At 36.4% G+C, this 461,373-nt stretch carries 450 protein-coding genes, 4 pseudogenes and 2 riboswitches (1 of these 456 only partly in view); of the genes and pseudogenes, 268 read left to right on the top strand and 186 right to left on the bottom strand.

Annotated elements, in window-relative coordinates:
* Nucleotides 1-7 precede the first annotated feature (7 nt).
* On the top strand, nt 8-2,617 hold the full coding sequence (pepN, locus tag PYV58_RS09635) for an aminopeptidase N (RefSeq protein WP_034615551.1): 2,610 nt from the start codon (nt 8-10) through the stop codon (nt 2,615-2,617).
* Nucleotides 2,618-2,733: 116 nt separating this feature from the next.
* On the opposite strand, the gene xseB is transcribed toward pepN, so the two are convergent.
* The 3 genes from xseB to PYV58_RS09650 form a co-directional block, all read right to left on the bottom strand.
* Nucleotides 2,734-2,928, bottom strand: coding sequence for an exodeoxyribonuclease VII small subunit (gene xseB / locus PYV58_RS09640; protein WP_034615548.1), 195 nt, complete (start codon nt 2,926-2,928; stop codon nt 2,734-2,736).
* On the bottom strand, nt 2,921-4,183 hold the full coding sequence (xseA, locus tag PYV58_RS09645; RefSeq protein ID WP_034615545.1) for an exodeoxyribonuclease VII large subunit: 1,263 nt from the start codon (nt 4,181-4,183) through the stop codon (nt 2,921-2,923). The genes xseB and xseA overlap by 8 nt, the downstream gene beginning before the upstream one ends.
* Before the next feature lie 181 nt (nt 4,184-4,364).
* Nucleotides 4,365-4,829: a DoxX family protein gene (locus tag PYV58_RS09650; RefSeq protein ID WP_034615599.1), complete on the bottom strand. Its 465-nt coding sequence runs from the start codon at nt 4,827-4,829 to the stop codon at nt 4,365-4,367.
* 210 nt (nt 4,830-5,039) lie between these two features.
* Between PYV58_RS09650 and PYV58_RS09655 the strand changes: the two genes are divergently transcribed.
* The 3 genes from PYV58_RS09655 to PYV58_RS09665 all read left to right on the top strand — a co-directional run bounded on the left by PYV58_RS09655 (nt 5,040) and on the right by PYV58_RS09665 (nt 7,748).
* A complete protein-coding gene (locus PYV58_RS09655; RefSeq protein WP_004719837.1) occupies nt 5,040-5,165 on the top strand; it encodes a hypothetical protein in 126 nt (41 codons plus the stop codon).
* A 560-nt stretch (nt 5,166-5,725) separates the two neighbouring features.
* The gene (locus tag PYV58_RS09660) at nt 5,726-6,106 is read left to right on the top strand and encodes an MliC family protein (RefSeq protein WP_004719841.1); all 381 of its coding nucleotides are present in this window, start codon (nt 5,726-5,728) and stop codon (nt 6,104-6,106) included.
* A 415-nt stretch (nt 6,107-6,521) separates the two neighbouring features.
* Entirely contained in the window at nt 6,522-7,748 is a 1,227-nt protein-coding gene (locus PYV58_RS09665; protein ID WP_034615542.1) for an acetamidase/formamidase family protein, read from the top strand.
* A gap of 554 nt (nt 7,749-8,302) precedes the next feature.
* Here the strand turns inward: PYV58_RS09665 and PYV58_RS09670 are convergent.
* On the bottom strand, nt 8,303-8,584 hold the full coding sequence (locus tag PYV58_RS09670; protein ID WP_034617244.1) for a hypothetical protein: 282 nt from the start codon (nt 8,582-8,584) through the stop codon (nt 8,303-8,305).
* Between the two features lie 339 nt (nt 8,585-8,923).
* On the opposite strand from PYV58_RS09670, the gene PYV58_RS09675 reads away from it, so the two are divergent.
* From PYV58_RS09675 to PYV58_RS09695, 5 genes are all read left to right on the top strand, one after another.
* Nucleotides 8,924-9,139: a hypothetical protein gene (locus PYV58_RS09675; protein WP_034617245.1), complete on the top strand. Its 216-nt coding sequence runs from the start codon at nt 8,924-8,926 to the stop codon at nt 9,137-9,139.
* Nucleotides 9,140-9,271: 132 nt separating this feature from the next.
* On the top strand, nt 9,272-10,267 hold the full coding sequence (locus PYV58_RS09680; protein ID WP_034617246.1) for an alpha/beta hydrolase: 996 nt from the start codon (nt 9,272-9,274) through the stop codon (nt 10,265-10,267).
* 77 nt (nt 10,268-10,344) lie between these two features.
* On the top strand, nt 10,345-10,569 hold the full coding sequence (locus PYV58_RS09685) for a hypothetical protein (protein ID WP_004719860.1): 225 nt from the start codon (nt 10,345-10,347) through the stop codon (nt 10,567-10,569).
* Nucleotides 10,570-11,471: 902 nt separating this feature from the next.
* Nucleotides 11,472-11,816 (top strand): SMR family transporter, encoded by a 345-nt coding sequence (locus PYV58_RS09690; protein WP_004821920.1) that lies wholly within the window; start codon nt 11,472-11,474, stop codon nt 11,814-11,816.
* Nucleotides 11,817-11,845: 29 nt separating this feature from the next.
* Complete coding sequence (locus tag PYV58_RS09695) at nt 11,846-12,412, top strand: TetR/AcrR family transcriptional regulator (protein ID WP_004821919.1); 567 nt, start codon at nt 11,846-11,848, stop codon at nt 12,410-12,412.
* Between the two features lie 139 nt (nt 12,413-12,551).
* On the opposite strand, the gene putA is transcribed toward PYV58_RS09695, so the two are convergent.
* Complete coding sequence (gene putA, locus PYV58_RS09700) at nt 12,552-16,307, bottom strand: trifunctional transcriptional regulator/proline dehydrogenase/L-glutamate gamma-semialdehyde dehydrogenase (protein WP_034617248.1); 3,756 nt, start codon at nt 16,305-16,307, stop codon at nt 12,552-12,554.
* Between the two features lie 120 nt (nt 16,308-16,427).
* Here putA and PYV58_RS09705 point away from each other — a divergent pair, with 120 nt between their 5' ends.
* Nucleotides 16,428-16,925 carry an Lrp/AsnC ligand binding domain-containing protein gene (locus PYV58_RS09705; RefSeq protein ID WP_004821915.1) on the top strand — a complete coding sequence of 166 codons (498 nt, stop codon included), beginning with the start codon at nt 16,428-16,430 and terminating at the stop codon, nt 16,923-16,925.
* 52 nt (nt 16,926-16,977) lie between these two features.
* Here PYV58_RS09705 and putP read toward each other — a convergent pair whose 3' ends face one another.
* Entirely contained in the window at nt 16,978-18,483 is a 1,506-nt protein-coding gene (gene putP / locus PYV58_RS09710) for a sodium/proline symporter PutP (protein WP_034617251.1), read from the bottom strand.
* Nucleotides 18,484-18,857: 374 nt separating this feature from the next.
* Between putP and PYV58_RS09715 the strand changes: the two genes are divergently transcribed.
* On the top strand, nt 18,858-20,309 hold the full coding sequence (locus PYV58_RS09715; RefSeq protein ID WP_034617252.1) for an aspartate ammonia-lyase: 1,452 nt from the start codon (nt 18,858-18,860) through the stop codon (nt 20,307-20,309).
* Nucleotides 20,310-20,453: 144 nt separating this feature from the next.
* Nucleotides 20,454-21,455 carry a DUF4349 domain-containing protein gene (locus PYV58_RS09720; protein ID WP_034617253.1) on the top strand — a complete coding sequence of 334 codons (1,002 nt, stop codon included), beginning with the start codon at nt 20,454-20,456 and terminating at the stop codon, nt 21,453-21,455.
* A 54-nt stretch (nt 21,456-21,509) separates the two neighbouring features.
* Here the strand turns inward: PYV58_RS09720 and PYV58_RS09725 are convergent, their stop codons facing one another.
* Nucleotides 21,510-22,211 carry a Sir2 family NAD-dependent protein deacetylase gene (locus tag PYV58_RS09725; RefSeq protein WP_034617254.1) on the bottom strand — a complete coding sequence of 234 codons (702 nt, stop codon included), beginning with the start codon at nt 22,209-22,211 and terminating at the stop codon, nt 21,510-21,512.
* A 49-nt stretch (nt 22,212-22,260) separates the two neighbouring features.
* On the opposite strand from PYV58_RS09725, the gene PYV58_RS09730 reads away from it, so the two are divergent.
* On the top strand, nt 22,261-22,446 hold the full coding sequence (locus tag PYV58_RS09730) for a hypothetical protein (protein ID WP_034617255.1): 186 nt from the start codon (nt 22,261-22,263) through the stop codon (nt 22,444-22,446).
* A gap of 152 nt (nt 22,447-22,598) precedes the next feature.
* Here the strand turns inward: PYV58_RS09730 and PYV58_RS09735 are convergent, their stop codons facing one another.
* Both PYV58_RS09735 and PYV58_RS09740 read right to left on the bottom strand, forming a co-directional pair.
* On the bottom strand, nt 22,599-22,934 hold the full coding sequence (locus tag PYV58_RS09735; RefSeq protein WP_004821903.1) for a hypothetical protein: 336 nt from the start codon (nt 22,932-22,934) through the stop codon (nt 22,599-22,601).
* A 109-nt stretch (nt 22,935-23,043) separates the two neighbouring features.
* Entirely contained in the window at nt 23,044-24,342 is a 1,299-nt protein-coding gene (locus PYV58_RS09740; protein ID WP_004821900.1) for an MFS transporter, read from the bottom strand.
* Nucleotides 24,343-24,662: 320 nt separating this feature from the next.
* Between PYV58_RS09740 and PYV58_RS09745 the strand changes: the two genes are divergently transcribed.
* The gene (locus PYV58_RS09745; protein WP_171077807.1) at nt 24,663-24,827 is read left to right on the top strand and encodes a hypothetical protein; all 165 of its coding nucleotides are present in this window, start codon (nt 24,663-24,665) and stop codon (nt 24,825-24,827) included.
* A 136-nt stretch (nt 24,828-24,963) separates the two neighbouring features.
* On the opposite strand, the gene benE is transcribed toward PYV58_RS09745, so the two are convergent.
* The 6 genes from benE to catA all read right to left on the bottom strand — a co-directional run bounded on the left by benE (nt 24,964) and on the right by catA (nt 31,094).
* Nucleotides 24,964-26,190: a benzoate/H(+) symporter BenE gene (gene benE / locus PYV58_RS09750; RefSeq protein WP_034617256.1), complete on the bottom strand. Its 1,227-nt coding sequence runs from the start codon at nt 26,188-26,190 to the stop codon at nt 24,964-24,966.
* Between the two features lie 58 nt (nt 26,191-26,248).
* Nucleotides 26,249-27,034, bottom strand: coding sequence for a benzoate diol dehydrogenase BenD (benD, locus tag PYV58_RS09755; RefSeq protein WP_034617257.1), 786 nt, complete (start codon nt 27,032-27,034; stop codon nt 26,249-26,251).
* A gap of 27 nt (nt 27,035-27,061) precedes the next feature.
* Complete coding sequence (benC, locus tag PYV58_RS09760) at nt 27,062-28,078, bottom strand: benzoate 1,2-dioxygenase electron transfer component BenC (protein WP_034617258.1); 1,017 nt, start codon at nt 28,076-28,078, stop codon at nt 27,062-27,064.
* Between the two features lie 106 nt (nt 28,079-28,184).
* Nucleotides 28,185-28,694, bottom strand: coding sequence for a benzoate 1,2-dioxygenase small subunit (benB, locus tag PYV58_RS09765; RefSeq protein WP_004821879.1), 510 nt, complete (start codon nt 28,692-28,694; stop codon nt 28,185-28,187).
* Complete coding sequence (gene benA, locus PYV58_RS09770; protein WP_004719896.1) at nt 28,691-30,091, bottom strand: benzoate 1,2-dioxygenase large subunit; 1,401 nt, start codon at nt 30,089-30,091, stop codon at nt 28,691-28,693. Before benA ends, benB begins: the two co-directional genes overlap by 4 nt.
* Before the next feature lie 82 nt (nt 30,092-30,173).
* Nucleotides 30,174-31,094, bottom strand: a complete 921-nt coding sequence (gene catA / locus PYV58_RS09775; protein WP_034617259.1) for a catechol 1,2-dioxygenase — start codon at nt 31,092-31,094, stop codon at nt 30,174-30,176.
* A gap of 282 nt (nt 31,095-31,376) precedes the next feature.
* On the opposite strand from catA, the gene PYV58_RS09780 reads away from it, so the two are divergent.
* The 3 genes from PYV58_RS09780 to PYV58_RS09790 all read left to right on the top strand — a co-directional run bounded on the left by PYV58_RS09780 (nt 31,377) and on the right by PYV58_RS09790 (nt 35,514).
* The gene (locus PYV58_RS09780) at nt 31,377-32,303 is read left to right on the top strand and encodes a LysR family transcriptional regulator (protein WP_034617260.1); all 927 of its coding nucleotides are present in this window, start codon (nt 31,377-31,379) and stop codon (nt 32,301-32,303) included.
* Nucleotides 32,304-32,763: 460 nt separating this feature from the next.
* On the top strand, nt 32,764-34,137 hold the full coding sequence (locus tag PYV58_RS09785) for an MFS transporter (protein WP_004821870.1): 1,374 nt from the start codon (nt 32,764-32,766) through the stop codon (nt 34,135-34,137).
* 111 nt (nt 34,138-34,248) lie between these two features.
* Nucleotides 34,249-35,514 carry a DcaP family trimeric outer membrane transporter gene (locus PYV58_RS09790; RefSeq protein ID WP_034615276.1) on the top strand — a complete coding sequence of 422 codons (1,266 nt, stop codon included), beginning with the start codon at nt 34,249-34,251 and terminating at the stop codon, nt 35,512-35,514.
* Nucleotides 35,515-35,972: 458 nt separating this feature from the next.
* On the opposite strand, the gene PYV58_RS09795 is transcribed toward PYV58_RS09790, so the two are convergent.
* Nucleotides 35,973-36,884, bottom strand: a complete 912-nt coding sequence (locus PYV58_RS09795; RefSeq protein ID WP_034615279.1) for an alpha/beta hydrolase — start codon at nt 36,882-36,884, stop codon at nt 35,973-35,975.
* Nucleotides 36,885-36,892: 8 nt separating this feature from the next.
* Nucleotides 36,893-37,444 carry a PadR family transcriptional regulator gene (locus PYV58_RS09800; protein WP_004719902.1) on the bottom strand — a complete coding sequence of 184 codons (552 nt, stop codon included), beginning with the start codon at nt 37,442-37,444 and terminating at the stop codon, nt 36,893-36,895.
* 168 nt (nt 37,445-37,612) lie between these two features.
* Here PYV58_RS09800 and PYV58_RS09805 point away from each other — a divergent pair, with 168 nt between their 5' ends.
* The 3 genes from PYV58_RS09805 (at nt 37,613) to PYV58_RS09815 (ending at nt 41,360) form a co-directional block, all read left to right on the top strand.
* Nucleotides 37,613-39,637 (top strand): NADPH-dependent 2,4-dienoyl-CoA reductase, encoded by a 2,025-nt coding sequence (locus PYV58_RS09805; RefSeq protein WP_034615282.1) that lies wholly within the window; start codon nt 37,613-37,615, stop codon nt 39,635-39,637.
* A gap of 139 nt (nt 39,638-39,776) precedes the next feature.
* Nucleotides 39,777-40,187, top strand: coding sequence for a nuclear transport factor 2 family protein (locus PYV58_RS09810; protein WP_034615285.1), 411 nt, complete (start codon nt 39,777-39,779; stop codon nt 40,185-40,187).
* A gap of 90 nt (nt 40,188-40,277) precedes the next feature.
* Nucleotides 40,278-41,360 carry an alpha/beta fold hydrolase gene (locus PYV58_RS09815; protein ID WP_034615288.1) on the top strand — a complete coding sequence of 361 codons (1,083 nt, stop codon included), beginning with the start codon at nt 40,278-40,280 and terminating at the stop codon, nt 41,358-41,360.
* A gap of 290 nt (nt 41,361-41,650) precedes the next feature.
* On the opposite strand, the gene PYV58_RS09820 is transcribed toward PYV58_RS09815, so the two are convergent.
* The gene (locus PYV58_RS09820) at nt 41,651-42,526 is read right to left on the bottom strand and encodes a LysR substrate-binding domain-containing protein (RefSeq protein ID WP_275059805.1); all 876 of its coding nucleotides are present in this window, start codon (nt 42,524-42,526) and stop codon (nt 41,651-41,653) included.
* A 145-nt stretch (nt 42,527-42,671) separates the two neighbouring features.
* Between PYV58_RS09820 and PYV58_RS09825 the strand changes: the two genes are divergently transcribed.
* Entirely contained in the window at nt 42,672-44,090 is a 1,419-nt protein-coding gene (locus tag PYV58_RS09825; RefSeq protein ID WP_034615294.1) for an aspartate ammonia-lyase, read from the top strand.
* 144 nt (nt 44,091-44,234) lie between these two features.
* On the opposite strand, the gene PYV58_RS09830 is transcribed toward PYV58_RS09825, so the two are convergent.
* On the bottom strand, nt 44,235-44,699 hold the full coding sequence (locus PYV58_RS09830; protein ID WP_034615298.1) for a hypothetical protein: 465 nt from the start codon (nt 44,697-44,699) through the stop codon (nt 44,235-44,237).
* 229 nt (nt 44,700-44,928) lie between these two features.
* Here PYV58_RS09830 and PYV58_RS09835 point away from each other — a divergent pair, with 229 nt between their 5' ends.
* From PYV58_RS09835 to PYV58_RS09880, 10 genes are all read left to right on the top strand, one after another.
* Nucleotides 44,929-46,569 carry a CTP synthase gene (locus tag PYV58_RS09835; RefSeq protein ID WP_004719920.1) on the top strand — a complete coding sequence of 547 codons (1,641 nt, stop codon included), beginning with the start codon at nt 44,929-44,931 and terminating at the stop codon, nt 46,567-46,569.
* A gap of 30 nt (nt 46,570-46,599) precedes the next feature.
* The gene (gene kdsA / locus PYV58_RS09840) at nt 46,600-47,457 is read left to right on the top strand and encodes a 3-deoxy-8-phosphooctulonate synthase (protein WP_004719923.1); all 858 of its coding nucleotides are present in this window, start codon (nt 46,600-46,602) and stop codon (nt 47,455-47,457) included.
* A 45-nt stretch (nt 47,458-47,502) separates the two neighbouring features.
* Nucleotides 47,503-48,792: a phosphopyruvate hydratase gene (gene eno / locus PYV58_RS09845; RefSeq protein WP_004719930.1), complete on the top strand. Its 1,290-nt coding sequence runs from the start codon at nt 47,503-47,505 to the stop codon at nt 48,790-48,792.
* 404 nt (nt 48,793-49,196) lie between these two features.
* Nucleotides 49,197-49,583: a cell division protein FtsB gene (ftsB, locus tag PYV58_RS09850; RefSeq protein ID WP_004719933.1), complete on the top strand. Its 387-nt coding sequence runs from the start codon at nt 49,197-49,199 to the stop codon at nt 49,581-49,583.
* Nucleotides 49,546-50,265, top strand: coding sequence for a 2-C-methyl-D-erythritol 4-phosphate cytidylyltransferase (gene ispD, locus PYV58_RS09855; RefSeq protein ID WP_034615302.1), 720 nt, complete (start codon nt 49,546-49,548; stop codon nt 50,263-50,265). The genes ftsB and ispD overlap by 38 nt, the downstream gene beginning before the upstream one ends.
* Nucleotides 50,266-50,364: 99 nt before the next feature.
* Complete coding sequence (gene rodA / locus PYV58_RS09860) at nt 50,365-51,501, top strand: rod shape-determining protein RodA (RefSeq protein WP_004821848.1); 1,137 nt, start codon at nt 50,365-50,367, stop codon at nt 51,499-51,501.
* Nucleotides 51,502-52,052: 551 nt separating this feature from the next.
* Nucleotides 52,053-53,321 (top strand): D-amino acid dehydrogenase, encoded by a 1,269-nt coding sequence (locus PYV58_RS09865; RefSeq protein WP_004719943.1) that lies wholly within the window; start codon nt 52,053-52,055, stop codon nt 53,319-53,321.
* An 18-nt stretch (nt 53,322-53,339) separates the two neighbouring features.
* Nucleotides 53,340-53,999 (top strand): Imm19 family immunity protein, encoded by a 660-nt coding sequence (locus PYV58_RS09870; RefSeq protein WP_034615306.1) that lies wholly within the window; start codon nt 53,340-53,342, stop codon nt 53,997-53,999.
* Nucleotides 54,000-54,291: 292 nt separating this feature from the next.
* A riboswitch (glycine riboswitch) is annotated at nt 54,292-54,380 on the top strand.
* A gap of 173 nt (nt 54,381-54,553) precedes the next feature.
* Entirely contained in the window at nt 54,554-55,798 is a 1,245-nt protein-coding gene (locus PYV58_RS09875) for a D-amino acid dehydrogenase (RefSeq protein ID WP_034615308.1), read from the top strand.
* Nucleotides 55,799-55,879: 81 nt separating this feature from the next.
* Nucleotides 55,880-56,488 carry a hypothetical protein gene (locus PYV58_RS09880; RefSeq protein ID WP_034615311.1) on the top strand — a complete coding sequence of 203 codons (609 nt, stop codon included), beginning with the start codon at nt 55,880-55,882 and terminating at the stop codon, nt 56,486-56,488.
* 81 nt (nt 56,489-56,569) lie between these two features.
* On the opposite strand, the gene nfsB is transcribed toward PYV58_RS09880, so the two are convergent.
* The 3 genes from nfsB to PYV58_RS09895 form a co-directional block, all read right to left on the bottom strand.
* On the bottom strand, nt 56,570-57,223 hold the full coding sequence (gene nfsB / locus PYV58_RS09885) for an oxygen-insensitive NAD(P)H nitroreductase (protein WP_034615314.1): 654 nt from the start codon (nt 57,221-57,223) through the stop codon (nt 56,570-56,572).
* 102 nt (nt 57,224-57,325) lie between these two features.
* On the bottom strand, nt 57,326-58,069 hold the full coding sequence (locus PYV58_RS09890) for a UDP-2,3-diacylglucosamine diphosphatase (protein WP_034615317.1): 744 nt from the start codon (nt 58,067-58,069) through the stop codon (nt 57,326-57,328).
* A 93-nt stretch (nt 58,070-58,162) separates the two neighbouring features.
* On the bottom strand, nt 58,163-58,672 hold the full coding sequence (locus PYV58_RS09895) for a peptidylprolyl isomerase (protein WP_004821835.1): 510 nt from the start codon (nt 58,670-58,672) through the stop codon (nt 58,163-58,165).
* A gap of 168 nt (nt 58,673-58,840) precedes the next feature.
* On the opposite strand from PYV58_RS09895, the gene PYV58_RS09900 reads away from it, so the two are divergent.
* Both PYV58_RS09900 and PYV58_RS09905 read left to right on the top strand, forming a co-directional pair.
* Nucleotides 58,841-60,562, top strand: coding sequence for a glutamine--tRNA ligase/YqeY domain fusion protein (locus tag PYV58_RS09900; RefSeq protein WP_034615320.1), 1,722 nt, complete (start codon nt 58,841-58,843; stop codon nt 60,560-60,562).
* Between the two features lie 136 nt (nt 60,563-60,698).
* Nucleotides 60,699-61,019, top strand: a complete 321-nt coding sequence (locus PYV58_RS09905) for a pyrimidine/purine nucleoside phosphorylase (protein ID WP_034615323.1) — start codon at nt 60,699-60,701, stop codon at nt 61,017-61,019.
* 24 nt (nt 61,020-61,043) lie between these two features.
* Here the strand turns inward: PYV58_RS09905 and PYV58_RS09910 are convergent, their stop codons facing one another.
* A complete protein-coding gene (locus tag PYV58_RS09910; RefSeq protein ID WP_034615327.1) occupies nt 61,044-61,940 on the bottom strand; it encodes a LysR family transcriptional regulator in 897 nt (298 codons plus the stop codon).
* A 104-nt stretch (nt 61,941-62,044) separates the two neighbouring features.
* Between PYV58_RS09910 and PYV58_RS09915 the strand changes: the two genes are divergently transcribed.
* Together PYV58_RS09915 and PYV58_RS09920 are read left to right on the top strand one after the other, a co-directional pair.
* Complete coding sequence (locus PYV58_RS09915; RefSeq protein ID WP_034615330.1) at nt 62,045-63,097, top strand: aldo/keto reductase; 1,053 nt, start codon at nt 62,045-62,047, stop codon at nt 63,095-63,097.
* Between the two features lie 108 nt (nt 63,098-63,205).
* Complete coding sequence (locus PYV58_RS09920; RefSeq protein WP_034615333.1) at nt 63,206-63,649, top strand: SRPBCC family protein; 444 nt, start codon at nt 63,206-63,208, stop codon at nt 63,647-63,649.
* A 58-nt stretch (nt 63,650-63,707) separates the two neighbouring features.
* On the opposite strand, the gene PYV58_RS09925 is transcribed toward PYV58_RS09920, so the two are convergent.
* Nucleotides 63,708-64,244, bottom strand: a complete 537-nt coding sequence (locus PYV58_RS09925) for a lecithin retinol acyltransferase family protein (protein ID WP_004821822.1) — start codon at nt 64,242-64,244, stop codon at nt 63,708-63,710.
* Between the two features lie 188 nt (nt 64,245-64,432).
* Between PYV58_RS09925 and PYV58_RS09930 the strand changes: the two genes are divergently transcribed.
* A complete protein-coding gene (locus tag PYV58_RS09930; RefSeq protein ID WP_034615335.1) occupies nt 64,433-65,191 on the top strand; it encodes a phosphodiester glycosidase family protein in 759 nt (252 codons plus the stop codon).
* An 88-nt stretch (nt 65,192-65,279) separates the two neighbouring features.
* Here PYV58_RS09930 and PYV58_RS09935 read toward each other — a convergent pair whose 3' ends face one another.
* Together PYV58_RS09935 and PYV58_RS09940 are read right to left on the bottom strand one after the other, a co-directional pair.
* Nucleotides 65,280-65,525, bottom strand: coding sequence for a hypothetical protein (locus PYV58_RS09935; RefSeq protein ID WP_004719975.1), 246 nt, complete (start codon nt 65,523-65,525; stop codon nt 65,280-65,282).
* Between the two features lie 193 nt (nt 65,526-65,718).
* A complete protein-coding gene (locus PYV58_RS09940; RefSeq protein WP_034615338.1) occupies nt 65,719-66,960 on the bottom strand; it encodes an outer membrane protein transport protein in 1,242 nt (413 codons plus the stop codon).
* A gap of 516 nt (nt 66,961-67,476) precedes the next feature.
* On the opposite strand from PYV58_RS09940, the gene PYV58_RS09945 reads away from it, so the two are divergent.
* Nucleotides 67,477-68,106 carry a TetR/AcrR family transcriptional regulator gene (locus tag PYV58_RS09945; protein ID WP_034615342.1) on the top strand — a complete coding sequence of 210 codons (630 nt, stop codon included), beginning with the start codon at nt 67,477-67,479 and terminating at the stop codon, nt 68,104-68,106.
* A 32-nt stretch (nt 68,107-68,138) separates the two neighbouring features.
* A complete protein-coding gene (locus tag PYV58_RS09950; protein ID WP_034615345.1) occupies nt 68,139-68,819 on the top strand; it encodes a class I SAM-dependent methyltransferase in 681 nt (226 codons plus the stop codon).
* Nucleotides 68,820-68,972: 153 nt separating this feature from the next.
* Here PYV58_RS09950 and plsB read toward each other — a convergent pair whose 3' ends face one another.
* Entirely contained in the window at nt 68,973-71,174 is a 2,202-nt protein-coding gene (plsB, locus tag PYV58_RS09955; protein WP_034615349.1) for a glycerol-3-phosphate 1-O-acyltransferase PlsB, read from the bottom strand.
* A 232-nt stretch (nt 71,175-71,406) separates the two neighbouring features.
* Here plsB and cysK point away from each other — a divergent pair, with 232 nt between their 5' ends.
* A complete protein-coding gene (cysK, locus tag PYV58_RS09960; RefSeq protein ID WP_034615352.1) occupies nt 71,407-72,405 on the top strand; it encodes a cysteine synthase A in 999 nt (332 codons plus the stop codon).
* A gap of 127 nt (nt 72,406-72,532) precedes the next feature.
* Here cysK and PYV58_RS09965 read toward each other — a convergent pair whose 3' ends face one another.
* Entirely contained in the window at nt 72,533-73,069 is a 537-nt protein-coding gene (locus PYV58_RS09965) for a transglycosylase SLT domain-containing protein (protein WP_004821807.1), read from the bottom strand.
* An 863-nt stretch (nt 73,070-73,932) separates the two neighbouring features.
* On the opposite strand from PYV58_RS09965, the gene PYV58_RS09970 reads away from it, so the two are divergent.
* The 8 genes from PYV58_RS09970 to PYV58_RS10005 all read left to right on the top strand — a co-directional run bounded on the left by PYV58_RS09970 (nt 73,933) and on the right by PYV58_RS10005 (nt 83,904).
* Nucleotides 73,933-74,403, top strand: coding sequence for a hypothetical protein (locus PYV58_RS09970; protein WP_275059806.1), 471 nt, complete (start codon nt 73,933-73,935; stop codon nt 74,401-74,403).
* Nucleotides 74,404-74,494: 91 nt separating this feature from the next.
* On the top strand, nt 74,495-77,119 hold the full coding sequence (locus PYV58_RS09975) for a type VI secretion system Vgr family protein (protein WP_275059807.1): 2,625 nt from the start codon (nt 74,495-74,497) through the stop codon (nt 77,117-77,119).
* Nucleotides 77,119-78,063, top strand: a complete 945-nt coding sequence (locus PYV58_RS09980) for a DUF4123 domain-containing protein (protein WP_227504299.1) — start codon at nt 77,119-77,121, stop codon at nt 78,061-78,063. Before PYV58_RS09975 ends, PYV58_RS09980 begins: the two co-directional genes overlap by 1 nt.
* A gap of 10 nt (nt 78,064-78,073) precedes the next feature.
* The gene (locus tag PYV58_RS09985; protein ID WP_034618339.1) at nt 78,074-80,911 is read left to right on the top strand and encodes a T6SS effector BTH_I2691 family protein; all 2,838 of its coding nucleotides are present in this window, start codon (nt 78,074-78,076) and stop codon (nt 80,909-80,911) included.
* A gap of 14 nt (nt 80,912-80,925) precedes the next feature.
* Nucleotides 80,926-81,756 carry a putative type VI secretion system effector gene (locus PYV58_RS09990; RefSeq protein WP_275059808.1) on the top strand — a complete coding sequence of 277 codons (831 nt, stop codon included), beginning with the start codon at nt 80,926-80,928 and terminating at the stop codon, nt 81,754-81,756.
* Nucleotides 81,753-82,571, top strand: a complete 819-nt coding sequence (locus tag PYV58_RS09995; protein WP_275059809.1) for a putative type VI secretion system effector — start codon at nt 81,753-81,755, stop codon at nt 82,569-82,571. Before PYV58_RS09990 ends, PYV58_RS09995 begins: the two co-directional genes overlap by 4 nt.
* Entirely contained in the window at nt 82,558-83,400 is an 843-nt protein-coding gene (locus PYV58_RS10000; RefSeq protein ID WP_275059810.1) for a putative type VI secretion system effector, read from the top strand. Before PYV58_RS09995 ends, PYV58_RS10000 begins: the two co-directional genes overlap by 14 nt.
* A gap of 150 nt (nt 83,401-83,550) precedes the next feature.
* A complete protein-coding gene (locus PYV58_RS10005; RefSeq protein ID WP_155768705.1) occupies nt 83,551-83,904 on the top strand; it encodes a hypothetical protein in 354 nt (117 codons plus the stop codon).
* Between the two features lie 262 nt (nt 83,905-84,166).
* Here the strand turns inward: PYV58_RS10005 and PYV58_RS10010 are convergent, their stop codons facing one another.
* From PYV58_RS10010 to PYV58_RS10035, 6 genes are all read right to left on the bottom strand, one after another.
* Nucleotides 84,167-85,111: a phosphatidate cytidylyltransferase gene (locus PYV58_RS10010; RefSeq protein WP_034617942.1), complete on the bottom strand. Its 945-nt coding sequence runs from the start codon at nt 85,109-85,111 to the stop codon at nt 84,167-84,169.
* Nucleotides 85,108-85,848, bottom strand: a complete 741-nt coding sequence (locus PYV58_RS10015) for a lysophospholipid acyltransferase family protein (protein WP_004821804.1) — start codon at nt 85,846-85,848, stop codon at nt 85,108-85,110. Before PYV58_RS10015 ends, PYV58_RS10010 begins: the two co-directional genes overlap by 4 nt.
* 318 nt (nt 85,849-86,166) lie before the next feature.
* Nucleotides 86,167-86,595 (bottom strand): hypothetical protein, encoded by a 429-nt coding sequence (locus PYV58_RS10020; RefSeq protein ID WP_034617944.1) that lies wholly within the window; start codon nt 86,593-86,595, stop codon nt 86,167-86,169.
* Nucleotides 86,592-87,947, bottom strand: a complete 1,356-nt coding sequence (locus PYV58_RS10025) for a phosphatase PAP2/dual specificity phosphatase family protein (protein ID WP_034617945.1) — start codon at nt 87,945-87,947, stop codon at nt 86,592-86,594. Before PYV58_RS10025 ends, PYV58_RS10020 begins: the two co-directional genes overlap by 4 nt.
* 91 nt (nt 87,948-88,038) lie before the next feature.
* Nucleotides 88,039-89,787: a bifunctional alpha/beta hydrolase/class I SAM-dependent methyltransferase gene (locus tag PYV58_RS10030; protein WP_034617947.1), complete on the bottom strand. Its 1,749-nt coding sequence runs from the start codon at nt 89,785-89,787 to the stop codon at nt 88,039-88,041.
* A gap of 28 nt (nt 89,788-89,815) precedes the next feature.
* Nucleotides 89,816-90,451, bottom strand: a complete 636-nt coding sequence (locus tag PYV58_RS10035) for a CDP-alcohol phosphatidyltransferase family protein (protein WP_034617948.1) — start codon at nt 90,449-90,451, stop codon at nt 89,816-89,818.
* Between the two features lie 158 nt (nt 90,452-90,609).
* Here PYV58_RS10035 and ybaK point away from each other — a divergent pair, with 158 nt between their 5' ends.
* On the top strand, nt 90,610-91,077 hold the full coding sequence (ybaK, locus tag PYV58_RS10040) for a Cys-tRNA(Pro) deacylase (protein ID WP_275059811.1): 468 nt from the start codon (nt 90,610-90,612) through the stop codon (nt 91,075-91,077).
* Nucleotides 91,078-91,166: 89 nt separating this feature from the next.
* Here the strand turns inward: ybaK and PYV58_RS10045 are convergent, their stop codons facing one another.
* The 8 genes from PYV58_RS10045 to PYV58_RS10080 form a co-directional block, all read right to left on the bottom strand.
* Nucleotides 91,167-91,427 (bottom strand): hypothetical protein, encoded by a 261-nt coding sequence (locus tag PYV58_RS10045; RefSeq protein ID WP_034616606.1) that lies wholly within the window; start codon nt 91,425-91,427, stop codon nt 91,167-91,169.
* Between the two features lie 9 nt (nt 91,428-91,436).
* Nucleotides 91,437-91,700: a hypothetical protein gene (locus PYV58_RS10050; protein WP_034616608.1), complete on the bottom strand. Its 264-nt coding sequence runs from the start codon at nt 91,698-91,700 to the stop codon at nt 91,437-91,439.
* Nucleotides 91,700-92,299 carry an HNH endonuclease signature motif containing protein gene (locus PYV58_RS10055; RefSeq protein ID WP_034616611.1) on the bottom strand — a complete coding sequence of 200 codons (600 nt, stop codon included), beginning with the start codon at nt 92,297-92,299 and terminating at the stop codon, nt 91,700-91,702. The genes PYV58_RS10050 and PYV58_RS10055 overlap by 1 nt, the downstream gene beginning before the upstream one ends.
* A 3-nt stretch (nt 92,300-92,302) precedes the next feature.
* Nucleotides 92,303-92,542 (bottom strand): hypothetical protein, encoded by a 240-nt coding sequence (locus PYV58_RS10060; protein ID WP_034616612.1) that lies wholly within the window; start codon nt 92,540-92,542, stop codon nt 92,303-92,305.
* Between the two features lie 134 nt (nt 92,543-92,676).
* Nucleotides 92,677-93,903: a hypothetical protein gene (locus PYV58_RS10065; protein ID WP_034616615.1), complete on the bottom strand. Its 1,227-nt coding sequence runs from the start codon at nt 93,901-93,903 to the stop codon at nt 92,677-92,679.
* A gap of 12 nt (nt 93,904-93,915) precedes the next feature.
* Complete coding sequence (locus PYV58_RS10070) at nt 93,916-94,698, bottom strand: hypothetical protein (protein WP_034616618.1); 783 nt, start codon at nt 94,696-94,698, stop codon at nt 93,916-93,918.
* Between the two features lie 2 nt (nt 94,699-94,700).
* Complete coding sequence (locus tag PYV58_RS10075) at nt 94,701-95,003, bottom strand: hypothetical protein (protein ID WP_034616620.1); 303 nt, start codon at nt 95,001-95,003, stop codon at nt 94,701-94,703.
* Entirely contained in the window at nt 95,003-95,470 is a 468-nt protein-coding gene (locus tag PYV58_RS10080) for a hypothetical protein (protein ID WP_034616621.1), read from the bottom strand. Before PYV58_RS10080 ends, PYV58_RS10075 begins: the two co-directional genes overlap by 1 nt.
* Nucleotides 95,471-95,772: 302 nt before the next feature.
* On the opposite strand from PYV58_RS10080, the gene PYV58_RS10085 reads away from it, so the two are divergent.
* Together PYV58_RS10085 and PYV58_RS10090 are read left to right on the top strand one after the other, a co-directional pair.
* Nucleotides 95,773-96,648: a sce7726 family protein gene (locus PYV58_RS10085; protein WP_034616623.1), complete on the top strand. Its 876-nt coding sequence runs from the start codon at nt 95,773-95,775 to the stop codon at nt 96,646-96,648.
* Complete coding sequence (locus PYV58_RS10090; RefSeq protein ID WP_034616626.1) at nt 96,614-97,510, top strand: sce7725 family protein; 897 nt, start codon at nt 96,614-96,616, stop codon at nt 97,508-97,510. The genes PYV58_RS10085 and PYV58_RS10090 overlap by 35 nt, the downstream gene beginning before the upstream one ends.
* A 195-nt stretch (nt 97,511-97,705) precedes the next feature.
* Here PYV58_RS10090 and PYV58_RS10095 read toward each other — a convergent pair whose 3' ends face one another.
* On the bottom strand, nt 97,706-98,371 hold the full coding sequence (locus tag PYV58_RS10095) for a LexA family transcriptional regulator (protein ID WP_034616629.1): 666 nt from the start codon (nt 98,369-98,371) through the stop codon (nt 97,706-97,708).
* Between the two features lie 121 nt (nt 98,372-98,492).
* Here PYV58_RS10095 and PYV58_RS10100 point away from each other — a divergent pair, with 121 nt between their 5' ends.
* The 34 genes from PYV58_RS10100 to PYV58_RS10265 all read left to right on the top strand — a co-directional run bounded on the left by PYV58_RS10100 (nt 98,493) and on the right by PYV58_RS10265 (nt 125,804).
* Nucleotides 98,493-98,723 (top strand): Cro/CI family transcriptional regulator, encoded by a 231-nt coding sequence (locus tag PYV58_RS10100; RefSeq protein ID WP_034616632.1) that lies wholly within the window; start codon nt 98,493-98,495, stop codon nt 98,721-98,723.
* Nucleotides 98,724-98,781: 58 nt separating this feature from the next.
* Nucleotides 98,782-99,279, top strand: a complete 498-nt coding sequence (locus tag PYV58_RS10105) for a phage regulatory CII family protein (RefSeq protein WP_034616635.1) — start codon at nt 98,782-98,784, stop codon at nt 99,277-99,279.
* Nucleotides 99,280-99,446: 167 nt separating this feature from the next.
* Nucleotides 99,447-99,692: a hypothetical protein gene (locus tag PYV58_RS10110; protein WP_034616722.1), complete on the top strand. Its 246-nt coding sequence runs from the start codon at nt 99,447-99,449 to the stop codon at nt 99,690-99,692.
* Nucleotides 99,689-99,985 carry a hypothetical protein gene (locus tag PYV58_RS10115; protein WP_034616638.1) on the top strand — a complete coding sequence of 99 codons (297 nt, stop codon included), beginning with the start codon at nt 99,689-99,691 and terminating at the stop codon, nt 99,983-99,985. The genes PYV58_RS10110 and PYV58_RS10115 overlap by 4 nt, the downstream gene beginning before the upstream one ends.
* Nucleotides 99,982-100,902, top strand: coding sequence for a helix-turn-helix domain-containing protein (locus PYV58_RS10120; protein ID WP_034616640.1), 921 nt, complete (start codon nt 99,982-99,984; stop codon nt 100,900-100,902). Before PYV58_RS10115 ends, PYV58_RS10120 begins: the two co-directional genes overlap by 4 nt.
* Nucleotides 100,903-101,316 carry a DUF559 domain-containing protein gene (locus PYV58_RS10125; protein WP_034616643.1) on the top strand — a complete coding sequence of 138 codons (414 nt, stop codon included), beginning with the start codon at nt 100,903-100,905 and terminating at the stop codon, nt 101,314-101,316.
* Between the two features lie 2 nt (nt 101,317-101,318).
* On the top strand, nt 101,319-101,816 hold the full coding sequence (locus PYV58_RS10130) for a hypothetical protein (RefSeq protein WP_034616646.1): 498 nt from the start codon (nt 101,319-101,321) through the stop codon (nt 101,814-101,816).
* Nucleotides 101,817-103,877: 2,061 nt separating this feature from the next.
* A complete protein-coding gene (locus PYV58_RS10135; RefSeq protein WP_034616651.1) occupies nt 103,878-104,111 on the top strand; it encodes a hypothetical protein in 234 nt (77 codons plus the stop codon).
* A 501-nt stretch (nt 104,112-104,612) separates the two neighbouring features.
* On the top strand, nt 104,613-104,873 hold the full coding sequence (locus PYV58_RS10140) for a hypothetical protein (RefSeq protein ID WP_051671082.1): 261 nt from the start codon (nt 104,613-104,615) through the stop codon (nt 104,871-104,873).
* A 1,042-nt stretch (nt 104,874-105,915) separates the two neighbouring features.
* The gene (locus PYV58_RS10145; protein WP_034616653.1) at nt 105,916-106,539 is read left to right on the top strand and encodes a hypothetical protein; all 624 of its coding nucleotides are present in this window, start codon (nt 105,916-105,918) and stop codon (nt 106,537-106,539) included.
* 112 nt (nt 106,540-106,651) lie between these two features.
* A complete protein-coding gene (locus PYV58_RS10150; RefSeq protein ID WP_275059812.1) occupies nt 106,652-107,179 on the top strand; it encodes a hypothetical protein in 528 nt (175 codons plus the stop codon).
* A gap of 125 nt (nt 107,180-107,304) precedes the next feature.
* A complete protein-coding gene (locus PYV58_RS10155; RefSeq protein WP_051671147.1) occupies nt 107,305-107,841 on the top strand; it encodes a hypothetical protein in 537 nt (178 codons plus the stop codon).
* 45 nt (nt 107,842-107,886) lie between these two features.
* Complete coding sequence (locus PYV58_RS10160; protein WP_034618408.1) at nt 107,887-108,363, top strand: hypothetical protein; 477 nt, start codon at nt 107,887-107,889, stop codon at nt 108,361-108,363.
* A complete protein-coding gene (locus tag PYV58_RS10165; RefSeq protein WP_034618409.1) occupies nt 108,323-108,964 on the top strand; it encodes a putative metallopeptidase in 642 nt (213 codons plus the stop codon). The genes PYV58_RS10160 and PYV58_RS10165 overlap by 41 nt, the downstream gene beginning before the upstream one ends.
* Before the next feature lie 58 nt (nt 108,965-109,022).
* Nucleotides 109,023-109,544 carry a DUF2280 domain-containing protein gene (locus PYV58_RS10170; RefSeq protein WP_275059813.1) on the top strand — a complete coding sequence of 174 codons (522 nt, stop codon included), beginning with the start codon at nt 109,023-109,025 and terminating at the stop codon, nt 109,542-109,544.
* Nucleotides 109,504-110,799 carry a terminase family protein gene (locus tag PYV58_RS10175; protein WP_275059814.1) on the top strand — a complete coding sequence of 432 codons (1,296 nt, stop codon included), beginning with the start codon at nt 109,504-109,506 and terminating at the stop codon, nt 110,797-110,799. The genes PYV58_RS10170 and PYV58_RS10175 overlap by 41 nt, the downstream gene beginning before the upstream one ends.
* Nucleotides 110,796-112,265: a DUF4055 domain-containing protein gene (locus PYV58_RS10180; RefSeq protein WP_034612022.1), complete on the top strand. Its 1,470-nt coding sequence runs from the start codon at nt 110,796-110,798 to the stop codon at nt 112,263-112,265. Before PYV58_RS10175 ends, PYV58_RS10180 begins: the two co-directional genes overlap by 4 nt.
* The gene (locus tag PYV58_RS10185) at nt 112,231-113,340 is read left to right on the top strand and encodes a head morphogenesis protein (RefSeq protein ID WP_034612024.1); all 1,110 of its coding nucleotides are present in this window, start codon (nt 112,231-112,233) and stop codon (nt 113,338-113,340) included. Before PYV58_RS10180 ends, PYV58_RS10185 begins: the two co-directional genes overlap by 35 nt.
* A 93-nt stretch (nt 113,341-113,433) precedes the next feature.
* Nucleotides 113,434-113,622, top strand: a complete 189-nt coding sequence (locus PYV58_RS10190; protein ID WP_004720068.1) for a hypothetical protein — start codon at nt 113,434-113,436, stop codon at nt 113,620-113,622.
* A gap of 105 nt (nt 113,623-113,727) precedes the next feature.
* Nucleotides 113,728-114,513: a DUF6651 domain-containing protein gene (locus tag PYV58_RS10195; protein ID WP_034612030.1), complete on the top strand. Its 786-nt coding sequence runs from the start codon at nt 113,728-113,730 to the stop codon at nt 114,511-114,513.
* A 57-nt stretch (nt 114,514-114,570) separates the two neighbouring features.
* Nucleotides 114,571-115,707: a P22 phage major capsid protein family protein gene (locus PYV58_RS10200; protein ID WP_034612034.1), complete on the top strand. Its 1,137-nt coding sequence runs from the start codon at nt 114,571-114,573 to the stop codon at nt 115,705-115,707.
* 44 nt (nt 115,708-115,751) lie between these two features.
* A complete protein-coding gene (locus PYV58_RS10205; protein ID WP_034612037.1) occupies nt 115,752-116,291 on the top strand; it encodes a HeH/LEM domain-containing protein in 540 nt (179 codons plus the stop codon).
* A gap of 4 nt (nt 116,292-116,295) precedes the next feature.
* A complete protein-coding gene (locus PYV58_RS10210; RefSeq protein WP_034612040.1) occupies nt 116,296-116,670 on the top strand; it encodes a hypothetical protein in 375 nt (124 codons plus the stop codon).
* The gene (locus tag PYV58_RS10215) at nt 116,667-117,029 is read left to right on the top strand and encodes a hypothetical protein (RefSeq protein ID WP_034612043.1); all 363 of its coding nucleotides are present in this window, start codon (nt 116,667-116,669) and stop codon (nt 117,027-117,029) included. Before PYV58_RS10210 ends, PYV58_RS10215 begins: the two co-directional genes overlap by 4 nt.
* Nucleotides 117,030-117,218: 189 nt before the next feature.
* A complete protein-coding gene (locus PYV58_RS10220; protein ID WP_034612046.1) occupies nt 117,219-117,719 on the top strand; it encodes a hypothetical protein in 501 nt (166 codons plus the stop codon).
* Between the two features lie 85 nt (nt 117,720-117,804).
* Complete coding sequence (locus PYV58_RS10225) at nt 117,805-118,185, top strand: hypothetical protein (RefSeq protein WP_034612049.1); 381 nt, start codon at nt 117,805-117,807, stop codon at nt 118,183-118,185.
* Nucleotides 118,182-118,592 (top strand): hypothetical protein, encoded by a 411-nt coding sequence (locus PYV58_RS10230; protein WP_034612052.1) that lies wholly within the window; start codon nt 118,182-118,184, stop codon nt 118,590-118,592. Before PYV58_RS10225 ends, PYV58_RS10230 begins: the two co-directional genes overlap by 4 nt.
* A 1-nt stretch (nt 118,593) precedes the next feature.
* Entirely contained in the window at nt 118,594-118,806 is a 213-nt protein-coding gene (locus PYV58_RS10235) for a hypothetical protein (RefSeq protein ID WP_034612056.1), read from the top strand.
* Nucleotides 118,807-118,911: 105 nt separating this feature from the next.
* The gene (locus tag PYV58_RS10240; protein ID WP_275059815.1) at nt 118,912-119,826 is read left to right on the top strand and encodes a phage tail tube protein; all 915 of its coding nucleotides are present in this window, start codon (nt 118,912-118,914) and stop codon (nt 119,824-119,826) included.
* 2 nt (nt 119,827-119,828) lie between these two features.
* Nucleotides 119,829-120,314, top strand: coding sequence for a hypothetical protein (locus PYV58_RS10245; RefSeq protein WP_034612064.1), 486 nt, complete (start codon nt 119,829-119,831; stop codon nt 120,312-120,314).
* Between the two features lie 405 nt (nt 120,315-120,719).
* Nucleotides 120,720-120,857, top strand: a complete 138-nt coding sequence (locus PYV58_RS10250) for a hypothetical protein (RefSeq protein WP_171077751.1) — start codon at nt 120,720-120,722, stop codon at nt 120,855-120,857.
* A 77-nt stretch (nt 120,858-120,934) separates the two neighbouring features.
* Entirely contained in the window at nt 120,935-123,619 is a 2,685-nt protein-coding gene (locus tag PYV58_RS10255) for a tape measure protein (RefSeq protein ID WP_227504217.1), read from the top strand.
* Between the two features lie 75 nt (nt 123,620-123,694).
* Nucleotides 123,695-125,053: a hypothetical protein gene (locus tag PYV58_RS10260; RefSeq protein WP_275059816.1), complete on the top strand. Its 1,359-nt coding sequence runs from the start codon at nt 123,695-123,697 to the stop codon at nt 125,051-125,053.
* 79 nt (nt 125,054-125,132) lie between these two features.
* Complete coding sequence (locus PYV58_RS10265; protein ID WP_034618367.1) at nt 125,133-125,804, top strand: hypothetical protein; 672 nt, start codon at nt 125,133-125,135, stop codon at nt 125,802-125,804.
* A 369-nt stretch (nt 125,805-126,173) separates the two neighbouring features.
* Here the strand turns inward: PYV58_RS10265 and PYV58_RS10270 are convergent.
* A protein-coding gene (locus PYV58_RS10270; protein WP_085947552.1) for an IS3-like element ISAba21 family transposase occupies nt 126,174-127,339 on the bottom strand; the annotation gives its coding sequence in 2 pieces (ribosomal slippage) (nt 126,174-127,081 and nt 127,081-127,339; 1,167 coding nt in all).
* A 102-nt stretch (nt 127,340-127,441) separates the two neighbouring features.
* Between PYV58_RS10270 and PYV58_RS10275 the strand changes: the two genes are divergently transcribed.
* The 11 genes from PYV58_RS10275 to PYV58_RS10325 all read left to right on the top strand — a co-directional run bounded on the left by PYV58_RS10275 (nt 127,442) and on the right by PYV58_RS10325 (nt 137,817).
* The gene (locus PYV58_RS10275) at nt 127,442-127,993 is read left to right on the top strand and encodes a hypothetical protein (RefSeq protein WP_275059817.1); all 552 of its coding nucleotides are present in this window, start codon (nt 127,442-127,444) and stop codon (nt 127,991-127,993) included.
* Between the two features lie 81 nt (nt 127,994-128,074).
* A complete protein-coding gene (locus PYV58_RS10280; protein WP_034618366.1) occupies nt 128,075-128,722 on the top strand; it encodes a TonB family protein in 648 nt (215 codons plus the stop codon).
* Nucleotides 128,723-128,792: 70 nt separating this feature from the next.
* Nucleotides 128,793-129,137 (top strand): phage tail protein, encoded by a 345-nt coding sequence (locus PYV58_RS10285; protein WP_034618365.1) that lies wholly within the window; start codon nt 128,793-128,795, stop codon nt 129,135-129,137.
* Nucleotides 129,138-129,188: 51 nt separating this feature from the next.
* Nucleotides 129,189-130,094, top strand: a complete 906-nt coding sequence (locus tag PYV58_RS10290; protein ID WP_275059818.1) for a hypothetical protein — start codon at nt 129,189-129,191, stop codon at nt 130,092-130,094.
* Nucleotides 130,078-130,878 (top strand): phage minor tail protein L, encoded by an 801-nt coding sequence (locus PYV58_RS10295; protein ID WP_275059819.1) that lies wholly within the window; start codon nt 130,078-130,080, stop codon nt 130,876-130,878. Before PYV58_RS10290 ends, PYV58_RS10295 begins: the two co-directional genes overlap by 17 nt.
* A gap of 3 nt (nt 130,879-130,881) precedes the next feature.
* Nucleotides 130,882-131,637 (top strand): NlpC/P60 family protein, encoded by a 756-nt coding sequence (locus tag PYV58_RS10300; RefSeq protein WP_275059820.1) that lies wholly within the window; start codon nt 130,882-130,884, stop codon nt 131,635-131,637.
* Nucleotides 131,621-132,271: a tail assembly protein gene (locus tag PYV58_RS10305; RefSeq protein ID WP_275059821.1), complete on the top strand. Its 651-nt coding sequence runs from the start codon at nt 131,621-131,623 to the stop codon at nt 132,269-132,271. Before PYV58_RS10300 ends, PYV58_RS10305 begins: the two co-directional genes overlap by 17 nt.
* Before the next feature lie 52 nt (nt 132,272-132,323).
* Complete coding sequence (locus PYV58_RS10310) at nt 132,324-136,796, top strand: phage tail protein (RefSeq protein ID WP_275059822.1); 4,473 nt, start codon at nt 132,324-132,326, stop codon at nt 136,794-136,796.
* Complete coding sequence (locus tag PYV58_RS10315) at nt 136,796-136,972, top strand: hypothetical protein (protein ID WP_171077811.1); 177 nt, start codon at nt 136,796-136,798, stop codon at nt 136,970-136,972. The genes PYV58_RS10310 and PYV58_RS10315 overlap by 1 nt, the downstream gene beginning before the upstream one ends.
* A gap of 60 nt (nt 136,973-137,032) precedes the next feature.
* Complete coding sequence (locus tag PYV58_RS10320) at nt 137,033-137,368, top strand: phage holin family protein (protein ID WP_034617878.1); 336 nt, start codon at nt 137,033-137,035, stop codon at nt 137,366-137,368.
* Complete coding sequence (locus tag PYV58_RS10325; protein ID WP_034617881.1) at nt 137,365-137,817, top strand: lysozyme; 453 nt, start codon at nt 137,365-137,367, stop codon at nt 137,815-137,817. The genes PYV58_RS10320 and PYV58_RS10325 overlap by 4 nt, the downstream gene beginning before the upstream one ends.
* A 254-nt stretch (nt 137,818-138,071) precedes the next feature.
* On the opposite strand, the gene PYV58_RS10330 is transcribed toward PYV58_RS10325, so the two are convergent.
* Nucleotides 138,072-138,566 (bottom strand): SMI1/KNR4 family protein, encoded by a 495-nt coding sequence (locus PYV58_RS10330; RefSeq protein ID WP_034617884.1) that lies wholly within the window; start codon nt 138,564-138,566, stop codon nt 138,072-138,074.
* A gap of 543 nt (nt 138,567-139,109) precedes the next feature.
* On the opposite strand from PYV58_RS10330, the gene PYV58_RS10335 reads away from it, so the two are divergent.
* Nucleotides 139,110-139,604 (top strand): hypothetical protein, encoded by a 495-nt coding sequence (locus PYV58_RS10335; protein WP_034617887.1) that lies wholly within the window; start codon nt 139,110-139,112, stop codon nt 139,602-139,604.
* Between the two features lie 374 nt (nt 139,605-139,978).
* On the opposite strand, the gene PYV58_RS10340 is transcribed toward PYV58_RS10335, so the two are convergent.
* Nucleotides 139,979-140,242, bottom strand: a complete 264-nt coding sequence (locus PYV58_RS10340) for a hypothetical protein (protein ID WP_034617890.1) — start codon at nt 140,240-140,242, stop codon at nt 139,979-139,981.
* Between the two features lie 362 nt (nt 140,243-140,604).
* Between PYV58_RS10340 and PYV58_RS10345 the strand changes: the two genes are divergently transcribed.
* The gene (locus PYV58_RS10345; protein ID WP_034617893.1) at nt 140,605-141,087 is read left to right on the top strand and encodes a hemerythrin domain-containing protein; all 483 of its coding nucleotides are present in this window, start codon (nt 140,605-140,607) and stop codon (nt 141,085-141,087) included.
* A gap of 121 nt (nt 141,088-141,208) precedes the next feature.
* On the opposite strand, the gene PYV58_RS10350 is transcribed toward PYV58_RS10345, so the two are convergent.
* Nucleotides 141,209-141,448 carry a DUF2171 domain-containing protein gene (locus PYV58_RS10350; protein ID WP_004720127.1) on the bottom strand — a complete coding sequence of 80 codons (240 nt, stop codon included), beginning with the start codon at nt 141,446-141,448 and terminating at the stop codon, nt 141,209-141,211.
* 599 nt (nt 141,449-142,047) lie between these two features.
* Here PYV58_RS10350 and PYV58_RS10355 point away from each other — a divergent pair.
* Complete coding sequence (locus PYV58_RS10355) at nt 142,048-142,578, top strand: hypothetical protein (protein WP_034617896.1); 531 nt, start codon at nt 142,048-142,050, stop codon at nt 142,576-142,578.
* Between the two features lie 69 nt (nt 142,579-142,647).
* Here the strand turns inward: PYV58_RS10355 and PYV58_RS10360 are convergent, their stop codons facing one another.
* From PYV58_RS10360 to PYV58_RS10390, 7 genes are all read right to left on the bottom strand, one after another.
* A complete protein-coding gene (locus PYV58_RS10360; protein WP_275059823.1) occupies nt 142,648-143,943 on the bottom strand; it encodes a Y-family DNA polymerase in 1,296 nt (431 codons plus the stop codon).
* Entirely contained in the window at nt 143,940-144,557 is a 618-nt protein-coding gene (gene umuD, locus PYV58_RS10365; RefSeq protein WP_034617898.1) for a translesion error-prone DNA polymerase V autoproteolytic subunit, read from the bottom strand. The genes PYV58_RS10360 and umuD overlap by 4 nt, the downstream gene beginning before the upstream one ends.
* A 93-nt stretch (nt 144,558-144,650) precedes the next feature.
* Nucleotides 144,651-145,295: an SOS response-associated peptidase family protein gene (locus tag PYV58_RS10370; protein WP_034617901.1), complete on the bottom strand. Its 645-nt coding sequence runs from the start codon at nt 145,293-145,295 to the stop codon at nt 144,651-144,653.
* Between the two features lie 93 nt (nt 145,296-145,388).
* Nucleotides 145,389-147,050 (bottom strand): HEPN domain-containing protein, encoded by a 1,662-nt coding sequence (locus tag PYV58_RS10375; RefSeq protein WP_034617904.1) that lies wholly within the window; start codon nt 147,048-147,050, stop codon nt 145,389-145,391.
* A 170-nt stretch (nt 147,051-147,220) separates the two neighbouring features.
* Entirely contained in the window at nt 147,221-147,499 is a 279-nt protein-coding gene (locus PYV58_RS10380; protein ID WP_034617907.1) for a hypothetical protein, read from the bottom strand.
* Between the two features lie 77 nt (nt 147,500-147,576).
* Complete coding sequence (locus tag PYV58_RS10385) at nt 147,577-148,482, bottom strand: LysR family transcriptional regulator (protein ID WP_275059824.1); 906 nt, start codon at nt 148,480-148,482, stop codon at nt 147,577-147,579.
* A 103-nt stretch (nt 148,483-148,585) separates the two neighbouring features.
* Nucleotides 148,586-149,818: an integrase arm-type DNA-binding domain-containing protein gene (locus PYV58_RS10390; protein ID WP_034617913.1), complete on the bottom strand. Its 1,233-nt coding sequence runs from the start codon at nt 149,816-149,818 to the stop codon at nt 148,586-148,588.
* A 167-nt stretch (nt 149,819-149,985) separates the two neighbouring features.
* Between PYV58_RS10390 and PYV58_RS10395 the strand changes: the two are divergent.
* Nucleotides 149,986-150,312: pseudogene (locus PYV58_RS10395) on the top strand (aminoacyl-tRNA deacylase); the annotation flags it as partial.
* A gap of 303 nt (nt 150,313-150,615) precedes the next feature.
* On the opposite strand, the gene PYV58_RS10400 reads toward PYV58_RS10395, so the two are convergent.
* Nucleotides 150,616-151,026 carry a helix-turn-helix domain-containing protein gene (locus tag PYV58_RS10400; RefSeq protein WP_034617950.1) on the bottom strand — a complete coding sequence of 137 codons (411 nt, stop codon included), beginning with the start codon at nt 151,024-151,026 and terminating at the stop codon, nt 150,616-150,618.
* Between the two features lie 99 nt (nt 151,027-151,125).
* Here PYV58_RS10400 and PYV58_RS10405 point away from each other — a divergent pair, with 99 nt between their 5' ends.
* The 4 genes from PYV58_RS10405 (at nt 151,126) to aqpZ (ending at nt 155,073) form a co-directional block, all read left to right on the top strand.
* Nucleotides 151,126-151,962 (top strand): enoyl-CoA hydratase/isomerase family protein, encoded by an 837-nt coding sequence (locus PYV58_RS10405; RefSeq protein ID WP_034617952.1) that lies wholly within the window; start codon nt 151,126-151,128, stop codon nt 151,960-151,962.
* Nucleotides 151,963-152,204: 242 nt separating this feature from the next.
* On the top strand, nt 152,205-152,984 hold the full coding sequence (locus tag PYV58_RS10410) for an APH(3')-VI family aminoglycoside O-phosphotransferase (RefSeq protein ID WP_034617954.1): 780 nt from the start codon (nt 152,205-152,207) through the stop codon (nt 152,982-152,984).
* Between the two features lie 699 nt (nt 152,985-153,683).
* Nucleotides 153,684-154,037: a YcgJ family protein gene (locus tag PYV58_RS10415; protein ID WP_227504287.1), complete on the top strand. Its 354-nt coding sequence runs from the start codon at nt 153,684-153,686 to the stop codon at nt 154,035-154,037.
* A 343-nt stretch (nt 154,038-154,380) separates the two neighbouring features.
* A complete protein-coding gene (aqpZ, locus tag PYV58_RS10420; RefSeq protein ID WP_034617956.1) occupies nt 154,381-155,073 on the top strand; it encodes an aquaporin Z in 693 nt (230 codons plus the stop codon).
* Between the two features lie 222 nt (nt 155,074-155,295).
* Here the strand turns inward: aqpZ and PYV58_RS10425 are convergent, their stop codons facing one another.
* A complete protein-coding gene (locus PYV58_RS10425; protein WP_034616742.1) occupies nt 155,296-156,615 on the bottom strand; it encodes an NAD(P)/FAD-dependent oxidoreductase in 1,320 nt (439 codons plus the stop codon).
* A 494-nt stretch (nt 156,616-157,109) separates the two neighbouring features.
* Nucleotides 157,110-157,254: riboswitch (yybP-ykoY riboswitch) on the top strand.
* A gap of 71 nt (nt 157,255-157,325) precedes the next feature.
* Here PYV58_RS10425 and PYV58_RS10430 point away from each other — a divergent pair.
* The 17 genes from PYV58_RS10430 to PYV58_RS10510 all read left to right on the top strand — a co-directional run bounded on the left by PYV58_RS10430 (nt 157,326) and on the right by PYV58_RS10510 (nt 177,406).
* Complete coding sequence (locus PYV58_RS10430; RefSeq protein ID WP_171077802.1) at nt 157,326-157,901, top strand: TMEM165/GDT1 family protein; 576 nt, start codon at nt 157,326-157,328, stop codon at nt 157,899-157,901.
* A gap of 44 nt (nt 157,902-157,945) precedes the next feature.
* A complete protein-coding gene (locus PYV58_RS10435; RefSeq protein ID WP_227504269.1) occupies nt 157,946-159,529 on the top strand; it encodes a phosphoethanolamine transferase in 1,584 nt (527 codons plus the stop codon).
* A 538-nt stretch (nt 159,530-160,067) separates the two neighbouring features.
* Nucleotides 160,068-161,852, top strand: a complete 1,785-nt coding sequence (locus PYV58_RS10440; RefSeq protein WP_034616747.1) for an IucA/IucC family protein — start codon at nt 160,068-160,070, stop codon at nt 161,850-161,852.
* Complete coding sequence (locus tag PYV58_RS10445; protein WP_034616749.1) at nt 161,845-163,317, top strand: SidA/IucD/PvdA family monooxygenase; 1,473 nt, start codon at nt 161,845-161,847, stop codon at nt 163,315-163,317. The genes PYV58_RS10440 and PYV58_RS10445 overlap by 8 nt, the downstream gene beginning before the upstream one ends.
* Nucleotides 163,314-165,122 (top strand): IucA/IucC family protein, encoded by a 1,809-nt coding sequence (locus tag PYV58_RS10450; RefSeq protein WP_034616752.1) that lies wholly within the window; start codon nt 163,314-163,316, stop codon nt 165,120-165,122. Before PYV58_RS10445 ends, PYV58_RS10450 begins: the two co-directional genes overlap by 4 nt.
* 101 nt (nt 165,123-165,223) lie before the next feature.
* Nucleotides 165,224-165,856 carry a GNAT family N-acetyltransferase gene (locus tag PYV58_RS10455; RefSeq protein WP_034616754.1) on the top strand — a complete coding sequence of 211 codons (633 nt, stop codon included), beginning with the start codon at nt 165,224-165,226 and terminating at the stop codon, nt 165,854-165,856.
* Nucleotides 165,857-165,870: 14 nt separating this feature from the next.
* Nucleotides 165,871-166,254, top strand: coding sequence for a hypothetical protein (locus PYV58_RS10460; RefSeq protein ID WP_034616757.1), 384 nt, complete (start codon nt 165,871-165,873; stop codon nt 166,252-166,254).
* Nucleotides 166,242-167,495: an MFS transporter gene (locus PYV58_RS10465; RefSeq protein ID WP_034616759.1), complete on the top strand. Its 1,254-nt coding sequence runs from the start codon at nt 166,242-166,244 to the stop codon at nt 167,493-167,495. Before PYV58_RS10460 ends, PYV58_RS10465 begins: the two co-directional genes overlap by 13 nt.
* A gap of 10 nt (nt 167,496-167,505) precedes the next feature.
* Nucleotides 167,506-169,782 (top strand): TonB-dependent receptor, encoded by a 2,277-nt coding sequence (locus tag PYV58_RS10470; protein ID WP_034616761.1) that lies wholly within the window; start codon nt 167,506-167,508, stop codon nt 169,780-169,782.
* 140 nt (nt 169,783-169,922) lie between these two features.
* On the top strand, nt 169,923-171,218 hold the full coding sequence (locus tag PYV58_RS10475; protein WP_034616764.1) for an MFS transporter: 1,296 nt from the start codon (nt 169,923-169,925) through the stop codon (nt 171,216-171,218).
* Between the two features lie 70 nt (nt 171,219-171,288).
* The gene (locus tag PYV58_RS10480; RefSeq protein WP_171077803.1) at nt 171,289-172,887 is read left to right on the top strand and encodes a histidine-type phosphatase; all 1,599 of its coding nucleotides are present in this window, start codon (nt 171,289-171,291) and stop codon (nt 172,885-172,887) included.
* 63 nt (nt 172,888-172,950) lie between these two features.
* Nucleotides 172,951-173,625, top strand: a complete 675-nt coding sequence (locus PYV58_RS10485) for an HAD family phosphatase (protein ID WP_034616767.1) — start codon at nt 172,951-172,953, stop codon at nt 173,623-173,625.
* Nucleotides 173,626-173,725: 100 nt separating this feature from the next.
* Nucleotides 173,726-174,394 (top strand): 2'-5' RNA ligase family protein, encoded by a 669-nt coding sequence (locus PYV58_RS10490; protein ID WP_034616770.1) that lies wholly within the window; start codon nt 173,726-173,728, stop codon nt 174,392-174,394.
* The gene (gene cobU, locus PYV58_RS10495) at nt 174,382-174,894 is read left to right on the top strand and encodes a bifunctional adenosylcobinamide kinase/adenosylcobinamide-phosphate guanylyltransferase (protein ID WP_034616773.1); all 513 of its coding nucleotides are present in this window, start codon (nt 174,382-174,384) and stop codon (nt 174,892-174,894) included. The genes PYV58_RS10490 and cobU overlap by 13 nt, the downstream gene beginning before the upstream one ends.
* 80 nt (nt 174,895-174,974) lie before the next feature.
* Nucleotides 174,975-176,027: a nicotinate-nucleotide--dimethylbenzimidazole phosphoribosyltransferase gene (gene cobT, locus PYV58_RS10500; protein WP_034616776.1), complete on the top strand. Its 1,053-nt coding sequence runs from the start codon at nt 174,975-174,977 to the stop codon at nt 176,025-176,027.
* A 30-nt stretch (nt 176,028-176,057) separates the two neighbouring features.
* Nucleotides 176,058-176,669 (top strand): histidine phosphatase family protein, encoded by a 612-nt coding sequence (locus PYV58_RS10505; protein ID WP_004821760.1) that lies wholly within the window; start codon nt 176,058-176,060, stop codon nt 176,667-176,669.
* Complete coding sequence (locus PYV58_RS10510) at nt 176,666-177,406, top strand: adenosylcobinamide-GDP ribazoletransferase (protein WP_034616781.1); 741 nt, start codon at nt 176,666-176,668, stop codon at nt 177,404-177,406. Before PYV58_RS10505 ends, PYV58_RS10510 begins: the two co-directional genes overlap by 4 nt.
* Nucleotides 177,407-177,534: 128 nt before the next feature.
* Here PYV58_RS10510 and PYV58_RS10515 read toward each other — a convergent pair whose 3' ends face one another.
* The 6 genes from PYV58_RS10515 to PYV58_RS10540 all read right to left on the bottom strand — a co-directional run bounded on the left by PYV58_RS10515 (nt 177,535) and on the right by PYV58_RS10540 (nt 184,605).
* A complete protein-coding gene (locus PYV58_RS10515; protein WP_034616784.1) occupies nt 177,535-179,622 on the bottom strand; it encodes a TonB-dependent receptor in 2,088 nt (695 codons plus the stop codon).
* A 192-nt stretch (nt 179,623-179,814) separates the two neighbouring features.
* Nucleotides 179,815-180,351 carry a DUF2058 domain-containing protein gene (locus PYV58_RS10520; RefSeq protein WP_004821753.1) on the bottom strand — a complete coding sequence of 179 codons (537 nt, stop codon included), beginning with the start codon at nt 180,349-180,351 and terminating at the stop codon, nt 179,815-179,817.
* 15 nt (nt 180,352-180,366) lie between these two features.
* Nucleotides 180,367-181,041: a YoaK family protein gene (locus PYV58_RS10525; protein ID WP_004821751.1), complete on the bottom strand. Its 675-nt coding sequence runs from the start codon at nt 181,039-181,041 to the stop codon at nt 180,367-180,369.
* Nucleotides 181,042-181,073: 32 nt separating this feature from the next.
* The gene (gene sstT, locus PYV58_RS10530) at nt 181,074-182,270 is read right to left on the bottom strand and encodes a serine/threonine transporter SstT (protein ID WP_270382402.1); all 1,197 of its coding nucleotides are present in this window, start codon (nt 182,268-182,270) and stop codon (nt 181,074-181,076) included.
* 169 nt (nt 182,271-182,439) lie between these two features.
* Nucleotides 182,440-184,167, bottom strand: coding sequence for a sulfate permease (sulP, locus tag PYV58_RS10535; protein WP_034616791.1), 1,728 nt, complete (start codon nt 184,165-184,167; stop codon nt 182,440-182,442).
* Between the two features lie 126 nt (nt 184,168-184,293).
* Nucleotides 184,294-184,605 (bottom strand): metalloregulator ArsR/SmtB family transcription factor, encoded by a 312-nt coding sequence (locus tag PYV58_RS10540; protein ID WP_004720219.1) that lies wholly within the window; start codon nt 184,603-184,605, stop codon nt 184,294-184,296.
* 233 nt (nt 184,606-184,838) lie between these two features.
* On the opposite strand from PYV58_RS10540, the gene PYV58_RS10545 reads away from it, so the two are divergent.
* The 7 genes from PYV58_RS10545 to PYV58_RS10575 all read left to right on the top strand — a co-directional run bounded on the left by PYV58_RS10545 (nt 184,839) and on the right by PYV58_RS10575 (nt 192,146).
* Nucleotides 184,839-185,096: a hypothetical protein gene (locus PYV58_RS10545; RefSeq protein ID WP_004821745.1), complete on the top strand. Its 258-nt coding sequence runs from the start codon at nt 184,839-184,841 to the stop codon at nt 185,094-185,096.
* Between the two features lie 6 nt (nt 185,097-185,102).
* On the top strand, nt 185,103-185,846 hold the full coding sequence (locus PYV58_RS10550; protein ID WP_034616794.1) for a zeta toxin: 744 nt from the start codon (nt 185,103-185,105) through the stop codon (nt 185,844-185,846).
* Nucleotides 185,847-186,250: 404 nt separating this feature from the next.
* The gene (locus PYV58_RS10555) at nt 186,251-186,667 is read left to right on the top strand and encodes a YeeE/YedE family protein (protein WP_034616526.1); all 417 of its coding nucleotides are present in this window, start codon (nt 186,251-186,253) and stop codon (nt 186,665-186,667) included.
* A gap of 2 nt (nt 186,668-186,669) precedes the next feature.
* Entirely contained in the window at nt 186,670-187,080 is a 411-nt protein-coding gene (locus PYV58_RS10560) for a DUF6691 family protein (protein WP_034616528.1), read from the top strand.
* A gap of 6 nt (nt 187,081-187,086) precedes the next feature.
* Nucleotides 187,087-187,953, top strand: a complete 867-nt coding sequence (locus PYV58_RS10565) for an MBL fold metallo-hydrolase (RefSeq protein WP_034616531.1) — start codon at nt 187,087-187,089, stop codon at nt 187,951-187,953.
* Nucleotides 187,954-188,486: 533 nt separating this feature from the next.
* Nucleotides 188,487-190,595 carry a bifunctional diguanylate cyclase/phosphodiesterase gene (locus PYV58_RS10570; RefSeq protein WP_034616534.1) on the top strand — a complete coding sequence of 703 codons (2,109 nt, stop codon included), beginning with the start codon at nt 188,487-188,489 and terminating at the stop codon, nt 190,593-190,595.
* A 495-nt stretch (nt 190,596-191,090) separates the two neighbouring features.
* Nucleotides 191,091-192,146, top strand: coding sequence for a 3-deoxy-7-phosphoheptulonate synthase (locus PYV58_RS10575; protein WP_034616537.1), 1,056 nt, complete (start codon nt 191,091-191,093; stop codon nt 192,144-192,146).
* Between the two features lie 95 nt (nt 192,147-192,241).
* On the opposite strand, the gene PYV58_RS10580 is transcribed toward PYV58_RS10575, so the two are convergent.
* From PYV58_RS10580 to PYV58_RS10595, 4 genes are all read right to left on the bottom strand, one after another.
* Nucleotides 192,242-192,550, bottom strand: a complete 309-nt coding sequence (locus tag PYV58_RS10580) for a hypothetical protein (RefSeq protein ID WP_034616540.1) — start codon at nt 192,548-192,550, stop codon at nt 192,242-192,244.
* 56 nt (nt 192,551-192,606) lie between these two features.
* Nucleotides 192,607-192,942 carry a hypothetical protein gene (locus PYV58_RS10585; RefSeq protein WP_034616543.1) on the bottom strand — a complete coding sequence of 112 codons (336 nt, stop codon included), beginning with the start codon at nt 192,940-192,942 and terminating at the stop codon, nt 192,607-192,609.
* Nucleotides 192,943-193,038: 96 nt separating this feature from the next.
* A complete protein-coding gene (locus PYV58_RS10590) occupies nt 193,039-193,353 on the bottom strand; it encodes a hypothetical protein (protein ID WP_034616546.1) in 315 nt (104 codons plus the stop codon).
* 17 nt (nt 193,354-193,370) lie between these two features.
* Nucleotides 193,371-193,706, bottom strand: a complete 336-nt coding sequence (locus PYV58_RS10595; RefSeq protein ID WP_034616549.1) for a hypothetical protein — start codon at nt 193,704-193,706, stop codon at nt 193,371-193,373.
* A 112-nt stretch (nt 193,707-193,818) separates the two neighbouring features.
* Between PYV58_RS10595 and PYV58_RS10600 the strand changes: the two genes are divergently transcribed.
* The 8 genes and pseudogenes from PYV58_RS10600 to PYV58_RS10635 all read left to right on the top strand — a co-directional run bounded on the left by PYV58_RS10600 (nt 193,819) and on the right by PYV58_RS10635 (nt 204,782).
* Nucleotides 193,819-194,166, top strand: a complete 348-nt coding sequence (locus tag PYV58_RS10600; RefSeq protein WP_034616551.1) for a hypothetical protein — start codon at nt 193,819-193,821, stop codon at nt 194,164-194,166.
* A gap of 35 nt (nt 194,167-194,201) precedes the next feature.
* Nucleotides 194,202-198,134, top strand: a complete 3,933-nt coding sequence (locus PYV58_RS10605; RefSeq protein WP_275059825.1) for an RHS repeat protein — start codon at nt 194,202-194,204, stop codon at nt 198,132-198,134.
* A protein-coding gene (locus PYV58_RS10610; protein WP_085947552.1) for an IS3-like element ISAba21 family transposase occupies nt 198,097-199,262 on the top strand; the annotation gives its coding sequence in 2 pieces (ribosomal slippage) (nt 198,097-198,355 and nt 198,355-199,262; 1,167 coding nt in all). Before PYV58_RS10605 ends, PYV58_RS10610 begins: the two co-directional genes overlap by 38 nt.
* A gap of 38 nt (nt 199,263-199,300) precedes the next feature.
* Nucleotides 199,301-200,458: pseudogene (locus PYV58_RS10615) on the top strand (hypothetical protein); the annotation flags it as partial.
* A gap of 35 nt (nt 200,459-200,493) precedes the next feature.
* Nucleotides 200,494-201,495: an RHS repeat-associated core domain-containing protein gene (locus PYV58_RS10620; protein ID WP_227504267.1), complete on the top strand. Its 1,002-nt coding sequence runs from the start codon at nt 200,494-200,496 to the stop codon at nt 201,493-201,495.
* A gap of 2 nt (nt 201,496-201,497) precedes the next feature.
* Entirely contained in the window at nt 201,498-201,896 is a 399-nt protein-coding gene (locus PYV58_RS10625; protein WP_034616555.1) for a hypothetical protein, read from the top strand.
* A 1,710-nt stretch (nt 201,897-203,606) separates the two neighbouring features.
* Entirely contained in the window at nt 203,607-203,861 is a 255-nt protein-coding gene (locus PYV58_RS10630) for a hypothetical protein (RefSeq protein WP_034616561.1), read from the top strand.
* 396 nt (nt 203,862-204,257) lie between these two features.
* Nucleotides 204,258-204,782, top strand: coding sequence for a hypothetical protein (locus PYV58_RS10635; protein ID WP_034616563.1), 525 nt, complete (start codon nt 204,258-204,260; stop codon nt 204,780-204,782).
* On the opposite strand, the gene PYV58_RS10640 is transcribed toward PYV58_RS10635, so the two are convergent.
* Nucleotides 204,772-205,368, bottom strand: coding sequence for a DUF4291 domain-containing protein (locus PYV58_RS10640; RefSeq protein WP_034616566.1), 597 nt, complete (start codon nt 205,366-205,368; stop codon nt 204,772-204,774). The genes PYV58_RS10635 and PYV58_RS10640 overlap by 11 nt on opposite strands.
* A 99-nt stretch (nt 205,369-205,467) precedes the next feature.
* On the opposite strand from PYV58_RS10640, the gene PYV58_RS10645 reads away from it, so the two are divergent.
* On the top strand, nt 205,468-205,803 hold the full coding sequence (locus tag PYV58_RS10645; RefSeq protein ID WP_034616570.1) for a hypothetical protein: 336 nt from the start codon (nt 205,468-205,470) through the stop codon (nt 205,801-205,803).
* 85 nt (nt 205,804-205,888) lie between these two features.
* On the opposite strand, the gene gcvH is transcribed toward PYV58_RS10645, so the two are convergent.
* The 8 genes from gcvH to PYV58_RS10685 form a co-directional block, all read right to left on the bottom strand.
* Nucleotides 205,889-206,263, bottom strand: coding sequence for a glycine cleavage system protein GcvH (gcvH, locus tag PYV58_RS10650; RefSeq protein WP_004720254.1), 375 nt, complete (start codon nt 206,261-206,263; stop codon nt 205,889-205,891).
* Between the two features lie 117 nt (nt 206,264-206,380).
* Nucleotides 206,381-207,412 (bottom strand): AraC family transcriptional regulator, encoded by a 1,032-nt coding sequence (locus PYV58_RS10655; protein WP_004720255.1) that lies wholly within the window; start codon nt 207,410-207,412, stop codon nt 206,381-206,383.
* Nucleotides 207,413-207,505: 93 nt separating this feature from the next.
* Complete coding sequence (locus PYV58_RS10660) at nt 207,506-207,955, bottom strand: MaoC family dehydratase (protein WP_004720258.1); 450 nt, start codon at nt 207,953-207,955, stop codon at nt 207,506-207,508.
* 256 nt (nt 207,956-208,211) lie between these two features.
* Nucleotides 208,212-208,700: a GNAT family N-acetyltransferase gene (locus tag PYV58_RS10665; RefSeq protein ID WP_034616573.1), complete on the bottom strand. Its 489-nt coding sequence runs from the start codon at nt 208,698-208,700 to the stop codon at nt 208,212-208,214.
* A 180-nt stretch (nt 208,701-208,880) separates the two neighbouring features.
* Nucleotides 208,881-210,080: an acyl-CoA dehydrogenase family protein gene (locus PYV58_RS10670; protein WP_034616575.1), complete on the bottom strand. Its 1,200-nt coding sequence runs from the start codon at nt 210,078-210,080 to the stop codon at nt 208,881-208,883.
* Nucleotides 210,081-210,104: 24 nt separating this feature from the next.
* Complete coding sequence (locus PYV58_RS10675) at nt 210,105-211,391, bottom strand: acyl-CoA dehydrogenase family protein (protein WP_171077799.1); 1,287 nt, start codon at nt 211,389-211,391, stop codon at nt 210,105-210,107.
* A gap of 258 nt (nt 211,392-211,649) precedes the next feature.
* The gene (locus PYV58_RS10680) at nt 211,650-213,023 is read right to left on the bottom strand and encodes an AarF/ABC1/UbiB kinase family protein (RefSeq protein ID WP_004720267.1); all 1,374 of its coding nucleotides are present in this window, start codon (nt 213,021-213,023) and stop codon (nt 211,650-211,652) included.
* Nucleotides 213,024-213,174: 151 nt separating this feature from the next.
* Entirely contained in the window at nt 213,175-213,480 is a 306-nt protein-coding gene (locus PYV58_RS10685) for a hypothetical protein (protein WP_034616582.1), read from the bottom strand.
* Nucleotides 213,481-213,850: 370 nt separating this feature from the next.
* On the opposite strand from PYV58_RS10685, the gene PYV58_RS10690 reads away from it, so the two are divergent.
* From PYV58_RS10690 to aroC, 3 genes are all read left to right on the top strand, one after another.
* Entirely contained in the window at nt 213,851-214,234 is a 384-nt protein-coding gene (locus tag PYV58_RS10690) for a lysozyme inhibitor LprI family protein (RefSeq protein ID WP_004720273.1), read from the top strand.
* Nucleotides 214,235-214,348: 114 nt separating this feature from the next.
* The gene (prmB, locus tag PYV58_RS10695; RefSeq protein ID WP_004720275.1) at nt 214,349-215,359 is read left to right on the top strand and encodes a 50S ribosomal protein L3 N(5)-glutamine methyltransferase; all 1,011 of its coding nucleotides are present in this window, start codon (nt 214,349-214,351) and stop codon (nt 215,357-215,359) included.
* A 12-nt stretch (nt 215,360-215,371) separates the two neighbouring features.
* The gene (gene aroC, locus PYV58_RS10700) at nt 215,372-216,466 is read left to right on the top strand and encodes a chorismate synthase (protein WP_034616585.1); all 1,095 of its coding nucleotides are present in this window, start codon (nt 215,372-215,374) and stop codon (nt 216,464-216,466) included.
* A 209-nt stretch (nt 216,467-216,675) separates the two neighbouring features.
* On the opposite strand, the gene PYV58_RS10705 is transcribed toward aroC, so the two are convergent.
* Both PYV58_RS10705 and PYV58_RS10710 read right to left on the bottom strand, forming a co-directional pair.
* Nucleotides 216,676-217,149 carry a hypothetical protein gene (locus PYV58_RS10705; RefSeq protein WP_004821699.1) on the bottom strand — a complete coding sequence of 158 codons (474 nt, stop codon included), beginning with the start codon at nt 217,147-217,149 and terminating at the stop codon, nt 216,676-216,678.
* A gap of 129 nt (nt 217,150-217,278) precedes the next feature.
* Nucleotides 217,279-217,758, bottom strand: coding sequence for a CinA family protein (locus tag PYV58_RS10710; protein ID WP_034616588.1), 480 nt, complete (start codon nt 217,756-217,758; stop codon nt 217,279-217,281).
* A 463-nt stretch (nt 217,759-218,221) separates the two neighbouring features.
* Between PYV58_RS10710 and PYV58_RS10715 the strand changes: the two genes are divergently transcribed.
* Nucleotides 218,222-218,452, top strand: a complete 231-nt coding sequence (locus tag PYV58_RS10715) for a hypothetical protein (RefSeq protein ID WP_034616591.1) — start codon at nt 218,222-218,224, stop codon at nt 218,450-218,452.
* 141 nt (nt 218,453-218,593) lie between these two features.
* Here the strand turns inward: PYV58_RS10715 and PYV58_RS10720 are convergent, their stop codons facing one another.
* Together PYV58_RS10720 and PYV58_RS10725 are read right to left on the bottom strand one after the other, a co-directional pair.
* The gene (locus PYV58_RS10720) at nt 218,594-219,037 is read right to left on the bottom strand and encodes a universal stress protein (RefSeq protein WP_034616593.1); all 444 of its coding nucleotides are present in this window, start codon (nt 219,035-219,037) and stop codon (nt 218,594-218,596) included.
* Between the two features lie 35 nt (nt 219,038-219,072).
* Nucleotides 219,073-219,534 carry a universal stress protein gene (locus tag PYV58_RS10725; RefSeq protein ID WP_034616595.1) on the bottom strand — a complete coding sequence of 154 codons (462 nt, stop codon included), beginning with the start codon at nt 219,532-219,534 and terminating at the stop codon, nt 219,073-219,075.
* A gap of 636 nt (nt 219,535-220,170) precedes the next feature.
* On the opposite strand from PYV58_RS10725, the gene ureE reads away from it, so the two are divergent.
* The 16 genes from ureE to PYV58_RS10805 all read left to right on the top strand — a co-directional run bounded on the left by ureE (nt 220,171) and on the right by PYV58_RS10805 (nt 232,728).
* Nucleotides 220,171-220,653 (top strand): urease accessory protein UreE, encoded by a 483-nt coding sequence (gene ureE / locus PYV58_RS10730; RefSeq protein WP_004821691.1) that lies wholly within the window; start codon nt 220,171-220,173, stop codon nt 220,651-220,653.
* Complete coding sequence (locus PYV58_RS10735) at nt 220,640-221,305, top strand: urease accessory UreF family protein (RefSeq protein WP_004821688.1); 666 nt, start codon at nt 220,640-220,642, stop codon at nt 221,303-221,305. The genes ureE and PYV58_RS10735 overlap by 14 nt, the downstream gene beginning before the upstream one ends.
* A 58-nt stretch (nt 221,306-221,363) precedes the next feature.
* On the top strand, nt 221,364-221,978 hold the full coding sequence (ureG, locus tag PYV58_RS10740) for an urease accessory protein UreG (RefSeq protein ID WP_034617377.1): 615 nt from the start codon (nt 221,364-221,366) through the stop codon (nt 221,976-221,978).
* Nucleotides 221,979-222,057: 79 nt separating this feature from the next.
* On the top strand, nt 222,058-222,624 hold the full coding sequence (locus PYV58_RS10745) for a HupE/UreJ family protein (protein WP_034617375.1): 567 nt from the start codon (nt 222,058-222,060) through the stop codon (nt 222,622-222,624).
* A 43-nt stretch (nt 222,625-222,667) separates the two neighbouring features.
* On the top strand, nt 222,668-223,537 hold the full coding sequence (locus PYV58_RS10750; protein WP_034617373.1) for an urease accessory protein UreD: 870 nt from the start codon (nt 222,668-222,670) through the stop codon (nt 223,535-223,537).
* Between the two features lie 100 nt (nt 223,538-223,637).
* On the top strand, nt 223,638-223,940 hold the full coding sequence (gene ureA / locus PYV58_RS10755) for an urease subunit gamma (RefSeq protein WP_004720298.1): 303 nt from the start codon (nt 223,638-223,640) through the stop codon (nt 223,938-223,940).
* A gap of 28 nt (nt 223,941-223,968) precedes the next feature.
* Nucleotides 223,969-224,277, top strand: coding sequence for an urease subunit beta (locus PYV58_RS10760; RefSeq protein WP_004821682.1), 309 nt, complete (start codon nt 223,969-223,971; stop codon nt 224,275-224,277).
* 13 nt (nt 224,278-224,290) lie between these two features.
* Nucleotides 224,291-225,991 carry an urease subunit alpha gene (ureC, locus tag PYV58_RS10765; RefSeq protein WP_034617371.1) on the top strand — a complete coding sequence of 567 codons (1,701 nt, stop codon included), beginning with the start codon at nt 224,291-224,293 and terminating at the stop codon, nt 225,989-225,991.
* Between the two features lie 195 nt (nt 225,992-226,186).
* Nucleotides 226,187-226,801, top strand: coding sequence for a lysozyme (locus tag PYV58_RS10770; protein ID WP_034617368.1), 615 nt, complete (start codon nt 226,187-226,189; stop codon nt 226,799-226,801).
* 208 nt (nt 226,802-227,009) lie between these two features.
* Complete coding sequence (locus tag PYV58_RS10775) at nt 227,010-228,056, top strand: hypothetical protein (RefSeq protein WP_034617365.1); 1,047 nt, start codon at nt 227,010-227,012, stop codon at nt 228,054-228,056.
* A gap of 96 nt (nt 228,057-228,152) precedes the next feature.
* Nucleotides 228,153-228,734: a histidine phosphatase family protein gene (locus tag PYV58_RS10780; RefSeq protein ID WP_034617362.1), complete on the top strand. Its 582-nt coding sequence runs from the start codon at nt 228,153-228,155 to the stop codon at nt 228,732-228,734.
* Nucleotides 228,735-228,749: 15 nt separating this feature from the next.
* A complete protein-coding gene (locus tag PYV58_RS10785; RefSeq protein WP_034617359.1) occupies nt 228,750-229,808 on the top strand; it encodes a hypothetical protein in 1,059 nt (352 codons plus the stop codon).
* Between the two features lie 80 nt (nt 229,809-229,888).
* Nucleotides 229,889-230,854, top strand: a complete 966-nt coding sequence (puuE, locus tag PYV58_RS10790) for an allantoinase PuuE (protein ID WP_034617356.1) — start codon at nt 229,889-229,891, stop codon at nt 230,852-230,854.
* A 126-nt stretch (nt 230,855-230,980) separates the two neighbouring features.
* Entirely contained in the window at nt 230,981-231,502 is a 522-nt protein-coding gene (gene uraD / locus PYV58_RS10795; protein ID WP_034617353.1) for a 2-oxo-4-hydroxy-4-carboxy-5-ureidoimidazoline decarboxylase, read from the top strand.
* A gap of 33 nt (nt 231,503-231,535) precedes the next feature.
* A complete protein-coding gene (gene uraH / locus PYV58_RS10800; protein WP_034617350.1) occupies nt 231,536-231,856 on the top strand; it encodes a hydroxyisourate hydrolase in 321 nt (106 codons plus the stop codon).
* A 149-nt stretch (nt 231,857-232,005) separates the two neighbouring features.
* Nucleotides 232,006-232,728: an outer membrane protein OmpK gene (locus tag PYV58_RS10805; RefSeq protein ID WP_034617347.1), complete on the top strand. Its 723-nt coding sequence runs from the start codon at nt 232,006-232,008 to the stop codon at nt 232,726-232,728.
* Nucleotides 232,729-232,931: 203 nt separating this feature from the next.
* Here PYV58_RS10805 and PYV58_RS10810 read toward each other — a convergent pair whose 3' ends face one another.
* Complete coding sequence (locus tag PYV58_RS10810; RefSeq protein WP_034617344.1) at nt 232,932-233,426, bottom strand: ureidoglycolate lyase; 495 nt, start codon at nt 233,424-233,426, stop codon at nt 232,932-232,934.
* 4 nt (nt 233,427-233,430) lie between these two features.
* Nucleotides 233,431-234,438, bottom strand: a complete 1,008-nt coding sequence (alc, locus tag PYV58_RS10815; RefSeq protein WP_034617340.1) for an allantoicase — start codon at nt 234,436-234,438, stop codon at nt 233,431-233,433.
* Nucleotides 234,439-234,651: 213 nt separating this feature from the next.
* Here alc and hpxO point away from each other — a divergent pair, with 213 nt between their 5' ends.
* Nucleotides 234,652-235,809: an FAD-dependent urate hydroxylase HpxO gene (gene hpxO / locus PYV58_RS10820; RefSeq protein ID WP_034617337.1), complete on the top strand. Its 1,158-nt coding sequence runs from the start codon at nt 234,652-234,654 to the stop codon at nt 235,807-235,809.
* Nucleotides 235,810-235,984: 175 nt separating this feature from the next.
* Here hpxO and PYV58_RS10825 read toward each other — a convergent pair whose 3' ends face one another.
* A complete protein-coding gene (locus PYV58_RS10825) occupies nt 235,985-236,917 on the bottom strand; it encodes a LysR family transcriptional regulator (RefSeq protein WP_004720328.1) in 933 nt (310 codons plus the stop codon).
* 296 nt (nt 236,918-237,213) lie between these two features.
* Between PYV58_RS10825 and PYV58_RS10830 the strand changes: the two genes are divergently transcribed.
* Entirely contained in the window at nt 237,214-238,269 is a 1,056-nt protein-coding gene (locus PYV58_RS10830) for an aromatic ring-hydroxylating dioxygenase subunit alpha (protein ID WP_034617335.1), read from the top strand.
* Between the two features lie 64 nt (nt 238,270-238,333).
* On the opposite strand, the gene PYV58_RS10835 is transcribed toward PYV58_RS10830, so the two are convergent.
* The 5 genes from PYV58_RS10835 to PYV58_RS10855 form a co-directional block, all read right to left on the bottom strand.
* On the bottom strand, nt 238,334-239,815 hold the full coding sequence (locus PYV58_RS10835; protein WP_034617333.1) for an aldehyde dehydrogenase: 1,482 nt from the start codon (nt 239,813-239,815) through the stop codon (nt 238,334-238,336).
* Between the two features lie 303 nt (nt 239,816-240,118).
* The gene (gene argE, locus PYV58_RS10840) at nt 240,119-241,261 is read right to left on the bottom strand and encodes an acetylornithine deacetylase (RefSeq protein WP_034613161.1); all 1,143 of its coding nucleotides are present in this window, start codon (nt 241,259-241,261) and stop codon (nt 240,119-240,121) included.
* Nucleotides 241,254-242,240, bottom strand: coding sequence for a LysR family transcriptional regulator (locus PYV58_RS10845; RefSeq protein WP_004821644.1), 987 nt, complete (start codon nt 242,238-242,240; stop codon nt 241,254-241,256). The genes argE and PYV58_RS10845 overlap by 8 nt, the downstream gene beginning before the upstream one ends.
* 35 nt (nt 242,241-242,275) lie before the next feature.
* A complete protein-coding gene (locus PYV58_RS10850; RefSeq protein ID WP_004821642.1) occupies nt 242,276-242,947 on the bottom strand; it encodes a DUF1028 domain-containing protein in 672 nt (223 codons plus the stop codon).
* Between the two features lie 24 nt (nt 242,948-242,971).
* Nucleotides 242,972-243,385: a RidA family protein gene (locus tag PYV58_RS10855; protein ID WP_034613159.1), complete on the bottom strand. Its 414-nt coding sequence runs from the start codon at nt 243,383-243,385 to the stop codon at nt 242,972-242,974.
* 394 nt (nt 243,386-243,779) lie between these two features.
* On the opposite strand from PYV58_RS10855, the gene PYV58_RS10860 reads away from it, so the two are divergent.
* Genes PYV58_RS10860 through PYV58_RS10870 form a run of 3 tightly spaced genes read left to right on the top strand, consistent with a single transcriptional unit; the run spans nt 243,780 to nt 247,954 of the window.
* Nucleotides 243,780-245,069, top strand: a complete 1,290-nt coding sequence (locus PYV58_RS10860; protein WP_034613157.1) for an NAD(P)/FAD-dependent oxidoreductase — start codon at nt 243,780-243,782, stop codon at nt 245,067-245,069.
* Nucleotides 245,070-245,121: 52 nt separating this feature from the next.
* Complete coding sequence (locus PYV58_RS10865) at nt 245,122-246,525, top strand: APC family permease (RefSeq protein ID WP_034613155.1); 1,404 nt, start codon at nt 245,122-245,124, stop codon at nt 246,523-246,525.
* A gap of 28 nt (nt 246,526-246,553) precedes the next feature.
* Nucleotides 246,554-247,954: an aminotransferase gene (locus PYV58_RS10870; protein WP_034613153.1), complete on the top strand. Its 1,401-nt coding sequence runs from the start codon at nt 246,554-246,556 to the stop codon at nt 247,952-247,954.
* 175 nt (nt 247,955-248,129) lie between these two features.
* On the opposite strand, the gene yddG is transcribed toward PYV58_RS10870, so the two are convergent.
* The gene (gene yddG, locus PYV58_RS10875; RefSeq protein ID WP_034613150.1) at nt 248,130-249,056 is read right to left on the bottom strand and encodes an aromatic amino acid DMT transporter YddG; all 927 of its coding nucleotides are present in this window, start codon (nt 249,054-249,056) and stop codon (nt 248,130-248,132) included.
* 275 nt (nt 249,057-249,331) lie between these two features.
* Here yddG and PYV58_RS10880 point away from each other — a divergent pair, with 275 nt between their 5' ends.
* The 6 genes from PYV58_RS10880 to PYV58_RS10905 all read left to right on the top strand — a co-directional run bounded on the left by PYV58_RS10880 (nt 249,332) and on the right by PYV58_RS10905 (nt 256,039).
* Nucleotides 249,332-249,970, top strand: a complete 639-nt coding sequence (locus tag PYV58_RS10880; RefSeq protein ID WP_034613146.1) for a VWA domain-containing protein — start codon at nt 249,332-249,334, stop codon at nt 249,968-249,970.
* A gap of 17 nt (nt 249,971-249,987) precedes the next feature.
* Nucleotides 249,988-250,632, top strand: coding sequence for a TerD family protein (locus tag PYV58_RS10885; RefSeq protein WP_275059826.1), 645 nt, complete (start codon nt 249,988-249,990; stop codon nt 250,630-250,632).
* Nucleotides 250,633-250,646: 14 nt separating this feature from the next.
* Nucleotides 250,647-251,282 carry a VWA domain-containing protein gene (locus PYV58_RS10890; protein WP_004821620.1) on the top strand — a complete coding sequence of 212 codons (636 nt, stop codon included), beginning with the start codon at nt 250,647-250,649 and terminating at the stop codon, nt 251,280-251,282.
* Nucleotides 251,283-251,385: 103 nt separating this feature from the next.
* Complete coding sequence (locus tag PYV58_RS10895; RefSeq protein WP_034613144.1) at nt 251,386-252,438, top strand: TerY-C metal binding domain-containing protein; 1,053 nt, start codon at nt 251,386-251,388, stop codon at nt 252,436-252,438.
* Between the two features lie 150 nt (nt 252,439-252,588).
* Complete coding sequence (locus PYV58_RS10900; RefSeq protein WP_034613141.1) at nt 252,589-254,466, top strand: PP2C family serine/threonine-protein phosphatase; 1,878 nt, start codon at nt 252,589-252,591, stop codon at nt 254,464-254,466.
* Nucleotides 254,467-254,509: 43 nt separating this feature from the next.
* Nucleotides 254,510-256,039, top strand: coding sequence for a lipopolysaccharide kinase InaA family protein (locus PYV58_RS10905; RefSeq protein WP_034613136.1), 1,530 nt, complete (start codon nt 254,510-254,512; stop codon nt 256,037-256,039).
* Between the two features lie 27 nt (nt 256,040-256,066).
* Here the strand turns inward: PYV58_RS10905 and PYV58_RS10910 are convergent, their stop codons facing one another.
* The 5 genes from PYV58_RS10910 to PYV58_RS10930 are packed head-to-tail and all read right to left on the bottom strand — an operon-like array spanning nt 256,067 to nt 261,001.
* Nucleotides 256,067-256,993: an HpcH/HpaI aldolase/citrate lyase family protein gene (locus tag PYV58_RS10910; RefSeq protein ID WP_004821613.1), complete on the bottom strand. Its 927-nt coding sequence runs from the start codon at nt 256,991-256,993 to the stop codon at nt 256,067-256,069.
* Nucleotides 256,990-258,156, bottom strand: a complete 1,167-nt coding sequence (locus PYV58_RS10915; protein ID WP_034613131.1) for a cysteine protease StiP family protein — start codon at nt 258,154-258,156, stop codon at nt 256,990-256,992. Before PYV58_RS10915 ends, PYV58_RS10910 begins: the two co-directional genes overlap by 4 nt.
* Nucleotides 258,149-258,928 carry an HAD family hydrolase gene (locus PYV58_RS10920; protein ID WP_034613129.1) on the bottom strand — a complete coding sequence of 260 codons (780 nt, stop codon included), beginning with the start codon at nt 258,926-258,928 and terminating at the stop codon, nt 258,149-258,151. The genes PYV58_RS10915 and PYV58_RS10920 overlap by 8 nt, the downstream gene beginning before the upstream one ends.
* Nucleotides 258,918-260,039 (bottom strand): phosphoribosyltransferase domain-containing protein, encoded by a 1,122-nt coding sequence (locus PYV58_RS10925; RefSeq protein WP_034613125.1) that lies wholly within the window; start codon nt 260,037-260,039, stop codon nt 258,918-258,920. Before PYV58_RS10925 ends, PYV58_RS10920 begins: the two co-directional genes overlap by 11 nt.
* Nucleotides 260,040-260,044: 5 nt before the next feature.
* Nucleotides 260,045-261,001: an ATP-grasp domain-containing protein gene (locus PYV58_RS10930; protein ID WP_227504227.1), complete on the bottom strand. Its 957-nt coding sequence runs from the start codon at nt 260,999-261,001 to the stop codon at nt 260,045-260,047.
* Nucleotides 261,002-261,366: 365 nt separating this feature from the next.
* On the opposite strand from PYV58_RS10930, the gene PYV58_RS10935 reads away from it, so the two are divergent.
* From PYV58_RS10935 to PYV58_RS10985, 11 genes are all read left to right on the top strand, one after another.
* Nucleotides 261,367-262,587 carry a TerD family protein gene (locus PYV58_RS10935; protein ID WP_275059827.1) on the top strand — a complete coding sequence of 407 codons (1,221 nt, stop codon included), beginning with the start codon at nt 261,367-261,369 and terminating at the stop codon, nt 262,585-262,587.
* A gap of 57 nt (nt 262,588-262,644) precedes the next feature.
* Entirely contained in the window at nt 262,645-263,220 is a 576-nt protein-coding gene (locus PYV58_RS10940; protein ID WP_004821599.1) for a TerD family protein, read from the top strand.
* Nucleotides 263,221-263,236: 16 nt separating this feature from the next.
* Nucleotides 263,237-264,349: a DUF475 domain-containing protein gene (locus tag PYV58_RS10945; protein WP_034613116.1), complete on the top strand. Its 1,113-nt coding sequence runs from the start codon at nt 263,237-263,239 to the stop codon at nt 264,347-264,349.
* A gap of 3 nt (nt 264,350-264,352) precedes the next feature.
* Nucleotides 264,353-264,931 carry a TerD family protein gene (locus PYV58_RS10950; RefSeq protein ID WP_004821595.1) on the top strand — a complete coding sequence of 193 codons (579 nt, stop codon included), beginning with the start codon at nt 264,353-264,355 and terminating at the stop codon, nt 264,929-264,931.
* A gap of 116 nt (nt 264,932-265,047) precedes the next feature.
* Complete coding sequence (locus PYV58_RS10955; protein WP_034613113.1) at nt 265,048-266,355, top strand: VWA domain-containing protein; 1,308 nt, start codon at nt 265,048-265,050, stop codon at nt 266,353-266,355.
* A gap of 14 nt (nt 266,356-266,369) precedes the next feature.
* On the top strand, nt 266,370-267,086 hold the full coding sequence (locus PYV58_RS10960; protein WP_004720370.1) for a TIGR00266 family protein: 717 nt from the start codon (nt 266,370-266,372) through the stop codon (nt 267,084-267,086).
* Between the two features lie 17 nt (nt 267,087-267,103).
* Nucleotides 267,104-267,694: a TerD family protein gene (locus PYV58_RS10965; protein WP_004720371.1), complete on the top strand. Its 591-nt coding sequence runs from the start codon at nt 267,104-267,106 to the stop codon at nt 267,692-267,694.
* Between the two features lie 245 nt (nt 267,695-267,939).
* Complete coding sequence (locus PYV58_RS10970) at nt 267,940-270,144, top strand: OsmC domain/YcaO domain-containing protein (protein WP_034613110.1); 2,205 nt, start codon at nt 267,940-267,942, stop codon at nt 270,142-270,144.
* 340 nt (nt 270,145-270,484) lie between these two features.
* Entirely contained in the window at nt 270,485-273,220 is a 2,736-nt protein-coding gene (locus PYV58_RS10975) for a type VI secretion system Vgr family protein (RefSeq protein ID WP_275059828.1), read from the top strand.
* A complete protein-coding gene (locus tag PYV58_RS10980) occupies nt 273,213-274,214 on the top strand; it encodes a T6SS immunity protein Tli4 family protein (RefSeq protein WP_034612941.1) in 1,002 nt (333 codons plus the stop codon). The genes PYV58_RS10975 and PYV58_RS10980 overlap by 8 nt, the downstream gene beginning before the upstream one ends.
* Nucleotides 274,215-274,222: 8 nt before the next feature.
* Nucleotides 274,223-276,127, top strand: a complete 1,905-nt coding sequence (locus PYV58_RS10985; RefSeq protein WP_034612943.1) for a hypothetical protein — start codon at nt 274,223-274,225, stop codon at nt 276,125-276,127.
* Between the two features lie 183 nt (nt 276,128-276,310).
* Here the strand turns inward: PYV58_RS10985 and PYV58_RS10990 are convergent, their stop codons facing one another.
* Nucleotides 276,311-277,192: a LysR family transcriptional regulator gene (locus tag PYV58_RS10990; protein WP_034612946.1), complete on the bottom strand. Its 882-nt coding sequence runs from the start codon at nt 277,190-277,192 to the stop codon at nt 276,311-276,313.
* Between the two features lie 165 nt (nt 277,193-277,357).
* On the opposite strand from PYV58_RS10990, the gene PYV58_RS10995 reads away from it, so the two are divergent.
* The 6 genes from PYV58_RS10995 to PYV58_RS11020 all read left to right on the top strand — a co-directional run bounded on the left by PYV58_RS10995 (nt 277,358) and on the right by PYV58_RS11020 (nt 284,608).
* Nucleotides 277,358-278,875 (top strand): CoA-acylating methylmalonate-semialdehyde dehydrogenase, encoded by a 1,518-nt coding sequence (locus tag PYV58_RS10995; protein ID WP_034612951.1) that lies wholly within the window; start codon nt 277,358-277,360, stop codon nt 278,873-278,875.
* A 15-nt stretch (nt 278,876-278,890) separates the two neighbouring features.
* The gene (gene mmsB / locus PYV58_RS11000; protein ID WP_004720378.1) at nt 278,891-279,781 is read left to right on the top strand and encodes a 3-hydroxyisobutyrate dehydrogenase; all 891 of its coding nucleotides are present in this window, start codon (nt 278,891-278,893) and stop codon (nt 279,779-279,781) included.
* Nucleotides 279,782-279,884: 103 nt separating this feature from the next.
* Complete coding sequence (locus tag PYV58_RS11005) at nt 279,885-281,537, top strand: AMP-binding protein (protein WP_034612954.1); 1,653 nt, start codon at nt 279,885-279,887, stop codon at nt 281,535-281,537.
* 73 nt (nt 281,538-281,610) lie between these two features.
* Nucleotides 281,611-282,738 (top strand): acyl-CoA dehydrogenase family protein, encoded by a 1,128-nt coding sequence (locus tag PYV58_RS11010; protein WP_034613077.1) that lies wholly within the window; start codon nt 281,611-281,613, stop codon nt 282,736-282,738.
* A 55-nt stretch (nt 282,739-282,793) separates the two neighbouring features.
* The gene (locus PYV58_RS11015) at nt 282,794-283,567 is read left to right on the top strand and encodes an enoyl-CoA hydratase (RefSeq protein ID WP_034612958.1); all 774 of its coding nucleotides are present in this window, start codon (nt 282,794-282,796) and stop codon (nt 283,565-283,567) included.
* A 15-nt stretch (nt 283,568-283,582) separates the two neighbouring features.
* Complete coding sequence (locus PYV58_RS11020; RefSeq protein WP_034612962.1) at nt 283,583-284,608, top strand: enoyl-CoA hydratase/isomerase family protein; 1,026 nt, start codon at nt 283,583-283,585, stop codon at nt 284,606-284,608.
* A gap of 107 nt (nt 284,609-284,715) precedes the next feature.
* Here PYV58_RS11020 and PYV58_RS11025 read toward each other — a convergent pair whose 3' ends face one another.
* From PYV58_RS11025 to PYV58_RS11035, 3 genes are read right to left on the bottom strand one after another with little or no spacing between them, the layout of a single operon-like run.
* On the bottom strand, nt 284,716-285,627 hold the full coding sequence (locus PYV58_RS11025; RefSeq protein WP_034612965.1) for an alpha/beta hydrolase: 912 nt from the start codon (nt 285,625-285,627) through the stop codon (nt 284,716-284,718).
* Between the two features lies 1 nt (nt 285,628).
* Nucleotides 285,629-286,510 (bottom strand): alpha/beta hydrolase, encoded by an 882-nt coding sequence (locus PYV58_RS11030; protein WP_034612970.1) that lies wholly within the window; start codon nt 286,508-286,510, stop codon nt 285,629-285,631.
* Between the two features lie 20 nt (nt 286,511-286,530).
* Complete coding sequence (locus PYV58_RS11035) at nt 286,531-287,583, bottom strand: sugar phosphate isomerase/epimerase (RefSeq protein ID WP_034612974.1); 1,053 nt, start codon at nt 287,581-287,583, stop codon at nt 286,531-286,533.
* Between the two features lie 179 nt (nt 287,584-287,762).
* On the opposite strand from PYV58_RS11035, the gene PYV58_RS11040 reads away from it, so the two are divergent.
* The 3 genes from PYV58_RS11040 (at nt 287,763) to PYV58_RS11050 (ending at nt 289,692) form a co-directional block, all read left to right on the top strand.
* Nucleotides 287,763-288,371 carry a TetR/AcrR family transcriptional regulator gene (locus tag PYV58_RS11040; RefSeq protein WP_004821566.1) on the top strand — a complete coding sequence of 203 codons (609 nt, stop codon included), beginning with the start codon at nt 287,763-287,765 and terminating at the stop codon, nt 288,369-288,371.
* Between the two features lie 422 nt (nt 288,372-288,793).
* Nucleotides 288,794-289,288: a MarR family transcriptional regulator gene (locus PYV58_RS11045; protein WP_034612977.1), complete on the top strand. Its 495-nt coding sequence runs from the start codon at nt 288,794-288,796 to the stop codon at nt 289,286-289,288.
* A 65-nt stretch (nt 289,289-289,353) separates the two neighbouring features.
* Complete coding sequence (locus PYV58_RS11050) at nt 289,354-289,692, top strand: DUF6616 family protein (protein ID WP_034612980.1); 339 nt, start codon at nt 289,354-289,356, stop codon at nt 289,690-289,692.
* Between the two features lie 135 nt (nt 289,693-289,827).
* Here PYV58_RS11050 and PYV58_RS11055 read toward each other — a convergent pair whose 3' ends face one another.
* The 7 genes from PYV58_RS11055 to PYV58_RS11085 form a co-directional block, all read right to left on the bottom strand.
* The gene (locus PYV58_RS11055) at nt 289,828-290,721 is read right to left on the bottom strand and encodes a transporter (protein WP_275059829.1); all 894 of its coding nucleotides are present in this window, start codon (nt 290,719-290,721) and stop codon (nt 289,828-289,830) included.
* 153 nt (nt 290,722-290,874) lie between these two features.
* Complete coding sequence (gene dmpG, locus PYV58_RS11060; protein WP_034612986.1) at nt 290,875-291,897, bottom strand: 4-hydroxy-2-oxovalerate aldolase; 1,023 nt, start codon at nt 291,895-291,897, stop codon at nt 290,875-290,877.
* Nucleotides 291,894-292,838: an acetaldehyde dehydrogenase (acetylating) gene (locus PYV58_RS11065; RefSeq protein ID WP_034612989.1), complete on the bottom strand. Its 945-nt coding sequence runs from the start codon at nt 292,836-292,838 to the stop codon at nt 291,894-291,896. The genes dmpG and PYV58_RS11065 overlap by 4 nt, the downstream gene beginning before the upstream one ends.
* Before the next feature lie 123 nt (nt 292,839-292,961).
* Nucleotides 292,962-293,744, bottom strand: coding sequence for a fumarylacetoacetate hydrolase family protein (locus PYV58_RS11070; RefSeq protein ID WP_034612991.1), 783 nt, complete (start codon nt 293,742-293,744; stop codon nt 292,962-292,964).
* 165 nt (nt 293,745-293,909) lie between these two features.
* A complete protein-coding gene (locus PYV58_RS11075) occupies nt 293,910-295,724 on the bottom strand; it encodes an FAD-dependent monooxygenase (protein WP_034613080.1) in 1,815 nt (604 codons plus the stop codon).
* A gap of 32 nt (nt 295,725-295,756) precedes the next feature.
* Complete coding sequence (locus tag PYV58_RS11080) at nt 295,757-296,593, bottom strand: alpha/beta hydrolase (protein WP_004821550.1); 837 nt, start codon at nt 296,591-296,593, stop codon at nt 295,757-295,759.
* A gap of 20 nt (nt 296,594-296,613) precedes the next feature.
* Nucleotides 296,614-297,501 carry a VOC family protein gene (locus tag PYV58_RS11085; protein WP_004821545.1) on the bottom strand — a complete coding sequence of 296 codons (888 nt, stop codon included), beginning with the start codon at nt 297,499-297,501 and terminating at the stop codon, nt 296,614-296,616.
* Between the two features lie 412 nt (nt 297,502-297,913).
* Between PYV58_RS11085 and PYV58_RS11090 the strand changes: the two genes are divergently transcribed.
* The 8 genes from PYV58_RS11090 (at nt 297,914) to PYV58_RS11125 (ending at nt 307,212) form a co-directional block, all read left to right on the top strand.
* Complete coding sequence (locus PYV58_RS11090; RefSeq protein WP_034612994.1) at nt 297,914-298,804, top strand: LysR family transcriptional regulator; 891 nt, start codon at nt 297,914-297,916, stop codon at nt 298,802-298,804.
* A 312-nt stretch (nt 298,805-299,116) separates the two neighbouring features.
* Nucleotides 299,117-301,339 (top strand): TonB-dependent siderophore receptor, encoded by a 2,223-nt coding sequence (locus tag PYV58_RS11095; protein ID WP_034612996.1) that lies wholly within the window; start codon nt 299,117-299,119, stop codon nt 301,337-301,339.
* 168 nt (nt 301,340-301,507) lie between these two features.
* Complete coding sequence (locus tag PYV58_RS11100) at nt 301,508-301,762, top strand: hypothetical protein (protein ID WP_004720401.1); 255 nt, start codon at nt 301,508-301,510, stop codon at nt 301,760-301,762.
* The gene (locus tag PYV58_RS11105) at nt 301,755-302,513 is read left to right on the top strand and encodes a Fic family protein (protein WP_051671006.1); all 759 of its coding nucleotides are present in this window, start codon (nt 301,755-301,757) and stop codon (nt 302,511-302,513) included. Before PYV58_RS11100 ends, PYV58_RS11105 begins: the two co-directional genes overlap by 8 nt.
* 396 nt (nt 302,514-302,909) lie before the next feature.
* Nucleotides 302,910-304,196: a salicylate 1-monooxygenase gene (gene salA / locus PYV58_RS11110; RefSeq protein ID WP_034613001.1), complete on the top strand. Its 1,287-nt coding sequence runs from the start codon at nt 302,910-302,912 to the stop codon at nt 304,194-304,196.
* A gap of 45 nt (nt 304,197-304,241) precedes the next feature.
* Nucleotides 304,242-305,594 (top strand): MFS transporter, encoded by a 1,353-nt coding sequence (locus PYV58_RS11115; protein WP_034613004.1) that lies wholly within the window; start codon nt 304,242-304,244, stop codon nt 305,592-305,594.
* Nucleotides 305,595-305,642: 48 nt separating this feature from the next.
* Nucleotides 305,643-306,536 (top strand): LysR family transcriptional regulator, encoded by an 894-nt coding sequence (locus PYV58_RS11120; RefSeq protein ID WP_081407372.1) that lies wholly within the window; start codon nt 305,643-305,645, stop codon nt 306,534-306,536.
* A 205-nt stretch (nt 306,537-306,741) separates the two neighbouring features.
* On the top strand, nt 306,742-307,212 hold the full coding sequence (locus tag PYV58_RS11125) for an Lrp/AsnC family transcriptional regulator (protein ID WP_004720411.1): 471 nt from the start codon (nt 306,742-306,744) through the stop codon (nt 307,210-307,212).
* A gap of 150 nt (nt 307,213-307,362) precedes the next feature.
* Here PYV58_RS11125 and PYV58_RS11130 read toward each other — a convergent pair whose 3' ends face one another.
* Together PYV58_RS11130 and PYV58_RS11135 are read right to left on the bottom strand one after the other, a co-directional pair.
* On the bottom strand, nt 307,363-310,023 hold the full coding sequence (locus PYV58_RS11130; RefSeq protein WP_227504223.1) for a LuxR C-terminal-related transcriptional regulator: 2,661 nt from the start codon (nt 310,021-310,023) through the stop codon (nt 307,363-307,365).
* Nucleotides 310,024-310,111: 88 nt separating this feature from the next.
* A complete protein-coding gene (locus tag PYV58_RS11135; RefSeq protein WP_004821516.1) occupies nt 310,112-310,273 on the bottom strand; it encodes a rubredoxin in 162 nt (53 codons plus the stop codon).
* Between the two features lie 567 nt (nt 310,274-310,840).
* On the opposite strand from PYV58_RS11135, the gene PYV58_RS11140 reads away from it, so the two are divergent.
* The 7 genes from PYV58_RS11140 (at nt 310,841) to metC (ending at nt 319,944) form a co-directional block, all read left to right on the top strand.
* Nucleotides 310,841-311,278 carry a DUF2147 domain-containing protein gene (locus PYV58_RS11140; RefSeq protein ID WP_034613010.1) on the top strand — a complete coding sequence of 146 codons (438 nt, stop codon included), beginning with the start codon at nt 310,841-310,843 and terminating at the stop codon, nt 311,276-311,278.
* Nucleotides 311,279-311,660: 382 nt separating this feature from the next.
* The gene (locus tag PYV58_RS11145) at nt 311,661-311,987 is read left to right on the top strand and encodes an oxidoreductase C-terminal domain-containing protein (RefSeq protein ID WP_227504226.1); all 327 of its coding nucleotides are present in this window, start codon (nt 311,661-311,663) and stop codon (nt 311,985-311,987) included.
* Nucleotides 311,988-312,068: 81 nt separating this feature from the next.
* Nucleotides 312,069-314,663 carry a LuxR C-terminal-related transcriptional regulator gene (locus tag PYV58_RS11150; protein WP_171077758.1) on the top strand — a complete coding sequence of 865 codons (2,595 nt, stop codon included), beginning with the start codon at nt 312,069-312,071 and terminating at the stop codon, nt 314,661-314,663.
* A gap of 155 nt (nt 314,664-314,818) precedes the next feature.
* Nucleotides 314,819-315,910 (top strand): OmpW family outer membrane protein, encoded by a 1,092-nt coding sequence (locus PYV58_RS11155; RefSeq protein WP_034613014.1) that lies wholly within the window; start codon nt 314,819-314,821, stop codon nt 315,908-315,910.
* A gap of 198 nt (nt 315,911-316,108) precedes the next feature.
* The gene (locus tag PYV58_RS11160) at nt 316,109-317,299 is read left to right on the top strand and encodes an acyl-CoA dehydrogenase family protein (RefSeq protein ID WP_227504224.1); all 1,191 of its coding nucleotides are present in this window, start codon (nt 316,109-316,111) and stop codon (nt 317,297-317,299) included.
* Between the two features lie 297 nt (nt 317,300-317,596).
* Entirely contained in the window at nt 317,597-318,382 is a 786-nt protein-coding gene (locus PYV58_RS11165) for an enoyl-CoA hydratase/isomerase family protein (RefSeq protein WP_034613020.1), read from the top strand.
* A 392-nt stretch (nt 318,383-318,774) separates the two neighbouring features.
* Nucleotides 318,775-319,944 carry a cystathionine beta-lyase gene (gene metC, locus PYV58_RS11170; protein WP_034613023.1) on the top strand — a complete coding sequence of 390 codons (1,170 nt, stop codon included), beginning with the start codon at nt 318,775-318,777 and terminating at the stop codon, nt 319,942-319,944.
* 67 nt (nt 319,945-320,011) lie between these two features.
* Here metC and PYV58_RS11175 read toward each other — a convergent pair whose 3' ends face one another.
* Entirely contained in the window at nt 320,012-320,326 is a 315-nt protein-coding gene (locus PYV58_RS11175; RefSeq protein ID WP_034613027.1) for a hypothetical protein, read from the bottom strand.
* Nucleotides 320,327-320,615: 289 nt separating this feature from the next.
* Here PYV58_RS11175 and PYV58_RS11180 point away from each other — a divergent pair, with 289 nt between their 5' ends.
* Entirely contained in the window at nt 320,616-320,789 is a 174-nt protein-coding gene (locus tag PYV58_RS11180; protein WP_155768680.1) for a hypothetical protein, read from the top strand.
* Nucleotides 320,790-321,056: 267 nt separating this feature from the next.
* On the opposite strand, the gene PYV58_RS11185 is transcribed toward PYV58_RS11180, so the two are convergent.
* Nucleotides 321,057-321,527 carry an alpha/beta hydrolase gene (locus PYV58_RS11185; protein WP_227504225.1) on the bottom strand — a complete coding sequence of 157 codons (471 nt, stop codon included), beginning with the start codon at nt 321,525-321,527 and terminating at the stop codon, nt 321,057-321,059.
* A 462-nt stretch (nt 321,528-321,989) separates the two neighbouring features.
* Here PYV58_RS11185 and PYV58_RS11190 point away from each other — a divergent pair, with 462 nt between their 5' ends.
* The 3 genes and pseudogenes from PYV58_RS11190 to PYV58_RS11200 form a co-directional block, all read left to right on the top strand.
* Nucleotides 321,990-322,553, top strand: a complete 564-nt coding sequence (locus PYV58_RS11190) for a TetR/AcrR family transcriptional regulator (RefSeq protein WP_051671008.1) — start codon at nt 321,990-321,992, stop codon at nt 322,551-322,553.
* Between the two features lie 250 nt (nt 322,554-322,803).
* Nucleotides 322,804-323,712 carry a hypothetical protein gene (locus PYV58_RS11195; RefSeq protein ID WP_034613031.1) on the top strand — a complete coding sequence of 303 codons (909 nt, stop codon included), beginning with the start codon at nt 322,804-322,806 and terminating at the stop codon, nt 323,710-323,712.
* Between the two features lie 825 nt (nt 323,713-324,537).
* A pseudogene (locus tag PYV58_RS11200) lies at nt 324,538-324,612 on the top strand (type 1 glutamine amidotransferase domain-containing protein); the annotation flags it as partial.
* Between the two features lie 92 nt (nt 324,613-324,704).
* Here the strand turns inward: PYV58_RS11200 and PYV58_RS11205 are convergent.
* The 4 genes from PYV58_RS11205 to PYV58_RS11220 form a co-directional block, all read right to left on the bottom strand.
* Entirely contained in the window at nt 324,705-325,910 is a 1,206-nt protein-coding gene (locus tag PYV58_RS11205) for an FAD-dependent oxidoreductase (protein WP_034613094.1), read from the bottom strand.
* A 158-nt stretch (nt 325,911-326,068) separates the two neighbouring features.
* Nucleotides 326,069-326,617: an Rrf2 family transcriptional regulator gene (locus PYV58_RS11210; RefSeq protein ID WP_034613097.1), complete on the bottom strand. Its 549-nt coding sequence runs from the start codon at nt 326,615-326,617 to the stop codon at nt 326,069-326,071.
* Between the two features lie 195 nt (nt 326,618-326,812).
* On the bottom strand, nt 326,813-327,832 hold the full coding sequence (locus PYV58_RS11215; protein ID WP_034613034.1) for an MBL fold metallo-hydrolase: 1,020 nt from the start codon (nt 327,830-327,832) through the stop codon (nt 326,813-326,815).
* A 145-nt stretch (nt 327,833-327,977) separates the two neighbouring features.
* Complete coding sequence (locus tag PYV58_RS11220) at nt 327,978-328,547, bottom strand: TetR/AcrR family transcriptional regulator (RefSeq protein ID WP_034613038.1); 570 nt, start codon at nt 328,545-328,547, stop codon at nt 327,978-327,980.
* 415 nt (nt 328,548-328,962) lie between these two features.
* Between PYV58_RS11220 and PYV58_RS11225 the strand changes: the two genes are divergently transcribed.
* Nucleotides 328,963-329,301 (top strand): hypothetical protein, encoded by a 339-nt coding sequence (locus PYV58_RS11225; RefSeq protein ID WP_034613042.1) that lies wholly within the window; start codon nt 328,963-328,965, stop codon nt 329,299-329,301.
* Between the two features lie 262 nt (nt 329,302-329,563).
* Here the strand turns inward: PYV58_RS11225 and PYV58_RS11230 are convergent, their stop codons facing one another.
* Both PYV58_RS11230 and PYV58_RS11235 read right to left on the bottom strand, forming a co-directional pair.
* Nucleotides 329,564-329,800 carry a VF530 family protein gene (locus PYV58_RS11230; protein WP_004720475.1) on the bottom strand — a complete coding sequence of 79 codons (237 nt, stop codon included), beginning with the start codon at nt 329,798-329,800 and terminating at the stop codon, nt 329,564-329,566.
* Nucleotides 329,801-330,133: 333 nt separating this feature from the next.
* Entirely contained in the window at nt 330,134-331,033 is a 900-nt protein-coding gene (locus tag PYV58_RS11235; protein WP_034613044.1) for a LysR family transcriptional regulator, read from the bottom strand.
* Between the two features lie 99 nt (nt 331,034-331,132).
* Here PYV58_RS11235 and PYV58_RS11240 point away from each other — a divergent pair, with 99 nt between their 5' ends.
* Together PYV58_RS11240 and PYV58_RS11245 are read left to right on the top strand one after the other, a co-directional pair.
* A complete protein-coding gene (locus PYV58_RS11240; protein WP_034613047.1) occupies nt 331,133-331,573 on the top strand; it encodes a CidA/LrgA family protein in 441 nt (146 codons plus the stop codon).
* Nucleotides 331,573-332,268 carry an LrgB family protein gene (locus PYV58_RS11245; protein ID WP_004821497.1) on the top strand — a complete coding sequence of 232 codons (696 nt, stop codon included), beginning with the start codon at nt 331,573-331,575 and terminating at the stop codon, nt 332,266-332,268. Before PYV58_RS11240 ends, PYV58_RS11245 begins: the two co-directional genes overlap by 1 nt.
* Nucleotides 332,269-332,323: 55 nt before the next feature.
* On the opposite strand, the gene PYV58_RS11250 is transcribed toward PYV58_RS11245, so the two are convergent.
* From PYV58_RS11250 to PYV58_RS11260, 3 genes are all read right to left on the bottom strand, one after another.
* Nucleotides 332,324-333,487 (bottom strand): MFS transporter, encoded by a 1,164-nt coding sequence (locus tag PYV58_RS11250; protein WP_034613052.1) that lies wholly within the window; start codon nt 333,485-333,487, stop codon nt 332,324-332,326.
* 584 nt (nt 333,488-334,071) lie between these two features.
* The gene (locus PYV58_RS11255; protein WP_034613061.1) at nt 334,072-334,794 is read right to left on the bottom strand and encodes a DUF2182 domain-containing protein; all 723 of its coding nucleotides are present in this window, start codon (nt 334,792-334,794) and stop codon (nt 334,072-334,074) included.
* A gap of 15 nt (nt 334,795-334,809) precedes the next feature.
* Nucleotides 334,810-336,486, bottom strand: coding sequence for a tyrosinase family protein (locus PYV58_RS11260; RefSeq protein WP_034613065.1), 1,677 nt, complete (start codon nt 336,484-336,486; stop codon nt 334,810-334,812).
* A gap of 326 nt (nt 336,487-336,812) precedes the next feature.
* Here PYV58_RS11260 and PYV58_RS11265 point away from each other — a divergent pair, with 326 nt between their 5' ends.
* Together PYV58_RS11265 and PYV58_RS11270 are read left to right on the top strand one after the other, a co-directional pair.
* Complete coding sequence (locus PYV58_RS11265; RefSeq protein ID WP_034613068.1) at nt 336,813-338,897, top strand: multicopper oxidase domain-containing protein; 2,085 nt, start codon at nt 336,813-336,815, stop codon at nt 338,895-338,897.
* A 522-nt stretch (nt 338,898-339,419) separates the two neighbouring features.
* On the top strand, nt 339,420-340,607 hold the full coding sequence (locus PYV58_RS11270; RefSeq protein WP_034613071.1) for a benzoate/H(+) symporter BenE family transporter: 1,188 nt from the start codon (nt 339,420-339,422) through the stop codon (nt 340,605-340,607).
* 101 nt (nt 340,608-340,708) lie between these two features.
* Here the strand turns inward: PYV58_RS11270 and PYV58_RS11275 are convergent, their stop codons facing one another.
* Nucleotides 340,709-341,479 carry an alpha/beta fold hydrolase gene (locus PYV58_RS11275; protein ID WP_034613074.1) on the bottom strand — a complete coding sequence of 257 codons (771 nt, stop codon included), beginning with the start codon at nt 341,477-341,479 and terminating at the stop codon, nt 340,709-340,711.
* 658 nt (nt 341,480-342,137) lie between these two features.
* On the opposite strand from PYV58_RS11275, the gene PYV58_RS11280 reads away from it, so the two are divergent.
* Together PYV58_RS11280 and PYV58_RS11285 are read left to right on the top strand one after the other, a co-directional pair.
* A complete protein-coding gene (locus tag PYV58_RS11280; RefSeq protein WP_034610538.1) occupies nt 342,138-343,343 on the top strand; it encodes an amino acid aminotransferase in 1,206 nt (401 codons plus the stop codon).
* Nucleotides 343,344-343,700: 357 nt separating this feature from the next.
* The gene (locus tag PYV58_RS11285; RefSeq protein ID WP_034610537.1) at nt 343,701-345,269 is read left to right on the top strand and encodes an ATP-binding cassette domain-containing protein; all 1,569 of its coding nucleotides are present in this window, start codon (nt 343,701-343,703) and stop codon (nt 345,267-345,269) included.
* Between the two features lie 106 nt (nt 345,270-345,375).
* On the opposite strand, the gene PYV58_RS11290 is transcribed toward PYV58_RS11285, so the two are convergent.
* From PYV58_RS11290 to PYV58_RS11320, 7 genes are all read right to left on the bottom strand, one after another.
* Nucleotides 345,376-345,798: a VOC family protein gene (locus tag PYV58_RS11290; RefSeq protein ID WP_034610535.1), complete on the bottom strand. Its 423-nt coding sequence runs from the start codon at nt 345,796-345,798 to the stop codon at nt 345,376-345,378.
* 31 nt (nt 345,799-345,829) lie between these two features.
* Nucleotides 345,830-346,576 (bottom strand): AraC family transcriptional regulator, encoded by a 747-nt coding sequence (locus PYV58_RS11295; RefSeq protein WP_034610533.1) that lies wholly within the window; start codon nt 346,574-346,576, stop codon nt 345,830-345,832.
* A 157-nt stretch (nt 346,577-346,733) separates the two neighbouring features.
* Nucleotides 346,734-347,948 carry a hypothetical protein gene (locus tag PYV58_RS11300; protein WP_275059526.1) on the bottom strand — a complete coding sequence of 405 codons (1,215 nt, stop codon included), beginning with the start codon at nt 347,946-347,948 and terminating at the stop codon, nt 346,734-346,736.
* Nucleotides 347,949-347,996: 48 nt separating this feature from the next.
* Nucleotides 347,997-348,932 (bottom strand): hypothetical protein, encoded by a 936-nt coding sequence (locus PYV58_RS11305; RefSeq protein ID WP_034610530.1) that lies wholly within the window; start codon nt 348,930-348,932, stop codon nt 347,997-347,999.
* A gap of 125 nt (nt 348,933-349,057) precedes the next feature.
* Nucleotides 349,058-350,479 carry a serine hydrolase gene (locus PYV58_RS11310; protein ID WP_051670971.1) on the bottom strand — a complete coding sequence of 474 codons (1,422 nt, stop codon included), beginning with the start codon at nt 350,477-350,479 and terminating at the stop codon, nt 349,058-349,060.
* A gap of 256 nt (nt 350,480-350,735) precedes the next feature.
* Nucleotides 350,736-351,044: an I78 family peptidase inhibitor gene (locus PYV58_RS11315; protein WP_034610567.1), complete on the bottom strand. Its 309-nt coding sequence runs from the start codon at nt 351,042-351,044 to the stop codon at nt 350,736-350,738.
* Between the two features lie 157 nt (nt 351,045-351,201).
* Complete coding sequence (locus PYV58_RS11320; protein WP_004720535.1) at nt 351,202-352,311, bottom strand: S-(hydroxymethyl)glutathione dehydrogenase/class III alcohol dehydrogenase; 1,110 nt, start codon at nt 352,309-352,311, stop codon at nt 351,202-351,204.
* Between the two features lie 191 nt (nt 352,312-352,502).
* On the opposite strand from PYV58_RS11320, the gene PYV58_RS11325 reads away from it, so the two are divergent.
* Nucleotides 352,503-353,981, top strand: coding sequence for a phospholipase D family protein (locus PYV58_RS11325; protein WP_034610524.1), 1,479 nt, complete (start codon nt 352,503-352,505; stop codon nt 353,979-353,981).
* 48 nt (nt 353,982-354,029) lie between these two features.
* On the opposite strand, the gene PYV58_RS11330 is transcribed toward PYV58_RS11325, so the two are convergent.
* Nucleotides 354,030-354,680 carry a class I SAM-dependent methyltransferase gene (locus tag PYV58_RS11330; protein ID WP_034610521.1) on the bottom strand — a complete coding sequence of 217 codons (651 nt, stop codon included), beginning with the start codon at nt 354,678-354,680 and terminating at the stop codon, nt 354,030-354,032.
* Nucleotides 354,681-354,759: 79 nt separating this feature from the next.
* The gene (locus PYV58_RS11335) at nt 354,760-356,157 is read right to left on the bottom strand and encodes a PLP-dependent aminotransferase family protein (protein WP_034610518.1); all 1,398 of its coding nucleotides are present in this window, start codon (nt 356,155-356,157) and stop codon (nt 354,760-354,762) included.
* A 167-nt stretch (nt 356,158-356,324) separates the two neighbouring features.
* Here PYV58_RS11335 and PYV58_RS11340 point away from each other — a divergent pair, with 167 nt between their 5' ends.
* Entirely contained in the window at nt 356,325-357,188 is an 864-nt protein-coding gene (locus tag PYV58_RS11340; protein ID WP_034610565.1) for a DMT family transporter, read from the top strand.
* Between the two features lie 158 nt (nt 357,189-357,346).
* On the top strand, nt 357,347-357,838 hold the full coding sequence (locus PYV58_RS11345; protein WP_034610562.1) for a pyridoxamine 5'-phosphate oxidase: 492 nt from the start codon (nt 357,347-357,349) through the stop codon (nt 357,836-357,838).
* Nucleotides 357,839-357,844: 6 nt separating this feature from the next.
* On the opposite strand, the gene PYV58_RS11350 is transcribed toward PYV58_RS11345, so the two are convergent.
* The 3 genes from PYV58_RS11350 to PYV58_RS11360 form a co-directional block, all read right to left on the bottom strand.
* The gene (locus tag PYV58_RS11350; protein ID WP_034610516.1) at nt 357,845-358,435 is read right to left on the bottom strand and encodes a uracil-DNA glycosylase family protein; all 591 of its coding nucleotides are present in this window, start codon (nt 358,433-358,435) and stop codon (nt 357,845-357,847) included.
* 501 nt (nt 358,436-358,936) lie between these two features.
* Nucleotides 358,937-360,178, bottom strand: a complete 1,242-nt coding sequence (locus tag PYV58_RS11355) for a hypothetical protein (RefSeq protein ID WP_051670969.1) — start codon at nt 360,176-360,178, stop codon at nt 358,937-358,939.
* A 178-nt stretch (nt 360,179-360,356) separates the two neighbouring features.
* The gene (locus PYV58_RS11360) at nt 360,357-360,701 is read right to left on the bottom strand and encodes a hypothetical protein (RefSeq protein WP_034610558.1); all 345 of its coding nucleotides are present in this window, start codon (nt 360,699-360,701) and stop codon (nt 360,357-360,359) included.
* Nucleotides 360,702-360,894: 193 nt separating this feature from the next.
* Between PYV58_RS11360 and PYV58_RS11365 the strand changes: the two genes are divergently transcribed.
* Nucleotides 360,895-361,539 carry a hypothetical protein gene (locus tag PYV58_RS11365; protein WP_034610513.1) on the top strand — a complete coding sequence of 215 codons (645 nt, stop codon included), beginning with the start codon at nt 360,895-360,897 and terminating at the stop codon, nt 361,537-361,539.
* A gap of 210 nt (nt 361,540-361,749) precedes the next feature.
* Here PYV58_RS11365 and PYV58_RS11370 read toward each other — a convergent pair whose 3' ends face one another.
* Nucleotides 361,750-362,499 (bottom strand): 3-oxoacyl-ACP reductase family protein, encoded by a 750-nt coding sequence (locus PYV58_RS11370; RefSeq protein ID WP_034610512.1) that lies wholly within the window; start codon nt 362,497-362,499, stop codon nt 361,750-361,752.
* 106 nt (nt 362,500-362,605) lie between these two features.
* Here PYV58_RS11370 and PYV58_RS11375 point away from each other — a divergent pair, with 106 nt between their 5' ends.
* The 3 genes from PYV58_RS11375 to PYV58_RS11385 all read left to right on the top strand — a co-directional run bounded on the left by PYV58_RS11375 (nt 362,606) and on the right by PYV58_RS11385 (nt 365,497).
* On the top strand, nt 362,606-363,565 hold the full coding sequence (locus PYV58_RS11375; RefSeq protein ID WP_034610509.1) for a LysR family transcriptional regulator: 960 nt from the start codon (nt 362,606-362,608) through the stop codon (nt 363,563-363,565).
* A gap of 139 nt (nt 363,566-363,704) precedes the next feature.
* Nucleotides 363,705-364,079 carry a nuclear transport factor 2 family protein gene (locus tag PYV58_RS11380; RefSeq protein ID WP_034610505.1) on the top strand — a complete coding sequence of 125 codons (375 nt, stop codon included), beginning with the start codon at nt 363,705-363,707 and terminating at the stop codon, nt 364,077-364,079.
* A 176-nt stretch (nt 364,080-364,255) separates the two neighbouring features.
* On the top strand, nt 364,256-365,497 hold the full coding sequence (locus PYV58_RS11385; RefSeq protein ID WP_034610500.1) for a Bcr/CflA family multidrug efflux MFS transporter: 1,242 nt from the start codon (nt 364,256-364,258) through the stop codon (nt 365,495-365,497).
* Nucleotides 365,498-365,503: 6 nt separating this feature from the next.
* Here PYV58_RS11385 and PYV58_RS11390 read toward each other — a convergent pair whose 3' ends face one another.
* Nucleotides 365,504-366,487 (bottom strand): AraC family transcriptional regulator, encoded by a 984-nt coding sequence (locus PYV58_RS11390; RefSeq protein ID WP_051670967.1) that lies wholly within the window; start codon nt 366,485-366,487, stop codon nt 365,504-365,506.
* A gap of 115 nt (nt 366,488-366,602) precedes the next feature.
* On the opposite strand from PYV58_RS11390, the gene PYV58_RS11395 reads away from it, so the two are divergent.
* The gene (locus tag PYV58_RS11395; RefSeq protein WP_034610497.1) at nt 366,603-367,547 is read left to right on the top strand and encodes an alpha/beta hydrolase; all 945 of its coding nucleotides are present in this window, start codon (nt 366,603-366,605) and stop codon (nt 367,545-367,547) included.
* 76 nt (nt 367,548-367,623) lie between these two features.
* Here PYV58_RS11395 and PYV58_RS11400 read toward each other — a convergent pair whose 3' ends face one another.
* Nucleotides 367,624-368,325 carry a hypothetical protein gene (locus PYV58_RS11400; RefSeq protein WP_034610494.1) on the bottom strand — a complete coding sequence of 234 codons (702 nt, stop codon included), beginning with the start codon at nt 368,323-368,325 and terminating at the stop codon, nt 367,624-367,626.
* Nucleotides 368,326-368,861: 536 nt separating this feature from the next.
* Between PYV58_RS11400 and PYV58_RS11405 the strand changes: the two genes are divergently transcribed.
* Complete coding sequence (locus tag PYV58_RS11405; protein WP_034610489.1) at nt 368,862-369,221, top strand: hypothetical protein; 360 nt, start codon at nt 368,862-368,864, stop codon at nt 369,219-369,221.
* A 127-nt stretch (nt 369,222-369,348) separates the two neighbouring features.
* On the opposite strand, the gene PYV58_RS11410 is transcribed toward PYV58_RS11405, so the two are convergent.
* The 6 genes from PYV58_RS11410 to PYV58_RS11435 form a co-directional block, all read right to left on the bottom strand.
* Nucleotides 369,349-370,062 (bottom strand): SGNH/GDSL hydrolase family protein, encoded by a 714-nt coding sequence (locus PYV58_RS11410; protein WP_034610486.1) that lies wholly within the window; start codon nt 370,060-370,062, stop codon nt 369,349-369,351.
* 117 nt (nt 370,063-370,179) lie between these two features.
* Nucleotides 370,180-370,452 (bottom strand): hypothetical protein, encoded by a 273-nt coding sequence (locus tag PYV58_RS11415; RefSeq protein ID WP_034610483.1) that lies wholly within the window; start codon nt 370,450-370,452, stop codon nt 370,180-370,182.
* Nucleotides 370,453-370,553: 101 nt separating this feature from the next.
* A complete protein-coding gene (locus PYV58_RS11420) occupies nt 370,554-371,297 on the bottom strand; it encodes an SDR family oxidoreductase (RefSeq protein ID WP_004720558.1) in 744 nt (247 codons plus the stop codon).
* 43 nt (nt 371,298-371,340) lie between these two features.
* Complete coding sequence (locus PYV58_RS11425; protein WP_004720559.1) at nt 371,341-372,039, bottom strand: histidine phosphatase family protein; 699 nt, start codon at nt 372,037-372,039, stop codon at nt 371,341-371,343.
* Nucleotides 372,036-373,157 (bottom strand): phosphotransferase family protein, encoded by a 1,122-nt coding sequence (locus tag PYV58_RS11430; RefSeq protein ID WP_034610477.1) that lies wholly within the window; start codon nt 373,155-373,157, stop codon nt 372,036-372,038. Before PYV58_RS11430 ends, PYV58_RS11425 begins: the two co-directional genes overlap by 4 nt.
* Before the next feature lie 133 nt (nt 373,158-373,290).
* Nucleotides 373,291-374,529 (bottom strand): acyl-CoA dehydrogenase family protein, encoded by a 1,239-nt coding sequence (locus tag PYV58_RS11435; RefSeq protein WP_034610474.1) that lies wholly within the window; start codon nt 374,527-374,529, stop codon nt 373,291-373,293.
* A gap of 106 nt (nt 374,530-374,635) precedes the next feature.
* On the opposite strand from PYV58_RS11435, the gene PYV58_RS11440 reads away from it, so the two are divergent.
* The 3 genes from PYV58_RS11440 to PYV58_RS11450 all read left to right on the top strand — a co-directional run bounded on the left by PYV58_RS11440 (nt 374,636) and on the right by PYV58_RS11450 (nt 377,365).
* Complete coding sequence (locus PYV58_RS11440; protein ID WP_034610471.1) at nt 374,636-375,553, top strand: LysR family transcriptional regulator; 918 nt, start codon at nt 374,636-374,638, stop codon at nt 375,551-375,553.
* A 218-nt stretch (nt 375,554-375,771) separates the two neighbouring features.
* Entirely contained in the window at nt 375,772-376,113 is a 342-nt protein-coding gene (locus tag PYV58_RS11445; RefSeq protein ID WP_051065603.1) for a helix-turn-helix transcriptional regulator, read from the top strand.
* A 13-nt stretch (nt 376,114-376,126) separates the two neighbouring features.
* Nucleotides 376,127-377,365 carry a HipA domain-containing protein gene (locus tag PYV58_RS11450; protein ID WP_004821454.1) on the top strand — a complete coding sequence of 413 codons (1,239 nt, stop codon included), beginning with the start codon at nt 376,127-376,129 and terminating at the stop codon, nt 377,363-377,365.
* Nucleotides 377,366-377,705: 340 nt separating this feature from the next.
* On the opposite strand, the gene PYV58_RS11455 is transcribed toward PYV58_RS11450, so the two are convergent.
* The 4 genes from PYV58_RS11455 to PYV58_RS11470 all read right to left on the bottom strand — a co-directional run bounded on the left by PYV58_RS11455 (nt 377,706) and on the right by PYV58_RS11470 (nt 381,955).
* Complete coding sequence (locus tag PYV58_RS11455) at nt 377,706-378,599, bottom strand: hypothetical protein (RefSeq protein WP_004821452.1); 894 nt, start codon at nt 378,597-378,599, stop codon at nt 377,706-377,708.
* Nucleotides 378,596-379,666, bottom strand: coding sequence for a GNAT family N-acetyltransferase (locus PYV58_RS11460; protein WP_171066906.1), 1,071 nt, complete (start codon nt 379,664-379,666; stop codon nt 378,596-378,598). The genes PYV58_RS11455 and PYV58_RS11460 overlap by 4 nt, the downstream gene beginning before the upstream one ends.
* Before the next feature lie 23 nt (nt 379,667-379,689).
* Complete coding sequence (locus PYV58_RS11465) at nt 379,690-381,123, bottom strand: aminotransferase class III-fold pyridoxal phosphate-dependent enzyme (protein WP_275059527.1); 1,434 nt, start codon at nt 381,121-381,123, stop codon at nt 379,690-379,692.
* Nucleotides 381,124-381,199: 76 nt separating this feature from the next.
* Nucleotides 381,200-381,955 (bottom strand): MipA/OmpV family protein, encoded by a 756-nt coding sequence (locus PYV58_RS11470; protein WP_034610468.1) that lies wholly within the window; start codon nt 381,953-381,955, stop codon nt 381,200-381,202.
* A 367-nt stretch (nt 381,956-382,322) separates the two neighbouring features.
* Between PYV58_RS11470 and PYV58_RS11475 the strand changes: the two genes are divergently transcribed.
* From PYV58_RS11475 to PYV58_RS11495, 5 genes are read left to right on the top strand one after another with little or no spacing between them, the layout of a single operon-like run.
* A complete protein-coding gene (locus PYV58_RS11475) occupies nt 382,323-383,042 on the top strand; it encodes an MtnX-like HAD-IB family phosphatase (RefSeq protein ID WP_034610465.1) in 720 nt (239 codons plus the stop codon).
* Complete coding sequence (locus PYV58_RS11480) at nt 383,039-383,929, top strand: alpha/beta fold hydrolase (protein WP_034610461.1); 891 nt, start codon at nt 383,039-383,041, stop codon at nt 383,927-383,929. Before PYV58_RS11475 ends, PYV58_RS11480 begins: the two co-directional genes overlap by 4 nt.
* On the top strand, nt 383,926-384,285 hold the full coding sequence (locus PYV58_RS11485) for an EamA family transporter (RefSeq protein WP_004821440.1): 360 nt from the start codon (nt 383,926-383,928) through the stop codon (nt 384,283-384,285). Before PYV58_RS11480 ends, PYV58_RS11485 begins: the two co-directional genes overlap by 4 nt.
* Complete coding sequence (locus PYV58_RS11490) at nt 384,282-384,680, top strand: EamA family transporter (protein WP_004821438.1); 399 nt, start codon at nt 384,282-384,284, stop codon at nt 384,678-384,680. The genes PYV58_RS11485 and PYV58_RS11490 overlap by 4 nt, the downstream gene beginning before the upstream one ends.
* A 53-nt stretch (nt 384,681-384,733) precedes the next feature.
* Nucleotides 384,734-385,936, top strand: coding sequence for a DegT/DnrJ/EryC1/StrS family aminotransferase (locus PYV58_RS11495; protein WP_034610455.1), 1,203 nt, complete (start codon nt 384,734-384,736; stop codon nt 385,934-385,936).
* Between the two features lie 260 nt (nt 385,937-386,196).
* Here the strand turns inward: PYV58_RS11495 and PYV58_RS11500 are convergent, their stop codons facing one another.
* The 9 genes and pseudogenes from PYV58_RS11500 to PYV58_RS11540 form a co-directional block, all read right to left on the bottom strand.
* The gene (locus PYV58_RS11500; protein ID WP_004821434.1) at nt 386,197-386,304 is read right to left on the bottom strand and encodes a DUF2474 family protein; all 108 of its coding nucleotides are present in this window, start codon (nt 386,302-386,304) and stop codon (nt 386,197-386,199) included.
* 106 nt (nt 386,305-386,410) lie between these two features.
* On the bottom strand, nt 386,411-387,415 hold the full coding sequence (cydB, locus tag PYV58_RS11505) for a cytochrome d ubiquinol oxidase subunit II (protein ID WP_004821432.1): 1,005 nt from the start codon (nt 387,413-387,415) through the stop codon (nt 386,411-386,413).
* Nucleotides 387,415-388,851 carry a cytochrome ubiquinol oxidase subunit I gene (locus PYV58_RS11510; protein ID WP_004720575.1) on the bottom strand — a complete coding sequence of 479 codons (1,437 nt, stop codon included), beginning with the start codon at nt 388,849-388,851 and terminating at the stop codon, nt 387,415-387,417. Before PYV58_RS11510 ends, cydB begins: the two co-directional genes overlap by 1 nt.
* Nucleotides 388,842-389,006, bottom strand: a complete 165-nt coding sequence (locus PYV58_RS11515; RefSeq protein WP_227504207.1) for a hypothetical protein — start codon at nt 389,004-389,006, stop codon at nt 388,842-388,844. The genes PYV58_RS11510 and PYV58_RS11515 overlap by 10 nt, the downstream gene beginning before the upstream one ends.
* Nucleotides 389,007-389,141: 135 nt before the next feature.
* Entirely contained in the window at nt 389,142-389,582 is a 441-nt protein-coding gene (locus PYV58_RS11520) for a DUF2946 family protein (RefSeq protein WP_034610448.1), read from the bottom strand.
* A 285-nt stretch (nt 389,583-389,867) separates the two neighbouring features.
* Nucleotides 389,868-390,017, bottom strand: a pseudogene (locus PYV58_RS11525) (AraC family transcriptional regulator); the annotation flags it as partial.
* 66 nt (nt 390,018-390,083) lie between these two features.
* Nucleotides 390,084-390,686 (bottom strand): nitroreductase family protein, encoded by a 603-nt coding sequence (locus PYV58_RS11530; protein WP_034610445.1) that lies wholly within the window; start codon nt 390,684-390,686, stop codon nt 390,084-390,086.
* Between the two features lie 610 nt (nt 390,687-391,296).
* Nucleotides 391,297-391,788 carry a hypothetical protein gene (locus PYV58_RS11535; protein WP_275059528.1) on the bottom strand — a complete coding sequence of 164 codons (492 nt, stop codon included), beginning with the start codon at nt 391,786-391,788 and terminating at the stop codon, nt 391,297-391,299.
* Between the two features lie 200 nt (nt 391,789-391,988).
* A complete protein-coding gene (locus PYV58_RS11540; protein WP_034610442.1) occupies nt 391,989-392,885 on the bottom strand; it encodes a LysR substrate-binding domain-containing protein in 897 nt (298 codons plus the stop codon).
* A gap of 129 nt (nt 392,886-393,014) precedes the next feature.
* Here PYV58_RS11540 and PYV58_RS11545 point away from each other — a divergent pair, with 129 nt between their 5' ends.
* The gene (locus PYV58_RS11545) at nt 393,015-393,695 is read left to right on the top strand and encodes a hydrolase (RefSeq protein ID WP_004821422.1); all 681 of its coding nucleotides are present in this window, start codon (nt 393,015-393,017) and stop codon (nt 393,693-393,695) included.
* A 128-nt stretch (nt 393,696-393,823) separates the two neighbouring features.
* On the opposite strand, the gene cpaB is transcribed toward PYV58_RS11545, so the two are convergent.
* Together cpaB and cpaA are read right to left on the bottom strand one after the other, a co-directional pair.
* Nucleotides 393,824-394,531, bottom strand: coding sequence for a metalloprotease secretion chaperone CpaB (cpaB, locus tag PYV58_RS11550; RefSeq protein WP_034610438.1), 708 nt, complete (start codon nt 394,529-394,531; stop codon nt 393,824-393,826).
* Nucleotides 394,531-396,327 (bottom strand): metalloendopeptidase CpaA, encoded by a 1,797-nt coding sequence (gene cpaA / locus PYV58_RS11555; protein WP_034610435.1) that lies wholly within the window; start codon nt 396,325-396,327, stop codon nt 394,531-394,533. The genes cpaB and cpaA overlap by 1 nt, the downstream gene beginning before the upstream one ends.
* A 565-nt stretch (nt 396,328-396,892) precedes the next feature.
* Here cpaA and PYV58_RS11560 point away from each other — a divergent pair.
* The gene (locus PYV58_RS11560) at nt 396,893-397,816 is read left to right on the top strand and encodes a metal-dependent hydrolase (RefSeq protein ID WP_034610552.1); all 924 of its coding nucleotides are present in this window, start codon (nt 396,893-396,895) and stop codon (nt 397,814-397,816) included.
* A gap of 163 nt (nt 397,817-397,979) precedes the next feature.
* Here PYV58_RS11560 and fumC read toward each other — a convergent pair whose 3' ends face one another.
* Both fumC and PYV58_RS11570 read right to left on the bottom strand, forming a co-directional pair.
* Nucleotides 397,980-399,374, bottom strand: coding sequence for a class II fumarate hydratase (gene fumC, locus PYV58_RS11565; protein WP_004821410.1), 1,395 nt, complete (start codon nt 399,372-399,374; stop codon nt 397,980-397,982).
* Nucleotides 399,375-399,530: 156 nt separating this feature from the next.
* Complete coding sequence (locus PYV58_RS11570) at nt 399,531-400,535, bottom strand: SDR family NAD(P)-dependent oxidoreductase (protein WP_034610431.1); 1,005 nt, start codon at nt 400,533-400,535, stop codon at nt 399,531-399,533.
* Between the two features lie 69 nt (nt 400,536-400,604).
* Between PYV58_RS11570 and tusD the strand changes: the two genes are divergently transcribed.
* The 4 genes from tusD to PYV58_RS11590 all read left to right on the top strand — a co-directional run bounded on the left by tusD (nt 400,605) and on the right by PYV58_RS11590 (nt 402,085).
* Nucleotides 400,605-400,973 (top strand): sulfurtransferase complex subunit TusD, encoded by a 369-nt coding sequence (gene tusD, locus PYV58_RS11575; protein WP_034610427.1) that lies wholly within the window; start codon nt 400,605-400,607, stop codon nt 400,971-400,973.
* 43 nt (nt 400,974-401,016) lie between these two features.
* On the top strand, nt 401,017-401,367 hold the full coding sequence (locus PYV58_RS11580) for a hypothetical protein (protein WP_034610425.1): 351 nt from the start codon (nt 401,017-401,019) through the stop codon (nt 401,365-401,367).
* A gap of 20 nt (nt 401,368-401,387) precedes the next feature.
* Nucleotides 401,388-401,672 (top strand): DsrH/TusB family sulfur metabolism protein, encoded by a 285-nt coding sequence (locus tag PYV58_RS11585; RefSeq protein WP_034610421.1) that lies wholly within the window; start codon nt 401,388-401,390, stop codon nt 401,670-401,672.
* A gap of 101 nt (nt 401,673-401,773) precedes the next feature.
* A complete protein-coding gene (locus PYV58_RS11590; protein ID WP_034610416.1) occupies nt 401,774-402,085 on the top strand; it encodes a TusE/DsrC/DsvC family sulfur relay protein in 312 nt (103 codons plus the stop codon).
* Nucleotides 402,086-402,173: 88 nt separating this feature from the next.
* Here PYV58_RS11590 and PYV58_RS11595 read toward each other — a convergent pair whose 3' ends face one another.
* The 3 genes from PYV58_RS11595 to PYV58_RS11605 form a co-directional block, all read right to left on the bottom strand.
* On the bottom strand, nt 402,174-403,472 hold the full coding sequence (locus PYV58_RS11595) for a reprolysin-like metallopeptidase (protein WP_034610399.1): 1,299 nt from the start codon (nt 403,470-403,472) through the stop codon (nt 402,174-402,176).
* A 419-nt stretch (nt 403,473-403,891) separates the two neighbouring features.
* Nucleotides 403,892-404,371, bottom strand: a complete 480-nt coding sequence (locus PYV58_RS11600) for a helix-turn-helix domain-containing protein (RefSeq protein WP_034610396.1) — start codon at nt 404,369-404,371, stop codon at nt 403,892-403,894.
* 248 nt (nt 404,372-404,619) lie between these two features.
* Nucleotides 404,620-405,837 (bottom strand): alkane 1-monooxygenase, encoded by a 1,218-nt coding sequence (locus tag PYV58_RS11605; protein WP_004821397.1) that lies wholly within the window; start codon nt 405,835-405,837, stop codon nt 404,620-404,622.
* A 191-nt stretch (nt 405,838-406,028) separates the two neighbouring features.
* Between PYV58_RS11605 and PYV58_RS11610 the strand changes: the two genes are divergently transcribed.
* Nucleotides 406,029-406,949 (top strand): AraC family transcriptional regulator, encoded by a 921-nt coding sequence (locus tag PYV58_RS11610; protein ID WP_004720615.1) that lies wholly within the window; start codon nt 406,029-406,031, stop codon nt 406,947-406,949.
* Nucleotides 406,950-407,064: 115 nt separating this feature from the next.
* On the opposite strand, the gene PYV58_RS11615 is transcribed toward PYV58_RS11610, so the two are convergent.
* The 3 genes from PYV58_RS11615 to PYV58_RS11625 all read right to left on the bottom strand — a co-directional run bounded on the left by PYV58_RS11615 (nt 407,065) and on the right by PYV58_RS11625 (nt 409,987).
* Nucleotides 407,065-408,939, bottom strand: a complete 1,875-nt coding sequence (locus PYV58_RS11615) for a SurA N-terminal domain-containing protein (RefSeq protein ID WP_034610393.1) — start codon at nt 408,937-408,939, stop codon at nt 407,065-407,067.
* A gap of 129 nt (nt 408,940-409,068) precedes the next feature.
* On the bottom strand, nt 409,069-409,341 hold the full coding sequence (locus PYV58_RS11620) for an HU family DNA-binding protein (RefSeq protein WP_004720620.1): 273 nt from the start codon (nt 409,339-409,341) through the stop codon (nt 409,069-409,071).
* Nucleotides 409,342-409,501: 160 nt separating this feature from the next.
* Nucleotides 409,502-409,987, bottom strand: a complete 486-nt coding sequence (locus PYV58_RS11625) for a phasin family protein (RefSeq protein ID WP_004821389.1) — start codon at nt 409,985-409,987, stop codon at nt 409,502-409,504.
* Between the two features lie 268 nt (nt 409,988-410,255).
* Between PYV58_RS11625 and PYV58_RS11630 the strand changes: the two genes are divergently transcribed.
* From PYV58_RS11630 to fdx, 8 genes are all read left to right on the top strand, one after another.
* Nucleotides 410,256-410,909, top strand: coding sequence for a hypothetical protein (locus PYV58_RS11630; RefSeq protein WP_004720623.1), 654 nt, complete (start codon nt 410,256-410,258; stop codon nt 410,907-410,909).
* A 150-nt stretch (nt 410,910-411,059) separates the two neighbouring features.
* Entirely contained in the window at nt 411,060-411,533 is a 474-nt protein-coding gene (locus tag PYV58_RS11635; protein WP_004720625.1) for an Rrf2 family transcriptional regulator, read from the top strand.
* 1 nt (nt 411,534) lies between these two features.
* Nucleotides 411,535-412,752 carry an IscS subfamily cysteine desulfurase gene (locus PYV58_RS11640; protein ID WP_004720627.1) on the top strand — a complete coding sequence of 406 codons (1,218 nt, stop codon included), beginning with the start codon at nt 411,535-411,537 and terminating at the stop codon, nt 412,750-412,752.
* Between the two features lie 110 nt (nt 412,753-412,862).
* The gene (iscU, locus tag PYV58_RS11645; RefSeq protein ID WP_004720629.1) at nt 412,863-413,249 is read left to right on the top strand and encodes a Fe-S cluster assembly scaffold IscU; all 387 of its coding nucleotides are present in this window, start codon (nt 412,863-412,865) and stop codon (nt 413,247-413,249) included.
* Nucleotides 413,250-413,294: 45 nt separating this feature from the next.
* On the top strand, nt 413,295-413,615 hold the full coding sequence (gene iscA, locus PYV58_RS11650) for an iron-sulfur cluster assembly protein IscA (protein WP_034610390.1): 321 nt from the start codon (nt 413,295-413,297) through the stop codon (nt 413,613-413,615).
* Nucleotides 413,616-413,715: 100 nt separating this feature from the next.
* A complete protein-coding gene (gene hscB / locus PYV58_RS11655; RefSeq protein ID WP_004720634.1) occupies nt 413,716-414,231 on the top strand; it encodes a Fe-S protein assembly co-chaperone HscB in 516 nt (171 codons plus the stop codon).
* 65 nt (nt 414,232-414,296) lie between these two features.
* Complete coding sequence (gene hscA / locus PYV58_RS11660; RefSeq protein ID WP_034610388.1) at nt 414,297-416,156, top strand: Fe-S protein assembly chaperone HscA; 1,860 nt, start codon at nt 414,297-414,299, stop codon at nt 416,154-416,156.
* Between the two features lie 15 nt (nt 416,157-416,171).
* Nucleotides 416,172-416,510 (top strand): ISC system 2Fe-2S type ferredoxin, encoded by a 339-nt coding sequence (gene fdx / locus PYV58_RS11665; protein WP_004821379.1) that lies wholly within the window; start codon nt 416,172-416,174, stop codon nt 416,508-416,510.
* Between the two features lie 101 nt (nt 416,511-416,611).
* Here the strand turns inward: fdx and PYV58_RS11670 are convergent, their stop codons facing one another.
* The 9 genes from PYV58_RS11670 to PYV58_RS11710 form a co-directional block, all read right to left on the bottom strand.
* A complete protein-coding gene (locus PYV58_RS11670; RefSeq protein WP_004720640.1) occupies nt 416,612-418,060 on the bottom strand; it encodes an adenylate/guanylate cyclase domain-containing protein in 1,449 nt (482 codons plus the stop codon).
* Nucleotides 418,061-418,114: 54 nt separating this feature from the next.
* Nucleotides 418,115-418,549, bottom strand: coding sequence for an HIT domain-containing protein (locus PYV58_RS11675; protein WP_004720642.1), 435 nt, complete (start codon nt 418,547-418,549; stop codon nt 418,115-418,117).
* A 229-nt stretch (nt 418,550-418,778) separates the two neighbouring features.
* Nucleotides 418,779-422,240: a transcription-repair coupling factor gene (mfd, locus tag PYV58_RS11680; RefSeq protein WP_034610383.1), complete on the bottom strand. Its 3,462-nt coding sequence runs from the start codon at nt 422,238-422,240 to the stop codon at nt 418,779-418,781.
* Nucleotides 422,241-422,536: 296 nt separating this feature from the next.
* Nucleotides 422,537-422,893, bottom strand: coding sequence for a hypothetical protein (locus tag PYV58_RS11685; RefSeq protein ID WP_034610380.1), 357 nt, complete (start codon nt 422,891-422,893; stop codon nt 422,537-422,539).
* Nucleotides 422,894-422,999: 106 nt separating this feature from the next.
* Nucleotides 423,000-423,941: a Dyp-type peroxidase gene (locus PYV58_RS11690; protein ID WP_004720648.1), complete on the bottom strand. Its 942-nt coding sequence runs from the start codon at nt 423,939-423,941 to the stop codon at nt 423,000-423,002.
* A gap of 182 nt (nt 423,942-424,123) precedes the next feature.
* On the bottom strand, nt 424,124-424,606 hold the full coding sequence (locus tag PYV58_RS11695) for a DUF6678 family protein (protein ID WP_034610377.1): 483 nt from the start codon (nt 424,604-424,606) through the stop codon (nt 424,124-424,126).
* 51 nt (nt 424,607-424,657) lie between these two features.
* Nucleotides 424,658-425,443, bottom strand: coding sequence for a glutathione S-transferase N-terminal domain-containing protein (locus PYV58_RS11700; protein ID WP_275059529.1), 786 nt, complete (start codon nt 425,441-425,443; stop codon nt 424,658-424,660).
* 42 nt (nt 425,444-425,485) lie between these two features.
* The gene (gene rraA, locus PYV58_RS11705) at nt 425,486-425,998 is read right to left on the bottom strand and encodes a ribonuclease E activity regulator RraA (protein ID WP_004720654.1); all 513 of its coding nucleotides are present in this window, start codon (nt 425,996-425,998) and stop codon (nt 425,486-425,488) included.
* Nucleotides 425,999-426,010: 12 nt separating this feature from the next.
* A complete protein-coding gene (locus PYV58_RS11710; protein ID WP_034610371.1) occupies nt 426,011-426,676 on the bottom strand; it encodes a nucleoside-diphosphate sugar epimerase in 666 nt (221 codons plus the stop codon).
* A gap of 213 nt (nt 426,677-426,889) precedes the next feature.
* Between PYV58_RS11710 and rpsT the strand changes: the two genes are divergently transcribed.
* A complete protein-coding gene (gene rpsT / locus PYV58_RS11715) occupies nt 426,890-427,156 on the top strand; it encodes a 30S ribosomal protein S20 (protein WP_034610548.1) in 267 nt (88 codons plus the stop codon).
* A gap of 153 nt (nt 427,157-427,309) precedes the next feature.
* On the opposite strand, the gene ispF is transcribed toward rpsT, so the two are convergent.
* Nucleotides 427,310-427,801 carry a 2-C-methyl-D-erythritol 2,4-cyclodiphosphate synthase gene (gene ispF, locus PYV58_RS11720; RefSeq protein WP_004720660.1) on the bottom strand — a complete coding sequence of 164 codons (492 nt, stop codon included), beginning with the start codon at nt 427,799-427,801 and terminating at the stop codon, nt 427,310-427,312.
* 100 nt (nt 427,802-427,901) lie between these two features.
* Between ispF and PYV58_RS11725 the strand changes: the two genes are divergently transcribed.
* The 6 genes from PYV58_RS11725 (at nt 427,902) to PYV58_RS11750 (ending at nt 432,394) form a co-directional block, all read left to right on the top strand.
* Entirely contained in the window at nt 427,902-428,552 is a 651-nt protein-coding gene (locus tag PYV58_RS11725; RefSeq protein WP_004720662.1) for a hypothetical protein, read from the top strand.
* Between the two features lie 26 nt (nt 428,553-428,578).
* Nucleotides 428,579-429,262 (top strand): hypothetical protein, encoded by a 684-nt coding sequence (locus PYV58_RS11730; protein WP_034610367.1) that lies wholly within the window; start codon nt 428,579-428,581, stop codon nt 429,260-429,262.
* A gap of 47 nt (nt 429,263-429,309) precedes the next feature.
* Nucleotides 429,310-429,909, top strand: a complete 600-nt coding sequence (locus tag PYV58_RS11735) for a hypothetical protein (RefSeq protein ID WP_034610358.1) — start codon at nt 429,310-429,312, stop codon at nt 429,907-429,909.
* Nucleotides 429,910-429,930: 21 nt separating this feature from the next.
* Nucleotides 429,931-430,572 (top strand): DUF4304 domain-containing protein, encoded by a 642-nt coding sequence (locus tag PYV58_RS11740; RefSeq protein ID WP_034610356.1) that lies wholly within the window; start codon nt 429,931-429,933, stop codon nt 430,570-430,572.
* Between the two features lie 198 nt (nt 430,573-430,770).
* Entirely contained in the window at nt 430,771-431,811 is a 1,041-nt protein-coding gene (locus PYV58_RS11745; protein ID WP_034610355.1) for an ATP-binding protein, read from the top strand.
* A 40-nt stretch (nt 431,812-431,851) separates the two neighbouring features.
* Nucleotides 431,852-432,394, top strand: a complete 543-nt coding sequence (locus tag PYV58_RS11750) for a CbrC family protein (RefSeq protein WP_034610350.1) — start codon at nt 431,852-431,854, stop codon at nt 432,392-432,394.
* 36 nt (nt 432,395-432,430) lie between these two features.
* Here PYV58_RS11750 and PYV58_RS11755 read toward each other — a convergent pair whose 3' ends face one another.
* The 6 genes from PYV58_RS11755 to PYV58_RS11780 form a co-directional block, all read right to left on the bottom strand.
* Complete coding sequence (locus PYV58_RS11755; protein ID WP_034610349.1) at nt 432,431-433,042, bottom strand: GNAT family protein; 612 nt, start codon at nt 433,040-433,042, stop codon at nt 432,431-432,433.
* A gap of 150 nt (nt 433,043-433,192) precedes the next feature.
* The gene (locus PYV58_RS11760; protein ID WP_034610348.1) at nt 433,193-433,801 is read right to left on the bottom strand and encodes a GNAT family N-acetyltransferase; all 609 of its coding nucleotides are present in this window, start codon (nt 433,799-433,801) and stop codon (nt 433,193-433,195) included.
* A gap of 101 nt (nt 433,802-433,902) precedes the next feature.
* Nucleotides 433,903-434,754, bottom strand: coding sequence for a DMT family transporter (locus PYV58_RS11765; protein ID WP_034610341.1), 852 nt, complete (start codon nt 434,752-434,754; stop codon nt 433,903-433,905).
* Nucleotides 434,755-434,870: 116 nt separating this feature from the next.
* Nucleotides 434,871-435,908 carry a class II fructose-bisphosphate aldolase gene (fba, locus tag PYV58_RS11770; protein ID WP_004720677.1) on the bottom strand — a complete coding sequence of 346 codons (1,038 nt, stop codon included), beginning with the start codon at nt 435,906-435,908 and terminating at the stop codon, nt 434,871-434,873.
* 128 nt (nt 435,909-436,036) lie between these two features.
* Nucleotides 436,037-436,315, bottom strand: a complete 279-nt coding sequence (locus PYV58_RS11775) for a hypothetical protein (protein ID WP_034610340.1) — start codon at nt 436,313-436,315, stop codon at nt 436,037-436,039.
* A 148-nt stretch (nt 436,316-436,463) separates the two neighbouring features.
* Nucleotides 436,464-437,651 carry a phosphoglycerate kinase gene (locus PYV58_RS11780; RefSeq protein ID WP_034610338.1) on the bottom strand — a complete coding sequence of 396 codons (1,188 nt, stop codon included), beginning with the start codon at nt 437,649-437,651 and terminating at the stop codon, nt 436,464-436,466.
* Between the two features lie 139 nt (nt 437,652-437,790).
* Between PYV58_RS11780 and PYV58_RS11785 the strand changes: the two genes are divergently transcribed.
* Nucleotides 437,791-438,174, top strand: coding sequence for a DUF2237 domain-containing protein (locus PYV58_RS11785; RefSeq protein WP_004720680.1), 384 nt, complete (start codon nt 437,791-437,793; stop codon nt 438,172-438,174).
* Nucleotides 438,175-438,195: 21 nt separating this feature from the next.
* Nucleotides 438,196-438,789 (top strand): Maf family protein, encoded by a 594-nt coding sequence (locus tag PYV58_RS11790; RefSeq protein ID WP_034610546.1) that lies wholly within the window; start codon nt 438,196-438,198, stop codon nt 438,787-438,789.
* Between the two features lie 60 nt (nt 438,790-438,849).
* On the opposite strand, the gene PYV58_RS11795 is transcribed toward PYV58_RS11790, so the two are convergent.
* Nucleotides 438,850-439,620 (bottom strand): PDZ domain-containing protein, encoded by a 771-nt coding sequence (locus tag PYV58_RS11795; RefSeq protein WP_051670965.1) that lies wholly within the window; start codon nt 439,618-439,620, stop codon nt 438,850-438,852.
* A 143-nt stretch (nt 439,621-439,763) separates the two neighbouring features.
* Here PYV58_RS11795 and PYV58_RS11800 point away from each other — a divergent pair, with 143 nt between their 5' ends.
* Nucleotides 439,764-440,927 carry a cupin domain-containing protein gene (locus tag PYV58_RS11800; RefSeq protein ID WP_034610335.1) on the top strand — a complete coding sequence of 388 codons (1,164 nt, stop codon included), beginning with the start codon at nt 439,764-439,766 and terminating at the stop codon, nt 440,925-440,927.
* 88 nt (nt 440,928-441,015) lie between these two features.
* Here the strand turns inward: PYV58_RS11800 and PYV58_RS11805 are convergent, their stop codons facing one another.
* Nucleotides 441,016-441,231 carry a hypothetical protein gene (locus PYV58_RS11805; protein ID WP_034610331.1) on the bottom strand — a complete coding sequence of 72 codons (216 nt, stop codon included), beginning with the start codon at nt 441,229-441,231 and terminating at the stop codon, nt 441,016-441,018.
* A 186-nt stretch (nt 441,232-441,417) separates the two neighbouring features.
* On the opposite strand from PYV58_RS11805, the gene PYV58_RS11810 reads away from it, so the two are divergent.
* The 3 genes from PYV58_RS11810 (at nt 441,418) to PYV58_RS11820 (ending at nt 444,521) form a co-directional block, all read left to right on the top strand.
* Nucleotides 441,418-443,088: an FMN-binding glutamate synthase family protein gene (locus PYV58_RS11810; RefSeq protein WP_034610324.1), complete on the top strand. Its 1,671-nt coding sequence runs from the start codon at nt 441,418-441,420 to the stop codon at nt 443,086-443,088.
* A gap of 209 nt (nt 443,089-443,297) precedes the next feature.
* The gene (locus tag PYV58_RS11815; RefSeq protein WP_004821335.1) at nt 443,298-443,921 is read left to right on the top strand and encodes a hypothetical protein; all 624 of its coding nucleotides are present in this window, start codon (nt 443,298-443,300) and stop codon (nt 443,919-443,921) included.
* Between the two features lie 12 nt (nt 443,922-443,933).
* The gene (locus PYV58_RS11820) at nt 443,934-444,521 is read left to right on the top strand and encodes a hypothetical protein (RefSeq protein ID WP_034610314.1); all 588 of its coding nucleotides are present in this window, start codon (nt 443,934-443,936) and stop codon (nt 444,519-444,521) included.
* A gap of 56 nt (nt 444,522-444,577) precedes the next feature.
* Here the strand turns inward: PYV58_RS11820 and prpC are convergent, their stop codons facing one another.
* Nucleotides 444,578-445,714: a 2-methylcitrate synthase gene (gene prpC, locus PYV58_RS11825; protein WP_004821331.1), complete on the bottom strand. Its 1,137-nt coding sequence runs from the start codon at nt 445,712-445,714 to the stop codon at nt 444,578-444,580.
* 4 nt (nt 445,715-445,718) lie between these two features.
* Nucleotides 445,719-446,603 carry a methylisocitrate lyase gene (gene prpB, locus PYV58_RS11830; protein WP_004720700.1) on the bottom strand — a complete coding sequence of 295 codons (885 nt, stop codon included), beginning with the start codon at nt 446,601-446,603 and terminating at the stop codon, nt 445,719-445,721.
* 236 nt (nt 446,604-446,839) lie between these two features.
* On the opposite strand from prpB, the gene PYV58_RS11835 reads away from it, so the two are divergent.
* The 4 genes from PYV58_RS11835 to ppk1 all read left to right on the top strand — a co-directional run bounded on the left by PYV58_RS11835 (nt 446,840) and on the right by ppk1 (nt 451,420).
* Entirely contained in the window at nt 446,840-447,493 is a 654-nt protein-coding gene (locus tag PYV58_RS11835) for a TetR/AcrR family transcriptional regulator (protein ID WP_004720703.1), read from the top strand.
* Between the two features lie 128 nt (nt 447,494-447,621).
* Nucleotides 447,622-448,542 (top strand): ornithine carbamoyltransferase, encoded by a 921-nt coding sequence (gene argF, locus PYV58_RS11840; protein ID WP_004720705.1) that lies wholly within the window; start codon nt 447,622-447,624, stop codon nt 448,540-448,542.
* A gap of 95 nt (nt 448,543-448,637) precedes the next feature.
* Nucleotides 448,638-449,108 carry a hypothetical protein gene (locus PYV58_RS11845; protein WP_034610313.1) on the top strand — a complete coding sequence of 157 codons (471 nt, stop codon included), beginning with the start codon at nt 448,638-448,640 and terminating at the stop codon, nt 449,106-449,108.
* A gap of 206 nt (nt 449,109-449,314) precedes the next feature.
* Nucleotides 449,315-451,420 (top strand): polyphosphate kinase 1, encoded by a 2,106-nt coding sequence (gene ppk1, locus PYV58_RS11850; protein ID WP_004821325.1) that lies wholly within the window; start codon nt 449,315-449,317, stop codon nt 451,418-451,420.
* A gap of 150 nt (nt 451,421-451,570) precedes the next feature.
* On the opposite strand, the gene PYV58_RS11855 is transcribed toward ppk1, so the two are convergent.
* The 3 genes from PYV58_RS11855 to PYV58_RS11865 all read right to left on the bottom strand — a co-directional run bounded on the left by PYV58_RS11855 (nt 451,571) and on the right by PYV58_RS11865 (nt 455,665).
* Entirely contained in the window at nt 451,571-452,800 is a 1,230-nt protein-coding gene (locus PYV58_RS11855) for a CaiB/BaiF CoA-transferase family protein (RefSeq protein WP_034610310.1), read from the bottom strand.
* A gap of 77 nt (nt 452,801-452,877) precedes the next feature.
* Nucleotides 452,878-454,194, bottom strand: coding sequence for an MFS transporter (locus PYV58_RS11860; RefSeq protein WP_275059530.1), 1,317 nt, complete (start codon nt 454,192-454,194; stop codon nt 452,878-452,880).
* A gap of 247 nt (nt 454,195-454,441) precedes the next feature.
* Nucleotides 454,442-455,665, bottom strand: a complete 1,224-nt coding sequence (locus PYV58_RS11865; RefSeq protein WP_004821319.1) for an acyl-CoA dehydrogenase — start codon at nt 455,663-455,665, stop codon at nt 454,442-454,444.
* A 345-nt stretch (nt 455,666-456,010) separates the two neighbouring features.
* Between PYV58_RS11865 and PYV58_RS11870 the strand changes: the two genes are divergently transcribed.
* Nucleotides 456,011-456,964, top strand: coding sequence for a LysR substrate-binding domain-containing protein (locus tag PYV58_RS11870; RefSeq protein WP_034610295.1), 954 nt, complete (start codon nt 456,011-456,013; stop codon nt 456,962-456,964).
* A gap of 234 nt (nt 456,965-457,198) precedes the next feature.
* Here PYV58_RS11870 and PYV58_RS11875 read toward each other — a convergent pair whose 3' ends face one another.
* Nucleotides 457,199-457,534 (bottom strand): hypothetical protein, encoded by a 336-nt coding sequence (locus PYV58_RS11875; protein WP_034610294.1) that lies wholly within the window; start codon nt 457,532-457,534, stop codon nt 457,199-457,201.
* A gap of 121 nt (nt 457,535-457,655) precedes the next feature.
* Here PYV58_RS11875 and PYV58_RS11880 point away from each other — a divergent pair, with 121 nt between their 5' ends.
* The 5 genes from PYV58_RS11880 to PYV58_RS11900 form a co-directional block, all read left to right on the top strand.
* Nucleotides 457,656-458,084: an HD domain-containing protein gene (locus PYV58_RS11880; RefSeq protein WP_004720720.1), complete on the top strand. Its 429-nt coding sequence runs from the start codon at nt 457,656-457,658 to the stop codon at nt 458,082-458,084.
* Between the two features lie 88 nt (nt 458,085-458,172).
* Nucleotides 458,173-459,072 carry a LysR family transcriptional regulator gene (locus PYV58_RS11885; RefSeq protein WP_004821316.1) on the top strand — a complete coding sequence of 300 codons (900 nt, stop codon included), beginning with the start codon at nt 458,173-458,175 and terminating at the stop codon, nt 459,070-459,072.
* A 162-nt stretch (nt 459,073-459,234) separates the two neighbouring features.
* Nucleotides 459,235-460,317, top strand: a complete 1,083-nt coding sequence (gene trmA, locus PYV58_RS11890) for a tRNA (uridine(54)-C5)-methyltransferase TrmA (RefSeq protein ID WP_034610293.1) — start codon at nt 459,235-459,237, stop codon at nt 460,315-460,317.
* A gap of 242 nt (nt 460,318-460,559) precedes the next feature.
* Nucleotides 460,560-460,790 carry a hypothetical protein gene (locus tag PYV58_RS11895; RefSeq protein WP_004720727.1) on the top strand — a complete coding sequence of 77 codons (231 nt, stop codon included), beginning with the start codon at nt 460,560-460,562 and terminating at the stop codon, nt 460,788-460,790.
* A 133-nt stretch (nt 460,791-460,923) separates the two neighbouring features.
* Nucleotides 460,924-461,373 carry the start of a hypothetical protein gene (locus PYV58_RS11900; RefSeq protein ID WP_275059531.1) on the top strand. Its footprint extends 618 nt past the window's final position, so the window shows 450 of its 1,068 coding nt (coding positions 1-450); the start codon lies at nt 460,924-460,926; its stop codon lies off the right edge, out of view.

Raw genomic sequence — 461,373 nt, forward strand, 5'->3', positions numbered from 1 at the left:
ACATCATATGAATATCGCGGCAAACCCAGTAGTTGAAGCAGATCAAACTATATATCTAAAAGATTATCAAAAACCTTCATATGTTGTAGATTCAATCAATCTCGATATCCAAGTTTATGATGACCATACCAATGTAAATAGCAAATTAGTCATGAAACGCCAAGCAGCAGGAGATATGGTATTGCTTGGACGCGATCTTGAGCTTAAATCAATTTTTATTAATGGTAAGCAGCTTACTGAAAGTGAGTATAAGCTTGATTCTGAGCAATTGGTGATTGCCAATGCACCAGATGAAGCCATCGTTGAAACATCTGTGGTCATTCATCCTGAAACCAATACACAACTCGAAGGATTATATCTTGCGGGGAGTGATTTATTTGTCACTCAAAATGAGCCAGAAGGTTTCCGTAAAATTACGTTCTATCCTGACCGTCCAGATGTCTTATCTGTGTTTACCACTCGTGTAGAAGCCGATAACAAATATCCTGTACTTTTGGCAAATGGTAACTTGATTGAAGCGGGTAAAACTGGTGATGAGCGCCATTATACCATTTGGGAAGATCCAACCAAAAAACCAGCTTATTTATTTGCCTGTGTGATTGGTGATTTAGCGGTTTTAAAAGACCGTTATACCACTTCAGAAGGTCGTGATGTGGCTTTAGAAATCTATGCAGAAGAAAAAGATATCCCAAAATGTCATATTGCGATGGAAGCGTTAAAGCATTCTATGCGTTGGGATGAAGAACATTATGGACGTGCATACGATCTAGACAATTATATGATTGTGGCAACCAGTCAGTTCAATATGGGTGCAATGGAAAATAAAGGTTTAAATATTTTCAATACATCATGTGTGCTTGCTGATGAAGAATATACCACTGATGCCGCAATTATGCGTGTACAGTCTGTGATTGCTCATGAATATTTCCATAACTGGACAGGTAACCGTATTACTTGCCGTGATTGGTTCCAATTGTGTTTAAAAGAAGGCTTAACAGTTTTCCGTGATCAGTCTTTTTCAGAAGATTTACAATCGGCTGCAGTACAACGTATCGACGATGTTGCAGTGCTTAAAGCGCATCAATTTCCAGAAGATGCAGGCCCATTATCGCATCCTCCACGTCCAGATCATTTTGTGGAAATCAACAATTTCTATACCGCGACAGTGTATGAGAAAGGTGCGGAAATTAACCGCATGATGTCAACTTTATTGGGCAAGGAAAAATTCCGTAAGGGTACCGATGAATATTTTCAACGTCATGATGGTCAAGCGGTCACTGTTGAAGATTGGGTTGCTGCCTTAACTGCGGGTTCAGGTGTCGATTTATCTGCATTTTTAATCTGGTATAACCAACCAGGAACGCCAAAGCTTGAAGCGAAAGGTGAATATGATGCGAGTACTCAAACTTATCGTTTAAGCTTTAAACAAAGTTTAAAACCCCATCCTAAATATCCAAACTTAAAAGCTGTACCTATTCCTGTGGCTTTAGCATTGTTTAATGCAGAAACAGGTGAGCAGTACACCCTGCATTCTGAGGCTTTATTTGAGAATGGGGTAAAAGATGGGGTGTATTTGTTTGATCAAACAGAAGCAAGTATTGAATTTACAGGTGTGACCGAAAAGCCTGTAGCATCTTTATTACGTAATTTCTCAGCACCGGTAAATCTTGAATTTAACTATTCAGATGAAGAACTTGCCTTCTTATTACAATATGAAACCAATGGTTTTAACCAGTGGCAAGCCACACAGACTTTGCTTGAGCGTATTTTGCTTAATGGTCATGATGCTCAAATTTATGTAGATGCAATTAAACAGACCTTACCAAATGTAATTGAAAAAGATCCGCTATTGGCGTCACGCTTATTTGATGTACCAAGTGAAGGTTATTTGGGTAGTCGCATTGATCAAGATTATAATCCTTTGATTGTAAATGAAGCACGTGAAGCCTTGTTGAATCAATTGGCTAAAGTCTTGGGTGACTTTGTTAAAGAAACATATGTATCACTTGATCCAGATTCACAAAATGAATTTTCACAAGCAATGGGTGTTCGTGCTCTGAAAAATATCATGTTGAGTTTTATGGCGCGTCAGGGGGATACCGTAGTATTTGATTTGGCTTATGCACAGTATGAAAATTCTGTGAATATGTCTGAGCGACTTGGCGCACTTAAAGTATTGGTATGGAATGATGCTCCACAAGCAAAAGCAGCCTTAGAAGACTTCTATAAGCGCTTTAAGGATGAAGCATTGTCATTAGATCAATGGTTTATGATTCAAGCAGCGCATCCGAAAGCAACGGCTGAAACGATTCAGTATTTAACGTCACATGCTGATTATGATTTAGGTACACCTAACCGTATTCGTTCAGTGAGTGGTGGTTTAAATGCCAATCCTGTCAATGCATGGAGTTTTGGTGTTCAGCATTTTGTCGATTTGGCGAAGTATTTGGATGAGAAGAATCCAATTGTTGGCTCTCGTTTACTCCAAGTCCTTACACGCTGGTATACATTAGCTGAACCACAACGAAGTGAAGTAAAAGCCGCACTTGAAGGATTAAAATCTCAAGTGAAATCAAAAAATGTCAGTGAAACCTTAAATAGTATGTTAAGTGTTTAATGGCTTATAATTTTTTGATTTAATTTATATTTTTATTGCTATTTCTCTTATTTTTATAGGAGAAATAGCAGGTTTAAGAGTTATAAAGTTATTGAACATTTAGATTGATTATCTATCTATTCTTTAAAAGTCTCATTTAGAGCCTGTTGCACCGCATCTACACGTGACTTACAGGCTTTATATGCAGACATGGATTCTTCCACAATCTTCATCAAATTATCAATATCAGGTTCTTCTTGAGATTCTAATAATTCTGCATTTTTCTTTAGAACGTCATAACCTTCTTTAAACGTTAAATCTTGTTTAGCCATTGCTTAATACCTGTGTCACATTTGCGTTGATCGTACCATCCAATAACTCTACTTGGATGTGATCAGTTGAAATTTGTTGAATAGAACGAATGGCTTTACCATCACTACGGACAATAGCATAGCCTTTGGCCATGACATGACGTGGATTTTGCAAAAGCGTTTCACGCATAAGTGATTCAACTTGATTGGATGCCAATTTAATCAGTTGCTGTGCCAAATACTGAACAGTACCTTTCATCAAATCTAAGCTTTTATTTGCTTCATTGATCTGCCCTTGAGAAAGCGTTTTAATGACTTTGATGTACTGATCATTCTGGCTTTGATAAGCAGTGATTTGATGCTGAGATAACAGTTTAATCTTATGTAGAGAATCTAGCACATCTTGAGTGCGCTCTACGATTAGATTTCGAATACCTCCAATCACTTTACTCGGTGTATCAAAAGAACGGTTCGCCACTTCATCTAAAATGGTTCTATCTTTTTCATGGCCTATACCTACCCAGATTGGAACAGAGCGCTTGCAGAGTAGCGCAGCGAGATTGTAGTCATTGAGGTAGGCTAGATCATTGACGGCACCTCCACCACGAATAATCACAATAAGATCTGGTGGTGTATTGAGGTCTTTCGCCCATTGTCGTAATGCATTTGCTAAAGCTTCAGAAATACTTGTCGCTGCAGTGTTCCCCTGAAACGTTGCTGTATGATAGACAAAATGACAAACCCCAGCTTGATCAAGAGCATCAGCATCTTTCTTAAAGTCACCCAAGCCAGCAGCATTTTCAGGAGCAATGACGAGCACATTTTGAATATCAAATGGGGTAGGCAATAATTTATTTTTATTCAGTAGACCTTCGCTGGTCAGCCTTTCTAAAATTTGTTGATAACGCCGTGCGATATCACCTAGGGTATAACTTGAATCTATTGCTTCAATATTGACTGAAAAACCATATTGGGGACTAAATACAGCTTTCACTTTAATCAGTACATTGAGATCGCGAGAGAGTTCAACACCACTTTCACGTTCAAATTTTAATACCATTTTGGCAGCAGAGAATTTCCAGATTGTTGCCTTACAACTGGCAATGACTTTATCTGAATCTTCCTCCTTTTCTGCAAGTTCTAAGTAGTAGTGGCCGCCCTTGATACTTAGATTTCTAATCTCAGCTTTTACCCATATTGGTTCATCAAAAGTTACACGTATAACTTCTTGAACAGTTGTAAGGTATTCACTTAAGGAAAGCTGTAAGTCAGACATACAAAGGCAATTACGGTAAATTTATCTAAAATAGTATATAACATGGTGGCTCAAGGCGGTGAAGATATATTGATCTTATGTAAAGTGAAATAGCATCTTTTTTGTTACGATGAAGCAAATGATTTTGCTTCATACAGTTTGACAATGTGTATCCCGACTTTCCAAAAAAAGTGGCTATTTTCTAAAAGTATTTTTTGAAAAAAAGTTTATCTAGCGTGAAAGAATCTGGCTTGTTTGTAAAAATAAAAAGTAAAATGAAAATATAAAGCAAATCATGGATATAGAAAAACCAGCTTATCCAAGTGATCAAATTAAGACCCGGTGGGATTGTATAAATGCCAACGGTTACAAGTGCTACAAAGCAAATAAAGATCAATATAAGGCTGCTTAACTGAGTAAATAACCCTAGGGTTAGCAATAGTCCGAATACAAATTCAAATAAAGAAACAATGATAGCTGTTACTTCTGGAAAAGGTATACCTGCCGAAACAATCGTTTCCAACATGATTTGTTGATTTTTCTCTACAAATAATTTGTTATAACCCGTTGTTAAGAAAAATAAACCGATCGAAATTCTGGCTAATATTAAGGCGAAGTGACTAAATTTTGGCGAATTAAATGGATTTTTAAAGAGAAAACCAAGCATGTGTCTATGATTCTGAAAATTAAAAAATATCTTAATAATCTGAGTAGTTTTTTTAAATGTAAGCATTGTTGGTGAGTGTATCTAATTTGTCATCTAAACAGATTTAAAATTTTGCTAAGGCTGTTCGAAATGTTACGTAAGTTTCATAAAATACACATCAAGAAGCCCATACTTTGATATGGTGTATTTTTAAGCAAAACTGAGCGAACTATGAAAATATTTTCAATTTTAAGTTTAGCTATGTTGATTGGCTTAACAGCGTGTCAAAAAAGAGATTCAGATACACAAAAGCAAGATCAAACAACAACGCCACATTCAGTCGATAAGGACAGTTAATCAATCAGCCCACTGATACAGTGGGCTGATTGATATAATGGATTGGCGAAATCATGTTTATGCTAAGACGCTTAAAGCTCTTTTTTATTGTAAAGATAAAGTCTTGTTTGAGATTAGAAAAACATTTTATAGATAGATCTTTGATTCTTTAGGCTCTATTTCACAATTAAAATATATCGAAAAGTGGGGGAGTTATTAATTTTAAAGCAAAGTTTTATTTGGATTTTTTATATCTAATTCAAGTAATTTTTAGGCTTCCTCTATAAGAAATCATACTGTAGGCATAAGCTAAAATAGCCGAGTAATTTTCTTTAATGATATACAACCGCCTCGTTCTAATTGGCAATGACAGCGCTTATCTGGGCTTAATACATCCTATTCATTGATCAAAGAATTAAACTAAATATTTAAATTAAAACAAAATTCAAGCTTAAAATGTATAAGGTTCTAAGTGATTGTTATAATTTGTGTAGGCAACAAGTAGTTATTCGCAATAAGTGGTTGGATTGCTCTAAAGCGCTATGTTAGAACTTAACTTCCATATTTATTCGAGATTAAACATGAAAAAATTATTATTAATTTCATCTTTTTTAGCTGTTGTTTTTGTTGCTGGGTGTAGTGCAAAAGACAAAGATAAAGCGACATCTCCTGATAATGAGGTAAGTAGTAGTGCCGTTGCTGTTGATACAAATGAGTCAGCTGAAAAAACGGTAAAATATGAAACCGCTGATAAGAAACAATTTACACTTAAGACCAGTGATAATTTTGTTACAGCGACATTAACGGATAGCGATGGAAATAACTATTCATTGAAAGAAGTACCTGCTGGAAGCGGTATGCGTTTAGAAGGTGACAATGGCGTTTCAATTCATTCTAAAGGCGATGAAGGAACCATTGAACTTGCTAAAGATAAATCTTTTACAGTGAAAGAAGTTAAATAGAATTCTGACGTAAATAGCCCCACCATTTGGTGGGGTTTTTTATTCGTAGTTCATCAATCAAAAAATGATCATATTGAGCGAATCATATTGATGTTAAAAGTTCTTGCTCCCTTTGAGCGAAAGCGAGGATGAGGGGGTATTTAAGTTGGCATATCATTCTAAAAAGGATTTATGAAAGAAGCCGAATAGGTTGAGAGAAAACTGTACACATTAAAATTAAACACTTTAAAACCCACTCAAAAATAAGATATTTACGGGCATTTCATTATTTATGCACTTGAATAGACCGACTAATTGTAAACAATTGGCGCAATAGCTATTGAAATGAACAGATTAAAGTAATTTTATCGTGGCATGAAATTTGCTGAAAACACCTTTGCAATATTTTTATTTTTCAATTATTAAAGGTATTTTTATGTTTAAGCACACGGTTCTTTCACTGTTTATTTTCAGTGCTATCAGTACTTCAGTCGTTCATGCTGAAAGTTTTAATGTTCTTAAGCAATTATCCAATAAGCCGGTTCAATTAAAAGACGGTGAATACAAAGGCAATTATTATGTACCTTCGACTTTAAACACGATTACTTGGGGTTACTTACCGAATAAAGATGCCAAGCCTGTGATTTCTGTTCCGTCGGGGAGTGTGGTAACTTTTGATACAGTTTCACATGAAGGTTTACTTGAAGATCAAGGGCGGGATGCGGAAAAATTCTTTAAATCAAAAGGGGTGAAAGATGAATACATTTTAGATGAAGCAAAAAATATTACAAAATCTTCTCTAAAACATGATTTTCATAAAGATGGACCTCATATTGTGACTGGCCCAATTGAGATTAAAGGTGCACAAGCAGGTGATATTTTAAAAGTAGAAGTCATTAAAGTAGAGCCTCGTGTTCCCTATGGCGTCATTTCAAATCGTCATGGTAAAGGTGCTTTAGTGGGCGAATTTCCTAAAAGACCTCAACAAGAAAATGCTTCGGCTGAACATCCTGAGCGATATGGAAACGTTTCAGTGTTTACCCCAATAGAAAAAAATGCCAAGGGTGAATATGAGGGGGTAATAAAAACACAATCAGGTAAATCGATTCGTTTCCCACTAAGCCCGTTTATGGGCATTATGGGGGTCGCACCGAATACATCACAGCCAGTTCATTCAGTACCACCAGCGATGTATGGCGGTAATATTGATATAAATGAGTTAGGTGCTGGATCAACTGCATATTACCCAGTACAAGTGCCGGGTGCATTGTTTTATACAGGTGATAGTCATTTTGCCCAAGGCGATGGCGAAGTTGCTTTAACTGCATTAGAAGCTTCAGCAAGAGCAACATTCAAATTCACTTTATTGAAAACAGGCAAAGATAAAATCCCGGGTAAAGAAATCGTACAGCCATTAGCAGAGAATGCTGAATTTTGGATTACACCAGGATTAGATGAAGATTTAGACGAAGCAATGAAAAAATCTACACGTGAAGCGATTCGTTTTTTAAATCAAGAATATGGTATTGATGAAGCGATTGCTTATGCCTATCTGAGTGCTGCTACTGATTTTGAAGTATCGCAAGTGGTCGATAAGACCAAGGGGATCCATGCCAAAATACGTAAAGCTGACTTTAAAGAGTTTGTTGAAAACGCTAAGTAAAACTAAAGCTGCTTAGGGTCTGTTGACATTTCATAAATGGCTTGCGTTGTAGGTTAAAATTGAGCAGGCAAGGCATGAAACGAAGAGAATAGCGAGACTATTTTCGAGTTTCATAACGAAGGCTGAGATAATTTTAACCACAACCCTTCGGGACTAGCGTGTTTTTTGCCGCTACGTGTTACCTTGCGAAACGATGTTTCTCATTATTTAGAATGACTAAATTTCGTATTTCGCGCCTAGTATCGCCTAAAAAACACACGTAGTCGCAAACGTAGACGAATTGTCAACAGACCCTAATTAAATATCCTTGGAAGTGAGGTCGTTTATTCAGCTTTCAAGGATTTCTCATTATCTTTGAAATGATATAAAGCTATAATCTTTTCGTATTTATTCGTGTTGATTGTTTTCCTGCAATTTATTCATTTATGTTTTCAAACGATATTTAGTCATTTGTTATCGTGGCTTTCGATATGTGACATCAATGCTAAAGCGCTTTAAACATGAAAAATCATGTTTATTTAAGCCTTAGTTATGGCAATTTAGCGGAGTGGGCTTTAGACACGAATCAAACTTTTACTATTTATATCCTCCATCCAGTCATTTAAATCCAAATCGTTGGTAAATGAATGTTCACCATCAATCTTAAAGACTAACAAAGAGTCATGAATGCTAATAATACTCGCTAAATGCTGGCGAATGATGTTGGCTTCATAGTTGGTATTGATCAGCCAAGTGGAAGGGTTCACCCGAATCGAAGCATCGTAGTCACAGATAAGCTTATGGACTTCATCATAATGATGTGCTTGTGATGAGTTTAGAATAATCAAATAATTCATATTAACAACCTCCATAAAAGAGATTTCGATAAAATAACTTTTATTATGAAATGTGATAAGTATCACGATTTATTCAATCTAACACCAATGTAATTTGATCAATCAAAAAAATGTCAGACAATCTAAAGCTGAATTTTGATGATGTGTTAGATTTTTTTTATTGTATTGTTCAAGAAAATTCTTAGTGGTTATTCCTTTTGTTACATAAAAAGCAATCAAAATTTTTAAATACTGGCTAAATTGAAGTATGATTAAGTTTAAAATATTTAAACAATAAGCTCATCAAAAGATGGACTTTTTTGTCTTACTCTCTGTGTGTTATAAGGTTTGAGGCTTAAAATGCTGGTTAAAATAGAAGATGGTTTTTACCTAAATTCACTGCATATTATCGCGATACATGTTTCTAAAGATATGATTACGCAAAATTTTTCTATAAGTATAGAATATACACCGCACAATCAAAATGCCAATGGCTTATATCATAAAAAGTGCCAAACCAAAGCTGAAGCGGATTTATTTTTACAAAGTCTACATCAACAAATCGCGCAAATATAAATTAAAAATTTTTTAGTTATTTTTGCATTGAAATTAAAAGAAAAGGAATTCATTTTTTAAGCTATATTAGGCTCACAATTGAATGTATCGATAATGTGAAAATCACAATGATTGAACATTTTTGAGGTCAAAATGCATAAACTAAAAATTCTTATTTGTACACTTTCACTATTCACACTGTCTGCCTGCCAAAATGTGCAAAAAAATAACAAAATCATTGCCAAGGCATTTGATACTTCAGCACATTTTCAACGCTATCTGATGGATAAACATGCGCCAGAGAATGTCATTGTTACCCATAATATAACTTACCAAGAACAACCAAAACTCAGTTTAGATCTCTATCAGCCAAAAGATATTCAACAATTTGAAAAACGTCCAACAGTGATCTGGATTCATGGTGGTGGTTGGATTTCAGGTGCTAAAGATAATGCAAGAGGATATTTTAAACTGCTTGCAGCACAAGGTTATAATGTTGTTTCTGTGCAATACCAATTTGCACCGCAAGCAATTTATCCAACGCAGTTGTATCAAATCAATAATGCACTGCGATTTATCCAGCAAAATGCAAAACAATACCATATAGATGCTGATCAATTATTTTTAGCAGGGGATTCGGCTGGGGCTAATTTAGCCAGTCATTATGCAGCGCTTCTCACTAACCCAAATTTTGCCATAGAATCTGGATTTACAGCCTCAATTCAAGCTTCACAACTTAAGGGTTTAATTCTGCATTGCGGAATTTATGATATGAATGCCTTTATCAATACAGCACCAGATGAAATCAAACTGATTGAATGGGGGGTAAATAACCTTGTTCAAGCTTATACAGGTAATCAAAAAGACAATCCTGAATATTTAAAACGTTTATCACCTATACAACATCTTACCAAGGATTATCCGCCTGTATTTATCAGTGGGGGGAATAAAGATTTTCTCACAGATACGCAGTCCATTCCTTTTGTAAAAGCTTTGCAAGAAAAGCAAATCCCTGTTCAAGCTGTTTTCTACCCTGAATCAAAAGAATGGTTGGTCCATGAATATCAATTTTTCTTGGGCAAAAAGGCGAGTCAGCAAACGTTTGATCAAACTATTTTGTTTTTGAAGAAAAATGTTGATTCAAAATAAACTCAAAAAATAATGATTTAAACTGAATTGTCATAAAAGCATGTTATAAAAAATAAAATTGTAGCGAGAAATGAAAGATGGAAATCAGTGTAAAGCAAATCAACAAGCGTATAGATGAATTTCAAGAATCAAGTAAGAAAGCATCAACTTTAGAAATTGGCTATAAAACCTACGCCAAGTTAATGAATGAAGATAAATTTGCAGATGCACTCAAGAAAGATCCGAATAACACAATGGTTCGTTACTACAAAGATATAAAAATTAAATTGGTCACAGAAAAACACCATTTTGAGGTGAAATAAGGTTTTTTAATAAATAGAATAACAATTTTTAAAATTTACAACTCAAGGAATGAGTGTAAATTTTTTTATCATTTTGCATGAGAAAAAGTAATATATCTTTTAAACACTTAGTTGATCCTATAGTGATCACTTTTTGCCTTATACACTTAAAATTTAATATACATAAAGCATTGATATGCGCGCTTATTGTTAAACACAACTTGTAACACTTCTATCTAAATCCTTCATTTTTTATTCATTTTATTTGAAGAGTGTATCTAAATATTTAATTTTTTTGATTTTTTTATCATATGTTTAAAACATTAAAAACATATTTTGTTAAGATAATTTAATCAATTTGGGTGATTTTTTATCAGCGGAGTTTGATGTTTATTCTTGTGATATAGGTATCAAAACCTACAGAATAACTGAATAAAAACAACTATATGATAATATTTATCATTTGGAATGGCTCATTTGAATATCTATTTGTGCTGTAAAAGTAGACGTTTAGACTCATTTTTTAAGTGTTTTTTAATTTAAGCAGACTTAATGATCTTACAAATTGTGACAAAATATATTAAAATAAATGCTGGTTTATTTTGTGACGAAAATAATGGAAATTTTAAACTTTATAAAGAGTTTCAACACGGTAAACACGTATTTAATTTTGGCGGTCATTGCCTTGTTGTTTATAATTTCATTTTTCTATTTTATTCATCCTACCTGATTAAGTAGAAAATTGAAGAAAAAAGGTGAGTATCATATTGATAACTCACCTTTTTTTATAAAAATAATTTTTATCAAAGTGCAATTGCTTATTATTCATCAAATTTAATGGCTGAGATTACAAATCGCTAAAGATTGTATTGTAAATTGAATTTATATAACATACCAACCAACTGGTATCTTTTGATGAATTTATGAATTCTATACTTTTTGCCTATAGTTTATTGGCGGTCGCGATCATCGCTGAAGTAACAGGTTCAACATTCTTAGTGAAATCCCAAGGTTTCACAAAGTTGGTCCCAAGTTTACTGGTGGTATTTTTTTATGTGATTTCTTTTTATTTACTGTCTCAAGTGATTAAAACGATTCCATTAGGTATTGCTTATGCAATTTGGGCTGGTGTCGGTATTATCCTGACTGCTTTGGTGGGTTATTTCATTTTCAAACAAAGCTTAGACTTTGCTGCAATTGCAGGCATTGGATTAATTATTTCAGGTGTATTGGTGATTAATTTATTTTCAACATCAGCAGGACATTGATAAAAGCACGAAGCAGGTAAGATTTGAGTATGGATAAAATTGTAGAAAATGCTTATCAACGTAAAAAAGATCCTGAAGGTGTTAAAAAATTAATTTTAGCCAACACGATGAGTTTAGTTGCTGAACACGGTGTAAATGGCGTGTCGATTCAAAGTATTGCAACACGTTCAGGTGTAACGAAAGGTGGTGTATTTCATCATTTTGCCAATAAACAAGTTTTGATTGAGGCCATGTTGGAAGAGTTAATCCAACAATTGGACCAGCAAGTCAGTCTAGCAATTGAAAAAGATCCAGTTACTTATGGCTGTTTTACTCGCGCATATATTGATGTCACCTTAAGCGCTTCATTTGGAGTCAACACAGTATGGAGTGCTTTAAGCATGACATTGATGACAGATAAATCTTATAGCGAGAAGTGGGATCAATGGCTGACACGGCGATTATCTCAACATGCTGCAACGGATGATTCTGCCACATTAAAAATATTACGTTATGCAGCCGATGGGGCATGGTTTGTAGAAAGTCTCTCCCCAAAAATGCAGGATGACTATGAAGAAATTAAACAGCAATTGTTGTTAAGGACTTATCCTGAATAGTGATTTATTTGCTCTGCTTTGTAAGCAAAACCAATAGCTGTAAACTAAAATAAAGTTCCTAAATAAAAAAACCAAGCCAAATGATATTGACTTGGAATGGAAAACTTTCTTTAAACTTGGTTAAATCTTGCTTTATGATTTATTCACTGCCTAAAGTCATCAAACTTGCATTTCCGCCCGCAGCAGCAGTATTGATGCTGATCGCACGCTCAATAAGTAATGGTGCAAGCGGGATAATTGTATTGGCATCCGCTAAATGAGTTATGCCAACAATTGCGCCTTCACGTTGCGCAATCACAGTCTGTAATTCTTTTAGACCAGTACCTTGATGTAAAACTGCCTCAAACTCTCCAACAGTCACATCATTGATCATCGAAAATTTTTGTTGCAACGCTTTTGGCATACTTTGAATCATTTTTAAAGCAATCGCATCATCACTTAAAATACAGACTTGTGCATTGAGAGACAAAATTGCATTAAACTGATTCAGTAAAGCCTGTTCTTGCGCTGCGATTGCCAATATCCGATGACGTGATACAACATGGTATTGATTCAATTCACCTGTTGGACCCGGAAGTTCATATAAAGCAATCGGTGATTGATACTGATGCATAGCCCATTGCGAATAATGCTGTTTTGCCCAAGTGTGAAATTCTGTTTGAATTTCAGATGGTTTTAGATTGAGCTGTTCAGAGATATTTTTTACAGTACCAAAAGGGCGATTGGGTAGGGCTGTATGCTGCATCAATTTATATAAATAAATTGGACCACCAGCTTTAGGCCCTGTTCCTGATAAACCTTCACCACCAAAAGGTTGTACGCCGACAACAGCACCTACAATATTACGGTTAATATATAAGTTGCCCACTTCCGCATGTTCAATGGTGGTTTGAATAGTTTCATCGATACGTGTATGTAAACCCATGGTTAGACCATATCCTTTTGCATTGATATGTTCTAACAATTGCTTTAATTCACCATATTTATAAGTAATGACATGCAATACAGGTCCAAAAACTTCACGTTTTAAATCATTCAGATTTGGAAGCTCAATTACCGTCGGGACAATAAATGTGCCTGCATTTAGATCAGATGTTGGTGTTTCATAAGCAAGTTGATGTATTGCATAGCCCTTGCTCCGCATCATTTCGATATGCTTTTCAATATTTTGTTGCGCTTCACCATCAATCACTGGACCTATATCTGTTTTAAGCAAAATAGGTTGTCCAATGTTGAGCTGTTGCATGGCACCTTTAAGCATTTTAATTAAGGTTGCTGCATTGTCTTCTTGAACGCACAATACTCGGAGGGCAGAACAACGTTGACCAGCGCTATCAAATGCTGAATTTACTGCATCAATTACTACTTGCTCTGTCAGCGCAGAAGAATCGACGATCATCGCATTTTGACCACCCGTTTCAGCAATCAACGGAATCGGTTGACCTGTTGGACTCAGGCGTTGTGCCACGGTTTTTTGTAAAATCTTAGCAACTTCAGTGGAACCTGTGAACATAATGCCTTGAATACGCTCGTCTTGGCTAAGTTTTGCACCGACTGTTTCACCACGACCAGGGAGTAATTGTACAACTGATTTTGGAACTCCTGCTTCCCATAAGATTTGAATTGCTTGTGCTGCAATTAATGGGGTTTGTTCCGCAGGTTTAGCAATTACGGTATTTCCTGCAACAAGTGCTGCCGAAATTTGTCCAGTAAAAATTGCAAGTGGGAAGTTCCAAGGGCTGATACATAAAATTGTACCCAAGGGGCTAAGTGCGCCATTTTTTTCGATACTTTGCATTTGAGCTGCATAATATCTGAGGAAATCAACGGCTTCACGTACTTCGGCAATACCATTGCTGTAGGTTTTACCACTTTCACGACACAGTAAAACCATCAGTTCCTGAATACGTGATTCCATAATCGCAGCAGCTTTAAGTAATAATTCTGCACGAAAATCTTGAGATGCGTTTTTCCAATTTTCAAAAGCTTGATGAGCGTTGTTTAAGGCCAAATCAACTTGCGCTGTTTCTGCTTCGATCACATAACCAACCAAATCAGTGTGATCAGCTGGGTTGCGGATTTCTTGCGAATTTATTTCAGCTAAGTCTTGTAAATCAAGCTGATCGACAAGGCTATAACTGTTCCACTGGTGTTTTAAATAGTGCTGAACAGTTTGATTTAAATCTTTTAATTTACTGTCATCGGCTAAGTCTAAACCTTGAGAGTTTTGGCGTATGCCTTGATATAAATCATGAGGAAGCGGAATCGCAGGGTGTTTTAGCCCGACTGCATGCTCTTTTTCTGCAGTATGTAAAATTTCTTGAACAGGATTTTCAATCAACTCTTCAATTTTAATATTTTTATCTGCAATACGGTTAACAAATGAAGTATTTGCACCATTTTCCAATAAACGTCGAACCAGATAAGCCAATAAGGTTTCGTGATTACCGACAGGCGCATAAATACGACATGGAATTCCTAATTTCTGATCCGAAACTTTGCCTACCACTTGTTCATAGAGTGGTTCACCCATGCCATGTAAGCATTGGAATTCATATTGACCAAGATAATATTTTTGTGGATCTGCTAACTCATAAATTGTGGCAAGCGTTTGCGCATTATGTGTTGCAAATTGCGGATACACTTGATCAGGCGCAGCCAATAGTTTTTTTGCACAAGCAATATAAGACAAATCTGTATGCACTTTACGGGTAAAGACTGGATAGTCAGACATACCGTCAATTTGTGCTTTTTTGATTTCACTGTCCCAGTAAGCACCTTTGACCAGGCGAATCATTAAACGTTTTTGACTACGTTTTGCCAGATCAATAATATAATCTACTACATAGAAACAACGCTTTTGATAGGCTTGAATGACAAAGCCAATACCTTTCCAGTTTGCCAGTTGTGGCTCAAAGCATAAACGCTCAAGTAATTCTAAAGAGAGTTCTAAACGATCTGCTTCTTCAGCATCAATATTAAGACCAATGTCATAGGTCTTTGCTAAAAGTGCTAAATTTAAAATACGAGGATAAAGTTCATGATGCACACGCTCGGTTTGAGAACGTTGATAACGTGGATGTAAAGCCGAAAGTTTAATTGAAATTCCTGGACCGGTATAAACATCTTTACCTTCAGACGCTTTACCTATGGCATGAATCGCTTGAGTATAGTCTTCAAAATAGCGATCTGCATCGTGTTCAGTCAGTGCCGCTTCACCAAGCATGTCATAAGAATAACGGAAACCTTTATCTTCAAGGATTTTGGCATTGTCCAATGCTTCTTCAATGGTTTCACCAGTAACAAACTGCTCACCCATCATACGCATGGCTGCATCAACTGCCTTACGAATGATGCCTTTACCTGTACGCGCTAAAAGCGAAGTGAGAATCCCTGAAAGGCTGGTTTGTTTAGGCGTTTCCATCAGCTTGCCAGTCAGCATGAGTCCCCATGCAGCGGCATTGACAAACATGAGATTACTTTGGCCTAAATGATCTTTCCAGTTTCCTTGATTAATTTTATCGCGAATCAATAAGTCTCGGGTCGCACTATCAGGGATACGCAATAAGGCTTCAGCCAAGCACATCAATGCGATGCCTTCTTGTGAAGACAATGAAAACTCTTGCAGCAGACCTTGTACGATACCTGCTTTGCCTGACGAACTTTTACGGTCACGTAAGCTATGCGCTAAGTTAAATGCAATGTCATAAATTTTCTGATTCATTTCTTCAGAAATTTGACTGTGCTCAAGTAAGTTTTCAACACATTCCGATTCAGCACGACGCCACGCATGATTGATTTCTTCTTCAAAATCAGTTTTGTCTTTAAATTCGGTAATGTAATCCAAACTTGGAAGTAAGTTTGCATTTAAAACTTGAGGTGAATCCATATTCATTGTCAACGTCCTGTGACTAGCAAATATTTTTGTTGAGCAGATGGGTTTATATAATTTATGATTACAGAATATTTGGTGAATAACTCACTATAATTTGAATAATATTTAGAGAATTATTCTATGGAAAGTGCTTATTTAAGCTTAGATCGTATAGATATTCGGATTTTGGACATTTTGCAAAAAGATGGAAAAATTTCCAATATTAAGCTGGCTGAAAAAGTTAATTTATCGCCCACAGCTGCGCTTGCTCGGGTGCAAAAATTGACAGGGGAAGGATTTATTTTGGGCTATGAAGCAAAACTAAATCCGAAAATGTTAGGCGCTAATTTTGTGGTATTTGTTGAGATTCTTTTAGACAAAACCACACCCAATGCTTTGGATGCTTTTTCAGATGCCATCGTACAATATCCAGAAATCATGGCATGTCATATGATCAGTGGCGGTTTTGATTTTTTAGTGAAAATTCGATGTGCTGATATGGAGGAGTTTCGTCGTATTTCAGGGCAGGTACTCTGGCAATTGCCTGGTGTAAAGGAAACACGTAGTTATCCAGTGATGGAAGTGATTAAAGACAGCTCACAATTACATTTAAATTTTAAAGCGAAAGTAAAGAAATAGAAAAGGGGGCATGAATGCCCCCAACGCTAATGGTTTATTCAAACATGTGAATTTACATATTTTTCATTTCACGGTTATAAATTTGTTCAGCATTTTCAAAACGATCAATTACTTCTTTTTCAGGCGCTTTGTCCATTAAGCTGACCACAATGATGCTGATGAAAGAAAGCACAAAGCCCGGCACGATTTCATATAAACCCGTATGCGCCATGGTGTTTTTCCAAACAATTACTGTTACAGCACCGACAATGATACCGATCAATGCGCCATTTAAAGTCATACGCTTCCAGAACACAGACAATAAAATAAGCGGACCAAATGCTGCACCAAAACCAGCCCATGCATAAGCCACTAGACCAAGTACCTTACTTTCTGGGTTAAATGCCAAGATGATCGCGAGTACTGAAATGGCTAAAACCATTAAACGACCGACCCAAACCAACTCATTTTGTGAGGCTTTTTTACGAAGAAAAGATTTATATAAATCTTCAGTTAAGGTACTTGAGCATACCAAAAGCTGACAGCTTAAGGTACTCATGACAGCGGCTAAAATAGCGGCTAAAACAACACCAGCAACCCATGGATTAAATAAGATTTTGGTTAATTCCATAAACACTGTTTCTGGATTTTTTGCCACAATTGCAGCTGATGGAATGTCAGGATGTGCTTGGAAATAAGCAATACCCACATAACCGACAGCAACAGCGCCCGCTAAACATAGAATCATCCATGCCATACCAATACGACGAGCGTTGGGAATGGTTTTCACTGAATCTGCTGCCATAAAACGGACTAGAATATGCGGTTGTCCAAAATAGCCTAAGCCCCATGCCATTGATGAAATGATAGCAATAAAACTAACCCCTTGGAACATATTTGCTGCATGTGGACGTGCGGCTTCAATCAATTGATTGACATGTTGTAAATCACCGACTGCCAAGAAAGTCATAATCGGTGCCAACAGCAATGCAAAAATCATCAAGCCCGCTTGAAATGTATCTGTCCAACTGATCGCAAGGAAGCCACCGATACATACATAACTGATGGTTGCAATCGCACTAACCCAAAGTGCAGTGGTGTAGTTCATTGCAAAAATACTTTCGAATAAACGTGCACCTGCCACCATGCCTGAAGCACAGTAAATACCAAAGAAGATTAAAATAACCAGTGCAGAAATGATACGGATCACTTTCTTTTTATCACCAAAACGGCTGGTGAAATAATCTGGTAATGTTAATGCATTATTTTGTATTTCAGTATGGACACGTAAACGGCCTGCGACCAAGTACCAGTTGAGCCAAGCACCAATAATGAGCCCGATTGCGATCCATGATTCAGATAATCCAGTCAGGTAAATTGCACCTGGGAGTCCCATGAGTAGCCAGCCACTCATATCCGATGCACCTGCTGAAAGTGCAGTGACAAAACTCCCTAAGCTTCGACCTCCCAAAATATAATCTGAGAAATCGGTGGTTTTTCTATAGGCATATAAGCCTATACAAACCATTGCAATGATATAAAAGATAAACGTGACAACTGTGGGGTTGAGTGAGTCCATATTTAATTCAGTCCTTGTGGAGTAAATCTCCAAGTTTTATTTTTTATCGCATAAGTTTCACGAGCGAATTCTTTCACACAACTAAAAAATATCGCTGTGATTTTTATAAGGTGATTGTGCAAGATTTATGTATCCGATTGTAACTTTAGATACAAATGCAAAAAATCAGCAATTTATATCCAAAAAAATTCTACTGGGAGTGTTTAGTGACTGCGGGATTATACTTTACGCAAAGTTACATTGTTAACGTTTAATTGATAATTCCATAAAATTGTTTATCGAAATGACATATTTTGCTAGTACAAAAGCCGAGGAGAAGGAATATTATTATAACTGCACAACTATAGTGCATAAATATATAATGAGCAGATCACATGGAAACGGTTCAACCTGAAGTTACAAGAATAGAAAAAGATTTATTGGGAAGTAAAGAAGTTCCTATAAACAGTTATTATGGCATTCATACAATCCGAGCTTTAGAAAATTTTAATATTTCTAAACATAGCGTCGGTGAGCAAAGCTTTTTTATCCGCGCTTTGGCTCAGGTCAAAAAGGCCTCGGCACAAACCAATTTGCAATTTAATAAGATCTCTGAAGAAATCAGTGTAGCGATTCAAAAAGCAAGTGATCAACTGATTGAAAATCCGCAAAATTGGAAAAATGCATTTCCATCAGATGTCTACCAAGGTGGTGCGGGGACATCAATTAATATGAACACCAATGAAGTCATTGCCAATATCGCGTTAGAATCTTTAGGTTATGCGAAAGGACGTTATGACATCATTCATCCAAATGACCATGTCAATAAATCTCAATCGACCAATGATGTCTATCCCACCGCATTACGTTTAGCAACTTACTATTCACTGGATTTGTTATTTGAAAAAATCAATAATTTGATTAGTTCACTGACATTAAAATCTGCTGAGTTTCAGTATGTGCTAAAAATGGGCCGGACCCAGTTACAAGATGCTGTCCCAATGACATTAGGGCAAGAGTTTCATGCCTTTGCGACATTACTTAAAGAAGATGTTCGTCTAATTAAAAAGACCCGTGAACTTTTATTAGAAATTAATTTAGGCGCTACTGCGATTGGTACAGGCGTAAATACGCCACATGGTTATGCTGCTCAGGTCAATGAAAATTTAAAAGTCTTAACAGGTTTAAACTTAATTGGTGCAGAAGATTATGTTGAAGCGACCAGTGACTGCGGTGTATTTATTATCCTTTCAAGCACCTTAAAACGTTTGGCTGTAAAACTCTCTAAAATCTGTAATGACTTACGTCTATTAAGTTCTGGCCCAAGAACAGGTTTATGGGAAATTCGCCTACCTGAATTACAAGCTGGTTCATCGATCATGCCAGCAAAAGTCAATCCTGTGATCCCAGAAGTCGTCAATCAAGTTGCATTTAAAGTGATTGGCAATGATTTAACCATTACCTTTGCAGCAGAAGCGGGCCAATTACAGTTAAATGTGATGGAGCCTGTGATTGCGCTTACCATGAATGAATCAATTGAGTTACTGATCAATGCGATTCAAACCTTGGATGAGAAGTGTATTCAAGGTGTGGTTGCCAATGAAAAAACCTGTTTTGATGCTGTGATGCGTAGTGTTGGAATAATTACCTTACTTGATCCAATTTTAGGTCATGCGAAGTGTGATGAAATTGGGAAGCAATGTATTGCTGAAAATAAAACCATTCAAGAGGTTGTACTTGAACAAGGTTTATTGAGCCAAGAACGTCTAGATGAAATTTTCTCTTTTGAAAATATGATTTCAGAAATTGCAGTACAACCCTATGAAGAAATCGGTAAAGCGGGCTAAGTGTTTAAACTGCACTTGTTGATCTATGTATAAAAACTTTGATAAATACAGCATTTCGATGCTGTATTTTTATGCATGGTAAAAAAAGTAAAGTTTCTTTATAATTCAACAAAATTTAAAATCACCTACAAAAGTCAATAATCTATGAATAATAAACATTTAATTCTCGCCTTAAGCTTGGTACTTCTTTCTGGATGTGCGAAAAAATCGGAAGAAGCTGCTGAAAGTTCTGCGTCTGCTCCAGATACACAAGTCGTTGCTCAGGATGCTGCACAAGCGGCTGATGCCGCAGAAAAAAGTGCTGAACAAGCTACTGAAAATTCTGTTGATACCACACCTGTGACTGAACAAAAACCTGAAACTATTTTAAGTACCGATGTCAGTCAAGCAGAAAAAGCACGTCGTATGGTGCGTGAAGCTCAGGTTAATTTTACCGCCAAAGATGTGGTTAAAACTGCTTTAGAAATTGATAAGCTCACTTTTCAAGCGGGTGGCTTTATAGAGCAGAAAAATATCAGTTTTGATGTACTCGATGTAAAAACACAAAAAATTGCGGATGGTAAAATCCGAGTTTTTGAAAAAGTTGATCCGCATGCGGAGATCATTGTCAGAGTACCGAGTGATAAAGCCGCGTTATATGTCAATCAGTTATTGCCTTTGATGTACTTTTTAAATCAACAACAATATTCTGCAAAGCGGTTTGAGTTGAAGCTTTTAGAAGAAAAAATTGGACAAACTCAAACTGTACCTAGTGATACCAAACAATCACAGCTGAATGAAATTTCCCGTTTAACCCAACTTGAAGTTCAAGATCGGGTGCGTTTTAGCACGATTAGTATTGCCATTAAACAACCCGCGATGGTGAGAGAAAGTCTGGATGTTGATGTTGCTGCTGTGGCACGCTTAAACGGTGATAGTTTTTGGAAGCGTGCTTGGGAAGGTGTTCAATATGGCTGGCAATTTATTTTGGATTTATTGGTTATTTTAGTCACCATTTGGCCACTTTATTTACTGGTATTTCTTGGCTTGATTATTTATCGAGTGATTAAGCCTTTAATGAATAAATTATTTAATGATTCATCTTCGACTAAACCTTCTAAAGATGTAAAAAAAGATCAGATGAATTCCACAGATGACAATGCATGATTTTAGTTAGCGCTATGCTGTAATTTTTAAAGCCAGTGCAATTGCACTGGTTTTTTAATATGTTGTCAGTTTTTCAAAAAGCTGTTGCATTCCTTCAGTCGCACTCATTTTTAAACATTGGTATTGCTGGGGAACACGCTCATAACTGGCTTGCGGGTCAATATAATACGCATCACAGTGTTCTGGAATCTCGTGAATTAAACCTGCCACAGGGTAGACGGTCAATGTGGAGCCAATAACAATAAAAATATCAGCATCACGGATCATCTCTACTGCTTCTTCATACGCAGGAACAGCTTCACCAAACCAAACCACATGAGGTCGAAGTGGAAATCCTTCAGGACATTTATGTTGTTCTAGATCCAATTGCCAACCATCTATAGGATAAAACTCATTTGTGTACTGCGCATTAGGTTTAGAACTTTTAGCAAGGCGGATATTGCCATGTAAATGAATTACCTGCTGGCTTCCAGCACGTTCATGTAGATCATCAATATTTTGAGTAATTACAATGACATCAAAATATTGTTCGAGTTGAGCAATGGTATCGTGTGCTTGATTGGGGTGGGCTTTGAGAATATGTTGACGTCGTTCATTGTAAAAACGTTGCACCAAGGCTGGGTTACGCTGCCAAGCTTCAGGTGTAGCCACCTCTTGAATATCATAATTCTCCCATAAGCCATTACTATCTCGGAACGTGCTGATTCCACTTTCTGCACTCATTCCTGCACCTGAGAAAACTACAATTTTTTTCATAGGATAAACAATTAAAATTTTTAAAATCCTAACATAAATTGAATGAAACGTGTTTTCTCATTATTATAACTATCCTGAAGCAGTTAAATGGTGTCAGGCGGCTTATCTACAAGATCCAGAGCATGACCTTGTCAAAGAGGTTTTATATGAGATCATGGGAAATACCAAGCGCAGTATCAAAAAGTATAACCAAACAATTGCCAATATTGCTGCTTCAGACATACCTAGACGTTAAGATGTTTTAATTTAGTCAGTTTTACTGATTTATCATTAATATATAAAGTCTAAAAATCTGAAATATCTAAATTTATAGTGTCAAAATAAGAATATAAAAAGCATGACATTTAGAATGGGGAGTGGATTCTAATGTCATGATTTATTTTTAAATTATTCAATAAATTTGATTTGTTTAATGAAGTAAAAAGACTCATCTGCACTAGGACCAGCAACTCGATCTGCATTTTTTTCAAATTGAATATCTGCTTGGACCTTTTTTTCAATATATTGCTTTTTTAAAATTTGCCCGCCTGTTTCTTCATCATGGTCAAACCATGGCCCGCACTTTTGATTGCAGTATGCATAAATGGTTTTGCCTTGGGTATTTTTTAAGAGCAAACCGTTGTCATCAACACCACCACCATTGGCCAGTATATAGTTTTGTGTTTTGGCATTGGCAAAATGACTGATTGAAATACAGGTAAGAATAAGCAATATTTTTTTCATCTTTTCCTCAAGATTTAATAAGACTTTATTGTATATACACTGTTATTTTACAACAAATGGCATGTATTAAAAGAAAAGGTCTGTAAAAACAGACCTTAAAATACTGAGCTTAATGATCATGATGTAAATATTTCGGCTGTTTAGGGAGTTGCATGCTACAGAAAAGACAAATAATCAGCATGACAATCACATAAACAAAGAAGCTATTCTCATGACCGAGATCTTTTAACTTTAATGCAACAGCCGGAGCAGAACCACCAAAGATTGCATTACCAACAGCATAGGCAAAACCAACCCCCAAGGCTCGAATATGTGGTGGGAACATTTCTGCTTTAACTAAACCACTAATTGAGGTATAGAAACTGAGTAACATCATTAAGAAGATCAGTAATAAGGTCACGATAAAAGCTGAACCACTAAAGTACGGCATAGCAATGACCATGACAGGATAGATAAAAATGGCACAGCTGCTACTAAAGAGCATCATTGAAGCACGACGACCAATTCGATCTGCCAGCATCCCGAACAAAGGTTGTGCACACATAAATACAAATAAGGCAATGGTCATCATATAGCCGACCGTTTTGTCGGCAAAACCAAGGCTGGTGATATAGGTTTTTGAATATACTGTGATGATATAAAAACACAATGAACCCGCAGAGGTATAACCAACAACCAGTAGGAAAGTATTCCAGTTCTTGCTGAGTAATTCTTTTAAACTGCCTGAACCCTCTTTTGCACTATCATCTTCAGATAAGGTTTCTTTTAAATGTCGACGTGCAAAGAATGAAAGAATGGCAACGACACCACCAATAACAAATGGAATACGCCAGCCACCATCCATTAATTGTTCTTTAGACATAAGGGCCAACATAATCACGCCTAAAAGGCTTGCTAAAAGTTGTCCACCAGACAGCGTGACATATTGAAAAGAGGAATAGAATCCTCGTTGACCTTTTAAAGCAACCTCGCTCATATAGGTCGCAACAGTACCATACTCACCACCTACTGAAAGTCCTTGTAACAGACGTACAGCCAATAATAGAAATGGTGCTGCCATACCGACTTGATCATAAGTCGGGAGTGCTGCAAATAAAAATGAACTGATCGCCATTAATGTAATAGAAATGATCATGGATTTTTTACGTCCATAGGTATCGCCAATCCAGCCAAAGAGCCAACTGCCTATGGGCCGCATGAAAAAACTAGCAGCAAAGACGCCCCACACATAAATTGCTTTTGTGGAGTCATCCATATCTGGAGCGGTTAATGCATGGGTGAAATAGGTTGCGAATGCTGCATAAATATAGAAATCAAACCATTCCACCAAGTTACCAGAAGCAGCCCCAACGATAGCCATGACACGATTACGTTTTTCATGTGGCTGATATATATGTGTTTCAGTCATAAAATATCCTTATTATGCTGCTACGGTTTTTATGTCTTGAAAATGTGAAAAATCAAATTTTTTGCATTTCAAACTGTTTGGATTTTGCATTTTGATTTTAAGATTAAACGATTATACAAATACGGTATTGGTACAAAAAATACACAGCTTAATACAGCTATATCTAAAAATTAATGCACGAATGTTCTTGTTTTAATTTGCGTAATATGAGAATTTATTGATTAATTGCATATTGTAAAAATGAAAAAAATAAATAATTATCAAACTGGGTTTTAGATAGATTTGCTGTATGGGCAAGTTGGAATAGTAATGGAGAATATTTGGAATACACTGTTCCAAAAGGTAAAAAATTATACGCTCGGGAAGGCCCAGCAAACAAATCTCAATCTCGTTATTTTGAACAAGGAGAAATTTTTCCAAAAATTGAAAATAGTGCTTGGGGTGAAACGATTTGGTATTTAGAAATCACTAATAAACTACAGTGAAATATTTTAAGATTTAACCGCAAGAAATAGTGCTTTCATAAAGTGAAACTTGGTTATATTCCAGAATATGCTATTACAGAAAAATCCCATCGAACTGCATGGGATTTTATGCTGATTGTTAAGTGAATATGCTGGTTTATTGACTTTGCGGTGAGTCTTGTATTGGAGTTGGAATGGCAGCCTTTGATTGTTGTCGAGTTAAAATCAAGTGTGCGATCATGCCAATACAAATTCCCCAGAAAACCGAACTAAATCCTAAAAAATGCATACCTGATACAGTGGCAAGAAAAGTAATGATGGCAGCATCTCGTTGTGTTTCATCTTTCATTGCAATACCAAGATTGGTGGTAATTGCTCCGAGTAAGGCCAATCCAGCAAGTGCCGCAATCAACTCTTTGGGAAGTATGCTAAATAGCATCACCAAACTGCCTGCAAATAATCCACCTAGAATATAGAAGATGCCATTGGCAATACCCGCGATATAGCGTTTTTCTTTCAATTCATGCGAATCTTTACCCGTGCAAAGTGCAGCAGTAATCGCTGCTAACACAATCGTGATTCCACCAGTAAACGCTACAGCAATAGAGGTGATACTGGCTATGCTTAAAATCGGTTTAGCAGGTGTATCGTAATGATTCAGTTTGAGAATTGCCATACCCGGCAAGAACTGGCCCGTTAAACTGACAATTGTAAGTGGAATTGCAAGATTCAATGTAGAAGACCAGGTCCATTCTGGACTGATCAGAACAGGAACTGCCAATGAAAAATCCATTGGTACTGGATTGATTTTTCCAAAGATAAAACTGAGCACAATCCCTGAAAATAATACCCAAATTATGGCATAGCGAGGTGAAAAGCGTTTCGCCAGTAAAAAGCAGAGTAGCATACCAAAAACCACATAGGGCATTGTGTCAGTAGCTTTAAACAGGCCTAAACCAAACTGGAACAGAATTCCAGCCATCATTCCTGCTGCCAGCCCTTGTGGTATCCATTTTAAAAGTTTGTCAAAAGAACCAGTAATCCCAATGATAAAAATAATGATTGCAGAAGTAATATAGGCTGCAACAACTTCATTCAGAGAAATATGCGGAAATAAAGCCACCAAGAGCGCCGTTCCCGGTGCTGACCATGCGGTAATAATCGGCGTTTTAAACTTAATGGATAAAATGATTCCAGTAATTGCCGCACCAATAGAGCTCCCCCAGATCCATGATGCCATCATGGTTGAGGAAACATTGGCTTGTTGAGCAGCCTGAAAAAAAATAATCATTGGTCCTGCATAAGAAATCAGTACAGCTAAAAATCCTGCAACTGTCGCTGATAAAGACCAATCTTGTTTTAATGTTTTGAACAGGGATGCCATTGGGCAAAGCCTCCATGCATTGAATTTCAATGATCCTGCTATATAAAAAAGACCAGTTTTAACCCTGATCACCACCACCTACAGGAACAATAGTACCTGTCATATAAGAGGATTCATCAGACGCAAGAAATAATATTGCATTGACTTGTTCCTGAATCGAACCATAACGGCCCATAAAAGTACGATCAATGGTTTGATCTACCACATCTTGCATCCATTGTTTTTCATTTTCGGTCAATGCCGTAGTATTACGAGGGACTTTACGTGGAGGTGCTTCTGTACCGCCAGTCGCAACAGCATTAACCCGGATACCATCTTTTGCATGTTCAAATGCAAGTGCTGTAGTTAGACCATTTACACCACCTTTTGAGGCTGAATAGGGCACTCGATGAATACCGCATGTTGCAATAGAGGATACATTAACAATGGTACCTTTTTGATTTTTGATCATTTCGGGCAGGACTGCTCGACAACACCATAAGGTTGGAAATAGTGAGCGATGCACTTCTTTGATAATTTCTTCTTCAGAAAACGCTTGAAACGGTTTCATCCAAATTGCACCACCGACATTGTTAATTAAAATATCAACACGCTTATAGCGTTCGATGGCTTTAGCAACGACAGCTTGAGCACCTGCTAAAGTTTCCAGATCTGCATTGATGGTGATTGCATCACCGCCAGTTTTGTTAATTTCAACAAGCACGTCTTCGACATATTCTGAACGATCGGCCATAACCACATGCGCACCTTCCGCTGCCACTTGTAGGGCGACACCACGACCAATACCTTGTGCGGCACCGGTAACAATGACAACTTTATTTTTAAATCTTTGGCGATCTGACATTCTTCTCAGCTCCTGAACAGTACGATTTTAGTTTGCAGAGAATTTCTCAAATAAGAAGTTTGCAGGTTTAATCCCTTCAGTGTCCAACCAGCCTCTAACAGCTTCAACCATAGGAACAGGACCACATAAATAAACATCGACGTCACCGCCATTTAGCCAGTCATTGTCAATATGACCTGTCACATAACCTTTGCGTTCATGTGTTGATTCAGCATGCGCAACGACTGTGCGGTATTCAAACCATGGCAGTTTATTTTGCAGTTCATTGAGCTTTTCAAGTGCCACAAGGTCAAAGTCATTGGTCACACCAAATACTAAACGTACAGGGTGTTGTGAGCCTTTGTCTTCAAGCACTTGTAACATCGACATAAATGGTGCAATACCTGTACCGCCTGCCAACATAACGACAGGGCGAACTACATTACGAAGGTAAAAACTTCCAAATGGACCAGTAAAGGTCATTTTGTCGCCCGCTTTGGCATTTGCACTTAAAAAGTCACTCATCTTTCCATTTGGAACATTACGTACCACAAAGCCTGTTAAGCGATTTCCGGGTTTTGAACTGAATGAATAAGAGCGCGTTTCAGTGGTTTGTGGAATTGCCACATTGACATACTGACCTGCAAGAAAATGAATATCGGGTTGACCTTCATCTAATTGAATATCGAAAGTGATGGTGGAATCAGAGAGCTTTTCCACACGAGATAATGTGCCTTGAAATGCATGAATTTCGGTTTTGCATACTTCAGATGAAGCTTGAATCTGAAATACGGCATCAGAAGTAGGTCTACATTGGCAGGCCAAGATATAGCCTTGTTCAGCCTCTTCTGATGTTAAAGCATCTTCAATATAACTTTCTTCAGGCATGTCAAACGAACCAGATTCACAAAAAGCACGACATGTACCGCAAGCACCATCACGGCAATCTAAAGGAATATTGATTTTCTGGCGATATGCTGCATCAGATAAAGTTTCACCTTGTGTAACTGAGATAAAACGCGTTACGCCATCTTCAAATTGAAGAGCAACATTGTGGTTTGACATGGCTGAAAATCCTATAAAAATCTTTAAAACTTTTGAGTGCTTTAGCCAACTTTCCATTTGGCTAAAGCAAACACCTCATATTTTTTACACAATTCGAGATAAAAAATTAGAGGTGGTAAATATCGATGACTTGGTTGATGTAGTCATTTTTTAACACCACATATTTATTGAGAATCTGTGGTTGTGTGGCAGAAAAGTCGATGACATAACGAGACATACCAAAGTAGCTATAACTGTTTTTGTAACGAAAGCTCAGTGTATTCCAGTTAAAGCGGACTGTGACTTTGTCACCATCTCTTTCGATAATTTCAATATTGCTAATATTGTGGCAAGTGCGTGTATCAGGCATGGTTGCTGAAGAACGTTCAGTTTTAATCCGGAAAACACGGTCTTCCAAACCTTGACGGTCAGGGTAATAAATCAAAGAGATTTCAGACTGAGGATCTTCGGTTAAACGATCGTCATCATCCCAAGCAGGCATCCAAAAACATGCCGAAGGTGAGTAGCAGGCGAGCCATTGATCCCATTGTTCATCATCTAAAAAACGTGCTTCGCGGTAGAGAAATTGCGCAATATTTTCTAAAGAAACTTGATCGATGTTTGCTGTTGCATTCATGCTGTTGCTCCTTGCTGAGATGTTTCTTGTTGAGCAAGATTTTTTTCAGATTGAATGGCATGTTTCATCATTTCTAACCAGTATTGATGTTGGGCGAGATATAAGCCTTCATCTTCTGTTTTAATACCACTCAGTTTAGGTTTTAAACCAATTTCATTGGCCGCATCATCCGGTCCTTGAATCCAGTGTTTTGATCCACGGCACATGTCATTCCATTCAAGCTCAATACCAGCATAACCGGCTTGACAGGCACGGAATTCTTCAAGGTCATCTGGAGTTGCCATGCCCGAAGCATTAAAGAAATCTTCATATTGGCGAATACGTCGTGTACGTGCTTCAGGGCTTTCACCTACAGGTGCAATACAGTAAATCGTCACTTCAGTTTTATTGACTGAAATTGGACGCAATACACGGATTTGCGAACCAAATTGATCCATGAAATAGACATTTGGGTAAAGGCATAAGTTACGTGAACGTTCGATCATCCATTTCGACATTGGCGCACCGAATTTTTCAGTATACTCATCAGCTTTTGGATAATTAGGACGATCTTCAGGGTTTGCCCATTGAGTCCATAACAGCATATGTCCATGCTCAAAACCGTATGAACCGCCACCTTGTTTGCCCCAAGCACCTGCACTCATTGCACGGACATTGTCATTTTCTTGCTGTTTTTCTTTACGTTGCTGTGTGGTCGCTGCATAGTTCCAATGTACAGCCGAAACGTGGTAACCATCTGCACCATTTTCAGCAGTCAGTTTCCAGTTACCTTCATAGGTATAGGTTGAAGCACCACGTAAAACCTCTAAGCCTTGCTCAGATTGGTCGACAATCATGTCAATGATTTTAGTCGTTTCACCTAAAAATTCTTCTAAACTTGGTACATCTGGATTTAAACTGCCAAATAAGAAACCTTTATAGCTTTCAAAACGTGCTACTTTTTTTAGGTCATGTGAACCTTCTTTATTGAAGCAATCTGAATAACCAGCATCGCTTGGATCTTTAACTTTGAGTAGTTTCCCAGAGTTATTAAATGTCCATCCATGGAATGGGCATGTATAAGTCGCTTTGTTACCACGCTTATGCCGACAAAGTTGTGCGCCACGGTGTGAACACGCATTGATCATGGCATTTAATTCGCCATTGCGATTACGCGCAATCATAATGGGCTGACGCCCCATAGTGGTGGTGTAATAATCGTTGTTATTTGGAATTTGGCTTTCATGTGCCAAGTAAACCCAGTTGCCTTCAAAGATGTATTTCATTTCTAGGTCAAAAAGGGCTTGATCTGTGAAAACAGAACGATGAAGTTTAAATTCACCCGTTTCAAAATTATCGACTAAGAGTTCGTCAATCCGATCAAGATGGCTGGTATTTATAACAGGAATACGTGGCATATGGGTTCTCCGACTTTCCAAATGAGAGGAAGTCCCCGAAGTGCTGCAATAGTGCAAACATTTCGGTTCCGTGCGTGTGGGTTTAAGCGCTTGCGCGACGACGATCTACTTCTGTAGATGGTGCTTTAGGTTGTTCTTTTACCAGTGCTACATTGAATGAAATACGTTTAAATGGTTTGTTGAGACCATGACGGGCAATTTCAACTTCATCACTGATATCAATAGCTGTTGCCACTAAACCATCGCGTGTTGCAAAAGCAAAATCATCCCAAAGGTATTGATCACCTTCGATGTTGAATTGTGTGGTTAATTTGCGATAGCCGGGTGCAGATACGAAATAATGCACATGAGATGGACGGTTACCATGGCGGCCTAATTTGTTCAGTACAAACTGAGTCGTCCCTTGTGGTGGACAGCCATAGCCAACGGGCATAGTGGTTTGTGCAACATACTGACCATTGCTATCAGTCAATATGCTACGGCGTAGATTAAAATCTGACTGCGATTTATCGAAGAAAGAGTAATTACCTAAACTGTTGGCATGCCAAATTTCAACTTTAGCATTTGGGATAAGATTGCCATCTGTGTCAGTTACTGTACCTTCAATAAATAGGGTGTCGATTTTATCACTCTCTGAACCATCGTCCATACGAGAAAAGCCGACGGCCTCAGGTGCTCCAGCGACATATAATGGGCCTTCAATGGTGCGTGGTGTGCCGCCTGTGATACCAGCTTTTGCATCTGCTTCATCAGCACGTAAATCCAAATAATGTTCCAAACCTAAACCCGCTGCTAAAAGACCAAGTTCATTGGCTTGACCTGCATCGGTAAAATATTCTAGGCCTTTCCATAATTCACTTTGTGAAATGTCTAAATCTTCAATGGCTTGAAACAAGTCAGCTAATAAACGTACCACTACTTGTTGTACACGTGTATCGACTGCACCTGTTGCAGTGTCTACATTCATTTGTTTGACCAAAGTATCGATTTCTTGACGGTTCATACTAGATCTCCTGCAGTATGCGTGGTTTGGCATTGCATACGAAAAAAATCGTTTGAAACTTTGCTGCCCACTTTCCATGTTCTTCATGTGCGAGATTTAAAGCTTGAACTGATAAAAGTGATTCATTGGGCTAACAGAATGAGATTCTTTGGCTGGCTGTGAATATCAAAAGTTTTACAGTCTTGCTTTACATCTTGCTTTTGATATACCTTAAAAGAATGGATGATCGCTGTCTAAGATCAAATTTGCATTTTTTTATATCTTAAAGGTATGGAGTTTGAGATGGAACTCAGGCATTTGCGCTATTTTGTTGCTGTTGTAGAAGAACAAAGTTTTACCAAAGCAGCAGAAAAGCTTTATATTGCTCAGCCTCCACTGAGCAGACAGATTCAAAACCTTGAAGGTGAATTGGGTATCGCGCTTTTTGAACGTGGAAGCCGTCCGTTAAAAACCACAGAAGCGGGACAATTTTTTTATCAACACGCTGTTAAACTTTTGTCTAATGCCGAAGAAGTAAAGTCCATGACCAAGCGAATTGGCTTGATCGAAAAAACGGTGACCATGGGTTTTGTGGGTTCTTTATTGTATGGTTTATTACCCAAAATCGTTTATATGTTCCGTCAACAGCAGCCACATTTAAAAATTGAGCTGATTGAAATGAGTACCAAAGATCAAATTCAGGCGCTTAAAGAGGGGCGTATTGATGTTGGATTTGGACGTTTAAGAATTTCTGATCCTGCCATTAGGCGAGTTTTGTTGCGAGAGGAGTCGTTAATGTTGGCTGTCCATATCAGTCATCATCTCGCGACAGATTCTAAGGGCACTTATTTTGCCGATATTGAAGATGAGAACTTATTTCTTTACCCAAGTCATCCTAAGCCTAATTTTTCCACTCAAGTACGTCATCTGTTTTCCGAGCATGGTCTAGATCCTAAGAATCTAAAAGAAGTTCGAGAAATTCAACTGGCTTTGGGATTGGTCGCTGCGGGTGAAGGCGTTTGTATTGTGCCTGAGAGTGCAAAAACCATTCAATTGCCGAATTTAATCTATATCCCATTGTTAGATAGCTCTGCAAAAAGTCCAATTTTTATGGCAATACGTTGTATGGATGAAAGTGAAAATATTCGGTCTTTATTTGATTGTATTTATCAGGTTTATGATTTAGAAGGCTTTCAATATGATCGTGCGAGCTTTACGACCATTTATTAAACCGCTTTCATCAATCAAAAAATGATCATGTGTCGTTAATAAATTAGCATTGAAAGTCCCTTCTCCCTTTGGGAGAAGGCTAGGATGAGGGTGCTTTTATGTTGATTTATGATTTAAAAAAGGACTTAAGATAGAAGCCTATTCGGTCCAATCATTGAATGAAAAGTAATTTATAGATGTTATTTTGCGTGAAAAGTAACATATTGAAAAATCAGAAAAAGTCGATTGATTTGTTCTAATACTCTAAAAATATCGAGATAATCATTAAAATAAAAAATAAATCATTGAAAATATAAAGCCCGATTTCTTTATTAATTCTTTTTAACCAATTGTTTATTCAATAAAAAATATTAAACCGACTTTTAAGGTATGGATATATATGCAATCGGTTTTGGACAAAAAATAACAGCTGCCTCATTGTTTGAAAAAATTTCGTAGCGTTTCACCGCAGGAGGCAAAAGTGCAAACGAGTAAACTAAATATTAATCGCATCGTGGATGAAGCAAAATTCACCCCTTTTCATTGGGGCGTTCTATTGTGGTGTTTATTAATTATTATTTTTGATGGATATGATCTGGTTATTTATGGCGTAGCTTTACCTTTATTGATGCAAGAGTGGGGATTAACTGCTGTACAAGCAGGCTTGCTAGCCAGTACAGCACTTTTTGGCATGATGTTTGGTGCAATGAGTTTTGGAACACTGTCTGATAAGTTGGGCCGTAAAAAAACCATCATGATTTGTGTGGCTATTTTTAGTGGATTTACTTTTCTCGGTGCATTTGCATCAACACCCGTTGAATTTGGGATTCTCAGATTTTTAGCAGGACTTGGTATTGGTGGTGTGATGCCGAACGTGGTGGCTTTAATGACTGAGTATGCGCCTAAACGCATACGTAGCACGCTGGTCGCTGTGATGTTTAGTGGCTATGCCATTGGTGGTATGACCTCTGCCTTGCTGGGTGCTTGGCTGGTGGTCGATTATGGTTGGAAAATCATGTTTTATATCGCTATTATCCCATTCTTAGCTTTACCCCTTATTTGGAAGTTTTTACCTGAATCATTGATGTTTCTAACTCACCAAGGCAAGACCGATCAAGTGCGAGAAGTGGTACAGAAAATTGCACCGCAGCAACAGATTCATGCATCGACTCAATTTGAATTAAATGAAGTCACTGCTGGTGATGAAGCACCGTTACGTGCATTGTTTCAGCAAGGTCGTCGATCAAGCACAGTAATGTTCTGGATTGCTTTCTTTATGTGTTTATTGATGGTTTATGCACTCGGAAGTTGGTTGCCTAAATTAATGATCCAAGCAGGCTACTCACTGGGTGCAAGTATGATCTTCTTATTTGCATTAAATATTGGTGGCATGGTTGGTGCAATTGGTGGTGGTGCTTTGGCGGATAAATTTCATATTAAACCCGTATTGACCATCATGTTTACAGTTGGTGCGATTGCGCTCATTTTCCTTGGTTTTAAAAGCCCACAATTCATTCTCTATACCTTGATTGCAATTGCTGGTGCAGCAACCATTGGTTCACAAATTTTACTCTATACCTTTGTTGCACAATTTTATCCAGCAACAGTCCGTTCTACAGGTATGGGCTGGGCATCAGGCATTGGACGAATTGGTGCCATTGTTGGACCAGTCTTAACAGGTGCATTGCTGACCCTAGAGTTACCTCACCAAATGAATTTTCTTGTTATTGCTGTTCCAGGATTTATTGCAGCACTGGCGATATTCTTTGTGAATTTAAATGCTTCAGTGGAAAAAACTCAAACGGCCGAAGCACCAACAACTCAACAAAATATTGTTGGAAATACAATTAACTAAGTTCGTAAACCAAACTCACTCACTGAATTGCTATCTCAGCCCGAATCATGAAGATGACGGCTGCTCAATAAATACGAAAATTAAACCGTAGAGAATAGGATGATTTCTACAATGCATATTTTTAAATACAACATTATTTTGGTGTCAATGGGATTACTTAGCCTAAATATGGCACATGCAGATTCGATGACAGAAGTTGAACAGTTACGTAATGAAGTTAAACAATTACGTGAAATGATTGAACAACAGCAACAGGTGCAAAATAAGCAAATTGTGGCATTGGAAAATAATGTTAAAACGGCACAGGCTGTATCGCAGGCAAAAGATCAAAGCTTTGCACGAACAAAAGCAGGTGCAGAAGTAACACTATATGGGAATATCCGTGCGGATCTATTGTATCAGTCGGAAGGAGGAGGTGCCGATCGACTGTATAATCAGATCAATAGCGTACCGCTTAAAGGCCATAATGAAAGTAGTGATCAATTAAAATCGACTCTTGCAGCGACACGTTTAGGTTTAGATTTTAAAACTACTGACAAAGATATTTCTGGAAAAATAGAAGTTGATTTCTTGGGCGCGAATGATGGACTTAGAATTCGCCATGCCTATTTTAATTATGGTCAGTGGTTGATTGGTCAAACATGGTCCAACTTTGCAGTGCCTGATTATATGCCAGAAACAATTGATGCTTTGGGTTATGTGGGAGGCGCTGTTAAACGAGATGCACAAATTCGTTATACCCATAAATTTAATGCTGAAACACAGCTGGTAACGGCTTTGGAAGATTCCAAAGATGCCTTATCGAATATGCGGATCCCGGTTTTATCAACTCGACTCAATCAATCATTTGCTGATCGAGCGGGTGCATTGAGTTTGCGAGGCATGGTTAGTGAAAAGAGGACTGTTGCTGATAATGAACTCGCTTGGGGTGTTGGACTTGGAGCAAAATACGATATTTCTGCAAAAACCACACTTAAAGCAGATTATTATCATGTTAAAGGTGATTCCAGTTTAGTGTCATGGACGAACCAAGGCTTTGCTATAGATGCCAATAAAAACATCATGGCGCTGAATCAATTTGACTCAATCACTGTGGGGGTGACGCAACAATTTAACTCACAATGGCGAGGAACATTGGGATATGGCTATATGAAAGCGGATGAAAATCAGGATTATATTCGATATTTAAGTGATCCGACCAAAGCCAATAAAACACTTTGGCAAGCTTGGGCCAATGTATTTTATAGCCCGAAAAAGCCGTTAAGTTTTGGTCTGGAATATGTTTATGGTGAGCGTAAAGCTTTTGTTGCAGCGCCTAATGGACAGGATACAGGTGAGGACAATCGTTTTAATGCGGTTGCGATGTATAATTTTTGATAAATATTTCTATTAGTCTTCTTACGAAAGTAGGCTTTTAGAGGATATTAAAATGAGGTGAAGTCTTTAAAAAAATATCAAACTTATATCATTCTATAAACGTTAATTCATATGGTGATAAAGTTTGTACGGCCATACCTTGCATTTAAAGTTTAAATATATTTGCGTAGGCGATGCCTCCCTTTTCAGGGATGAAAAGGGACAAAAATCCTCTGTTGGGTGAGAGGTACGTCCTGTACCCCCACCCAACGGTGACATCCATGTCGCCTCACGATAGAATGACCATGTATGATTCAATAATGTAAAAAGCTGTTTAATTTATATGATGATCAATTTATGGATTGGTATTAAATAACGACTTTAAAAGCATTTTTTAAAAATAACATGAGTAATTTGATGAAAAACCTCTTTTAATTTGATTTATAAGAGGTTTTTATATTATTCGTTATGCGTTTAAATTAAGCGGATTCTTTTAAAAATAAACGGATTGCTTGGCTAAATTTCACGGGTTCAGTAATAAGCGGGGTATGCCCTGAACGTTTAAAAATAATATTTTTCGCATTGGCTAAACTGTCAGAAATTTGCATTTGACCTTCAGCAGGATAGAGCGATGACTTTTCCCCAATAAAGAATGTAGTTGGACATTCCAATTGTGAAATTGCCTGACGATAATCTTCATCATGGTTGAGATAATTATCGATATACCAAGTTAAATAATCCATTCGACGGATAGGCAATAAATGTTTTTGTAATTGTGGATGTTTAAGCGCCAAATTAAACATAAATGGGCTTAATTTATTACTGCCCTGAATTTTAATAAAATTTAACCAAATTTGAATCAGTTCAGTTCGTGGTTCAATCGGTAATTCATCAACAAAACGATAATTTGAATATTGATGTAAAAAATCAGAGAAGTCTTTTAGCAATCTTTTAATTTTAAAATACTTTTTCCCAAATAATCCAAACTCCCATGTTTCATCCGTTGGGATTTTAGGGGTTTGATCAATGTGTAGATAAGCTTTGAGTTTTTCAGCCAAATTGCCATATTGCATCCCATGCATGGCAGTGGTTGCTCCCATGGAATAACCCATAAGAATAAAATGATCTAAATTTAACTGGTCAATTAAGCTTTCAAGATCACGCCAATGGTTGCTAATCGCATCGATTTCTTGAGGGATCTTACAGGTTCTAGAGCCACCAAATCCGCGCCAATCTGGGATATAAAATTTATAATGTTTAATATTAGGCAGTAAAAAGGGAAGCCATTGCCAACTATGCATACCTAAACCAGACAGGACCAGTACAGGTTCACCCTGACCAATTTCACGGACAAATAATTTTTCACCATCTGGCATTGTATAGTGTGGCATGCAGTTTCCTATGAATTCTCTTTATTCTCAAACGCTTTAAGCTGTGGAATGACTTGGTCGAGCCAATTGATCCAGCCCATTTCTAAGTCTATACCCAATTGTAAAATCATTTTGTGAATATATAAAGTTCGATCCAGTTGCTCGATTTGTTCAAAATCTTTGGAAAAAATCTGGCGGTATAGTTTTAAATTTTCACGATGTAATTCTAAATGACGCTCAAGTTCAGGTAAAACAGTATTTCCACCAAATTGTGCTTCTGCCCGTAAGCGAACCATAATTTCTTCACGAAGCTGGGCAGGTTGGCCTTGTTTGACCATCCAGTCTGCCAGTTCGACTCGTCCAAGTTGCTCAACTTGATAGGTTTTTTTTCGGCCATGATCAGACTGATCTTCAAGGGTGGAAATCCAGCCTTTCTTTTGCATGCCGTTAAGTTCACGGTAGATTTGTTGATGCGTTGCATTCCAGAAGAATCCCATAGATCGGTCAAAGCGTCGCGCCAATTCAAAACCTGTACTTGGCTTCTCTATCAGACTGGTCAATAAAACATGGGCTAATGACATTGTGTAATATCACATCAACAAAATGAATATAAAGTCATTATGCAACATGTTGCATAAAAATCAAATCTCGATTATAAATACTCACACTATGCAACTTGTTGCATTAAACAGATATGAAGTGTCATTTAACAGATTGATAGCTAGCGAAAGCACGCCAAGGGAGTTCACATGTCTAATTATCCGCATTTACTTGCGCCTTTAGATTTAGGCTTTACCACATTAAAAAACCGTGTATTGATGGGTTCAATGCATGTTGGGCTAGAAGAAGTTCAAGGTGGCTATGAACGTATGGCTGCATTTTATGCAGAACGTGCAGCAGGTGGAGTGGGCTTAATTGTGACGGGTGGTATCTCGCCCAATGATCATGGGGTAACATTCTTTGGTGGTTCAAAACTGGATCATTTAGAAGAAGCAGAAAAACATAAGGTCATTACCAAAGCTGTGCATGATGCTGGCGGTAAAATTGCACTGCAAATTTTACATACAGGTCGTTACTCCTATCAGCCTGAAAATGTTGCACCATCTGCGATACAAGCGCCAATCAATCCAACCAAGCCACATGCTTTAACTTCAGCAGAAGTTCATCAAACCATTGCAGACTTTGCCAATTGTGCAAAATTGTCACAAATCGCAGGTTATGATGGTGTGGAAATCATGGGATCAGAAGGTTATCTGATCAATGAGTTTATTGCTGCACGTACCAATCACCGCGATGATGAATGGGGCGGAAGTTATGAAAACCGTATCCGTTTCCCGATTGAAATTGTCAGAAGAACACGTCAGGAAGTGGGCGAAAACTTCATCATTATCTATCGTTTATCTATGCTGGATTTGGTTGAGGGTGGTTCTACACTTGAAGAAGTGATTCAACTTGCGAAAGAAATTGAAAAAGCTGGTGCAACCATTATCAATACTGGAATTGGTTGGCACGAAGCACGTATTCCAACCATTGCCACCAAAGTACCGCGTGCCGCATTTACTTGGGTGACCAAAAAATTAAAAGGTTCGGTCAAAGTTCCTTTAGTGACCTCAAACCGTATCAATACACCTGAAATGGCTGAGCATGTATTGGCACAAGGTGATGCCGATATCATTTCGATGGCGCGCCCAATGCTTGCAGATTCGCATTTTGTATTGAAAGCTGAACAAGGTCGTGCTGATGAAATCAATACCTGTATCGGTTGTAACCAAGCTTGCTTAGATCATATTTTTTCAATGAAAATTGCAACGTGCTTGGTCAATCCACGTGCATGTTATGAAACTGAACTTATTTTTAAAGAATCGCAAGTAGCTAAAAATATTGCTGTAATTGGGGCAGGTCCAGCGGGACTTAGTTTTGCAACATATGCAGCTGATCGTGGGCACAAAGTTACAATCTTTGAAGCATCTAATCAGATTGGTGGTCAGTTTAATATTGCAAAAACCATTCCTGGCAAAGAAGAGTTCTATGAAACTTTACGTTATTTTAAACGTAAAATTGAATTACAACCGAATATCAAACTAGTACTTAACCACACTGCAAGCTATGAAGAATTAGCAACAGGTGACTTTGATGATGTTGTGGTGGCTACAGGTGTAACGCCTCGTCATTTAAATATTGAAGGTATCGATCATCCAAAAGTTTTGTCATATATCGAGGTTTTACGTGAGCGTAAACCTGTCGGTAAGAAAGTAGCAATTATTGGTGCAGGCGGTATTGGTTTTGATACTGCTGAATATCTTTCCCATGAAGGCGAGAGTGGCAGCTTAAATCCACAAAAATTCTATGATGAATGGGGAATTGATACATCCTATGAACATGTGGGTGGCTTGAAACAACCTGAGATTGAACAATCTCCTCGTGAAATCTACTTACTGCAACGTAAAGCCAAATCTGTTGGTGCTGGTTTAGGCAAAACAACAGGTTGGATTCATCGTACAGGTTTAAAACATCGTCATGTCAATATGATTCCTGGCGCAAGTTACGACAAGATTGATGATCAGGGCTTACATATTACGGTTGGCGACAAAACTATGATTTTAGATGTCGACAATGTGGTGATTTGTGCAGGCCAAGAACCCTATACAGCAATGTTTGATCAACTCCAAGCTGATGGAAAATCTGTACATTTGATTGGTGGTGCGAAAGAAGCGGGTGAGTTAGATGCGAAACGTGCAATTCGCCAAGGTGCTGAATTAGCAGCTGTGATTTAAAAGGATTAACGCTGTTTGAACTCCTTCTCTTTAAGCCATGTGTAGTGTGAAGCGTGCTGCGAGAGAAGGGGTTTTATGAATGATCTTTAAAAATGATGGACATAAATTCAAATTATTTCAAATTAAAGGGATATAAAAAATGAGTTATACAAATACCAAGCCTGCAATCCAAAAATGGCACAACATGCTGAAAAGTCGAGACATGAGTCTTTTAAATGAATTACTGGCAGACGATGTGGTTTTTCGTTCACCTGTGGCTTATAACCCCTATGAAGGTAAGCAAGTGGTCTTTTTCATTTTAAGCAATGTGATTCAAATTTTTGAAAACTTTACTTACCATCGAGAATTTTTTACAGAAGATGAGCAAAGTGTAGTTTTAGAATTTTCTGCCAATGTTGGTGAAAAAAAATTAAAAGGGATTGATATGATTCGTTTTAATGAACAGGGTCAAATTGTTGATTTTGAAGTGATGATCCGACCAAAAAGTGGTTTGGAAGCATTGGCAGCTCAAATGGGGCAACGTATGGCCAGCTTTATACCTAAAGCCTAATTACGTATATACTGCAATAAATAAAATTAAGCGTGAAAAATTTCTTAATTTTTAAAATGATGATGAGTGATAAAAGAGTTGAGGTGGAAAATGTCTGTATTACATAAGTTTACTGAGATTAGCCAAGATTTATTGGATCAAGTGACAGGTGCTGAATTACCAAAGCTGTATTTTAATCAGCAAGGGAAAATGTCTGCGATTATCAAGAAACTGCCTCAACTACAGGATAAATACCGTCCTACACCATGGCTCAGCAATACCCATGCCCATCTGTTATATTTTGATTTAATTAAGAAAAAATCCGTTAAGCTGGACTATGATCGAATTGATCAGCTGACCATGCAAGATGGTGGTGTTACGGCAATTGCATGGTATGGCTACGATTTACCACAAGCAACTCCCACCATCGTGATTATGCATACGATTACAGGCACACCTGACAGTATGCGTGAATTGGTCAAAGATCTCCATGAATATACGGGATGGCGTATTGCATTATGTCTACGCCGTGGGCATGCAGGCTTACCTATGCCTGTTCCTTTAATGTCGATTTTTGGTTCAACTTCTGATTTAAAAGAGCAATTGGCTTCGATTCAAAACACATTTCCACAATCTGATCTTTATGCAGTAGGTTCTTCCGCTGGTACAGGCCTACTTGTGCGTTATCTTGGTGAACAAGGCCTAGATACACCTTTTAAAGCTGCTTTCGCCATGTGCCCTGGTTATGATACCGAGCTTGGATTTCAAAATGTCCATCCTTTCTACACCAAAGTCATGACCAAAAAATTGTTTAAGGCATTTATTAAGCCTTATGAGCAAACCTGGACACCATTACATTCTGTACAAAATGTTCTACAAACGAAAACTCTACAAGAGTTTCAAACTGAATATTTTGAAATGGCTGGTTTTTCAGATTATGAAAGCTATTCAAAAGCCACAAATCCAATTTATGTATTTGAAAATGTTAAAATTCCATTAATGATTCTAAACTCAGAAGATGATCCTGTATGTTCAATCAAGAATTTAGAGCCATTTAAAGAAACCATTCAAAATATGGACAATGTTGTGGTGGTGACAACCAAAAAGGGCAGTCATTGTGGTTTTTATGAAGGTCTTAATACCAAATCTTGGGCTTCGCGTTTAATGGCTGATTTTTTAAGACAGTATTCATGATGATAAGCAGTATCAATAAATATCTCTTTAAGTTAAAAAACTGACAGATCAGACTATTATCATTTGATTTGTCAGTTTTAATTGCTCAACTGGGTGTTTTATTGATCCTAAGTTGCTAGGTTAAGATAAATATTAGACTTCTTTTATAAGTCCATTTTAAACACAGATCAATATAAAATTCCTCCTCATCCTAGCCTTCGCTCAGTGGGAAAAGGCACTTTCAATATCGATAGATTCACGCTACATGATCATTCTTTGAAGAAAGAAAGATCTTTATTTAAAATAAAGGCTTATTTAAGCGCTAAATAATTCCAAACAAAATTTATCTTTTGCGAGTAAATAATATTGCTACGAACGATATAAATATCTTGAAAGAAACTATAACCATCAAGTATTTTTAATTTATTTTCATTTATTTCTTCTTCAATCAGTAAGCGAGGTAGCCAAGCTACACCTAAGCCTTGTAAAGCCAAGGCTTTTAAGTCACTGGCATTATCCGTTTCATATAACGTTCGGTAATTGAGTTTACTTTCTATAATTTTATCTACGCATTTTCTCAGATAGGCTTGTTTACTATAGGCTAAAAGGGGGAAGGTTTGATTGAGTTGGTAATTAGGCAATCCATTTTTACTGGCTGTAACAGGTACAATTTGCATATTTACAATTTTATGATAGGTAAAAAGTGTGAGATCAAATTGTTGTAAAGTGAGTTGATCACAATAACAAATGAGAAAATCACAAGAACCTTCTTTTAATAAATGTATCCCTTGTTGCAGATTTGCAGCAATAATTTCTAACTTTAGATCATTATAGTCTGAGTATAGTTTTTGAATAAATTTTGGAAAAAACTGCGTGATGAGTGAGTGTGATACTGCAAATTTAATTGAGAGTTCATTATCTTTAATGTTTTTTTCTAAATATTTTATTGTTGTATCCATTTGGTTCTGAATATTTTTTGCTGTAGAAAGCAAGACTTGACCAGCATCTGTAAAATCAATGTTTTTACTATAACGCTTTAAAATTTGAAACCCTAACGACTCTTCAATATTTTGTATTCTACGTGTAAAAGCCGATTGAGTGACATGACGTATAGCTGCAGCTTTAGAAATGGATTTTTCTTGGTCTAATGCAAGAAGATCCTCTATCCACCGAATTTCAAGCGTCATGTTCAATCACCAATAAATATTTAACTCAAGCAAAGTATAACAAGTGATATGCAAAAAATGCATACAGATATATTTTTTTACATTGGTCAAGTTTAGATTGTTTCACCTAAGATGAATTGATTATCTTCGTAGAGTTACATTGCAAATGAACATTGAAATTAAAACGAGAACTGAGAAAGATTTATTGGGAATGAAAGAAGTCCCATTTCATTGCTATTACGGTGTACAAACATTAAGAGCGGTTGAGAACTTTAACCTAAGTGCGCATAAATTAAGTCATTTTCCTATTTTTATTCAAGCGCTTGCTATGGTGAAGTCTGCTTGTGTAGAGGCTAATTTTAAATTAAATAAAATTGAAGAAAATAAATATAAAGCGATTCAACATTCATGTCAGCAATTAATAAATGGTTCATACCATAATCAATTCCCTATTGATATGATTCAGGGTGGGGCAGGAACTTCTACAAATATGAATGCAAATGAAGTTATTGCAAACATTGGATTAGAGTTTCTTGGTCATGCAAAAGGCGAATATCAATATCTACATCCCAATAACGATGTAAATATGTCTCAATCGACCAATGATGTATATCCAAGTGCAATAAAAATAGGTCTATTATTTGCATTGGATCATCTCAATATTCCGTTTAAAAAACTAATTGAAAGCCTAGGTCGCAAAGCTGAAGAGTTCTCTGATATCTTGAAAATGGGACGTACTCAGTTACAAGATGCGGTACCGATGACATTAGGGCAAGAATTTAATGCTTTTGCGCATACCTTACAAAATGATTTGCAAAAGTTAAATCATATTATGCCTGATTCACTCAGTGTGATTAATTTAGGTGGGACAGCAATCGGTACAGGGATTAATACCGAGGTTGAGTATCGCTTAAATGCCATTCAAGCTTTATCAGAAATCACCGGTAAAAACATTTCAAGCTCGCCTGATTTGATTGAAGCGACTACAGATATGGGTGACTTTGTACTTTTATCGAGTTTACTCAAACGTACTGCAACCAAGTTGTCTAAAATCTCTAATGATTTACGTTTGCTATCGAGTGGGCCGCGTACTGGTATAGGTGAGATACAATTAGAACCACGTCAGCCCGGTAGTTCAATCATGCCAGGAAAAGTAAATCCAGTGATTCCTGAAGCGATGAATTTGGCGTGCTATCAAATTATTGCAAATGATTTAGCAATTACTTTGGCTGCAGAAGGTGGTCAACTACAATTAAATGCGTTTGAACCATTAATTGCGCTTAAACTATTTGAATCTATTGAGTTATTAGGCAAATCGATGCAAATGCTGAATGAAAAGTGCATCCAAAATATTCGTGCCAATGCAGCGCATTGTCAGCATTTAGTGGATAACTCAATTGGTATCATTACCGTGCTAAACCCATATTTAGGTTATGAAACCACTACACGAATTGCAAAGATGGCAAATGAATCTGGGGAGAGTGTTTTGGCTTTGATCAAAGCAGAGGGATTACTTTCAGATGAAATTTTAGCAGATGTACTTGCTGTTCATAATATGGTTCAGCCAAAACAACATGCGGCTTAGTTTTTAAAAGCTACAGGTACAATTAAACTCATTCATGACTTATCATAAGAAATTCAGTTTCATATGGCATATGCAACTGAATACTTATACGGAGTTATAAAAAAAGGGAAATCATCATTTCCCTTTTTTTAGCGATGCAAAATCTTAGTTTTTCAAAGCTGGTGTAGCAGCAGCGATGGCAGCGGCAACAGCATCATCTTCAGATTGTGCTGAACCAGAGCTTGCTTTTGGTGCTGGTGTTTTGGTTTGTGCAGTTTCAGTTTTTACTGACTCTGCTTTTGCAGTCTTCGCCTCAGTTGCAGCAGGTTTACTTTCCGCTTGTGCACTTGGCATAGTTGCATGGGCTTCATGCGTTGCTTCACGGCGAATTTCTGTGCTTGTATTTGCTGTTTCTGTGCGTTCAACTTCTACATGTGCCGGAATTTCGACTTGTTGCGCATTATTCTGCTCAACGCTTGGTAAGCTTTCAAACTGTGTCGGTTCAGAAGTCGCAGGTTGAGCAGTTTCAACTTTCTCTGGCTCAGCTTCTTTAGGCTCTTCTTTTTTTACACAAGCAGATACCAAAAGCGCTGTCGCAATTGCACCACAAATTAAAAATTTCTTATTCATAATGACTCAAAACAAAACGTATTAAAGAGATGTTACTTAGTATAACAGCAAAATGATATTTAAAAATCACCTTATCAAGTGCTAATTTTTTATTGGAAATGCTGATAGAATAGCCAATTGTTTATTGTTCTATGAATTGATGTGAATTGACTTTGCTTTCTTGGTACAAGGTAAAGTAAAATCGCACAACATTGTAGGCCAATTTAGGCTCCATTGTACGAGAAACTTAATGACCCATTTTATATTCGTAACTGGTGGTGTTGTATCATCACTAGGTAAAGGTATTTCAGCTGCTTCAGTTGCTGCACTTTTAGAAGCCCGTGGTTTAAAAGTAACCATGGTCAAAATGGATCCATACATTAATGTCGATCCTGGGACTATGAGCCCATTCCAGCACGGTGAAGTATTTGTCACAGAAGATGGTGCTGAAACTGACTTAGATTTGGGTTATTACGAGCGTTTCTTACGTCGTGCCAAAATGACCAAATTAAATAACTTTACATCAGGTCGTGTTTATCAAGACGTTTTAAATAAAGAACGTCGTGGTGATTATCTCGGCGGTACAGTACAAGTTATCCCACATATTACGGATAATATTAAAGAACGTGTTCTTCGCGCAGGCGAAGGTTATGACGTTGCCATTGTGGAAATCGGTGGCACAGTAGGTGACATTGAATCTCTCCCATTCATGGAATCTGTACGTCAGTTGATGGTTGAGCTTGGTCATAAACGTACCATGTTGATGCATTTGACTTTATTACCTTATATCAAGTCTGCTGCTGAACTTAAAACCAAACCAACTCAACATTCTGTTAAAGAATTATTGTCGATTGGTATTCAACCAGACATTCTGATTTGTCGTACTGAACATGATGTTGACGCAGATACCACCCGTAAAATTGCACTCTTTACAAACGTTGAAGCGCGTGCTGTTGTGGTGTGTAAAGATGCACGTTCAATTTATCAAATCCCACGTACATTCTATGAACAAAATGTTGATGATTTAATCTGTGAACGTTTTGGTTATGACAGCTTGCCTGAAGCCGATCTTTCGGATTGGGATCATGTGGTTGAAGCATTATTGAATCCAGAGTACACAGTTCGTGTGGCGATGGTGGGTAAATATGTTGAATTGCCAGATGCATATAAGTCTGTCAATGAAGCACTTTTACACGCGGGTATTCAAAATCGTGTCAAAGTTCAAATTGACTATATCAATGCTGAAGAGCTTGAAAGCCAAAATCCTGCTGAAGTATTAAAAGGTATTGATGCAATATTGGTTCCTGGTGGTTTTGGTGAACGTGGTACTGAAGGCAAAATGCAGGCGATTCAATATGCCCGTGAAAACAAAGTACCTTTCTTGGGTATTTGTTTAGGTATGCAATTGGCCGTGATTGAATTTGCTCGTCATGTTGCTGCTATGCCAGAAGCGACTTCTACAGAGTTTAATCGTTCAACAAAATTCCCATTGATTGGTTTAATTACTGAATGGTTAGATGAACGTGGTGAAATCCAGCATCGTAGTACTGAGTCAAACCTTGGTGGCACAATGCGTTTAGGTGCACAAAAATCAGAATTGGTTGAAGGCACTAAAACACGTGAAGTCTACGGCAAAGCGGAAATTACTGAACGTCATCGTCACCGTTATGAAATGAATGATCGCTTTATTCCTGCAATTGAACAGGCAGGTATGAAAATTTCGGGTTATTCGACAGCGCAACATCTTGTTGAAACTGTAGAAATTCCTGAACATCCTTGGTTTATTGCTGTACAATTCCACCCGGAATTTACAAGTTCACCACGTGATGGACATCCATTATTTGCTAGTTTTATCGATGCCGCTAAAAAGCAGCACCAAAACAGCAAGTAAGTATGTAAGAACTTAAACTAGGAAGTTTAAATGTCACAATTAAAACCACAAGAAATTGTACGTTTAGGCGATATACAAATGGCAAATCACTTGCCATTTGTATTATTCGGCGGCATGAACGTACTTGAGTCGAAAGACTTGGCTTTTGAAATTGCAGAAACGTATGTCGATATCTGTACTCGTTTAGAGATACCGTATGTATTTAAAGCCAGTTTTGATAAAGCTAATCGTTCAAGTTTACATTCGTTCCGTGGCCCCGGTTTGGAAAAAGGCATCGAATGGTTAGGCGACATTAAAAAGCATTTTAATGTTCCGATTATTACCGATGTTCATGAACCTCACCAAGCTGCAGCTGTCGCTGAAGTTGCTGACATTATCCAGCTTCCTGCATTTCTCAGTCGTCAGACTGATTTGGTTGAAGCAATGGCGAAAACTCAAGCCATTATCAACATCAAAAAAGCACAATTCCTTTCTCCTCGTGAAATGAGCCATATTCTAAACAAATGTTTAGAAGCGGGTAATAACAAGCTCATTTTGTGTGAACGTGGTACGTCATTTGGCTATAACAACTTAGTTGTTGATATGCTGGGTTTCGACATCATGAAAGAAATGAATGTGCCAGTATTTTTTGATGTCACGCATGCATTGCAAACACCGGGCGGTCGTGCTGATTCAGCAGGTGGTCGTCGTGCGCAAATCACGACCTTAGCACGTGCGGGTATGGCAACAGGGCTTGCAGGTTTATTTTTAGAAAGTCATCCAGACCCTGAAAATGCAAAATGTGATGGTCCTTGTGCATTACGTATGTCACAGCTTGAGCCATTTTTAGCGCAGTTAAAAGAATTGGATACCTTAGTTAAAGGTTTCAAAAAGTTAGATACACATTGATGCGCTTAGAAAGCATCTTATTTTTAATCAACTGAGGAATTATTCATGAGCCAAATCGTTGACATTCGTGCACGTGAAATTTTGGACTCTCGTGGTAACCCAACCATCGAAGCAGACGTAATCCTAGACTCTGGCGTTGTTGGCCGTGCATGTGCACCATCTGGTGCTTCAACTGGTTCTCGTGAAGCTTTAGAACTTCGTGACGGTGATCAATCACGTTACTTAGGTAAAGGTGTTCGCACTGCAGTTCAAAACGTAAATGGTCAAATCAAAGACTTATTAAAAGGTCAAAACGTATTTGAACAAAAAGCGCTTGATGACAAAATGATTGCGCTTGATGGCACTGAAAACAAAGAAAAATTAGGTGCAAATGCAACATTGGCTGTATCTTTGGCGGCTGCACGTGCGGCTGCTGTTGAGAAGAAAACTGAATTATTCCAATACATTGCAGATCTTCGTGGTCAAACAACTTTGTCTATGCCTGTTCCAATGATGAACATCTTGAACGGTGGCGCACATGCGGACAACACTGTTGATATTCAAGAATTCATGATTGAGCCTGTAGGTTTCACATCTTTTGCTGAATCTTTGCGTGCTGGTGCTGAAATTTTCCATGCTTTGAAATCTGTATTGAAAAAGCAAGGTTTAAATACAGCAGTTGGTGATGAAGGTGGTTTTGCACCTAACTTACGTTCAAATGAAGAAGCAATTACTGTTATTCTTTCTGCAATTGAAACAACTGGTTATAAAGCTGGTTCTGATATTATGCTTGCGCTTGATTGTGCATCTTCAGAATTCTACAAAAATGGTCAATATATTCTTGCGGGTGAAGGCAACAAAGCATTCACAAGCAACCAATTTGCTGACTATCTTGCTGGGCTTGTTAAACAATATCCAATTATCTCAATTGAAGATGGTTTAGATGAATCTGACTGGGAAGGTTGGAGCTATTTGACTTCTATCCTTGGTGATAAAATCCAATTGGTCGGTGATGATTTGTTCGTTACAAACCCTAAGATTTTACAACGTGGTATTGATGAGAAAGTAGGTAACTCTATCTTAATCAAATACAACCAAATCGGTACTTTGTCTGAAACTTTAGATGCAATCTATCTTGCTAAAGCGAATGGTTATAGCACTGTGATTTCACACCGTTCTGGTGAAACTGAAGATTCAACGATTGCAGATCTTGCAGTGGGTACAGCAGCGGGTCAAATTAAGACTGGTTCACTTTGCCGTTCTGACCGTGTTGCAAAATATAACCAATTGCTTCGTATTGAAGAATTGACTCATGCTGCTTATCGCGGTAAAGCTGAGTTTAAAGGTTTAAATTAATATCTTTTATTGATTTAAATTAAAAAAAAGCCATTCTTTTATTTGATATAGGGGATGGCTTTTTTATACGCTAAAAAATAATCATGAATAGTATGTTTTAAGGGAAATTTAATATCATGTAATTGATTGATAATAAAATTTAGGGTAAGAATTTAATTAACTTAGTTTATTGAAAATGGAAATTTATAATAAATAATATCGCGATATGTGAGTTTTTAGCATAAAGATAATTTTTTGATTTTTAATTACAAAGTAGATTATTGATCACCCACTTATTTTTTATAAAGAAAGAAAAGTTATTTTGTTCTAGTTTTGCAGTTTTCGCATAGTTTAGTGTTCTTCATACAAAATATTTGATGTATATTAGCATCTTAATTTAATGCTGTTACTCAAGACGCAAATCCATGTTAGAAGTCTTTAAAACAACTTCAAGTAAAGTGATTGCAGTACTCGCGATTTTAATCGTTGTGGTATTACAATATCGCTTTTGGTTCGGTGAGGGTGGTCATTTCCCTCATCAAGCTTTACTACAGCAAATTGAACAGCAAGCTGAAGTCAATGCTGAGTTAAAAGAACGCAACCGAATTCTTGCTGCTGAAGTGTATGATTTAAAAAATGGTGCTGAAGCCATAGAAGAACATGCACGTTTAGACCTTGGTCTAGTCAAGCCACATGAAACTTTTGTACAGATGAGTACCATCAGTACCCATTACAAACCTATTTATACCGATCCAAGTGTAGATTTAAGAACCAATGAAGATGACAACGAACCTGCGCCAGAACAACCGTAAAATTTGGGCAATTGTTCCTGCGGCTGGCTCAGGGCGTCGTTTTTCAAAAACCGAACTTAAACAATACCAAGTCATCCAAAATCAAACAGTGTTAGCGCATACCATAGCGCGTCTAAACGATTTACCGCTTGCGGGTTATGTACTCGCTGTTGGTGAGCAAGACCATTATGCGCAAACATTGCCATTAAAAAATAAACATTTGAGTCATTTTTGTTTGGGTGGTGCAGAACGTGTTGATTCTGTTTTAAATGCGTTGCGTTATTTAGAACAATTTGCACAAGCCGATGATTTGGTTTTTGTACATGATGCTGCTCGTCCTTGTGTGACACAACAATGTCTTGAAAATTTAGTCGATACCGCAATAAACCTGAACAGTAGTGCGATTCTTGCAATTCCTGTAAGAGATACTTTGAAGTGTGTTGAAAATCAGCAAGATATCAATAAAACAGTCAGTCGAGATCAATTATGGCAAGCACAGACACCACAAATTTCTACCTTTTCAAAGCTTAAAACGGCAATCGAAACAGCTTTAGCGAATAATATTGTCATTACAGACGAGGCGAGTGCATTGGAATATATCAATGAACCTGTCAAAGTGGTCATGGGGCGTTCTGATAATATTAAAATTACCTATCCAGACGATTTGGAGTTAGCCAAGTTAATTTTGCAATCGCAGCAATAAAACAACGAAAATAAAAATAATTATGCATTGATTGATTTTCTCAACCGTTATTTATCTCTATAATTTGACCAGATTAAACTAGGTTTAAGATTTGTATTCATGACACCATCGCCACAGTATAAGTTTTTACGTCAATCAGTCAGAGATGGTTTAAGTATTAATCAAAAAGTTTCAAGGTGGGACAAACTACACCTTGATCCTTGGTTATTGGGCTTTTTAATTATCAATGCGATTTTGGGTTTATTGATGGTCTATAGCGCATCTTCTGAAGATATGTCTATGGTCATTCGACAAGCCGTGAGTTTCGGTGTTGGTTTTGTTCTGCTTTTTATTTGTGCACAAATTCCACCAAAAGTATATCAAGCGATCAGTCCTTGGTTTTATTTGTTTGCAATTTTGTTGTTGATTCTGGTTTTATTGGTTGGTGATGTTCGATTAGGCGCAAAGCGCTGGCTGACTATTCCCGGGATTGGCAGTATGCAACCCAGCGAATTTATGAAGTTCGCCATGCCATTGATGATGGCATGGTATTTTGCACGTAACCCGTTGCCGCCTAAGTTTAAACATATTGTAATTGCTTTGATCATCATGATGGTGCCTTTCGTATTGGCGTTGTTACAGCCAGATTTGGCAATTGGTATCGTGATTGGTGGTGTGTTTGCTTTGTTTTTAAGTGGCATGTCGTGGACTTTAATTATTGGGACCTTAGCTGCATTGGCACTGGCTTTTCCTTTAATTTGGACTTTTGTATTACAAGCTTATCAAAAGAAAAGGATTATGACCTTATTTGACCCTGAGTCAGATGCGCTTGGGGCAGGATGGAACATTATCCAATCTAAAATTGCGATTGGTTCAGGTGGAATGACAGGACGTGGATTCTTAGAAGGAACACAGTCTCAGTTGGGCTATTTACCTGAACATCATACTGATTTTATTATGTCGACTTATGCAGAAGAATTTGGCTTTATTGGGGTATTCTTCTTATTTGCACTTTATACCGCAATGATTTTTAGATGTATGATCATTAGCTTAAGCAGCTTCCATAACTATGGTCGTTTATTGGCAGGTACGATTGGTTTATCTTTGTTTTTCTATGTATTTGTAAACTCTGGTATGGTCAGCGGGATTTTACCTGTGACTGGTGATCCATTACCGCTGATGAGTTATGGTGGATCAGCCGTGATTGCGTTATTGGCGAGTTTTGGTATTGTTATGTCTATCCATACGCATAAATAAAATCTTTGCAATTTAGAATTTCTCAATCTAAAGCTATTCCTTCTCTTTTTTAAGAGAAGGATAGTATCAAACATAAATAAAAATATTTTTCTTGGAATCTAATCGCTTATATAGTCAACCTGTCAAAAGCTCAGATACAAAAATACAATTTCTCCTCATTAATAAAGATCTTTCATAAATCAAAATATGATCATGTGGAGTGAATTATATTGGTATTGAAAGTTTCTTCTCCCTGTGGGAGAGAGCTAGGATGAGGGTGCTTTAGTTTCAAAATTTCAAAAAACATAAGCTTTATTTATGATCAGTGACTTGATGGAAATCACTTTTATGAATAATTAGGTGGTTTGACTATAGCTTGCTAATAGTTTAAGAATCATGTGATATTGTGAATGATTCCTCTATTTAAAGTTGAATTAAAGCTGACATTTCAACATCAAATCGGTATTGCTAAATCTGTTCTAAGTGCTAAATTAAAATAGTCATATAAATTATTTCTCTAACTACATCATTTTTATTATAAGACGATTAATTCGTATAAGGTTCGGTTCAGTATGCATATCATCATCATGGGGGCAGGTGTTATTGGTACAACATCCGCCTACTATCTAAAACAAGCAGGTCATGAAGTCACTGTGATTGATCGACAACCCAATGTGGCTTTAGAAACCAGTTTTGCCAATGCTGGGCAGATTTCTCCGGGTTATGCATCACCTTGGGCTGCGCCAGGTATTCCACTAAAAGCATTTAAATGGATGTTTCAACCACATTCACCACTGGCAATTAAGCTAACAGGCGATATGCATCAGTATCAGTGGATGGTGCGCATGTTGGCTGAATGTAATATCAATCGCTACCAGATCAATAAAGAGCGAATGGTACGAATTTCAGAATATAGCCGTGACTGTTTGGATGAGTTACGTGCAGAGACCAAAATTCATTTTGATGAACGTCAACTAGGCACATTACAACTTTTTCGTAAACAACATCAATTGGATGTGGCAGGCAAAGATACTGAAGTTTTAAAACATGAAGGTGTACCATTTGAGTTGTTGGATAAAGCTGGGGTTATCAAGGCTGAACCTGCTTTAGCCCATGCAACAGTTGATTTTGTTGGTGGTTTGCGTTTACCCAATGATCAGACAGGTGATTGTCAAAAATTCACAACAGAGTTGGCAGAACTTGCTGCCAAGCAAGGAGTTAATTTTTTATTTAATACGGTAATCGAATCAATCGAAAAAGATGCTGAACGGATTACCGCGATTCACTTGAAAGATGGTAGCAAAATCAAGGGAGATGCTTATGTCATGGCATTGGGCAGTTATAGTCATGAGATGCTCAAACAATTAGAGATAGATGCACCTGTATACCCTTTAAAAGGCTATTCGATCACCACCAAAATTGTTGATCCGGCACTTTCACCGGTTTCTACAATCTTAGATGAGTCTTATAAAATTGCCTTAACCCGTTTTGATGATCGAATTCGTGTAGGCGGGATGGCTGAAATTAATGGTTTTGATCGCTCTTTAAAATCTAGCCGTGAAGACACTTTGCTTATGGTTTTACAACAATTATTTCCAAATGCAAGTGACATATCAGATGCACATTTCTGGACGGGTTTAAGACCAGCCACGCCAGATGGAACCCCGATTGTTGGTAAAACAAGGTATCAAAATCTATATACCAATACAGGGCATGGCACCTTAGGTTGGACCATGTCATGTGGTTCAGCAAAATTATTATCCGATATTATTTCTGGAACCACACCACAAATTGAATATGATGATTTGAATGTGTTCCGATATGACTCAGTGAATCACTAAGATGATTGTTAAAACGCTATGAATCAAAATCACCAAGTCGCAGAACAGGAAATTTCATTTTCCAATGTGCATTTTTGGCATTGGTTTCTGCTTTTACTTCGTGGTTTTGATGAAGAAAAGGAGTTGAATTTAGATGAGGCGATTCAGGAAGCGGTTGGTTTAGATTCGTATAGCAAGGAATTGGCAGCGTGGTATCAATTATTTCTACCCAATGAAAATAATAGCATTCGAAATTACCAATTTTCCATTAGTGCGGATATTCGGATAGATATCCAGTTTGTTCAAGAGCAGATCAATTATTATCTAAATGATCTATACATAGGCAATCTGGGTGGGCACTTTGAAGCATGGTTTTTTACGCTAGAAGAACTTTTGAGTTTTCAATTGAATGATCAGCATTTCTTATTATTGTTAACGATGTTGGGTGTTGAACCTCAACAGACTTTAGAGGCTAAAATTCAAATATCAAAAAGATTAAATAACATTCCGTCATTTCAAGGGCGACAAGATTACATCGCAAATTGTATCGTGAATGGTTTAAAGATGAGTCAAGAATTTTATCAGGATGAACAAATCGGGATATTAAATCGACAAAATCATAGTACGCGCAATGTTGAGTTATATCCTGATGATTTGGAACATATAAAAACTATTAATCTTATTTTAAAGCATAATTAAATATGAAAATAATAATGAAAGCATTGTTTACCGCGATTAGAAATAGGGAAATGAAAAACATTCGCTGTAACTTTGCAAGATGTTCAACAACTTTTCAAGAATTGACAAAGCTTGATGCTAACTTCAATTAAGCTACAACAGAGCCAGACTCGCTGAACAAGTTAATCGCTAAGCTATTTATTTCTTAAGCGATTTGAAGATCTTAATTTTTAATTTAAAAATTAGAGAATAATTGAACATATTTTACTTGTATTCGAACAAATTCATGGCATATTAATTGCTAATACAAGGAAAGATGATTGCAGGAGAGAAGTCTCTTGCGGACTCGCCGAAGGAGCAACGACCCCGGAAACTCTCAGGCAAAAGGACTGTAATCATTGTAAAACCTCTGGAGAGAAGTCATTCTATTGAAAACAAAAAAGAAATGACTCACCGAAGGGGATGGTAAAGCCTAAATAGTTTAGGTTTTTATCGAAGCTCTCAGGTACACATGACAGATGGGGCATACATTGACAATGTAATAAAAAAATATTGCATTTCAACGGAGTGTGCGTATGTGTCATGTCGTCATTATTGGTTCTGGTATTACAGGTGTTACCTCTGCCTATGAACTTGCTCAATTAGGTTATCAAGTTACTGTTATTGATAAACATTTATTTCCCGCAATGGAAACATCTTTTGCCAATGGTGGGCAGCTGTCTGCGTGTAATGCTGAAGTGTGGAATCAAAAATCTACTGTGTTGAAAGGCATTAAATGGATGGCGAAGAAAGATGCCCCATTATTGCTCAATCCATCTTTTGATTTGCACAAATATGCATGGCTGGTCGAATTCCTTGGCAATATCAAACACTATGAAGCAAATACTCAAAATACAGTGAAAATGGCACTTTTAGCGCGTCAAAGGCTATTTAATATTGCTGAACAAGAAGGCATTGATTTTGATTTAGAAAAACGCGGCATCTTACATTTCTACCATTCTGAATATGATTATAAAGTCGCAACCAACGTCAATGCGCTGTTATGTAAAGGTGGCCTAGAACGCCATGCAGTAACCAATGAAGAAATTAAATCCATCGAACCGAGTTTGACGGGTGAATACTATGGTGGTTTTTATTGCCCAGGTGATGCAACTGGTGATATCCATAAATTTACCACTGGACTTGCCAAAGCCACTGAAAAATATGGGGTAAAATATTTATTTGGTATGGAAGTCGTTAATGTAGAACACACTGCCAATGGGGTGAATATTCAATATCATTCGAGTGTTGAAAACATGGAAGGCGGTTCAGTAGCAGTCGAACAACTCAGTGCAGATGCCGTGGTGATTTGTGGCGGTGTTGGCAGTTATCAATTGGCCAATCAATTGGGTGATCGTGTGAATGTTTATCCTGTAAAAGGCTATTCAATCACCGTACAATTGGATGATGAAAAAAGTATCAATGGCGCACCTTGGGTCAGCTTGCTTGATGAAAGTGCGAAAATCGTCACGTCACGATTAGGTGCCAATCGTTTACGTATTGCTGGAACTGCTGAATTTAATGGCTATAATCGAGATATCCGCTCAGATCGTATCCAACCTTTAACAGATTGGGTCAATAAGAATTTCGATATTTCAACCGAGCATTGTATCCCGTGGGCGGGTTTACGTCCGATGATGCCGAATATGATGCCTGTGGTAAAACGTGGAAAACGTGAACGGGTATTTTACAATACAGGGCATGGGCATTTAGGCTGGACCTTGTCTGCTGCAACAGCTGTGATGATTAGTCAGGAAATTGCAAGCTCGCATCCGATTTAATCGTATAGGCAATACTTTGATATTTGCACTCTGGTGAATGTCCATATTCACCAGAGTGATGGTAAAATAATTAGGTGTGTTATGAATATAGAATCAACAACGCAAAAGCACTGGCATGAAAAGAGTTATGCAAAGTTAGTTGAATCGATTCAATATATTGCACAAAATTATCACGATGTGTATGCCTTGGCTTTGTACTACTATTGTGACGATGATGAACCTTGTTTTCCCAAAGTTGAACTTAACTTTAATACCAATCAACAGTTTGAGTCGCAAATTTCTGAAGCTTCAAGTCAAGCTGAAGCGAAATGGAATTATGCCTATTGGTTACAACAGCCATCTTGGGATATTGGTGGGGAGAATGATCAGCTTTTGGCACAATGGTTTGAGCAAACGCCATTTTATTATTCTCAAAAACAGATGGAATATGCTGAACAAGAAGATGATGCACTATTTAATGAACTTTTAGAAAAAGGCGAGCAGTTTGCTCAATTGTTTATTACACAAATAATCAAAATGGTTCAGCAACTATTTTCTGAAAATATTCTTCAAGATACATTTGGGAAAAATCTTCCAGTCATTATTCATGAACTTGAATATTATGAAGAACCCATTTCATGGACCAAAAGAGCCAATCCAAGCGCGTTAATCAATGAATTTATGGATGCCTGTGAAAGTGATTTCTCTTAACAAAAAGTTCTTATGATTCAGTGCTGAGGGACGTGGTGTGCCCCACAGCACTTATTAAGTAGGAGCAAGTACTTTAAAAAGTTATAGACGAGTAAAGACTTCTTCTTGGGTCAAACGAGACTTGGGCAGTTTTGCATTAAAATCACTATCACTACGATAACCGAGTGTCATAATCACAGACGGGACCAAATTCTTTTCAATTAAGCCTAATTCTTCAGTCAGAATATCTTCGTCAAAACCACCGATTGGCGTTGCATCGATACCTTCAATACCTGCAGCTAACAGCATTTGACCCAGTGCGATAAAGGTTTGATTTTCCGCCCAGCGCTGAATATCACCTTTTTCATTGCGATAATAAGAGACATAGCCTGTACGACTGTCTTTTTGACCTTGTTTGGCCTTGTCATCTTTAAAGCGGCCACTGAGATCATCTTGCTGAAGTAAATTACTCAGGTGCTGTTCTGTGATATCGGCTTTGGTACAGAATAAAATCGTATGTGATGAATCTAAAACCTTTGGTGCGTTGTAGCTATATTTTCCGACTAAGGCTTTAGCAATACGTTGTTTAGCTGCATCATTGTCAGCAATAAAAAAATGCCAAGGCTGGATATTGATTGACGATGGGGTTAAACGCAGGATTTCAAGTAAACGTGCAAATTGTGCTGGAGGAATCTTTTTAGAAGAATCATAAGCTTTTGTGGTGTAACGTGTTTTTGCTACATTTAATACATCCATAAGGCGATCTCATATATCGTAAATTTTCGATATATTGTATGCTAAAATGGCGAAATGTGAATCTTCAAAACGTAAATAAAGGTGAAAAATCATGATTTTTAATCAATGGGTAAAGTGATTTTTATCTGAAATTGTCCATCTAATAAATTTCCAATCCGCATTTTCATCCACTTCTAAAATCATTGCTTCAGATGTTTTTTCACGCCAATCCCCTAAAACAATTCTAGCTTTACCATTTACATCATGAATTTCAGGGCGATGGGTATGACCATGAACCAACAGATCGACATTATTAACTGCTTTTTCAACAGCTTGTTGGTTAACATCCATAATTTCATAGGATTTATTTTGTTGAGACTCACGGCTTTTTTTACGGAAACCATTGGCAAGTTTTTGTCTAAAACCAAGTGGGGTGCTTTTTAAAAGTCCCAATACAATCGGATTGCGAATAATTTTCTTAAATCGTTGATAAGAAATATCATCGGTACATAAAGCATCGCCATGTTCAAGACGAAATTTTTTATCACCAATGTTAAATGTATAAAATTCAGGAAGTAATTTACCATTAAACTGATTTAAAAATGTCTGCCCTAAAGCAAAATCACGATTACCCACTTGAAAATAAATTTGATTACCAGCTTGCAATGAAAATTGCTTTAGTTGCTCAATAATTTCATCTAACCAAGGCGCAGTATAATCATCTCCAATCCAAGCATTAAACCAGTCACCGAGAATAAACAGTTGCGTGTTTTGATATTTATAGTGTTCTAATAAATCAAAAAACCCTCGAACCAGTCGAGGGTGTTCTGGTGACAAATGTAAATCAGCGATAAACAGATAGGTCACTTATTTTTCCTATTTAATAACTCCTCCCAAGCTTGCTTTGTAAGGGGAAAAGTATCCCTTTATTTAAAAGTCAGCTTCGGGAGGATTTATAAATTATTCAGAGATAATTTTTGCAGATTCAATCACAATATTTTCTAAAGGAACATCAGCATGATAACCACGGTTACCCGTGCGAACACCTTTGATTGCTTCAACGATGTCTAAGCCTTCAGTCACTTTACCAAATACTGCATAACCCCAACCTTGAGCAGTTTTACCTGTATGGTTAAGGAAAGAGTTGTTTTTTACGTTGATAAAGAATTGTGCAGAAGCAGAGTGAGGTGCTTGAGTACGTGCCATTGCAATCGTACCTTCGTCATTGCTTAAACCATTGTCCGCTTCATTTTCAATTGAATCACGTGTGGTTTTTTCTTTGAAGTTTTCATCCATGCCACCGCCTTGGATCATGAAACCATCAATAACACGATGGAAGATTACGCCATCATAAAAACCATCACGAACATATTCTAAAAAGTTAGCAACAGTTTTTGGTGCTTTTTCAGAGTTAAGTTCAAGAACAATGCGTCCTTTGTTGGTGTTTAATTCGACTTGAGGAAAACTCATTCTATAATCTCCTAATCATGACTAAAAATGTCATGGGTTTTTGGTTGAGAGAAGCATAAGCAAACTGTAAACTACATAGCAAGTAAAAATGTGAAATTCTTTTGTTAAAAAAGGATAAAATCACATTTTCTATATTCAATTTTAACTTTTAGAAGTGATTTATCAACTATGAAGCCAAATGATGTTGTTTCAGAACTGCCGAAAACCCCGACAAATAGTCCAAGCCCTGTCGATAATGCGCAGCAAGAACAACAAGCGGGCTTAGATTTTGTACGCCAAGTCATTACAGAAGATTTGGCAGCGGGCCGTACACAAAAAGTTGTTACACGTTTTCCACCTGAGCCAAATGGTTATCTACATATTGGCCATGTAAAGGCTATTTGCTTAAATTTTGGCATTGCTCAAGAATACGATGGTTTGTGTAACTTGCGTTTTGATGACACCAACCCAGATGCTGAAGAACAAGAATATGTTGACGGTATTGCCAATGACGTAAAATGGTTAGGTTTTGAGTGGAATGGCGAACCTCGCTATGCATCAAGTTATTTTGACCAATTACATGCGTGGGCAGTTCAGTTGATCAAACAGGGCGATGCTTATGTAGATCTACAAAGCCCAGATGAAATTAGAATTAACCGTGGTAATTTTGTCGAGCCAGGTAAAAACTCACCTTATCGTGATGCATCTATTGAAGAAAACCTTGCTCGTTTTGAAAAAATGAACAATGGTGAATTGGCCGAAGGTGAAGCAGTATTACGTGCCAAAATTGATATGACATCACCAAATGTACATATGCGTGATCCAATTCTATATCGTGTACTTCATTCAGAACATCACCAAACGGGTGATAAATGGAAAATGTACCCAATGTATGACTATGCTCATCCATTGTCAGATGCGATTGAAGGGATTACCCATTCATTATGTACTTTAGAGTTTCAAGACCATCGTCCATTTTATGATTGGGTGGTTGAGAAAGTGCATTCACAATCAGTTCCACGTCAGTATGAATCTAGCCGTTTAAATATAGATTATACGATTACCTCTAAACGTAAATTACGTAAATTGGTAGAAGGTAACTATGTTCATGGTTGGGATGACCCGCGTATGCCAACTGTGGTGGGCATGCGTCGTCGTGGTTTTACCCCTGAAGGGTTACGTGAGTTCTGTAAGCGTGTAGGCGTGTCTAAAACAGACGGTATCGTTGATGTGGCTATGCTTGAGTTCTGTATTCGTCAATCTCTTGAAAACACAGCAGCACGTGGTATGGCTGTTTTAAATCCATTGAAAGTAACTTTGACTAACTTGCCAGCAGATTTAGATTTAAGCCATGCACGTCATCCAAATGTAGATATGGGCGATCGTATTATTCCTTTAACCTCTGAAATCTTTATTGATCGTAAAGACTTTGAAGAAGTTCCACCAAAAGGTTTTAAACGTTTAGTTCCTGAAGGTGAAGTACGTTTACGTCATGCTTATGTGATCAAGTGTGATGAAGTGATTAAAGATACCAATGGTGAAGTGATCGAGTTGAAATGTTCAATTGATCCTGAAACTTTAGGTAAAAACCCAGAAGGTCGTAAAGTGAAAGGCGTTGTACATTGGGTTTCTGCGTCGAAAGGGATTCCGGCTGAGGTTCGTGTTTACGATCGTTTATTCACCGAAGCTGCACCAGATGCAGATGATGATTTCTTGGCAAATTTAAATCCAGAGTCTTTAACGGTACTTCAAGCGGTGATCGAGCCTGCTTTGGCTCAAGCGCAACCAGAAGATCGTTTCCAGTTTGAGCGTGAGGGTTATTTTGTTGCGGATCAATATGATCATACAGCAGATAAACCTGTGTTTAACCGTGTCTTAGATTTGAAAGATAGCTTTAAACCGGGTAAATAATTTTATTCAATCTTGAATAAAATCATGATTTAAGACCTAGCTTCGGCTAGGTTTTTTTTATGCTGTTTAAAATTAATTGAGGAATACTATAGAAAAGCGATATAGTAAATGCACAAATAATAATCAGGACAAATATATGTCTTCCCAATTTGATTTTGTTACGGTCCATATTAAACCTAATGTTCATTATAAAGGGCGATCAATCAGTTATCTTATCGAATGCAAAGATGGTTCGAAGAAAACATTGGGGGTAATTTTACCCACAGAGAAACCTTTAACTTTTGAAACGCATGTGACTGAGCGCATTGAGATTGTCTCTGGAAAATGCTTGGTTCGGATAGCAGATCAAGAAGAAATGGAAGTCTACAGTTCTGGAGAGTCTTTTACTGTTCCTGCAAATAGCCGCTTTAGCCTGCAATCCAGCGAAGTTGTAGATTATGTTTGTCATTTGGAATAACGGATAACATTAGCCAAATCATCATTAGAATTGTTTAAAGTAATCCTGTAAATACTCAATAAAAACTTTTACTTTATCAGAGATTAATTTTTTATCTGGAATAACAGCATAAATAGCAGTGGGTTCTACCATAAAATCAGGAAGCACATGAACCAGTTTTCCTGAATCTAAATCGTTTTTGACATGCCAAAGCGAGTGATTGGATATGCCGAGCCCTGCCAAAGATGCCTGACGAATCCCTTCGCCTGAGTTGGTAATAAAATAGCCATTTAGCTGGATATTTAATCTTCTATTTGGGTTAGCATGATCCACAAAGTTCCATGTATTGCTGATGCCTTGTTGATGACGCTGCACAATACAACGATGTTGTTGTAAATCTTCTAAACGTTTCGGGATACCAAATTTAGCGAGATACTCAGGTGCAGCACAAAGTAAGCGCTTATTGATAGATAATGGTTTTGCGATGAAAGAAGAATCTTGTAGTTTGCCAATGCGAATCGCGAGATCCATGCCTTGACTAATAAGATCTATATTTTGGTCATTTAAATCTAAATTGATTAATAATTCAGGGTGTTGTTTTAAAAACTCAGCAATAACCTGAACCAGTATCTGTGTTCCAAAGGTTGCGGAAGCCGTGATATTGATGCTTCCTGAAAGTTTTTGATCTTGAAGCTTTAAATTTTCGGTTAATGTCTGGAAACTATCGAGTAGTGGACGTCCTTGCTCAATCAATATTTTGGCTTCTTCGGTCAGACTCAGTTTCCGTGTCGTGCGATAAAAAAGTTTAAGACTGAGCTGATTTTCAAGCCTTTGCACTCGTTGACTTGCCACTGAAACTGCAATATTGGCTTCTTTTGCCGCTTGGCTGATTGAACCCAAATCTGCGACACGTAAGAAGAATTGAAAGTCTTGTGTATTCATTTTCCATAAAATCGAAAAAGTATTTTCTTATTATCCTGATTTTTAAAATAATACCAAGTTGTTATTTTGTGATGAGACACATTATTCAATCTAGGTGAATGGTCATGAAATATAATTTTTTAGGCAATTCTGGTTTAAAAGTATCTGAGTTGGGATTTGGTGCAGGAACCTTTGGTGGGAAAGGTCCTCTATTTTCTGCATGGGGACAAGCAGGGCAGAAAGAAGCCAATCAAATGATTACTACATGTATAGATGCAGGAATTAATTTCTTTGATACGGCCGATGTGTATTCAGACGGTGAATCTGAAAAAATGCTTGGAATTGCATTAGCGCCGTATCGGCACAGTGCAATTATTTCAACTAAAGTTGCGCTTCGTAGTAATGAACAAGTGAATCAGGTCGGATTGAGTCGTCATTATTTAATTCATGCTGTAGAGCAATCGTTAAAACGCTTAAATACAGACTATATCGATGTTTTACAGTTACATCAGTTTGATAGCTTTACTTCGCTAGATCAGCTTATGAAAACTTTAGATGAATTGGTCCGAAGCGGAAAAGTTCGTTATATCGGGGCATCTAATTTTTCAGGCTGGCAATTGATGAAAGCGCAGTCGATTGCAGATCGTTATGGTTATGAAAAAATGGTGGCACATCAGGTGTATTATTCATTGATAGGTCGGGATTATGAATGGGAACTGATGCCTTTAAATCATGATCAGCATATTGGTGCTGTTGTGTGGAGTCCTTTGGGATGGGGACGTTTGACAGGTAAGTTTGATCGTGAGCATCCTTTGCCTGAAAATAGTCGCTTACATGAAACAGCACAATTTGCGCCACCTGTAAACGAAGAATATCTCTATCAAGTGATAGACGCATTAAAACAGATTGCATTAGACACGGGATATTCAGTCCCACAAATTGCTTTAAAATGGCTGTTAACACGAGCTACAGTGTCTACTGTACTGATTGGTGCTCGAAATCAACAACAACTGCAAGATAATCTAATCGCAAAAGATCTAGTGCTTACGGATTCACAATTACAGCGTTTAAATCAAGTCAGTGCGGTTCATCCAGCATATCCATATTACCCGTATTGGAATGGTCAATTTTCAGAGCGCTATCAGCGCATTGTTGAATCATCACTTATTCAAAACTAATTCGTTAAATTTGTTAACAAAAACATGATACTGATTACATAGCACTTATGTTATCAGTATCACTTTGTTATCCATATAGTTCTATATAAGCTTAGAAGAGTAATAAGAATGAATCCAACCATTGAAACTCAAATGTTAATTCGTAAACCCGTATCTGCGGTTTTTAATGCATTTATTGATCCTGAAATTACTTCAAAATTCTGGTTTAGTCGTTCTACAGGACCCCTAAAAGAAGGCAAAATTGTGCAATGGAGTTGGGATAAGTATCAAGTCAGCTCAAAGGTTATGGTATTTAACATTATTGAAAATAAATTGATTCAAATTACTTGGGGTGAACCCAAAACATCGGTAGATTTTATATTTGAAGAAATCAGCCCCGAGCACACCTATTTAAAAATTAGAAATTACGATATTTCGTTGCAAGGCTCTGAACTGATTCAATTTATTATAGATGCAACTGGGGGATTCACCACAGTGCTGGATGGTTTAAAAGCTTATTTGGAACATGGAATAGAACTCAAATTGGTTGAAGACAAATTTCCACCATTTTAATGGTGATTTAAAATCAGGGCTTTTGCCTAAGGTCATATGATAAACCTAGCTGAGTATTTTACTTTTTAGGTTGCTGTTCTTTAAGTGATAAATAGGTTGGAAGTTTTAATTTTGACTGAGCCCTGAGTTTCATTTTTATATATAAAACCAAAGCAAAACAGGTGGTTGCAACTGTTAAAAATAAGCCATTCATATAGGTCATGATTGAACTGATATAGCCAATCGTGGTTAAACGGTTCATCATTTTTACCACTTGAGGGCTACTTTCAACCCCTGTAATTGCCCAACTACACAGATGTTCACAATTATTGATAATCAAATGATAGCTGTTTTCGTTCATACGTGTACGCATACGTCGAACTACATGACGACCAGAAAACTTAGGTTGATCATAGTAACGGACACGGATCACCTTACCATGTGAAAATTTTTCAAGTGAAGTGATTTCGATTGGGCGTTTTTTTACAAAATGTGCCAGCCCAGAATAATGTATAACACGACCTTTTCCAGCATAGATTCCATGATGGCTATAGCCAAAATGTTTGACGATTAAATGCGCACCTAACGGGTATTTAGCTATTTGTTTTGTCTGCATATTCCACTCAGTTCAAATAAAGTGTACACATGTATTTAATTGAAAGGATAGTTTGATTATAACCATGCAAAATGAATTTGATAGCCCTTAAAGTGATAATTAAGTAAAAAAATGCATTAAAAGTGCTAATTAGCCTTCATTATTCAATAGATCACACGATAAAATATAACACTTTGCATGGGGATGTTATGAATTTGAAAACTGGGGTATATGCGCTGATAAGCATGATGGGATTAAGTGCACTTTCCTTTCAAGTCAATGCCAATACTGACTATATCAAAATAATCAAAGACAAGAAGGTGATCGCAGATGCTGTTCGTATCGATGATCTGGATCAGCTACAACTATTTTTAAAAAATCAACAAGGGCAAACCTATAAAAAGTTCGCAACTCTGCAAAAAGAGCGTAAAAAATGCCAGATCAGTTTTGCCATGAATGCAGGAATGTATCACCCTAATTTTGCACCAGTAGGCTTGTACATTGAACAAGGTAAACAACAAATAGAATTAAACCAACAAAAAAACAAATTTGGTAATTTTTTTATGCAACCCAATGGTGTGGTTGCTTGGAACAATAAGCAAGCTGTGATTAAAACCACAGAGCAATATCTTAAATCTAATTTTAAAGCTCGCTATGCTACACAATCTGGTCCAATGTTATTGATCAATGGTGAGATCAATCCAATTTTTGTTAAAAACTCAGATTCATTAAAAGTTCGCAATGGGGTGGGAATTAAAAATAATCAACTGTATTTCGTAATAAGTCGTGGAAAAATTAATTTTTATAATTTTGCTGATATTTTAAAGTCGCAGCTTAAAACAGATCAAGCTTTATATTTAGATGGTTCAATTTCAAGTGCTTTCATTCCGCAAGTGAAAAGAAATGATCAGACTTATGATTTAGGTCCAATGTTTATTTATAGTGAAACAAAAAATTGTGATGATTAAAATGTGAAAATTAAAGTTTTAGTTTTTATTTACAGGCAAAAATGGATGCCTGCAAACAGAAGCATCCATTTTGTAGATCAAAGATAAATTACTTAACCATGCCAATGATTGAAGACTGTGCTTTACAGGCTTGAATAGCATCTTCTTTAGATAACTTTTTAATTTCTTCTTCAAAGGCTTTTTTCTGTTCTTTTAGTGAATCTTCAGGAATGCCACTTTGTTTTGCCAAGTCTTCCATATGCTTCCAAGATTCTTCACATTCCTTTGGCATACCACCACATGCGGTTAAGATAGTGCCTAAAGCGAGAATTGGAATTAAACGTAATAATTTCATATTCTGATCCTTTAATTTAAGTTGGTTTTTTACTCAGGTTTATTCATATTGATCATTAAAATTTATAGCGTATACAAATGACGGAAAAATGAATTTGTCTTTGAATAAAAAGAAAAAGACTTCATTCTCAAGTATATACACTAGAATGAAGTCTACGCTAAAAAATAATTTTAACAAGATCACGCATCGAGCATTAGAAACGGTAACCTATTTTTAAACCATAGCCTATGGCATTGTTGTCACGATAATCACCTTGTTGGGCAATTTCTGAAGCACCGGGTACCGGAATGTAATAGGTACCATCTTGTGCCGTGGCGTCCCCAATCCAAATATATTTGATGCCTCCTGCGATAAAGTAATTGTCAGTAGGATTGTATTGAACACCCAACCCTAAGCCCCAACCGCCTTTGGTAGGATTTAATACAGAAGCAGGATTTCCAGTACCAGAATCCCATGAAACATCAGCCGACGCAGCCCATTTTTGTGTAAATTGATGTCCTAAGCCAACAGTGATGCTGTATTGGTCTTTTTGATAGTCATCCAGATTAAATCCACCAGCATATAGGCCTTGGCTTAACTCAGCCGTTGCCAGTTCAGTGAGTGCACCAAACTGTGTTGGACGGATTCTAAAATCTTTCCAATTTACCCAACGCGCATTTAAATATGCCAGCGTATCTTTATAAACTCCTGTTTGAAAATCTAAATTTACCGATTGTGGCGTGTTGATTTCTGTATCTTTATCAGTGGTGAATGCTAAAGGTTGTCCAAAAATTGTTTCTTGAGCATCTATTTTGTGCTTGATTTTAGAACGATAAGTCACTGCTGCTTTTAAAGCAATTTCAGGAATCTGAAAAGCAGCACCAGCAAGCCATCCAACAGCACTATCTTGTTTAAAGTTGGCATCATAGCCATTAAACACACTCATCGAATTACCACGTAAAGACACTTTACCTTTGACTGTCTGGTATACGCCACCACCGTAGAGGTTAAAATGAGCATCTGGCTGAAAACCAAATAGCATCGCAATATTTTGAGTATCAACATCCGCAAGGGTACCTTTCATACTGATTTCAGTATCAGAGAAGGTATTATTGCTACGTAAAGGATATTCGATTGCAGCACCATAAGGTTGATCATAGATGAGCCCAAAGGAAACTTTTGGCGCAATTTGCAGTTTTAATGCTGCATTATAGTATTGATATGATTGTGCCATATCACCTGTACTCAGATCATTGCTGCCCGCATTGACTAAATCAGGTCGATTTCGGACTTTGCCTGATACTTTCGGGTCAACTGCGGCAATACTGGCTTCGAAATAATTCTTGTCTTCAAGAAACGCCAGTATCGATTGACCAGATTGATCCATCGCAGCTGCATGAGTATAAGCAGTGGGTAAAACGCTGAGGATACTGAGAATGAGTGATTGAGTTTTCATGCTTTTCTTTCCTTGAATGTTTTTTTTATTTCGCATATAAAATTCAGACAAAACTATAGTGATTAATAGAGGTTAAGCTATTAGTTTATTTAAGTTTTATCTGAAAGCTTGATGATTTTAGTGAATCATTTTTACTGGATTTAATAAAGGGGTGTAATGACCAATTTAAGGGGGGATTATCGGACAATTCATATGTGCATTGTCTTAAGAAGTTGCCTTAGATCATTGAAGAATATTGAAGGATCAATCGCTGATTTAAAAAAGATCATTTTCCAAAAAGAAGTAATTTAAAATGACTGCTTTGATCGATGAGGAATTGATAGATCAGCAATGGTACAAAATAACCTCAACAAGATGATTAAGTTCATCAATGATTTATTAAATATTGAATCAAGCGATCTAGGTGGATAGCTAATTGTTGCAAAATTTATTAGTATTTAATCTAAATTACCTTGTGGTATCAACAGGGTAAACTATTCGCTGCCAGTTTATTTGGAATGGAATTTACGTATCGCTATGAACTATAAAAGATCCTCTGTCATGGAAGAGAAAATGCAACAGAACCGCGAGATGATTTTATTGTCTGCACGAGAACTGGTTGCACAAGGAGGATTTAAAGATGCACAAATTCAAGCGATTGCAGATCGGGCAGGCGTTTCAAGTGGACTGGTCTATCGTTATTTTGAAAATAAAAATCAGGTATTGATTGAAGTTTTAAATGCGGCGATTCATATCGAAGTCAATATTCTCAATGATATTGCACATACCCAACTCAGCGCTGTAGAAAAACTAGATCGCGCCGTTACAACCTTTGTAAAAAGGGCAATGAACAGCCCTCGACTGTCTTATTCTTTATTATTTGAACCTGTCGATCCTCAATTTGAGTTAGAACGTTTTCAAAGCAAGCAATTGATTAAAGAAAGTATTATTAAAATTTTGACCGAAGGACGTCATTCAGGTGAGTTTATTTTTGAGGATTTAAACACCACCGCATTGTGCATCGTGGGTGCAATGACTTTTGTTGTGATTGAACCTTTAAGTATCGCCAAGACCAAGCGTTTTGATAAAAGCTATAAAGAGTATTTTGTAAAACAAATCGCTGATTTTTGTTTACAGGCAGTGAAAGTCAAACATCCTCAGGAATAATAATATTAATCATCATTGCAAGGCTTAAAGAAATGGCAAAGGACTTTAATAATCCAGTTGTAGTTGAAGGATATGATGCACATATTCGTAAATTAATTCCCGGTTATGAACTGATACATTTACAAGTCCATGCTGTATTAAAGAGCTATGTATCGACTCAAGCGAAGATTTTAGTCGTGGGATGTGGTACAGGTTATGAACTGCAATATTTGGCTGAGCAATTTCCTCATTGGAATTTTACAGCAATAGATCCTGCAGCAAATATGATTGATAAAGCCAAACAACATATAGCAGATTTAGGGCTTTGTTCTCGAATTCAGTTTATACAAGGTGATACATCTGTTCTTAAACGAGTCGATGTGAGTTTTGATGTGGCTTTGGCTATCTTGGTTTCACATTTTGTTCCAGTTGATGCAAAAGCACAATTCTTAAAAGATATTGCAAATCACCTAAGCAGTACTGGTCTATGTTTAAGTTATGAGTTGATGGAAATTTCGAATACCAAACAATTACAAGCTTTAAAAAATCTGAGTTTAGCAACCGGATTAACAGAAAAACAGGCGCAACTTATGACCGATCGTATTGAACAAGATTTTGCTTTAATTTCTGTTGATGAAATGAGTGCTTTGTATTTACAAGCAGGTTTTAAGCGTGTGGAAAACTTTGCTCAAGTATTGAATTATCATGGTTTTATTGCATTTAAAACGGATTAAGAAAAACCTCTAAGTAATAACTAAAAATCATTTTTTGCTTAAAGTAAATCAATCAGTCATATTTCTATGAGCTATATACGCTTATAAAAAAGTTCCTTATCCAAATGGTTGAAGGAACTTCTTTATTTTGGATCATCGTCAAAGCTTAAAAGATTATTTCTCTTTGCTTTCTTTTTCAGGTTCTTTCACCACATTGACATCATATAGATGAGCAAGGGCGGAAAGTAAACGAATTTTAGGATCTGCATTTGAAATCTTAATGCTTTGATCTGCTTCAAGTGTGATTAATTTCTCCGCAACAAAATAATCGACAATTTGTGTGATTTCACTCTCAATCTCAGACTCATCCCATTTTAAAAAGAAGGCTTTTTGTATAAGTGGGTATTGTTCGATGACTTGGGTATATAAATCAGATTTTGAAATCTCAAATTGCTGCTGCTCTGTTTCAACACGCAATACTTTGGCAATCAGTGCTGGCAGGATAAACGTGTGCAGAATGTTATTACTGAAATACTTAAGTAAGCCCACCTGTATATCACTGACTTTCACCCAACGTTCATTATCATGCTCAATCAATTCAACTTGTTTAAGCTTCATGGCATATTGAATGATTTCTGTGTTGGAAAGTTCAGTGATTTGCATACGATCATCATAACGATGCTGTTTGAGTAGATTGCGGAATTGTTCTAAGCGTACCAATACTTCACGCTCTGCCAAAGCATGCGTTGGTGCATTTAACAAGACTAGAGAAATCAAACTGATAGGATTAATCACTACGGCTTTATTGATATTTTCCAAAATATCAAATGCAACATCATTGACCGTGGCTTTAACAGACTCAGGCATCTCTTCATGCAAAGCAACACGTTGTGGAGCATTGTTCTTTTTTAAGATCTCTTCAAGGAAAACTGGTTCACCTAAATTGACGTGGACAACACCAAAGACTTTTTCAATCTTTTGAATAGATTTAAGTAGTCCAAATAGTGATTCAGCTTGTTTTTTCTGTCCACCCAGTTCTTTTATGTATGAACTGCCTTCGATCAGTTTTTCATATCCAAAGTAAGTTGGAATAAAGGCAATCGGTTTGCTATTTCCACGCAAATAACTTTGGATGGTCATTGCGAGCATCCCTTTTTTAGGTGGCAATAAAAGTCCAGTACGAGAACGACCACCTTCAATAAAATATTCCATCGGTGTATTTCGATTGAGCATACTGTAGATATATTCTTTAAAGACAGCGGTATAAAGCGCATTACCATTAAAGCTACGTCGAATAAAGTATGCACCTGCACCACGCATCAGTTGCCCAACTACAGGCATATTTAAATTAATACCTGCTGCAATATGGGGAACCATCAAGCCACGGTTATAAATCACATAAGACAATAACAAATAGTCAATGTGGCTACGATGACAAGGGGTATAGACAATTTCATAATCTTTGGCAAGTTCACGAACCGTATCGAAATTATGTACTTCGATACCGTCATAGAGCTGGGTCCATAATTTAGTTAAAGCAATTTCAGCAAAGCGTAAGGTCGAATAAGAAAAATCAGAGACGATTTCATCGAGGTATTTATGCGCGAGTGCTTCGGCTTCATTGATGCTGATTTTTTTATGAATGCTTTCATTGAGAATGGCTTCTTTGACCGCATCACTCACCATGAGTTTGTTAATCACATTGCGACGATCTGAAATATCAGGACCAAGAATTGCTTCTTTATAGCCATTAAATTGTTTATTGAGCTCAGTTACCACATAATGCGCTGGTGAAAAATTGGGTGTGAGTTCAATGGCTGAGTCAATTAACTGGCGTAAAGAAACTGCTTGATGGAATTCAATATAATTATTACGGCCATACAGGGTAATATTCAGTGCTTGCTTAATGCCCGTTGGTTTAGCCCAAGCATCGGTCATCAATGCTTTATACCAGCTATCTTCATTCTCTGGTGCACGTCCCCATAAAATCGTTGTTGGCACTAAAAGCACATCTTGCTCAGGATGTTTCAATAAATATTCGACTAAGCGAATAATTTTATCTGGGTAGTATGCAGAAGCATTGCTTTTGGTTGGTTCTAAAGTGATAAAACGATCATCTTCCTGATAATCTGCCCCTAGATTAAGTGGCGCAAAAGCAGGGCTGAGTTTTCTTTTTTCTGTTTCATTGTCGATCAAGACTTTATTTGAAGTTGAGTCATCTTGAATGACATAGCAAATCGGAAAATTAGCTGTGTTTGGATCATTAACTGTATTTTCAAGAGTTTTTGTATCGCCTAAAACTTGTGGGCTGACGATTTTATCTAAGATTTTTTTTGTAAATTGACGATAAAATTTTTGATAAGCATTGCTTGCCATAATATTCTCTAAATATGAGTCATATCGTTATTATGCTTGAAATAATATACAAATATATAGTTTGATTTGACGACAAATCGGTCAAACACTTTGCCTAAAAACTAAACTTATGATTTTTATCAATAAACTATTTCGATATTGGTATAATTAAATTCAGTTACTCAATATCAAAGTTTCATAGAAAAGCATTATGATAGATTGATATAAATTCATTTAAATTCAAGGAAAGGTCATGTCTACAGATCCAAATTTTCCAGCAACTGAAAACTTAGGGATTGCTGTTTATTCTAATAATGCTGAGGCAATTGGGAATACACCACTTATTCGTATCAATCGTCTTATTACAGGTGGCGCAACGGTCTTAGCAAAAATTGAAAGTCGTAATCCTGCGTTTTCTGTTAAAGATCGAATTGGCGCTGCACTTATTGCAGATGCAGAAGCGAAGGGGCTTTTGAAAAAAGGCATGCATATTGTAGAACCAACCAGCGGCAATACTGGTATTGCATTGGCATTTGTAGCAGCGGCAAAAGGTTATGCGATCACTTTAACCATGCCAGCAAGTATGAGTATAGAGCGCCGTAAAGTATTAAAAGCGTTGGGTGCAAATTTAATTTTAACTGAACCCGCAAAAGGTATGAAAGGCGCAGTTGACGAGGCAGTACGTTTAGCAACAGAACAACCTGAAACATATTATTTACCGCAACAATTTGAAAACCCAGCCAATCCTAAAATACATGAGACAACAACTGGTCCTGAAATTTGGGCTGCAACAGGCGGTAAAGTCGATATCCTTGTTGCTGGTGTCGGAACTGGCGGTACCATTTCAGGGATTTCTAGTTATTTTGAAAAGATTAAGCAGCAAGCGATTTACTCCGTTGCTGTAGAACCCGCAGATTCACCAATTATTGGACAAACCAAACGTGGTGAAACTTTAACGCCTGGGCCACATAAGATCCAAGGGATTGGTGCAAATTTTATTCCGAAAAACTTGGATTTAGATTTAGTTGATGAAGTTATTGCTATCGACAACCAAGAAGCGATTGATTTTGCCCGTCAAAGTGCTACTCAAGAAGGTATTTTTGTCGGTATCTCTAGTGGTGCGGCGTTAGCTGCTGCTGCACAATTAGCTGCTCGTCCTGAAAATGCAGGTAAAACCATTGTGGTGATTCTTCCAGATGCAGGTGAACGTTATTTGTCTTCTGTTTTGTTTGAAGATATTTCAGCAGATTAAGTTTGAATTAAATCGTCTATGTCTATGTCTATGTTGTGTATTGTTGTCATAGACTAAAAAATAAACCCGCTCAAGTATCAGCAAGAGTGGGTTTATTTTATTGATATTCAGTTTCTATTCTTAAACTTTATAATGAGGACTTTAACTGTTTTTCATGTTGTTTGACTTGTTTCGCGTATCGTTTACCTTGACGTTTCATTTTACGATTTGTTTGGTAATTTGTGGGTCCAACATTGTAGTAGGCTAAGGCCTTTTTCCAGCTTCCTGCACTTTGATTATATTTTGCCAAGATCATGGTGCCACAGCGTACATTGGTATATTCATCAAACAAATCACCAGGGCAAGCTTGTTGCCAATAACGCGGCATGATTTGGGTAAGCCCAACAGCACCAGATGGAGAGGTGACATAACTCCGATAACTCGATTCTTGACGGATGGTTGCTGCGATCAGTAAAGGATCTACATCATATTGATCTGCGCTTTGTACAATCATTGGGGATACACGATTGGCAACATCGGGAGAGACAGAATAGGCTTTTTGGATTCCAGTCGAAAGTTTAGCAGCACGTTTTTGCACAGAGCCGCCACCCAAAGACGAACATGCTGTAATCGCAAGTGTTAAGCCTACTGCAGAAATTATTTTTAACTGATACTGAAAATTCAAAATAAAACCAATGTTATGTATCCAAGATTGCCCTGATGTTAAGTAGCTGATTTAAACCTGTCAATCTATGAAAATTGGTAGATTTATTCGTGATTTGTATCTTAAGCTGTTGGTTGCTTGCTATTTAGGCGTTATTGCTTGAAAAATTAATTTGTTTAAGGTGTTGAAAGATAATTTTTATTTTTGTAAGAAAAACTTAACAAAATTCTTTAAATTGTAAACAGAATTTGATAAAAGAAGAATTGTTGATGAATACAAAAAATGTTAATGATTATGGCTAAAAGATATAAAATTTATCCAATAAAGACAATTAAGGACTGGCAAGGTGAAGACTGGGATGTTTATGAAGAAGTAAAAACCTCAGTTGGCATTGTGGTTTATAGAGGATGAAAACATAGATATAGAACAGGGACTTTTGCCATCATTTTTAGCGCAGAGTTAGCTGAGTTTTTAAGACAAAATGGACTATATTACGCCTCAGAACAACTTGGAATATCAGTATCTAAATTAAGTCGCCTTCGTCGAGAATTAAATATTCAGAAAAAGATTTCAAAGCCTGACCATACTTGGATTAAAGCACATCAAACAGAGATACTTAGGGTCTTTTGACATTTCATAAATGGCTTGCGTTGTAGGTTAAAATTGAGCAGACAAGGCAGGAAACGAAGAGAATAGCGAGACTATTTTCGAGTTTCATAACGAAGGCTGAGATAATTTTAACCACAACCCTTCGGGACTAGCGTGTTTTTTGCCGCTACGTGTTACCTTGCGAAACGATGTTTCTCATCATTTAGAATGACTAAATTTCATATCTCGCGTCTAGTATCGCCTAAAAAACACACGTAGTCGCAAACGTAGACGAATTGTCAACAGACCCGAATGAAAGTTATCAACTATTAAATGAAAAATATGGACTTAGCAAAAAACAAGTGCGTAGTTATACTTGTTATTTGCTTAAGTATGCTGGTGCGCTTAGATCGAAACCGCTTCGTACAACCCAGCAACAAATTCAAAATGAACAATGGTATCAACAAAACAAGCAAGCAATGATTGATATGACTGTGAAGGAAATCAGCCAAACTTATGGTGTTTCGAGTGCTAAAGCAGGGAAGGTCTATATGAGAATATGTAGAGAATTTCAATTGCCTATGTTGGCGGATCGAGTACAAAAAAGAGTTGAGCAACGTCGGAAATGGTTAATTGATAATCAAGAGCAAATATTAAGAACGGATATTAGGATTAAGCAAATCGCACAAAACTTAGATCAAACAGAGAAGCAAATTTTGCATGCTCGTACGCAACTTAAAATAATATTAGAAAATAAGGGGCGGTGAAATAATACCAATAGATAGACAAATCTGTATAGACAATGAACAATTTTTTTGCGTATAATTGATAAAATTTAGAAAAACTACACAATAACTTATGTTGAATAATATTTACTCTGCCTTGGAGCAGCTTGGAATTACGGCACAAAAGCGTGTTTTGCATATTCAATTTAGCAATCCTGATTTGACTGCTCAAGTGTTCCTACAACGTATTGATGGGATGCATGAATTAAACAAAGGCATTCATTTACAATTGATTTGCTTGTCTATGTCAATGAATATTCCATTAAAGCAATTTATCGGTAGCCAAGTGGCTGTCGATATTGTGAATGATAAATCAGAACTTAATCGAATTTCAGGGATTGTGACCCAAGCAGATGTGGGCGCGAGCGATGGTGCACTGACGATTTACCGCCTGACAGTTGAAGACCCAACAGCACTTTGGAAGCATCGTAGAAATTCCAGAGTGTTTATGAATATGTCTGCGCCTCAAGCAGTTGAAGTTATATTTCAGGAATGGCGCGAGCGAAGCCCATTATTTGCTTCAAGTCTAACATTGGATAAAACTGGCTTAACCAAAAACTACGATGTTCGCCCATTTATTATGCAGAATAATGAACGGGATATAGACTTTGTTCAACGTCTGCTTTTTTCTGAAGGAATTAATACTTTAATTGATGAAGCCCAACTTAAAGTATCGAATTTCAGTGAACAAATTCAGCCTCAAAAACTTCGTTTGATTGACAACAATACTCAATACACCAGCTTAGAACGCAAGAATATTCGCTTTCATCGTAGCAGTCCCACCGAAAGGCAAGACAGCATTATCTCATTTATTGGACAGCGTTCTATTCAGCCTACATCAGTACATATTCAACGTTGGCAAGCCGCTGTATTAGATATAGATGAAGGTGCAGGCAATGTACAAAGTAAGCATCAACATAGTGAAAACTATAACAATGCTAGTCTAGGACTAGAACAAGTTTGGCACTTTAGTCCAGCATGGATTCAAGATCTCAATGGAGAAGATGGTGTAACTCCATCAGGCAACAGTCAGGTTGAACGCTTTAACCAAAATATGAGTAACTACTATGACTCACAAGCCAAACAATTTACCGCAATATCTACAGTACGTGATGCACATGTGGGTTATATCTTTGAATTAAATGGGCATCCCGAAATTGATCAACATGATTTTTCAGATAAGCAATTTCTAATCATATCTAAGGCCTTTTATAATCAAAACAACCTACCTAAAGACCTGACCAATCAAGTTGAAAATCTGCTTAAGCAAAGCAATTGGCAAATAACCAATATCACGACAAACAATAGTGATGAACGCCAAGCCAATCAGTTGGTGCTGCAACGTCGAAATATCACCACTGTTCCAGAATACAATCCACTAAAACATCGTCCGATTGCATCACCCCAACGTGCCAGAGTGGTTGGACCAAGTGGAGAAGAAATCCATGTAGATGAGTGGGGACGGATCAAAGTCCGTTTTCTGTTTACACGCAATCAAGATCATAGCCACGATGGTGGTGCCGGTTCCAATGACAACGACACCGATTCAGCTTGGGTGGATGTCCTGACGCCGTGGGCTGGTGAAGGCTATGGTGCACGATTCTTACCGAGAATCGGAGAGGTCGTCGTGATTGATTTCTTTGATGGCAACATTGACAGGCCATTTGTGGTGGGGCGTATTCATGAAGCGTATCGTCATCCAAGCAAGTTTGATGACAAAGGTAAACTGCCTGATACCAAAAAACTAGCAGGAATAAAAAGTCGAGAGTATAAAGGCAGTGGCTATAACCAACTTAGATTTGACGATACTACTGAGCAAATCAGCAGTCAGCTACAGAGCAGTCATGGGGCGAGTCAACTCAACCTCGGTAATTTAAGTCATCCCAAAGAGACAGACACAAGCGAAGGACGAGGTGAAGGCTTTGAACTGAGAACTGACCAGTGGGGTGCAGTAAGAGCAGGACAAGGTTTACTACTGAGTACTTATGCTCAGGATTCAGCTTCGGGTAATCACCTTGATGTGTCAGCAGGCAAAAATCAGTTAGAAAGTAGTCTAAATAATTCCAAAGCATTGAGTGAAGTTGCCAAGAATCAGCAAACTGATCCTTTAGAAGTTTTAGATAATATCAAAGGTTTTATCGACACATTGACTCAACAAGATCCGAAAAAAGTAGATGAATTTAAGTCTGCGGTGATGATGTTGGCTTCACCAAACTCAATTGCATTTGCAAGTAATGAAGATATTCATCTTTCAGCAGATGGACAAATTAGCCACACATCAGGCGACAGTATTAACCTCAGTACACAAAAGGCTTTGATTGGACATGCCAGCGCTAAAATTAGCCTTTTTGCGGCACAAGAAGGTGCAAAGTTATTTGCTGGAAAAGGTAAAGTTGAGATCCAAGCACAAGGTGATGGCTTGGATTTGATTGCACGTAAAGGTATTCAAATCATTTCAACCGAAGACGCAGTTTATATCATCAGTCCGAAGGAAATTAAGTTGGTTAGTGATGGTTCTGAACTCAAGATTAATGGTTCAGGTGTGTTTTCAACCACAGGTGGTTTATTTGAGGTGAAATCTGGGCAACAGAAACTGACTTCCCCAGCTTCTATAAATCCGCCAGCTTTAGACTTGCCTGATTGCTCTGCGAAACAAGGACAGGCAGCTCAAAATGGATCAGCGAAGGTGATCTTATGATGAGTGAAAACTATCTACAACAAACGGCGATATCCTCTGAACTTCATTCCGTAGAAGCAATTTATCAAAAAATGCAAGCAGTCTTTAGCCAGCATCATCGGCTGTTAGTATTGCTTGATGAAACATTAGCGCCCGATGTTTTTGATGATTTAAAGAAGTGTTTAAGAGAACACAATATTATTTATATTCCCTTGGCAAAAGGCAATCGCTATAAAGACACACATCTGTTTTTTATAGAAATATTAGATGAAAAGATATTAAAAGAGATAGGACCACAGCTAGCAGAACATTTACTTAATAATTTTGAAATTTCCAATGATCAGTATTTAGTACATGGTTTTGGGGCTTCTCATTACGAAAATGATCAGTTGAACCAAAAGTTTAAAACCAGTTTGGTGTTGCAAGATATTGAATCCAAAATTTTATTTCGATGGTATGACCCACGAGTAATGATTTATTTAGATCAAATATTCAATGAACAGCAAATGAATAGTTTATTGGGAAATTTTACCCAATGGGAATTTATCCATCCTAGTGGATATTTTCATTGGGAAAATATCCAACAGAAAAAATTGCTGAAAAAAGCCATTACGCAGGTGAATGAACAACAATCCTTAGCTTTAGATTTGATTGAAATGAGTAACATTGTTTTTCGAAAAGCACATGAATTAGAACAAGTCGACATCAATCATTTGAAATCACAACAGATTCTTAAAAATTTATATCAAGGACATGAACAATACCACATTACCAGATATGTCGACTTAGTCAGTTATGGCTTATATGCAGAGGTACTTGGGCACAGCTTTATGAAGCATCCTTATATTGTAAAAGTACTTCAACAATACTGGAACACTGAACCTGAAAATTATAATTTTACTGAAGCGATGAACTTTGTTGCTGAAGATTCTTGGGCATTGATTAAAACAGAAACATTGGAATAAGGAAAATAAAATGGGCGGTGATAAAGAAGCTTTTGCAAGAAGAGAAAACAAAAAAGCCGAACAACGTAGACAGGGAGAAGATATTTTAGCTGCTCCAAATGCGATAACAAAAGCTGCGAATGCTGCAATACAAGTCAATCAACAAACTTCAGATGCAAAAGGCAGTAAAGACCAATGTAATTTTTGCCGTAAACTTGGTTTGCAGATTTTGCCTTTACGTTATACGGTAACTCAAGAAAAAGCCCCACAACTTTCATCACAACTTGGGAAAAATGTAAAAAACGTAGCATTGTCATACTCTAAATATACAACTGAAATGATTGATTCTAGTTATATTTATGCAATGGTGAAGAGAAAAAAAGGTTATGAATGGATGGGGTACATTGTCACACCGCAAGGCTATTTATCATCTTTTCCATTAGACAAACCTGCACCTGTATCTGTGCTTGAGTTTGCATGTAAAGGAAATGAACATGCGTTATTTGCCTCATTTGTCACCATTGAATATATTGCAACGAATTTGGCCGAGAAGGCATATTTGATATACACCCACGCCCCCATGACTGATGAAAAAAGAAAAGAATACCAAGCGAAAGCGGATGAATATGTCAGTTCAGGGAAATGGCAATCTATAGATGTTGCAGGATGGGCTAAAGGATCATCACAACAAGAACATTGTTTAAACAATTCAACGTTAAAGGACGGCGTGAGTTTCCCTTTGTCATTTGGCTCTGACCGCTGGAGTAAACTGCTGACTAAATTTGCTGAGAAACCTAAAGCCTTTGCATCTATAGTGCTGTATGACCCAATTGGCATTACTGTAAAGCTAAATGAATATCGAAATGAAGCTTATGTCCCTGTAGATGATTTTTTAGAAGCAAAAGATAAATACGGTGTCACCAATCAGCGTAAACTGGACTCAGTGCAACGTGTGGAAAGCATCGAAGGATCATTGCTTAAAAATAAGGCAAAAATCGTACAGCGCGAAAATGAAATTCATGAACAAACAGCACCAGCAATCGAAGCAAGATATCAAAGCACGTTAATTATTACTGAACAGCAGCTTGCAGATGCTAAAAAAAGAAATGATAAGGCTGCTATTGAGCAGTTCGAGCGAAGCAAAAAAGAGCTTATCGAACAACATGAGCGTACGATGAAAACACGGGCAGGTCATGGTGAGGTTGTTGGAGAAGCTAACTTCCAAACTGACCGCAAAGTTCTACTCGATAACTTAAACTATAAAGAAATTGAAGCGTTTAAGCAGGAATCAACACAAAAATATGACACAGCTTTGAAGGTTGCAAACCAACGTGCTCAAGAGCATTTGAACTGGGTTGTTTCTGAAAGTTTATTTGATGCTTTAGATGCCTATGATCAGAAAAATTTACGAAGTGGTTGTGCGTTTAAAGCTCATGTTGCGTCTATGTTATTTGGAATGGAAGGTGCAGAAGCAGGTGCAAAACAGTTAGATGATTGGGTTAAAAAGCCAGAATTTGAACGTAAAAATTTATTTATTCGTGGCTTGTATAGCAATCAGTTAGAAGCCAAGGCAAAGCATGACGAACTGAAAAGAGCTGCAACTGATTTTACCGCTGTTGGTCTTAAAGCCATGAAAGGCACAATAGACTTTTTAAAGAAAACTGATTCTGCATGGGATGAGTGGGCAAGGAATCAGGGAATAGACAAAAATAAAGGCAATATCGGATTTTTTAAAACAGAAAAGAAAGTGATGCTTTATGTTTCTAACTTTTCTCGAGTGGTCTTTAGAGCAGGTATGGGCACAACCGCAGAAAGTCGATTTGTAAGTGCAATTTCTCAAAAGTTACTTTTTGCTCAGATGGGGGATTTGGCTGAAAAATTAAGATTTGATCAAATTGTACATAATATAAATCCTGAAAAACAAAATTATGGAAATATCAAACTCAGTCCAGAACTCAGTGAAAGAGCAGCTAGCCAGCTGTCAAAAAATGCAAAAGAAGCAACATTACGTTCTTTAGATGTATTGATCGATGATGCTATGGCAAAAAAACAACAAGTGGCATTGACCTTAGAAGAAATTGAAAAAGCGGGTAGTAAAGGTATGGCGAACAATACCAATAATTATCATCAGGTGAGGGCATCAGGAATTCTTGTATTTATTGAGGCGATTAATTTAGCGCATATGCTCAATTCGGGTAAATATAAAGACTCGGTACAAATTGCTGCTTTGGTGGCATCTGTATCCGCATTGATGGCGTTTGGTTTAGATATTTTTTATGGTTTGGCAAAAGGAGTTCGTGAAGTTGCAACTCAAACTAGTTATGGTGGTGCTGGAGCAGCAGCCACGCGAGGTGCTGCAAATATTCAAAGAGCAGGTATTAAATGGGCGGCAGGTAGTTTAAGTACGATTGCAGGAACAATTACTTGTGTATTAGATTTGGTTAAAGGCTTTGAAGAAAAAAATAAAATAGGTACGATACATCGCTCTTTAATGACACTTTATTTTTTAAGAAGTTTGAGTGGTGGTTTAGCATCTTTATTTGGCTTATTAGCAGCGTTGACCTATATTAGCCCATTGATGGACTACTTAAAAAGGGTTGGTGGAAGCCCTTTAATTCAACGCTTAGGAGGACGCTTAATTGCTACTAAACTTACAGAGGAAGCACTTCGTGTTGCTTTGCTTCGTGGGGTAGCATGGGCAAGTGGTATAGGATTAATTTTAACTTTAGTTGAAGTTACGGTATTTATATATATGGAGTCTACAAAACTTCGTCGTTGGTGCCAGTATTCTACTTTTAGAACTTTAAAAACAAATCAACTGATGCCTGAAAAGCAAGAAGTCGAAGATTTTCAGACACTATTTGCATAATAGAGTAGTAATACATGAGTTTAAAAAAAACAGACCGAATGATTAATGAACTGACAGATAGGCTTTTTATCGTAGAAGGTGAGGTAACGGATTTATTGACGCGTGAAACCATGCAGAATTTAAATACAAATATGAAAACGGGTACAGGTGCAATAGCTGTAGGTTCAGCACTTGTCGGGCAAATTGGGAATGCTGCTTTAGCAAGTTTTGCTGCTAGTGATGACGGTATTGAAGTCAGTGATTTTGCCATAGAAATCACTGATAAAAATGATCAAAAGCATTACTTTAAGGGATGTTTTCCTGTGGTGATGTTTAAAAAACGAGATATGATGAAAGTCATTGCAGAGCCGCTTTCAGGTCAAAATAAATATGCTTATGCAGTAGCTGTTATTGATAAAAAAGATAATTATATATGGACTGCTCAACAAGTATTTAATGGACGGCTTCGATACAGAATTTTTGGAATGAAAATGATGGCGGGAGGATCTCTATTTGTAATGTTTATACAACTAACCATAGATTATTTTATGTCAGATTCTATAAATCAAATGTTGTTTAGTGATATAGGAATTCAAATAACAGCCTTAATTGCTTTTATTGTTTTCACAGCGATTGGTTGGCGAATAGGAGCAAGTTTTGATGGCCAAAGTATAGAATTAGAAGCAATATTGAAAAAGTTGGGTTTTAATAACCCCAGTATGGCAAATTTAAATGACTTTTCAGTTTTTTCAGTAAATAGAAAAAATAAAATAAAAATGAATGAATATCCTGATCGTTGGGAGCAATACACTTATCGTTTAGATTTGGCTAAAGAATATGATGAAGAAAAATATGGGAAAAAATGAGTTTAAAAAAAACAGACCGAATGATTGACGAATTGGCAGAAAGGCTTTTTATTATTGAAGGTGAAGTAACTGATCTATTGACCAGTGAAACCATGCAGAACTTAAATACCAATATGCAAACAAGCACAGGTGTAATAGCTGTAGGTTCAGCACTTGTCGGGCAAATTGGGAATGCTGCTTTAGCCAGTTTTGCTGCCAGTGATGAAGGTATTGAGGTTAGTGATTTTGCTTTAGAACTTACAGATAAAAATAATCAAAAGCATTATTTTAAAGGATGTTTCCCTGTAGTGATGTTTAAAAAGGGAGATATGGTTAAAGTGATTGCTGAACCACTTTCGGGTCAAAATAAATATGCTCGTGCAGCAACTATTATTGATATAAAGAATAATTATATATGGGCTAGTCAAGAAGTAGTTAAAGGAAGATTTAGATATAGAGTTTTTGGGATGAAACTGATAGGGGCTGGGGGGGTGTTTTCAATAATGTTGTTTACTTCATTTGCTTTATTTGATGGAAATATCACTTTTATTTTGTATCCACCTATATTTATTACTTTATGTGTATGTATGTGTGTCTTTATTTTGATAGGTTGGCGTATAGGTGCAAGTTTTGATGATCAATGTATTGAATTAGAAGCAATATTAAAAAAATTAGGATTTAATAAACCAAGTCGAATGGATTTACAAAATTTTGCATTGAGTGATTTAAGTTGGAAAAATAAAGAAAAAGATTTTATCCATGAGAGATGGAAAGATTATACCTATCGTATTGATTTAGCCAAACAATATGATGAAGAAAAATATGGAAAAAAATGAGCTTAAAAAAACAGACCAAATGATTGACGAATTAGCAGAAAGGCTTTTTATTATTGAAGGTGAAGTAACTGATCTATTGACCAGTGAAACCATGCAGAACTTAAATGCCAGTATGCAAACGGCTACAGGTGCAATAGCTGTCGGTTCAGTACTAGTCGGACAAATTGGGAATGCTGCTTTAGCAAGTTTTGCTGCTAGTGATGATGGTATTGAAGTCAGTGATTTTGCCATAGAAATCACAGATGAAAATGATCAAAAGCATTACTTTAAAGGATGTTTCCCTGTAGTGATGTTTAAAAAGGGAGATATGGTTAAAGTGATTGCTGAACCACTTTCGGGTCAAAATAAATATGCTTATGCAGCAACTATTATTGATCAAAAAAACAGTTATACATGGACAGGCCAAGAAGTAGTTAAAGGTCGATTTCGATATAGAATATTTGGGATGAAATTAATGGGGGGAGTTTGCTTATTTGTAATGTTTATACAACTAATTATAGATTATTTTATATCCGATACGATAAATCAAATGTTATTTAGTGATACGGGAATTCAAATAACAGCCTTAATAGCCCTTATTGTTTTCACTGGTATTGGTTGGCGTATAGGAGCAAGTTTTGATGGTCAAAGCATTGAATTAGAGGCAATATTAAAAAAATTAGGATTTAATAAACCTAGTCGAATGGATTTACAACATTATGCTCTCAACGATTTGAGTTGGAAAAATAAAGAAGATAATAAAGGATATGTCCATGAACGCTGGAAAGATTATACCTACCGTATTGACTTAGCCAAACAATATGATGAAGAAAAATATGGGAAAAAATGAGCTTAAAAAAAAACAGATCAAATCATTATCATGATTAAATATATTTCAATATTAGGCATATGTCTTTTCACCTGTATTTCTTACGCTTCCACAAGTTTGAATGTAAAACTGGAAAATGCAAGCACATTGAATGTGCAGAAAGATAGGCATATGAAAAAGATAAAATTAGGTGAAATTAATGGATACAAAACTAATTGTAATAATAGTTATTTAGTAGTTTGGGGGATTCCTAAGAAATTCAGCGAGAGTTCTCCACAAAATAATGAGATTGTTTTCTATGATTTAAATAATAATAAACAAATAGTTGTGAAAACTAGTCATGCTATATTTGATGTTGATTTTTATAAAAATGAAGATAAAGCAATTTTAAGTTTAGCAACTACTCATACTGAAATAAATTTAAAGACAGGCAGGAAAAGTGATTTTCCAGAAATAACTCAATCTACTTTAAACCAATTGGAAGATTGTAAAAGTCAAACTCAATTTAAAAGATACAAAGAGTAGTAAATTATTTTGTCCTGAATTTGACTCAATTGAAGCAATAACTTTTTAATGATTAGGCTTCTTACACTAGTGGGAAAATGAGTATTCAATACCAATCCGTATTTTGCTGCTGAGATCAATTAACCTGCTTTTTGATTGATGAAACATAGAAGGTATTTCTATCGTGAGGCGACATAGAAATCGCCGTTAGGCAGCAGTATAGGACGTACCGCTCACCTAACAGAAGATTTGTCGCCTTTTCATTTTTGAAAAGTTCGACAGACTAACTCCACCAATATCTTAAAATATGAAAGAAGATGGGTGCAGAAAAGCAGATAGAATCAATCCGATCTAACATTCCACCATGACCATGAATTAACTGCCCCCAATCTTTGACACCACGGTCACGTTTGATGGCTGACATCACCAAACCACCGAAAAAGCCAAAGATACAAACAACCAGCCCTATCAATGTCGCTTGTAGATAGCTAAATGGAGTAAGCCATGCCATAGCAACACCTAAAGCTGTAGCTAAAACAATACCACCCACTAAGCCTTCAACTGTTTTTGATGGTGATAAGACCGGTGCAACCTTGTGTTTTCCAAAAAGCTTACCACAGACATATTGCAAAACATCGGATGCTTGAACGACCATAATCAGCCAGATTGCTAACCAAATCGGTTCACCTTTGAAACCATTTAGTTTTAAATTGAGTAATGCCGGAACATGGGAAATACAGAAAACACAGACCATGAGTCCCCATTGAATTTTAGAACTACGTTCAAGGAAGTGTTTGGTATCTTCTTGTTTTAAACTGGCAATTGGAATCAGTAAAAATACATAAAGTGGAATAAAAATTGAATATAAGCCGTACCAGTCGATATAGATCAAATAATATTGATAGGGAATAACAAAATAAAAGGCGATAAGTAAAGGGAAATAATCACCACGCCGTGTCGGCAATAGACTGGTAAATTCTCGTAGAGCAAACAGGGAAATAATCCCAAATAAGATAATAAATGCAGTTTGACCCAATAGGATGGCTGCACCAATGACGATCAACATCACCCACCAAGCATTGATCCGTGCGTTTAAATTATCAATCACTGATGAGGGTTTTTGCCCAGCTTTTTGCTTGAGAATAAAGCCCACACTAGATGCAAAAACTAAAATTCCCGCAAAAATACCAAATAAAAGATAGGTTTTATTCAGATTATCTAAAATCATTGATTCTCAACCTCTTTTAATTGTAATAGCTGCTTCTGTGCATAATCTATAAATGTGGCTTTATCCATTTCTAAATGTTGTTCTAAAGGAAAGCCAAAGCATACGGTAGACAGTAAAGGCAAAGGAACAAAAGAACCTTTTGGCATCACACGTCTTAGATTTGAAATCCAAACAGGGACAATCTCAATCTCAGGAAATTGTTTATGTAAGTTATAGAGGCCACTTTTAAAAGGTAATAGCTCAAGATCATCATCGAGATTTCGAGTACCTTCAGGAAAGAAAATAATCGAATAACCCTGAGCAAGAGCGTCTTTCACAGGTTGTAAAGGGTCTGCATTATCTTCGCGATTACGTTGAATCGTGACACCATTAAAGGTGTCTTTAATTAAAAATTGTCTAAAACCATCTTTCAGCCAATAATCTGAAGCAGCAACAGGTTTAGTTTTACGACGCATCAGTTTTGGAAGTGAAGACCATAATAAGATAAAGTCGATATGACTATTGTGATTGGCATAGTAAATACGTTGTTTCATCTCAGGCTGACAACCAACCCATAAGCTACGAGCACCAGTTAAGAGTCGTGCGCCACGGCGTGTCAAAAATGCGATAAAGCGAGCAATAGAGTGTGATGCTAAATTTCCATTAGATGAATCTAAGTGTTGAGTCTTTTGCTCTAAAGACGGTTTATTGTATGACTCTTTATCTTGTTCGGAACGTTGTTCAGGTAGTTGATTCATTCTCTAAGCCGATTGATATTGAAGCATTTTATTGTGGGGCAAGCTGTATAATAAGATGATTAAAGTATAAAATTCTACTTTTTAAGTGATTAAAATAAAAATATAACCAAACTTAGTTTTGAATAAAAAGTAAAAAGCTTGGTCTCCTTTTACAAATTTATCATTTCTATTTTTTGAATCATAGAAGAATTTTATAGCATTTCAAGATCTTCACTGCTGAGAAGCTGAGAATTTTCTTGATTTAAGATGATTAAAAGCATCATACGATAACAATTGAATATATCAGCTAAAACTGTATCAGTTGAGGTTAAAATCGCTTTAAATAATTCTAGAAATCAAAATCATTAAAACCAGATATTGTATCAATAATAAAGCAATTTGAAGTTTTAAAAGTTTAAAACATCCTGCAAAACGCTGTGACCAATCACGACCTGCTTTGGATGCGGGCATCAATTTCATACTCATTAGGGTTTGATCAAATTGCAGGGTTAAGTTTTCAATAGATTCAGTTTGGGATTCTCGTGCAATCATTTTAATGAGTTGAGCATCAAACTTAACTCGAAATGAGAGATAGTGATGAAATCCAGATAATAACAATGTAATGACAATGAAAGCCCAAAACTCAAAGGATTGCCAGCCTTTGAACAGGATGGCAAAAATAGATAAGGCAAAAGCCAAATAACCTGAAAGTAATATAGCTGTGGTTACAGACAACAGTTGCGCAACCACATAAAAATTCATTTTCATGGCGCTAAACCTTTCAGTTTTAGATGGTAAATTTCTAATTCTTCAAGTTGAGCTTGTTTTAATACCACCCAAGGGCGAGCTTTACGAATAATGTTTACCATTTCATCAATATTGGCATCTTGGTTTTGTTGAATCAGCCAAGCGGTGAGTACAGCGCTACTTCTTGAATAACCTAAGGCACAAAAAATCAGAATATTTGGGGTAGAGCTTGCTTCAAGCTTTGACATCAAATTATTTAATCGTGCTACGGCTAACTCAAGCTGATTGGCTTGTAATGGAATCAGATCTAGACTGAGATATTGCTGATATGCCGTTGCTTGGTTTAAGGGTAACTCAGCAACACAATCAAATATTGCATTGTATTGGTGGTGATCTTGTTGTGTTGGAATTCTTCCAATATAGATTTTTTTAAGTTCATGTTGAATGATGAAAGAATCTTCGGGATGCTTTTTGGTCCAAACACGACTATTAAACCAAGCAAAGATTAAATAAGGCGCAAGCAGTATTTGTGCTGCAACCGTCATTTTGCCATTTTCTTGTTTTTGAAAAAAATGTGGACGTACAAAACTATAGCTATGTGCAACGATAAACAGGCTCACGGCAGGGTAAATTAACCACAGTCCCCATGATCTAAACTCATAAGCTAAGATAAAGAAAATTACTGAACCACATAGGTAATAACTGCCAAGCTTTAAATGTTTTGCTGTTAACAGTTGCAGTCCATCTTTTCTGAATGGGGATTTTACTGAAATTGGAAATAACCATAAGCATAAAGCACCAACCAGTATTCCTGTAGGAAGGTCAATAAAATGATGCTGCCATGTGGTGAGTACAGAGATTCCAATCAGCACACACCAAAAATCGACCAAATATTTCCACGTACCTTGTACATGGCGACGATAGAAATCCCAAAGGATAATCAACAGAACAATATGTAATGAGGGCGCTTGGTTAAAGGGTTTATCGAAGCCCATGAGGACATCAAACCATAGACCGAAAAAACCATCTAAAGGTGGGCGTTCAAAACTAAACTTTAAAGGAAACAGTAAGAAGCAACTAATCGAAATAACTTGCGCTAAAAATAGCCTAAGCGCTTGTTGTTTAAGCTCAAACTTGTTCCAACAAAGCAATAAGGAGAGACCATAAAACAGGTCAATTGACCAATATGGCACAATCGTCCAAGCCCAAAGTGGAATATGCTTTTCCCAAGCAAAGACAATACTTGGAACATCACTCAGACCTGATGCATATTGATTTGCAAAGCCATAAGTGAGGAAAAAGAAAGGCGCAAGAAAAACTAAGCAAAGTACGCCCCATTTCCATGTCCCAGTTTCTTTGATGAGTGTTTGCATAAAACATCCGTAGATTTTTATTCTATTTAAATTAAAAAATTGGTGACTTAGATTGATTTATATCAAGTCACCAACTGTGATAGCAGAAATTTTATAGCTTTTGTGCGACTGAGACGGTAAATATTCCAAACTCATCAATACATTGGTCAACCTTTTTAAAGCCAGCAGCTTCAACAAGTGCATCCATTTCCGCTTGTGAGCGTAAACGCATTACCCATGCATCACCTTCACGATGTGAGGTTAGTGCACGCGCAATAAATTCTTGTTGTGGGTGCCAAATTTGACCGGTATAAATCAAATAACCATCTTTAAGAATTGCTTTACTTAAGCCTTCAAGTGATTGACGGAGCAAATCATTGTCTGCAAATAATTCATATAAACCCGAAACCACAGCAAGTGATGGTTTTGGTTTAACAGAGGCCAAAGACTGTGTATCAAACGCATCTGCTTGAACAAATTCAGCAATGTCATTGAGTCCACGCGCTGCAATCATTTGCTGACCAGCTTGTACATTGATATCGCTATAATCACGCAATAAAATCGAATCTGGTCGTTTTGGTAGTTGAACCGCAGCATCTAAAATATAACGCCCATGACCAGATGCAATATCCATAATTCTCAATGGCTTGCGTTTTTTAATCAGAATATCCGCATATTTCTGAACCAAATGTTCAAGGTTCTGTTTGCGGACACGGATCCCACGCCAACCAATCGCATTTAAATACTGGCGGTCAATGATTTTGCCAATAGGATTGGAACTTTCAGATTGATTACGATAGACAAAATCTAAAGTACTTCCAGAGTCATAGCCAGTGTCTTCACCAATTTTTAAGCCTTTAGATAAATGGCTACCAATTTTTAGATTCTTTTTGGTGATTTCCCAAAATGCATTTTTCATTGATTTAGCGGGTAAAGGTGAACTGAGATCTTCAGCGATAGCACAACTTGGACCAATTTTGTCCGCATTTAAAACGTCTGGAGCTTGATATTCAACCGCAAAGCATTGCTGGATAAATCGGCGTATTTTCTCTGTTGCTATATGGCGATCTTTTTCACCTAAAGTATCGTGAAAGAAGCCATCTAAAATATGTAATTCTTTTTTAGGATGCGGAAGCTTTTGGTAAAACTCACGTTGCGGTTTTTGAAAAACCACAAAATCTGAACCTGAGCATAACACTTGAGTCGGTACAAAGATGTTTTGTGAATCTGCAACAATTCGCTTAGAGGCATCATAGAGCCCAAGCAACATTCTCACCGAAATGGCTTTAGCAATTTTAGGATCGGTATCATAGCTTTGAGCACGTTCTTCATCATGGGTCAGCATTTTGGCTTTAACATAACTTTGGATGAAAAAATTACCGCGAATTTTTTCCATGACTCTTAAACTAGGTTCAGCAAATGGCACATAAAGCCTAATGTTAAAAGCAGGGGACGCGAGACACAAGGCGCGAATTTTAGGCGCATAATCATGTACCCATGTTGCGGCCAATACCGCACCTACACTTTGTGCAACTACAGCAATATTCTTGGCATCGATAGCATAGTTTTCTTCAATATGTTGGACAAAATATTGAATATCTTTTACACATGCTGAGAAGCTAGGTGCATCACCACGTTCGCCAGGGGAATCGCCGTGACCGCGGGCATCCCATGCAAAGAAATCAAAATCACTTAAATTGAGTTCCTTGACCAAATGCGCCATACGTCCTGAATGTTCATGTCCACGATGAAACAGAAGAATGGCTTTTTTTGTTTCGCTCGGTGAGTTGGTTGCCCAATGTTGATAAAACAATTCTGTTCCATCATGACTCTTAAAGGTGTGATGACTGTTGTTATACATACGAATTTACCCTAAATATGAAACTGTTTTATAAAGCTGTTTTTAAGCTATTTTTAATTCGGTTATAGATGGTTAAACTAAGCAGCAGACCAATTAAAATGAGTATGCCATTACAGATTAAGCCGAGAAGTTGTAAATTTGTAGTGAAGAATGGCAAGGCGACGATTACGACTGTGATTAAACTAAACCAAAATGCACGGTCACTTTTTCCCATTGGACCGTCATAACGACGTTCTTGCCCAATCAGTGGCGCCATTACACCAGTGTATTCACTTAGAATTGCAAGGAAAGCAATCAATAACAGTAATTTTGCATTGATAAAGCCAAAAGCAATCAAGCATAGATAGAGTGCTGTGTCCGAAATAACATCACACAACTCATTGTAAAACGCACCTAAGTTGGATTGTTGTTTAAATTCACGGGCAAGCATTCCATCGATGGCGTTGAAAGCCATTCTTAGCAACATCCACAAGGGGAAGAGCAATAACCACCCATTTACAGCATGATTCAGATAATACTGGTATAGAAAAAAGCTTAAACCAAGCGATATAAACATCGCTAATAATGTGACTTGATTTGCCGTGATTCCGATATTAAAAAGCTTTTGAACAAAAGGGCGCAGTAAGTTTTGAAATGCTGGTTTTAATTGATAGATTGATGGCATTGTTCTAGTAATATAAGGTATATGACAGGATTTTAATCAAGTTTTCCATGATTTTACAAGTATTAATTTTCATCATTTAAATTTGTATTGTTATTTTAAAATTTACATAAATAGTCCTATAATTCAAATGTCTTCTTAATTTTGATCTTGTTTATTCTATGACTCCTGCTTGCAAAGTTTTAAAATCAAATAAAATTGAATTTTCAATTCATGAATATGAACATGATGTAAATGCAAAAAGTTTTGGCTTAGAGGCTGCTGAAAAATTAGGTTTAAATGTTGAAGAAGTGTTTAAAACTTTGATGGTGACAGATGATAAAAACTATTTTGTTGCCATCCTTCCAGTGAACCATCAATTAAATTTAAAGAAAGTGGCGAGTGCTTTTGCTTGTAAAAAACTACATATGGCTGATCCTAAAGATGCAGAGCGTTTAACTGGATATTTAGTCGGTGGAATCAGTCCTGTAGGTCAAAAAAAGCGTTTAAAAACGGTGATTTGTGAAAGTGCTCAGCAGTTAAGTAAAATGTATGTTAGTGGTGGGAAAAGGGGCTTGGATATTGGGGTTAATCCACAAGACTTAGCTAAGGTTTTGGGTGCGAATTTTGCTGATATTGTTGATGTTTAATCCATCCTTTTATTGATGAATTTTAATTAAAAATAATAATGTTACTCACTATGTTACTCACAAAAAGATTTGCTCAAAAATAAAGCCACTTAAGTGGCTTTATTTTTTGAATCTATATCTAATATTACAGACTGGACATATGAACTGAACCAATAACTCTTTCGACCATCCTTAAATGGCTTCGTGTAGCGTCCTTCTCTAATTCTAGCGTCTAGAGTTTCAGGTTCTATATTCAGCAAGTGAGCAAATTCGGCGCGGCCAATTCTACGTTCTTCTTTTTGGTTAACAAGTTTCTCAACAAGACTCGTTAAATGTTTGAGAGATTCAGATTCAATTTTTAATACACCCATTTCAACACCTCAACAAGCTTTCTTTCTAGTGCGCTTAATATCAGCAGCAATAGATTGAGTTGAATTAATAATTAATTGTTCAGCCTGATTAATATTATCTAAACTGTTCATGTAACAAGCAATCGCATTACCAGCTATGCAATAACCAAATTCAGTTGCCATTTGGGGATCTGACCTTTTGAGATGTTCAAACATTGGCCCAATCATTTGCTTAAATAATTGTTCTGCAACTTCAGTGGGCGTTCCTTCAAGTTTTAAACTTTCAATATCCATTACTTCACCTGCTTATGTAGTTGATGTTTCAAGTTCTTAATCTTGGCCATTAATAGGCAAGATTCATTACTATCTGGTGTAGCCAATTCGTAATAGCTTTGACTATATCTAACCATTTCGGCCTTGCTCATTAGAATCAAATTTTCAATTCGACAATCTGTTTTATCCTGGTTCTTAAAGGCCACCACATAGCCTTCAGGAATAAGGCCTTTTTCCTTTTCCCAAACCATTCTATGTTTTAATTCAAACACGCTTGGCTCAGAAGTTTTAACCAGAACATAACCATCTTTAGAGCAAATTCTTTCATAGCCGATGGGCTTAGCATTCCAAGTTGGCCGACCTTTTTTAAAACTGGTTTTGTTAGCTTTAGTAAGGCCTTTTGTACCAGTATTCCACGGTTTAGAGCCTTTCTTGAAACAACCGCTTCTGCCCGTGCTCCATTTTTTTCTCTTACATAGGGATTTTATTTGATCAACAGTAAAAGATGTTCCGAATAGAGTATTAGTCTTTTCAGTTAACTCTTTTCGCCCCAAGATGCAATTTGATTTAATAAAATCCAATTGAGCTTGGGAATATTTAATTGCAGTACCTTTTGACATAAATCACCCAATCAGATTTTGAGGAACTTCAATTGGATCGACATTTTTCAATCCCTTATGTTCAGCAACAAGCTTGGCAGCACTTAAGCGCATATTGTTATTCTCAATAACCTGTTTACTGATTTTTTCAACTGCACCGGCTTTTTGGATTTCCGCTTGAAGCTCATCACCTTTAAGATCTGGATTACTCAAACGATCAAGTTGAGCAAATAAAATAGAATTTAAATCTATAGGTGTATTCATATTTTTATCTCCAGACTGCTTCTTTAAATTTAGCGTCCGCAATTAAACTGTCTATTTCCGAAAATGAAACATTGTTGAATATGTGGGTCATTCGGTTGCCAAATACGGTTAAGTTTCTAGTGATCGAAGAATATTTAAATTTCATTTTCCACCACCTTGGAAACTGAGTTTTCAAGCTCAAATCGACGTTTACGAACCAGTCCCATTAATTTCGGTTGAATGTCTGGATGACGGGTTGCAACATCAATTTCTAAAATATCCAAGGCTGTTAAATCAGGTGCATTTTGGATCTGAACCACTAATGATGGTGGTTGTTCAGGAGGTGGAGCGGTCGCACCCAATTCACTCAATCTTTTATTAATTGCATCCATCAATGGCTTACGCTGTTCTTCAGTCCAATTGACCGTATATTTATACAAGGCATTAGCTTCAGCAGGTGATTTTGATTTTTTAGCACGTTCTAATAGTTCTTTTAACAGATTGTCATATTGATTATCCTGAATATTCTTTAATGCAGTCGCTTGAAACTCAGCATGTTTAGAACATTTTGCAAGATTAATTTCTGAGAGTTGTTCTTCGCTAAAACCTTGATCATTCACATCGTGTAGAGTGGTTTTAATCTCTTCCTCTGAAACACATGCATTAATGCCATCTATATAAATTTGATGATCAATGTAACTTGGTTTTGGTGCATATTGCTCAGGATCAAGTTCTATCAACTTATTCTCAGTCAATTTGCATAGGTGTTGAGTATGTTCACGCTCAAGATGACCATTAGCAAAAAACACTGGGCGTAATAAAAGAACAGCTTCTGTTGTCGTACAGTTTGCAATTTTCGCTGCAAATTTATCAATTATTAAGGCAGGATCTGTTTCAATTTCTGGGGTATCTTCAGTTTTAAAAGCTTCTTTAGTTTTACGAGGAGCTTTAGATTTTTTAGACTTTTCACTGAAACCGTCTTTAATTTCAATTTCTGTAATCATATTGCCAAACGTTTTACCAAATGCCTGTAGCTGCAGCTGTGCATTTTCAGCATCTAATTGAGCAAATCCATTTGCCACACTCAAACATATATCACCATGTTCTGGATCATATTTAGTACGCAAGATACATGTTGGCATCACAATAAAGATTTCTTGGCCATTCTCCAGATCGTGCGGCTCAACTGGCTTAGTAAATTGAATATCTGACAATGTTAAAGATTCACGTTTAATGCAGAACTCATAACCAGGTAAAGCGAAGATCGTAGCAGGGAATTGATTTAAGTCATCAAAGTCCATCAATTCGCCAACAGCGCGACACATAATATTTTTACCAGCCATGAGTGCTGAAAATGCTTCATTACTATTTAATAAATTCATTTTATATTTACCTCAATGCTGCATTTGATTTTGTTGTTGAACTTGGTTTATCGGGGGCGCTTCATTCCATCCCATTTGATCTGCTCGAGCACGGCAGGCTTTTGATATACCTGACTCGTATTGAGTGCCTTTGAATGTGTTAATTGCTTTATCAAGGGTTTGAGGATTTTTAGCATCTTTTATAGCTAGAAGTGCATCGTTATAACGCTGAGCCAATGGCTTTTGTTGCTGACCACTAGCTTGGTTATTTTGATTGCGATTAGGTTGTTGAGACTGTCTTGAGTTTTGCTGATTATTTTGATTTTGAGAGGGCTGTTGTTTTTGCTCATTGTAATGTGCTGCAGCCATTTCTTGATATTTCCAATCATCCCAAATACCTGAGAAAATATCACCAGCAAAACCAATAAAACTAAGCGCCTTAACCATTGCATCTGTGACTGATTTTTTAGGGGCATCCTCGTCGTATATCATTTTACCTGTACTGGTTTTATACATGGCCATTGTTCCGCCCATATGTTCCACTGAACACTTTTTACCTTCTTGCATATACCAAACGCGGACTGTCGCATAATGCATCATTGTTTCGGCATTACATTGCTGAAAACCTTGTTGAACTATTTCAATTCCCCAACCTTGGCCACAAGGGCCAAAAGTCTCGGTAGCTCGTTGAACTAACCAATACGGTTGAGGTGATGAGCCTTTATAAGATTTACCTGTAATCGGCTTAACTTTCTTTGGATCTGTGATGCTTAAAGAATTCCAAAGATCCATGTTTGTATTATTTGAATTAGTCATGATTATGCTCCAGTCCATCCCATACGCTTTTTATATGCGCGACGTTCGTAAGAGGGAATATTTGAATTTTGAAGCCCAATAGCCAATGCTTTGCGCTTCTGAAACTTGCGCTCACGTTCAAAATTAAGGCTAATCCAAGGTTTCTCTAAGTGTTCTGCGAATTCGATAAGAAACAAATATCCTGATTTACTAACCCGGTAAATTTCACCATTTTTCTGAATGTATTCAAATGAATAAATACGCATGCGAAATTCGCCGTTTTCATCGCTTATAAATTCTGATTTTTTAGTAGTTGATGTATTCATTAGACAGCCTCCACTAATTTATTACGTTCGATATATCCGACAATAATTTGATTAATCATTCGGTGATCGTTGTAATCTGTGAAGTCGTTATATTCTTTGCCGTTAATGTCTTGGATCTCATCAATTGCTAAGTTGGTGATATCAACTGCCGTAAATTCAGAACCAGGAACACCGTAGTTATCATTATGAGATTCAAAATCAAAGCTAACTTTAAGTAAGAAGCTATCAAGTTTTATTACTGCAATACCTGATTTATCAGATGTCAGTTTTAAGGCTTGGATTCCATACTCTGAGGGAGTCACGTTTGGAACATTCACTGGTGGCTTGTATTCAGTGGCTTTTTGATCAATTACTAAAGCAATTGCGCCAGTAGTTAATAGACCACTTATTAAAGCAACTTTGAAAAAGCCCATAGGCTGTACACGATGTGTAACAATGGGATTGATTGAATGCGGTTTTGTGTTCATACTTATCTCACTCTTTGAGTAGAAACCCTCGAATTGCTTTGGTCGGCTTCGGGGGTTTTGTTTATTTGTGACTATAAATATAACTATAGTTATTTTTATAGTCAAGATAATATAATTAAAATTATTACTTTAGTTATAATTATTTTAGGAATGAAGCTAAATAGATAAAAGAAAGCGTGTATGAAACTCTGTTAGTGTATGAAGTAACATTGGAATAAATTGGCTGTCAAGATTACTTTTCGATGTTAAATTAAGTATGATCAACGCTGTAATTAAGTTGGAATTCATTTGAGTTTTTTGTTATGGACTTAGAATATAGAAAGCTATCAAAAATTTTCAATAGTAGTGTACTAAGTGACATGGCTACTGGAGATCTATCTTATATTCAAAAAGTATCTCAGCAATTCTTTTCTCATGAGAACAATTTGAGTTTAAGTGAACTTTTTCAGAAGTCTTTTGAAATTCTTCAAAAAAACTATCCAAATGAATATATCTATAAGAATCTTATTGCTACAAAAATACTTTTAGGTAGACATTCGCTGAATACTGCAACAATGTTAACGGAATTTAGAGTTGGTAAAAATAAAGCTGATTGTGTAATTCTAAATGGTAAGTCTACATGTTATGAGATTAAAACAGATTATGATTCTTTGACTCGTTTAGAGGACCAATTAAACTCGTTTTTACAATTATTTGATGAGGTATATGTGGTATGTTCGAAGAAGTTCGAGAATATAATCTTTAATGTAATTCCTGAAGAAGTAGGGGTAATATCATTAACTTCATCAAATACTTTTAAAACCCTTCGTAAAGCTCAAAATCGTAATGTACCACTTAACAAAGATTTGCTTATCGGATCAATGCGACAATCTGAATATAAACAATTAGCTGAAGAAATTTTAGGTGAAAAAATATTTTCTCCTAACATGTTGATTTATAAAAAATGCTTGTCAATTATAAATGATTATCAAGATCATGAAAAATTAAATAAGAAATATATCCAAATTTTAAAAAATACTAGAAAAAATGATGATATATTCATCAATTCAATGCCTTTGTCACTGACAAATGCTGTTATAAGTTATAAATTTTCTAAAAAGCAACAAATAGCTTTATTAGACTTACTAAAAAGTGGAGAAATAAATGTATTATCCGATACTAAGGGGCAAACGGTCTGAATTCTTAGCAATTAAAGAACTTCTAGAAAATACAGATATATCAAAAGTTATTCCAATTATTGAACCTGTTCGAGAAGGCTTTTCTGAGTTAATTGCTGCAATTAAAAGCTTAAATGGATATGATATTGAACCTTTAATTATTGTAAATCCTAATAAAGGTGACTTTAATAAAGTTCATACATTTATTAATGATGACCTGAAATCTCAGGATAGCACCATTAAATTTATTCCTTGTCTAGATACATCTGATAACAATTATCCACAATATCTTGATAAGCTTGAAAAATTTTCATTGTTTACAAATGGCTTAACTGACGAAATTGTTGACCTTTCGCACAAAGCTAAATTTACTTTCGTAGGTAGTTCTACTTCTGATAATACTCTTGCAAAGATGAATTCAGTTGTGTTGTATGGTGATTTTTTTCAATCTCAAAAGCGTAATGCTGATTATCCTCCAGAATCTTATTTTTCTGATTTACACACATCATTTCACTTGAAACCCAATACTGTAGGTTTTGCAGATTACACAATTACAGGGAAAGATTTTTCTGATTCAGGCGGTCCAGCTATTGTTGTAACAATACATGCATCCTATTTTAAACTTGATACTCATGCTCCAATGTTTATAAGACATTATTTATCTTATGATGATGGAGAACAAAAGAATCCAGGTGATAAGTTTAAAGATGCATTAGAAAAATTTATTACTGAGGTTGATTCTAAAATATTAAATTTCGAAGAAACATTTGCAATAAGTAAGTTCAAAAATTTGCATCTAATTAAACATTTCCCTGGTCTCGGTCAGGTTAAGAAATTATCTATGATGCATCATATTGAATCAATTAATAACTACTTGTCTTAATTTTTTATAAGAACCTGCATAATGCAGGTTCTTTTTTGATTTATCTAAAGGTCTTGTTAAAATATAAAAACTTTACCTATAACTTGAAATTATCTTTTAATTCAATTCTTATCTCAGATTAGTTAATGTTTTTAGTTTGTGAATCTATATGAATCAAATGAAATATTCTATGGCAAAGCTTTAGTTGCCAATGCCTTATTTATTAAATGATCTTAAATGTTCAACCACAACCCCAATTATTCTAATTTCATGTTGTATTGAGTTCATCGTAGGAAAGTCTGGATTTAAGGGTATTAATTCAAACGTTTCACGTCCATGTTCATCATATCCTATAGCTCTATATTTCTTAAAAGTAGCTTCATGGCTACCGTTTTGAGCAATCACATAACATCCTGGATACGGATCTTTAGCTGAGTCAACCACCAACTTATCACCTGGTAAAAATTCAGGTGACATACTTAATCCTGAAACTTCTAGTGAGAAAACACTATCAGGTCTACAACTTCGATAAGTCGTGTATGTTTCACCTTTTGGATTAATTCCATCATAACCAGATTCATGAAAAATACCTGCCTGAACAAAATCAAGAACAGGGATTTTAAAAAGAGGACTTTCGTTAACAACAACATTTGTAAAACTCAAGTCTTTTTTATCAGCTGTTGAAGCTCCCTCGCCAGTTGTTAACCATAAAGGGTCTACTGCTAAAAAGTCAGCAATAAGTGGAAGAAATGATGATTTCTGGTTTCGTCCTGACTCTAAAGCTTGGTATGCGGGTTGTGACATTTTGACAGCTTCAGCAACTTCAAGTTGAGTTTTTCTGGCATTTTTCCTAGAAGCTTTTAATCGATCTTTTAATGACATAAATAAACACCAATAAATTTATAACAATATATAACTTTGGTTATATTGGTTCAAATAACTATAGTTATTGACTAAAAATAACTATAGTTATATATTGGTTATATTCATCGAGGGGATAACCATGAATAGTGATGAGAAAAATATTTTCGAAAAACTTGTAAACCATTTTGGTGGGCAGGAAAACACAGCCAAAGCTCTTGGTGTAAAACAACCAGCAGTTTCAGGTTGGGTACGTGGTTCAAAAAAAATGTCTGAGCTTGTAGCTATGCGTGCTCAATCTGCCACACAAGGTGAATTCAAAGCTGCTGAATTATGCCCATCTTTAACCGAATTTAAGCATTTAACTGCCTAATACCTTTATACCTCGGTCAATATTTTAAATAAACGTGAATAAAGTTAAGGATTCACATATGGAAATTAATTTAAGCCGAGAAGCCCAAAACGCAATCTGGCAAATGATAAGTAATACACCGGGATTTACGCCTAAAGATATTGCGCAAGTAATTGGGGATTCACATAACACAATTTGCAATTACGCAAATATAAATATGCCGAACCATTTACCCAGTATTAAAAAGTTAGAAGCAATTCTTTATTACACCCAAAATCCAGCCTTATTAAAAATTTGGGCGCATGAACTTGGCTTTGCATTAGTTCCTGTGACATGTGACCGCAGTAAGCATCATGAATTGTCAATTTTTGAGGCAATGATGCAGCACAACATTAAGTCAGGAAAGACTAACAAAGCTGTCTATGAAGCGTATGAGGATGGTGTAGTAACACCACAAGAATATGAAGAGATCCATCAATTGACATTGCATCTAATTGAATTGGCGACAGCTGTAGACCAAGCAGCTTTAAAACAAATGAAGAGATATACATCAGGCCCTGAAAAAGAAAAAGCCTGAGGCTCATATCCCAGGCTTTCCTATATCCATTACGAGGTGGAATGAATATGAGTTCAAATTTAGCACAAATTTCACTCATTTTAAAGAAGAAGCCTGACGTATCAGATCAGGCTTCCCGTAATTCACCGCGTACCCAATACACCCTAAACGACTTTTCGGAGTATCGAATGGACATCAATCTAGCACAAGAAAAAGAGCCAGGCAAATACATGAATAGCGATGTGGTTGTGTATATGAATCACATTAAAATAAAAGACTTACAAACGGTAGAAGCGTATCAACCGAACAATCATTACTGGTTAGAAAGCGGTAAGTTGGTAAAGGAAGCTGATATACGTACAGCCACTTTGCCAGAGCTATTTCATAAACGCCGTTTAGATGAAATCGAGCAATCGATTGCGGAGGTTCCATGAATAGCCATTTTCAAATTAAACCTGAGCATAAGCAGACTCAGGAAATCCAATCATTTTATGAACCAACTTTGCTTTTGCTGAACCATATTCATGACATCAAAAAAGGCAATCTAAGAATGCGTGGTTACAACGAAGAGAATGCTGCTGTAACCAAGGAAGAATTGGCACAAAAGATGGCTTATCGATTCAAGATTACAATTTGGTTATCACATCAGGTTATTACGAGCTTGATCAAAGCTGAACAGGTCATTTCATTTGGTGGGTACTTAAAGCCTAAGGTCGGTGAATTATGAGCCTTGATGCAACTGTATGGGCTTGGAAAACAACTGTAGATGGTGCTAGTCAAAAGCTAGTACTTCTATCACTTGCTGATCGAGCTGGAGATGACCATAAGTGCTTCCCAAGTTTAAAACGGTTAGAGAAAGACACCACTTTAAATCGCAAAACGATTATCAAAGTTTTAGACGAACTTGAACTTAAAAAGTTGATTAAATTTACAGGTGAAATTAAAGGGAATGGCGTAAAAGTCTATCAATTAATTGGAGTGTTTGGACGTGAAGATAGTTCAGATACCAATACCAAAAAGGGGACTAGTACCAAAAATGACACTGGTGTTGATTTAGGCACTGGTTCCAAAAACGGTACTAGTACCAATAATGGAACTGGAACCAGTACCGATTTTGGTACCGAGACCAGTACCAATTTTGGGACACAGAACCTCCCAAGGAATCTCCCATTAGAATCTAAAAATAAAAAAGACTGGCTTTGTTTGAAAAAACTTCGTTGGGAATTAGATCAAGCTGATCCCACGGTAGTGCCAAAGTGGATCATCGAAGCAAGTTGGTTTGAACGTGAGAAAAAAGCATTCGAGCTTTTCAATGCTGGAAATAATCTTTGTGATGATCTCTTGATTTACCACTTCGCTGACACACTTTTGAAAAACCGTCACAAATACGACAAAGCGCAAAATGGCAAATCAAGCAGTGAATCTGATTTAGTATTTTTCTCATCACCTCAACAGATTTACGTGTTTGCAAACAAACTTGCTCAACTTCCTGATGTCATCGATAAATTCAGTATGCCTGGTGAATCCTTTGAAAAACTAGCAAGCCGCATTGCCGCAAAACTCTCAGATCCCAACGAACTCCAAAACTGGAAATCACATCTGCAGGCAGTTGGATTTAAACCTAAGAGTAGAGGTGCAGCGTAAGTGGAAAGCATCTCAATCGCTGAATACCAAAAACTTTACAGTGTTAGAACTAAGAAGAAATCTAACTTGAAACGCAGTACTGGAGTTAAAACTCAACGCGCTGAAAGTATCGGTGAATCAACCTTGGCCAACCAATTATTAGTTTTAAAAATCAACTTTGAACAGGAATATAAATTCCATCCTAAACGTAAGTGGCGTGCTGATTTTCACATTGTGGGCAAGAAGATATTGGTTGAGGTTGAGGGCGGTGTATGGAGTGGTGGACGTCATACAAGGGGTAAGGGTTATATCAGTGACATGGAGAAATACAACGCTGCAGTGGTAATGGGATATCAGGTATTACGGTTTAGTACAGAGCAAGTGAAATCAGGTTTAGCGGTTCAACAGATAGAAGCAATAGTAGGGAATTTATAACGATGGGTACTGTAGTTGCAACACAACATATTTTACAAGCAGTTGATTGGTCCCGTTTTGACTTGGAAGGCTGGTTATATCAGTTTGGTGCTTGGTTATATACCAATACAGCTCCTACAGGCAAAAGTGTAAATCCGATCGCTGTGGCAATGGATAATGCTGTTAAGGCAAAGAAGTATAAGAAGTTAAATGCAGAGCAAAAATTAAAAATTATTGCTGGCTACATGTTAGATGAGTTTGAAGAGCCAAAACCTAGAAAAACACGCCTTACTTGTGAAATCAATGACAATGAAGCAAGAGCTGTACAACGTTTAATTTTAGATCTACAAGGTCAGTCAGAAATATTAGATGATTGGATGGATGCGGTGATCAGTCGTTACTTTTATAGTTGCTCATGGTCAGAGATGGTTAGGCCAGAACGTACTCAAAATGATGCCCGTTCAGATGTGAAGTGCGGTTTAGCTGCATTACATTCTAGATATGGATTTATCAAATTTTAATTTTGAGAAAGTATAATATTAAACTTTTGAACGATATTAATTAGGCAAATTAAAGTTTTGATAAATTAAATTAATTGATTTATATCTTAAAATTTATATGTACTTTAATTAATTCATATGTTTAATAATGTTAATTAAATAACCATTTAATTTGATAGTGTGATGAATTAGCTGTATTCTTTCGTAATTGCTAAGTATTCATAGTTTATATACCCATCTTTCCCCAAAGTATGGGTATTTTTTTAACTCAAATTTATTGAAATGAAAATCATTATCATCTATAGTTTTGTTTAATATCAATCTAAGATACCTAGATTGTGTATTTATTGACAACTCGTAATGACGGGCAATCTATTTTCCTAAACTTACATAATATTAAGAAGGAGGGTATTTAATCAGAACAATAAGCTAAGAATTTTAAGTTATTTAAGTAATTCAAATAGTGTTGTATATTTTTTGAACAATAAAAATAGGGTGATTACATGCTAGATAAATCAATAAACATCGCTTTTTTCTTCTTTATGTTCGCAAGTCTTACATTGTTAGTCTATCTCTTCGGGAGGTTACCTTCAGCGTTATGGGTACTATAGTAATCTACTTGAATTAAGAAGCTCATTTAAAGATGGGCTTCTAATTTATTCATCACAGAATAAGATTTTCTATTCCTTAATCAGATGTAACCGAGTTAGAACAAAAGCATGTTGTACAGATCTGTCTATCATGGTTCAATATTCCTATTGTTATTGGTCATAGGAAGGAATTTGTGATGAGTTACAACGATACACTTTTTCTAATTGATAATGACGGAAATGAGCACGAATTAACTCGAAATCAAGTTAATGAAGATGGAGAAATTCTCATTAAAAATTCTGAGATCAAGATCGAAGACGGGTTCAAAATTATAAAAAAACACAAAGGTGTTTGCTGCCGAATTTACATGATTAAAAAATTAACAAGAACACTATGTAATACTTTGCTCATCAAAGTCAAAGAACTCTAAGTCTCACTATAGAGTTCCAAATAAATATTTAAAACCACCACAAATGCGTAAGTAATCTCTCCAATAATTATCTGAACCTTAAGTCATATCAGAAATTTCTTTGCTTGGCTGTTTTTTTAATATACTAAAAAATGAACATGCGAAATTTTAAGCATATTGTCCTACAAGATTGAATTGTATCTAAGGATTGATAGTGATAATTACTTTACATTTTATTTAATATTAATTGGTCCATTTCAAATTATTGACTTGATGATGGTTGTTCGAATCTTCTTGTTAAGAATTCTGTAAATGGGCTCTGAGTCATGACTTCATTGTGTACCGCTGTTGATTAAAGAGCATAAAATTGAGGTTATTCGTGAAATTTAGATTTTTAAACATTGCTTTTTTTGTATGCATATTTCTTATTCTTACAATTCTAATTTATTTAATGGGAAGTTCTCATACTAATGTCTATTTAGTTAAATGATTGATTGCATCTAAATCAATTGATATTAATTAATAAGCGAGATTTCATATGAGAATTGGCTTAAACAAAAGAAATTATTTAGTATTTCTAAAATATATTAATCACTGTTAAGTAAAATTTAAATTAGGTATTTTATGCCAATGTGCTAAAAACAATTTATCTTAAAATTACACCATGAAATCGCTTTGCAATTTCTAGCTTTTCCTAATAGAAGCTTTTGATGTTTGAGCCCACATCTCCAATCATGTGGGCTTTTTTTAACTTTTTTTTAAATTTATGTATTAATTACTTGTTTAATATTAAGTTTATTCGATTTTTGAAAATTATTTATTAGGAAATAATTTAATTGTAAAAATTACACTTCAGCCATATTTTTTGAATTTAAATCACAGTAATTTTAAAAAATGCTCTATCTCACTAAGTTTATTGAAACAATGAATAAGGAGAAAACTTACATATGATTTCATTAATTCTCCAAATTACTTTGGTACTTTTTGCTATAATTGCGTTGATTTATTATTCAAATAAATCTTAATTTTGTTAATTAAATGTTTTTCATAGTTTTTTGATATTTAACCATAAGAGTTCTAAAGTGAATTTTACAGATCTACTTTATGTTATCGATAATGATGGAAATGAACATGAGTTATCATCATGTTTGATCGTGAAGAACTCTAAAATTTTTACTAAGAATGTTAAATCCAATATTGAACTTGGATTTAAAATAATTAAAAAGAATAATGGCATCTGTGATCAGATTTTTATTGTTAATGAGATTTTAGAAATTCTTGAAGATTTAAGATACCTTGAGGTTCAAGAGTTTTAATAAAAAAATATATATGATTAAAAAGTATTTTTTGAATTTATATCAATATAAAAATTTTTAATCAAAATAAGAATTAAAGATTAGACATTAAAAAAGATCTATTTTTACATTTATTCACATTTAATACAGAATGTTTCTAAAGCACATGATGTAGATACAATTATGAGTACTATTTTTAATTTTCTCATGCTTACATAGGAAAGATGAATTATGCAATATTAGTCTTATAAATAATTCAATTTGGACATAAGCATATCTGAAGATATGCATTTAGGGAGGATGTAATTATGATTCAATATTTTAAATGCTTGATCGGCATACACAGAGTATTCGATATTCATCGTTGTAAAGATGGTGAGTTAACTGTCTGCCGACATTGTCTTAAAGCTTTTGATAACTGACTATTAAGAGTTTAAAAACCACTAATTTTAAAGATATTTGTTTAAATATTATGATTTTAGCTGTTTTTATTCACTTATAGTCAACGATAAGAGGGTAATTATGTTAAATACAGCGAAACATGAGTTGAGAGATATTACGAAGAATATTCAACATCAGACCATAGACAATTTAAAAAGGTTTTTAAAATCACAAATTGTTCTGAAAGCCGATGAGGGAGAGTTGTCAGTAAGTGAAAATATTTCTAAGAATATCGATCACCAAGATATATGTAACTTGAGTGATGAATTCAAGCAAGCAGGTTATAAAGTACAAGTTCGATCAACTGGTGATCAAAAGATATTTTCAGTGTTTTGGAATTAATAAAATTTATTTAGATGAATGTTTTTAATAATCTCTACAACAGATATTCTTATTAAAATGAGGCTCAGATTGCTATGAAAGTTATTTCAATCATAAGTTTAATATTGATGATGAGCTTAACTGCATGTCAAAAAAGAGATACAGATACAAATAAGCAAGACCAGACCACAACTCCGCATTCAGTTGATAAAGATAGTTAGAATCTTGACCTTGTACAAGGTATATGGCATATTTCAGCTATAGTGGACGAAGTTATGGTAATCCACACAGTTTTTATTTTTGAACGCCCATTAAGACCACCTCTTAGTGGGTATTTTTTTTTAAATTTGATTATTTAGATTACTTGAATTGATTATAAAATTTTAATAATATTTAAATGAGATCAATTCTTGATGATTGATTTGGCGAAGAAAAGTTGGCAGCCCGGAAAGACGGGCACAAATTCAAGTTTTATATACCCATCAATTCCAATACGTGGGTATTTTTTTGCCTTAAATTTATCTTTGATTATTGCAATAACAAAATTCGCAGAGTATATTTTTATTGTGATCTAGTTAACATCTTATTTAGTCGTTAGGTTTTAAATTGATCATTCGTTCTGTGCAAAGACGATAAGCCCACCGCAAGGTGGGTTTTTACATTTCAGACTAATCAAAAGTGCTACACTCCCACCGATTAATAGGAAAATTGATGAATATTTGCATTGGTGGTGAGCTGAGCGGTCAAGTTGTAGAAAAAGCCCAAATAATTACTTTCAACAGTCCATTGTAATCGGCGTAAAGACATATAAGTTTTGGTTTTCAGATAAAGTTAGTTTTCATGATGCGTTTGTTGAGGCAGAGAAACTGGCAAGTCAGGGATGAAATAAAGGGCGCATAAGTCTTTTTATTTCTTCAACTATTACCATTGGTCTATATAGCTAGTAGATTTCATGAATTTGTAAGTCAGTGGTTTCTTTGATATATTTTTTATAATTGATGGCGTTATAATTATCCACTAGATAAACCCCGCATTGCGGGGTTTTGTTTTGAGTAAAAGAATAATGAACGATTTACTAGCTGCAACTGCAACTATTCAGGGTGCGCAAATACAAGCTAATTATGCTTTATGGGCAGCAGTTATAGGCTCACTGGGCGTTCTTTTATCAATTTTTGTAGCAGCAAAATTTACTTTAAATGCACATAAGGCTGATAAACTCGCTGAAGCAAAGAGGGATATATATGTTGAGCTTGTAGCTTCGTGGCAGGACTTCTTATTGAATATAAACTCTTTTGTGAATTTAGATGGTGAATCTTTCTTTAAAAATCATCAAAAGTCACTTAATGTTTTAATTGAATCGCTTCATAAATCGAGCTTTATTTCAGATCCAGAAACAAGAGAAATTGTCTTGGATTTTACAATGGAACTAATTGAGTCACTTTTTCTCATTAATAAATCTATTGTAGAGTGGTATGGTCCTCACAGTAATCAAGAAAGAAAATTACAAATTCAATTCTATATTATTGATCAAATTAACGAACGAGCTCTTAAAGCTTTAAAGCTATTGGAAATACTTCGTAAAGAAATGGGCTTGAAAAATAATGATAAAATTAATAAAAGAATTCTTGAAAAACAAAAGCAATTTGCAGAACGCATAAAAGCAAGACTTAGAGAAATGTATAATTAATCTATAAATTATAAAGGACGCTTAGGCGTCTTTTTTATGTGATATTAAAAATTTGTTATATTTAATTACCTAATTTTGTTATCTTTACATTTTAATAATGAAAATTAAAGATATGAAAAAATCTAATATTGGGTGGGTTTTTGCAGGGGTTGTTGGTTTAGGGGCTTTGGTCGCTGGTAATGATAAAGATAATAATAGTGCTACTGAGCAAGCAACCAAACAAGAAAGTAAAGAAACAGTAATTGAAGAACGATATGTAAACACCGCAACACTAAATGTTCGGGATAAGCCCAATGGTAAAATCTTAGGTAAAAAAGAACGTGGTGACTCAGTTTCCATCTATGAAATTAAAAATGGGTGGTCAAGGATTATTGATAACGGCTCTGATCCACAGTGGGTTTCAATTAAATCGCTTTGCAAAGGCGCGGGGTGTTATGAAGTAAAAACTGAAACCAAGCCTCAATATTTTGCACAACAAGAAACTCGAAATACAACACAGGCTGTTTCAAAAAGTCATAGCTCTAGTAATAAATCATACAGTAGTGATTGCTCTTGTGCGGTCGTAGATTATTGTGTCGGTCCACGTGGTGGTCATTACTGCATCACAAGTGGTGGAAACAAAAGATATTTACCAAGATAAATGTAGTTTAGCCGAACGGATTACGGCACAAAGAACCCCGGTCATTTCTAGATATTGGCGGGGTCTTATTTTAAATTTTAAGGTAATATATTAAAATTTTTGAAAATTATTGTATTGGAATATTTATGGATTTTTGCAACTTTAATTGGGATTTGGTTTCTAGATTTGTGCCATTAGTAACTCCTGCTGTTTCAATTGGAATTGCTTTTTTCGTTTATAGAGTGTGGCACATTCAAAAAGGTAAAGAAGTAATAGCTCAAGAAGCAAAATCAATAGTTGAAAGTATATATGAGCTAAATAAAGTGTTTTTTGACCTTCAAAACTATAATTTTGAAGATTTTGAAGATTTGAAATTAAAAATGAAAAAGTTTCAATCAGAGAGAGATAATCTAATTTTAAAATTAACTTTCATTAGAAATTCATTACATAATAAAATTAAATTTAACCAAAACGTTGATAAATTTCATAATGAATGTAGAAAAATTACAAATATATTTAATAGATATTTGGAAATAGAACCTAAATTAGATATAGAAGATTTTTACTTAGAAACAGAAATTAAAAAACCAATATATCAACACGCTCCACATCCATTATTAGATTCTGAATTGGAAGTTCTTGAATCATGTAAAAATTTAGCAATGTATAGAGATATTTCTTAAAATATCTTTAAAGTCATCTTACTTTGGTTATTTTGAGAGTTCTTTATGGAAATTAACCAATACACGAGCTTAACTAAAAAGCAGCCCATTAAAACAAAACCAAGAACAAGACCACTACCTAAGGCAATAGAAGCATACTTAGAGGCTTTTAAAGACTTTGAGCAATCACTGAATGTATTCCAAATTAAGTATGAGAAATTATTTCAATTTGAATCAACAAAACATTGGCGTTTCGATTTCCATCTTATTAAGCACAGAATTTTAGTTGAGATCTCAGGTGGACCATGGTCGGGTGGTCGCAAAGGTAAGCTGAAAGATAAAGCTTGGAGTATGGATCGTTACGATGTTGCTGCCGATATGGGTTACACCGTAGTGAGAATAGAGTCAGCGCCAAGATATAAAATTCAGGAAGATGGACCACTACAGGTTGAAACTAATTTTACTAGTCAGTGGCTCAAGAATTTGAAGAGGCATATTTTCAATGGAACAGATCAGACCATTTCCACAGACAGAACTGATTGATCAATCTGAGGAAGAAGAAGCGATTCGCTTGGCACCTGCAGCAGATCTAAAAGAATGGGTGATGACTAACTTTCTAACACTTGGTGGTGCACTTCATAATCCCGACCATGACCATATAGCAGAGCTATTACACGACGATGAAACATTCTTAGCATTCGCTTGGGCGTCATCTGCCGCCGTTGCTAAAAAGAGAATGGTATTAGGTCAATGTGAAAAGGTCATGTTTAACCAGGGCGGATGGCGTAAAGCTCGGCAAGAACAACAAATGCGCGACTGGTTTGGATTTGTTCCTGTATATCTAATTACAGTAGATGCCAGTTTTTGTGAACGTGCGAACGATCGTGAATTTTGCGCTTTGATTGAGCATGAGCTATACCATATAGGTGTAGAACGTGATGAGGACGGGGAAATCCTTTACAGCGACCATACAGGCTTACCTAAACATTATTTAGCTGGCCATGATTTAGAGGAATTTATCGGGGTGGTCAAACGGTGGGGAGCAAGCGAGAACGTCAAGCGATTGGTTGAGGTAGCTCAAAACCCACCGTTTGTATCAGATTTTAATGTATCTGCGTGTTGTGGAACTTGTGTGATCAATTGAGCCTCTTGGCTCTTTTTTTTGCCTATTTACCCTTACGTAGTCTTACGAAGGGGTGGTTATGGCAACACTTAAAGAGCCTGTGAAAATCTTTATAGTTCAGTCTCTTGCTTGCTTTGAAACCCCTCAACAAGTTGTAGATGCTGTAAGAGAAGAATTTGGTATTGAAATTGAACGGCAGCAAGTTGCCTCATATGATCCAACAAAAGCAACATGCAGAGGAATGAGTAAGAAGCTTAAGACACTTTTTGAACATACACGCGAACATTTCAAGAAAAATATATATGACATTCCATTAGCCAATAAAGCGGTACGCCTTAATGAACTCCAAAAGATGTATGTCGATTGGAAGAATAATAAAGTAAAAAAACAGAGCATCATTAAACAGGTTAAGGATGAAATGCATGGTTATGAAATTCAATTATTAGATGAGCAGCTTAAACAGCTTGAAATAGACAGAATTAAAAACGGAGATGGTGAAGGCGCTGATGATCCTACACCAGTAAAAGTAACTATTCAGGTTGTTGATGCGAGTAAAGAAAATGCCGAACATAAATCCGACGCTGAATGTACCTCAGGCTAATTTTCTAAAGCTCAAAAATAAGTTTCGTGCATTTGTCGCAGGATTTGGATCTGGTAAAACTTGGGTGGGCTGTTCGAGTCTTTGTGATAAGTCTTGGGAATTTCCGAAAGTACCTTTGGGCTACTTTGCACCAACCTATCCTCAGATACGAGATATTTTCTTTCCTACCATAGATGAAGTTGCTTTTGACTGGGGCCTTAAGACTAAGATTTATGAGTCAAATAAGGAAGTTGATATTTACTATGGTCGCCAATACAGAAGTACAGTTATTTGCCGTTCAATGGAAAAGCCTCAAACAATTGTTGGTTTTAAAATTGGTCATGGGCTAATTGATGAACTTGATGTCATGCCTACGCTTAAGGCACAACAAGCATGGCGAAAAATCATTGCTCGTATGCGTTATAAGCAAGCGGGTTTAATCAATGGTATTGATGTGGCCACCACACCTGAGGGATTTAAATTTACACATGAACAGTTTGTAAAAGAGGCTAACTCAACACCTCAGAAACGAGCACTTTACGGAATGATTCAGGCTTCAACCTACGATAATGAAGCAAATTTACCTGATGATTATATTTCTTCGTTATTCGAGTCCTATCCACCTCAGCTCATTTCTGCATATTTAAAAGGGCAGTTCGTAAACTTAACTAGTGGCGCTGTATATCCTGATTTTGATCGAAAATTAAATCATACCAATGAAGAGATTAGACCTAATGAGTCTTTACTCATTGGTATGGACTTTAACGTTTTGAAAATGGCTGCAGTAATTTATGTCATACGTGATGGTAAGCCCCTAGCATTGGACGAGATGGTTGGAGTGAGAGATACACCAACAATGGCAACATTACTTATTGAGCGCTTTCCATTTCATGAAATGACAGTAATTCCTGATGCAGCAGGGCAATCTACATCATCTAAAAATAGCAGTGAGTCAGATCACCAAATTTTACGAGATAAGGGTTTTAGGATTGAAGTGGATGGAATAAACCCTGCAATTAAAGATCGGATTAACGCAGTAAATGCTCTGATTCTTAATGCAGAGGGTGAGCGAACACTTAAAGTAAATACCAACAAATGCCCCCGTTTTACAGAAACGCTAGAACAGCAAATTTATGATGATTTTGGAATGCCGGATAAAAAATCAGGTTTAGATCATGTAGGAGATGCTGGTGGTTATCCATTAGCAAAGCGATTCCCGATTATAAAACCTGTAACCAGCCTTAAAGACATTTCTATTTTTGGACGAAGAAAATGACAGGAATAACATCACTGCACACAGAATATAGTGCAAATATTAATGCTTGGACAAAAGTGGATGATGTTTGTAAAGGGCAGACTGCAGTTAAAGCTAAAGGAAAACGTTATTTACCTGTTCCACAAACTTTTGAAGAAGATGACAGATATACAGAGTATTTGGATCGAGCTGTATTTTATGGTGTAACTGGCAGAACTCTGAAAAGCAACATTGGTTTAGCTTTTAATAAGCTTCCTGATTTCAAACGACCTGAAGAATTAGAGTATTTAGATCGTAATGCCGATGGATCTGGGCGTTCTATTTTCCAAACATCACAATATATGTTGAGTTTAATCCTCAAGCATTATCGTTGTGGTGTGTATGTTGATTATCCAGAAGTAGCTCCCAGTCGTAACCGGGAGGAAGATAAACAAAAGAATGCATTTCCAATGATTCATATCTTAAAAGCAGCCTCAGTTGAAGATTGGGACCATATTATTTTGGGCAATCAAAAAAAGCTTTCTTTCGTAAAAATTCTTGAAACTGTCTCTACACGTACTGCCGACGGTTTTGGCCGTGACGTTAAGAAACAATATAGATTTTTAAGACTAGATGAAGGTGAGACTGGGCATACTTATACTGTTCAAATTTATAAGCAGAATGATAAAGGCGAGTGGGTGGAAGATAAAAAATATACTCCTACAGATTATCATGGCAAAGCCTGGTCATATATTCCATTCACATTTTGTGGAGCTGTAGATAATACAGATGAAATTGATAACGCACCTTTGCTTGAACTCGCAGATTTAAACCTTGCTCATTACCGGAACAGCGCTGATGTTGAAGAATCAGGTTTTGTTGTTGGCCAACCCATTATTTCAATGCCTGATGTGACTCGTGAGCAATACGAAATTGCAAAGAATGAAGGCTTAACTGTGGGTTCGCGCCGTGGCTTCCCAACCAAAATTGAAATTGTACAAGCAGAAAGTAATAACTTGGCCAAACAATTGATGACAGACAAATGGGGGCAAATGAAAGAAATGGGTGCTCGCCTAATTGAAGTAGGATCTGCTAATAAAACTGCCACACAAGCGGATAATGAGGATTCTATTCAGCATTCTGTCGTCTCTTTGGCAGTATCAAACATTAGTGAAGCACTTCAAATGGCTTTGCGTTGGTGCGCGAAATTTGCATTACCTAACCATGACATAAAACCAGATGAATTAACTTATGTGATTTCACAAGATTTCAATAAGCAGAAATACAGCGTAGAGCGTTCAAAACTGATTTTAGAGATGGTGCAAGGTGAGTTAATACCACCAGAAGTTCTTTATCAATATGAGCAAACTGGAACGTTCTCAGATGCTAAATGGGAAGATATCGAGAAAAAGATAGATGAATATCGGATGAGCAAGCCATTAGGTGGTTATCAGCCATACCAAGGTGTAGATTATGAAAGATCAAATGATCCAACAAGCAGTACTTGATGCCTTAAATCAACACAACTCATTTCTTCAACGACTTTCTTCAGCATCAGTTAATGAAATTTTAAAAACTTTTGATGGTTTAACTATCGAGATGTTAAATAAGCTTCAAAATTTGCTAATCGATCTAAACGAAGTTGAAAAGACGATTTTGGCAAGTGGTAAATACGCGACCTCTTCATTGAAAGATATCTTAGGAATTTTGATGAATTGGCAGCAATCAATTTCTGTCGTACTTCCTGAGATATTTACAGCTTCAGCAATTGCTTTAGCAGTTCATGAGGCTGGATTTATTTATGCTTTAGCTGAAAAGAAGCAACCTAAATTAGAAGGTGACAAGCTTTTTAATAAGTTTAGGAAAGTTCCTTATGCTGAAGGTCAGCTGATCGATCTGATTTTTCCAAATATTGCTGAGGATGTCCGTAAAAAGGTTGAATATGTTATTCGTGATGGTATTTACCAGGGACAAACGAGTCAGAAAATTGTTCAACGGATCAAGGGGACTAAAAAGCGAAATTACTCAGATGGTTTATTAAATCAGACCCGTAATGCGATAGATGCCGAAGTTAGAACTGCAAGATCACATGTCAGTAATATTTCATATCTGGATACTTGGAAAGCATTAGGCTTCAACTACACAAAAGATGTGGCAACTTTGGATGGGCGTACAAGTTTAGGCTGTGCTGCCAAAGATGGACGCATACAACAAATTGGGGAAGGTCATCAGAAACCACCATATCACCGCCGTTGCCGAACTATTCAAGTAGGTTGTGATAAAGATGGTGATTTAGCTGGTATACGTCCTTTCGTTTCAGATAAGAGAGCTGTCAAAAATATTCCTAAAGATCAACGTGAAAGCAAGATAGGTCAGGTGGATGCGAATCTAACGTATAAAGAATGGTTTGCTCGTCAGGATGAATCTTTTCAAAAAGAATGGTTAGGTCCATCGAAATACAAACTCTATTCAGAAGGTGGTTTTTCAATTGATAAATTTGTTGATCCATTAAGTGGAAAGGCATTCACGCTTAAGGAATTGAGAAAAAATGATATCAAAACTCTTAATGATTTAAGTTTGTAATTACAATTTGTAAAACTATTTAAAACGAAGTAAAGATTATTTAAGGTATAACTTAACTATGTATAAAGTCTTTTAATTTTAAGGGGGTTAAAAATGCAAGAAAAATATTTTTATCTTAAAACGTTTGACCTGAAAATTGAGGATGGGCTTGAGCATAATGTTATTAATGTTGGTCTTTTTACTTCAAGACAAAATGCAATAGAACATCTAAAAAGCTTAGGCAAAAATTTAGAATCTGAAGGTTATGAATTTGCAATTATTGAGTTATCAGTAATTTCTTAATTTTTTTAAAATCAATACGACCGCCGAAAGGCGGTTTTTTATTGCCTGAAATTCGGATGAATAAGGCGCAACGAGCGGATGCTCAATTTTGAAAGGTGGAAACCTATGAAAATCAAAACTGTAGTTGTTGAAGGTAAAACATACGCTGAAGTGAACGAGCAAGGTTTGCCTGTTTATATTCATGATGATGGTAAAGAAGTAGGTTTTGATGCTGCCCATGCGGTACAAAAAATCAGTTCTTTAAATGCGGAAGCTAAAACCCATCGTGAAGCAAAAGAAGCAGCAGAAACTAGCTTGAAAGCATTTGAAGGTCTTGATGTTGAAAAAGCCAAACAAGCTTTGACTACTGTCCAGAATCTTGATGCTAAAAAATTGATTGATGCTGGTGAAGCAGAGCGTGTTCGTAATGAAGCGATTGCATCAGTAACACAGTCATTCGAACAAAAATATAATCCACAAATTGAGCAATTAACCAAAGATCGTGACACATATCAACAGCAATTACATAGTGAATTAATTGGTGGTGGATTCGCTCGATCTAAATATATTGCAGATAAATCAGCTGTTCCTGCGGATGTATTTCAAGCGATGTTTGGCAAAAACTTCAAAGTTGAAGATGGAAAGCCGACTGCTTATGACAACAACGGTCAAAAGATTTATTCACGTACCAATCATGGTGATGCAGCTGGTTTTGATGAAGCCTTAGAGATTCTTGTTGGTGGATATCAACACAAAGATTCTTTACTTAAAGGCTCTCAAGCAGGTGGTGGTGGCTTTAATGGTCAAAGTGGGCAGGGTGGTGGCAAATCAATGTCACGTCAAGGTTTTGAGCAATTAAGCCCTACTGATAAAGCATCATTTATGAAAAGTGGCGGTGAAATTGAATCTTGATTTGTAAATATCTTACAGCCTGCATTAGCAGGTTTTCTTATTTTTGGAGTCCAATAAATGGCTAACAATTTAAATGGTTTACTACCTACGCTTTACACTGCTATGGATATCGTATCTCGTGAATTAACAGGGTTTATTCCAGCTGTTACGCGTGATAGTACAATTGAGCGTGCCGCCGTGGGGGATGACGTAAAAATTCCTGTAACTACAGTTGCCGGCGCACAAGATACTGTGCCTGGTGTAACTGCGCCTAATGCTGGTGATGGCACTGTTGATAATGTAGTTGCGAAGATTACTAAATCTCGTAATGTGCCGATTCGTTGGAATGGTGAGGAAACTCGCTCACTTCAAAATGCTGGAACATATCAAACAATTATGGCTGATCGCTTTGCACAAGCGATGCGGACATTGATTAATGAAGTTGAATATGATTGCTGGCTTGAAGCATATAAAGGTGCTGGTGGTGCATATGGTGTGGCTGGCTCTACTCCATTTGCTGTAGCAGCTGATATGACCGACTTTTCAGGCATTTTAGGTGTTTTAGAGCGCAATGGTGCACCACGTAATGACCTACAGTTAGTTTTAGGACATTCGGCAATTGGTAACTTCCGTGGTAAGCAATCACAGCTCTTTAAAGTAAATGAAGCTGGAAGTGCTGATTTACTACGAAATGGTATGACTGACCGTGTAATGAATTTTGCTATTCGCCACTCTCATTCAATTGGTATTCACACTAAAGGATCTGGTGCTGACTACTTGGTAAATGGTACACCTGCAATTGGTGATAAAACTTTAACTGTTGACGGTGGTACTGGTGCTGTTTTAGCTGGTGACATTCTGACTTTTGCTGGTGACACTAATAAATATGTTTCGGGCGGACTGGTTGGTGCCAACCTTTCATTAAATGCGGGGCTAATTATTGAACCTGCAGATAATTCTGTTATTACTCTTGGCTCATCTTACACGCCGAACGTAGCTTTCTCTCGCTCTGCGATCGCATTAGCAACACGTGCACCTGCACTACCCGAAGGTGGCGATAGCGCAGATGACCGCACTACGATTGTTGATCCTTTAACTGGATTGGCTTTTGAAGTATCGGTGTATCGCCAGTACAAACAGGTTGTGTATGAAGTTGCTTTAGCTTGGGGTGTAAAGGCTGTTACTAAGCGTCATATCGGTTTGCTAATTGGGTAATGGTTTGGGCGTCTTGCGCCCATTTCTTTTTTAAGGAATAAACAATGTTAGCAAAAACTGTAAAAATTAAAGATGGTGAAGATTTTCGCATCATCAACGAATCGGATTTTCAGCTTGGCCAGCATGAATTGTGTGAGGGTGAAGAACTTTCTATCAACCCCTTAACTGTAGATGTTGAGGTTGGAATTACACCAGAACTCCAAGCTGTGATTGATGACGCAAAGGCAGAATGTGAAAAGGTTGTTGTTGAGAATGAAGATCTAAAACAACAATTGGAATCATTAAAGACTGAGCTTTTGCACGGTGAGCCTACTGATTTGACTGGTTTGATACCTACTGAGCAATTCGATGCTGTAGCACTTGATCTAACCAATACAAAAGAGCAACTAGCCACCGTGCAAGGTGAATTTATTGCCTTTAAAAATGATGTTGGTGCAATGCAAGAACGTATCTCTGAACTTCAGTTAGTGGATTATTCAAAACTTAAAGTAGATGAACTTAAAGATGTACTCAAACTGAAAGGCATCGCATTCTCATCTGATGCAAAAAAAGATGACTTGCTGGCCCTATTGCCAAAGGAATAACACCATGAGCTTTATTACTATTTCAGAAGCTGAATCTATCCTTGGTGCTGACTTTGTCGATGATAGTGATAAGGCTCGTCTAGTTTTGCTGGCCAATACATGGATGAAGAATGAAATAGGTTTTGTTCCTAATCCAATAGATCCTTTATTGCAAGATGCAGCATGTGAAATTGTGAAAGGCATTAAAGCCGGTGTGATTTATTCAGGAGTATCACGGCAAACTACAAGCGAGCGTGTTAAGGCCGATACAATTGAAGTTGAAGAGTCATTTGTAGAAGGAAGTCGTGAAATTTCTGAATTTGAACAGATTGCTAAAGCATTTATAAATTCGCTGGATCTAAAACCTAAGGGATTCACATTCAAGGTGTATCGTGGATGAGAGATAAGATTCAATCTAAAGTGGCTAAAGCCTTTAATACTAAACTTGCAGATGCTATCACCACTTTCACTTGCTCCAAAGAAATCCAATCAGGTGATTTCGACTTTGAAACACAATCTTATCCTACTGTGACCGTTGAGCAATACTCTGGACGTGGTATATTTAGCTCATATAAGCGCGATTTGGTAAAGCCTATTGATTATCAAGTTGAAGATGTAAAAGCTACTGTGCTTCAAAATGAAGTAAATGGTGTTCCTCAGATTGAAGATGTTTGGGTGGCAGGTGATCAATTCAAAGTATTGAATGTAGTTAAAGATCCAAGTGGAAGTATTTGGGTTTTACAGTTGAGGAAATTTTAGTTTTAAACATATAAATTTAAACTGTTTTAGTTTGTTTAGTAGCGCCATTAATAGGCAATGAAAACGTAATAATTTACCTGAAATTAGAATTCCTAAAGTAAGGGTTTCATTATTGAGTAATAAAGTGTTTCATTATGTAATTTTATGTATAATGCGCCAAACTTTAGACGCATTAACATAAGGGTTTATATGAAAAATATACTTCTAATATCTATTTTGGCTGTATCAGTAACTTTTACGGGTTGTGCAAGTATTATTTCAGGATCTAGCCAAACAGTTTCATTTAAAAGTGTTCCAGAATCAGCTCAAATCTCCATAACCAATAGAAATGGTGAAAAAGTTCATATAGGTCAGACTCCAGCAACTGTTACCTTGAAAAAAGGTGCGGGATATTTTAAACCAGAAAGCTATCAAGTGGTTTTTTCTAAAGAAGGGTATCAAACTCAAACTGTTAATGTGAAAGGAACGGTTAGTGGATGGTATGTTGCAAATATTCTTTTTGGTGGTCTTATAGGTTTATTAATTGTTGACCCTGCAACAGGTGCAATGTACTCATTAAGTCCAAGTGATGTGAAGACGGTTCTTGATATGAATGATATAAATACAAATTCAAAAGAAAAAACACTTACAGTTATTCTAAAAGAAGATATTCCTTATGAAATTATGGCTCGGGCTAAAGTTTTGAATTAAAAATCATTGTTAATTTAAGCTCTAGAACTAATAGTAATATAAAAATAAAAACCCACCTTGGTGGGTTTTTTAATGGGTGAAGCTTATGGGGTGGAACGGATTAAGACCATCACAATTCACACTTCAAGTGTTGCGTGATGGCACAGAATTACAAAGAAAAATAACTGCTGCCATGCTTCAAGGTGTTGTGCTTAAAAGTCCAGTTGATATAGGGACTTTCAGAGGTAATCATCGGGTTTCAATTGGTAGCGTGGATTACACCAAAGATTTTCAGAAAATAGATAAATCAGGTACCACAGCCATTGCAGATGGGATGGCTAAAGTACTAAGCATCCAAATAGGTATGCGAGTTTTTATTAGTAATAATTTACCCTATGCAGTTGCTCTAGAAAATGGACATTCTGGGCAAGCACCTTTAGGCATATATTCAATAACTTTCCAGTCAGTTACGAGTAGATATAAATGATGACATTATCGGAAGCTGAAATAGCAATATACAAGCAAATAGGTCAATTTACTGGAGTGGAAAAATCGAATCTCAGAATACCGAACCAACCAACTGTTGATGGTAAGCCGTTTGTACCGCCTACAAATAAACTATGGTGCAAAGCCTATATTCAATATGGAGACAGCCAAATAGCTGGAATTGGAAATGAGCCATGTATACGTGATATAGGCACTATTTCGATCCAATGTTTTGCACCAAAGAATACAGGCACAATCAATATGGTAAACCTGTGTGATCAATGGCGTGATTTTCTTCAATCATTTGGTGTTTCATTTCTTGAAGTTTATAAAGTGCATGCGCCACAAGATATGGATGATGACAATTTTTACGCTAAGATAGTTAGAGTAGAATTTAGGGTGAATTGAGATGGATACAGATTACTTGCGCTTTAAAGATGAGCGCAAAGAGTTAATAAATAATATAAAACTGGCTTCTGGATCACCACCTGATTTAGAAAGTAAGTCAATCTCAGAATTAATGCGCATCTATTTTGCAACAATTGATAGTCAGTGCTCACAATGTGGAGGCCATATCACAAAGTTATCATTCACATCTATTTACCCAAATAATAAATCTTGAGTATTTCAAGAATAAATTAATATCAGATTGAAACCTAGCCACTGAGTAAATTATTACCTACCTCCTTAAAGGAGGTTTTTTTACGACTAAATTAAGGAGAACTTAATGAGTTCTGGAGCTAAACAATTAACCCGAGTTGGTTTTGAAGCATCATCTGGTGTGATTGCAACAACTTGGAATACTTTTGCATTTACCACTAATGGTTTAGATGCATCAGCACAAACCACCGAATCTCAAACGATTAAAGATTCTCGTATTGCAGCTGGCACGTTGGTAACTGGTGTTGAGGTGCAAGGCGATATTGAGTCTGAATGGGCATTTGGCATTCAAGATGAAGTCTTAGAGCTAATTGCCTTTAATGCTTGGAATAGCAACGTTTTAACATTTGGTGGTACAACTCGAAAAACGCTTTCGATTATTCGTGGCTTTAGTGATATTGATAACTTCCAAGTTTTCACTGGTTGCCACATTAACCAATGGACTTTATCAATTCCTGATAGTGGTATTGTGACTTCTAAATTCGCAATTATGGGAATGAAGCGCACAGCTTATGAGGTTGCACCGACTGGTACGGTAACACCTGCAGTGGATGCAGTACCTTTAACTAGTCTATCTACCGGCGACATTCTTATTGATGGTGAAAAGAAACCAGGAATGTGCATCACTCAGATTGAATTAACCATTGATAATACGATGCAAATTCAGAAGTGCTTAGACTATGAAAATAACATTGCCGCAATCTTAGAAACTATTATGAAAGGCAGTGGTAACTTTACAATTGCATGGTCCAAAAACACTGCAGAGCTTTACGAAAAACAATTCTTAAATGAGCCGATCGGTCTTGAATATTCATTGAAAGATACTGCCGGTAATAAATACACACTCAAACTACCTAAGGTTCAAGTATCTGCGCCTTTGCCAAGTGGTGGCGCTGGTGATGTATTAACTACCCAATTCTCTTTTACAGTAGCGGATGTTGCACCAACTCTTACACGTATTCCTGTAGTTGCGGGGCCTTAATCATGTTAATTGAAATCGAAGAACAGAAGTCCATTGAATACGTTCAAGAATGGTTTGATTTTAAAGATGGCGTGAAATTACTCATTGCAAGTATTGATAAGCCATCGTTTCAGCGTTCACTTGAACTCAATGGGATTCAAGCCGAGCAAGAGCTTGCAGGCATTAAGACTGTTACAGATGAGGGTGCAGTTAAAGCCAAATTAGGTTTTAACCGAGCTGTTTCACATCTATTGTTAGGATGGGTTGGACTAGTTGGTAAAGATAAAAAGCCAATCGAATACAGTGCGCAAAATGCTGAACTGATTTGCACAAGCTCGAAGCAATCGCTTGAAATTATTGTCTTTATCATGGAAAAGGCTAAAGTGATCCATGACTCTCAAAAAGAAGAGATTGTTGAAGAAGTGGGAAAGTCCTCAAGCACTACGAGCAAAGAAGCATCAAATGGTGCGAAGAAAAAACCGCAGAAGTCTACCAAAAGCTCGGCATAAAACCACCCGAGCGTTTAGAGCCAAGCTTTACGGCAGATCACATAATCAAAGCCTTTAATTTAATTTCAAAGGCTCGACGTTTTATTACTTTTCCTCAGGGCGGTGGATTCTATGACTCACTAACTCTTGCCGACATTAAAAGCTATTTTGATGTGTACGGTTGCGACTTAGATCGAGGGCTTTTTGTTGAGTGTATTTTTGCGCTGGATGGGAAGTATTTGAGTGAAATGAATAAAAAATGATGGTCTAGTTGTAGTGGCGCTCATTACAACTCCAATTAAATGCATTAGAAAAGCAAAAAGCCCACGATTCACAGTCGATGGGCTTTTTTGTTTCCCACAAATTGATCAGGAATAAGTGAGAACCTAATTGAATTTTAACCTAAATATGCAGGTTGATAAAGTGATGAATAAGTTATCAGAAAGTAAACCTTTAAGAGATTGGACCTATTTAATAATGGCTGCGATTATTACTGGAATACTCGCATGGCAAGCTGCCCCAATACTACAAGCAATAGCAAAAATCATAGAAGTTACTAAATAAACCGACCTACAAATGGTCGGTTTTTTATTGTCCGCAATGCGCCCTTAAGCGCTTTTTTTACGCCTAAAGGAAATGTCATGCCCGAACAACGTAGCACACTCATTATTGAAATTAGCTCAGAACAAGCAGCACGTAATGCACGTGCATTAGATCGAGAGCTGCAAAGTATTGAACGCACTGGTAATTACGCAACCACTTCAATGAACTCTATGTCAGTGGCAGCACGTCAATTGGCAGGTTATTTGGCAGGAGTTGTGACTGTTGGTACTGCGATTGCTAAGATGGATGATTGGACTAATCTTAACAACCGTTTGCGCCTAGTAACTACTAATCAGAAAGCCTTAAATGTGGCAATGCAAGATACATTTGATATTGCTCAACGATCTGGTGCGGCTTGGGGTGGTACTGCAACCATCTATCAAAAGATCCAATACAACAGCGAAAAATTGGGTTTAAGCCAAGAGAAAGTTGCCAAGATCACAGAGTCTATTTCCAAATCAATTAGTAACTCAGGTTCAAGTGCTCAAGCAGCTAGTGCAGCTTTATACCAATTAGGCCAGTCATTCGATAAATCATCATTAAACGGTGATGAGTTCGTTTCGATGAGTGAAAACGCTGGCTACTTAATGGAAGTGTTTGCAAAAGGCTTAGGTGTAACTCGTGCTGAATTGAAAGAAATGTCTTCTCAAGGATTATTGACTACTGACAAGATGGTTCAAGCAATTGAAAAAATGTCAGGTTCAATTGAAGGAGATTTTGGAAAAACTAATTTCACTATCGGACAATCTTTCACTCTGTTGTCTAATGCTGTGACTAAGTTTGTTGGAGAATCAGGGCAAGCTACAGGTGCTGCGTCTACTATTTCTGGTTCACTTAGCTTGCTTGCAGAAAACTTAAATACAGTAACGAACATTGCCATGATCGGTGGTGCTTATTGGCTTGGAACTTATATTCCAGCACTTTATACAAGCACAATGGCGGGTTATGGAAAAATTAAGCAACTTACTGAACAGACAGCTATTCAATATGCTGCTATCCAAGCAGAGCGGATAGCAGCTGCTCAAGAACTCACATCAGCAGAGGCTCGTGTTGTTTCAACACAGGCAACTTTGGCGGCAATTGCAGCTGAAAAAGCCTTAGAGGTTCAAAGATTAAAGGAGCAAATCAATAGTATTGGTCGGACTGCATCAATAACACGAATGGCTCAACTTAGAAGAGTTGAAACACAAGTAACTGCAGAATTAACACTTGCTCAAAACGCTTTGGCTACATCTCAAAGCCGTGTTAATGCCGCTCAAAACATGTCAATGGGGGTTGGTCGTGGATTGTTAGGAATTCTTGGTGGACCAGTAGGATTAGGTTTAACTGTTGCAGCTGTTGCTGGTTCATATCTAATGCTTAAAGATAGTACCAAAGATACAACTACCACACTTGATTTACAAAAGAGCACTGTAAATGAGTTGGTTGAAGAATATTCAAAGTTAGATGAGCTTCAAAAACGTACAACATTGCGAGAGCTCGAAAAGCAAGTTAAAAGGTTGGCCACTAGTTATACAGTTGCTTATTCAGATTTGAGTGCAATGATTGGATGGCTTGAAGAGTCTGGCTCAGTGTCTGAATCTACAGCAAGAGAAATCAATAAGCTGTTCAAAGAATATAATAAGGGCAAAATAAGTTCGTCTGAATTTGCAACAGCAGTGAACAATCTATCGGGAGTGCAGAAAAAGCATAAAGTTGAAATCGATGAGTTGACTACAGCCCATGCAAAAGCTAATGAAGAATATAAAAAGGTTAAAACTGCTCAACAAGCATTAACCAATCAAACTTCATCTGCTATAAAGGCAAATAAAGACGAAACAGACTCCATCCTTCTTAAGAAGAAAGCTCTTGAAGAGTCAAAAAAGGCCTATGACAGTTATAAGTCAGGAGCTTTTGATGATATTAAAGAAATGGCAGCAAGGGCTAAATTGCAAAGTATGGGGCAGTCAGATGCCTTAATTGAGCAAAACTTGAAGGTTTTAAAAGCATTAAATTTTGATCCACTTAAAACTAAGACTCCTTACGCACAGGAAATGTTTAAGGTTGCTGATATTTCCGCAAAAATGAAGGAAAAAGAGGATTCAATTACCCAAGCGAAAAAAGATCAAACTAAGGAGCTTGAGAAGCAGCTTAAAGTCTTGCAGGTCAACGAAAAAGTTAAGGCTAATGCTGCTAAATACAACTTCGATGGATTAGAAAGTAAGTATGGGCTTTTGCCAGGGTTATTATCAGGTGTCCATATGCAGGAGTCACGTGGTAAAGTGGATGCAGTTGGCCCTATGACCAAGTATGGTACTGCAAAAGGTGGATTTCAATTTCTTGATGATACAGCTAAGCGTTTTAAATTGACTGGAGGCGATGTATTTGATTTGGGAAAGTTAGCAGAAGCGGCCGCTAAATATCTGCAAATTCTCTACAAAAAATTTGGCTCTTGGGATAAGGCTATTTCTGCTTACCATGCTGGCGAAGGCAATGTAGATAAAGGCACAAATATTGGACCAGTAAATCGTCAATATGTTCAAAATGTAAAAGGCTATATTGCAGGAACAAATGGTTTTGAAGGCTCAACTAAAGACTTTGATACTTCTATCAATGATTTGGTTAAGTTTTTGCAAGTTAAGCAAGATATTGAACTGCAATATTCAAGTGGTGAGCTTCAGCGCAAAACAGAACATGAGAAGAAATTAGCAGATATTCAATCTCATTTTTCAGGTGACACATAAACAAAACTTGAGCGTCAAGAGAATGAACGCTTTGCTAATGAAAATCGACTTGTTGCACTTCAATTTGATTCAAATGTGAAGGGTTGGAATTGGACAAATGAGCAAAGAATTCAAAATGAAATCGAAACTCAAAAAGTAACTATATCTTTAAACAAAGAATATTCTGATATTCAAAAACAGATTGCTAAAGAAAAGGTTGATGAAAAATTTGCGTATGAAATTGAAAAGTCTAAACTTGCTAAAGATCAGCGTTTACTTCAATCAACTGAATTTTACATGTCAGAAATTCAACTGGCTAAGGCTAGATATGACATAGAAAAAAGGCTTATTGCTCAGAATAATGAAGATTCTGCTGAAAATGCATTTAAAACACAAATGCTTGAACTTCAAAATCAAGTTGATATGAATCGACGCCTAAAAGATGCATCTATTGGGTGGGATTCTGTTCAATCTCAAATAAATGGATCTACTGGGCGTTTTCAAGTTAACCAAGATAAATTCAGCAGAATGGGGGCATCACAAAATCTATTTGATACTCAGATAGCAGATGTTGAAAACCAAGAGCAAGAACCTGGAGCGGATTTACAAAAATTAGCTGAGGTTCGTGAACAAATTTGGGCTGCGCATAATAAACGGATGATTGATATTGAAAATCAGTATCAAACGGATTCATTGAATTTACAATTAACTCAAGCTCAGCAATTGACCGGTTCATTTGCAAATATGTTTAAAGGTATTCTTGGTGAAAGCTCAGGTGCATATAAAACAATGTTTGCAATGCAGCAGGGGTTTGCGCTTACTCAAGCGGGTATGAATTTATGGTCATCTGTTTCTGATGCTTATGCTAAAGAGCCAGGTACTGTATGGCAGAAAGTTGCCGCAGGTGCTAAGGCGGCTTTGGATCAAGGCACTTTCTTAGCAATGATCCAAGCTATAACACCTCAAGGTTTTGCAACTGGTGGCTCTATCACAGGCAAAGGCACTGGAACAAGTGATGATATTCCAATTATGGCATCCAATGGTGAGTTTATGATGCGTCAGTATGCTGCCTCTAAAATTGGTCTAGTTGCTTTAAATTACATGAATCAGACGGGTGAGATACCATTTCAGCGTGAATATCTTGGCGTGAAATCTCAGCACTTAGGTTCTACTCAACCAGATTTAAATGTTCAAAAATTTAAAGATGGAGGGCTAGTGGGAGTTTCTCGAATGAGTGGTGACGATGTTGATAGAAGTCAGTTTCAATCTATTCAGCATAATTACCCACGGAGCAGTGAACCCAATATTACCATCCAAGTAAGTATTACTGATTCTGGTGTTAATACTTCAGGTGGTAATACCCAGGATCAGCGACAGTTTGCTCAGGTTGTTGGTAATGCTGTACGAGCTGTGATAATTCAAGAGAAGCGTCAAGGCGGTTTGTTGTCGAAGTAAGAATAGCCACTTAGGTGGCTCTTTTCAAAAAGGGATCAATTTGTTACATTAAGTTAACTTTAGAATAAATAGATTGATTATGAAGAATATTTTTGGAGTGTTGGTGTTGTGCTTTGGGTTGTTAGGATGTGTTTCAAATTCGTTTGAATATTCTGGAAACTCAGTAAATCAATCGAATGCCTGTAAGGAGGCAAATCAAAGAATAACTAAACGAGATTTTGCGTATACTCAAAGTATTGATTTTACTTTATACCAGTTTGGAGGGTTAAAAAGATCTGATTTAGATGCAGAATATTGTTTAGATATTAATTCAGTTGTTAATAACACAATTTTAGTTTCAAAATATTATCAACTTAATCGTCGTTTTGTTGGCAACAGAATTCAGGCTTACACAGCATATAACGCCTTAACCAATAAAAGTGTTGCAGTAATTTTTGATGATAATTTTAATACATATATTGTAGGTAATAAAAATAAAGAGCTTTTAGATGCTATTTCATCACAATTAACTAAAGAGAATATCATTGGTTATGCTGACATTAACTCTGCAAAGACTTTTAATGATTTACAGCCATCAACATCTAGCCAAAGTTATTCAAAATATTCTGAAAGCTCGGGGAACATTCCATATAATTATTCAATTTATTCAGGCTCCAGCGGTTCAAAAACTGTAAGAGTAAAAGGATATACAAGAAGCGATGGAACCTATGTGCGACCTCACACAAGAAGCGCACCGCGTAGCAGACGTTAAGAATTTAAATTTGGTGCTTGAGATGAAATTATCTCATTAATTAGAATGAGATTAAAAACCCCAAACCCTGCGTCTGCAGGGTTTTTCTTTAGAGTGAACATGAAAAAAGACAGTTTATATTTGAGTATTCAGTGCTTTTGGCTATGCACTTCAAGTAAGGGTTAGAAATCTTGATTAAACTTATAAGTAAATTTTAAACTTAAATAACTCGGCAAGTTTCTTCAACTTTCGCCTAATGTTTATCCAAATTATTTCTGTTAATATACTTACGAAAATTAACAAAGCAGTTACATTATGAAAAAAATTTTACTTTCAGCGCTTGTTGGATGATATGTGCTGAATTAGCAGGAGACTTTCACTTGGGATATGCTAGGCAGCTAACCGATAAAAGTTCTCTGCTATTTGATTTGGCGTTTTAAAATCCAAACTCTTTTGAATTCTTCGCTGATTATAAAATAACACAATGTATTTTGTAATATCTGCTTTAGCTTCATCTCTGGTTTTATAGTTGCAATGATGCACTAATTCATTCTTGAGTATGCCCCAGAAACTTTCAATCGGTGCATTATCGTAACAGTCCCCACGTTTGCTCATTGAACCTTGAAAATCACATTTTTCCAGTATCTTTCGATATTCATGGCTGCAATATTGGCTGCCTCTGTCCGAATGAATAATTAAGCCTTTCGTTGGTTTTTGATTACGAATCGCCATAGTCAGTGCATTGCAAACAAGTTGTGCGGTCATACGCTCATTTAAGCTATAGCCAACCACTTGTTTCGTGTACAGGTCTTTTACTGCTGCCAAGTATAACCAACCTTCAGCAGTCCAAATGTATGTAATATCGCTTGACCATGCAAGATTGGGCTTAGTCATTGAAAACTGTTGCTCTAGTAAATTTGCGTAGATCGCTCGATTATGATCACTCTTCGTAGTTCTTTTGAAACGCTTATGACGCTTACAATACAGCTGGTTGAGCTTTTTTATTTGACGTACAGCATACGTACTGATTTTGATACCTTGCGCTTGTAAATGCTTAGTTAATCGAATATAGCCATAGCTTTGTTTAGTTTCCTCATGAGCTATTTTGACCAAAATTGTCTGTTGATTTCGCTGAACCAATCTTTTATTCATGCCTCGTTTTAGCCAATCATAAAATCGTGACACTGAAACGTGAAGTAATCTAGCCATAAAGCTAATCGGGAATAAATATCTTTGCTGTTTCATATAGGCGTACCTTACTGACTTTCTTTCGCAAAGTACGCTGCTGCCTTTTTTAGAAATTCACGTTCCATTTCAGCTGTTTTGAGCTGTTGTTTGAGCTTTTTATTTTCTTCGAGTAAGGCATTTAGATCAGGTGAATATTGTTTAGTGCCTGCTAAGGTGCCAGTCTTTGCTTTATTATTCCAATTTGAAAGAGTTTGCATTGAAATGCCAAGTTGTCTGGCTGTTTCCGATACATTGCCTTGATTGGCTTCAATCAATTTTATTGCTTCAACTTTAAATTCTGCGGTGTAAGTCTTCTGTTTCTTGCTCATGGTAAACTCCTGATGAGTGTCTATAGTTTACCAAGTTAAAACCTCCTGTTTTCTCAGCACACATCAGGATTAGGGCTTTCATTTCAAACTCAAGCACAAAATATGGATTTAAATAAAAACTCTGTATTTGCTGAATACTCATCTCAAAAGGGTGAATTTGAGAATGATGTTGATGCTGATATGAACGGATTTGGTTTAGGTATCTCTACATCACCTCATAAACATGGTGCTTGGGCAAAGTTTGAATACCAAGGCAATAGTGATTATGACGGTGATTATTATGAAATCTCAGGCGGTGGACATTATAATATTTTAAGTACTGAGCGCTTATATGCTATTGGTACTTTGGGTCTTGGTGTTGGCTTGCTGGATGTAGATGGATTTGATAATACTGCTTATCTAACAATCCCTGTAGGCTTAGAAGCCGGTGTTAAGCTTAACCCAAACTTCTCGCTTTATGGTGGTGTAGGTTATAAGTGGGCATTTGACTTAACCAATCATGACAAAACACGCTGTAATGATGGAACAACCAGTAATAGCTCAGGTCAAGGCACTTGTTCATGGCATGGCGGAGTAAATCAATATTATTCTTCGAACAACATTGGTGATTTTGATGGCTTAACCTACAAAGCTGGTGTTCGGTATAGCTTCTAAAATGAAGATCAAACCTCCTTCGCGAGGTTTCTTTTTGGCCTTAAAATTAGTATCTTGGTCTAAATATACTAGAGATATATCATGAAAAGCTTATTTTTAATTTTCGGTTTATTATTTTCAATTATTTGCCTCGGAGCAAATGCTACTAATGTTCAAGAAGTGCAAAGAAGTAAAGAAACTGGAATGTTAATGAAATGGATAATACCTCCAAAAATTAGAATTGATAATGAAATATTAGAAGGCTACGACAGAGATTTATTAATCTATTTAGAGACCGATGAGAATGGTAGGGTTCAAAAAGCTGAAGTAAGCAAAAGTAGCGGAGTGGATGAATTAGACAGTTTAGTATTAAGGGCTGTGAAAAGATCAAAACTCAAAGTTTGGAATGAATGGGATATAAAAACAAATCACCCATCGCGCTTAAAACTACCTTTTGAATTTTCAGTTTCCAGGGTTCCTAAATATGCTGTATATCCTGAATTTACTTATACTAATGCTGATTTAAAAGGAAGTGATAGAACGATAAGATTGAGTGTAGAGGCTAATGAAAAAGGTAAATTAACCAAAGTCAAAGTTTTTCGAGGGACTGGAATACCTGCTCTAGATAAATATGTTTTAAGTGAGTTCATCAAGCAGGCAAGTTTTAAGCCTTTGATTATAAATGGCAAACCTGAACTTATCAAAACAACTGCAGATTTTAGCTTTATTTTAAGATCATCAAGTGATTAATATTCAAATACTTATTCAGCATTAAACTTAAAACCCACTCACCGAGTGGGTTTTTTATTGGACGCAATTTATGAGCAATGAAAAATTTACATTTCCATGTGATCTGGATGGAAACTCAGGCAAACAAAACTTCAATATTTTGACTTCTAAATTTGGAGATGGCTACGAACAGAATATCTCAGTAGGCATCAACAATAAAAAGGGAGAGTGGCCTTACAAATTTACATCTACCAAAGAAGAGATTCTTCAAATCAAAGCTTTTTTTGATCGACATAAAGGGGCTGATTCATTTCTATGGAATTCGCCATTGGATGGAGAAGTACGCGTCAAAACAGATACAAGCTATACACCTAGTCAAGTAGGTGGAATGATCTGGACTATTTCCACAACCTTTACCCAAGTTTTTTACCCTTAAATTTAATCAACTTCACGCCTCGCACTGTTGGGGCTTTTTTGTGAGAAAAATATGGCTATTCAAACAATTAATTTAGGATCCGCACCAAGTGGTGCAGGCGGGGATACATTTCGTTCGACTGGCACAAAGGTAAATGAAAACTTCACAGATAATACACATGCTGCAAGTCGTTATGTAGGTGAAGGAAGTGGAAATTTACTTCAAACTGGGGCATTTGGCTTAGGTGCTTTTCAATCTGAGATTTCAAATCCATTTAAAAATTTACCAACTGCCGAGTTGCGTAAAACAAGATTTATTAGTTTTAAGGATGTGCCTGATGTGTCTTCCGGTTCGGGATCAGCAATATCGTTACCGACTTTAAGCGCTTATACAAATAATTATTTGATTGGTACTAATAATGGAGATTTATATCACGGAGTTTCTACTTCTGTTCAGGTAGATCCTTCGGTCCGTGGAGTGCGGTATGGCAAAATTTTATCAGGAAATAATACAACAATAGATTCAAACGGTTTTGTTAAAGCTGCATCTCCAATTGTTCAATTGTTTGCAGATAAAATTGATGCGAATCAAGAAGCATTAGAACAAGAACCTATATTTGAAAAAGTGGATGTTGGTCACTACCTGTTAAAAAATACAGATGGTTTTTCAGAAAATGGCTGGTATATCGAAATGCCAAAAGATGCGAATGGTAATGTTTTGGTTGCAGTTCAATATCAACAGCTTGAAGATAACACGATCGAAGTTAAAACCTTAGCCAAAAAGTTTGACGAAGAAACGGGTGATATTGTTCCAAATCTTGAGAAACCTAGAGACATTCCTGCTGGTCGTTGGATCGACATTCGTTTGAAAGAATTGCCAAAGTCTGAAATTGAAATATCTAACACACCACCTGAATTTCAACAAACCAATTTGGCAAAAGCTGTTGAGGAGGCATTGAAAGATGACTCTGAACAGTGATTATCAGAAACTCTATGTTGATGAGTTAATTACATTATTTGAATTAGATGCCAGCGTTTTAGGAGCTGGCATTTTGCGATTTCATGGGCATATCGCTTTTCAAGATTGGGAAAAGATTTACTCATCAATTGGATCAGATGGTCTGATTGGATCTGATAGTGATTTGATTGGTAAAGTTTTTGATGTAGGTACTGATAAAGTTTGGCAGCGCAATATCATTTGGCAAGGCAAGACATTTTCAGCAATGGCAATTCAAGCTGATGGTATGGAAATGAATTCCACAGGTCGCGCATCAAGTCCAACATTATCAATGGCCAATAATATTGATGGATTACAAAATGCGGTATCGGCTTATTGTTTACAGTTCAATGATTTTGCAGGTGCAAGACTTACCGTAATTTCCACCTTGGCTAAATATCTTGATGCTGAAAATTTCAGTCGGGGTAATCCAACAGCATCGAATGAAGCTGAAAATCAGCTTTGGTTTATCGAACAAAAAACATCAGAAAACATGGAGCAAGTGACTTTTGAATTGTCGAATCCAATCGACTTTGAAGGTCAGCGTATTCCAATACGGCAAGTCAGTAGCCAATGCCATTGGTGCATGATGGGTGATTATCGTGGTGAAGAATGTGGTTATACAGGTGCAGCCATGTTCACTGAGAAAAACGAACCTACAGATAATCCAGCTCTGGATAAATGTGGTGGGCGTTTAAGTTCCTGCAAAGTCCGAAAAAATGAAGGCAGTTTTGGTGGTCAACCAGCCGCCAATATTATTGGGTGATTTATGAAATTATCAGCAAAGCTCAAAAAAGCAATTCATTTACATGCTGCCGAAATGTTCCCGAGTGAATGTTGTGGTGTGATTGTGAATAAGGAATATATTCGTTGTCAGAATATTTCAGATCATCAGGACCAGTTTGAAATAGATCCTGTAGATCTTGCACACGCTGAAGATATAGGTGAAATTCAAGCCTATGTGCATTCACATCCGAATGCTTCAGTAATGGCTTCTGAGCTGGATTTAATCCAAATTGAATTGCATAAAAAGCCTTGGGTCATATGTGCTTATCCTGATATTGAATTTCAGGTCTATGAGCCTTGTGGCTATCAAGCGCCTTTGATCGGGCGTAATTATCAGCATGGTTGGCAAGATTGTTATTCACTGGTTCGGGATTTTTATCAGCGTGAATATGGTATCGCATTGCCTGATTTTGAGCGCTTAGATCGTTGGTGGGAATCTGCTGAAAATGCTTCTTTGTATTTGGATAACTTCAGTAAAGCAGGTTTTAGTGAAGTGAAAGATTTGCAATATGGTGATGTCATGCTTTGTCGTGTAGGTCGCACTGAACATGTGAATCATGCAGTGATTTGGCTTGGCGATATTGGCACATTGAAATCAGAACAAACTGAGCCTTGTGTGGGATCTTCGCTGATTTTACATCATCCGTATAACCGTAAATCAGTACGTGAAGTCTTTGGCCAACAATGGCAAGAACGGGTTGCCATCACTGTGAGGCATCGAGATGTTAAAAACAATTAAATTATACGGTGTACTTGGTCAAAAGTTTGGTTATCAATTTAAGCTTGATGTTGCGAGTCCACGTGAAGCGATTCGTGCTTTATCCGCTCAGATGGATGGATTTGAAAATTACTTGCTGAGTGCACATGAACGTGGTTTGGCTTTTGCCATTTTTACAGATAGTAAATCTAAACAGCGCGGCAAGAAAAAAGCAGCATGTTTTGATGCTTTAACGGGCAGAACTATTACAGGCAACAATATTAGTGTGTCTGAAATAGATATGCTCACAGATACAACAGAAATCAAGATTGTGCCACGTGTGATGGGTGCAGGTGGTGATAACGGAGTGTTGCAGCTGGTTCTTGGTGTTGTATTGATTGTTGCTGGCTTTTGGACTGGTGGCGCAACTTCAAACATGGGGGTTGCTTTGATCGGTGCGGGTGCAGGCATGGTGATGGGTGGTATCGCTCAAATGCTCGTACCTAAAGTTGATCCGAATACAAATCAAAACCAAGACGGCAATCGTGCCAATTTTGGCTTTGGTGGAGCTGTAACCACCATTGCCCAGGGTAATCCTGTTCCTGTATTGCGTGGTAAACGAGAGATTGGCGGATTCATCGTATCAGCAGGCCAATATCCTGAAGATATGATGTAGATAAGGTTGAGTCCTGGCGCATAAAGCGCCTTTTTTTATGCTTGAGGAATTTATGAATACACCAATTAAGGGCGCAAAAGCTGGGGGACAACAGCCACGTCAGCCAGTGATTGATCTTGACTCAGCACAATCTAAAACTTTTATAAAAATTCTTTATGGTTTGTCTGAGGGTCCAATTAAAGGTTTGGCCAATGGGTATAAATCCATATTTTTAGATGATACCCCTTTGCAAGATTTTAAAGGCAACTGGAATTTTGAAAATGTCAGTGTAGATATTCGTGAGGGTACAAACGATCAAACCTATATTGAGGGATTTCCAGACATTTCATCTGAAACAGCAATTGGAGTTGAGTTAAAGTCTGAAACGCCATGGGTTAAAGCATTTAATAATACAGAACTTGATGCGGTTCGTTTGCGCTTACGTTGGGGGCCATTACGCCAACAGAATGAGAGTAATGGTGATTTAAATGGATATACCATTCGTTATGCAGTTGATGTGCAAACCGATGGGGGTACTTGGTCCGAAGTTTTAAATACTCAAATTTCTGATAAAACCTCAGCCAATTACGAACGTTCTCATCGCATTGAATTGCCAAAAGCTGATTCAGGTTGGCAAGTGCGTATTCGACGTTTAACACCAAACACAAGTTCAGAATTTATCAGCGATAAAATGTATGTGCAGGCAGTCACTGAAGTGATTGATGCAAAGCTACGCTATCCTAATACCGCTTTGCTTGGGCTTCGTTATGATGCACAAACATTTTCAAATGTCGCAAAAATGGCAGTTGAATGCGAAGGTGTAGAAATACTATTACCAAGCAACTATAACCCTGAGACACGAGTATATACAGGGCTATGGGATGGTAGCTTTAAACGAGCATATAGCAATAATCCAGCATGGCATTTTTATGATGCTTGTATCACAAAGCGCTATGCGTTAGGTAATCGCATCAATTCATCCATGATTGATAAATGGTCAATTTATCGTTTAGGCCAGTATTGTGATCAACTTGTACCAGATGGTAAAGGGGGGCAAGAACCACGGTTTACTTTAAATGTTTATGAGCAATCTCAGGATGATGCCTGGTCTGTATTGTCCAAAATGGCGGGGGCTTTCAGAGCCTATATTTACTGGGATGGTCAAGCGATTGTCTGTGATGCCGATATTCCACAAGACACGCTATACACTTTCACCAGTGCCAATGTGATAGATGGTCGATTTGAATATTCAGGCACACGTGCACGTGACAGACATACCATTGCCAAAGTGGCTTATGACAATCCAGAAAATCGTTATAAAACTGAATATGAAATTGTGCGTGATGAGACTGCGATTGCAAAGTACGGCATTCGCATCTTAGATATTTCTGCCTATGGTTGTACTTCAGTAGGGCAAGCGCAGCGCGCAGGAAATTGGGCATTAAAAACCGAACAGTTTGAAACTCGAACTGTGACTTTTAAAGTCGGTCTAGATGGTTTTATTCCGCGGCCAGGCAAAGTGATTGAAATTGCTGATCCAATCTTTGCTGGCCGTGCCAATGGTGGACGTATTTCTTCAGTGAGTGCAGATTTAAAAAGTATTACTGTTGATCGTGATGATGTTGTATGTCGCGCTGGTGATCGCTTAGTGGTGAATGGAGAGGATGGCAAAGCACAGGCGCGAATTGTTCAGTCAAAAAATGGCAGAGTAATTACCGTTGTGGCTGCATTCGATTCTGTAGCAGCGCAGAACGTGTGGATTGTGGATGCTCAAGACTTGGCAACAATGAAGTTTAGAGTGGTATCAATCAACCGTGATGATACACATCAATTCACAATAACTGGCTTGCAATATAATCCTGCAAAATTTGATGCGATTGACCAGGGAACATTTATTGATGATCGTCCGATCTCAATCATTAATCCAAATCTACAATCACCTGTTGAATCAGTTTCGGTTTCTTCAGATGAAATGGTGCAACAAGGATTAACGGTTGCCACGATGTTAATCGCTTGGCCACAGGCAGCAAGTGCAGTTAAGTATTTGGTCGAATGGCGCAAAGATGATGGCTCTTGGATCAAGATGCCGATAACAGGTAACAACTCTGTTGAAGTTCAAGGGATTTATTCAGGAAATTACCAGGCAAAAGTAACAGCGATTAATGCGTTTGAAGTGTCTTCATTACCTACCTATTCAATTTTGACTGAGTTAAAGGGTAAACAAGGAACTCCACCAGCATTGGCTTTTATTAATGCAATGGGAATTTTATTTGGTATCAAACTTGAATGGGGTTTTCCTGCGGTTGGTGCGCTGGATACGGCTTATACAGAGATTCAAGTTTCACCCGATGGTGTAAGTAATATTGCGCAATTGGGCTTATTCGCATACCCAACAAGCACACATACATTGCAAGGATTACAGCCTAATCTAAAACAATATTATCGTGCGCGTTTGATTGATCGAATTGGAAATATTGGCTCTTGGTCAAGCTGGACCAATGCAACCACTTCAGCGGATGCATCTGATATTTTGAAAATCTTGGAAGGCAAGATTACTGAAACGCAACTTCATCAGGATCTGCAAACTAAGATTGATCATATTGAAGCAGTAGATGCAGAAATAGGACCAATTAAACTGGATATTCAGAATACAAAGAATCAGATTAATCAAGAAATTATTGATCGTCAGTATGCGATTCAACAAGCCAAAGATGGTTTATCTCAGCAAATTATTGATGGAGATAAGGCTGTACTTCAGGTTGTTGATACGGTTAAGAAATCAAGTGAGGATGGAATAGCCGCTGCACAATCAGAAATTAAAGTTGTTGCTGATAATCTGAAATTGACTGCTGAAAAAACTGATGCTGTTTACGCTCAGTTGAACCCACCTTTAATTGGCTCCACTTCTGATCTGATCGGTAATGATCAAGGCTTCGCGGGAACCTGGTCACTTCAATCAGCAATGATTGAAGGTGATCTAATTTTGAGTAAGCGCATTGATACAACTGTTGCTCAAGTCAATGATGTTCAAGCCTTTGCACAGCAAGAGGTGATTGCTCGTATTGATGGGGATAAGGCCACAGTTCAAAAGATTGATACTTATATTGTTGAGAATGATCAAGCTTTAGCAACTGTGCGAAATTCAGCACAAATTGCAGTTGAGAAATCAAATGCAAATGCAGTGCTAATCGATGCTTTAGATTTAGAGCTTGATGGTAAAGCAAGTACAGGTGCTTTAAATCAGGTCAAGTCTGATTTATTTGCTGTTGATAATCGAGTGATTGCGAATACAACCATGCTGAATGGCGTGTATGCGCAAATTAATCCGCCATTAATTGGTTCAGAGTCTGATCTTATTGGTAATTCTGGTGGGTATGCTGGCGTATGGTCTGAACAATCAGCAAGAATTGAAGCGGATATGGCGCAAGCTATTCGGACGGATACAGTCCAAACAGAATTGAATGGTAATAAAGCAGCCGTTCAAGAAGTCACTCAATCAGTAGATGGTTTGTATGCGCAGAAATTCACAAAGATTGATGTGAATGGCAAAGTCATTGGATGGGGGGGTGCAAACGATGGTGTTGAGGGAATATTTGTCTTTAATGTAGATTCGCTTGCTATCGGGAGTGGCAATAGTACGGGATATTATCCATTTATATTCCGAACCACGCCATTTACTGATCCTGTTACAGGAACTGTATTCCCTGTGTCTGCCTACCTAAAAGCAGCAATGATGGACTACCAATCAGTGAATACATCTCATATTGTTGATTTATCTGTTAAGACGGCCAAGATTGATTCTTTGGCTGTGACTACTGCAAAAATTGACAATTTAGCTGTGACAGAGGGGAAAATAGCAAACCTTGCAGTTGATACGTTGAAGATCAAAGACAATGCTGTAACTGTTCCTGTTTCGGCATTTGCTGAAGCGAATTTGACCATTGGTACGAGTTATACCACTGTGCAAACTTTGGCTGTTCCTGCGGATATGGGCCATACGATCTTAACTTTTGGGTCTGTATTTAGCTTTGTAGGTTATACGTCTAGTCAGCGTTTACTTTGTCGAGTACTGAAGAATGGATCTGTTGTCTTTGAAGATTTAGAAGTGCATTTTATTGATTATGCTTCTGTTGGTACAACGACTCAAAATAGCGGACAACACAACCACGGAATAACAGTCAATGTTAGTGGCTCAATGACCGATTCAGGAAGCCATTCGCATTCATTCAATGGCAATACTCAAAACTCAACAGCTGGAACGATTTCGGGTTCTTCACATAACCATAGTTACAACGGATCGACAAATACAACGGGTTCACATAGCCATAATTTAAGTTTGTCAGGAAGTGCATCAATGGGTTTAGACGGAATTCATAATCACAATGTTGAGATTAGAGGAAGTGCACGAAGTGCAGGAACCTTAAATATTTCAAGACATGATTCAACATTGATCGCGGGAACGTTTGAGCTTCAATTGCGCTCAGATTCGGGCGGTAATGTAAACGTGTCACAACGCTATATCCATGCAATGACGATGAGGAAATAATGGCATATTTTGCAGTTTATTGTATCGAAACAGGTGTCATTCAAAATGTTGTTGAATGTCCTGAATTTTTAAAGCAAAGAATACATCTTGATCTTGGTCAGGATGTTTTAAAAATAGAAGGGCAGATAGTTCAAGCAAACTATATTGTGATAAATCAAAAGCTTGTTGAAAGCTGATTTTGCTTAAGTAACAGCACCCAACCGGGTGCTTTTTTATTGCCAAAAATAGGGGGTTTTGTGGATAAAGAAACATTAAAAGAGATCATCACAGGTCTCATTACATATGGTTGGATGATTGCTTTAGCTATGCTTGGAGGTTTGGTTGCCTTCATTCGCAGGTTAAATCAATCGAAAGAACCCAAGCCGTTGAAGGAGATATTTATGCGACTTTTCGGTGAGTTAATTATCTCTGCATTCGCAGGGATTATCACAGTTCTATTGTGTATTTATTGGGATATGCCGTTGGTGCTTATTGGTGTGTTGGCTGGTATGGCAGGGCATTTAGGTGGTAAAGCGATCGATACGTTTGTATTGATTTGGAAAGCTGTAGTTTCGGGAGGTAAGTTGCCATGAAGACAAGTAACCCAGGAGTAGGCTTAATCAAAGGCTTTGAAGGTAAACGCTTGAAAGCTTATGACGATGGTGTGGGCATTTGGACCATTGGATTTGGCACAATCAAATACCCTAACGGTGTGCGTGTAAAAAAAGGTGATACATGCACTGAATCTCAAGCAGAAGAATATCTTCGTAATGACCTAGTTGTATTTGAAAATGCTATCAATCGCTTGGTGAAGGTTCCGCTCAACCAAAACCAATTCGATGCTTTAGCCTCATTTACCTACAACTTGGGCGAAGGCAATCTTAGTAAATCAACTCTGCTTAAAAAGCTCAATGCCAAAGACTACAAAGGTGCTGCTGCCGAATTTCCAAAGTGGAATAAGGCTGGTGGTCGTGTTTTGGCTGGACTGGTGAAACGTCGCAAAGCTGAAATGGAGTTATTTCTAAAATTACACTATTCCTAATCATCTCAAAATGGCGAGAAATCTTAATCGGTCTTCTCGCTTTTTTGTAGATCGTTTGTCTTGCCTTACTGAACCACAAAGTAGGGCAGATCCAGAAATACAAACAGACTGAAATTATTATTCAAACTGAGAATGCGAAAGCCAGAGCTGTCTTGCTGTTTTTGAGACATTTCCTTTATTTTCTTCAATGACTTTTATCTTTTAAGCTTTAAATTATGCTGTGTTTTCATCAGCACCCATCAAACTCAAAATATTCATTCCCAATATTTCTGTCCCTCATTAAATGCAAAATTCACTATAAAATTACGAAAATTTCTTTCTACTTTTTTCCACTCTTCTCTGCTATCCATTCGGTTTGCTACTATTATAGAGCCATAATCCTCTTTAGTTTCATCTAACCTTAATAGCAATAAATCATTATCTCCCAAAAACTCACCAATAATATAATCCCCAAAGATGAAATCATCTCTATAATCATGCATAAATTCTTGTGTTTTTACTTCTATAAAATATAAATCTAATAATATTAACCCCCACTGTCCATATATAACATCTTCAAACAAATATGCACCATTAGAAATTCTATAGAATTCTATAAAATCTTCAGAAAAGGGTATATCATTAAATTCATTTATTCCATGTAAGAACCTACATCTAAATAACATATCTATGGAAATATTATTTATTGCTTTAGGTTTCGTCCAACTATTTTTTAATAAACCAACAGTGACTTCAAAACTATAATTCATACTAGTACCTATTCCAAAACTGAGAATATTCCCTTTAATGCATTTTCCTTGTAAAGGCACTAAATTATTAAAATTATTAGTACCTCCAAATATTAGAGGCTTAATATGATGAATATCATTTTCACTCCAACCACCTACTGGTGTCTTTTAACCACCGTCAAACCACTATTTAATATATCCACCACCTTTTAGATTCACTAAAAATAACATAATAGAGCTTATGTAAAAACTTTGATAAGTTCTCATGTAAAATACTACCGTGTCCTAAACTACTAAAGCTTGAGTAAGGGCAAGGGTAAAGAAACCATCATTGAGTACACCACTGCCAACAGTGACATACTCGAAAAGTGCATCACAGAATATCAAGAAGTGGCAAAAGCCGCTGATGGACACGCAGCTGATGCGGTAAGATTGAGGGAAGCATGGCCCTCGGAGTGAGGATTGATTCTCGATTAAAGAGGGGGGAACTAGATGGATTTAAAATAATCCTTTTTTAATCGATGTTTTTGTATGAGTTGTCCAATTTTACCTAAGAGGTAGTGAATGAAAAGAAAATATTGGATTTTACTTTCACCAATAATTTTGATTGCGTGTAGCCAAGATTGGAAAGCTGATCTCGGCTTAGGATGCCATATGAATGGAAAGCTTTGTTTTGAGCATTTTGATTATTCAAATTCTAGTGCGACCAATCTTATTTTGACATCCAATAATACTGACTATCAAATAGAAGTTAAAAATTTTTGGGCGAATTGGTTAGGATGTAAGTCTATAGATAGTGTAACAACCATTTGTTCAGCACAACAATTGACGATACCTTTAAAGGATTTAAATAAACAATGTGAGGGAAAAATAGATATTGTGAAATATCCAAAAGATAAATGGATTTTAAAATACTATATTATTGAATTTAAAATTCAAGATACTCCTCCTTATATATTAAAAGAAGTAGATGAAAATAAACTATCAAATTTAAAATTTGAAAATTGGCAGAGAAAGCAAGCTATTGATTATGAGCAAGAATTATTGTGTGGAGAGTAACTTAACTATTTTTATAATTTTTCAAATTAAAAATATACAGCATATGCGAAAGTTTAGATAAATTTTCATACTTGAATGCTACCTTGCCCTAAACTTCTTAAGTTGGAATCAGGGCAGGGTAAAGAAATCACACTTTGGATCATTGATACAGTTAGTAAATACAATGAGTGCATTGCTTTGAATGGTGCGAAGAATAAGATTGTTAAATAGAGCTTTATTATTATGAATAATTTCGGAATGAAAAATATCAATAATTCAAACAATGTAATGAGAATTTCGCAAAACAATTATAAAACTTTCGTACACTGTATATAAAATTGATTTTTTTAAAGAGTGGTAGAACTGAACTCACCACTCTGTGAAATAATTTATACTTAAGGACGGATGGGATTTTTTTCAATACCTTGATCTGTTATACCATTTGTAGAAACAATAATTTGACTTTTACTAGATACACAGTATGCAGTAACATTCCCACCTTTCTGTATTAACATAATAAAAGGCTTTTCTGCTGATCTATCCCAGTTTTCACTTTTACCAGGAGCAATCGAGAAATATCCTGTATCACCATCATTTCCCCACTGATTAACACAAGCAGAGATTGATTCATTTGTATTGTTTGTAACCTTGATACCCATATTAGAATCCTTTTAATTAGTTATGATAGATTTTAACTATCGGTATAAAATATAGGCATAATTGAAGGCTTAGCATATACCTGAAATCAGGTAAAAAAACCCACACAAGGTGGGCAATGCTGGACATCATTTCTAGTTATAGACCATTCTCTCCAATGGTCAAAATAATTATACATTCTTTAATTTTGAATAAAAACGCAGCGAAATGGTTGGGTTAAATTCTAAGAATCTTTAAATTTCCTAGATTGTGTAATATAAAGGGTAATTACAATTAAAATAATATTGAAACAAGAATTCAATAATAAATACTAGTCTATCCTATAAGATTGAATACTAAATAAATTTTTCGATAGGATGAAAGTATGAGCCATAGTAAGCAACTCACCATATTTGATGTCTTAAAATTTAGTCATGAAAAGCAAAGAGAATTATCTGATAAGTTAATTGAAACTACTGGCAATTCAGAAGAAAGAAAGCGTTATTTCTCATTGTTGAAAAATGAATTATTTGCACATGCTGTGGCTGAAGACAGGTATTTTTACATACCTCTTATGATGACAGATGCAGGTTTGAATATTACAAGGCATGCTCTGTCTGAGCATCACGAAATAGATGAGTTACTTGAGCAACTTACTGAAAAAGAACTCAATAATCCGAGTTGGTTACGTATAGCAAATCAGCTACGTAAGCTTGTACATCATCATTTAGATGAAGAAGAGCATAAATTTTTCCAACAATCTGGCAAAATTTTAAAAGATGATGAAAAACTAAGCTTAGCTAAAAAGTATCAACATGAATATGATAAATATATTGATAAAGACAAAACGAGTTTAGTTCATCAATGATTTAAACTTTTTCAAATTTAGTTAGATAGATAAGACAGATTTGAAAACTTATCATTTGATGACAGGAATGCCAATCAAATTGATTGGCATTCTTGAAATAGCAAATTACTTTAGGTAAAAGCTATAATGTTTGCCACTCATTTCTTGCTTCTTCTGAATTTTTATTCAAAATTACGTTTCCATCTTTAATTTCACTCACCCAACTTAATGGAATCAGATGATGTTCATTATGTTCATCATCACTTCGAGTCAATTTAATTGAATCTTGTCCCTCAAGATGATCGACCTTACCGATCTGTGTACCACATGAAGCAATTACTGAAGCATGTTCTTTAATATCGTTTACATTAACGTTACTCATAATGTTTGCTCATCTCTTGTTCAAGTTGAAATATCAGTCTAAGACATTTAAAAATTAGTGATGTAAGTATTTTTAAGCTTTAAGTTTTGTTGAGTTATTAATGTAATATTTATAGATTTATTTAATTTATAAATGTATTTTTTGAATGAATACACAAAATTAATAATAATGTGACTCTGTTCTCAATTGATTAATTTTTTCATATTTGATTCATTTATTTTTTGTGAATTAATTATAATTTTATAACTTTATTGAGATTTTGTTTGTTTTTTGATTTATTCTTTGTTTTAATGTTTATTTTAAATTTATTTATATAAGTTAATGTTTTTTAGTAAATTATTCTTAAATTGTAAATCGTGATTTTTTAATATGTTCTATTGTAATTTAATGTTTTTTATTTAGAAGATTTCTAAAACGACAATACTCAATAGGGCTGTGGTTTTGAGATGAGTTTATTTTAATTTAGTTAATTTTATTTTGTACAAACCCTTCTTGAAACTATAACAAATAGTAATATTAAATAAAAATATTTAATCTAGGATGATTATCGTTGATTGATTAATTGAATTAATAATTTTTATCAAAATAGAGGATTAAATATGTCAAATTCTAATATAGATAATGAAGTAGTTAAGAATCTCAGTAAAGAACAACGTGACCAATTGAATGCAGATCCAATTTCCGGCGAGCCAGGAGCACACCCAATTGGGACAGGTGTTGGAGCCGCAGGCGGTGCAGTAAGTGGTGCAGCTATTGGAGCTGTTGGCGGACCTGTAGGTGCTGCAGTCGGTGGAGTAGTAGGTGCAGTTGTTGGAGGATTAGCTGGAAAAAGCATTTCTGAAGCTGTAAATCCAACTGATGAAGATGTTTATTGGCGTGAAACTTACAACACTCGCCCTTATTATAAAGACACGATTAACTTATATGATAATGTAGATTACGATCGTGATTATCGTGATGCATATCAGCTAGGGTACACTTCTAGAAGCAATTACTCTTATGAAACAAAGTTTGAAGAAGTTGAAGCAGATCTTAAGCTTCAATGGGAAAAAACCAAAAGAGAGTCTCGTTTAAAATGGGAAGAAGCAAAGCATGCAGTAAAAGATGCTTGGGATCGAGTAACTCGTTAACAGATTCTCAAAAAATAGCCCTTCAATGTAAGGGCTATTTTTGTTGCTGTATATTTTATATCTTTAAATTTATTTAACTTTAATTAATCCATTTTTAGTGAAATAGTTTTTGGAAAGCATATCTCGACTCATAGACCACTTTCGATCTTTGAAATAGCAAGGACCTACAGAAATCTTAGCTTTGCCAAACTTTGTCTGTATTTCTTCATAGGCTTGCATCAAGTTTTCATTCTCAATTCTAGTTTGATGATCTGAAAGCAAGTCAGGGATATGATTGGATTTTTGAATCAGTTCTGAGTAATACACACCACATTTTTTGTACTTGATATCTGGTTTATAAATTCTTTCCAATAGTAAGTAAGCAACTTCAACTAAATCTAAAACGCAATCAGTTGGCTCAGCGAACTTATAAGTCTGTGCTTTGCTATAGTATGGAACAGAAGCGTCAAAAGGATTTGATTGAACAAAGGCTGTAATCACACCACACAATAACTTTTCTTTTCTCAAGCGCCCAACAGCGTCTTGAACATACTTCGACATTGCCTCTTTTAAGTCTTGCAACTCAGTGATTTTTACGCCAAAAGAACGACTGGCCACTATTTGTTGTTTTGGTTTTGGCTGGTCATCGATTAGCATACATGAAATACCTTGCAGCTCTAAAACTGTTCTCTGCATACAAACAGTAAACATCTTGCCCATGATTGGGGGATTAGCTTTTGATAGATCTAGAACAGTCTTAATTCCTATATCATTGAGCTTTTTATTCTGTTTTCTGCCCACACCCCATACTTCGCCAACCTCAACCAGCGACCAAAAATAATCACGGTGCCTTGGGGCCATATTTGCTAAATCACAGACTCCATTAAATCTTTTTCCTTTCTTGGCCATGTGATTCGCGATTTTTGCTTCAGTCTTTGATCTTCCTATACCAATAGAAACAGGTAATCCAATCCATTGTTGAATACGTTCGCGCATGCCTTGGCAGTACGCAACAAGATCATAGTTATTCTTAAAGCTTGTCAGATCCAGAAAGCATTCATCAATTGAATATATTTCTTGTTCGTGTGGCGCAACATAGCCAGCGAGAATTGAATGAAACCGACGCGACATTTCCGCATATATCGCATAGTTGCTTGAAAGTACTTGAACGTTATTTTTTTGGATTACATCCTTTATCTGAAATAGCGGAACACCCATTTTAATCCCAATTTGTTTAGCTTCATTGCTACGGGCAACTGCACACCCATCGTTATTTGAGAGTACGATGACTGGGAGTTTATTCAACTTGGGATTAAAGAAACGCTCACACGAGACATAGCAATTATTGATATCAATAAGAGCGAATATCTTTTCTTCATGTTTCATTTAAAGTTCTTAATAACTTTGGTGACAACACCCCAAATTACTAATTCTTGCTCATTGCGGGGGAGAATTGGTTTGTATTCGATGTTTTCAGGTTTGAGCCAAACAGCTGGTAAATTTCTAAGATCATTTTCATTATGAAAAATATTAAACAATTCATCATGAGACATCCGCTGTGTAATCATCATTCTTTTTACAGTGAAATCATTATCAATGAATGCGATAACAATGTCTTGATGCTGTGAGCGAATACTTCTATCGACAATTAAATAATCATTTATATCAATCCCGATATCTTTCATCGAAAGCGATTCAACTTGAACAATGAATGTCGCTTCTTTATTTGAAATAAGAAGGTCATTCATGTCGACAGTTTTATCTATATAGTCTTCTGCCGGGGAAGGGAAACCTGCAGCAATTTTGTTTAAAACAAGTGGAATAGAATACTTCGTGATTGCCTGAAATGACGATATTCTTGATATGTCAGATAAACATCTCTCTTTAGATGAATATGATTTAATATCAATAACTTTAGAGTTTTTCAAGTGATCTAGATTTGCATCTTTAAGCCTTTGAAGTTTAGCTTTAGAGAAGCTTGAATTTAATTTAATATTCATAAAAAATATCACTTGAATAAGTTACGTATTCAAGATTTTAAATGTAATAGTTTTTAAATTCAAATTTAAAACATGTGGATAAACAGTATTAATTTAAAAAAGGTCACTTTGTTTGGCTACTTCTGATGAATGGTCACGCGGGAAAGTAACAAACTCATCACGCATCTCAAAGAAATATTCATGTGCATTTTCTTTATCAACATTCAGCCAGTCTTTCCGATATTCTTCAGGTATGACTATGATCGATCTTTTCTCGTCATTTGGCGCATGAAATTGCTTCATGAAAGGGTGGTTGTCTGAATTGATCGTGAGCATTGAAAACGATCTGACTTTAGAGTCTTTAATCACAGCATCGTCATAGATAGCAGCAACGGTGAAAGGCTGATTATCTTCGCGTTTGATCGTGTACCAATGTGGTTTACCGTCAATGTACTTTGGCTCATAGAACTCTTGCACCGGCACAAGACAAAATTTACTGTACTTCCATGCGTGTCGAAAGCTTGGTTTCTCAGCAAAAGTTTCAGTTCTAGCATTATAAGTATGAGAGCTGAACTTGAAGTCTTTTGCCCACGATGGCAATAGACCAAATTTACCAACATCTAAATCAAAACCACGCATGATTATCGGTGCATGATAGCCTGGATAAACATGTGACTTTAATTCAAGATCTAACTGATTAGGTTCGACATCAAGTAGGGTAATGGCTTGTCGGGTGGGAATTTCATAGTTTGAGCACATTACTAAAATCCTTGTTCTTGGATAAAAATTTGATTTATAAAATCTTTTTAATAAAAATATTCAATGGCAAAAAGTCCTATATATTTTAAAAATTCAAATTGGTTCAACAACAATTACATTAGAAATTATCTCTTTATTTTTATTTTTTATATATATTTCTGAGTATGATTTAACTTTCATATTACAATTTTTCATTTCTAATAAATGTAATACATATTTTTCATAACTATGATAAATTAGTTCCTGATATTCTTCTGGAGATAAATTTAGAAAATATTTATGAGCATCACTACTTAGTTCTGTATTAAATAAATAATTTTCATTTAATTTCATGAATACATTAATATCTGTATTTAGTTCTTTCATTTTTTTTAACTCAATATTGCTCACTGAAATACATATTGATTTACCGCTTTTAAGATCTAATAAAACTTTGTCTTTTTCACAGTTAATAATGAATGGGTGTAATGAATTAGTTATTATTTTAACAAAATCATCTTCATTTATTCCTAAATCTCGATATATTAAAAACATAGTCAATAATTTTACCTTCCAAAGATATTTTAAAATTTCTTCAGTGCTAAAATCACTTTTATCACCATGTGCTGCTTTATCTCTAATACTTTTTATTTGAAAAAAATCATTTTTTCCAATAAAAATCTTTATGTAATCATCTCCAATATAATTAAAATATGCTTTTTGCTTTTTTATGAAAGTAATAGGCTGTATTTCTGAAAAAAGGTTTTTTGCATCAATTTTATCAATTAAGCTAGTATTTTTAATGATTTCATTTAACTCTTTGTTTTCTTTTAATAAAGTGTTAATTTTATCTATGTCATTATCATAATTTACAATTTTAATTAACTCTAATTTATTAATCTGATGAGAAAAATATCTATCTAAAATACTTGCATGAAGCATTACCTCATACTCAAGAACCCCTGAAAAATCAAATAAGGGGAGTGTTCTACTCCAAATTTCAAATATTTCATTTTGACTGAAGTATTTATTACATATCGATTCAAAATTTCTTCGAAAATATGTAGTTCCCATGAAACTTTTAGAGTTGCTTATATCATGAACTTTTTGTTTTTTGACTAATGGTAGATATAGGTATCCTATCTTCTTTCCATCAGATACTGTTATAGTATCAGCAGCAACTGGGTAACCAAGGACCCAAGTTAGTAATCCAGCTGCTTTATACATTAATTTTTCAATTTCCTGAAAAGAGAGAACTTGTTCTGATTTATAACAAAAGTAAATCAGATTTTTGAAAGAAAATCCCGAATGATCTTCATTATTCTTAAAAATAATTCCTTGTTCAATCGTAATGTACAATCCTAAATTATTAAGGTTTGCTTCAAGAGATTTTATTTTTAAGTTTCCTGTTATATTAGCTTCATTATCTAAATTGTATGTGATCTCTTTATTAAAGTATGAGGAAAGTTCTGGAATAGTGAATTTAACTTCAGTTAAATTATCCTTATTTGCTTTGCCATAATACAAATATTTAAAAATGGTGGGAGACAGGAAATTATTTTTTTCGACAGCAGATAAAAAATAATTTGTAGTTAATCTATTCTCTGCAGATTCGATATTTAATTCGATTTTGTCATTGTTTTCTCTTAGTATTATATTCGGGGGATATCCATATTTAAGATTTATATTTGAGTAATAAGTATCTCCATTGCAATTACTTATTTTTACTGGAAGTACATGTGATTCATTAAGTTTTAGTATCTTGGATTTATTCATTTTAATTCTCTTCAGAAAGAAAAATATTTGTATGTTTGTACCAGGCAGCAAAAGCGTTTATGGTAGATTTAGGTTAATGTACAATCTATTTTGAATTAGTTTCTAACTAAATAAGATTGATTGCAATGAACATATTATTTTGAAAAATATGAAAAAATTAACTATAAGAATCATTCAACTTTTGTATAAGGCTCTCCATCTGAAAAATCACGATGTGAAGGAGCTGAATAACATACCTCTGCATCTGGGTATTCTTCACATGAAACTGCTTCAACACATCTATCTTTGTCTTCACACTGCAGTGGGGATGCTGAACTGATAGTATTCTCTATACCATCTTCTGGTTCACTAACTATAGATCCGACAACTACTTTAGGCTGAAAAGACTTTTGACTACAAGCAGTCAGAAATAAAAAAGAAAGTGTACTTAAAATCAAAAACTTACCCATCATTCAACCTTGTTTTTAAAAATATTTATATATTATTATAATATATAAAGTACTAAGATTTAGCTCAATAAAAATATTTAGTCTATCATCTTGGAAATTTGTGTATCACTATGTAGATAGTTAATTTGAGTTTCTTTCATTTCATTTTTTAACCAATCTAAAAAAATGATCTTTCTTGGATCTTCTGTAATATTTGTATGAGACAGCAAATAATAAGAGGAATTATCTTTAATTATTGGAGTTATTTTTTGAAGTGCTCCTCTTTCTAACTCTTTTTCAATCATATATATAGAAATAATAGTAGCTCCTAATCCTGCTAAACATCCTTCTAGACACAAATAAAAATGTTCCAATTCAATTTGGGGCGATTGATGTATGAACTCTTTAAATTCAGTAATTCTAATTAAATTTTTCGAAAAATTTGGACGTGATAAAGAAACTAATAATTCATGTGTATGTACTTGATGAGAAGCTTGAACCATTACCATGTACTCATCAGCAATCTTTTCACTAAAAATGTGTTCTCCCCAATTGAAATCATTTCTCCGGATAGCTAAATCAATATTGTTTTTTTCAAAATCGACTGTACCTCCACCAGTAAGTAAGACAACATTAAAGTCATATCCAAGATCTTTAAACTTAGATAATCGGGGAATTAACCATTTCATAGAAATAGTGGGTTCACAAGAAATAACTAATTGTTTTTTATCAAATTTAACATTTTTTAATTCTGTTAGACATTCATCCAATTGGATGAAAATTCTTTGGCAGCATTTAAAGAGTAATTCTCCTTCTTGAGTTATAACTAAAGATTTATTACGTCGCACGAACAATTGAATGTTTAAAGATTCTTCAATATTATAAATTTGTTTACTTACAGCACTTTGAGTAACAAATAATTTTTTTGAAGCTTTAGTAATACTATTATATTTGGCAACAAAATAAAAAAATTTTAGCGAATTCAAAGATATTCTTTCAATCATTTCAAAAACTCATATAGAACTAATACTTTAAATCTCAAAACAACTCTAACTGTCATAAGCATGCATACTTTGATTGGGAATAGTACAACACTTATCATAAAATTTAAGGGTTATTAATGTCTTTCCAACTATCTACAATATCAGCCCATTGTTGCATCATATTACTACGCTGCTCCATATACTTTGCATGATTATATGATGCCCTTGTTTTGTTTTGATCTGAATGAGCTAACTGTTTTTCAATCCAATTTTCATCAAAATCTTTTTCATTCAAAATTGTCGATGCTGTAGCCCTAAAGTCGTGTGCTGTTACTGTCTTTAGTCCCATATTTTTTAATGCAACATTAAGAGTGGAGTTGCCAATAGTATTAGAGTTATTGCCATATACACTTGGGAACACGAACTCTTTATTACCAGACTCAATATACTGAGATTTTAATAAACTAAATAACTGATTTGACATAGGAACTAAGTGTATTCTATTTTTCTTTGTTGTACGTTCTTGATTGTTACTTCTAGTTGAGATAGGGAAATTAATAATTTTTGACTCAAAGTCAACATATCGCCACTTCATACGTCTAATTTCGATTGAACGAAGCATCGTATAAGACATAGTTAAAAGGGCATTTCTGACAGTTAAAGAACCTTTAAAGTTATCTAATCCTCTTCTGAAAAGTGCTTGCTCTTCTCTTGTTAGAGGACGTGCGTGTTCAATTTCGGGGCGCATAAGTACACCACGTACTGCATAAGTTGGATCTGTTTCAGCTCTCAATGTTGCAATAGAATATCTCATCACAGCTCCTATAATCTTTTGATTATTCATTGCTGTAACTTCTCCTGTGCCATGCTTCCCATTGGTTCTAATACGATTAACTGTCGATTTAATAATATATAAAACATCTGCCGAGTTTATATCTTTTACATTTTTTTCACCTATTGCTGGTAAAATATCAATCTCTAATGATTTCCTAAATTTATTAATATAGCCATCGGTACGACTAGACAACATTTCAGATATGTATTCATTCGCAATAAGCTTAAAAGTATTTAGGTTATTTATTTGAGCTTCAAATTTTTCTTGTCTACGAATCTGTATGGGATTTATGCCATCATCGAGGAGTAATCTTGCTTGATCTTTAGCTTTGCGTGCATCAGCTAGACCGATAAGAGGGTATTCTCCTAGGCTTAACATAGAGGCCTTGCCATTATACCTATATCTATAACGCCATAATTTTGTTCCAGTTGATCGAACTTCAATGCAAAGCCCATTGTTATCGGCTATTCTATACGTCTTATCACGTGGTTTAAGACTTTTTATCTTGGTATCTGTAAGCATAGTGAGTAAATTATAATAATTGTGAGGACAATAAAAGTTACTCACAATTTTACTCACATAACTAGATTTTGTATAGTTTGGTTATGTTTCTATATATTTTATAAATTATTAATATTTATAACTTATATTGTGCTTCTGATTTCCTTAGGTTTGTAATGATTTCAATAATAATGCTTTCAGATGATAAAAACTATTTTGTTGCCATCCTTCCAGTGAACCATCAATTAAATTTAAAGAAAGTGGCGAGTACTTTTGCTTGTAAAAAACTACATATGGCTGATCCTAAAGATGCAGAGCGTTTAACTGGATATTTAGTCGGTGGAATCAGTCCTGTAGGTCAAAAAAAGCGTTTAAAAACGGTTATTTGTGATAGTGCACAGCAATTAAGTAAAATGTATGTTAGTGGTGGGAAAAGGGGCTTGGATATTGGGGTTAATCCACAAGATTTAGCTAAGGTTTTGGGTGCGAATTTTGCTGATATTATTGATGAATAAGAAGAGTTTCTTGAGTTAAATTTAAAAAAAGCTGTGATTCACTATATTAGTCATAAAAATATTGACTCCACTAAGGCAATAGAATTGAAAATTAAAGACCAAGATTACAGTCATTCATTCAAGATATGAACCACCTTTGCGGTGGTTTTTATTGTATAGATGAAAGTGGAACTAAATTAAGTAAGCAAAATTAAGTAAGCAAAACAGGTGAGTAGTTTTAAAACCTAAATAATCTTTTCCATATTCATCAGATTTTGGACTAATAAGCCAAACTCTCATATTTCTAGCTTGAGGCGGCACACATTATTTCAGTGTTATGTCTGATTGCTGGGTGGTCGCTGTGCGAATAACATCATCAGATTGATCATAGCGAGATTGGCACACCTGAATGGTGTCCATATTCTCGACGGTCCAGTCGTAGAGCGCGTTAAAAGGCAATTTGAGTGATTGCCCAAGTGGCGTCAAGGCATATTCCACGCCTAGAGTTTTCCCATCTATAACGGTGCGTGTCACCATACCATTGCGTTCTAACTTGCGAAGCGTCTGTGTCAATACACGTTGGGTAATACCATCAAGATGCCGTTTGATGGCGTTGAAGCGACGTGGTTCATGTAACACCATCAAAACCAGCATTGACCATTTGTCTGCGATTTGATCGAGAATGGTACGGCTTGGGCAGTCGGCACGGTAGATTGGATCGTGATCAGGGTTCATAGGTATGCTCCAAGATACTTAGGATGCTTAAGGTGCGTAATTGACACTAAGTATACATAAGATACCATGATTGCACACATCTAAAATCAAGGGTATATGATGACCATTCCAACTTATTCCACACTTCACATTGAGTATGATCGAGGCGTGGCGACTGTCAGTATTAACAATCCACCAGTTAATGTATTGGATGTTGCATTGATGAGTGATATTCGAGCTTTTCTTACTCAGGTACGTGATGACCCACAAACACGTGTAATCGTGTTCCAAAGCGCCGATCCTGAGTTTTTCATCGCTCATGTAGACATGACCTTAATTGATGAGCCAAACGCTTTTGACCAGTTCGCAAAAGATCTACCTAATGGATTGAATCCATTTCAGGCTTTAGGGGAGATGATTCAGGCACAGCCGCAAGTGACGATTGTTAAGCTCGAAGGCTTGGCGCGTGGTGGCGGTGCTGAATTTGTAGCAGCAGTGGATATGGCATTTGCTGCTATTGGGCGTGCTGGCCTCGCCCAATGTGAGGCATTGATGGGTATTATTCCTGGCGGTGGTGGTACTCAATATCTTTCACAGCGTATGACACGGGGGCGTGCATTAGAAGTAATTCTTGGTGCTGAGCTGATTGACGCTTTGCTAGCCGAACGATATGGTTGGGTAAATCGTGCGCTTCCGGCAAATGAGTTAGACGCTTTTGTTCATCGCATTGCCACAAATATTGCAGCTTTACCTGAAGGGGTCATCGCCGCTGCAAAGAAAGCAATCCCACCTGCGGATTTAAGCGAAGACTTCATTCGAGAGCACAAAGCATGGGCTGGTCTGTTTGCGCGTCCTGCTGCTGAAAAACTCATTCGTGGCGGCTTGCAGGCAGGTGCTCAAACAAAAGTAGGTGAACAGGATTTAGAGCAGCTACTCCGCGATTTATCTGCATCTTGAGGTCTTGCTGCTGTCTATATTCTGCTCTAGCTCATTCCTGATGTTTGCAATCGAGAAATACTGCCCCCCACTTTTTAAGTCTAGCGCAATTTATATAATTGAAAGATGATGACAAAATTTTGAAGTATTGATCATCTATAGGGAATAAGCCATATTTTTGCTACAGTGAACCAAATTAAGATCATCTATTTACTAGGCCTCGCATTTGCGGGGTTTTTAATGCTGAATAAAAGGAAAACTTGATGGAATTGCCCAATATCATTCAACAATTTATTGGAAACAGCGTTTTAGAGCCAAATAAAATTGGTCAGTCCCCATCGGATGTTTATTCTTTTAATCGAAATAATGAAGCTTTTTTTCTTAAGCGATCTAGCACTTTATATACAGAGACCACATACAGTGTCTCTCGTGAAGCGAAAATGTTGAGTTGGCTCTCTGAGAAATTAAAGGTGCCTGAACTCATCATGACTTTTCAAGATGAGCAGTTTGAATTCATGATCACTAAAGCGATCAATGCAAAACCAATTTCAGCGCTTTTTTTAACAAACCAAGAATTGCTTGCTATCTATAAGGAGGCATTCAATCTGTTAAATTCAGTTGCTATTATTGATTGTCCATTTATTTCAAACATTGATCATCGGTTAAAAGAGTCAAAATTTTTTATTGATAACCAACTCCTTGACGATATAGATCAAGATGATTTTGACGCTGAATTATGGGGAGACCATAAAACTTACCTAAGTCTATGGAATGAGTTAACCGAGACTCGTGTTGAAGAAAGATTGGTTTTTTCTCATGGCGATATCACGGATAGTAATATTTTTATAGATAAATTCAATGAAATTTATTTTTTAGATCTTGGTCGTGCTGGGTTAGCAGATGAATTTGTAGATATATCCTTTGTTGAACGTTGCCTAAGAGAGGATGCATCGGAGGAAACTGCTAAAATATTTTTAAAGCATTTAAAAAATGATAGACCTGACAAAAGGAATTATTTTTTAAAACTTGATGAATTGAATTGATTCCAAGCATTATCTAAAAATACTTAATTGTCTTTTAACGTCGCTAAATTTTAAATAAATAAGTGAAGAGCGTTGGTGGAGCCACTGATTTAAAGTTTTATATCACCAATAAATCTAAATTTTGGTTTTTAAAATGAACTTATTTAAAATAGCTAAAACTGTTTATTAGCTTAACTTGTGATTTAAGTTTTTATGAATATAAAATTGTTAATTTATTAGCTTTACAAGTTTATTTAAATTTCATCGTGCAACATTTTTAACCAATTTGATTATCGATGGTATTTTTTTGTCTGCTTTTCTTTTCCTAGTCTTTTATCTATCTGTCAGCCATATAGTATTTTATTAAATTCTTATGGGAAATGACGAATGTTAAATTATCTTAAGAGCTTTAATAATATCAATACTTATTTGATTTTATCGATAATTCTGCTGTTAATCATAATATCTCTAGATTATTTCTAAACTGAATGAATGTTTATAATGAGTGATTCATATTGCTATTGAAATCGCCTTCTCACTTTGAAAGAAGGCGATGATGAGGGGATTGTATGTTGATTTATTGTTTTAAAAATATCTTATAAAAGAAGCCTAATGTGTTTTCTTATATAGGTTTAAACATAATTGTTGTATATCTTAAATCCAATTGATCTTATAATTTTCCTTTATTTTTTGTATTGTTTTGCAGGTTTAAAAGTGAAAATTTCTAAAGGATTATTGAGTCTCATCAGCTATGCTTGTTTAATCATCAGTTTTCCAGTGATTGCTAAAACCAACACAAGTTTAGTTTCACCTAAAAAAGGTGTGATTTGTGATCAATATATCTGTGTAAATAACAAAGGTGTATCAAAATCACTTACGGCTCAATATTTAGGAACCCAAAAAGCGAATAAAGTTTTCTCACAAGGCGATTTTGATCACTCTGCATTTACTTTCTCAAATGGGGTGTTCTGTGATACAAATACAAAACGATGCCATGTAGATCGATATTTTGACAATGGACATCGAAGTAAAGTTGATCAAAAGATAACAGATCAGCTTTTTAATAATAAGTAATTCTTTGCCATAAATCGCCTAAAGAGCTCACCCGCAGATGGGCTTTTTGATTGATCTTCAAATTTTTAGAATGCTGTGTTCTATTAAATAAGATTGTATAAATCTATATACATGTTAATAATTACCAATAGATTTATTAAATCATTCCTTCTTCCCCCTCTGAATTGGAATTTTAATTTGTCTAACAAACCCTTCAATCGAAGGGTTTGTTTTATAAAAATTATGAATTTAGTCATTTCATCAATTACTTATGCTTTTTGTAAAATAATTCATGTTTTTGTTTAAAAGTGTGACTTGTTTTGCTAAATTCCGCTTGGATTTATTGAACAGAAAAGTAATGAACATGAATAAATATTTTGCAGAATTTATTGGAACATTTTGGCTGGTCTTTGGAGGGTGTGGTAGTGCAGTACTTGCTGCAGCATTTCCAGAATTGGGTATCGGTTTTGTCGGTGTTGCACTCGCGTTTGGTCTCACTGTACTGACTGGTGCTTACGCATTAGGTCATATTTCAGGTGGACATTTCAATCCCGCAGTAAGTATAGGTTTATGGGTTGGTGGTCGTTTTAATGCAAAAGACTTAGCACCATACATCATTGCTCAAGTCGTAGGTGGTATCTTCGCTGCATTTATATTGTATTTGATTGTACAGGGTCAAGCAGGATTCACTGGTACGGGTGGATTTGCAACAAATGGTTTTGGTGATTTGTCGCCTGGAAAATATTCTTTGCTTTCTGCATTATTAATTGAGATTGTCTTAACTGCTATTTTCTTAATTGTAATTCTCGGTTCTACAGATAAACGTGCACCTGCAGGTTTTGCGCCTATTGCTATTGGTTTGGCATTAACTTTGATCCATTTAATCAGTATTCCTGTCACCAATACTTCGGTCAATCCTGCACGTAGTACAGCAGTGGCTTTGTTTGCTGAAACGGCTGCACTGAGTCAATTATGGCTTTTCTGGGTTGCTCCAATTGTTGGCGCTGTGATTGGCGCTTTAATTTATAAGTGTTTTGAGCAAAAAAATAGCCAATAGCATTAAAGATCTTTCATAAATCAAAAAATGATCATGTAGAGTGAATCATATTGGTATTGAAAATTCTTTCTCCCTTTGGGAGAAGGCTAGGATGAGGGTGCTTTTATGTTGATTAATGGTTTTAAAAAGGACTTATGAAAGAAGTCTATTATCAATACGCCTAACTCTAGACAACATCATAAAAACCTCCCTCGGGAGGTTTTTTCATGACTGAGATTAGGTTTAAATAAGTGGTACTTCAGCTAATATTTTTTGAGCTGTTTCATCGCCATTTAAATATGCGCCATGAACCGTACCCGCATATTTCAAGCTACAATGTTCGCCAGCAAAGAAGATTTTTTCTTGAATTGGTTGATGCAACACTTTAACAATATCCTCACTGTGCTTTAGTGAGGGAAAACTAAAAGAACCATAGCTATAAGGGTCGGCGCCCCAACGTGTAACGATGAGTTTTTTAGGTGTATGGGGAATATTGTTAAATTGTTTCTGCAAGTTACTAAAAATAAACTTTGATATTTCATGATCCGCTGAATTATCAATAAACTCAGATTGCTTTCCTCCAAACAGCATTAAATAAATTGGTTTTTTATAAACTCCAGATAAGTCTAGAATATTAAAACAACCAAGCTCATTCCAATAGAAATCACTTATCTTGTCTATCGGCATTTTGGATCTAAAAGAAAGTGGTTGTTCTAATTCAAAAAATACTTTATTAAAGGATCCAAATCCAATATCTTGAATAGATTGAGTATAGTGATGAGGTAATGCAGGATCAAACTCGATATGATTTTTCTTTAAAATTCCAAGTGGGACAGTAACCACTACACGGGAACCTATGTAAAAATTATCATTGGAATCAATAATTTTGACACAATCATTTTCACAGATGATTTTTTTTACATCAACATTGAATTGAATGTCGATTTTTTTTGAAAGCACCTCTATAACTTGGGCATAGCCATTGGGAAAAATAACTTCATCACCATCAAAATAACCTTCGTAATTTTTGTAATTTGATGAAAGTAGCTCAAGATTTGTCGCAAATGGGTCATTTGCTATTCGGTTGAAAAAGTTAAATAATAATTGTTTAAGATAATCTTCTGAAAATGTATTACCTGAATAATGTAAAGAAGAAATTATTTCTTCAGTCGCCTTGAGGGCAGATTGCGTTTGTGTTTGAGAAAGTTGCTTTTCTATTTCCTCTACATAAGATTCAAACTCTTGGACTTCTTTGTCAGAAAATAACAACCCATTTTCATGAAAATATTGCGATTTGTCATAGTTAAATACAGTTGTTGCTATATGATTCTCTTGGGTAATTTCCCAGATAGGATTACCTTCAACGCCATGAATCCATGATGCACCTAAATCAAAAACATCAGCATCAGATTGCAATGAATCTATGCGCCCACCTGTGCGAGACCTCGCTTCGAGTATGGTAACTTTTTTACCATTTTCTTGTAATTTTTTAGCGCATGCGATTCCTGCTATCCCAGCGCCAATAATAATAATCGGTAAATTAATATCGCTATGTTCCAACATAAAAATCTATAGCTCAGTTTTGTATCTAAAATTAAGATAATACACCTTATACTTCTCAGATAAAATTATTTGATTTTTATTTTAAAAAAACAATAAATTATATTTTATCACATTGATTACAGGTTCTTTAGAATGGCTGAAACTGTTGAATAATAATCTTTTAATATGAGCTTTTTTTGTTTTCGATAAAAGCGCCAAGTAGGATGAAATTAAGTCATGCTTATGCGACCAATGTATGCTCGCAATGGCGCTTTTTAAAAATAAATACTATATAGTTTGTTGAATTTAAATGTTTTTTGTGAATATTGATCGTTTTTGATATTATTTCCCTCTAGCTAAATATATTCATAACTTTGCAATTTTGGTACTGATCAATATTTAAAATATTTTTATAGGAATATGCGGTGAGTAGGCGGCGTAATCAAACAGGAATGAGTTCTTTTAATTTATCTAAAAGGTAGGATTGAAAACTACACTTGATTCTACTAAAATAAAAAAACTTCATTGGGGAGTAGCCGCTTTTTACCTCAGGTAAAAAGGTGATGGTCAACATAATTGCTTAAACTAGCATGGTCATCATAGCAAAGAACCAAATGATCCTCCGATCATAGATTTCTTTTTGTTGGCAAGACCTTTGATTTATGACTCTGCTATGGCTAGCAAGAGTAATAAATCATTGGTAATTATTGCTAGCCAGAGAAATTATTATGATATCTGCTTTCCTAATCTCTCTTGCTGTAGTTGCTTTATCTGAAATGGGTGATAAGACCCAATTACTGGCACTACTGCTTTCTGCACGATTCCGAAAACCTATTCCTATTCTTATCGCTATTTTTCTCGCGACACTGGTAAATCATGGTGTTTCTGCCGTACTCGGACAGTGGATTACGACTGTTCTTAGTCCAACTGTCTTATTGTGGATTGTTTCTCTAGGATTTATTGGGATGGCCGTATGGATGTTAATCCCAGATAAGCTAGATGATGAATCTGGAAGTATCGATAAGTGGCAAAAATACGGTGTCTTTGGCGCAACCTTTGTGCTTTTCTTTTTGGCAGAAATTGGTGATAAAACTCAAATAGCGACTGTGGCATTAGCTGCTCGTTTTGACAGTATCGGCTGGGTAACTGTAGGTACCACCTTAGGAATAATGTTGGTGAATGCTCCAGCCGTATTTATTGGTAATAAACTTGCAGAAAAGCTCCCAATTTCACTCATTCATAAAATTGGCGCACTTGTCTTTTTAATTATTGGTGTTGCTGCACTTATTCAACATTATATTTTCTAATGACAATGAAGCGATTTAATCGAATACCAGTAAGCTGGCAACACATGTTTTTTATACCGTACCTACTTGTACTACCACTGATCACTTTACTGTTATTAGGTTTAGCTGGGAGTTGGTCGGATAGTGTTCGTTTGGCATTTTTATCACTACCAGGGTGTTGGTTGTGTTTTCAAGCCACAAAAAAACCAAATTTATTTTGGAAATTATTTTCAATCATTTGGTGGTTTATTTTTATATTTCATACCAGCTTACTCTCAGTAAGTTGGCTGTTGTTCAATAGTGATGCTGAAGCATATTCAATTATTGAATCTATCGCGAATACAACATTGAATGAAAGTTTAGAATTTTTTCAACTGCATCTTGGTTTTTTTATTCTATTTGTTGGCTTTATTTTAAGCGTTTTGATTTTATATTTTTTTATTTTATTTAAATATTTTAATACGCGTGAGTTCCATGATCAGAAAGTACATCGATTAGGACGTTATGCTATAGGTTTGTTATTTCTACTGTGTACTGCCAGCTATGCGATTAAGCCTTCAATTGCTTTACATCCATTGCCATTTTGGTATGGATACTATGGCAAAATTCAAGATTTTAAACAGCGTATTCTACAGCATGATCAGATACATAAAGAATGGACATTGAATGCAGAACAGCGCTTAGATTTTAGTGGTCAATTGAATAAAAGGCAGACACATACCATAGTTTTAACTGACAGCATTACCAGTTTTAATTTTGGATTATGTGGCTATCCACGAAATACAACACCTGAGCTAACTCAACGGAGTGATCAATTCAAAGTCTTTTGTCGTGGTTACTCGCCAGCATCATCTACTATCCAATCTTTACGTTATTTGTTTAATGATGGTACGCGAAATGCAATGGATGATCATGCCCCTGAAAATATTATGGCATACGCTAAGGCTGCAGGTTTTAAAGTTTATTGGATTAGTAACCAAGATGATGTTTATATCTCTTCACTTTTTGCCTCATTTGCAGATGAAGCTGTTTTTATCAATAAAAAGTCAGGTCGTAGTAGCACGTCATTAGATGAAAATATTCTGCCCGCTTATAAAATTGCATTGGATGACCCAGATCCTCGTAAATTGATTATTTTGCATCTCATTGGTTCACATCCAAATTATAAGTTGCGCTACCCAGAGCAATTTTCTAAGTTTAATGATTCTAGCAATGATGAGGTTGAAGAAAAACTTGAACGAAATGAGATCAATCACTTAATTCAGTTAAAACGCAATGAATACGATAACAGCATACTTTACCAAGACTGGGTTGTTGCAAAGTTATTCGATCTTTTAATTTCCACACAATCTGATTTTAGATCTTTTACCTTTTTATCGGATCATGGTAATGAAGTCGGGCATGCTAAAAACTATGCTGGGCATAGTGCAAATACTGAAGCTGGCTACCGTATTCCAATTATTATTTGGTATGATCATATGCCGACTAAAGGAATAGTCAGTGAAAAACCAATTGATGCCAGTGACCTAGATCGATATGTATTACACCTCATGGGTGCTCATGATCGATTGGATCGTAAAGAAAAATTGTGTTGGTTAGATCAAACTTGTAATTTTGTACCTCAGTTACTTTGGCATTCACCAAAATAAACAAGCGATATTATATTAGCTTTGGACAAAATTTTTGCTAAACCGTATCGCTCTGATTGATTGGGTCAGATTTGCTTCGACAAGATGTAGATAAAATAACATTTTAAAGAAGCGACACAATTCACGGATATCGTTAAATCTACTTTTTATTTTTCCATTAGAAATATCACGATAAATCAATACATAAGCCATAGATTAAAATCTGCTAGTGAAGTTATAGATCGATAAAACTTGCTAAATAATCTCTTAAAATGAAAATTTCGATGAAATTTCTCAATTCTAAATGAGAATATTATCATTTATTACAATTGAAAATTTTAAAATATAAACCATAAGAAAAAGACCAATTCATCATAAATCTTTACAGAATCATAGTGTTAAACCTGTATAGACAAGCAGGGTATAACATTGCATTCTCAAATGAGAATGATTATCATTATTTTGTGTTAAGCAGAGCTACACGATCCAAGAAAAACATAAATCAAATTTCTAGATCTTTTTAGTGCAGTAAAAAGTCTTGTACAGAGGATATGGTCAGATGAAAGAGCTTGCCAGCCGATTGGCGATGCAGCACCTAATCAATGCATACTCACAAGAAACAGGAAGTAGAATTTTACTGGAGAAATATCAGCAAAACTCTACACAACTTGCGTTTAGCCAAGGCTTGACCTTGTTAATGATTCCATTGGAATCCATCCAATCCCAATTATATGTACCGCTTTCGTATAGAAGTCTTCTAGGGCGGCATCGAATAGATAAACTGCCGCAGATTTTTAATAAAGGACAAGCGCAAAGGTTTAGTCCAATTGCGATGGTGTGCTTACTTCTAGAAGAGCTGCTACGAAATTCTGTTGAATCCTTAGATTCAGCATCATTGGTTGAAAAATGGATCCAAAGCCGAGATGCTTTAGCTGAGTTTTTAAATCAGCGTCAATATAATTTTGACCAATTGATTCAAGCAAAACAAGATTTTATCCAGACAGAACAAGCCTTGATTCTTGGGCACAGTATGCATCCAGCGCCAAAGAGTCGCACAGGTTTTGTTCATGAAGATTGGTTAAAGTTCTCACCAGAACACAAGGGTCAAACACAACTGTATTACTGGTTAGTTGCACCAGAATATCTGGCAGAAAGTGCGACATCAGATCAGCCAATCACGACTCAACTCATCAAACATATGCAATGGTATTTGAGCGAAGCAGAATTAGATTTAATTCATACACATTCAAGCTATAAATTATTGACACTTCATCCATGGCAAGCACGTTATTTACAGAGCAAAGATTGGTATAAAGAGTTAAAAGCCAAAAAGAAACTAATTGATTTTGGTGAAAAGGCTTGGCATTTTTCCGCAACAACATCCGTCAGAACATTGGTCAGCTATTCAGCGCCGTGGATGGTGAAACTTTCACTATCCGTGATGATTACCAACTCTATCCGAGTCAATTTGGCCAAAGAGTGTCATCGTGGAGAAATCACGCGTCAACTTTGGCAGGGGCGAATAGGTCAGTCGATTTTAAAATCTTGTCCTACATTGAAAGCAATTCATGACCCCGCATGGACTGCGTTAATCATCGACGGAACAATTGTTAACGAAACGATCTGCATTTTTAGAGATCAGCCCTTTGATCGACAGCAGCAAGTGTCATGTATTGCCTCCTTATGCCAAGATCATCCAGCAAAAAATTTAAATCGCTTTGATCATTTATTTGAACAAATTGCACAGGCAGAACCGCAGCTAAGTATTGAAAAAATTGCATTAAATTGGTTTGAGCGATTTTTAGCGATCAGTTTAGTCCCCATGATGTATTTGTATCATCACTATGGCATGGCATTTGAGTCACATCAGCAGAATGTACTGGTCGAATTGGAAAATGCGTATCCTCAAAATTTATGGTTAAGGGACAATCAGGGTTTTTATTACATCAAAGAGTACGCCACTGAGATATTAAAAGAATACCCGGAACTTGATGGAAAAGCGCAGGCTGTTGGGCCAAAAACTTTGGTTGATGAAAGGTTTAGCTATTATTTTTTTGCTAATACTTTATTTGGCATGATCAATGCAATTGGAGCAACAGGGAGTGTTTCAGAACAGCAACTTATTGATCTATTGCAAGATAAATTGATGGAATTATATCAACAGTATCCTGACAGTAGTTTATTACAAGGCTTATTATATCAACCAACCTTGCCATATAAAGGGAATTTACTCACGCGTTTATATGAGCTGGATGAACTGATTGCGCCTGTAGAACAGCAATCAATTTATATTCAGTTGCCAAATCCTTTATGTCTAAAACAAAAGGATGCAATTTATGCTTGATTTTATTGCTGTGGGTTTAGGACCGTTTAATTTGAGTTTAGCCAGCTTGTTACAACAAAAATCAAAGCTAAAATATCTGTTTTTTGAAAAACAAGCTCAGTTTGATTGGCATGCAGGAATGCAGCTTCCAAACACAATGTTGCAAGTGCCTTTTATGGCTGATTTAGTCTCTATGGTAGATCCGACCAGCCCATTTAGTTTTCTCAATTATTTAAAAGCACAACAGCGACTCTATAAGTTCTATTTTTTGGAACATCCACATATCCCTCGTAAAGAATATAATCATTATTGCCAATGGGTTGCAGATCAAATTGAACATATTCAATATTCATCTGTAGTCACAGAAATTGTACCCAAATCCTATGGCTTTGAAGTTCTCGTTTTTCAAGCGGGGATTTATCAGCGCTATCGCTGTCGAAACATTGTATTAGGGGCGGGAAATGTGCCTTATATTCCACAATGTATGCAGACATTGATTCAAAGCTATCCTGAGCGATGTAAACATTCAGCACATTATCTAGAGCATCAGCCAAAAAATTTACAAGGCAATGTTGTGGTACTGGGATCAGGGCAATCTGCGGCAGAAATCTTTTTAGATTTATTCGATCGTCAATATCAATTTGATCAGGTTTCTCAAGCGAAATTCAATCTCAATTGGCTGACCCGAGCCAATGGCTTTTTCCCTATGGAGTATACTCCATTAGCTTTAGAACATTTTAGTCCAGATTATAGTCAACATTTTCATCGCTTTGATGACCTCAATAAAGATTTACAACTGAGTAAACAGTCACTTTTATATAAAGGAATCAGTGCGCAAACCATTCGTGAAATATATAAGAAACTTTACCACCGACATCTTGCTGGAAATGATTTAGCAACACATTTGCATAGTCAGTCCAACCTAATTGATGCTGTTTTAACGGAACAGGGGAAAATTAGACTGATTTTTCAAGATCGAGTGACTTTAAAGCAGTTCAGTCTAGACAGTGACTATGTGATCTGTGCTACAGGCTATCGCCGTCCTGAATTTCAATTTCTCAAGCAACTGAAGCCCTTGATTAAAACCAATCCACAAGGACATTGGAATATTTCAGCAAATTATGCTGCTGAATATGCTGGCATTGGCAAAATTTTTGTTCAGAACATGGATATGCATAGTCATGGTGTTGGCACACCTGATTTGGGTCTAGGTGCATATCGTGCGGCGACAATTGCCAATCAGCTTGTGGGTTATGCGCTTTATGACTTAGCAACAGCTCCCCAATGTTTCCAACATTTTGATCCTTTGCAGAATCCGCAAGTCCAAGTGATCCCGAAAAATATCACAACACAGCATCATGTGCATGCTCAGCATGTTGAAGATTTGGTTAAAAATGTCAATTTTCAATCTCAAAGCCCAAGTACACAACATTCTCAGCATCAACAAAACCATCAACGATATTCGAATATTGAGAACAGCATATGAGTTTTGCACAGTTACAAATTAATCAGCAACAATGGCGAAGTGCAGGCCAGCGCTTAATTGAAATGGCAATCGCTGAGTTTTTATATGAAGAAATTATTCAGGCGGAAAGTCTGGGTGATGATGTATTTCAATTGAGATTGGATGACCGAATTTATCAGTTTAATGCACAACAGTACTTATTGGGACATTGGCAGATTCAAGAGGGTTCAGTACGTGATTTAACTTTGGATACGAAAAGGCCTGCTTGGAATTTGCATCAATTTATTGCCGCTTTTTCCAATCAGGTTGAGGTTAAACCCTTTACCAAAGCCTATTTGATTCAAGAGATGAACAATACATGGTTAGCTGAAGCACATGTACTGGATGAAAATCGACTAACAAGCGCAGCAGCATTGACTGCACCGCATTACCAAATTGAAGCAATGTTGCGCGGTCATCCTTGGTTAATTATGAGCAAGGGGCGAATGGGCTTTGGTTATGATGATTATCTGAACTCAGCGCCTGAGATTTTACCCAGAGTCAAAGTGTTATGGCTGGCTGTGCATGGTGATTTGGCAGAGTTTCGTTCTACACCTGAATGGTATGCAGGACAGTTATATTGCCATGAGTTTGACCAGCAGGAATTGCGACAATTCCGTGAAAAAATGCAAAGTCTTGCTTTAAACTCAGAGGATTATTATCTCATTCCTGCACATGCTTGGCAGTGGCATCAATGGATTGTGCCAACTTATGCCAATGAAATTGTAGATCAAAAAATTGTCGAACTTGAAATTGGTCAAGATGATTATGCACCAATGCAGTCAATACGCACTTTATGTAATACATCATATGCACAACGTCATTACATTAAACTACCATTGAGTATTCTAAATACCGCCGTTTATCGAGGTTTGCCAGCTCAACGCAACTTAGCAGCACCTGCTGTTACAGCATGGTTAAAAAATATTTTAAAACAAGATGTGGATTTACAAAAAACGGGGGTGGTGTTTTTAGGTGAGATTGCAACTTTGACCATTCGGCAGCCTTGTTATGACCACATTGCAGGCGCACCTTATCAATTTAAAGAATTGTTTGGCTGTTTATGGCGTGAGAGTGTAGATCCATTTGTTGAATATCATCAGCAGGTCTTATCACAAGCTGCTTTATTACACCGTGATATTCAAGGGCTTTCCATTTTAACGGTGCTTATCCAAGCTTCAGGATTAGCCCCATTGGATTGGTTAAAACAATTTATTAGCGTCAGTATTCAGCCGCTTCTGATTTGCCTTTATAAATACGGCCTTGCATTTTCCCCGCATGGTGAAAATACCATGTTAATTCATGAAAATGGTGTACCTAAAGCCATGGTACTCAAAGACTTTATCGATGATATCAATCTTGTCGATGAAGATTTTCCTGAATTGGCGGATCTTCCTGACGAAGCTAAAATTTTACTGAGACATTCTGCACAAGACCTCAGTCACTTTATTTTTACAGGTTTGTTTATGGTGCATTACCGCTATATCTGTAATGTATTTCTACAGGATTTCCCACAACATCATGAAATTGAATTCTGGCAAACCGTATCCTATGTAATTGATGAATTTCATCAACAGCATCCAGAATATTCAGCAAGAATTGAAAAGTTTGCAATGTTTAGAAATCAATACCATAAGGTTTGCTTAAACCGTGTTCGTCTATTTACCACCAGTTATCACGATGAAGCACAACGCCCCGTACCTGTAATTCTAGATTTGATTGCAAACCCTGTAAGCCCAGAAACCTTAAACAGTTGGATAGCACAATTTTCGCCTGCGCCAGCATGATAAACCGTGCTCGCGCAGACTAGCTATGTGTCTGTATAGCACTTTGATTCAATACAAATTGAAAGCACGATAATCTAACAAATACAACAAAGGTGACAGTGATGAAAACGTTATCACAGCAATTGCCAGACTTTTATGAATACTATGAAAACAGCAACACGTTTTATTTACGTCAAGTGAAATACCCTGATGATATGGCTTTATTACACAAATGGATGCATGAACCACATGTGATTCCGCAGTGGCAACTGAATAAATCAGAAACAGATCTGAAGGTCTATTTTGAAAAACAATTGGCTGATGATCATCATCGTTTATTTATCGTTGGAGTTGATGGACAGGATGTGGGCTATGCAGAAATCTATGAAGCTAAACGAGATCGATTAAGTCGTTATTATATTGCGCATGAACTGGATTTGGGCTGGCATTTGCTGTTTGGTGAAAAATCGGCCTTTGGTAAAGGCTATCTTAGAACAGTAGCGCGCTTATTAAACTTTTATATTTTTGAGCATGCGAACTCGCTGAAAATCGTAGGTGAACCCGACTCGACAGTTAAACCCTATGCAGCAGTTGTAGAAGAAATGTGCTACGAAACTCAGGGTATTCTTAGGATGCCAGAGAAAGATGCAATGTTATATTATTGTTTTAGAGATACTTTTTACCAAAAATTTGGTGAATACCTAGTCCAATCTCAGCAATATTTAGCACAAAAAAAACAATATAAAATCCAATAAGTTGAATTTGCCTTATGAGTTATCAATCTATACATATTCAGATCAAAGAGATGATTTTTTGCAAAGATGTCTCAATCGTTGAATTTCAGTTCTGGTTGGCTGAAATTGAAACATTTCTATGTCAGCAACAAAATTTTGTTTTGGTGATGAGGAGTGCAAAAGGTACAACATTTCCAGAGGAATACCGTCAAATTCAAGCGAATTGGTATAAAAAAAATAAAGCCAATTTTTTTAAGTACTGTGTAGGTTTAGTACGGATCGCCTTAGATCAAGCCGATCAAGTACGGCTCAATACACCTGCGCTACATGTTGCATGGCAAGTTCCATATTATGTGACATTAGATCGCGCTGATGCATTGCAATGGGCTGTGCAGAGGTGGCTATTATGCAACGCATAAATAATTTAACCAAACAATCTGTCACTCAACAGATTTCCGTACTTAGTTTAGGTGTTGTGGTAGTTTTATATTTGGCCCATGCCTTGCCTTTATATTTTTATAATGTGGCATTGCCTGCGATTTTAAGACATCAAGGCGTAGATCTACGCTGGATTGGGTTATTGTCACTGCTTTATATTCCTTGGGCTTTCAAATTCTTTTGGGCACCACTTATTGATCGTTTTTATATTAAAAAATTAGGCAAACGAAAAACGTGGTTGCTGTTCACTCAAATTGCTTTGGTTTTAGGGATTATTGCGCTTGCATTGACTCAGTTTTCTTATGGGTTACTGGCCTTTGTCATTATTGGTTTATGGATATCGAGTTTTGCAGCCACCCAAGATATTGCCATTGATGGATATACCGTTGAAGCATTTTCACCACAAGATTACCGCTTTGGCAGTATGGCGCAAAGCATTGGCGTTGCACTTGGCAGTATGCTCGGTGGTGCTGCAACACTTTGGCTATATCAATATTATGGATGGCAAACAGCACTTATCTGTTTAGCAAGCTTAACCGCTTTGACGATGTTTACAGTTTTTCAAATACAAGAAAAAAACACTGAACACATGATGAAAAGCCCACCGAGTTTAATGCGAGCATTTAAACGACCTGAAATTCGTTGGGCATTACTTTTAATTGTTTGTTATCGCTTTGTAGAAGCCCCCGCAATGGCAATGCTCAATCCAATGCTGATTGATCAAAAATGGTCACTTTCACAAATTGGTGTGTTGATGTCTGTGGTAGGGGCTGGTGTTGGATTGCTTGCAGCCGTTTCTGCTGCATTGCTGCTCAAAAAGCGAAAGGCGACCCAATTACTGCTATGGGCTGGCTGGGTGAGAACACTGATATATGGACTCTTAGGAATCGCGATTCTGTTCGGATGGCTAAATCAGTGGCAGCTTTTGCTGGGGGTTTTTGTGATTGCATTCCTTGCAATTCGTTATATCGCAATGACTTCTTTATATGCATATTTCATGCAAAGTAGCTCAAAAGCGCAAGCAGGGACCGACTTTACAATTTTGGTGTGTTTTGAATTGCTGGTCTATTTTATTGGCGGGGCTGGCTCAGGTTTTCTTGCCAAATCATTAGGTTATGGCAATTTTTATATTGTTTTAGCTATTGCATCTGTAGTGAGTTTGATTCTCTCACAACTCATTATTTCCAAATCACAAAAAACTCTAAGATCAGAGATGTTGTAAGGGATAAATCATGAAAAGAACATCAATTCAAATACAACTGACGTGTTTAAGTTTGGCTATTGCGACACAGATTTATGCGCAAGAGCCCACGACTCAAAAAGTTGAAAATACTGGGGCAGAGGTAAAAAGCCTAGCGCCAATCGTGGTCACAGCAACACGTTCTGCAAAAAGTATTTCAGACATTGCAGGGACGGTGTATCGCATTGAACGTAATGAAATTGAAAAACAAGCCAATGCGGGTAAAAGCACGGCAGAAATTTTAGGGCTATTGGTTCCTTCACTCACGCCCAATACTGGTACAACTTCTAATTATGGTATGACCATGCGCGGCCGTGTGGTGCAATATATGATTGATGGGATACCACAAACAGGCTCACGGGATGGATCGCGTCAGCTCAATAGCATTCTTCCTTCAATGATTGACAGAATAGAAGTTGTGTCTGGGGCAACGAGTATTTATGGCTCAGGTGCAACTGGCGGTATTATCAATATCATTACCAAAAAAGGCGGTGATGAAGCTTTAAGTTTTGAAACTAAACTGGGGCTAACCTCTGGGAATAATTTTAAAGGCGATGCCTTGGCTTATGAAGCTTCACAAAATGTTTCGTTTAACCAAGATCGCATCAAAGGTAATTTGGGTGTTGGCTATGTTAAACGGGGAGAAATTCAAGACAGTCGTGGCGATCGTATTGGGCCTGAGGTTGCGCAAACAGATCGTCAAGATACCCAAACCCTTGATGTCAATGGACAACTCACTTGGAACATTTCAGATCAACAGCACTTAACTGTTGGTGCGCAATATTATAATGATGAACAAGACAGTGATTATGGACCTGATTATGGTCAGGGTTTATCTGTCATATTTAGAGGAGCTACACCCAGTTTAAAAGCATTAAAAGGCTTACAACTCGAAGACCAACCTAGAACAAAACGCTGGTCAACGCACGCCCAATATAATCATAATGATGTATTGGGGCAAAGCTTAACCTTGGAAGCTTATTACCGTAAAGAGCAGGCAAGATGGTTTCCAACCGCAGTAAGTTTACCGCATCCGCAATTACCTCTTCCTACTAGAAGTATTCCTGTTGTGATGCAGTCTAATACCGATATTAATATTTGGGGATCACGTTTAGCCTTACAGAAAGATTTTAAAGTTGCAGATCGGGCTTTAGGGTTAAGTTACGGTTTAGATTTTGAAAATGAGAAAAATGGTCAAGAAGGGCAAAGGTATGATACTAATACTTTTATTGCGAGTAATGGCTTAAATCATCAAGCGACAAAAAACTATGCGATGGGACCAGATGTTCAAATTGCAAAACTTGGGGCATTTATTCAGGCGAATTATGCAGTTACGGATCGTATAAATTTACAGACAGGCGTGCGTCACGAACGAATTAATAGTGATGTCAGTGATTCTACCCCGTACCCTGAAAGTATTGTCGCTGACTTCGATCCTAGCTATACGGCGAAAAGTTTAAAAGGTGGTGAAGTAAAACATAATGCAACTTTATTTAATTTGGGCGGGGTTTATCACTTAAATGATACGCAACAAATTTTTGCTAATTTTTCTCAAGGCTTTAGTATTCCAGACGTACAACGGATGCTGCGAGATGTTCCAGCAAGTTTTGTTGTGACCAGTAATAATATTGATCCGATTAAAGTGAATAATTATGAACTCGGCTGGCGTTTACAAGAGCAAAAGGGACTCAATCTAGGGCTGACTGCTTTTTATAATGATTCTGATAAATCTGTGAGGTTTAATGCTGCCCCAAATTTTAATATTGAAGTGATTGATACCGATGAACGCATATATGGTTTGGAAGCCAATGTAAAATATGCAATTTCTGATATGTGGAATATGGGAGGAACTATTGCTTATACGCGCGGTCAATTTAAAAATATACTCGGTGATTGGCAAGAGCTAGATGCTACACGAGTTTCACCACTGAAAGGCACGCTATTTTCAGAATGGCAATTTGCAGATAATATCAATTTACGCGTACAGACTTTAGCAATTGGTGGTACAGATCAGGCCGCTAAAGACTATGTCAATCCATTAAATGACCGCAGTATTCGAAAACCCGCTGAGATTAAAGGGTTTGCGATTGTGGATGTGATCACCAGTGCAAAAGTAGGTCCAGGCAGATTAGGCTTTGGCGTTTATAATGTATGGAATACAGACTATAAAACAGTGTTTAGTCAAGCGGTTGCGCCAACCTATGGGGCTATTTCAAGTTTGGCTGCACAAGGTCGTAGCTACGGTTTAACTTATACGCTGAAGTATTGATCCAGATAAAGCCTCTTTAAAATTTGAAAGAGGCTTTTTATTGAGCAATATCTCGATGAAAAATACTGAAGCGTGGGTAATTATATAAATCCAATAAAAATTTTCCTAATCAGTCAAGACTGCTATTTTAGGAGATTCAAATGAATAAAAATAATGATATTTGGATGATGGCAACGCTGCTCAACGGGATCAGCTTATCCATGATTTTACCTTTACTTGCACCTCTTATTCGTCTATTAAAAATCTCAGAGCTTCAGGCAGGTCTGATGGTGTCTGCCAGTGCATTGCTGATGAGTTTGACTGCAATGTGGATTTCTAAAAAACCAAATCTTCAAAATCATTATTATTTATTGAGTATCGGTTTTATTGGAATGAGCATAACTTGGGGACTATTTTCAGGGGTATTAAGTTATGGACTAATGTATAGCATGCCAATTGGACTACTTTTCACTTTATTATTGCTTACACGAAGCAGTATTGGCTTTTTTATGGCAATGCCGCAAATCGCATTACAAAGTTATGTGATGACGCGATATATAGATGAAACGACACGCAGTCAGAAGATGGCAAGCTTTGGTGCCTTAAACAGTGTAGGGCTAATTTTAGGGCCATTTTTAACCACATTACTCATTATTTGGGGAATATTGATTCCTTTGTGGCTCGCCGTATTGCTTTTGACTGTCATGAGTATGCTGATAGTAGGTTTATATCAACACAACGGGGAAAATGCTCAACAGTCACATTCAAAACGTCATGATCCAAATCATTCGCCTTTAACCTATCATTTTGATGAAAATCAGCATTTTCAAGACACAGTTTTACAAAAAGAGATTTCTCAGCAAGATTCTAGTCATTCGCAATTGGTTCGTCTGAGTGATGATGATCTAAGAAAATCGATGATTTGGTTGATCCTTGGATTTAGTTTATATATTGCGATTATTACTCTGAATTTAACTGCAGGTTTTTATATTCAAGATAAATTTCAATTTAACATTCAGCAAAGTGCCCTCTATTTTTCGCAATGCTTGTTGATTGTGGGGATTGTTTCGGTCTTGATGCAAATTGCGATTTCTAAATGGTTTAAATGGTCTTTAACACAGCTTTTAATGGTCGGATTAAGCACGATGTTGGTTGGGCTGATCTTGTCAATTTATACCCAGCAGATCGTGATTTTTCAGTTGGCTTATGTTTTTTATGGTATCGCTGTGGCATGTCTAATGCCTGCATTTACCACAGGTGCATCACAATCAGTTTCGATAAATTTGCAAACTAAAATTGCTGCTTTATGCACCATGGCGCAAGCGCTCAGTTTGGTTGTTGCACCATTAATGAGCACAGGGCTGTACCAACTTAACATTATCTTCCCATATTATTTACTGCTTAGTATTTTCTTATTGCTGTCTTTTTATTTTGTTGTTTTTAAATGGAATAAATAGAGGATGGTCATACCAGTGTCATGTTCTTTGATTAGTTTGCCTGCATTAAATCAAATATGACATTTCAATGATGAAACCATTTAAAATTAAACATTCGCTAATCGTTTGTTTTGCTTCAGGACTATTTTTAACAGCCTGCAATAATGATCATGATGATAATTCAGCTGTTGTCGTCCCACCTAAAGTTGATACATCACTATATTTACAGACCAAACAACCCTATCAACCTCAGCAGAAACTAAGCAGTTATGAAGCAACGCCAGCAGGTTATCGTGCAGTTTTTACAGAATTAGTTGCTCGACATGGTTCACGAGGTTTATCGAGTATTAAATATGATTTAGCTTTATACAACATGTGGTTAAAAGCAAAACAGGAAAATGCTTTAACGCCATTGGGTGAACAATTGGGTGCTGATTTAGAAGCCATGATGAAAGCCAATATTCTATTGGGTTATGGAGTGGAAGGTATACGCCAGTATGGCTATGGCAACGAAACTTCTGTAGGTATTAAAGAACATCAGGGTATTGCAGATCGCTTATTACAACGCTTACCACAATTGTTTAATCAAGCCAGTCAACAAGGTAAATCTGTACAGATCGTTAGCTCGGGTGTGGATCGTGCGGTGGACAGTGCTAAATTTTTTACCAATGAATTGTTGAAACAGCAACCAAGTTTAAAGACTGCAATTACACCAGCAAGCTATCAAACCCTCAACAGTACCTCTATACCAAGTATTGTCGATGGCGGGGTAAATCGCTTTCATCTGTATTTTCATAGTTTAAATGCACAAGACGATTTGGCCAATGTTAAAACGGATTTAGACAAAACAGTCTATGCGGCTAGTTTAAAATATCAAGATTTTGAAGAGAATGATCCAGATTTAAAACAAAAAATTAAAACATTGAGTGCAGATTCTAATGCGCAAAAAATCGCAACAGAAGTATTAAGCCCAATTTTTAAAACAGCGTTTATTCAAAAAATTGGTCAAACTGGCTATAGCTTTAGTAATTCAGGATCATTCACTGTAACAAGCCCTAAAGGTGAACAGATTACTGAAAAAGGAAAGGGGAAAAATACAATTGCCAGTGCAGTAGATGCTGCTGCTTATGTGTACGAGTTGTATTCAATCACTGGCGGAATGCAAGACGAGCTTGGGGTGACAAATTTTAAAAAATATATGCCAATTGAAGCGGCTAAGTTTTATGCGCAATATAACGATGCCAATGATTTTTATAGTAAGGGCCCAAGCTTTGATACAGGCAAAGCTGTAACAACAGATATTGCCAAATCACTCAAACAGGATTTATTTAAACAAGTTGATGATGTTATGAGCAATACACAAAAGAATGTTGCTGTATTAAGATTTGCTCATGCTGAAATCATAATCCCTTTAGCCACCAGCTTAGAGTTAAAGGGGATGATGCAATCTGTGCCCTTGACGCAGACGTTTAATTATTCAAATAGTGCGTGGCGTGGTGAAGATATCTCACCGATGGCAGCAAACTTACAGTGGGATATTTATCAGAATTCGCAAGGGCAGACTTTGTTAAAAATGCTCTATAACGAAAAAGAGATTGCTTTTAAAAAAGATTGTGATTATGCCCGCTATAAAGTAAACAGCTATTATTATGATTATTTAAAGTTGAAACAATGTTATAGTATTCAATAGATTGCTATAAAATTTGAGGGAGAACGGGTTTCTCCCTTTTAATCTGTTTATAAAAGGAACACTGTGAAATTCCAGCAACATACGATTCAAGCTGCTATTTTTGATATGGACGGTACGATGCTGGACACTGAGTGGCTTAGATTTGATGTGTTAAAACAAGCGTCTTTGGAAATCACTGGTGTAGAATTTAGCTTAGATTATTTGATGCAATGTTTAGGGCTTAATGCGTTAAGCTCAGAACAGTTAGCACAAAAGTTTTATGGTCAAGATATCCCTTACCAGCACATTCGGCAACGTGCTGAACAAATTGAACTTGAGATGATTTTGTCGCAAGGCGTACCAGTGAAAGCTGGGCTTTTAGAAATATTAACTTATTTGCAATCTCAAAATATCCGATTGGCTGTCGCTACATCTAGTACCCGAAAAATTGCTGAAAAATATTTAAAACTTGCAAAAATTGATCATTATTTTACCTTGTTGGTCTGTGGCGATGACGTGATACAAGGTAAACCACATCCAGAAATTTTTAACAAAGCCTGCACCTTATTAAATCTAAATCCGCGACACAGCTTGATGATTGAAGATTCTGAAAATGGGATTACTTCAGCAGACTTGGCTGGGGGAGTAACGATTTTGATTGAGGATATTAAAGAACCAAATCAGACCATGCTGGCGAGAGCAGATTACTACTTTGAATCTATGTTGGATTTTTATCAGGCAATCATAAAATCTGACTGAATAAAATTCATTTTCAATTGAACAACACTCAGTCAATTCAAGATTTAAACATGATGATTACGTGCTTTAATAGAAGCATTAAAATTAATGTGAATTTGATGTGTTTTTAGATTCTCAAAGTTTAACAACTCCAACTGAGACACATGATTATCCCGAGTGGCACAAAGGGAGAAAACACTACGCCTTATGGTATATCGAAATTCATCATCCTGAATTATTGGCTTATTTAAGCGATTTAACAGAAAAATTCTCAAACTATTTATTGCACCCCAATACACGCCAATTTCATATCACATTGTATATTTGTGGTTTTCTAACAGAAGATAAAAAGCAATTTGATGATGATTTTATCCAAAGTAAATTTCAACAACAGCTTAAAATTTTGAGCCAAAACCCGTTAAATAGTTTTAAATTAACAACAGGAAAAATAAATAGTTTTAGCAGTGCTTTATTTATAGAAATTCAAGATCATGAAAATAGCCTAAGCAATATTCGACAATTATTATCCCATTCAAGCCAAGAAATTGCTGCTTTAGATTATTGTCCGCATATCACCTTAGGTTTGTATCCAGCTGAATTTAAAGCGCAACAAATATTTAAGGCTATTGAAACGATTGATCAAAAAAGTTTTGAAATTGGCATTGATCAGCTTAATTTTGGTATATATCAAGCACAAGTCTTACAGGGGCCTTTAGCTACGTTACATCAGCTTATACTCAATCCGAAGAAAACAGATGGATCTTGGGAGTCAAATTTATGTTGCAATTAATCCTAGGTGGCGCGCGTTCAGGCAAAAGTAAATTAGCTGAACAGATCGCAAAAGACTCAAATCTACAAGTTGTTTATATTGCTACCGCGCAAGCGTGGGATGATGAAATGCGACAACGTATTTCACACCATCAGACACAACGACCTGATGCATGGCGGCTGATTGAAGAACCACTTTACCTCGCCGATTGTTTAAAACACATAGATCAACAAGAACAAGTGATTTTGGTGGATTGCTTAACCTTATGGATGAGTAATTTATTGATGCTTGAGGACTCAAATCTTCAGCGCATCGAATGTGAAAAATTGCTAAAAATTCTACCTACATTAAAGTCTAAAATTGTTTTAGTTAGCAATGAAACAGGGCTCGGTGTTATACCAATGGGTGAAATAACCAGAAAATTTGTTGATGAATCAGGACGTTTACATCAACTATTAGGTCAAATAGCTGATAAAGTAGTGTTTTGCATCGCAGGTTTTCCGATGTTATTAAAAGGATAAATATTGTGATTTTTATCATATAAACTTGAGCATTTTAACGATTAACAATGAATTTTTAAAATACGAGATGGAGAGCAACAATGAATTGGTGGTTAGAAGCATGTAAAGTGCCAAACGCAGAAACAAAACAACAGGCTGAAGAACGTCAATTACAATTGACCAAGCCAACAGGCTCGCTGTCTGTTTTGGAAAATGTCGCCGTGCAATTGGCAGCTTTGCAAAGTAACTCAAAACCGAATGTAGATAAACCTTGGATCACGATTTTTGCAGGTGATCATGGGGTAATGGCTGAAAATATTTCAGCATATCCGCAAGCTGTAACGCGCCAAATGTTGCAAAACTTTGCAACGGGTGGGGCTTGTATCAGTGTGATTGCTAAAGAATATGCTGCGACTTTACAAGTCATTGATTGTGGCACAGTGGGTGAGGCTTACCAATATCAAGGCGTTGAGCGTCATAGTATTGCTCAAGGGACTGCCAATTTTGCTCAACAAGTGGCAATGACTGAGCAACAATGCCAGCAAGCCATGGCGCTGGGGCGTGAGAGTGTAGAAAAAGCCATTGCACAGGGTGCTTCTATTTACATTGCTGGAGAAATGGGGATTGGAAATACCTGTTCCGCTTCTGCGATTGCATGTTTCTTATTAAATGAACCTGCTGAGCAACTGACAGGTGTAGGCACGGGGATTCGTGCTGATCAGTTGATTCATAAAAAAAATATCATTCAGGATTCACTTGAGTTACATAAAAATTATGTTGAAAATGATGCATTTAAAGTTTTGTGTGCTGTAGGTGGCTTAGAAATTGCTGCAATGACAGGAGCTTATATTCGCTGTGCTCAACTCGGGATGCCTGTAATTGTCGATGGCTTTATTAGTTCTGTGGCGGCATTAGTCGCAGTACGACTCAATCCTGAAGTTCGACAATGGATGTTGTTCGGTCATCAGTCTGCTGAATATGGGCATCAACGCCTATTACAAGAATTGAATGCTGATCCATTATTAAAGCTTAATTTACGTTTGGGAGAAGGCAGTGGTGCGGGTGCTGCCTTGGGTGTGATTAAGTTGGCATGTAGTTTACATAACAATATGGCCACTTTTGCAGAAGCTGCGGTAATTGGCGAGAAAGTTTAAATTTATTCATAATTCAAAAAGAGCATATGCATGAAATTGAGGATTGATCTATTACGTCACGGGGAAACTACGCTGAATCATACTTTGCGTGGTTCAACTGATGATGAATTGACAGAATTGGGCTGGCAACAAATGCACCAGACCATTTCCTATGATCAATCCTCTGTGCAAACGCAATGGGATTTTATGTTTAGCTCGCCTTTAAAGCGCTGTTTCTCATTTGCACAGAGACTTTCTGAACAAGTTCAAATACCACTGATGCAAGATCATCGATTACAAGAAATTCATTTTGGTGATTGGGAAGGTATTTCAACACAGCAGATCTATGCAAAAACGCCTGAATTATTGGAAAATTTTTGGCAATCTCCGACACGTTATACTCCACCAAATGCTGAAAGATATTTAGATTTTCAGTATCGAATTAAGCAAGCATTACAAGCGATCAAAGAGCAAATGCTGATTACACAAAGCCAAACAGCTTTGATTGTGACGCATGGTGGTGTGATTAAGCTTTTAAAATGTATGGCGCTACAACAATCTCTTGATGATATTTTAAAAATGTCTGCTGAGCTTGGGCAATTAAATCGCTTTATGTTGGACAGCGAAACCATGCAGTTAGAGTTATTGGAGAGCAATAAATGACCCCATTTTTTATTGCATTGCAATTTTTAACGATTTTCCCTGTTTATTTAAAAAATATGCCTTCGCCAAAACAAAATGGTCAGTCACTGCTATTTTATCCAGTGATTGGGCTTTTGATTGGTTTGGTTCTGTTTGCCGTTGCCAGTTTTCTACATGTTTTGCCTGTAGTTTTACTCAGTACCATTATTCTGGTCATCTGGATTTTGCTCACGGGTGGCTTACATTTAGATGGTTTAGCGGATACTGCGGATGCTTGGGTCGGTGGCTTTGGTGATAAAGAAAATACCTTAAGAATTATGAAAGACCCAGCATGTGGACCGTTTGGTGTGCTGAGTTTAATTGTTATCTGTTTGATTAAATGGTCTGCACTGTATGTGTTATTACAAGAACAACACTATACTGCTTTGATTCTATTTCCTATTTTAGGGCGTTTAACACCATTATTTTTATTTCTGACCACTGAATATGTCCGTGAAAAGGGCTTAGGCTGGTCGATTGCTCAATATATCCCTAAAACTTGGGCAATGATCATTTTTGGTATCAGTTTATTGGGTGCGGGTTATTTTGTCTGGGTTGGTTTAGTGACGGCGACGATTTTTATTTTGACCTTGATTTATCTACGCTATAAGTTTATTCAACGAATCGATGGGATTACGGGTGACACCATTGGTGCCAGTATAGAAATCGCAGAAACCGTCTGTTTACTCTGTTTTATCATTTGTGGTTTTTATATTTAATCAGATAAAAAAACCGAAGTTTTTAAAACTTCGGTTTTTAAATTGATCACTTATTTATGTTTATCTACTCATTATTTATCAGTAAATAATTAATAAGATTTTGATTTATATATCTATGCTAATCAAAATTAGAATTTTTTCTCTACACTGAACAAGAAGCTTGGAATAGCATCATTGACCCGAGCTTCATATAAAGCACCATCACTTTGATTATTTAAGCGCTCTTTATAGTCTGTACTCAAAATATTACGAGCACTCAGTGTTGTTGCCCAGCCTTTAGGGAAGCGTTTTGTCGCACTAATATCCACATTTACACGTTGATTGGTTGTACGATCATAGGGAAGATTGTCTAAAGCACGGGTAAATTCAGGCGTGTAGCTTAGATTAATACTGCTTGCCAATTGCCAAGGCTGGTAATTGTATGAAACGCCTGTACTTGCTGTATAAGGGGCAACATCACTGGCTAAACGGGTATTATGATCGGTATCTTCGATTTTGGCGCGTACCGTCGATAATTGTCCATTCAACATAAATGAATGACCATTTTCGGTTTGTTTTAAAGCATAGCGACCTGAAATTTCTACACCGTAGGTTGTTGCTTGGTCTTGGTTATACGGACGTTCAACAAAGCGTGTGCCTTCTTGACGAATCACTTTTTCGATATAGTCATCAATATCTCGATGAAAAGCCGTAATATTTACGCCACCTGCAGTCGTGTTATAACCCAAGGTTGTTTCCAGTGCGGTGATTTTTTCAGGTCGAAGATTGGGATTACCACCACGGTCTGGGTTATTGATAGAGCCTGCATCAGCATCTGTTGAAATGGAAACAGTCGGCATGAGATTGTTACTATTTGGACTTTTAAAGGCGCGACTAACATTGGTTTGCAAAGACCATTGATCGTTAAAGTCTAAACGGTGTGCAAGCACAGGGCTGAGGTTTTGATCACTGTATTCAACCAAGCCTGAACGTTCTAACCATTCCTGACGTGCGCCCACGGTAAGCGTTTGACGTTTTGAAAACTTCCAACTGCCTTCCAAATAAAGTGCATAACGTTGCTCATCTAATGTATCAGCAATATTGCTTGCTAGCGCATTAGCACGTGCATCAAGTCCAAATTTTACTTGTTTGCTTTCGTCAAACTTGCGTACCCCATCATACGCTAAGCCGTATTCATTCACAGTTTCATCAATATAAGAACTGTATTGATTGGAACGAGTGGATTCAGTTTCATTTTGCTTTTCAATAGATAAGCGGACTTTGTCTGAGTCACCTTTATCTTTACGCTCATAGCGGGTATTTAAACGAATACTGTCATTTTTATCATTTTGAACTTGATTACTGCTAGAGCCATCACTTTCATTCTTACGATAAAAAATTTCTGAAACCAGTTTTTGTTGATCATCAATTTGATATTCAACACGTGGTGAAAACATGGTATTTGTACGATTGGTAGTGCGTATTTGTTGGCGTGTACCATTTATATTTTCAATTTCTGTGCTTGATTTGCTGTCATTCCACATTTGATTGGCTGAAACACTGTAAATCCATGCACCATCACGCCCATCTGCTTGTACACTGATATTTTTACGCTGTTCTTCTTTTTGATCCGATTGGGTGATGCCATATCCTAATTTAACATTGCCACTGATTCGAGCATCGTCTAAGGGTTCTTTTAAAATGATATTGATCACTGCGGATGAGGCAACTGAGGCTTGAGCTACACTAGGTTGTTTGGTGATTTCAATTCGTTCAATCATTTCAGGCGTAATTGAGTCAACAATAGACATACCACCACGTGGTCCACCTTGTACGGCTTCACCATTAATCAAAAATACTGGTGCGCCACCACCACGAAAACGCATGCTGCCTGAACCGCTTGATCCACGTGGTCCTTGTCCAGGTGTTGGCATTTGAAAACCTGCTGCACGTCTTAAAGCATCATTGACCGATTGATCGCCGAATTGCAGCATTTCTTCACGTGTCACAATGGTTTTAGCGACCGCACTGATATCAGGATCTTTAGCAGGTGTTTGTTCAGCGGCAAAAACCAAGGTTTTTAATTGTTTTGGTGATTCATTTTCTTTAAGTTGAGTCGCTTCAGTGGTTTTATTTGCAGATATTGTTTCATCATTTGCAAGGCTTGCAGAGGTGATGGCGAATATTGCAAGGCTTAAAGTACTCAATGTACCCCAGTAAAGTTTTGTACGGTGCATGTTGCATCGTTCCGTTTATGTAATTTCGCGTAAGATTAGCGCACAATTATGTAGAAATTTTGAGGAAAAGTGCATGGATGAAAAATAAATTTAATGCTGAATTTTTTTATTTAAATCAAAAAAAAGCCTAATGATTGAAGCATTAGGCTGATGAAATTTCTAAAAATATAAACTGAAAAATAGAACAGGGGATTACCACATTAAGTCATCTGGAATAACATAAGCAGCATAAGGATCTTCCTCATCTGTCACTTGTTCATTCTTCTCAGAATTATTGACAATAATAAATCCAGTCATTTTTTCATTGATACGTTCACCCAAAGCTTTGGGTAAAATTGCGTAGGCATCATTATTGTCATGTGCAATCACCAAACTGCCTGAAACCAAGGCATTATAAACTTGCTGATTGATATAGATTTTCTTAACCGAACCATCGATAAACTGATAGACCGCATCGCCATCTGTATCTGTGATTTTATGTTGACCAATCATTTGGATAATTGAAGCTTTTAAGGCTTTTTCATCTAAAATGCGTTGTTTCTCTTGATTCAGCGCTTGGTCTTTACTGATTTTCTCTTGTTTGTCTTGTTCAATTTTAGCTTTAAGCTCAGCTTCATTACTCTGACCTGTACGTTGCTCGTGCTGTGCCTGCTTTGACAATTTCTTTGCTTTTTTATTATCCACTAAGCCAGCTTTGAGTAACTGTGCTTGCAATGCGTTTTTGACCATAACAATAACCAACCATTAAATGTGTTTCGAACCATGCCGAAAATAAATAAACCAATACGTTAAGCTGAGTATTAAACTTAATCCAGCAGGGATAAGGAATGAATTTAATTGTAAATAAGGATACACGATACTGGCAATCAGTCCACCCAGAATAAATCCGCAAAGAATCAATAAATGTAATGTGACACGGCGCTTTTCAATACCGAGTCCTCGAAACAGATAGCCTAAAGCCAAACCAAGATCAGTTAAAACCCCTGAAAGATGTGTAGTGCGGATAATTGTGCCTTTATAGTGGCTGACCATGGCATTTTGCATCCCCATTGCGGTACTTGCCCAGAGTAAAGCATATTTTGGATAATAAGGAATAAATAACCAGCAAAGCAAAATAAACACACTGACAAGACTGAGTGGAACGCCATATCTACGACCCAGTTTAAAATTGCTATTGCCTAAAATAAAGCCACTATAACTTGATCCAATCACATAACTGAGCATGACCAAGAAAAGGTAAAGCACATGATCATATTGTTGATGAATCAGTGCTTGCGCAAATAAACTGGCATTGCCCGTCATATGAGAGATGGATTGATGAAGCACGGTAATCAAACCAAGCACATTAATTATGCCTGCATTGACTGCAAGCATAAACGCACCTAGTTGAATCCAAACGGGCAAATACTGTAGAGGCATAATTCCTTCTTTTTATTCATATACCTTGTATATTACTTTTTAGAAAGATCAACTGCTGCTGTAAATAAGACATCAGTCGAGGAATTCAATGCTGTTTCTGTTGAGTCTTGAAGCACACTAATCACCATACCAATTGCAATTACTTGCATTGAGATTTCTGAAGGAATACCAAATAAACCACAAGCCACGGGAATTAACAACAGAGAACCACCAGCAACACCAGATGCACCACAAGCCGTTACCACAGAAACCACAGATAAGATCACCATAGTGACGATATCAACTTGAATACCAAGTGTATGCACAGCAGCGAGGGTGAGCACGGTAATCGTTACCGCTGCACCTGCCATGTTAATTGTTGCACCTAATGGGATCGCAACGTTAGCAGTAGTATCATTTACCCCTAAGCGTTTTGCCAAATCAAGGTTTACTGGAATATTTGCCGCAGAACTACGGGTAAAGAATGCAGTGATTCCACTTTCTCTTAAGCATTTTAAAACCAAAGGATATGGGTTTTTACGCATCACAAAACCAACAATCAATGGATTGATGACGAGGGCTACAAAAAGCATGGTACCAACGAGTACAGCAATCAAGTGTGCGTAGTTTTTTAAGGTTTCTAAACCTGCTTGTGCAAATGTTGCAACAACTAAGCCAAAGATCCCCACAGGAGCAAAAGCAATCACCACACGAATAATGGCATTCGTTGCATCCGCAATATCTGTAATCACTTGTTGAGTGGTTTCTGAACCGTGACGAAGTGCCGCACCTAAGCCTACAGCCCAAGCTAAAATGCCAATAAAATTCGCTTCATGTAAAGCTGTTATTGGATTGGTAATAAAACTAAGGAGTAGATTTTTTAATACTTCTGCTACGCTACCCGGTGGCTGTAAAGTCACTTCACTTGCATGTGCAAAAACCAAAGTACTTGGAAACATCGTGCTTATCGTAATGGCACTAATCGCAGCCAGTAACATTCCAATTGCATATAATCCAAGGATCGGTTTTAAGTTACTCGCGCCTTCACCGACTTTAAAGTTGGCGATAGACGAGAGAACCAAGACAAATACAAGAATTGGTGCAATGGATTTTAATGCTTTAATAAAAAGCTCGCCTAAAATAATGAAATATTGGGCTGAATTGGGGAATAGATACGCAACTATAAAACCAAGAATAATGGCAATAAGAATACGAGTAACTAAACTTAAACGTGCTAGGACAGCAAACATGTTGAACCTTTATGCCTAAACTGGTCTAAAATCGATGAACAAGCCGCGTATTCTATACCTAAAAGCGAAAACTTAAATAATACAATTTCGCCATAAAAATTAAGATATTAAAAAATATATAGCTTTTTCAGCAATCATAATAAAAAATGTTGATAATTTAAACGATTATTTAACTAAAAGTTTGGGCATCTAATTGATGCATGGCTTGGTAATGCGTTAAATAAATATTTCCACTAAGCTGTTTAATTAAATTGGACTGTTTTAAACGATCCATGACTGGACCTTTGACTTCCGTGAGATGCATTTGGATTTTTAATTTATTTAAATCACTGTTGATTTCTTCCAGAGTTTCTAAAGCACTTGCATCAATATTACTAATACTTGAGCAATTGATCACCACATGATGTAGTTCTGGGTGTTTACTGACTTCTAAAATGATAAATTCTTTTAAGGTATTGGCATTTAAAAAACTTAGATTTTCATCTATACGAATAGACACAATATTGGTACTGGTCAATACATCATGTCTTGAAATATTGCGGAAATGTTGCGTGCCTTCAACTAAGCCAATGACGGCAATATGCGGACGGCTAATACGCCATAACAGCAATAAAAATGTAGAAACAATACCAATAATCAAACCTGTTGAAATATCGATACACAACACCCCAAAGAATGTGACCCACATGGCAATACCATCGGCTTTGGAATAACGCCATGTTTCGATGAAGGGTTTAAAATCAACCAATTTCCAAATGGATACCATAATGGTGACAGCGAGAATCGCCAAAGGAAGTTGTTTAAATAAACCGGTAAAATATAAACTCACAATCACGATAAAAATTGAAGATAACACACCAGCCATAGGCGTTTTTGCGCCTGCATCTGCATTGACCACTGTACGTGATAAACTGCCAGTCACAGGAAATGCTGACGTGACACCTGCACTAAAGTTGGCTAAACCCAGTGCAATCAGCTCTTGATTACTATTGAGCTCACTACGTTGTTGAAATGCTGTGGTCTGTGCAATAGAAATAGATTCGACAAAACTCACCATGGTAATCATGGCTGCACCGGGTAAAAGTTGGATCACCAAATCCCAACGCCAGTAAGGCATGGCAATTGGTGGAAATCCCGAAGGAATCTCCCCCACGGTTTTGATACCAAATTGGTCTATATGCAGGAAATGTATTAACGCAATCGAAATAAACACCAGAACCAAGGGCAGTGCTTTCACCCAGAATTGTAGAGAATGTGCATAAGATTGGCATAACTTAGATTTAAAAAAAACGGGGATGTAAATCAAAAACAGAATCGCACAGACACCAAAAATCAAAGTCTCAATATTGGTAAAGCTAATGTATTGCCATAGGCTTTGGATAAACTCGATAATATTGCCAGATTTTAAGGGTACATCGAGCATAAACTTAACTTGGCTGAGTGCAATCAATACTGCGGATGCGATGATAAAACTCTTAATCACAGGATGGCTGATTAAACGGATTAAAAAGCCGAATCTAAAAATTCCCAGTAAACTTGAAAGTATGCCGACGAGAAGTGCCAATAAACATGCGGCTTGAATATACACAGGTGAACCTACCTCATAGAGCGGTTCAAGTGTAGCAAAGGTCATCATGGAAATCAGTGCAACAGGACCAATAGAAAGCGTTGGACTACCACCAACAATGGCATAGATGATCATGGGTAAAATACTGGCATATAAGCCAGTCACAGGAGGCAACCCAGCAACCATGGCATAAGCCATACCTTGAGGTACAAGCATTGCAATGACGATTAAAGCAGCAAGTAGATCAGCCCTAAATTTAGGGACATTATAGTCTTGCAGCCATTGCCATGCAGGGAGTATTTTACTGAGTTGAACTTTTGGAGCAGCCATTGGAACTTCATTAGCATATTTTCATATATATTATGCAGAAAAAATGCTAAGAAAAATAGCGACAGCTAACTTATATACTGAATTGTTTGTTTTTATTTTAAATTTATCTAGACGCTAAGATGTGTATTAAACCTGTGGGCAATACAAATCATATAAGGTTGTTAATACCACTGTCAGTTTTTGATCTTTAATAGAATAATAAATTTGCTTCCCATCACGACGTGTTGAAACAACATCACTTTTACGTAACATCATCAATTGTTGAGAGAGCGTCGGTTGATTAATCTGAGTTTTTTCTTCTATTTGCGAAACATTTAACTCTTCTTGAGCAAGATGGCATAAAATGAGTAAGCGATCTGTATTGGCTAAAGATTTTAAAATAGTCACGACTGATGCAGCTGATTCACGCATTACATCAATTTCAAGATCACTAGACATCGGTAGGTTCCATCCATTATTTAATACAGTATAACTGTGTCAGTGCATGTCGTATGGCTTTTAGCTTATGTTTTTTGATGAATTTCTAAATCAATTTTGTGAATATATCTTCACATTCTGTTTTAACTTTCTACAGAACTAGATTTTCTCTGTTTACAGTTGAATAAATAGACAAAAATAAGTGATATGTTAAGATGTAACTACAGCTAAAAATCAAGCTAAGGATATTTGACATGACGACATTTACAGCAATGAAGACGACATTACGTGAGGAAGCAACGATTCCAGTGCTTGCTATCGATGCGTTTAGTGCGGCATTTAATCATGCAAGTCAGTCAAACGCTACAATCACTTATGTAAAAGATCAACAACTGGTTCAACAAAGCAATGGTGAAATCAAAGTTGTTGAAGATTTATCTTCTGCCTATGTGGTTCCCAAGCTTAAACACAGTGTGTTAAAACGTAAAAAGAAACAAGAGGTGATGGCATAATTTTATATGCGACAGCCGAGAATAAGAATGTTTGCTGGTCCAAACGGATCAGGTAAAAGCACAATTAAAGACTATTTAGCGCCCCATCAGATTGGGGCATATTTAAATGCAGATGAGCTTGAAAAACAATTATCTGCGACTCAAAGTTTGTGCTTAGATGATTATCATCATGATTTATCTAGCGCAGCGTTACTGAAATTTTTAAAACAAAAAAAACGTAAAAAGAATGACCAAGTCGTGCCGCTATTATCCTCAAAACCACAAATTGTGGATGGACTCATTATATTTAACCGAGATGAAATCGACTCCTATCTTTGCGCACGCATTATCGATTTTATTCGGATGGAATTTTTAAGGTTAAAAATGAGTTTCACTTTTGAAACTGTGATGTCGCATATCAGCAAAGTAGAGTTTCTACGTGAAGCCCAGAAACAAGGCTTTAAAACGTATCTGTACTATGTGGCAACCGTTGACCCAAAAATTAATATTGGACGTGTGCAATATCGGGTCGCTACAGGTGGTCATGCTGTACCAGTGCAGAAAATCTGTGAGCGCTATTACCGTAGTTTAGATTTATTGATGTTGGCAATTGAAGCCTCAGATCGTGCATATATTTTTGATAATTCAAGTCACGGTGAAAAAGCAGCTTTTATTGCAGAGATTGAAAAGGCTGAAGTACTAAAACTAAATCCTGTTGTAGAGCATTTCCCTAAATGGTTTGTAGACAAAGTATTGAGTGAATTTAATTAATTTTAAGATTAGATCTGTTTGATAAAGCAAAAAAAGATCATGTTGAGTGAAACATATTGGTATTAAAAATTTCTTCTTACTTTGGAATAAGGCAAGAATGAGGGGATTTTATGTTGATTTATAGTTTTAAAAAGGACTGATAAACGAAGTCTATTGGTAAAATATTAAAAATTAAAATAAATTATAAGCTATTGATTGTTAATTATAAATATGAATAAATCTATGCAGAGATTTAAATCAAAATTAAAAATTAGGCTGTGCAATCCTGTAGCAAATCATATAGAGATTGTATTTGCAGTTATGACTTTGATTTGCATATTTCTATATATCCTTATCTGAAGATGAGGTTGATTAATTTAAATAATTATATATTATTAAAACATATATTGTATGGATTTAAAGCAATGCATGATTTTATACTGGCCTTTTTGGGGGGAGTCCTACTTGGGCTGGCTGTAGTTGGCTACTTATTTGTAAATGGTCGTGTTGCTGGGGTAAGTGGTCTAATTGCACAAGTCCTCAATCCACACAGAATTTTTAAAACACCTGCTTTGTGGTTTTTATTGGGCTTATTCAGCATACCATTTATCTATGGAGTGATTTTTAATCCTGAAATCGTGATGCTAACGACAAGCCCAATTTTACTTGTCATCGCAGGTCTATTGGTAGGCTTTGGCACACGATTAGGATCAGGCTGTACCAGTGGTCATGGAATTTGTGGGATAAGTCGTTTGTCTAAGCGTTCAATTGTCGCAACCTGTACCTTTATGCTGGCTGGGTTTATTACGGTGTATGTGATGCGCCATGTGATTGGAGCTTAATCATGAAAAATATCTTTGCATTTATCTTTGGTGGGCTATTTTCTGTAGGTTTAATGCTCTCGGGGATGTCGAATCCAGCAAAAGTCATCGGTTTTCTAGATATATTTGGTCAGTGGGATCCAAGTCTGGCTTTTGTGATGATCGGCGCAATTGTAGTCGCATTTATTCCTTTTCAAAAAGCGATACGTGATCCTGTGACTGTGTTTAATGAAGTGATCGAATTACCAAAAAATACCCAACTCGATACAAAGTTAATTGCAGGCGCTTTCATTTTTGGTATAGGTTGGGGAATAGCTGGAATTTGTCCAGCACCCGCATTTACATTGATTGGTTTAGGTTATTATCAAGCCTTATATTTTATTGTTGCCATGCTGTTTGGCGTATTGATTCATCGCAAAGTGACAGGAGCATAATTTTTTATGAATCCATTTGTACAAGATTTTTTTGATGAAGCCAGTAATACCTTTAGTTATGTAGTGGTGGATCTTGCTACTCAATATTGTGCCATTATTGACAGTGTATTGGATTATGATGCGGCATCTGCAACAACATCGACAACACATGCAGACCATATTATTCAGTATATTCAAAAACATCATCTTACAGTGCAGTGGATTCTTGAAACACATGTACATGCAGATCATTTAACAGCATCACAATATTTAAAAGAACAGTTAGGTGGTCAAATCGCCATAAGTGAAAAAATTGTGACTGTTCAAGATATTTTTAGTCAAATTTATAATTTTGATTATCAGGTTTTAAAAGCACAACATTCCTTTAATTATTTATTTAAAGATCATGAGATTTTTAAGATTGGTGAGTTAGAGGCATATAATCTCCCTACGCCTGGTCATACCCCAGCTTGTTTGACCTATGTGATTGGTGATGCCGCCTTTGTTGGTGATACTTTGTTTATGCCTGATTATGGCACAGCGCGTTGTGATTTTCCAAAGGGCAGTGCGGCACAACTTTATGATTCTGTAATGAAAATTTTTAACTTAGCAGAGCATACTCGGTTATATTTATGCCATGATTACCTGTCTGAATCACGCCTAGATTATCATTGCCAAACAGACATTAAGAGCCAACGTGAAGAAAACATCCATATCCATACAGGGGTGACTAAACAAGCCTTTATTACGATGCGGGAACAGCGTGATGCTACATTGGCTATGCCGAAATTGATCCTTCCAGCCATTCAAATCAATATGAATGCAGGTCAATTTCCTGAGCCTGAAATAAATGGTATTCGTTATTTAAAATTACCTTTAAATTATTTTAGGTAAATTGCTTAAATTAAAATGTATTTATTAAATGATAATGATTTAAATTTTTGTTCAATAATTATTCGATTTAATCACGATGATTATTTATTTAGTTTTTTAAAATAATTTTCTTTAATATGCTTGAAAATTACGCAATGATTGATTTTTTTATGAATATTGTTAAGATTATTGTAAATAAGTGCAGAACTCAATCATGGAATTGAGTCTCTTTAGAATAAATCATAATAGGGGGATTTTTTCTCATATTACAAAATATAAAATTTATTTATCAGGTTGATATTTAAAGATAATTTAAATAAATATAGGTTTGTCATAAATTTGAAACATACCTAAAAACTTAAAAGAATAGATTTTATAAACATTATTGTATACAATTTAAACTTATTGGTTAAAGTGTGACTTATATCACATGGTTTTTTTAAAAAAATAACGACTCGACACTTGGGTTATACAAGAAGCTGTGGTTATTTAAAATACATATAAGTTTGAACAATGGTTTATCTTAATTTTGCGTTGATAGATAGGATTAATTTATGGCAGGCATTTATTTACCTTTGCATTCGAGTTTGAATCAGGTGGATTCATTTCCAAAGTCTATAACTCCTCGATCTGCACAAATTTTGAATGAAGTCAAAGAAGCTTTAGATCTGATACCACACCTTATTTGGGTGACAAAATTGGGGATTGGCTATTGTAATACCCCATTAAAAGAATTTATTGGTGTAGATACGCACAATATTTGCGATTCCGATTGGATTAAATGCTTACATCCTGATGATGCAGAACATATCTATAATATTTGGATAACAGCGCAGAAAACGGGTCAGCGTTTTGAAAAAGAATGTCGTATCCGTCATGTGAATGGCGACTATCAATGGTTTTTACTGATTGCTCAAAGTACGGTTTATAAACAACAGTTTTTTGATTGGACTATAACCTGCACCAATATTCATGAACGTGCAACGTTATTACGTGAAACCAGTGAGTCACTAAAAGCCAATACAGATATGCTTGATGTCAGTGTCGACTGTATCAAAATTATTACACCAGATGGTTATGTGTCACATATGAACAAATCTGGTTGTATTGCATTACTAGGACAAGAAAAAGTAAAAACTTTTGGTATGGAATGGCTCGGACTATTACCAGCAGAAGTGCGTGAACAGGGTAAAAAAGCCATTAAAGAAGCGGCAAAAGGCAAAAACGCCAGATTTGCAGGTAAAAGTGTCTTTGGTAATTTAACCATGTATTGGGACAATATTTTAACCCCAGTTGTCAATGAAAATGGTCAAACCACCAGTATTTTATGTGTTTCACGAGATATAACCAAACAACGTATTGCCGAAGAAAAACTCAGAGTGATCTGTGAATTTGATGAAATGACGAGTTTGATGAATCGTCGTGCATTTAAAAGAAGATTAAAGGCATCAATCTCTAAAGCCAGAGAAAACCGAAGCAAAATTGGATTATTATTGATTGATTTAGATCATTTTAAACATATTAATGACACATTAGGTCATTCTGCTGGTGATCATTTACTTAAGGTTTTATCTAAACGCCTTGCGCATTGTTTAGATGAAAATGCCTATATCTCAAGACTCGGAGGTGATGAGTTTGCGGTGGTGATTGACCATGTGGAAAGTCATGCACAGATTGAGGCTGTTTCCAAAAAATTATTACAACAACTCGATGCGCCTATTACTTATAGCGGTAAATTGCTGAATGGTGGTATGAGTATCGGCGGTTCAATTTATCCGCATGATGCCAAAGATGGTTCAGGATTGTTGAAATGTGCAGATGCTGCTTTAAATGACCTTAAAGAACGGGGTCGTGGTGGAATTCGTATGTTTGGTGTAGACATGTTTGAAATTGCCCAAAGTAAAGCCAAGCAATTAAATACAGCGCGCCAAATTATCCGTAACAATCAAATTGAACCATTTTACCAACCTAAAGTGAAACTGGATGATTGCTCAATTATTGGTTTTGAAGCTTTACTCAGATGGCGAGATGTAGAGGGCAATGTTTATTTACCTGCGACTGTTGCTGAAGCATTTAATGATTTTGAGTTAGCGACCAAAATCAGCGAAACCATGCACGATAAAATATTTACAGATATTTCTCATTGGATCAAGCAAGGCTTTAACGTTGTACCGATTTCAATCAATGCCTCACCTGTAGAGTTTATGCGGGATAATTATGCTGAAATTTTATTAAAGCGCTTAACCCAGTATGCCATTCCACATCATCTTGTTGAAGTCGAGATTACTGAACATGTTTTGGCTGATCGTGGATATGAATATGTCATTCGCGCGTTAAAAAAACTTAAACAAGAAGGCGTGCGGATTGCCTTAGATGACTTTGGAACAGGGCATTCATCGATGACGCATATTCGTGATTACCCTGTAGATAGTTTAAAAATTGACTACAACTTTGTAAATCGTATGCATGAAGAAAAGTCAATTAAAGCGATCGTGGAAGGGATTGCAAAATTAGGTCCAATCCTTTCTTTAGATATTATTGCAGAAGGGATTGAAACGATTCAGCAGCTTGAAAATTTAAGAGCCGTGGGCTGTAAATTTGGCCAAGGTTTCTTATTTAGCCAAGCAATTTGTGCTGAACAAGTGCAAGAAATGTTGCAGTAAGGGGCTTTGGATCAACACTATTGATTGAGTTAAATTGTGCCTTAACTCAATCATTTGTATTCCATACATAAAATATAGAAAAACTTTAAAAAAGGGCTTGAAAAGTCTACAGACTACAGGTATTGTAAATTCAATATAGATTTTTATGAACGACATAAAGATGAAAAAGCAACCTGTAATCGCTACTTCTTATTATTTCTGGCAATTCTTTAGATAATTGCCTGAAGTCGTTCGGGCAATGAATTGGTTGCCCATCAAAGTTAATACCTGATCGGCAACACCGATCAGGTTTTTTTATATCTGAATGTTAAAAATATTTTGAATCAATTAAGTGTAAAGATTTTGGAGAATGTCATGATGAAATTTAACTACGTATACTTTAGCAACTTTTATTGGACTTACTTTGGTCAAGTGAAAAACCTGATCGCCCATTTGAATAGATCCCATACGCTCAAATAAAAGTTCGGACTTTGTAAGAGTCCAAAGGAATACATCATGAATGCACTAAATATTGCTTTACAACAAAATCAAACCATAGAAACTCAACTCAGTTTGCCTTATGAGTTAAAAGAAAAATTTGCATTAAAACATAAGCTTGCTTTACAAATTGCTGAGCAACGCCAAACAATTGAAAATATTCTCGATGGTACAGATGATCGTCTGTTGGTGATTACTGGCCCATGTTCTATTCATGATGAAAAATCCGCATTGGAATACGCAGATCGCTTAATACAATTACAAGAAAAAGTGTCAGATCAGATCTTTCTAGTGATGCGTGCATATATTGAAAAGCCACGTACAACAGTGGGCTGGAAAGGGTTTTTATACGATCCAAATTTAGATGGATCTGCCAATATGCAATTGGGTTTAGAAAAATCACGTCAATTATATTTACAAATTATTGAAAAAGGCTTGCCGATCGCCAGCGAAATTTTAAGTCCTATGGCAACTGCATATTTTGATGATTTATTGACTTGGGGTGCAATTGGTGCACGGACCAGTGAATCACAAATTCATCGTGAAATTTCAAGTCATATGCCTTTTAGTATTGGCTTTAAAAATGGGACAGATGGCTCGATTCAAATTGCTTTAGATGCAATCCAATCTGCAAGTCATCCTCATCAGTTTCTAGCCATGGGTCAAAAGGGATTGCCTTGTATTGTGCATAGTCATGGTAATCCTTTAGCACACATCATTTTACGTGGTTCAAATAAGGGCACAAACTATGATGCAGAATCGATTCAGCAGATCCGCCAACAGCATCAAGGGAAATTACCCGCATTGCTGATTGATTGTAGTCACGGTAACAGCAGTAAAGATCCTTTAAAGCAACCGTTGGTTTTGCAGCAAATCATTGAAGAAAGACATGTGACCCATGTACGTGGTGTAATGTTAGAAAGTCATTTGGTGGATGGTAATCAAAAAATTTCTTGTGATATGACTTATGGTCAATCTGTTACAGACGGTTGTTTGGGTTGGAATAAGACGGAGCAATTGTTGTTGGATGTTGCGGAGCAACTTTCGAAACAGGAGTTGTTGCAGACAGCGTAAAACACAATATCAAATTGTGTCTTTATAATTTTGAAATAGTCCTTTATAAAAAATCCCATCATATTTTGATATGATGGGATAAAGGTTAAAGTTTGTTATTTTGGTTGTACTTGAATCACTTTACAGTAGCCATTGCCAGAATATGATTCAACATACACTTCTACAGCTCTCTTTTTTTGATACCACTGCGCCAAAGTCACAGCAAGAATAACCTTACTTGTTTGAGGAATAAGCATCCAACCATAAGGAGTGCCATTACAAACAGTTGGAAGGTTTCCTGATTCAAGCCGAATGAGTAATCCTTCCGAAACACTTGTGATAGATGTCATATTTCCATATACATATGTCTCAGCTGCAAAAATTTGCTGAGTTAATAACACTGAAAGTAATAGAATTTTTTTCATGTTTCAGTTCCCATAATTTTAAAAATTAATTTTTGAATTTAGCAATCCATAGCTAATTAATCATTTAAAATATAGTGATAAAACCCTTCAGCCAAAGCCCATGGTTGGAAATCAGAGCATCTCTGGGGACCAGAAAAAATCAATGTTACAGTTTTTTTAGTAATTTGAGCAGTAAGTAATACAGCAAACAATTTACTACAATTCGATGGGGGGATTTCATTCCAAGTTGTTGATGTACTACATAATACAGGACTATTTAAACCACCTACAGTGTTAGCTAAAAGTCCACCAGTTTTCGGATTTATAGATACACCACTCACTCTTCCAGTACAGCTTGCAGCAAAGATGGATTGATTAATCAAAATAAGTATTAAAAAAATAATTTTTTTCATTAGTATCACCTCTGAATTAAATTCAATAAAATTAGTTTATAAGAAGAAACCCTTGGTGCTGTGATAAATGATGTCAAAGTATAAAAATTTCTTGAATTACCACATTCTTACCATCCATGGTACAGTTACATAATCAGTTTCTTCACAATTATAATTGTCCTGTATATAACGCAAAGTTATATTCTTTTTCATCGCATATGCTTGCATTAGGATACCTAAGTATGGCTTCGTTGATGGTTTTGACCATGAGCCAATCTGTTTCCAAGATTCTCGACCACTTGAAGATTTAAGCAATGCTAATAAATCAGTTTCTTGTGTTTGAATTTGCATTACTTTATATGGTCCACAATCTACTTGAGCAAAACACTGATTACAGAAAAATGAACTAATAAAAATAATTATAATTTTCATAAGTATACCTTGCTAAATTAATAAATATGAAACCAAACGATAGATGGCCTACCATCTGAGGAACATCCATCTAAATAAACATCTACAAATTTCTTACTTAAATAAGCTGCGTAAAGCGAGGCATATGTTCTTTTTCCATTTGTAGTGCTAGCGTCAAAACGGAATTGATTTACATTTTTATATGGACAAGACAAAGTGTTACCAAAAGGCTCCCCTGACAAACTTGCATAACATGTTCCGTCTACATGATGGCAACCAATGGTAGTAATTTTCCGATATGTAATATTCTCAGCAGCATATAAAGAAGTATTTGCTGTCATTAAAATAAGAACAATTGTGATTTTTCTTAACATTTTTCTCCACTCTCATGATGAATTGTGAATATTTTGTGTTGAACTTGTATTTTTTCTTAAAAATATGTATTTTTTATATACAACTTATTAAAAAAAGTAAATAGGGTTAAAAATGAAAAAAGTAGTGTTCTTTGTTTTGTTGATGTCTCAACTAGTGTTTGCTGGAAATGTTTTAGCCAGTGACTACACAGGAAAAGTTGAATCAATTGTAGTACGTGACTCGGATGGACTCATTTATATTTATTTTAGCGGTAGTCGATCAAGTAATATCCCGGATTGTGCTAAAAACACAAGTTATATGATGATAAAAAATGAAAATAGTGCAACGGGAAAGCGGCAATTAGCAATGTTAATGTTGGCACAAGCATCAAATAGAAATGTAGGTGTAGAAGGAGCGAATGTATGTACAAGATGGCCTGACGGTGAAGATATTCAATCAGTTATTTTGCAACGCAAATAGGTAATTAAATAGATAAATAAAAAAGGATATCGCTCATGAGAATAATAATGAGTTTTGTTTTAAGCCTATTTAGTTCAATACTTTATGCTGGAGCAATAGATTGGTCTGTTGCAATGACATCTTTTCCATCAGATCAAAGTGTAGGCGATACAGGACAAGAAAAAACACCCAATGGTTATGTCGATTTAATGAGTGGTAACCTTGTTTATGATGTACCTGAAGTCACATTAAAAGGTGAGAGAGGTCTGAATTTTACTCTGTCTCGTTCTTATGGAAAAGTAAATAATGGTTTTCGCTCTATGGGGAACTGGGAGCTAGAGTCACCAAGATTGGTGATGATGACAGGGGCATCTACAAAACTTCAAGGCGATGGCGGAGCTGGTGTATGCATAGCCAATGGAGATGCCAAAACTGGCAATAATAGTTTTGGAAATCCTATCTACGATACGAATATTATTGATAGCGGATATAAAAATGAAACTAGAGAAGATTTTTTATCATTAGCTAATGCGAATTATTTTAAAAATTTAGCTTATGCGATTGCAGTATCTACAGCAGCACAAAGAAATGTTGATCCGCGATCAAATGAAAATGTTGGATTAGCATTCCAAATTGACACCAGAATTCCTTACAACCCCTTAGGTGGAATACCTGGGATGAATACTACTGTTCCAGATGCGCTACAAACTTATAGTAACTTATTGTTATCTGAAAATAAAAAAGACAATGAAGCTGTAATTAATGCGTTAGTTACTAATTTAAATATTTCATTGTTTACGTATAAAACTGCTCTTGAAAATAATAAAATAATTAAAGTATCTATTAGAACTAATTATGGTGTAAAGGAGATTTATAAAAACTCAAATAACTATGATGTATTTGCTAAAGAATTAGTTGAAAATTTTAGTAGTAGTTTACTAGGAATGCAAAATATTGATATTAGTTTCTATATTAAGGGTTCTAATTCACCTGTGGTTTTAAAAGATGGGAATGGTAGGCCAGTCAATATGGCTGGATTTATTACTTCTGTAAATACAAATGCATATGCAAATACATTATTGGCTCTACTTGAGAAAAAATGGAATGGCTATGGTGTTGTTGATTCAATAAAGTGGGATTACTCAAGAACTTATACATCTAGAACGGATTTTTCTTTATATTCACAGGTGGACACTCGCCAAAGACCAATTACACTGTATCTTCCTGGTCAAAAAAATATTACATTCTATCCAATTAAAAGTAATGTAGCTGGTTATCCTCAATCAGCTCGTTATATCTCACAAGATAACTGGTTTATTTCATGTGAAAATGGTGGAAATGATTTTAGAGTACGAGCTCCGAATGGGTCTAATTATTTATTTCCTAGTCAAAATAGAGAAAACCAAACAGGCTTTCCAACTGTATTTGCAAGTCAATATATTGCTGGACGTGTAAGCATTTATGCCTCAAAAGTAGAAAATCAGTTTGGTGAATCCTATCTCATGAATTATCATAAGATGGAAAATACCAATCAAACCTATCAAGGCTATAATAATTCATCTAAATTATTTTTAGAAAGTATTAAGCATCAACTTGATGGGAAAGATATATCAGACAATGATGAAGTGGTATTGTCATATGCTAAATATAAAAATGGATCAATAGTTACAGAAAATAAAAATGATTTTTCTAATTTCGAAGGTGACGTGGTTTTAACTAAAATTAACCGATACATAAATAATAAATATTTAGTATGGAAAGCCTATGTATATTATCAAGGGAGTAACAGTAACTATCTAAATAATGACACTATTCCAGGTAGTACCAATACTGTTAGTCAGGTTCAAAATAAACAAGCTGCAAGTGTCTATTTGAGAACTGTTGGTGATGTAAGTGGAGATGCGATTACATATGATTATGGTGGACCGTATCGAATCGTAGGAAACCATCCTAAGTCTGTTAATGGTGTTACTTCACAAGGCTATATGTGGTTTTATAGTGATTTGACTGGGATTAAATATTTTAAAGGCTCCTCAAATGGTCTTGTAAATGCGAAATCTGTTGGTTGGTCGTACTATCTATTTAACGAGTCTCGTCCAGGCTTTGTTGAAACTAAATCATTTAAAGTAAACAGTTCTAGCTATACAGGCGTAGATGTTAATCCATTACAAATTATCTATAACTACGGTCGAAATAAAGATAACAAAGAACAAACAACAACAGTAACAACCAAGGACAATGCTACAGGTTTATCTAAAGTATATGTCTATGTCATGAATGCTTTTGAAGGTGGTAGTGCTGAAAGTTTTCAACATGGACTACTTAAAAAAGTAACAATTGATGCACGTACAGAATCCTATAATTGGACAACATTAAACACTATTGGACAGAAGCCAAAAATAACCAGCGATAACTATACTGATTATGAAGATGTGTTATTTGTTAGGTTATATTTCAAAACGATTAATCATCATGGTACATATAGCACAATTTATAGTAAATTTGATCAATATGGTAATCCACAAGTAACTGAATTTACAGGTTTAAATGGCTCTCGCTCAATTTCGTTACCAGTTACGTATATTGCTTATTTTAATGCAGACCCTACAAATGCTTCAGTTAATGATGGTAGTTTACCATGGATTATAGGTTTACCTCGTGAAAAGGCTTCAGGATACTACACTACACAATCTCTTGAATATGATGCTCAAGGTGCAATCACGAAGGAGAGCAAAGAAGGACGTATCACCAAATTTAAATATGAAACTGTTTCATTTAGTTCATGTTTAGGTAACCTTGCTGATTTTGCTTGGTCAAAATTTGCTAGTTGTTTTTCAAGCTATGTTGCAGGAGATAAACACACAGGCTTACCAATGGAAGTTGATGTGGGCAATGGTCAACAAATTACTCAATACTCTGCCTATAAAAAAGGTGTACCAGCCAATATCCGTTTAGCCAATGGTGGCCTAGAAACCAATGTGATCGATGACTTTGGTAATATTATTTTCCATACAGATGCAGATGGTGTTCGTTCACAAAACCAATATGACGATGCAGGTCGTTTAAAAATTGAAACACCAGTTATTGGTTTAAGCTATACAACTATTGATTACAATGGTTTAAACATTGTAAGAACAATGCAAAATGGCGCAAGTTATAACAAAACTGAAAAATATAATGGTGATGGTTTACTGATCTATTCTGCTGCAAATACATCAAATAAGACGGTGGTAAATTCAAGTAAATATGATGCTTTTGGAAATGTAATCTTTAGTTCAAATCCATCTACTGGAAGTACAAGTGAGGGGATTTCTACAAGTTATGATGTCTTTGACCGACCAAAAACTGTAATTGATAATGGCGTAACCGTAAACTACTGCTATCAATCATGTGGTGGGCGTAACGGTGCTATTGCATTAACAACAGATGCTTATGGTGTCACTGAAACTGATTATTTAGCTGCTGGCGATTTTAGTGCAAATCTAAAAACACTGGTCAGTCGTAAAGGTGGTGATGGTTCTGTATTCACAACCTCAACTGAATATAATTTAGGTCTGTTAAAACCAACTTTTGCAGCTTCAGGTGCTTCAACACAAAGTTATACCTATAACAGTAATGGCACATTGGCGACCGAAAAAGACAATAGTATCAATGGGCAAAAGGGTTATGGTTATGATGCGACTGGGCGAATTAAAACCATTAGCCATCAAGATGGTTCAGTCGAAACAATTGAATATTATCCAATCAATGATTTGATTCGTTCTCGCGCTTGGCGTGGTGTAACCACCAATTATGGTTATAGCTTAGCAGGGCGTTTAAATTCAACCAATAATGCCAATACTTCGCAAGGCTATGGTCGTGATGGTTTTGGTCGTGTTGTAACACTGATGTGTGCTGAGAAAACAGGAGGTTTTAACTTGGTAAACTATAGACACTCATCAGGAGTTTACCATGAGCAAGAAACAGAAGACTTACACCGCAGAATTTAAAGTTGAAGCAATAAAATTGATTGAAGCCAATCAAGGCAATGTATCGGAAACAGCCAGACAACTTGGCATTTCAATGCAAACTCTTTCAAATTGGAATAATAAAGCAAAGACTGGCACCTTAGCAGGCACTAAACAATATTCACCTGATCTAAATGCCTTACTCGAAGAAAATAAAAAGCTCAAACAACAGCTCAAAACAGCTGAAATGGAACGTGAATTTCTAAAAAAGGCAGCAGCGTACTTTGCGAAAGAAAGTCAGTAAGGTACGCCTATATGAAACAGCAAAGATATTTATTCCCGATTAGCTTTATGGCTAGATTACTTCACGTTTCAGTGTCACGATTTTATGATTGGCTAAAACGAGGCATGAATAAAAGATTGGTTCAGCGAAATCAACAGACAATTTTGGTCAAAATAGCTCATGAGGAAACTAAACAAAGCTATGGCTATATTCGATTAACTAAGCATTTACAAGCGCAAGGTATCAAAATCAGTACGTATGCTGTACGTCAAATAAAAAAGCTCAACCAGCTGTATTGTAAGCGTCATAAGCGTTTCAAAAGAACTACGAAGAGTGATCATAATCGAGCGATCTACGCAAATTTACTAGAGCAACAGTTTTCAATGACTAAGCCCAATCTTGCATGGTCAAGCGATATTACATACATTTGGACTGCTGAAGGTTGGTTATACTTGGCAGCAGTAAAAGACCTGTACACGAAACAAGTGGTTGGCTATAGCTTAAATGAGCGTATGACCGCACAACTTGTTTGCAATGCACTGACTATGGCGATTCGTAATCAAAAACCAACGAAAGGCTTAATTATTCATTCGGACAGAGGCAGCCAATATTGCAGCCATGAATATCGAAAGATACTGGAAAAATGTGATTTTCAAGGTTCAATGAGCAAACGTGGGGACTGTTACGATAATGCACCGATTGAAAGTTTCTGGGGCATACTCAAGAATGAATTAGTGCATCATTGCAACTATAAAACCAGAGATGAAGCTAAAGCAGATATTACAAAATACATTGTGTTATTTTATAATCAGCGAAGAATTCAAAAGAGTTTGGATTTTAAAACGCCAAATCAAATAGCAGAGAACTTTTATCGGTTAGCTGCCTAGCATATCCCAAGTGAAAGTCTCCTGCTAATTCAGCACATATCACACTCACACAAAATATTAATTCCAATAATGCTAATTATGGTTATACCACCACATTTGGTTATAACAACTTGAACCAAGTGGTTTCAATTATTTATCCAAATGGCAAATCTGTTAATTTGTCAGATCAAAATGCTTTGGGTGAAGTCTATTCAATACCTAATGTGATTCAAGGGCTTAACTACAATATATTGAGTCAACTTACATCTGTACAAGCAAATGCTGATGTAGCTTGGACGTATTCGTACTCAAACAATGGCTTGCCTACAGGTGTAAGTTCTACCAGTTTGAACAAATGTGTACTCAATATTGGATATGGTTATGATGCATTAAACCGTATCAATAGAATGAGTGATCATTGTGGTGCGACCTATAACGCCACAATTGACCGTTTTGGTACAGGCTTGATGAAACAGGTTGAACTTGATCAGGCACGTTATCAGTATTTATATAACAATGATGATATTAGTTCAGTCAATATTACCTCTAAGAGTCAAATGGTTGCACCTGCTTCCTACACTTATAACTATGTGAATGGCACATCACGCTTAGCGAATGTTAGTGGTTCAGCATATAACTTTAGCTATGATGCGATGGGGAATGTCACTAATGATGGTATCCGTGCCTTAGATTATGATGCTTATTACCGTATCAGTAAAAATGGTAATGAAAGTTATATCTACAATACAGATGGTTTGCGTGTTCGTGCAGTTCGTGATGATGGTATTACTGACTATATTTATGATTCAGCAGGTAATCTGGTTTATGACATTAACCATCAATCAGGTTATAGCAAAGCCTATGTTTATGTTACTGGGAAATTAGTTGCAACTTTAGAACGTTATCCAGATGCCAACAGTAAAGGCTTTGATTTGATGAATGATTTTGAAGGAGCCGAGTTTGGTATCAATAGCTTGTTAGAGAGTTATGTGGACAGTGATGATGATGGTTTACCTGATTATATCGAACGCTTTATCGGTTCTGATCCAAATAATCCTGACTCAGATGGTGATGGTCATAAAGATGGTTATGAATACAAATTATTGGGTGCGAAAGGTGTTTTAGACCCGCTGATTCAACCAAGTGAGCCTGATCCTGATGAAGATATGGCAGCATGGTTGCCTGCAATCTTAGATATGATCTTGGAAGATGACTAAGGGGATAAATCATGAAAACAAAAATGAAAGACCTAATGAAAAATAACAATATGCAGCCAAATAAGATCTGGTTGATAACAGCTCAATTGATTGTATTAAGTCTCTTCCTAGTTCTTAGTCAGCTCACGCTGGCTAAGGATCGGATTCAATATCATGTCCAGAACTTTGATGGTTCAACCTTAAAAGTGATCAATGAACAGGGCGTGGTCAGTCAGTCTTATCAATACGCGCCTTTTGGTCAACAACTGCAATATAAGAAACCAAGCAATTTAAAGAATCCCAATGCTTTTGTTGGTGGGGTTCAAGATGCTGATGATTTGGTTTATTTAAAGCAACGTCACTATAACCCTGTATTAGGAAGATTTTATCAGCCTGATCCTGTGACTTTCTTAGAGAAGGGTCATGGACAGACCAACCGTTATCAATATGGATGGAATGATACTTATACTTTTAATGATCCAAATGGACGAGCAGTACAGCTACCTTTTATAGTCCTAGGAATATGGCTTATAGATAATCTAAGGTCAGACACACCAAATGCTAATAATATCCCACCAAGTGGAATTGGCGATGCTGCTCTTGCTGGGTATGGCTTTGGATCTATGCTATTTACAGCTAGACTAGCATCAATGTCAACCGCTGAACTTACTTATTATAATATAGCACAAAATGGCGCATCAATTTCACCTGTATTATGGTTAACATCAGGTACTAGTAATCTTTATAATCCTACTTATGTTTATCAGTTATCGGCAGCTGAAAGTGGTTTTTACCCAATAATGAAATGGGGATTTAAAGAACCACAGGGCGGTGTTTGGTTAGAAGCTGGGCAATTATGGAAAATAGGCGAAACTATACATCCTGCGACAAGATATTCCACGAAAGAACTAGCAAATACTGGTAGGGGATTAGATATGGAAATCATCAGTAAGAAAGGATTGCTACCTGCAGATGGAAAAGCTATTCAAAATCAATATATTCGAAATTATAGAGAAGTTTATGGTGAGCTCCCTCCTGGTAATAAAGGTGTTAAATAATCATGTTTAAATTTCAATTACTATCTGATACTGACTCTGAATCAGGAATTTTAATAGCAAAGCAACAAATTACTTCAAATGGATTTAATAAATATATTACATCTGAGAATTATGGTAGTGATTTAAATGGAATAGTAATTATATTAATGTGTCGTAAACCTGAAATTGTTTTTAAAAAACGATTACGATTATCAAAAAAAGAAAAAGTCTTGTACATGGATATTATGTTGGATTATGATCTATTTAATAATATGACATTCGAACAAAGAATCACTCAAATTTGTAAAACGCTTTTAGTAGAGTTATCACAGGTACTAAAAAAATATAAATTTCAAGATTTTAAATCGGATGAACTAATAAAAAAATTAGAAAATTGGTTTGTGAATTATGGTTTTATTTAAGTAGTTAATTTTATTATGAGCCTAATAATCAAGAAAGCTCATCAAAAGAGACTGCAATTAGCAGGATATCTTTATAGACAAGGCTTAAGATAATATGATCTTTTTCTTAACTGAAAATTTCAGATTTATTTTTTAGTTCTAAGGTTATCTAATAGAGTACTTTAATAGGAAAAATTTAGATGAAGAAGAAGATAGTATTTGCTAGTGTAGATTTTTTTAAATCTACACTAGCTTTTATCTTAATAACATATCCTTTATATTGCTATATTAAAAGTCAGTTTATTTTAAAACTAGAAAAAGATTGGTTTTTAGGAGTGATTATTTGGATTTTCTTAATTTTAACTGGTTTTGTTTATTTATTTTCATTTATTATAAAAATAATATTTTTTAGAAATGAAATATTTATTTCAAAGAGGTATGTTAAATTTGTTAATTATTATGTTTTTATTTTTTTACCAATTATAAATGTAATCTTGAAGAAGATAAAGTAAATGGTGTTCGGTATGTATCTCATATTAATATTTTTATCTATTATATTAAGTGGATATGGGTTAATGAAAAATAACAATAATTTTTATATAGTAGCATGGAGTATAAAAATGTAAAAGGTATATTATTAATTTTAAATGATGGAAAAGTTTATTTTATTGGTGAACCACCATGTGCACTGTCAAAAATATGAATATTATCTGAGAAGAAAATGGTGTTGGTTATTTTGAGAATTAGTGAATTACCAATGGATTTGAGAGAAAGATTGGAAACATGTAACTGGAAAATTGAAGAGTTTTATAATTACATACCTACTGAAATAAAAATTGATAAAATAGATCGAGAATATATAAGAAGGAGTAAAATACATCCATGATTTAAATTTTAATTATTTAATTAGGAATATAGAGATAAATTAACTTTATATTTTATTCTAAAATATTTAGGTGGAATAAGGTTTCTTTAAAATTGATTAATTATTTAATTTACACTTATTGATAGGGTGGTATATGATTAATTTAAAAAATTCAAGAAAATTTCATTAGTGATTATAGAGGATTATTACAGTATTTTTATGAATACATAGCCTTTATTAGTATGGAATATGCGAATATAAAAGCATATTGTAAATTAATTAATAAATTGTTGCCATGTGTAGAAATTTTTTTTGATTACGAATAATTAAGGTCTATTCTATACAAAAATAATGGTTTATCCCTCATTGAGGACAGTACTACCACAAATGAAATAATACATACTGCTTTTGTTATGAATCTAAGAATCAAAGAGGGTCATCAACAGAGCCTACAATTAACAGAATATCTTTACAAACAAGGTTTAAGATAAATGAATCGAATTTTCAGTATATTGAATATGCTAATATCAATAACTATTTTTTTAATATTATTATTCCCTGTATCTATCTATGTATATAGTCAATATGTTATAAGGGTTGAGAATGATTGGGTAACTGGAATTTTAATTTGGACTAGCATATTTTTTTCTATTTTTTTAAAAATATTATGGGTGATTGTGTGTGATTATTTTTCTTACGTTGAAGACAGGGAGGTAGTAAAAAAAATTAATTATTCTTCTGTTTTTGTTTTATTTTTTTTAGTGCTTTTACCGTTTATTGAGTCAATATAAAAAAAATTTAAGAAAACTAAATAAAAGTGGCTAGAAATTGAATTCCTGTATTTGTTAATTCGTGGGTTAAGTAATATGGATTACAATCAATTAATTGATAAAATTGAAAAGTTTGTTAACAAAGATGATATCTCACTAAAAAACACTCAAGAGATTGAAGTTCTTTTGGAAAATTTAATTATTAAAGATGAATTAATTACTGAAACAATTTTATTTTTAGCATCATATAGACCAGGAGGTGGTGAATATATGAATGATGAAAGCCAAATTACTCAACAATTAAACAAAGTTTTAGTACTTTTGAAAAGTGAATATGGAACACGTAGTTAATATAATTTTTAAGAATAGGCTTAGGGTGATTATTATGGAATATAATGTTTTTTCTTACACAAACAATTCCAAGAGTAATATTATCTTGGTAATTGAGCCATGGATATACCTTCTAAATCTACGATAAAATTTTGTTATTCCAGTTCAAGTAAGTTGGTTGAGATATCAGGTTTTAAAGACAATTATCTCAATGTATATTTTGATTTTGATAAAATAAGAGTCGAATTAGATGAAATTGATATTACAAATTATTACCCCTTGGATAAATTATAAAATTATTAACATTTAATACTCGATTTATAAGTAAAAATTAATTTAACTAAGTGTTTGTAGATTCATTTTATCAAAATATTATAAGATTCAGAGAAGTTCCAAGATAATTTTAGGAGTTGTGTTATGAGTTTAAGTGTAGAGCAAAAAACTGCGATCGAAAATTATGCTTTTGGGAGAATAAGTGAATATAGGTTTAAAAAAATACTTGGTTTAGATATTGAGGATAATCAAATATTTGGGGCTGAATTATTCAAATTAGCTAATGACAATAAAGAAGAGTTTGCATTGGCGATAGGAATGGGTTATTTATTTAGAGATGGTAGAAAACTGGAATCAGAATTATTTTCTTTTATTAAAAAAATATACTTTAGTGAATGGCACCATGAGCATGAAAACATTATTGATACATTTTCTAGGCAAGAGAGTTGTGAATATATTGATTTTTTATATGAAGCTATAATATTTGTACCCCAATATTTAGTAGGTTTTGAGGAGAGATCAATTGCAAGAAGGGCTTTCTTTGGATTCGGAAGAAATATTTCTTGTCCCAAAGCTTTGGAATATCTGAATCAATTTCTTAATGATCCAGACCCAACACTAAGAGGATTTGCCGATGAACAATTTAAGATCTTAGGAATTAAAGTTTAGCCACATCAATAGTTTGATCTGGAATATAAATACTTTCATTAGGAAGTAATAAGTTTGCTTCCTTAAATTTATGCTCTACTACTAAATTAGAGATTTCTTTTGCTTCTTCTGTTATATCAATGATATCAGTTACCCATTTATTGATGTAATGTTCAACTGCAATTCCACTTAGCCCGATCTGAATAGCTCTGTATTTTAAAGGTTCTAATAATAAATTCCGTTCAGGATCCCATTGTATTCTTACAGGAGTTTTGGATTTAACTATATTCCATTCATCTTCTTTAATTGCTATAGGCTTATGGCTTGAACAACTATGACTTAATGCCCAGTCGAAGCCATTTTTTGATATATCTATTGCTAAAATTTTTTGTTGCTTATTATCTTTATGTCCCCAGCCAGCGCGATACATCATCCAAAGAAATGAAGGCTTTATCCATGTCATTCTAGTCATTTTGAAATGAGGATTATCCTTAAGTGATTTATTTCTAATTGCTAATGAGGCTAATTCATTAGAAAAAGCTTGATATACTCTAATGGTAGATTCTGTTTGAAAAGCCCGAATAACTTTTTCATCATATTTATTCATTTTTTAACTCAGAAAAAAATATGATTATATTTTATAGTATAAATTGATAATTGGCTCATTCTTGTTATAATCATTTAAAATATAAAAACTGGTCAACACATGAAAAATATACTTATAGCATTTTGCTTTAATCTACTATTTTGCAGTTCTGTATTTGCAAATAGTCCATTCTCACCCACAAAAATAAGTGGATTAGTCGTACATGATAACGGAACAGATATAATTATTGAATTGAAAGCTAATGTAGCGACAGGTGAGGGATGTCAAATAGCAAATCAAGTAGTATTAAGAAAAACTCATCCATTATTCAAAGAAGTGTATGCTGCACTTTTATCTGCTTTTCATAGCCAAACTGTAATTCAAGGTTGGACTAATGGTTGCCATACTATAGGAGAAAGTAGACCTATTCTTACTCGCCTTGATTTAAAAAAATAATTTTAATCAAATTTTAAAAAAAAGATCAGAATCATCTGATCTTTTTGTGTTTAAACATTATTTTTAAGCATTAGGATTTTAAAAATTAAAGCCCAGCTTCATATTCGCTATTGCTGAGTAACTTTTCAACATCTGCAATATTGTCTGGTTTAATCTTATAAATCCAGCCTTTGCCATACGGGTCGTCATTCACAAAATCTGGATCATCTTCAAGGGCAGTATTCACTTCTACAACTTCACCAGAAACAGGCGCATGAATATCAGATGCTGTTTTAACGGATTCAACTACACCAGCTTGAGCGCCAGCAACCACATGGCTACCCACTTCAGGCGCTTCAACGTAGACTAAGTCGCCTAAAGCATCTTGAGCATGGTCAGAAATACCAGTAATCACAAGATCACCTTCAATTTTTACCCATTCATGTGTTGCTGCATATTTCAAATCTGAAGGATGATTCATAATGACTCCATTAATCAATTTATTTTTGGCACGAGTTATACAGGTTTTTTAATCAAAACAGAAAGCAGAGATACTGATAAACTTATTCATCGAAACAAATAATCGTGATAAATCACATTATAAGTATGGGTCTTTGCGCCAACTACTTGGGCTACGACCACTCCAGCGTTTAAATGCACGACTAAAGTTTGCAACATCACTATAACCGAGTTCATCTGCAATTTGTTCCAGTGTATAGTCAGTACGGGAAAGTAACGATGTGGCATGGCGATAACGTACTTCATCTACCAATGTAGAGAAAGAAGTACCTTCGGCAGCCAACTGACGCTTTAATGTACGGTCTGACATATGCAGACGATCTGCGACATTTTCAATACTTAAATAATGCTGTTCCGAATGAGTCAAGATATCACGTACACGCATTGCCAAGCGGCGCCTTTCACCCAAAGCTGAAAGTTCTGCTTCACATTGATTAATCGCAATTTGACTGGCAATCGGGTCAGCATTGACCATTTTTAAGCCCAAGTAGGATTTGTCAAAACTTGCAATGAGATGTGGCTGTTCAAAACGCATATTGTATTGCTTTGCCAGTTTCTCGATGTATTTGTCAAAACCATCAGGCTTGGGAAAATCAAAATCGATATCGCCATGCAAATAATCAATACCAGTTAAGGCTTTTGCCATGGTCATAATACCAAAGGTTAGCCCCATCACAATTTCCGTGCGTAAAGGTTCGATTTCGATATCACATTGCAATTGAAGTGTGGCTTTTTCACCAAAAGTAGAAAAATACAATTGTAGAAAGGGCATACGCAACTGGATAAAACGGTTGGCTAAGACAAGCGCATCGGTAATATCGTGTGCTGTCATGATGGCATAACCAATAAAGCCATGAATGGAGATACGCATTTGTGTACCAAGATGAAAGCCTAAGGTGCTTTCACCTGTAAGTTTTAATGCGTGTTTAATCAATTCATTGGCAAGTGGTGTCGGAATCCGACACTCAGGATCTGCTAACTGCTCGCTGGTAAAATTAAAGGGTGCGAAAAGTGTCTCTGCGCTATATCCCCAACGAGAAACAATATCTAATAATAATAGTCCATAAACACCAGGAATTCCCTGATCTTGGCGAGCTGAGACTGTTTTCATGTGCTTTCCATTGCTCTAAACATTGTTTTTACTTGTTTAATCATATTGTCATGATATGGAAAAACCCTTAAATATTGTAAGACAAATTTAGGATTAATGTGCATCAAAATTGCGCTTAAATACCACAATTTTAGTGGTTGAAATTAGCAATACATCGTCATCTTGATTTTTTGCTTGTGTTACATAGGTCACAATTGCGCGATCATTTTTGGTTTTAGAGGGCTGGATAGATACAATTTCGACATCGACATGTATTTTATCGCCCACACGCGTGGGTTTTGGCCATCTTAAACTTGATTCTGAACCAATTAAGCCATAAGCAACAGGGAAGCATTCAGTCCAAAGGCGCATGGTGACCGCTGAGGTATGCCATCCACTTGCAGCAAGTCCTTTAAAAATCGGGTGATCTTTGGCTTTTTCAGCATCCGTATGGAAAACTTGCGGATCATACTTATGTGCAAACTCTAAAACCTCATCCAAAGTCATTTCGTATTCACGACTTTTAAAATGATCACCAATATTTAAATCTTCCAAATACAACATTGTTTATACATTCCCTTAATTTCACACAATACTCATAAATAATGATGTTCTACGCATAAAAATTAAATTATTTAAACTTTTTCATTGTAAATCACCATTAAGCAATTTCAATGACTGTTTTGCCAATCATCCATTTTTTTAAGTCGAATTGAAATATCACTCAAAATATCGAGTGATTTAGACCATAATAACATTGTGTTATGTCCTGAAAGTAATGAAAATACGACCAAAGTGAATTGAACAAGCTTATGGTGCGTTAAAGCAATGTTTTAAGCATCCAAACTTCACAAACATGACTATGACCAGTATTACCTTTAGGTTGTGATAAATGCTTAAAGCCTAACTTCTCATAGAGTTTAATGGCTTGCCAGAGATCTTGAGTGGTTTCTAAATAACAAGACTGAAAGCCTTGTTGTTGTGCAAATTCAAAACACTTTTCTAAAATTTTCTTAGCAAATCCTAAACCACGGAGTTCAGGCAAAAAATACATCTTTTGAATCTCTAAAACAGTTGCATCACCTTGTAATGGTGAAAGACCTCCGCCACCAACAACGCGACCATTTGCATCCTCAATAATCCAATATTGGGCATTGGGTTGAGCATATACCTGATATAAATCATCCAAGATCGGGTCGGCTACAGCAAAGCCTGATTCAGGTGCTAAGCCAAATTCTTTAGATACTTCACGAATAACTTGTGCGATCGACGGATTGTCTTGTATTTGTATCGTTCTAATTTGGTACATAAGTAAATGAAAATAAAAAAGGTAGAATTTTTATAACAAAAATTCTACCTTTTGTGATCAGTTAAAAATTCAACTGATCAAAACTTTACCACTTGAATAACAGTATAGGGGCTGTTGACAATTCGTCTAGTTATGAAATGCCAACAAACCCTAAGTAAATTTACAGGTTTTGCTGCAATACTATTTTAATTCACTCGAAGATTTACCCAATTCTCGACGGGCAATGATCAGCTGTTGAATCTGTTGTGTTCCCTCAAAAATATCTAGAATTTTTGAATCACGCGCCCATTTTTCTAATAATTCATCTTCGTTATAACCCACACTGGCAGCCAACTCTACGCATTTTAAAGTGATTTCATTACAAATACGTCCAGCTTTAGCTTTGGCGATAGAGGCCTCACGAGAGTTAGGCTTTTTGTTATCTGCCATCCATGTGGCTTTTATGGTGAGTAAGCGTGCAGCTTCCCATTCTGCTTCCATCCGATAGATTTGTGCAGCCAAATTGGATGTTTGCAAATATGGAGTTGCATAGTCGGGATCTAGTTCATCTTTAAAGATGTCTTTAATACGTTCTAAAGATGCTTTGGCACAGCCCACAGCCATAGCAGCAACAAGTGGGCGGGTATTATCAAAGGTTTCCATCACCCCTGCAAAACCTTTGGCTACATCAATTTCTGCATTACCGAGTAAATTTGCTCCAGGGACACGGCAGTCAATAAAACTAATTGCCGCTGTATCCGATGCCTTAATACCAAGTTTATGTTCAAGGCGTTCAACTTTCATGCCGGGTGTACCTTTAGGTACAACAAAAGATTTAATTGCAGCACGGCCCAATTTCTTATCTAAAGTTGCCCAAACCACAACCGAGTCAGCACGATCCCCAGAGGTGACAAATATTTTTTCACCGTTCAGAATGTAATCATCACCATCTTTGGTTGCAGTTGTACGAATCGCAGCAGAGTCAGAACCACAACCAGGTTCAGTAATGGCCATCGCAGCCCATGTCCCTTTAAAACGCTCAAGCTGTTCATCATTGGCGACGGCAGCAATCGCTGAATTGCCTAGCCCTTGACGAGGCATGGTCAGCAGTAGGCCTGTATCGCCATAACACATTTCGATCACACCCAAGGCAGTCGACATATTGGTGCCATTTTTATTATTGCTGTCGATATCGCCACGTTTATTGATTGCAGCGCCAGCATTGAGTCCATCACCACCGTCGTTCATACCATCCAGTAAAGAAGCCAGCATATCAAGTTCTTTAGGATAGGCATGTTCTGCTTTGTCGTATTTACGAGAAATTGGGCGTAAAACATTCAATGCGGTTTCGTGTGCTTGATCTAAAAGCATCTGGAATTTTTTTGGATTTTGTAAATTCATGATTTTTATCCTTTATCTTCTAAGTTAAGCGTGTAAGCCAGAATGTAGAACGGCTGTTGCACGTAAGTCGCGGTACCAACGCTCAGCTGGATGTTCCTTGGTAAAACCATGTCCACCTAAAATTTGCACACCATCTGTAGCAATTTTCATGGATTTTTCTGCACAAAGTAGACGGGCTAAATACGCTTCTCTATGGAAGGGTTGTCCTGCTTCTGCAAGACTGGCAGCATTTAAAATCAGCATACGCATTGCATCAATTTCAATCGCCATATCTGCGATCATAAATGCCACACTTTGGCGGTGTGAGATAGGTTCACCAAATGCAGTACGTTCATTGGCATATTTGATGCTGTAATCTTTAACCGCTTCACAGCTACCAACAGCCATTGCACACCACATTAGATTGCCTAAATCTAAAAATGCAGGGTAATTAAAATCTTCGTCACCTAGACGTTGGGCAGGGGTATTGTCAAACTTCAAAGTTACCGTTTCAGTTGCTTTTAAACCCATTGCCGGTGATTTTTTCACTGTAATACTTGGGTCTCGCTTTACAACGAAAACGTCCGCTTGACCCTTAAAGTCTGCACTAACAAGGAATAAATCTGCTGTTGCACCTAATAGCACTAAAGTTTTTTCTCCAGTAATGCTGAATTGTCCATTGTTGGCAGTCGCTTTGGTTTTTAAGCGTAAGGGATTAAATGCTGGGGTTGCTTCTTGTACCGCAAAAGTGGCTTGAATATCGGTATCATTGGCAAAATTTGCTAAATAAACAGATTGAACTTTTTCAGAACCCCATTGTGTGATTGCATTGATGACACTAAAAGTAGAGAGCAGACCTGCAGCAAGTGAAAAATCACCTTTAGCCAAGCGTTCGGCAATTAAAATATTACTCACAATATTTTTTTCAGATGCAACACCGCCTAAAGCTTCAGGTAGTGCATAATAATTTAGACCTAAATCGGTACTGTGTTGCCAAAGCTCAACTGGAAACTTTTCGTCGTGATCCGCTTGATGGGCCAGTTGATAAAGTACTTCGGACGCAAATTGATCCATGGCATCCACCGTCATTTGCTGTTCTTCAGTCAAACTCAGATCAAATAGGGACTTTTGCTGATTGGGCAGACGTTGTTTGGTTACATTTGAATCTGATTTAAATGCTTTTTGTGTTGCACTTAAGGTTTTAAAACCAGCTTTAGAACCTTGATAAAGTGATCTTTCGATAAATTTGCGCAATTTAAACTGATCAAGTAAATCACTACCTGCAATTTTTGTAATTAGATTTAAACCCAAACCTTGAGCTTTATTTACCATATTGGTCATGCCGAAGTCCCTGTATTTTAGTGTCGGTATACAACAATCCTGACATGCATAAAAATAAAAAACTATGTCAAAGCTGACAAAGTGATTGACCTTAGATGAATGGTAGAGTAGATGATATATTTGTTATTAATATTCTGATTTTTATTGTTTATTTTTAAATAAAAAAACCCAACATTTGTTGGGTATTGGTAAAAGTGACATTTTTAAAACGTTTACAATCTCGTCTAACCTGTATGAAAACTAAAAAGATTAAACAAAAGGTACAATCATTTTACGAACATTGGTCTTTGCTTCAATCACCGTCATAAATGTATAAGCACCAATAAATTTACGACTGATAAACATAAATTCTTTTGGTGGAATACTGAAGTAACGTGAAGCCATTGATTTTGAAGCACGTTGCATCACACGGCTATGTAGCTGGCTTTTTTTCCAGTCATAACGGTTATGTTGATCCATCACGCCAGCAGGTAAATCTGGGTTATTTAAAGGTGTACTAAATGCTTCTGTTGCCAATAAAAATACTTTTGCCATATCGGGTTTAATGCTTAAAGGCATTGCATCAAAGAACTCATAGCCCGACATCGCATTGACCATTGCTTCTGCATCGTGGTTATAACCCGCTTTGATTAAATTACAAGCTACGCGAAGTAATTGGTCATCGAACTGACGTATAGCGCCAAAATCTAACAAAATAATTTTATCTTTTATCTCTTCACCATTGCCCAAGCGAACAAGATAATTACCAAAGTTCGGGTCGGTTTGCATTTCGCCCCACTCAAACAATTCACGAACTGCGATTTCAAGTGATGCTTCACCTAAAAGATTACGTCGCTCTTGTGGTAAAGACAGCATGACAGGGCTGTTGATGGGTACACCACGTTCAAAGGTCATGCACAGGACTTGATTGGTACAATAGTCATCAATAATTTGTGGCACGCCATAACGTGGATCTTCTTTAAGTCGTTGGCCAAAACGACGGGTTGTTGCCGCTTCAACTTTATAATCAACTTCACGATGCATCATTTCACGAACTTCATCAAACCACTGATCGAACTCACGGGTTTGTGGCACCATACGTGTCAATTTAAGCATATTTCGAAATAGGCTCATATCTGAGTCGATGGCGTCGGCTACACCAGGATATTGGATTTTAAGAACCAACTCTAATCCATCTGACTTACGTGTTGCACGGTGAACCTGAGCCAGAGAAGCTGTACCAATCGGCTCATGATCAATGGTGAGATCGTTGAGTTTTGAACCCAATTGACTGACCAATTGCTCTTTAATCGCAGGCCATGCAAGGGCAACTGTTTGATTATTGAGGGTGTTTAATGCTTGAGTAATTTCTTCAGGTAAAAAATGCTCGCCATAAAGCGCCATCATTTGACCGATTTTAACAATTGAACCTTTTAGCTTGCCAATTTCTTGAACAAGATAATTGGCTTGTTCTTTCATAGCTTGTTTACGTTTTTTTTCTTTTTCTTCTTCACTTGAAAAGATTGAACTCGCACTTGAAGCTGCCCAGCGTGTACCTGCCAATAATGATGCTTTTGCAATTGATAAGCGACGATCCATTGATGAGGTTTTTAACTGTTTGAGCTTTTCGTTCTGATCTGACATGAAGATAAAATCCTTTATAAGAGATTCGAAAAGATAAAAAGATGACTAATTGTAAGGAATATTACATGGAATGACTGTATTTAAACAGTTCAATTCGCTGAATGGGGGAATTAAATTAATTCCATCAAAATAGCCTAAGCAATATTAAAATTTACATTCTAAATTGGATTTTAAGCTCTTTGCGGAGTATTAAACCTTGCTTATTTGAAGCAATGTAATGAATGATCAGATCTTTAACGCTTTGATTAGTAAAGCCCAGCGCATAGCCTTTAACAATGATAATGCTGGGTAAGCTAAAGAAAAAATATTTTACATCGTCTAGAGAAGGCGCTTCGTAAACACCTTGTTCAGTGAGGGTTTGTTGAAAAAACTGCTTTTCAATTTTGACATTTGGAGTGGATTCATCATCCCACCATGACTGACGCATAGCCATGAGGTTATTATGTTTGTAGCTCATAAATTGACTAAATTCATAAATATTTAAAAACTTGTTGTATATATAAAGGTGAAATGACCCAATTTCAAGTTAAGCGCTCAATCTCAGCAATTTTGCCACAAATAAGTTTATATTTTATAACCAAGCGCATTGATTTGTTTTAAAAATATACAACAATAGGTTTGAAAAAAAATCTGAAAAAACGAGTGATATGGTGAAACAAAGTTGATTGTTTTAAATCAAGTTTTAACAATAATTTATCTACAATGATTGTATTTAGTTTCAAATCTTTTACACTCTTTTGCAGAGGCGATTGTTGCTAATCAGTGCCTGAGTTCTTTGGATTAAAAGTTTTTGAATTAAAATAATGATTTTGGGATTGGGGAATTGGATGTATTTAAAGTATTGGGGTATCAGTTTAGTTGTATTATTGCCGATGCACACGCAGGCGATCGGTTATAGCTCAGATTATTTAAGCTGTATGAATTCGGCAGGTTCAAGCTCGGCAACACTTGCCAGCTGTATGAAAACTGAGTTGAGCAAGCAAGATGATCGTTTGAAATCATTATTTAAACAGACGTTGGATTTGTATACAGACAAGCAACAGAAAGCTCAAAAGAAATATCAGAAACAATGGTTTAAACTTCGAGATCAGCAGTGTGATGAGTCAAATAAATCAGTTTCTGATGATTATAAAATGAAGTATTACAATTGTGCCCTCAAACAAACAGTCAATAGAGCCAATATGTTAGAGAAACAAAGCTATCGTTTATAGTGCTTTATTGCGCTATAAAATAATTGCTAAGTAAATTGTCGTAAAGCATTATAAATGTCATGCAAAACAAGGTATCATAAGGCGTTTAAAAATATGACCTTGGAGAAACCTTAAGTGGATCGACCGACTATTAGCCCTGAACATTTACAGGAAGCTGCTGAAAACCTATCAACAATTCGTGATTTTATTCGTTTTGGGGTTACAGCTTTACGTCAATACGATGCACATTTGGGTCAAGGTACAGAAGATTATTTCGCAGAAAGTTCTGCCTTGGTTTTACAAACGCTTTCTTTGGAATGGAAGGCGGATGCTGAAATTTTAGATTCAAAATTATTGCCAAGTGAAAAAGCTGAGTTTTTAAATTTACTCGAACGTCGTGTAAATGAAAGAATTCCAACCTCTTATTTACTTAACCTCTCTTATTTCTTTGGTAAGCCATTCTATGTTGATGAGCGTGTGTTAATTCCTCGTTCACCGATTGCTGAATTGATCGAAAACCGTTTTGCACCTTATTGTTTAGATGAAAATGGACAAACACGTGCAGGCGTGAATAATTTACCTGAAAACCCAAATCCAAAAACACCGCAACGTATCTTAGATATGTGTACGGGTTCAGGTTGTATTGCGATCGCGTTGGCATATGCATTCCCTGATTCAGAAGTAGATGCAACTGATATTTCTAAAGAAGCATTAGAAGTGGCTTCTATTAATGCAGAGCATCACAATAAGCAATATCAGGTGGCTTTGCTTGAGTCAGATTTGTTTGCCAAAATCCCAGCTGAAAATCAATATGATTTGATCGTTTCAAATCCACCGTATGTGGATGCTGAAGATATGGCTGATCTTCCAGATGAATTCCATCATGAACCTGAACTTGCTTTAGCTGCTGGTCAAGATGGTTTGGATTTAGTTCGAAAAATGTTGGCTCAAGCAGCTGATTATTTAACTGAAGACGGTTTAATCGTGATTGAAGTAGGTAACTCAGAATGGGCAATGAAACAGAATTTTAATACCATTGATTTTTACTGGTTACAGTTCCAAAAAGGCGGTACAGGTATTTTTGCTTTGACTGCTGAACAATGTCGTACATTCCGTGATTTATTTATTCAATCTATTCAAGCTTAAGGAGTCGTAAGCATGGCAGGTAACAGTATTGGACAACTCTTCCGTGTAACGACTTGTGGTGAATCTCACGGCGTAGGCTTGATGGCAATTGTTGATGGTGTGCCACCGGGTCTTGAATTATCTGCTGAAGATTTACAAATTGATTTAGATCGTCGTAAACCGGGAACGTCTAAGTTTGCCACTCAGCGTAAAGAGCCAGATGAGGTTGAGATCATTTCTGGAGTTTTTGAAGGTAAAACGACAGGAACTTCGATTGGTTTATTGATCCGTAATACAGATCAAAAATCTAAAGATTATGGCAATATTGCGCAAACTTTCCGTCCAGGCCATGCAGATTACACCTATACGCAAAAGTATGGTTTCCGTGATTATCGTGGTGGTGGTCGTTCAAGTGCACGTGAAACGGCGATGCGTGTGGCAGCGGGTGCGATTGCAAAGAAATTTCTTTTTGAGAAATTTGCGATTGTGATTCGTGGGCATGTGACGCAAATTGGTAAAGAAAAAGCACAAGCTTTAGATTGGAATGAAGTTCCGAATAATCCGTTCTTCTGTGGTGATGTCAATGCGGTTCCACGTTTTGAAGCGCTGGTGACATCATTACGTGAACAGGGGACCAGTTGTGGTGCAAAGCTTGAGATCCTTGCAGAAAAAGTACCTGTAGGTTGGGGTGAACCCGTATTTGATCGTTTAGATGCTGATATTGCTCATGCCATGATGTCCATCAATGCGGTGAAAGGTGTTGAAATTGGTGATGGTTTTGCAGTTGCAGAACAATTTGGTCATGAAACCCGTGATGAACTTAGCACAGATGGTTTTTTAGCCAATCATGCTGGTGGTATTCTCGGTGGTATTTCTTCAGGCCAAACCATCCGTGTAGCGATTGCGTTAAAACCAACCGCAAGTATTACTACACCGGGGAAAACCATTAATCTAGATCGTGAAGATACAGATGTACTGACCAAAGGTCGTCATGATCCTTGTGTGGGCGTGCGTGCGACACCTATTGCTGAAGCCATGCTTGCCATTGTATTGATGGACCATTTTATGCGTCACCGTGCACAAAATGCTGATGTGGTTGCACCATTTGCACCAATTGAACCTAAATAGCAAATATATTTGAGATAAGAGAGGGTATTTTAGTTTTGAAATACCTTTAATTATTAGAGTAAATTTCAAATGATTTGTTTTTTACTTAATAGAGTTATTGCTCAACAAATTTAGCTGAATGATCTTGGATTCATTATTTTAAGTTAAAGATTTTGAGTTAAAAAAACCAGACATTTTGTCTGGTTTTTTTATATCTATGCTGCTCAGTCTTATTGAGTAACAATTTGACCTGTATAACCCTTTAAGAAAGTCAGGTAAGCAGAAGACTGTTGACCATCTGCCTTTAAGATTGAACGTTCAACATCACCCTGGTTGGTTACCAATTTAAGTGAGATTTCTTTACCATTACGGAATGAGTTAAGAAAGCTGACTGGAACATTAATCGAATTTGATGAAACTGTACCCGCATATTGTGTCGTGTTAATGGTTGAATATGTATATGGCTGACCATCCACTAAAAAGACAAATTGGGTAATATCATATTTTGTTGGATTGTTAATTTCTGCTGTGATTTTAAATCCATCACGGACTTCATCTTTCCAACGCATAGAAAGTTCAGGGCAAACTTCATTTGCTTCACAGATTAAAGGGCCTTTTGTAACAACTCTTTCTGGATAAGAGCCAGCACAACCCGCCAAAGTTAAACATGCTAAAGAAGAAATTACCGCAAATTGAAGTTTCATACCGCTTCCTAATAAGTTCATTTGTGTTATTGATATGTTGATAATCTATGTAAAATTTACCGCTTTTTAGTTAAAAAGTGAATTAAATATTTCAGTAATTTGTATTTCAGTTAAGACATAGCATAAATCTTAAACAAAATTTAAGATTTTTAATATTTCCTTTGCAACATTTTCAGTTAATTGATTTAAACGAGTCAACGGCTCACCTTCAATAAAATATTTAAAATTCGACAATGTGTTTTGATAATAGATTGAGATAAAGAAAGTACCTTCTGGTTTTTCAATACTAGCACTACCACCAGGTTTAAGTAAGCCCGTACAACTGACAATGATATCTGCAGCGCTAAAGAGTTTTTTCCCTTGAACTGCCATTGCTTTCGTGACTTCAACTGATTCAGCACTATATTTTTCGATGAGGGATGGATCAACTTGTAAAATTGAAATTTTAATAGAGGGGTCGTAACTGACTAAACCGCCTAATAAAATATCTGCACCACTGTTTTTATAGATCGAAAATTGGCTGGATAAATAACCAGAACTTGCACTTTCAATAAATGCGACTGTTAAATTCTTTCTTTCAAGCAGATCACAACATTGTTTTAAAAGCATTGGTATGGCTCTAAATTAATTATTTATATTCAATAATTTAACTATAAGTGAATTGAGGGAATTTGCAAGAAAACCAAACAAAAAATAAGCATATTGAGCCATAAATTTAATTTTTTTGGATATTTTTATATATAAATCAGAATATTAGCTTATATGGTTTATTAAAGACAAAATAAATCAAAAGAGCGCTGAGTTGAAATAAGCTTGTCATATTTATTTGCCATAATGACGGTACAAAACAACAAAAACCAAGAATAAGCATCAAATAACAATCACAGAAAGTTAAAAGAATAATCAGCGTAAAGTCTGTAAATATGCAGTCAACCCACTTCTCAACAGGTGGGTTTTCCTTTTTTGGGCCAATTGTAGAATTACTATGCAATATGATGAATTTTTATATTTCAAACGCGTCAAAAAGTGATATAAATAAAAATAAAGTGCATATGAAAATGGAGTGCGAATGATGAAAACGACTGTTAAGTATGTTGTCTTAAAAAGTAGAGAATATCAGCTTGGCACAGCCTTATTTGAAGAAAGTATTGAAGCCGAAGGAAATTATTTTGATCAAATACCTGAGGTCATCCACTATCAAAATCATAATTTTAAAGTAAAGTCCAAAGAACTTAGCCGTAAGCAAATTTTTGATGATTTTGAAGAATCTCAAACAATTTTAGTCAAAGTTATCGCGGTTTAATAATTTTTCCAAGTTATCTTTGATCTGGACATTGCATAAATAAAACCCAGCTAAACTGGGTTTTATTTATTTAGTTTTAGGGCATTTGACAATTCGTCTACAACGCAAATCATTTATGAACGGTTAATAGACCCTAATCAATCACTGTTTGACAATCAATACAGGAAGTTTGGTTTGACCCAGTACATCTTGCGCAAAACTGCCTAAGAAAAACTTTTGGAAGCCTTTACGACCATGCGATCCCATAATAATTAAATCTGTATGTAATGATTCAGCAGTTTTAATGATGGTTTCAGCTGCAACCGAGTCTCTCACGACTTGTGTATCAATTTGAACACCTTGCTGTTCAGCCAATTGTTTGGCTTTACCCAAACCTTCTTCCGCATTTTTAATTGCTTCTAGAATGTAATCTTTTAACATATCTGGCGAATAGTAAAAATCAGCAGCAGCAAAAGGGTCTTCAGCAACGACACTGATCGCAGTGACTTTGCTTCCAAAGGCTTTGGCAATCGCAGCAGCATGTTTTAATGCAGAAAAAGAAATGTCAGAACCGTCAACTGGGACAAGAATATTTTGATAAGTCATAATCACACCTTTTTAATTAACATTTCCAATAAAAATTAAGTTTCTTCTTGGGTAGATTTAATAATCAACACAGGCAGTGGAGAAATCGACAACACTTCTTGTGCAACACTCCCTAAGAAGAATTTCTTCAGACCAGTACGTCCATGAGAACCCATTACAATAAGGTCCACATTGAGTTCATCTGCAGCATCTAAAATTCCAGTAGCTGGAGGCACTTCACGTACCACTTTGGTATCTACTGTTGTTACACCATGGTGAACTAAAGTTTCTTGAATATCTTTTAAACGTGCTAAAGCATTTTTTTCAGCTTCAAATAAATATTGAGTTACAGCAGGCGCTATTTTATAAAAATCGACGCCTTTAAAAGGATCAACTGCGATCACACTCATCACAGTAATTTTACAGTTAAAAGCAAGTGCAAGTTTCTCTGCATGTTCAAGTGCAGCATAAGAAATAGGAGAGTCATCTACAGCAAGAAGGATATGTTGATAAGCCATTATAAGTTTCTCCTTTTAAGGGGGCTGTTGACATTTCATAAAGGGTTTGCGTTGTAGGCTAAAATTGAGCAGACAAGGCAGGAAACGAAGAGAATAGCGAGACTATTTTCGAGTTTCATAACGCAGACTGAGATAATTTTAGCCACAACCCTTCGGGACTAGCGTGTTTTTTGCCGCTACGTCGTTACGAAATATTCATTTAGAATGACTAAATTTCATACTTCGTGCCTAGTATCACCTAAAAAACACACGTAGTCGCAAATCTAGACGAATTGTCAACAGACCCCGTCATTATTTATTCATTGATAACACATTGCGCTGTTAGTCGCAAATTGTCGATAAGAATTTTAGTTGATCAAAAGTGTGTTATTTCAAGCTTTTGTGAAATACACATAATTTTATTATGGTTTTATTTTGTAACGTTTAATTGTTCTGATTTTTTATTGAAATCTCGCTCATGTAAATTTGATCTTAGGTTTTAGGTTGGTGTTCTAAATAAGATGCAGTTTGAATTCTTACGATTCTAAAAACTGGCATGATAAATGCTTTAATTTAATGCAAACCGATATTTATGAATAAAATTTTGGCATCAATTTGGAACATTTTAAATCAAGTGCCATAGATAAGTGGATCAGTATGAAAATTTATACGCAACGTCTAGACCATATAGAGTCAAACATTGAGGCTGAAAGTATTGAATTGACTTTTGATACTCGGCAAAAGAGCCGTTTTCGTGCAACTTTAAATAATGGGCACGATATTGGTGCGGATTTACCACGTACAGGCATTTTGCGTAGTGGTTCTTATATTGCAACTGAACAAGGTGAAGTGTTACGTGTAGATGCCAAAGCTGAAAAATTAATGCAAGTTTCGGCACTGCATAGTTTTGATTTACTTAAAGCTGCATATCATCTGGGAAATCGTCATGTTCCGTTAATGCTTACCCCAACTGCACTTTATTTTGAACCTGATCATGTCCTTGCAGAAATGATCCAAGGTTTAGGACTAACTGTAGATGAAGTTGAACATCCATTTGAACCTGAAAGTGGGGCATATGCCCAACATCAGCATGATCATCGTTTAAGCCCGATTAAGGCTTTACATCATGTCCATCACTAACGCATCGCAACTATTAAGTCTATTGACCCTGTCATCGACAGCCTTACCCATCGGTGCGTATTGTTATTCACAAGGGGTAGAAAGTGCGATTGATCAGGGTTTGATTCATGATGAAGCAAGCAGTATTGCTTATTTTGAAGAAGTGCTGGAAATGTTGCTGGTTAGGTTTGAACTCCCCGTTTTAAAACGTCTGATGCAACATTATTTAGACGAAGCTGAATTTTTAAATTGGGCTAACTTTTATAAAGCGAGCCGTGAGTCGAAAGAATTACGGGCTGAATCTCAGCAGTTGGCATTTTCTTTGAATGCTTGGATTCGTGATGTTTTAAAACAGCAACCTGAGATTAAAAAGCAGTTTGGTTTTGTCCCTGTTTATGCACATTTATGCGGAACATTAAAACTTAATCTGGTGGATGTGCTGACAGCATATAGCTTTACTGTTTTAGAAAACCAAGTGCTAGGTGCGGTTAAAACTGTCCCTTTAGGGCAAATGAGTGGTCAAAGAATTTTATGGCACTTACATGACTTAATTCCTCAAGCGGTAGTGCGTGCCTTGGCCTTAGAAGATGACGAGTTAAGTAGTGCCTTGCCCAATTATGCGATGTTAAGTATGTCGCATGAAACTTTATATTCACGATTATTCAGATCATAAATGACACGTTTCATTCGCTATTTTTTATTGAGAATGAAGCATAGAAAAGGAAAAAATGATGATAGAACGTAGCCCTTTACGTGTTGGAATAGGTGGTCCTGTTGGTTCAGGTAAAACAGCATTAACCTTGAATTTATGCCTTGCTTTACGCAACAAATATAATATGGCGGTTGTGACCAACGATATCTATACCAAAGAAGATTCTAATTTTTTAACTCGTCATGAAGCGATGTCACCAGAACGTATTGTTGGTGTTGAGACAGGTGGTTGTCCACATACTGCAATTCGTGAAGATGCTTCAATTAACTTGGCTGCAATTGATGATCTTTGTGAAAAATTTGATGGTTTAGAGCTGATTATTATTGAAAGTGGTGGCGATAATCTAGCCGCTACCTTTAGTCCTGAATTATCTGATTTAACTCTTTATGTGATTGATGTTGCAGGTGGTGAAAAGATCCCACGTAAAGGTGGTCCTGGCATTACCAAGTCGGATTTATTGATTATAAACAAAACAGATTTAGCCCCAATGGTCGGTGCAAATCTCGATGTGATGGATCAAGATGCAAAACGCATGCGTGGTGACAAACCTTTTCTATTTTCAAATATGAAAACTCAAGATGGTTTAAAGCAAATCATTGAGTTTATTGAAAAACAAGGTTTATTTAAAGCTTAGCGTAGAGATTGAAGCTTAGTCGCGATATTAAAAATAATTGTAACTATTTGAATTGAAAAATAATCAAAGGAGAATTCAAATGCGTTTTTTTAAACACAGTCTGATGGCATGTGCTGCATATTTACCTGTATTGGCTTTGGCTCATCCTGGACATGATCACCATAGCGGTTTTTGGGCAGGCTTTATTCACCCATTTACAGGTTTAGATCATTTGATGATGGCAATCGCATTTGGTGTATTGATGTGGACGGCAAATCAACGCTGGAAGCTTTTCGGCTTGATTGGCTTAGCTGTAGCAATGGTGATTGGCTTTATGATCGGTAGCCAAGGATTTATTCCAGCAGTAGTTGCTGAGTACGGCATCATTGCGTCATTGATTTTATTGGCTGTTGCGCTTTGGACAAAAACAAATCAAGTTTTACCTATCGCAGCAGTTCTATTAGCAAGTTTTCACGGCGTTGCACATGGCGCTGAATTAGGCCAATCAGGTCATGCTAGCTTACTGATTTTAGGTATGGTGACAGCAATGGCATTGATCTATGCGGGTGGATTGGGCATTGGTGCTTTTATCAAAAAGTACTTTCCATATGGCAAAAAAATTATTGGTACTTTGGCTGCAATCGTTGCCGTTATTGGTTTGGCTTAATGTTTAAGCGCTTAATTGCGGATATCAATTTATAAAGGCGGTCATGACAAGTTTAGTGGAACATCTTCCTGATCAGCGCCTGTGGTATGCCAAACTCGAATTGGGTTTTCAGGCTCAAACTGAGCGAACGGTATTGGCGCATCGTAGACATTTTGGACCTGTACGTGTGCAAAAGATGCTGTGGCCAGAAAAAACTGGAATTTGTCATGCGATTATTGTCCATCCGCCTGCGGGTATTGCAGGTGGCGATCATTTAACATTTGAGATCAGTGTAGATGCTGCTGCCCATGCCTTAGTCACAACCCCAGGTGCTGGTAAATGGTATCGAACCAATGGCAAACAAGCTTATCAACATATCCATATCTCAGTTAAACACAATGCTGTGTTTGAATGGCTTCCTCAAGAAACCATGTTATTTGATGGTGCCAATGCTCACTCAGAAACCTTGATTCAGCTTGATCAGACAGCAAGCTTTATCGGTTGGGATATGTTGGTAATTGGTCGACAAGCTCGAGATGAAAAATTTCAATCTGGTGCTTATCACAGTCATTTTAAATTATGGCGAAATCAGCAATTACTGGTGGCAGACACACTGAGTTTTAAAGGCAATGATCGTTGGCTCAGTTCTTGTCTAGGCATGAATAATCATGCCGTTATGGGCAGTTTATGGGCAGTTCCTCCTGAAAAATTCCGAGCAAACATTTATTTAGAGGCACATATCGATTTAATTCGTGAGTTGATGATGCGAATGGATATGCCTGTAAGGTTAACCTTATTGGGTGATGTCATCAGTGCACGTTTTTTAGGTGATGATGTTCGACATTGTCATGATGCCTTTGCTGCAATACGTGCCAGATTAAGGCGATATTGGTTTGATTTGGATGAAGCATTTCCACGCATTTGGCGAACTTGATTCATTCAAAGATCACCTTTTAGAAATAAAATCTGCGTGTTTAATTTAAAACTGAGCACATATTTTGCATAAAAAAATGTGAGAACTTTAGGAAATACATATGGAACTCAATCCTACTGAAAAAGATAAACTGCTGATTTTTACAGCGGGTTTGGTTGCAGAACGTCGCAAAGCACGTGGATTAAAACTCAATTATCCTGAATCTATTGCATTTATTTCCGCAGCACTGCTTGAAGGTGCGCGAGATGGAATGACCGTCAGTGAGTTGATGCATTTTGGCACCACCTTACTCAGTCGTGATGATGTGATGGAGGGTGTGCCTGAGATGATTGCCGAAGTGCAGGTAGAGGCTACTTTTCCAGATGGCTCAAAGCTCGTCACAGTCCATCAACCGATTGTATAGAACACTTCTTCAAAATTAGGATAAGCATATGATCCCTGGTGAAATTATTACAGCTGATTGTGATATTGAAATGAATGTCGGTCGTGAAGTACTAAAAATTTCAGTGTCAAATATAGGTGATCGGCCGATTCAAGTGGGTTCACATTTTCATTTTTATGAAGCCAACGATGCTTTGCAATTTGATCGTGAACGTGCCAAAGGTTTTCGTTTAAATATTGCGGCTGGTACAGCGGTTCGGTTTGAACCAGGGCAGCGACGTGATGTAGAAATCGTTGCACTGGTCGGAAAACGTGAAGTCTATGGTTTCGCAGGGCGTGTGATGGGTAAGTTGGACTAAAAGGATAATCAAAATGAAAATGTCACGTCGAGCTTATGCTGAAATGTTTGGTCCTACCGTTGGGGATCGAGTACGTTTAGCAGATACCGAACTTTTTATAGAAGTTGAACAAGACCTCACCACCTATGGTGAAGAAGTTAAATTTGGTGGTGGTAAAGTTATCCGCGATGGGATGGGACAATCTCAATTACTTGCAGCAGATGTTGCCGATACGGTGATTACTAACGCATTGATTGTCGATTGGTGGGGAATTATTAAAGCCGATGTGGGATTAAAAAATGGGCGAATTTGGAAAATAGGTAAAGCCGGCAATCCTGATATTCAACCTGATATTACCATTCCACTTGGTGCGGCCACTGAGGTGATTGCAGGTGAAGGGCAAATACTTACAGCTGGTGGAATAGATACCCATATTCATTGGATTTGCCCACAACAAGTTGAAACAGCGTTAATGTCGGGAACAACGACCATGATTGGTGGTGGTACTGGTCCTGCTGCAGGAACATCGGCAACAACGGTAACACCGGGGCCATGGCATATTTCAACCATGCTGCAAGCCATTGATGATTTACCTATGAATATTGGCTTATTGGGTAAAGGTAATTTGAGTCAACCTGAACCGATTGCGGAGCAGATTAAAGCAGGTGTGGTGGGGTTGAAATTGCATGAAGACTGGGGTTCTACTCCTGCTGCAATTGATAATTGTCTAACTGTGGCAGATGAATATGATGTACAAGTGGCGATTCATACCGATACTTTAAATGAAAGTGGGTTTATTGAAGAAACACTGGGGGCATTTAAAAATCGTACTATTCACACTTATCATACTGAAGGTGCGGGTGGTGGTCATGCACCTGATATTTTAAAAGCCATTGGTCAAGCAAATGTTTTACCATCTTCAACCAATCCAACCCGCCCATATACCATCAATACCATTGATGAACACTTAGACATGCTCATGGTCTGCCACCATTTAGATCCAGCGATAGCTGAAGATGTCGCATTTGCTGAGAGTCGTATTCGTCGCGAAACGATTGCAGCAGAAGATATTTTGCAAGATCTCGGCGCAATTTCAATGATGTCTTCTGATTCTCAAGCCATGGGGCGTGTGGGTGAGGTGATTTTACGTACTTGGCAAACGGCGCATAAAATGAAAGTGCAACGTGGACCATTAGAAGGCGATAATCAGTATCATGATAATAATCGGGTGAAGCGTTATATTGCAAAATATACAATAAATCCCGCCATTACTCATGGTTTAAGCCACGAAATTGGTTCTATAGAAGAAGGAAAACTTGCTGATTTGGTGTTGTGGAAACCCGCGTTTTTTGGGGTAAAACCATCGATGATCATTAAAGGTGGAATGATTGCGGCAGCGCCAATGGGGGATATTAATGCCTCAATTCCAACACCACAGCCGGTACATTACCGTCCAATGTTTGGAGCGTATCCAAGAGGCGTGCATAATACCTGTATTACTTTCTTGTCACAGGCCGCAATTGAACTTGGTGTTGCTGAAAAATTACAATTAAAGAAGTTAATTTCACCTTGTAAAAATACCAGAAACATCACTAAACAAGACATGAAGCATAATAGCTATTGTCCTGTGATGGATGTGCATCCTGAAACCTATGAAGTTCGTGCAGATGGTGTACATCTAACTTGTGAAGCTGCTGAAGTATTACCAATGGCACAGCGTTATTTCTTGTTTTAATTCTATGTATATCAACAGCAACAAGAAGATAAAACTCCTTTCTTATGATAAGAGCGGAGTTTTTCTATTTAAAATCAATAGATCTATACCCAATGCAACCAAAGACAACTTTATTTATTCAAAAAGCTATGTTTAATATTGGGTGGTATTGGTACAGCGATATAACCTTTTCCTTTTTTTTTTTGAGTTTTATTGATGACGCGATTTTGGTCTAAATTTTTTTCCAAGTTATTTTCTATGTTGTTTTCAAAGCCATTGAATCAACAGCAGCGCGAATCGAATAAACATAGGGCTGATTATTCCAATTCAAATATCGGTGTCGCTATTGATTCTGATACGAATGTCATTGGCTTTGCACAAGATCAAATTACTTATGTAAGTCCTCAAGGCGTGGATTTGATTTGTGGTTTTGAGGGATTAGAGCTTAAAGCTTATGATGATGGTGTTGGTGTGTGTACCATCGGTTATGGAACAACGATTTACCCGCATGGAAAAGCTGTTCAGTATGGTGATACTTGTACCATTGAACAAGCAAAAAACTATATGCAATATGACCTTAGACGTTTTGAGCAAGCAGTAACTGCTGCTGTAAATGTGCCGTTAAATCAAAATCAGTTTGATGCGTTGGTTTCATTGAGCTATAACATTGGTATTGGTGCTTTTAAAAATTCAACTTTATTAAAATTATTGAACGCCTCTGATTATCACGCTGCCAGTGATCAATTTGATGTTTGGATCAAAGCAGGTGGCAAAACAGTACAAGGTTTAGTAAACCGAAGAGCAGTAGAGAAACTCTTATTTAACTCATAATTTTAAAGCTCTTTGCTAAATTAAAAAATGCTCATCTGGAGTGAATCATATAGCTATAGAAGGTTCCTTCTCCCTTGGGGGAGAAGGCTAGGATGAGGGGGCTTTTATGTTGATTTATGATTTAAAAAAGAGCTGATGAAAGAAGCCTTTTGAAAATGAAGATGATTTTTAAAATATCAAAAAAGAGAAAAATATAAGGGCCAATTTGATGATTAGAGTATTAAAAATAGCAATTTTTATTGCTTTTATAGGGATGAATAAATTTGCGTATGCTGATGTGCGGTCTGAATTAAATTTAATAAGCCAAGATTTATTAATAGCATGTAAAAATGAAGATGATTATAGACCAATAAAAAACTTGAATAACTTCTTAAATGACTCAAAAGGAAGTGATATTCATGTATATGATCTTATGTTTATATTTAATTCAGATTTTTTACTTTTTATAAAAGATAAAAATTGTGCTTTGGCAGCAAGTAAATTTTCAGCTAATGGTATTTCAATTAAAGAAAAATATTTTAAAGATAAATATGATATAGAGAGAATGTTGAATAATGAAGTTTATAGGCAAGCAGGTTATGCTAATTTAATTGAGTATTCTTGGACGATGGATAACCAAAAATTACAACAAGCTCAAGAAAATTTTAATATTTATTTAAATAGAAATATTATTTCAAAAAATGAGAAAAGCCGATGTGGAGAGTTATGTAAAGATTATGTATATCTAAAAGAAGATCATGGATTTTATCTTCCTCTTCATTATGTGGGTATTTTAATGGCATATCATGATCTATTTCAACATCATTATAAAAATTTAAAAAAAACAGAACAGCAGATCACACAACTTCAAGAAATATTTGATTTAACTAATGATTTTGAAATCAAATATATAAAAAAAACAGGTTTAAATTCTTTCCCCTTCGAAGTTGCATCAATTGAAAACTTTAAATTAATTTTTAAAATTGATGACCGAAACATTAAAAATATTTTCTATGCAAAACTAGATGCTTATATAAAATATCGTATTGAAAACAATCTTCTTGATGATCGCATGATAGAAAATATATATGAGATTTTAAGCAAAGAAAGCAGATACTTGTACACAAAGGTTGAATATCTAGGTACACATGAGACTAAAAGCAAAAGTGTAACAAGTTATCAATTAGGTCAGCACATTTATAGTTTTATAGTTTCAGACAATAAGTTAAAACTAATTATGGAGCCGATAAATTTTTCTAACCAAAATTCTGGATGATTAATCTTCAAAAATGATGATTGAAATATGAGTTGTAAATTGATTGACTAAAAATTATTGATTATTTTCAAAATAAAGGTGAGGTAAGAGAATTTTATGAGCATTTATTTAATCCGTCATGCGCAAAGTTTAGGTAATGTAAACGGTAAAACTGAGTCACATGCAAGTATTCCCTTAACCGAATTTGGACATGAACAAGCGCAAAAACTTGTTGATGTTTTACCACCAGCAAAGCAGATTTTTATCTCGCCATTCCTCCGTACACGTCTAACAGCTGAACCAATTTTATTACGAGATCAGATTACACCTCAAGTTCTAGATATTCAGGAGTTTTCTTACTTATCCGATACGCGATGTAAAAATACCACTTTAGAGGAACGAAAACCTTGGGTAGATGATTATTGGAATCAAGCAGATGTGAACCTAGTGACAAGTGACGGCGCTGAGTCTTTTGCAAATTTTTATCAACGCGTTACGGACTTTATTTCGCACTTGGATTCGTTAAAAGCACACTATCAACATGATCATTTACTGGTATTTAGTCATGGTCAGTTTTTACAGTTATTGAAAATGCTGGTTGAGCAAAAGCGAGAATTATCATCACAATTAATGCGTGATTTTCGTTATGCATTGTTAAATCATCAATTAGACAATACAGAGTTTTTTATTTTTAAATAAAATGAGATTAACAGCATGAATTTTATAATAAGAAAAATTGCTCTATTGACGGTTTTTACGTTTATACCTGTATCTACATATGCAGATATTGTGGCTTTAAAGTCAGATTTAACTCAATTTGCGCAACCTCTTGAAACACAATGTAAGGGGCTTGAAAGCTATATGCCTCTTACCATGTTGCATAAATTTTTAAATCGCTCAAATTCTGAAAAAATAGATGTGTATTCGATGGATGTTATTTTTGTTTCAGATTTTTTGGGTTATTTAGAAGATAAAAATTGTGCTTTAGCGGCATCTGATTTCACCATATCGGGCGTTAAAATTTTGAATCAATATCGTGACTTATGGGAGAAAGATTTACCAAAAGAGAGAAAAATCTTGAGATATGAAACCTACCTTGCAGCAGGTGATGCAAGTTTGGTGAAATATAAATGGACGCATAAGATTCAATATCTAGATGATGCGTATCAATTTTATACAAAGTACTTAGTGACCAATGCAATCAGTCAACAACAAAAACAACAATGTGGGAAAAAATGTGCTGAATACTTAGCTGATGTAAGTAAGATGCAATACTTTAATCTGTATGATTACGCGTCTATATCCTATGAATATCAAAAACTTTTTCGTGATATCTATGAACAATATTCACAACAAGATGCAAATTTTTCAGACAATCTCGAAAGTCTGAATCTGGTTTTTGAACGTACTGATCAATTTGAAGTGAGTGCAATTAAAGCCACAGGATTAAGCTCAGTAAATAAAGAGGTGGCTTCTTTAGATAATTTTGATCGCATTTTTAGTTCTGGTGATAAAAAACTTATAGAACTTTATACAAAACGTTTAGATCAATATCTACAAAATAGAATCCAGCATAAATTATTAGATGCAGAGATGACGGATAAAATTTATCAATTCTTGTTAAAAGAATCGAATGAAAATAATGCGATGATTGTACGTACTCAGCAGGAAAGTGGTCTTCAACCTAATCAAAGTTTTCAAATTGGAAAACATCAATATATTTTCAAGGGAACAAGTCATCACGTGCAGTTAACTTTCCAACCCGTTGAGTAAAGCATGAGTGAGATTGGCATAAAAACTGCTTGATCATTCACACTAAAAAATGGTGATTGAAAAGTTTAAAGGCGGTTTGAGTGAATAAAACTTATTTACGTGGGCAAGACTTAATAGACCAAATCCAAAATACTCCCTATTCACGAGATCTCATTGGCTATCACGGTGAAGTACCCAAAGTAGCATGGCCCAATCAAGCCCAAATAGCGGTACAGTTTGTTCTCAACTATGAAGAAGGTGCTGAAAACCATATCGAACATGGTGATGCCGGTTCTGAGCAGTTTTTATCTGATATTGTGGGAGCAGCAAGTTTTTCAGACAAACATATGTCGATGGATTCGATGTATGAATATGGCGCTCGTGCAGGATTCTGGCGTATTCATCATGAGTTTAAAAAGCGTAACTTACCCATGACCATATTTGGAGTGGGCATGGCGCTGGCACGTAATCCATATATTGTGGAAGCCATTCAACAAGCCCATTACGATGTGGTTTCACACGGACAGCGTTGGCTAAATTACCAAACTATAGATATTGAAACGGAACGTCAGCATATTGATCAAGCGATCAGCATTCTAGAAACCTTATTTGGCACTACACCAATGGGTTGGTATACAGGGCGAGATAGCCCAAATACACGTAAATTATTGGCTGAATTTCCACAGATCAAATATGACTGCGATTACTATGGTGATGATTTGCCATTTTGGACAAGTTTAACCAATTTACAAGGCCAAAGCCGCCCGCACCTGATCATTCCATATACATTAGAAAGTAATGATATGAAGTTCTGCGCGCCTGCTGGTTTTAACAGTGGCGAGCAATTTTACCAATATTTAAAAGATGCCTTTGATGTGCTTTATGCAGAAGGTGAAACTGAGCCGAAAATGCTATCGATTGGCATGCATTGTCGTCTTCTGGGACGTCCCGGTCGTTTTAAAGCATTACAGCGTTTTTTAGATTATATCCAGACACATGAAAAAGTCTGGATCTGTCGTCGTGGCGATATCGCTGAACATTGGTTTAAACATCATCCTGCCGCATAATTGTCGCTATGAGGATGTGGCTTTTAAGGTAAGCACTTTATTTTTAATTGAATGCAGTAAAGCGCGCAGCAAAGTTTATATAAAAGTGTTTGAAAATTTTAGCGAACTCAAGCATAGGTATTATTCGTGAAAATAGAAGAATTTAATCAAGCATCATCAGAAGAGATTACAACCTTGCTCAAGCATTGTGTGCACATTCAACGTTGGTCAGATGAAATTTTGTCACAACGTCCATTTGTCAGCACTCAAGCGTTAATGGATTTTGCAAAAGCACAAGCCTCAACTTGGACATGGTTAGAAATTGCAAATGCATTAGCGACACACCCACGGATCGGTGAAAAAAAGGCTCAGGCAGTGCTGAGTGAAAAAGAGCAAGCATTTTCTCATCAAGAGCAATCAGCAATAAAACAGAGCACTGAAACACAACATGCTTTATTGCAAGGCAATATTGCTTATGAAAAGAAATTTGGTCATATTTTTTTAATTCGTGCTATGGGCTTAGATCAGACTGAAATTCTACAAGCACTGAAATATCGTTTATTAAATGATCCTGAAACAGAACAGCGTATTGTTAAACAACAACTTGGTGAAATTGCAATGTTAAGACTCAATCAAGAACTGAGTGAAAATGAAAGCTTAAATGATTGATTGCATTAAAATAATGTTTAGAAAGGAAATAACATGATCAGTACCCATATCTTAGACACGCATCTTGGCAAGCCTGCCGTAAATGTTCTGATAAAATTATTGGATAGCCAAGACAATATTGTTGCAGAATCAAGGACCAATGAAGATGGACGGGTTGCAGATTTTAATTTAAGTGGAATTAAAACAGGGGATTATAGTTTGGTTTTTTATACTGCTGGATATTTTGACCGTTTAGCCTTAGCAACGTTTTTCCCAAAAGTTGTGATTCATTTTTCAGTCCTTGATTTGGCACAACATTATCATATTCCTTTATTAATCAGCCCTTTTGCTTATTCCACATATCGTGGAAGCTAGCTTTTATAGAAATAAATTTTATCATCATGATTTTAAAGCCCATTGATTTGGGCTTTTTTTATGAAATTTTGACCAAGTGTAAAAAATTGGCTTTGTTTTTGCTTATTCACGCAGGTGTTTACCGCTATTTCTGATGGGGAATTTATACAATGAAATTAACACAATTTGCTGCGCTTTCAACTTTCGTTTGCACCACTTTTAGCACCCATGCTGCGCCTATTTGGCAAGACTTTAGCATTACTGGATTATATGGAAAAAATTATGAATTAATTGCTCGGGAAGATGACCAATCGACTATTACTTTTGAATATGCAGCGAAATTAAAATATGGGGACTTCTTTGCATTTGCGGATCGTACTAATAATGATGTTTCAGGCAATGAGACCTATTTTGAAGTTTCACCACGATTGAGCTTAGGCGCGATTTCAGGGCATAAGTTGGAAGCAGGACCAATCAAAGACGTTCTTATTGCTACAACATGGGAAGGCGGTGAAGGGTTTAATAATTATCTGTATGGGATCGGGGTAGATTTGGCGATTCCATATTTCCAATATGCACAATTAAACTTTTATAAAGCAGACAATTACAAGAACACAAATGATGATTATCAGCTGACTTTTGTTTTTGGTGTGCCTTTCAAAATTGCATCAGAAGATTTTCTTGTTGATGGTTTTCTGGATTGGTCAACCGCTGAAGATGATCATGCCAGTGAGTTAAACTGGACCACCCAGTGGAAATGGAATGCGGGTAAACATATTTCACCGGATACGAAATTGTATTTAGGCGTTGAGTATTCTGTTTGGAATAATAAATACGGCATCTCAGGCAAAGATGAAAATAATGTCAGTGCTTTAATTAAATATCATTTTTAAAATGATCTTTATCTGATCATATTTTTAAATGCATGAATAGGATTGAGATAAGCTTAAGATCATTTTTCCAAACCAGCGTAACACTGAATGATGCTGTGCTGGTTTTTTATAACCTAGGGTAAAGTCTTATCTCAACACTCTTCAGCACTTTTAGTGTGAATGTTTTGATCCATGTATTTTTATTTGCTGTTATGAAATGGTGATTATAAGGTCAGGACAATATTTTCATTAAATTGAAAAACATCACAATTGTGACCCTCACCAATCCGATCAATTACAGTAAAGTCGCTGGGTGCTTCAAGCGTCAATAACGGATGATGCCAAGTGCCTGCACGATAGTTTACAGCCTGTTGGCCATTGCTTATAAAGGCATAAATATGATCAAGATCAGGTTGATCCTGATCTAAAGCCGCTGCAACAACAACCAAGAAGGATTGACCTTGCATCGGAATAAATGCCTGTGAACCGATTGGATGGCGTTCAAGCATTTGAATTTCGCAAGGTACTTGGGTTTTTTGAATATTACGGAAAATACTTAATCCGACTTCAGCATTGGCCGCTTGGGCCAAGGATAAAGCATGATAGCGTTCCGTATGTGCGCCATTGATATGGAAAAAGTCATTGCCAGCACAGGCAATGACCTCACCAAATGCTGCAAAAGCTTCAGCAGTTAATGGCTGAATTTGAATATATTTCATAAAATCACTCTGCAATTTTACCCCATAATCGGATACGGCTAATGCCACCGTCTGGAATCATATTGACACGAATATGTGAAATTTTTTCATGTTTTAAAATGTCGGCTACATAATCATGAATATGATCCATTTGCATATCCTGAGCATTGAGTAGAAATGGCCAAAACATACTTTGCGGAATCAATTGTGGATCAGTCGCATTTTCAATATATATCGCCTGAATCGATACTTGAGCGGGGAAATTGCCTTTAAAATGTGCGGTATCAATTTCAATTTTTTCAATTACACCACTTTGACCTAGGGCCAAAATACACCAGTCAAATCCAGGTGCACGGCGGCGTTTGGTTTCCCAACCATCACCCATATTGATCCCACGATTCGGATTGATCAAATTACGAGGATGGCCAAAATGGGCATCACTATAGGCAATCACGCGTCCACCATTTTCAAGTGCCAGTAAATCTAATGTATGTTGGTGATCTTGGATCTGTATTTGCACTTCACCATAGACGCGAAAACGTGCAATGCCACCATCAGGAAAAATATTTAAGCGGACATGGGTAAAGACTGCTGAATTTTTAATGTCAAAAATATGATGTTGGCTTGGTCCAAGAACAGAATTGTCTAGAATGGGCTGCCATAGTGCATTGCTTAAGTCCCCATTTGGTGCATAACAGGCTTCAATTGAAGCGGAAGCAGGGTAATTCCCCGTAAAAAAAGTGGTATCAATATCAAATGCTGTAATTTTTCCAGCAACACCTAATTTAACAATTGCCCAGTCATAGCCTGCATGTCGTTTACGACGGGTTTCCCATCCATCCATCCATTTGCCGTGATTATCAAATTTATCTTCTACAAAAATGGGTGGATTAAATTGCAACATTCGTTGTGCTTCTGCAAAAAAATCATCTGAACATTCAAGTACTTTTGTACCAATTCGGGGATCTGCCAAATTGCTGTATTGTAGCAAATGTGCAGGAAGCTCAAAACTTGGTGCAAGTAAAGTTGCCATATTTATTTACCATTCATATTACGATTTATATCATTTTATTGATTGATATCAGCACTTAAAGCTCAATAAGCACTCATAAAAACAATATCTTAGCGTCCTCATCATGCATAGCTTATGCCAACTTTGCTTAAGGAATGTTTTGATTTTTAAATAAATGGCACGTTTTTAGCATTTTAGTCATAAGTGTTAAAGAAACAGACAGAGGAGAAATAGATGGAGATTACTATTATCGGTGCAGGTATGGGGGGATTAACCGCAGGTATTGCACTAAAAAAATTCGGACATACGGTCACCATCTATGAACAAACTGAACAAATTCTAGCTGTAGGTGCTGCTATTTCTTTATGGTCAAATGGTGTTAAGTGTTTAAACTATTTAGGCTTAACGGATCAAGTTGCTAAACTTGGTGGTCGAATGGATCATTTAGCCTATATCGATGGCTTAACTGGTGAGCACATGACTCAGTTTAGTTTAATGCCTTTGATTGAAGAGGTTGGGCAACGGCCTTATCCAGTTTCCCGTGCAGACTTACAAAACATGTTGATGGATGAATTTGGCCGTGACGATATTCATCTTGGGAAAAAAATGGTTGCACTAGAACAAGTAGATCAACAGATAAAAGTTCAGTTTGCAGATGGCAGTGAAGTCACCACAGCATTGTTAATTGGTGCTGATGGAACACATTCACTGACCCGCCAATATGTACTGGGTGAACAGGTTGAACGTCGTTATGCAGGTTATGTTAATTGGAATGGCTTAGTCGAAATTTCAGATAAATTTGCCCAAGCAGATCAATGGACCACCTTTGTTGGAGAGGGAAAACGTGTTTCGCTTATGCCAGTGGCAGAGCAACGTTTTTACTTCTTCTTTGATGTGCCATTGCCTGTAGGTTTAGAAAACAGTAAAGCCCAATATAAAACACTCTTTAAACAATATTTTAAGGACTGGTGCCAGCCAGTTCAAAACTTAATTGAAGCGATTGATGAGCAAAAAACCAATCGAGTAGAAATTCATGATATTGAACCTTTTACCCAGTTTTATAAAGGGCGGGTGGTGATTATGGGGGATGCAGCTCACAGTACTACGCCTGATATTGGTCAAGGCGGTTGCCAAGCCATGGAAGATGCAATTTACTTAGCACGCGCTTTGCAAATCAATACATTAGGCTTAGAGGATGCGTTAAAACGTTATCAAAATAAACGTAATGAGCGTGCCAATGAGCTGGTATTACGTGCACGTAAGCGATGTGATGTGACCCATATGAAAGATGAGGCCGTGACCGAAGCGTGGTATCAAGATTTACGTCAAGAACAAGGCCCACATATTATGCGTGGCATTATCAGCAATATTATCGGAAATCCTTTAGATTAAATGTTGCTAGGTCGATGCTGAATTTAAATTACTGAATCTAAATTCAGCATCGGAAATCTAATGCTTTTGATTCATATATGTTTAGGGAGTTATTGCTAGTCATCACTCAGCCACACGTCTTTGCTTTGTTGCTTAAGGGGCTGTTGTTCATGTATTACAACATAGCTAAAGCTGATTATTGATAAGGGATCAACTTGAGCTTAAATGCTTCGATTTGTTCAATAAGATGCTTAATCATAATTTGCGATACGCGTGAAAGTTGTCGTTTGGGCGCAACACATAAAGCCAGTGTTAATGGATATAAACCCTTTTCTCGAATCGGCTTAAAAACCAGCTCGTCACGTTCTAAATATGGATATGCATCAATAAATGACAATAAGCCAATACCTAAATTCTTTTGAATTAATGACATAATCATTCGAATGTCATTACAATCTAAGTGCTGTTGTGGGCTAAATTTATGATGCTTATACAAGGTCTGCACATAATCATGAATAATTAAAGGAGCGCCAGGAATTAAGTGTTTATCGTTGACACTATCTGACAAATAAACTTTCTCATTTTTTGTTAAAGGGTGGTCTTTAGGTAAAACAAAACCGATTGGGATTTCGACAAAAGATAAAACCTCTAATTGATGATGGCCTTTCGGGTTTAATAAAATTCCAAAGTCAATTTCAGCGTCCATAATCATATTTGACACAGTTTCACTGTCTTGGATATGAAAATTAAAATTGATCCAAGGGTAGTTGTCATACATATATTGAATTGAATCTAAAACGAAGCCATCACTGAGTGCCGAAATCAATCCGCAATCAATTGTTCCCCGAGAAAGCCCTTGGATTTCATCAAACCGATTACGGGTTAATTGAAATTCTTTTTGCCACTTAATCAGATCCGCATAGAGTAACTCTCCAGCAAGCGTCAGTTTTAATCCACTGGGTAAACGTTCAAACAGATCAATGCCAAACTCTTCCTCAGCGAGCGCGATTTGACGATGTACCGCTGATACTGAAATATAGAGTTGATCTGCTGCTTTTCTTAAGCTGCCTGTCTTGGCAACCGCAATAAAATAATCAGAAAATCGCGAAAAAGTTGTATTCACAGGCATATGGGCTGTCCATTATTTATATTTCACGGACTTATTCCTAAGCAATGAAAATCAAGGAAATTTAAAACTCGCTAAAATCACAGATCACTAAGCGATTTTTATGCCAAGGATGAGTTTTTTCTAAAAATAATTTTCAGATAGGTGTTCTATTTTTTAGAACGAGATAAGCAAAACATTCTAATAGACAGAATTAGACAAAATTCGTAATTTAAAACGAAGCCATGATTTTAGCTGAGCAACATGCTGAAATCACAGCATAAGATCATGAAGTTAAATATATATTCTGTGAGTTTTGTATGAATGCAATTCCAGTTCTGAACTTATTTAGTCAACCACAATGTAGTGGTTTTGAGCCTAAAGACTGGGAAATACTTGCTCAGCATTGGTATCCTGTCGCACGTGAGCAAGATGTCACAACAGCCCCACAACAAGTACAACTCCTCGATGTGAAAATGGCACTTTATCAAACTGCAAATGGTGCGATTCAGTTGGTGCGTGATATTTGTCCGCACCGTGGTGTACCACTCAGCAAAGGTTGGGTGCAAGGTGAAGAGATTGTTTGTCCCTACCATGGCTTGCATTACAACACAGCTGGTCAATGTACAAAAATTCCAGCGCAGCCAGACCTGACAAATATTTCAGAGCGCTTTAGTCTCACCAAATTTCCTGTAGTGTTAAAATATGGTTTGGTTTGGACAAGTTTATTTAGTCGTGATGAAAGCTATGCAAACTTTCCAATATTAGACACTTGGGATGATCCTGAGCATCAGCCTGTACTGCCACCATTTGTTGACATTGCGGGTTCAAGCGGGCGGCAATTGGAAGGCTTTATTGATGTCGCACATTTTGCTTGGGTACATCAGCAGTCTTTTGCTGATGCTGAAAATCCTGTCGTACCCAAATACACTACTGAGCGTACAGACTATGGTTTACATACTGAATATGTCAGTAATGTGAGCAACTACCCGCATGGCTTACAGCATCTAGCACCAGAGGGTTTTTTATGGAAACGAATTTTTGATGTTTACCCACCATTTTCAGCGGTGTTAAAGGTTGAATTTCCACGCGAGGGTATATTGAAAATTTTAAATGCCTGTTGTCCTGTATCACATAACAAAACTCGATTATTTGTACCACTGACCCGTAATTTTGATACCACAGGCGATTTGCAGGCAGTTTACGATTTTAATGCACAAATTTTTGCAGAGGATCAGGACATGGTAGAGAGTCAAAAACCAGAAGAGCTTCCATTAGATATTACAATGGAAGCACATTTTGAAGCAGATCGTTCATCTACAACTTACCGTCGAATATTGGCAGAATGGGGGCTAAGCAAACGCTATATTGTGTAAATTTTCTTTATAGCATCAGAAGCATTCAATCTTTCTTTTTGACTGATTGAGTGCGCCTTCGGATTTACAATTGAATCCATGTGGTTTTTAACTGTGTAAATTTATCAATCGCATGTAAAGATAAATCACGCCCATAACCAGACTGTTTATATCCTCCAAATGGAGTACTCACATCTAAAGCATCTACTGTATTGATAGAGACTGTGCCGACTAAAAGCTGTTTAGACAGAAGAATTGCTTTCTGAATATCTTTGGTCCAAATTGAGGCAGCTAATCCATAAATGGAGTGATTTGCAAGTTCAATGGCTTCTTCTTGGGTTTCAAAAGTTGTGATTGAAACCACAGGACCAAAAACTTCGTCATGGAAGATTTTAAAATCAGGATTGACACCCGTTAAAATGGTTGGTGCCACATAGGTGGCTGGATCTAAAGCAGCATCTAAATCAAACGGAATAATATGAGATTGCGCACCTTGAGCCTTGGCTTGATCAATAGCAGCTCTGACATTATCCGCATGTTGACGATCAATTAAACAGCCCATCGTAGTATTCGGATCTAGAGGATCTCCAATCTTAAGTGTTTGGGCTTTGGCTATAAATTTCTCTATAAATTGTTGTGAAATACTTTTTTCTAATAAAATCCGTGAATTTGCCGAGCATACTTCACCTTGATTATAAAATGCACCAAAAATCGCCTTATCGACCGCTTTATCTAAATTAGCGTCAGCAAAAATGATATTGGCACTTTTCCCACCGGTTTCTGGCCAAACAGGTTTCATATTGGATTCAGCAGAATAAGCCAAAAACTTTTTTGCCGTTTCGGTCGATCCGGTAAAGACTAAACAATCGACATCTGGATGGCGTCCAAGTGCTTGACCTGTGATATGTCCTAAGCCAGTAACTACTTGTAATACACCATCTGGAATGCCAGCTTGTTTTGCAAGTTCAGCGAGTTTTAATGCAGTAAAGGGTGATTGTTCTGCGGGTTTTAATACAACACAATTTCCTGTCGCTAAGGCAGGTGCAAGTTTCCAACTTGCCAAATCAAGCGGAAAGTTCCACGGGACCACAGCAGCCACAACGCCTATGGGTTCACGACTGACCATCGCCAGTTGGTCTACACTTGTAGGGGCAATTTCATCATAAATTTTATCAATACTTTCTGCATACCATTCAAAGCAAGATGCTGCACCTGGAATATCAACATGCAGTGAATCCTGAATCGGTTTACCTACATTGAGGGTTTCAAGTAAGGCAAGCTCTTCAGCATTTTCACGAATAAGTTCAGCGAGCTTTTTAAGTATTTGCTTACGTTCACGCGGCGCTAACCGAGACCAGACACCGCTGTTAAAGGTCTTTCTCGCATGTTGAACTGCTTGTTCAACGTCATTGGCATCACATGCTGACATATCGACTAAAAACTCAGCGGTGGCTGGATTTGATACTTTATAGGTCTGTGTGGTGTTGACAAATTGTCCGGCGATAAAGGCACAACTTGGCAGTGTTATCTGCGCGCGTTGTTCTAGCCAATCCTGTTTTAGTTTCATTCATCTTCCTTAAAATTTTAGCGATAGAGTAGGTTTAACCGTATTATTTTTCGCCAATTTTGTGAATTTGTTTTATACAAGCCTTGGGTTTAGAAAAAACAAATTAAATAGACTTCTTTCATCAGTCCTTTTTAAAAGCATAAATCATCTTAAAAGCGCCCTCATCATCGCCTTCTCCCAGCGGGAGAAGAAACTTTCACAATACCAATATGATTCACTACACATGATCATTTTTTATTTATGAAAGATCTTTAAGGTATTGCTTATTTTTTTAAACTAACTTTTTAAATTAATAGCCGCATCTTAGCGCTTAATATGACTGAGCAGGCGTTCAAAAAATGCATCACATTGTTGCATCTGTGAGATTTCAATATATTCGTCTGGTTTATGCGCAACTTGAATAGAACCAGGGCCACAAACGAGTACTGCTGAATTTAATTGTTGATGAAATAATCCACCCTCCGTACCAAATGAAATCTTCTGTAATGCAGTTGCTGGATCAAGGAGGTTTTGTAAAAATTTGACCGCTTGAATAGTGGTTGAGGTATTTAGTCCGGGGTATTGATTAATTTCCTGAAAACTGACAAATTTTGCATAAGGGCTTTGCTCGATATATTCAAAAATTTTCGCTTGAACTGACTCCGTATCTTGTTCTGCAACATTACGAATCTCATAATCTAAAACACATTCATTGGGAACGATATTTAAAGCTTTACCGCCTTGTATTTTCCCGACATGTACAGTGGTATAAGGCACATCGTAGTCCATATCGACAATTGGACCTTCTGCGATCTGTTTTTGTGTCGTAGTAATGGCCTCAACAACATTTTGAGCGCAATAAATCGCATTGACATATAACGGGGCTAAAGCGGAGTGACCTTCTTGTCCACGACAAATTGCTTTAAATACTGCTTTGCCTTTATGGCCTGTGGCAATATTCATACTGGTAGGTTCACCAATCACACAAAGCTCAGGTTGAATAATTAATTCAGAGAGTAGGCCAAGAATTCCGCGTACACCAATACAGCCAATTTCCTCATCATAGGAAAGGCACAGGTGCAGTGGTTTAGCCAATTCTGGCATTTGTGCTGCTTTTAACATGGCCTGTATCGCGCAGGCGATAAAGCCTTTCATATCAGCTGTACCACGACCAAAAATTTTATCGTCTTTGATTACAGTATGGAAAGGTTCGGTACTCCACGCTTGTCCTTCAACTGGAACCACATCGGTATGTCCAGAGAGCAATATACCAGCTTGGTCTTTAGGACCAATACTTGCCAATAAGTTGGCTTTGGTCTGCTCTGGATTAAAATTTAAAGTGATACTGATTCCCGCAGATTCAAGTAAGTTTTTGACGAACATAATCAGTTCTAAATTACTTTTGTAGGACGTTGTATCAAATGCAACAAGTTTTTTAAGTAATTGAATACTCGACAGATTAGACATCTGAGGAATCCTTTTGTGTTTGGGCTTTTATATAGGGATCGTAGAAATGCGGCGAACTCATACCCGAAATAAAATGATCGGAGATAAAGCTTTTACAACGACTAATGAACGCTTCGACAACAATATTTTTGGGTACATTTTTCGGTGTCGCAATGCCGATATACATCGGGCGATGTTCATGCGCAATACGAATACGCACCAGACGTTTACCATCAAGGCTATAGGTGTTTTTCGGGCGAACATTCAAAATCGTGTAGCCAATATTATTGGCAACCATTGAACGAACGACATCGATATTTTTTGAAGAACGCACAACATTGGGCGTAAGATTTTGAGCTCTAAATAACGATAAGAAATATTCATTGCTAAAGGGCATGTCTAAAAGAATCATCGGGTACTGTGAAAGTTCTTCTAAGCTTACAACAGGCAATATTGCTAAAGGGTGCTCCTCACTGACCAATACATGGGGTGGTAATTTCGTTAAAGCTTCAAAATGAATAATATTTTCATCAATATTGAGATCGTAAGTTAAAGCAAGGTCAATATCATTACGTATAAGCGCATTTAGAAGTGCTTGTTGATCATCTTCGTAAAGGTCTAAAGAAACTTGCTTATATAAGTTGGAAAATCCATTGATGATATCGGCATAGATCATCGGGGTAAAAGCAGGGAAGCAACCTACTTTTAACGGCCCGCGTATGGAACCAGAAAATTCTGCCGCAAGAGAATATAAGCTTGAAGCTTGGTTTAAAATCTTCTTACATTCCAACATCACACTTTTACCAACAGTGTTGAGGATTAAGCCTTTGGCATGTTGGCGAATAAATAATTGGGTTTGTAATTCTGATTCAATATGTGCGATTGCGGCAGAAATAGACGGAGAGGATACATGTATCTTCTCCGAAGCGATAATGATGCTGCCACATTCAGCTGTTGCAACAAAGTATTCCATTTGTCTTAAAGAAATTCGATTTAACACTTTGGATACACCTCCATTGTATACCCTCGAAAAATTTATTCATTTCCTGGAACACCATAGCTGCGAGCATTGATCGGGTTTAAAGCTCTTAAAACATAATCATCAATTTGCGGTTCATATATCTGCCATAGTGCGATAAGGTCGGAAATGGGTTGATCTGACCAGTCCACGCGTAAGTCAACAATCGGCCATTCCAATTTGTCAACAACCAAAAGACCAGCAGAATGTACTGCTCCTGCTTCTCCACCAGCCTGTTTTCCTGCGTCTAATGCATAAAGTAAACGCTCAGCTAAAGCGCCTTTACTTTGTTCGAAGTGTTTGAGCATAACATGAGTAACATTCTCATTTGCAAGTAAATTACCCGCACATACAGCATGTTTCCCTATATGTTGTGTATAAATCCCTAAGCTATTTGCTCCACTATAGGCAAAAGGCTCATTCACGGCGTCAAGTAAAGTTAATTGGCGGTATTCAATAAAATCGGTATTTTTAGTTAATTCTGTAATCGCATTTTTAGGCGATATATTATATTTGGTCATTTCAAGTAAAATGCTGGCCAATTGAGGATCAGTTATATTTTGACTTGCTGCAACACCAATCCCAGCTTTAGCACGTATACATCTTGATGCAACGGCTGGAGAGGAGGAACTAATTGCTGCACCGAACTGTCCTGTTTCACTACATCTCGCAATAATTGAAAATGTCATATTTCCCTCACATCTTGATGGTTTTTAGTCTGGAATAACGGCAATTGCATCAACTTCGACAAGCCATTCTGGACGTGCCAAAGCGGAAACAACGATACCCGTTGAGACAGGGTAAACCCCTTTGAGCCATTTACCGACAACACCATAGACATCTTCACGGAAGCGTGGATCAACGATATATATGGTAATTTTACAAATATCTGCCAATTCTGCCCCAGCTTCTTTGAGTAGCATGTTAATGTTGTACATCGCCTGTTCGGTCTGACCCTTGACATCGCCTATCGCAACACTTTCCGATGTATCCAGATTTTGTCCAATTTGACCGCGAAGAAAAACAGTTCGCCCACGTGCAACTACAGCTTGGCATAGGTCATTGTCTAAATTCTGCTCTGGATAAGTTTTCTTGGTATTAAATGTTCGAATACGGGTATGTTTCACAGCTCAATCCTCAGTTAATTATGATGTTTCTCTAGTATGCTTACTTCGTGAGCACTCACAATTTGTGTTTTCCTTTCTAGTAATTTACTTTTTCCGTAGTAATAAAAAGAATTATAGTCTGGCATATATTTTCTATTTATTTCATGTGCTTAGTGTGTGGCTTCAGATTTTTTGATGCATTTGTTTTGGATATTCTATTTTCGCTTTGCTGCTCGGCTCCCTATATTTTTCTTAAATCATGTTTTGCGCAGCTTTGATATCTCATTTTTTGAACAAGAAATCTGCAGCAAACACATATAGCCAAACACATGTGATTGGCAGTAGTTGGTAAATGTCTATTCAGCAAAAGAGTTGTTGTTGCAAGGACGTTCCTCGATCTGACAAGGGAAAAAAGATGAGTTTAGATAAATTAGAAATAGATACTGTTGTGGTTGGTGCTGGCCAAGCTGGAGTCGCGATGAGTGAGCACCTGACAGAGCTTAAAATTCCGCATGTGGTATTAGAAAAAAACCGTATTGCAGAAGCTTGGCGTACACGCCGTTGGGATTCTTTGGTAGCGAATGGACCTTGCTGGCACGATCGCTTTCCCAATATGGAATTTGATCTTGATCCAGATAGTTTTGTACATCATGACCAAGTTGCTGAATACTTTGAAAAATATGCCAAGCGCTTTAATGCACCGATTTATAGCAATGTTGAAGTTAAAAAGGTCCAAGCAAATGCGCAAGCGGCGGGTTTTATTGTTGAAACCTCAAAAGGCACTTTAACAGCACAACGTGTTGTTGTAGCAACAGGGCCTTTCCAAAAAGCCATTATTCCTTCGATTGCGCCTCAGCAAACGGGTTTATATCAAATCCATTCAGACCAATATAAAAATCCACAACAAATCCCTGAGGGTGCTGTTTTAGTGGTGGGTTCAGGTTCTTCAGGTATTCAAATCGCAGATGAATTAAATCGTGCTGGTAAAAAAGTTTATTTGTCTGTGGGAGCGCATGAACGTCCACCACGTGTTTATCGTCAACGCGATAATGTTTGGTGGCTCGGGGTGTTGGGCGGATGGGATAGTGTTAAAACCGATACAGGACCGTTGAAAGGTTTAGCTGTGAGCGGTGCACATGGCGGGCATTCCATTGATTTTAGACGTCTCGCACAACAAGGCATCACTTTACTGGGGATGACGATGCAATTTGAAGCTGAGCGGGTTCGTTTTCAAAATGATTTGCAACAGTCATTGGCCGATGGTGATAAAGCTTATGTTGAGTTTTTAGATGCTGCTGATGCCTATGTTCAGCGTACAGGTATAGATTTACCAGAGGAACCAGAAGCTCGGATTATTTTAGATGATGCTGAATGCATTCAACGGCCTATTTTAGAGCTTAATTTAGCCCAAGCAGGGATCACTTCAATTATTTGGGCCTCTGGCTTTGGTTTTGATCATAGTTGGTTAGAAGTCAATGCTTTTGATGCAAATGGGCGGCCCAACCATAAGCTTGGTGTCTCAACAGAACCCGGTATTTATTTTATTGGTCTGCCTTATTTATCTGGGCGTGGTTCAAGCTTTATTTGGGGCGTTTGGCATGATGCAAAACGCGTGGCAGGCCACATTGATATTCAACGTCAGTATTTAAAGTATCAAGATAAAACTCAAAGAAATTTAATCAATAAAGAAGAAAAAACAGCATGAAATAAGTTTTTAAATTTCCAGTTTTAATGCCCACTCTAGGAGGGAGGAGCACATGACAGGCAAGAACAATCAGCAAGGAAGTCGTTTAATCGATCAGGCAAAAAAGGTGAATGAAAAACAGTTAACTTTGTTTAATTTAATCGCTATTGCGGTTGGTTTAGTACTATCGCAAGGTGTGATGGTGATTATTTTGCAAGGATTTGGCTTAAGCGGAATAAGTTTTTTTATTCCGTTGATTATAGGATTCTTTTTAGCACTGAGCTATGCGACCTCTTTTGCAGAGTTGGCATTATTAATCCCTAAAAGTGGCAGTATCAGTGATTATAGTCTAGTTGCAACAGGGCATTTACCCGCAATGCTTTCGGTTTTTTGTGGTTATATTTTGGTGGCGATGTTTGCTGTTTCAGCGGAACTGATTTTAATCGATGATGTAATCAAAAAAATATTTAAACTGGATGTTCCCTATTTTGGCATTGGCTTTTTGATTTTATTTATTTCAGTGGGTTTAAATCTGCTGAAAATTGATATCTTCTCCAAAGTTCAAAATACCGTAGCTTTTGTTATGGTGGTTTTATTACTTTTGCTCGGTATATTTGCGATCAGCGGTTGGGTTTATCCGCATACACAAGTAGTTGATTATACAATTACTTTTGATACAAATACCGTGGCATTGGTTGCGTTGGCTTTTTGGGGATTTGTCGGGGTCGAGTTTGTTGTTCCGATGATCGAAGAATCCAGAAATCCCAGTAAAAATATTCCAAGATCGATGTATATCGGTTTAACCACGATTTTTATCACCATTTCTTTATATGGCGTGGGTGCACTGTATTTCTTACCCCAAGAGCACTTGGTTAATTCTTTGACCCCACATATTGAATATGCAACGGCGGTATTTGGCCCCACAGGCTTACTCTTTATTGCGATCGGTGCTCTATTTGCCACCTTAAGTACCTTAAATGCGACTTTAGCTGCCTTACCGCGTATGTTGCAGGGCATGGCGAGCAATAAACAAGTGTTATCAATTTTTGCCCGAGTCAATCAGAAAAATAATGTGCCTTGGGTGGGCGTTGTATTTGTTGCCGTCATCATCATGATACCGATGTTGTTTTCACAGAGTGAAACCGATGTGATTAAAGTTCTGTTAACAGCAGCATGTATCTCTTGGTTGATCGCTTATGTGATTGCACATATCAACGTGATTGTATTGCGTAAACGCTACCCACAGATGGCAAGACCTTATAAAGCACCATTTTATCCATTCCTGCAAATCATTGGCATTATCGGGATGGTACTTACGATTTTCTATGCTGTACCTACCCCAGATTTGAGAGTCAAAATATTTACCTGGGTCGGAATCGTGATTGGTTTTACCACAATCATCAGTATTCTTTGGATCAAATTGGTGATGAAAAGACAACTCTTTCAACCAGAATCCATCGAAAGTTTGACCAAATAAAAGCAGAATTTTAACAAGGAGTTATCTTATGAAGCAGTTATCAACAACAGAAATTACAGAAGTTTGGAAAAAAGATAAAGATCACCATATTCATCCATGGACTGACTTTGCAACCTTTAAAGATGAAGGCGCCATGATTCTTGCACACGGTGAAGGGTGTTATGTTTTTGATGCTGAAGGCAATAAATATCTGGATGGTATTGGTGGTTTATGGTGCGTTAATGTCGGTTATGGGCGGCAAGAAATTGCTGATGCTATTTCAGAACAAATTATGCAAATTCCTTATTATTCTGCATTTGGTCACCATACTTCGATCCCCGCTGCAAAATTATCTGCAAAACTGGCTGAATTAGCGCCTGGAAATTTGAATCATGTACTGTTTGGTTGCGGAGGTTCAGTTGCCAATGATACTGCGGTACGACTCATTCACTTTTATTTCAATCAACTTGGTCAACCAAGCAAGAAAAAATTAATCTCGCGCAAAGATGGTTATCATGGCAGTACCTATATCAGTATGTCATTAACAGGGGTTGAGTTTGATCATATCGGTTTTGATATTGATCGTGAATTGGTCCACCAGATTTCATGCCCAAATCCATACCGTAGAGCGGAAGGTCAAAGCTTAGAAGCGTTCTGCAATGAAAAGGTACAAGAGTTAGAAAATAAAATTTTGGAATTGGGTCCAGAAAATGTCGCTGCGTTTTTTGCAGAACCGATCATGGGTGCTGGCGGTGTTATCGTACCTCCGCCGGGATATCATAAAAAAGCCCTTGAAGTATGTCATAAATATGGGGTTTTATATGTGTCTGATGAAGTTGTGACTGCGTTCGGGCGCTTAGGGCACTTTTTTGCTTCAGAATCAGAGTTTGATATCGTTCCAGATATTATTACTTGTGCCAAAGGCTTATCTTCAGGTTACTTACCCTTAGGTGCAACGATTATATCTGATGATATCGCAAAAGTGATTGGTAAGCCTCAGGCGGATGGTGCGTTATTTACCCATGGATTTACCTATTCAGGTCATCCTGTTTCTTGTGCAGCGGCACTAAAAAATATTGAAATTATCGAGCGTGAAAATTTACTGCAACATGTCAATGATGTAGGGCAATATTTTGAAGATCAATTACACACATTGGTTGACTTAGACATTGTCGGGGAGGTTCGTGGTAAGAAATTTATGATGTGTATTGAAAACTTAGCCAATAAGAAAACTAAGGAACTTTTCCCAAGTTCAGTCAATGTAGGTTCTCGAATTGCAGATTATTGCCAGAAAGATGGGTTAATCATTCGTCCAGTTGGCCATATGAATATCATGTCGCCACCCTTAATTTTAAATAAACAACATGTAGACTTTATCGTGACAACATTACGTAAAGCGATTCTGAGTACGACAGCGGATCTTAAACGTGAAGGTTATTTGTCTGGTTAAACTTGCAGATAAATCTAAGCAAACAATTTAAGCGATTCATGGCCCCCCTAAATTGAATCTAAAGTAGTGGGGCCATTTACTAAGTTGATCATTCGATATGGATTAAATACAACTTAAGCTGTTGAATGATTGCTTGGATGGTATTTATTTAAAATGCATGTTGATCAGCAAGCATTTAATTTAAAGCACTGAATAGTTTGTCTTTTAATTGTTGCCAATTTGTCGAAATCCAACACACCAAAGAGCCTGAAGTCACCAAGATCACGCCATACCAAAACTCTGTTGGTAGATTGGTTTGTAAGATAAACATTGAAATCAAAGTTGAGATGACTGGACTAAAATAAGATAAAGTCACCAAAATCGTAATATTGCCTTTGATAATGCCAATATTCCAAGCGGCATAGCCCAAGGCCATCACCACTGAAACAATGCCTAATAATCCTATTGTTGTAAGTTCAACTTCTGGAATTGCATTTAAACTCAATCCATTTGACCACAGGTATTTACTCCACAGCACTATACTGATCGCCACAAAGAAAAATGAAATTGGATTATGCCCATCATTATATTTTTTGGTAATCACACAATATAAGGACCACAGCGTTGCCCCAACAAATGCCAAAATATAACTGATTGGATTTTCGAGAATATTGGATAAAATATTAGACCATGTTAAAGCACCTTGTCCGGTTTGAATCAAAATAATTCCACTTAAGCTGATGGCTAAACCGACAATAACAAAGACATTAAATTTAATTTCTTTAAAGAGGATCAGCATCGCAACAGTTAAGCCCGGCCAGAGGTAATTGACCAGGCTAACTTCTATGGCTTGTTGGGCGGTTTGTGCTAGTGCAATGGCATAAGAAAAACATAATTCATAAATAACAAACAATAAGGTAGAAAATATCAGATATTTTTTTGAAATTAATTTTAAATTTGGGATTTTAAAAAATATTAATAAAATACACGTGCTCAGTGTATACATCAGCAGCACAGCCAACTCAGCGCCCAAACTAAAACTAATTTTTTTCAATAAACCGACAATGGAAGACCATTGTAAAATGGCACTTAAACCAATCAGGGTTGCGAGATTTTTTGACATATTGGGCTTTAAAATCTGAGGATTCAGATTAAGGTAAGTAATGAAACAATTATAGCTTAGAATTCTGCGATTATTTTTAAAATATCACCCAGCATAAAACAAATAATATGTCAGGATGAGCTCAATAAAAAAACAGCGGATTTAAGAAAATTTGATATTTGGATAAAAAATTAGGTATTAAAAATGATAAAAAAGCTTTGTTTTTAGTTCAATTTTTTATATAAACATATGCATAAAGATTAAAAATTAACGAGACATTAAACAGAGATAAACAAATGAGAAGATTACCCGTATATTTATTATTAGATACCTCAGGTTCGATGCATGGTGAACCGATTGAAGCCGTTAAAAATGGTGTTGAAATACTGGTTTCTTCACTCAGACAAGATCCTTATGCGCTTGAAACAGCCTATTTATCTATTATTACTTTTGATACTCAAGCCAAACAACTGATTCCCTTAACTGAAATTGCGATGTTTCAACCCCCTCAATTACAGGCAACGGGGACTACACAGTTGGGCGAAGCACTTGGATTACTGGCAGATAAAATTGATCAGGAAGTGCAAAAAACCACACCTGATACCCGTGGTGACTGGAAACCCTTAGTTTTTATTATGACAGATGGTGCACCAACGGATGATTGGACTAAAGGTTTTGCAAAACTAAAACAAGCCAAGACAGGGATGATTATTGCTTGTGCAGCAGGACATAATGCAGATAGCAGTATTCTCAAACAAATTACAGAAGTTGTGGTAGAACTTGCAACTGCAGATTCAAATACCATTAAAGCCTTCTTTAAATGGGTTTCTGCAAGTATTTCTACAGGAAGCCAAAAAGTAGATGCAGGTCAAAAAGAAGTCACAGGCTTAAATGATCTTCCACCACCACCACCTGAAGTGAATGTGGTTCTATAAAAATAAAGGAAAATAGCATGGCAATTACATTGGCGAAAGGTCAAGGACTCAGCCTTGAAAAATCTAAACATGATTTAGAACGAGTGACGATTGGACTCGGTTGGGATATCACTGAGCAAAAGAAAGGCTTTTTAGGCGGATTATTTTCAGGCGCAAAGAGTGAAGAACACGATCTAGATGTGGTGGCATTTTTATGTGATGCTAGTGGAAAAGTAAAAGATCTGGGCTGGAATGCCGCAGGTCAAGCCACACTCGAAAACAGTGATGTTATCTTTTTTAATAATTTAAAACATCGTTCAGGGCAAATCTGGCTGACTGGAGATAACCGTACTGGTGCTGGTGACGGCGATGATGAACAAATTATTGTCAAATTAAATAGCTTGTCAGCTGAATATCACAAGATTGTCTTTATTGTGCAAATTTACAATGGTGCAAAAAACAATCAGCATTTTGGTCAGGTGAAAAATGCCTTTATTCGTGCTGTCGATGGTACTGGCAAAGAAATGGTGCGTTTTGATTTATCAGGTATCGGTCAATATGATCAACAACGTTCATTGTTATTTGCTGAACTGGTCAGAGAAAATAGTGGTTTGAAATTTAATGCGGTCGGTAATGCATCACCCGCGGATAATTTCGTGGAATGGTTAAAAAAATATAGTTAAAAAATGAGAATATAATGCGCCGTTTACCTGTATATATTTTGTTAGATACATCTGGCTCTATGCGTGGTGAGCCAATTCACTCGGTGAATGTTGGCTTGCAGTCGATGCTCAGTGCATTAAGGCAAGATCCTTATGCGCTTGAAAGCGTGTATTTAAGTGTGATCACCTTTGATATTGAAGCAAAAGTTTATTTACCGCTTACCCCTTTAGATCAAGTTCAAATTCCAGATCTAGATGTACCCAATGTGGGAGCAACATTTATGGGTGCAGCATTGGAATTACTGGCACAGGAAGTACAACAGAATGTACAGAAAAGTAGCAATGATGTTAAAGGCGATTGGCGCCCGTTATTGTTCTTGATGACAGATGGTTCACCCTCAGATGTCTATGCTTATCAGCAAATCGTTCCCACAATTAAACAGCTTAACTTTGCCACGATTGTCGCTTGTGCTGCAGGGCCAAAAGCGAAAACTGAATCCTTGCTGCAACTGACGGATCAAGTGGTTGTGTTAGACACCATGGACTCAAATAGTTTTGCTAGCTTCTTTAAGTGGGTTTCTGCAAGTGTGGTCGCTGGTAGCAGTAGTGCAGGGGTATCCGATTCAATTTCTTTACCACCACCACCCGCCGAAATTCAGCTGGTTTTATAACTGAATATTACGTGACGATAAAAATGTTAAATCAAACAGATCAGTACTTGTCTGTTTGATTTAGGTATTTGAATAATATGATAAAAATAATGTAGGTGAAGTTATGCGCCGTTTACCGGTATTTTTTGTTCTTGATTGTTCTGAATCAATGGTCGGGCAACCGCTTGAATCAGTTCAAGAGGGTGTGGAATTTATTTTAAGCAGTTTAAGAAAAGATCCTTATGCACTTGAAACTGTATATGTTTCAGTGATTGCATATGCAGGTATTGTCAGAACATTGGTCCCTTTAACTGAGTTATTTGCCTTTAATCATTTTAATTTGCCCTTGGGTGGTGGGACACATTTGGGTAAAGCTTTAGATCATTTGGGTCAGGAAATTGATCGTTATGTGATGAAAACCACCAGTGAAGTCAAAGGCGACTGGAAGCCAATGGTCTATATATTTACCGATGGACGCCCAACCGATGAATATGATCAGGCAATTCAACGCTGGAATGCCAAATATGCGCATAAAGCAACAGTCGTCGCCATCGGTCTAGGTGCAGATGTTGATTTTTCTGTGCTAAGTAAGATCACTGAAAATACCATTTCAATTGATCAGATCAATCAAGAATATGTCAAAGGTTTGTGTAAGTGGATCACAGCCTCTGTGGTCTCACAAAGTATCAGTATTGGTAGCCATCAACAAAAAGATGACCTGTTGCCGATTGATGAGCGTTATATGCGCTTGGCAAAAGATGCATTATCCCTGCAAAAAAATAAAGCCGATGATCATTGTGCGATATTTGTCGGTCGCTGCCAAAAGATGAATAAACCTTATATCATCAAATATATACGTAACTTACAATATAAAGGTCCAGCTGATTTAAATATCAATATCTATAATTTTAAGTTAGATACCTGTAGTGCGATATCTGAGGAGTATTTTACTTGGTCAGATCATAATGCATCAAATAAGCAGATCAATACGGCTGAACTCGATGGTTTCCCTGAATGTCCACATTGTTTTTCTGAGACCGCTTTTGCGGTATGTGGATGCGGTAATTTGATGTGTTATGACGGCTATCGGGAATCTGTGGTTTGCCCGTGGTGTCGTCGACAAATCAGTTTCTCGTCTGGTGATGGAGATTTTGATTTAACCCGTGGGCAAGGTTAGGCTTTATCGGTTGATGTGTTGATACATGATTAAAGCATTGCTGCATTGAACAATATTAAAAATCTATATCGTTTAACGCTTAAGTGCATCGTGATTGGTGAGTGACCAAGTGACCAAGCAAATAGAATAGAAAAATGAGTAGAGGGTAAAATGGACAGTGATGTATGCAAATTAAAGCAAATTTTGGAACATAATTCCGCTGATTTCAGTGAGGATTTTTCACAATTTCTATTAAGTGATCCGCAAAATCTCAAACAACTTTCAAAACTCATCAATGAATTGGAAAAAGTGAAGATAGCTGCACCGCGTTTGAACAATATCGATGAAGCTGATTTATTGGATAACGCATCTGCTGCACAGTCTCAGCATGAAATTATAAGCTCGAATACAACCCAAGCTACTGTACAAAAGAATGTTCAAGAGCAAGTCGGTCTTAATCAGCAAACAGAAACCAATCAACACGCTAGAGTTGATGACCAAGTCAAGCTTGATGAAAATATTCAACAAAATTGTGTTGAGCCTTTAGTCAATGTGGATCAACTCCATACATCATCTGAAAACACCAACTCAGTTGGAGCAATTTCCGAAACGCAAAATGTCACTTTAGATCTTCACACAACATTGCAACTGGCACCGATCCTACAAGTTGAACAGCAAGTTGTTGCAGATCAAGTCGAGCAAGCATCAGCCTTTGCAACTGAACCCAATTTAGAAAACAAGCCGACAATTGATTCTGAAAATATAAACTCAACCCCTGAAATAATATCTTCTGAAACTGAGAAGAATAGATTAGAGATCGAATCTGTGTTTAGACGAAGTAAATATGAAGACATTAAATTTCAGGTTGAAAATGCCCGAGTTGGACAACACTATCAATCTCAAATTTCAGTGATTTCACAACATGATGTCAATCAATTAACGTTCAAATCTGAAAGCTTTAAATTTCCAGATACAAGTTTTTATTTCGATGAAGCCACACAGCGTATTCATGGTGAACCACTACAAGCAGATTCAATCGAATTTTCTTTTCAGTTTATCGCTGATGGAGAAACACGCTCCGCCCAGTGTCGGTTGAATATCATTGCAGACCCACGTAGTTTATGGAAAGTCATTGAACCTGAGTCTGGGCAAAAATTTAGCAAGCCACATTTGGATCAAGCCTTAATTGATGCCGTGGACTATAAAATTATCGCTGCAAGTCGTCGTGGTCGTTCACATGAACACGCAGGCTTATTTAGAGATGACGATTTTTCCATTACCTTAATTGACAATACATCTTGGTCGGTCTTGACTGTGGCAGATGGTGCAGGCAGTGCGCAATACTCCAGAGAAGGCTCTCGAATTGCGGTAGAGATTGTTGAAAATGAGTTTAAAAACTATTTAAATCCACACACGGTTGAAAGCCTGATTGCTGACTTAGAAAAGTGGCAAGTGGGCAGTCAGGATGCTGAAACTGTTGCAGTTGCCAAAAAGTTAAATGAGCAGTTTCATCATGTATATTATGAAATTTATAAATCAATTATTAACCAAATCAAATTACAAGCAGAGCAGATTGGGGCAAATACTAAAGATTTTTCAACCACATTGCTGGTTGCGGTCGTATGTAAATTAGCTGACAAAACCTTTATCAGCGCATTCTCCGTTGGAGACGGTGCAATCGCAGTATATAGCGAGGACAATGTGCGCCTGATGAATGTTCCAGATGGTGGTGAATATGCAGGACAGACTAAGTTTCTAGATCTGAGTATTGCAACAGAATTTCCAAACCGTTTAAAAATAGGCTGCTTTAAAGATACCCATGCGATTATGTTGATGACAGATGGTATTTCAGATCCAAAATTTGAAACAGATTCTGGCTTATCCAACTTTGATAAATGGCAAAGTTTATACCGTGAACTGGATCCGTTGCTACAGAATGAAGCAGCTGATATAGCATTGTTGGAATGGATGCATTTCTTTACAGCTGGGCATCATGACGATCGTACCATGGCCGTATTATGGAATAAGCATTCAACAATATCTGTATAAATAATATCTAAGTATTTGAAGAATATAGTGTAAGGTGGCAAGTATGTCAGCAAAAATTATTAAATGTACCACCGTTGATGGACGTGAAATAGAATTTGTAGATGAAATTATCGGTTCAGGTGCAATGAAAGATGTATATTTTTCACCTGATCGTAGTTATGTGGTGTGCTTTTTCAGTAAAGAAAAGAATAAGTTTTATGAATCTAAAGCCACCTTTGAGCAGCAAAAAGATCGTTTAAAAGAAATTGTTGGCAATAAATGGCAAAGTATTTTTAATGGGATTGGTGGGGATTATTGGAAAAATATTTTCTGTTGGCCCGACGGTTTAGTTGAATATAATAATTTGCTTGGGATTACCGCCCCAACCTATAGAAAACAATTTTTCTTTGAATATGGTTCAAAAAATAATGATTTTCTGCAAATCAAAGGCAAAGAAAAAGAAGGGAAATGGTTTGCAAGTGCAAATAACCAAAACAGATTTCTCGACGACAAAGAAAAAGGCACTTGGCTAAATTACCTTAAAATAGGAATTCTAATTTCTCGCGCAGTACGCCGTATGCATGCTGCGGGTTTGGCCCATTCAGATTTATCTTATAAAAATATTTTGGTCGATCCTGTTTCTGGGAGTGCCAGCGTTATCGACGTTGATGGTTTGGTGGTACCTGGTAAATATCCACCTGATGTTGTCGGTACTCCTGATTTTATTGCGCCAGAAGTGGTACGCACCAGTCATTTATCCAAGGATAATCCCGATCGTTATTTACCCAGTATTGCAACAGATAAACATGCTTTGGCGGTATTGATTTATATGTATTTGCTCTATCGACATCCGTTACGTGGTGGAAAAATTCATGATATGAATGATCCGCAAAAGGATGAAACGTTGGGAATGGGTGAAAAAGCACTGTTTATTGAACACCCAACAGATCATAGTAATCAGGTGAAACCGACTCAACTTAAAGTCAGTCAGCAGCCGTGGGGGGATCCTGCAAAAGTACCTTTTACAGTGACTGGACCGTATTTGTCTGAGCTCTTTATCAAAAGCTTTGTCGAAGGTTTACATGATCCTGCCAAGCGCCCCTCAGCCAACGACTGGGAAACAGCTTTGGTTAAAACAGTGGATTTGATTCAGCCGTGTCATAATCACCGTTGTGGTCAAAAGTGGTATGTGTTTGATAATTCCACTAAACCTGAATGTCCATTTTGTCATACGCCATTTAAAGGGAAATTACCTATTCTCAATCTATACTCAGCACGGCAGCAAGGTAATTTTAGACCCGATAATCATCGTTTAATGGTGTGGACAGGCCAATCTATTTACGCATGGCATACCAATAATATGATTGCACCCAATGAACGCTTGACTGCAGAACAGACCAAGCGAAAAGGCTATTTCGTCTTACATAATGATGTATGGTGGTTGGTTAATGAAGATATGCCTGATCTTACCGATGTTGCCAATAAAACGCAGATTCCGATTGGCGGTAAAATTGAATTAAAAGATGGTGTTCAAATTTTATTTTCTAAACAAGATGGCGGTCGTTTAGCTGTAGTACAAATGGTTGAAGCATAATTTGCTGCTTCAACCTCTAATCAAGGCTTATACCACCAATATTTTGTCATGTGTTGAACACGATGATTTGACCAAACCAAAAGTTTTATATCTAAGTAAAATCATTTCAGCCCAGTTTTTATGGGTTGCAGGTTCGATCATTGAACCATGACATTTAAATACACTTTTAGCATCGTGGGCTAAGATTAACTGAGCCTCATGAAACTCTTCTGGTTGAACTTGTAAGGCATGATGAATATGACCAATTTGAGCAGGATGAATTGCCGTTTTGGTATAAATTCCATTATTCATGTCTTGTTCCAGCTCTTGCATCAATAGCTGTGTATTTTCAAAATGTTCACACACAGGTGAACTCAACTGAAAACCGTTGGGAATAAATAATCCCGCCAATTGTGAAATCAAAATGCCCACAGGCGTCTGATAAATCGTGGTGTTTTTGGGTCTACGCAAATTTAAACAGGACAAGAGGTCATTGCCACCAATTCTTAAACATAATGTTTTATGAAAGTCATATTTAAGGGCTTGATAAAGTTCAATATTGTGTGCCACATCAAAGATTTCTTTGGTTTCAAGTGTCGGCATATATTGCAAATTGGCAGGTAATACATTCATCCAATTCTTGAGATTAAATACATTAAACTTGGGCAAAATCATGCCATTAAATGTTTGATTTAGATCCCAGTCGACAATGTGCTTTGCCATTTCCATATTTCTTGGGCGGATAAAAATGGCAGGGGCTTTTAAACTGGGTTCATCCAGTCGTCTTTGCAATAAATGTTTTAAATTCACCATCGCCGTTTGAACATCTGATTCGAGTACAGCATCTTCAAGACATACCGCAATTGATTTAATCTGCGGAAATTTAATTCCTTGGGTAACTTCCCACAATTGTTCATGTGTTGCAGGAATATACATGGTCGCGCCAAGCTCAATGGCGTGTAAAAGTGGCTTCATTTGTTCTTCTCTACTTTTTTTATCAATGTTGCTGCGTGATAAGGACCTAATTTTGTTCCCAGAATATCGACTGGAATATTTCGCTCACGTGCAAAGTGCAATAATAATTGTACATGAGGGTTAGATTCATCTTTCAATAAGATTCGCTCAGGTACGCGTCTTAAAACTGCACGGGTTGCTTCAGCAATACTGGGTTTTATATGGTTAATATTTTGAATCGCATATTGTGCTGCAATCCATTCAATCGTTTCTGCACATTGCTGCTGTTGTACTAAACGAATTTGATTGTTCCAGTTCACCTGTTTATCCGTTGGGTTTTGTTCAATCAGCAGTCGTATTTTCTCAATAAAATTGACAGAGAGGTCATAAGGTTTTAGCTGATCATAGATCAAACAACTATGCCATTTTTGTGTCTGATAGCAATTGTTTCGGGCATCTTGCTTTTCTATGCTTTCTTTTAAAATCGTCCGAGAAGTCAGTCCAGAGATCACAGAACCCAATATCCCAAATGGAATCAACCAATCATCTGTACTGGCACTTAACCAAGAATAACCACCCAAATCAGACAGGGTAACTAAACGCGGGATCTGCCAATTTTCATCAAAGAGCTCAGGAATGTCTTGTAGATTTTTTGTGAGTTCTTTGCATATTGCGCCTTTACCTGTCCAGCCATCTACAAAAACGATATTTTCAGCACCATGTTGTTCAATAATCGCTTGCAGTGCAGCAAAGTCGACACCACGATCACGAATAATACTAATACCATAGTGATAGCAAGACTGATGCTTTTCAAGGTAATGCTTAAGTAAAACACCTAAAGGAACACCAGCACGAACTAAGCTCACCAAAACAATCTCTTGTTTGGGAAAACGTTGCATCAAACTGTTGCCAAGTTTCTGAACTTCTTCGGCAAGGCGCTGTGCACCTTGTTCAAAGGCATGCTGATAATGTTGCATCTGTTCATCCGTTGGTGGATGTTCAGCACTGATCATTTGTGAATAGTGCATTTTTCCTGACTGGATCAGATATTCTTTTTCTTCAACTGCAGTGGGTTGAATATCATCAATCTGCATCAAAAAAGTGACATCTTCGGGACGATATGAACCGTGAAAGCCAAGTTTACTCAAGATTGGATTGAGTGGTGTGATCAATGCATTAGACATGACCTAAATATCCTTTAGTGTCAAAATCATGGCTTAATTGCGTATTGAGAAACTTATCCAACTGACTGCTTTTCGGCATTCCAAACCAATCACAACAGCTGAGGAATCCAGCATCTGATAGACTATCGCCCCAACCTAAAATAATACGTTCCCGTTGCGGATCATGTTTTTGAATATAGAACTCAACCGCGCTTTGTTTGCTGACATGATGTGGAATAATCGCCAGATTATTGCCATTGATATGGATATAGCATTGTTCCAGTAGCGTTTTAGGTAATTTTTCAACAAGCTGATCTAAAAATAACGCACCAGCTTGTTTTTGTTTTGCAACAGAATAAATACTCAGTTCGTTTTCAACCAAGGTCCAAGTTCTGACTTCACCCAAATCTTTGGCATAGTCATGCAAAGCATCTGGCAAGTCAGTCAGTATGCCATTGAGTTGAATTTCATGTTGTTTTTGAAGATCAAACCAGTCTGTATCCACGACTAAATTTCGATCCAAAATCGTGCCACCGTGGGAACAAATCGCACCATATTGAAAGGGGATTTGTACACGTTTAAAGCCTTCAACTGAGCGAGCAGTTACAGGTACAACTTCTGCAGATTCAAGCAACCAATTCAAAAAAGACTGCTGTTTTGGGCTCATATATGAAAGTGGTTGTCCTGAAACATCCGTAGTCACCATCTGATGTTGTGGTGTCGGTTGTTGTTTTCGATAAGTTTGAAATAAAGTGTCATCCAAGTCGACAAAGACCAAAGGTTTAGGGTTCATAACTGATCACTTCCAAATTTTTAATTTGTTCAAACAAGCTTGGGGCTACACTATCTTGATGTGTTTCAATCACCAAAAGCACCCGATCAAATTCTTGATGTTTTACGTTATAAGCAAAGTTTTGAATATTGAGCCCATAGTTATCATGAAACTGGCAAATACTTTTTATTGCATGTCCTTGCATGATTGGTGAACGGGTTGTTGAACTAAAATAAGTTTCAGCACCTTGTTGTTCCAACTGTTCTGCAATCAGAAAAGGGATCCAACTAAACTCACCTGAACCGAGTACAAGTATTTTTTCGCCTGGATGATTGATGTGAATATGTTCCCATGGCTTACATTCTAAATAGCCTGGCTCACGCCCCCAATTATTTGGTGCAATAATTTTCTGTGCCTGTTGCTCAGTGGAGCTGACATTGGGCATATTAACCTGAATATTGTGTTGATTCGCTTGCCACTGCCAATTTCCCTGCAATAATGAAACCACTTCCACTGGGATATCAAGCTCATCCGTTGCAAGACTGTGCTCAGCCCAGTTTACCAAGGTGACCAATATTACGCGTTCAATTTGCTGCAAACCGGAATTGGTTAAACTATTGATCAGATTTTTAAAGGTTTTCCCTGTTGAAATTTCATCATCAACTAAAATCAAGGTCTTTGAATCAACCACTTGCTGATGTTTAACTGGATCGTGGCTGCTTAGAATAAACTGATCTTGTGCATGACTATGTTCTTCTAGAAAAAGCCCCAATGTCGGTAAGGTCGATATAGGGTGTCGTGTTGTGGTTAAGAAAATCGCATTTTTGCCATGTTGTTTTTTTAATTCACGATAAACCCCAGCACCTAAACCGACGGCTGTTTCAGCCATACCAATGACACAGATTGGCCCAGCCAAATCTGTAGGCACTAAACTGGCTAAATCGCTATAGCTACGCTGCATTACAGAGGGTGCAACAGGAATATGTTTCCCCAATACTTTGGAAACAAATAAAAATGCTCTTTTAGGATTGATTCTTTCTGCAAAATCTAATAAATCATCTAAAGCCCAGTGGCTATGTTGTTGGTTAACTTGAACAGTGATTCGCCCACGACTTAAATCTATATGCTTCATCTATATTACAAATCCAATTTTATACTATGGGCAATCGGTAAAGCTTTAACAGGCGATTGTTGCGGTGCTCGAACTAAGTTCAAATTTAATTTTTCAGCAATTAGTTCGGCAATTAAATTGACTCCCGTATGTTGTGTATAAGCAAAACCACCAGCAGGGCGTGGATTGATCTCAAGAATATGCCATTGCAAGCTTTCATCTTGTTTAAATTGGATGTTAATTAGTCCATCACATTGAAAATAATCGACTAAATCTATACAAATTTGATGACAAGGATGTTGCAAAAAACACTCTTGAAAATAAACATGTTTGATTCTGGTTACTTGAGCAATGATCTTTCCTTGACTACAAGCAATATCAACTGAACATTCTTGCCCAGCCAAATAAGGCATAATCAGATATTCAACAGGCGCTTCCTGTTGATTATATGCCTCTATAAATTGCTGGGTATTACATTTGGTCGGTGAGCTAAAGTTTTTAAAGTACGACACATGATTCTGTAAACGGACAAAACCTGCACCATAAACCCCATAAACAGGCTTAGCGCAGATCTCACTATGTTGTAGCTGCAATGTTTCAATAGATCTTTTCAGCGTTTCTGTGGAATTTGCTAATAACGCTGGAATGACAGATAAATTTTGCGCTTCGCAATGTAAAGTAAACTGGTATTTATTGTTCATCAACTCATGCTGTTCTGAGCTGAGTGTACCAGTAATCAACTGAATAGCATGTTGTTCAAATTGGGCTCTAAACGGCTCAATATGTTGGCTGTGCTTTCCACAGAAGAGCAGTTGAATATTATGTTCAATACATTGTTCTAATAACCATTCAGCGCTCTTTGAAATAGCAGGTTGCTGAAGATAAACATCAGCACTTAAGGCAAGTTCGGGGCGATTACGGCTATGAGAACAAAATATAGTCAGTTGTTTTGATATATTAGAACTTTTCAGTAATTGAATCATATCATTTTGACAGGAATAACACTCGGCGATCCAAATTTTATATTGCTGTAGCACGGCTAATTTAATCTCAAATTTTTATAAAGAATAACGAAGTTTTTAAAGCGATTAATCTGATGCGCTGGAAAATATAACAATTCCCCGTAGTGATACAATATTTAATTTTAATATTTTGTAAAAGTAATCAAACCCCAAGAAAAAAAACACTGAAACACTTGAGATTAGTCATTTTTATGGTAAAACATAACACATCTATTTTTATTTGTTTTTTATAAAGAAAGTTAATTTAAAAAACTTCATTTGAATAACATATGATTTTAAACTCATTTTATCAAAAAGCGATAATATATCTATAAAGTGGAGGGTTTATGCAGCTGGTTGCTGGTGGAAATATTCAAATACCTGCTCAGGATATTGAAATTTGTATTAAAACAGGTTTTTCTTCTGAGATTGAATTAGATGTTACTGCGTATTTACTGGCCCAAGGCACGCTTAAAGTGCGTGGTGATCAGGACATGATTTTTTATGGACAACGTCAAACATCCAATCAAAGTGTGGTTTTGCTAGAATCGTCATCTAAGAATCCAAATCTCACCAAATTAAAAATCAATACTGCACTTTTAGATGCACAAATTCAAAAAATCGCCATTTGTGTCACGATCAATGAACCAAACACTATTGGAAATATTGTTCCGATTGATATTGAGCTTTATGCAGCACAACAGCGTATTGCGACTGCACATTTGGACACTCGCAATAGAACTGAAAAAGCCTTAATCCTTACCGAGATTTATTTACATAACAACCAATGGAAGTTTCGCTTTGTTGGCCAAGGATTTAATGGTGGATTAAAGCCATTGGCAGAAAACTTTGGTGTTGTGATTGCCGATGAAGTGAAAAACACTACACCTACACCTACACCTACACCTACACCTACACCTACAAATTCAAATTCAAATTCAAATTCAAATTCAAATATTAATTTGTCTAAAATTAGACTAGATAAAAACAATTCAAGCATCAATTTAAGCAAAAAAGGCAATGGTTTTGGGAAAATTTCAGTCAATTTAAACTGGAATAAAAGCCAGCCCAAATCCCAATCATTTTTTCAGAAACTATCGAGTTCAAGTGCAATAGATCTGGATCTTGGTGCGATGGTACAACTTAAAAATGGTGAAATTGATTTAGTGCAACCGCTGGGCAATCGTTTTGGTCGTTTTGAGATCAAACCATTTATTCAGCTTGATGGTGATGATCGTACTGGTTCATCTGTACAAGGTGAAAATCTGCACATTAATGGTAATCAGTGGGATCAAATTGAGCGTATTGTGATTTATGCTTATATTTATCAAGGTGCTGCGCAATGGGCAGCAACGGATGGCGTGGTCACCATTAAGATCCCAGACCAACCCGAAATTGAAGTTCATTTGACGGATGGTAATCAATTGACAACATGTTCTATTGTAGAATTAAAGAATAACAATGGCACTATACAAGCCAACCGAGAAGTTCGTTATTTTAAAGATCAAAAATATTTAGATGAACATTATGGTTTCGGTTTCCGATGGACACATGGTTCTAAAAATTAATCGACTGCATATATTTAAACAATCAATGCACACTGCAATAAAGTAGAGGAAATATAAATGGCAATTTCATTAAACAAAGGTGGCAACTTATCTTTAAGCAAAACTGACCCAAGTTTAAACCAAGTTTTGGTCGGCTTAGGTTGGGATGCGCGTGCAACTGACGGAACAGATTTTGACTTAGATGCTTCGGCATTTTTATTAAGTGAAAGTGGTAAAGTCCGTGGTGAACATGATTTCATTTTCTATAACCAAACTCGTTCACCAGAAGGTTCTGTTGAACATACAGGCGATAACCGTACAGGTGCGGGTGATGGTGATGATGAAGCGGTTCGTATTAATCTGGCAAAAGTACCTGCAGATGTTCAAAAGATTGCGATTACAGTTACCATTCATGAAGGTGAAAGTCGCGGTCAAAATTTTGGTCAAGTTCAAAATGCGTTTATTCGTGTGGTAAATGATCAAAGCAATACTGAAATTGTTCGTTTCGATTTGAATGAAGATTATTCAACAGAAACTGCCATGATTTTTGGTGAATTATATCGCCACAATGGTGAGTGGAAGTTTCGAGCTGTAGGACAGGGTTATGCTGGCGGTTTAAGCGCAATGTGCCAACAGTTCGGTATAAGCATCTAATATAAGAGTTCAATGGATGAAACATTTTCGCTTTTCGATTCTTTTTACCATCATTTGTTTAGCAATTTCAGCGTATTGGGGTTTTACACATGGGCCCCAAGCTGGCCTAATGACCATGTTCAAGGCATTGGCAATTACTGCAATTCTTGCAGTAATGGAAGTTTCTTTATCATTTGATAATGCTGTGGTAAATGCTTCAGTACTTAAGCACTGGAATCATTTCTGGCGAACCTTATTTTTGACAGTCGGTATTGTTATCGCTGTATTTGGTATGCGTTTAATCTTTCCATTACTCATTGTTGGCGTCACTGCAGACATGGGGATGATAGAAGTCGCAAAACTCGCGTTGAACGATCCGAAAACCTACTCTGAAAAACTCATGGCACATCATGCTGAAATTGCAGCATTTGGTGGTATGTTCTTACTTTTGGTGTTCCTTAACTTCTTATTTGATGATGAAAAAGATGAGCATTGGTTCCATTGGTTGGAGTCAAAACTCGCTGATCTAGGCAATATTCAAGCGATTTCAGTGTTTATTTCATTATGTGCATTATTGGTTATGGCTAATTTTGTACCTGAATCTTCTCGCCTTGTTGTAACTATGGCTGGGATCTGGGGAATTGTGATTTATGTCGGTGTTCAGGTGATCGGACACTTGCTTGAAGGCGGTTCACATGATGATGAGCAAGAACCAGCGACTGAACAAACCAGTTCAAATAATGGTGCACCAGTCACAGGTACAATTATCAAAGGCGGTATCGGTGGCTTCTTGTATCTTGAAGTACTTGATGCGTCTTTTAGTTTCGATGGTGTAATCGGTGCTTTTGCAATTACCAGTGATGTGGTAATTATTATGCTGGGCTTGGCAATCGGTGCAATCTTCGTGCGTTCGATGACGGTTTACCTTGTAGAAAAAGGTACGCTTGATGCTTATGTTTATTTAGAACATGGCGCGCATTATGCGATTGGTGCACTTGCATTCATCATGCTTGCAAGTGGTACAGGTTTACATGTACCTGAAGTCGTAACAGGTCTGATTGGTGTCGCGTTTATTGTTTGGGCAGTGATCTCATCAATTTCTTATAGTAAAAAACAATCTCTTGAAACAACAACTGACAAAGGAAACTAAAAAATGGCTATTAATTTATCAAAAGGCGGTAACATCAACCTGTCTAAAACAGCGCCTACAATGAATAAAGTAGACTTAGGTTTAGGCTGGAATCCTCGTGTGACAGATGGTAAAGCATTTGACTTGGATGCTGTTGCTTTTCTGACTGGTGAAAATGGCAAAGTTCGTTTAGATGGCGACTTCATCTTCTTTAACCAAAAAACTTCTCCTTGTGGTTCTGTCAACCATAACGGCGATAACCGTACAGGTGACGGTGATGGTGATGACGAAACAATTTCAGTTGATTTATCTAAAGTTCCAGCAGATGTGGCTAAAATTGTATTTGCTGTAACCATTCATGAAGGCCAACAAAATGGTCAAAACTTCGGTATGGTCGACAAAGCCTATATCCGTGTAATCAATAAAGATAGCAATGCAGAAGAACTTGCACGTTTTGACTTATCTGAAGACGGTAGTACAGAAGTTGCGATGATCTTTGGTGAATTATACCGTCATAGCGGTGAGTGGAAATTCAAAGCAGTTGGTCAAGGTTTTAACGGTGGCTTAGGCGCTTTGGCTGCAAGTTATGGTGTTGCAGTTTAATTTTTAAAATCAGTACTAAAAGATTTATCTTTTAGTACTTGAAAGTGATTCGGTTTAAATCGGTTCATTTATGGACACAGTAAAAATTATTTTCAAGTACTAAATAGAGAACAACAATGCAATTCATCACTGGCCAAAAAATGGCACTTCACCAATTGTTGCAGACAGAGACACAGTTTAAAGTACGTGTACAAGTTCAAGCACCTTTTGAAATCGATATTTCTAGTTTTGGTATTGCGCCAAACGATAAACTTTTCCATGATGATTATATGACTTTCTATAATCAGCCACAGACTCCGAAAGGCGAAGTTCAATATCAGCTTCAAGGCAACATACATAATTTTACCTTTGATTTAAACAAGATAGATGCAACACGAACGTCACGTTTTGTTATTTGTGCAACCTTAGCCAATGAACAGTCTCAAATCCAAAATATACAATCGATTCAGGTTGAGTTATCTAATCAACAGGGTCAGGTTGTTGCCAGTTATGTTTTAAATGGTTCTAATTTTAGCCAAGAAAAAGCTGTGATGCTGACTGAGATTTACTTTAAAAGTGATGCTTGGCGTATCGCTGCAATTGGTCAAGGTTTTAATGGTGGCTTAAAGGCTTTAGTTGAGCACTTTGGGGGAGAAGTTGAAGAAAGTGCAACAGCTACTCCATCAACAGCAAACCCATCGATAAGCAATAGCGCATCTACGATTGATCTGAAAAAGAAAGTGGTATTGGATAAAATCCAAAATGCAGCACCACACTTGGTAGATATTACTAAAAAGTCTTTGATCAGTTTAGAAAAAAATAATTTACTCGATGTAAAAGCTCGCGTAGCTTTGGTGCTCGATTATTCTGGTTCAATGCACCAACAATATATAAAAGGTGATGTGCAAAAAGTACTCGACCGAATTATGCCATTGGCAGTCAATTTTGATGATGATGGTAGTTTTGAGTGCTGGGCATTTGCAGAAAAATCCTTGCGTTTAAGCGATGTAACCTTGAACAACTTAGAAAATTTTGTCAATACAGATCAAGGCGGTCATCCAAAGTGGAAAGCGGGTGCACGTTATAATAATGAACCCGCTGTACTTGAAGCCGTGATCCAGTATTTCACCCAAGAAAATCCATCTCATTTACCCGTATACGTGGTATTTGTTTCAGATGGCGGGGTCAGTGAAAGTAAAAAGATTAAAAATATTCTTAAAAATGCATCCAGTTTTCCTATTTTTTGGCAGTTCGTGGGTATCGGCGGCCGTAACTATGGTGTGTTGGAACAACTCGATACCATGGATGGGCGAGTAGTAGATAATTGCAATTTTTTTGAAATGAGCAATATTCAAAGTATGCCTGAAGCACAACTGTATGATGCGCTGCTTCAGGAATTTCCACTGTGGTTAAAAGAAGCGAAAAATAAAAACATTATTCGATAAAGTGAGGACAATCGATGGCTAAATTTGAACTTGTAGGCAGCCCAGAACCATTTCTATTGGTCGATTTGGTACAGGGAGAAAAAATATTTTGTGAATCTGATGCAATGGTCATGATTGAACAAAATTTAGAATTGGCAGGGAATTTACGTGGCGGCTTATTTCAATCATTTATGCGTAGATTTACCACAGGTGAATCGCTGTTTCAGCAAGAAATCAAAGCATCATTTGGTCATGGACAGTGTCTACTTTCTCCAAACATAGATGGTGATATGCAAATTCTTAACATTGGCCCTCAGCAATACACTTTATCTGATGGGGCTTTTGTTGCAGCAACAGAACATGTCAATGTCAAAGCCAAGATTCAAGCAAACTTAGGTGGTGGATTTTTTGGTGATACGGGTGGTTTTGTGGTGATGGAATCATCTGGACAAGGACAACTGTGTATTTCAGGCTGTGGTACCTTGATGGAAGTCGATGTCAGTACCCAGAACGGAGAAACCACCATTGATAATGGTCATGTTGTGGCATGGGATTCGTCTTTAAGTTACAACATTGGTATGCCAAGTTCACAAAACCGCGGAATTGTTGGAAATCTTTTAAACAGTTTTACCAGTGGTGAAGGTATGGTGCTTAAGTTTAGGGGCAATGGCAAAGTCATTATTTGTTCCCGAAATCGCAAGAGCTACCTCACATGGTTATCTTCAGCTTTAAATTTAAATAGAAACAATTAAATCTATGAGGGAAACACATGAGTATTAGTTTAGTAAAAGGTCAAAAAATCTCTTTAGAAAAAGGTGATGGTTCATCTTTGACCAAAATTTATCTTGGTGCAGGCTGGGATGTGGCGAAGAGTGGCGGATTTTTAGGTGGTCTTTTTGGTGGCGGTGGTGGTGATTCAATCGACCTTGATGCTTCAGTCATTATTTTTGATGAAAACAACCAACCGCTTGATGCAGTATGGTTCGGTCAATTAAAAAGTAAGGATGGCAGTATTTGGCATTCAGGGGATAATCGGACAGGTGCTGGTGATGGCGATGATGAAGTGATCCATGTTGATCTAACCAAAATCCCACCGCAAGTCAAAGCACTGGTTTTTACAATTAGTAGTTTCCGCGGTCAAACTTTTGAAAAAGTTGAAAATGCTTTTTGTCGTTTAGTTGACTCAAATACCAATACTGAAATCGCAAAATATAACCTTTCAGCAAAAGGCAATTATACTGCCTTGATTATCGCTAAAGTTTATCGCCACAATGGCGCATGGAAAATGTCTGCGATTGGCGATACCTGTAATGGTAAGACCATTCATGACATGCTTCCTTCGATCATTCCGGTGCTTTAAGTGCGGCTGTAAAAATTTTAATCAACAAAGTCATTTCTAGGAATGGCTTTTGTTTAAAGTATTTTCAAACTTTCCATTCTAAAGTTATCAATTGTGTAAAATAATTCTATAATAGCGTCCATTATTACTGACCTCAGTTGAGGTTGGTTCGTTTTAAGTCAATTTCTTCTCCGTGATTCGGCTTATTTTTCAATATTTAAATTTTATGTGTCCATGCCAACACATAAGAATATTTAGGTGCCCACATGGAAATCAAAGTCAATTACCTCGACAATCTTCGACAAGAAGCCAAGTTCGATGACTTTACAGTAATTGCTGATCAACCCATTCGCTATAAAGGTGATGGCTCTGCGCCGGGTCCTTTCGATTATTTTCTTGCATCATCTGCTTTGTGTGCTGCTTACTTTGTAAAAGTGTATTGTGCAGCTCGTGATATCCCAACAGATAATATTCGTTTATCGCAAAACAATATTGTCGATCCTGAAAACCGTTATAAACAAATTTTTAAAATTCAGGTTGAACTGCCTGCGGATATTTCGGATAAAGATCGTCAAGGTATTTTGCGTTCGATCGATCGTTGTACCGTTAAAAAAGTCATCCAAACAGGTCCTGAATTTGTTATTGAAGAAGTTGAAAGTATTGATGCCGATGCACAAGCATTGCTCATGCCCAACTTAGCACAAGAAAGCTCAACTTATATTGAAGGTAAAGATCTACCTTTAGAGCAAACTATTGCCAATATGTCAGAGATTCTGGCAGGTTTGGGAATGAAAATTGAAATTGCCTCATGGCGAAATATTGTTCCAAATGTATGGTCATTACATATTCGTGATGCGCAATCTCCAATGTGTTTTACCAATGGTAAAGGTTCAACCAAAGAAAGCGCCTTGGCTTCGGCATTAGGCGAGTTCATTGAGCGTTTAAATTGTAATTTCTTCTACAACGACCAGTTTTGGGGTCAAGACATTGCCAATGCTGAGTTTGTACATTATCCAGATGAAAAATGGTTTAAACCAGGACCAAATGGAGCGCTACCTAAAGAAATACTGGATGTATATACATTAGAGGTATATAACCCAGACAATGAATTGTTAGGTACGCATTTGTATGACACCAACTCTGGTAATACTGAGCGTGGGATTTGTTCATTACCATTTGTACGCCAATCAGATCAAGAAGTTGTATATTTCCCATCAAATTTGATTGAAAACTTATATCTAAGCAATGGTATGAGTGCAGGAAACACCTTAGCCGAAGCTCAAGTACAGTGTTTATCTGAAATTTTTGAACGTGCGGTTAAACGTGAAATTTTAGAGGGAGAAATTGCACTTCCAGATGTACCTGAAGATGTTTTAGCAAAATACCCGCGTATTGTTGAGGGCATTAAAGGCCTAGAAGAACAGGGCTTTCCAGTCTTGGTTAAAGATGCATCGTTGGGTGGTGAATTTCCAGTGATGTGTGTCACGTTGATGAACCCACGTACAGGTGGCGTATTTGCATCGTTTGGTGCACACCCTAAGCTTGAAGTTGCTTTAGAGCGTAGCTTAACTGAATTGTTACAAGGTCGTAGTTTTGAAGGTTTAAATGATTTACCTAAACCAACCTTTAGCAGTAATGCGGTGACTGAACCGAATAATTTTGTTGAACATTTTATCGATTCAAGTGGTGTGGTGTCTTGGCGTTTCTTTAGTGCAAAATCAGATCATGACTTTGTTGAGTGGGATTTTAGCAGTGCGGGTGAAAATGCCAATGCTGAAGAAGTAAAGACCATGCTGAACATTCTTGAAGAAATGGGCAAGGAAGTCTATATGGCTGTCTATGAGCACTTAGGCGCGACAGCTTGCCGTATCATTGTGCCTGATTATTCTGAAATTTATTTGGTTGAAGACTTAATTTGGGACAATACCAACAAAGCATTGTTATTCCGTGAAGATATCTTAAATCTTCATCGTTTAGATGATGAACAACTTGAAGCTTTAGTTGAACGTCTTGAAGAAGTTGAAGTAGATGATTACACCGATATCGTAACTTTAATTGGGATTGAATTTGATGATAATACTGTGTGGGGACAACTGACCATCCTTGAGTTAAAACTGTTGATTTATCTTGCTTTACAACAGTTTGAAGAAGCCAAAGATTTAGTTGAACAATTCCTGCAATACAATACCAATACTGTAGAACGCGGCTTGTTCTACCAGTGTATGAATGTAATGCTTGAAGTTGAACTAGATGACGACATGGATTTAGATGACTATGAAGCGAATTTCCGTCGTATGTTTGGTGATGAACGAATGGATGCAGTTATTGGTTCTCTAGACGGCAGTATGCGTTTTTATGGTTTGACTGAAACCAGTATGCAGCTTGAAGGGCTTGATCGTCATTTAAGACTTATTGACAGCTATAAGAAGTTACATAAGGCACGTGCTAAAGCTGTTGGCTTAGCAAGTTAAACGCATTTTACTTTAGAACATAAGTGAAATACCCAAGATTCGTCTTGGGTTTTTATTTTTCAAAATAATATCAATAATAGATCTCTTTCATAAATCAAAAAATGATCCTGTTGAGCAATCATATGGATATTGAAAGTTTCTTCTCCCTTTGGGAAGGCTAGGATTAGGAGGATTTTATGTTGATTTATAGTTTTAAAAAGGACTTATGAAAGAAGCCTAATTTAAATTTATATCTCTAGATGAATATTGAATTTGGAACACAACAATAATCCAGTAAATTTGAGCCATACTAAATTTTATGTTAAGTTTTACTTATCAATTGTAAGGCTATAATAATAAAATGTTGAATAATATTTCTATCTTCTTGGATAAGTTTGGCTTCGGAACTCAAAAACGTGCGATGAGTGTCCAATTTTCAAATTTGGAACTCAATTCCCAAATCATGTTACAACGTATTGATGGTTATCATGCTGTCAACGAGGGCTTATCCGCAGAACTGATCTGTTTATCCTTAAATCCATTTATAGAATTAAAACAATTTATTGGTTGTCAGGTGAGTGTGGACCAAGTTACAGATTCAGGCAGGTTGTTTAGAACGACAGGGATTATCACAGGTGCAAGTCAGGGACAATCCGATGGTGCATTGAGCCTTTATCGATTAACCATGCAAGATCCAACCAGTTTATGGCATAAAAGACGTAATAGCCGCGTGTTCATGGATAAGCGTGTTGTGGAAATTTGCGAAATTATCGTAAAAGAATGGCAATCCAAAAGTGCCTTGTTTGCAGCAAGTTTAATACTGGATAGCAGTGGCTTAACCAAAGACTATGATGTTCGTCCATTCTCCATGCAATCAAACGAATCTGATTATGAATACCTTACTCGGATTTTACGTGAAGAATCAATTAACTGGCTGATCGATGAGTCGAATTACTTGGTTTCTAGTAATAGTATTGAACCACAGAAACTAAGATTAATTGATGACAATGCCCAATTTAAGGCCCTTGAGCGTAGAACCATTCGTTATCATCGATCGAATGCAACGGAACAGTATGACAGTATCACCAGTTTTATCGCAAAGAGACAATTACAATCTACAGCAATCCACGTCCAGCGTTGGCAAGCAGACAGTTTAACTCAAGAAGACGCCAGTGGTTCCGTCCTAAGTTCACACAAACACAGCGCACAACGCGACAATGAGAGTCTAAGTCTAGAACAAACTTGGAATATCTCTCCTGCATGGATCCGTGACCTTAAAGGTGAAGACCAAGCCACAGCATCAGGAAATAGCCAACTCGATAAACTGAATAAACAACTGAATCAATATCAAGCTTTGCAAGCCAAATACTTTACCGCGCATAGTAGTGTCCGTGATACACAGGTTGGCTATTGGTTTCAATTGACTGATCATCCAGAGTTGGACAGAAATCATCGTGGAAGTGATAAGGAACTGCTTATACTGAATAAGCACTTTTACCATCAGAACAACTTTCCCAAAGATATTCAAGATCAAGTTGAAAAACTACTCACCCTCAGCCATTGGCAAAGCAATAAAGACAGTAAACAAGAACGTCAAGCCAATGAGCTTACCTTAGTTCGTCGTAACATTGATATCGTTCCTGAATATGACCCTTTAAAACATCGACCAACGGCTCACGTACAACGTGCCAAAGTGGTCAGTGATGGTGATGAAATCTATGTGGATGAATGGGGTCGGATAAAAGTACGTTTCCTATTTACTCGAATTGAAGATCATGCTCATGATGGTGGTGCTGGTTCAAACGATACTGATACCGATTCTGCATGGGTCGATGTACTGACGCCATGGGCGGGTGAAGGTTATGGTGCAAGATTTCTACCTCGTGCTGGTGAGACGGTAGTGATTGATTTTTTTGATGGTAATATTGACAGACCCTTTGTTACAGGACGAATCCATGAAGGACATCGAAGTCCAACCCAATTTGATATCAAAGGCAAATTGCCAGAAACCAAAAAGCTGAGTGGTATTCGATCAAAAGAGATTTCGGGGGAAGGCTTTGGGCAACTCAGATTTGACGATAGCACTGGGCAACTGAGTACACAGCTACAATCTAGCCACGGTGCAACACAGCTAAATTTAGGCAATCTAAGTCATCCCAAAGAAACCGCAGAAAGTGATGGTCGTGGTGAAGGGTTTGAGTTAAGGACCGATGATTGGGGCGGAATACGTGCGCCTAAAGGAATATTAATTACAACAGAAATAGCAAGTAATGCTGCTGGAAACCAACTTGATCGCGACAATCTTCAAAATAATATCGAAAAATTCTTAGCAACTAATCAAGCCATTCAGGAAGCAGCGAAACAACACCAAACTTCTGCGCCAGCATTGGAGTTACAAGAAGCCATAAAAATAGCGCTTCCGAACTGGAATGAATCAGATTCGACCCCTTATATTGCAATCGATGCAAAGGATTCACTTATTTTCGATGCAGATAAAGGCATAATTGCCCAAGCCAAAGAAAACATTGATATAAGTTCAGAACGTAATGTTCAAATTTTTTCAGGTCGAGCTTTTCTGGCAAACGTTTTAGATAAAATTTCACTCTTTGCTCAAGCAGCGGGTATCAAAATCAAAGCTGGGCAAGGTGCAGTCGAAATTGAGTCACAAGCAAGCAGCATGAAAATCGCCTCACAAGAACTGATGCATATTTATGCGATTAATGACTTTATCAAAGTCGAAAGTGGTAAAGGAATACTGATCTCATCTGGCGGTGGTTTCATTAAAATTGAAGATGGCAATATAGATATTGTTTGCCCAGGCACCCTATCCTTTAAAGCAGGGCAAATTAAAACCATGCCAGGCAGTACTTTAACTACTGATTTAGCCGCCATGCCAAAACTTCAAATGGATTATGCTGAATGCTTTGTGTTACGTAATAAAGCAGGCAAAGCTATGCCAAATATGAAATATAAAATAAAAACAGAAGATGGCAAAACCATCGAAGGTATTACGGATGCCGAAGGTAAAACAGAGAAAGTAACGTCACTGGCTATGACCAAAGCAGTCATTACATTATTAGGATATGTCGATGAATAAATTACGCTCTTGTTTATTATTCACTATTTGTATCATCAACACAGGATGTGCATTTGCAAAATCAGAAATAAAAAATACTGGAAATAACATGATCAATTTAGAAAAAACCAAAACTTATTGCATTGGGCGTTATGTGGTTGATATCCCCGCTGAAGCAAATCCATTAGAACGTTATGATAAATATGATTCCTTTACCATTAAAGTTCAAACTAAAGCAACACGTCAAGATTTTGATGCTGCTGTTCAAAAATGGAGAAATGATTACTCAAAAGGCAACCGGAAAGTTTTTGAAGACCCCAAAGAACAGATATTTGATGGTCGAGTGACTAAGATTTTTAAAGGGAAATTAGCGGATAAGAAAATACTTCCTTATGATGTCTTTGGATTTGTACTTGATAAAAATACGTTATTTTTAATTGAAGGCGGACATAGTGACTCCCCAGAAAGAACCAAGAAAAGTAATGAAGCAATTCATAATTTAGTGAAAAACTTACGCTATCGTAATGAGCATGAGATTCCCAAAGAAATAGGACAATGTATTTATCAAGGTTTTATTAACGATGAAACCGAACAGTACCGTTATAGTATTCAAACACTAGCTTTTGACTTTAAAAACTATCCAACAGTGGTATTACGTTTTGAGGCAGAAACAAATGATGAATATGTCTTGCCAATGATTCCCCGGATAGAAAAAAAGTTTAAAGAGGTTGGGCAAAGCCAACGTCAAATTGATAAAGGCAATATCCGTAAAGGTGAAAAAAATACGGCTCATTTAACGGGTCAAGAATGGATTTCAGTTGAAAAAATGAAAGGCAAAAATGGCATTAGCGCCCTATGGGAACATACGGGCAGTGCCAATAAGAATCAGGATCCATTGATTAGTTTTGAGACTGATACTGGATATTCTTCCCCGCTTAGTGAAAGTAGTAGTTTACAACAATATGACGCCTTAAAACTTTATGAGTCAATTTTAAAAACCATACGTAAATTCTGAGAATAACAATGTCAAATCATATACATCGTCATGAGGCCTATGAAAGGCTTTATAAATCTGGAAGTGTTTCCTATGTTTCACATACCACACCGGATAGTGTTAATACCGAGTGTGAAATCCCAGCACCTGTAACACATGTCGTGCCGGTTATTTTTATTCCAGGCATTATGGGCTCAAATATTAAAGACGCAAAGAAAAATAAAGTTTGGTATCCTCGAATATCACTTTCCACCATTATTGAATACAGTAAACGAGATGCACGTGAACGACAAATTGTCTTGAATCCAGCAACAACTCAGGTGGGTTATGATGGCGATGTAAAAATAAGTAAAAAGCGAATTCCACATATCACCAAAGACGTGGCTTTGGCACGCGGTTGGGGCTCTGTGATTACCATTGGTTATGCAGATTTATTGATTTTTATGGAAAGTCAGCTTAATCAGCCCTTTAAAAAGTTAAGTGAGCAAAAAAAAGACCAGTTTAATGGTACAACTGAATGGGAAAAAATTGTCCATCCGGGCAATAAGGCAACTGAAAAAATACTTAAAAATTGGTCTGCTGAAAAAACAGTTGAATTATTAGGTTTAGAAAAGCATGAGCAATTGGCTGATTATGCTTTTCCAGTGTTTGCTTGTGGCTATAACTGGTTACAGACCAATATGAAGTCAGCGGATCATGTTGCGGACCGACTCAATAATGAAGTTATGGCACAAGTTAAAAAAGAATTTCCTAGCGCAAAATTTAAGAAATTTATTATTGTCAGTCACTCTATGGGTGGATTGGTGACTCGTGCTTTGATTCAAAATGAAAAAGTTAAAGATAAGATTGCCGGTGTGGTACATGGTGCGATGCCTGCCAGTGGTGCACCAGCGGTATATCAGCGTCTAACTGTAGGCTGGGATGGTTGGAAAGCGTCAACAGGACTCTTTAAAAGTGCTGCTGCTTGGGCAACTAAATTTATGTTTGGAAATACTTCTGAACGTCTCACCGCAACATTGGCGAATGCACCTGGCGGATTAGAACTATTACCTTTTTCAAATTATTCCAATGCTGTGGATTTTCCCAAAAATCCTAGAGCATGGTTAGTCATTAAAGCCAAAACGCCTAGCGGTGAAATTATCGCCACATTACCAAAAAGTACCGATCCATATACTGACATTTACCAAAGAAAAGATAGTTGGTGGGCGATGATCAATCCTGATTTTATTGATCCTGCTGGATTGGTTGCAAAAACTGTAGATAAGGAGGGATACGATAGTATTTTTGATGTTTATGTAAAGAATATAGAAACTGTTAAAGAATTACATGATTATATAAAAGACTCTTATCATCCCAATACGTATGCCAATTATGCTGCTGACAATAGTTTTAAAGCATTTGGTCAGGTGGTGTGGCGCTGTAAAGAAGAGTTAAATATTAGCAGTGAAAATGAATTGATTGAATTAATGAGCTTATATGGTAAGAAAAAATTAATCCAGTTCCCGGATATCAAAGATCGAAGTGATATCAAAGAAGATGATCCCAATAATCCTGCAGAAAATGATGCAGATTTAAGCATTAAAGGCTCGAAAACTCATAATTTACAAGACAACGCCTATAAAGAAGATGGTGTAAGAGAAATTTTGCTTGATGTAAAATCTAAAATTTCTAAAACCAATAAAGCCACATTTTATTTAGATCTTAAACCCACTTCAGAAGGAGATGGAACGGTATGTTATCAGTCTGGGCAAGATGTTCGTGCAGAGGGGCGTAGTCCAATTGAAACCTTTATTATCAATGGCTATGAACATGCAAAGAGCTATGACAATAAACATGTCCAATTGAATACAATATATTGCATTGCAAACATCGTCGATATTATTAAACAAACTTCAACATCAGAAAAATGCGAGAGTGAAACCAAGCGTTTATAATTTTATATGAGTTTAAGTAAATAATTTTAAGGACTTCTAAGGTTAACGATAGAAGTCTAATTTTATCTGGTCTTAATTGTTCTCAATATTCCTCACTTTATATTAAGGAAAAATTTGAAGACGATTTAGGCAATATTTTATAAAATCAAGAATTTGAAAAAATTTAAATTCTACCGAAAATTTTTAATCCATCAATAAATTTTGATATTTATCAGCTTGTGTTCTTAAAAAATCCCAGACCAATTTTATACGTGGTTCATGCTGTAAATCGACTAAAGTTAGCATCCAAAAAGTATGAATAAAACGAACTTCATCTTGTAATACCTGTTTAAGTTCTGGTTTATTTTCTGCCAGAAACTTCGGCAAAATTGCCAATCCTGCACCTGCATTCACAGCAACTTGTTGGGCCAAAATACTGCTACTTCTAAAATTTGCATTGAGCTGTAAGGGCAGACGTTCTAAACAATACAGTTCAGGACTGTAAATTAAATCGTCAATATAGTTTACAAACTGATGGTTTTTTAAATCTTCAAGTTTTTTAATCGCTTGGGTACTTTCTAAATAGCTTGTACTGCCATAAATTTTAAGACAATAATCGGTTAAACGGGTAATGATATAAGGTCCTGACTTAGGACGATCAATGGAAATCACAATATCAGCTTCACGATGCGACAGCTTAATCATTTTTGGAACCGGGATAAGATCAATCGTGAGTAAAGGGTATTGTTTAGACAGTTCTGCCAATAGCTGGGCTAAAAATGCTGTTCCAAAACCCTCAGGTGTGCCAATTCGCACATGTCCTTGTAACGGTAAGTTGGGCTTTTCAATTTGCAAGAATGCTTGTTCCATTTGCTCGACACGGGGCACCAACGCCAAGCCTTCCATAGTCAGTTCATAGCCTGTGGCTTCGCGTCTAAACAACGGCGTTCCTAAAGCTAATTCTAGCGCCTGTATTCGTCTAGACACGGTACTGTGTTCGACCCCAATAATACGAGCTGCATTGGTTAACGTCTTGGCACGCGCTAAAACTAAAAAAAACTGTAGGTGATCCCAATCGACTTTCATTGTGTATGACATCCTTGTGCATATTTGCACATTCATTGTGCGTTAATTTCTATTGGTCATCTATATTTTCTTTGTTAGTTTGATTTGAAACAGCACTGATGAAAATACTGCTTTTGGCTATTTTCTAAAAATGTAACAACAAAAAATATTGCCTATGGAGAGGTTATGAACACAATGTCAAATATTCATTCGACGACGGCTAAATTATTAATTAATGGAAAATTTACCGAATCAAATACTACTGAATGGCAAGACATTCTAAATCCAGCGACCCAAGAGGTACTTGGTCGTGTCCCAATGGCAACTTTAGACGAAGTTGATGCTGCAATTGCTGCTGCACAAGAAGCATTTAAAACTTGGCGTTTTACACCGATTCAAGCCCGTATGCGTATCATGCTGAAACTGCAAGATTTGATTCGTGACAATATGAAAGATATTGCCCGTGTTTTGACCGCAGAACAAGGTAAAACCTTGGCTGATGCAGAAGGTGATATCCAACGTGGCTTAGAAGTGGTTGAACATGCTTGCTCAATTGGAACCTTGCAAATGGGTGAATATACTGAAGGTGTAGCTCGTGGTGTAGATACTTATACCTTGCAACAACCATTGGGTGTATGTGCTGGAATTACCCCGTTTAATTTTCCTGCCATGATCCCATTGTGGATGTTTCCAATGGCGATTGTTTGCGGCAATACCTTTGTACTTAAACCGTCTGAGCAAGATCCACTATCGACCATGATGCTGGTTGAATTGGCATTACAAGCGGGTGTACCTGCTGGTGTACTCAATGTGGTACATGGTGGCAAACAAGTGGTAGATCGTCTATGTACGCATCCAGACATTAAAGCCATTTCATTTGTAGGTTCAACTGCGGTAGGGACGCATGTCTATAACTTAGCGGGTCAGCATGGTAAACGTGTGCAATCGATGATGGGTGCAAAAAACCATGTCGTGGTCATGCCAGATGCCAACAAAGAACAAACCTTAAATGCTTTAGTTGGTGCTGCATTTGGTGCGGCTGGACAACGTTGTATGGCATTGTCTGTTGCTGTCATGGTCGGTGAAACTAAAAACTGGGTGGATGAATTGGTTGAAAAAGCCAAAACACTGAAAGTCAATGCTGGGCATGAACCGCAAACAGATATTGGCCCCGTGATCTCACCACGTGCTAAAGCTCGGGTTATAGATTTGATTAATAGCGGTATTGAACAAGGTGCACAACTCTTACTCGATGGTCGAGGCGTACATGTCCAAGGCTATGAAAATGGCAATTTTGTTGGTGCAACTATATTCAATCAAGTCAGCACTGATATGCGCATCTATACAGAAGAAATTTTTGGTCCTGTTTTAGCCATTATTCATGTTGATACGCTTGAACAAGCCATTGAATTGGTCAATGCCAATCCGTTCGGGAATGGGGTGGGTTTATTTACTCAAAGTGGTGCCACAGCACGTACTTTCCAAAGCACCATTGATATCGGTCAAGTTGGTATTAATATTCCAATTCCTGTGCCGGTTCCATTCTTTAGCTTTACTGGGTCAAGAGGTTCAAAATTAGGGGACTTAGGGCCTTATGGTAAACAAGCAGTACAGTTCTATACTCAAACCAAAACCATTACCAGTCGTTGGTTCGAAGACACACAAGAAAAAGGTGAAGTGAATACCACCATCAGCTTGCGTTAATATAGGAGTTCAAGGATGAATATTGCATTTATTGGTTTAGGCAATATGGGCGGTAAAATGGCCCATAATTTACTCAAAGCAGGCTTGACGGTTTATGGCTTTGATTTAAGTGATGTTGCAATCGCACATTTCACCGAAGCAGGCGGAATTGCCTGTAATAGTCCACAGAAAGCAGCAGAAAATGCAGATGTCGTAATCACTATGCTGCCAGCCGCAAAGCATGTTAAAGAGGTGTATTTGGGTGAAAATGGGGTACTTGCTGTGCTTAAACAAGGCAGCTTATGTATCGACAGCAGTACCATTGATCCACAAACCATTAAAGACATTGCTGCAATTGGTGCAGAGCAAGGAATTCAAATTTGTGATGCACCTGTTTCAGGTGGCACGATCGGGGCCCAAGCAGGTACGCTAACCTTTATGGTAGGAACGGATGATAAAGCCTTTGAACAAGTCAAATCTGTGCTTGCACCAATGGGTAAGAACATCGTGCACTGTGGTGAAGTGGGTGCAGGACAAATTGCTAAAATTTGCAATAATCTCATTTTAGGCATTTCAATGGCCGCAGTGGCTGAAGGCATGGCGCTCGGGGCAAAACTCGGTATCGATGCACAAGCATTAGCAGGCGTAATCAATAGTTCAAGTGGTCGTTGCTGGAGCTCGGAAGTGTGTAACCCATGGCCGGGTATTTCTGCAAATGCACCTGCTGGACGTGGTTATAGTGATGGCTTTGCCTCTCAACTGATGCTTAAAGATTTGGGTTTGGCTGTTGAAGCCGCAGGCCAAGTCAAACAACCTTTGCTTTTAGGTGGTTTGGTACAGCAGCTTTATCAGCAACTGTGTATGCAAGGTAATGCTCAACTCGATTTTTCCAGCATCATTCAGCAATATTTGCCTAAAGAAACTTAATCATCAATCGAAGCACAGTCAATTTCACCACCCATTGGTGGTGAAAAAACAATAGATTCACTCGTGTCATGAATAACAATAAATCCAGGCCGGAGTATATAATATGTTGAATTATCAGGATGTTGCTAAAACATTTAATTTAGAAGGTGCGGTTAAGGAAATGCTCTCAGGTTCAGTCGATCAACTGAATGCCTGTTATGAATGCTGTGACCGACATGCAGAAGCAGATCGCGAAAAAGTTGCCCTATATTGGCAAGCTAAAGATGGTCGTAAAGAGCAATATACCTTTGCTCAACTGAAAAAATGGTCGAGTCAGTTTGCCAATTTTTTAAAGTCACAGGGTATTCAAGCCGGTGATCGTATCTCTGGTTTATTACCAAGAACTCCCGAATTATTGGTGGTGATTCTCGCTGCTTGGCGAATTGGTGCAGTTTATCAACCGCTATTTACTGCATTTGGCCCAAAGGCGATTGAACATCGAGTTCAGCTGGCAAAAAGCAAATTGGTTGTGACCGATATCGGCAACCGTAGCAAACTGGATGAAGTTGCACAGTGTCCACAAATTATGACTGTCGCTGATCAACAGGGTCATGCTCTACAACAAGGCGATTTAGATTTTTGGAAAGAACTCAATCAACAGGCTGAGCAATGCGATCTGGTCATGCAAAGCATTCAAGATCCATTTTTACTGATGTTTACCTCGGGTACCACGGGGCCTGCAAAACCTTTAGAAGTTCCACTCAAAGCCTTAATTGCTTTTGGCAACTATATGAAAGATGCGATCGGCTTACGCACAGATGATGCATTTTGGAATATTGCTGATCCAGGTTGGGCGTATGGACTTTATTACGGTATAACAGGACCCTTGTTGTTAGGTCATGCCACTTTGTTTTATGAAGGTGGTTTTAGCATAGACAGTTTATGTCAAATTATTGATGATTATAAAATTACCAATTTGGCAGGTGCACCTACAGCATATCGGATGATGATGGCCGCGGATCCCGCTCAAATGGCACAACTAAAGGGTAAATTCCGGGTTGTGAGCAGTGCAGGCGAACCTTTAAATCCAGAAGTTTTTCGTTGGTTTAAACAAGTGCTTGATGCACCTATTTTTGATCATTATGGACAGACTGAGGTGGGCATGGTGGTGTGCAACCATCATGGTTTAAACCATGACGTCCGTGCAGGCGCTGCTGGTTTTGCCAGCCCAGGTTATCGTGTCGCTGTGGTGGATGATCAAGGCAATGAGTTGCCTGCCGATAGCGCTGGAATTTTAGCGGTAGATATCAGTCAATCACCGATGATGTGGTTTGGTGGCTATAAAGAAAGTCGTAAATCACCGTTTATCAAAAATTATTATTTGACCGGTGATGCTGCTGAATTACATGCAGATGGGAGTATGAGCTTTGTTGGACGTAGTGATGATGTGATTACCACCTCTGGATATCGTATTGGACCTTTTGATGTAGAAAGTGCATTACTTGAACATGAGGCAGTGATTGAAGCTGCTGTTGTTGGAGTCCCTGATCCAGAGCGAACAGAAATCGTTAAAGCTTTTGTGATTTTGGCAGAAAATAAAATACCATCTGAGGAATTGGCTGAACAACTTGGGCAATTTGTCAAAAAACGTCTGTCTGCCCATGCTTACCCAAGACAAGTTGAATTTGTCACTGAACTACCCAAGACTCCAAGTGGCAAGATTCAACGCTTTTTACTACGAAATCAAGAAATTGCTAAACAACAATTAAGTGTATAAAGCCAGTAAGGATCATCCTACACAAGCTAAACTTGCCGAATGTAGGATGTTAAATGATGCTAAGGAATATGAAATGCAATTTACTGAAGAACAATTATTGATTCAGGACATGGCGAAAAGTTTCGCCCAAGAACAAATTAAACCAAATGCAGCGGAATGGGATAAACACAGCATTTTCCCCAAAGAAACCTTGTCACAAATGGGGCAATTGGGCTTTATGGGGATGCTGATTTCAGAGCAATGGGGTGGTTCAGATACTGGTAACTTAGCCTATGTCCTTGCACTTGAAGAAATTGCGGCGGCCGATGGCGCAACCTCTACCATTATGAGTGTGCATAATTCAGTCGGTTGTGTTCCGATTGCTAAATTTGGTAGTGAAGAACAAAAACAAAAATATTTATTGCCTTTGGCACAAGGTGAAATGATTGGTGCTTTCGCATTGACCGAACCGCATACTGGCTCTGATGCAGCAGCACTGAAAACCCGAGCTGTCAAAGATGGTGAGGATTGGATTATTAACGGCGCAAAACAATTTATTACTTCAGGAAATAATGCTGGTGTAATTATTGTATTTGCAGTGACCGATCCAAGTGCTGGTAAAAAAGGTATCAGTGCCTTTATTGTGCCACGGGAAACTGCGGGCTATGAAGTGATTCGCACTGAAGAAAAACTGGGATTGCATGCTTCAGATACCTGCCAAATTGCATTGACTGATGTGCGGGTACACAAAAGCTTAATGTTAGGTCAAGAAGGTGAAGGGCTTAAAATAGCACTGTCTAATCTGGAAGGCGGTCGTATTGGTATTGCTGCGCAAGCGGTGGGTTTGGCACGTGCGGCCTTAGAAGAAGCCAGCAAATATGCCAAAGAACGGATTACTTTTGGAAAACCGATTTTTGAACATCAGGCAATCGCTTTTCGTTTGGCCAGTATGGCAACAGAAATCGAAGCAGCTCGTCAATTGGTCCATCATGCCGCACGCCTAAAAGAAGCAGGCAAGCCCTGTCTCAATGAAGCTTCTATGGCAAAATTATTTTCCTCTGAAATGGCAGAGCGTGTCTGTTCTGCTGCACTACAAATCTTCGGCGGCTATGGTTATTTAAAAGATTTTCCAATTGAACGAATTTATCGTGATGCACGTATTTGCCAAATCTATGAAGGCACCAGTGACATCCAGCGTTTAGTGATTGCGCGAAGTTTATAAGTAGAGTTAATCGCTGTGTATCAGATGATGGGATAAAACGGATAAGGAAATGAATATGCAATTTGAAACGATTTTATTGGAAAAACACAAAGGCGTAGGTTTAATTACACTCAATCGCCCAAAGGCTTTAAACGCATTAAATTCAAAATTAATCCAAGAAGTAAATTTAGCTTTAGATGACTTAGAAAAAGATCAGGATATTGGCTGTATGGTCTTGACTGGTTCAGAGAAAGCCTTTGCAGCAGGTGCTGATATTAAAGAAATGGCGGGATTGAACTTTCCCAATATTTATTTTGACGATTTTTTTAATCTTACTGATCGAATTGCACAACGCCGTAAACCCTTAATTGCAGCTGTCAGTGGCTATGCTTTGGGTGGTGGTTGTGAGTTGGCACTGATGTGTGACTTTATTTACTGTGCAGACAATGCCAAGTTTGGCTTACCTGAAGTCACTTTAGGCGTGATTCCAGGCATTGGGGGTACGCAGCGTTTAACCCTTGCCATAGGTAAAGCCAAAGCGATGGAAATGTGTTTAACCGCTCGACAAATGGGGGCAATTGAGGCAGAACTGAGTGGTTTAGTTGCCCGTGTGTTTAGCCCCGAAGAGCTTTTATCCCAGACTTTAAGTGCTGCTGAAAAAATTGCTGAAAAATCATTGGTGGCAACAATGATGATCAAAGAATCAATTAATCGTGCCTTTGAAGTGAGTTTGGCGGAAGGTTTACGTTTTGAACGACGAACCTTTCATTCAATTTTTGCTACTTTGGATCAAAAAGAAGGCATGCAAGCCTTTGTTGATAAACGCCAAGCCAACTTTAAAAATCAATAATAGGATGAAGATGGGATGAATACTGAAAATCATTTAATCATCGAACAGAACGCAGCTTTGGGTGTGATTAGCTTAGATCGAGTATCCAGCCTGAATGCACTGACTCTGGATATGATCAATGGTATCCGTATACAAATTGAAACTTGGCAAGATGATGCTGGCATTCAAACGATACTGATCAAATCTAATAGCCCAAAAGCATTTTGTGCAGGTGGTGATATTCGTTATCTTTATGATTGTTATCAAAATGGTACAGATGGACATAAAGGCTATTTTATCGCTGAATATGACATGTTGAATAGCATTCGCGCGTCTAAAAAACCGATTGTGGTATTGTTAGATGGCTATGTCTTAGGTGGCGGTTTTGGTCTGGCACAGGCCTGTCATATTATTGTTAGTAGTGAAAAATCACGTTTTGCCATGCCTGAAACGGCGATTGGTTTCTTTCCTGATGTTGCAGCAACGCATTTCTTGTCACGTTTAGATGATATTGGGGTCTATTTGGCAACCACAGGCGACCAAATCAGTAGCAGTGATGCCTTATATTTAGATTTGATTGATTATCATGTTCCTAGCCAACAGTTTCATGCCTTACTTGATGCGCTGAGCCAATCAAGTAATTTAAGCAAAGACCATATTGAACAGATAATTTCTAAATTCATTACCCGCCCAGTGGAAAGTGAACTCAGTGCATCGGTTGAGAGCATTCGTAAGCATTTTGGCTTTGAAAATTTGCAAGATATTGAAAAAAGTCTTGAAAATGAAAAAGACCAACAGCATCAAGCCTGGGCAAGCAAAGTCTTAAGCACTTTGCAACAACGTTCTTGGGTGGCGAAAAAGACCAGTTTACGACTGCAATACTTGGGACGGGGATTGTCATTACAACAATGTATGCAGCTGGAACGAAATTTACAGGATATCTGGTTTGAACATGGCGATATTCTTGAAGGTGTTCGTGCTTTAATTGTCGACAAAGATAAACAGCCCAAATGGCAGCAACAGAATGCAACGCTAGATAAAATATTGGCTGAATTAGGTTAGTCTTTTTAATGCGTATATCAGTTCTGTTTTTATAAACATTCAGATACTTTTGAAATAGCAAAAAAGGAAATCATGCGATTTCCTTTTTTCACGATGATCAAAATCACCTATAAATCAATCTTATCGTATATAGCGTTGGCTTTCTCTGTGATTGCAGTCATATGGATTGCACCATGAATCATTCCTGCTAGAAAATGAAATTTCACCGAGACACCAGCATCTCTCAATCTTTCAGCATATTGTTCACCATCATGGCGCAGTGGATCATATTCACAGACAAAAATTGTTGCCTCAGGTAAGCCTTGTGATGACTGTGCCAGTAGGGGGCTCACCAACTCATTGGTTTTGTCAGAATCACTATTTAAATATTGATCCCAACAATACGCCATTGTTGCAGTGGTTAAGCCATAACCATCCGCATAAGTTTCATAGGATTTACCCTGCATCGTGGCATCTAAGGCTGGATAAAACAGCAGTTGTTGACTAATCTGGATTTCTGGATGCGCTTTAGCGAGTAAGCATGCAGCCGCTGCAAGGTTAGCGCCCGCACTATCACCACCCACAGCAATACGATTTCGATCAAGCCCTAAACTTAAAGCATGTTCTTGAATATAACGAAGTGCTGTAAAAAAATCTGTCAGCGGTACTGGAAATTTGAATTCAGGCGCTAGGCGATAATCCACTGAAAAGATAACATACTGTGTTGATTCTGCCAGTAAACGACATGAACGATCCCATGCATCTAAACTCCCTAAACACCATCCACCACCGTGGGCAAATACTAAAGCTGGGTTGCTTTGTAGCTGCACCAAAGCATAGGGCGTATATACCCGAACTTGGATTTGAGCTTGATCTGAAGTTGTGACCCAAAAACTGGTTTGATAGCTGGGATCTTGCTCAATACCTTGCTGTTGTATGATGTCCTGATTTACCTGCGCTCTTAATTCACAAAGTGTGTTTGCAGTTGTTGCAGCAGGTCTAGTGTTAAGCCAGTCTGCAATTTGATGATCTAAAGGCATCTTATTGCTCCTGTTGTAGAAATTCTAAAATCAGGGAACAAAACGCTTCAGGTTGTTCCTCCATAATAAAATGACCACAATCTTTGACAATTGCACTGGTTAAATGTGGTGCAACTTTTTTCATAGTTTCATAAGGTGCATCATTGGTTGCTTGTTCTGCGCCAATCGCCAATACAGGCATTTCTAGATTTTTAGTTGCGCGGATTTTATTTTGACGAATGGTTTCGGGGATTGAACGATAGTAATTAAAACCTGCCGTTAAACGTCCCGATACTTTATAAGCCTCAATATAAGTTGCAGCGGCGACTTTATCTCTGTGCCACGACCACTTATCAAAAATATAATTGAGATAAGTTTCTTCACGCCCACTGACCAAAGCTTCAGGTAAGTCCATCACTTGATTAAACATGAAATGCCATAGAAAAATATTTTCATCAGCTGAAACAAAAATAGGCGGTGGCGTTGCCAATCCAGGAATAACAGCTTCAGTCACAGCCAGAGAAGTGACAGATTGGGGGAAATCAGCTGCAAGTGCATAAGCAACCCACATCCCGATATCGTGACCAATCACTGAATAAGTATCATGTCCAAGTTTTGACATTAAGCTGGATAAAATCGTCGCAATTCGCCCCGTATCATAACTTCCATTCAGCGGCACAGAATATCCCGTTCCCGGTGGATCCACAGCAATTGCCTGATAACCGTTGGCCGCCAAGACGCTCATTACATTTCGCCATGCGTACCATGTTTGTGGCCAACCGGGGATAAGTAATACAACAGGACCACGACCTGTAGAGACATAATGAAGTTTTTTACTGTCTATATGGATGTAATGATGCTGAAATTGATCGACTAAATTTTCATGTGTTGTAATGCTTGTCATAGTAAATTCCAATCGCTGCCTTAGATACCCAAAAGTTGATTTATTTGCAATTGATTGACAGGCGCTGCGGCAAAATCATCAAAGGTTTTATCAGTAACATGAATAATATGTTGTTGAATAAACTCAGCACCTTCACTTGCACCATCCTCTTTATTTTTTAAGCAACATTCCCATTCCAAAGTTGCCCAGCCTTGATAGTCGTTATGTGCCAATTTTGAGAATATTGCTTTGAAATCAACCTGACCATCTCCAGTAGAACGGAATCGACCTGCACGATCTCCCCAATTTTGATAGCCCCCATACATCCCTTGGCGACCTGTCGGGTTAAACTCCGCATCTTTAACATGAAACATTCGAATAAAATCTTTATAGATATCGATGTATTCCAAATAGTTCAGTTGTTGCAGGATAAAATGACTCGGGTCAAAAAGAATCTGACAACGTGGATGGTGTTGTGTCCGTTCTAAGAACATTTCAAAGGAAATGCCATCATGTAAGTCTTCGCCAGGATGAATTTCGTAGCACAGATTAACATTATGTTCATCACAAGCATTGAGGATTGGCATCCAACGACGTGCAAGTTCATCAAAAGCAGTTTCAATAAGTCCAGCGGGGCGTTGAGGAAAAGGAAAGATATAAGGCCATGCCAGTGAACCTGAAAAAGTTCCCATATCTTGTAAACCTAAACGGGCAGATGCTTGCACAGAAGCCAACATTTGTTGTTCAGCCCATTGAGTTCTAGCTACTGAATTTCCATGTAAATGTGAAGGTGCAAAACCATCACATAAAGCATCATAAGCTGGATGCACAGCCATAAGTTGACCAAAAATATGCGTTGTCAACTCACTAATTTCTAAACCATTATTTTGTAAAACCCCTTGTATTTCATCGCAATAATCTTGGCTTGTGGCTGCTAAATTAACATCAAATAAACGCTTATCCCATGCTGGCAGTTGTACAGCCTTAAAGCCTTTATCGGAAACCCATGCGGCAATGCCCTCTAAATTATTAAATGGGAAAATATCATCACTGAATTGTGCGAGATGAATACTTGGACCTTTGATGGTTTGCATAGCTAAACTCAATTGGTTGTCGATCGACAAACAATAGGCTTTCTTTTGAATAAAAACAACAAGTTTTTAAAAAAGAATCTAAAAAAGGGCAGCCTCTCCAATAAATCCTATTGATTTATTTGCGAAATTTATTTTTTCGAATGATAATAAAAAACACTAAATCGAATTGAAGCGTCGTTATGGCTGGTAGACCAAGAGAATTTGATAGGGAAAAAGCACTGATTCAAGCGCGTGATTTTTTCTGGCAACATGGCTATGAAGGGACTTCGATGTCAGATTTAGTCGAGGTCTTAGGTATTGCTTCAGCGCGTATTTATAAAGCGTTTGGCTCTAAAGAAGCGTTGTTTCGAGAAGCTGTTATACACTACGAAGAAAATGAAGGCGGCTTTGCGATCCACGCTTTACAACAAGCAAATATTAAGGATGCGATCAGTCAATTATTTCAAGATGCAATCAAACTCTATACCCAGAATAACCATTCATATGGCTGTATGGTTGTGTCATCTGCAAGCGTATTAAGTCAGGAAAATCAAAGCCTTTTAGACTGGATGAAGCAACAACGTATTGAACGTGGTCAAAGTCTGGTTAAGCGTTTTAAACAGGCGAAAGCAGATGGACAATTATTAGAACATGCTGACCCTGAAATATTAGGGCAATATTACGGACTAGTGCTACATGGATTATCCGTTCAAGCTAGAGATGGTTATTCAGAGCAAATGCTTTTGCAAATCATCGATTTTTCCCTTAAGAATTTAGATCAATATCTGGTTTCATCTTCAAAAGCTTAGACCTAGATCAGCAGTAACAATGTATAAGTGATGAATATTGACTTGGAATATACATCGTATGATTGCGACATATTTTGTTGAGTTTTAAGCCTTGCTTTACGGCGAATAAATGGGCGTTTCATCACTTAAAACGGGCAATATTGAATAGGTTTTAATTGATGAACAAATTAAACTTTAATATTATATTTCAATAAATTATAAAACTCCATGAGCTAGGTTTCATCCTATTCAAAATAGCACTAAGAAATATTTTATCGATTTAACACGAGATAAAGTAAACATAAAAATTAATCTGAAAAAATCTGTTTCAGTCCCTTTAAAATCGATCAATTTAAGCACTGTTTTTTGGTGAAGAATCTATCTTGACACAGCTAAAATATTCAATATATAGTTAGTCACCATACTATATGGCTAAATACTAAATGAATCTAGAACAGAAATACACCGCGCTTTTGCATGAAGCGCAACGCCGTAAAATGGCAGATATTGAAAATTTGCGCCTCTGTTTTCAAACGCTTTCACTTGCTTCAAGTATTGATCGAGACTGTGCCGCACAGCTTGCGCCTTATGGCTTATCTGAAGGGAGATTTGTGCTTTTATTTCTCCTTGATGCAGCTAATGATGCTGTAGCGCCTAAAACTTTAGCTGAACAAGCGGGAATTACCCGTGCCACAGTCACTGGACTACTGGATGGTTTAGAACGTGAACAATTGGTAGAACGTCACGCAGATCCAGAAGATCGTCGCGCGTTATGTATTCGGCTGACGGCAAAGGGTAAACAAGTCGCAAAAACTGTGTTTGATCAGCATAGTCGCTGGATTGCCAGCCTGTTTGTTGGTTTAACCCAAGCTGAGCGTGAGCAATTAACAGACTTACTTGAGAAAGTGGCGAAAAATCTTGTTGATAAGCGCTTATAAAATATCTGTATAAAAATCTTTTTAAATTATCGATATAAAACGTTGAATTAAATCAAGGAAAAATCATGAATCACTATCTCATTGAACTCTATACACCAAATGCAGTTTGGCAAACTTTACCTACACAAGAGCGCCAACAATATTTGGCGGATGTTGGCGCGGCTATGGGAGGCTTGTCTAGTCTGGGTGTTGAGCTTTTAACACTCACCGAAATTGATACTGTAGTTGATCAAAGTAGTCATCATCGCTTTATGGGGATTTGGCGCTTTCCAAATCAACAGGCACGGGATGCATTGTTAACAGGTATTCAAGCAAGTGGTTGGTATGATTACTTCGATCATGTGAATGCAGCAGGGACGGAAGGTGATTTCCAGCAACATCTTGATGCTTTAGCAAAGTTTTAGATTGTTGACTATTTCACAATTTACTATTTCTGTCTGTTTAAACACAGCAACATTGATTTATAAAAATTTTATCAACTAGCTTAATTAGACTAGGATGGGTTTTCGTATTTTAAAACCCATCAGAACCAGATAAAATTATTTTAGACTATTTTTAGGGATCACAAGTCTTAACCAAGCCGCATCGCCTTTAGGTCTATTTTCAACAGCAGTTTCAGTAATATATCGAGCCTCTACAGACCAACCTTTTCGCCCTTTATACAAAATCCCGGGACCAATACCGAAAACTTGACCTTTAAAACCAATATCATCTCCATTAAATTTATCACCCGTCACTTGTTTTAAAGCATAACCTTGTATACCAACAGCAAAATTGGGTAAAACGCGATAACTTAAATTATAATCTCCTGCAAAAAATTGACCCGATTTATAATTGGTATCATTATTCTCAGTATTATAATTATAGGTTATCTTAGCACTGGCATCCCAATGAGGATCAAGGTAGCTATATCCTATCATCGGTCGAATGGTAGAGTAGTTATTACCAGAGTTTGCCATTTTATTTTTGTCATAAGATCCAATAGGTACCGTCACTTCAAGTCCTGTTGTATAGTTATGTGAACCATGATGCCAACCAATTGCTGTGGCTAAATTGGTATCTCCAAAACCAAACTTTGAATCTGTATATCCTGCCGCACTGGCACGAATATCAACCAAGGGTTGTACGATATGAAATGCAAGATTACCACCAAATACTGTTTTATCCGTCACCCAAACTAGCCGTGGTACGTACACATTTACATTTAATCCAAAGTCTGGAATAGATGAATCTCCATTTTGGTCTACAAATTTTGAAGCATGGTAATTTTGATAATAACCAAGCATATACGTCCCTGGCGGAGGCAGAGCGCCCGCAAAAAAAGTATCTGCACCTAAAGGATAAGTGCTGGCACCATTTTCAGTTGCAAAAGCATTGCTAAATTGCAAGAATGCAGTTATACCAAACACAATTCGAAGATTATGACTGTCCATGTTTTATTTCCTTTTGTTGATTTTAGAATTTAATCAATCCTTGGTACGTTGTTCATCGTGCTGTAGTTTTGTGTTTTATAATTAAAAAACTATAGCGCTAATACATTTTTGTTTTGGTCACTGATGTTCAAATATGAATCCTCTATAATCGGATCATTCAGCCAATTGCTTTTGCTTTAAGATATCCAAAGCAACATCAATGATCATATCCTCCTGACCACCAACCATACGGCGCCTCCCTAATTCGATTAAAATGTCGATTGTTTTAACAGCATATTTTTTCTGAGCTTCTTCTGCATGACGGAGGAAACTTAAGTAGACACCTGCATAGCCTAATGCCAATGTTTCTCGATCCACACGAACTGGTCGATCCTGTAAAGGTCGGACTAAGTCATCTGCTGCATCCATCAATGCGTATAAATTTGTGCCATGATTCCAACCTAGTTTTTCTGCAGCCGCAATAAACACCTCTAATGGCGCATTTCCTGCACCAGCCCCCATGCCTGCTAAACTTGCATCAATTCGTTGACAGCCTTCTTCAACAGCGACAATTGAATTGGCAACTCCTAAACTTAAATTGTGGTGCGCGTGGATTCCCAATTCAGTTTCATGTTTCAGTACTGCTTTCAGGGCTTTGAAACGTGAACGAATATCAACCATATTCATTGCACCACCTGAATCCACAACATAAATGCAGGTTGCGCCATAACTTTCCATGAGTTTTGCCTGTTGTGCTAAATCCTCAGGAGTTTGTAGGTGACTCATCATTAAAAAGCCAACAGCATCCATTCCTAAATGACGTGCATATTCAATATGCTGCCTAGATATGTCTGCTTCTGTACAATGTGTAGCTACACGTACAATACTTGCACCCGCATCATAAGCGGCTTTTAAGTCGTGAATCGTACCGATACCAGGCAATAAAAGTGTGGCAATTTTGGCATGTTTAACAACATCAGCAACGACTTCAATCCACTCAAGGTCAGTGTGTGCACTAAAGCCGTAGTTAAATGATGAACCTTGTAAACCATCACCGTGAGCAACTTCAATAGAATCCACCTTTGCAAGATCTAAAGCACTTGCGATGGAACGCACATCATCTAAAGAATATTGATGGCGGATTGCATGCATGCCATCACGTAAAGTTACATCAGAAATATAAAGTTTTTTATTCATCGCAAATGCTCCATGGACTGAACCATGCGTTCAGCAGTTGTAAGCGCTGCAGATGTCATGATGTCCAAATTTCCTGCATAAGCAGGGAGATAATGTGCTGCTCCTTGAACTTCAAGAAAAATTGAAGTTTTTAGACCACTGAATTTACCCACACTGGGAATATTTAATGGTCTATCTTCAGGAATTACATCAAATTGAACTTTTTGTTTTAAACGGTAGCCCGCCACATAAGACTGTACAACCTGAACCATTTCTTCAATACTTTGTTCAATTTTGGCTTGATCTACTAGCTCAGATAAAATATAGACAGTGTCACGCATGATTAGTGGTGGTTCTGCAGGATTCATAATGATGATTGCTTTACCTTTGGTCGCACCACCAATCATTTCAATTGCTTTGGCTGTTGTTTCAGTAAATTCATCAATATTAGCACGTGTACCTGGACCTGCCGATTTAGAAGCGATTGAAGCCACAATTTCTGCATAATGTACTTTGGTAAGTCGTGAGACTGCTGCAACCATTGGAATAGTTGCTTGACCGCCACAAGTCACCATGTTGACATTCCGTGCATTTAAATTTTCATTCAAATTGACCACAGGAATACAATATGGACCAACAGCCGCAGGCGTTAGATCAATTAAGCAAATACGGGAATTTTTAGCCCTTAGAAATGCATCATTTTCAATATGTGCTGTCGCAGATGTAGCATCAAATACAAAATCAATTTCTGGAAAAATGGCAAGCTTACTCAACCCCAGTATGCCTTCATAGGTTGTTTCCACCCCCATATCAGCTGCGCGAGCCAAACCATCTGAATTTGGATCAACTCCCACCATTACGGCCATTTCTAGATATTTTGATTGGCGCAAAATTTTGATCATTAAATCAGTTCCAATATTTCCAGAGCCAATAATGGCAACCTTGCTTTTTTTAATACTCATTACATTGACTCCAATATGCATCGCTAATGAAAGATCTTAATTTCATGTTATTGAATAATAAATAGTTTTTAATAAAAATATCGATTATCATATATCTAAAATAAAAACTCTGATTCATTAAAATTAGCTAAAAAAACAACTTACTCCACCCAGTCGCGTTAACTGCATACGAATATGATCACCCGCTTCAACTTTCACCATTGGACCAATTGCCCCAGATAACACGATGTCACCAGCCAGAAGAGGGCGTCCATATTCAGCCATTTTTCGTGCTAACCAAAGGCAGGACTCCAAGGGGTGACCTAGACAAGCTGCACCAACACCAATTGAAGCCTGTTTGCCATTTTTCTCTAAAATCATTCCTTCCAATGCAAGATTCATTTCAGAAAAGCGAACCGGGGTATTTCCTAACACATACAGCCCCGATGAAGCATTATCTGCAACGGTATCAATCAAAGTGATCTTCCAGTCTTCAATTGCTGAGTCCACAATTTCTAAAGCAGGGACTAAGTAATCAACGGCTTGAATTAATTCAGATAGTGTCGTATCTATTGCGAACAGATCATGTTTGAGTATGAAAGCAATCTCACCTTCAATTTTGGGTTGAATCAGCGTTTTACTGTCAATGATCGCACCATCATAATGTTCCATGTCTGCAAACAACATTCCAAAATCAGGCTGATCAACACCCAATTGTTGTTGGACTGCTATGGAGGTTAAACCTACTTTTCGGCCGATTAAGCGACGACCTTGTTCTAAGGCAATTCGCGTATTTATTTCCTGAACAGCATAAGCATCATCCAATGTCGTAATCCCAAACTGTTCTGAAATTCGTTGACATGGTTGAAGCTTGAGACGTGATTGGGTCAATGCTGCAGCTGCATTCTGAATCGCTTGCGTTGTCATTTTTATCACCTTAATCATGAAAGTCATGACTTGGTTAAAACCGAATTATGACTTTCAATGCTGGAACTTTTACAAAATATAACTATGGTAGGCTCGTTGGAAAAAGTCTTTTTACCAGAGTCTTGCCTCGGTTTTTGATTAACTCACTAGGTTGATAACATTCAATTAAGCAGGCAGAGATGCTGAGTTTTCTGTTTCTTTAGAAATCGAAGATTGGCCTAAAATTTCTTTTAATGATTGAGTAAGCTTATTGACATACTGGTTTGATGCATTATGGGCACGCCATGCGATCATCATGTCTGGGCGAACCAATAATGCACCACTCTCATCAATCCCAGAGATCCGAGCATAATCACCAAAACTGTCGTCATATTCACCCAAACCGATCTGGCAGACTTTAATTTCAATACCTAACTCTTGTTCTGCTTTTTTCACAGCTTCGAGCCAAGCTTGACCTGACAAACCGGTCAATAGGGTAAAGGTTCCTTTACCACATAAGTCGAGTGTAGATATTTTATGTTGGTTTTTTTGCAACCATACATGTGGAATATGTGAGCCAGGACGAGTACTTGCTTGATAAAAATACTTTGGATCTTTAATAAAGACTTCTTCCGCAGAGCCATCAGAAAGGATGGCTTTTGAAACATAGCGTTGGTTTAACTCAACACCATGTGCTGAACCAAAGCCATCTAAGGTTGCCTGCATTGCATTTTTAAGTTCTGCACGGCGTTTGGCGCCTTCAATAGTCGGTTCTCTTAACCATTCAAATGCAAGTTTAGTTTCAGCAGAATTATCTTCATTTGGTTTTAGCCCAGTTGCTTTAAGTAGAGGGATCAAAGTCATTGTGCTATCAAATGCATGATTTACAATTTGTTTTGCTATAGGTGTACGTTCAGTATCAAAAGATTCAAGTAATGTATGATTTGCTTGACCTTTAATGACCATTGCAAGTTTCCAAGCCAAATTGTAAGCATCTTGAATACTGGTATTCATGCCCAAGCCACCGAATGGTGTATGTTTATGTATCGCATCACCGATACAGAACACACGACCTTTGCTACTATTCAGTGCAAATTGGCGATTATTTTCCCAAGTTGATACAGCTGTAATTTTTATAGGGATCGTATCTGTACCTAAAATACGATTTACATAGGTTACAGCGTCCTCATAGCTTAATTTTGGTGTGCCTTTAGCTTTATAGTAACCACCGACACAAACCCATTTTGTCCATGGACGCACCATGCGCAATACACCAAAACCAGGACCACCTTCAGGACCATTCAAACCATGACCTGTTTGAAGCATCCAGTACATATCACTTTTACGATGATTACAGTAGTTGCTTAAATCTGCTTCAAATTCAATATTGATAGAACCTGAATCACCCAGTGATAGATCACCTTCAAACTCAATACCAATATCCTGTGCAACTTTTGAATGGGCACCATCTGCACCGATTAGGTATTTGGCACGCACTGTAAATTCAGTTTCAGTTAATTTATCTAATAATTGTATAGTGACACCGAGATCATCCTGTATATGAGATAAATACTCTGTCTTAAAGCGGACATCAGCACCTCTTAATGCAGTCTCACTGATCAATAAAGGTTCAAAATATAATTGTGGTAAATCACAATATCTACTTGGACTTGCAGCCATATGCTCACCTTGAGCAAGAGGAGAACTTGCCCAAGCAGGAATCCGTCCATATTCTTGACCCACTAGACTTGAAGCGAATACATGTTCACCCATATAAGACCAAGGAGTTGAAAGTTTTTTTGCAGCTTCTTCAATCTCTAGATCTCTCAAGATCTCCATGGTTCTTTGATTGACAATGTGTGCACGTGGTGTTGGCGAAGTGGAAGAATACTTATTAATGATAATATTTCGAATGCCTGCATGGGCTAATAATAAAGATGCGATAGCCCCTGATGGTCCTGCACCAACAATGAATACATCAGTTTCGATTATTTTAGCCATAATAACGCTCCATATTTTTTGAAAATCCATTTTTAGTTGTGATTCCATTTGTCCAGTAAAATGAAATCTAAAGTGATGCGGGTAAATAATTCAGGGTGTTCCATCATTGCCCAGTGACCACAATGCGGTAAGAAATAACCTGTAGATTCTTCAAGTAACTCTAAAAAACGGAAAGCTTCTCGCATTGGAATAGCCGCGTCATCTTTACCATTTACCACTAAAGTTCGGGTTTTAATAGCCGCAATTTCAGACTCTTCATAGTGCAAGCCGCTTTGATCACGAACCCATCCCATTGTTGATTGATAGGCCTTTTTAGTCGCAGGTTGATTGGATAATGCATGGCGATAAAAAATCAAATCTTCAGGTATTTTAAAGTTTGCATTGCCTAATGCTTTGATAATTTTACGCATACCCTCAACTGTGAAATCATAGTGAATAACATTTTGAAGGGCAGGGTTCACTTTATGGTTCAGACCAGCACTCCCCATCAACACCATACTTTTTACAAGATCAGGGCGTTTCATTGCTACGCCTAGAGCAGTAGCGCCACCCATAGAATTACCTATGATATGAACAGGACCTTTAGCTAAAGCTTCAATGAATGCAATGGCTTGTTCATTACGAGCTTGTTGGGTATAAGAAAATTCAGCTGGATCTGGACAATCTGACTTACCAAACCCCACCATATCCATAGCAATTACATTTGCAGATGTTGCAAATAGATCGAATGAAGCACGCCAGTTACCGTATGAATCAGCACCCGCACCACCACCATGGATTAAAATAATAGTTTCATCACCTGTTCCAGACTCATAATAAGCTGTTGTGAAGACACCAGTTTTAAGATATTTTTCAGAATTGATTTTCATTGTGACCTTCCTTTAATCATCTAATGAGCAAGCTTTTTGTGGCCCCAACTACTTAATTCGTTGTAACGTTTAATGTCCCATGTTTCGTCATCGACAATAATTGCACCATATCCAATTTCGAGTGCAAAACCAGAAGGCGATTTGACATAGAATGAAAACATTTCATCATTAGGGTGACTGCCTAAACCCATTTCAAAAGTTAAATCTGCCGCCTGACAACGTTCATAAGCCAAGCCAACGTCTGTAATATTGTTTACTTCAAACATCATATGGTGAATTCTTTTTGGAAATTCTAAGGGGACTTTTGCCGTTGCAACAGAATGATGACGTCCTGTTTGGGTATGAAAGAATGTCACTTCCATATTTACACCAGGTTTAATTGGTCCCTGACAAATATCACTTACCTGAAGACCTAAAGTGTCTTTATAAAAATCTGTTAGTTTTCCCAGTACTGTATCTACTGCAACAAAATGACCGACACCTAAGCGACCTGTTTTAAAACCTTTGGTGATTTTATTGGAATAAAACCCATTATTCTTTTGAGCGCGTGCTGCACAGTAATAGAACTCATGGCGCATACCTGTTTGGTCTATAAGAAAGAACATTTTCTCAACAAACCGTTTTGTAATTAAATCTGTTCCAGCTTCTACTGTTTTAATGCCACGTGTTGCTAACTGGTTTAGGTAGGAAAGCAATTTCTCTTCATTTTCAAATTCCCAACCTGCAGCAATCATATCGTCTGCTTCACCTAATTCTAAAAATATGCGAGACTCGAATTCATCCATACGTAAATTCAACTGTTCTCGTGTTTTTTTACCTATCTTTAAACCAATCACTTCAACTGCAAATTTTTCCCATGCAGGGAGATCACTCACTTCAAAGACCAGATAACCTAAATTTGAAATCATTTGAATAATCTCCCTGTCCTATATATTGACTACATGATTGGCGGTACTTACTTTTTGACTCATGCTCAAATTCCTTTTGTTCCATACATCATAGAAGTTATTATTTTCTAGTCTAAAAAAACTATCCAATCGAATGATTTAGTATCTTGGTATTTAAAAAATGAATATCCCTTTTTTTATAAACACATAAGGGTAAAATATAGAAAATAAATATTATTTTAAGAAAAAATATTACTTGAATAATTCTTACAGAAAAATCATAAGTAATAAATATATTTTAAATTTAGGATAAACTTCAGTTGCTCTAAGGAAATTAAATTTTAAAAAATCTATTAAAGATAGTTCTTGATAAAAATCATAAAATAAAATACTTTAAAAAAGATGTTCATATATCAGTTACGTGGAGCTTTAAATGGATTTAAGCTTAATTCGACTTTTCATTGTTATTTATGAAACATGTAATATAAGTAAAGCGGCAGAAGTCTTAAATTTAAGTCAGCCATCAGTGACTTATAATTTAAATTTACTTAGAAAACAGTTAAATAATCAATTGTTTGAGCGTGCACAATATGGTGTAAAACCTACAACTACCGCAGATAAATTATATCCTGTATTTAAAACATCATTGTTTAATATTGAGTATGCTATTTCAGAAATCAAGCAATTTAATCCTTACACAGCTGAAAATGTATTTCGTATATGTTTATCTGATATAGGTGAAATGACTATATTGCCGACATTAACAAATTACTTAAGAGACCATGCACCTAATATTATATTAGAAGTCAAAGAGGTGAAAAGTGAATTGGTTGAAAATTGGCTAGTCGAAAATATAGTCGATGTTGCAATATTTAATAGTTCAAACATAGATTATCCAAAATTAAGTTATAAGTCATTGCTTTATGAAAAGTATGTTTGTCTAGTTAACAAGAATTATTACAATATTGAAAAGCCATTAAGTTTGGATGACTATTTAAATGCCTCTCATATTGCGATTAAATCAAGCACAGGTCATACATTGGTTGATCAAACTTTAAAACAACTCGGCCATAAAAGAAAAATTAAATTAGTTGTACCGCATTTTTGTATTTTAAGAGGCATACTGAATACAAGTAATCTGATTGCGACTTTGCCGATGCGAGCTGCTCAGGAATACTTAAATGATCTAAATTTTTATATTTTTATCCCTCCTTTCGAAATTCCAGGATTTCATGTAGGAATGCATTGGTTTCAGCATCATGAAGATCCTATTGCACACCAATGGTTCATTGAAACCTGTGAAAATTTGATATCTAATTTATAAGTCTGATAATGAAAATGTTGAAAACAAGTGAAGTTTATGGCAATTGAATGATCATACACACTTCACTGACGACTCTGGTATTATTTATAGTTAAATCTATATAAAAATAAAATATTAATCCGGTATGTTATAAGCGCAATTCGGACGATTTGAGGATAAATTTCTCCCTAATTTTTTATCTAATGTTATATCAAAATATTTTTTTAAATATTAAATATCGTATAGAAATGCTTGTTCAATCGAAGAAAATTGTGAATACTCATGCGCACAAATTTAGGCTGTAAGATTATCTTTTGGGGTTAGACAATTACTGTGAAAACGTATCCATTTTCTCGTTTACAAAAAGCACTACTGGCGGTTGGTTCATTTTCATGTCTAGGGCTAAGTCCAGTATTGGCACATGCTGATACTGAAAAAGATACACAGCAACTTAAAACGATTAAAGTAAGCGTACAAACAGAAGAAACAACACCAGCTGCTTATTATCAACCCAAGGTAAATTTATCAGGATTTACTCAGCAGAATCTTGCTGAGATCCCAGCATCTATCAGTACAGTCACCGCGGAACGTATCGCTGACCAACATGCAAAAACCCTGACGGATGTTGTTAAAAATGATGCAGCAATCGGCGATGGCTACGCACCCATTGGTTATTATCCAAACTTTATTATGCGTGGCTTTAACCTAAATTTAGGGTCAAGTTATTTACTCAATGGCAATTTGTTGCGTGGTGAGCAAAATGTGGCGCTTGAGAACAAAGCACAAGTTGAAATTCTAAAGGGTATAAGTGCAATCCAAAGTGGGATGTCAACACCGGGTGGTGTCATCAATTATGTCACTAAACGTCCAGAAGACATTCGTGCTATTACCGTTGAAGTAGATAGTCATGGTGGCAATCGTGTTGCAACTGACTTGGGTGGCTGGTTGGGAGAAGAGCAACAGTTTGGTTATCGAGTGAATCTGGCCAAAGAAGAAATTCATCCTTATGTTGAGCATGCAGATGGGCAGCGTTTATTTGGCGCTTTGGCATTAGACTGGAAGATTTCAGATCGCTCAAAATTAGAATTTGACATTGAATCGCAGCGTCAACGTCAGCGCTCAGTCGCTGGTTATCAGTTACTGGATGGTACAACTGTACCCACTGGGGTTAAATGGGATCGGTTACTTGGCTATCAAAGCTGGAGTAAACCAGTGACCAATGAAAGCCTAAATGCCAGCTTAAAATATATTTACCAAGTCAATGACAACTGGACAACAAATCTGTCTGCTTCACAAAGCCGTGTCGTGATTGATGATTATTCAGCATTTCCGTGGGGTTGTGGTAGCAGTATTTGTCAAAAAACGGGTTTAGGTAATACTTTTGACCAAAATGGTAACTATGATATTTATGATTTCCGTAATCCAGATGACAGTTTTTTAACCAATCAATTTAAAGCAGGCTTAAACGGAAAGTTTAGCACTGGGGCTTGGCAACATAAGCTAAGTTTAGAACTGTCACATATAAGTAAACGTCATACGCAATATAATGCAATCAACGAGCCTATAGTTAAGGGTTCTGAATCTACAGGAAATATTTATAATGATCCTATAAACTATATACCGACTGAAAAAACATTAGGTAAACATTATAAATCATTAGACAGTCAACAAACCGCACTGAACTTACTTGACCAGATTGACTTTAACGCTGAATGGTCAGTTTTGTTGGGCGGCAAACTAATGCACTTAAATGAAAATGCCTATGATGAGAATACTAACAACATCCGAGAGACCAATTTTAATCGTTTCTTGCCACAGTTTGCGTTGATGTATCAACCTTGGGAACACACCCATCTCTATGCTTCTTATGCCAAAGGTTTAAGTGATGGCGGACAAGCCCCTTGGTTTGCTACTGGTATTCCTGATCAGGGGATTGAAGGTAATGCTTTTAAAACGTTAGCACCGATAAATTCAACTCAGTATGAATTGGGTATTAAACAGCAGTGGCAAACATTACTGTTTACCGCGGCATTGTTCGATTTAACCCAAGACAACCAATACACCAACGCAGACAATTACTTTGTCACGGAGGGTAAGCAACATAACCTTGGTTTGGAATTGGGCTTACAAGGACGCTTAGGGCAAAATCTAGATATGACTTCTTCTTTAGCTTTGATTCGTTCACGTTTAAAAGAAATACAAGTGGTCGATTATCAAGGTCATCAAACTCAGAATGTACCGAGTGTCCGTTTTGCCAGTCATCTGTCTTATCGAGTACCGCAAGTGGATGGTTTACGTTTATTGGCTGGTATGCAGTACAGCAGCAGTAAATATGCCAATAAAACTGGTACAGTAAAAGTATCAGGCTATAGCGTGTTTGATATAGGTACAGCTTATAACTTCCGTGCTTATGGTTATGACAATACACTTCGATTCAACCTTGATAATGTATTTAATAAAAAATACTGGCGAGATGCGGGGAGTTTCTTAGGCGATGACTATTTATTTCTTGGCGCACCACGTACAGCACAACTCTCGTGGACTGTGGGTTTTTAAAGTAACTTGCTGAGCCTATTGGTAATTTAAATTGAGATGTAGACTAAGTTAATATTTGACGGTTAGATAATTTAATTAACGAACCGTCAATAGCATCTCATTTTTTATTAGCGTAGAAGTTACCCATGTTGTTATAATAGAGGGGCTGTTTTATTAAGGAACTTTGTGATGCTGAATGTGAATGAAATTCCACATAAAGGGTTGAAAAGATATATAGCGAAACTTGCACGTCAAAACCATATAAGCTATATAAACACTGGAAGTAGTCTATTGGCTCAAACGATTACTCGTTTAGCTGATGATGATGTTAAACCAGACGAAACTGAAAAATTAGTGATTGCTTTACGTCGAGCAAATGTGATCGATGGTTCACAAATGTTGATTTTGCTTGGCCGTTATTTTGATGAAACTCAACATGTTTGATCCCTTTAATGATTTTGAGACAAACGGTTATTTACGCAATTTCAGAAAAGATAAAAATTTAGAAATCGTTAAGCGTTTTGAACATGCTTATTTTGAAGCGAATATTGATACAGCCTTAGATTTTTTAGCATCATGTCCACGAATAACTTATGCGGACTTCCTAAAAGTTCATCATATTTTGTTTTCAGATTATTATCCTTGGGCCGGCCAAGATAGATCAATCACTTCACCAAATTGCGCGATAAAAAAAGCAGATACATTATTTGCACATCCTATGTCAGCACAGCTTGCTATAGAACAAGGCTTAAGTCTAGCCAATGATCCTAAAATGATGAATCACAAGTTTGGCGAGATCATGGGATTATTTGCATATGGCCATCCTTTTTTAGATGGAAATGGTCGTACTATGCTGCTAGTTCATATTGAACTTTGTTATCGTGCAGGATTCTCAATAGAATGGGATAGAACAAATAAAATAGATTATCTCGTAGCATTGAGTAATGAGATTGATAAACCAGGTAAGGGAATCCTAGATAATTATTTACTCCAATATAAGACGACTACCGCAGACCGTACTTCTTGGAGCAATCACATTTCAGCAATTCATGGCTTAAATGGAATTCATGGTGATGTTCAAATTGGTGAGGATTTATTTGATCCAACAATTGCCGAAAAGTATGAAAAATTTGAAGAACAGCGTGGTTACACGTATATCAATGTAACCTCTGAAAAGTCTAAATCTAAAAAGTGATCTCAATAAGAAAAATAGTGTTGTATAGACAAGGTTCTTAAATATTTTATTTAAGTCTCAAATAAATTTATGAAACTAAGCGTGATATTTAAAACACTCTTCAAGAAATAGAACAATAATTTAGTTATATCAATACTTTAGAATTTTTCAAAAAGTCCTTTTTTAAAACTATAAATCAACATAAAATTCCCCTCATCCTAGCCTTTTCCCGTGGGGAGAAGGAACTTTCAATACCAATATGATTCACGCTACATGATCACTTTTTCATTTATGAAAAAGATTTATTGAAATAAATATCAAAAAATTAGATAGTATAAACCTAAAAATATAAATTGGATTTATTCTAAAAAATAACCAATCATAGAATTCTAAGCAATTTAGTAAGGAATGCTAAAAATGGACAAAAAAATTAGAGTTGCTGTGATTGGTGGCGGTATTGCGGGCTTAGCACTCACGACTCAATTGGTCAAAAATAAACATTTAGATGTACATCTCTTTGAATCTGCATCACAGTTTTCTGAGATTGGTGCAGGGATTTCGTTTGGTGCCAATGCAGTTAAAGCCATTCAATTATTAGGTCTAAGTCAAGAATATGAATCTATTGCAGATCAGGTAAAAGCACCTTACACCGATATTTGGTTTCAATGGCGTAACGGTTATACCGATGAGTATCTATCTGCATCGATTGCGCCACAAGTCGGACAATCTTCGGTACATCGTGCAGATTTTCTCGATCGTTTAATTCCGTTGGTGCCTTTAACAAATGTACATTTTAATAAACGTGTACAAGAAATTGAGGCAGATGAAGAACAAGCGACAATTCACTTTATCGATGGTCAACATATTACATTTGATTATGTGATTGGTTGTGATGGAATTCGGTCAGTTGTTCGAAATCATGTGCTTGACTCTAATCAATTAGCGCGTGTTGAACCTCAGTTTTCAGGGACGTGGGCATATCGTGGAATTATTAAATTTCAAGATTTTAAGCAAGCCATTACAAAACTGGGAAATGATGTAGAAATTGCCGATGTACCACAAATGCTTTTAGGGAAAGATAAACATATCTTAACTTTCCCAATCCGTCAGGGTGAAGAAATTAACATTGTCGCGTTTAAGTCAGATCGCACGCAAACCGTATTAGCAGAGAATACACCATGGACATCGCCTGTTTCAAAACAAACGATGCTGACTGATTTTGCAGACTGGAGCGAGAGTTGTAAGGCATTATTGGACCTGATCGACTCACCAACAATTTGGGCATTACATGAAATTCAACCTTTAGAAACCTATAAAAACAAAAGCAATAATGTGATTTTGATTGGCGATGCTGCTCATGCCATGTTACCGCATCAAGGTGCTGGTGCCGGACAAGGTTTAGAGGATGCTTTGATTTTAGCTAAATTATTAGAAAACCCTGAGCTGACATCTGAATCTATCAAAGCTGTATCTGAAATCTATGAGCAAGTTCGATTAGCGCGCGCCGTGAAAGTTCAAAATACCTCGCGTGAATCAGGTGAAATCTATGAGCTATATTCATCGAAATATCCTGATTTTGAATCAATAGGCCAACATTTGGCACAGCGTTTTGACTGGTTGTGGCAGCATTCGCTTGAAAATGATATTCAGACAGCTAAAGCAGCATTAGCAAAACAACTACAACACACTGAAATGACGACTTAAACAACAAAGATTACAAACAGGACAATATGACCAGGGAGGTCTATTATGCAAACCATAAATGCAAATGAAATTATTGATCATGCCAAATTAAAAGCCATTCATTGGCGGGTGATTCTACTCAGCGCATTGATCATTATCTTTGATGGTTATGATCTAGTGATTTACGGTGTTGCTTTACCCAAACTGATGGCAGAATGGAAAATTGACAGTATTACGGCTGGATTTCTGGGCAGTGTCGCCTTATTTGGGATGATGTTTGGTGCAATTATTTTCGGTAGCCTGAGTGATAAATTAGAAAGCTATGGATTCAGCCGCAAAAAATTAATTATTTTATGTATCTGTTTATTCAGTGGTTTTACTTTACTTTGTGGTTATGCCAATAATCCACAAAGTTTTGCAATCTTTCGGTTTTTGGCTGGTTTGGGTTTAGGCGGAGTCATGCCAAATGTAATCGCCTTGATGACGGAATATGCACCTAAAAAACTACGTTCAACCTTGGTTTCCTTAATGTTTAGTGGTTATGCAGTCGGTGGGATGTGTTCAGCTTTATTAGGAATGTGGTTAGTCCCGCAATTTGGTTGGAAAATTATGTTTATTCTAGGAGGCACACCACTTTTACTCATTCCCATAATCTGGAAGCTGTTACCCGAATCGATTGATTATTTGGTGCGCCGTGATAAAACCGACAAAGCCATTGAGATTCTTAAACAAATTGACGGCAATATTACCTATACGTCTCAAACTCAAATTGGTCTTCATCAAGACAATCAATCCACCTCTAAAACCCCGATCAAGGATTTATTTGCAGAAAATCGTGGGATGGTGACACTCTTATTCTGGGGCAGCGTATTTATGGCGCTTGTACTGGTCTATGCTTTAGGTAATTGGTTACCTAAATTAATGGTAGAAGCAGGCTATGATTTATCGACCAGTTTGGTTTTTCTATTGGCTTTAAATATTGGGGGAATGCTTGGCGCAATTTGTGGTGGCTACTTAGCGGATCGTTTTAATCTGGCAAAGGTATTATGCTCACTGTTTTTAAGTGGCGCGATCGCATTAATCTTACTGAGTTATAATTTACCAATGGTCATTCTTTATTTTTGTATTGCGGTTGCAGGTGCTGCATCAATTGGTGGGCAAATCTTATTATTGGCGTATATGTCCCAATTTTATTCATCCAATATTCGTGCAACAGGCTTAGGAATGGCTTTAGGTGTGGGGCGCTTAGGTGCAATTTTAGGGCCAATCTTATGTGGTTGGTTATTAAGCTTAAGTCTGCCCATTAATTATAATTTTATCGCATTATCAATCCCCTGTATTATTGCAGTAATGAGTGTTTCAATGATTCACTTACGCTTGAAAAAAACAAAATTGGCGGTGAAAGCGCTACAAATCTAAAAGTAGAGCAGGGAGGTTTACCTCCCTCATTCAATAGAGATATTACAATTGATTGACCTAAGTCTTATTAAAGTTTTTATTATCGTTTTTGAAACTAAAAATATTAGTCATGCGGCCGAACGCCTCAATTTAAGCCAACCTTCTGTCACCTATAATCTGAATCGCCTACGTAAATTTTTAAATGATCCTTTATTTGAACGAGACAAATTTGGGGTCAAACCGACCAAGTTGGCACAAAGTTTATATCCGAGCTTTAGACAAGCAATTACCGATATTGAAATGGCAATTACAGCGTCTAAATACTTTGAACCAAAAACATCAACTCGAATATTTCGTTTAGGCTTATCTGATTTAGGTGAAATATGTTTACTACCTTCTTTAATTCAATACCTTTCTAAAGAAGCACCATTTATTAAGGTGGAAATTGAAGAAATTCAATCGCATAAAGTAGAAGACTGGCTGACTGAAGGTTTTTTAGATGTCGCTGTATTCAATAGTAGTTATACTGTTATGCCTAAAATTGAATCACGTAATTTATTTGAAGAACGCTATATGTGCATTGCACATAAGTACCATCCACGTATCAGGGATACGCTGAGTTTAGAACAATATTTTCAAGAAAATCATGCTGCTATTAAATCTTCAACGGGTCATATTGAAATTGATCAAAGGCTGAAAGAATTGGACTTAAAAAGAAAAATCATGCTTGAGCTTCCTCATTTTAGTGTTTTACAAGATGTTGTGACCAGTTCTGAATTATTAGTGACTTTGCCTTCACGGGCAGCAAAAGTTTATGCGCGTAATGGTGATGTCAATATTTTTGAATTACCATTTTCAGTTAAACCGTTTAATGTGAGTGCCAATTGGTATAACCATCGAGATGACATAGAAGCCAGAACATGGTTTATCCAAACACTACAAGAACTTTTCCAATCGCTATAACGCCGTATTCATTCTTATTTGTAATGCGTTAAAAAACCGTGAATAGAGCCATAACTTATCTGAACTACTCTTGATTTGAATGAGAGTTTCAAGTAATCAGCATTAAGAATTAAAAATCTATTTATCTTGTCAAAAATAGAATATCATTCCAATCATAGATAAATCAGTGACTCATTTTTTTAATTTCTTATATAAAGTGAACTGCATGAAATTACAGCTAGATAAATACGATCGTGGCATTTTGGAGCTATTACAAAAAGATTGTACCTGGGCGATTGGCGATATCGCAGATCGTATTGGATTAAGTAATACAGCATGTTGGCGACGCATTCATAAAATGGAAGAAGAAGGCATCATTCGCGCTAAAGTTGCTTTATTAGATCGTAAAAAACTAAATATCAATGTGATTGTCATGGTTTTTATTAAAACAGCACAACATAATGCAGAATGGATTGAAAAATTTCACAATCATATCCATACAATCGATGAAGTTATAGAAGTGTATCGCATGGCTGGAGAGACTGATTATTTGTTAAAAGTCGCTGTACCCGATGTGCTTGAGTATGACAAAGTCTATAAAAAAATAATTCAAATTTCTGGTCTTACTGATGTGAGCTCCAGTTTTGCGATGGAACAAATTAAGTATACGACTGAATTACCTTTAAATTTTCTTTGATCATTTAGAAAATATATAGGGGCATTCTAAGCTTCTATCCAAGCTGTAACTTAAATGTAAGGAACAGCAAGAAAATTAAACTTTTAAATATTCAACAACAAAATCATACGACGTAAATGGTTTAACAAGAGAAAAAATACCAATTGATCACTATAACCAGCCATTTTTCCTCGCTATGGCAACGGCTTCTGTACGAGAGTGTGCATCCAGTTTAGAGTGTATACGTCTAAGATGGGCCTTAACCGTTGTTACTGCTAAAAAAATTTTATCTGCAATTTCTTGATTACGTAGTCCTTCAGCGGCATGGCTTAAAATTTCTAATTCTCGTTTGCTTAAAGCTTCATAAAATACATTTTTCCTATTTGGAGGTGTTTCTTTGATTGTAGAATAATCGACTAACGAAATTAAAATTTCCAAAATTTTACGAGTATTTGAATCTAGATGAAATGATTCACTATATTTTTCATAAAAAGCATAAATTAATTTATGCATAATAGGACCTTCATCTAAAAAGCTTCTAAGGTACTTTTCATTACCAATATCTAACAATATGCTTGTAAAACAATCAAATGCTTGTTTTTGATTATTTTCGCTAAAATAAAGAGTAGAAAGTATCATTTTTAATTTAATTGCATGTCTTTCATGAAGTAGATTTTTTGTATGTTTAATTAAATCTTGAATTTTTCGCTCATGCTTTTTCCCGTCACTGTGACTTATATCAATTCGCCATATAAGCATTTGAGGGGTATCAAGATACTGAGCTGGCATATAAAAATTATCTAGCGTATGCCAAATATCCCAAGCAATGATTTCATTCAAAATGTTCCGTGCAAGATAATAATCTTTATTCAGCCAATGTATTCGCGCTTGTTCAAGGAGAGCACTGGCCTTAACACGCATAAAGTTAAAATCTGTTCCAATATATTCTAGTTCTTTAAGACAACATAGTGCTGCTGTTTTGTCATGATGTAATGAATATTCAATTTTAGCGGATAGTGTATAGGCAGATATTAATGAATCTATATGACCATTTTGACGTGCGTAGGCAAGACAATTTTTGACTAAACTTAATGATTCTTCTAATTGATTTCTTTCATATAAAATTTCAGCTAAAGGAACTCCAATCATCGCTTGACCACCAGATACATCATTTTGATGATCTCGCCAACTACAATTATAATTTGTATACAATCTGATATAAGCCTGATTTAAATTCCCATGTTGTAACTCTATACATCCTTCATTGTACTCATAAATAGTTTGTATAAAAATATTTCTATTATATCGAGAATTATTGATAACTTTATGAATTATTTTTCGAGCATAATCAATTTTGTTATTTGCGATTAAATAATGGGAATAAATTAAAATAAAAAAATGATTCAACAAGCTATCATATGTATTTTGATCTTTATAAATTATTTTACAGATAGCAAAACTTTCCTCGATATGATCAGTCATTGTGAGCCATATGCAATCTAATATTTTAGTTTCAATATAGGATAGCAATTTTTGCCTTTTCATTTTATCGATCACATATTTAGCTTCAGCATAACGACGATTTAAAATTAAAGCTAATGTATATGCTGTTTGTAAGTGTTGCAAATTCTCAAAAATATGGGCTGGTATTTGATCCAAGCAGCGTAATAAAAACCGTATTCTACCTTTTTCTAGCAATGTTTGGCTATGTAGAGTCAAAATCTCGATGCACTTGCCAAACGCTTTTGCTAATAAATAGTGTTCAATCGCTTCAATCGGTTGGTTTAAATAAAGTAGACGCTCTGCAGCACGTAAATGCAGTGATTTAAATTTTATAGGGTATAAACTTTGAAACTGATTCCGTAAATAATTTAAAAATAAACCATGGAAACGATATTTTTCATGTTGCTGATCCATAGGAATAAGAAAAAGGTTTTTTTGCTCTAATTGTTTAAGTAAATAAGCACTATTATTTATTTTGAGCAACCAATCACAATCGGCCACAGAAAATTGCGAGTAGACACTACAATTCAATAAAAAATCCTGAAGATTATTGGGTAATTGATTTAAAATTTCTTCACTTAAAAAATGATTCAGTTCACTATGATGAATTGAAAACTTCTGAATCTGTGTACGTAGAGAATGTCTCGAAGTTAAAGTTAAACCGAATTGCTGAATAGCAATAATCCAACCTTCGGTTTTTTTGAGTAATAAATTAATTTCATTTGGATGAAGCTGAAATCCATAATTGTTTAGGACCAGCTTATTTATCTCATCTGCACTAAAACTGAGTGCTTCTTGAGTAATTTCTAGTATTTGACAATGTATACGTAATGAGGCAATTTTTAAAGGCAACAACTGGCGGGAGCTGATGATAATTTGGCTATGTAAGGGTAAATAATCGATGATCTGCTGTAAAAAATTGAGCGTTGATATATCATAAATATGTTCTGCTTCATCCAAAAAAATTGAAAAAGGTTCTGAATACTGAGTAATATTTTCAAGAAAATTACTATTAAAAGCTTGATTAGTCGTTTTAAACCAAATATACGATAAATGTTGAATAAAATGATTGAAGTCATTGTCTGCATTATCAAGCGTCATCCAAATGACTTTACGATATTTCTTTTGATGAATATAAATTTGGCTTAAAAATGCAGTTTTACCAAATCCAGCAGGTGCCATCACAGAAATCAATTTAACCTTGGTATTTTTGTTTAAATGATTAAATAAGTGCGTTCGTTTAATCTGTGGTTTTATTGATATTGGTGGAATGAGCTTTGTCATCAAAATATTGTTATTTAAGCTTGTATTTGAAAAAAGATTGTCCATTTTCTCACTCCTTGAAAAAATAAATCTTTAGAATACTTACAATGAGGCAAAGATCAGTCATTACAAATTGATTGCCTCGAAATGAGTTTTAAAATATTTCCTCAAAATTTTCTTTAGTTGCACCACAATCTGGACACATCCAATCATCTGAAAATTGATCCAGAGATGTTCCTGGTGCGATCGCGTCTTCAGGAATTCCAACTTTTTTGCCATAAATAAATGAACAATATCGACATTGCCATTTTTTCATCTTATGTACTCACATCATTTGTCGTTTTTGACTGGTCATTTTTTACTGGCACAAGACCAAAAGCTTTTATGATCAACAGCTCATTTGCTACATGATGGTCATGTTTTAATTCCCACAGTTTCAACAATTGCCAGAATGGCTAGACAGATAATAAACAAGAATAAAGTTGCTTAAGCAATTAAAGGGGCTTTAGTTAACTCACGTAATGCGTGATCGAATGGCTTAGATTTACTCATCGTTCTCATTGTCATTTCCTTGGTTTTCACCCTGATGCAATTTGGTATCTTCATCAAGATGACAAAAAAATGGCGAAAATAAACCTGAGAAAAAGGTTGGTTTTTGTCATTACGTTTTTTTAATTCGTTATTTCTACTTGGCTAATGGCTAAAACTTAAGGCAGGTAAAACTATAAATTAGTTCTTTGTGATGAATAAATCAGAGCCACCTTTTGTTAGCTTGCCTTTTGTTTGTTTTTAATCCAGTTATTAAAAAACAATAAATTTTCTGAAACACATATGAGTTTAGCTTCTGGCTTGGAAATAAGGCCATAAATAAAAGGATACGTTTATGAATAAAATTTTAATTTTCGTAGCAAGTGCTTTTCTAGCTTCTGCTTCTTGGGCAAATGATTCAATTCAAAGCACAAAATGGAAGACCATTGATGATAAAACTGGCAAACCCAAATTTCTTATAGAAATTAAAAAAGTAAAAGACAATATCTATAATGGCAGTATTGTAGATGTCTTTGATCTAGAGAACAAATTGACTTGTAAAAGTTGTAACGGTAGGTTGATGGGAAAACGCCTACAGGGTACAACCGTCATTAATAGTTTAAAATTAGTAGAAAGTGGAAAATTTAAAGATGGAAAAATTTTAGATCCTGATTCTGGTCGTATTTATAGCTTGGAAGGCGAATTAGTTGAAAATGGGAAAAAACTAAGACTTCGAGGCTATTTAGGAATTTCAGCATTGGGTAGAAGTCAAACTTGGCTAAGGGTTAATTAAATAAAAACTCTCCCATACCAATTCTGGGTGTTGCAAATTTAGTTCAATACCTAGAATTAAACTTTCTCAATAATCGTAATTTGAATGCAATCTTTTTTGTCATATTGAATTTGCATGCCATATCTCGCCTGAGTAGTTATTAATGCATGGCATAGCGTCGTGTAAAAAGCATTAGAAACTATCGAAAAATATAAAATTACCATAGTCAGTGGGTACCAACAATGTTTCATCACATTTTGGATTTTCCACCTAGTATTCTCAATCAATATGACTATTCAAGTTTGAAAGTAGCGATCAATGCAGCCGCACTATGTAGAAATAATGCTTAGCAAATGCAGTTGATCAAGCCAAGACGGCAATAGCTACACTCAGTGGAAATTCAATCCCGCATAGTGCATTACCATGGTTTTGGTCTGAACAATATGACAAACGTTTACACATAGCTGGTGTAATAGATCACTATGATCAAGTCATTATTAGGCAGAGTTTCGCAAAGGGTGGATTTTCAAGATTATACTTTGAAGGTAATCTGCTAAAAATGGTAGTCTACGTAAATTCAGTAAAAGATTTTATTGCAGCAAAACAACGCATTGTACAAAAAACTGCGCTTGATTTAAACCTAGTTCAAACTGAGTCTGATTTAAAAAATGTGTGCTTAAAAAATAATCATAATTTCATTGTTATTCAAAAAAAATATAACCTACAATAAAGATATCGGAAGAAATTATCATTATTAGAATAGTTATAGAGAATTTTTAAATAATGATAAATTATTTATGGAAGAAAAATAATGCTTTCAGCAAGCCAAGGAAGGCACAATAAGAATGAAAATATTTATATTCATTCCTGTTTTTATAAAGTTCGGCAATCTATAGAGAATATCCAGCTTAATTTCTTATTTGCACTAGGTGGTTATGGTAAAACATCAGTTTTGACATACTGTTTCGAATATTTCGAGAAAATAAGTAATGGTATTTGCTGTATTTGGCTAGATGAGATAAATTTTGACCCAAAGCAAAGAGGTTCCTTGTTGGCTGCCTTAAGTCTTTTTTTTAATCATCAATTGGAACAAGATTCAACGATTGAAAAAATTTTACACAGGTATACTTCAGGTGAATGTTATATCTTTATTGATGATTACGAAAAAATAGAGTGTGCTCACTTTAATAATGAAATTGATAATTTATTAGATAACAAAAAGCTTAATTGCCATGTAATCATTGCATCACGTATATTTCCAAAATTTAGAATATCTTATTTAGAACTGAATCAGAAAATTAAAATATTTAATTCATCAAGTTTAAGCTTTAATAGCGTCGAAGTTTTCGAGTATTTAGATACCAACATTTCAGCCAGTCAACTTGAATTTGTGTTTAATAAAACACAAGGATGGCCATATGCCATATCCATTTGTAAGGATTTATTAAATAACCAACAAAATGCACGAAATTTATTTGAGCTTTCGGGTGAGGATTATATATTTTCACAATTCTTTAAAGAACAGATTTTAGATAATTTGGATTCTAATATGCAAGAATTCCTGATTGGTTTGTCTACTCTTGAAACGGCGAATGCTGAACTTTGCAACTATGCATTAAAATTTACTGATAGTAAATCTAGATTAAAACAGTTATATCATAGCGGAGCATTTATCGAAAATACAGATCGAAATAATCGAGAATTTAAAGTCCATCCACTCTTGCGTGAATTCATACTCAGTCAACAAGTTAATAATAAGTCAAAAAAAATACTTGTTCGAGCATCAATGTGGTCGATTAGAAATCAATATTACAAAAAGTCTGCTTATTATGCAAAATTAAGTCAAGACCGTCATATTCAAAATCTAGTTATTGACAAAACCAGTGAAATTTTAGCTAAGAACTTAGGTGAATTACCTACACTGATTAATTGGTTCAAGGAGTTAAAAGATGAGAAATATTTTAATTGGAATAAAATAATTTACTGGCTGGCATGGTCGCTCGCACTTTCATATCAATGGGAGGAGTCAAAACAAAGAGTAAATGATCTCAGACTAGCTTTACAAAATGATCAGTATCTAAATGAAATGGATTTTCAGTTTTATTCAGCTAAATTAGATTCGATTGAAATTGTCTTATTAACATTTCAGGATAAACGCCAAATATGTTTAGAAAAATCAAAAAGTTGGTTTAAAAAAAATAAAAACACCGATAATTTTGATAAGGCAGTTGTATCTTGCGCAAGTTACTTAAGTTACCGATTGAATGTTGAGTATGATTTGGCTCAAAAATCAATCAACTATGCACTACAAGTGATTAGAGATACAGGCAGTATATATGGTGAAATCTGGGTTAATCTACTTTATGGTTTATTTCTTCTTGATTGTGGTCTATATAATCGTGCACAAAAAGTTTTAGAAAGGCAATTTTATAAAACAATTGAAGAAATAGGTGAAGATGCTTCTATTTTACCTACAATTTCACAATTATTATCAGCAATTTACTATGAAGTCAATCAAATTTCAAAAGCCCAAGAATATGTTGAAATTGGATATAGAAATATTAAAAATCATGGTTTAGTTGAAACAGCACTTGCTGGAATATCGACGTCTTATAAACTTCAAAAACGCTGGGCTGACATACAAAATTTAAGAGACAACCTTCAAGCTATTATCTCAATTTATCCGAAACGGCTGCATATATTACTCCAGTACCAGCAAGTTGAATTGTATTTGCTTTCAAATAAACCTGAAAAAGACTTTAGTTGTTTAAATAACATAGATATTAGGGTGGAGGATAGTACTGATCAGTGCGCAGAAGTTAAAATTTATCATAAGTATATCAATATATTAATGCAACTAAATGAAAATAACTTCAACTTAGTGTCTAAACTTCTCGATGAGTTTCTTTATGATAATCAATTACAAAAAAACCAATTTTTGTTCAGTAAAATTTTAATTTTAAAATCATTTATTGCCTTAAAATATGAAAACAATAACAAAGAAGCATTGGAACGGATTAAACATGCTTTATTTTTGGCTGCTGAAAATGGGTATTTTAGAGTATTTATTGATTTTGAAAAATTTTCTATAGCTTCACTTCAATTAATTAAGAGCTCAGCATCTACTTTAGATGAAAATTATAAAAATTTGCTCAATGAATTAAGCAACCACCTTTGCTTAGATGTTGAAAGTGATCAGATTAAATTTAATAGAGCAGCTTTCTCAAAAAGAGAATTAGAATTACTGCGCATGTTAGAGTCAGGTTTAAAATATCAACAAATAGCAGATGAGCTTTTCATTTCACTTTCAACTGTAAAATGGCATATTAATAATATTTACATAAAATTAGGTGTAAAAAATAGAACTGGGGCATTAGTTATTGCTAGGAAATATGCATTAATTTAAAGAAGAGTCTCTCTTTTTTTGAGCAAAAAACAAAAATATTGGCTTTATCTCATCATTAAAAATTTTTAATAAATTAGTTCTTTTTGACGATACAAATTAATTCAATTTTGTCGTCAAATATTCATTCAAAATATTAAAATCTATTGGATGGATCCATGAAATTAAAAAATTATATATATAGTTTAGCTATATGTGCTGTATCTGCACAAACTGTTTATGCCAGTTCCTATTTTAAACCAAGTGATAAAACAGATTTTAAACGCTATTCGATTTCTATCGGCTGGTTGTATGCAAAACCCTTAGGTGATGCAAACAATATAAATAATACGACCGCGATCCCAGCAGGCAGTACTTATAGAGTAGGTGATGTCTCAACCCAGAATATTCTGGGCGCAATTGATCAGTCAACGACTCAAGGGCAACAAGCACATACGGTAATTAGCACTATACAAGGCCTAGGCATATCAAGCCTTTCAGCCGATTTAAGTGGTACTGCGACTCTAAATCAACCTTCTAATTGGACTAGCCCTAATACAGGCTTGGAAGTTGAAAACATTAATACCATGGGTATCATGTTTAATTATTATTTAAATGATAATATTTCGTTAGAGCTTAAAGCAGGTATACCACCTAAGGTTAAGGCAAAAGGAATTGGTCAAGTATATGCTCCAGTTATTGGTCAGGTTAATTTGCCACCCACATCAACAGCACTTATTGGCACAAATAGTATCCCCATTTCACAACAACTCTATATAACGGATCTTACCCAGTCCAAATATGCAATCGATACTAGAGTTTGGATGCCCGCAATTGAAGCCCATTATCAGTTTGGTGTAAGCGGTATTAACAAATTCCGTCCATATGTTGGTGTTGGCATACTATATGCCTATTTAGAAAATGTAAAAATCAATTCAGGTATTGAAAATGACCTTATTCTTGCTGGTCATCGGGTGCAGAATATTCTCACCGGTAATGCGGGAGATAGCCTTGCTGGCATAAGTTCAGATGCCAAACCTATTATTAAAGTCAGCACTAGAAATGCTTTTGCGCCAATATTTAGTGTTGGATTTAATTATGACTTTAACTCGAATTGGTTTGCTGTAGCTTCATTATCTTATTCAAAAATGGATATTGACGCGAAAATTGATGTAAATAACCAAAATAACAATCAAAATCTGATTTCAGGAAAAGTTAAAATTGATGTTGATCCATTGATTAGTTACATGGGTATTGGCTATCGCTTTTAAAACAGAACATTTATAGGTATTAAAGGGAAACTATTCAATTATTACCTTTATCGGGTGCATGTAATCTATGAAAAGTAGTGTCAAAAGTAATCATTTTGGAGGTGTACCCATATGGCACTTTTTGTTTTATTTATATAATTTTTCTTAATGATAGTATGGAATATTCATATGGATATGCTAATCAGAAATTCTGAAAAAATGTTTAATGATATTTTCTTGCCCGAAGAAACCAAAGAAATTCGGAATGAAGCTCGAAATTTTGCAGAGAAGTATATTAAACCAAAAGCACATTTATTAAATAATACTATGGAAAGTAAATCCAGTTTTCCAAGAGAAGTTTTTGATCTCATGGCCGAGCATGGTTTATACCAAATTCCTTTTGCACAAGATGTAGGTGGGCGTGGTTTAAAATATCCAACTTTAGCAACGTTAACTGTTATGGAAGAACTTGCTTATTATTCAGCTGGCGCTACTTCTGCTTTATTTGATGGCCAAGCGCTATTGGTTGGCAATACGTTGGATAAAGCAAGTTCATATTTGCGAGAAAAGTATTTAAGTAAATTGGTAAAAGGTACATTTGTTGGAGCATTCGCAACAAGTGAGCCATTAACAAGTACAGATTTAAGTGTGCGATCTATGCAGAGCTATGCTCAAAAAGTAGAAGGAGGCTGGATTGTTAATGCGCATAAGCGCTGGATTACCAACTCAGTTGTTGCAGTATATATTTTGGTGTTATGCGCTACAGATTACGGTTTGACCATGTTTTTCATTGATATGGACAATAAAAATATTCATGTTGGTGATCCAGATATAAAAATGGGCAATAAGGCACAGCTTACAGCAGACGTACGCATCAACGATGTTTTTATTTTAGATAGCTATGTTGTTGGTGAAGTTGGAAAAGGACTCAATGCTGCTTTAGCTGCTTTGACTCTTGGAAGAATGGGTATTGGTGCTATAGGTGTAGGCATGGCTCAATCAGCGCTTGATTATGCTATTCATTACAGCAAAAACAGAAAGGTTTTTGGTCAAGAGTTAGCCCGTTTTCAACATTGGCAATATACTTTTTCTGATCATGCACTCAATATTGAAAATGCCAGAAATTTATATATTAAAGCTGCTTATCGTTATGATATTGAAGGTAACGCAGAAATTGAAGCAGCAATGTCTAAAATTGCAGGCAGTCAATTAGCAGTAGAGGTCTCCCGAGATGCAATTCAAGTTTGTGGTGCATATGGCTTTGTCCAACAGCTCAAAGAAACAGGGGAATATTATCCACTGGAATCTATCTATAGAGATGCCAAAATTGGAGAAATCTATGAAGGAGCCAATGAAATTCAACGTTGGGTGATTGCACGAAATCTTTTTGGTAGAGCATTTTCCGGTTAATATTATTTAGTTTTCTCAAATATAGAACCAAGATTTTTGTCAATTTATGAATAATTTATACATTATTTACCCAACAATTTTAGCGTAATAATTTCTTTCATCATTTTATTGGTCTTCGTGTAAATACACTGTATATCAGCGTTGGATAGATAGACTTTTTAGTAATCGAAAAATAAAAAAGAATTGCTCAAGTAGTTCTTAAAACATTTTCACTTTTGACGACATGTATGATGTCATATACGTTCTAAGCTGTTTATAACAGTGTTGAAAATTTAATATAAAAATAAGGATTTAATTATGTACAAAGACGTTTTAGTCACAGTAGAAAACGATTTAGCGTATATCAAATTAAATCGGCCCAAAAACGGTAATGCCATCACGCTGAATCTTGCTAAAGAATTATTAAAAGCAGCTATTTATTGTGATCAAAATAAATTCATACGCTGTGTTGTTCTAACGGCAGAAGGTCGCTTTTTTTGCACAGGAGGTGATTTAGATGAATTTCAAGCTGCTGGTGAAAATATCTCAGAATTTTTAAGCGAACTCGCTGGAATTCTTCATCTCGCGATTTCTCGTTTGATTAGAATGAATAAACCACTTCTAGTTGCTGTAAATGGTACTGCTGCTGGCGCGGGTATGAGTTTATCGCTCATTGGTGACATCGTTATAGCAAAAGATTCAGCTCAATTTTGTCCAGCATATACAGGTATAGGGCTTAGTCCTGATGCTGGACTCACGTGGTATTTACCCAAAATTGTAAGTTTACGACGAGCTCAAGAAATTTTAATGACAAATAAAAAAATGAGTGCAAGTACGGCATTTGAATATGGATTATTAACAATGGTTTCTTCAGATGCAGACTTTGAGCAACGAGTAAAAGAAAATGCAACTTTGTTGGCAAATCAGCCTTTGCCTGCACTCAATAATATTCGCCAATTACTACTTTCTAGCCATCAAAATAGTTTGGAAACTCATTTAGAGCTAGAAGCACGAGCGATTGCAGCAGTTAGTTTCGATGTCACCGTTAAGGAGGGTATGGCTGCATTTTTAGAAAAAAGACCTCCAGATTTTAAAAAAGTTTAAAACGCTACAGATCTCTATATAAATGAATTTAGACCTTAATAGGTAAAGTTGCGATTTTAAGTACTGCCCACCCGCAATGGGCGGTCTGACGAATAGCGAGCAATAAATAATAGAAAAAGTGAATTGTAAATAAATATCAGATATACAAACCCTCTTTTTTAAGCAAATGCACTTAAAAAATTATTCGATAAAGCAATAAAGATATCAACCAGCCATATCATAAATATTTACCTTATTATCTCAATATGGAAATAAAATTCCTTTTACATGCATAAATATGGATTGAAATTCTAATTTTTTAAAAAAATAGTGATTTATTTAAAATAAAAATTCTATGCATTTATCTATCATTGTTTATAGAAATATTTGTTAGAAATCATGCTGGTGCTGCTATGAATCACTTTTGTACACAAGTCATAAATTTGGGAAGAACCCCTCAGCGTTTTGATGGTTTGGTGAATACTCCTGTTTACCGAGGCTCAACTATCGTCGTCGATAGCTTTAAAGAATGGGAGGAACATAAGCAAAATGGCGGTGTTTATAAACATTATGGCCGTTTTGGTGCTGCTACAGCAAAGTCTTTTGAAAGTGCAATTAATGCATTAGAAGGTGGGGCAGGATGCATGGTTTTTCCATCTGGACTATCGGCTTGTACGCATGCATTAATGGCATTCGTTGCTGCTGGTGATCACGTTCTGATTGCTGATAATATTTACGGACCAACACGAAGTTTTGCAGACAGTATGTTGCCCAAACTGGGAATCCATGTTGAATACTTTAACTCATGTGACTTAAACGAGTTAAAGAGCAAAATTAATCAAAAAACCAGTGTGGTCTTTGTAGAGTCACCAGGCTCAATTACTTTTGAAATTAGCGATATTGCTGCAATCTCAGAAATAAGCCATGCTATGAATGCCAAGGTTTTAGTAGATAACTCTTGGGCAACCCCATTGTTTTTTCAACCTTTAAAACATGGTGCCGATGTCTCAATTCAGGCTGTAACAAAATATATTGGTGGGCATTCTGACATTCTCATGGGGACTGCAACAGCAAATGCAGCATCTATAGAGCAATTAAATAAAGTTGTACACTTTTTTGGTGAAACGACAAGTCCAGATGATATTTATCTAGCATCACGTGGGTTGCGTAGTTTAGCCGTTCGTTTAAAACAACATGAAGAGAATGGCGTGATACTCGCTCATTATCTAAATGAACATCCAGCAATCGATCTGGTAAACCATCCAGCTTTAGCAATGAATCCATATCACAAACTATGGCAACAGAGTTTTTCTGGTTCTACAGGCTTATTTTCTTTTTATTTAAAACAAAACAATCCGTGTTTTGTTGAGACATTCTTTGACTCTTTAAAGCTTTTCCACATTGGCTTGTCATGGGGTGGATTTGAAAGCCTGATTTTGCCAGTTGGAACGCCTTATCGAACTCAAAGTCATTTGCCTAGTCGTGGATATTTGGTGCGTCTACATGCGGGACTTGAACATGTAGACGATTTAAAAGCGGATTTGGATGAGGCTTTGGCTATTGCTCAGCGTGCGATAGCTTAATTCTTGGAGTTTTACGTTTTCTTAGTTTTATTAAAGCTGGATATCTATGGCCTGATTCTATCAAGCATTAATTTAAGTGGCTGTTAAAGTCATTTTTTAATTCTTTTGTTGTTGGAATAGCAGGGTATTCAGCATTTAATCTACGCCCATTTCTATTGATATTCTTTTTTCTATTTGGGTTTATTCTTATAAAAATAAGCTCATCTGGTTCATTTCTATGATTAATTTCACAAATCATAACTGTGCCAAATTTCTCAATAATTGTATGTTTTGGAAAGGTTCTTTTAACTAATTCTTTTAAATTTTGTTGATTGGATTTTTTACTTTTAGCAATAAGAATTCCAAGAGCCACAATGATTAAAACAATAACCAGAATTTTCATTTATTTTCCATGAAAACAGGGTGATTTCTCACCTAAAATATACTCAAATGTTAATCTATATAAATGATTAATCTTATTTTTTAGTATATCTGTTCTATATTTCATTAAATCATCCATTTTACATTTTTTTAAGTAGCACGGGATCACCGTATAATTTATTATTATGCCACTCAGCAAAGGTTGTGTAGACTATAATTTTCAGATAATCTACTTATATAAAATAAAATTATACTACATTTGAATGTATAAAGTTTTTAAATGTACTAACTAACTAGAAGGAAAAATTTAAATGGCTAAATTTCATGTTACATATGCTTATTATAAGATAGTTAACGGGCGTGCGACAGGTAAAACTAGTACATCACGGACTGTTGAAGCGACTTCTGACTTTATGGCTGTAGAAATAATTAAAGGAAAACATTCGGGTTACGAGATAGAGATACGCAAAATTGAACAAAAATAGCTCACTCTATCTAACAATCGATTATGGTATCATTTCGACAATTTTTGACGAATATTATTTTTATTAGGATAATCAGTAACATGAGTAAATTTTCATTAAATTTATGTTACTGATCTACAGTTATAATAGTCTGTAAAATTCAGAATTTTTCATGGATTTACCTTGTAAACTGAGTATCTTCAAATAAAGAAGATACTCAATATAAAAGGTCGATAACCATTTGATATTATTAATTTCAGTTAAGTAGCGAAAACATTCAATCAATATTCAAAATAAAGATAAGAAAGTCTTTATTTCTTTCCCTACGATAGTTGGTTGCTCCCAAGGAACCCAGTGTCCACAATCTTCAATTTCAATCACTTTGGGGTTAGGAATAATTTCTTTATATCTTTGCGCCATATGTACGCCAGAATTAGGATCACTTTTCCCATTGATCAGTAATAGAGGAATCTGACTATTAATCAAAGCATTGACAAGTCTATCACGGTGCTTAAACCTCTCGAAAATTGACCGGTTTAATTGAACTAGACTCCTTTTCCCATGATTTATATTTAATTGTTGATACCATTGTTTCAAATCTAAATCACTTGGCTGATTCTTTTGATCAAACATATTTTTAATATTTTTTGAGAAAACTCGAAAAGATAAGAAAAATGTAATTATATGTCCAACAAAAGACGCCATAAGTTTTTGAATTAGGCGAGGGCGATATACTTCAGGAAATAAACAACCATTCATAAAAAACAGAAGATTTAACTTTAGATGCTAATAAGGTTGTTCTGCTGTCGATCAAGCAATTCCTGAATGATTCCTACACCTAAATCATGACCGACTAAATGAACTTCCTCTAGCTTTAAATACTCAATCAAGGCAATAGCTTGATCGGCATGATCTTGAACCGAATATACATATTTACTTGGTTTATCAGAGATATCCTAATCCAAGTAAATCGATAGCAAGTATTTGATAGTTATCAGCTAATGTACCCCAGATTTTTGCCCAGTCAAATGAGCTTGTGGGATAACCATGAATTAAGAAAATTGTTTGAGCATTCAGTTTAGGTGAAAACTTATAGAAGATTTTATAATGCTTAAAGGACAAATAATTTCCTCAATGTTCCCAACTTTGTAATGCGTGCTTCATTTTTATTCCTTTTTTTTTAACTTACGCTGTAAGGTAAATTATAAGGTAAATACTTTTATGTCAAATCAAACAGAGAATCACAAAAAAACAAAAGTCAATTTGTCGAAAGATCTAATTATTAAAACCGCTTTATGGATGATAGAAGAGAACAGTATAGACGGCTTCAGTCTGCGTAAGCTTGCTCAAAAGTTCAATTGTGAAGATATGAGTATTTACTATCACATGAAGAATAAAGAACAAATTCTTGATCAAATCGTAGATTTTTGGGTTTCAAAAATTAATTTTAAAAATCAAGTAGATGATCCCAAAGGACAATTAATGTATATAGCAAAACAATGGAGAAAATTATCTCAGGAATATCCAAAATTTTTTCTTATCTTAGCTGTTCATCCATTGAATACAGATATTGGATATAACTTTATGAATGTGATTTTGCTCGTTTTCAAGAATGCCAATCTAGCTTTAAAAGATGCGAGTTATTTTTTGAGAATTTTAAATTATTACTTAATAGGGGTAGGAATTGATGAAGCTAAAGGATATCAGCTAGCAGGTAAAAACCTAAAATTAGAAAAATATCCTTTATTGGAAGACGCTAAGTCATATTGGGCAACAGAAGATTAGGATCAAATTTTTGAGTTAGGTTTAAACATGCTTCTAACTAATATGCTGCATAAAAATAATGAGAAATGATTGCTAATTAACTTTTAGAGTTCATGTTGTTAGCTGCAGCTACAAATAGCATTGAGTAGCCACATTTAACAAAAATGAAGTTATGTGACTTTAGAGTGAAAAAATTAAATTTATGTACTTGAAATATATGTAAATAAAATTTAATATAGATATTATAACTAATTTCCATAAGGAATAAATAATGTCGGATAATAGAATCAAATCAGCCCTGTATCTAGATGGCTGGAAGTACGAAACAGGAAATAAAGATACTTTACGAAAAAATGCTACCAGTATTATTGCTAAAGAGTTTGATATATCGATGAAAGATAAAATATTTTGTCCGATATGTTTAACACCATTAACTAGAAGACCGTTAGTTGAAGATTTTTTTACAAATGGCAGAGAGGCTTTTTTTTCTCATTTACCATCTTATAGTGATGTTGAGTGTAAATTAAGAGTGCCAAAACCAGAGGGTCAGCTATATGAGACTGAGGAGCAGGCACTTGAAGCTATTGAAAATAAACAATTAGCAATCATTCATAAATTTAAGTCAGAAGCTCCTGTAGAAAATGATTCTGAAGCAGATGAGTATGATCAAACAGCAATTGAAGATGAAGATGGGCCAATTTCATCTGTCCCAATATCAAGACATACTGGTGAAAAACTAGACTTGCCAACCAAAATTTCAACAGTGGCAGGAATTTGCAGAAAATTTAATGAAAATTACTATAAATACTTTTATTTGCCAAATTCAAATGTTGCGATATTGTTAAACGAGCTACTACATAATATTGAAGATATCGTTGATGAAGATGATGAACCTAAATTGTATTATGGAATAATTAGAAGTTCATTTGTTGCAGGTCAAGGCACTGATAGTAATGTACGAATGACTAGATTAGTATCCAACCCTGCAATTAAAGATTTTTACCTTAAAGATTTAAATGGTATTCAAAAGAAACATGGTATAAATGACAACTCAGAAGGCCGTATCGTAATTTTTTGGGGTAAAATTACTCCTAGTGGTATAGGATTTTGTGTTGAAAACCTTACATGGGGTGAATATGGTCTCTTACCAGAAAAATATAATTCCATCTTAATAAAGTAATAATAAAAAAGAGTCCCCGTTAATGGTGGACTCTAGTCCCAAATTCGGGACTTTTATCTAAATTATATCAATACTTTGCTTTTGTATTATTTTAGCAAAGACAGAATTAATTCTGTTTATTGACAATCTCTCTTATCACATCTTTTACAGAAAATTCTACAACAATATCGTTTGAAAAATTCAAGCGAGACAGATGCGGTAATGCAACTAAATTAGAACTCATTATGAGAATAAATCAGCATATCTATAGAACAGGGTTCTACAACAGAAACATAGGGGTTTTAAATAAATCAGATTTTGTCTTTATGCGTGTGAAAAGTATCTAGAGGATACTAGACACAGACAATTACGAAGGAATAGATCAACTCAAATTATTATTTATAAAACTAGATCATCACATAGATAGACTGAGACAGCACAGGATTTCCGCATAACGAATATTATATTACTTAGGATAGTCGGCAACGTGAATTATAATTTCTAAATTCACGTTGTCTATCTGTGACAACAATAGCATTGTGTAGGCCACAGTCTTAGATATATTAATTAACTTAGGTTTATATAAAATCTAGCTCATAATTACAAGGAGAAATATACTTATTAAATTCAATAATTTAAACCAATAATTTTCAAAAATAGTAAATTAAGTTCATGAACTAAGGCTTCTAATTTAGGATAGAGAAAAAATTTTCATAAGATCAGTGTTTTTACATACCAAAATTATGATTTCCCCATATTCAGAAAGGATTGTAGTAGTTTGAGTAAGCATTAATTAGATATGATTTATGATATTTTTAGATTCAATGACAATGATCTCAATACACATTAATTACAGGACAAAACACGTTTTCTGCTAAAAAAACAGCTTTAGCGATAATAGAAGAGTTAGAAAAGTCATAACTTAATGACTCAAAAAAACCTAAAAGCAAAACCAGTGATGGCTTTACTTTTAGGAGAGTTAAATAAAATGATCTGCATTAGCAAAACTAATTTTAAGGAACAATTACAAAATCAGGATTTGCTATAGCAAAAACAGCTTCACGGTCTGCAACTGGCGGATAAATCCATACCGTATTAATTTCTTGCTTAATTTTTTTCGCCTCGTGGCGCACAAATTGAACTTTTCGATCCCATCCTTCAGTGTAAAGTGCTCCCCATGGGCCTAAGTCGACACAAGTCACATACTTTGGTTGGCTATACACATGTAATGGCAAATCAACCAATTCTGCAGCGGCATTGTAACCCGCTACGCGGCCTAGGCTCATGGCATGCTGACATGACATCACGTTAAAATTACCTAAATTGTCGGTTGGAACTTTTACAGTATCACCCGTCACAAAAATATTTTTGGCCTCTGGTGCATGTAAATAAGCATCACCTAAAATACGACCTAAATTATCTTTTTCACCTACAATTTGAGAGGTCAACGAATTCGCTCGCATGCCCGCAGTCCAAATGACAGTTTCTGTTTCAATTCTTTCGCCGTTAGAAAGCGTTACTCCAGAAGCATCAAGTGCAGTAACGCGTAGCCCAGCTTTACCTTCAATGCCGAGTTCGCTAAGAGCTTCTTGAATTACCACTGCAGCTTCGTCACCCAATGCTGCACCAATTTCTGCTGATGAATCGACTAAAACCACACGAATATCAGTTTCAGCTAAAATGCTACGCAAGCGTTCTGGCATTTCGGCAACTGTTTCAAGCCCAGTCAATCCACCACCAGCAACGACTACGGTATTACGTGCCGAACTTACAGGCTTATTGGCTAAACTTTTAAGATGCTGATCAAGTTTTTCAGCATCTGCTAAAGTGCTGACACTAAATCCATAGTCTTTAAGACCAGATATAGGCGGTATATAGCCAGTACTTCCCGTTGCCAAAATAAAACGGTCATAACTTAAGCTTTGTTGATCGCCGTGGATCGTTGTAATCACAAGATTTTGGGCCGCAGCATTCACTTCATTTACCCAGCCAGCGACATATTTAACATCAACGACATTTAATATGTCTAATATATCAGGATACATATTTTCAAGTACAGCTTCATAAAGACGAGGACGAATATCAACATTCGGACTCGGGGAAACCATCAGCACTTCAATATTTTGTTCTTGCGCAGCCAAATGAATTGTTCGTTGTGCGGCAAGTGCAGCCCATAAACCAGCAAAGCCAGAACCTGCAATAATAATACGCTTACTCATTTGATTATCCTTTTGATATGTTTTTCGGACATGTAAATTCCAGCTCATCCCAAAATTTTGGGTGAGCGAATCCTTTCTCTGACTGTCCGAAAAATCTGAGAAGGCGTTGAAAACGTTTAGAGAAGTTTTACCTTAGGGATGAATGCCCTATAAGCTCATTAGTCGGGCGTATCCCGTGATATTTTATTTTTCCGCATTTTTGCTGTTCTTCCTTCAATGCGTTCATTGATCCAGCCATTTACATCACTAAAAAATACGTCGGGTGCATAACGGCCAAAACGGTCTGCAATATCACCAAGTGTATGCGCGCCTAATGCATCTTGCATCGCTTTCTCGGCCTGCAACATAACTGCATGTACGGCACAAACCCCATTTGTTGCCCAATTGGGTGGGGCATTATTAAAGACTGCACATTTTCCACGTACTTCTTGGCATTCAAAAAGCGGTTTTTCACCTTCAATTGCATTCACAATATCAAGAAAACTGATTTCGTGAGCAGATCGGGCCAGTAAATACCCGCCACGAACACCTTCTTGCGCCAAAACAAGTTTTGCCTTTTCAAGTTTAGGAAATATCTTGGCCATAAAGCTAGGAGAGACGCCTTGCAATTCAGCTAAATCCTTACTACTCAATGGTTTATCTTCATTATTTACAAGAAAAAGAAGACAGTGAATCGCATACTCGACGCTACTAGTGATATAAGCCATTTCATTTAATAATTGATCAATTACAAACACAGACTAATGCAGTCTGTGTTTTAAGTCAATAATAAAACTAAGACAGAGTTAGTCCTAGTTTTAACAAAAGAAAATATAGAGGAAAACAATAGGGCTATATCACTGAATATAAATACTTTTAAAAGAGAATTGAGGGATGTAAATAATTTAAAATTATTGAAAAAATTACGGACGCCACCAATAGTTTTCGACATTTGGCTGGTTTAAGTTCAATACTTCACCCATTTGAGGCGTACTAATCGCTAAGTCGTTTTGATGAGCCAAAGCCACAATTCGTTCAAATGGATCGTCCCAAGCATGAAGCGCCAAGTCAAAAGTCCCATTATGGACAGGCAACAAATGACGTCCTTTTAAATCGATATGCGCTTGTAAAGTTTGCTCAGGTTGCATGTGAACATCTGGCCATTCTGGATCATAGGCCCCAGTTTCTAGCATGGTAAGATCGAAAGGACCATAACGATGTCCAATCTCTTTAAACCCATCGAAATAACCAGTATCGCCACTAAAAAACACCCGTAGATCATTATCAATAATCACCCACGATGCCCAAAGCGTTGCGTTGCTATCACCCATACCACGACCTGAAAAATGATGGGCAGGGGTAGCAATCAGCTCAAGACCATCCACATAGGTTGTTTCCCACCAGTCAAGTTGCTGAACCTTTTCTGCTGGCACGCCCCATTTAATCAGTGCGTCACCAACACCGAGTGGTGTTAAAAAGTGTTCAACTTTGTCTTTGAGTTGGATTACTGCATGGTAGTCAAGATGGTCGTAGTGGTTATGCGACAAAATCACGCCTTTAATGGGCGGTAAGTCCGCAATGCTAATCGGTGGTTGGTGAAAACGCTTTGGGCCAATCCACTGAAAAGGCGAGGCACGCTCAGAAAAAACAGGATCGGTTAACCAAAATTCATTACGCAATTTTAATAAAATGGTCGAATGCCCAAGACGAAATAGAGAACGGTCTGGGGCACTCATGAGTTGTTCTTTTGATAAACTTAACACAGGAATTTCTCGGTTTGGCACCGTATTTTTGGGTTTGTTAAATAGAAATTTCCACATTAAGCCTAGCGTTTTTCCAAAAGAATGTGTGTGCAGATTCGGCCGTATATTGCTATATTTCCCATTGTGCTGCTGTGATGACATGAAGGGAGAAGGCAAGTCTGTTGCGTTTGAAATTGTCATTTTATTTTCCTTGAGTGGAACAAGCTATATCTGTAAATAAGAACTTGAGATAAGTGCTTATTTTGATTTATTTAAATGAGTATTTAATCACTCATTAATTAATTTAAAAAATAAGAATGCTGCACATCCTTACTTTAGTCTTTATCTACATTGAAACTGCATGCCAAAAAGCTTCAAAACCTGACTTCCGATAAAGATCAGCTTGAGAAGGGTCTTGAGCAATAAAGTTGAGTGTGACTTCGGCAAGTGCACCCAAAATCGAACCGATAAACAAAGGTGGATAATCTCTTAATTTGCCGTCATCAATATGTTCTTGAATAGTCCTAGTAAAATCACAAAAAGTTTGCATACCAATGTGTTTACTCTGCTCTGTAATTTGTTCTGAAGTCGACAACTGTGCCATCACTTTACGTTTGAGTGGGGCATCTAAACTCCAGTCCAAATAGCTTTGCCAGATATAAAACATTTGGCTTTGTAGGTCTGAGTTGTTCGGATAATTCAGCATTATGACCTGACGCAGTTCGGCCTTTAGCGAAAGGTATAATTGGTTGAGTAATTCCTCTTTATTACTGAAATAAGTAAATAAAGTACCTTCTGCTACACCAGCGACTTTGGCTATTTTTGAAGTAGATGCACGCTCTCCAAGTTCTGCCAATGTTTCAATAGCAGCATTTAAAATTGCATTACGTTTATCTTCACTACGAGGACGGGCCATAGACAAATATATTAATTGAGTGATTACTCAATCATACATAAAAATAGATAAAGTGCAAGATATATTTAAAAAGGGATGGGCTTTTCAAGATCACAAGCTATAGATGCATCACATAGACAGGGCCACACAGCAAAGTTAGCGTTTTAATTAATAGTCATAATTATAATTTCCGCAACCGATAAGACGCGAGAAATTATTGATCACTGTATGGAATTACGTGAGTCAGGTAATGCTTCTATAGAATAGAACTATTTTTAAGTCTTTGATCTATATTTTAAAATCTAAATCACGGACAACTTTTCAGAGATATGTGTAATCCTGAATATCTGCTGTTACAGCATGTGTAAATTGCTAGATTATCTCATCAGATTGTTTCAGTATAGATCCAGACACTCGAATTTACAGGACAATCATCATGATATTGAGATATCGTATATTTTTAAAATATCTTTCTATTTTAGGTTTTGTGGCAAGTTCTGCTGCGACTAGCGTAGCTTTCGGAAGTTCCGAGCAGGCATGGAACAAGCTTGATCAGGAAATAAAAGCGGCTTGTATAAAAGCAAGTCAACTTAAAAATGCCAAGACAGTAAGCAATGTCATGCTGTTTGATGATCGTGTTGGATATTCGGCACTCTTGATTCAAGGAAAATATCCGCAAGCACATATGAAAAACAAAACAGGGCAAGAACTGTGTTTATGGAATAAGACATCGAAGAAAGCTTATTTAACTGAAGCAAATACGAAAGTACATTGAAGTCATAACCATACAAAATCGAGTAGCGATCTGATTTCAGCATAACTTATATTATGTTACTTGGGATATTCAGCAACTTGAATATAATTTTACTGATTCAAGTTGCTGAGCTGTAGCAACCACAGCATTGTGTAGCCACTGTCTCTGATATTTTAATTAACTTATGTTCACCTAGAATTTATTTCACAATTAAATTTATTTTTAATAAACAATAAATTTAATTACTTAGAACACTAAAATAACAATTTATAAAATATTTGGTTTACGATTTCTGTTTGGCTTTTTGGCGTAAGACATACAAATATAAGCTTTCTACTTTTTCACGTGCCCATGGGGTAGTACGTAAGAATCTCAATGATGACTTAACACTTGGATCTATGCAAAAACATCTAATTTCAATTTTACGACTTAAGCCTTCAAAGCCATCGTAGTAATCCAATAATTCATCCAAAATGTCAGCAAGTTTTTTGCCGTGTAGAGGGTCATTGGAGGCGTTCATAATAGATCAACCATATTTTGGGAGGCCATCATTATAACCTGAGCTAGTTGAAAAATGAGAGGGTTGGAATTTAAGCGTAATTAACATAGAAAATTACAGCTTCTTTTCTAGTTAACTTTTTTCGAAATATAAATTAGTCAAATTCTAATAATTAGGTAGCCATTGCAAACAACATGTGAGTAGACAACTTACATAATATTCTATTTAACATAATATACATTATGCGAAATAATATCAATTAAGAAATTAATATACATACTTTTAATACTTATAAAATTTAAACCTGAGCCACGCCAATCTCAATTTATTAAGACTTAAAAGCTATCAATCCATCTAGAAATGAATTTTATCTCGATGCATCTCTACAATCGTTAACCAAGCTTTGGTTGCTGGACTCATTGCTACAGTCGTATTCCAAGCCATACTCAATGTCCAATGTAATTTAGGCTCATTAAGGATTGCTGAGCAAAACTTCCCTTGATCTAACTGATCACAATAAATTTTGGGCAATATGGCGATCCCCATATTAAACTCCACCATTTTGGTGATAAAGTCCCACTGGCTACTTTTACACACCACTTTTGGTTCAAAACCTACAGAATTTGCAGCCTGTATAATCATCTTATTTAATGTAAAAGAATCAGCGTAAAGTAAAAAAGTTTCTTCTTTAAGTTCATGCAAATTTACTGAATCTCTTTGATTCCAATGTGAATTTTTCTTAGCCAATAAACACATTGGTGAATCTATCACAGGAATTGCCGCAAAACTTGGTCTTAAATTACCTAGTAAAATCCCGACATCAATACTTTTATCAGCAATTGCTTCCTCAATACCATTGGCACCAACTTCCAAGAACTTCAATTGAATATCAGGATGATTTTGGTGAAATAAAGCAATTAAGGGGCTAAGTAATACTGAACCTAATGGTGGCAAGCCTATGGTTAATTTACCTTTTTTTAACTGTTGTACTTGATCTATATTTTCAAATATTTGCTTTTGTTCATTTAAGATATTTAAAGCATGTTGATAAATTAATTCACCAATATAGGTAAGTACAACTTCCCTTTTTCTTCCAGCTTCACCTTTTTTAAATAAAGCCGTACCAAGTTCTTCTTCTAAATGTTTAATTGATTTACTGAGTGTAGGCTGTGTCATAAACAAACGATCCGCAGCCAAAGTAAAACTTTCGCAATTGACGATTTCTACAAAAATTTTAAGATTTTTAATGTCCATCAATTATTCCCAAAATGCATAATTATGATTTAATTATTCATAATATACTGTGATGTTTGCAACTAAAATAACTCATCTTTTTAAAATATCTGCAATAAAATGTCTACGCGTACTCAAAGCCATCAAATTTCATCAATTTATAAAGTCATTTTGCAAATTGGGCTTTTAATTTTGATTTGGTGGATTAGTTCAATCATTCAAAAACAATTTAATTTACCTATTTCGGCAGCTGTGATTGGCTTATTTATGGTTTTGATTGGGCTCATGACAGGTATTTTTAAGTTAAATTGGATTAAATCAGGCTCAGATTTCATTCTAGGTGAATTGGTACTATTTTTTATTCCTTGTTTTATCGGGTTAATGAAATATAAAAACCTATTTATGACTGAGGGTTGGCAACTGATTGTTGTGGTTGTACTGGGTACAATTTGTGTGATGGTATTTACTGCTTATAGTGTGCATATAGGTTTTAAACTAGAGCGGAAGTTGAAACAACGTCATGTTCATAAAACCGTACATGTATTACAGGGAGATAAATAATGTCTGCCATTTCAATATTTTGCCTAGTGATCACATTAGTCGCTTATGTGTTGGTCAAAAAGCTTTATCGTAAATTTCCATACTTAATTTTATCTCCAGCAATTTTGGTTCCGATTGTTTTAATCACCATTTTACTGTCAGCACATGTTTCTTATGATGCTTATATGCTTGATAGTCAGTGGATTATATGGATGTTAGGGCCTGCAACTGTTGCCTTTGCAATCCCAATTTTTGAATATCGCCAAATCATTAAAGAACATCTCATTTCAATTTCTATGGGTGTGGTCATTGGTATGCTTGCTGGAATGATCAGTGCATTCTACCTTGCCAAGTTATTTCATTTTGACCAAACAACAACCTATAGTCTAATGGCACGTTCAATCTCTACACCATTTGCAATGGAGTTAACAACCCATATCGGCGGTTCAGTTGAACTGGTGATTTTATTCACCATGATTACTGGGGTAACTGGTATGTTAATTGGTGATTTGGTATTAGGCGGTTTAAGACTGAAATCAAGCTTTGCACAAGGTGCGTCTTTGGGTAATGCGGCACATGGTTTTGGTACAAGTAAAGCTTATATGCGTGATAAAGATGAAGGTGTTATTGCCAGTTTAACCATGGTTTTAGCTGGTATTTTTATGGTATTGGTTGGACCTTTTATTGTACACCTCATTGTTTATTTACTAAATTAACCCCATACAGTATCGATTTGAATGTTCTGAATCTCTTTTCTGCAAAGAGATTCATTTATCTTTGAATCGTTTGTAGTGTTTTAGGTAAAAAATTAATCAATAGCAAACCAAGCAAGGCTGAAAATCCAGCAAGGATAAAAATATATTCTCCTGATAATTTTTCCCAATATTGCCCAGCTAAAATACTGCCTGACGCAACACCAAGTCCCCACATGGTACTGTATAGTGCTTGCCCTCTGCCCTGTTGTTTGGCTGCAAAGTTCTGCAAAATGACACGCATTGCAATAATATGAAATAAACCAAAACTAAATGCATGAAAAGTTTGAGAAATAAATTGAATAATGAAACTTTCTGAAAATAAACCTGCCAAAATAAATCGAATACTGGTCATGATTAAACAAAGTGCGACTAAGCTTCGCCATGAAAAACGATTTAGGAAGAAATTTGCATAGTTAAACATGATAATTTCAGCAATCACCCCAACTGACCATAAAAAGCCAATCTGAGTTGTACTGTAACCAGCAAGTTTTAAATAATTACTATAAAAACTATAAAATGGTGCTTGTGCAAAAAGCATAATAAATTCAATGATAAAAAATGAAAAAACCACAGGTCTTTTTAGAATGGGAAGCAATGGGTCTAATATTTTTTGTGCACTCGGTGCTGTGCTGGGTTCCTTAATCGAAAAGGACCAAATAAAAGCTGTAAATGCAATACATAACAACATCATTGGTAAATATTGAATTGCAATAACTTCTAAAATCGCACCGATACTAAATACGCCAATAATAAATCCAATAGAACCCCATTTTCTAATTTTCCCATACAATGCTGTATGTTGATTACCCAGCCAAAACAGCGTTACACCTTCAAATTGCGCAAGTATGGCATTTTGAAAGAAGCTAAAAATCAGCATCAGAAATGCAATCGATTGCATATTGTTGGGAATGATAAAAATTAAAAACCAGATCGTAGCTTCCATCCAAGTTGCCACACGAACCCACAACATTCGTTTGCCTGTTTTATCTGCGATAAATCCCCAAATAAAAGGTGCAAATATACGGGTTAAAATGGCTATAGAGGACAGTAATCCGATTTCTTGATAATTAAATCCTTGATCTTGAAGATATAAGCTCCAATACGGTAAAAAAGTTCCAACTATTGAATAATACCAAAAGTAAAATCCACTCAGTCTGTATTGGATTGGCATAGATTGCATATCGTTGCATTCACTTGGATTTTCAAACAGTTATAGGAATAAAGCGTTGTATAGGTTTGTACTCAAAAGCACTCATCCGTAGTTCAACTGTATACTGCTAAAAAAACATTATTTTTTAAAAACCCCATAATACTCTGTTATATATTTAATGTCTTTTAATAAAAATATATTTTGCTTATTTGGTAAAATTGCTGGATTTGTAACAGACTTACGAGGCACTAAATTTAATGCAAAACACCTAACACCTTGATAATTGTCAAAGATTGAGCTGTTAGTCTCGATATTACTAGATTTAGATTTGGGTTGGTTATTGTAGAAAAAGATCATGGATATGCTGCATATATATTTAACAGCAAATAACTCAGAAAAAGAAATTTAGACTTATTATATTGCAAATCAGTGTTTTACTTTATAAGTATAGGAAGCTATCAAATTATATTTAGATTAGTTTGTTATGATTGATATTCAAATAATACAGTAAATTAAATCTTAAACAAAAAAGTATAATCTGTAAATTAATAAGAATAAATTATGCTCTTTAAGTCTATATTTAGTGATTAAAAAATCAAAATAACAATTTAAAACTATTGGAACCCCCAAATTTCTCTTCGCTTGGGTTGAATTTGTTCCACAAGTAAAAATAAAGTAAATAAAGGCATTATATACATCATTGGTTCCATCCACGCTATACATAACCACATGAATGGCCAACAAGCTCCTACGCAGTACCAGGCTTTTTTAATTCCAAATTTAAAATTATCAATACCAGATTGAAGCCCAAAAGGATTAATATTTGCAGGAAGATGACAGCGATTTAGACTGATTTTTTTATATGGAGTTATCTGCCATAGAACTAAAACAACAATAATCAAGCATGCCAATATTATTTGGTTATTTAATAATTCATTTAAATAATGCGTCAAAATTGAGAGTAAAATACCAATAAGTGTCCAAAAAAACATATAGCCGATAAAAAATAATATTAAACTTAACTTCCTTTTTCTCTTAAAGTTCTTTTTCTGAACATCCTCTACAGATAAAAAAAGTAATGGTAACATCATTGCTATCAACATCAAAAACCAATGCATATTAATAGTGTTATAAATAGCTGATAAAATAGAATTTTCATAATAATTAGTTTGATGTACATGATGAGAATGCTCACCATGTACAAACTCTACAGCAATAGATTGCTCCATTGGCAGTAAATTCTGAAAAATTAGCCACAACCAGACCAATAAAGCAATTTTCATTACAATCATAAAAGATTTTCTTTTAAATAAAGAAAAGTAGTTTTTAATCTTCATGGCTATTTAAACTCATCAGTTATCTTGATGAACAGTGATTTTTTCAATACTGAGTGTTGATTTTTGACTTAAACCAATAGGTTCAACATAAAGTTGTAAATCATCTAACTCTTGAATCTGATTATTAAGATAAAGCTCGTCAACATATTCTGTAATATCGATAGATAAATTGATCCCTAAACCAGAATGTTCTCCATTTTGTTTAGATGCATTGATTAAACCAAACAATGCAACGGATTTTAAAGTCTGCTGATTTGGTGTTTTTATTGATAAAAATACCCCTTCTTGATTTCCCTTAATGCCTTCTACTAGTAAATAAAATTTACTTGGAGTAATTAACTTTTTAAGATTTTGTTCTATTACTTGAACTACTGACTTAAATCCATTTTTCAATTGTGGATTTTTTTTATCTATTGAGATTGATACAGGTGTTAAGCCTGTAATCTGGATTTTACTAGTTGTTGATCCTATGAGTTCAATATCCGTTTTCTCCTGACTAAATTTATCTAAACCAAATTTTTTCATTCTAAGAAGTACTTTATTCGAAGTACTGGCAGGGCTGAGTTTTGTGCCAAAAGCTACTGTATAGGTATAAGACGAAGTATATTGATAATTCAACTCTTCTTCATTAGTTACATCTTTAGGGACAAAATCCCAATTAGTTTCATCTGGATTTGGGACAATAAATGGTGATCTAAGCTCAGGAGATAACCATGTATCGTCTGTTGGATTGGTATTGTTTGTTGGATCTATATGATCGTATTTATTCCAAACACTCCAGAGGCGATCAATATTGGCATGATGCACATAAAAAAGCGGATCTAATGCTGCAAAATTAGGATCATTCATCAAACCGAATGTGCCAATCCCACCAACTAATACATGCATGATGTTATGAGGGTACTGTTCAACTGAACCCGTACCAGACCTATGACCATCATGTGAAAAATTAGTTTCCCCGCCACCAAAACCTAACTCCTTGACAATATCATTATCTATTTTTGAAGTAAAATTTAATGTATACAATGAATTTATAGTTTCTTTATTTAAATCAAAATCAGGTTTTGCTTCTTGTAATTGCTTTAAGTTAATAAATGTTTGATCCCTTAGATCGGCTGGATTAGGATACCGTTGTTGTAAATAAAGAGGATTTGATTCTCCATTAAAGGTCTTTTGAGTGAAAGCTGGAGGAATGCTTATTGAATTAAGATTCGAATAATCTTTGTCATTATAGTCCCAATAAGGTAAAGCCCAATCATCTGGACCACCAAGCTTTATAATATGCTTACGTAAAATTGTTTCAATTGCGAGTAAATACCCTCTATGCCAGGGTAAAAAGAACCATGTTGCGTGTTGGCATTGGTTCCATAACCCATCACCCGTTTCTACATCATGAATTTTAATAAGTGCTTGCACATTAATTTTTTGGAATTCTGGAAAATCTATAAGCTTGTGCCAATTTAACTGCTCTTTTCCCGTATCATCCACATCATCCATGGTTATTCCATGCATTGCACCAAAAAATCCCCAGCTATTATGGTCTTCTAAAGGTAATTTACGCATTTCTGCAACAGCTTTCGCATACCAATAAAGTTCTTTATTTCCTTTTTCCGGATTAGAAATAAAGGCCTCATCATCTAGCAATACCCCACAATTTTCCCAAACACTTCTTCTGATATAATTTTTAGCCATAATCTTCTACCTTGTTATAAAATGAAGTCTTTTAAAGTTTTAACTTTTGATTGAATTTTATTCAAAATAACAAAATAAAATTTAATGTGCAACGAAATCATTAATTTACAGAAGGCTATTTACAAGCTATTTCGTCAATTAACACTCATTAATACAACAAAAATTTATACAGTTGGAATAGAAAATAAGAATTGCCAATTAAGACACAAAATAAAATCTATGGCTTCAGCAAATATTTTGAAAAATGGAAAAATTATTATTTAAGTCTTTACGAAACAAAAAAATAAGTACAATATGTATAAATATTAATCACATAAAAACCAAACATGAAAAACTATATTACTATTTTAACACTATTAGCATCAACACCACTCTATGCAGGTATTCAAAACCCTCCTCTTTTTAATAACAGCAATGTAGATTCAAATTTTGTTTCTATTGATTTAGAAGTCGATAAGAAGCTCGGCGAAATTTATAATCCAGTGACAAACCGAATTGATTCGGTCGAACTCCGCCAATATATCGATCCACACAACCCCTTAGCTAATCAATTTGTTGCTCCAACTATTCAAATTAAACAAGGGAAGTCATTAAAAGTAAATTTAATGAATAATTTACCTTTATATGAGTATAAAAAAAATAATGGTGAGATCGAAAAGACGCCGAATTGTCGTGATGAACATAATACGATTGGTTGTATTAATACCACTAACCTGCATACTCATGGATTGCAAGTCAACCCTGAATATACTGTTATGCCAAGTAAGGATGGCAAAGATAAAGGTATTGCAGCTGATAATGTTTTTATTAAAATTAATCCAAAAGAAAAACAAGATTATCAATTTGATATTCCTAAAGATCATCCTGCTGGAACTTATTGGTATCACGCACATTTACATGGTTCTACAGCATTACAAGTGACTAGCGGTATGGCTGGTGCTCTAATTATTGAAGGTAATCGATTACCAAAATTTGATGGGAAATCTTTTGAGCAAAAGGGTGATTTTGATGTCCTTTGGAAAGCCAAAAAACCATCAAAAATTTCTTTAAATAATATTCAGCATAAAATTTCAGCCGACAGCAATAATGATCTGGTCATGGTTTTTCAACAAATACAGTACATTTGTGGTGATAACCAAAAGCTGTATAAAGTAAATTGTGGAACTAATGAAATTGGACACCTAGATGGTGATGTTGAAATTAAAATAAGTGATACTGACAAATATAAATTGCTTAGCCCAAGTGGTTGGAAAAAGTCAGGACGCTATACCTCTATTAATGGTAATGTGCTCGGTCAAATAGATTTAAATCAAAATGAATTTTATCGTTGGCGTATGATTCATGGTGGTGTGCGGGATACCATTGGTCTACGAGTTTATAAGTTGGAAAAACCAATCAACACACAAGACAAGCCTAATTTTATTGCCGAATGTCAAAAAGCTGCAAAACTCAACAATGCAATCAATTATTCAATCGTGGCACAAGATGGTTTAACCACGAATGCTATTCAGCAAACCAATACTATCTTATTGCAACCTGGCTATCGATATGATGCGATATTTAATTTTAAAGATGCGGGTCAATACTGTGTAGTGGATAATGATAAATTTCCAGATTCATTTAAGGTCAATACAAATATTGAGGCAAAATCATCAACTGATACACCAGATCCAGATAAAGTTCTTGCTATTGTAAATGTTAAAGTAAGTTCTAGCCCTACAATTACATTAAAAGAGTTTTTAAAGTCAAAAGTTGAAGATATAACCCTAAGTAATGGTCAACAGCTTGATGCTATTACACAAAAACAAATTAAATCTGATTTAGATAATAATTTAATCACGGCTTTTACCCCATTAGATTCTTTACAAAATATTGAAAGTAGTAATAGCAACATCAAAATAGGTCAACAACAGCTTAATTTTAATATTAGTAAAGTCTTTGGTATAAGTAATGAAAAGTTTAACGCTGATTTAGCACTTCCTTATGGCGATAATTTAAACCGCTATTTAACTTTAAATGGAATTGATGAATGGACCTTAACATCTACTCTTGCGGGACATCCTTTCCATATTCATGTGAATCCTTTTCAAATTCAATCCGTATATAAGGTTGATGGTTCAAACAATCGTATAGGTGGAGATATAACTTTAGAGAAAAATACTAATCCTTTATTTAATGGTTTAAATGGTGTGTGGAAGGATACTCTTTTTGTTCCAACGGGTTATGAGATTGTGGTCAGAACCAAGTATGAAAAATTCACAGGAGACTTTGTCTTACACTGTCATATCTTAGATCATGAAGATCAAGGCATGATGCAAAATGTCCGTATTTGTGACCCGAATGATAAAGACTGTAAAACAAGACCATTTGGATCTGTTGTACCTGCAGGGCTTCATTCACATGCACATTAAATGTATTAGTTCAGATCTGATCAAACATTGATCTTGAAAAAGAGAAAGCTACCCATTTTGATAAAGGTGTCGAATCTTAATCAAACAAAGGTAACTTTCTTATGTTGCATACTAACAATCAAATCATCAAGCATAAAGTAGGCTTACTCAATTTAATAACAATTTTGTTCCAGCAAAAATTACTTCTTAAAATCAAATCATAGTAGATAAAACACAATAAAAACCATTCTTAACTCCTTTACCTTTACCAGAGTTAAAAAAAGCAGTCGATAAAATCATATCACCAAACTGGTACCTTAAAAAATATTAAAAGTGTATCTTATGGCAATACCACATTAAAGTAGATAAAACACAATAAAAACCATTCTTAACTCCTTTACCTTTACCAGAGTTAAAAAAAGCAGTCGATAAAATCATATCACCAAACTGGTACCTTAAAAAATATTAAAAGTGTATCTTATGGCAATACCACATTAAAAATACACTCTACTACTTCTTTTTTAAATCTTAGGGGTAGAGTTTATGTCTTTTCAACATCATTCTAATGATTTTCTTCCCCCCATTATGGCTGGTTTAATTTCGGTCATCGTCAATTATGGTGGTACCTTTATTTTAATCTTCCAAGCTGCGCAGATGGCTGGTCTTAGCCCTGAACTCACTGCCTCATGGGTGTGGTCTATTTCTATTGGGGTTGGTATCACAGGAATATTATTAAGTTGGTATACCCGCGAACCCATTATCACTGCATGGTCTACGCCTGCCGCTGCATTTTTAATTACGACGCTTGTAACCGTGCCATATTCCGAAGCAATTGGCGCATATTTACTTTCTGCACTGGCATTTGTGATCTTGGGAATTACGGGCTATTTTGAAAAATTGATTCGTCTAATTCCAACGGGTATTGCATCTGGTCTCTTGGCAGGTATTTTATTGCAATTTGGGATTGCAGCCTTTACCAATATGACAATTGATCCCTTTTTGGCGATTTCATTATTTTTGATTTACCTAATCACCAAACGATTTTCTGCAAGATTTGCCATTATTAGTGTCTTGATTTTTGGCTTTATTTTCTTACTTTTACAATCACGGATTGATTTCTCTGGATTTGAACTAAAATTAGCCTCGCCTATTTTTACCACACCAACTTTTTCTATAAACTCGATACTGAGTGTTGCCCTACCTTTATTTTTAATTACCTTAACAGGACAATATATGCCAGGTTTACTGGTTCTTAAAAATGATGGTTTTCACACTAATGCTAAACCGATTCTTATCGTGACAGGCTTAGGCTCGTTCCTCATGGCTCCGTTTGGTTCACATGCATTTAATCTTGCTGCGATCACTGCTGCAATTTGCACTGGAAAGGAATCCCACGAAGATCCATCAAAACGCTGGATTTCTGGGATTGCCGCAGGTGTGTTTTATATTCTTGTTGGAATTTTTGGTGTAACGTTAGCAGCTGTCTTTGCAGCGTTTCCAGTCGCTTTTATAAGCACTCTAGCAGGACTTGCATTATTAGGTACAATTGCTGGAAGTCTTGCAAATGCGATGAGTGATATTGATTGCCGAGAAGCCTCACTCATTACCTTTCTCGCAACGACGGCCAATATCAGTTTATTTGGTGTTGGAGGTGCATTTTGGGGTTTGGTTTTAGGTCTAATTTCATATCTAGTACTCAATGGAAAATTCAAAACCAACACACTTTCTTGACCATAGTGGACTAAAGAACTGGTAGTGTTTATAAAATAATCATTTATAAACAGCATATTACCTTTAAATATGCTGTTTTAATTTATTCAGAACCTAAAACCTCATTCTATAAACCCAGAGATCATTTGATTGACTACAGCCGGTTTTTCAGCATGTAACCAATGCCCGACTTGTTCAATGACTTTAACTTGGCTATGACTAAACTGGGTTTCGATTGCAGAAAAATGTTCAGCTTTTGAGATATAAGGTGAGTTTCCACCTTTAATAAACAATGCTGGAATAGGATTCACCTGCTGATTTTCCCAACTTAAAATATCAGCATAATGATTAAATAAGGCTTGGACATTAAACAGCCATTTTCCCTTACTGAATGATTTTAATAAAAATTGAATTACCATTTCTTCTTTTAAATACTGACGCATAATCTCTGTTGCTTCTTTACGAGATTCAATCTGTGCATTTTCAACCGCAGATAAGGCTTTAAAAATTTGATCATGGTGATTTTCTTGATATGCAAAAGGTGTCATATCCAAGACAATCATTTTTTGCATACGATCTTGCGCTAAATCTGCAAGTTTCATTGCAATTTTTCCACCCATAGAATGTCCAATCGCAATAAACTTTTCAATATTTAAATGATCAAGTGTTTGCAAAACATCCTGAGCCATCAATTGATAATTCATTTCATCTGAATGTGCAGAATGGCCATGATTTCGAACATCAATTTGTAATAAGTTGAATTTGCCTTGAAATTCACGTGCAATAATGCCCAAATTACTTAAACTTCCAAATAACCCGTGAATCAATACCAGTGTGGCTTTTTGAGTCCCATGGCTATCTTGAGCTTGATCGTATTGATAATTTAGTAACATTAAAAACCATCCAGAATTTAAATATTGCGCTTACGCTATGATGACAAGAAGCGAAATGCAGAACAATAGTTTTATCATTCATTAACAATACTGCGACTTAAAAACAATCAATATCTTAACTATCTCTCTTTCAATACCACACTTGAAATAGTGTTTAAGTTTTATCTTATTTATCCTCTATTTTGTAGAGAATACACATTTGGCTATAAATATAGACAAATGTGCGATGAGCTTAGGGTCTGTTGACATTTCATAAATGGCTTGCGTTGTAGACTAAAATTGAGCAGGCAAGGCAGGAAACGAAGAGAATAGCGAGACTATTTTCGAGTTTCATAACGTAGTCTGAGATAATTTTAACCACAACCCTGAGCAAGAACAAAGCACTGCTTTGTTTGCAGCGCAAGGCGCAGCGGGGACTTGTGTGTTTTTTGCCGCTACGTCGTTACGAACTACTCATTTAGAATGACTAAATTTCATATTTCGCGCCTAGTATCTCCTAAAAAACACACGTAGTCGCAAACGTAGACGAATTGTCTACAGACCCTAATCTAAAGTTGAATAAATAATAAAAAATAAACTTTAATCTACTGTTGAGTCGGGGTTTGAATTACCTATATTATCAGACTTGATTTTTTTGATTGATTTAGGACTTTAGACCATGTTTCAACATGTAGATCCTTATGCAGGTGATCCAATTCTTTCTCTAATGGAAGCCTTTGGTAAGGATGAACGGACACACAAAGTAAATTTAAGTATTGGTCTTTATTATAATGAGGACACCATTGTTCCTCAGTTAGACGCTGTAAAAGCGGCTTTGAAAAATATTGAACCAAGCAATGACAAGGTAAAGCTTTATTTACCGATGGATGGTTCAAAGTCTTATAACGAAGCAACTCAGAAACTGGTTTTAGGTGCAGATAGCCAAGCACGTAAAGATGGTCGTGCAGTGACCATTCAAACTCTAGGTGGTTCTGGTGCACTTAAAGTAGGCGCAGATTTTCTAAAAAAATACTTCCCTGAATCTGATGTTTGGGTGAGCCAACCGACGTGGGAAAACCATATTGCAATTTTTAATGGTGCAGGAATCAATTCACATTTCTACCGTTATTTTGATGCAGCAACCAATGGTGTCAATATTGAAGGCATGTTAGAGGATTTACAGCAAATCCCTGCAAAAGGCATTGTTCTTCTTCACCCTTGTTGCCATAACCCAACAGGCGCAGATTTGACACCTGCTGAATGGGATCGTGTAATTGAAGTATTGAAAGCACGTGATTTAATTCCATTCCTAGATATTGCTTACCAAGGTTTTGGTCAAGGCTTAGAAGAAGATGCTTATGCAATTCGTGCTTTAGATAAGTCTGGATTGAATTTCATTGTTAGCAATTCATTCTCTAAAATTTTCTCACTATATGGTGAACGTGTTGGTGGCTTAAGCTTTATTTGTGATGACCAAGCAACTGCACAAAAAGTTTTAGGTCAGCTTAAAGCAACTGTACGCCGTATCTACTCAAGCCCTCCAACGACAGGTGCCTTAGTGGTTGATAATGTATTGAATGATGCAACATTAACTGAAAAATGGCATGCAGAGCTTAAAGAAATGCGTGAGCGTATCATCCAAATGCGCGAACTATTAAAGGCAAAATTAACTGCTGCTTTACCTGGTCGTAATTTTGATTACCTTACAGAACAACAAGGCATGTTTAGCTATACAGGTTTAACGGCTGAACAAGTGGATATATTGAAAGATCAATATGCCATTTATTTGCTACGTAGTGGCCGTATGTGTGCAGCGGGCTTAAATTTAAAAAATATTGATTATGTAGCAACATCTGTTGCAGACGTCATTAAAGCAACTGCTTAAATAAATTGATAAGTGTTGATTGGTTCAATCAACTGCCACTTAACTCCCTTTTCATAAGGGAGTTAAGTTTTTGAGATGATTCTTTTTTAATGAGCATTTTAAAAGCTTAACATTGACATACAGATTTATTTTTATACAATAAGCATTCTTATCCCCTTTCTTAAAAGAGTAACGCCAATGAAGTAAGTCATTTTCTCATCATTATTTATTTAATTTTTGATGTGCAAAATAGATTCTACTCAAGGCTAGACTTATCTTTTGGTTCTGATACCGTCTTTACGATAAATAAATAATCTACTGTTATTTAAAGCTTTTATTACATACTATTTTGTGCATCCTCTATATGAGGATCATTGAATGCAACAAGCATGTATTATTTCAAACTTGAGTTTGGCATTCCCCACTCAAACAATGTTTACACAACTAAATTTTGTGCTTTTTTCAGGGCAAACTTCTGCTGTGATTGGCCGTAATGGTTTGGGAAAATCATTACTTTTTAAACTATTACACCTACAACAGCATTCAGATTTAGCCTATTCAGGGCAAATTGCATGGCATATTCAACATGATTATTTAGCACAATTACAACGATTAAATGCCAAAACCATAGCTGAAGCTCTAGATATTGCTCATCTACATAATGCTTTTGAGCGTATTGAAAACAGTAGTGCCAGTTTTGAAGATTATGATTTGGTGGAAAACTGTTGGGATTTACCTCAAAAATGGCAACAAATTTTAAGCAATGCACAACTGCCGCTTGATTTAAATTTTCCCATACACCACTTAAGTGAAGGTCAAAAAACCAAGCTGGCTTTGTGTCGCTTATTTCTAAAACAAGATCATTATCTACTTTTAGATGAGCCAAGTAATCATTTAGATGCCATGGCAAGAAAATGGTTAATTGAGTCGATTCAGGCACATAAGGCGGGAGTTTGTATTATTAGTCATGATCTTCAATTGCTGAATCAAATGCAGCATATTTATGCTTTAACCGCGCAAGGTTTGCAGCATGTTTCGGGCAATTATGCTGATTATGTTCAACAGCACCAACAACAAATCCATGCCTTAACTCAGTCTATTCAACAAGAAAAACGTGAATTTAAACAGTTAAAGCAACAACAGCATGATAGTTTAATGAAAGCACAAAAACGTCAACGTAAAGGTGCTCAATTGCGTGACTCGAACTCTCAAGCCAAGATTCTACTAGATTTTAAAAAAGAGCAAGCTGGGCAAAGTTTTGGGAAATTACGTGCACAGCAAATTCGCCAAGCTGATGAAACACAGAGCAGTTTACAGGAGAAACAAACAACATTAGAAAAAATTAAACCACAACGATTTGACTTTCAATTTCAATCATCGAAGCAAGGTGAAATATTAAGGATTCACGATTTACAATTGCCTTATGCCACCACACAGAACATAAAGTTGTCACTCCAAGCCAGTGAAAAAATCCAGCTTAAAGGGGCAAATGGCGTGGGTAAATCCACCTTATTAAAAATAATTGATCAATCACAAAGTACTGAAATTTTCTTTACTGGACAAAGTTTATATTTGGATCAAAATTTTAGTTTACTCAATGATGATCTTTCTGTGATCGAGAATTTAGCGAAATTTAATCCAGATATGCTGGAGGTTGAATGGCGAAATTTATTAGGTCAACTGCGCATCCGCCGCGAAAAAGCACTCTTAAAATTGGGGCAACTCAGTGGTGGCGAAAAACTTAAAGTTGCTTTACTTGGAATAAGTCAGCATCATCAAAATATTGATTTATTGTTATTGGATGAACCTGAAAATCACTTAGACATCGAGTCACGAGAATTACTTGCGCAAGCCATTGAGCAATTTAAAGGTGCTGTCATTCTAGTCTCTCATGATGATTGTTTTGTTAAGCAATCTGGAGTAAATGAAGCATTTTTACTGAGTTAAAAGTATTACTTCATTTTGATCATTTTGAAAAACTTTCCGCCAATGGTTTATTGCCCATATGGCGGATTTTATTTACCCAAGACGCTAAACTGATGTTATAAGGCATTTATTCAACTTTTTCAGCAAAGCCAAGAATATAGCCATTCATATCTTTTAAATAGAATTCTTGCATACCATACCATGTTGTTTTTAGTTCAGTGAGCTGAAGATTTTTATGCTTTAGTGCTAAATAAAATTCATTAATACTCTCTATTTCCATATAAAAAGATACTGTTGCTCCAATAGCTAGCCCTCTTGAAAAAACAACATCATTTTTAAAGGTATCAGAACGTTGAAACATAAATTCCACGTTATCCCTCTGCACCAGCGCATAAACATATTCTTTATTTTCAAGAAAAGTTTGATCGATTCCATCTTGTGATTCTGGAACCGCCATGATCAGATTAAAGCCTAGGTTTTCTGTGTAAAAAGCCGTTGTTTTTTTAATATCAGTCACTTCAAAGTTTGGAGAAATTTTGCAAATTTTCATTTTTAATTCATCTTTAAATTAAGTTATAGAATTATTGCCTTTCATCCATTTTTGATAATTGTAAAAATCGGTCGTTTTTGTTTTTACTTAACGCTTTGGGCGTTGCCCCAGTATATTTTTTAATTTCTTTGATAAAATGCGCTTGATCAAAATAGTCAGAATTTGGATTTAGATTACCATTTGAAATTTCTGGGTAAGTCGCATTACAACGTACAATACTTAAAAATTCCTTGAATGTAATGCCGAAATTGGATTGAAAATATCTATTTATTTGCCTGCTACTCCAAAAAATGCTATTGGAAATTTCAGACACCGATGTAGATTTTTTTTGATACACGATTTCAAATAGTTTTAATTTTCTGCGATCAATGGGCTTTAAGAATTTTATAGAAGCGTCTAAATTGTTCGTTATTTCAGAAACAAATTTATCAAACTCGTCTGAATGATACTCGTCAATTCTCCAAAAAGACTCAGGTAAATTTATCGTCATATCTAAAATAGATTTTATCGGTGTTCTAAATATATACTCAAGGGCTAACAGCTTGAATCTGATCGCAAAGAACTTGGTGTTTTTAGAAATTTGTATGTCTTTTGGTCTTATCCATATTCCAGTCAGTTTTACTTTTGTTAAATTTCCATCTACGAACTCGATAATTAAGTCAAAGTAACCATCTGGCAAAATGGTATGCTGAACATCTATTCCCATAGTTTCGTAATACCAAAAACACTTCACAAAATTACTCAAAAATCCATTTGGTTCAATTTCCCTGTATTTCATTTTAGTATCTCTCTAAAGTGACATATAACGACAAGAATATGAATTTCGATTGAGGGACAAAACTTGTATTTTGCACGTCATTCCAGATGAAAGCAGCGATTAGCTGTAGTTTTTAAGTACATTGTACGAGATAGCCACTTACCTTTGATTGATCGCACTAAAATACATAACAAATTCCACCGCTTCCAAAATAAACTTCACCGTTTTCAATATCTGGAAGATCTGTATCAAGCTGCATCAGAAAATCCATTTTTTCATTACAAATTGGACAAGTTAAAACTTGAGCACTTTGTATCCAAATCGGTTCACCGCCTAATCTAAAAAGATTTTCTCTACCATTTGAACTGCCCCAACTTTGATAAGTCCATCTATTTGGTGTTTCTGCAAAGCAGATTTTAGTGTTTTTAATTGCTAAGTCGTGATAATTTTCTATTATCTGTGTATTGCCAATTTTTGCCGGCTCACCACGATCATTGTGTTGGTAGAATATTTCACTATATTCATTTAATTCTCTAATATGCATTCCCAATGTAAGGTTTTTTAGCTGTTTAATATTTAAGCCATTAGGAATTTTTTCAAAGGTAATGAGGTGAACAAAAGGATTATCTTTATCATTTTGGATAAGTCCACCAAACTCATATTTTTTATCATTTGGAGTCAAGCGCCAAGTAGGATGCTGCTTTTTATTAATATGGATCGGCCGATTATCACAAAAATATTTCTCTGGAAATTTAAAATGATACACTGGATTTGGACAATAACTTTTAATTTTTCCATTTTTGAATGTAAAGCCAACAGATTCTAAATCGTAAGTTAAATAATCCTCTAAATCCTCCCTTTCAAAAATATTATGCTCAAACGCAAATTGATAAGCAAAATTTAGTGTGTCTAAATCTCTTGTTTCGATTAAACAACGATATAGTCTTCGCTTGTCAGAAAGTGAAGTTGTATGACTTTCCATTTTCAATACAAATGGCTTGATTTGCTCTGCTGATAAATTTCGCCAAGGGTATTCAGCATAAAAAGCTGATTCATTCGCCTTTAGCTCAAAAATAAGCGCTAAATATTGATGAAGTAATTCTGGAAATTGCAAGCTTGCATATTCAATCACTGCCTCTGCATTTTCATTCGCTTGATGTTTTAGAATATTAAGCGAATGAACAATAAGCTCAGAAAATTGTGCTTTCTCAATATAGCTCAGTGAGTCATTAAATATTGTTGCCCCTTTTTCAAAATTTGTCAGAAACAATCTGCAAAACGTAAAAGTTGCTTCAGCATTACCGATAAACTCAAAGAGCCTTTCATAAAGATTTGGGGCCTTCCAACCTTGTTGATTAAAATCTTCAATTAAATTTTTAGCTTTTTCTATCATGGATTGTATTCATTTAAAATGATTAAAAATATTAGAGTGTTATGAGGATTATTTTTCTTTGCATATAGCAATCTGTTTCGTATCACGCAAATATACCCAGACAATATCACCAAGATGCTGGACAACTTGTGGATATTTTCCAAATCCACGAGGAAAAGTGATGTCTGAAATTTCCTTTGTAATTAGAGAGAAAATCTTTTGTTTTCCTTTCCACTCATCATTTTGGAAAACAGGTGTAAGCATTAAATACTTCTGTGAACTTCCCAATAAACCATTTACACCACGCTTTTTTTGGTCGATTGAATGTAAGTCACCACTGTCTATAAAGGTTTCAACCACTTTTCCATTTAAATTGCTTTTTATAAAAGCATAGTAATCCATCCCCCACTTGTTTACAGATGTTACTTTCCCACCAGAGCTAAAAACATATAACTCGTTATCTTTCAACATAGCGGTATCAACTTTAGGTGGAGAAAGAACATCTTGATGGTGAGAGAATGACTGCTTTTCAAGTGATAACCACCTTACCCAATAAGCTTGTTGAATTAACACATCCAAATGAAGCATGGCAATATATCTTGTATCATCTCCCAAACCATCCTGACTAAAACAGATCGGTAAGACAGAACAATCGCTTATAGGTGTTTTCCAATGTAGATTAAATCTTTGGGGGAGTATTTCAGTATTTTTGATTTTAATCGTCTCGAACATCTGTTTTTCATTTGAATACAACAATAACTCATCTTTGTTTTTAATTATGCCGAATTGTTTATTTATAGAGAATAAAACAGGTGCATTTTCAAGTTGATAGTATTTATCTGTATAGTCTAAATTTATAATGATGTACTCCTCTTTAGACACAAATAAGAGTTGATAATATTGTTCTTCATTATAAGACAAGAAAACTGCCGTATTTTCATCTATACAAATTGCAGAAAGAATCGGGTTTTCAGGTTCAATTTTTTTGATAAGTTCTAATTTCATAGAATCTCCATTTTTTAATATATGTTGTGTTTTTAAATAAAGTCGTGGCCATTAGATATGCTTTTGTATTATAAAGAATATACAAAACAAACTCATATGCTTGTCTTTCTAGTACATAAGCCAGATTAACTATCTGGATTATTTTCTTTTTCATTTATAAGCTGAAAACATAATTTATCAATGTTTTTCGTTTTTGGATGAAAAGCTGAGAGGTTAGATAGCACAATAACAGCCGTCTTATCCTCAACATTTATTGCCATTGAAGATGAATAGCCACCAGTTCCGCCATTGTGCCAAACCAAATCTTTTCCATTTTGTGATTTCAACAAATGCCAAGCTAAACCGATTTTCATATCTTTGTTCATTTCAAAGGTCGGTGTACGTGTTAAAGTCAATTCGGTATTTTTAGGATCGAATTGTGCGATTGCAAATTTTGCTAAATCCTCTGTTGTTGATAATAGCCCGCCAGCACCAAACAAAACGTCAAAATCCCAATTTGATACGATTTGTCCATCAGGATTTTGCCCTTTTACTAACTTATTATCTAGATTTTGCGAGTTTACAAATGAATTTTTCATTGTGTATTTATCAAAAACTCTCTTTTGTAATAATGTTTGAAAGCTTTTTCCTTGTGATACGCCAAGCGTATAGCCTAATAACCCCGCCCCTAAATTGGAATAAACATATTTTTTCTCAGGCTCATTTTCAATTTTCAAATCATCTTTAAGGTATTGTTCAATCTGACTTTTACCATAATCTTTATAGGGGTTACTTTGATTCGATAAATCTAGATTCTCTGGTAAGCGCGGTAAACCAGAAGTATGATTAGCCAAGTCTTTAAAATTCAGTTGAGTGTTATTTTTAAATTTTAAAGATGGATAAAATGGATTGATATCATCCGTTAATTTAATTTTTCCTTCATCAACAAGCGAAGCTAAAACAGTCGATGTAAAAACTTTGGTAATAGAACCAATTTCAAAAACCTTATTCTGGTTTTCAATTGGTTTGATCATGCCATCAGTTTTGATAACCCCATAATATTTCACCTTTTGATTCTGAACGACTGCAATAGAAAGTTGCGTATTATTTGGAAAATTTTGGCTATTCGAAAAAATGATGTCTGAGATTTCTTTTGGATAAGCGTTAAGTGCATTCACAGTATTACTACTATTTATTTCTTTTTGGACTTCGTTAGGCTTCATAATAAGTCCCTTGATATGATTTTCTTGATCAAGCGAAATATTGACCGTTAACACCATTTTCTCAAACTTGGTTTTATAACTGACATAACTTCCTTGTTGATCACTGAGAAATTCTTTGCTTTCAATTTTTCCTGCCTGAGATTTCAATCCTGAGAAAAATTGCTTTGTCTTTTCAAGCGGCAATGTCTTTTTCATTTCAACAGAAAATTCATCATAAATTTTTTCATACTGATCAGCATTATAGTTGTTTATAAAATTATCCATGGCAATTTTATAATTTTCACTCTGAGCAAATATTGAGTTTGATATCAAAATCACAAATAGGATTAAAAATAGTCTTTTCATAGGGTTTTAATAATAGCTAATGAATTGAAGTCTTGTGCTCTAACGCCACACATCCAAAAGTACAGCTTAAAACATAACAAAAAAACTGCTTTAAGCAAGTATTATCTGTCACTCAGTAGCAAAACATTGTTATTTTAGTCTTTTATAATGATTGTTCTGTGTCGAATAAATGAAGCGACTTTGTTAAATTAAACTTTAAAATCATGATTGAATAAATCAGTATTTATTCAATCATATAAGGCTTAAATTTGTGTTATTAACCACAAGTCGCTTGGGTAATTTTTTTGGTCGCAGGATCTACAGTTACAGTCACTCGTTCAATACGATAATCCATAGTTACCCCTTGATTTGGCGCAACTTTACGTACGATTGATGCCTGTGTAAGCTGCTTAATTTTCGCTTCAGACATATCATTTTGACCAATCAATTGAGTTGCGCGTTCAGCAAAACATGTAGTTTGAGTGTTTTGTGCTGTTTGATCTGGCGTTGCATTAGTTTGAAGCGAAGAACATGCTGATACAGTTAAAGCCATAATACCAAGACCTAAAATTGCAACATTTTTCATAAGACGACCTATTTTGATTTTTTGCTTTAAAGCCATAACATAACAAAAAAAGATAAGCTTAGAAAATTAATATATAAAACTCATACATTTATCATGCAAATAAAAACCAGTGATACATGATGTATCACTGATTCTTAGTGGTGCTCAGTATTTAAGCTTAAAAGTTAATCACTGTACGGATTGATTTACCTTCATGCATTAAATCAAATGCTTCATTAATTTTATCTAAGCCCATTGTATGGGTAACAAAAGGTGCAAGTTGAATATCACCTTTCATCGCATCTTCAACCATACCCGGCAATTGTGTACGGCCTTTTACCCCACCAAATGCGGTTCCTTTCCATGTACGACCAGTCACAAGCTGGAACGGACGGGTAGAAATTTCTTGACCTGCACCTGCTACACCAATGATGACTGATTGTCCCCACCCACGATGAGCACATTCAAGCGCTGAACGCATCACATTGACATTGCCGATACATTCAAATGAATGGTCTACACCCCAACCTGTCATTTCAACAATCACTTCTTGAACAGGTTTGTCATAGTCTTTTGGATTAACGAAATCAGTCGCACCAAACTCTTCTGCCAACTTAAATTTTTCAGGATTGGTATCAACAACAATGATCCGACCTGCTTTCGCTTGACGCGCACCTTGTACAACAGCCAGACCAATACCACCTAAACCAAATACAGCAACTGAATCGCCTTCTTGTACTTTTGCTGTGTTATGGACTGCACCAATCCCTGTCGTTACACCACAACCCAGTAAACAGACATGTTCAGGATTTGCTTCTGGGTTAATTTTAGCCAATGATACTTCAGCAACGACAGTATATTCACTAAAAGTTGAACAACCCATATAGTGGTAAATAGGTTCACCATTATAAGAAAAACGTGTCGTTCCATCAGGCATAACCCCTTTACCTTGTGTCGCACGAACGGCTGTACACAGGTTGGTTTTGCCTGATTTACAGAATAAGCATTCGCCACATTCTGCCGTATATAAAGGAATTACATGATCCCCAGGTTTTACTGAAGTTACACCTTCACCTACTTCAACAACAATACCAGCCCCTTCATGGCCTAAAACTGCTGGAAATACGCCTTCTGGATCATCACCAGATAAAGTAAATGCATCTGTATGACAAACCCCTGTATGGGTAATTTTAACAAGGACTTCGCCTTTTTGTGGAGGAGCAACATCAATTTCCACAATTTCTAAAGGTTTTCCTGGACCAAATGCAACAGCAGCACGTGATTTCATAGCTAAATATCCTAATAGGTTTGTGTTTTAACAGTTGGACTACAGTAACCTTTTTCTCTTTACAGATTCAACCATTAACTTGATGATATGATTTCGTAAAATTTAAAGTACTCATTGAAAGAATGAATCATTCAAAGACTTCACTTGCCTTCGTTATTTTGGCTTTTTCAATCACTGGATGTAGTTTACCTATGAATCAACCAGAACAAGAACAACAAGTTAAAGTATATGCAGAGCATTGGATCAATGAGCCTCAAGCAAAACAGATGCTTACCCAAGGTCTCACTGCATATTTAGCCATGAATGATGCTTTCCAAAGTATCGCGTCACGTATCCACCTGATTCGGAAAGCCAAATATACACTTGATTTACAATACTATATTTGGGCGGATGATTTTATTGGCAATTTAATGCTACACGAATTGCTTAAAGCTGCTGACCGCGGTGTAAAAGTACGCTTATTAATCGATGATCAAAATGGAACAAAAATAGATCGGCAATTAAGTGCATTGCTGACACATCCAAACATTTCGATCAAATTATACAATCCTTATAAATTCCGACACTTTCGTGTAATGGATTATATTTTTAGAATGAACAGAATCAACCATCGAATGCACAATAAATTAATTATTGCTGATGGTGCAATTGCTGTGACAGGCGGGCGAAATATCAGCAGTGAATATTTTGATGCCAGTGAATCTTTCCAATTTACCGATATGGATATTTTATTTTTTGGTAAAGCAGTCAATCGTGCAAATGAAGTTTTTACCGATTTTTGGAATTTTCAATTAAGCTATCCGATTGATCAATTTATTGATAAAGGTTCTGATCAAGATTTATTAACTTTGCGAAAAAGCTTTGAACGACTTGAACAAGCTGAACATACGACAGATGAAAAGGTAAATCTTGAGCAGAAAGAACTCGCCAATGAGCTTAATCAAAATAAAATCAATTGGGCTTATGCCGATTTTCTGGCAGATTCTCCAAAGAAAAGTTTAGGACAAGCACACGGTAATGAATTAATTTCACACCAAATTCACCAACATTTGGGTGATCCCAAACAAGAAATGGATTTGATTGCCGCTTATTTTGTTCCTACAAAAAATGGGACGGATTTCATAAACCAATTCCCTAAACAAAATGTCAAAGTCAGAATTTTAACCAACTCCTTTATGGCAAATGATGTTGCGCTTGTCCATGCGTTTTATCAAAAGTATCGAGTTGACTTGCTTAAAGGAGGCGCAAAACTTTATGAATTTAAACCTTATATAGAACGCAATCGCCGTACTTGGTATGAGGTCCTTACAGGAAATATCATTCCGAAAAAAGGCAAAAATAAATCCAGTTTGCATGCAAAATTTATCAATATTGATGACAAAGTCTTTATTGGTTCATTTAACCTTGATCCAAGATCATTCAATATCAATACCGAAGTTGGACTGGTTGTTCAATCAGATCCTTTACAAGAGCAAATTTCAAATCTATTGGATCAAACCCTATTTAGGGTTGCTTATGAGTTAAAACTTAATCCACAAGGTGAGCTGATCTGGCTAGATCATCGTGCGGATGGCAAAGTGATTGAATATAAAGTTGACCCTGAAACAACACGATTCCAACGATTTGTCATGTATAGCGTCTCATATTTACCACTTGAATGGATGATGTAAGTTTAGTGTAATGACAACGCATATACCAAACGTATTAAATATTTACTGCTATAAATAACACTCAAACAGACAGAGCCCTTTGATCTCTTTAACCAGTTCTATGTCAGTAAAGCCTGCATATTTTAAGCTTTGAAAATGTTCATGTTTCGACATATACAAGTCATTATTGCTCATCGCATCTGATGCAAAAATATGGTCACAGACCAAATACAGAGCATCACGTTTTAATAATGTCTTTACTTGTTGATGAAATTGATTTGCATAGTTTTTATGGCGTAACTCATGTAAAGCTTGATGAATAATGATGGCATCATATTGTCCAAGCTGATCGCGCCAATCTTCATTTTTAAAATCAGCAATCAGATATTGCACTCTGTCTAACTCAGAAGAAAGTAGCTTACTTTTAGAAAGCTCATGCATTGCATCAGAGAAATCTAGCGCTGTATATTCAATATCAGCACACTGGGTAAGTAAATGTTTGGCAAGAAAACCAGGACCTGAACCTATTTCTAAAATATTGAAGTGCTTGTTTTGATCAGTTTGATAGTGTTTCTCTTTGGCTGCTTTTTGAATTAAATTCACATAATAGTCAAAAAACTCATAACGCCAAGGGCGTTTTTCATTGGCTTCATTTGCCCATTGCAAAGCATCTTGCGGATTTTTTAAATCAATTGGACTTGGTACATCCTGAACACTCATTATAATTATTCCACTGAAATCAATATAAATTTGCTTACTATTTACCCATATTTTAAAGCAATAAGGAAAAGGATTTTCGCTAACTTTGTAAGTTATTTATTTTTAACTGCTGAATTGACATTGCTAAGATATCAAAGACCTTTTTATCCACGCATTGTGCAACATTAAAGCGCATGAACTGTCCTGCATTTTCAGCTTGGCTAAAAGAATTACCCGGCGCAAGAATTACGCCCTGTTTAAGACATAACTTTGATAATTCCGCAGCCTGTATATCATCTGGCAATTTGCACCATAAAAAAATCCCTGCTGTTGGCACAATCCACGGCTTTATACCGAGTTGCCCCAACTTTTGCATCATTTCATTGCTGACTTTAAGCAAATGTTTCTTTAACCAATCTAAATGTTTAGGATAACTGCTGTCCATTAAAGCCTGATAAATAATTTCTGCATTTAAATGACTATTGCTAAAGTTGGTTGCAATTCTTAAATCTATTAATTGATCAATCAGCTCAGACTCCGCAATGATATAACCGCAACGAATCGCTGCTGAAAGGGTTTTGGTAAAACTGCCAATCTGAATGACATGTTTAAAACCGGCTAATGAAGCATAACGTGGTGCTGGTGTATATTCAAAATCAGCAAAAATTTCATCTTCAATAATCAATAAATCAGTTTTCTCAACCAGCTTGGAAATTTGATAAACCGTTTGTAGCGAAATCGTGGCTCCTGTTGGGTTATGAATCCCTGAATTGGTTAAATAGATTTTTGGCTTTAAATTCAGTGCTTGTTCAAATTTCTCTACATCTGGTCCCGTTTCTGTAAATGGAATTGGAACGGCTTTTAAATGATGTGCCTTAATCAAGGCGCGGAAATTAAAATAGCAAGGATCATCAATCAAAATCACATCACCAGGGCTAAGCAAATGTCTAAAAATTAAATCAATGGACTGGGTTGCTGAGTCAGTAATAAGCATCTGATTCAATTTAAATTTTAAATCATACAGTTCTTTTTTTCTGGCAATAAATTTACGTAACTCCAAATGTCCATGTGGTGTTGCATAATCAGTAAGCATGATGATTTCAGATTTGGCAGCTTGTTTTAACGCTTTACGGATCGATTGCTCAGGCATCCAAGTGGTCGGTAACCAGCCACAACCCGGTTTTAGCACATCCGTCTTCGCCTCTAATGACTGCCTTGAAATCCATAAGGGATCTATTTCACGTTGATACTGTATTTCAGTATCAATCATTTGAATCGGTTCGGCTTTACCTAACACATAGTAACCAGAACCAAGACGAGATTCTAAAACACCTTCCGCAACTAATCTGGCATAGGCTTCAACGATCGTTGAAACAGAACAATTTGTTTGTGTAGCAAACTGACGGACTGAAGGTAAGCGTGAACCTGCAATCAAACTTTTATTCAAAATTTGATTTTTAATCATCAGCACTGTTTGTTCAATTTTAGTTTTTGCCATTTAAAACCACATATTTTAAAGATAAGAAATCTGAGAAAACTCGTTAGATTGAGTAGAATTGTACTGGTAAAAATAGCATAACAGTTATTTAAAATTGTACTGTAGTGTACATATATATTTTCAGTAAATAGCGCTTAAATCATCATAAATTGACTGAGTAATTGATGATGGATAAAACAAATATTGGCTGGCTAAATGGTTTTATTGGTGTAGCGATTTTTGCTGGCTCTTTGCCTGCAACCCGTATTGCTGTCATGGGGTTTAGTCCAGAATTTTTAACCACAGCTCGGGCAGCCATTGCAGGAAGTATTGCTTTAATCTGCCTGTTTATTTTACAGCAATCAAAACCCTCTTTTGCCCAATTTAAATCATTGGTTATTGTGGCTTTAGGTGTGGTGATTGGTTTTCCATTATTTACGGCCTTAGCTTTACAAACAGTATCCTCGGCACATGCTATTGTCTTTGTTGGTCTCTTGCCTTTATCGACTGCAATTTTTGCAGTTTTACGCGGGGGTGAAAAACCTGCTACACAATTTTGGTTATTTGCCTTAATTGGTAGTGCCATTGTGGTTGGATTTATGTTTTATGAAAACCGTAATTTAAGTTTTAGTGTGGGTGATCTCTATATGCTTGCATCAATTGTTGTCTGTGGACTGGGTTATGCTGAAGGTGGAAAGCTTTCAAGAGAACTAGGTGGATGGCAAGTGATTTGTTGGGCTTTAGTGGTTGCATTACCCTTGATGCTCATCTCAAGTCTATATTACCTACCATCAAGCTTTGCAAATATTCATTGGCCAGAAACAATTGGTTTAATCTATGTGTCACTGTTTAGTATGTTGATCGGTTTTATTTTTTGGTACAAAGGCTTAGCGTTGGGCGGAATTGCCAAAGTTGGACAAATTCAATTGGTACAACCGTTTATTGGTTTAATGCTTTCAGCGGTTCTATTGGGTGAGCATGTAAGTTTTGCAATGATTGTTGTTTGTTTTGCAGTTGTGATCTGTGTTGCTCTGGCAAAACGATTTGCATAGAAAATGCAAAAGCTTAAGCATTTATTGACTATATGTGTATATCGATTTAATCAAGTACAATGGGATAAATGCCTAAGCTAGAACAAAAACTGTCAATTACAGATATGGTTTATTTTGCTAATTTTATTCAACATGTTGACGCTTTAAGGAGAAAAAACATGATTGATTCCCAAAATTGGCAACAAATAATAAAAACCATTTCAACTGCTCAACGTGCCTCTATGCATTGTTCGATTGCAACTGTCGATCAATTGGGGCAACCCAATATAACGCCTATAGGAACCGTATTTTTAAAAAATAATCAAACTGGATTTTTCTTTGATACTTATAGTGAATCATTTAAAGAAAACATTCCTAACAATAGCAAAGCATGTTTACAAGCAGTGAATAGCAAACGTTTTTTCTGGTTGAAATCGATGATTCTTGGTAAATTTTCAGATTTTCCCGGTGTTCGTTTAAATATCGAAATTGGTGAACTACGTATCGCCACTGCTGAAGAATTAGCAATGATTGAACAGCGTATCAAACCACTCTCATGGACTAAAGGGAGCCAATTGATTTGGTCTAGTTTTACCCATGTTCGAGATTTTAATGTGACTGGTTTTAAATGGGTTCAATACCCAACTATGATGCCAAATTATGAGTTTTAAACTTACTTAAAGTAAGCCTATTTCTTTAAATAAGTTCTTATATGCCTCTGCCTTCTTATCCAGTGCTAGTGGGTACGCTCTTGATGAAGAAGGCATCCGATATAAACATATCTCTCGTTCAGCAAATATAGCTTGTGAGGATTGCCCTATCTGTGGCTTTTCAGTTTCTTCAGGCATAGATAACATCAGGGTATCTGTTGCCTTATCTCCAGTGGTCATGATGCTGTTACATTCAGGAATTTGCGCTAAAAGCTGTGATAGGTCTGTGGGGGTTTTAATCTGTAGGAATTTATCTGAGGCATTTCCTTTTAAGCGAATAACTTGATACGCCGTATCAAAAATTGCGATACCTTTTTCGATTAAGAACTCACGAATACGTTGTTCCTTAAAATTTTTATTAGGCAAATCTAAAAAGTGATCTTTATTTTCAAAGAAAATAAGCCCAAAAATCCGCCACATATCATTTTGATAATTCGGATAGTAAAAATCCATCTTCCATCTGCTTTGAGGCGGTGGAAAGCTACCAAGCATCAATAGCTTGGCATTTACAGGAAGAAATGGTTTGAGTGGGTGGGTTTCTATTTCGATATCAGTCATTTATAAATAAGAAATAATTTAAGAATTATACTTTTATCTTAACATTTTTACTTGCTAATCGTGGAATATCATTTTTTACTTTTTATACAAGAAATATGAAATAAAAGTGCACCAGATTAGCATGACATTATATTTAAATTTTTCTCTGATTTTAGTGGTGTTTTAGAAAAGCATCACGATACTTTACACTTCCAACCCCTATGTGAGAAAAATGATATTCATCATGAAAAACTTCTGAAAATATATAGTTTTTTAGAATTTTTCTTAACAAAAATGAGCTTTTAGCTTTCCTAGTTCTAAATAAAAGAGTAAAGGAAATCTGAATGCCTTGCTTGCTTAATGTATTCACTTCTTTTTAACTAATTTAAAAGCAAGTCTGCGAAAATTATTAAAAGTGATAATGACGAAGAGACATTAAAATGTTATTTATGTCAGTTGGAATCAACAACTAAAGACTTATAAAAAGCACCATGATGAGGTGCTTTTTTTAATTAAATATATTTACTTTAGAAACTTTTTCTCATTAACTACGCTTGATTTAATAGATCTATCAGAACCTCCAGCTGCTTGTGAATAACTTTCATCCATTAATCCAACTTTTACATTCCAACCTGATACTGCTCTTGCTAATCTTTTTATATCTTCATTTTGATTTATTGAAGCTGATAAATTTTCAGCTGCTCGGGCTGCTTTTAAAACCTCTTCATTTTTCATAATTTCTACATTTAAACCAAGCGCATTAGCTATCATTTCTTCGAATGTTCTAGGTAAGTTAAAGGAACCAGCTTCCGACTTTTTACTATCTTCTTTCAGCGTTTTTTCAACCAATAAATTATTATCTATTAATAATTTTTTCTGAACATCGTATTGTGTTTTCAATTGTTTTCTTACTTTTTTAATTTCAATATGATCTGCTTTTTCATCTAAAAGTTGATCAAGTTTACTTTCTAAAGTTGAAATTTCCTGATCATGTACTTCTGCTAGTTTTTTTGCTAAATCCCCCATAGATTTTTTATATTCAATTAACTTTACTAATGATCCTACATAACTCCCCATTTGATCAACATTACCAGCCATTCTATTAAATAAATCTAAGTATTCTTGTAGGTGTGGATCATTAGAAAAACTAGGATACCGAACATTGTGATCAATTTCACTCCAACCCTCTTCGAAAATAGTCCTGGTCTGTATTTCACACGAAATTTTCTCACCTCCAATTTGAGTTGCTGGAATTATGTAATGAATTGAACGATAACCATTATTGTGTTCTTCTAAGTCGCAATCACTATGTGCATATATTTCTTCTGCATCACCATAACGGAGATATACTTTAACTTTTTCTTCTGGTTTCCATGTAGATAAAATATGATTATGAACAATTTCCCAATCACTTTTAAATAAATAAATAGCTCGAACACCAATAAGATCTGTTATTGTGCTTTTATAATTATCTTTTGAAATTGCCTTATATTTTTCCGAAACTTCTTTTTCTTCCCACTTGCGTATTATTTTCTCGATTAAATGACCCGTATCTTTTACTCTAGATCTTACAGAGTGGACACCTTTACAACGTTGTAATTTATTTGCAATATATGCTGCTTCATCTAATAATCCATTTCTATGATGTTCAAAATCATCAGCTATTTCAATTAAATTTTGAATATCTCTATTAAGCTTAATTATGCGAATATGATCTATATCCATCTTGTCTAGAAATATTTTTTGTTCATTCGTTAAACTCATTTAACCCTCTAAAATTTATTTAAAATATATTAATCATCAATATAAACAGAAATCATGAATTTATATATCGCTAAGTTTTCAATCCTAATGCTTTAACAACTGCTAAAAATAAAAGCTATTCAAAGATCAATCATCAATCGAAGTTACAAAATCAATAATCTCTTAGGTTAAGAATATCCTATTTATATTTCTTACATAGAAAATTAGCCAGATCACTTTTACTTGAGCCTGAAACTAAATCAAACCATTTAGTAGGATCGCTCTTTATATCCTTCACAGAAAGATCACTACCCCCTATTTCACGCATTTTCATCGTAGAACAATTAGTTTCTGTCTTAGTATAGTAGGTATCATATACACCAACTCGCTTGTGAATTGCGATTATGGTATTTCCATTTCTTTTAGATTCAAGCAAATAGTATTTACCTTTGTCACCACTAACACTTCTCGGAATAAATGTTTCCGCACAAACAGTATGAACAGTTCCCAAAAGAATCAGACTCAAAAAAAATATTTTTTTCACTTCATACCTCATATTTATCCATAATAATTTACTAATAAACAACATATTAAATATACTACAATTAAATTTTTATGAAAGTCTTAATCGTATCAAATAGCAATTATGAGGTTCTTTAGTTTTATGATGCATTTCTAGCCATTTTTTTGCAAAATATGTCAAGCATTGCCCTAAAAATCAATCATAAGGAAAGAAAATGAAGTTTAATTTCTCGTTGGATACAGCAATCATTATTTCACTGATTGCCATTTTTCTATTTGTATCTGGTCAAGCTTATTTAGGCGGTTTTTTACGCCCTTTCTATGTTGATCCTATAGTCTTAAACTTTAGCGTTCAAGACAAAATCTATTGGGGATTTCTTAAAGCATTAAACCCTTTAATAACTATTTTCCTAATTGGCATAACTCTTTATGTTTTGAAATACATCTATGTCTCACTCGAGTTAGATCAAAAGATTGTTGATTTTTTAAGACGTAAAATCAAATTTCGATTAAAACATCAAGTCAAACCACATAATTCAAGCCTGACTGATGAATTGGAGAAAAATTATACAACTTTTACTATCTATGTATCTCTAATCATAGGTTGTTCATTCATGTTGTTCACATCTATTCTTGAGACACAAGAAAAAGGTAAAAAAAATGGTTCAGAAGTACTTTCCAATATTAAAGAATTACCTTTAATAAAAATTACTGGTAATGAAAATAATCTTAAACAGTACCGTATTTTATGTGGTTCTGCCCTTTGTGCTGTAATAGATGAAAAGAAAAATGTCTCTTTAGTTGAGCCGAAAAACATTTTGTATTTGAGTTCGAATTTTGATGTGAAAACTGAAAAATAGCCGATAGAAATTATTTGTTCAATCATTTTTATTCCCATCTAAAATTGATCATATGTCAAAACAAGCTAAGCAGCAATCTATTGAAACAGTATGATTTTTGAATTGTTTTAACCCTCTATAAATAGAGGGTTTTTCCATAGATTTGGAATAGAAAATTTCAATTCATTTTCTGGGGGCTGAACATATAAATTTTATTTTGATCCAAAGGTATTAAGCAATAAAACCACCATCGACACTTAATTCAGCACCACTAATATAACTCGCCTGTTCACTCGCTAAAAATAAAACAGAATTCGCAATATCAATGCCCTCACCATATCGACCTACGGGAATATTAGGCAGTAATAGGCTTGCTATTGGTCCATCTATAGGGTTCATATCAGTATTGGTTGGACCAGGATGAATGGTATTAATTGTAATACCTTTAACGCCAAGCTCCCTGACTAATCCTCGTGAAAATCCTGTGATTGCACCTTTTGTAAGAATATAAATTGATGCTCCACTAAAACCAGAATAATTGACCATCGTACTGCCTATATTTATTATTCTTCCGCCTTTCCCCATGTGTTTTAAACTTTCACGAGTGGCCAAAAATACCCCGGTAATATTGACAGCCACCAATCGCTCGAAAGCACTGATTGATACTGACTCTAGACTGCCTAAATGACTTATTCCAGCATTGTTGATTAATATATCGATTTTATGGAATTTTTTAGCAACATCTTCTATCGCTTTGATTAGCATTTCAGGATTTCCTGAATCTGCTTTTATCGCTATGGCTTGCCCACCATGAAACTCGATTTCTTTAATCAATTCTTCAGCTTTGATTTGCGAAGAATGATAAGTAAAAGCAACTATAGCGCCATGGGCGGCTAACGTCTTGACAATTTCAGCACCAATACTTCGCGACCCACCGGTAACTAACGCAACTTTTCCAACCAGCGACAATTTGTTTAACATTTCACATTACTCTTTCATTAAAGTCTCTCGACTATAAAATCAGTACTCATTGTGAAGTAGAGTGCTTTTGCTATAATCTTTTTCAAGTAAAAATTGAAAATAGAATATGGAAACGCTGTCTAATCTCGAATCATTTATAAAAAGTGCAGAATATGGAAGTTTTTCTGCCGCAGCACGACATTTAAGCTTAACACCTGCCGCAGTGTCTCGAAATGTAGCGCAGTTAGAGCAAAATTTAGGTGTTCGGCTTTTTCATCGAAGTACCAGAAATCTTAAATTGACGGAAGATGGTGAACACTTTTTTATCAGTATTCGAGAAAGTTTAAATAGTATTCAGACAACTATTTCAGAATTTAATGTTGATTCGAGCAAGCCAAAAGGCATTTTAAAAGTCAGTCTAAGTGCTGGATTTGGGGTGGAATATATCCTGCCATTGATGCCTGAATTTATCAGCAAATATCCAGATATCAAACTTGAGTGGCACTTATCTAATAGACAGGTCAACTTAATAACAGATAATTTTGATGTGGCAATTGGAAGTGGGATTAAATTAGGTCAAGGCATTATTATCAGACCACTATCCCCACTGCACATGATTATTGTTGCCTCACCTGATTATTTAAAACATAAAACACGGCCCAATCATCCAGCGCAAATTTCCGATTGGGATGGGATTGTCATGAAATCTCCTCAAACCGGTAAGTTACATGAATATCAATTTACAGGTCCAAATGAACAAGAGTTTTACCTTAATTTAAATGAAAAACTTATCGCAGATGATCCAAGTGCATTACATCAAGGCGCTGCTTTAGGATTAGGTGTTGCTGCGATATCCACTGCTCATGCAAGAAAATATATAGAAGATGGAACTTTGATTAGAATCCTACCTGACTGGTATGCAGATTTAGGAAATACCAATCTTTATTTTTCTAGCAAAAAACACATGCCAGCAAAAACTAGATGTTTTATTGATTTTATCGCGCTTAAATTTGAACAGCTAAAATTGAACCAACAACTATCCGCTTTGAATATGGGAAAAAACATCACACTTTCAATTAAAAATTAGTTTTATTGGTGGATTTTCAACAAATCGGAATAACTGTTTCAACTGTTCTATAGCTACAAGGGGCGATTCAATACAACAATAATGTATTGATCAGTCGTTAGATACGGCCCCTATCTATAGCAATGTTGGAGATCTATTTATGAATACTACGAATATACAAAATACTGAAAATCGTGAAATAACAGAAACTTTAGCTGTTTTAGAAAGGCATTTAAATGCTTTCCGCTTAGGTGATGTGGACTTAACAGTGCAAGACTATGCATCTGATGCCATCATTATCAATGGAACTGATACGGTAATACGTGGTACTGATCAGATTCGAGAAACATTTATAAGCGTATATCGGGATTTTTTCCCTAAAGGTACACGTGAAATTAACATAGAAGAAAAAACAGTCTATGGTGAAGTCGCCTATATCCGCTGGTCAGCACCCAACGCAAAAATGGCCACAGATACGCTGATTGTGAAAAACAATAAAATCGTGGTGCAAACCTTTGCTTGTCATTTCGGTTAACGAATCTCAGAAATAAATACGTGTCAGCTGAATTTAAATTAGCCAATACATTCTATCTAGACATTCCCAAAATGGATGAAATGCTTCTTGTTTTAAGCAATAAGCACAATGCATAAATCTGAGTGACGCTGTTTTTTTTCATCCATTCTGCGGAAGATCATCATTTAGGTAAGATTATGCCTCGATCACCCCATATACAGAAATCAACTGATAACTCCTCTGAAACAAAACCTTATACCCTGGCATGGATCAGTATTTTAAGCTTTTTAACCTTGCTCGGCCCTATGTCAATAGATATGTATTTACCTGCATTTCCTGAAATTGCAGTAGAGTTTGGTGTGACAACCAGTGTTGTGTCATCATCATTGCCCGCATATTTTTTAGGTTTAGTCATTGGTCAACTTGTTTATGGCCCGATTAGTGATCGATTTGGTCGTAAACCACCGCTATATTTTGGATTAACTTTATTTGTGATCGCATCTGTTTTGTGTATTTTTACCACACAAATAGATCAATTGTTAATGACAAGAGTATTGCAAGCTTTAGGTGGTTGCGTTGGAATGGCAATGGTACGTGCAGCGATTCGTGATCGATTAACACCTAAACAGTCTGCAAGAGCTTTATCCAGCATGATGCTCATGATGGGACTCGCACCAATTCTTGCACCGATATTGGGTGGATGGCTTTTAGTCAATTGGGGATGGCAAAGTATTTTCATTTTCCTTGCCTGTTTCGGTGTCATCAATATTGTTCTTGTGCATTTTTATTTTAAAGAAACACTGAATGACCATAAAAGAAAATCTCTTCATGTTGGCGATATTTTTATCAATTATTTCCATGTTTGTCGGGACAAAAGTTTTTTAACCCCTACACTTATAGGTAGTTTGTCTTATGCAGCATTCTTTTCTTATATTGCCGCTGCACCAGCGATTTTCATTGATCAATTTCAGATAAAACCTGAAAATTTTGGTTATTATTTCAGTATAAATGCCGCTGGCTTGATTATTTTCTCGCAAATCAATCTTCGTCTGATTGGTCGATTTAGCCTTATAAGAATCTTATTACTTGGTATTCTGATTCAAGTGATGAGTGCGATTTGGCTATTTATCTCGCCTCGATATGATTTGGTCAATCTATCCTCAACCATGCTCGGATTGTTTGGTCTTGTCGCAGGTCTTGGATTGGTAAGTGCAAACAGTAATGCATTGGCATTATCTCAACAAGGTCAACGTGCTGGTACTGCAAGTGCACTTCAAGGTGCTATTCAATTCTTAATTTGCTTAATTGTGGTACCGATCAGTCATACTTTTAATTTTAATCCACTTATGAATCTATCAATGATTATTATGCTTTGTACAATGCTGGCATTAATCCTCACAATGATATATCAGAAAAGCCTATTAAAATTCATTAGATGATAGATATTACATTTGTTTTCTAACAATATTTGGTGTTTTTCCTGTCCATTGCTTAAATGCATGAATAAACGTGCTCTGTTCTGAATAACCGATTAAAGTTGCAATAGTTGTTAAATTTAAACTTTTATCCTTTAAGTACTCTAAAGCTAATTTTTTTCTTGTATCCTGTAATAATTCACGAAAAGTTATACCTTTATTGAGTAGCTGCCTATTTAAAGTACGTGGTGAAACAGCGAGGCTAGATGCAATTAAGGCCAATTTAGGTTCGCCTAAAGCAATATGATGAATAATCTGTAACTGAACTTTTTTTATGAGTTCGTCTTTATATTCTAAGTCTTTTAATAAATCATATGTCTGCTTTGATAGTATAGATTTTAAAATCGTATCAGGCATTAGATTTTTAATATTAAAAACTGATTTATCAAACTTAATCCACATATCATTTTGTTCAAAATTAATTGGACAAGAGAAGAAATCCATCAGTTCTTGAGTGTTTTCTTTAGCAGCGTTTCTCATTCCTAAAGCAATCGGTTTAACTTCAAGACCCGTAAGTATTTTTATAAATTGAACTGGGGCAGCTAAAGAAAATAACTCTTCTTGATAGCCTGGTAAAGAGAGTTCGATTTTTCCGACAATAACAAAGTCTTTCTCATTTTGTTTTATCTCCAATTCATGGACATCAAAAAAGATCTTTTGAAATAATTTCATTAAATTTAAAGATTCTTCTAAATTTTCACTGCTATAAAGTAAATATCCAGCTATCCCAAAACTATTAAAACTTATCGTTTTTGCAAAATTCAAACTAAAATTTGGATCGCTTGTTATTTCCGCTGCGGTTTTCAAGTATCTACGCCATTCTTTCATAGGTAAAAAATCAGTATTAAAATCAAAATCTAAAGCCTTTCTCATCATTTCATGATCAATCTTTAGTCCATTTAAATATTGATGCAACCATTGAAAGTAATATGTAGATATTCTTGCTATTGCCATAAAAATTCCTATTTTGGCGCGAATTCCTAATTTATAGAGTGATACTACCAATTTTTCTCCTAGAAGAAATACGAAAATATCTATTGAAAGCTTAAAAAAGTTCTAAAGGATTTATATGGAAATTAAACTTATTCATAAACTGAATAAAATCAAACAGAATTTTTCATTCATCAGTGAAGTGCTTAATAAAGAATTAGGATTGAAAGAAATTCCATTATCTGAGCTTCGTAGTCGATATGAATCGGTACATTCTAGGTATGCCATGATCCAAGGAATGAATGTACATTTCACTGATCAGGGGCATGGACAAGTCATTGTCCTACTGCATGGCATACTGTCTTCTTCACATACATGGGAAGCTTGGGCTGAGTATCTAAAAAAAGACTATCGAGTTATAAGTATCGATTTACCTGGATTTGGCTTAACAGGCCCACATCCTCAAAAAAAATATCATCCTGATGATTATGTTGAATTTCTTTCTGAATTTATTCAACATTTAGATATACACGATTTTCATCTAGCAGGTAATTCAATGGGTGGATTAATTGCATGGTTATTTACTAGAAAATTTCCCAACAAAATAGGTAAATTAATCCTATTAAATCCAGGCGCATATCATTTCAAACCTAGCAATATATTAAAACATATCTTAGATTCAAAATTATTAATACTCGCCAAGCTAACAGCTCCTAGAATATTATTTAATTTAGGATTAAAAGATGTATACAGCAATAAACAACGGATAACCCCTGAAATTTCTCGACGATATCATGAACTTTTTTTACGAGAAGGTAATAGAGTGGCTATGCTTGAATTAGCTAAAATATTAACAGAAATAAATATGACAGATGAGCTAAAAAAACAAATAAAATATATTAAAAATCCAATCTTACTTCAATGGGGTACTGATGATAAATGGTTACCTTCAACGCAGATTAATAAATGGGAAAATGATGCAAAAAATATAACTGTTATAAAATATGCTGGAGTTGGGCATATACCAATGGAGGAGATGCCTAAAATGACTGTAATTGATGCTAAATCCTTTATAGATCAATAATATAATTGATAGATATTCAAAATCAATGCATTTAAACCACCCGCAGGTGGTTTAAATGCGACAAACACAATAAAAATCAGTAGCCATTCGCGCTTAACTTAACTCTAAAAGGATCTGTTTGATTTTTCATCATTTCCTTCATCTCTGCTGTGATCTCAACACCCATCTCTTCAAGCATTAACAAACCAAATTCTGAAGTGCTCTCTGCAAAATTTTTGTTATCTATTAACATTTGAGCAAGCTTTACATTTTTAGGAAAATCAGGGAAAAACTCATTAAAGTCTTTTTTATCTTCAATTCCAAAATAGATAAATCTTCGCCATTCATTAGTTTGAATATCGCGTATAAAAATTATGTCAGCTTCAGTCTGCATACGTTTTTTGAATATTTCATCTTGTGATTGCATAGGCACAACACAAACTTCACCTACACTTGAAATATAATTTAATTTTGGTTTTAAAAATGTAGAATCTATATTTTTATAAGATCCATCTTTGGCTAAATCTTGCTGTAATTTAATGTCTTTTCTGTACTCAGCATACCTGATCCATTCGCCTGAAGAAAAAGTCTGTCCTTGATGCTTAGGTTTAAGTTTACGATCATATTCAATCTGGTCATAATAACTGATCACATCATCAAGTGAACCATTTTTTAGTATTTCTATTTCCTTGTCCCCTTGCTTATTAAAAATCTCATAGCTTTTTTCACACTGTAAGTTCTCTGCAAAGGTGAAACTTGATGCTAAGGTTGTTAAAGCAATAATGAATATTTTTTTCATGAAATACCCTCTTAATATTTTGGGGATAAGATACTCAAGTTGCGATCAGAAATAAACCTTACAAAAAATTTATTTAATACAACACATTATCTGAATTTTTCAACTTGACCACTAAGCTATTATTTTTAAATAAATTTCAACAACATTCCGACAAAACTATTTTGCATCAAATCTCTTTATGACGGGTCAACTCTTTATTGCTGCTGTGATTACTAGTTTTAAAAAATTACTAGAAATTTCATATAGAACAAAGCTTTAATCAATATTCTTAGTACTAATAAAAGTCGTTGCGTCAATTTGCCCCCATATAACCCCATATAAAAAATACAAAACTTGGCGATGTGCTGTTTTTAATCGGAAAGTTCAAATAAAATCATTAAACATCTTGAATTTGTAACAATTTCAAGATATGGTAATAAAAATCATTGCATATCTCGGTAATATATTTGATAGTTAAGGTTCTTTAAGATTTATCTAAATATTAACTGACTTTATACAACCGAAAACTTTTTCTTAACATTAAAAATCAATTCGTTATGAACATTAAACTTTTTACAGCATTATTCTTGATCATTGCCCTCTCTGCTTGCAATAAAGAGCCTGAGCAGCATACAACTGCGCAAACAGATCGACCAACCCTCACTGCACAATTTGAACAATCAGATGAAATGATTAGTAAATATCTTGATCAGCTTGATGATCCAAATACAACATTGGATGATAAGACCAGAATCGTATGTCAAGATTATCCTAAAGAATACAAATCGAATTACATGCCAAATTTACTTAAATTAAATCCAGAGAACTATACTGAAACTAAATTACTTTCAGACTTAGATATTGCTTTAAACTATTACAAAGAAAAAGAAAATATTCAGTGTAAAGATACAAAATAGTGATTTTAGTTAATTAATTTTTTCTAGCGAAATCAATAAAGCAATATTTTATGAATGGCGTTGATACTTTTTTGAATCGTGCTTTTAGGCTTTTATTATAGTCAAAGATAGATATTTGAACGTTGTATTAGCTAAATTTGCTAAAAATACACTGTGAAATTTGTTTTGCCCAAATTTGATAAATTTCCTGACTTGGGTGAAAACCATCACGTGCCATTTGTAAATTTAAAGTTTTAAAATGGGCTAAATCAAAACGAATCAATTGATAATTGATTTTATTTTCGATGAATTGGGCTAACTTGTGATTCATTGCACTCGAATACTGTCCAAACAGCCATCCCAGTGGATTTGGTAATGCTGGAAACAGATTCATTGGGGGAACACCCGTGACTAAAATCATCTTTGGTAAAAACTTAGCTTCAATTTCTGTATAAAGTTTCTTTTGTTGCTGAATCCATTTTTGTGGTGAAATAAGTTTTGTGACATCGTTTACTCCCACCGATGTAATCACAACATCAAACTGCTGATTGTCTAATTGCTTGGTTCTTTGCAAAATTTCTAAGGTGCTATCTCCTGTTTTCGCTTCTAATTGATAAGTGACTTCAAAATTAGAGGTTAATTCATCGAGTAAACACCCCAATAAGGCTTCACGTTGATCTTCAACCCCCACACCTGCGGCAGCAGAGTCACCCAAAATTAAAATAGATAGTGCTTTTCCTTGTCCTATAACACCTTTTCGCAATCCTTGAGGTTCAGCTAATCGAGGTGTATTTTTCTTGACGCGATAACCTTGAAGGATTAATGCGGGAACGAGAACAATGGTAGAGATTTTTAAAAGCATATTTGAGTACCAATCCAACAAAGCTATCTCAAAATCAGTCAGAGTCGGATATAGCTTGTCGCAATATTAAAATCATAAAGTTCAATGTCGATTTTACTTAATTGTATGGCCAAGTTGCTATTGGGCTAAATCAACAAAATTTAAGGCAAAAGCAAATATGAATGTACCAATAAACTCAAAAACTAAAACCGCATACTTTCTACTTTTGCTCATCAAATAGGCATTATAGGTCCCGATTAAAATGATACCAAGATACATTAACTTTTGAATATCATCGATTTGCATCAGGTATTGTTGAATTTCACAGTGCTTTTCAAAAAAGAAGAGATACAAGATACGCGCAAGAAAAACTAAAAAGCTGGTCAGGAAAAAACCCAATACGATAAACATATTAAAATTCTCATTATTTTTTATCCAGTTAGATTTTAAAGCTTTATCTATGCAATGCAATAAAAAAGACCCTTGATGGGTCTTTTAAAGCTAAATAAAGCTCAACCGAGTTTATTCACAATTTTTAATGGCAATATTTTCATGGCTAGTCCTATCGGCAACCAAGGCCATTGTGGTACATAAGCTTTAACAGGTTGTTTTTCAATTGCTTTAACCAATAAATGAGAACCTGTTTCAACATCGACCTCAAACGGTAGTTTTTTTGCCCCTTCATTAATTTCAGTACGAATATAACCAGGGAAAATCGTAGAAACTTTAATTTTCGTGTCAATTAACTCAGCACGTATCCCCTCCGCTAAAGCAGCTACACCAGCTTTACTTGCCCCATATGCGGTCAAGTGTTTAGGCATACCACGAAGCGCACTCATAGACGAAATCACAACCAGATGACCGAACTTTTGCTCACGGAATATTTCAACAGCGGCTTCACACTGCGCCAATGCAGAAATAAAATTGGTTTCTACAGTTGCACGGTTAATCTCAAATTTACCATTGCCAATACGACGACCATCACCAACACCTGCATTGACAATGATACGATCAAGCTTACCAAAGTCCTGCTTAAATGCTCGAAAGACTTGAAAAACTTGCTCATAGTTAGTCACATCTAAAGTTTTGGCAATCACTTTGATACCATATTTAGACTCCAACTCTTGTTTTAAGCTTTCTAAACGCTCTAAACGACGCGCACAGACGGCTAAGTTATAACCTTTTTGCGCAAATTCTCGTGCCATTCCTGCACCAATTCCAGAACTTGCGCCTGTGATTAAAATGGTTTTTGCCATGACAAATTCCTTAAACTGTTTTTATATTTCTAAAAGTGCGACTTTAAATCCACGTCAATAGTTGCGGATCTTCAGCCTTAATAAAATGATGTTCATTCAAACTCAATAGTTGTGGTTCATTTCCCACCAGTCGTAATGTGGTTAAACTGGTATTGGCAATTGCCCAATTCAATGCAAAGGTTTTATTGGCGCTTAACTCCAAAAGTTTTCCTGCAACAACTGAAATAACACCGCCAGAAGTAAATACGATTGCATAGCGAGGTTTGGTTTTTACCAGCTCATCACATAAATTCTGTAAAGCCGTTTCTACACGGTTTTTAAAATCTGGCCAAGATTCGTCATACTCATGGTGATATTCACCACCAGTCCAACGGTCAATTGCCCCTTCAAAAATTTTTGCCAAATAGGCACGTGGACTTTTTTCTTTGGCAACATCTTGTTGAAGTAGATGCGGTTGATTAAAACGCGGATCATATTGAGCAAAAACTTGTTGGTGGTTAAATTCATTCCAATGATGGTCAGTCACAATTTGAGCATCGGAAAAACTTTCAGCCAAAGCAAAACTTGCTGTTTGCTGATGGCGTAACATTGAACCTGCAACCACATAAGGCTCTTCTTTCAAAATTTTATCGAGATATTGCCCCAATAGTTTGGCTTGTAACTCGCCATTGGGTGAAAGTTTGTCATAACTCTCTGCACCAAATGACGCTTGTCCATGACGAACGAGGTAGATTGTGGTCATTTTCCTAAAATTTCCTTAAATTTTTCAAGATATTTCTGTGCAACTTCATTGGCTTCAATTTTTTGTAAACCGATAAGTTTTAATGCACGAATATGTAAGGCATGAATCACAATCCAAAAATCTTTAAAAGCAGGATTATCTGTTTGTTTATGATAGTAACGATAATAAATTTGCTGTGCGATTACAGCTAAACGGAAAATACCAAATACTTCGTAGAATGCCCAATTATCAGGTTTTAATCCGGTTTTTTCTAAATAATATTCAACCACTTCTTTACGGGTAAGCATCCCTTTTAAATGTGTAGGCTGGCGACGGGTTGATTTAAAAATTTGGTTGTCTGTATCTTCCACCCAATAGGCCAAAGCAGAACCTAAATCCATAAGAGGATCACCAATGGTTGCCATTTCCCAATCCAATACACCAATCACTTGGGTTGGGTTTTTAGGGTCAAGAATGACATTATCAAAACGCCAATCATTGTGAATCAAACACGTGTTTGAGTCAGCAGGAATATTTTCATTAAGCCATTTACGTACAAATTTAAAACTCGGCACATTGATGGTGTGCGCCTTTTCATAACGTGCATCCCAACCTTCAACTTGACGACGGCAATACCCATCACCTTTTCCAAGTTTTTCGAGTTCGGTGCCTTGATATGGAACTTGATGTAATTCAATCAGCTTGTCTAAGACATTAATACATAATTCATGCACTTGCTGTTGAGTAAAATTCAGCTCAGGGGGCAGTTTGGCACGCGGAATAATACCTTCAATGCGTTTCATCACATAGAAGTCACAACCAATTACGGATTCATCCTGACACAGCGCGACCATTTCAGGAAGAACTGGGTAGTATGGTGCAAGCCATTTTTGTACATGATATTCACGCGCCATATCATGTGCAGATTTCGCCTTTGTCCCTTTGGGTGGACGACGTAAAATTAAATCAGCATTGTCATATTTTAAACGATAGGTCCAGTTTGAAGCTCCGCCAGAATATTGAGTCACTTCTACATTGCCTGAAATTTCAGATCCATTTTCAATGAGCCAATTTCCGACAGCACGAATGTCCAGCTCCTCGCCTTCACGTATATTTCCACCAATATCAATGACTGACATATTATTTCCCTGAATCTTATGTTTTAAACCATACATCTCTAAAGAATGATACTTTTAACTAAAAACTTCACTTGCTCACTACTTTATATATAACACCTCTAACATAAAGCAGTTATTTTTTATCAGCAAATTGTTATTTTCTACGCGAGCCATAACCTCGTTTTTTTAATTCTAATTTTGCAATCATCCCTTTATGCACTTCATCTGGGCCATCCGCTAAACGTAAACTGCGGGCTTGAGCAAAGAATCCTGTTAAAGGTGTATCTCGTGATACGCCCATGCCACCATGAATTTGAATGGCCATATCAACTACTTTTTCAAGAACTGAAGGTGCAACAACTTTAATGGCTGAAATCTCGGTAAGCGCAGCCATAGTCCCTTGAGTATCCATTTTATACGCCGCATACAGGGTTAACAGTCGTGCTTGATCAATCGCAACACGAGCATCTGCCACACGTTCTAAATTTCCACCTAATTTAAGCACTTCTTTACCAAAAGCAGTTCGACTCATTCCTCGATCAATCATTAATTCTAATGCTTTTTCAGCAGCACCAATGCATCGCATACAATGATGAATACGACCCGGACCTAGACGCCCTTGTGCAATTTCAAACCCTTGTCCAGCACCACCAATAAAATTACTTACAGGTACACGAACTTGATTAAAACTAATTTCGCCGTGACCATGTGGCGCATCATAATCACCAAACACGGGTAACATACGTTCAATGGTCACGCCTTGAGTATCTACAGGCACTAAAACCATGGAATGTTGATGATGACGATCTTTGCTTTCATCAGGCGTATGCGCCATAAAGATAATAATTTTCGCATTTGGATCTCCCAAACCTGAAGACCACCATTTACGACCATTCAATACAATTTCATCACCATCTACCACTGCAGTTGCCTGCATGTTGGTTGCGTCCGATGAAGCAACTGCTGGTTCAGTCATACAGAATACTGAACGGATTTTTCCTTCTAATAACGGCTTAAGCCATTGTTGTTTTTGTTGATCTGAACCATAACGCCATAGCACTTCCATATTGCCACTATCTGGAGCATTACAATTAAATACTGTGGGTGCGATTAAACTACGGCCTGACAGTTCTGCGATATGGGCATATTCCTGTACAGATAAACCTGCACCCAATACTGGATCTGGTAGAAACATGTTCCAAAGTCCAGCAGCTTTTGCTTTATTTTTCAGGACTTCAAGTTGCGCTGGCCATTGCCATTTTGTCCAATCACCGCCTTGATTCAGATCATGGACTTCATTCCAAAAATCAGCTTCTACAGGTTCAATTTCATTTTTAATAAAGGCTTTGGTACGTTCTACAAATTCTTGCGCACGTGCTGAAAGTTCAAACATGCTTATCTTCCTGAAAATATATGGATAAATATTTGAATAGTGACTCTTTACTTTACCTTAGCTGAAAACCTATTATGAACCAAATGATTTAATTCAATACCTCACTATGAATATGATTCATAATAAAACCAATCTTGATATGTCGATTTTCAATCATATTGATATTAATTTATACCCACTTTTTATCACCATTTATGAGCAAAGAAATATTTCAAAAGCGGCAAGGATTTTATGCATTACTCAGTCTGCTGCGAGTCATGCTTTACAAAGACTTAGGCAGCATTTGCAAGATGATTTATTTGTTCGCGCTGGGAGTAAAATGCTGCCGACACCTTTTGCTGAACAGATTTATCCATCTGTACAAAATGCTTTATTTGCTTTTCAAAATATCTCCAAACAAAAACAACAGTTTGATCCCAGTTCAGTACAAACCTTACGCATTGCAATACATGATGAAATTGAACCGATTATTTTTCCCAAATTGATTCACCATTTCCAAAAATTGAATTTAACCATTCAGTTTCTAAGTACCAAGCTTGACCGCAAGAATGTAATTGCTGATTTAGCTGCTCAACAAGTCGATTTTGTCATTGATCTAGAACAAAATTATGGTGATAAAATTAATTATCAAAATTTGGTTCAAGATCATTTTGTGATTTGTTCTCAGCATATAAATATCAATTCTGAACTGTATTTTGCATCACCTCATATCGGTGTTTCTTCACGCCGTACTGGTTTGCTTTTAGAGGACATATATTTAAATCAAGCGCAATTTCGTCGTCAGATTTTTATGCGTTGTCAGCATTATTCAACTGCCCTGCAAGTTTTAGCACAATATCCTGATGCGATGTTAACCATTCCAAAGCAAATACTGGCACATTTACAGGTAGATCAAAGTATTAATATTTTTGAGCATCCTATTGATCTACCTGTATTAAATATGGGAATTTATTGGCACGGTGTGCTAAATGAAAATTCTAGGCACATTTATTTAAGAGAAGAAATTTCTAAAATTTTTGCTTAGGCTATTTTATAAACGATTGGATTTAGCATGCGGTTAAGCCGCTTACGTACGATCATCCCTATTCTTAATGATTTTCTTCATTCTAGTAGGTGAAATTAAGCCACTTATCTATTCCATTCGACATTTCATACATTGAACTCAAATTATAAAAATAAGACATAAAATCCATGTTAACCATGATAATATACATTTTATGTCATGTTTTGGATAATGTTGCGATGAGAACTTCGGCGCATAATTTTATGCTTGATGGTGTGGAAGACATGTTGACTCAAATTGGGACGAATATCAAAAAAGCCCGACTTCGACGTAATATGACCATTCATGATTTGGCCAATCGCATTCATGTAGATAACCGAACGATCTCACGTATGGAAAAAGGTGATCCAAGTACCAGCCTAAAAAATGTGATTTCAGTTTTAGTGATCTTTGGCCTTGAACATACCCTAGGCTCACTCGCGAATCCTGAGTTGGATGAAGTTGGCTTGGCACTCGAAAATCGTAATAGTTCAGTACGTGCAAGATTAAAAAAACAGTCTGTGATTAGTGATGATTTCTGATAGGTAAATGAACATGGATGAAGTTAAAGGATGTTATGTTTTCATAGATACAGGCTCCCAGCCAACAATTGCTGCACACTATTCTTATGAAAAACCGATTTATCGCTTTCTTTATGGTCAATCATACTTACAACGTGCAGATGCCTTCCCTTTAGATCCACTTAATCTAAGCTTTCAGTCTTATAACAAACCATATGAAACTATTTCTAAAGATGGTTTTGGTGTACTTGCAGATGCAACACCAGACAATTGGGGTAAACGCTTAACCAATGCCTTACACCGTAGAACACCATTAAATCAATTGGAATGGTTACTCGCTTCACAAGGAAATTCAGTCGGCTGTATTGTTGGAAGCTTGTCTAAATCGCATATAAAAAACAATTCAAATATCATTCAATATGCAGAATTAGAAACTTTCATACAAATTACTGAACTCATCGAAAAAAAACGAGATCCGTTTGAGATGAAACTTGAGCAACTTGAATTAAACAAGCTGTTATATAACGGGGCTTCAATGGGCGGAGCCAGACCCAAAACCCTTGTGATGTATAAAAATAAAGAATGGATTGCCAAATTTAATAAAAGTGATGATTTGTTTGATACCTGTAAAGTCGAATATGCTTCGCTGAATATGGCACGAGATATGGGGCTCAATACATGTAATGCCGAACTAACAGAATGTGCCGGTCGCCCTATTCTCTTAGTTGAACGCTTTGATCGAAACTGCCCTGAACGTAAAAAGCACTATATAAGTGCCAATAGTTTGCTCAATATTCAGAAAATTCGTATAGGAGATCCTAAAATGTCCTATATGAGTATTGCCAAAGTCTGTAGTCAGATTTGTTTTGATGCTATCAGTAATCAAAAAGAACTCTATAAGCGGATGGTGCTGAATGTCATGATTAGCAATACTGACGATCATTTAAAAAATCATGGTTTTTTGATGTATGACATGAAAAAACAACATTATGCTTTAAGCCCGCTTTTTGATGTTTTACCTCATGGTATGCCAAGCTCATTTCCAAATGAACATGCTCTGGTTTTAGGCAATGATGGACGGTTTGGAAGCTATGACAACCTTATCAGTCGTAGCAATGCCTTTGGACTCAACCTAGATCAAGCCAGAGATTGTATTAAGGATGTCCGTGATGTTCTCGAAAATAGAGAAAAATACCTGTTAGATGCAGGTCTTAAACCCACAGAAATTCGTCAATTAGAACCCTATTTCTATTTAGATATCCTCAAAAACTAAAGTTCAACAATGCCAGCCATTTATATATTATGGATAATGAAAACATTGATCAGAATGAATCGGTATTTAACCATTCATCTTGGCAAGAAAATGATCTAAACATGACATAAAATCCAGTTTAAATTAGATAAAGTACTTTTTATGTCTTTATAAATGAGAAAATCCAATTGCATTTATATAATTTTGCTTAGGCTATTTTATTGTTTTACAATGATCTTAGTCCTACTTTTTTACGATAATAAGCTCAAACATCAGAAAAAACTCTTGCTGCGGTATACATGATCAAGATCGTAAATCAAAAATAATTGTTGTTATAACATGAGACCGAATACGATCTGTTTTATTCATCTATTTTCCAGGCGTGATGAATACTGTTAAGCAATCTTTGATTTAATGCTTGCTGATGTATTTGCCATTGAGCAATTTCGATTTGGGTCGGCTCTTGTTGCCCATCGGATTCACTTAAAAACCTTTTCAATCGACTTTGATAATGAAAAGCTGAGACATCCCCAGTAATATCGGCTCCGATTAGACGCGCTGAACAAGTTTGAATTAGATCCTGCAAATGTTTTTCTAAAAAATGCCCTTGATCCCAATTGGTCATCACCACATCTTTAGACAACACATCCTTATCTATAGATAAATATATAGGTAGATCAATTTTTTGTATTTCATTAAAAAAATCTGACATTAATTGGTCTGGCTCATCATAACCATGCCATGCATGTTGTGCGCCAATCCATTGGGTCCAATTCGCCTTTTGTTGAATACTCCAATAATGCAATTTGCCCTTATATAAAGGAGACCAATGGTTTTCCCATGCATGTTTTAAGCTAATATCACTTGAGCTGATGCCGATCACATCGATCCGGGCAACCTGTGGCAATTGACTGGCCCAATACACCCATGAACCGCAGTGTATTCCAAACGGATAACGCATATTGTCAGGGTGATTGTCACAAACAATTAAATGAACAGGTTCATTGTTTGTTATCCGTTTTAAAAGCAGCTGGGTTATATGATGATAATCACCACTTCCCATAAATACACAACCCAATTGATCTGATGGAGGTAATTGCTCGGCTAGATAATCTTCAAGTTGCTGAAATTTTTTCCAATGACATCCAAAACGGATTTGTTCTTGCCAACTGGCAAGATCGATGTTTTGCGCAGCATTCGAAATCTCGACTGAACCATCAAAATTGAGAACAACATGTTGCCTAATGCTATTCATGATTTTGACTCCTGCATACTTTCATGCCAATGTGCATCTGCTTCAAACAAATGGCGTAGTCGTCTGAGTACAAATCTTAATATAGGTTGTTTAATCCAGACTAAATGCCGTGTAAAAGTAAACTTAGCACCCAACTGAGCCTTTACTTCAGGGTCTGTCCAACCAGCAATGTAAAATTTTAAATGATGTTGTTTGGCATAATCCAGATTGATGAACCAACTGATAAAATAAAGATTATATTCAATGGCTAAGGGATAATTTAAACCAATATATTTATCAACAAGATTACCTTGGTACACAAAACAAATGTTATATCCCACTAAAATTTGCGCTTTCCAATACAAAAAAACTTTGCCACCATTTTCAGCATCTTGCAAAATTTCATCAAAGAACTCAGCAGTGAGTAAGTCAAAGTGAACCTCACTTTGATTGTAAACATTTAAAAATAACTGATATAACTGCGCTCGAAATGCGTGCTGTGCAAATTGTTGCGCACCTGTATCGAGTATCTCAACCCGTAAATCGTCTAAGCTTTTCAACTTGCGTTTCAAATTTTTACGGCGGCTTTTTGAAAATTTTGCTAAATAATCTTCTCGATTTTCAAAATCAATTGGCACATAAGCCAAAGCTTGCCCTTCTATCGCCAGAAAACCGGCACGCTCTGCAACTTCAATAAATTGCTGACTATAGAGATTCTCTCGCGCAGTTAATAAAGGCGAATTTATTGGTAAATCTTTAATAATCGTTAAACTTTGCTGGCCTATACGTTGCTTGAGTTGTTGCAGCAAATCACTGACCGGTAAACTACTGATAAGTGGGCTATATTCGGTTACGGTCGTTCCAATAAAACATGTTTTTAAATGCAAAAACCGCCCCCAATATGAATAACCTAATGTAGATTCAATGCGTTTTTTTACAGGAAGATCTAAAGTCGTGAGTAGATTAAAATCTGTTGTAAAAAAAGTTAAAAAATCGCTTGAATCATTTACATCAAACATTTTAGGTGGATGCTGAATAAAAGCATCTACCAGTGAATGTGGTTCCAATTGATTGAGATCGGTTTGCATTGTCATAAATTCAACCTACTGAATCACAGCTCTTTTTTAGCACGTAGTAATAACTGCTCTAATAAAACCATTGCTTGATCAATTTCAGCACGTGAGATTTCCAAGTTTGGTGCAAATGTAATCACATTTTTGTAATAGCCGCCCACATCTAAGACTAGACCACATTTTTCACCTTGATACTCCAAAGTACCTGAAAGACCAATATCTACCATTTTGTCCAATAATGCTTTATTTGGAGTAAAGCCATCCACTTGACATATTTCTGCACGTAAAGCTAAGCCTAACCCATCAACATCACCAATTTCAGGATGGCGTTTCTGTAGATCTTTTAAGCCTTCAAGGAAATATGCACCACTTTCCATAATTTGTTTTTCATAATCTTTCTCGGCCAGCATTTTCATGACTTCAAGCCCCACTGCCGTACCCAATGGATTTGATGCAAAAGTCGAGTGCGTTGATCCAACAGGGAAAACTTCAGGATTAATGATTTCTTCTTTCGCCCAAACGCCTGCAAGCGGATTTAAACCATTGGTCAGAGCTTTACCAAATACCAATACATCTGGGGTAATACCGAAATGTTCAAATGACCACAATTTACCAGTACGATAAAAGCCCATTTGGATTTCATCAACAACCAATAAAATTCCATGTTCATCTAAAACTTTTTTTAACTCTGGATAAAAATTCATAGGTGGAATGACATAACCACCTGTTCCTTGAATCGTTTCAATATAGAAAGCGGCAAATTCACTTTCGCGAACTTTAGGATCCCAAACACCATGATATTCATTTTCAAATAAGCGTTTAAACTCAGCCACAAGTTTTACTGCATACTCTTCAGCTGTCATCCCTTTAGGACGTCTAAAAGGATATGGGAAAGGGATAAATTGAGCACGTTCACCAAAATGACCATAACGACGGCGATAGCGATAGCTTGAGGTAATTGAAGAAGCCCCTAAAGTTCGACCATGATAGCCGCCTTCAAAAGCAAACATACGGCTTTTACCATGACAGAAATTTCGCACCAATTTTAATGAATCTTCGATCGCTTGTGATCCACCAACATTATAGTGAATACGTCCCTTTTCGCCGGTCTTTTTCAACATATCTTCGGCAATGACTTTGCTCAATTCAATTTTAGTTGGGTGTAAATATTGGCTGGCAATTTGAGGTAAAGTATGAATTTGATTAATTAATGCTTGGTCTAGGCGTGGGTTTTTATAACCAAAATTAACTGCTGAAAACCACATTTGAAGATCAAGAAATGGCGTGCCTTGGTCATTATAAACATAGCTACCTCGACAATCTGTAAAAATATTAGGCGGATTGACATAATGCACGGTATCGCCATATGAACAATATTTGGCTTCATCCGCCAAGAGTTGTGCTTCATCTAATGGTTCACGTTTTGTCATGGCCTGACCTTCTGAAAAAAGATGGTTTTCTTTGATATTCATGTTGTTACCTTTTTCGAGCTTTTAATTGATTCAGTTTTGTTTTGAAACAAAATCTGAGTGGAGAAATGAGTTACATTCAAAATTTATATTTGATGCCGATGGATGGATAAATATCTGTACGTCGGTCAATCATTGGACTATTTGTTTGTTCCTTTGAAAGAAAATCGACGTTTAAAGTGCCAAAAGCACTCCAATCTTTTGAAATCTGGTAATCAGCTGCCATCCCTAAAAAAGGATGAAAGCTTGAGCTGGGTTGATAAGAACTGATACCTGTGCGTTGGGCTTCTAATGAACTTACGCCATAGTAATATTGGTTATATTTAGCATTGTTCCATTGCACGCCGATTTCAGGATAAAAAGACCATTTACCACGACTGATTTCGGCCAGATAAGATACTGTGGCAATCGTGCCCTTACTTCGAGAAAGTACGTCTGTTCCAATCTGGGCCTTAAAACCCCCAAATGGCGTTATTCGCATATAACTACCACCCGCCATGACTGACCATTTACGGCGTTGTAGTCCAGTCAGCTCCCCACTCGGGTCATAACTGCTGCCATCGTATGCAGCATTTAACCGCAGTTCATTGTGATCATCATTTAAAAGATAAACACCGGCTTCATCGCCTTCTAAATAAACGCGACCGTTATCATAGAAAGCTGTAGGTAATAAGCTCTGATAGGTACGTTTTCCTTTATATGGCTGAAAATCGACAGTGTAATTTGCACCAATACTTAAAGCTGCAGGCTGATCATCATTTGCATATACATAGGATGAACTAAGTAGTATTCCGATAATCGGCGCAAGTTTTATGGGTTTTAAATGATTGTTCATATTTCGGTCCATTCAACGCATTTTTATAATGACTTCAAATCTGAAATCAGCATATTTGCGATGTGGGCTAAATATGAATTTGCTTTCTTATGCGAATCTTAAAAAAAAGTAAAATTCCATTAACATTGTTTTGTTTTGTGACCCGAAACTTAATTCAGTCAAAAATATGAATTTTAAATTCCTTTAATTTGAGGCGATAAAAAAATAAGTTATTAATTTTTATTAAATTAAATAATTTTAATAAATTACACTTTTTTACAATACAGCAACGTCATCTTTTTGCCACTAATTTCCCATAAGATTTAATTAAGAATCGAAAATTAATTTATGTGACAAGTTTATTAAAATAACAGTGGTAAAACTTATTATGTTCCTGATAAGCCCGCAACAGAATACGACCTCACAAAACCTTTGGCATATATTATGTGATTTTGATGGGACTATTAGTTTAAATGATACAACTGATCATTTATTGGAAACTTTTGCCTTAGATGGATGGCAAGCCATTGAGCAGCAATGGGAACAAGGATTGATTGGCTCAAAGCAATGTATGCAACAACAAATCGCTTTATTGCATATGAATCAACAAGCGTTTTATCAATGTTTAGATCAAATAGAAATTGATGCTGGTTTTTTAGATCTGGTGCAATTGAGCGCCTTACATAACATACCACTGACCATTGTTAGCGATGGTTTAGATCTGGTGATTCAATATATTTTATCTAAGTATAATCTTGGGCATCTTCCAGTTATCGCGAATCATTTGGTTCAAGTAAATGAATACCAATGGCGATTAGAATTTCCAAATACCAATTTAGCCTGTAAAAGTGCAAGTGGCACCTGTAAATGCAAAATTGCTGAGATGAATCATCAGACAAATATTATTTTAATTGGCGATGGTCGTTCAGATTTTTGTCTTGCCGAAAGTGCAAATTATGTCTTTGCAAAAAAATCCCTGATTGAACATTGCCGCGAAAAACAAATTTTATATACGCCTTTTAAAAATATTACAGAAATTCATCAACCTTTAGAAAAGTTACTGATGAGTGATTTTGAACTTGATCCAACGATTATGGTGCTTGCATGATTAAAGATAACTCATTCTTCATCAATGGAAGTCGTACTGGTGTACTACTGATCCATGGTTTAACAGGCACACCTAATGAAATGCGTAGTGTGGCAAAGCCCTGTCAGCAAATGGGCTATAGTGTCTTAGCCGTACAGCTCGCAGGACATTGCGGAACAATGCAAGACTTAGTCCAAACCAAATGGGAAAACTGGTATTCAAGTATTTGCCAAGCTGCTGAAGAATTAAAAAAGCATACTGATGAAATATTTGTCATTGGATTATCTATGGGCTCTTTATTGGCACTTAAATATGCTTCAGAACATCCAGTTTCTGGAGTGATTTGTTATAGCCCAACTTTTAAATTTGATGGTTGGAGTATTCCACGATGGTCAAAAATACTCGCCCCTATCGTTTTACCCATCGTTTCGCATTTAAATATTTTTAAAAATAGTGCCTTTGATGAAACTGAGCCTTACGGCATTAAAAACCAACAATTGCGTATGCGTATTCTAGAAGCCATGAAAAGTGATGATAGTAGTAAAGCTGGATTGCCAGGTAATCCTTGGCATTCACTTTATCAGATGCAACGCTTATCCAAAAATGTTGGTAAAAATTTATACAAAATTACCGCTCCGACGCTTTGTTTACATGCATTTCATGATGATATTGCGGATAAAAAAAATAGTCAGTTGATCTATGACAAAGTATCGGGCCAAAAACAATTAATTTGGCTTTACGAAAGCTACCATATGATCACGATTGATAACGATCGTAAACAAGTCATTGAAGCATCATTAAATTTCATCAAACAGCATCAACAATTGGCTGTTATTTCCAACCCTGTAGAAAACTCAGCTGAAATAAGCACTGTTGAAGCGAATCTAAAACATGGTGAACCTGCGTGAATTTAGCTATTGCTGCTGTCTGGTTTCTAACTATTGTCATTGATACTGTCGGTCAACTGGCTTTTAAGGCAGCAGCGTCAGAAAATACTCAACATGATGGCATTGCACATTGGAAAGCAATGGCAATACGTCCCTGGATTTGGATTGGTATCACCAGTTATATCATTGAGTTTTTCACTTGGCTTATTTTCCTTTCCTTAGTCCCATTGTCTGATGGTGTGATGTTAGGCAGTATCAATATCGTTGTCATCCTTATCGCTGGGCGTTTATTTTTCAATGAAAAGCTCACACGTAATCGACTGATCGGTGTCATCTTAATTAGCTTAGGCGTCACTGTTGTGGGATTAGGCACATGAAGTTATTTTATATCATCGGTTTTATCATATTAATGTCTTTTGACACCTTGGCCCAAATCAGTTTTAAATTTGCGTCCATCCATGCAATGCCACTGACTTATGATATGGCTTGGTTAATCCGTATCTTGAGTCATTATTGGATTTATGGGGCAATTATTGGCTATATCGGGGCCTTTTTTACATGGATGACTTTACTCAAACATGCACCTGTTGGACCTGCCTTTGCTGCATCACATTTGGAGTTGATTAGCGTCACGCTTCTATCTATATGGTTGTTTAATGAACCACTCACCTTTGCAAAAGTACTAGGCGCAACACTGATTTTAATTGGTGTACTTTTCTTAGCAAAAGATGAGTCAAAACAACATCTTTCAACCAATGAAGTACTGAAGTAAAACCACACCCTATTTGAACCAATACATAGGAATATGACTTACGACATCTAAATATGAAAAAAGAAATCCCACCGACCAATGGCCTCACGATTAATTTTAGAGATCTGTTTCCTTCTGCTCGTCAAACAGATCTATCCACATATCTAAGCCATTTACTCAATATTCCTCAACCGAGTTTAACTTGCTCAGGTACAGTTGCTCTAATTCTTGCCTTGCAAACGCTAGAAAAAAGACAGCCACAACGTAAACAAGTCATTATTCCAGCATGGACATGTCCGTTGGTGGCACTGGCGATTGAGAAAATAGGATTAACGCCCGTTCTATGTGACATAGAAACCAATAGCTTAAATTTTGAGATTCAACAACTACAACAATTAACCAATGCAAATACTTTGGCAATTGTGGTGACTCATTTTGCTGGTCTAGTTTATGATTTTAGCTTAGTCCAAGAAATTGCCCGGCATTATCAGACCTTTATCATTGAAGATGCTGCTCAATCTATGGGTGCTAAAACCCATTATCAAAGCGTAGGGCTAATTGGAGATATTGCATTTTTTAGTCTGGCTTTTGGCAAAGGACTAACCAGTGCTGAAGGAGGTGTATTGTTTAGTCGGGATCTAGAAATCAACCAGCAACTTTATGAGAGTTCCTTAACATTACCTCTGCTCAAGCAATGGGAGCTGAAACGTTGTTTGGAGTTGATGGCGTATAGTTTGCTTTATCGTCCTGCAACTTTAACATGGCTCTATGGCAAACCTTTGCGTAAGGCGCTAGAAAACCATGATGAAATCACAGCTGTAGGGGATAACTTTGATCTCGACAGTATCCCTATTCATCAACTTGGAAAATGGCGCAGTCAAGTCGCAGCACATGCCAGTACACGCCTTCCACTACATTGGCAACAAGCAAGACAGCGAGCTAAAAAGCGTATCTTACAATTAAGATTATTGCCAAACTTACATATATTTGATGAACAGATAAATACTCAGGCAACTTTTCCCTTTTTGATTTGTTTTGTAGAAAACGAAAGATTATGTAAAAAAATATTAGATGAACTTTGGTGCTCAGGTTTAGGCATAACCAAACTTTTTGTACGTTCAATTTCCCACTATCCAGCGTTATCGCATATACATGCGGATACGCCAAATGCAACGCGCTTCGCAGCACAAAGTTTTACCATTAGTAATTCAGCTTGGTTAGAGGATGATGATTTTCAAATTATTTTTAAAGTACTAGAAAAAATTCTAACCACATAGAATTAAGCCCAATTTGAGTAACATCTATTTAAAAAAACAATTTACCTTTGTCACGTCATATAACCCATTCAATAAAAACCAAACCGTTTTCACCGTTGGCCTGATTTAATCAAAGATGATCATTTTTTGATTGATGGAAAAGATTTATTAATTTTTTAGAAGCCGCTTAGATACAGATTATTTTTATTGTCCATTCGCTAAAACAAAAAATTAAATTAAAAATGAGGAACTATGTTCCTCATTTTTAATTCAGTAAAACCTTAGTAGGCCAATTGAATCAACATTCTAAAAAAACCAGCAATAATCGCCAATGTTAGAAATCCACCTAGCCATAACACGACAAACCATTGTGTTTGAGATAGTTTCATACTTGCTTACCTCATTTAAAGCTTTAAATTTTTACCCTGCTGCATGTTCAATCTTGCTTAGGCTATTTTTTACTCAAGCCAAAAACTAAACATGCGACTTTTAAGTTTAGTGATAACCTTCATCACCAATTCGAACTTTGTCTCGGAACACCCAATACGAAAGCCCGGTATAGATCAAAATAATTGGAATTAAAATCAATGCACCAATTAAAGCAAATAATTGGCTGCTCTGTGGCGCGGCAGCTTCCCAGATAGTCACTGATGGCGGAATCACATAAGGCCACAAACTGATGATAAACCCAGTATAAGCAAGGAAAACCAAAGCCAAGGTATAAAGGAATGGGCTTAGTTCATAACGCTTTTTACATGCGCGAAGCACAAGAAAAGTAAACAGCACCACCAATATGGGTACAGGACTAAAATACATCAATTGTGGTTGGCTAAACCAGCGTGCTGCAATTTCAGGATGAGCCATCGGGGTATAAATACTGACTGCACCAAAGATAACAAACAAAGCAACGATTAATTTAGGCATCAACTGATACATACGATCTTGTAAATCAAGTTCAGTTTTAAAAATTAACCATCCACAACCCAGTGCTGCGTAAAGTACAACAACACCAATACCTGTAAACACAGTAAACGGCGATAACCAGTCTAAACCACCACCTGCATACATATGGTTTTCAACTTTAATCCCTTGGATATATGCACCAAGAATCATCCCTTGGAAAAAGCTGGCAAGAATTGATCCACCAATAAATGCTTTATCCCATAAATGTTTGGTTCGATTGGCTTTAAAACGAAACTCAAAAGCCACACCACGGAAAATTAAAGCAATCACCATAAGGATAACGGGCATATATAATGCGGATAATACAGTGGCATAGACCATTGGAAACGCCGCATATAATGCTGCACCACCCAGTACCATCCAGGTTTCATTACCATCCCAAACAGGTGCAACAGTGTTCATCATCACATCACGTTCGTGTTGATCTTTAACAAAGGGAAATAAAATCCCAATCCCTAAATCAAAACCATCTAGTACCACATAAATGAATACACCAATGGCAATAATGACAATCCAAATCAGAGATAAATCAATCATTATTTACGCTCCTGTTCATTGGAATCAACGCTATCTTCAACACTCGTCAATGGACGTTTAGAGGCCAAAATAACCGCTTCTTCACTATGCGCTACACTTTCTGGTGTGGCGTAGATAAATTGTGGACCTTTGTGCATCAATTTCAACATATAGTAAATGCCGATGCCAAATACGATGCAATACACCACAACGAAAATAATTAAAGTGAGGCCGACTTGTTCCGCAGAAACTGGAGATAAAGCATCTTTGGTCCGCATCACTCCATATACCACCCACGGTTGACGACCAACTTCTGTGGTAAACCAGCCTGCAAGCAAGGCAATAAATCCTGAAGGTCCCATAGCAAAAGCAAAACGGTGTAACCATTTGTTTTCATAAAGCTTGCCGCCTTTGCGTAGAAACAATGCCATCACGGCGAGTAGAATCATCAACATGCCCATTCCAACCATGATTCTAAAGCTCCAGAACACCACAGTAGAATTAGGACGATCTTCAGGTGCAAACTCTTTTAAGCCTTTTACCTCACCATCCAGCGTATGGGTCATGATTAAGCTGCCAAGATTTGGAATACCGATAGCATATTTAGTTTCTTCTGCTTGCATATCTGGAATACCAAACAGATATAGCGGCATACCCTCACCTTTATTGGTTTCCCAATGCCCTTCAATCGCTGCAAGTTTAGCAGGCTGGTGTTTTAAGGTATTTAGACCATGATTATCACCGATGAGAACCTGTAATGGTGCAAGGACCAGAATCATCCACAATGCCATAGAGAACGATTTTTTGATTAATGCGTCACGACGTCCTTTTAATAAATGCCAAGCAGCAGTTGCAGCCACCAGTAAGGCTGAAACAAGGAATGCTGCTGCAGCCATATGGGCTAAACGGTAAGGAAATGAGGGGTTAAACACAATGGCAAACCAATCTTGCGGCACGATAATCCCATTTTCGATACTAAAGCCTTGTGGTGTTTGCATCCAACTGTTTGAAGATAAAATCCAAAACATTGAAATACAGGTACCAATCGCCACCATAGCCGTTGCAAAGAAATGCGCCCGAGGACCTACGCGCCCCCAACCAAAGAGCATAATGCCAAGGAAACCAGCTTCTAAGAAAAATGCACTCAGCACTTCATAAGCCAGTAATGGACCAGTTACCGAGCCTGCAACACGTGAAAATTCACTCCAGTTTGTTCCAAACTGATAACTCATCACCACACCAGAAACCACGCCCATCCCAAAAGCGACAGCAAAAATTTTCACCCAGAATTTAAATAAATCTTGGTAAACAGGATTTTGAGTTTTTAGCCAGCGCCATTCAAGCACAGCTAAAAAGCTTGCAAGCCCGATAGAAATTGAAGGAAAAATAATATGGAAAGAAACAGTAAAAGCAAACTGAATACGCGCCAATTCTAAAGCAGTTAATCCTAGATCCATGACACCACCTTATTCATTGGTAAAGTTGGTAAAGATTGAGTTTTGAATACATTGATAAACATTTTTTGTTGTACAAACTCAGCATACGCCTGAACATTCAGTACAATCTGTTGTTTTCTTTTTGCGGTATTTTTAAACAATACTAAAAATAGCATGCAAAGGCTGCTTTCCTGCAAATCGAGGAAATTTTGAAAAATCATGATCATTCTCTACACAATAAATTCGAAATACGATCGCATGGCTTTAAAGCCTTTATTTAAAAATGCTAAACCTATGGATCGGTGAATGTGTTATGCAAAGACTACAGGTGGGGCTCGCCCTTGAGGAATCAGAAACAGGCGTTGTAATTGAAAATAGACATGCTGAAAGTTTTCGACATAAGCCATTAAACGTACTTGAATACGCACTAGGATTTCTTTTACGCCAATTTCTGGTGGCATCACTAAATTGCCATATACCACACAATACTGGCACTGGTGGTTAATGTCATGATGATCATGACTTGAGCTGCTTGCTTGCTGGGCTTGATCTAAATGCAAATAGTGATGAATAAAACTAGATGCTTGCTCATGATGAAGATGTGCATGTGTTGGTCGCAATAAAGCTTGAGTGATGTCTTCACAGACCGGAGCAATTTGATACTGCTCAGGTAATAACGGCTGTAAAAAAACCGCAAGCTGTAAAAATACTGTTGCAAATGCCAGCAACAGACCACTGCTTCTTAACACAATTGATTGCTCATATTGAGAGAGATAGAAAAAAGTATAAGTTTGCTTTTAACTGTAGATCTTTAATTTGAAATAAAGAATCAACTGCATAAAAACCAAGCATATTACTCAACTTTTCTAGCTTTACTATAGTACATTTAAATTTTAAATCAAAGCCTCTTTAGCACTTTTTTGGAAATCGTTTTCTTTTTTAATGATTTGTTTGTTATATAGCAATGATCAATAAAACTTAAAAAAGCATCCATCATCGCCTCAGCTTTTAGTGAGTAAATAGCAACAACTCAACTTTCAAGCTAAATTCAATTGAAAAGCTGATACTCGACGACTGAATCTACAACGATATTCTAAGGGTGTTAAGCCGGTTTTCTTTCTAAACAGTCTGCGAAAAGAAATTGAGTCTAGATAACCGGCACTTTGTATAATTAGATCAATAGATTGATTAGCATTTTTAATAGCAAAGCTTCTTGGCTGAGCAAGCCAAGAAGCTAGAGAAAATAAAAACTATTATTTAAACACTTTAAAACGCACAGCATCATCGATATAGGCTTTTTCAGCAGCCTCCGCTTCAATTGAACCAAACACCAACTGTGCACGAAGTTTCCAAGTTTTGGGTATATCCCATTCCGCATGGACTTGTTCATCGACAATTGGATTGTAGTGCTGTAAGGATGCACCAATACCCTCGCTATTTAAGGTTGTCCACGTTGAAAATTGTGCGATTGCTGTAGAGTGTTCAGCCCAAATCGGAAAGTTTTCTGCATAAGCTGGAAATTTTTCCTGTAAGTTTTGGATCACATCTAAATCTTCAAAGAAAAGAACGGTACCAAAGCCTGCGATAAAACTGTCTATTTTAGTCTCTGTTTTTAAGGCACTTGCTTCATCTTTGGCATAAGCTTTGAGTTGAACTTTTACAAAGTTCCAGAACTTCTCATGTTCAGCATTAAACAAGATCACTGCACGAGATGATTGCGAGTTAAAAGAAGATGGGCTTTGCTTGATCGCTTGCTGAATCAAATCAGTAAGATGCTCAGGAGATTGATTAACATGACGTCCAATCGCATAAATTGTACGGCGTTTATGAATTAAATCTAAAAAATTATTCGACATTGCTGAATATCCTTGGATATATCCCCGGGGAAATCCGATACTTTAAAAAAGATTATCAAGATATTTTAAAAAATCATAACAAGTATGAATTGATTAAAATCAAAAGTATTACAACATAAAAAAACTTGCTAGAAATATCTACTTTTGTCATATGTTTCTAAGTAAAAGTGAATTAGCAGAAATATTAAGCAACTCCTAGATATAGAAATCACGACATACACCATCCATCAATCAACAATCAGAAGTTTTATCCTACAAACACGTAATAAAGAAGATTGAATAAGAAATGCCAACATTTAAAATTAAATCATAAAGACTTGCTAAATGAATGACCTCATTTAAATCATTGTCATCATGCTTAAACAACTGCCGAATAAAATCTAAGTATTAAAAATGTTTCCACTCAAAATTTAGATATCGCAATTGGTTAAAAAATGAAAGTTTTAAATATATTAAGTATCATCAGTTCAATATTTATTCTATTTTTTATGTTTTATACGCTTGGGCCTACAATTTAAAAAACTTAAACAGATGAATAAAAAATAAAAGGCAGTTTAAAACTGCCTTTTATACTTGAATTTGATTATTTCAATCTATTGCTTATGTTTGACTAGAAATTAGCATTCAGCACTTTGGCAGGTACAGTATTTTTCCAAATATCTCGCAAAGTAGGTAAATAGAATTTTTCACCTAACTCAACCAATTCAGCGTCAATCAATGCATGTGTTTCATGCATAAATAAGTAGTCCAGTTCAACCGTAGACAATTGTTGCTGCTTTTTTGCAAATTCTTTACGTTTGGCTTGAGCTTGTTTAAGCAGTTGGTCTGCGAAATTTTTATTCTTATATTGGCTAATCGCTTGTAAACGTAACTCAATCACACCCCAACCTGTAAGGAGTTTCTTAAAAATCTCAAAATCTTCAGTTGTAGATTCCCAAGTCATTTTATCCAAGTCTTCATCATCAGGAAGTACTGGGAGTAAAATTTCCATTACACTTGGAAAAATCTTTTTGAAATTTAAAATAAATTTAACAGGGTGCTCACTAGGGTAATCTTTAAACTGCACATTTTCCTGAACATCTGTTAAATAAATTGATAACATTAAAAAATCCTTAATTAAAATACTGTTTACTATAACGTTATTGGTCATCTTGCAGCCTAAATACAAAATAAAAACAACATGAAAACAGCGAAAGAAATGCATTCTAACAATTATGACAGTTTATTCAATGCCAATTGCAGTATTCACCTGTTGTCGATCAAAGATATTGGCGGGTGAATAAAGCTGATTCTTGTAAAGAATTAAACTTGATCAAACTCAGTGACCAAAAACTCGATTAAAGCTTTTACCGATGGTAATAGACCTCTTCTAGAAGTATAGGCCAAATGAATAAGCTCTGGCATCGGTTCCCACTCAGGAATCACTTTAACCAGTCTGCCCGCTTTTAAGTCTTCAGCAATAATTAATTCCGGTAGTTTTGCAATTCCCAAGCCATCTAAAGTCGCTAAATGCAATGCACTTAAATCTGTAGTGGTTAGCCTCGGCTCATCCTTAACCACATATAGTTCATTATTAGAATTATAAAGATTCCAATGATATTCAAAGGACAAAGACTCCATCATTAAAATAGGCAATCTTGTTAATTCTTCTGGTGTTTTAATCAAGAAATGTTGATTCAACAAATCAGGGCTTGCGACAATAAATTGTTTTGAAATAGATAGGCTACGTACAATCAAATCACTATCTTTTAAAGGTAAGGGTCTGATTCGAATTGCAACGTCATAACGTTCATTAAACAAGTCTACCTTTCTATTTGTTGCTTCCACATGCAATTTAACTTTCGGATAACGTGCTAAAAACTTATTCAACATTTTACTGACATTAATATGCAATAAATTTGTAGGACAAGAAATTTTTACAATTCCAGTCGGCTCTGCGCTTAACAGTGCGATTGCCTCATCAGCTGATTCAGCTTCCACAAGCATTGCTTTACAGTGTTGTAAATATATGTTCCCGACATCTGTAATCGAAATTCTTTTGGTGGTTCGATTGAGAAGTTTTACTCCTAAACGGTTTTCCAATTCCGCAACTCTTCGACTTAACAATGATTTGGTCACACCCAACGCATTACTTGCAGCTGAAAAGCCGCCATATTCAATCACTTTGGTAAAATAATACAGGTCATTTAAGTCTTTCATCATATCCCCCTTAAATATCGCAACTGTTCTCTATATAAGACAATATGTCATATAAATAGCATAATTCAATATTTGTCCTACTGTTAGTATTAAAAACAGCAAATGATTGCTTAACTAAGGATATATAAAATGTCTACTCCAGCTAATTTTAATGGCCAAGCCCCAGTGATTGATGTAAATGATTCCGTTATGCTGTTAATTGATCATCAAAGTGGTTTATTTCAAACCGTTGCTGATATGCCAATGACAGAACTACGCCAACGTGCAGCAGCCTTAGCTAAAATAGCATCATTATCAAACATGCCTGTCATTACCACGGCCTCAGTTCCTCAAGGCCCCAATGGCCCACTTATTCCTGAAATACACGCAAATGCACCCCATGCAAAATATGTCGCACGTAAAGGCGAAATTAATGCATGGCATAATCAAGAGTTCGTTGAAGCGGTTAAAGCAACAGGTAAAAAGACCCTGATTATTGCGGGTACGATTACCAGCGTGTGTATGGCTTTTCCAGCGATTAGTGCAATTGCTGATGGCTATAAAGTTTTTGTTGTGGTTGATGCATCAGGTACGTATAGCAAAATGGCACAAGAAATTACCTTAGCACGTGTGGTTCAAGCAGGTGCGGTACCGATGGATACAGCGGCGGTTGCTTCAGAAATTCAACAAACTTGGAACCGTGAAGATGCTGCTGAATGGGCTCAAGTGTACACTCAAATCTTCCCTGCTTATCAATTACTGATTGAAAGTTATTCAAAAGCACAAGAAGTTGTGACAAACAAAGAAGTACTTGATTCAGTGCGTAAATAATTTTAAATCAATGATGATGTTAGACACCTTTCGAGGTGTCTAAATCTTTGTTATGACGCAGTAATGACTATTTTCATTTTGTTGCTACTTCAAGTTTAGAGAATAAATCATGTCTTTAGATTAAAAAATTAATGTACATGATCCGTCTCCTTTTCCGCTGCCTCAAGTGCGGCAGATTCATTGGCAACGTCATTGACCCATCCATAGCCATTTTTCATCAAAATGGCATAGGTTTTACCATCTGCTGTAATCGTACCCATGGTAAAATTGTCTTTAATGGTTTGAGTAATATGAAACTTCTCACTATTTTGATCTCCTCCTTCTAGAGAGCCTGACCAACTGATAATATCTTCATCTGGATCTACCTCTATACGTTCTATAACGGCCTGTCTGTTTAAACCATAGCCTGGCACATTAAATACGATTTGATCGCCGATATTCTTCGCCTCTAAGGTATATAGATCATTCCTCAGAAATATTCGCCCATCTTTTTTTTGTGCATCTGTCAAAGGAACAGGATTATGCATAGACACGGTATCAACAGTACTCAAATTGAACATCTGTTGATTGAAAATTCCTGCACGTAATTTGTCTTCATCCAGCGTTACAATTTTACGGCGAGCATGGCTGTCTTTTATACGTTGCAATACTTGTGTTTCGGTTAGATCTGTATTTAGCTTCGGTGAATTCACTTGATCGATTTGTTCATTTTGTTTAGACGTAATCGCTTTAGCTGTATCAGCTGTCTCCTGTTGACCTGAGATGCACCAAGCCAACAAAGAAACCACCAAAACAGTTAAAACAACGGAAATAATGAGATATATCCGTTTATTCATTATGGATTAACCGCCACTAAAAATTTTGAAATGGCTTCAACATTCTCATTAATTTTTCTTAAGCCATCAAATTTGTCAGTTTCACCTAAACGCACGCCATATTCAGGGCTATAGATATCTGGGCTCGAATATAAGCCAATTTGATTTCCACCCATAATAGTACTGCCTAAAGGATGACCAAATCCCCAGTTATAACCTGTGGTTCGATCAAAGCTATGTCCGAGTCCCATGTTATGCCCTAATTCATGCCGCATTGCGGTGATACCACAACCATAGTTATGTGATCCGATCATATTGTACTTACTCGGAGTGCTATTTATATAAGCTAAACCGCAACCCGAATGATCTGTAATGGTATATACCGCGTCAGCACCTGTTCTGGTTCTTTCCGCTTGTACGGTGGCATCTGAACGCCCTAAATTAATCGCATCACCGAGTGTCGTTCCAGGGATTCGATAATCCAAGTATCCAACTTCTTTGTAGTAGGCTTTTGCTTGCGAGTTTTCAAGCGCTTCATTGGTTAATCTAAGTGCTTCACGGGCTTGAATTTTTGCAGCAGTTGCACCGAGTTTGTCATTGACTACGGGACTATTCACAAGCAGCAAATCAATCTGATAACTATCGGTGTTCCAAACACCATTGTTAAATACCAAACGGATTTTATCGCCTTTTTTTAAGCTTGCACTAATGTTGCTACCTGAAACTGTAAACGCTGTATCCGCAGAATTAGATAAGATAACCTTGTCACCAGACTGAGCCGCTGGCAAGTTTACAACAGGTGCCCATTGCGCATTATCAGCGGTTATTTCAACAACAGGGGTTTTAAATGTAAAGCCTTGTGCAGCGGTGTTTGCAGTGAATACGGTTTTAGGAGACGAAGCCAACACCCAATACGATTTATCTGCAATATAAATGAACTCGTAACGATTGCCCTTGTTGAGTTTTAGGGTTGCGGTAGTATTGGTATTTTCATTTTCAATCACTGATTGCCAGCTTGCAGTTGAGCTAACAATGATACGATCTCGGTCGTTTGCTGTTTGCGGTAATTTTAATGAAGACACCCACGCCCCATCAGCAAAACGAATTTCTGTTTTAGCTGCAGTTAAATTTTGCAAAGCTGTATTTAATGCCGCAGTATTACCATTGATCACATTGATAATACGTGTCGGAACAGACAGTGGAACCCATTTACTCAGTTCTTGATTATATTGAAAGATATATGCATCATTTTTATTGACAACCAATGTACTTGGAAATAAAGCATTTTGTGAATTAATTTTGGAGGATTTAAGCGCATTAGACTTAACCACAAGGATCTGGCCATTCTGACCTGTTTGCGGTAAATGGATTGTCTCAGTCCAAGCAGCATCACTTACAACATATTGGGCCTGTGATTGTTGAAATACGGGAATGGTATTGCCATTTTTTTCAGGCGTAAAATTGGCAGTTTCAGGCGCATAAAACTCCCATTTTCCATTACTAAATTTAAAACGATAACTGTTTCCAGACTTTAGTGTGAGAACGCCTTTTTTTTCAATATTTACATTACTTAAATCAATATCACTGTCATAACCCGCAGTTGATTGAATTGTAATTAAGGCACCTTCTTTTGCTACATTCGGTAAGGAAATATTCTTTACCCAATTGCCATTGGATACACTAAATATCAGATCATCATAGCCTGTTGGGATGATTCCACTCTGGTTATTCTGGTTTGGTGATAGTGTGGTTGCGGCTATGGCAAAAGTGACCATACCACTTGTAATGAAGACTGTAATAACTTTTCTTTTATTCATGTTATACCTGAGTCAATATTATAAAGTTGAGCTGACACTATAAATTAATTTTTATTGAAAAATAAAATTAAAAATTGTTAATAAAATCGATAAAACCAACAGCAACCCTAGGTCTCATTAAACCATAAGCATATGATATATAAATAAAAGTAAATATTGCAACCCAAAAACAATACAGAACTTATAAAATAAAACTTAGTAAAATCATTAATATAAACCAATCAATAATTCGTGAATTATCCTTTTTTTTTGTTGAACAATCGCTGAATTTAAATCTCAGTATTCCAATATAGAAATTTGATATTTCTATAGATGATTCAATCTATTAAAATTATTTTTATATCATCTAATCCACATTGATTTTCACGTCTTTATTTTCTGGATTTTTAAATTAAGAAATAACAATATCAATAACTTAAAAAAATAATATTAAATTTCTAAAGCAATATTTTCTACTCAAAAGAGTAAAAATCACAAAAAAAGTGTCCTCAAAGGATATGGTCGCTAATTATTCTAAATGGTAAAAACTTTTAATCGCTTAACAGTTTCATGTTGGATAACCACAATGATCACGGAAAGTCATCAAATTAAAGCAAGAAAAGTATATTTCGATTTTTCTGAGTCTTCTGTATGTTGGATGCCAGATGATCCACTCTGTTCACATATCGCCAATGGTATCAATATGCTTTTGCCTGCGGGCGAGTTTTGGTTTTGTCGAGTATTTAATAAAACCCTTCCACATATTAGCGATGAAAAATTAAAACAAGACGTTATTGGCTTTGTCCGCCAAGAAGCTGCGCATGCACGCGCACATGAAAAAGTACAAGACTTTTTAAGAGAAAATGGCTATGACATACAAGAACCATTAAATCGTGCTCATCTTGTTTTCAACATTTTATTAGGTGACAAACCATTAGGAATTCCTTTTTTAAAAGGAAAAAAATTTGACGAATATTGGTTAATCTTTCGTGTAGGTGTTATTGCAGCAATTGAGCACTTTACAGGTACAATTGGGCAATGGACGCTTGATAGTAAATCTTGGGATAAAGCTGATCCAGCCATGGCTGATTTATTCCGCTGGCATCTCGCGGAAGAAGTTGAACATCGTTGTGTCGCTTATGATTTGTTTGAGCATTTATTACAACAAAAGCTAAGTTTTTATGTTTCCAGACAAATCATTATGATGGGAATTTTTCCGCTTTTTATTTACTTCCTCGTTGATTTTGCTCGTAGTCTGGGCCAACAAGATACTGAACATCAACAAATCCAAAAATTAATGCGCCATGGATTCTTTGCTTTTATTCGAGAGTTTGAAAAAACTGCAACTAAAACAGATCACCTACCGACCATTAAATACCTATGGAAAGCCACTCTACGTTGGACCTCTCCAAAGTTTAATCCGCTTCATGAAGGTGATACAGAACAGGCTTTAGCCTATATGTCACGTTCACCTGCTGTTCAGTATTTTGAGAAAACGGCGCTCAATTAGAGGGTCTCACATAATAAAAGTGACCATGAGGCTCGGAAGAAACATGGTTAATGCGAATCCTAAAACTCCTCCAAATTCAAAATAAAAAAGCACCTTAAGGTGCTTTTTTAAACGACTGATGCTTTCTCAATAAATCATCAAAAGTATAGCCGCTTACAACTCATTATTTCGCGTTTGGACGTACCATTTTTTCAGGTTGTACCACTTCATCAAACTGTTCAGCCGTGACAAAACCAAGTTCTATCGCAACTTCTTTTAAAGTCTTATCTTCTTTATAAGCCGTTTTAGCAACTTTAGCTGCATTTTCATAACCAATCACAGGATTCAGTGCTGTTACCAGCATCAATGAATTATGTAAGAAGTAATCAATTTTTTCACGATTTGGTTCAATCCCTACAGCACAGTGTTCATCGAAGCTGTTACATGCATCGCCAAGCAATTGAATCGACTGAACAAGATTATATGCAATCACAGGCATATAAACATTCAGTTCAAAATTCCCCGCTGCACCTGCAAAATTAATCGTGGTGTCATTCCCCATCACTTGCGCAACCACCATGGTCATTGCTTCACATTGGGTTGGGTTGACTTTACCTGGCATGATGCTTGAACCTGGTTCATTCTCTGGAATACGCAACTCACCCAAACCACAACGTGGTCCACTTGCTAACCAACGTATATCATTGGCAATTTTATTTAAACTTGCAGCTAAGGTTTTCAATGAACCAGAAGCAAATACAGCAGCATCACGACCAGCAAGTGCTTCAAACTTATTTGGATTACTGATAAATGGCAAACCCGTCAGTTTGGCTAATTCTTCCGCTGCTTTGTCTGCATATTCAGGATGCGCATTTAAACCTGTACCAACAGCTGTACCACCAAGTGGTAACTCATAGAGCCACACCAAAGCCTGTTGTAAACGTTTTAGTCCATGATCCAGCTGTGAAACATAGCCACTGAATTCCTGTCCTAATGTAAGTGGTGTTGCATCCTGTAAATGAGTACGGCCAATCTTAACAATATCGTCAAACGCTTCAGATTTGCGATGTAAAGTGTCTCGTAAGCGTTTTACTGCTGGAATAAGCAACTCATTGATTTGTACCGCAGCAGCCACATGAATCGCTGTTGGAAATGAATCATTGGTAGATTGTGCACGATTGACATGATCATTCGGATGCACTGGCTTTTGCGAACCTAATGGATTACCTAATTTTTGATTGGCAATATTCGCAATGACTTCATTACAGTTCATATTACTTTGCGTACCTGAACCTGTTTGCCAAACCACCAAAGGAAATTGTGAATCCCATTTGCCTGAAATTACTTCATCGGCAGCATCGACAATGTACTGTGACAGATCATGCGGAATTTGGTTTAAGCTGGCATTGGTTATTGCCGCTGCCTTTTTGACCAGCCCCATCGCTCGAATCATCGGGCGTGGCATATGTTCTGTACCAATTTTAAAGTTTTCTACGCTTCGCTGAGTTTGTGCGCCCCACATTGCTTCGCTTGGGACTTCAACATCGCCCATTGTGTCATGTTCAATACGTGTTTGCATTTTCAACCTCTTCTTTATCCATATCTTATTTTCAAGTTAAAGCTTGTTTTGACAACATCTGCGTAAAAACACCAGCTTCAGCGAAGCGATTATGCTAAACAAATCAACCAAACATGTAAATGATAATTATTTACAAAAATCATCTATTCTGGATTTTTATCGATTGTTTAAGGTATTTTGATAAAAACGCCATTCATCTTCAATCATTTGTTTAAGCGAGCGCTGTGCTTTCCATTTTAAAACCTCAAAAGCTTTTTGGCTGGTAGATGCAACCTGATCCAGTTCATCTAATTTATACACCGCATCAATTTGATGGATTTGACTCCCCGTAACCTCTTCGATCAAGTTGATCAGGTTTTGTATCGAACTGACAGGACCTGCAATATCAAAACTTTGATAAACATTACCCTGCTCATGTAGCCAAAGAATAGTTGATTTAATTGCTTCACATACATCAAGTACATGCACAAAACTACGCTCAGTCGTTTTATCCGCAGTCTCTGAATTACGTTGTACTTCAATTAGATCACGTTGTTGAGCTGCAACTTGTAAAGCCAAAGGGACAACATTTTTAGGTAGTGGTGCAACAAACTCACCCAAGACGCCATGTTCAAATGCACCGACGACATTTGAAACCCTTAAAATGGCAATTTTCCATTCTTCATCAGTTTTGAATGTGTCTTTAATGATTTCTTCAATCATTTGCTGAGATTTTATATAAGGATTGGGATAACTATAATTAAATGCGGTTTGTTCATTCAGTTCTAAACTCGATTGCGCATAAACCATAAGGCTAGAAAGATGTACCAAATTTCTGACACCAGTACGCTGCATCGCGCGTAATAAACTCATAATACAACTGAGATTGTCATTATAATATTCAAGTGGTTTTAGGTTTGACTCTTCAATAGACTTAAAACCCGCACAATGCACAACGGTATCTATTGAATATTGTTCAAATACTTTATTTAAAGCGGGAGTATTACGAATATCAATTTTGACAAAGGGAATATACATTCCTGTAATAAATTCTAAGCGCTCTAAGCATTGCAGATTGGCATTGGCTAGATTATCCACAATGACGACCGCTTGCCCTTGAGCTAGCAAACTTAAAACCACATGCGAGCCTATAAAGCCTAAACCACCAGTCACTAAAATCATTGTATACTACCTATCATTATCAAGTTTGAATGTTGCAAACTGTCCATTCTCCAAGTGAATCGCCATCAAATGAGTACTTTATTACTAATCACTGCAGCACCGACTTCAATCCATGCATGGCATGCATTGGGTTTAGCTCAATCTCTGCAAGCTGAAGATCAAGAATTTCGTGTTTTCTTTTATCAAGATGGTGTACAAGTTGCGAACAACTTGCAATGGGTTCCTGACGATCAACGTAATTTATCTGTAGAATGGCAAAAACTCTCAATTCGACTTCCTGTCTGTGTGAGTGCTGCATTAGCGCGGGGGATAACAGATCAAGAGAATGCCAAACGTCACCAAATTCCAGCCGATAATCTTGCAAAAGGCTTTGAACTTGTGGGTTTAGGCGAACTTGCAGATGCTGTTCAATCTACAGATCGTATCATTCAATTCTAAGTTGATCATCCCATTAGCGTGTTGCATTTAAAAGGTAATTTGTGTGAATACTGTGCTCGTTGTGATAACCCAAGCAAATTTAAATACATTGCAAGTACATGAAAGTTTGTCAGCAACCATGGTGCTTGCAACTTTTGGCAGTAAAGTCAAAGTGTTACTTAAAGACGCTGGATTAAGCCTACTTAAATCAGAAATGGCTTTTAGCCAATTAAATCACGTATTTAAGCTTGCTTCAAATCTGGTCGATAGCTTTGAATTCTATGATTTAACACCAGTTTTAGTAGAAAATATGAATAAAAGCTCTGCTTTTGTTACTCAATCACAACAAGAGTTGGAATTTGTAGAATTGAATGCTGAATTTATTCAGTCTTTTGATCATGTGTTGTATTGGTAAGCTGTAGAAGGAAAGTTCAAATGTCAGATAAAACACTTTATTTAATTCAATCTTCTTTTATACATACAGACCATATATTGAATCAGTTGGATCAACTGTATTGTTCTCATGATCACATTGTTTTAATGGGTGATGCGGTACTGTTTGCAGCAGATCAGCGCTTAACAAACAAACAGAATCTTTATCTTCTTGAAAATGATGCTGAGATTTTATCTGAATCCATTCCTGAAAATTTTAAATCAATTTCTTACCCACAATTTGCTCAGTTGGTTTTAGACTTTAACCGCTGTATCAGTTTAAAATAGTGGGCTAGGTTGTAAATTTATTTCGATTTTTTAAAAATCAATCTTTGATGTTTTGTTGATCAAAAGTTACATTGTTTCTGTTGTTTTGTTTAGGCGGTTTTATGAGCTTTAAGTTAGACCAAGATGGTCATTTAGTAGATTACACCATTTGGAATGAACAGGTTGCCCAAGAGTTGGCACAAAGTTTAGATCTACAACTGACCCCATGGCATTTTGAGGTGTTGCATGCAGTACGTCAATTTTATACCCAGTTTGGCCACTCTCCTGCAACTCGTCCACTGATTAAATTTTTAATGAAAACGATCAACCCAGCAATTGATAATGCTGTTTTACAAGACAAGTTTAATACAGGACTGGTTGCCCGCCATTTAAGCCGTTTGGCGGGTATCCCTAAACCTGCAAATTGTTTGTGATCACTCCATAAAAATTGATTCGTTTAATTCAATATGAGATCAAACCCATCAATATAGCGAGTAAATATCTAAATTGGCGATAGCATAATTATTTCACTTTCTTCCTGAGAAAATCCCATTGGTATTTGAAAAAATATTTTAGTGTTTGATTTGGATTGACTGCAGTTTTATTTTTTAAATTTACGCCATCCGAATGATCATAATCTAAAAAATTAGCTGTAGTACCCTGTATAAATTGAAAGCTCGATCCTTTGGCTGTAATTTTCTGTGATTCAAACAAATGATCCAATCCAAAACGATGCCCTAATTCATGTACCACGACTTGATTAAATATATTTTGAGGACAGTTAAATAAAGTAACGCTGTCACCACCAGCACCAACTGCATTCTTTATTTCTACAGTTGTTACGAAAACATAATTTTTAGTCGCTAAGTTTTTATCTTGATATTTTTTATAAAACTTAGTTAAGTCACTTAAAAAATAACCCGTGTCATTTATATTTAATTTATTCAAAGATATATTAACATCATCGTCTTTGCTACGATATTTGTTTAAATTAAATGTTGGGGCATTTTTTATTTCTACATTAATTAAAGCTTGATTAAATGAGTTATGCTTTAAAAAATTTTCATAATCATGTGAACGGCTTGGTTTTTTTCCATCAGTTATAACGTCTACAAAGATAACCGATATAGTAGGAATCACAGCATTATGATAAAGCATTAGCTTCCCAACTTTCTCTTGGGTCTCTCCTTTTATTGCTGTTACAATGATTTCTTCATGTTTTTGCAAAGCACCTGTGCACTTAATATTCACTATTTCTGAAGCTAGATAATAAATCTCTTCTTCTCTTTTAGTATCTTCGCCTAAATCTCGGGTCATTTTTTTGGCGTAAATAAAATCTTCGACACTGAACTCTGCTGGTTCAATAATAATATTCGGATTTGAAACTTCAAACTTAATCTTTGTTCCATCATTTTTTAATGAAAAATTATTTTCTGAATCTAATAGTCTCAACTCTAAATTAAGCCTAACCCCTTGATTGACAGGATTAGAACTATTGCTATCCTCTTGTGAACTTGGGTAAATTGCTAACCATGCAGGGATATATTCTGTGCCAAATGGGCTAATTTTGCTAATTTGGTCTTGAGTATATGTCGCTTTTAATGATTGTATCGAACCACTGACTAAAGCAACTTTGTTTCCAAATTTTGTTGCTGCATTCGGTCTATAGTTGGTTAATTTTTTAAAGTATTCAGGTCTGTACCAATCAAAACCATAACTTCCATCATATATGTTATCTTCACATCTTCGAAAATGAATCGTAAACTTCTGTAGGCACGTATCACAAGTACTTCCGACTGTTGGGCTTGAACCAATTCCCATTCGATTACTCCATATTGAATATTTTATAAATTATTAAAATTTTGCATCAGTTAAATAAGTATATAAAAGTGAATGACTTGATCAAAATTATCTGTTTAAAAAATCGCTCTATTCTTTATCAAGCAATAAACTTTATTTTCTAAACTAGGATTACAGTTACTGTTTTTCATACTTTTACTTATTAATTTAAATTATATATTTTTTAAATTGAACAATCACATATTTTATATCTTGTTAACAAAAATCAAAAACAATATCAGTAATTAAAATTTCAAATTACTTGCTACGCTTCATCTAAACATTTTCACCAACACTAAAGATCATGAGTGCACATGTCTTTATATTTTTATGATATTTACCAACAACTTAATCTAAAATTAATTCATAATAAATATTAAAAATCAGCTAGGGAATAGCAATCAAGCTAATTTTTTCTGCGCTATGTATTGAAAAAACGCAGAGCTAACGATTGGCTTCACCTGTCTTGCATTCACCGCCTGCTGACATTCTGAACATACCAATACCGGAGTAAACTCATGTCCACAGACGGTATGTTGATACACCATAGGTGCACCCAGCCCCTCATCCATCCACTTATCCGCCCATGCCACCATGGTTAATAAAATAGGATATAGATCTAAGCCCTTTTCAGTTAAGCGATATTCATAACGCTCTTGCCGATCGACATAAGCCACTTTAACCAGTATTTCATGCTCAACCAAACGTTTTAGCCGTTCAGACAATACATGTCTTGTCACACCTAAATTTTCTTGAAAATCATCAAAACGACGTACCCCCATAAAAGCATTACGTAAAATAAGCATGGTCCATCGATCACCCAATACAGATAATGTACGCGCAATTGAACACGGTTGATTGCCTATTTCTTCCCATTTCATACGAAGTTCCAAATTACATTTGTAAATTTAAAATACCATTGCTGAATACTATGAAATAAACAGAAAAAGAAAGATAGTATTTCAGGGATTTTTTTTACATTCATTAAAATTAAGCGACAAGTGCTTATGCTTTAACAAGGATGACTCACAACTAAAAGTAGCGTTAGTCAACATTTAAAAATGCTGAAATATTTTAATGCTCAAAAACAATAAAAGCCCAATTCTGGGCTTTTATCTTAAAATTAAATTTACTTATTCAACAACTTGTCCACGACACCAAATTTTTTGAAAATGCTTGCTCGGCGCTTTGGATAAATACTGGCCTTATTTAAATCACCTTTGTAATGATCAAATACACGCTTATCCATAATTTTAAACCACCATGACGGGATCATCGCTGGTAACAGCATACTTGCATAACCGCTTGGTAATTCAGGTGCTTCATCAAAGTGACGTAACGCTTGGAATGGGCGTGTCGGAAAGGCATGATGATCTGAATGACGTTGTAACTGATATAAGAATAAATTCGTTACGATGTTGTTATTGTTCCAACTATGCTCAGGCATTGTGCGTTCATATTTGCCATTTTCATCTTTTTGGCGCAACAAACCATAATGCTCAATATAATTGATGATCTCAAACAACGTAATACTATAAGCTGACTGAGTTGCTAAATAAGGCAAAATACCTTTACCAAATAACCCGACCATAGATGAATGGAATGCTGCGGTCATTGTCCAGCCTTGCAATAACTCATTATCTTTAGACCAGAATCCAAGGCCCTTCCGTTTAAGACGGTTGGTTTCAATTTCAATCGCTGATTTAAATGAACCAATGACGGTACGTGGTAAAAACTCATAGAGCGTTTCACCCATTTGCGATGAAGCTGGATCTTCAGGCGTTGCAGCGCGTTTATGGTGTCCATAAGGATGTTCAATACGGAAATGGTTATAACCTGATGGAACCAATGCCAAATGCGATAAAATATGGTCCATACGGTCATGCTTATGGCTTAACTCATGTGCTGTGTTAATGGCAATACCATTAATTGCACCCATTGAGACACCAAGCAAGATCTTATCTAAAAGTGATGTTTGTTTACGCCCCACCAAATAACAAGCATATACATTGGCGACATATTGAATCGGAATAAAAGATTTGACCAAACGTGAATAATACGGATCTTGCTCAAGTAATTTTACATCTTCACTGGTCGGATTGTTTTTATCCTTACCAATCAATGAATCTATGGCTGGAATAATCACATGTAGTACCAGTGGCCCACCCAATGCAAAAACTTTTTTCAGTGGCTTAGGTGCAACATGATATCCCGTTAAGATTCCTAACCCAATCACTGGAAGTGATGGGCTAATCATCCAAAGATAACGCTTTTTATCAAGTGCCAAACCTGACTTTGGTTTTAATTGTTGCAATTGCTGCTCTGTCAGTTGAACTGGTGCATTCATGGCTATATCTTCCCTATCTTTCTACTTAGTTATATATTTATGTAAAATTCAACTTAAAGACAGTTGTAAGCGTCCATAAAACCTATGAAAAAGTCTTTGGCATCTTCAACATAGAGTTTGTCCTTTGCGCACATGTTTTAATAGCATGAAACATTTTTATTATTTGAGAACAGGAAATTTGAACTGAATCTATGGATGCTTTAAGTAAAATTTTTGATGATATTCATCTCAACCATTCAGAATATATTTACCTTCAAGCTCAAGGTGATTGGTCGTTTCAGAGCCCAAAACAAGATGCCGTGATCGCGCATATTGTTCTGTATGGAAATGCTTATTTAGAATTTTCACCCAAAATGACTGTTGCACTACAAACCGGCGATATGTTTTTAATTCCAGCAGGATTAGCACACACGGTAAAAAATCATTTAGACACGCAGTTAGTTGAAAGCCTCAATATAGAATCACTGTTTGATGGATTAAGACAAGACGCAATTGAATTTGGTCAAGGAAGCTCAGAAAAGACCCTTATCCTTTCTGTACGGTGCCATATGAATGCAATCATGGCTCGTCCATTGATCAATGCACTGCCACCATATTTGCATATACAAAATGCCTTGAGTGATGAGGCACCTGAATGGCTTAAAATTGGATTATATTTTGTTTCTGCTGAAACCCGTAGAACCATGGCGGGTAAAAATAAAATTATGGACCACGTTGTCAGTATTTTGATGATCGAGTGTGTACGTGACTATATTGAGCAAATGCAAGATCACAATAACTGGTTAAATGCCCTCGTGCACCCTGAACTTTCAAATGCCCTTGCTGCTATCCACAGCCGTCCAGAACAGAGCTGGACCGTAGAAAGCTTAGCTGAAACCTGTTGTATGTCGCGTTCTAAATTTGCCAGTTTATTTAATCAAATTATTGGGGAAACACCTTTAGCCTACTTGCAACAACATCGCTTACGTCTTGCCAGCCAGCTAATCAAACAGGGACAACTGCCTATTCAGCAGATTGCACACCAAGTGGGATATTCATCTGAAACTGCATTTAGCCAGGCGTTTAAGAAACAATTTGAACTTAGCCCAAGCCAATATCGCAATCAGATCTAAAAAAGATTAAAGACATCCGCTAATCACATCTTAGTGATATAGCTCCTGTACTCACGCTATTTTCCATTTCACATAAAAAAAGCGCCGAGGCGCTTTTTTTATCAGAGAAGATCAATTATTTAATTTTTGCTTGTGCTTTTAAATAACGCGAATAATCATCTAATAATTGTTCACCACGGAACTTCTGATACATTTGCGTAAGTTGCTGAACTTCAGCAGGATCCATCTGAGCAGTATCTACTTTTTTCACATTCGCTACAGCCACAACAACTAACTCATTTGGCAGTTTCGCAGTGCTGACAGACCACATGCCTGCTTTAGGTACTGGCTGACTAAAGGCAACACGCTCAATCTCACGCTTAAGGCCTTTTGAACGAGTAAATGTTCCTGCATGGACAAAGTTAGACTGATATTTCGCAGTAACCTCTTGCGCTGGCAATTTTTTGAAATCCGCAATCATGGCATTTAATTTTGCATGCGCAGCATCAAACGCTTTTTGTTCAATCAATTGTGCTTTTACACGCGCAGTTGCTTGCGCTAAAGGCTGTACACCGGCTGGATGATACTTACGAACTTTAACCCAGACAACATCACCATTGGCAGTTTGGATATTACTTGATGCCGTCGTATTTCCGCTTTTCACATCATCATTAAACAGTTTAGATTTAACAGCAGGATCAGCAAGAACTGGATTAGTTGTCGTTAAATTCACATTATTTGCAGATTGAACTTGAACAGTCTTCACTGCTTGTGAAACCACATCCAATGCATCACTGTTGACCACTTGCTCATTTAAACTATTTACAGTGTCAGAGAAATAGTTGGCTGATTTATTCTTTAAAACTTCAGCAGTCAATTCAGCTTTTTTCGACTCAAACGATGGCACTGAATCTACTGGTGTATTCACTTCAATCAAATGATAACCGAATTGAGTTTTAACAGGCTTAGACACTTGACCATTGCTGGTTGAGTTGACAGCTTTATCAAAATCATCACCAAAGGCACCTGGCGCATAGGCAGCAAGTGCCCCACCTTTCGCTTTAGAATCAGGGTCTTCTGAATATTGCGCAGCAGCTTGAGCAAATGACGTACCTGCCTGAATTTTTGCATATACTTCATTTGCAAGTGTAGCAGCTTGCTCAGGCGTACGAGAATCAGTCGTGATCAGAATATGTTTAACATCACGCTTCAAACTTTGCTTATATTTTTCTACAAACTGAGTATAAGCTTGTTGTAATTCAGCATCAGTCACTGCCGCATTTGGCTGTGTCAATGTCGCTGGGCTGAGCACCACATAGTCCACATCCACTGAAGCAACTTGTTTAAACTTATTTTGATGCTTGTTGTAATAATCCGCAATTTCCTGATTGGTCACTTTAACATTGGTTTTATAGTCATCAAGTTTAACGCTTGATAAGAATAATTCACGTTGTTCAGATTGCAAATTGGCAATTTGCTGGATATCCAATTTACTGATCAGTGCATTATCCGAAATTGTAGAGCTCAAAATGCTTAAGGCAAAATCTTGGCGAATATTTTGGATAAATGCTTGGCTAGTTAAACCCTGTGAGCGTAAATAATTTGCATATAGAGTATTTGAAAATTTACCGTTTTCCTGAAAAGCAGGAATTTGTGCAATTTTCTGTTCAATTTGAGCATCGCTCAAAGTCACACCTAACTTATCAGCTTGTTGTCTTAAAAGACTTTGGCTAATTAGGTAATCAAGTGCTTTATTTGCAATAAATTCTTTGTTCAATAAAGACTCATCCCCATGTATAGCAGGATTTGCCAATAATTGATCTGTATAGCCTTTTGTAACCGTTTCTAACTCTTTTTTAGAAATATCTTGACCATTAACAGTTTTAGCTACGTCTGCTTTTTGCCCACCGCTGAAATAGCCTTCAATACCAACCACAGCAAATGGCGCTAAAAATAACACAAGGAGAACTTTACCAAACCAGCCCCTTATGAGAGTGCGAAACGATTCCATGAGTATTCCAATATTATATTTCGTAAGGATTCTAACTGAAATTGTGAAATGAATGAACGAGCAATCACTGATAATTTAATATATTTCATAAAAAACGCGCCACAAAGGCGCGCTTTTAACAAGCTCAGATTAAGCTACTGAGTCTTTTAAGCCTTTACCAGCTTTAAAGCTAGGTACTTTGCTTGCTTTAATCTGAAGCTCTTCACCAGTTTTAGGGTTACGACCAGTACGAGCAGCACGGTCTTTAACACTGAATGTGCCAAAGCCAACTAAAGTCACTGTGTCGCCTTTTTTAAGCGCTTCACCAATTGAAGCAATAGTCGCATCTAATGCTTTACCAGCATCGGACTTTGACAATCCCCCTTTTTCTGCAATCGCATCGATTAATTCTGATTTATTCATGAAGATTACGTCCTCTTATATCGTTTGTTTAAGTTCCAAGGCTGTAGATCAAAGGCCATGACGACTTTATAGCAATGCTTTGGGGGGAAACGCAAGACTCCAAACACGCTTTTCACAAAAATTACGACTAAAATTTACGATTTTTTTGGATTAATGGTAATTATTTCATTTTTTTTAGCAATTGGTCGCGTAAGTTTTGGTTCTCTTCAGCCAATGCATCGACCTTATTGTGGAGTTGCAGGATCAAGTTTTCCAAATGCTGAAGATCTTTAGCAGTCACTAAACCAATTCTGTTTAATGAATGATTTACACGCTGATCTAAAAGTTTTTCAACCTTGTCTTTGGTTTCTGCAACTGACTCTTTGGTTTTTTCAGTGACTTTATTGACTGTCTGATCTGTGACTTCAACTGTCTTGGATTCAAGCTCCTCACCCACCTTGACTAAAGAATCAAAGAGTTTATTGCCTTCTTCTTCGGCTCTGGAGAACGCTCCCAACCCTGCCAACCAGATTTGTTTTGTATATTTTCTGAAATCTAATGCTGACTTTTTATGATTTCTAGGCTTTATTTGAGATTCATCAAATTCATTTTGATCTTCATAAAGATCCGTTTGTTCTTTGTTGCTCTTTTTCATATCTTGCTCCATTTACCCCAAACTCCAGCGTGTAATGACCTATATGACCAAATTATGTAGAAAATATTGCTATATTATCAAATAAAACTATTGAACCTTTTGCTAAACTGTTCTACAAAGCAAAGTAATTGTTTTAATGTTAAGGAACACTTGGCAATTCGACAATGGTTATTAAGATAATTTTTATATCATTGTTGAAATATTGTGTTTCCAGTCATGGATGAGATTGTTTCAAATTTATTTAGAGATCGGACTCTCTGTTTTGCTATAGGAATTTTTTATGAATGAATCGCAACAAAAGCAAGGTCATTCTCGTTTGTTGCTAAACATTGTCATGATTATATTGGAAACCATTTATTCTTTCGTATTAAAACATGATCGTGTTGTTCGCTTACAGGCAAAAAAATTCGTCGGACAGCAGATTACAATTAAAATGAATAGTTATATTCCTTATTTTGACTTTTATGTTCAATTTACAGATCGTGGTATTCTATTTGATTTACAGCCTCCAGAAAAAGCCATTGACCTTTCTGTGAGTAGCACACTCATCGATTTCATCCAAATTTTTGTCTTTGCTAATCGTCGTAGCATGAAAAAAATGCGTCTGGAAGGCGATAACCTGCTCAAGGAGCAGTTTCGTGATCTGGTTGTACACTTAACTGCACCTAAATTGCTTTCAGACTGGAAGCAATGGTTAACCAATCCAGATGATGACAGCCAGACAAAAGCATCAAAAAAACGCATTGCGCCTTTGCTTGAAAAGATTGATCAACAACGCTCTAAGATCAACACACTCCAAGTTGAAGTGAAACAATATCAAAATCGTGTTAAACGCTTGCAGCTCAACCAACAACGTTTATATACGGCTTTAGGCGTATTGGGCTTCCTATTTATGGCATTAGTCGTGTATAATCTTTGGCAAATATTTTCATAAAACTTGAACAAAAATTGAAATTTTCCAGTAATTTTTGTTCAAATAATAAATTCTGACTAAATTAGTCAGAATTAAACTTAAAAATACTTGACTATTTTAGTCAGGATTCATAAAATTCATACATCTAGTCTAAAACATGTGTATCGAATCATGCGCCTAACTACTCGCGGTCGCTATGCAGTGACTGCACTACTTGACTTAGCATTGCAGCCACCTGAACAAACGATTACGCTTGCAGAAATTGCAACCCGCCAAACGATATCTGTCGCTTATCTTGAACAATTGTTCGCTAAACTTAAACGTCATGGCTTAGTTTCAAGTGTTCGTGGAGCAAATGGCGGTTATCACTTAGCGCGCCATGCTGAAGAAATTACTGTCTTAGAAATTATTGAAGCTGTAAATGAAACCGTTGATGCGACTCGTTGTGACCACAAAGGCAACTGCCAAAATGGTGCAATGTGTTTAACTCACGATTTATGGCAAGAACTCTCTCTCCATATTGCCGATTATTTAGCTAAAATCACCCTTGCGGATTTAGTAGCTCGTGACAACGTACAAACCGTTGCAGTTCGCCAAAATTCAGCACCTCTTGATTCAGCCCTTTTATCGGTTACAGGTATTTGACATGAAACGTCCGATTTATCTTGACTATGCAGCAACTACGCCTGTTGATCCTCAAGTAGCAGAACGCATGATGGAGTGTTTAACCTTTGATGGTACATTCGGTAATGCTGCTTCTCGCTCACATGCTTATGGATGGCAAGCTGAAGAAAAAGTTGAATATGCACGTGAACAAGTCGCAAATTTAGTAAAAGCTGATCCACGCGAAATTGTCTGGACTTCTGGTGCTACTGAATCTGATAACCTTGCCCTTAAAGGTGTTGCTCAGTTTTACGGTTCTAAACGCAAACACATCATCACAAGTAAAATTGAACATAAAGCAATTTTAGATACTTGTCGTGAATTAGAAGAAGAAGGTTTTGAGATTACCTATCTTGAACCTGAACCTAAAACTGGTTTAATTACCCCAGAAATGGTTCAAGCTGAACTTCGTCCAGATACGCTACTTGTTTCATTGATGATGGTGAACAATGAAATTGGTACTGTGACAGATGTTGCTGCAATTGGTGAGTTAACACGTGCCAATAAAACCTATTTCCATGTAGATGCTGCACAAGCTGCAGGTAAAGTTGAAATCGATCTTTCTACCATGAAAGTTGATTTGATGAGCTTCTCAGGTCATAAGGTTTATGGACCTAAAGGCATTGGTGCTTTATTTGTACGCCGTAGCCCACGTGTTCGTATCAAAGCACAAATTCATGGCGGTGGTCATGAACGTGGTATGCGCTCAGGTACACTTGCAACCCATCAAATCGTCGGTATGGGTGAAGCATTTGAACTTGCTGGCAAATCTTTACAAGCTGAACAAACACGTTTACGTGTACTCCGTGACAAACTCTGGAACGGTTTACAAGATTTAGAACAAGTCTTCTTAAATGGCCACCCTGTATACAATGTTGCAAACTACTTAAATGTTAGCTTCAACTTTGTTGAAGGTGAATCATTGATGATGGCGTTAAAAGATGCTGCTGTATCTTCTGGTTCAGCATGTACATCTGCAACACTTGAACCTTCTTACGTACTTCGTGCCCTCGGTCTTTCTGACGAGTTAGCACATAGTTCAATTCGTTTTAGCTTTGGTCACTATACGACTGAAGAAGACATTGATCATGTAATTAAGATTACTAAAGCTGCTGTTGAGAAATTGCGTGAGCTTTCTCCGCTTTGGGATATGTACAAAGAAGGGATCGACTTAAATTCAGTTGAATGGGCTGAACACTAAGTTCCTTGAAATCAAAACGCGGCATTTTATTGAAAATCAGTAAAATGCCACCAAATTAGATTGTAGAAATACATATTATCAACGCTGACCCCGAGGTTTGGAGAAGCAACATGGCTTATAGCGAAAAAGTAATAGATCATTACGAAAATCCTCGTAATGTTGGTGTGTTGGATAAAAATGCAGAAAATGTTGGTACAGGTATGGTGGGTGCACCTGCATGTGGCGATGTAATGCGTTTACAAATCCAAGTGAATGACAGTGGTGTAATTGAAGAAGCTCGCTTTAAGACTTATGGCTGTGGCTCTGCAATTGCGTCTAGTTCACTCGTAACCGAATGGTTAAAAGGTAAAACGCTTGACGAAGCACAGGCGATTAAGAATATCGACATCGCAACTGAACTTGCACTTCCTCCTGTAAAAGTACACTGTTCTGTACTTGCAGAAGATGCAATTAAAGCTGCTGTTGAAGATTACCGTAGCAAGAAAACTAAAGCCTAATATCTGTTCGTCAAATTTAGCAGATGATTTTTTAACGGAGTTTTCATGATCAATCTAACTGAAAATGCTGCAACTCATATCAGCAATTATTTAAAGAATCGCGGTAAGGGTGAAGGTATTCGTCTTGGTGTGAAAACTTCAGGCTGTTCTGGCTTAGCTTATGTACTTGAGTTTGTTGATGATATTGACACTCATGATCAAATGTTCGAGCAGTTTGGTGTAAAAGTTTTTGTAGACCCAAAAAGTTTGGTTTATCTCGATGGTATGGAAATGGACTATGTTAAAAATGGTCTCAATGAAGGCTTCGAGTTCAATAACCCAAATAAAAAAGGTGAATGTGGCTGTGGTGAATCTTTCACTGTATAATCTGCCCTGCTTTTTCTCATGTTAAAACAGTGTCTTGCACTGTTTTAATCACATTTAATTACACCGTTTTCCTGTAAAACATCGTGGATGAGTATCTCCCATGAGTCATTTTGAGTTGTTCGATCTCCCGGAAGCACTCGATATTGATTTAGCGACATTAAAAGCTAATTTCCTAAAACTACAACAGCAATATCATCCTGATAAAGCTGAAGATAAAGACAAAGCTTTGATTAAATCAAGTGAAATTAATCAGGCATATAAGGCTTTATCCAATGTAGACAGTCGTGCTGCTTATCTACTTTCACTCAAAAAGCAAGATCATCACTTAGATCAATCAATTAGTGATTTTGAGTTCTTACAATCTGCTTTAGAAATTCGTGAGCAGCTTGATGAAGCAACCAATACTGAACAATTGCATTCTTTAAAAAAAGAAGTCCAACAATGGATTGATGGCTTAGTTCGCGAATTCAAAATTGATTTTGAGGATGAAGATTGGGCTGAAGCACGTGACACGGTGCGTAAGTTACGATTCTTTCAAAAAGTCATGAATGATATTGATAAAGCCGAAGATCAGCTTTTAGATGATGAAGATTTTAGTTTAGATGATGATTTCTAAATTTTAACTTTCATTATATGTTTTACCCGAATTTGTTTTTAGTTTTTATTTTAAGGATGTGACAAATGGCACTCTTGCAAATTGCTGAACCAGGACAATCAAGTGCGCCACACGAACACCGTATTGCGATTGGTATCGACTTAGGGACAACCCATTCTCTTGTTGCTACGGTATTATCAGGCAAAGCCAAAGTACTGAACGATGAGCAAGGTCGCGTGTTACTTCCTTCTATTGTACATTATTCTAAAAATTCGACCGAATATGGCGATGCAGCAAAACCGTTTATTACTGCTGACCCTAAAAATACCATTGTTTCTGTTAAGCGCTTTATGGGCCGTTCTAAAGCAGATGTTAAATTTCAACACCCTTACACGCTTGCAGGTGCTGATAATGAAATGCCAGCATTTGAAACAGCGCAAGGTCGTAAAACACCTGTAGAAATCTCTGCAGAAATTTTAAAACAACTGAAAGATCGCGCTGAACAAAGCTTAAGCAATCCGGTGAATGGCGCTGTTATTACGGTTCCAGCCTACTTTGATGAAGCGCAACGCCAAGCTACACGTGATGCAGCTGAACTCGCAGGTTTAAATATATTACGCTTACTCAATGAACCTACCGCTGCAGCTGTTGCATATGGCTTAGATCAAGAGAGCAACCTAACAACAGACCGCAACTATGTCATTTATGATTTAGGTGGTGGTACGTTTGATGTATCTATTTTGCGTTTTTCTCAAGGTGTGTTTGAAGTTTTAGCCACAGGCGGTCATACCGCACTGGGTGGTGATGACTTAGATCGCCTTATTGTGAAATGGGCAAAAAAACAACTCAATATTGAAACTTTAGATGATGCAGAATATGCACATTTTATCGTTTCTGCGCGTAAAGCCAAAGAAGCACTCAGTGATGCAACCTCTGTTGATATTAAAGTTCTAACACATCATCTCACGCTAGATCGCACAGCATTTGAAGAAATCATTCAAGTGGCATTAGATAAGACGATCAATGTGTGTAAACGTGTCATGCGTGATGCAAAACTTGAACTCGATGATATTCAAAATGTAGTTCTTGTTGGTGGCTCAACCCGCTCTTATGCTGTACAGAAAGTCGTGCGTGAAGTATTTAAGCAAGAACCACTTTGTACCATCAATCCTGATGAAGTTGTGGCGATTGGCGCTGCGATCACTGCGAATCAGCTCATTGGAAATTCTAAAGATGGTTCATTACTGTTAGATGTTACCCCACTATCACTTGGTCTAGAAACCATGGGCGGTTTGGTTGAACGTTTAATTTCACGTAATACAGCTATTCCTGTTGCACGCCGTCAAGAGTTCACCACCTATCAAGATGGTCAAACGGCCATGTTGATCCATGTCTTGCAAGGCGAACGCGACTTAGTTGAGCATTGCCGCAGCTTAGGTCGTTTTGTATTACATGGTATCCCACCAATGACCGCGGGTCAGGCACGTATTGAAGTCACTTTTCAGGTCGATGCAGATGGCCTGCTTACTGTTTCAGCCAAAGAAACCACATCAGGGGTCAATGCGCAAATCGACATTAAACCTTCTTATGGATTGTCTGAGACCGATACTGAACGCTTGCTTTTAGAAGGTTATAAATTCGCTGAAGAAGATAAAAATCTTCGCCATCTCAATGAAACTAAAGTTGAAGCACAGCGTGAACTTGAAGCCTTAACACAGGCGTTAAAGGTCGACTCCAACCTGCTCAGTACTGAACAACTGACTGCGCTCAACCAAGCCGCTGAAGCTTTAAAAGCCCAGCTTGAAACAAACGATATCAAATCGATTGAGCATGCAGTTGAACAATTAAAAACTTATAGCGATGCCTTTGCAGCAGAACGTATGAATCAACACATTGATCATGCACTGAAAGGCACCAAACTTGATGATTGGTCTAACTCAAACTAATTTAAGGTAACGACTATGCCACGTATTAAAGTACTACCTCATGCAACAATTTGTCCAAATGGTGCTGAGTTTGAAGTTGAACCAAACGCCAATCTGTGCCAAAGTTTGCTCGATAATGGTATTAAAATCGAACATGCCTGTGACATGTCTAAAGCATGCACCACTTGCCATGTGATTGTACGCAAAGGCTTTGATGAGCTCGAAGAGATGGATGATGTTGAAGCAGACTTACTTGATCGTGCTTGGGGCTTAGAACCCGATTCGCGTCTATCTTGCCAAGTTAAAATCACCGATGAAGATATGGAAGTTGAAATTCCAAAGTATACAATTAACCACGCTTCTGAAAACCACTAAATTGCTTTTCATGTAGGCAAAAAAACCACTCTTGATGAGTGGTTTTTTAATGTCTTGGTAATGTTTAATGGCTTAGATATTTAATTTAATATTTAAGGATTTTACAAATAATTTGAGTTGACTTCATCTTCAATATTAAGCTTTGCAACGCCTTGAGAGTTGGTAAGTTTTTGCTGAACCTTAATCCGTTCTACCATTTTTTCTAATACTTCAACCAGCTCTGGGTATTCAAAGTTTTGCACTTCTTCTAAATTCAGCACCAAGTGGAAGCCTTTATATTCATAATCAAACCATTGTTGATTTTCATTCTTGGTCGCTGAATATTTTTCCATCACTTGCCAAGTGCGTACCTTACCTTGAATCCCTTTCAGCTCAATCGGAGTTTTTGGTGCACAGAGATAATCATTTTTAATCAGCTTATAGGTTTCATCTGAAACCAAAATTTCATCAATATCCGCAGCATATTGCAAACGCGCTGCTAAATTGGCATCACGCCCCACAATGGTATACGCCATACGATGTACAGCACCGTAGTTTCCAACGTGGCAATAACCGGTACTGACCCCCATACGAATATGTAAAGGTGCATAGCCCATTTTCACCCAACGTTCACGGAGAAATTTCATCTGCTGGCGCATTGCAATGGACATATCAATACAGTTTTTTGCATCCTGCTCCACACCTTGTGAGTCAGGATCACCAAAGAAAATCAGTATTGCATCACCCATAAACTTATCAATGGTTGCACCATATTGTTTGGCAATTTCAGTCATATGACTTAAATAGTCATTTAATACAAAGGCCAAATCATCTGGAATCAAAGTTTCTGATAATTCTGTAAATCCTTGAATATCAGAAAAGAAAACCGTCATTTTTTTACGTTTATATTCAATCTTGGCTTCTGTATCACCACGCATGATCGCTTGCCAAAGCTGTAATGGCGCATAACGACTGAGTTGATTTGATAACTCAATATAGCGATTCATTTCATTGAAATAGGTGTTTTTCTTGGTTTCTACACTTTTGATACGGCGATTTTGATAATAATTTCCGATGTTTACAAACAAAATGATGCTAATAAAAGACAGGACTGATAGCTCTGGGCTGGTTTGCTGAAAATAATCATAAAAACCAAAGATAAAAATAATATTGGTATAAAACACAACAAAGGCAACTAAAATTGCCAGAGAGCCCATCATAAATGAAATTTTGTTGTTAATCGCTGTATAGATCAGTGCAAATAACAATACAAAAGTTACCACGAGGCTTAAATGTACAGCAGCCAATGCGGTAGAAACTACGATGACATCAATTAAGAAATAGATGTTTTTCCGAATTTTAGAGCCATATGAATATTCTAGCCAGCGCGATAGCTTAGGGCTAACAATAAAAATAAAGCCTATAAAAAAAGGAACATAAAATTGATAATTTGCAATTGGGGAGGTGAAATAATAAACCATGACCACCAAAGCAATAATCAAATACCCCATAAATCGCTGGAATATCTCAAATTGCTTTGGCTCTTTATCTAACATACGTTCAAATGGCAAAATATTTTACCTCGAATGTCATTTTATTAAACACTTCCCTTGTGCTGTTTACACTTAATCCATACGCCAATCGAATGGCATCTCACCTTGACCACGTAACGCCAACATCAGTGTTTGACGCATATGTGCTAATACTTCATTGCTATAAGGAACTGCTTGCAGGCCAAATACAGGTTTAGGCCAAGCTACATCATTCTGATAACGAACTACATGATGAAAATGTAATTGCGGAACCATATTTCCAAGTGCAGCAACATTCATTTTATCTGCACGAAAAACACGAGAAAGCTGACTAGACAACCAGCTTGATTCACGTAAAAACTGCTCTTGGTCAGCTTGACTTAGTTCATATAACTCAGTGATACCAGGAACACGTGGAATAAGAATCAGCCACGGGAATTGCATATCATTCATTAAACGACATGTTGAAAGCGGAAAATCGCCTACAAAAAAAGTATCTTGAGCAAGTTGTGGATGCAAACTAAACATATCTTTATAAATGACGCAAAATTAAAAGGATGGCTAATACTAACACATCGGTTTTCGTGTGAATATTGGTTATCTTGTGTTTTGGTACAAATAAACACAGTTTGTTTTGAACCTGATCACAATTACACTTTAAAGAATCACAGAATTTTTTCAAGTGATTTACCTGAAAAAATTCATAAGCACTTTTAATCTCAGATTGAGCATTTTTTAAGCTCAAAATCCTGATAAATTAACGCTTTAATTCTGTCAATAAATTGTTTAACAAATCCTGAATAAACTGAATTCGCTTGTCATTTTCTTCAAGCATCACCATCACTTTTAAACGTTGCCCACCTTCCATACGGAACCAAGTTGGATGCTTCTGCATAAGTTGAATAATACTGATCGCTTGCACAGGTGTATCAGGTGAAAATTCGATCACCCCGCCATTGGCCCCAATATCAATTTTGGTGATTTCTAAAGCTTCAGCCTTAACCCGAATTTGATGAACACTAAACAGTTGTTTTACTGGTAATGGCGGTACACCAAAGCGATCAATCAACTCCATACGGATGTTGTCAAGTTTATCCTGAGTATCGGTATTACTAATACGTTTATAGAACATAAGACGCTGATGTACATCTCCCAAATATTCATCTGGGATCAAAGCAGGCATATGCAGGGTAATTTCAGAAGTAAGTGAAAGTGGTGTATCAAAATTAGGGGTCTTGCCCTGTTGAATTGCTTTGGTCGCTTTGGCTAACATTTCCATATATAGGCTATAACCAATTGCATTCATTGAACCGCTTTGTTGTTCACCCAGTAGCTCACCAGCACCACGAATCTCTAAGTCTTCCGTAGCCAGCATAAAACCAGCGCCAAGATTTGAAGCTCTCTGAATGGCATCTAAACGTTTTTCTGCATCACCTTTAAGGCCTTTAATCGATGGCACCATCAAATATGCATAGGCTTGATGATGGGAACGTCCAACACGACCACGTAATTGATGTAATTGTGCTAGGCCGAGTTTGTCTGCACGTTCAATAATAATCGTATTGGCATTAGGAACATCAATCCCCGTTTCAATAATTGTTGAACAGACCAGCACGTTAAATTCTTTGTGATAGAACTGTTGCATGATTTGCTCAAGTTCACGTTCACGCATTTGACCATGCGCAACCGCGACACGTGCCTCTGGTACAAGTTGACGAATATTTTCTGCAGCGCGTTCTATGGTATCTACTTCATTGTGCAAGATATAAACCTGACCACCACGTAACAATTCTCGCAGTATTGCCTCTTTCATGGTTTCATTGGTTTGTTCATTGACAAAAGTTTTGACAGCTAAACGACGTGCTGGCGGTGTAGCAATAATTGAAAGATCACGCATTCCGCCAAAAGCCATATTCAAGGTACGAGGAATTGGTGTTGCAGTTAAGGTTAACATATCAACATCTGCACGCATGGCTTTGATACGCTCTTTATCACGTACCCCAAAACGATGTTCTTCATCGACAATCATTAAACCTAAGTTTTTAAACTGCACATTTTCCTGAAGAATTTTATGTGTGCCGATGACAATATCAACTTTACCATCGATTAAATCATCAATGGTTTTGGTATGACTTTTATTGGTTCCAAAACGCGAAAGTACCTCTATTCGAATTGGCCAATCGGCAAAGCGATCTTTAAATGATTCAAAATGTTGTTGCGCCAATAAGGTGGTAGGGACTAAAACAGCCACTTGCCTATTATTTTGAACAGCAACAAATGCCGCGCGCATCGCCACTTCCGTTTTACCAAAGCCAACATCACCACAAACCAATCGATCCATTGGTTTGGCTTGTTGCATATCATATAAGGTCGCTTCGATGGCATTGGCCTGATCCAGTGTTTCCTCATAAGCAAAACCACTGGAAAATTGCATATATGCACTTTGATCCAGCTCAAAGCTAATCCCAGGTTTAGACTGACGGCGTGCTTGAATATGTAATAATTCAGCTGCCACATCATGAATCTGTTCAAGTGCTTTACGTTTTGCTTTATTCCATGCATCTGTACCCAATTTATGTAATGGCGCTAAATCAGGATCACCACCACTAAAACGGCTAATCAGGTGTAAATTGGTCACAGGAACATACACTTTTGCATCATCTGCATAGTTTAATTGCAGAAACTCATAGTCTTGTTCATCAATATTTAAGGTAACTAAACCTGCATAACGCCCAACACCATGATCAATATGCACCACTGGCGCACCAATATTGAGTTCCGTTAGACTTCGGATCAGAAACTCTTCTGAAACCTCTTGTTGACGTTTTCTACGGCGCTGTACCACTCTATGTTCATACAGTTGGTTTTCAGAAATAACTGATAGATCATTGCTAATGACCAATCCGCGATCCAAAGGCGCATTGGTAATCGCCACAGAGAAATTAGATTGTTGAAATACAGCAAAATTTTCAACAACTGGAATTTCACCTAAACTTGCACGTAAAGCATCTTTTAAAGTTTCACGGCGTCCAGCACTTTCAGCCACCAGTAATACAGGATGATTAGCCTCATCCACATACTGCTTCACTGCTTTAAATGGTTGGTCTTGTTTAGGGTCTACAGGCAATCTTGGTGGTAATTCAACCGACAAATTGATACAGCCTGCTTTTAATTCAATGGCTTCTGTTGAGGCAATAATTCTTGAAAATTGATTTAAATACTCAAACAGTTGATTCGGTTGTATAAAAATTTCTTCAGGTGGTAATAGCGGTTGATCAACATTATGGCGTCGGTCTTCATAACGACGCATCACATCTGTCCAAAAACTCAACAATCCTTCGTCAATGTGCTTATCTGTAATGACAATCGCATTGCTTGGTAAGTACGATACCAAACAACTTTGTGTTTGCATGGCTTGCTGTGAAAAGAATAACGGGAAGTAGAAATCTAATCCTGGAGAAGCAATGCCTTCTAACACATCTTGATAAATTGGGTTTTTCTTGGGATTTGCAGTTGGAAAACTTTCTGCATAACGATCACGAAATGTTGAACGCGCTTCTTTTAACGGAAATTCTTTTGCAGGAAGTACAGTAAAACGCTCTAACTTTGTTGTTGTTCTTTGGGTTTCAGGGTCAAAGAATTTTAAACTGTCTATTTCATCATCAAATAAATCAATACGAATAGGTGCATTTTGCCCAGAAGCATAAATGTCCATGATGCTACCACGTACCGCAAACTCACCATGGTCATAAACGGTATCAACCAGATGATAACCCGCCTGAACCAGTTTTAATTTTTGTTGTTCTAATGCAAATTTCTGACCAACGCGGATATCAAAATGCTCACCCAACACCCATGATGTAGGGGCAACACGTTGTGCCAAGGTGGTTGCAGAGACCAATAAAATACCTTTTTGTGGCATATTGGAAAGTATCGACAGTCTTTCAGAGACAATATCTTGGTGCGGAGATAAACGATCATATGGCAATATCTCCCAGTCTGGAAATATTGTTGGTTTTACCCCATAAAATTCTAATTCACTTTCCAACTGTCCCAAGTGCTGATTATTTTTTGCAACCAATACAAAGAGCTGATCCGATTTCTCTGCGATCTCCTTAAACAATAAGGCTGCAGATGAACCGAGCATTGTGCCAATCCAACGTTTTTCGCCTGCTTTCAGTTGTTTTAAATTGAGGTCAGAGATTTCTTGTTTAAACATAATCGCATAGGGTCTAAAAGACATGAGCAATAGTTTAACATGATGACTTTATTCAGTTGAGTGATTTTGTTTATTCTATTTATCTGTGCAGTGACTCAACAGCAGCATTTTCTTCATCAGGATAGAATTCACATCAACCTCAAGACAATCTCACAGGATCATAGACCTGTGGAAGCTCTTGCAAATGAATTGAGAATAGTCATTTGTATAACAGAGAAAAAACTAAGCAACGTCACATATTATTCTTTGGTGAAATATTCTGATTCCACTAAATGTTATCCATGCCTTAAGTTGATTTATCTTTCTCTTTTAAATTCTTTGTAGTAGGCATTCAGTTTTCGAATAATTTCTTTAAATTGTTTTAAATTTTCTTCTGTATTGCCAAGTCGTTGCACATAGTTGTTTGTCGCGATTTCTAAATCAATCTTTTCATTGATCAAAATTGTTTTATAGAACAAAGCCTTTAAATCATCAAAATTATTGAGTTTTCGGTTAGAAAAGTATTCCAGCCGTTCAGATAACTCACGATTTAAAACAATACCATCTACAATAAAACCATGCTCAGCATCAATTTGAATATTATTTTCTTGTAGAAAAACTTGTTCAGGACCGTTTTTATTACCCTTAAATAATGCTGTAATTTTATCAAACATCACTAAAACTCAATCGAATCAGAGACTCATCATAACAAAGATGACAAAAGTTCGCAGTAAAAGGCCGTTTTAAAACGACCATTTACCTGAACATAAACCATCAGCGTTATTCGTCACCCAAATCATCTAAGAAATCGACAGTAGGCACAAAGAATAAGGTTCCTGTCACTGCTGTACTAAAATCTAATAAACGATCTAAATTACCCTCTTCATCACCTTGAAACATATGCTCTAACATTTGTCGGGTCACACTAAATTTGCGTGCATAACCAATAAAGAAGGTGCCATATTCATTTTTAGATGGATTTGAAAACGGCATATTTGCACGCATGATTTTAATTTCATTGCCATCCGCATCATGCGCCTTACTCACTACATTGTGTGCTGTTTTAGGCTTTACATCATCACTCAGTTCAACATCATTAAACTTTTTACGTCCGATGACTTTTTCTTGTTCTTCATCACTGAGCGCACGCCACTTGTCCATATCATGCATATATTTTTGAATAAATGCATAGCTGCCACCTTTAAAGTCTGGATCTTCATCACCCACCAGTGCATATTCAGCTGCAATTTCAGGCTCTGGGTTTTCTGTCCCATCAACAAAGCCAATAATCGCTCTACCGTCAAAATATCGAAAACCATTCACTTCATCCACTGGATAACTTACGGCTTTTAATTGCGTATTGATCATATCTGCCATTTCAAAACACAACGCTTGACGATCAGCACGAATATGGAAAAACAAATCGCCTTCTGTTGAAACAGCCGTATATTTTGGCCCTTTAATTTCTTTAAACTGTTCTAATTCTTGTGGTTTAGCCTGATCAGGAAATAAACGCTCCCACGCATTTGCCCCAAATCCCATGACTGCACTAAATTGTGCATCTGGATAACGGTTGGTTAAACTACGTGTTAATGCTGAAAAATTTGCTGCAAAATCGATTACTGTATCTATTACTTCAGCCCCAAGCCTTAATCCTAAAACAATAAATAAGGCATTTTCCCCTGGACGATTCATAACAGGTTGAATTCGAGTTGAAGTCATAATTTATCTCAAAATATTCTATTGGTTACAATCTAACATAGGCTGTTTTAAAGCTTAAGTTTTTATCGTTAACAATCCACTAATTCACAATATTTATATGGATAGAAATGTTGCGAAAAATGATTAAAGCAATCAGTTTTGACTTATTTGTTCAGACACCTCTATTGTGATTTTTTTTAAAATTACTTTGAGTAATAAGCATAAATTTTAAAACAACTGTTTTTTTCATCAAACATAATATTCAAATGCTGCAACAAAGTACGAAATTGATCTGTTTGATCTAAAATCAAATCACTGATCAATCGTCCTCTCGGTTTGCTCAGCATAGGCTTTACCATTAAATATTCAATTGCAATAAATACAGGCATAGCATCGTGATAGAAAGGATGCCAATCACCCAAATACCACGGAATTTTCTTCACAAATTGATCTTCAGCTTGTAGATCTTTATTTTCAGTCACCAATTTGACAATAAATGCAGGTGGAAAATCCAAGTCTGTCATTGCATACAGAAGTTTGAGCCATTTTGAATCACTCATACAAGATACCAACTGCCGTTGATACACGACCTGCTGAATTTTCAAAATATACTTTATATAGCCTTGGTCAGTCTTTAAAGTATTTATATGATTTCGATATTCAAGATAGTTTTCTTGTAAACCCACATTTATCCTTCAATTAAAAGCACCTATGTTAGGTGCTTTTAACACATAGAGTTAACCATATTGTTTCTGTAAATAAGATACGATTGCTGCTGACTCAAAGAGTTTTTCACCTGTATTTGGATCTTCTAAATAAGGCACTTGAATGTCTTGCTTTGCGCGGGCCATAACTGGAATAATTTTTTCACGTTTGCCACCCACCAAAGGAACATATTTACCGGGTTTTAAACGTAAAACTGCTGGGCCTAGATCTTGCCAACACTCTTTCGCCACATTATGAAAAATAAATGGAATTTCTAATTCAGTTAACACAGCACGTACAACACGTGTATAAGGACTTGCTTCAACCCCCCATAATTCCAATAATTGCGCTGGACTTGTACGATCAACAATTTTTTTATTAACCCAAACCCCGCGTGCACCATTAATAATGGTTCCCACCATAGCGACCGTTGGGTATTTAGGATAATGAGAATATTTCTTTGGTGTTTTGCCTGTTTTACCATAATGCTTAAATAAGTAATCAACAATCTTTTGCGATTCGTACATTGCTGTTCCCGTATTTTCATCAATAAAATACGGAAAACGTAATTTCCCCCCTTTTTCTTTTACAACCTGACGATATTTAGTCCCACCTTTAGGGCATGGATAGACTTCATAATCCAAATTGAGCAAGGTCATTACTTCTCGTACACGGCGGCAAAATGGTGAACCTTCAAACTCATATAACTTTAAAGCCTTTTCTGGCTGGTTTGGAAACGGAGTTCCTGTTACACCACGGCCTCCCTCAGTCAGTGATGAAGCCAAAGCTTGTACAACTTTAATTTGATGATGCACCATTTTATACCCCCTAGATGATTGTTTTCGCTTAAATAAAGCTTTTTATAAATCCACTAATTTTTCTTTTGAAACCACAATGCCATTGTTATCTGCATAGATATATTCACCAGAATTGAAAGTGACACTACCAAAATACACAGGAATATCGACCTCACCTATGCCTTTACGATTGCTTTTTTGTGGAATTGAAGCCAATGCATGGACACCTAGATCAAGTTCAACTAGTGCATCTACATCACGTACACAGCCGTAAATCACTACACCATTCCAGTGATGCTTAACCGCTGACTCTGCAATCATGTCACCCATCAAGGCACAACGCATGGATGCTCCACCATCGACAACCAAAACCTTGCCTGTTCCATCTGTAGCAAGTAACTCTTTCACTCTTGAGTTATCTTCAAAACACTTGACTGTCACGATTTGACCACCAAAGGTTTTACGCGCCCCATAACTTCTAAAAAACTTGCCATCTAGAGATGGAATCAAGGTTTGGATGTCTTGGTCTGGATGATCATCTAATAAATCACAAGTTACAAAAGGTACTGTAGTCACGTTATCACTCCATTATTTGCTATTTTGTATACGCAAATTATCATAAATTTCAATTTTTTGAGTTTGTGTTTGAGCAGCCTCGACCATAGTATGAGCCACTTGTTGTGCTGTCACTGGCTTATATTTAAAAGAATTGGGTACCAAATGCGAAAATTTACTATACAGCTTTTGCGTTACGTCTTCTAAGAAACGCTTTTCATTTCGTTCACCAAGGAGTAACGATGGGCGAATAATAGAAAAACGATATAAGTTCAACTTTTGTATATAGTCCTCGAGTTCACCTTTCACTTGATTATAAAAAATTGGCGAGCTGGCTTTTGCCCCCATCGCACTGACTAAAAGTAAATGGGTTTCAGTCATTTCAAATAAATCTGCAAAATGCGCATTGATCTCAAAATCAATATTATAGAAAGCTTCTTTAGAACCTGCCTTTTTAATAGTCGTTCCCAAGCAACTGAATGCATGAGTGTAACCGCTGACATCTTGATCATTGAGTAGAAGGAAATCATCCAATACAAATTGTTCAACTTTTTTAAATTTTGAAAAGCCGGGATTTTCTCGACGCACAACAACTGTAATTTTTTCACAATCAGTCAATAAATCGAGCTGTTCAATGAGACGCTGCCCCACTAAACCTGTTGCTCCAATCACAATCGCATTTTTTATCGAATTAGTCATTTTTTAAACAATCTCCTAGATTTATTACTAATCTAACGTTTTATTTCAAATTTTTCTTCAACAAAAATGTTGTCAAAGCATGTCAACACTTGACTTTACTGGCCTCTTTAATCACAATATGGCACTTGTTTACGGGCTGGTGATAATCCTCTGATGTGGTTTTCAGATGTGGTTTCAGCCCGCCCAGACCCATCTAATTCAAGGAGTGCACGAGTGGCAAACTCTGCTCAAGCAAAAAAACGTGCTCGTCAAAACGTTAAAGCACGTAAACACAACGCAAGCTTGCGTTCAATGGTACGTACTTATATCAAACGCACAATCGCTGCTATCGCTACTGGTGAATATGCTGCCGCAACTGAAGCTTATAAAGCTGCAGTTCCAGTTATTGACCGTATGGCGGATAAAGGTATCATCCATAAAAACAAAGCTGCTCGTCACAAGAGCCGCTTGAATGCACAAGTTAAAGTGTTAGCTAACTAATTTTTGCATGTGAAAAGAGCCCTTTAAAGGGCTTTTTTTGTAGCTAAAATTTGGTTATAGCGCTTTAAAATCAGAAAATATCAAAACTTATCTACCATCGCATCAATATTTTTCAGCAGATAGATAAGTAAGAGTTCTAAACTATAAAAATAATTATTTTGCTAAATGTGAAATTAAGACTGTTGCAGTGGATAAAATACCTTCCTGACGACCAGTAAAGCCCAATTTCTCTGTGGTTGTTGCTTTAACACTAATTTGAGTCACATCAACATCTAACACATCTGCAATACTTTGACGCATTTCCAAATTGTGTTTGGCTAATTTAGGCCGTTCACATGCCACAGTAATATCAGCATTATTTAATTTATAACCACGGTCTAAAATTAATTGATAAACATGTTTTAAGAGCTTACGGCTATCCGCACCTTTAAATTCAGCATCTGTGTCTGGGAAATGCTGTCCAATATCCCCTAAAGCCAATGCACCCAATAAAGCATCACATAATGCGTGTAATACGACATCACCATCAGAATGTGCTTTTAAACCATGCGTATGTGGAATTTGAACGCCTGCCAAAGTTACAAAATCACCTTCTTCAAAAGCATGTACATCCATTCCTTGCCCAATACGAATCGGTATGATCATTCTTAGCTCCTTTTGCAGTTTTTAAAATTTAAAAATCTTGTATTCGTACTTTCTCTTTCGCTATAGTACGTATGCAAACATTGTGAAAGTATAAGCGATCATGCTGTTGAATACAGAATTTAATCAAATTAAAACACTCTTGTCTGGTCTCATTTTGAGCTGTATCAGTACATCAGCTGTTTATGCCCTGCCTCTTGACTGTAAGCACCAAGATTCATCACTTTTAAAAAAGTTATGTGGTTCGCAGTATAGTGAACTACGCGCTCAATTAAATGAGAGCTATCTCACTGCATATCTGGTCACAGATGCACCAATACGCTTAATCAATGATACACATCGTTTATGGCTCAACCGTTTAAGTCAATGTAAAAGCAACGATTGTTTTAAACAACAGTTCGATATTCGCCTAGAAGACTTAAATTTTTACACCTCAATGAATCAAAGTTTAACCCAACATTTCATCAAATATGAACATGGTAAAATTTCGAAGCAACCCGCCCATTTACAAATCCATCAACTGACTAAAGATCGGATTAAAGTTGAAGGCATCGCCTACCGAAATCCCAATAACCGTAAAGATAGTCAAATTGTCTCATTGTTGGCTTACACCACGCCTGAAAAAAAGAATCAAATTTTAGACAATGAACATGACTGTAAATATGTGCTTAATTTCCAAAAAGCAATTTTGTCTGTGACGACAACACAAAAAGGCTGTGAGCGCTTTACTGGAATTTACCGTTTATATGATTAAGATTTATCATTAAATTTGGCAAAATCATGAATATAAAACTAGCGTTAAGTGAAGAAAGATTAAAAATATTATCTGAATGTATGCAGAATTATGATGTGGGTGCTGATACAGATGAATGGCCTAACAATATCATTTCGCGCTTTACCAGCGTTTATAATGATGGGTCTATTTCAAAGCACAATATCCCATTGCAGCATGAAATTGATTCCGATGAATTAAAACTTTGTCAAAAATTGAGCGCTGAAATCACCAATATCATGGCAAATGTTGAAGTTGGCATGGGTTCAAACTCAGGGGATTATTTTCAAGATTTTTATATCATGCATTCACACAACTCAGCTAGCCAAAAAATTACGCCTCAACTGATTCAACAATACTTTGCCAATACTATTTTTCCTTTGGCGAACATTACGACTGAACCGCTTACAACCAATACACAGTGGTGGAAAGAAGTAGAACAAGATGGTGAAGAATCTCCAGCAGAATATTTTCAGCCTTGGCACAAGATGATGGATTGGTTTGCAGCACAACACGATTTTATCGACTGTGCATTTGTTCGGATTGGTGACTCAGCACTTTTAGAACAAATCAATTCTGATGATTACCCGAAAGGAACAATCATTACAGGTTGTGTCTTACCTCGACTTGCATTGGGCTTAACCCAGAAGAGCAGCTTGGTTGGAATCTTTGGATATGTTGTACACAGTTAAGATCTAACGCCCCCAGAGCTAAAATAGAAATAAAATAAGGTATAAACATGACTCAACTGTTAATTTTAGACCAAATCTCACAACACCTTGATCAAACCTCTTTTGGCGGTCTTCCTGTTAAAACGATTGGCTTACAGGTTGAATGGCCTCACTGCACAAATTGTAATGGTGCAATGCAATACCTTGGCAAAGTAAAAACTGATCTCGGTTTAGAACTGATCTTTATGTGTAGCCAAGATCCAGGTATGTGTGATGACTGGGATGCAGACGTTGGTGGCAATAAAGTGATTGTCATTACAGAGGTTCAATCTCTCGAAAAATTCCACCCGTTAGAACCTGAAAATACCTTACGTGAAGCGGAATATGGCGCCAAGATTTTCCAAGATTCGCAAGTAGAATATTCACAATCACGTGAACTTTGGCAAGGGCCCAAGAGAGAAATTTTAGGTCAGCTTTCTGGCCAAGCTGAGTGGCTGCAAAATGATGAAACACCGGAATGTGATTGCTGCCAAAAGCCTATGCGCTTTGTTGCTCAACTAGAGACTGGACCTGATCATAGAACTGAGATGAATTTTGGTGGAGGAGGTTCCGCCTACCTATTCGATTGCCCTCAGGGTAAAACTGCTAAATTTCTATGGCAATGCTAGCCTCTACCATGGATATATCTAATGGATAAAAAAGTCATTTCCAAACTATTACAACATCAGTTTTATCCCATTTTAAAAGCACAGGGCTTTATAAAAAAAGGCGATGTATTTAGGCAGGTTGAGGGAGAAGTTATTCGAATCGTCGATATACAACACTCCATTAAAAGACATTGTTTTCAAGTTAATCTCGGTATTCACCTTATCCCATTAGGTGAATACGTTATGCGATGTACAGGTAAAGCTTTAGATATTGAAAAAATGCGTGATTATGATTGTGCATGGCGTAGTTCGATCCTACCTTATTTAATCAATGATCATGACAATGATTGGTCATATACCTCCAATGAACAAGATGCTAACGAAATGGTGCAATTTCTAGTTTCTGAGTGGAATCGTCAAAGCCAAATTTTCTTTAATGAATTGGTACATTGGCCTGAAGATTTTCTCAAGAAAGCGCATCAGGCCTGTATACATCCGATACATCCCGCACATATGAGTACCCTATGCTATGTAGCTGGTGCTGCTGGTGATTTACAATTGGTCAAGAGACTCGCTGAGATTGCAATTGAAGTGGTTCCTGAACGAGCCACCTCATTAAAAGAACGATTAGCATCATTTATCCAAGATCCAAGTTCGGCGATTCCGCAAATTATCGATGAATGACGAAATGAAGCTGTCAAATGCGCTATTCACCAAATTGAAATATTTGTTATATTTTCTAACAACTTTCACGATCCGATTTAAAGTTTTACGCTTTATTTCCTGACTTAATTAACTTATAAATAACTATATATAAATAGTCTGATGACATATTTGTTGTAAATACCGAACACCAAACAATAGAGGATCAAAGGTGTTGCTATGGATTTGAACATGTATCTCACCAATAAATTTAAGAATTTTAATGAGTTTCTAGAAACGCATTGGCATGACTACCCCAATAAATACAAAGAAATCCAAACACTGCTGTTTTTTCAAGCCTATACCACTAAGCCACTTTCTGAGAAATTTGAAATCAATATTGATCAGGCCTTAAAGTACCCCACCTTAAGATATTATTTCCAACAGATTGAAAAATATATCCATATACCGCCCAAGCAACTGTTTCCTAACTCATTTCATCGCCCTTATGAACATATTTTAAATGAGTTTAAATATTTAAGCTTTTACCAAGAAGCTTTTGAATTTCACAAAAACTTAGAAAAAATAAGAAATACCTTTAATAAAATTTCCATTCCAATTGCCAGTCATGCTATTTACACAGAAATTTTACAATATCTCAATTTGAGCTTTGAATACCTTGCTGATCCAAACTTAGCCAACGAGTTAAAGATTAAATTAATTTACCAATGGCAAGATATTCATAATTTAGAAACTGTTGCCGCATATAAATCATTAGAAAAAATTAAGACCACACTCAATCATTATCGGCAAAATTCCTGTTCAGAGTACTATTTTAATTTAATTCAACTGGGTGAAAATCAACGGATTGAATTTAAAGAACGTACCACAGACCTATTAACCAACCGCAAATCAGATAAATGGGTCAAAGCGTGCTTTGCATTTATGAATACCCGCAATGGCTATGTCTTTATAGGCGTTGCTGATGATTTAACCATTGTAGGGATTGAAAATGAACTTGCGGAACACTTTAATAATTCACTCGACTTAATGAAGCGGAGTTTGATTGATAAACTGGCGCACGAAAGTAACAAAATTTCAAATATTTATACCACACTAGAAGAAATACAGATTAAAGGAAAAACCATATTGGTCTTTAAATGTAATAAATCGGACCGTCCGTTGTATTACAAAGGCGAATTGTTTATGCGCACCAATGGACAAACAACACGTGTTCCACCTGAACTGATTGAAAGTTTTCGTGTAGAATTTTATTGTTAGCATTCAATAGTTAAAATCTCTACCTAGAAGAATCAAAAATATGAATTATCCTCAGTTTAAATATCATCCCAATGCATACAAACTTGATCTGTTTGAAAAAGAAGATGGCATTTGTTCAATTTGCAATCAACAACGCGATTTAAAGTACGTATGTTCTTTCTATAGCGTAGATGAACCCGATTATATCTGTCCGTGGTGTATTGCCAATGGTGCAGCAGCGCAAAAATATGATGGAGAATACAATGACTATTGTGGCATTGAAGGTGTTTCTTCAAACCCAAATGATCCATCCGAAAAAATCAACCCTGAATTTTTAGATGAAATCTGCTTAAAAACGCCAAGTTATCATAGTTGGCAACAAGAAGTTTGGCTGGTGCATTGCAATGAACCATGTCAGTTTATCGCTTATGCGGATAGTGAAACGCTTAAACCAATTTGGGATGAGGTCAAAGCCGATATCGAAGAAAATGGTTATCCAGTAGAGCTTATCCAAGATCACCTCAGTATCGACGGTGATTTAACAGGCTATCTGTTTCAATGCATTCATTGCCAACAACATCGCTTGCATATAGATTGTAGTTAAATACATAATCAAAACTTATAGGTCAAACCTTATAAGTTAAACCTTATAGCTTTGGCTAAGTAACTGGCTTAGATGCTGTTTAATGCCCTGCCATTCATCTTTGATTATGCTGTATATAACAGTATCGCGGACAGTTCCATCTTTTCGTAGCGCATCTTGACGTAACACACCATCATAATGCGCACCTAGACGCTCAATAGCACTTTGACTTTTAATATTGCGAATATCCGTCCTTAATACAACCGAGTTAGCTTGTAGTTTTTCAAATGCGTATTCAAGCAACAACAACTTACAACTGGTATTAATATGACTGCGTTGTGCTGATTGTGCATACCATGTATAGCCAATCTCAACACGGCGCACCTCCCAAATAAAATCACGAAAACTGGTGGTTCCTACAATACGACCATTTCGCTGATTTAAAACAACAAAAGGTACGCGTATTCCCAAAGATTTTTGTTCAAGTGCCTTGGCAATATAAGCCTTGATCTGAGAATAATGTGGAACCGATGTATATTCCAATTCCCACAATCGACCATCTTTACATACCTCAATTAAAGCATTTTCATGTTCTATTTGTAGTGGTAAAAGCTGCACTTGATGGATTTGTAATGATGTATAAAGCGTTGAAAAGATATCTTGATTCATAGCAATTACACCAATGTAAAGAATGCTCCTCCATTGTCCGCTATGTTTTTGAAAGTTTTATGATCAAAATATGAAATCACCATGACGATCTTTCAAATGATTTCAAAGGCATTTGCATGCCCTTGAATCGAATATAATTCAACAAAATAGTTATTTTTTATAATGTGCCAACATGTCTTGTAAATGTGCTTTTACATTGTTCCACTCACCTTGTGCAATACTGTACAACACCGTATCTCGAATCGTACCATCTTTACGCATTTGATCACCCCGAATAATGCCATCTTTTTTAGCACCTAAACGTTCAATGGCTTTTTGGCTTTTAAAATTAAATTGATCAGTCCGCAACGCCACGGTATTGGCTTGAAGTTGTTCAAAAGCAAATTCTAATAACAATAGTTTACAGCTAGTATTGACATGGGTCCGCTGTGCCGATTGTGCATACCATGTATAGCCGATTTCAAAACGTTTTACGTTTAATAAAATATCGTGATAACTGGTCGTTCCCAAGACTTTCCCTGAGCTTTGCTCTATGACAACAAAGGGATAACGGCTGCCCTGTGCTTTTTGGATTAGTGCTTTTTCAATATAATTTTTAACTTCTGTGTAATGTGGTGTAGAGGTAATTCGTAGCTTCCACAATTCACCATCACGACACGCTTCAGCGAGTCCTTGCTCGTGTTCAAAAGACAGTGGTACTAAGCGAATATTATTTAGTTGTAAATCTAAATGAATAAATAATTGTTCAAATGCATCCATCTCATATTCACCAAGTTAATCTATAAATTTACCGTTTGATGTCATTGCAAAGTGATCAGCATCAATCGTATTAACAACGAAGCTTTCTTACTGTTAAGCCATTATATTGCCAAGGCTAAACATACCACTCCAGCCAAACCTAAAACCAGTCCTAGAGCGGTAATCACTTTAAGCTTTTCTTTAAAAATTAACAGCCCTGCAATGACCCCAAATAACACCACAAGGATATTCATCCCTGCAAAAACAATGGCTGGAGAATCTTTTAATAAAATATGCGCTTTGACATATAAAGCAATATTGGCAAAATTTATGATCCCCAAGGCCAAACCAGCAATACAGTTCTGAAGCTTCCACTGAGTTTTTCGAATCAGTAAGTAACCGACAGATAATAGGAATGAACAGATAAACATCAAGGTTAATGTAACTGGAAACTGTAAGCCCAGACTGGTTGTATATTTCAATAAAACATCAACCAAAGCATAACCTACCCAAACACTGAGTAAATAAAGGATCCCTTTCTGATTGAGGGATGAATTTGATGGACCCGACTGGGAAAGTACAATACATAAAACTGCCACGATACCCAAACCAATACCAAGCATTTTTAATTGGTTAAATTGTTCTTGGAATAAAAAATATGCAGCCAATAATGATAAAACCACAGATAATCGCTGTGCAATTTCAGTTTTTAAAATTCCTGCACTATGTAATGATTTTGCTAGACATAAAAAAATACTGGGTAATACAACGCCTAAACCAAGAATCAACCACCATGGTGTATTTGAGATTGAAATATGGGCCAAATCAGGCTTAAACCAAATATAGCTCAATACACTGGCGATTGCGTAATTCCAAGCAATCATTTGCAATGCATCAAAACCTTTTTGTTTGGTCCATTTTAAAAGCATTGAAACCAGCACACTACAAAGTGCTGCTGAAAATATGAGTTCCATAATTTACTTCTTATCTTACCAATCACTGCAAAATTTATGCGGAACCGAGTCCCTATGATTCAAGAAAAAGCCCACTAGTATGAGTGGGCTTTTAGGTGATCAACAACCATCAAAGATTATTTATAACGATCAACCATTTTTTCTAAAGAAATTGGGCGAATCTTGTCTGCATTACCCGCAGTACCAAATGCTGTATAACGATCTACACAGATTTGTTTCATTGCTTCAACAGTTTCACCGAAGAATTTACGTGGGTCAAATTCACTTGGTTTTTCAGCCATCATACGGCGCATTGCACCTGTAGATGCTAAACGTAAATCTGTATCGATGTTGATTTTACGTACACCATGCTTGATTGCTTCAACCAACTGTTCAACTGGAACACCATAAGTTTCTTTGATGTCACCACCATATTGGTTAATAATCGCTAACCATTCTTGTGGTACTGAGCTTGAACCATGCATAACAAGATGAGTATTTGGAAGTGCCGCATGAATTTCTTTAATACGGTCAATTGCCAAGATATCGCCTGTAGGTGGACGAGTAAACTTGTACGCACCATGAGAAGTACCAACTGCAATTGCTAAAGCATCAACATTGGTATCTGCAACGAATTGACGAGCTTCTTCAACAGAAGTGAGAAGTTGAGAATGATCAAGTACACCTTCTGCACCAACACCATCTTCTTCACCAGCCAAACCTGTTTCAAGACTACCCAAACAGCCAATTTCGCCTTCTACAGAAACACCACATGCATGTGCCATTTCAACAGTACGACGTGTTACATCAACGTTATATTCATAAGACGTTGGTGTTTTACCATCTGCACCTAAAGAACCATCCATCATTACAGATGAAAATCCAAGCTGGATCGAACGTTGACAAACATCTGGGCTTGTACCGTGATCTTGATGCATTACCACTGGAATATGTGGCCATTCTTCAATTGCAGCTAAAATTAAATGACGTAAAAATGGAGCACCTGCATATTTTCGTGCACCAGCAGAAGCTTGCACAATTACAGGTGAATTTGTTGCGTCAGCGGCTAACATAATTGCGCGCATTTGTTCTAAGTTGTTCACATTAAACGCTGGAACGCCGTAACTATGTTCACCGGCATGATCCAAGAGTTGGCGCAATGAGATAAGAGCCATAATATCCTCCCAAGTAATGCCCCATATTCTACATGTTGCTTTATTTCAATTCAGCAACAATATTGACTATTTCATAAAAAATCCCCGCGTTTGCAGGGACTTTTAACAAATAACAACATTTAGAAAGATTATTGAGCTTTAGGTGCTTCTTCTTCAGTCGCTGGCGTAGCCGCATCTGCTGGAGTATTTGCTTTTTCAGCAGCTACATCTGTATTTTTTTCATCCAAAACAGGTTGATCAAGCGCATCAATCACAGCTTGTTGTTCTGCAGATGTATTTGCTGATTCTGCTGAAGTAGCTTCAGAAGAAGATGTTTGTTCTGAGGCTGGTGCTTTTTCTTGTTTAGAACATGCAGTAAATGCCAAAGGAGCAATAAGAAGTGCTGCAAGTGTAAATTTAAATTTCATCACATTTCCCAGTGTTGGTGATTGGATTTGATCTATTTTATTGCAGTTATATTTCATTTTTATTACTTTACAATGAATCTCTCAGATAAAAAAGGCTGACACGAGGTCAGCCTTTCATATAAACGTCACAATTAAAATAATTTTTCAATTAAGCACGTTCAAGCAATACCGCTACAGCAGGAAGTGTTTTGCCTTCAACAAATTCAAGGAATGCACCACCACCAGTTGAAATATAACCAATTTTGTCTGCAACTTGGTATTTATCAATTGCTGCCAAAGTATCACCACCACCAGCAATAGAGAACCCTTCAGATTCTGCAATCGCTAAAGAAAGTGTTTTTGTACCTTCGCCAAATTGATCCACTTCAAACACGCCAACTGGGCCATTCCAAAGGATCGTTTTAGACGTTTTTAAGATTTCAGCAAAAGCTTTCGCAGTTTCAGGACCGACATCCAAGATCATGTCATTGTCTGCTACATCTTCAACTTTTTTTACTATTGCTTTAGCATTTGCCAATGAACCTAAGAAATCTGCAAAATCGATTGCAGAAGCATCTGCCACAACAACATCGGTTGGAAGTGGAACAGATACTTTTGCCGCAATCGCTTTCGCTGTGTCAATCAAATCATGTTCACACAATGATTTACCGACATTGAAGCCAGCTGCGGCTAAGAATGTATTGGCAATACCACCACCAACAATCAATTGATCACAAATATCAGAAAGTGAAGTTAAAACATCAAGTTTAGTAGAAACTTTAGAACCAGCAACAATTGCAACCATTGGTTTTTCAGGTGTTTGCAACGCACGACCTAAAGCATCTAATTCAGCTGCAAGCAAAGGGCCCGCTGCTGCAACTTTTGCTAAGCGTGCTACGCCTTCAGTTGATGCTTCTGCACGATGCGCTGTACCAAATGCGTCCATCACAAATACATCACAAAGCGCTGCATATTTTGCTGAAAGTTCAGCATTATTTTTCTTTTCACCCACATTGAAACGACAGTTTTCAAGTAATACCACTTGCCCTGCTGCAACTTCAACACCATCTAAATAATCTGTAAATAATTTAACGTCTTGACCAAGTGCCTCAGTTAAATAAGCTGCTACAGGAGCTAATGATTGTTCCGCTTTTGGCTCACCTTCAACGGGACGACCAAGATGAGAATACACCATGACCGCAGCACCTTTCTCAAGTGCCAATTTAATTGTCGGTAATGCAGCACGTAAACGTGCATCACTCGTAATCACACCATTTTTAACAGGTACGTTTAAGTCTTCACGAATAAGTACACGCTTGCCTGCTAAATCGAGGTCAGTCATACGCTGAAAATTCATGTATAGCTCTCTTATAGATATTAAAAATCGCGTAGATTCTAAATGATTACACAAAAAAAGGTTAGATACTTTTGTAGAAAAGCTGTAGAAAAGTTGAGATTTGATTATTATAGGGCGAACTTTTAAATTCTATACGCTTATGTCTTTTCATCCCGATCCTAAAATCAATGGTTTAAATGTCTTAGGTGAACCTTTAGCAAGTTGTTGTTTTTCTCCAATCACAGGTTATTTTCGTAATGGTTTCTGCCATACAGCAACAACCGACCTCGGCCAGCACACTGTATGCGCTGAAATGACTTCAGAATTTTTAAATTTTTCACAAAAAGTGGGAAATGACCTAATTACACCGCTGCCAGAACACGGCTTTCCGGGACTACAACCTGGTGATTTTTGGTGTTTATGTGTGACGCGTTGGGTTGAGGCCTATCAAAACGACATGGCACCTCGCGTAAAACTGCAAGCCTGTCATCAAGCTGTTTTGGCGTATGTTCCCTTAGATCTCTTGATGGAATATGCAGTATAACTAGGCATGAATTATTCAAAGATGAATCACCCTGAAATTATTTTGGCTTCATCGAGCCAAACCCGTAAAGATTTAATGAATCGTTTGCGCTTAGACTATCATTGTATCTCTCCTGAAATCGATGAATCACCACAGGGTGAGTCTCATGCCGATGACTTGGCTAAACGTCTGGCTTTTGAAAAAGCCCAAGTCATTGCACAAGATCATCCAAATGCAATTGTGATTGGGTCAGATCAGGTGGCTTGGCGTGAACATGCACCACAAGATTTTATTGGTAAACCTCTATCTGTAGAAAAAGCCATTCAACAGCTACAAGCCAATTCAGGCAAAAATGTCTTTTTTAGTACTGCCTTAAGTGTGCAACATTTGGCTTCTCATTTTGAACAAACCTTGGTCGAGCATTATCATGTGAAATTTCGTGACTTAACTTTGGCTGAAATTGAGCGTTATATCAAAATTGATCAACCTCTGCATTGTGCGGGTAGCTTTAAGTGTGAAAGTCTTGGTATTAGTTTATTTGAGCAAATGATTGGGCAAGACCAAACCACTTTGATGGGTATGCCAATGATTAAGTTATGTGGAATTTTAAGGGAGTTGGGAATTCAACTGCCTTAGTTTGCTATGGATTTGAAGGTGAAAGTATTTTTGATATTTACCTTCATGTTCAATCTAATGTTAATTTATAGCAATTATTTTATTAATTTTTTGCCCTTTACGTAGAATCTGTAGGGTAATAAAACCGCTTTTCAAGCTATTTGAGGACTCAACAAAACTATTCACATTCATAATATCGTCATTACCTATTTTAATAATTATATCATTTTCTTGAATTTGGCCATCAGCTGGAGTATTTTTCTTTATAAACATTGCTTTTACCCCAGTTTGCAATCCATTATTTGACTTGTCAATATCTGACAAATTGACTGGATATATTCCCATTCTAGAATTAAAAAAAATTAAATAATTAACGTTATATTTGGTGGTACTAGAAGTTCTAGTAAAAGCTCCCATATAGGTCCCATCCATATTATCTTGATTTAAACTATTGTTAAAAACATTATTACTTTTATTGGAACCAGCCATACGAGGAATTGCGTGAACAGTTTTACTTTGAAATATACTTGAACCCTGATTTTCACTACTAAATAAAATTAGCTCTGCTCTTATCTTTTTAGCATTATCGTTCATTCGCTCTACAACTTTTTTATAATCATAGTCACCTGTATTTTCTTTAAAAACTTCAGACTTAATAGATACATAGCCCTCTTCTAATAATTCTTTAAAACTTTTATCAAAATCATCTGATTTTATTATTCTAATTTTTTTGCTATAAGTATATTTATTCTGCATTTTAAAGGCATTACTTACGTTTTGTTCTGCGTAACTAATGCTAAATACATTTACAATCAAACATAAAACCAGGCATAATCCTTTAATTTTTAACATTTTTTAAATTTATATAAAGTAATTTAAGATTGATTCATTATAATCTAAATTTAAAAATTATGGTTTAGAAATCAACTTGCACCCTTTTACTTAACATAAGACAATAGCCACATTATAGATTCAAATTTGCTTAGGCTATTTTCATGTCCCTACCTTTAGATGTTCTTGGCGGAATTACTGCTGAACAATTCCTCTCAGAATACTGGCAAAAAAAACCTTTATTGGTTCGTAATGCTTTACCTGAAATTGCCAATATCCTTGTTCCAGATGACGTCATGGAGCTTGCTCTGGATGAAAACATCACAGCACGCCTGATTAAGCAAAAAGACAAAGATCCAAATCAATGGTCAGTAAAATCATCACCACTCATCAAAGGTGATTTTCAAAAAATGCCAAAACTTTGGACCTTATTGATTCAAGCTGTAGATCATTATTCATTTGATTTAGCAGAACTTTGGAAGAAATTTCCTTTTATTCCACAGTGGCGTCGTGATGACATTATGGTCTCTTATGCTGCTAAAGGTGGTTCTGTAGGTCAGCATTTTGACTTTTATGATGTATTTCTTGTACAAGGTTATGGACACCGTCGTTGGCAACTTGGACAAATGTGTGATGTTGAATCTGAATTTGTTGAAGGACAGCCGTTAAAACTGCTTCCAGAAATGGAGATCAATTTTGATGAAGTTTTAGCGCCAGGCGATTTACTTTATGTTCCACCAGGATTGTCGCATTACGGTGTAGCAGAAGACGATTGCCTAACCTACTCTTTTGGTTTCCGTATGCCAAATATTGCCGACATGATGGACCGTGTCAGCGATAAATTTGTCGAAGACCAACAACTACGTAATCCGCTTATCGACATCTTACGGAATAAACAAAACCCGATTGGGCAAGTGACACAAGCTGAACTCGATTATTTAAAAACTGAATTGTTGGCAAAATTAAATAATTCTAAAGTATTAGAAGATGCCATTATGAGTCTAATGGCTGAAGCAAAGTACCCTGAAAATATTCCAGATGCTGAAGCGATTGGCACTGGAGATTTAGAAGAAGTTCTTGACCAAGGCTATTTACTACAAATTGAGCCAGCCTCTCGATTAATTTATCTTCAACAGAATCATGAATTATTATTCTGGGCAAATGGTGAATCGATCTGTATTTCTGAACAATTTGCACCCCATTTAAAGCAGATTGCAGATGGACAAAGTGTCAAACTCAATCATGAATTGTCTGATGATGAAATATTAGAAGACATTGCTGGATTGTTGAATGAATCTATCTTGATGCTTGTTCCAACTGACGAATAAAATTCGCAATCTAACTCTAACAATGTAACGCTTAAATAAAGCCTGAAAATTCAGGCTTTATTTCTATCAATTTATTTTCAGCATAATTTTAAGAAATAATTCCCTCATCCTTGCTCAAACTGATATTTGAGTGAGCTTGAGAACTTAACTGATGCTTTAATGTCTCATTTTCCTGTTTTAGATTTTTAATTTTAAAAAACTGGAAGAATAGCCCGATATAAGCAATAACAACGATTACAGAAACATAAATGGCTAAAAAACTGATACTGGGGTTTAACAATTTTGTCAGAAACTCTTCAAACATTTTCGATTCCTTTTTGTTTTCATCACATACTAAATAAATATTTCAGTTAAATTAACTCAAATTGTTTAGAAAATAAATCATTCAATTATTAATCTAGAACCATTCTCAAGTCTAACAAATCATTACTTGAGCTTTTTCATCAATTTGGGCAATTTAGCGCTATATAAAGAATGAGATATTTACTTCATGGCAAGTCCTGCTCAAGCAATTCGACATCAACTTCTCAATACTTTTTTCTCCCGTTATTCCGTTTGGTTCCTTTGTATATTTGTATCTTTATATTTGACTTGGATTATTTTCTTTAACGAAGGTCATTATATTTATTACTTTTTTTCAGATACTGTACTGAATTTAGCTTGGATTATTTCATCCATATTGGCCGCAATTGGCTTTGCCGATATCATCCAAACACAGCATTCTATTTTAAGAAATTACCCTTTAATGGGACATTTCCGATTTTTCTTTGAAGATATACGTCCTGAAATTCGTCAATATTTCATTGAATCTGATGATGATGCCTTACCTTTTTCACGTGCACAAAGAAGCTTAGTTTACCAACGTGCTAAAAATGAAAATGCAGATAAACCTTTTGGTTCAATTATTGATGTCTATCAAGATGACTATCGTTTTTTAACCCATTCGATGACACCCAGAACACCTGCTGATTTTAATACATTTAGAATTAGTATTGGTAATGATCAGTGCTCACAACCTTATAGTGCTTCGATCATGAATATCTCAGCAATGAGTTTTGGTAGTTTGAGTGCAAATGCCATTCTTGCTTTAAATACTGGTGCAAAAAAAGGCAACTTTTATCATGACACAGGTGAAGGGAGCTTAAGTCCTTATCACCTTGAACCGGGTGGTGATATTGTTTGGGAAATTGCCAGTGGCTATTTTGGTTGCCGTACTTTAGATGGTAAGTTTGATCCTGAAAAATTTAAGCAACAAGCTGCTTTGCCTCAGATCAAAATGATCGAAATCAAACTATCACAAGGGGCAAAACCAGGGCACGGCGGTATTCTTCCTAAAGATAAAATCACCAAAGAAATTGCCGAAATACGCGGGGTTTCTATGGACGTGGATTGTATTTCTCCAGCAACACATTCTGCTTTTAGCAACCCTATTGAAATGATGCATTTTATTCAGCAATTACGTGAGCTATCCAACGGTAAACCAGTTGGTTTTAAATTGTGTATCGGGCAACCTTGGCAATTTATGAGCATTGTAAAAGCCATGCTGCTGACCAAAATCACCCCAGATTTTATTGTAGTTGATGGTTCAGAGGGCGGTACAGGTGCTGCCCCTATTGAACTGATTGATCATATGGGTACGCCTTTACGTGAAGGCCTGCTATTTGTAAACAATACCTTAATTGGCGCAGGTTTACGTTCGCAAATCAAGATTGGTGCAAGTGGTAAAATTATCAGTGCCTTTGATATTGCCAGTACGATGGCTATGGGTGCCGACTGGGTCAATTCTGCACGTGGTTTTATGTTTGCGGTGGGTTGTATCCAAGCACAAAGTTGTCATACCAACCAATGTCCTGTTGGCGTTGCAACCCAGAACAAAGAACGTCAAAAAGCGCTTGATGTGCCATCTAAAGCAGACCGTGTGTTTAGTTTCCAAAAAAACACCTTAAAAGCGCTTGCGGAAATGATTGCTGCAGCTGGCTTACAACATCCTGCTGAGATTAAAGCGCATCATTTGGCACAACGAATCAATGACCGTGAAATCAAAAACTATGCTCAATTGCACTTTTGGATGAAAGATGGTGAATTGCTCAGTTGTGAAAATAAAGATGAAGAAAACTTCTATTTTAGAATGTGGAACTTAGCAACTGCTGAACATTTCTAATTATTTGCAAGCGAAATTTCATTAAGGAGATCATCATGATCTCCTTTTTTTATATCTAGCATTTATATAGTTAAAAGAAGCCTAATCTTCTGTTTTTGATTCTTCCGCATTTTTTAAGTTTATATTGGCTTTTATTTTTACTCAAACACCATTTTAATTTAAACAATATTTAAGCAAGATATCTTAAAACACATCAAGAATATTTGCGGATGAAATTTCTAAAACACATAACCGCCACCACTATCCTTACAACGTCATTACATTGTTATGCAACTGTCGGTGGTGGACAAACAATAGAAGTATTGGGTTATGAAGTAAAACAACAAAAAATTTATCTGTTAAGACACTATGAAGATGAGCGTGGGCGCTTGCCACAGTTATACTATTATCAGCTCAGCAGTAAAACACCTGACAAGTTGATTGAAGTACAATCGTTATATATCAATCCCAAAACGCATCAAATTGACTATGATCAAGATGCTATCCAGTTTGAAAAAGACCTAAATAAAATTAAAAAGCGTTTAACACCGTTACTTATAGGAAATGCCAATACAGCAAAAATTCAAGTGGTGCAAAGTCAAACTCATTACGTCCCTGCTTGGCATGATCAATCCCAAAAGATTCCTCAATATAAAATCATTTACAAAGTTACAACAGCTTCTTTAAAAAGCAAAAACCAACAAGCTGTACAGTATGCTAAAACAATAAAAATCACTCAGAACTATATCGTGCCAAATCAGAATAAGCTGCTGATTGTGGTTAAATATTTCGGCATTCCAGAAGAAACAGGCTATGATGTTGAAGATGCTATTTTGCTCTTACCAATACAATAATGAGGATAAATCGTGTTAAAAATAATCACATCAACGCTCTTATTCAGTTTTAGCGCTCTCGCTTTTGCAAAAAGTGATAGCAATATTTCACTTGAAGTCCTCGGCTATGATTCAGATAAAAAAGCGGTTTTAATTCTTGAAAACTCAGCAAGCTATGACATACCAAAAGTTTATCGCTATTCACTGAGTGAAAAACGCTATGATCTGCTCAAATATGATGAAAATTTTACAGGTATTACAGATCAACAAAGCTTTCAGCAAAAACTTTCAAGCATAAAGAATCAGCTCAAACCGCTTAAAAAGATCGCGCTTCAAGACTTTAACGTTAATCTACTCGAACAAAGACCTTCTGATACTGAAAGCTCTGACTCATTTAAAACAATTTATGGCTCGATATTTACAATATCCAGTCCGCAATATCAAAGTCTTCAACAGAATTTAACCAGTTACAGTCCAGAAATTAAACTTAAACAGGCTTTTGAACTGCCAAAAAACAAAGGGGCGCTAATTACTTTTGAATCACTCAGCTTACCTTTTGATGAAGGATATAGCCGTGAAGAAGCTGTTGTTTTATTTCCTACGGGTCAACTTCCCCAATAAATAAAGCCTCTTAGGAGGCTTTATTTTTACTGCTTTTATCAATCTTGATTAATGGACTATGCTGCTGAACGTTCAGTGATCGGTACAACTTTACGGAGCTCTGGACCAGTATAATCTGCGCTTGGACGAATAATACGATTGTCAGCACGTTGTTCCATTACATGCGCTGCCCAACCCGTAACACGAGACATCACAAAAATTGGTGTGAATAGTTTTGTTGCAATATCCATGAAATGATATGCAGATGCATGGAAGAAATCTGCATTACAGAACAATTTCTTCTCACGCCACATCACTTCTTCACAACGTACTGATACTGGGTAAAGCACTGTATCACCAACATCTTTTGCTAAACGCTCAGCCCAAATTTTGATGATGCCATTACGTGGGTCATTGTCTTTATAGATCGCATGACCAAAGCCCATGATCTTTTCTTTACGTTCAAGTTTACCCAGCATTTCACGCTCAGCTTGTTCTGGAGATGTCCAGTTTTCAATCATTTCCATCGCAGCTTCATTTGCGCCACCATGCAAAGGACCACGCAGTGAACCAATTGCGCCAGTAATACACGAGTGCATATCAGACAATGTTGAAGCACATACACGTGCAGTAAATGTTGAAGCGTTAAACTCATGCTCAGCATAAAGAATTAATGAAACATTCATTACTTGTTCATGTAATTCATTTGGCTTTTCGCCACGTAGTAAATGCAAGAATTGTGCACCGATTGAATCGTCATCGGTATTTTCTTCAATACGTACACCATCATGACTAAAACGGTACCAATAACAAATGATCGCTGGCAAAGTTGCAAGAATACGATCTGCCACATCTTGCTGTTGATCAAATGATTTTTCAGTTTCCAGATTTCCTAACATTGAAACCCCTGTACGCATCACATCCATTGGATGTGAATCAGCAGGAATACGTTCCAACACTTCTTTTAAAGCTTGCGGTAACTGGCGAAGTGATTTTAATTTGGCTTTATATGTCGCCAACTGTTCTGCTGTAGGCAATTCACCAAAGAAAATAAGGTATGCAACTTCTTCAAATTGGCAATTTTCCGCAAGGTCTTGCACATCATAACCACGATAAGTTAAGCCTGCGCCACTCTTACCTACTGTAGAAAGTGCTGTTTTACCTGCAACTTGACCGCGCAATCCAGCGCCTGTAAGTACTTTTCCTTCAGCCATTTTATTATTTCTCCTGCGTGAACAGTTTGTCTAGGGTGTTTTCGAAAGTGTGATAATCAAGGAATTCGTAAAGTTCTTTTCGTTGTTGCATGCTATCCAGTACATTAACTTGTGTACCATTTTCACGAATTGAACGAAAAACTTCGAGGGCTGCTTTTTGCATTGCACGTGTTGCAGACAATGGATATAGCACCATGCTGATGCCCTGTTCAGCTAACTCTTGGGTGGTGTAATAAGGTGTATCACCAAACTCTGTAATATTTGCAAGAACAGGGACACCTACTGCATCACAGACTGTTTTATACATGGTAATGTCGGTCATTGCTTCAGCAAAGATCGCATCTGCACCCGCCTCGACACATGCACAAGCACGATCAATCACGGCTTGCAAACCTTCTTTTTGCAATGCATCTGTACGTGCCATCACAACAAAGTTTGAATCTGTTTTTGCATCAACTGCTGCTTTAATGCGATCAACCATTTCTTGTTGAGAAACAATTTCTTTATTTGGACGATGGCCACAACGCTTTTGTGCAACTTGATCCTCAATATGGACAGCTGCCGCACCCGCACTAATCATTTGTTTAATTGTCCGTGCAATATTAAATGCACCACCCCAACCTGTATCGATATCAACAAGTAATGGTGTATCTACACGTTCTGTAATACGACGAACATCTTCCAATACGTTGTCTAAGCTGGTCATCCCTAAATCAGGTAAACCATAAGAATAGTTTGCCACACCAGCACCTGAAAGATAGATGGCTTTATAACCCACCTGTTTCGCCATCATCGCTGCATAAGCGTTGACTGTACCAATGATTTGTAATGGTTTTTCCACTTCTAGAGCTTGTCTAAATCTTAAGCCTGCAGACGTCTGTTGTGTCATATTCCCTTCCACAGTGGTCACTTGTTTATTGAGTTTTGAGTATAGCCATAATTTATATTTCGCATATGACCATTTAGGTATATTACTCTAAAACTTTAGTCAAAGAAAAATGAATTTTGATTCATTTTTTCATTTTTATGCACTTTTTTTAATCATTTTTTCCAATAGCACGTTTGCTAAGAAATTTATTGACATCTTTGATATAATAGTGACAACCCATTTTTCCTCAGTAATTTATGAACGAAGATTTAGCACAAGTTGAAGCTACAGGATGTGATTTTCCACAAACTAAACGTGGGCATGAGCGTCGCTTGGCATTACTGATTAGTGCAAACGATCTTTTTTTAGAGCACGGTTATGATGCGGTATCTTTAGATGACATCGTGAATCATGCAGGCGGATCAAAAGCCTCGATTTACAAATATTTTGGTAGTAAAGAAGGTCTATTTACAGCGATCTGTGACTATCGTCGTGATTTATTCTTTAAAGATATCTGCATTCCATTTAACCCCGCGTTGAATGAGCTCAGAGCATATTTGATCAATACCTTGATTAACTTTTATAAGCATATGATCATTCCGGAAAATATTGCTTTTATACGCTTGGTCTTAGAACGTTCACAAAAAGACCCTCAATTGGCCGTCTATATTCATGAAAAAGGACCAAAGCAAGTACAACACTCTATTGCATGTGCCTTGGAACGTTGTGTAGAAAATCAAATATTAACCTGTGCAAATCCTTTATTTTCAGCACAATTTTATTTTGGAATTCTTAGAAATTTGGAATGGCGAATTTTAATGGGGATTGAAATCAAAGAATCTGATCAAGAAATATTCAATTGCGTAAGTTATTGTGTAGATCGCTTCTTAGAGGGCCATCAAAAGGTCTAATTTTTTTGCGTTTTCATATTCATATAGTATATTAGCTGATTCTCCTTTTTATTTTCATCAACCACCAACAATGAATTGTTGGTCAATTTCCCTATTGGTTTTGACTAAACAATTATTGTGGAGTAACCATGGCTCTACGACATTTTCTTACTTTACGTGATTTATCCACTGCTGAACTTAACCGTATCATTGAACGTGCTCAAGAGTTAAAGCGAAAACAACACAACAACGAAGTATTTCAACCCTTTGTTGGAAAAGTCATGGGGATGATTTTTGAAAAGTCGAGTACCCGTACTCGTGTATCTTTCGAAGCTGGTATGAGCCAATTTGGAGGCAGTGCAATTTTCCTTTCATCACGCGACACTCAATTGGGTCGTGGTGAGCCAATTGAAGATTCTGCACGTGTGATCTCGAGCATGCTTGATATCGTGATGATTCGTACATTTGGTCATGATATTGTTGAACGTTTTGCTGAATATTCAACAGTCCCGGTTATCAATGCATTAACTGATGACCACCACCCTTGCCAGTTACTTGCGGATGTACAAACATTTGTTGAACATCGTGGTTCGATCAATGGTAAAACTGTGGCTTGGATTGGCGATGGCAATAATATGTGTAATTCATATATTGAAGCTGCGCATATGTGGGGCTTTAAGTTAAAAATCGCGTCACCGAAAGGTTATGAACCAAAACCTGAATTTCTTTCAGAATTTGCACATTGCGTAGAACTTTTTGAATCAGCAGAAGACGCAGCGGTCAATGCAGATCTGATCGTGACGGATGTTTGGGCAAGTATGGGCCAAGAAGAAGAACAAAAAATTCGTGAAAAAGCATTTGCTGCGTATCAAGTGAATGAAAAATTAATGGATTTAGCACATCCAGATTGTCTATTTATGCATTGCCTACCTGCACATCGCGGTGAAGAAGTTTCTGAAAATATGCTGGATCACAAAAATGCTGTGGTTTGGGATGAAGCAGAAAATCGCCTACACGCACAAAAAGCCTTGGTTGAATTTTTAATCAATGAAAATTTAAACAAAGACTAATTTGTTTTGTTTTAAGATAAATAAGCACCAACTATGGTGCTTATTTTTTGTTTCAGTATAATAAAAACCATATTTTTAATATGTGTATAATTCAAATGAAATTTAAAATAATTCCTTTATTCGTAATGTCAGTGTACATGCCCATTTCTCAAAGTAGTTATGCAACTGAATTAGATGATTATTTGATTCAAAAGAATTTGATTGGACAGGCTTATAAAATTATAGATCAACAAAATTTAGATGATGTTTTAACTGCGTTAAGTGAAGAAGACTCTCGCGTGCTGCCTGTACAAGTCGACCAAAACACAGTGATTGAGAAAATTCATATGTATCATGATCATGTTGATTTGCAAGGTTTAATTACATCTAAAGATTTTAATCAGTTTTCAAATAGTATGGGTAAAGAAAAAACTCAGCAACTTTTGATGGAAGGAATGCTTGAAAATTGTCATTTACTTTTTGAAAATGAATTCCAACGTCAAAATCCTTATTATGTAAAAATAAAACTGATGTCTGAACAGAAAGCCTATGAGCTAAAACTCAAAAATGAGCAATGCAAATTTTAATTTGTAATAATATTGTCTTGGTGCATTGTATCAGTTCACATTTTGTCTAAGCAGATTCGGTTTTTTTCAAGTTGATCTAACGATTAAAAAATTAATATTTTTTAATCGTTTAAGATTAAGACAATTTTTAAAATTTTAACTATCTGTAACAATTTTGTCATGTAGAATACTTACTATGCCCTTCAAGGTCGTTAAGACAGTTTCAAATGACGCAGATCATGCCCGCTTCAAAAAGTTTAACCACGCCTGAATTTCAACATAGCTCTAGCAGCTATATTAATCGTGAAATTTCCTTACTGGAATTTCATAAACGTGTGTTAGCCCAAGCAAAAGATGAAACTCATCCTCTGCTTGAACGATTGAATTTTCTCATTATTTTTTCACGTAATTTAGATGAGTTTTTTGAAATTCGTGTCGCTGGATTAATGAAACAACTGGACTTCAAAACCATTACCACAGCGCCAGATGGTATTCCAAACGAAGTCATTCTTGAGCAAATTTCACATAACGCACATCTTGCGATTCAAGAGCAATACGACACCTTAAACCATGTGTTATTGCCTGAGTTAGAAAACTATGGCGTCAAATTCATCCAATATAATGATATTTTAGAAAAACACGCGGAATGGATTAAAAATTACTTTTTTAAACAAGTACAACCTGTTGTAACACCAATTAGCTTAGATCCTGCTCACCCTTTCCCGCGTTTGGTCAATAAAAGCTTAAACTTTATTGTCACCTTAGAAGGAAAAGATGCTTTTGGTCGTCAGATTGAACTGGCCATTGTACCCGCACCTCGTTCCTTACCGCGTGTTGTACGCTTACCAAACGAGCTCACAGACGGCGCAGAACATTACATTTTATTGTCAGCCATTATCCAACAGCATATCAGTGATTTATTCCCTGGCATGACGGCAACGGGATGCTATCAATTCCGTGTTACCCGTAATGCTGACTTAACGTTGGCAGAAGATGTCGATGATTTGGCAGTAGCATTGAAAGATGAATTATCTTCACGTCGTTTTGGTCGTGCAGTTCGTTTAGAAATCGCAGATAATTGCCCAAATTCAATTAATAATTATTTACTAGAACAATTTGATTTAGATCCACAACATCTTTATCAAGTGAATGGTCCTGTCAATTTAACACGTCTGATTACTGATTTTGATATTCCAGAATTAAGGTTTAAGCCGTATCAAGCCGTTATTCCCAAAGCCTTAAGAAATTCAAATAAAATATTTGAAATACTAAGCAAGCAAGATTTGCTATTACATCATCCATTTGATTCTTTCCAGCCCGTTATCAATCTACTCAAAGAAGCGGCAAAAGACCCCAATGTTTTAGCAATTAAACAAACTTTATATCGTAGTGGTCCAGACTCAGAAATTGTACAAGTGCTGGCAGAAGCTGCTCGCAATGGGAAAGAAGTTACAGCGATTATCGAATTACGTGCGCGTTTTGATGAAGAATCCAATATTATCGTCGCAAATCTTCTACAAGAAGCTGGCGCAGTTGTGGTGTATGGTATTGTCGGTTATAAAACCCATGCCAAAATGATTTTAATTGTGCGACGTGAAATCGACAAACTTAAACGTTATGTACACCTTGGCACAGGCAACTACCATGCTGGAAATGCACGGATGTATACCGACTATGGTTTACTGACTACAAATGATGAAATTTGTGAAGATGTACATAAGATCTTCCAAGAGCTGACAGGTATGGGTAAATTGTTAAAGTTAAAAAAGCTCTTTCATGCCCCCTTCACCTTACACTCTCAGCTGTTACATTTGATTGAGCAAGAAACAGCACATGCAAAAGCGGGTAAAAAAGCCCGTATCATCATTAAAGTCAATGCATTGACTGAACCTAAGCTGATTACAGCTTTGTATAAAGCATCTCAAGCTGGGGTTAAAATAGAGCTGATTATTCGTTCGATTTGTTGTTTAAGACCACAAATTGAAGGACTTTCGGAAAATATTAAAGTTCGTTCTATTGTCGGGCGCTTCCTAGAACATACTCGTGTTTATTATTTTTATAATGATGCCAATGAGGACTTATACTGCGCAAGTGCTGACTGGATGGGTCGAAACTTATTTTCTCGGGTCGAAACTTGCTTTCCAATTGAAGATAAAAAGCTTAAAAAACAGATTATTGAATATGGGCTACTCAGTTATTTAAAGGACAATATTCGTGCTTGGGAACTCGATGCCAATGATCAATGGCATGCAGTTCAACCCAAAGATGATGAAAAACCTTATATTGCCCAACAGGTGTTGATGCAACAACGGATTATTCCCACTACAGCGTAATTCTTCCATATTGTTATTATCATTAATTCAGAACAGCCCTCCTTAAAAAGGAGGGTTTGAATGATTAATGCGGCATTGCAGCACCCCCGATCAAGCTATCACTTTGATTGATCCTATGCGTTGATTTCAATATTCTTTAAAATCAGCTGACTATAAGCCAATACCCTCAATAATCCCTTGTTGCTTTAACTGTAACAATTCATCATCTGAACAAAATTCTTCTAAAATCACTTTGGTATGCTCCCCTAAGCGTGGCGGTGCATTACGATATTCAACAGGCGTTCCTGTCATTTTAATCGGTGAACCAATCACATTAAAATCAGGATTATCTGTATGTGGAATATTGACCACCATTTTACGATATTGAATTTGGGGTTCATCTAAAGCATCTGCAACAGAATTAATCACGCCAACAGGTACTTTCATCGCATGAATTGCATCGACCCAATGCTTCGCGGTATTTGATAAAAAATATTCAGACAACAAAGCAACCAATTCTTGACGATATTTCACCCGATCTTGATTACGGAGATAGTTTGGTTGATCTAACAATTCAGGTTTTCCAATGGCAATACATAAATCTTTAAATTGTTTATCATTGCCACAGGCCAGAATAAACTCCTTATCTCGCGCTTTAAAAGTCTGATAAGGCACAATATTGGGATGATGATTACCCATTCGTTGAGGTGCGATACCTGAACTTAAATAGTTCATACCTTGGTTGGCGAGTCCAGCAACCTGTACATCCAACAAAGACATATCAATATATTGTCCAACGCCTGTTTGCTGACGAGAAATCAGTGCTGCCTGAATCGCAATTGTTGCATATAGCCCAGTCTGAATATCAACCACCGCCACACCAACTTTTTGTGAACTTGCCCCTAACTCTCCTTCTTTCTCGCCAGTAATACTCATCAAGCCAGACATACCTTGAATGATAAAGTCATAACCCGGTTCTTCTGCACGCGGCCCATCTTGACCAAAACCAGTGATAGAGCAATAAATCAATTTTGGATTAATATGTTTGAGGGTTTCATAATCCAATCCATATTTTTTCAATGAACCTGCTTTAAAGTTTTCAATCACAATATCTGCGGTTTTCACCATGTGTTGTAGTAATCGCTGCCCATCCTGCGTTGCCATATCAATTGCCACTGAGGATTTATTGCGATTCGCAGATTGATAGTATCCAGATTCTCGTGTCGCTTTACCCTGTTGATCAAGCATCCACGGCGGGCCCCACATACGGGTATCATCACCAACTTTAGGGCGTTCAATCTTGATCACTTCGGCGCCTAAATCTGCGAGAACTTGCCCACACCACGGACCGGCAAGTACTCGACTCAGATCTAAAACTCGAATTCCTTGTAATGCACCCATATGTTTACCTCTATGTCAGGAGTAAGTGAATACTCCTCAATTTTACGATTTACTGAATCTGTTTAAACAAGCGTTGACTATTGTTGTTGTGGGTCATATTGACGATCTTTAATAAATAAGCCAGGCAGTACCCCTGCAACAAAGTAAGCTGCGCCCATCACGATAAATGCCGTCATAAATGTTCCGCCCGAAGCAAGGAAACCAATGGTTGCTGGGGCAATAGCTGCACCTACTCGCCCAATGTTATATACACCACCAATTGCTGTACCTCGAACATCGGTAGAAAATGATTCCGCCATATAGGTCGCATTTACACCATAAGGGATGCCATATAAGAAACCAAAAGTGATCAATAAGTACAAAATATTGTCTGGTGTATTAAAAATAATAATCACAGGTAAGAAGACAGCGCTGGCTATAGTACCGAACACAAATACTGCACGACGATTAAATTTATCTGCCAAATATCCCGCTAAGATCTTGCCTAAAATCATTGCTGTATATGAACCCACCATATAGCTGGTCATGTTTTTAAAGTTCATATGCACTTCTGTTTCTAGATAACTCGGCATCCAATTGTTGATTCCGTAGTAACCAAATTGTAAGAAAAAGGCCGTAGTCATCCACAATAAAAACATTTTACGGTGCTTAAAGTTGGCAAAAATTTGTTTATAAATACTGCCACTTTTCGGTTTCTCGGGAACTGTAGCTTCAACTGGTTTCTTGCCTTGAAGCTGATTGATTTTGTTGAGCTGCCAAGACTTTGGTTCAGGTACAAAGCGTTGCAAGAAAATATTGATAAATGCTGGAATAACCGTGATAAAAAACAAGACTCTCCAACCATGATCAGGAATAATCGCACCTGCTAATAATGTAGCAACAATATATCCAACGGTTTGCCCGGTTTGTAATGTACCCAATACCGTAGTCCGATACGTTGTAGGAACATATTCAGCCATAAGGGTATTGCATGCCATATAAAGCGCCCCAATCCCTAGCGCACCAATAAATCGTAATGCCATAAATTGTTCAAAACTTTGGGTAAAGCCTAACAAACATGTTGCAACTGAGAAAAACGATACAGAATTGGCAATGGTACGTACGCGGCCAAACTTATCACATGCCCATCCCCCTAAAATTCCACCAATCCCCATACCTGCCAGAGAGGCACTGCCTAAGGCGCCAGCCTGAAAAGTAGATAATGCAAACTCACCTTTTAAACTGGTTAAGCTATAGGACAACAACATGATATCCACGCCATCGACGACCATAGCGAAATAGGCGAATAAAAGTGCCCATTTCCAAGTATTTGGGCCTATTTTTTCAAAGGTTCCAATATTGGATGGCATGGATAATTTTGTTGAAGTTGTAACTGATCGAACATCATTGTTCATTTTTCCTCTACCTCATTTTCCCAAATGAGTCATCGGTCACTTTTTATCTTTCTCTCTACTTATTTCTTTGTTATTTTTATTGCATCAATCTAGAGTTAAGTATGAGAGTTAAAAGAATAATCAGATATTTTTCACGATGAATCCTTTTATCATTGATTTATTTTTACCTTAGTTTTTATAAAATTTAAGGCAAAAAATCCTACAAGGGATGCTAGATTTAAGCATCCCTGTTTTAAAACAGTTGATTTTAGTTACTAAAGGCAGCAATACCAGTTTGTGCACGCCCGAGAATTAAGGCATGTACATCATGGGTACCTTCATAGGTGTTGACTACTTCTAGATTGACCAGATGGCGAGCGACACCGAATTCATCACTGATGCCATTGCCACCCATCATGTCTCGAGCAACACGCGCAATATCTAAAGCTTTACCACAATTGTTGCGTTTAATCAGTGAAGTGCCTTCAACAGAAGCAATGCCTTCATCTTTCATACGACCAAAACGTAATGCGATTTGCAGCCCTAAAGCAATTTCAGTTTGCATATCTGCAAGTTTCTTTTGCACCAATTGATTCGCAGCCAATGGGCGTCCAAATTGTTTACGATCCATCGTATATTGATGTGCAGTGTGCCAGCAAAACTCTGCCGCCCCCATCGCGCCCCATGCAATACCGTAACGTGCACTATTTAAACAAGTAAATGGTCCACGCAAACCACGAATTTCAGGAAATGCATTTTCTTCAGGAACAAAAACATTGTCCATCACAATTTCACCGGTAATCGAGGCACGCAAACCGACTTTGCCATGAATCGCAGGCGCAGAGAGTCCTTCCCAACCTTTTTCTAGGATAAAACCACGAATTTCACCGACATTACCTTCAGCAGAAACTTCTTTGGCCCAGACCACAAATACATCAGCGATTGGACTATTGGTAATCCACATTTTTGCGCCAGTCAGACGATAACCACCTTCGACCTTTTTGGCACGGGTGATCATACTGCCTGGATCTGAACCATGATCAGGTTCTGTTAAACCGAAACATCCAATAAACTCGCCAGTAGCTAATTTAGGTAAGTACTTTTGTTTTTGCTCTTCAGAACCAAATTCATTGATAGGCACCATCACCAATGAGCTTTGTACACTTGCCATTGAACGATAACCAGAATCTACGCGTTCAATTTCACGGGCAATAAGACCGTAACTGACATAGTTTAGACCTGCACCACCGTATTCTTCAGGGATTGTCGGCCCCAGCAAACCTAACTCACCCATTTCACGAAAAATAGAAGCATCTGTTTTTTCATGGCGGAATTGTTCCAAAACTCTTGGCATCAGTTTGTCTTGTGAATAGGCATAAGCAGCATCACGAATCATGCGTTCTTCAGAACTGAGTTGCTGTTCCAATAAAAATGGATCTTGCCAGTTAAATTGAACACGTGCCGTTTTTGTAGAATTAACCATTTGATTCATAGCATCCTTTGCTGAACATATCTTGTTGTCTTAGTAGTGATGTTAGGTGTGAAAATTCATACTTTCAAACGATTAATTCTCACTCAGATATTCCATTTACGCATATCTTGTGTTTTTATAATATGGCTCGCTCAATGACTACGGTTCAATTATGCGGGTATTAAACGAGGCTTTTTAACAGATTTTTATCATCTTTACATCCTCTTATAAATTTTCTTTTGAGGTAAAACCAAGTGGTTTGATGGAAGATTCATTACATACAACTGCTTTGCTTTAAGTTCTTTTTGCTAGATATGAATAGATTAAATTTAGTCTTAATTAAACTTTGATATTCAAGGAATGAATATGCGTAGAATGATTCCCTCATTACAATCATTGATATGTTTTGAAGCGGCTGCCAAGCATCTAAGCTATACCTTTGCTGCACAAGAGCTGCATCTTACTCAAAGTGCGATATCTCGCCAAGTACAACAACTCGAAGATTTTTTAGGACTCAATCTATTTAACAGAACACGGCATGGCGTTGAATTAACACAAGCGGGTGAACATTATTATAAAAACATCAAAGCTCATTTATTGGGTATTGAGCAAAGCACTCTCGATTTAATGAGCCATAAAGGTTTAGGCGGTACGCTAAAATTGGGGGTTGTACCGACATTTGCAACACGCTGGCTGTTACCCCGACTGTATAAGTTCAATGAAATATACCCTGAAATTACCATTCATTTAGAGACCAGTACCAAACCCTTTTTATTCAGTGAGCATATTTTTGATGCAGCAATATATACAGGTACACCTGCACAAATTGAAAATTGGCCGGGTGCAAAAGTCCACTATTTAATGAATGAAGATGTTGTTCCTGTGTGTTCTGCTGAGTTAATTTTTAAGCATTTTCCAGAGCTAAGAGGGCCTTCCGGAGATTTACGTCGAAGCTTAACGGCGGAAGAGATTGCCACGCTGCCCTTACTCCAACAAACCACACGCCCCTATATTTGGAAAGAGTGGTTTGAAGTTTCTGGTTATGAGCATCCTTTTGCATTAGAAGGACAACGGCATGAATTATTTTCGATGCTTGCGGTGGCAGCCATACATCATATGGGGGTTGCGCTTATTCCACAAAAACTACTGGAAAAAGAACTGCGCTCAGGTGATTTAATTATCGCCTCAGAAATTAAGCTAAAAGGTTCACGTGCCTATTATTTTGTCTATGCAGAACAACAGCAAACACCCCTCATTGCTAAATTTGTTGAATGGTTATTGACTGAAGTTGAGCGTTCACAAAGTACTTTTTTAAAATAACGCGAATTCGAGTTAAACAATAGCTTATTCAAGATTTATAGAATATAGCTTAATTTCTATATTGTGATGATAAAACTCAGCTTGTAGGAGATGAAAGAAACAGAGCCTACAACAGAAAATATAAGCCTACTCCGCTATTTTTAATGCCCTTCAGCATTTTAATAAGAATAGGCTAAAAGAAACACATTATTCAATTGAGCAGTGTTTAAACCGAATGGCTACAGATCTTAAAATTTAAGCGCTAAATCCAATATAACGATAAAAATCTTGATCCCCTACAACACCTAAGCTTGTTTTATAAATCAGGTAATGAGGATAATTACTCTCAGATAATTCATTGAAAATATGCAGTCCCTGATCATCATGAGCATGGATTTCATCGACGCTACGATGCATGGTCGCTTCAAATTCATCTGAAATATATTCAAAGCCCAAATCCATCGCAATAAACAAGGTATGTATACACGGTTGTAGATATTGTTCTTCATTCCAATCAATGACCGCATGTTGGCAATGTGGGCATGTAACATTTTCTTGAGAATTTTCTAAAGTGATCAGTTGAAATGGCATACGCTTTGGAACAGAATAAAATTGTATTTTAAACGAGTTAGGGAAATTAAACACTCGTTTTAGATAAATCTAAAACTGCTTTTCATATTTTATAAATACACGAAACAAAGCTAAGGATATTATGTCAACGATTGAAAAAGCGATTGCTTTAGCAGCTCGTAAACACGCAGGCCAAAAAGATAAAGCACAACAGCCTTATATTTTTCACCCTCTGAGGTTGATGTTCAAAGTTAAAACACCCAATCAACAGATTGTTGCTGTATTACACGACATCTTGGAAGATACCGACACCACTGTGGTCGATTTAATCTCACTTGGCTTTAGTCAAGAAATTGTCGATGCCGTTGTTGCCTTGACCAAAAAAGAAGGTGAATCTAGAATCGAAGCCGCCTACCGTGCAGTAAAAAATCCAATTGCACGTGTGGTAAAACTGGCAGATGTTGCTGATAACATGGATATCACCCGTATTCCACATCCGACCACTAAAGACCTTTTAAGATTAGAAGAATATAAGCAAGTTCAAAATATTCTCATGACAGGCAATGCCTAATCTTAGAAAATTTTCACAATTAACAAGTTGACTTGATGCAACAATTAAGTTTAATAGTGCGTCATTGTTGCAATTATGGAATGTATTTATGCTCACTGATTTGGATGACTTTTACTGCTTTGGTTTGGTTGTAGAGCATGGGGGATTTAGTGCGGCTGAACGTGCAACGGATATTCCTAAATCCAAGCTCAGTCGCCGTGTATATAATTTAGAAGAAAAATTAGGAGTTCGTTTAATTCAACGAAGTTCACGTCATTTCGCAGTTACAGACATTGGTATGAATATTTACCGCCATGCCCAAGTGATGATGAATGCAGCACAATCTGCGCATGATCTGGTCGATCATCTCAGTGAACAACCACGTGGTGTGATTAAAGTCAGTGTACCTGTGACCGTTGCGCAAAGTGAATTGTCCAAAATCCTTCCTGACTTTTTAAAAACTTATCCTGAAATCAGAGTACAACTTTTAGTCAGTAATCGTCGAGTAGATATCATCAATGAAGGTTTTGATGTTGCCTTGCGTGTGCGCGCAAATCTGGACGATGACCCGAGCTTAGTGCTGAGAAAGTTTGGACATATTGAACAGCACCTTCTTGCAAGCCAAGCCTATTTAAATGAATTTGGTATGCTCAAAAAACCAGAAGATTTATCTGAACACCGAATTTTAAGTATGGTTGATGAGCACTTAGATCAACAAATGGTGTTACATGATAGTGAAAATCAACAGAAAAAAATTAAAGTTAACCCGATACTCATGGGGTCGGATTTAATGATGCTGGCAAAATTAGCCAGTCAAAATTGTGGTATTGCCTTACTTCCAGATACGATTGCTAATGATTTTGTCGCCACAGGCGAATTGGTTCGTGTCTTACCTGAATGGAAAGCACCGCACGGGATCTTTCACGCTGTTTACCCTTCTCGCCGAGGCTTACTCCCTGCGGTAAGAGTCTTTATTGACTATTTGGTTAAACACTTAAGTAAGTGTTGAGTAACTTATCTTCATCGTCACTTTGATTAAAGAATCCTAGGATTATTTCAATAGACAAGCCGATCTAAATAAATTGACAAAGATGGACTGCAATCTGGTGTCCATCTGGTGCTATTTTTGATACCATCGCTACTGCTTAATTCCAATGTTTTTCTGATTTATATGACTTCATCTTATCAACAACAGCTTGATGCCAAAATTGAACGAATCCAAACTCAATTCGCAGAATTTAATCCACCTTCCTTAGAAGTATTTGCTTCACCTGAACAAAACTTCCGTATGCGTGCAGAATTCCGAATTTGGCATACTGAAGATGATATGTTCTATGCCATGTTTGAACGAGATGAAAATCAACAAAAAACTGTTGCTCGTATCGATGAATTTCCGATCGCAGATCAAAGTATAAATCAACTTATGCCAGTTTTATTGGCTGAGCTAAAAGCCAATTCAATCTTATCAAAACGGCTTTTTGAAGTGCATTTTCTAGCAACGCTCAAGGGCGAAATGCTGGTTTCATTGATTTACCGTGCGCCACTGAGTGAAGAATGGGAAGTTTTAGCAAAACAATTGGCTGAAAAGCTGAATGTTAAAATCATTGGTCGCAGTCGCGGACAAAAAGTTGTCTTAACCGATGAATTTGTTGTAGAAGAATTACAAGTTTTTGAGCGTAAATTTCAATATAAGCAAATTGAAAGTAGCTTTACTCAACCGAATGCACAAGTTTGCCAAAAAATGTTGCAATGGGCTTGTCAGTCAGTAGAGGGAGAAAATAAAGACCTACTCGAATTGTACTGTGGTAATGGTAACTTTACCCTTCCCTTATCCTTGAGTTTTAACCGTGTTTTGGCAACTGAATTAGCGAAATCTTCGGTCTATGCGGCGCAGTGGAATATTCAACAAAATCAGATCGACAATATTCAAGTTGCACGCCTGTCAGCAGAAGAGTTTACTCAGGCCTATAACGGAGAACGTGAATTCCGTCGTTTACAAGAAGCAGAAATAGACATTCAGGGCTATGAGTTTGATACAGTTTTTGTTGATCCACCACGTGCAGGGATTGATGACGATACCTTAATGCTATTGCAAGGTTTTCAACGTATTCTTTATATTTCATGCAATCCAGACACATTACATGATAATTTAAAAACCTTGCTTAAAACCCATAAAATTGTGAAATTTGCGATGTTTGATCAATTCCCCTACACCCATCATGTAGAATCTGGGGTTCTTCTCGAAAAAATTTAAACAATTTATTACAAGATTAGACTGCCATGTAAATTAGCATGGCAGCTACTTCTTTAAATTATTTATTGATATATCATTAAGTTATAAATCATTTAAAACATGGCCTTTTAACAAACCGTTTAAAACATATCAAATCATCGAAAAAATCAGCCTATAACTCGACCATCTATTTCGCTCAGATCTTGTATTTTATTAAAAAACGGCTATATTTCGAACTATGTTAGGTTGTGTATGAAGGCTCTATGAGTTTTTGGCAAAAGCTGTTTACGGCTGAAGATACATTGCAAAATGAACATAAAAATCAAATTGCATGTGTTGAAAATGATTGCTCTTGTAAATCCAATGATCAACTTTTATCAGCGTTGATGAAAGCGACAGATCAGGATGTAATTACTGGGATTAAAAAGGTACTTATCTCTAGAGGTTTCAGTAAAAAAGAGTTAAACCAATTACAGCATCCACCTATTCAATAGTCATGGATGACCGCTAAGAAAGAAAAAGCATTCAGTTTACTGGATGCTTTTTTAATTCCAATAGAACAACTTTGAAGTTTTTCCTTGGCTTGTATACAATTATTTCAAAGAATAGATAAACGCAGAATCAACAATGAAAATTAAAATTCTAATTTTTTTATTATCACTCAACGCTTCAATTAGCTATGCAGATATCAACGATGATGAGATTCAAACCATAGAAGATTTAACGGATCAAGTATTAGCAACCAAAAATCTTGCCAAACTTGAGCCACAGATTAAGGCTCAAATCCAGAAAGCCCAACCCAATGTGCAAAAACTGTTAAAAGCCAAAGACATTGAATATAACGATTCTGTCTATTTACACAACTATGCGATTCTGACTTCTGGATACGCTGAATATTTGCTTGAACAACACTGCACCACGCTCTCTCAGCCTTTTCAAGAACTTACTGAGCAGGCGTATTTTGCGTTAAAAAAACGTGATCCTAAAGATACAATCGCAATCAATAATTTAGGGTTATTCTACGCGCAAATGTCGGTGTATTATCGGAAAAACATAGACCCAACACCACGTCTAAAC

This window comes from Acinetobacter sp. TAC-1, from assembly GCF_029025845.1.
GTDB classification, from domain to species: Bacteria; Pseudomonadota; Gammaproteobacteria; order Pseudomonadales; family Moraxellaceae; genus Acinetobacter; species Acinetobacter guillouiae.

Excerpts from the sequence above, each read along its gene's own strand:
- PYV58_RS11595 (WP_034610399.1), bottom strand. The coding sequence starts at position 403,472 with ATGGGAATTGGTTCAAGCCCAACAGTCGGAAGTACTTGTGATACGTGC.
- PYV58_RS10305 (WP_275059821.1), top strand. The coding sequence starts at position 131,621 with ATGTTAAAAACAATTAAATTATACGGTGTACTTGGTCAAAAGTTTGGT.
- PYV58_RS11495 (WP_034610455.1), top strand. The coding sequence starts at position 384,734 with ATGAAAAAAGAAATCCCACCGACCAATGGCCTCACGATTAATTTTAGA.
- PYV58_RS10405 (WP_034617952.1), top strand. The coding sequence starts at position 151,126 with ATGACCATTCCAACTTATTCCACACTTCACATTGAGTATGATCGAGGC.
- PYV58_RS10295 (WP_275059819.1), top strand. The coding sequence starts at position 130,078 with ATGACTCTGAACAGTGATTATCAGAAACTCTATGTTGATGAGTTAATT.
- PYV58_RS10105 (WP_034616635.1), top strand. The coding sequence starts at position 98,782 with ATGGAAATTAATTTAAGCCGAGAAGCCCAAAACGCAATCTGGCAAATG.
- PYV58_RS11260 (WP_034613065.1), bottom strand. The coding sequence starts at position 336,486 with ATGGCTAAAAATTATATCAGAAGAAGTGTTTGGGAAAATTGTGGGGTA.
- PYV58_RS11540 (WP_034610442.1), bottom strand. The coding sequence starts at position 392,885 with ATGAAAGACTTAAATGACCTGTATTATTTTACCAAAGTGATTGAATAT.
- PYV58_RS11895 (WP_004720727.1), top strand. The coding sequence starts at position 460,560 with ATGAGTTTTTGGCAAAAGCTGTTTACGGCTGAAGATACATTGCAAAAT.
- PYV58_RS11180 (WP_155768680.1), top strand. The coding sequence starts at position 320,616 with ATGGCTAAATTTCATGTTACATATGCTTATTATAAGATAGTTAACGGG.
- PYV58_RS10250 (WP_171077751.1), top strand. The coding sequence starts at position 120,720 with ATGAATAAGTTATCAGAAAGTAAACCTTTAAGAGATTGGACCTATTTA.
- PYV58_RS11815 (WP_004821335.1), top strand. The coding sequence starts at position 443,298 with ATGAAATTTCTAAAACACATAACCGCCACCACTATCCTTACAACGTCA.
- PYV58_RS09815 (WP_034615288.1), top strand. The coding sequence starts at position 40,278 with ATGTCTGTATTACATAAGTTTACTGAGATTAGCCAAGATTTATTGGAT.
- ybaK (WP_275059811.1), top strand. The coding sequence starts at position 90,610 with ATGACTCCTGCTTGCAAAGTTTTAAAATCAAATAAAATTGAATTTTCA.
- PYV58_RS10145 (WP_034616653.1), top strand. The coding sequence starts at position 105,916 with ATGAACGATTTACTAGCTGCAACTGCAACTATTCAGGGTGCGCAAATA.
- PYV58_RS09650 (WP_034615599.1), bottom strand. The coding sequence starts at position 4,829 with ATGCTTGGTTTTCTCTTTAAAAATCCATTTAATTCGCCAAAATTTAGT.
- PYV58_RS11345 (WP_034610562.1), top strand. The coding sequence starts at position 357,347 with ATGATTGATTCCCAAAATTGGCAACAAATAATAAAAACCATTTCAACT.
- PYV58_RS10045 (WP_034616606.1), bottom strand. The coding sequence starts at position 91,427 with ATGGGTGTATTAAAAATTGAATCTGAATCTCTCAAACATTTAACGAGT.
- PYV58_RS11330 (WP_034610521.1), bottom strand. The coding sequence starts at position 354,680 with ATGAGTGTTCAGGATGTACCAAGTCCAATTGATTTAAAAAATCCGCAA.
- PYV58_RS10865 (WP_034613155.1), top strand. The coding sequence starts at position 245,122 with ATGACAGGCAAGAACAATCAGCAAGGAAGTCGTTTAATCGATCAGGCA.
- PYV58_RS09870 (WP_034615306.1), top strand. The coding sequence starts at position 53,340 with ATGAATCAAAATCACCAAGTCGCAGAACAGGAAATTTCATTTTCCAAT.
- uraH (WP_034617350.1), top strand. The coding sequence starts at position 231,536 with ATGATCAGTACCCATATCTTAGACACGCATCTTGGCAAGCCTGCCGTA.
- PYV58_RS10385 (WP_275059824.1), bottom strand. The coding sequence starts at position 148,482 with ATGATTGAAAGAATATCTTTGAATTCGCTAAAATTTTTTTATTTTGTT.
- PYV58_RS11310 (WP_051670971.1), bottom strand. The coding sequence starts at position 350,479 with ATGAAAAGACTATTTTTAATCCTATTTGTGATTTTGATATCAAACTCA.
- PYV58_RS11760 (WP_034610348.1), bottom strand. The coding sequence starts at position 433,801 with ATGGATGCATTTGAACAATTATTTATTCATTTAGATTTACAACTAAAT.
- PYV58_RS11295 (WP_034610533.1), bottom strand. The coding sequence starts at position 346,576 with ATGAAATACAGGGAAATTGAACCAAATGGATTTTTGAGTAATTTTGTG.
- PYV58_RS10060 (WP_034616612.1), bottom strand. The coding sequence starts at position 92,542 with ATGAATACACCTATAGATTTAAATTCTATTTTATTTGCTCAACTTGAT.
- PYV58_RS11240 (WP_034613047.1), top strand. The coding sequence starts at position 331,133 with ATGTCTACGCGTACTCAAAGCCATCAAATTTCATCAATTTATAAAGTC.
- PYV58_RS10720 (WP_034616593.1), bottom strand. The coding sequence starts at position 219,037 with ATGACTTATCAAAATATTCTTGTCCCAGTTGACGGTTCTGACATTTCT.
- PYV58_RS10830 (WP_034617335.1), top strand. The coding sequence starts at position 237,214 with ATGAATGCAATTCCAGTTCTGAACTTATTTAGTCAACCACAATGTAGT.
- PYV58_RS10930 (WP_227504227.1), bottom strand. The coding sequence starts at position 261,001 with ATGATTCAATTACTGAAAAGTTCTAATATATCAAAACAACTGACTATA.
- PYV58_RS10580 (WP_034616540.1), bottom strand. The coding sequence starts at position 192,550 with ATGAAAAAAATTCTATTACTTTCAGTGTTATTAACTCAGCAAATTTTT.
- PYV58_RS11630 (WP_004720623.1), top strand. The coding sequence starts at position 410,256 with ATGAATGAATCGCAACAAAAGCAAGGTCATTCTCGTTTGTTGCTAAAC.
- PYV58_RS11205 (WP_034613094.1), bottom strand. The coding sequence starts at position 325,910 with ATGAGTAAGCGTATTATTATTGCAGGTTCTGGCTTTGCTGGTTTATGG.
- PYV58_RS10340 (WP_034617890.1), bottom strand. The coding sequence starts at position 140,242 with ATGGGTATCAAGGTTACAAACAATACAAATGAATCAATCTCTGCTTGT.
- dmpG (WP_034612986.1), bottom strand. The coding sequence starts at position 291,897 with ATGAATAAAAAACTTTATATTTCTGATGTAACTTTACGTGATGGCATG.
- PYV58_RS11175 (WP_034613027.1), bottom strand. The coding sequence starts at position 320,326 with ATGAAAATTCTGGTTATTGTTTTAATCATTGTGGCTCTTGGAATTCTT.
- PYV58_RS11860 (WP_275059530.1), bottom strand. The coding sequence starts at position 454,194 with ATGAACAATGATGTTCGATCAGTTACAACTTCAACAAAATTATCCATG.
- PYV58_RS10690 (WP_004720273.1), top strand. The coding sequence starts at position 213,851 with ATGTATTTAAAGTATTGGGGTATCAGTTTAGTTGTATTATTGCCGATG.
- PYV58_RS09895 (WP_004821835.1), bottom strand. The coding sequence starts at position 58,672 with ATGAGTTTTCCTCAAGTCGAATTAAACACCAACAAAGGACGCATTGTT.
- PYV58_RS10955 (WP_034613113.1), top strand. The coding sequence starts at position 265,048 with ATGCAATTCATCACTGGCCAAAAAATGGCACTTCACCAATTGTTGCAG.
- PYV58_RS11190 (WP_051671008.1), top strand. The coding sequence starts at position 321,990 with ATGTCAAATCAAACAGAGAATCACAAAAAAACAAAAGTCAATTTGTCG.
- PYV58_RS10425 (WP_034616742.1), bottom strand. The coding sequence starts at position 156,615 with ATGTTGGAACATAGCGATATTAATTTACCGATTATTATTATTGGCGCT.
- PYV58_RS10185 (WP_034612024.1), top strand. The coding sequence starts at position 112,231 with ATGAAAGATCAAATGATCCAACAAGCAGTACTTGATGCCTTAAATCAA.
- PYV58_RS10935 (WP_275059827.1), top strand. The coding sequence starts at position 261,367 with ATGCAGCTGGTTGCTGGTGGAAATATTCAAATACCTGCTCAGGATATT.
- PYV58_RS10265 (WP_034618367.1), top strand. The coding sequence starts at position 125,133 with ATGAAGAATATTTTTGGAGTGTTGGTGTTGTGCTTTGGGTTGTTAGGA.
- PYV58_RS10970 (WP_034613110.1), top strand. The coding sequence starts at position 267,940 with ATGGAAATCAAAGTCAATTACCTCGACAATCTTCGACAAGAAGCCAAG.
- PYV58_RS09800 (WP_004719902.1), bottom strand. The coding sequence starts at position 37,444 with ATGTCATTAGCCCATGTTTTATTGACCAGTCTGATAGAGAAGCCAAGT.
- PYV58_RS11130 (WP_227504223.1), bottom strand. The coding sequence starts at position 310,023 with ATGGACAATCTTTTTTCAAATACAAGCTTAAATAACAATATTTTGATG.
- PYV58_RS10050 (WP_034616608.1), bottom strand. The coding sequence starts at position 91,700 with ATGGATATTGAAAGTTTAAAACTTGAAGGAACGCCCACTGAAGTTGCA.
- PYV58_RS09810 (WP_034615285.1), top strand. The coding sequence starts at position 39,777 with ATGAGTTATACAAATACCAAGCCTGCAATCCAAAAATGGCACAACATG.
- PYV58_RS11160 (WP_227504224.1), top strand. The coding sequence starts at position 316,109 with ATGTTTAATGATATTTTCTTGCCCGAAGAAACCAAAGAAATTCGGAAT.
- PYV58_RS11375 (WP_034610509.1), top strand. The coding sequence starts at position 362,606 with ATGGAAACGCTGTCTAATCTCGAATCATTTATAAAAAGTGCAGAATAT.
- PYV58_RS10835 (WP_034617333.1), bottom strand. The coding sequence starts at position 239,815 with ATGAAACTAAAACAGGATTGGCTAGAACAACGCGCGCAGATAACACTG.
- PYV58_RS10380 (WP_034617907.1), bottom strand. The coding sequence starts at position 147,499 with ATGGGTAAGTTTTTGATTTTAAGTACACTTTCTTTTTTATTTCTGACT.
- PYV58_RS10315 (WP_171077811.1), top strand. The coding sequence starts at position 136,796 with ATGGCATATTTTGCAGTTTATTGTATCGAAACAGGTGTCATTCAAAAT.
- PYV58_RS10110 (WP_034616722.1), top strand. The coding sequence starts at position 99,447 with ATGGACATCAATCTAGCACAAGAAAAAGAGCCAGGCAAATACATGAAT.
- PYV58_RS11245 (WP_004821497.1), top strand. The coding sequence starts at position 331,573 with ATGTCTGCCATTTCAATATTTTGCCTAGTGATCACATTAGTCGCTTAT.
- PYV58_RS10285 (WP_034618365.1), top strand. The coding sequence starts at position 128,793 with ATGAGCAATGAAAAATTTACATTTCCATGTGATCTGGATGGAAACTCA.
- PYV58_RS10070 (WP_034616618.1), bottom strand. The coding sequence starts at position 94,698 with ATGACTAATTCAAATAATACAAACATGGATCTTTGGAATTCTTTAAGC.
- argF (WP_004720705.1), top strand. The coding sequence starts at position 447,622 with ATGGCTCTACGACATTTTCTTACTTTACGTGATTTATCCACTGCTGAA.
- PYV58_RS09830 (WP_034615298.1), bottom strand. The coding sequence starts at position 44,699 with ATGAATAAGAAATTTTTAATTTGTGGTGCAATTGCGACAGCGCTTTTG.
- hscB (WP_004720634.1), top strand. The coding sequence starts at position 413,716 with ATGAGTCATTTTGAGTTGTTCGATCTCCCGGAAGCACTCGATATTGAT.
- PYV58_RS11730 (WP_034610367.1), top strand. The coding sequence starts at position 428,579 with ATGAATATAAAACTAGCGTTAAGTGAAGAAAGATTAAAAATATTATCT.
- PYV58_RS10885 (WP_275059826.1), top strand. The coding sequence starts at position 249,988 with ATGGCAATTACATTGGCGAAAGGTCAAGGACTCAGCCTTGAAAAATCT.
- PYV58_RS10995 (WP_034612951.1), top strand. The coding sequence starts at position 277,358 with ATGAACACAATGTCAAATATTCATTCGACGACGGCTAAATTATTAATT.
- PYV58_RS10010 (WP_034617942.1), bottom strand. The coding sequence starts at position 85,111 with ATGATTTTAGATAATCTGAATAAAACCTATCTTTTATTTGGTATTTTT.
- PYV58_RS10205 (WP_034612037.1), top strand. The coding sequence starts at position 115,752 with ATGTTAGCAAAAACTGTAAAAATTAAAGATGGTGAAGATTTTCGCATC.
- PYV58_RS11605 (WP_004821397.1), bottom strand. The coding sequence starts at position 405,837 with ATGAATGCACCAGTTCAACTGACAGAGCAGCAATTGCAACAATTAAAA.
- umuD (WP_034617898.1), bottom strand. The coding sequence starts at position 144,557 with ATGAATATTAAATTAAATTCAAGCTTCTCTAAAGCTAAACTTCAAAGG.
- PYV58_RS10115 (WP_034616638.1), top strand. The coding sequence starts at position 99,689 with ATGAATAGCCATTTTCAAATTAAACCTGAGCATAAGCAGACTCAGGAA.
- PYV58_RS09795 (WP_034615279.1), bottom strand. The coding sequence starts at position 36,884 with ATGCCACACTATACAATGCCAGATGGTGAAAAATTATTTGTCCGTGAA.
- PYV58_RS11340 (WP_034610565.1), top strand. The coding sequence starts at position 356,325 with ATGGATAAAACAAATATTGGCTGGCTAAATGGTTTTATTGGTGTAGCG.
- PYV58_RS11635 (WP_004720625.1), top strand. The coding sequence starts at position 411,060 with ATGCGCCTAACTACTCGCGGTCGCTATGCAGTGACTGCACTACTTGAC.
- PYV58_RS11685 (WP_034610380.1), bottom strand. The coding sequence starts at position 422,893 with ATGTTTGATAAAATTACAGCATTATTTAAGGGTAATAAAAACGGTCCT.
- PYV58_RS11745 (WP_034610355.1), top strand. The coding sequence starts at position 430,771 with ATGGATTTGAACATGTATCTCACCAATAAATTTAAGAATTTTAATGAG.
- PYV58_RS09940 (WP_034615338.1), bottom strand. The coding sequence starts at position 66,960 with ATGAAAACTCAATCACTCATTCTCAGTATCCTCAGCGTTTTACCCACT.
- PYV58_RS11785 (WP_004720680.1), top strand. The coding sequence starts at position 437,791 with ATGTCTTTTCATCCCGATCCTAAAATCAATGGTTTAAATGTCTTAGGT.
- PYV58_RS11105 (WP_051671006.1), top strand. The coding sequence starts at position 301,755 with ATGTTTGATCCCTTTAATGATTTTGAGACAAACGGTTATTTACGCAAT.
- PYV58_RS11740 (WP_034610356.1), top strand. The coding sequence starts at position 429,931 with ATGGATAAAAAAGTCATTTCCAAACTATTACAACATCAGTTTTATCCC.
- PYV58_RS09835 (WP_004719920.1), top strand. The coding sequence starts at position 44,929 with ATGACCCATTTTATATTCGTAACTGGTGGTGTTGTATCATCACTAGGT.
- PYV58_RS11045 (WP_034612977.1), top strand. The coding sequence starts at position 288,794 with ATGAATCTAGAACAGAAATACACCGCGCTTTTGCATGAAGCGCAACGC.
- PYV58_RS11215 (WP_034613034.1), bottom strand. The coding sequence starts at position 327,832 with ATGACAATTTCAAACGCAACAGACTTGCCTTCTCCCTTCATGTCATCA.
- PYV58_RS11435 (WP_034610474.1), bottom strand. The coding sequence starts at position 374,529 with ATGTTTGAACTTTCAGCACGTGCGCAAGAATTTGTAGAACGTACCAAA.
- metC (WP_034613023.1), top strand. The coding sequence starts at position 318,775 with ATGAATCACTTTTGTACACAAGTCATAAATTTGGGAAGAACCCCTCAG.
- PYV58_RS10545 (WP_004821745.1), top strand. The coding sequence starts at position 184,839 with ATGACGACATTTACAGCAATGAAGACGACATTACGTGAGGAAGCAACG.
- PYV58_RS11855 (WP_034610310.1), bottom strand. The coding sequence starts at position 452,800 with ATGGGTGCATTACAAGGAATTCGAGTTTTAGATCTGAGTCGAGTACTT.
- PYV58_RS11150 (WP_171077758.1), top strand. The coding sequence starts at position 312,069 with ATGCTTTCAGCAAGCCAAGGAAGGCACAATAAGAATGAAAATATTTAT.
- PYV58_RS11775 (WP_034610340.1), bottom strand. The coding sequence starts at position 436,315 with ATGAAATTTAAATTTACACTTGCAGCACTTCTTATTGCTCCTTTGGCA.
- PYV58_RS11545 (WP_004821422.1), top strand. The coding sequence starts at position 393,015 with ATGTCTACTCCAGCTAATTTTAATGGCCAAGCCCCAGTGATTGATGTA.
- PYV58_RS11460 (WP_171066906.1), bottom strand. The coding sequence starts at position 379,666 with ATGCAAACCGATCTCAATCAATTGGAACCACATTCACTGGTAGATGCT.
- PYV58_RS11390 (WP_051670967.1), bottom strand. The coding sequence starts at position 366,487 with ATGGCAATAGCAAGAATATCTACATATTACTTTCAATGGTTGCATCAA.
- PYV58_RS09670 (WP_034617244.1), bottom strand. The coding sequence starts at position 8,584 with ATGAATTATTTGATTATTCTAAACTCATCACAAGCACATCATTATGAT.
- PYV58_RS11610 (WP_004720615.1), top strand. The coding sequence starts at position 406,029 with ATGGATGCTTTAAGTAAAATTTTTGATGATATTCATCTCAACCATTCA.
- PYV58_RS09920 (WP_034615333.1), top strand. The coding sequence starts at position 63,206 with ATGAATCCAACCATTGAAACTCAAATGTTAATTCGTAAACCCGTATCT.
- PYV58_RS10165 (WP_034618409.1), top strand. The coding sequence starts at position 108,323 with ATGGAACAGATCAGACCATTTCCACAGACAGAACTGATTGATCAATCT.
- PYV58_RS11800 (WP_034610335.1), top strand. The coding sequence starts at position 439,764 with ATGTCCCTACCTTTAGATGTTCTTGGCGGAATTACTGCTGAACAATTC.
- PYV58_RS09905 (WP_034615323.1), top strand. The coding sequence starts at position 60,699 with ATGTCTTCCCAATTTGATTTTGTTACGGTCCATATTAAACCTAATGTT.
- ureE (WP_004821691.1), top strand. The coding sequence starts at position 220,171 with ATGAAAATTTATACGCAACGTCTAGACCATATAGAGTCAAACATTGAG.
- PYV58_RS10390 (WP_034617913.1), bottom strand. The coding sequence starts at position 149,818 with ATGCTTACAGATACCAAGATAAAAAGTCTTAAACCACGTGATAAGACG.
- PYV58_RS10920 (WP_034613129.1), bottom strand. The coding sequence starts at position 258,928 with ATGAACCCTAAACCTTTGGTCTTTGTCGACTTGGATGACACTTTATTT.
- PYV58_RS09995 (WP_275059809.1), top strand. The coding sequence starts at position 81,753 with ATGAGTTTAAAAAAAACAGACCGAATGATTGACGAATTGGCAGAAAGG.
- PYV58_RS10890 (WP_004821620.1), top strand. The coding sequence starts at position 250,647 with ATGCGCCGTTTACCTGTATATATTTTGTTAGATACATCTGGCTCTATG.
- PYV58_RS10015 (WP_004821804.1), bottom strand. The coding sequence starts at position 85,848 with ATGAATCAACTACCTGAACAACGTTCCGAACAAGATAAAGAGTCATAC.
- PYV58_RS11510 (WP_004720575.1), bottom strand. The coding sequence starts at position 388,851 with ATGGATCTAGGATTAACTGCTTTAGAATTGGCGCGTATTCAGTTTGCT.
- PYV58_RS10915 (WP_034613131.1), bottom strand. The coding sequence starts at position 258,156 with ATGTCTAATGCATTGATCACACCACTCAATCCAATCTTGAGTAAACTT.
- PYV58_RS11370 (WP_034610512.1), bottom strand. The coding sequence starts at position 362,499 with ATGTTAAACAAATTGTCGCTGGTTGGAAAAGTTGCGTTAGTTACCGGT.
- PYV58_RS11450 (WP_004821454.1), top strand. The coding sequence starts at position 376,127 with ATGGATGAAGTTAAAGGATGTTATGTTTTCATAGATACAGGCTCCCAG.
- PYV58_RS11480 (WP_034610461.1), top strand. The coding sequence starts at position 383,039 with ATGATTAAAGATAACTCATTCTTCATCAATGGAAGTCGTACTGGTGTA.
- PYV58_RS11355 (WP_051670969.1), bottom strand. The coding sequence starts at position 360,178 with ATGAGTTTAACGAATGAACAAAAAATATTTCTAGACAAGATGGATATA.
- ureA (WP_004720298.1), top strand. The coding sequence starts at position 223,638 with ATGGAACTCAATCCTACTGAAAAAGATAAACTGCTGATTTTTACAGCG.
- PYV58_RS10745 (WP_034617375.1), top strand. The coding sequence starts at position 222,058 with ATGCGTTTTTTTAAACACAGTCTGATGGCATGTGCTGCATATTTACCT.
- PYV58_RS11465 (WP_275059527.1), bottom strand. The coding sequence starts at position 381,123 with ATGAATATCAAAGAAAACCATCTTTTTTCAGAAGGTCAGGCCATGACA.
- hpxO (WP_034617337.1), top strand. The coding sequence starts at position 234,652 with ATGGAGATTACTATTATCGGTGCAGGTATGGGGGGATTAACCGCAGGT.
- PYV58_RS11115 (WP_034613004.1), top strand. The coding sequence starts at position 304,242 with ATGCAAACCATAAATGCAAATGAAATTATTGATCATGCCAAATTAAAA.
- mmsB (WP_004720378.1), top strand. The coding sequence starts at position 278,891 with ATGAATATTGCATTTATTGGTTTAGGCAATATGGGCGGTAAAATGGCC.
- PYV58_RS11530 (WP_034610445.1), bottom strand. The coding sequence starts at position 390,686 with ATGTCGAATAATTTTTTAGATTTAATTCATAAACGCCGTACAATTTAT.
- PYV58_RS09980 (WP_227504299.1), top strand. The coding sequence starts at position 77,119 with ATGAGTGAAAACTATCTACAACAAACGGCGATATCCTCTGAACTTCAT.
- PYV58_RS10190 (WP_004720068.1), top strand. The coding sequence starts at position 113,434 with ATGCAAGAAAAATATTTTTATCTTAAAACGTTTGACCTGAAAATTGAG.
- PYV58_RS10505 (WP_004821760.1), top strand. The coding sequence starts at position 176,058 with ATGAAATTGAGGATTGATCTATTACGTCACGGGGAAACTACGCTGAAT.
- PYV58_RS11690 (WP_004720648.1), bottom strand. The coding sequence starts at position 423,941 with ATGACTTCAACTCGAATTCAACCTGTTATGAATCGTCCAGGGGAAAAT.
- PYV58_RS11620 (WP_004720620.1), bottom strand. The coding sequence starts at position 409,341 with ATGAATAAATCAGAATTAATCGATGCGATTGCAGAAAAAGGGGGATTG.
- PYV58_RS10525 (WP_004821751.1), bottom strand. The coding sequence starts at position 181,041 with ATGCCTCTACAGTATTTGCCCGTTTGGATTCAACTAGGTGCGTTTATG.
- PYV58_RS09825 (WP_034615294.1), top strand. The coding sequence starts at position 42,672 with ATGAACATTGAAATTAAAACGAGAACTGAGAAAGATTTATTGGGAATG.
- PYV58_RS10630 (WP_034616561.1), top strand. The coding sequence starts at position 203,607 with ATGGATTACAATCAATTAATTGATAAAATTGAAAAGTTTGTTAACAAA.
- benB (WP_004821879.1), bottom strand. The coding sequence starts at position 28,694 with ATGAATGCAACAGCAAACATCGATCAAGTTTCTTTAGAAAATATTGCG.
- PYV58_RS10460 (WP_034616757.1), top strand. The coding sequence starts at position 165,871 with ATGAGTTATCAATCTATACATATTCAGATCAAAGAGATGATTTTTTGC.
- PYV58_RS10965 (WP_004720371.1), top strand. The coding sequence starts at position 267,104 with ATGAGTATTAGTTTAGTAAAAGGTCAAAAAATCTCTTTAGAAAAAGGT.
- PYV58_RS11315 (WP_034610567.1), bottom strand. The coding sequence starts at position 351,044 with ATGAAAAATGTTGCAATTTTAGGTCTTGGTATTATGGCTTTAACTGTA.
- PYV58_RS11500 (WP_004821434.1), bottom strand. The coding sequence starts at position 386,304 with ATGAAACTATCTCAAACACAATGGTTTGTCGTGTTATGGCTAGGTGGA.
- PYV58_RS11440 (WP_034610471.1), top strand. The coding sequence starts at position 374,636 with ATGAATATGATTCATAATAAAACCAATCTTGATATGTCGATTTTCAAT.
- PYV58_RS10910 (WP_004821613.1), bottom strand. The coding sequence starts at position 256,993 with ATGAAGCCACTTTTACACGCCATTGAGCTTGGCGCGACCATGTATATT.
- PYV58_RS11135 (WP_004821516.1), bottom strand. The coding sequence starts at position 310,273 with ATGAAAAAATGGCAATGTCGATATTGTTCATTTATTTATGGCAAAAAA.
- PYV58_RS09715 (WP_034617252.1), top strand. The coding sequence starts at position 18,858 with ATGGAAACGGTTCAACCTGAAGTTACAAGAATAGAAAAAGATTTATTG.
- PYV58_RS11600 (WP_034610396.1), bottom strand. The coding sequence starts at position 404,371 with ATGAAATGGGAAGAAATAGGCAATCAACCGTGTTCAATTGCGCGTACA.
- PYV58_RS09725 (WP_034617254.1), bottom strand. The coding sequence starts at position 22,211 with ATGAAAAAAATTGTAGTTTTCTCAGGTGCAGGAATGAGTGCAGAAAGT.
- PYV58_RS10540 (WP_004720219.1), bottom strand. The coding sequence starts at position 184,605 with ATGTCTAGTGATCTTGAAATTGATGTAATGCGTGAATCAGCTGCATCA.
- PYV58_RS11005 (WP_034612954.1), top strand. The coding sequence starts at position 279,885 with ATGTTGAATTATCAGGATGTTGCTAAAACATTTAATTTAGAAGGTGCG.
- PYV58_RS10035 (WP_034617948.1), bottom strand. The coding sequence starts at position 90,451 with ATGCCATCAATCTATCAATTAAAACCAGCATTTCAAAACTTACTGCGC.
- PYV58_RS11270 (WP_034613071.1), top strand. The coding sequence starts at position 339,420 with ATGTCTTTTCAACATCATTCTAATGATTTTCTTCCCCCCATTATGGCT.
- PYV58_RS10075 (WP_034616620.1), bottom strand. The coding sequence starts at position 95,003 with ATGAATACATCAACTACTAAAAAATCAGAATTTATAAGCGATGAAAAC.
- PYV58_RS10850 (WP_004821642.1), bottom strand. The coding sequence starts at position 242,947 with ATGACATTTTCAATTATTGCGAGATGTAGTGAAACAGGACAGTTCGGT.
- PYV58_RS11640 (WP_004720627.1), top strand. The coding sequence starts at position 411,535 with ATGAAACGTCCGATTTATCTTGACTATGCAGCAACTACGCCTGTTGAT.
- PYV58_RS10255 (WP_227504217.1), top strand. The coding sequence starts at position 120,935 with ATGCCCGAACAACGTAGCACACTCATTATTGAAATTAGCTCAGAACAA.
- PYV58_RS10760 (WP_004821682.1), top strand. The coding sequence starts at position 223,969 with ATGATCCCTGGTGAAATTATTACAGCTGATTGTGATATTGAAATGAAT.
- PYV58_RS11185 (WP_227504225.1), bottom strand. The coding sequence starts at position 321,527 with ATGAATGGTTGTTTATTTCCTGAAGTATATCGCCCTCGCCTAATTCAA.
- PYV58_RS10120 (WP_034616640.1), top strand. The coding sequence starts at position 99,982 with ATGAGCCTTGATGCAACTGTATGGGCTTGGAAAACAACTGTAGATGGT.
- PYV58_RS10375 (WP_034617904.1), bottom strand. The coding sequence starts at position 147,050 with ATGAATAAATCCAAGATACTAAAACTTAATGAATCACATGTACTTCCA.
- PYV58_RS10585 (WP_034616543.1), bottom strand. The coding sequence starts at position 192,942 with ATGAAAAAAATTATTTTTTTAATACTTATTTTGATTAATCAATCCATC.
- PYV58_RS11010 (WP_034613077.1), top strand. The coding sequence starts at position 281,611 with ATGCAATTTACTGAAGAACAATTATTGATTCAGGACATGGCGAAAAGT.
- PYV58_RS10780 (WP_034617362.1), top strand. The coding sequence starts at position 228,153 with ATGAGCATTTATTTAATCCGTCATGCGCAAAGTTTAGGTAATGTAAAC.
- PYV58_RS11880 (WP_004720720.1), top strand. The coding sequence starts at position 457,656 with ATGTCAACGATTGAAAAAGCGATTGCTTTAGCAGCTCGTAAACACGCA.
- PYV58_RS10160 (WP_034618408.1), top strand. The coding sequence starts at position 107,887 with ATGGAAATTAACCAATACACGAGCTTAACTAAAAAGCAGCCCATTAAA.
- PYV58_RS10560 (WP_034616528.1), top strand. The coding sequence starts at position 186,670 with ATGAAAAATATCTTTGCATTTATCTTTGGTGGGCTATTTTCTGTAGGT.
- PYV58_RS10480 (WP_171077803.1), top strand. The coding sequence starts at position 171,289 with ATGAAACCATTTAAAATTAAACATTCGCTAATCGTTTGTTTTGCTTCA.
- PYV58_RS10345 (WP_034617893.1), top strand. The coding sequence starts at position 140,605 with ATGAGCCATAGTAAGCAACTCACCATATTTGATGTCTTAAAATTTAGT.
- PYV58_RS11475 (WP_034610465.1), top strand. The coding sequence starts at position 382,323 with ATGTTCCTGATAAGCCCGCAACAGAATACGACCTCACAAAACCTTTGG.
- prpB (WP_004720700.1), bottom strand. The coding sequence starts at position 446,603 with ATGACACAACAGACGTCTGCAGGCTTAAGATTTAGACAAGCTCTAGAA.
- PYV58_RS10715 (WP_034616591.1), top strand. The coding sequence starts at position 218,222 with ATGAAAACGACTGTTAAGTATGTTGTCTTAAAAAGTAGAGAATATCAG.
- PYV58_RS11085 (WP_004821545.1), bottom strand. The coding sequence starts at position 297,501 with ATGATTTCAAATTTAGGTTATCTGGTCTTTGAAGTGAGTGATCTCCCT.
- PYV58_RS10710 (WP_034616588.1), bottom strand. The coding sequence starts at position 217,758 with ATGCTTTTAAAACAATGTTGTGATCTGCTTGAAAGAAAGAATTTAACA.
- PYV58_RS11220 (WP_034613038.1), bottom strand. The coding sequence starts at position 328,547 with ATGGCCCGTCCTCGTAGTGAAGATAAACGTAATGCAATTTTAAATGCT.
- PYV58_RS11725 (WP_004720662.1), top strand. The coding sequence starts at position 427,902 with ATGCTGTTGAATACAGAATTTAATCAAATTAAAACACTCTTGTCTGGT.
- PYV58_RS10450 (WP_034616752.1), top strand. The coding sequence starts at position 163,314 with ATGAGTTTTGCACAGTTACAAATTAATCAGCAACAATGGCGAAGTGCA.
- PYV58_RS11780 (WP_034610338.1), bottom strand. The coding sequence starts at position 437,651 with ATGAATTTTCAGCGTATGACTGACCTCGATTTAGCAGGCAAGCGTGTA.
- trmA (WP_034610293.1), top strand. The coding sequence starts at position 459,235 with ATGACTTCATCTTATCAACAACAGCTTGATGCCAAAATTGAACGAATC.
- PYV58_RS10600 (WP_034616551.1), top strand. The coding sequence starts at position 193,819 with ATGAAAAAAGTAGTGTTCTTTGTTTTGTTGATGTCTCAACTAGTGTTT.
- benD (WP_034617257.1), bottom strand. The coding sequence starts at position 27,034 with ATGTCAGATCGCCAAAGATTTAAAAATAAAGTTGTCATTGTTACCGGT.
- PYV58_RS11410 (WP_034610486.1), bottom strand. The coding sequence starts at position 370,062 with ATGCTTTTAAAAATCTCTACCATTGTTCTCGTTCCCGCATTAATCCTT.
- PYV58_RS10520 (WP_004821753.1), bottom strand. The coding sequence starts at position 180,351 with ATGGTCAAAAACGCATTGCAAGCACAGTTACTCAAAGCTGGCTTAGTG.
- PYV58_RS10370 (WP_034617901.1), bottom strand. The coding sequence starts at position 145,295 with ATGTGCTCAAACTATGAAATTCCCACCCGACAAGCCATTACCCTACTT.
- PYV58_RS10140 (WP_051671082.1), top strand. The coding sequence starts at position 104,613 with ATGTTAAATACAGCGAAACATGAGTTGAGAGATATTACGAAGAATATT.
- PYV58_RS11285 (WP_034610537.1), top strand. The coding sequence starts at position 343,701 with ATGCAACAAGCATGTATTATTTCAAACTTGAGTTTGGCATTCCCCACT.
- PYV58_RS11415 (WP_034610483.1), bottom strand. The coding sequence starts at position 370,452 with ATGTTTATCGTATTGGGTTTTTTCCTGACCAGCTTTTTAGTTTTTCTT.
- gcvH (WP_004720254.1), bottom strand. The coding sequence starts at position 206,263 with ATGAATCATCCTTCAGATTTGAAATATGCAGCAACACATGAATGGGTA.
- PYV58_RS10055 (WP_034616611.1), bottom strand. The coding sequence starts at position 92,299 with ATGTCAAAAGGTACTGCAATTAAATATTCCCAAGCTCAATTGGATTTT.
- PYV58_RS11050 (WP_034612980.1), top strand. The coding sequence starts at position 289,354 with ATGAATCACTATCTCATTGAACTCTATACACCAAATGCAGTTTGGCAA.
- PYV58_RS10170 (WP_275059813.1), top strand. The coding sequence starts at position 109,023 with ATGGCAACACTTAAAGAGCCTGTGAAAATCTTTATAGTTCAGTCTCTT.
- PYV58_RS11570 (WP_034610431.1), bottom strand. The coding sequence starts at position 400,535 with ATGATTTTAGTGACTGGTGGTTTAGGCTTTATAGGCTCGCATGTGGTT.
- PYV58_RS10195 (WP_034612030.1), top strand. The coding sequence starts at position 113,728 with ATGAAAATCAAAACTGTAGTTGTTGAAGGTAAAACATACGCTGAAGTG.
- PYV58_RS11040 (WP_004821566.1), top strand. The coding sequence starts at position 287,763 with ATGGCTGGTAGACCAAGAGAATTTGATAGGGAAAAAGCACTGATTCAA.
- PYV58_RS11400 (WP_034610494.1), bottom strand. The coding sequence starts at position 368,325 with ATGAAAAAAATATTCATTATTGCTTTAACAACCTTAGCATCAAGTTTC.
- PYV58_RS10360 (WP_275059823.1), bottom strand. The coding sequence starts at position 143,943 with ATGAAACATGAAGAAAAGATATTCGCTCTTATTGATATCAATAATTGC.
- PYV58_RS11235 (WP_034613044.1), bottom strand. The coding sequence starts at position 331,033 with ATGGACATTAAAAATCTTAAAATTTTTGTAGAAATCGTCAATTGCGAA.
- cobT (WP_034616776.1), top strand. The coding sequence starts at position 174,975 with ATGAATTGGTGGTTAGAAGCATGTAAAGTGCCAAACGCAGAAACAAAA.
- cpaA (WP_034610435.1), bottom strand. The coding sequence starts at position 396,327 with ATGAATAAAAGAAAAGTTATTACAGTCTTCATTACAAGTGGTATGGTC.
- PYV58_RS11210 (WP_034613097.1), bottom strand. The coding sequence starts at position 326,617 with ATGGCTTATATCACTAGTAGCGTCGAGTATGCGATTCACTGTCTTCTT.
- PYV58_RS10085 (WP_034616623.1), top strand. The coding sequence starts at position 95,773 with ATGGACTTAGAATATAGAAAGCTATCAAAAATTTTCAATAGTAGTGTA.
- PYV58_RS11255 (WP_034613061.1), bottom strand. The coding sequence starts at position 334,794 with ATGAAGATTAAAAACTACTTTTCTTTATTTAAAAGAAAATCTTTTATG.
- cysK (WP_034615352.1), top strand. The coding sequence starts at position 71,407 with ATGTCTACAGATCCAAATTTTCCAGCAACTGAAAACTTAGGGATTGCT.
- PYV58_RS10825 (WP_004720328.1), bottom strand. The coding sequence starts at position 236,917 with ATGCCTGTGAATACAACTTTTTCGCGATTTTCTGATTATTTTATTGCG.
- PYV58_RS09780 (WP_034617260.1), top strand. The coding sequence starts at position 31,377 with ATGGAACTCAGGCATTTGCGCTATTTTGTTGCTGTTGTAGAAGAACAA.
- PYV58_RS11075 (WP_034613080.1), bottom strand. The coding sequence starts at position 295,724 with ATGGCTAAAATAATCGAAACTGATGTATTCATTGTTGGTGCAGGACCA.
- PYV58_RS10410 (WP_034617954.1), top strand. The coding sequence starts at position 152,205 with ATGGAATTGCCCAATATCATTCAACAATTTATTGGAAACAGCGTTTTA.
- PYV58_RS10680 (WP_004720267.1), bottom strand. The coding sequence starts at position 213,023 with ATGTCAGATCAGAACGAAAAGCTCAAACAGTTAAAAACCTCATCAATG.
- PYV58_RS10090 (WP_034616626.1), top strand. The coding sequence starts at position 96,614 with ATGTATTATCCGATACTAAGGGGCAAACGGTCTGAATTCTTAGCAATT.
- PYV58_RS10770 (WP_034617368.1), top strand. The coding sequence starts at position 226,187 with ATGACGCGATTTTGGTCTAAATTTTTTTCCAAGTTATTTTCTATGTTG.
- PYV58_RS11805 (WP_034610331.1), bottom strand. The coding sequence starts at position 441,231 with ATGTTTGAAGAGTTTCTGACAAAATTGTTAAACCCCAGTATCAGTTTT.
- PYV58_RS11385 (WP_034610500.1), top strand. The coding sequence starts at position 364,256 with ATGCCTCGATCACCCCATATACAGAAATCAACTGATAACTCCTCTGAA.
- PYV58_RS10030 (WP_034617947.1), bottom strand. The coding sequence starts at position 89,787 with ATGTATAACAACAGTCATCACACCTTTAAGAGTCATGATGGAACAGAA.
- PYV58_RS11035 (WP_034612974.1), bottom strand. The coding sequence starts at position 287,583 with ATGCAAACCATCAAAGGTCCAAGTATTCATCTCGCACAATTCAGTGAT.
- PYV58_RS10005 (WP_155768705.1), top strand. The coding sequence starts at position 83,551 with ATGAAAAAGATAAAATTAGGTGAAATTAATGGATACAAAACTAATTGT.
- PYV58_RS11790 (WP_034610546.1), top strand. The coding sequence starts at position 438,196 with ATGAATCACCCTGAAATTATTTTGGCTTCATCGAGCCAAACCCGTAAA.
- PYV58_RS10810 (WP_034617344.1), bottom strand. The coding sequence starts at position 233,426 with ATGAAATATATTCAAATTCAGCCATTAACTGCTGAAGCTTTTGCAGCA.
- PYV58_RS11750 (WP_034610350.1), top strand. The coding sequence starts at position 431,852 with ATGAATTATCCTCAGTTTAAATATCATCCCAATGCATACAAACTTGAT.
- PYV58_RS10665 (WP_034616573.1), bottom strand. The coding sequence starts at position 208,700 with ATGTACCAAATTAGAACGATACAAATACAAGACAATCCGTCGATCGCA.
- alc (WP_034617340.1), bottom strand. The coding sequence starts at position 234,438 with ATGGCAACTTTACTTGCACCAAGTTTTGAGCTTCCTGCACATTTGCTA.
- PYV58_RS10330 (WP_034617884.1), bottom strand. The coding sequence starts at position 138,566 with ATGAATTATAGTTTTGAAGTCACTGTTGGTTTATTAAAAAATAGTTGG.
- PYV58_RS11675 (WP_004720642.1), bottom strand. The coding sequence starts at position 418,549 with ATGTTTAGTTTGCATCCACAACTTGCTCAAGATACTTTTTTTGTAGGC.
- PYV58_RS10870 (WP_034613153.1), top strand. The coding sequence starts at position 246,554 with ATGAAGCAGTTATCAACAACAGAAATTACAGAAGTTTGGAAAAAAGAT.
- PYV58_RS10940 (WP_004821599.1), top strand. The coding sequence starts at position 262,645 with ATGGCAATTTCATTAAACAAAGGTGGCAACTTATCTTTAAGCAAAACT.
- PYV58_RS10100 (WP_034616632.1), top strand. The coding sequence starts at position 98,493 with ATGAATAGTGATGAGAAAAATATTTTCGAAAAACTTGTAAACCATTTT.
- PYV58_RS10200 (WP_034612034.1), top strand. The coding sequence starts at position 114,571 with ATGGCTAACAATTTAAATGGTTTACTACCTACGCTTTACACTGCTATG.
- PYV58_RS11430 (WP_034610477.1), bottom strand. The coding sequence starts at position 373,157 with ATGTCAGTCATTGATATTGGTGGAAATATACGTGAAGGCGAGGAGCTG.
- PYV58_RS11625 (WP_004821389.1), bottom strand. The coding sequence starts at position 409,987 with ATGGAGCAAGATATGAAAAAGAGCAACAAAGAACAAACGGATCTTTAT.
- PYV58_RS11615 (WP_034610393.1), bottom strand. The coding sequence starts at position 408,939 with ATGGAATCGTTTCGCACTCTCATAAGGGGCTGGTTTGGTAAAGTTCTC.
- PYV58_RS09790 (WP_034615276.1), top strand. The coding sequence starts at position 34,249 with ATGCATATTTTTAAATACAACATTATTTTGGTGTCAATGGGATTACTT.
- PYV58_RS10950 (WP_004821595.1), top strand. The coding sequence starts at position 264,353 with ATGGCTATTAATTTATCAAAAGGCGGTAACATCAACCTGTCTAAAACA.
- PYV58_RS10280 (WP_034618366.1), top strand. The coding sequence starts at position 128,075 with ATGAAAAGCTTATTTTTAATTTTCGGTTTATTATTTTCAATTATTTGC.
- PYV58_RS10625 (WP_034616555.1), top strand. The coding sequence starts at position 201,498 with ATGTTTAAATTTCAATTACTATCTGATACTGACTCTGAATCAGGAATT.
- PYV58_RS10445 (WP_034616749.1), top strand. The coding sequence starts at position 161,845 with ATGCTTGATTTTATTGCTGTGGGTTTAGGACCGTTTAATTTGAGTTTA.
- PYV58_RS11490 (WP_004821438.1), top strand. The coding sequence starts at position 384,282 with ATGAAGTTATTTTATATCATCGGTTTTATCATATTAATGTCTTTTGAC.
- PYV58_RS10620 (WP_227504267.1), top strand. The coding sequence starts at position 200,494 with ATGAAAAATAACAATATGCAGCCAAATAAGATCTGGTTGATAACAGCT.
- PYV58_RS10020 (WP_034617944.1), bottom strand. The coding sequence starts at position 86,595 with ATGAAAATGAATTTTTATGTGGTTGCGCAACTGTTGTCTGTAACCACA.
- PYV58_RS11835 (WP_004720703.1), top strand. The coding sequence starts at position 446,840 with ATGAACGAAGATTTAGCACAAGTTGAAGCTACAGGATGTGATTTTCCA.
- PYV58_RS11560 (WP_034610552.1), top strand. The coding sequence starts at position 396,893 with ATGATCACGGAAAGTCATCAAATTAAAGCAAGAAAAGTATATTTCGAT.
- aqpZ (WP_034617956.1), top strand. The coding sequence starts at position 154,381 with ATGAATAAATATTTTGCAGAATTTATTGGAACATTTTGGCTGGTCTTT.
- PYV58_RS10645 (WP_034616570.1), top strand. The coding sequence starts at position 205,468 with ATGAAAAATATACTTATAGCATTTTGCTTTAATCTACTATTTTGCAGT.
- mfd (WP_034610383.1), bottom strand. The coding sequence starts at position 422,240 with ATGTTTAAACAAGAAATCTCTGACCTCAATTTAAAACAACTGAAAGCA.
- PYV58_RS10555 (WP_034616526.1), top strand. The coding sequence starts at position 186,251 with ATGCATGATTTTATACTGGCCTTTTTGGGGGGAGTCCTACTTGGGCTG.
- PYV58_RS09690 (WP_004821920.1), top strand. The coding sequence starts at position 11,472 with ATGAATTCTATACTTTTTGCCTATAGTTTATTGGCGGTCGCGATCATC.
- PYV58_RS11015 (WP_034612958.1), top strand. The coding sequence starts at position 282,794 with ATGCAATTTGAAACGATTTTATTGGAAAAACACAAAGGCGTAGGTTTA.
- PYV58_RS10220 (WP_034612046.1), top strand. The coding sequence starts at position 117,219 with ATGAAAAATATACTTCTAATATCTATTTTGGCTGTATCAGTAACTTTT.
- fumC (WP_004821410.1), bottom strand. The coding sequence starts at position 399,374 with ATGCAAACACGTATTGAACATGACACAATGGGCGATGTTGAAGTCCCA.
- fba (WP_004720677.1), bottom strand. The coding sequence starts at position 435,908 with ATGGCTCTTATCTCATTGCGCCAACTCTTGGATCATGCCGGTGAACAT.
- cpaB (WP_034610438.1), bottom strand. The coding sequence starts at position 394,531 with ATGAATAAACGGATATATCTCATTATTTCCGTTGTTTTAACTGTTTTG.
- catA (WP_034617259.1), bottom strand. The coding sequence starts at position 31,094 with ATGAACCGTCAAGAAATCGATACTTTGGTCAAACAAATGAATGTAGAC.
- PYV58_RS11515 (WP_227504207.1), bottom strand. The coding sequence starts at position 389,006 with ATGCTATTTTTAGTATTGTTTAAAAATACCGCAAAAAGAAAACAACAG.
- PYV58_RS11405 (WP_034610489.1), top strand. The coding sequence starts at position 368,862 with ATGAACATTAAACTTTTTACAGCATTATTCTTGATCATTGCCCTCTCT.
- PYV58_RS10570 (WP_034616534.1), top strand. The coding sequence starts at position 188,487 with ATGGCAGGCATTTATTTACCTTTGCATTCGAGTTTGAATCAGGTGGAT.
- PYV58_RS11810 (WP_034610324.1), top strand. The coding sequence starts at position 441,418 with ATGGCAAGTCCTGCTCAAGCAATTCGACATCAACTTCTCAATACTTTT.
- ppk1 (WP_004821325.1), top strand. The coding sequence starts at position 449,315 with ATGACGCAGATCATGCCCGCTTCAAAAAGTTTAACCACGCCTGAATTT.
- PYV58_RS11380 (WP_034610505.1), top strand. The coding sequence starts at position 363,705 with ATGAATACTACGAATATACAAAATACTGAAAATCGTGAAATAACAGAA.
- PYV58_RS11140 (WP_034613010.1), top strand. The coding sequence starts at position 310,841 with ATGAATAAAATTTTAATTTTCGTAGCAAGTGCTTTTCTAGCTTCTGCT.
- PYV58_RS10900 (WP_034613141.1), top strand. The coding sequence starts at position 252,589 with ATGGACAGTGATGTATGCAAATTAAAGCAAATTTTGGAACATAATTCC.
- PYV58_RS10565 (WP_034616531.1), top strand. The coding sequence starts at position 187,087 with ATGAATCCATTTGTACAAGATTTTTTTGATGAAGCCAGTAATACCTTT.
- PYV58_RS11350 (WP_034610516.1), bottom strand. The coding sequence starts at position 358,435 with ATGACTGATATCGAAATAGAAACCCACCCACTCAAACCATTTCTTCCT.
- PYV58_RS09735 (WP_004821903.1), bottom strand. The coding sequence starts at position 22,934 with ATGAAAAAAATATTGCTTATTCTTACCTGTATTTCAATCAGTCATTTT.
- PYV58_RS11250 (WP_034613052.1), bottom strand. The coding sequence starts at position 333,487 with ATGCAATCTATGCCAATCCAATACAGACTGAGTGGATTTTACTTTTGG.
- PYV58_RS11335 (WP_034610518.1), bottom strand. The coding sequence starts at position 356,157 with ATGGCAAAAACTAAAATTGAACAAACAGTGCTGATGATTAAAAATCAA.
- cobU (WP_034616773.1), top strand. The coding sequence starts at position 174,382 with ATGTTGCAATTAATCCTAGGTGGCGCGCGTTCAGGCAAAAGTAAATTA.
- PYV58_RS09720 (WP_034617253.1), top strand. The coding sequence starts at position 20,454 with ATGAATAATAAACATTTAATTCTCGCCTTAAGCTTGGTACTTCTTTCT.
- PYV58_RS11865 (WP_004821319.1), bottom strand. The coding sequence starts at position 455,665 with ATGAATCAAATGGTTAATTCTACAAAAACGGCACGTGTTCAATTTAAC.
- PYV58_RS09990 (WP_275059808.1), top strand. The coding sequence starts at position 80,926 with ATGAGTTTAAAAAAAACAGACCGAATGATTAATGAACTGACAGATAGG.
- PYV58_RS11025 (WP_034612965.1), bottom strand. The coding sequence starts at position 285,627 with ATGCCTTTAGATCATCAAATTGCAGACTGGCTTAACACTAGACCTGCT.
- PYV58_RS10300 (WP_275059820.1), top strand. The coding sequence starts at position 130,882 with ATGAAATTATCAGCAAAGCTCAAAAAAGCAATTCATTTACATGCTGCC.
- PYV58_RS10880 (WP_034613146.1), top strand. The coding sequence starts at position 249,332 with ATGAGAAGATTACCCGTATATTTATTATTAGATACCTCAGGTTCGATG.
- PYV58_RS09950 (WP_034615345.1), top strand. The coding sequence starts at position 68,139 with ATGGCAAAGGACTTTAATAATCCAGTTGTAGTTGAAGGATATGATGCA.
- kdsA (WP_004719923.1), top strand. The coding sequence starts at position 46,600 with ATGTCACAATTAAAACCACAAGAAATTGTACGTTTAGGCGATATACAA.
- putA (WP_034617248.1), bottom strand. The coding sequence starts at position 16,307 with ATGAATATGGATTCACCTCAAGTTTTAAATGCAAACTTACTTCCAAGT.
- ftsB (WP_004719933.1), top strand. The coding sequence starts at position 49,197 with ATGTTAGAAGTCTTTAAAACAACTTCAAGTAAAGTGATTGCAGTACTC.
- xseA (WP_034615545.1), bottom strand. The coding sequence starts at position 4,183 with ATGTCTGACTTACAGCTTTCCTTAAGTGAATACCTTACAACTGTTCAA.
- PYV58_RS09805 (WP_034615282.1), top strand. The coding sequence starts at position 37,613 with ATGTCTAATTATCCGCATTTACTTGCGCCTTTAGATTTAGGCTTTACC.
- PYV58_RS11795 (WP_051670965.1), bottom strand. The coding sequence starts at position 439,620 with ATGTTAAAAATTAAAGGATTATGCCTGGTTTTATGTTTGATTGTAAAT.
- PYV58_RS10150 (WP_275059812.1), top strand. The coding sequence starts at position 106,652 with ATGAAAAAATCTAATATTGGGTGGGTTTTTGCAGGGGTTGTTGGTTTA.
- PYV58_RS10235 (WP_034612056.1), top strand. The coding sequence starts at position 118,594 with ATGGATACAGATTACTTGCGCTTTAAAGATGAGCGCAAAGAGTTAATA.
- PYV58_RS11020 (WP_034612962.1), top strand. The coding sequence starts at position 283,583 with ATGAATACTGAAAATCATTTAATCATCGAACAGAACGCAGCTTTGGGT.
- PYV58_RS09930 (WP_034615335.1), top strand. The coding sequence starts at position 64,433 with ATGAATTTGAAAACTGGGGTATATGCGCTGATAAGCATGATGGGATTA.
- PYV58_RS10605 (WP_275059825.1), top strand. The coding sequence starts at position 194,202 with ATGAGAATAATAATGAGTTTTGTTTTAAGCCTATTTAGTTCAATACTT.
- PYV58_RS11195 (WP_034613031.1), top strand. The coding sequence starts at position 322,804 with ATGTCGGATAATAGAATCAAATCAGCCCTGTATCTAGATGGCTGGAAG.
- PYV58_RS09685 (WP_004719860.1), top strand. The coding sequence starts at position 10,345 with ATGGAAATCAGTGTAAAGCAAATCAACAAGCGTATAGATGAATTTCAA.
- PYV58_RS11125 (WP_004720411.1), top strand. The coding sequence starts at position 306,742 with ATGAAATTACAGCTAGATAAATACGATCGTGGCATTTTGGAGCTATTA.
- rodA (WP_004821848.1), top strand. The coding sequence starts at position 50,365 with ATGACACCATCGCCACAGTATAAGTTTTTACGTCAATCAGTCAGAGAT.
- cydB (WP_004821432.1), bottom strand. The coding sequence starts at position 387,415 with ATGATTGATTTATCTCTGATTTGGATTGTCATTATTGCCATTGGTGTA.
- sulP (WP_034616791.1), bottom strand. The coding sequence starts at position 184,167 with ATGGCTGCTCCAAAAGTTCAACTCAGTAAAATACTCCCTGCATGGCAA.
- PYV58_RS09875 (WP_034615308.1), top strand. The coding sequence starts at position 54,554 with ATGTGTCATGTCGTCATTATTGGTTCTGGTATTACAGGTGTTACCTCT.
- PYV58_RS10685 (WP_034616582.1), bottom strand. The coding sequence starts at position 213,480 with ATGAGCTACAAACATAATAACCTCATGGCTATGCGTCAGTCATGGTGG.
- PYV58_RS11445 (WP_051065603.1), top strand. The coding sequence starts at position 375,772 with ATGAGAACTTCGGCGCATAATTTTATGCTTGATGGTGTGGAAGACATG.
- iscU (WP_004720629.1), top strand. The coding sequence starts at position 412,863 with ATGGCTTATAGCGAAAAAGTAATAGATCATTACGAAAATCCTCGTAAT.
- PYV58_RS10595 (WP_034616549.1), bottom strand. The coding sequence starts at position 193,706 with ATGTTAAGAAAAATCACAATTGTTCTTATTTTAATGACAGCAAATACT.
- PYV58_RS10550 (WP_034616794.1), top strand. The coding sequence starts at position 185,103 with ATGCGACAGCCGAGAATAAGAATGTTTGCTGGTCCAAACGGATCAGGT.
- PYV58_RS10355 (WP_034617896.1), top strand. The coding sequence starts at position 142,048 with ATGTCAAATTCTAATATAGATAATGAAGTAGTTAAGAATCTCAGTAAA.
- PYV58_RS11535 (WP_275059528.1), bottom strand. The coding sequence starts at position 391,788 with ATGTTATCAATTTATTTAACAGATGTTCAGGAAAATGTGCAGTTTAAA.
- PYV58_RS11230 (WP_004720475.1), bottom strand. The coding sequence starts at position 329,800 with ATGAACGCCTCCAATGACCCTCTACACGGCAAAAAACTTGCTGACATT.
- PYV58_RS11425 (WP_004720559.1), bottom strand. The coding sequence starts at position 372,039 with ATGACCACAATCTACCTCGTTCGTCATGGACAAGCGTCATTTGGTGCA.
- PYV58_RS10785 (WP_034617359.1), top strand. The coding sequence starts at position 228,750 with ATGAATTTTATAATAAGAAAAATTGCTCTATTGACGGTTTTTACGTTT.
- PYV58_RS10440 (WP_034616747.1), top strand. The coding sequence starts at position 160,068 with ATGAAAGAGCTTGCCAGCCGATTGGCGATGCAGCACCTAATCAATGCA.
- PYV58_RS10945 (WP_034613116.1), top strand. The coding sequence starts at position 263,237 with ATGAAACATTTTCGCTTTTCGATTCTTTTTACCATCATTTGTTTAGCA.
- PYV58_RS11455 (WP_004821452.1), bottom strand. The coding sequence starts at position 378,599 with ATGAATAGCATTAGGCAACATGTTGTTCTCAATTTTGATGGTTCAGTC.
- PYV58_RS11275 (WP_034613074.1), bottom strand. The coding sequence starts at position 341,479 with ATGTTACTAAATTATCAATACGATCAAGCTCAAGATAGCCATGGGACT.
- pepN (WP_034615551.1), top strand. The coding sequence starts at position 8 with ATGAATATCGCGGCAAACCCAGTAGTTGAAGCAGATCAAACTATATAT.
- PYV58_RS09865 (WP_004719943.1), top strand. The coding sequence starts at position 52,053 with ATGCATATCATCATCATGGGGGCAGGTGTTATTGGTACAACATCCGCC.
- aroC (WP_034616585.1), top strand. The coding sequence starts at position 215,372 with ATGGCAGGTAACAGTATTGGACAACTCTTCCGTGTAACGACTTGTGGT.
- tusD (WP_034610427.1), top strand. The coding sequence starts at position 400,605 with ATGAGTACTTTATTACTAATCACTGCAGCACCGACTTCAATCCATGCA.
- PYV58_RS10925 (WP_034613125.1), bottom strand. The coding sequence starts at position 260,039 with ATGAAGCATATAGATTTAAGTCGTGGGCGAATCACTGTTCAAGTTAAC.
- prpC (WP_004821331.1), bottom strand. The coding sequence starts at position 445,714 with ATGGCTGAAGGAAAAGTACTTACAGGCGCTGGATTGCGCGGTCAAGTT.
- ureC (WP_034617371.1), top strand. The coding sequence starts at position 224,291 with ATGAAAATGTCACGTCGAGCTTATGCTGAAATGTTTGGTCCTACCGTT.
- PYV58_RS10750 (WP_034617373.1), top strand. The coding sequence starts at position 222,668 with ATGACAAGTTTAGTGGAACATCTTCCTGATCAGCGCCTGTGGTATGCC.
- xseB (WP_034615548.1), bottom strand. The coding sequence starts at position 2,928 with ATGGCTAAACAAGATTTAACGTTTAAAGAAGGTTATGACGTTCTAAAG.
- PYV58_RS11070 (WP_034612991.1), bottom strand. The coding sequence starts at position 293,744 with ATGACAACGCAAGCGATTCAGAATGCAGCTGCAGCATTGACCCAATCA.
- hscA (WP_034610388.1), top strand. The coding sequence starts at position 414,297 with ATGGCACTCTTGCAAATTGCTGAACCAGGACAATCAAGTGCGCCACAC.
- PYV58_RS09660 (WP_004719841.1), top strand. The coding sequence starts at position 5,726 with ATGAAAAAATTATTATTAATTTCATCTTTTTTAGCTGTTGTTTTTGTT.
- PYV58_RS10980 (WP_034612941.1), top strand. The coding sequence starts at position 273,213 with ATGAATAAATTACGCTCTTGTTTATTATTCACTATTTGTATCATCAAC.
- PYV58_RS11305 (WP_034610530.1), bottom strand. The coding sequence starts at position 348,932 with ATGAAATTAGAACTTATCAAAAAAATTGAACCTGAAAACCCGATTCTT.
- PYV58_RS10640 (WP_034616566.1), bottom strand. The coding sequence starts at position 205,368 with ATGAATAAATATGATGAAAAAGTTATTCGGGCTTTTCAAACAGAATCT.
- PYV58_RS10465 (WP_034616759.1), top strand. The coding sequence starts at position 166,242 with ATGCAACGCATAAATAATTTAACCAAACAATCTGTCACTCAACAGATT.
- PYV58_RS09900 (WP_034615320.1), top strand. The coding sequence starts at position 58,841 with ATGAAGCCAAATGATGTTGTTTCAGAACTGCCGAAAACCCCGACAAAT.
- PYV58_RS10675 (WP_171077799.1), bottom strand. The coding sequence starts at position 211,391 with ATGGTAAATAAAGCTCAAGGTTTGGGTTTAAATCTAATTACAAAAATT.
- PYV58_RS11735 (WP_034610358.1), top strand. The coding sequence starts at position 429,310 with ATGACTCAACTGTTAATTTTAGACCAAATCTCACAACACCTTGATCAA.
- PYV58_RS11585 (WP_034610421.1), top strand. The coding sequence starts at position 401,388 with ATGTCAGATAAAACACTTTATTTAATTCAATCTTCTTTTATACATACA.
- PYV58_RS10660 (WP_004720258.1), bottom strand. The coding sequence starts at position 207,955 with ATGTTGTATTTGGAAGATTTAAATATTGGTGATCATTTTAAAAGTCGT.
- PYV58_RS10475 (WP_034616764.1), top strand. The coding sequence starts at position 169,923 with ATGAATAAAAATAATGATATTTGGATGATGGCAACGCTGCTCAACGGG.
- PYV58_RS10215 (WP_034612043.1), top strand. The coding sequence starts at position 116,667 with ATGAGAGATAAGATTCAATCTAAAGTGGCTAAAGCCTTTAATACTAAA.
- PYV58_RS11870 (WP_034610295.1), top strand. The coding sequence starts at position 456,011 with ATGCGTAGAATGATTCCCTCATTACAATCATTGATATGTTTTGAAGCG.
- PYV58_RS10325 (WP_034617881.1), top strand. The coding sequence starts at position 137,365 with ATGAAGACAAGTAACCCAGGAGTAGGCTTAATCAAAGGCTTTGAAGGT.
- yddG (WP_034613150.1), bottom strand. The coding sequence starts at position 249,056 with ATGTCAAAAAATCTCGCAACCCTGATTGGTTTAAGTGCCATTTTACAA.
- PYV58_RS09915 (WP_034615330.1), top strand. The coding sequence starts at position 62,045 with ATGAAATATAATTTTTTAGGCAATTCTGGTTTAAAAGTATCTGAGTTG.
- PYV58_RS10240 (WP_275059815.1), top strand. The coding sequence starts at position 118,912 with ATGAGTTCTGGAGCTAAACAATTAACCCGAGTTGGTTTTGAAGCATCA.
- PYV58_RS10635 (WP_034616563.1), top strand. The coding sequence starts at position 204,258 with ATGAGTTTAAGTGTAGAGCAAAAAACTGCGATCGAAAATTATGCTTTT.
- PYV58_RS11395 (WP_034610497.1), top strand. The coding sequence starts at position 366,603 with ATGGAAATTAAACTTATTCATAAACTGAATAAAATCAAACAGAATTTT.
- PYV58_RS10130 (WP_034616646.1), top strand. The coding sequence starts at position 101,319 with ATGGGTACTGTAGTTGCAACACAACATATTTTACAAGCAGTTGATTGG.
- benE (WP_034617256.1), bottom strand. The coding sequence starts at position 26,190 with ATGGCATCCCTGTTCAAAACATTAAAACAAGATTGGTCTTTATCAGCG.
- PYV58_RS09975 (WP_275059807.1), top strand. The coding sequence starts at position 74,495 with ATGTTGAATAATATTTACTCTGCCTTGGAGCAGCTTGGAATTACGGCA.
- PYV58_RS10575 (WP_034616537.1), top strand. The coding sequence starts at position 191,091 with ATGAATGCACTAAATATTGCTTTACAACAAAATCAAACCATAGAAACT.
- PYV58_RS11300 (WP_275059526.1), bottom strand. The coding sequence starts at position 347,948 with ATGATAGAAAAAGCTAAAAATTTAATTGAAGATTTTAATCAACAAGGT.
- PYV58_RS10275 (WP_275059817.1), top strand. The coding sequence starts at position 127,442 with ATGGATTTAAATAAAAACTCTGTATTTGCTGAATACTCATCTCAAAAG.
- PYV58_RS10350 (WP_004720127.1), bottom strand. The coding sequence starts at position 141,448 with ATGAGTAACGTTAATGTAAACGATATTAAAGAACATGCTTCAGTAATT.
- ureG (WP_034617377.1), top strand. The coding sequence starts at position 221,364 with ATGATAGAACGTAGCCCTTTACGTGTTGGAATAGGTGGTCCTGTTGGT.
- PYV58_RS11325 (WP_034610524.1), top strand. The coding sequence starts at position 352,503 with ATGAATCAACCAGAACAAGAACAACAAGTTAAAGTATATGCAGAGCAT.
- PYV58_RS10155 (WP_051671147.1), top strand. The coding sequence starts at position 107,305 with ATGGATTTTTGCAACTTTAATTGGGATTTGGTTTCTAGATTTGTGCCA.
- PYV58_RS10180 (WP_034612022.1), top strand. The coding sequence starts at position 110,796 with ATGACAGGAATAACATCACTGCACACAGAATATAGTGCAAATATTAAT.
- PYV58_RS10985 (WP_034612943.1), top strand. The coding sequence starts at position 274,223 with ATGTCAAATCATATACATCGTCATGAGGCCTATGAAAGGCTTTATAAA.
- PYV58_RS11090 (WP_034612994.1), top strand. The coding sequence starts at position 297,914 with ATGGATTTAAGCTTAATTCGACTTTTCATTGTTATTTATGAAACATGT.
- PYV58_RS11165 (WP_034613020.1), top strand. The coding sequence starts at position 317,597 with ATGTACAAAGACGTTTTAGTCACAGTAGAAAACGATTTAGCGTATATC.
- PYV58_RS11065 (WP_034612989.1), bottom strand. The coding sequence starts at position 292,838 with ATGAGTATTAAAAAAAGCAAGGTTGCCATTATTGGCTCTGGAAATATT.
- PYV58_RS10590 (WP_034616546.1), bottom strand. The coding sequence starts at position 193,353 with ATGAAAATTATAATTATTTTTATTAGTTCATTTTTCTGTAATCAGTGT.
- eno (WP_004719930.1), top strand. The coding sequence starts at position 47,503 with ATGAGCCAAATCGTTGACATTCGTGCACGTGAAATTTTGGACTCTCGT.
- plsB (WP_034615349.1), bottom strand. The coding sequence starts at position 71,174 with ATGGCAAGCAATGCTTATCAAAAATTTTATCGTCAATTTACAAAAAAA.
- PYV58_RS10975 (WP_275059828.1), top strand. The coding sequence starts at position 270,485 with ATGTTGAATAATATTTCTATCTTCTTGGATAAGTTTGGCTTCGGAACT.
- PYV58_RS10290 (WP_275059818.1), top strand. The coding sequence starts at position 129,189 with ATGGCTATTCAAACAATTAATTTAGGATCCGCACCAAGTGGTGCAGGC.
- PYV58_RS09985 (WP_034618339.1), top strand. The coding sequence starts at position 78,074 with ATGGGCGGTGATAAAGAAGCTTTTGCAAGAAGAGAAAACAAAAAAGCC.
- PYV58_RS10310 (WP_275059822.1), top strand. The coding sequence starts at position 132,324 with ATGAATACACCAATTAAGGGCGCAAAAGCTGGGGGACAACAGCCACGT.
- PYV58_RS10230 (WP_034612052.1), top strand. The coding sequence starts at position 118,182 with ATGATGACATTATCGGAAGCTGAAATAGCAATATACAAGCAAATAGGT.
- PYV58_RS11755 (WP_034610349.1), bottom strand. The coding sequence starts at position 433,042 with ATGAATCAAGATATCTTTTCAACGCTTTATACATCATTACAAATCCAT.
- PYV58_RS11700 (WP_275059529.1), bottom strand. The coding sequence starts at position 425,443 with ATGGTGCATCATCAAATTAAAGTTGTACAAGCTTTGGCTTCATCACTG.
- PYV58_RS09655 (WP_004719837.1), top strand. The coding sequence starts at position 5,040 with ATGAAAATATTTTCAATTTTAAGTTTAGCTATGTTGATTGGCTTAACA.
- ispD (WP_034615302.1), top strand. The coding sequence starts at position 49,546 with ATGAAGATGACAACGAACCTGCGCCAGAACAACCGTAAAATTTGGGCA.
- benC (WP_034617258.1), bottom strand. The coding sequence starts at position 28,078 with ATGTCAAACCACAATGTTGCTCTTCAATTTGAAGATGGCGTAACGCGT.
- PYV58_RS11280 (WP_034610538.1), top strand. The coding sequence starts at position 342,138 with ATGTTTCAACATGTAGATCCTTATGCAGGTGATCCAATTCTTTCTCTA.
- putP (WP_034617251.1), bottom strand. The coding sequence starts at position 18,483 with ATGGACTCACTCAACCCCACAGTTGTCACGTTTATCTTTTATATCATT.
- PYV58_RS11845 (WP_034610313.1), top strand. The coding sequence starts at position 448,638 with ATGAAATTTAAAATAATTCCTTTATTCGTAATGTCAGTGTACATGCCC.
- PYV58_RS09820 (WP_275059805.1), bottom strand. The coding sequence starts at position 42,526 with ATGACGCTTGAAATTCGGTGGATAGAGGATCTTCTTGCATTAGACCAA.
- PYV58_RS11290 (WP_034610535.1), bottom strand. The coding sequence starts at position 345,798 with ATGAAAATTTGCAAAATTTCTCCAAACTTTGAAGTGACTGATATTAAA.
- benA (WP_004719896.1), bottom strand. The coding sequence starts at position 30,091 with ATGCCACGTATTCCTGTTATAAATACCAGCCATCTTGATCGGATTGAC.
- PYV58_RS09680 (WP_034617246.1), top strand. The coding sequence starts at position 9,272 with ATGCATAAACTAAAAATTCTTATTTGTACACTTTCACTATTCACACTG.
- PYV58_RS09740 (WP_004821900.1), bottom strand. The coding sequence starts at position 24,342 with ATGACTGAAACACATATATATCAGCCACATGAAAAACGTAATCGTGTC.
- PYV58_RS10990 (WP_034612946.1), bottom strand. The coding sequence starts at position 277,192 with ATGAAAGTCGATTGGGATCACCTACAGTTTTTTTTAGTTTTAGCGCGT.
- nfsB (WP_034615314.1), bottom strand. The coding sequence starts at position 57,223 with ATGGATGTATTAAATGTAGCAAAAACACGTTACACCACAAAAGCTTAT.
- PYV58_RS10655 (WP_004720255.1), bottom strand. The coding sequence starts at position 207,412 with ATGAAAACAGTCTCAGCTCGCCAAGATCAGGGAATTCCTGGTGTTTAT.
- PYV58_RS11420 (WP_004720558.1), bottom strand. The coding sequence starts at position 371,297 with ATGGCAAAAACCATTTTAATCACAGGCGCAAGTTCTGGAATTGGTGCA.
- PYV58_RS10670 (WP_034616575.1), bottom strand. The coding sequence starts at position 210,080 with ATGAATTTACAAAATCCAAAAAAATTCCAGATGCTTTTAGATCAAGCA.
- PYV58_RS09880 (WP_034615311.1), top strand. The coding sequence starts at position 55,880 with ATGAATATAGAATCAACAACGCAAAAGCACTGGCATGAAAAGAGTTAT.
- PYV58_RS11765 (WP_034610341.1), bottom strand. The coding sequence starts at position 434,754 with ATGGAACTCATATTTTCAGCAGCACTTTGTAGTGTGCTGGTTTCAATG.
- PYV58_RS11155 (WP_034613014.1), top strand. The coding sequence starts at position 314,819 with ATGAAATTAAAAAATTATATATATAGTTTAGCTATATGTGCTGTATCT.
- iscA (WP_034610390.1), top strand. The coding sequence starts at position 413,295 with ATGATCAATCTAACTGAAAATGCTGCAACTCATATCAGCAATTATTTA.
- PYV58_RS10515 (WP_034616784.1), bottom strand. The coding sequence starts at position 179,622 with ATGCACCGTACAAAACTTTACTGGGGTACATTGAGTACTTTAAGCCTT.
- PYV58_RS10080 (WP_034616621.1), bottom strand. The coding sequence starts at position 95,470 with ATGAACACAAAACCGCATTCAATCAATCCCATTGTTACACATCGTGTA.
- PYV58_RS09935 (WP_004719975.1), bottom strand. The coding sequence starts at position 65,525 with ATGAAATTATTACGTTTAATTCCAATTCTCGCTTTAGGCACTATCTTA.
- PYV58_RS10705 (WP_004821699.1), bottom strand. The coding sequence starts at position 217,149 with ATGAAACTTCAATTTGCGGTAATTTCTTCTTTAGCATGTTTAACTTTG.
- PYV58_RS09910 (WP_034615327.1), bottom strand. The coding sequence starts at position 61,940 with ATGAATACACAAGACTTTCAATTCTTCTTACGTGTCGCAGATTTGGGT.
- PYV58_RS10775 (WP_034617365.1), top strand. The coding sequence starts at position 227,010 with ATGATTAGAGTATTAAAAATAGCAATTTTTATTGCTTTTATAGGGATG.
- PYV58_RS10095 (WP_034616629.1), bottom strand. The coding sequence starts at position 98,371 with ATGTCATTAAAAGATCGATTAAAAGCTTCTAGGAAAAATGCCAGAAAA.
- PYV58_RS10735 (WP_004821688.1), top strand. The coding sequence starts at position 220,640 with ATGTCCATCACTAACGCATCGCAACTATTAAGTCTATTGACCCTGTCA.
- PYV58_RS10065 (WP_034616615.1), bottom strand. The coding sequence starts at position 93,903 with ATGAATTTATTAAATAGTAATGAAGCATTTTCAGCACTCATGGCTGGT.
- PYV58_RS09675 (WP_034617245.1), top strand. The coding sequence starts at position 8,924 with ATGCTGGTTAAAATAGAAGATGGTTTTTACCTAAATTCACTGCATATT.
- PYV58_RS10225 (WP_034612049.1), top strand. The coding sequence starts at position 117,805 with ATGGGGTGGAACGGATTAAGACCATCACAATTCACACTTCAAGTGTTG.
- PYV58_RS10435 (WP_227504269.1), top strand. The coding sequence starts at position 157,946 with ATGTTTTTTATACCGTACCTACTTGTACTACCACTGATCACTTTACTG.
- PYV58_RS11265 (WP_034613068.1), top strand. The coding sequence starts at position 336,813 with ATGAAAAACTATATTACTATTTTAACACTATTAGCATCAACACCACTC.
- PYV58_RS11055 (WP_275059829.1), bottom strand. The coding sequence starts at position 290,721 with ATGGACAGTCATAATCTTCGAATTGTGTTTGGTATAACTGCATTCTTG.
- PYV58_RS10245 (WP_034612064.1), top strand. The coding sequence starts at position 119,829 with ATGTTAATTGAAATCGAAGAACAGAAGTCCATTGAATACGTTCAAGAA.
- PYV58_RS09695 (WP_004821919.1), top strand. The coding sequence starts at position 11,846 with ATGGATAAAATTGTAGAAAATGCTTATCAACGTAAAAAAGATCCTGAA.
- PYV58_RS09925 (WP_004821822.1), bottom strand. The coding sequence starts at position 64,244 with ATGCAGACAAAACAAATAGCTAAATACCCGTTAGGTGCGCATTTAATC.
- PYV58_RS10335 (WP_034617887.1), top strand. The coding sequence starts at position 139,110 with ATGAAAAGAAAATATTGGATTTTACTTTCACCAATAATTTTGATTGCG.
- PYV58_RS11080 (WP_004821550.1), bottom strand. The coding sequence starts at position 296,593 with ATGAAAATCAATTCTGAAAAATATCTTAAAACTGGTGTCTTCACAACA.
- PYV58_RS10455 (WP_034616754.1), top strand. The coding sequence starts at position 165,224 with ATGAAAACGTTATCACAGCAATTGCCAGACTTTTATGAATACTATGAA.
- PYV58_RS11320 (WP_004720535.1), bottom strand. The coding sequence starts at position 352,311 with ATGAAATCACGTGCTGCTGTTGCATTTGGTCCAGGAAAACCTTTAGAA.
- PYV58_RS10400 (WP_034617950.1), bottom strand. The coding sequence starts at position 151,026 with ATGAACCCTGATCACGATCCAATCTACCGTGCCGACTGCCCAAGCCGT.
- PYV58_RS11225 (WP_034613042.1), top strand. The coding sequence starts at position 328,963 with ATGATATTGAGATATCGTATATTTTTAAAATATCTTTCTATTTTAGGT.
- PYV58_RS10025 (WP_034617945.1), bottom strand. The coding sequence starts at position 87,947 with ATGCAAACACTCATCAAAGAAACTGGGACATGGAAATGGGGCGTACTT.
- PYV58_RS10895 (WP_034613144.1), top strand. The coding sequence starts at position 251,386 with ATGCGCCGTTTACCGGTATTTTTTGTTCTTGATTGTTCTGAATCAATG.
- PYV58_RS09945 (WP_034615342.1), top strand. The coding sequence starts at position 67,477 with ATGAACTATAAAAGATCCTCTGTCATGGAAGAGAAAATGCAACAGAAC.
- PYV58_RS09705 (WP_004821915.1), top strand. The coding sequence starts at position 16,428 with ATGGAAAGTGCTTATTTAAGCTTAGATCGTATAGATATTCGGATTTTG.
- PYV58_RS11885 (WP_004821316.1), top strand. The coding sequence starts at position 458,173 with ATGCTCACTGATTTGGATGACTTTTACTGCTTTGGTTTGGTTGTAGAG.
- PYV58_RS10805 (WP_034617347.1), top strand. The coding sequence starts at position 232,006 with ATGAAATTAACACAATTTGCTGCGCTTTCAACTTTCGTTTGCACCACT.
- PYV58_RS11030 (WP_034612970.1), bottom strand. The coding sequence starts at position 286,510 with ATGACAAGCATTACAACACATGAAAATTTAGTCGATCAATTTCAGCAT.
- PYV58_RS10860 (WP_034613157.1), top strand. The coding sequence starts at position 243,780 with ATGAGTTTAGATAAATTAGAAATAGATACTGTTGTGGTTGGTGCTGGC.
- PYV58_RS10210 (WP_034612040.1), top strand. The coding sequence starts at position 116,296 with ATGAGCTTTATTACTATTTCAGAAGCTGAATCTATCCTTGGTGCTGAC.
- PYV58_RS10510 (WP_034616781.1), top strand. The coding sequence starts at position 176,666 with ATGACCCCATTTTTTATTGCATTGCAATTTTTAACGATTTTCCCTGTT.
- PYV58_RS11100 (WP_004720401.1), top strand. The coding sequence starts at position 301,508 with ATGCTGAATGTGAATGAAATTCCACATAAAGGGTTGAAAAGATATATA.
- PYV58_RS11470 (WP_034610468.1), bottom strand. The coding sequence starts at position 381,955 with ATGAACAATCATTTAAAACCCATAAAACTTGCGCCGATTATCGGAATA.
- argE (WP_034613161.1), bottom strand. The coding sequence starts at position 241,261 with ATGTCTAATCTGTCGAGTATTCAATTACTTAAAAAACTTGTTGCATTT.
- PYV58_RS10960 (WP_004720370.1), top strand. The coding sequence starts at position 266,370 with ATGGCTAAATTTGAACTTGTAGGCAGCCCAGAACCATTTCTATTGGTC.
- PYV58_RS10725 (WP_034616595.1), bottom strand. The coding sequence starts at position 219,534 with ATGGCTTATCAACATATCCTTCTTGCTGTAGATGACTCTCCTATTTCT.
- PYV58_RS09665 (WP_034615542.1), top strand. The coding sequence starts at position 6,522 with ATGTTTAAGCACACGGTTCTTTCACTGTTTATTTTCAGTGCTATCAGT.
- PYV58_RS10470 (WP_034616761.1), top strand. The coding sequence starts at position 167,506 with ATGAAAAGAACATCAATTCAAATACAACTGACGTGTTTAAGTTTGGCT.
- PYV58_RS10000 (WP_275059810.1), top strand. The coding sequence starts at position 82,558 with ATGGAAAAAAATGAGCTTAAAAAAACAGACCAAATGATTGACGAATTA.
- sstT (WP_270382402.1), bottom strand. The coding sequence starts at position 182,270 with ATGTTTGCTGTCCTAGCACGTTTAAGTTTAGTTACTCGTATTCTTATT.
- fdx (WP_004821379.1), top strand. The coding sequence starts at position 416,172 with ATGCCACGTATTAAAGTACTACCTCATGCAACAATTTGTCCAAATGGT.
- salA (WP_034613001.1), top strand. The coding sequence starts at position 302,910 with ATGGACAAAAAAATTAGAGTTGCTGTGATTGGTGGCGGTATTGCGGGC.
- PYV58_RS11590 (WP_034610416.1), top strand. The coding sequence starts at position 401,774 with ATGAGCTTTAAGTTAGACCAAGATGGTCATTTAGTAGATTACACCATT.
- ispF (WP_004720660.1), bottom strand. The coding sequence starts at position 427,801 with ATGATCATACCGATTCGTATTGGGCAAGGAATGGATGTACATGCTTTT.
- PYV58_RS10905 (WP_034613136.1), top strand. The coding sequence starts at position 254,510 with ATGTCAGCAAAAATTATTAAATGTACCACCGTTGATGGACGTGAAATA.
- PYV58_RS10175 (WP_275059814.1), top strand. The coding sequence starts at position 109,504 with ATGCCGAACATAAATCCGACGCTGAATGTACCTCAGGCTAATTTTCTA.
- PYV58_RS11875 (WP_034610294.1), bottom strand. The coding sequence starts at position 457,534 with ATGCCATTTCAACTGATCACTTTAGAAAATTCTCAAGAAAATGTTACA.
- PYV58_RS11365 (WP_034610513.1), top strand. The coding sequence starts at position 360,895 with ATGAAGTTTAATTTCTCGTTGGATACAGCAATCATTATTTCACTGATT.
- PYV58_RS11710 (WP_034610371.1), bottom strand. The coding sequence starts at position 426,676 with ATGACTAATTCGATAAAAAATGCGATTGTGATTGGAGCAACAGGTTTA.